437 protein-coding genes, 9 tRNA genes, 1 other RNA gene, 8 pseudogenes and 4 riboswitches (2 of these 459 cut by a window edge) are annotated in these 454,925 nt (G+C 73.5%); of the genes and pseudogenes, 189 read left to right on the forward strand and 266 right to left on the reverse strand.

Annotation, left to right across the window (positions count from 1 at the left end; translation table 11 throughout):
• Positions 1-199: the final stretch of a deoxyribonuclease IV gene (locus tag ACI791_RS00260; RefSeq protein ID WP_456584208.1), read on the forward strand. Its footprint begins 680 nt before the window's first position; only the last 199 of its 879 coding nucleotides appear in the window; its start codon lies beyond the left edge, outside the window; its stop codon occupies positions 197-199.
• Between the two features lie 144 nt (positions 200-343).
• Positions 344-817, forward strand: a complete 474-nt coding sequence (locus ACI791_RS00265; protein ID WP_456584209.1) for a hypothetical protein — start codon at positions 344-346, stop codon at positions 815-817.
• Here ACI791_RS00265 and ACI791_RS00270 read toward each other — a convergent pair.
• The 3 genes from ACI791_RS00270 to ACI791_RS00280 form a co-directional block, all read right to left on the reverse strand.
• Positions 744-1,760 carry a threonine aldolase family protein gene (locus ACI791_RS00270; RefSeq protein ID WP_456584210.1) on the reverse strand — a complete coding sequence of 339 codons (1,017 nt, stop codon included), beginning with the start codon at positions 1,758-1,760 and terminating at the stop codon, positions 744-746. The genes ACI791_RS00265 and ACI791_RS00270 overlap by 74 nt on opposite strands.
• On the reverse strand, positions 1,757-3,094 hold the full coding sequence (locus tag ACI791_RS00275) for a class II 3-deoxy-7-phosphoheptulonate synthase (RefSeq protein WP_456584211.1): 1,338 nt from the start codon (positions 3,092-3,094) through the stop codon (positions 1,757-1,759). The genes ACI791_RS00270 and ACI791_RS00275 overlap by 4 nt, the downstream gene beginning before the upstream one ends.
• Before the next feature lie 82 nt (positions 3,095-3,176).
• Positions 3,177-4,205, reverse strand: coding sequence for a 6-phosphofructokinase (locus ACI791_RS00280; RefSeq protein WP_456584212.1), 1,029 nt, complete (start codon positions 4,203-4,205; stop codon positions 3,177-3,179).
• 47 nt (positions 4,206-4,252) lie between these two features.
• On the opposite strand from ACI791_RS00280, the gene ACI791_RS00285 reads away from it, so the two are divergent.
• Together ACI791_RS00285 and ACI791_RS00290 are read left to right on the forward strand one after the other, a co-directional pair.
• Positions 4,253-4,876 carry an NAD(P)H-binding protein gene (locus ACI791_RS00285; protein WP_456584213.1) on the forward strand — a complete coding sequence of 208 codons (624 nt, stop codon included), beginning with the start codon at positions 4,253-4,255 and terminating at the stop codon, positions 4,874-4,876.
• Positions 4,873-5,166 (forward strand): hypothetical protein, encoded by a 294-nt coding sequence (locus tag ACI791_RS00290; RefSeq protein WP_456584214.1) that lies wholly within the window; start codon positions 4,873-4,875, stop codon positions 5,164-5,166. The genes ACI791_RS00285 and ACI791_RS00290 overlap by 4 nt, the downstream gene beginning before the upstream one ends.
• 78 nt (positions 5,167-5,244) lie before the next feature.
• Here the strand turns inward: ACI791_RS00290 and ACI791_RS00295 are convergent, their stop codons facing one another.
• Entirely contained in the window at positions 5,245-5,730 is a 486-nt protein-coding gene (locus ACI791_RS00295) for a polyadenylate-specific 3'-exoribonuclease AS (protein WP_347060240.1), read from the reverse strand.
• Positions 5,731-5,824: 94 nt separating this feature from the next.
• On the opposite strand from ACI791_RS00295, the gene glpK reads away from it, so the two are divergent.
• A complete protein-coding gene (gene glpK / locus ACI791_RS00300; protein ID WP_456584215.1) occupies positions 5,825-7,300 on the forward strand; it encodes a glycerol kinase GlpK in 1,476 nt (491 codons plus the stop codon).
• 281 nt (positions 7,301-7,581) lie between these two features.
• Here glpK and ACI791_RS00305 read toward each other — a convergent pair.
• The 3 genes and pseudogenes from ACI791_RS00305 to ACI791_RS00315 form a co-directional block, all read right to left on the reverse strand.
• Positions 7,582-7,902: pseudogene (locus ACI791_RS00305) on the reverse strand (SDR family NAD(P)-dependent oxidoreductase); the annotation flags it as partial.
• A gap of 121 nt (positions 7,903-8,023) precedes the next feature.
• Positions 8,024-8,215: pseudogene (locus ACI791_RS00310) on the reverse strand (SDR family NAD(P)-dependent oxidoreductase); the annotation flags it as partial.
• Between the two features lie 43 nt (positions 8,216-8,258).
• Positions 8,259-8,432: a hypothetical protein gene (locus tag ACI791_RS00315; protein WP_456584216.1), complete on the reverse strand. Its 174-nt coding sequence runs from the start codon at positions 8,430-8,432 to the stop codon at positions 8,259-8,261.
• On the opposite strand from ACI791_RS00315, the pseudogene ACI791_RS00320 reads away from it, so the two are divergent.
• Positions 8,425-8,976, forward strand: a pseudogene (locus ACI791_RS00320) (flavin-containing monooxygenase); the annotation flags it as partial. The gene ACI791_RS00315 and the pseudogene ACI791_RS00320 sit on opposite strands and share 8 nt — an antisense overlap.
• 272 nt (positions 8,977-9,248) lie before the next feature.
• Here ACI791_RS00320 and ACI791_RS00325 read toward each other — a convergent pair.
• The gene (locus tag ACI791_RS00325; RefSeq protein ID WP_456584217.1) at positions 9,249-9,500 is read right to left on the reverse strand and encodes a hypothetical protein; all 252 of its coding nucleotides are present in this window, start codon (positions 9,498-9,500) and stop codon (positions 9,249-9,251) included.
• 99 nt (positions 9,501-9,599) lie between these two features.
• On the opposite strand from ACI791_RS00325, the gene ACI791_RS00330 reads away from it, so the two are divergent.
• The 3 genes from ACI791_RS00330 to ACI791_RS00340 are packed head-to-tail and all read left to right on the forward strand — an operon-like array spanning position 9,600 to position 11,423.
• On the forward strand, positions 9,600-9,860 hold the full coding sequence (locus ACI791_RS00330; protein WP_456584218.1) for a hypothetical protein: 261 nt from the start codon (positions 9,600-9,602) through the stop codon (positions 9,858-9,860).
• Complete coding sequence (locus ACI791_RS00335) at positions 9,857-10,813, forward strand: alpha/beta fold hydrolase (protein ID WP_456584219.1); 957 nt, start codon at positions 9,857-9,859, stop codon at positions 10,811-10,813. The genes ACI791_RS00330 and ACI791_RS00335 overlap by 4 nt, the downstream gene beginning before the upstream one ends.
• A 16-nt stretch (positions 10,814-10,829) precedes the next feature.
• Positions 10,830-11,423: a TetR/AcrR family transcriptional regulator gene (locus tag ACI791_RS00340; protein ID WP_456584220.1), complete on the forward strand. Its 594-nt coding sequence runs from the start codon at positions 10,830-10,832 to the stop codon at positions 11,421-11,423.
• On the opposite strand, the gene ACI791_RS00345 is transcribed toward ACI791_RS00340, so the two are convergent.
• Complete coding sequence (locus ACI791_RS00345; RefSeq protein WP_456584221.1) at positions 11,420-12,181, reverse strand: lysophospholipid acyltransferase family protein; 762 nt, start codon at positions 12,179-12,181, stop codon at positions 11,420-11,422. The genes ACI791_RS00340 and ACI791_RS00345 overlap by 4 nt on opposite strands.
• 111 nt (positions 12,182-12,292) lie before the next feature.
• On the opposite strand from ACI791_RS00345, the gene ACI791_RS00350 reads away from it, so the two are divergent.
• Both ACI791_RS00350 and ACI791_RS00355 read left to right on the forward strand, forming a co-directional pair.
• A complete protein-coding gene (locus tag ACI791_RS00350) occupies positions 12,293-13,108 on the forward strand; it encodes an alpha/beta hydrolase (protein ID WP_456584222.1) in 816 nt (271 codons plus the stop codon).
• Complete coding sequence (locus ACI791_RS00355; RefSeq protein WP_456584223.1) at positions 13,105-13,788, forward strand: hypothetical protein; 684 nt, start codon at positions 13,105-13,107, stop codon at positions 13,786-13,788. Before ACI791_RS00350 ends, ACI791_RS00355 begins: the two co-directional genes overlap by 4 nt.
• Here ACI791_RS00355 and ACI791_RS00360 read toward each other — a convergent pair.
• Genes ACI791_RS00360 through ACI791_RS00375 form a run of 4 tightly spaced genes read right to left on the reverse strand, consistent with a single transcriptional unit; the run spans position 13,785 to position 16,667 of the window.
• Positions 13,785-14,774: an ROK family glucokinase gene (locus ACI791_RS00360; protein ID WP_456584224.1), complete on the reverse strand. Its 990-nt coding sequence runs from the start codon at positions 14,772-14,774 to the stop codon at positions 13,785-13,787. The two genes, ACI791_RS00355 and ACI791_RS00360, sit on opposite strands and share 4 nt — an antisense overlap.
• Positions 14,771-15,082, reverse strand: coding sequence for a hypothetical protein (locus ACI791_RS00365; RefSeq protein ID WP_456584225.1), 312 nt, complete (start codon positions 15,080-15,082; stop codon positions 14,771-14,773). The genes ACI791_RS00360 and ACI791_RS00365 overlap by 4 nt, the downstream gene beginning before the upstream one ends.
• Positions 15,079-16,230 (reverse strand): ArsA family ATPase, encoded by a 1,152-nt coding sequence (locus tag ACI791_RS00370; protein ID WP_456584226.1) that lies wholly within the window; start codon positions 16,228-16,230, stop codon positions 15,079-15,081. The genes ACI791_RS00365 and ACI791_RS00370 overlap by 4 nt, the downstream gene beginning before the upstream one ends.
• A 5-nt stretch (positions 16,231-16,235) precedes the next feature.
• A complete protein-coding gene (locus ACI791_RS00375) occupies positions 16,236-16,667 on the reverse strand; it encodes an SRPBCC family protein (RefSeq protein WP_456584227.1) in 432 nt (143 codons plus the stop codon).
• A gap of 216 nt (positions 16,668-16,883) precedes the next feature.
• On the opposite strand from ACI791_RS00375, the gene ACI791_RS00380 reads away from it, so the two are divergent.
• On the forward strand, positions 16,884-18,617 hold the full coding sequence (locus tag ACI791_RS00380) for an AMP-dependent synthetase/ligase (RefSeq protein WP_456584802.1): 1,734 nt from the start codon (positions 16,884-16,886) through the stop codon (positions 18,615-18,617).
• Between the two features lie 60 nt (positions 18,618-18,677).
• Here the strand turns inward: ACI791_RS00380 and ACI791_RS00385 are convergent, their stop codons facing one another.
• From ACI791_RS00385 to ACI791_RS00405, 5 genes are all read right to left on the reverse strand, one after another.
• A complete protein-coding gene (locus ACI791_RS00385; protein ID WP_456584228.1) occupies positions 18,678-19,799 on the reverse strand; it encodes a glycosyltransferase family 4 protein in 1,122 nt (373 codons plus the stop codon).
• Complete coding sequence (locus tag ACI791_RS00390; RefSeq protein WP_456584229.1) at positions 19,796-21,079, reverse strand: M48 family metallopeptidase; 1,284 nt, start codon at positions 21,077-21,079, stop codon at positions 19,796-19,798. The genes ACI791_RS00385 and ACI791_RS00390 overlap by 4 nt, the downstream gene beginning before the upstream one ends.
• 512 nt (positions 21,080-21,591) lie before the next feature.
• On the reverse strand, positions 21,592-22,668 hold the full coding sequence (locus ACI791_RS00395) for an NlpC/P60 family protein (protein WP_456584230.1): 1,077 nt from the start codon (positions 22,666-22,668) through the stop codon (positions 21,592-21,594).
• A 16-nt stretch (positions 22,669-22,684) separates the two neighbouring features.
• A riboswitch (cyclic di-AMP (ydaO/yuaA leader) is annotated at positions 22,685-22,864 on the reverse strand.
• A gap of 187 nt (positions 22,865-23,051) precedes the next feature.
• The gene (locus ACI791_RS00400; RefSeq protein ID WP_456584231.1) at positions 23,052-23,372 is read right to left on the reverse strand and encodes a hypothetical protein; all 321 of its coding nucleotides are present in this window, start codon (positions 23,370-23,372) and stop codon (positions 23,052-23,054) included.
• 116 nt (positions 23,373-23,488) lie between these two features.
• Positions 23,489-24,751 carry an NlpC/P60 family protein gene (locus tag ACI791_RS00405; RefSeq protein WP_456584232.1) on the reverse strand — a complete coding sequence of 421 codons (1,263 nt, stop codon included), beginning with the start codon at positions 24,749-24,751 and terminating at the stop codon, positions 23,489-23,491.
• A gap of 610 nt (positions 24,752-25,361) precedes the next feature.
• Here ACI791_RS00405 and ACI791_RS00410 point away from each other — a divergent pair.
• Positions 25,362-27,143, forward strand: coding sequence for a DEDD exonuclease domain-containing protein (locus ACI791_RS00410; protein WP_456584233.1), 1,782 nt, complete (start codon positions 25,362-25,364; stop codon positions 27,141-27,143).
• Entirely contained in the window at positions 27,140-27,427 is a 288-nt protein-coding gene (locus ACI791_RS00415) for an Lrp/AsnC family transcriptional regulator (RefSeq protein ID WP_456584234.1), read from the forward strand. Before ACI791_RS00410 ends, ACI791_RS00415 begins: the two co-directional genes overlap by 4 nt.
• Positions 27,428-27,477: 50 nt before the next feature.
• Here the strand turns inward: ACI791_RS00415 and trpD are convergent, their stop codons facing one another.
• Entirely contained in the window at positions 27,478-28,521 is a 1,044-nt protein-coding gene (trpD, locus tag ACI791_RS00420; RefSeq protein WP_456584235.1) for an anthranilate phosphoribosyltransferase, read from the reverse strand.
• Between the two features lie 26 nt (positions 28,522-28,547).
• A complete protein-coding gene (locus tag ACI791_RS00425) occupies positions 28,548-28,976 on the reverse strand; it encodes a hypothetical protein (protein ID WP_347060217.1) in 429 nt (142 codons plus the stop codon).
• 123 nt (positions 28,977-29,099) lie between these two features.
• Here ACI791_RS00425 and ctaE point away from each other — a divergent pair, with 123 nt between their 5' ends.
• From ctaE to qcrB, 4 genes are all read left to right on the forward strand, one after another.
• Positions 29,100-29,729, forward strand: coding sequence for an aa3-type cytochrome oxidase subunit III (gene ctaE / locus ACI791_RS00430; protein WP_456584803.1), 630 nt, complete (start codon positions 29,100-29,102; stop codon positions 29,727-29,729).
• Positions 29,730-29,736: 7 nt separating this feature from the next.
• The gene (gene qcrC / locus ACI791_RS00435) at positions 29,737-30,579 is read left to right on the forward strand and encodes a cytochrome bc1 complex diheme cytochrome c subunit (RefSeq protein WP_347060216.1); all 843 of its coding nucleotides are present in this window, start codon (positions 29,737-29,739) and stop codon (positions 30,577-30,579) included.
• 73 nt (positions 30,580-30,652) lie between these two features.
• Positions 30,653-31,765, forward strand: coding sequence for a cytochrome bc1 complex Rieske iron-sulfur subunit (gene qcrA / locus ACI791_RS00440; protein ID WP_456584236.1), 1,113 nt, complete (start codon positions 30,653-30,655; stop codon positions 31,763-31,765).
• Positions 31,765-33,447, forward strand: coding sequence for a cytochrome bc1 complex cytochrome b subunit (gene qcrB, locus ACI791_RS00445; protein ID WP_456584237.1), 1,683 nt, complete (start codon positions 31,765-31,767; stop codon positions 33,445-33,447). The genes qcrA and qcrB overlap by 1 nt, the downstream gene beginning before the upstream one ends.
• Before the next feature lie 864 nt (positions 33,448-34,311).
• On the opposite strand, the gene ACI791_RS00450 is transcribed toward qcrB, so the two are convergent.
• Together ACI791_RS00450 and ctaC are read right to left on the reverse strand one after the other, a co-directional pair.
• On the reverse strand, positions 34,312-34,716 hold the full coding sequence (locus ACI791_RS00450; protein WP_456584238.1) for a cytochrome c oxidase subunit 4: 405 nt from the start codon (positions 34,714-34,716) through the stop codon (positions 34,312-34,314).
• A gap of 51 nt (positions 34,717-34,767) precedes the next feature.
• The gene (gene ctaC, locus ACI791_RS00455) at positions 34,768-35,667 is read right to left on the reverse strand and encodes an aa3-type cytochrome oxidase subunit II (RefSeq protein WP_456584239.1); all 900 of its coding nucleotides are present in this window, start codon (positions 35,665-35,667) and stop codon (positions 34,768-34,770) included.
• A 296-nt stretch (positions 35,668-35,963) separates the two neighbouring features.
• Between ctaC and ACI791_RS00460 the strand changes: the two genes are divergently transcribed.
• The 3 genes from ACI791_RS00460 to asnB are packed head-to-tail and all read left to right on the forward strand — an operon-like array spanning position 35,964 to position 38,657.
• Positions 35,964-36,329 carry a metalloprotease gene (locus tag ACI791_RS00460; protein WP_456584240.1) on the forward strand — a complete coding sequence of 122 codons (366 nt, stop codon included), beginning with the start codon at positions 35,964-35,966 and terminating at the stop codon, positions 36,327-36,329.
• Complete coding sequence (locus ACI791_RS00465) at positions 36,319-36,675, forward strand: DUF3817 domain-containing protein (RefSeq protein ID WP_456584241.1); 357 nt, start codon at positions 36,319-36,321, stop codon at positions 36,673-36,675. The genes ACI791_RS00460 and ACI791_RS00465 overlap by 11 nt, the downstream gene beginning before the upstream one ends.
• Before the next feature lie 50 nt (positions 36,676-36,725).
• Positions 36,726-38,657, forward strand: coding sequence for an asparagine synthase (glutamine-hydrolyzing) (gene asnB / locus ACI791_RS00470; RefSeq protein ID WP_456584242.1), 1,932 nt, complete (start codon positions 36,726-36,728; stop codon positions 38,655-38,657).
• A gap of 106 nt (positions 38,658-38,763) precedes the next feature.
• On the opposite strand, the gene ACI791_RS00475 is transcribed toward asnB, so the two are convergent.
• Entirely contained in the window at positions 38,764-39,111 is a 348-nt protein-coding gene (locus tag ACI791_RS00475) for a HesB/IscA family protein (RefSeq protein ID WP_284490907.1), read from the reverse strand.
• 153 nt (positions 39,112-39,264) lie between these two features.
• Here ACI791_RS00475 and ACI791_RS00480 point away from each other — a divergent pair, with 153 nt between their 5' ends.
• Both ACI791_RS00480 and ACI791_RS00485 read left to right on the forward strand, forming a co-directional pair.
• Positions 39,265-39,882, forward strand: a complete 618-nt coding sequence (locus tag ACI791_RS00480; protein ID WP_456584243.1) for a DUF3043 domain-containing protein — start codon at positions 39,265-39,267, stop codon at positions 39,880-39,882.
• Between the two features lie 268 nt (positions 39,883-40,150).
• Positions 40,151-41,134: an aldo/keto reductase family protein gene (locus tag ACI791_RS00485; protein WP_456584244.1), complete on the forward strand. Its 984-nt coding sequence runs from the start codon at positions 40,151-40,153 to the stop codon at positions 41,132-41,134.
• A gap of 68 nt (positions 41,135-41,202) precedes the next feature.
• On the opposite strand, the gene ACI791_RS00490 is transcribed toward ACI791_RS00485, so the two are convergent.
• Positions 41,203-41,415 carry a hypothetical protein gene (locus ACI791_RS00490; protein WP_347060204.1) on the reverse strand — a complete coding sequence of 71 codons (213 nt, stop codon included), beginning with the start codon at positions 41,413-41,415 and terminating at the stop codon, positions 41,203-41,205.
• 122 nt (positions 41,416-41,537) lie between these two features.
• On the opposite strand from ACI791_RS00490, the gene ACI791_RS00495 reads away from it, so the two are divergent.
• From ACI791_RS00495 to ACI791_RS00510, 4 genes are all read left to right on the forward strand, one after another.
• On the forward strand, positions 41,538-41,984 hold the full coding sequence (locus tag ACI791_RS00495) for a phage holin family protein (RefSeq protein WP_456584245.1): 447 nt from the start codon (positions 41,538-41,540) through the stop codon (positions 41,982-41,984).
• Between the two features lie 2 nt (positions 41,985-41,986).
• Positions 41,987-42,496 carry a DUF3618 domain-containing protein gene (locus ACI791_RS00500; RefSeq protein ID WP_456584804.1) on the forward strand — a complete coding sequence of 170 codons (510 nt, stop codon included), beginning with the start codon at positions 41,987-41,989 and terminating at the stop codon, positions 42,494-42,496.
• Positions 42,493-42,765, forward strand: a complete 273-nt coding sequence (locus tag ACI791_RS00505) for a DUF4235 domain-containing protein (RefSeq protein WP_347060201.1) — start codon at positions 42,493-42,495, stop codon at positions 42,763-42,765. Before ACI791_RS00500 ends, ACI791_RS00505 begins: the two co-directional genes overlap by 4 nt.
• An 89-nt stretch (positions 42,766-42,854) precedes the next feature.
• Entirely contained in the window at positions 42,855-43,997 is a 1,143-nt protein-coding gene (locus tag ACI791_RS00510; protein WP_456584246.1) for a YihY/virulence factor BrkB family protein, read from the forward strand.
• Positions 43,998-44,020: 23 nt separating this feature from the next.
• Here the strand turns inward: ACI791_RS00510 and gcvT are convergent, their stop codons facing one another.
• Positions 44,021-45,139, reverse strand: a complete 1,119-nt coding sequence (gcvT, locus tag ACI791_RS00515; protein ID WP_456584247.1) for a glycine cleavage system aminomethyltransferase GcvT — start codon at positions 45,137-45,139, stop codon at positions 44,021-44,023.
• 88 nt (positions 45,140-45,227) lie between these two features.
• Between gcvT and ACI791_RS00520 the strand changes: the two genes are divergently transcribed.
• A complete protein-coding gene (locus ACI791_RS00520) occupies positions 45,228-46,739 on the forward strand; it encodes a leucyl aminopeptidase (RefSeq protein ID WP_456584248.1) in 1,512 nt (503 codons plus the stop codon).
• 184 nt (positions 46,740-46,923) lie between these two features.
• On the opposite strand, the gene ACI791_RS00525 is transcribed toward ACI791_RS00520, so the two are convergent.
• Positions 46,924-47,271 carry an oxidoreductase gene (locus ACI791_RS00525; protein WP_347060197.1) on the reverse strand — a complete coding sequence of 116 codons (348 nt, stop codon included), beginning with the start codon at positions 47,269-47,271 and terminating at the stop codon, positions 46,924-46,926.
• 152 nt (positions 47,272-47,423) lie between these two features.
• On the opposite strand from ACI791_RS00525, the gene lpdA reads away from it, so the two are divergent.
• The 3 genes from lpdA (at position 47,424) to ACI791_RS00540 (ending at position 51,671) form a co-directional block, all read left to right on the forward strand.
• Positions 47,424-48,803 carry a dihydrolipoyl dehydrogenase gene (gene lpdA / locus ACI791_RS00530; RefSeq protein ID WP_456584249.1) on the forward strand — a complete coding sequence of 460 codons (1,380 nt, stop codon included), beginning with the start codon at positions 47,424-47,426 and terminating at the stop codon, positions 48,801-48,803.
• Positions 48,804-48,851: 48 nt separating this feature from the next.
• Positions 48,852-50,687: a 2-oxoglutarate dehydrogenase, E2 component, dihydrolipoamide succinyltransferase gene (sucB, locus tag ACI791_RS00535; RefSeq protein WP_456584250.1), complete on the forward strand. Its 1,836-nt coding sequence runs from the start codon at positions 48,852-48,854 to the stop codon at positions 50,685-50,687.
• A gap of 75 nt (positions 50,688-50,762) precedes the next feature.
• A complete protein-coding gene (locus ACI791_RS00540; protein ID WP_456584251.1) occupies positions 50,763-51,671 on the forward strand; it encodes a TIGR01777 family oxidoreductase in 909 nt (302 codons plus the stop codon).
• Positions 51,672-51,677: 6 nt separating this feature from the next.
• Here the strand turns inward: ACI791_RS00540 and ACI791_RS00545 are convergent, their stop codons facing one another.
• Positions 51,678-53,318 carry a serine/threonine-protein kinase gene (locus ACI791_RS00545; protein ID WP_456584252.1) on the reverse strand — a complete coding sequence of 547 codons (1,641 nt, stop codon included), beginning with the start codon at positions 53,316-53,318 and terminating at the stop codon, positions 51,678-51,680.
• A 247-nt stretch (positions 53,319-53,565) separates the two neighbouring features.
• Between ACI791_RS00545 and ACI791_RS00550 the strand changes: the two genes are divergently transcribed.
• Together ACI791_RS00550 and ACI791_RS00555 are read left to right on the forward strand one after the other, a co-directional pair.
• On the forward strand, positions 53,566-54,285 hold the full coding sequence (locus ACI791_RS00550) for a Type 1 glutamine amidotransferase-like domain-containing protein (RefSeq protein WP_456584253.1): 720 nt from the start codon (positions 53,566-53,568) through the stop codon (positions 54,283-54,285).
• A gap of 75 nt (positions 54,286-54,360) precedes the next feature.
• Positions 54,361-55,172 (forward strand): IS5 family transposase gene (locus ACI791_RS00555; protein WP_456584805.1). Its coding sequence is split into 2 segments (ribosomal slippage): positions 54,361-54,700 and positions 54,700-55,172, totalling 813 coding nucleotides; the frame shifts between segments, so codons are not numbered across the junction.
• Between the two features lie 90 nt (positions 55,173-55,262).
• Here the strand turns inward: ACI791_RS00555 and ACI791_RS00560 are convergent.
• Positions 55,263-56,018 carry an SDR family oxidoreductase gene (locus ACI791_RS00560; RefSeq protein ID WP_456584254.1) on the reverse strand — a complete coding sequence of 252 codons (756 nt, stop codon included), beginning with the start codon at positions 56,016-56,018 and terminating at the stop codon, positions 55,263-55,265.
• A 294-nt stretch (positions 56,019-56,312) separates the two neighbouring features.
• Here ACI791_RS00560 and lipB point away from each other — a divergent pair, with 294 nt between their 5' ends.
• Positions 56,313-56,975, forward strand: coding sequence for a lipoyl(octanoyl) transferase LipB (gene lipB / locus ACI791_RS00565; RefSeq protein ID WP_456584255.1), 663 nt, complete (start codon positions 56,313-56,315; stop codon positions 56,973-56,975).
• A 77-nt stretch (positions 56,976-57,052) separates the two neighbouring features.
• The gene (locus ACI791_RS00570; RefSeq protein WP_456584256.1) at positions 57,053-57,646 is read left to right on the forward strand and encodes a carboxymuconolactone decarboxylase family protein; all 594 of its coding nucleotides are present in this window, start codon (positions 57,053-57,055) and stop codon (positions 57,644-57,646) included.
• A 59-nt stretch (positions 57,647-57,705) separates the two neighbouring features.
• Here the strand turns inward: ACI791_RS00570 and leuS are convergent, their stop codons facing one another.
• A complete protein-coding gene (gene leuS / locus ACI791_RS00575; protein WP_456584257.1) occupies positions 57,706-60,609 on the reverse strand; it encodes a leucine--tRNA ligase in 2,904 nt (967 codons plus the stop codon).
• A gap of 509 nt (positions 60,610-61,118) precedes the next feature.
• On the opposite strand from leuS, the gene ACI791_RS00580 reads away from it, so the two are divergent.
• Positions 61,119-62,273 carry a diguanylate cyclase domain-containing protein gene (locus ACI791_RS00580; protein ID WP_456584258.1) on the forward strand — a complete coding sequence of 385 codons (1,155 nt, stop codon included), beginning with the start codon at positions 61,119-61,121 and terminating at the stop codon, positions 62,271-62,273.
• 84 nt (positions 62,274-62,357) lie between these two features.
• Here the strand turns inward: ACI791_RS00580 and ACI791_RS00585 are convergent, their stop codons facing one another.
• A complete protein-coding gene (locus ACI791_RS00585; RefSeq protein ID WP_456584259.1) occupies positions 62,358-63,287 on the reverse strand; it encodes an LLM class F420-dependent oxidoreductase in 930 nt (309 codons plus the stop codon).
• Between the two features lie 115 nt (positions 63,288-63,402).
• On the opposite strand from ACI791_RS00585, the gene ACI791_RS00590 reads away from it, so the two are divergent.
• The 3 genes from ACI791_RS00590 to ACI791_RS00600 all read left to right on the forward strand — a co-directional run bounded on the left by ACI791_RS00590 (position 63,403) and on the right by ACI791_RS00600 (position 66,556).
• Entirely contained in the window at positions 63,403-64,563 is a 1,161-nt protein-coding gene (locus tag ACI791_RS00590) for a hypothetical protein (RefSeq protein WP_456584260.1), read from the forward strand.
• A gap of 80 nt (positions 64,564-64,643) precedes the next feature.
• Positions 64,644-65,630, forward strand: coding sequence for a lipoyl synthase (gene lipA / locus ACI791_RS00595; RefSeq protein WP_456584261.1), 987 nt, complete (start codon positions 64,644-64,646; stop codon positions 65,628-65,630).
• Between the two features lie 83 nt (positions 65,631-65,713).
• Positions 65,714-66,556, forward strand: coding sequence for a DUF4191 domain-containing protein (locus ACI791_RS00600; protein WP_456584262.1), 843 nt, complete (start codon positions 65,714-65,716; stop codon positions 66,554-66,556).
• An 85-nt stretch (positions 66,557-66,641) separates the two neighbouring features.
• Here the strand turns inward: ACI791_RS00600 and ACI791_RS00605 are convergent, their stop codons facing one another.
• A complete protein-coding gene (locus ACI791_RS00605) occupies positions 66,642-67,061 on the reverse strand; it encodes an RDD family protein (RefSeq protein ID WP_456584263.1) in 420 nt (139 codons plus the stop codon).
• 191 nt (positions 67,062-67,252) lie between these two features.
• Between ACI791_RS00605 and glnA (ACI791_RS00610) the strand changes: the two genes are divergently transcribed.
• Complete coding sequence (glnA, locus tag ACI791_RS00610) at positions 67,253-68,689, forward strand: type I glutamate--ammonia ligase (RefSeq protein WP_347060178.1); 1,437 nt, start codon at positions 67,253-67,255, stop codon at positions 68,687-68,689.
• A gap of 935 nt (positions 68,690-69,624) precedes the next feature.
• Here the strand turns inward: glnA (ACI791_RS00610) and ACI791_RS00615 are convergent.
• The 5 genes from ACI791_RS00615 to ACI791_RS00635 all read right to left on the reverse strand — a co-directional run bounded on the left by ACI791_RS00615 (position 69,625) and on the right by ACI791_RS00635 (position 73,966).
• On the reverse strand, positions 69,625-70,059 hold the full coding sequence (locus ACI791_RS00615) for a hypothetical protein (protein WP_456584264.1): 435 nt from the start codon (positions 70,057-70,059) through the stop codon (positions 69,625-69,627).
• Positions 70,060-70,707: 648 nt separating this feature from the next.
• A complete protein-coding gene (locus tag ACI791_RS00620; protein ID WP_456584265.1) occupies positions 70,708-71,592 on the reverse strand; it encodes a beta-carotene 15,15'-dioxygenase, Brp/Blh family in 885 nt (294 codons plus the stop codon).
• Between the two features lie 118 nt (positions 71,593-71,710).
• Positions 71,711-72,631 (reverse strand): bacteriorhodopsin, encoded by a 921-nt coding sequence (locus tag ACI791_RS00625; RefSeq protein WP_347060176.1) that lies wholly within the window; start codon positions 72,629-72,631, stop codon positions 71,711-71,713.
• A gap of 61 nt (positions 72,632-72,692) precedes the next feature.
• On the reverse strand, positions 72,693-73,058 hold the full coding sequence (locus ACI791_RS00630) for a DUF1353 domain-containing protein (RefSeq protein ID WP_456584266.1): 366 nt from the start codon (positions 73,056-73,058) through the stop codon (positions 72,693-72,695).
• Between the two features lie 59 nt (positions 73,059-73,117).
• Complete coding sequence (locus ACI791_RS00635; protein WP_456584267.1) at positions 73,118-73,966, reverse strand: SDR family NAD(P)-dependent oxidoreductase; 849 nt, start codon at positions 73,964-73,966, stop codon at positions 73,118-73,120.
• Positions 73,967-74,040: 74 nt separating this feature from the next.
• Here ACI791_RS00635 and ACI791_RS00640 point away from each other — a divergent pair, with 74 nt between their 5' ends.
• Complete coding sequence (locus tag ACI791_RS00640) at positions 74,041-75,054, forward strand: iron-containing redox enzyme family protein (protein ID WP_456584268.1); 1,014 nt, start codon at positions 74,041-74,043, stop codon at positions 75,052-75,054.
• Positions 75,055-75,190: 136 nt separating this feature from the next.
• Positions 75,191-76,738, forward strand: coding sequence for a methyl-accepting chemotaxis protein (locus ACI791_RS00645; protein ID WP_456584269.1), 1,548 nt, complete (start codon positions 75,191-75,193; stop codon positions 76,736-76,738).
• Between the two features lie 69 nt (positions 76,739-76,807).
• On the opposite strand, the gene ACI791_RS00650 is transcribed toward ACI791_RS00645, so the two are convergent.
• The 5 genes from ACI791_RS00650 to glnA (ACI791_RS00670) all read right to left on the reverse strand — a co-directional run bounded on the left by ACI791_RS00650 (position 76,808) and on the right by glnA (ACI791_RS00670) (position 84,138).
• Positions 76,808-77,125, reverse strand: a complete 318-nt coding sequence (locus ACI791_RS00650) for a CDGSH iron-sulfur domain-containing protein (RefSeq protein ID WP_456584270.1) — start codon at positions 77,123-77,125, stop codon at positions 76,808-76,810.
• Between the two features lie 43 nt (positions 77,126-77,168).
• Positions 77,169-78,725 (reverse strand): AMIN-like domain-containing (lipo)protein, encoded by a 1,557-nt coding sequence (locus tag ACI791_RS00655; RefSeq protein ID WP_456584271.1) that lies wholly within the window; start codon positions 78,723-78,725, stop codon positions 77,169-77,171.
• Between the two features lie 118 nt (positions 78,726-78,843).
• Positions 78,844-81,942 (reverse strand): bifunctional [glutamine synthetase] adenylyltransferase/[glutamine synthetase]-adenylyl-L-tyrosine phosphorylase, encoded by a 3,099-nt coding sequence (locus ACI791_RS00660; protein WP_456584272.1) that lies wholly within the window; start codon positions 81,940-81,942, stop codon positions 78,844-78,846.
• Complete coding sequence (locus tag ACI791_RS00665) at positions 81,939-82,679, reverse strand: type 1 glutamine amidotransferase (protein ID WP_456584273.1); 741 nt, start codon at positions 82,677-82,679, stop codon at positions 81,939-81,941. The genes ACI791_RS00660 and ACI791_RS00665 overlap by 4 nt, the downstream gene beginning before the upstream one ends.
• A gap of 118 nt (positions 82,680-82,797) precedes the next feature.
• Positions 82,798-84,138 (reverse strand): type I glutamate--ammonia ligase, encoded by a 1,341-nt coding sequence (gene glnA / locus ACI791_RS00670; RefSeq protein ID WP_347060167.1) that lies wholly within the window; start codon positions 84,136-84,138, stop codon positions 82,798-82,800.
• A gap of 172 nt (positions 84,139-84,310) precedes the next feature.
• Here glnA (ACI791_RS00670) and ACI791_RS00675 point away from each other — a divergent pair, with 172 nt between their 5' ends.
• Together ACI791_RS00675 and panB are read left to right on the forward strand one after the other, a co-directional pair.
• Complete coding sequence (locus ACI791_RS00675) at positions 84,311-86,146, forward strand: NAD+ synthase (RefSeq protein ID WP_456584274.1); 1,836 nt, start codon at positions 84,311-84,313, stop codon at positions 86,144-86,146.
• Positions 86,143-86,973, forward strand: a complete 831-nt coding sequence (panB, locus tag ACI791_RS00680; protein ID WP_456584275.1) for a 3-methyl-2-oxobutanoate hydroxymethyltransferase — start codon at positions 86,143-86,145, stop codon at positions 86,971-86,973. Before ACI791_RS00675 ends, panB begins: the two co-directional genes overlap by 4 nt.
• A 112-nt stretch (positions 86,974-87,085) precedes the next feature.
• Here the strand turns inward: panB and ACI791_RS00685 are convergent, their stop codons facing one another.
• The 4 genes from ACI791_RS00685 to ACI791_RS00700 form a co-directional block, all read right to left on the reverse strand.
• Entirely contained in the window at positions 87,086-87,835 is a 750-nt protein-coding gene (locus ACI791_RS00685; RefSeq protein WP_456584276.1) for a helical backbone metal receptor, read from the reverse strand.
• 68 nt (positions 87,836-87,903) lie between these two features.
• On the reverse strand, positions 87,904-88,599 hold the full coding sequence (gene npdG, locus ACI791_RS00690) for an NADPH-dependent F420 reductase (protein WP_456584277.1): 696 nt from the start codon (positions 88,597-88,599) through the stop codon (positions 87,904-87,906).
• Positions 88,600-88,669: 70 nt separating this feature from the next.
• On the reverse strand, positions 88,670-88,852 hold the full coding sequence (locus tag ACI791_RS00695; RefSeq protein WP_456584278.1) for a hypothetical protein: 183 nt from the start codon (positions 88,850-88,852) through the stop codon (positions 88,670-88,672).
• Positions 88,853-88,910: 58 nt separating this feature from the next.
• Entirely contained in the window at positions 88,911-89,384 is a 474-nt protein-coding gene (locus ACI791_RS00700) for a cupin domain-containing protein (RefSeq protein ID WP_347060161.1), read from the reverse strand.
• A 166-nt stretch (positions 89,385-89,550) separates the two neighbouring features.
• Between ACI791_RS00700 and ACI791_RS00705 the strand changes: the two genes are divergently transcribed.
• Complete coding sequence (locus ACI791_RS00705) at positions 89,551-90,861, forward strand: M24 family metallopeptidase (protein ID WP_456584279.1); 1,311 nt, start codon at positions 89,551-89,553, stop codon at positions 90,859-90,861.
• 27 nt (positions 90,862-90,888) lie between these two features.
• Here ACI791_RS00705 and ACI791_RS00710 read toward each other — a convergent pair whose 3' ends face one another.
• The 5 genes from ACI791_RS00710 to ACI791_RS00730 form a co-directional block, all read right to left on the reverse strand.
• Entirely contained in the window at positions 90,889-91,317 is a 429-nt protein-coding gene (locus ACI791_RS00710) for a ChaB family protein (RefSeq protein ID WP_456584280.1), read from the reverse strand.
• Between the two features lie 157 nt (positions 91,318-91,474).
• Complete coding sequence (locus tag ACI791_RS00715; protein WP_456584281.1) at positions 91,475-91,900, reverse strand: acyl-CoA thioesterase; 426 nt, start codon at positions 91,898-91,900, stop codon at positions 91,475-91,477.
• Entirely contained in the window at positions 91,860-92,090 is a 231-nt protein-coding gene (locus ACI791_RS00720) for a hypothetical protein (protein WP_347060154.1), read from the reverse strand. Before ACI791_RS00720 ends, ACI791_RS00715 begins: the two co-directional genes overlap by 41 nt.
• A gap of 1 nt (position 92,091) precedes the next feature.
• The gene (locus ACI791_RS00725) at positions 92,092-92,349 is read right to left on the reverse strand and encodes a DUF2795 domain-containing protein (protein WP_347060153.1); all 258 of its coding nucleotides are present in this window, start codon (positions 92,347-92,349) and stop codon (positions 92,092-92,094) included.
• Positions 92,350-92,383: 34 nt separating this feature from the next.
• Entirely contained in the window at positions 92,384-93,517 is a 1,134-nt protein-coding gene (locus ACI791_RS00730) for a baeRF2 domain-containing protein (protein WP_456584282.1), read from the reverse strand.
• Between the two features lie 168 nt (positions 93,518-93,685).
• On the opposite strand from ACI791_RS00730, the gene ACI791_RS00735 reads away from it, so the two are divergent.
• Positions 93,686-94,030 carry a hypothetical protein gene (locus ACI791_RS00735; RefSeq protein ID WP_456584283.1) on the forward strand — a complete coding sequence of 115 codons (345 nt, stop codon included), beginning with the start codon at positions 93,686-93,688 and terminating at the stop codon, positions 94,028-94,030.
• Positions 94,031-94,141: 111 nt separating this feature from the next.
• On the opposite strand, the gene ACI791_RS00740 is transcribed toward ACI791_RS00735, so the two are convergent.
• The 9 genes from ACI791_RS00740 to ACI791_RS00780 form a co-directional block, all read right to left on the reverse strand.
• Positions 94,142-95,284 (reverse strand): OmpA family protein, encoded by a 1,143-nt coding sequence (locus tag ACI791_RS00740; protein ID WP_456584284.1) that lies wholly within the window; start codon positions 95,282-95,284, stop codon positions 94,142-94,144.
• A gap of 26 nt (positions 95,285-95,310) precedes the next feature.
• Entirely contained in the window at positions 95,311-96,189 is an 879-nt protein-coding gene (locus ACI791_RS00745; RefSeq protein WP_456584285.1) for a type II secretion system F family protein, read from the reverse strand.
• A gap of 10 nt (positions 96,190-96,199) precedes the next feature.
• Positions 96,200-97,141, reverse strand: a complete 942-nt coding sequence (locus ACI791_RS00750) for a type II secretion system F family protein (RefSeq protein WP_456584286.1) — start codon at positions 97,139-97,141, stop codon at positions 96,200-96,202.
• The gene (locus ACI791_RS00755) at positions 97,138-98,370 is read right to left on the reverse strand and encodes a CpaF family protein (protein WP_456584287.1); all 1,233 of its coding nucleotides are present in this window, start codon (positions 98,368-98,370) and stop codon (positions 97,138-97,140) included. Before ACI791_RS00755 ends, ACI791_RS00750 begins: the two co-directional genes overlap by 4 nt.
• Positions 98,371-98,639: 269 nt before the next feature.
• A complete protein-coding gene (locus ACI791_RS00760) occupies positions 98,640-99,830 on the reverse strand; it encodes an AAA family ATPase (RefSeq protein ID WP_456584288.1) in 1,191 nt (396 codons plus the stop codon).
• Positions 99,827-100,624: a Flp pilus assembly protein CpaB gene (cpaB, locus tag ACI791_RS00765; RefSeq protein WP_456584289.1), complete on the reverse strand. Its 798-nt coding sequence runs from the start codon at positions 100,622-100,624 to the stop codon at positions 99,827-99,829. The genes ACI791_RS00760 and cpaB (ACI791_RS00765) overlap by 4 nt, the downstream gene beginning before the upstream one ends.
• Positions 100,625-100,655: 31 nt before the next feature.
• Positions 100,656-101,633: a pilus assembly protein TadG-related protein gene (locus ACI791_RS00770; protein WP_456584290.1), complete on the reverse strand. Its 978-nt coding sequence runs from the start codon at positions 101,631-101,633 to the stop codon at positions 100,656-100,658.
• Entirely contained in the window at positions 101,621-102,010 is a 390-nt protein-coding gene (locus ACI791_RS00775) for a TadE/TadG family type IV pilus assembly protein (protein WP_456584291.1), read from the reverse strand. Before ACI791_RS00775 ends, ACI791_RS00770 begins: the two co-directional genes overlap by 13 nt.
• Before the next feature lie 103 nt (positions 102,011-102,113).
• Complete coding sequence (locus ACI791_RS00780) at positions 102,114-102,335, reverse strand: Flp family type IVb pilin (protein WP_456584292.1); 222 nt, start codon at positions 102,333-102,335, stop codon at positions 102,114-102,116.
• A gap of 330 nt (positions 102,336-102,665) precedes the next feature.
• Here ACI791_RS00780 and ACI791_RS00785 point away from each other — a divergent pair, with 330 nt between their 5' ends.
• Positions 102,666-103,028, forward strand: coding sequence for a hypothetical protein (locus ACI791_RS00785; RefSeq protein ID WP_456584293.1), 363 nt, complete (start codon positions 102,666-102,668; stop codon positions 103,026-103,028).
• On the forward strand, positions 103,019-103,813 hold the full coding sequence (locus ACI791_RS00790; protein ID WP_456584294.1) for an HTTM domain-containing protein: 795 nt from the start codon (positions 103,019-103,021) through the stop codon (positions 103,811-103,813). The genes ACI791_RS00785 and ACI791_RS00790 overlap by 10 nt, the downstream gene beginning before the upstream one ends.
• A gap of 127 nt (positions 103,814-103,940) precedes the next feature.
• Here the strand turns inward: ACI791_RS00790 and ACI791_RS00795 are convergent, their stop codons facing one another.
• From ACI791_RS00795 to ACI791_RS00835, 9 genes are all read right to left on the reverse strand, one after another.
• Positions 103,941-104,834, reverse strand: a complete 894-nt coding sequence (locus tag ACI791_RS00795) for a type II secretion system F family protein (RefSeq protein ID WP_456584295.1) — start codon at positions 104,832-104,834, stop codon at positions 103,941-103,943.
• Between the two features lie 25 nt (positions 104,835-104,859).
• Entirely contained in the window at positions 104,860-105,801 is a 942-nt protein-coding gene (locus tag ACI791_RS00800; RefSeq protein WP_456584296.1) for a type II secretion system F family protein, read from the reverse strand.
• A complete protein-coding gene (locus ACI791_RS00805; RefSeq protein ID WP_456584806.1) occupies positions 105,801-107,267 on the reverse strand; it encodes a CpaF family protein in 1,467 nt (488 codons plus the stop codon). The genes ACI791_RS00800 and ACI791_RS00805 overlap by 1 nt, the downstream gene beginning before the upstream one ends.
• 5 nt (positions 107,268-107,272) lie before the next feature.
• Positions 107,273-108,463 carry an AAA family ATPase gene (locus tag ACI791_RS00810; RefSeq protein WP_456584297.1) on the reverse strand — a complete coding sequence of 397 codons (1,191 nt, stop codon included), beginning with the start codon at positions 108,461-108,463 and terminating at the stop codon, positions 107,273-107,275.
• Positions 108,460-109,209, reverse strand: coding sequence for a Flp pilus assembly protein CpaB (gene cpaB, locus ACI791_RS00815; protein ID WP_456584298.1), 750 nt, complete (start codon positions 109,207-109,209; stop codon positions 108,460-108,462). Before cpaB (ACI791_RS00815) ends, ACI791_RS00810 begins: the two co-directional genes overlap by 4 nt.
• Before the next feature lie 8 nt (positions 109,210-109,217).
• Positions 109,218-110,174, reverse strand: coding sequence for a pilus assembly protein TadG-related protein (locus tag ACI791_RS00820; RefSeq protein ID WP_456584299.1), 957 nt, complete (start codon positions 110,172-110,174; stop codon positions 109,218-109,220).
• Complete coding sequence (locus ACI791_RS00825) at positions 110,162-110,557, reverse strand: TadE/TadG family type IV pilus assembly protein (RefSeq protein WP_456584300.1); 396 nt, start codon at positions 110,555-110,557, stop codon at positions 110,162-110,164. Before ACI791_RS00825 ends, ACI791_RS00820 begins: the two co-directional genes overlap by 13 nt.
• Before the next feature lie 98 nt (positions 110,558-110,655).
• Positions 110,656-110,877 carry a Flp family type IVb pilin gene (locus ACI791_RS00830; RefSeq protein ID WP_456584301.1) on the reverse strand — a complete coding sequence of 74 codons (222 nt, stop codon included), beginning with the start codon at positions 110,875-110,877 and terminating at the stop codon, positions 110,656-110,658.
• Positions 110,878-111,108: 231 nt separating this feature from the next.
• Positions 111,109-111,783, reverse strand: a complete 675-nt coding sequence (locus ACI791_RS00835) for a prepilin peptidase (protein ID WP_456584302.1) — start codon at positions 111,781-111,783, stop codon at positions 111,109-111,111.
• Positions 111,784-111,908: 125 nt separating this feature from the next.
• Between ACI791_RS00835 and ACI791_RS00840 the strand changes: the two genes are divergently transcribed.
• Entirely contained in the window at positions 111,909-113,189 is a 1,281-nt protein-coding gene (locus tag ACI791_RS00840) for an APC family permease (RefSeq protein WP_456584303.1), read from the forward strand.
• 27 nt (positions 113,190-113,216) lie between these two features.
• Entirely contained in the window at positions 113,217-113,924 is a 708-nt protein-coding gene (locus tag ACI791_RS00845) for a class I SAM-dependent methyltransferase (protein ID WP_456584304.1), read from the forward strand.
• A 98-nt stretch (positions 113,925-114,022) separates the two neighbouring features.
• Here ACI791_RS00845 and ACI791_RS00850 read toward each other — a convergent pair whose 3' ends face one another.
• Positions 114,023-114,901, reverse strand: a complete 879-nt coding sequence (locus ACI791_RS00850; RefSeq protein WP_456584305.1) for a LysM peptidoglycan-binding domain-containing protein — start codon at positions 114,899-114,901, stop codon at positions 114,023-114,025.
• Between the two features lie 7 nt (positions 114,902-114,908).
• Positions 114,909-115,083: riboswitch (cyclic di-AMP (ydaO/yuaA leader) on the reverse strand.
• Between the two features lie 323 nt (positions 115,084-115,406).
• On the opposite strand from ACI791_RS00850, the gene ACI791_RS00855 reads away from it, so the two are divergent.
• Both ACI791_RS00855 and ACI791_RS00860 read left to right on the forward strand, forming a co-directional pair.
• Entirely contained in the window at positions 115,407-115,721 is a 315-nt protein-coding gene (locus ACI791_RS00855) for a hypothetical protein (RefSeq protein ID WP_456584306.1), read from the forward strand.
• A 47-nt stretch (positions 115,722-115,768) separates the two neighbouring features.
• Positions 115,769-116,152, forward strand: coding sequence for a VOC family protein (locus ACI791_RS00860; RefSeq protein WP_456584307.1), 384 nt, complete (start codon positions 115,769-115,771; stop codon positions 116,150-116,152).
• A 65-nt stretch (positions 116,153-116,217) separates the two neighbouring features.
• Here ACI791_RS00860 and ACI791_RS00865 read toward each other — a convergent pair whose 3' ends face one another.
• From ACI791_RS00865 to ACI791_RS00890, 6 genes are all read right to left on the reverse strand, one after another.
• Positions 116,218-116,853, reverse strand: a complete 636-nt coding sequence (locus tag ACI791_RS00865; RefSeq protein WP_456584308.1) for a response regulator — start codon at positions 116,851-116,853, stop codon at positions 116,218-116,220.
• Complete coding sequence (locus tag ACI791_RS00870; protein WP_456584309.1) at positions 116,850-118,862, reverse strand: histidine kinase; 2,013 nt, start codon at positions 118,860-118,862, stop codon at positions 116,850-116,852. The genes ACI791_RS00865 and ACI791_RS00870 overlap by 4 nt, the downstream gene beginning before the upstream one ends.
• 48 nt (positions 118,863-118,910) lie before the next feature.
• A complete protein-coding gene (locus tag ACI791_RS00875; protein WP_456584310.1) occupies positions 118,911-119,654 on the reverse strand; it encodes a hypothetical protein in 744 nt (247 codons plus the stop codon).
• A gap of 228 nt (positions 119,655-119,882) precedes the next feature.
• Positions 119,883-120,285, reverse strand: an RNA gene (gene rnpB / locus ACI791_RS00880) — RNase P RNA component class A.
• Positions 120,286-120,485: 200 nt separating this feature from the next.
• Positions 120,486-121,208, reverse strand: coding sequence for a PIG-L deacetylase family protein (locus tag ACI791_RS00885; RefSeq protein ID WP_456584311.1), 723 nt, complete (start codon positions 121,206-121,208; stop codon positions 120,486-120,488).
• A 61-nt stretch (positions 121,209-121,269) separates the two neighbouring features.
• On the reverse strand, positions 121,270-121,632 hold the full coding sequence (locus ACI791_RS00890) for a DoxX family protein (protein ID WP_456584312.1): 363 nt from the start codon (positions 121,630-121,632) through the stop codon (positions 121,270-121,272).
• 24 nt (positions 121,633-121,656) lie between these two features.
• Between ACI791_RS00890 and ACI791_RS00895 the strand changes: the two genes are divergently transcribed.
• Positions 121,657-122,412, forward strand: a complete 756-nt coding sequence (locus ACI791_RS00895) for a sulfite exporter TauE/SafE family protein (protein WP_456584313.1) — start codon at positions 121,657-121,659, stop codon at positions 122,410-122,412.
• A 70-nt stretch (positions 122,413-122,482) separates the two neighbouring features.
• On the opposite strand, the gene ACI791_RS00900 is transcribed toward ACI791_RS00895, so the two are convergent.
• The 4 genes from ACI791_RS00900 to ACI791_RS00915 form a co-directional block, all read right to left on the reverse strand.
• Positions 122,483-123,577: a bifunctional RNase H/acid phosphatase gene (locus ACI791_RS00900; RefSeq protein ID WP_456584314.1), complete on the reverse strand. Its 1,095-nt coding sequence runs from the start codon at positions 123,575-123,577 to the stop codon at positions 122,483-122,485.
• A gap of 103 nt (positions 123,578-123,680) precedes the next feature.
• Entirely contained in the window at positions 123,681-124,421 is a 741-nt protein-coding gene (locus ACI791_RS00905) for a zinc ribbon domain-containing protein (protein WP_347060116.1), read from the reverse strand.
• Positions 124,422-124,426: 5 nt separating this feature from the next.
• A complete protein-coding gene (locus ACI791_RS00910) occupies positions 124,427-124,870 on the reverse strand; it encodes a hypothetical protein (protein ID WP_456584315.1) in 444 nt (147 codons plus the stop codon).
• On the reverse strand, positions 124,867-126,669 hold the full coding sequence (locus ACI791_RS00915; protein WP_456584316.1) for a carbon starvation CstA family protein: 1,803 nt from the start codon (positions 126,667-126,669) through the stop codon (positions 124,867-124,869). Before ACI791_RS00915 ends, ACI791_RS00910 begins: the two co-directional genes overlap by 4 nt.
• 63 nt (positions 126,670-126,732) lie before the next feature.
• On the opposite strand from ACI791_RS00915, the gene ACI791_RS00920 reads away from it, so the two are divergent.
• Positions 126,733-127,512 carry a hypothetical protein gene (locus tag ACI791_RS00920; protein WP_456584317.1) on the forward strand — a complete coding sequence of 260 codons (780 nt, stop codon included), beginning with the start codon at positions 126,733-126,735 and terminating at the stop codon, positions 127,510-127,512.
• A 10-nt stretch (positions 127,513-127,522) separates the two neighbouring features.
• Here ACI791_RS00920 and ACI791_RS00925 read toward each other — a convergent pair whose 3' ends face one another.
• Entirely contained in the window at positions 127,523-128,341 is an 819-nt protein-coding gene (locus ACI791_RS00925; RefSeq protein WP_456584318.1) for a Nif3-like dinuclear metal center hexameric protein, read from the reverse strand.
• A 58-nt stretch (positions 128,342-128,399) separates the two neighbouring features.
• On the opposite strand from ACI791_RS00925, the gene ACI791_RS00930 reads away from it, so the two are divergent.
• From ACI791_RS00930 to ACI791_RS00945, 4 genes are all read left to right on the forward strand, one after another.
• A complete protein-coding gene (locus ACI791_RS00930) occupies positions 128,400-130,364 on the forward strand; it encodes an FUSC family protein (protein WP_456584319.1) in 1,965 nt (654 codons plus the stop codon).
• Positions 130,365-130,516: 152 nt separating this feature from the next.
• Complete coding sequence (locus ACI791_RS00935) at positions 130,517-131,497, forward strand: alpha/beta fold hydrolase (protein WP_456584320.1); 981 nt, start codon at positions 130,517-130,519, stop codon at positions 131,495-131,497.
• A 147-nt stretch (positions 131,498-131,644) separates the two neighbouring features.
• Positions 131,645-133,102, forward strand: coding sequence for a WS/DGAT/MGAT family O-acyltransferase (locus tag ACI791_RS00940; protein WP_456584321.1), 1,458 nt, complete (start codon positions 131,645-131,647; stop codon positions 133,100-133,102).
• Positions 133,099-134,142, forward strand: a complete 1,044-nt coding sequence (locus ACI791_RS00945) for an NAD-dependent epimerase/dehydratase family protein (RefSeq protein WP_456584322.1) — start codon at positions 133,099-133,101, stop codon at positions 134,140-134,142. The genes ACI791_RS00940 and ACI791_RS00945 overlap by 4 nt, the downstream gene beginning before the upstream one ends.
• Positions 134,143-134,173: 31 nt before the next feature.
• Here the strand turns inward: ACI791_RS00945 and ACI791_RS00950 are convergent, their stop codons facing one another.
• The gene (locus ACI791_RS00950) at positions 134,174-135,085 is read right to left on the reverse strand and encodes an alpha/beta fold hydrolase (protein ID WP_456584323.1); all 912 of its coding nucleotides are present in this window, start codon (positions 135,083-135,085) and stop codon (positions 134,174-134,176) included.
• 217 nt (positions 135,086-135,302) lie between these two features.
• Here ACI791_RS00950 and ACI791_RS00955 point away from each other — a divergent pair, with 217 nt between their 5' ends.
• Positions 135,303-136,106, forward strand: a complete 804-nt coding sequence (locus tag ACI791_RS00955; RefSeq protein WP_456584324.1) for an esterase/lipase family protein — start codon at positions 135,303-135,305, stop codon at positions 136,104-136,106.
• Between the two features lie 114 nt (positions 136,107-136,220).
• Here ACI791_RS00955 and ACI791_RS00960 read toward each other — a convergent pair.
• From ACI791_RS00960 to ACI791_RS00970, 3 genes are all read right to left on the reverse strand, one after another.
• A tRNA-Val gene (locus tag ACI791_RS00960) sits at positions 136,221-136,292 on the reverse strand.
• Between the two features lie 34 nt (positions 136,293-136,326).
• Entirely contained in the window at positions 136,327-136,788 is a 462-nt protein-coding gene (locus ACI791_RS00965) for a peroxiredoxin (RefSeq protein ID WP_456584325.1), read from the reverse strand.
• Positions 136,789-136,948: 160 nt separating this feature from the next.
• Positions 136,949-137,368, reverse strand: coding sequence for a DUF3052 domain-containing protein (locus ACI791_RS00970; RefSeq protein ID WP_113810483.1), 420 nt, complete (start codon positions 137,366-137,368; stop codon positions 136,949-136,951).
• A gap of 416 nt (positions 137,369-137,784) precedes the next feature.
• Here ACI791_RS00970 and aceE point away from each other — a divergent pair, with 416 nt between their 5' ends.
• Complete coding sequence (gene aceE, locus ACI791_RS00975) at positions 137,785-140,586, forward strand: pyruvate dehydrogenase (acetyl-transferring), homodimeric type (RefSeq protein ID WP_456584326.1); 2,802 nt, start codon at positions 137,785-137,787, stop codon at positions 140,584-140,586.
• Between the two features lie 102 nt (positions 140,587-140,688).
• Here the strand turns inward: aceE and ACI791_RS00980 are convergent, their stop codons facing one another.
• Together ACI791_RS00980 and ACI791_RS00985 are read right to left on the reverse strand one after the other, a co-directional pair.
• Positions 140,689-141,942 carry a M20 metallopeptidase family protein gene (locus tag ACI791_RS00980; RefSeq protein WP_456584327.1) on the reverse strand — a complete coding sequence of 418 codons (1,254 nt, stop codon included), beginning with the start codon at positions 141,940-141,942 and terminating at the stop codon, positions 140,689-140,691.
• A 2-nt stretch (positions 141,943-141,944) separates the two neighbouring features.
• Complete coding sequence (locus tag ACI791_RS00985) at positions 141,945-142,493, reverse strand: pirin family protein (RefSeq protein ID WP_456584328.1); 549 nt, start codon at positions 142,491-142,493, stop codon at positions 141,945-141,947.
• Between the two features lie 100 nt (positions 142,494-142,593).
• Here ACI791_RS00985 and ACI791_RS00990 point away from each other — a divergent pair, with 100 nt between their 5' ends.
• The 6 genes from ACI791_RS00990 to ACI791_RS01015 all read left to right on the forward strand — a co-directional run bounded on the left by ACI791_RS00990 (position 142,594) and on the right by ACI791_RS01015 (position 149,243).
• On the forward strand, positions 142,594-143,772 hold the full coding sequence (locus tag ACI791_RS00990) for a PucR family transcriptional regulator (protein ID WP_456584329.1): 1,179 nt from the start codon (positions 142,594-142,596) through the stop codon (positions 143,770-143,772).
• Between the two features lie 159 nt (positions 143,773-143,931).
• On the forward strand, positions 143,932-145,134 hold the full coding sequence (locus tag ACI791_RS00995) for an acyltransferase domain-containing protein (protein ID WP_456584330.1): 1,203 nt from the start codon (positions 143,932-143,934) through the stop codon (positions 145,132-145,134).
• A complete protein-coding gene (locus tag ACI791_RS01000; protein WP_456584331.1) occupies positions 145,131-146,099 on the forward strand; it encodes a beta-ketoacyl-ACP synthase III in 969 nt (322 codons plus the stop codon). The genes ACI791_RS00995 and ACI791_RS01000 overlap by 4 nt, the downstream gene beginning before the upstream one ends.
• A gap of 82 nt (positions 146,100-146,181) precedes the next feature.
• The gene (locus ACI791_RS01005) at positions 146,182-146,424 is read left to right on the forward strand and encodes an acyl carrier protein (protein WP_347060094.1); all 243 of its coding nucleotides are present in this window, start codon (positions 146,182-146,184) and stop codon (positions 146,422-146,424) included.
• An 87-nt stretch (positions 146,425-146,511) separates the two neighbouring features.
• Positions 146,512-147,753, forward strand: coding sequence for a beta-ketoacyl-[acyl-carrier-protein] synthase family protein (locus tag ACI791_RS01010; RefSeq protein ID WP_456584332.1), 1,242 nt, complete (start codon positions 146,512-146,514; stop codon positions 147,751-147,753).
• A gap of 77 nt (positions 147,754-147,830) precedes the next feature.
• The gene (locus ACI791_RS01015) at positions 147,831-149,243 is read left to right on the forward strand and encodes an acyl-CoA carboxylase subunit beta (RefSeq protein WP_456584333.1); all 1,413 of its coding nucleotides are present in this window, start codon (positions 147,831-147,833) and stop codon (positions 149,241-149,243) included.
• Positions 149,244-149,504: 261 nt separating this feature from the next.
• Here ACI791_RS01015 and ACI791_RS01020 read toward each other — a convergent pair whose 3' ends face one another.
• Positions 149,505-150,005 (reverse strand): DUF3145 domain-containing protein, encoded by a 501-nt coding sequence (locus ACI791_RS01020; RefSeq protein ID WP_347060091.1) that lies wholly within the window; start codon positions 150,003-150,005, stop codon positions 149,505-149,507.
• Between the two features lie 550 nt (positions 150,006-150,555).
• On the opposite strand from ACI791_RS01020, the gene ACI791_RS01025 reads away from it, so the two are divergent.
• Entirely contained in the window at positions 150,556-151,431 is an 876-nt protein-coding gene (locus ACI791_RS01025) for a maleylpyruvate isomerase family mycothiol-dependent enzyme (RefSeq protein ID WP_456584334.1), read from the forward strand.
• A 147-nt stretch (positions 151,432-151,578) separates the two neighbouring features.
• On the opposite strand, the pseudogene ACI791_RS01030 reads toward ACI791_RS01025, so the two are convergent.
• Positions 151,579-152,109: pseudogene (locus ACI791_RS01030) on the reverse strand (TVP38/TMEM64 family protein); the annotation flags it as partial.
• A gap of 46 nt (positions 152,110-152,155) precedes the next feature.
• Positions 152,156-153,373, reverse strand: coding sequence for a murein hydrolase activator EnvC family protein (locus ACI791_RS01035; RefSeq protein ID WP_456584335.1), 1,218 nt, complete (start codon positions 153,371-153,373; stop codon positions 152,156-152,158).
• A gap of 10 nt (positions 153,374-153,383) precedes the next feature.
• Positions 153,384-153,540: riboswitch (cyclic di-AMP (ydaO/yuaA leader) on the reverse strand.
• A 150-nt stretch (positions 153,541-153,690) separates the two neighbouring features.
• On the opposite strand from ACI791_RS01035, the gene ACI791_RS01040 reads away from it, so the two are divergent.
• Positions 153,691-153,764, forward strand: a tRNA-Ile gene (locus tag ACI791_RS01040).
• A 574-nt stretch (positions 153,765-154,338) separates the two neighbouring features.
• Here the strand turns inward: ACI791_RS01040 and ACI791_RS01045 are convergent.
• Genes ACI791_RS01045 through ACI791_RS01055 form a run of 3 tightly spaced genes read right to left on the reverse strand, consistent with a single transcriptional unit; the run spans position 154,339 to position 156,979 of the window.
• Complete coding sequence (locus tag ACI791_RS01045; protein WP_456584336.1) at positions 154,339-155,739, reverse strand: esterase/lipase family protein; 1,401 nt, start codon at positions 155,737-155,739, stop codon at positions 154,339-154,341.
• The gene (locus ACI791_RS01050) at positions 155,736-156,509 is read right to left on the reverse strand and encodes a hypothetical protein (RefSeq protein WP_456584337.1); all 774 of its coding nucleotides are present in this window, start codon (positions 156,507-156,509) and stop codon (positions 155,736-155,738) included. The genes ACI791_RS01045 and ACI791_RS01050 overlap by 4 nt, the downstream gene beginning before the upstream one ends.
• Positions 156,510-156,562: 53 nt before the next feature.
• On the reverse strand, positions 156,563-156,979 hold the full coding sequence (locus tag ACI791_RS01055) for a hypothetical protein (RefSeq protein ID WP_456584338.1): 417 nt from the start codon (positions 156,977-156,979) through the stop codon (positions 156,563-156,565).
• Between the two features lie 170 nt (positions 156,980-157,149).
• Here ACI791_RS01055 and ACI791_RS01060 point away from each other — a divergent pair, with 170 nt between their 5' ends.
• Positions 157,150-157,566, forward strand: a complete 417-nt coding sequence (locus ACI791_RS01060; protein WP_456584339.1) for a PaaI family thioesterase — start codon at positions 157,150-157,152, stop codon at positions 157,564-157,566.
• Positions 157,567-157,572: 6 nt separating this feature from the next.
• Here the strand turns inward: ACI791_RS01060 and ACI791_RS01065 are convergent, their stop codons facing one another.
• Complete coding sequence (locus ACI791_RS01065) at positions 157,573-158,862, reverse strand: hydroxyacid-oxoacid transhydrogenase (protein ID WP_456584340.1); 1,290 nt, start codon at positions 158,860-158,862, stop codon at positions 157,573-157,575.
• A 234-nt stretch (positions 158,863-159,096) separates the two neighbouring features.
• Here ACI791_RS01065 and ACI791_RS01070 point away from each other — a divergent pair, with 234 nt between their 5' ends.
• From ACI791_RS01070 to ACI791_RS01095, 6 genes are all read left to right on the forward strand, one after another.
• Positions 159,097-159,318: a hypothetical protein gene (locus ACI791_RS01070; RefSeq protein WP_456584341.1), complete on the forward strand. Its 222-nt coding sequence runs from the start codon at positions 159,097-159,099 to the stop codon at positions 159,316-159,318.
• 6 nt (positions 159,319-159,324) lie between these two features.
• The gene (locus ACI791_RS01075; RefSeq protein WP_456584342.1) at positions 159,325-160,974 is read left to right on the forward strand and encodes an AMP-binding protein; all 1,650 of its coding nucleotides are present in this window, start codon (positions 159,325-159,327) and stop codon (positions 160,972-160,974) included.
• A 9-nt stretch (positions 160,975-160,983) separates the two neighbouring features.
• Positions 160,984-161,490 (forward strand): mycothiol transferase, encoded by a 507-nt coding sequence (locus tag ACI791_RS01080; RefSeq protein ID WP_456584343.1) that lies wholly within the window; start codon positions 160,984-160,986, stop codon positions 161,488-161,490.
• Positions 161,491-161,970: 480 nt separating this feature from the next.
• Positions 161,971-162,681 carry a hypothetical protein gene (locus ACI791_RS01085; protein WP_456584344.1) on the forward strand — a complete coding sequence of 237 codons (711 nt, stop codon included), beginning with the start codon at positions 161,971-161,973 and terminating at the stop codon, positions 162,679-162,681.
• A gap of 112 nt (positions 162,682-162,793) precedes the next feature.
• Positions 162,794-162,934, forward strand: coding sequence for a hypothetical protein (locus ACI791_RS01090; protein WP_456584345.1), 141 nt, complete (start codon positions 162,794-162,796; stop codon positions 162,932-162,934).
• Between the two features lie 43 nt (positions 162,935-162,977).
• Positions 162,978-163,124: a hypothetical protein gene (locus ACI791_RS01095; RefSeq protein WP_456584346.1), complete on the forward strand. Its 147-nt coding sequence runs from the start codon at positions 162,978-162,980 to the stop codon at positions 163,122-163,124.
• On the opposite strand, the gene ACI791_RS01100 is transcribed toward ACI791_RS01095, so the two are convergent.
• Entirely contained in the window at positions 163,121-164,155 is a 1,035-nt protein-coding gene (locus ACI791_RS01100) for an NAD-binding protein (RefSeq protein WP_456584347.1), read from the reverse strand. The genes ACI791_RS01095 and ACI791_RS01100 overlap by 4 nt on opposite strands.
• Positions 164,156-164,190: 35 nt before the next feature.
• Complete coding sequence (locus tag ACI791_RS01105; protein WP_456584348.1) at positions 164,191-164,403, reverse strand: hypothetical protein; 213 nt, start codon at positions 164,401-164,403, stop codon at positions 164,191-164,193.
• A 26-nt stretch (positions 164,404-164,429) separates the two neighbouring features.
• Between ACI791_RS01105 and ACI791_RS01110 the strand changes: the two genes are divergently transcribed.
• Positions 164,430-165,617: an acyl-CoA dehydrogenase family protein gene (locus tag ACI791_RS01110; protein WP_456584349.1), complete on the forward strand. Its 1,188-nt coding sequence runs from the start codon at positions 164,430-164,432 to the stop codon at positions 165,615-165,617.
• 97 nt (positions 165,618-165,714) lie between these two features.
• Here the strand turns inward: ACI791_RS01110 and ACI791_RS01115 are convergent, their stop codons facing one another.
• Positions 165,715-165,975 (reverse strand): hypothetical protein, encoded by a 261-nt coding sequence (locus ACI791_RS01115; protein WP_347060075.1) that lies wholly within the window; start codon positions 165,973-165,975, stop codon positions 165,715-165,717.
• Between the two features lie 165 nt (positions 165,976-166,140).
• Here ACI791_RS01115 and ACI791_RS01120 point away from each other — a divergent pair, with 165 nt between their 5' ends.
• Positions 166,141-166,446: a hypothetical protein gene (locus ACI791_RS01120; RefSeq protein ID WP_456584350.1), complete on the forward strand. Its 306-nt coding sequence runs from the start codon at positions 166,141-166,143 to the stop codon at positions 166,444-166,446.
• 29 nt (positions 166,447-166,475) lie between these two features.
• On the forward strand, positions 166,476-167,252 hold the full coding sequence (locus ACI791_RS01125; RefSeq protein ID WP_456584351.1) for an esterase/lipase family protein: 777 nt from the start codon (positions 166,476-166,478) through the stop codon (positions 167,250-167,252).
• 23 nt (positions 167,253-167,275) lie between these two features.
• On the opposite strand, the gene ACI791_RS01130 is transcribed toward ACI791_RS01125, so the two are convergent.
• From ACI791_RS01130 to bluB, 3 genes are read right to left on the reverse strand one after another with little or no spacing between them, the layout of a single operon-like run.
• Positions 167,276-168,079 carry an adenosylcobinamide-GDP ribazoletransferase gene (locus ACI791_RS01130; RefSeq protein WP_456584352.1) on the reverse strand — a complete coding sequence of 268 codons (804 nt, stop codon included), beginning with the start codon at positions 168,077-168,079 and terminating at the stop codon, positions 167,276-167,278.
• Positions 168,076-168,621 (reverse strand): bifunctional adenosylcobinamide kinase/adenosylcobinamide-phosphate guanylyltransferase, encoded by a 546-nt coding sequence (locus ACI791_RS01135; protein ID WP_456584353.1) that lies wholly within the window; start codon positions 168,619-168,621, stop codon positions 168,076-168,078. The genes ACI791_RS01130 and ACI791_RS01135 overlap by 4 nt, the downstream gene beginning before the upstream one ends.
• Positions 168,618-170,318: a 5,6-dimethylbenzimidazole synthase gene (bluB, locus tag ACI791_RS01140; protein WP_456584354.1), complete on the reverse strand. Its 1,701-nt coding sequence runs from the start codon at positions 170,316-170,318 to the stop codon at positions 168,618-168,620. Before bluB ends, ACI791_RS01135 begins: the two co-directional genes overlap by 4 nt.
• Before the next feature lie 332 nt (positions 170,319-170,650).
• On the opposite strand from bluB, the gene ACI791_RS01145 reads away from it, so the two are divergent.
• Together ACI791_RS01145 and ACI791_RS01150 are read left to right on the forward strand one after the other, a co-directional pair.
• On the forward strand, positions 170,651-170,773 hold the full coding sequence (locus ACI791_RS01145; RefSeq protein WP_456584355.1) for a hypothetical protein: 123 nt from the start codon (positions 170,651-170,653) through the stop codon (positions 170,771-170,773).
• 231 nt (positions 170,774-171,004) lie between these two features.
• Positions 171,005-172,495 (forward strand): phosphatase PAP2 family protein, encoded by a 1,491-nt coding sequence (locus ACI791_RS01150; protein ID WP_456584356.1) that lies wholly within the window; start codon positions 171,005-171,007, stop codon positions 172,493-172,495.
• A gap of 131 nt (positions 172,496-172,626) precedes the next feature.
• On the opposite strand, the gene ACI791_RS01155 is transcribed toward ACI791_RS01150, so the two are convergent.
• A complete protein-coding gene (locus tag ACI791_RS01155; RefSeq protein WP_456584357.1) occupies positions 172,627-174,213 on the reverse strand; it encodes a molybdopterin-dependent oxidoreductase in 1,587 nt (528 codons plus the stop codon).
• 445 nt (positions 174,214-174,658) lie between these two features.
• Here ACI791_RS01155 and ACI791_RS01160 point away from each other — a divergent pair, with 445 nt between their 5' ends.
• Together ACI791_RS01160 and ACI791_RS01165 are read left to right on the forward strand one after the other, a co-directional pair.
• A complete protein-coding gene (locus ACI791_RS01160) occupies positions 174,659-175,273 on the forward strand; it encodes a hypothetical protein (RefSeq protein ID WP_456584358.1) in 615 nt (204 codons plus the stop codon).
• Positions 175,274-175,563: 290 nt separating this feature from the next.
• The gene (locus ACI791_RS01165) at positions 175,564-176,673 is read left to right on the forward strand and encodes an AI-2E family transporter (RefSeq protein WP_456584359.1); all 1,110 of its coding nucleotides are present in this window, start codon (positions 175,564-175,566) and stop codon (positions 176,671-176,673) included.
• 36 nt (positions 176,674-176,709) lie between these two features.
• Here the strand turns inward: ACI791_RS01165 and ACI791_RS01170 are convergent, their stop codons facing one another.
• The 4 genes and pseudogenes from ACI791_RS01170 to ACI791_RS01185 form a co-directional block, all read right to left on the reverse strand.
• Positions 176,710-177,402, reverse strand: coding sequence for a hypothetical protein (locus ACI791_RS01170; RefSeq protein WP_456584360.1), 693 nt, complete (start codon positions 177,400-177,402; stop codon positions 176,710-176,712).
• Between the two features lie 315 nt (positions 177,403-177,717).
• Positions 177,718-178,218 (reverse strand): hypothetical protein, encoded by a 501-nt coding sequence (locus ACI791_RS01175; RefSeq protein ID WP_456584812.1) that lies wholly within the window; start codon positions 178,216-178,218, stop codon positions 177,718-177,720.
• A gap of 271 nt (positions 178,219-178,489) precedes the next feature.
• Positions 178,490-178,777, reverse strand: a pseudogene (locus ACI791_RS01180) (nuclear transport factor 2 family protein); the annotation flags it as partial.
• A 207-nt stretch (positions 178,778-178,984) separates the two neighbouring features.
• Complete coding sequence (locus tag ACI791_RS01185; protein ID WP_456584361.1) at positions 178,985-180,298, reverse strand: threonine/serine ThrE exporter family protein; 1,314 nt, start codon at positions 180,296-180,298, stop codon at positions 178,985-178,987.
• Positions 180,299-181,279: 981 nt separating this feature from the next.
• Between ACI791_RS01185 and ACI791_RS01190 the strand changes: the two genes are divergently transcribed.
• Both ACI791_RS01190 and hflX read left to right on the forward strand, forming a co-directional pair.
• Entirely contained in the window at positions 181,280-181,492 is a 213-nt protein-coding gene (locus ACI791_RS01190; protein ID WP_456584362.1) for a hypothetical protein, read from the forward strand.
• A 508-nt stretch (positions 181,493-182,000) separates the two neighbouring features.
• Positions 182,001-183,164, forward strand: coding sequence for a GTPase HflX (gene hflX, locus ACI791_RS01195; protein ID WP_456584363.1), 1,164 nt, complete (start codon positions 182,001-182,003; stop codon positions 183,162-183,164).
• A 160-nt stretch (positions 183,165-183,324) separates the two neighbouring features.
• Here hflX and ACI791_RS01200 read toward each other — a convergent pair whose 3' ends face one another.
• A complete protein-coding gene (locus ACI791_RS01200) occupies positions 183,325-184,977 on the reverse strand; it encodes a RecQ family ATP-dependent DNA helicase (RefSeq protein WP_456584364.1) in 1,653 nt (550 codons plus the stop codon).
• A 40-nt stretch (positions 184,978-185,017) separates the two neighbouring features.
• On the reverse strand, positions 185,018-185,185 hold the full coding sequence (locus ACI791_RS01205) for a hypothetical protein (RefSeq protein ID WP_456584365.1): 168 nt from the start codon (positions 185,183-185,185) through the stop codon (positions 185,018-185,020).
• Between the two features lie 1,162 nt (positions 185,186-186,347).
• On the opposite strand from ACI791_RS01205, the gene ACI791_RS01210 reads away from it, so the two are divergent.
• Positions 186,348-188,210: an AAA family ATPase gene (locus ACI791_RS01210; RefSeq protein ID WP_456584366.1), complete on the forward strand. Its 1,863-nt coding sequence runs from the start codon at positions 186,348-186,350 to the stop codon at positions 188,208-188,210.
• A 95-nt stretch (positions 188,211-188,305) separates the two neighbouring features.
• Positions 188,306-190,360, forward strand: coding sequence for a hypothetical protein (locus ACI791_RS01215; protein ID WP_456584367.1), 2,055 nt, complete (start codon positions 188,306-188,308; stop codon positions 190,358-190,360).
• 39 nt (positions 190,361-190,399) lie between these two features.
• On the opposite strand, the gene ACI791_RS01220 is transcribed toward ACI791_RS01215, so the two are convergent.
• On the reverse strand, positions 190,400-191,470 hold the full coding sequence (locus ACI791_RS01220) for a DNA-methyltransferase (RefSeq protein ID WP_456584368.1): 1,071 nt from the start codon (positions 191,468-191,470) through the stop codon (positions 190,400-190,402).
• 678 nt (positions 191,471-192,148) lie between these two features.
• On the opposite strand from ACI791_RS01220, the gene ACI791_RS01225 reads away from it, so the two are divergent.
• The 4 genes from ACI791_RS01225 to ACI791_RS01240 all read left to right on the forward strand — a co-directional run bounded on the left by ACI791_RS01225 (position 192,149) and on the right by ACI791_RS01240 (position 195,551).
• Positions 192,149-192,583 carry a hypothetical protein gene (locus ACI791_RS01225; protein WP_456584369.1) on the forward strand — a complete coding sequence of 145 codons (435 nt, stop codon included), beginning with the start codon at positions 192,149-192,151 and terminating at the stop codon, positions 192,581-192,583.
• Positions 192,584-192,820: 237 nt separating this feature from the next.
• Positions 192,821-193,036, forward strand: a complete 216-nt coding sequence (locus ACI791_RS01230) for a helix-turn-helix transcriptional regulator (protein WP_456584370.1) — start codon at positions 192,821-192,823, stop codon at positions 193,034-193,036.
• A 1,439-nt stretch (positions 193,037-194,475) separates the two neighbouring features.
• Positions 194,476-194,679: a hypothetical protein gene (locus ACI791_RS01235; protein ID WP_456584371.1), complete on the forward strand. Its 204-nt coding sequence runs from the start codon at positions 194,476-194,478 to the stop codon at positions 194,677-194,679.
• A complete protein-coding gene (locus ACI791_RS01240; RefSeq protein ID WP_456584372.1) occupies positions 194,655-195,551 on the forward strand; it encodes a hypothetical protein in 897 nt (298 codons plus the stop codon). The genes ACI791_RS01235 and ACI791_RS01240 overlap by 25 nt, the downstream gene beginning before the upstream one ends.
• Before the next feature lie 236 nt (positions 195,552-195,787).
• Here ACI791_RS01240 and ACI791_RS01245 read toward each other — a convergent pair whose 3' ends face one another.
• Together ACI791_RS01245 and ACI791_RS01250 are read right to left on the reverse strand one after the other, a co-directional pair.
• Entirely contained in the window at positions 195,788-196,084 is a 297-nt protein-coding gene (locus ACI791_RS01245) for a hypothetical protein (protein WP_456584373.1), read from the reverse strand.
• A gap of 152 nt (positions 196,085-196,236) precedes the next feature.
• Positions 196,237-196,506, reverse strand: coding sequence for a hypothetical protein (locus tag ACI791_RS01250; RefSeq protein WP_456584374.1), 270 nt, complete (start codon positions 196,504-196,506; stop codon positions 196,237-196,239).
• Between the two features lie 608 nt (positions 196,507-197,114).
• Here ACI791_RS01250 and ACI791_RS01255 point away from each other — a divergent pair.
• Positions 197,115-198,368: a tyrosine-type recombinase/integrase gene (locus ACI791_RS01255; protein WP_456584375.1), complete on the forward strand. Its 1,254-nt coding sequence runs from the start codon at positions 197,115-197,117 to the stop codon at positions 198,366-198,368.
• 88 nt (positions 198,369-198,456) lie between these two features.
• Here ACI791_RS01255 and ACI791_RS01260 read toward each other — a convergent pair.
• A tRNA-Asn gene (locus ACI791_RS01260) sits at positions 198,457-198,529 on the reverse strand.
• A gap of 135 nt (positions 198,530-198,664) precedes the next feature.
• Here ACI791_RS01260 and ACI791_RS01265 point away from each other — a divergent pair.
• Positions 198,665-198,874: a hypothetical protein gene (locus ACI791_RS01265; protein WP_347060056.1), complete on the forward strand. Its 210-nt coding sequence runs from the start codon at positions 198,665-198,667 to the stop codon at positions 198,872-198,874.
• A gap of 6 nt (positions 198,875-198,880) precedes the next feature.
• Here the strand turns inward: ACI791_RS01265 and ACI791_RS01270 are convergent, their stop codons facing one another.
• The 9 genes from ACI791_RS01270 to ACI791_RS01310 all read right to left on the reverse strand — a co-directional run bounded on the left by ACI791_RS01270 (position 198,881) and on the right by ACI791_RS01310 (position 209,156).
• Positions 198,881-199,438: a hypothetical protein gene (locus ACI791_RS01270; protein WP_456584376.1), complete on the reverse strand. Its 558-nt coding sequence runs from the start codon at positions 199,436-199,438 to the stop codon at positions 198,881-198,883.
• Positions 199,435-201,324 (reverse strand): DNA primase, encoded by a 1,890-nt coding sequence (gene dnaG / locus ACI791_RS01275; protein ID WP_456584377.1) that lies wholly within the window; start codon positions 201,322-201,324, stop codon positions 199,435-199,437. Before dnaG ends, ACI791_RS01270 begins: the two co-directional genes overlap by 4 nt.
• A 111-nt stretch (positions 201,325-201,435) precedes the next feature.
• The gene (locus ACI791_RS01280) at positions 201,436-202,059 is read right to left on the reverse strand and encodes a YdcF family protein (protein WP_456584378.1); all 624 of its coding nucleotides are present in this window, start codon (positions 202,057-202,059) and stop codon (positions 201,436-201,438) included.
• Between the two features lie 88 nt (positions 202,060-202,147).
• The gene (ppdK, locus tag ACI791_RS01285; RefSeq protein WP_456584379.1) at positions 202,148-204,847 is read right to left on the reverse strand and encodes a pyruvate, phosphate dikinase; all 2,700 of its coding nucleotides are present in this window, start codon (positions 204,845-204,847) and stop codon (positions 202,148-202,150) included.
• Positions 204,848-205,021: 174 nt separating this feature from the next.
• Positions 205,022-205,462: an Rv0361 family membrane protein gene (locus ACI791_RS01290; protein WP_456584380.1), complete on the reverse strand. Its 441-nt coding sequence runs from the start codon at positions 205,460-205,462 to the stop codon at positions 205,022-205,024.
• Complete coding sequence (dusB, locus tag ACI791_RS01295; protein WP_456584381.1) at positions 205,459-206,619, reverse strand: tRNA dihydrouridine synthase DusB; 1,161 nt, start codon at positions 206,617-206,619, stop codon at positions 205,459-205,461. The genes ACI791_RS01290 and dusB overlap by 4 nt, the downstream gene beginning before the upstream one ends.
• Positions 206,620-206,779: 160 nt before the next feature.
• The gene (locus ACI791_RS01300) at positions 206,780-207,088 is read right to left on the reverse strand and encodes an antibiotic biosynthesis monooxygenase family protein (protein ID WP_456584382.1); all 309 of its coding nucleotides are present in this window, start codon (positions 207,086-207,088) and stop codon (positions 206,780-206,782) included.
• A gap of 131 nt (positions 207,089-207,219) precedes the next feature.
• The gene (locus tag ACI791_RS01305) at positions 207,220-208,623 is read right to left on the reverse strand and encodes a glycine--tRNA ligase (protein ID WP_456584383.1); all 1,404 of its coding nucleotides are present in this window, start codon (positions 208,621-208,623) and stop codon (positions 207,220-207,222) included.
• A 257-nt stretch (positions 208,624-208,880) separates the two neighbouring features.
• Positions 208,881-209,156, reverse strand: a complete 276-nt coding sequence (locus ACI791_RS01310) for an antibiotic biosynthesis monooxygenase family protein (RefSeq protein ID WP_456584384.1) — start codon at positions 209,154-209,156, stop codon at positions 208,881-208,883.
• A gap of 60 nt (positions 209,157-209,216) precedes the next feature.
• Between ACI791_RS01310 and ACI791_RS01315 the strand changes: the two genes are divergently transcribed.
• Positions 209,217-209,642 carry a Fur family transcriptional regulator gene (locus tag ACI791_RS01315; RefSeq protein ID WP_347060045.1) on the forward strand — a complete coding sequence of 142 codons (426 nt, stop codon included), beginning with the start codon at positions 209,217-209,219 and terminating at the stop codon, positions 209,640-209,642.
• A gap of 72 nt (positions 209,643-209,714) precedes the next feature.
• On the opposite strand, the gene ACI791_RS01320 is transcribed toward ACI791_RS01315, so the two are convergent.
• The 5 genes from ACI791_RS01320 to ACI791_RS01340 form a co-directional block, all read right to left on the reverse strand.
• Complete coding sequence (locus tag ACI791_RS01320) at positions 209,715-210,062, reverse strand: hypothetical protein (RefSeq protein ID WP_456584385.1); 348 nt, start codon at positions 210,060-210,062, stop codon at positions 209,715-209,717.
• A gap of 190 nt (positions 210,063-210,252) precedes the next feature.
• Complete coding sequence (locus ACI791_RS01325) at positions 210,253-210,975, reverse strand: isoprenyl transferase (RefSeq protein ID WP_456584386.1); 723 nt, start codon at positions 210,973-210,975, stop codon at positions 210,253-210,255.
• 31 nt (positions 210,976-211,006) lie between these two features.
• On the reverse strand, positions 211,007-211,801 hold the full coding sequence (gene recO, locus ACI791_RS01330; RefSeq protein WP_456584387.1) for a DNA repair protein RecO: 795 nt from the start codon (positions 211,799-211,801) through the stop codon (positions 211,007-211,009).
• 1 nt (position 211,802) lies between these two features.
• Positions 211,803-212,717, reverse strand: a complete 915-nt coding sequence (era, locus tag ACI791_RS01335; RefSeq protein WP_456584388.1) for a GTPase Era — start codon at positions 212,715-212,717, stop codon at positions 211,803-211,805.
• A gap of 82 nt (positions 212,718-212,799) precedes the next feature.
• Entirely contained in the window at positions 212,800-213,000 is a 201-nt protein-coding gene (locus ACI791_RS01340) for a hypothetical protein (RefSeq protein ID WP_456584389.1), read from the reverse strand.
• Positions 213,001-213,158: 158 nt separating this feature from the next.
• Between ACI791_RS01340 and ACI791_RS01345 the strand changes: the two genes are divergently transcribed.
• Complete coding sequence (locus ACI791_RS01345) at positions 213,159-213,746, forward strand: hypothetical protein (RefSeq protein ID WP_456584390.1); 588 nt, start codon at positions 213,159-213,161, stop codon at positions 213,744-213,746.
• On the opposite strand, the gene ACI791_RS01350 is transcribed toward ACI791_RS01345, so the two are convergent.
• From ACI791_RS01350 to ACI791_RS01395, 10 genes are all read right to left on the reverse strand, one after another.
• Complete coding sequence (locus tag ACI791_RS01350; RefSeq protein ID WP_456584391.1) at positions 213,747-214,079, reverse strand: cytidine deaminase; 333 nt, start codon at positions 214,077-214,079, stop codon at positions 213,747-213,749.
• Between the two features lie 83 nt (positions 214,080-214,162).
• Positions 214,163-215,518, reverse strand: coding sequence for a hemolysin family protein (locus ACI791_RS01355; protein WP_456584392.1), 1,356 nt, complete (start codon positions 215,516-215,518; stop codon positions 214,163-214,165).
• Positions 215,515-216,018 (reverse strand): rRNA maturation RNase YbeY, encoded by a 504-nt coding sequence (gene ybeY / locus ACI791_RS01360; RefSeq protein WP_456584393.1) that lies wholly within the window; start codon positions 216,016-216,018, stop codon positions 215,515-215,517. The genes ACI791_RS01355 and ybeY overlap by 4 nt, the downstream gene beginning before the upstream one ends.
• A gap of 5 nt (positions 216,019-216,023) precedes the next feature.
• The gene (locus ACI791_RS01365) at positions 216,024-217,010 is read right to left on the reverse strand and encodes a PhoH family protein (RefSeq protein ID WP_456584394.1); all 987 of its coding nucleotides are present in this window, start codon (positions 217,008-217,010) and stop codon (positions 216,024-216,026) included.
• Positions 217,011-217,274: 264 nt separating this feature from the next.
• A complete protein-coding gene (locus ACI791_RS01370) occupies positions 217,275-218,096 on the reverse strand; it encodes an enoyl-CoA hydratase/isomerase family protein (RefSeq protein ID WP_456584395.1) in 822 nt (273 codons plus the stop codon).
• A gap of 58 nt (positions 218,097-218,154) precedes the next feature.
• Positions 218,155-218,514 (reverse strand): histidine triad nucleotide-binding protein, encoded by a 360-nt coding sequence (locus ACI791_RS01375; protein ID WP_456584396.1) that lies wholly within the window; start codon positions 218,512-218,514, stop codon positions 218,155-218,157.
• Between the two features lie 152 nt (positions 218,515-218,666).
• Entirely contained in the window at positions 218,667-219,389 is a 723-nt protein-coding gene (locus ACI791_RS01380) for an ABC transporter ATP-binding protein (RefSeq protein ID WP_347060033.1), read from the reverse strand.
• Positions 219,386-221,206, reverse strand: coding sequence for a branched-chain amino acid ABC transporter ATP-binding protein/permease (locus tag ACI791_RS01385; RefSeq protein ID WP_456584397.1), 1,821 nt, complete (start codon positions 221,204-221,206; stop codon positions 219,386-219,388). Before ACI791_RS01385 ends, ACI791_RS01380 begins: the two co-directional genes overlap by 4 nt.
• Positions 221,206-222,081, reverse strand: coding sequence for a branched-chain amino acid ABC transporter permease (locus tag ACI791_RS01390; RefSeq protein WP_456584398.1), 876 nt, complete (start codon positions 222,079-222,081; stop codon positions 221,206-221,208). Before ACI791_RS01390 ends, ACI791_RS01385 begins: the two co-directional genes overlap by 1 nt.
• A 255-nt stretch (positions 222,082-222,336) precedes the next feature.
• Positions 222,337-223,515: an ABC transporter substrate-binding protein gene (locus ACI791_RS01395; RefSeq protein ID WP_456584399.1), complete on the reverse strand. Its 1,179-nt coding sequence runs from the start codon at positions 223,513-223,515 to the stop codon at positions 222,337-222,339.
• A gap of 333 nt (positions 223,516-223,848) precedes the next feature.
• Here ACI791_RS01395 and ACI791_RS01400 point away from each other — a divergent pair, with 333 nt between their 5' ends.
• The 3 genes from ACI791_RS01400 (at position 223,849) to ACI791_RS01410 (ending at position 227,161) form a co-directional block, all read left to right on the forward strand.
• A complete protein-coding gene (locus ACI791_RS01400; RefSeq protein WP_456584400.1) occupies positions 223,849-224,805 on the forward strand; it encodes a putative selenate ABC transporter substrate-binding protein in 957 nt (318 codons plus the stop codon).
• Between the two features lie 62 nt (positions 224,806-224,867).
• Positions 224,868-225,548 carry a phosphonate ABC transporter ATP-binding protein gene (locus ACI791_RS01405; RefSeq protein ID WP_456584401.1) on the forward strand — a complete coding sequence of 227 codons (681 nt, stop codon included), beginning with the start codon at positions 224,868-224,870 and terminating at the stop codon, positions 225,546-225,548.
• Entirely contained in the window at positions 225,545-227,161 is a 1,617-nt protein-coding gene (locus tag ACI791_RS01410; protein ID WP_456584402.1) for a PhnE/PtxC family ABC transporter permease, read from the forward strand. Before ACI791_RS01405 ends, ACI791_RS01410 begins: the two co-directional genes overlap by 4 nt.
• A gap of 54 nt (positions 227,162-227,215) precedes the next feature.
• On the opposite strand, the gene ACI791_RS01415 is transcribed toward ACI791_RS01410, so the two are convergent.
• Genes ACI791_RS01415 through hrcA form a run of 3 tightly spaced genes read right to left on the reverse strand, consistent with a single transcriptional unit; the run spans position 227,216 to position 230,138 of the window.
• A complete protein-coding gene (locus tag ACI791_RS01415) occupies positions 227,216-227,968 on the reverse strand; it encodes a 16S rRNA (uracil(1498)-N(3))-methyltransferase (RefSeq protein ID WP_456584403.1) in 753 nt (250 codons plus the stop codon).
• Positions 227,969-227,970: 2 nt separating this feature from the next.
• Positions 227,971-229,101 carry a molecular chaperone DnaJ gene (gene dnaJ / locus ACI791_RS01420; protein ID WP_456584404.1) on the reverse strand — a complete coding sequence of 377 codons (1,131 nt, stop codon included), beginning with the start codon at positions 229,099-229,101 and terminating at the stop codon, positions 227,971-227,973.
• A gap of 14 nt (positions 229,102-229,115) precedes the next feature.
• Positions 229,116-230,138 carry a heat-inducible transcriptional repressor HrcA gene (gene hrcA / locus ACI791_RS01425; RefSeq protein ID WP_347060024.1) on the reverse strand — a complete coding sequence of 341 codons (1,023 nt, stop codon included), beginning with the start codon at positions 230,136-230,138 and terminating at the stop codon, positions 229,116-229,118.
• A gap of 281 nt (positions 230,139-230,419) precedes the next feature.
• Here hrcA and ACI791_RS01430 point away from each other — a divergent pair, with 281 nt between their 5' ends.
• Positions 230,420-230,794 carry a type II toxin-antitoxin system VapB family antitoxin gene (locus tag ACI791_RS01430; RefSeq protein WP_456584807.1) on the forward strand — a complete coding sequence of 125 codons (375 nt, stop codon included), beginning with the start codon at positions 230,420-230,422 and terminating at the stop codon, positions 230,792-230,794.
• A gap of 25 nt (positions 230,795-230,819) precedes the next feature.
• Here ACI791_RS01430 and ACI791_RS01435 read toward each other — a convergent pair whose 3' ends face one another.
• The 6 genes from ACI791_RS01435 to hemW all read right to left on the reverse strand — a co-directional run bounded on the left by ACI791_RS01435 (position 230,820) and on the right by hemW (position 234,823).
• Positions 230,820-231,425, reverse strand: coding sequence for a response regulator (locus ACI791_RS01435; protein ID WP_456584405.1), 606 nt, complete (start codon positions 231,423-231,425; stop codon positions 230,820-230,822).
• Entirely contained in the window at positions 231,422-232,546 is a 1,125-nt protein-coding gene (locus tag ACI791_RS01440) for a sensor histidine kinase (RefSeq protein WP_456584406.1), read from the reverse strand. The genes ACI791_RS01435 and ACI791_RS01440 overlap by 4 nt, the downstream gene beginning before the upstream one ends.
• Before the next feature lie 19 nt (positions 232,547-232,565).
• A complete protein-coding gene (locus ACI791_RS01445; protein WP_456584407.1) occupies positions 232,566-232,736 on the reverse strand; it encodes a hypothetical protein in 171 nt (56 codons plus the stop codon).
• Between the two features lie 94 nt (positions 232,737-232,830).
• On the reverse strand, positions 232,831-233,145 hold the full coding sequence (locus tag ACI791_RS01450; RefSeq protein WP_456584408.1) for a TraR/DksA family transcriptional regulator: 315 nt from the start codon (positions 233,143-233,145) through the stop codon (positions 232,831-232,833).
• An 87-nt stretch (positions 233,146-233,232) separates the two neighbouring features.
• Positions 233,233-233,415 carry a hypothetical protein gene (locus ACI791_RS01455; protein ID WP_456584409.1) on the reverse strand — a complete coding sequence of 61 codons (183 nt, stop codon included), beginning with the start codon at positions 233,413-233,415 and terminating at the stop codon, positions 233,233-233,235.
• A gap of 169 nt (positions 233,416-233,584) precedes the next feature.
• Entirely contained in the window at positions 233,585-234,823 is a 1,239-nt protein-coding gene (hemW, locus tag ACI791_RS01460) for a radical SAM family heme chaperone HemW (protein ID WP_456584410.1), read from the reverse strand.
• Positions 234,824-234,872: 49 nt separating this feature from the next.
• Here hemW and ACI791_RS01465 point away from each other — a divergent pair, with 49 nt between their 5' ends.
• Positions 234,873-235,643 carry an enoyl-CoA hydratase-related protein gene (locus ACI791_RS01465; RefSeq protein ID WP_456584411.1) on the forward strand — a complete coding sequence of 257 codons (771 nt, stop codon included), beginning with the start codon at positions 234,873-234,875 and terminating at the stop codon, positions 235,641-235,643.
• 31 nt (positions 235,644-235,674) lie between these two features.
• On the opposite strand, the gene ACI791_RS01470 is transcribed toward ACI791_RS01465, so the two are convergent.
• The 4 genes from ACI791_RS01470 to ACI791_RS01485 all read right to left on the reverse strand — a co-directional run bounded on the left by ACI791_RS01470 (position 235,675) and on the right by ACI791_RS01485 (position 239,086).
• Positions 235,675-235,857 (reverse strand): PH domain-containing protein, encoded by a 183-nt coding sequence (locus tag ACI791_RS01470; protein WP_456584412.1) that lies wholly within the window; start codon positions 235,855-235,857, stop codon positions 235,675-235,677.
• 38 nt (positions 235,858-235,895) lie between these two features.
• On the reverse strand, positions 235,896-237,641 hold the full coding sequence (selB, locus tag ACI791_RS01475; RefSeq protein WP_456584413.1) for a selenocysteine-specific translation elongation factor: 1,746 nt from the start codon (positions 237,639-237,641) through the stop codon (positions 235,896-235,898).
• Positions 237,632-238,963, reverse strand: coding sequence for an L-seryl-tRNA(Sec) selenium transferase (gene selA, locus ACI791_RS01480; RefSeq protein ID WP_456584414.1), 1,332 nt, complete (start codon positions 238,961-238,963; stop codon positions 237,632-237,634). The genes selB and selA overlap by 10 nt, the downstream gene beginning before the upstream one ends.
• Before the next feature lie 27 nt (positions 238,964-238,990).
• Positions 238,991-239,086, reverse strand: a tRNA-OTHER gene (locus tag ACI791_RS01485).
• Between the two features lie 65 nt (positions 239,087-239,151).
• On the opposite strand from ACI791_RS01485, the gene ACI791_RS01490 reads away from it, so the two are divergent.
• From ACI791_RS01490 to ACI791_RS01500, 3 genes are all read left to right on the forward strand, one after another.
• Positions 239,152-239,784, forward strand: a complete 633-nt coding sequence (locus ACI791_RS01490; RefSeq protein WP_456584415.1) for a helix-turn-helix transcriptional regulator — start codon at positions 239,152-239,154, stop codon at positions 239,782-239,784.
• On the forward strand, positions 239,781-240,788 hold the full coding sequence (gene selD, locus ACI791_RS01495) for a selenide, water dikinase SelD (protein ID WP_456584416.1): 1,008 nt from the start codon (positions 239,781-239,783) through the stop codon (positions 240,786-240,788). The genes ACI791_RS01490 and selD overlap by 4 nt, the downstream gene beginning before the upstream one ends.
• A gap of 273 nt (positions 240,789-241,061) precedes the next feature.
• Positions 241,062-242,027 (forward strand): zinc-binding dehydrogenase, encoded by a 966-nt coding sequence (locus tag ACI791_RS01500; RefSeq protein WP_456584417.1) that lies wholly within the window; start codon positions 241,062-241,064, stop codon positions 242,025-242,027.
• A gap of 96 nt (positions 242,028-242,123) precedes the next feature.
• Here the strand turns inward: ACI791_RS01500 and ACI791_RS01505 are convergent, their stop codons facing one another.
• The 5 genes from ACI791_RS01505 to lepA form a co-directional block, all read right to left on the reverse strand.
• Positions 242,124-242,438 carry a DMT family transporter gene (locus tag ACI791_RS01505; protein WP_456584418.1) on the reverse strand — a complete coding sequence of 105 codons (315 nt, stop codon included), beginning with the start codon at positions 242,436-242,438 and terminating at the stop codon, positions 242,124-242,126.
• An 11-nt stretch (positions 242,439-242,449) separates the two neighbouring features.
• Positions 242,450-242,515, reverse strand: a riboswitch (guanidine-III (ykkC-III) riboswitch).
• Between the two features lie 43 nt (positions 242,516-242,558).
• Positions 242,559-244,313 (reverse strand): MFS transporter, encoded by a 1,755-nt coding sequence (locus ACI791_RS01510; RefSeq protein WP_456584419.1) that lies wholly within the window; start codon positions 244,311-244,313, stop codon positions 242,559-242,561.
• A complete protein-coding gene (locus ACI791_RS01515; RefSeq protein WP_456584420.1) occupies positions 244,282-244,986 on the reverse strand; it encodes an LppX_LprAFG lipoprotein in 705 nt (234 codons plus the stop codon). Before ACI791_RS01515 ends, ACI791_RS01510 begins: the two co-directional genes overlap by 32 nt.
• 114 nt (positions 244,987-245,100) lie before the next feature.
• Entirely contained in the window at positions 245,101-245,730 is a 630-nt protein-coding gene (locus tag ACI791_RS01520; RefSeq protein ID WP_456584421.1) for an MOSC domain-containing protein, read from the reverse strand.
• Positions 245,731-245,753: 23 nt separating this feature from the next.
• Positions 245,754-247,604 (reverse strand): translation elongation factor 4, encoded by a 1,851-nt coding sequence (gene lepA, locus ACI791_RS01525; protein WP_456584422.1) that lies wholly within the window; start codon positions 247,602-247,604, stop codon positions 245,754-245,756.
• Positions 247,605-247,804: 200 nt separating this feature from the next.
• Between lepA and rpsT the strand changes: the two genes are divergently transcribed.
• A complete protein-coding gene (rpsT, locus tag ACI791_RS01530; RefSeq protein WP_347060007.1) occupies positions 247,805-248,065 on the forward strand; it encodes a 30S ribosomal protein S20 in 261 nt (86 codons plus the stop codon).
• A 102-nt stretch (positions 248,066-248,167) separates the two neighbouring features.
• A complete protein-coding gene (locus tag ACI791_RS01535; protein ID WP_456584423.1) occupies positions 248,168-248,755 on the forward strand; it encodes an RBBP9/YdeN family alpha/beta hydrolase in 588 nt (195 codons plus the stop codon).
• 9 nt (positions 248,756-248,764) lie between these two features.
• On the opposite strand, the gene holA is transcribed toward ACI791_RS01535, so the two are convergent.
• The 18 genes from holA to ACI791_RS01625 all read right to left on the reverse strand — a co-directional run bounded on the left by holA (position 248,765) and on the right by ACI791_RS01625 (position 270,325).
• Complete coding sequence (gene holA, locus ACI791_RS01540) at positions 248,765-249,679, reverse strand: DNA polymerase III subunit delta (protein ID WP_347060005.1); 915 nt, start codon at positions 249,677-249,679, stop codon at positions 248,765-248,767.
• On the reverse strand, positions 249,567-252,197 hold the full coding sequence (locus ACI791_RS01545; RefSeq protein WP_456584424.1) for a ComEC/Rec2 family competence protein: 2,631 nt from the start codon (positions 252,195-252,197) through the stop codon (positions 249,567-249,569). Before ACI791_RS01545 ends, holA begins: the two co-directional genes overlap by 113 nt.
• Positions 252,194-253,069, reverse strand: coding sequence for a ComEA family DNA-binding protein (locus tag ACI791_RS01550; protein WP_456584425.1), 876 nt, complete (start codon positions 253,067-253,069; stop codon positions 252,194-252,196). The genes ACI791_RS01545 and ACI791_RS01550 overlap by 4 nt, the downstream gene beginning before the upstream one ends.
• A 140-nt stretch (positions 253,070-253,209) precedes the next feature.
• Positions 253,210-254,112 (reverse strand): DegV family protein, encoded by a 903-nt coding sequence (locus ACI791_RS01555; protein ID WP_456584426.1) that lies wholly within the window; start codon positions 254,110-254,112, stop codon positions 253,210-253,212.
• 60 nt (positions 254,113-254,172) lie between these two features.
• The gene (locus ACI791_RS01560) at positions 254,173-254,922 is read right to left on the reverse strand and encodes a histidine phosphatase family protein (RefSeq protein WP_456584427.1); all 750 of its coding nucleotides are present in this window, start codon (positions 254,920-254,922) and stop codon (positions 254,173-254,175) included.
• Positions 254,919-255,344, reverse strand: coding sequence for a ribosome silencing factor (gene rsfS, locus ACI791_RS01565; RefSeq protein WP_456584428.1), 426 nt, complete (start codon positions 255,342-255,344; stop codon positions 254,919-254,921). The genes ACI791_RS01560 and rsfS overlap by 4 nt, the downstream gene beginning before the upstream one ends.
• Complete coding sequence (gene nadD, locus ACI791_RS01570; protein WP_456584429.1) at positions 255,341-256,084, reverse strand: nicotinate-nucleotide adenylyltransferase; 744 nt, start codon at positions 256,082-256,084, stop codon at positions 255,341-255,343. Before nadD ends, rsfS begins: the two co-directional genes overlap by 4 nt.
• A 250-nt stretch (positions 256,085-256,334) precedes the next feature.
• A complete protein-coding gene (locus tag ACI791_RS01575) occupies positions 256,335-257,762 on the reverse strand; it encodes a vWA domain-containing protein (protein ID WP_456584430.1) in 1,428 nt (475 codons plus the stop codon).
• Positions 257,762-258,649 carry an AAA family ATPase gene (locus ACI791_RS01580; RefSeq protein ID WP_456584431.1) on the reverse strand — a complete coding sequence of 296 codons (888 nt, stop codon included), beginning with the start codon at positions 258,647-258,649 and terminating at the stop codon, positions 257,762-257,764. Before ACI791_RS01580 ends, ACI791_RS01575 begins: the two co-directional genes overlap by 1 nt.
• A 23-nt stretch (positions 258,650-258,672) precedes the next feature.
• Positions 258,673-259,941 carry a glutamate-5-semialdehyde dehydrogenase gene (locus ACI791_RS01585; protein WP_456584432.1) on the reverse strand — a complete coding sequence of 423 codons (1,269 nt, stop codon included), beginning with the start codon at positions 259,939-259,941 and terminating at the stop codon, positions 258,673-258,675.
• 52 nt (positions 259,942-259,993) lie between these two features.
• Complete coding sequence (locus tag ACI791_RS01590) at positions 259,994-260,476, reverse strand: peptide deformylase (protein ID WP_456584433.1); 483 nt, start codon at positions 260,474-260,476, stop codon at positions 259,994-259,996.
• Positions 260,477-260,506: 30 nt separating this feature from the next.
• Positions 260,507-261,634, reverse strand: coding sequence for a glutamate 5-kinase (gene proB / locus ACI791_RS01595; RefSeq protein ID WP_456584434.1), 1,128 nt, complete (start codon positions 261,632-261,634; stop codon positions 260,507-260,509).
• Positions 261,631-263,208: a GTPase ObgE gene (obgE, locus tag ACI791_RS01600; protein WP_456584435.1), complete on the reverse strand. Its 1,578-nt coding sequence runs from the start codon at positions 263,206-263,208 to the stop codon at positions 261,631-261,633. Before obgE ends, proB begins: the two co-directional genes overlap by 4 nt.
• Positions 263,209-263,310: 102 nt before the next feature.
• A complete protein-coding gene (gene rpmA / locus ACI791_RS01605; RefSeq protein WP_347059992.1) occupies positions 263,311-263,568 on the reverse strand; it encodes a 50S ribosomal protein L27 in 258 nt (85 codons plus the stop codon).
• 7 nt (positions 263,569-263,575) lie between these two features.
• Complete coding sequence (gene rplU / locus ACI791_RS01610) at positions 263,576-263,887, reverse strand: 50S ribosomal protein L21 (protein ID WP_026855855.1); 312 nt, start codon at positions 263,885-263,887, stop codon at positions 263,576-263,578.
• 218 nt (positions 263,888-264,105) lie between these two features.
• Complete coding sequence (locus ACI791_RS01615) at positions 264,106-267,315, reverse strand: Rne/Rng family ribonuclease (protein ID WP_456584436.1); 3,210 nt, start codon at positions 267,313-267,315, stop codon at positions 264,106-264,108.
• A 320-nt stretch (positions 267,316-267,635) separates the two neighbouring features.
• Positions 267,636-268,403, reverse strand: coding sequence for a TIGR03936 family radical SAM-associated protein (locus tag ACI791_RS01620; RefSeq protein ID WP_456584437.1), 768 nt, complete (start codon positions 268,401-268,403; stop codon positions 267,636-267,638).
• On the reverse strand, positions 268,403-270,325 hold the full coding sequence (locus ACI791_RS01625) for a TIGR03960 family B12-binding radical SAM protein (RefSeq protein ID WP_456584438.1): 1,923 nt from the start codon (positions 270,323-270,325) through the stop codon (positions 268,403-268,405). The genes ACI791_RS01620 and ACI791_RS01625 overlap by 1 nt, the downstream gene beginning before the upstream one ends.
• Positions 270,326-270,486: 161 nt before the next feature.
• On the opposite strand from ACI791_RS01625, the gene ACI791_RS01630 reads away from it, so the two are divergent.
• Together ACI791_RS01630 and ACI791_RS01635 are read left to right on the forward strand one after the other, a co-directional pair.
• Positions 270,487-270,753, forward strand: coding sequence for a helix-turn-helix transcriptional regulator (locus tag ACI791_RS01630; RefSeq protein ID WP_347059988.1), 267 nt, complete (start codon positions 270,487-270,489; stop codon positions 270,751-270,753).
• Positions 270,750-271,256 (forward strand): hypothetical protein, encoded by a 507-nt coding sequence (locus tag ACI791_RS01635; RefSeq protein WP_456584439.1) that lies wholly within the window; start codon positions 270,750-270,752, stop codon positions 271,254-271,256. Before ACI791_RS01630 ends, ACI791_RS01635 begins: the two co-directional genes overlap by 4 nt.
• A gap of 76 nt (positions 271,257-271,332) precedes the next feature.
• Here ACI791_RS01635 and ndk read toward each other — a convergent pair whose 3' ends face one another.
• The 3 genes from ndk to ACI791_RS01650 are packed head-to-tail and all read right to left on the reverse strand — an operon-like array spanning position 271,333 to position 273,517.
• The gene (gene ndk / locus ACI791_RS01640; protein ID WP_456584440.1) at positions 271,333-271,743 is read right to left on the reverse strand and encodes a nucleoside-diphosphate kinase; all 411 of its coding nucleotides are present in this window, start codon (positions 271,741-271,743) and stop codon (positions 271,333-271,335) included.
• Between the two features lie 11 nt (positions 271,744-271,754).
• Entirely contained in the window at positions 271,755-272,162 is a 408-nt protein-coding gene (locus ACI791_RS01645; RefSeq protein ID WP_456584441.1) for a DUF4233 domain-containing protein, read from the reverse strand.
• A complete protein-coding gene (locus tag ACI791_RS01650; protein WP_456584442.1) occupies positions 272,159-273,517 on the reverse strand; it encodes a bifunctional folylpolyglutamate synthase/dihydrofolate synthase in 1,359 nt (452 codons plus the stop codon). The genes ACI791_RS01645 and ACI791_RS01650 overlap by 4 nt, the downstream gene beginning before the upstream one ends.
• Before the next feature lie 42 nt (positions 273,518-273,559).
• Here ACI791_RS01650 and valS point away from each other — a divergent pair, with 42 nt between their 5' ends.
• Positions 273,560-276,145, forward strand: a complete 2,586-nt coding sequence (valS, locus tag ACI791_RS01655) for a valine--tRNA ligase (protein WP_456584443.1) — start codon at positions 273,560-273,562, stop codon at positions 276,143-276,145.
• 73 nt (positions 276,146-276,218) lie between these two features.
• Here the strand turns inward: valS and ACI791_RS01660 are convergent, their stop codons facing one another.
• Positions 276,219-276,749 carry a DUF1697 domain-containing protein gene (locus ACI791_RS01660; protein WP_456584444.1) on the reverse strand — a complete coding sequence of 177 codons (531 nt, stop codon included), beginning with the start codon at positions 276,747-276,749 and terminating at the stop codon, positions 276,219-276,221.
• A gap of 810 nt (positions 276,750-277,559) precedes the next feature.
• On the opposite strand from ACI791_RS01660, the gene ACI791_RS01665 reads away from it, so the two are divergent.
• Positions 277,560-277,838, forward strand: a complete 279-nt coding sequence (locus ACI791_RS01665; RefSeq protein WP_456584445.1) for an endonuclease domain-containing protein — start codon at positions 277,560-277,562, stop codon at positions 277,836-277,838.
• Positions 277,839-277,953: 115 nt separating this feature from the next.
• Here ACI791_RS01665 and clpX read toward each other — a convergent pair whose 3' ends face one another.
• The 9 genes from clpX to ACI791_RS01710 form a co-directional block, all read right to left on the reverse strand.
• Positions 277,954-279,228: an ATP-dependent Clp protease ATP-binding subunit ClpX gene (gene clpX / locus ACI791_RS01670; RefSeq protein ID WP_347059980.1), complete on the reverse strand. Its 1,275-nt coding sequence runs from the start codon at positions 279,226-279,228 to the stop codon at positions 277,954-277,956.
• 298 nt (positions 279,229-279,526) lie between these two features.
• Positions 279,527-280,153, reverse strand: coding sequence for an ATP-dependent Clp protease proteolytic subunit (locus ACI791_RS01675; RefSeq protein ID WP_347059979.1), 627 nt, complete (start codon positions 280,151-280,153; stop codon positions 279,527-279,529).
• A gap of 20 nt (positions 280,154-280,173) precedes the next feature.
• The gene (locus ACI791_RS01680) at positions 280,174-280,812 is read right to left on the reverse strand and encodes an ATP-dependent Clp protease proteolytic subunit (protein ID WP_456584446.1); all 639 of its coding nucleotides are present in this window, start codon (positions 280,810-280,812) and stop codon (positions 280,174-280,176) included.
• A 287-nt stretch (positions 280,813-281,099) separates the two neighbouring features.
• Positions 281,100-282,569, reverse strand: coding sequence for a trigger factor (tig, locus tag ACI791_RS01685; RefSeq protein WP_456584447.1), 1,470 nt, complete (start codon positions 282,567-282,569; stop codon positions 281,100-281,102).
• 132 nt (positions 282,570-282,701) lie between these two features.
• Positions 282,702-282,775, reverse strand: a tRNA-Pro gene (locus ACI791_RS01690).
• A gap of 95 nt (positions 282,776-282,870) precedes the next feature.
• Complete coding sequence (locus ACI791_RS01695) at positions 282,871-284,325, reverse strand: amidase (RefSeq protein ID WP_456584448.1); 1,455 nt, start codon at positions 284,323-284,325, stop codon at positions 282,871-282,873.
• Between the two features lie 34 nt (positions 284,326-284,359).
• Positions 284,360-285,028, reverse strand: coding sequence for a DUF2306 domain-containing protein (locus tag ACI791_RS01700; RefSeq protein WP_456584449.1), 669 nt, complete (start codon positions 285,026-285,028; stop codon positions 284,360-284,362).
• Between the two features lie 81 nt (positions 285,029-285,109).
• The gene (locus tag ACI791_RS01705; protein ID WP_456584450.1) at positions 285,110-285,772 is read right to left on the reverse strand and encodes a response regulator; all 663 of its coding nucleotides are present in this window, start codon (positions 285,770-285,772) and stop codon (positions 285,110-285,112) included.
• Positions 285,769-286,899 (reverse strand): sensor histidine kinase, encoded by a 1,131-nt coding sequence (locus ACI791_RS01710; RefSeq protein WP_456584451.1) that lies wholly within the window; start codon positions 286,897-286,899, stop codon positions 285,769-285,771. Before ACI791_RS01710 ends, ACI791_RS01705 begins: the two co-directional genes overlap by 4 nt.
• Before the next feature lie 154 nt (positions 286,900-287,053).
• On the opposite strand from ACI791_RS01710, the gene ACI791_RS01715 reads away from it, so the two are divergent.
• Positions 287,054-287,127: transfer RNA gene (locus ACI791_RS01715), tRNA-Gly, on the forward strand.
• 410 nt (positions 287,128-287,537) lie between these two features.
• Here ACI791_RS01715 and ACI791_RS01720 read toward each other — a convergent pair.
• The 8 genes from ACI791_RS01720 to ACI791_RS01755 form a co-directional block, all read right to left on the reverse strand.
• Entirely contained in the window at positions 287,538-287,960 is a 423-nt protein-coding gene (locus tag ACI791_RS01720) for an acyl-CoA dehydrogenase family protein (protein WP_456584452.1), read from the reverse strand.
• Positions 287,961-288,169: 209 nt separating this feature from the next.
• The gene (locus tag ACI791_RS01725) at positions 288,170-289,735 is read right to left on the reverse strand and encodes an AMP-binding protein (protein ID WP_456584453.1); all 1,566 of its coding nucleotides are present in this window, start codon (positions 289,733-289,735) and stop codon (positions 288,170-288,172) included.
• Positions 289,732-290,748, reverse strand: coding sequence for an NADPH:quinone reductase (locus tag ACI791_RS01730; RefSeq protein WP_456584454.1), 1,017 nt, complete (start codon positions 290,746-290,748; stop codon positions 289,732-289,734). Before ACI791_RS01730 ends, ACI791_RS01725 begins: the two co-directional genes overlap by 4 nt.
• Positions 290,749-290,789: 41 nt before the next feature.
• Positions 290,790-292,751, reverse strand: coding sequence for an alpha-ketoacid dehydrogenase subunit alpha/beta (locus ACI791_RS01735; protein WP_456584455.1), 1,962 nt, complete (start codon positions 292,749-292,751; stop codon positions 290,790-290,792).
• 31 nt (positions 292,752-292,782) lie between these two features.
• On the reverse strand, positions 292,783-293,493 hold the full coding sequence (locus ACI791_RS01740) for an SDR family NAD(P)-dependent oxidoreductase (RefSeq protein ID WP_456584456.1): 711 nt from the start codon (positions 293,491-293,493) through the stop codon (positions 292,783-292,785).
• Positions 293,494-293,513: 20 nt separating this feature from the next.
• Entirely contained in the window at positions 293,514-294,995 is a 1,482-nt protein-coding gene (locus ACI791_RS01745; protein WP_456584457.1) for a TRAP transporter large permease, read from the reverse strand.
• 2 nt (positions 294,996-294,997) lie between these two features.
• Positions 294,998-295,543 (reverse strand): TRAP transporter small permease, encoded by a 546-nt coding sequence (locus ACI791_RS01750; protein ID WP_456584458.1) that lies wholly within the window; start codon positions 295,541-295,543, stop codon positions 294,998-295,000.
• A 135-nt stretch (positions 295,544-295,678) separates the two neighbouring features.
• A complete protein-coding gene (locus tag ACI791_RS01755; protein ID WP_456584459.1) occupies positions 295,679-296,809 on the reverse strand; it encodes a hypothetical protein in 1,131 nt (376 codons plus the stop codon).
• A 239-nt stretch (positions 296,810-297,048) separates the two neighbouring features.
• On the opposite strand from ACI791_RS01755, the gene ACI791_RS01760 reads away from it, so the two are divergent.
• The 4 genes from ACI791_RS01760 to ACI791_RS01775 all read left to right on the forward strand — a co-directional run bounded on the left by ACI791_RS01760 (position 297,049) and on the right by ACI791_RS01775 (position 299,160).
• Positions 297,049-297,729, forward strand: coding sequence for a TetR/AcrR family transcriptional regulator (locus ACI791_RS01760; RefSeq protein WP_456584460.1), 681 nt, complete (start codon positions 297,049-297,051; stop codon positions 297,727-297,729).
• On the forward strand, positions 297,726-298,517 hold the full coding sequence (locus ACI791_RS01765; protein WP_456584461.1) for an SDR family NAD(P)-dependent oxidoreductase: 792 nt from the start codon (positions 297,726-297,728) through the stop codon (positions 298,515-298,517). Before ACI791_RS01760 ends, ACI791_RS01765 begins: the two co-directional genes overlap by 4 nt.
• Before the next feature lie 154 nt (positions 298,518-298,671).
• The gene (locus ACI791_RS01770; RefSeq protein ID WP_456584462.1) at positions 298,672-298,905 is read left to right on the forward strand and encodes a hypothetical protein; all 234 of its coding nucleotides are present in this window, start codon (positions 298,672-298,674) and stop codon (positions 298,903-298,905) included.
• Between the two features lie 57 nt (positions 298,906-298,962).
• Positions 298,963-299,160: a hypothetical protein gene (locus ACI791_RS01775; RefSeq protein ID WP_456584463.1), complete on the forward strand. Its 198-nt coding sequence runs from the start codon at positions 298,963-298,965 to the stop codon at positions 299,158-299,160.
• A 451-nt stretch (positions 299,161-299,611) separates the two neighbouring features.
• Here ACI791_RS01775 and ACI791_RS01780 read toward each other — a convergent pair.
• Both ACI791_RS01780 and ACI791_RS01785 read right to left on the reverse strand, forming a co-directional pair.
• Positions 299,612-300,770, reverse strand: a pseudogene (locus tag ACI791_RS01780) (IS3 family transposase).
• 33 nt (positions 300,771-300,803) lie between these two features.
• A complete protein-coding gene (locus ACI791_RS01785) occupies positions 300,804-300,989 on the reverse strand; it encodes a hypothetical protein (protein ID WP_456584464.1) in 186 nt (61 codons plus the stop codon).
• Between the two features lie 489 nt (positions 300,990-301,478).
• Here ACI791_RS01785 and ACI791_RS01790 point away from each other — a divergent pair, with 489 nt between their 5' ends.
• The 3 genes from ACI791_RS01790 to ACI791_RS01800 all read left to right on the forward strand — a co-directional run bounded on the left by ACI791_RS01790 (position 301,479) and on the right by ACI791_RS01800 (position 304,517).
• Positions 301,479-302,516 (forward strand): neutral zinc metallopeptidase, encoded by a 1,038-nt coding sequence (locus ACI791_RS01790; protein WP_456584465.1) that lies wholly within the window; start codon positions 301,479-301,481, stop codon positions 302,514-302,516.
• Between the two features lie 421 nt (positions 302,517-302,937).
• Complete coding sequence (locus tag ACI791_RS01795; protein ID WP_456584466.1) at positions 302,938-303,369, forward strand: VOC family protein; 432 nt, start codon at positions 302,938-302,940, stop codon at positions 303,367-303,369.
• 629 nt (positions 303,370-303,998) lie between these two features.
• Positions 303,999-304,517 carry a hemerythrin domain-containing protein gene (locus tag ACI791_RS01800; RefSeq protein ID WP_456584467.1) on the forward strand — a complete coding sequence of 173 codons (519 nt, stop codon included), beginning with the start codon at positions 303,999-304,001 and terminating at the stop codon, positions 304,515-304,517.
• A 136-nt stretch (positions 304,518-304,653) separates the two neighbouring features.
• On the opposite strand, the gene ACI791_RS01805 is transcribed toward ACI791_RS01800, so the two are convergent.
• The 3 genes from ACI791_RS01805 to ACI791_RS01815 form a co-directional block, all read right to left on the reverse strand.
• Positions 304,654-304,908 carry a hypothetical protein gene (locus tag ACI791_RS01805; RefSeq protein ID WP_456584468.1) on the reverse strand — a complete coding sequence of 85 codons (255 nt, stop codon included), beginning with the start codon at positions 304,906-304,908 and terminating at the stop codon, positions 304,654-304,656.
• A 23-nt stretch (positions 304,909-304,931) separates the two neighbouring features.
• Positions 304,932-305,600, reverse strand: coding sequence for an HNH endonuclease signature motif containing protein (locus tag ACI791_RS01810; RefSeq protein WP_456584469.1), 669 nt, complete (start codon positions 305,598-305,600; stop codon positions 304,932-304,934).
• 82 nt (positions 305,601-305,682) lie between these two features.
• On the reverse strand, positions 305,683-307,722 hold the full coding sequence (locus tag ACI791_RS01815; RefSeq protein ID WP_456584470.1) for a cation:proton antiporter domain-containing protein: 2,040 nt from the start codon (positions 307,720-307,722) through the stop codon (positions 305,683-305,685).
• A 129-nt stretch (positions 307,723-307,851) separates the two neighbouring features.
• Between ACI791_RS01815 and ACI791_RS01820 the strand changes: the two genes are divergently transcribed.
• The 3 genes from ACI791_RS01820 to ACI791_RS01830 all read left to right on the forward strand — a co-directional run bounded on the left by ACI791_RS01820 (position 307,852) and on the right by ACI791_RS01830 (position 312,603).
• A complete protein-coding gene (locus tag ACI791_RS01820; RefSeq protein WP_456584471.1) occupies positions 307,852-309,327 on the forward strand; it encodes an MFS transporter in 1,476 nt (491 codons plus the stop codon).
• Between the two features lie 99 nt (positions 309,328-309,426).
• A complete protein-coding gene (locus tag ACI791_RS01825) occupies positions 309,427-311,094 on the forward strand; it encodes a LuxR C-terminal-related transcriptional regulator (protein WP_456584472.1) in 1,668 nt (555 codons plus the stop codon).
• A gap of 123 nt (positions 311,095-311,217) precedes the next feature.
• Positions 311,218-312,603, forward strand: coding sequence for an FAD-dependent oxidoreductase (locus ACI791_RS01830; RefSeq protein ID WP_456584473.1), 1,386 nt, complete (start codon positions 311,218-311,220; stop codon positions 312,601-312,603).
• A 28-nt stretch (positions 312,604-312,631) separates the two neighbouring features.
• On the opposite strand, the gene ACI791_RS01835 is transcribed toward ACI791_RS01830, so the two are convergent.
• The 3 genes from ACI791_RS01835 to ACI791_RS01845 all read right to left on the reverse strand — a co-directional run bounded on the left by ACI791_RS01835 (position 312,632) and on the right by ACI791_RS01845 (position 316,375).
• Positions 312,632-313,426: a potassium channel family protein gene (locus ACI791_RS01835; RefSeq protein WP_456584474.1), complete on the reverse strand. Its 795-nt coding sequence runs from the start codon at positions 313,424-313,426 to the stop codon at positions 312,632-312,634.
• Between the two features lie 144 nt (positions 313,427-313,570).
• Positions 313,571-314,551, reverse strand: a complete 981-nt coding sequence (locus tag ACI791_RS01840; RefSeq protein WP_456584475.1) for a sigma-70 family RNA polymerase sigma factor — start codon at positions 314,549-314,551, stop codon at positions 313,571-313,573.
• Between the two features lie 123 nt (positions 314,552-314,674).
• Complete coding sequence (locus ACI791_RS01845) at positions 314,675-316,375, reverse strand: hypothetical protein (RefSeq protein ID WP_456584476.1); 1,701 nt, start codon at positions 316,373-316,375, stop codon at positions 314,675-314,677.
• Positions 316,376-316,607: 232 nt separating this feature from the next.
• Here ACI791_RS01845 and ACI791_RS01850 point away from each other — a divergent pair, with 232 nt between their 5' ends.
• A complete protein-coding gene (locus ACI791_RS01850) occupies positions 316,608-317,852 on the forward strand; it encodes a GNAT family N-acetyltransferase (protein WP_456584477.1) in 1,245 nt (414 codons plus the stop codon).
• Between the two features lie 6 nt (positions 317,853-317,858).
• Here the strand turns inward: ACI791_RS01850 and argG are convergent, their stop codons facing one another.
• Positions 317,859-319,310, reverse strand: a complete 1,452-nt coding sequence (argG, locus tag ACI791_RS01855; protein WP_456584478.1) for an argininosuccinate synthase — start codon at positions 319,308-319,310, stop codon at positions 317,859-317,861.
• 91 nt (positions 319,311-319,401) lie between these two features.
• Positions 319,402-319,893: a ribose-5-phosphate isomerase gene (locus ACI791_RS01860; protein WP_456584479.1), complete on the reverse strand. Its 492-nt coding sequence runs from the start codon at positions 319,891-319,893 to the stop codon at positions 319,402-319,404.
• 26 nt (positions 319,894-319,919) lie between these two features.
• Between ACI791_RS01860 and ACI791_RS01865 the strand changes: the two genes are divergently transcribed.
• Positions 319,920-320,591 (forward strand): DUF429 domain-containing protein, encoded by a 672-nt coding sequence (locus tag ACI791_RS01865; RefSeq protein WP_456584480.1) that lies wholly within the window; start codon positions 319,920-319,922, stop codon positions 320,589-320,591.
• A gap of 15 nt (positions 320,592-320,606) precedes the next feature.
• Here ACI791_RS01865 and ACI791_RS01870 read toward each other — a convergent pair whose 3' ends face one another.
• Positions 320,607-321,368 (reverse strand): SDR family oxidoreductase, encoded by a 762-nt coding sequence (locus tag ACI791_RS01870; RefSeq protein ID WP_456584481.1) that lies wholly within the window; start codon positions 321,366-321,368, stop codon positions 320,607-320,609.
• Between the two features lie 62 nt (positions 321,369-321,430).
• The gene (locus ACI791_RS01875) at positions 321,431-322,093 is read right to left on the reverse strand and encodes a mycothiol-dependent nitroreductase Rv2466c family protein (RefSeq protein ID WP_456584482.1); all 663 of its coding nucleotides are present in this window, start codon (positions 322,091-322,093) and stop codon (positions 321,431-321,433) included.
• A gap of 146 nt (positions 322,094-322,239) precedes the next feature.
• On the opposite strand from ACI791_RS01875, the gene pepN reads away from it, so the two are divergent.
• Positions 322,240-324,792 (forward strand): aminopeptidase N, encoded by a 2,553-nt coding sequence (gene pepN, locus ACI791_RS01880; RefSeq protein ID WP_456584483.1) that lies wholly within the window; start codon positions 322,240-322,242, stop codon positions 324,790-324,792.
• 97 nt (positions 324,793-324,889) lie between these two features.
• Here the strand turns inward: pepN and ACI791_RS01885 are convergent, their stop codons facing one another.
• The 4 genes from ACI791_RS01885 to ACI791_RS01900 form a co-directional block, all read right to left on the reverse strand.
• Positions 324,890-325,345, reverse strand: a complete 456-nt coding sequence (locus tag ACI791_RS01885) for a DUF5130 family protein (RefSeq protein ID WP_456584484.1) — start codon at positions 325,343-325,345, stop codon at positions 324,890-324,892.
• A 48-nt stretch (positions 325,346-325,393) separates the two neighbouring features.
• On the reverse strand, positions 325,394-325,792 hold the full coding sequence (gene ctaJ / locus ACI791_RS01890) for an aa3-type cytochrome oxidase subunit CtaJ (RefSeq protein ID WP_347059951.1): 399 nt from the start codon (positions 325,790-325,792) through the stop codon (positions 325,394-325,396).
• A 30-nt stretch (positions 325,793-325,822) separates the two neighbouring features.
• A complete protein-coding gene (locus ACI791_RS01895; RefSeq protein ID WP_456584485.1) occupies positions 325,823-327,256 on the reverse strand; it encodes an amidase in 1,434 nt (477 codons plus the stop codon).
• Between the two features lie 97 nt (positions 327,257-327,353).
• On the reverse strand, positions 327,354-327,881 hold the full coding sequence (locus ACI791_RS01900; protein WP_456584486.1) for an HNH endonuclease: 528 nt from the start codon (positions 327,879-327,881) through the stop codon (positions 327,354-327,356).
• Between the two features lie 220 nt (positions 327,882-328,101).
• On the opposite strand from ACI791_RS01900, the gene ACI791_RS01905 reads away from it, so the two are divergent.
• From ACI791_RS01905 to ACI791_RS01945, 9 genes are all read left to right on the forward strand, one after another.
• Positions 328,102-330,171, forward strand: a complete 2,070-nt coding sequence (locus tag ACI791_RS01905; protein WP_456584487.1) for a prolyl oligopeptidase family serine peptidase — start codon at positions 328,102-328,104, stop codon at positions 330,169-330,171.
• A 78-nt stretch (positions 330,172-330,249) separates the two neighbouring features.
• On the forward strand, positions 330,250-331,257 hold the full coding sequence (locus ACI791_RS01910; RefSeq protein WP_456584488.1) for a mechanosensitive ion channel family protein: 1,008 nt from the start codon (positions 330,250-330,252) through the stop codon (positions 331,255-331,257).
• Positions 331,258-331,295: 38 nt separating this feature from the next.
• The gene (locus ACI791_RS01915; protein WP_456584489.1) at positions 331,296-332,564 is read left to right on the forward strand and encodes an MFS transporter; all 1,269 of its coding nucleotides are present in this window, start codon (positions 331,296-331,298) and stop codon (positions 332,562-332,564) included.
• A complete protein-coding gene (locus ACI791_RS01920; protein ID WP_456584490.1) occupies positions 332,561-332,959 on the forward strand; it encodes a globin in 399 nt (132 codons plus the stop codon). Before ACI791_RS01915 ends, ACI791_RS01920 begins: the two co-directional genes overlap by 4 nt.
• A 151-nt stretch (positions 332,960-333,110) precedes the next feature.
• Positions 333,111-334,697 (forward strand): glycoside hydrolase family 13 protein, encoded by a 1,587-nt coding sequence (locus tag ACI791_RS01925; RefSeq protein ID WP_456584491.1) that lies wholly within the window; start codon positions 333,111-333,113, stop codon positions 334,695-334,697.
• A gap of 43 nt (positions 334,698-334,740) precedes the next feature.
• Positions 334,741-335,307 (forward strand): biotin transporter BioY, encoded by a 567-nt coding sequence (locus ACI791_RS01930; RefSeq protein WP_456584492.1) that lies wholly within the window; start codon positions 334,741-334,743, stop codon positions 335,305-335,307.
• 20 nt (positions 335,308-335,327) lie between these two features.
• Positions 335,328-336,041, forward strand: coding sequence for an energy-coupling factor ABC transporter ATP-binding protein (locus ACI791_RS01935; RefSeq protein ID WP_456584493.1), 714 nt, complete (start codon positions 335,328-335,330; stop codon positions 336,039-336,041).
• Between the two features lie 28 nt (positions 336,042-336,069).
• Positions 336,070-336,714 carry an energy-coupling factor transporter transmembrane component T family protein gene (locus ACI791_RS01940; RefSeq protein ID WP_456584494.1) on the forward strand — a complete coding sequence of 215 codons (645 nt, stop codon included), beginning with the start codon at positions 336,070-336,072 and terminating at the stop codon, positions 336,712-336,714.
• Positions 336,711-337,238, forward strand: coding sequence for an MOSC domain-containing protein (locus ACI791_RS01945; RefSeq protein ID WP_456584495.1), 528 nt, complete (start codon positions 336,711-336,713; stop codon positions 337,236-337,238). Before ACI791_RS01940 ends, ACI791_RS01945 begins: the two co-directional genes overlap by 4 nt.
• 6 nt (positions 337,239-337,244) lie before the next feature.
• Here ACI791_RS01945 and ACI791_RS01950 read toward each other — a convergent pair whose 3' ends face one another.
• From ACI791_RS01950 to ettA, 5 genes are all read right to left on the reverse strand, one after another.
• Positions 337,245-338,402, reverse strand: a complete 1,158-nt coding sequence (locus ACI791_RS01950; protein ID WP_456584496.1) for a thiolase family protein — start codon at positions 338,400-338,402, stop codon at positions 337,245-337,247.
• Positions 338,399-339,424 carry an AMP-binding protein gene (locus ACI791_RS01955; protein WP_456584497.1) on the reverse strand — a complete coding sequence of 342 codons (1,026 nt, stop codon included), beginning with the start codon at positions 339,422-339,424 and terminating at the stop codon, positions 338,399-338,401. The genes ACI791_RS01950 and ACI791_RS01955 overlap by 4 nt, the downstream gene beginning before the upstream one ends.
• A 51-nt stretch (positions 339,425-339,475) precedes the next feature.
• A complete protein-coding gene (locus ACI791_RS01960) occupies positions 339,476-339,886 on the reverse strand; it encodes an acyl-CoA thioesterase (RefSeq protein WP_456584498.1) in 411 nt (136 codons plus the stop codon).
• Positions 339,887-339,946: 60 nt separating this feature from the next.
• Entirely contained in the window at positions 339,947-340,276 is a 330-nt protein-coding gene (locus ACI791_RS01965; protein ID WP_456584499.1) for a hypothetical protein, read from the reverse strand.
• Positions 340,277-340,467: 191 nt separating this feature from the next.
• Complete coding sequence (ettA, locus tag ACI791_RS01970) at positions 340,468-342,138, reverse strand: energy-dependent translational throttle protein EttA (RefSeq protein WP_456584500.1); 1,671 nt, start codon at positions 342,136-342,138, stop codon at positions 340,468-340,470.
• A 263-nt stretch (positions 342,139-342,401) separates the two neighbouring features.
• Here ettA and ACI791_RS01975 point away from each other — a divergent pair, with 263 nt between their 5' ends.
• Positions 342,402-343,049, forward strand: coding sequence for a cation diffusion facilitator family transporter (locus tag ACI791_RS01975; protein ID WP_456584501.1), 648 nt, complete (start codon positions 342,402-342,404; stop codon positions 343,047-343,049).
• A gap of 60 nt (positions 343,050-343,109) precedes the next feature.
• Here the strand turns inward: ACI791_RS01975 and ACI791_RS01980 are convergent, their stop codons facing one another.
• Positions 343,110-343,646, reverse strand: a complete 537-nt coding sequence (locus tag ACI791_RS01980; protein ID WP_456584502.1) for a single-stranded DNA-binding protein — start codon at positions 343,644-343,646, stop codon at positions 343,110-343,112.
• Between the two features lie 189 nt (positions 343,647-343,835).
• Here ACI791_RS01980 and ACI791_RS01985 point away from each other — a divergent pair.
• Positions 343,836-343,908: transfer RNA gene (locus tag ACI791_RS01985), tRNA-Arg, on the forward strand.
• Between the two features lie 85 nt (positions 343,909-343,993).
• Positions 343,994-344,893, forward strand: a complete 900-nt coding sequence (locus tag ACI791_RS01990; protein ID WP_347059930.1) for a tyrosine-type recombinase/integrase — start codon at positions 343,994-343,996, stop codon at positions 344,891-344,893.
• Positions 344,894-345,333: 440 nt separating this feature from the next.
• Here ACI791_RS01990 and ACI791_RS01995 read toward each other — a convergent pair whose 3' ends face one another.
• The 3 genes from ACI791_RS01995 to ACI791_RS02005 all read right to left on the reverse strand — a co-directional run bounded on the left by ACI791_RS01995 (position 345,334) and on the right by ACI791_RS02005 (position 350,279).
• Positions 345,334-345,543 carry a helix-turn-helix transcriptional regulator gene (locus ACI791_RS01995; protein ID WP_347059929.1) on the reverse strand — a complete coding sequence of 70 codons (210 nt, stop codon included), beginning with the start codon at positions 345,541-345,543 and terminating at the stop codon, positions 345,334-345,336.
• A gap of 219 nt (positions 345,544-345,762) precedes the next feature.
• A complete protein-coding gene (gene mobF, locus ACI791_RS02000; RefSeq protein WP_347059927.1) occupies positions 345,763-349,422 on the reverse strand; it encodes a MobF family relaxase in 3,660 nt (1,219 codons plus the stop codon).
• Positions 349,423-349,856: 434 nt separating this feature from the next.
• The gene (locus ACI791_RS02005) at positions 349,857-350,279 is read right to left on the reverse strand and encodes an ABC transporter permease (RefSeq protein WP_456569822.1); all 423 of its coding nucleotides are present in this window, start codon (positions 350,277-350,279) and stop codon (positions 349,857-349,859) included.
• A gap of 330 nt (positions 350,280-350,609) precedes the next feature.
• Between ACI791_RS02005 and ACI791_RS02010 the strand changes: the two are divergent.
• Both ACI791_RS02010 and ACI791_RS02015 read left to right on the forward strand, forming a co-directional pair.
• A pseudogene (locus tag ACI791_RS02010) lies at positions 350,610-350,923 on the forward strand (hypothetical protein); the annotation flags it as partial.
• A 382-nt stretch (positions 350,924-351,305) separates the two neighbouring features.
• Complete coding sequence (locus tag ACI791_RS02015) at positions 351,306-352,493, forward strand: chymotrypsin family serine protease (protein WP_347059924.1); 1,188 nt, start codon at positions 351,306-351,308, stop codon at positions 352,491-352,493.
• Between the two features lie 255 nt (positions 352,494-352,748).
• Here the strand turns inward: ACI791_RS02015 and ACI791_RS02020 are convergent, their stop codons facing one another.
• The 4 genes from ACI791_RS02020 to ACI791_RS02035 all read right to left on the reverse strand — a co-directional run bounded on the left by ACI791_RS02020 (position 352,749) and on the right by ACI791_RS02035 (position 356,582).
• A complete protein-coding gene (locus tag ACI791_RS02020) occupies positions 352,749-352,907 on the reverse strand; it encodes a hypothetical protein (protein WP_347059923.1) in 159 nt (52 codons plus the stop codon).
• A 389-nt stretch (positions 352,908-353,296) separates the two neighbouring features.
• Positions 353,297-353,494 carry a hypothetical protein gene (locus ACI791_RS02025; RefSeq protein ID WP_347059921.1) on the reverse strand — a complete coding sequence of 66 codons (198 nt, stop codon included), beginning with the start codon at positions 353,492-353,494 and terminating at the stop codon, positions 353,297-353,299.
• A 270-nt stretch (positions 353,495-353,764) separates the two neighbouring features.
• The gene (locus tag ACI791_RS02030; protein WP_347059919.1) at positions 353,765-355,444 is read right to left on the reverse strand and encodes a ParB/RepB/Spo0J family partition protein; all 1,680 of its coding nucleotides are present in this window, start codon (positions 355,442-355,444) and stop codon (positions 353,765-353,767) included.
• A 16-nt stretch (positions 355,445-355,460) separates the two neighbouring features.
• Entirely contained in the window at positions 355,461-356,582 is a 1,122-nt protein-coding gene (locus tag ACI791_RS02035) for an ArdC-like ssDNA-binding domain-containing protein (RefSeq protein WP_347059918.1), read from the reverse strand.
• 1,061 nt (positions 356,583-357,643) lie between these two features.
• Between ACI791_RS02035 and ACI791_RS02040 the strand changes: the two genes are divergently transcribed.
• The 3 genes from ACI791_RS02040 (at position 357,644) to ACI791_RS02050 (ending at position 359,368) form a co-directional block, all read left to right on the forward strand.
• Positions 357,644-357,853, forward strand: coding sequence for a helix-turn-helix transcriptional regulator (locus ACI791_RS02040; RefSeq protein ID WP_347059917.1), 210 nt, complete (start codon positions 357,644-357,646; stop codon positions 357,851-357,853).
• A 197-nt stretch (positions 357,854-358,050) separates the two neighbouring features.
• Positions 358,051-358,686: a hypothetical protein gene (locus tag ACI791_RS02045; RefSeq protein WP_347059916.1), complete on the forward strand. Its 636-nt coding sequence runs from the start codon at positions 358,051-358,053 to the stop codon at positions 358,684-358,686.
• Positions 358,679-359,368 carry a LuxR family transcriptional regulator gene (locus tag ACI791_RS02050; RefSeq protein WP_347059915.1) on the forward strand — a complete coding sequence of 230 codons (690 nt, stop codon included), beginning with the start codon at positions 358,679-358,681 and terminating at the stop codon, positions 359,366-359,368. The genes ACI791_RS02045 and ACI791_RS02050 overlap by 8 nt, the downstream gene beginning before the upstream one ends.
• Before the next feature lie 563 nt (positions 359,369-359,931).
• Here ACI791_RS02050 and ACI791_RS02055 read toward each other — a convergent pair.
• Together ACI791_RS02055 and ACI791_RS02060 are read right to left on the reverse strand one after the other, a co-directional pair.
• On the reverse strand, positions 359,932-360,723 hold the full coding sequence (locus tag ACI791_RS02055) for a hypothetical protein (protein ID WP_456584503.1): 792 nt from the start codon (positions 360,721-360,723) through the stop codon (positions 359,932-359,934).
• Positions 360,724-361,089: 366 nt separating this feature from the next.
• Positions 361,090-361,800, reverse strand: a complete 711-nt coding sequence (locus ACI791_RS02060; protein WP_456584504.1) for an NUDIX hydrolase — start codon at positions 361,798-361,800, stop codon at positions 361,090-361,092.
• A 72-nt stretch (positions 361,801-361,872) separates the two neighbouring features.
• Here ACI791_RS02060 and nadA point away from each other — a divergent pair, with 72 nt between their 5' ends.
• From nadA to nadC, 3 genes are read left to right on the forward strand one after another with little or no spacing between them, the layout of a single operon-like run.
• Complete coding sequence (nadA, locus tag ACI791_RS02065) at positions 361,873-362,886, forward strand: quinolinate synthase NadA (RefSeq protein ID WP_456584505.1); 1,014 nt, start codon at positions 361,873-361,875, stop codon at positions 362,884-362,886.
• Positions 362,883-364,589: an L-aspartate oxidase gene (locus ACI791_RS02070; protein WP_456584506.1), complete on the forward strand. Its 1,707-nt coding sequence runs from the start codon at positions 362,883-362,885 to the stop codon at positions 364,587-364,589. The genes nadA and ACI791_RS02070 overlap by 4 nt, the downstream gene beginning before the upstream one ends.
• Positions 364,586-365,482: a carboxylating nicotinate-nucleotide diphosphorylase gene (gene nadC / locus ACI791_RS02075; RefSeq protein WP_456584507.1), complete on the forward strand. Its 897-nt coding sequence runs from the start codon at positions 364,586-364,588 to the stop codon at positions 365,480-365,482. The genes ACI791_RS02070 and nadC overlap by 4 nt, the downstream gene beginning before the upstream one ends.
• 129 nt (positions 365,483-365,611) lie before the next feature.
• Here the strand turns inward: nadC and ACI791_RS02080 are convergent, their stop codons facing one another.
• Positions 365,612-366,646 (reverse strand): LLM class flavin-dependent oxidoreductase, encoded by a 1,035-nt coding sequence (locus tag ACI791_RS02080; protein ID WP_456584508.1) that lies wholly within the window; start codon positions 366,644-366,646, stop codon positions 365,612-365,614.
• A gap of 199 nt (positions 366,647-366,845) precedes the next feature.
• Between ACI791_RS02080 and ACI791_RS02085 the strand changes: the two genes are divergently transcribed.
• Complete coding sequence (locus tag ACI791_RS02085; RefSeq protein ID WP_456584509.1) at positions 366,846-368,768, forward strand: putative bifunctional diguanylate cyclase/phosphodiesterase; 1,923 nt, start codon at positions 366,846-366,848, stop codon at positions 368,766-368,768.
• Positions 368,769-368,901: 133 nt separating this feature from the next.
• Here the strand turns inward: ACI791_RS02085 and ACI791_RS02090 are convergent, their stop codons facing one another.
• On the reverse strand, positions 368,902-370,323 hold the full coding sequence (locus tag ACI791_RS02090) for a dihydrolipoyl dehydrogenase family protein (protein WP_456584510.1): 1,422 nt from the start codon (positions 370,321-370,323) through the stop codon (positions 368,902-368,904).
• Between the two features lie 34 nt (positions 370,324-370,357).
• Between ACI791_RS02090 and ACI791_RS02095 the strand changes: the two genes are divergently transcribed.
• The 7 genes from ACI791_RS02095 to ACI791_RS02125 all read left to right on the forward strand — a co-directional run bounded on the left by ACI791_RS02095 (position 370,358) and on the right by ACI791_RS02125 (position 378,955).
• The gene (locus ACI791_RS02095) at positions 370,358-370,870 is read left to right on the forward strand and encodes a flavin reductase family protein (RefSeq protein WP_456584511.1); all 513 of its coding nucleotides are present in this window, start codon (positions 370,358-370,360) and stop codon (positions 370,868-370,870) included.
• A gap of 122 nt (positions 370,871-370,992) precedes the next feature.
• Positions 370,993-372,621 (forward strand): thiamine pyrophosphate-binding protein, encoded by a 1,629-nt coding sequence (locus ACI791_RS02100; protein WP_456584512.1) that lies wholly within the window; start codon positions 370,993-370,995, stop codon positions 372,619-372,621.
• Positions 372,622-372,787: 166 nt separating this feature from the next.
• The gene (locus ACI791_RS02105) at positions 372,788-373,309 is read left to right on the forward strand and encodes a sigma-70 family RNA polymerase sigma factor (RefSeq protein WP_456584513.1); all 522 of its coding nucleotides are present in this window, start codon (positions 372,788-372,790) and stop codon (positions 373,307-373,309) included.
• A complete protein-coding gene (locus tag ACI791_RS02110; RefSeq protein WP_456584514.1) occupies positions 373,293-374,378 on the forward strand; it encodes a hypothetical protein in 1,086 nt (361 codons plus the stop codon). Before ACI791_RS02105 ends, ACI791_RS02110 begins: the two co-directional genes overlap by 17 nt.
• A 19-nt stretch (positions 374,379-374,397) precedes the next feature.
• Positions 374,398-375,357 carry an ABC transporter ATP-binding protein gene (locus tag ACI791_RS02115; RefSeq protein ID WP_456584515.1) on the forward strand — a complete coding sequence of 320 codons (960 nt, stop codon included), beginning with the start codon at positions 374,398-374,400 and terminating at the stop codon, positions 375,355-375,357.
• A complete protein-coding gene (locus tag ACI791_RS02120) occupies positions 375,354-376,199 on the forward strand; it encodes an ABC transporter permease subunit (protein WP_456584516.1) in 846 nt (281 codons plus the stop codon). The genes ACI791_RS02115 and ACI791_RS02120 overlap by 4 nt, the downstream gene beginning before the upstream one ends.
• Before the next feature lie 146 nt (positions 376,200-376,345).
• Entirely contained in the window at positions 376,346-378,955 is a 2,610-nt protein-coding gene (locus ACI791_RS02125) for a bifunctional FO biosynthesis protein CofGH (protein ID WP_456584517.1), read from the forward strand.
• A 33-nt stretch (positions 378,956-378,988) separates the two neighbouring features.
• On the opposite strand, the gene ACI791_RS02130 is transcribed toward ACI791_RS02125, so the two are convergent.
• Complete coding sequence (locus tag ACI791_RS02130) at positions 378,989-379,822, reverse strand: alpha/beta hydrolase (RefSeq protein ID WP_456584518.1); 834 nt, start codon at positions 379,820-379,822, stop codon at positions 378,989-378,991.
• 52 nt (positions 379,823-379,874) lie between these two features.
• Between ACI791_RS02130 and ACI791_RS02135 the strand changes: the two genes are divergently transcribed.
• The 4 genes from ACI791_RS02135 to ACI791_RS02150 are packed head-to-tail and all read left to right on the forward strand — an operon-like array spanning position 379,875 to position 382,216.
• The gene (locus tag ACI791_RS02135) at positions 379,875-380,315 is read left to right on the forward strand and encodes a cupin domain-containing protein (protein ID WP_456584519.1); all 441 of its coding nucleotides are present in this window, start codon (positions 379,875-379,877) and stop codon (positions 380,313-380,315) included.
• Positions 380,316-380,344: 29 nt separating this feature from the next.
• Complete coding sequence (locus tag ACI791_RS02140; protein WP_456584520.1) at positions 380,345-380,761, forward strand: hypothetical protein; 417 nt, start codon at positions 380,345-380,347, stop codon at positions 380,759-380,761.
• 35 nt (positions 380,762-380,796) lie between these two features.
• Positions 380,797-381,810 carry an NADPH:quinone reductase gene (locus ACI791_RS02145; RefSeq protein WP_456584521.1) on the forward strand — a complete coding sequence of 338 codons (1,014 nt, stop codon included), beginning with the start codon at positions 380,797-380,799 and terminating at the stop codon, positions 381,808-381,810.
• 46 nt (positions 381,811-381,856) lie between these two features.
• The gene (locus ACI791_RS02150; protein WP_456584522.1) at positions 381,857-382,216 is read left to right on the forward strand and encodes a LuxR family transcriptional regulator; all 360 of its coding nucleotides are present in this window, start codon (positions 381,857-381,859) and stop codon (positions 382,214-382,216) included.
• A 166-nt stretch (positions 382,217-382,382) separates the two neighbouring features.
• Here ACI791_RS02150 and ACI791_RS02155 read toward each other — a convergent pair whose 3' ends face one another.
• From ACI791_RS02155 to ACI791_RS02165, 3 genes are read right to left on the reverse strand one after another with little or no spacing between them, the layout of a single operon-like run.
• Positions 382,383-383,537 carry an acyl-CoA dehydrogenase family protein gene (locus tag ACI791_RS02155; protein WP_347059887.1) on the reverse strand — a complete coding sequence of 385 codons (1,155 nt, stop codon included), beginning with the start codon at positions 383,535-383,537 and terminating at the stop codon, positions 382,383-382,385.
• On the reverse strand, positions 383,537-385,537 hold the full coding sequence (locus ACI791_RS02160) for an acetyl/propionyl/methylcrotonyl-CoA carboxylase subunit alpha (protein ID WP_456584523.1): 2,001 nt from the start codon (positions 385,535-385,537) through the stop codon (positions 383,537-383,539). Before ACI791_RS02160 ends, ACI791_RS02155 begins: the two co-directional genes overlap by 1 nt.
• A 5-nt stretch (positions 385,538-385,542) precedes the next feature.
• On the reverse strand, positions 385,543-387,156 hold the full coding sequence (locus tag ACI791_RS02165; protein WP_456584524.1) for a carboxyl transferase domain-containing protein: 1,614 nt from the start codon (positions 387,154-387,156) through the stop codon (positions 385,543-385,545).
• A gap of 90 nt (positions 387,157-387,246) precedes the next feature.
• Here ACI791_RS02165 and ACI791_RS02170 point away from each other — a divergent pair, with 90 nt between their 5' ends.
• Positions 387,247-387,873, forward strand: a complete 627-nt coding sequence (locus ACI791_RS02170) for an SACE_7040 family transcriptional regulator (protein ID WP_456584525.1) — start codon at positions 387,247-387,249, stop codon at positions 387,871-387,873.
• A 15-nt stretch (positions 387,874-387,888) separates the two neighbouring features.
• Here ACI791_RS02170 and ACI791_RS02175 read toward each other — a convergent pair whose 3' ends face one another.
• Both ACI791_RS02175 and ACI791_RS02180 read right to left on the reverse strand, forming a co-directional pair.
• Positions 387,889-389,673: a hypothetical protein gene (locus tag ACI791_RS02175; protein ID WP_456584526.1), complete on the reverse strand. Its 1,785-nt coding sequence runs from the start codon at positions 389,671-389,673 to the stop codon at positions 387,889-387,891.
• A 149-nt stretch (positions 389,674-389,822) separates the two neighbouring features.
• Positions 389,823-391,007 (reverse strand): hypothetical protein, encoded by a 1,185-nt coding sequence (locus ACI791_RS02180; protein WP_456584527.1) that lies wholly within the window; start codon positions 391,005-391,007, stop codon positions 389,823-389,825.
• 157 nt (positions 391,008-391,164) lie between these two features.
• Between ACI791_RS02180 and orn the strand changes: the two genes are divergently transcribed.
• The 3 genes from orn (at position 391,165) to ACI791_RS02195 (ending at position 392,484) form a co-directional block, all read left to right on the forward strand.
• A complete protein-coding gene (orn, locus tag ACI791_RS02185) occupies positions 391,165-391,812 on the forward strand; it encodes an oligoribonuclease (RefSeq protein ID WP_456584528.1) in 648 nt (215 codons plus the stop codon).
• A gap of 88 nt (positions 391,813-391,900) precedes the next feature.
• Positions 391,901-391,976 (forward strand) — tRNA-His (locus tag ACI791_RS02190).
• Between the two features lie 196 nt (positions 391,977-392,172).
• Positions 392,173-392,484: a hypothetical protein gene (locus ACI791_RS02195; protein WP_456584529.1), complete on the forward strand. Its 312-nt coding sequence runs from the start codon at positions 392,173-392,175 to the stop codon at positions 392,482-392,484.
• 236 nt (positions 392,485-392,720) lie between these two features.
• On the opposite strand, the gene ACI791_RS02200 is transcribed toward ACI791_RS02195, so the two are convergent.
• A complete protein-coding gene (locus tag ACI791_RS02200; RefSeq protein WP_456584530.1) occupies positions 392,721-392,861 on the reverse strand; it encodes a hypothetical protein in 141 nt (46 codons plus the stop codon).
• A gap of 70 nt (positions 392,862-392,931) precedes the next feature.
• On the opposite strand from ACI791_RS02200, the gene ACI791_RS02205 reads away from it, so the two are divergent.
• Entirely contained in the window at positions 392,932-393,567 is a 636-nt protein-coding gene (locus tag ACI791_RS02205) for an HD domain-containing protein (protein ID WP_456584531.1), read from the forward strand.
• Between the two features lie 263 nt (positions 393,568-393,830).
• Here the strand turns inward: ACI791_RS02205 and ACI791_RS02210 are convergent, their stop codons facing one another.
• Positions 393,831-394,160: a hypothetical protein gene (locus ACI791_RS02210; protein WP_456584532.1), complete on the reverse strand. Its 330-nt coding sequence runs from the start codon at positions 394,158-394,160 to the stop codon at positions 393,831-393,833.
• Positions 394,161-394,181: 21 nt separating this feature from the next.
• Between ACI791_RS02210 and ACI791_RS02215 the strand changes: the two genes are divergently transcribed.
• From ACI791_RS02215 to ACI791_RS02240, 6 genes are all read left to right on the forward strand, one after another.
• Positions 394,182-394,487 (forward strand): ArsR/SmtB family transcription factor, encoded by a 306-nt coding sequence (locus tag ACI791_RS02215; protein ID WP_456584533.1) that lies wholly within the window; start codon positions 394,182-394,184, stop codon positions 394,485-394,487.
• Positions 394,478-395,293, forward strand: a complete 816-nt coding sequence (locus ACI791_RS02220) for an aquaporin (protein WP_456584534.1) — start codon at positions 394,478-394,480, stop codon at positions 395,291-395,293. Before ACI791_RS02215 ends, ACI791_RS02220 begins: the two co-directional genes overlap by 10 nt.
• Positions 395,290-395,979, forward strand: coding sequence for an arsenate reductase/protein-tyrosine-phosphatase family protein (locus ACI791_RS02225; RefSeq protein WP_456584535.1), 690 nt, complete (start codon positions 395,290-395,292; stop codon positions 395,977-395,979). Before ACI791_RS02220 ends, ACI791_RS02225 begins: the two co-directional genes overlap by 4 nt.
• Positions 395,980-395,987: 8 nt before the next feature.
• Positions 395,988-397,433 (forward strand): FAD-dependent oxidoreductase, encoded by a 1,446-nt coding sequence (locus ACI791_RS02230; RefSeq protein WP_456584536.1) that lies wholly within the window; start codon positions 395,988-395,990, stop codon positions 397,431-397,433.
• Positions 397,430-397,906 (forward strand): arsenate-mycothiol transferase ArsC, encoded by a 477-nt coding sequence (locus ACI791_RS02235; RefSeq protein WP_456584537.1) that lies wholly within the window; start codon positions 397,430-397,432, stop codon positions 397,904-397,906. Before ACI791_RS02230 ends, ACI791_RS02235 begins: the two co-directional genes overlap by 4 nt.
• 101 nt (positions 397,907-398,007) lie before the next feature.
• Positions 398,008-399,129 (forward strand): ArsO family NAD(P)H-dependent flavin-containing monooxygenase, encoded by a 1,122-nt coding sequence (locus ACI791_RS02240; protein WP_456584538.1) that lies wholly within the window; start codon positions 398,008-398,010, stop codon positions 399,127-399,129.
• A gap of 80 nt (positions 399,130-399,209) precedes the next feature.
• Here ACI791_RS02240 and ACI791_RS02245 read toward each other — a convergent pair whose 3' ends face one another.
• The 5 genes from ACI791_RS02245 to ACI791_RS02265 all read right to left on the reverse strand — a co-directional run bounded on the left by ACI791_RS02245 (position 399,210) and on the right by ACI791_RS02265 (position 406,247).
• Positions 399,210-399,560, reverse strand: a complete 351-nt coding sequence (locus ACI791_RS02245) for a hypothetical protein (RefSeq protein ID WP_456584539.1) — start codon at positions 399,558-399,560, stop codon at positions 399,210-399,212.
• A 397-nt stretch (positions 399,561-399,957) separates the two neighbouring features.
• Positions 399,958-401,571 carry a molybdopterin-dependent oxidoreductase gene (locus tag ACI791_RS02250; RefSeq protein ID WP_456584540.1) on the reverse strand — a complete coding sequence of 538 codons (1,614 nt, stop codon included), beginning with the start codon at positions 401,569-401,571 and terminating at the stop codon, positions 399,958-399,960.
• A 167-nt stretch (positions 401,572-401,738) separates the two neighbouring features.
• A complete protein-coding gene (locus ACI791_RS02255; protein ID WP_456584541.1) occupies positions 401,739-402,881 on the reverse strand; it encodes a flavin-containing monooxygenase in 1,143 nt (380 codons plus the stop codon).
• Positions 402,882-402,936: 55 nt separating this feature from the next.
• Positions 402,937-403,422 carry a hypothetical protein gene (locus ACI791_RS02260; protein WP_456584542.1) on the reverse strand — a complete coding sequence of 162 codons (486 nt, stop codon included), beginning with the start codon at positions 403,420-403,422 and terminating at the stop codon, positions 402,937-402,939.
• Between the two features lie 116 nt (positions 403,423-403,538).
• Positions 403,539-406,247, reverse strand: coding sequence for an AAA family ATPase (locus ACI791_RS02265; RefSeq protein WP_456584543.1), 2,709 nt, complete (start codon positions 406,245-406,247; stop codon positions 403,539-403,541).
• 281 nt (positions 406,248-406,528) lie between these two features.
• Between ACI791_RS02265 and ACI791_RS02270 the strand changes: the two genes are divergently transcribed.
• The 7 genes from ACI791_RS02270 (at position 406,529) to ACI791_RS02300 (ending at position 413,418) form a co-directional block, all read left to right on the forward strand.
• Positions 406,529-407,911, forward strand: a complete 1,383-nt coding sequence (locus ACI791_RS02270; protein WP_456584544.1) for an MFS transporter — start codon at positions 406,529-406,531, stop codon at positions 407,909-407,911.
• A gap of 97 nt (positions 407,912-408,008) precedes the next feature.
• The gene (locus tag ACI791_RS02275; RefSeq protein ID WP_456584545.1) at positions 408,009-408,242 is read left to right on the forward strand and encodes a heavy-metal-associated domain-containing protein; all 234 of its coding nucleotides are present in this window, start codon (positions 408,009-408,011) and stop codon (positions 408,240-408,242) included.
• 74 nt (positions 408,243-408,316) lie between these two features.
• Complete coding sequence (locus ACI791_RS02280) at positions 408,317-408,439, forward strand: hypothetical protein (RefSeq protein ID WP_456584546.1); 123 nt, start codon at positions 408,317-408,319, stop codon at positions 408,437-408,439.
• A 36-nt stretch (positions 408,440-408,475) separates the two neighbouring features.
• Positions 408,476-409,312 carry an ABC transporter ATP-binding protein gene (locus tag ACI791_RS02285; RefSeq protein WP_456584547.1) on the forward strand — a complete coding sequence of 279 codons (837 nt, stop codon included), beginning with the start codon at positions 408,476-408,478 and terminating at the stop codon, positions 409,310-409,312.
• 6 nt (positions 409,313-409,318) lie between these two features.
• Positions 409,319-411,847 (forward strand): FtsX-like permease family protein, encoded by a 2,529-nt coding sequence (locus tag ACI791_RS02290; protein ID WP_456584548.1) that lies wholly within the window; start codon positions 409,319-409,321, stop codon positions 411,845-411,847.
• A 269-nt stretch (positions 411,848-412,116) separates the two neighbouring features.
• Positions 412,117-412,770 carry a GNAT family N-acetyltransferase gene (locus ACI791_RS02295; protein WP_456584549.1) on the forward strand — a complete coding sequence of 218 codons (654 nt, stop codon included), beginning with the start codon at positions 412,117-412,119 and terminating at the stop codon, positions 412,768-412,770.
• A gap of 354 nt (positions 412,771-413,124) precedes the next feature.
• Entirely contained in the window at positions 413,125-413,418 is a 294-nt protein-coding gene (locus tag ACI791_RS02300) for a hypothetical protein (protein WP_456584550.1), read from the forward strand.
• Between the two features lie 96 nt (positions 413,419-413,514).
• On the opposite strand, the gene ACI791_RS02305 is transcribed toward ACI791_RS02300, so the two are convergent.
• On the reverse strand, positions 413,515-414,447 hold the full coding sequence (locus ACI791_RS02305) for a cation diffusion facilitator family transporter (protein WP_456584551.1): 933 nt from the start codon (positions 414,445-414,447) through the stop codon (positions 413,515-413,517).
• 180 nt (positions 414,448-414,627) lie between these two features.
• Between ACI791_RS02305 and ACI791_RS02310 the strand changes: the two genes are divergently transcribed.
• Positions 414,628-414,897 carry a hypothetical protein gene (locus ACI791_RS02310; protein ID WP_456584552.1) on the forward strand — a complete coding sequence of 90 codons (270 nt, stop codon included), beginning with the start codon at positions 414,628-414,630 and terminating at the stop codon, positions 414,895-414,897.
• Positions 414,898-414,919: 22 nt separating this feature from the next.
• On the opposite strand, the gene ACI791_RS02315 is transcribed toward ACI791_RS02310, so the two are convergent.
• The 9 genes from ACI791_RS02315 to ACI791_RS02355 all read right to left on the reverse strand — a co-directional run bounded on the left by ACI791_RS02315 (position 414,920) and on the right by ACI791_RS02355 (position 423,882).
• Entirely contained in the window at positions 414,920-416,383 is a 1,464-nt protein-coding gene (locus ACI791_RS02315) for an NADH-quinone oxidoreductase subunit N (RefSeq protein WP_456584553.1), read from the reverse strand.
• A gap of 5 nt (positions 416,384-416,388) precedes the next feature.
• A complete protein-coding gene (locus tag ACI791_RS02320) occupies positions 416,389-418,011 on the reverse strand; it encodes a complex I subunit 4 family protein (RefSeq protein ID WP_456584554.1) in 1,623 nt (540 codons plus the stop codon).
• Complete coding sequence (locus ACI791_RS02325) at positions 418,008-419,945, reverse strand: proton-conducting transporter transmembrane domain-containing protein (RefSeq protein ID WP_456584555.1); 1,938 nt, start codon at positions 419,943-419,945, stop codon at positions 418,008-418,010. The genes ACI791_RS02320 and ACI791_RS02325 overlap by 4 nt, the downstream gene beginning before the upstream one ends.
• Positions 419,942-420,259, reverse strand: coding sequence for an NADH-quinone oxidoreductase subunit NuoK (locus ACI791_RS02330; protein WP_456584556.1), 318 nt, complete (start codon positions 420,257-420,259; stop codon positions 419,942-419,944). Before ACI791_RS02330 ends, ACI791_RS02325 begins: the two co-directional genes overlap by 4 nt.
• A complete protein-coding gene (locus ACI791_RS02335; protein WP_456584557.1) occupies positions 420,256-420,837 on the reverse strand; it encodes an NADH-quinone oxidoreductase subunit J in 582 nt (193 codons plus the stop codon). The genes ACI791_RS02330 and ACI791_RS02335 overlap by 4 nt, the downstream gene beginning before the upstream one ends.
• Positions 420,838-420,847: 10 nt before the next feature.
• On the reverse strand, positions 420,848-421,786 hold the full coding sequence (locus tag ACI791_RS02340) for a complex I subunit 1 family protein (RefSeq protein ID WP_456584558.1): 939 nt from the start codon (positions 421,784-421,786) through the stop codon (positions 420,848-420,850).
• Complete coding sequence (locus ACI791_RS02345) at positions 421,779-423,005, reverse strand: hypothetical protein (protein ID WP_456584559.1); 1,227 nt, start codon at positions 423,003-423,005, stop codon at positions 421,779-421,781. Before ACI791_RS02345 ends, ACI791_RS02340 begins: the two co-directional genes overlap by 8 nt.
• Positions 422,996-423,337 carry an NADH-quinone oxidoreductase subunit A gene (locus tag ACI791_RS02350; protein ID WP_347059858.1) on the reverse strand — a complete coding sequence of 114 codons (342 nt, stop codon included), beginning with the start codon at positions 423,335-423,337 and terminating at the stop codon, positions 422,996-422,998. The genes ACI791_RS02345 and ACI791_RS02350 overlap by 10 nt, the downstream gene beginning before the upstream one ends.
• 167 nt (positions 423,338-423,504) lie before the next feature.
• Complete coding sequence (locus ACI791_RS02355; RefSeq protein WP_347059857.1) at positions 423,505-423,882, reverse strand: ArsR/SmtB family transcription factor; 378 nt, start codon at positions 423,880-423,882, stop codon at positions 423,505-423,507.
• A gap of 118 nt (positions 423,883-424,000) precedes the next feature.
• Between ACI791_RS02355 and ACI791_RS02360 the strand changes: the two genes are divergently transcribed.
• Positions 424,001-424,408: a four-helix bundle copper-binding protein gene (locus ACI791_RS02360; RefSeq protein ID WP_456584560.1), complete on the forward strand. Its 408-nt coding sequence runs from the start codon at positions 424,001-424,003 to the stop codon at positions 424,406-424,408.
• A 186-nt stretch (positions 424,409-424,594) separates the two neighbouring features.
• On the opposite strand, the gene ACI791_RS02365 is transcribed toward ACI791_RS02360, so the two are convergent.
• From ACI791_RS02365 to ACI791_RS02385, 5 genes are all read right to left on the reverse strand, one after another.
• A complete protein-coding gene (locus ACI791_RS02365; protein ID WP_456584561.1) occupies positions 424,595-424,834 on the reverse strand; it encodes a hypothetical protein in 240 nt (79 codons plus the stop codon).
• A gap of 517 nt (positions 424,835-425,351) precedes the next feature.
• Positions 425,352-425,621, reverse strand: a complete 270-nt coding sequence (locus ACI791_RS02370; protein ID WP_347059854.1) for a heavy-metal-associated domain-containing protein — start codon at positions 425,619-425,621, stop codon at positions 425,352-425,354.
• Positions 425,622-425,836: 215 nt separating this feature from the next.
• The gene (locus tag ACI791_RS02375; protein WP_456584562.1) at positions 425,837-426,739 is read right to left on the reverse strand and encodes a F510_1955 family glycosylhydrolase; all 903 of its coding nucleotides are present in this window, start codon (positions 426,737-426,739) and stop codon (positions 425,837-425,839) included.
• A gap of 136 nt (positions 426,740-426,875) precedes the next feature.
• Positions 426,876-427,487, reverse strand: coding sequence for a DUF305 domain-containing protein (locus tag ACI791_RS02380; protein WP_456584563.1), 612 nt, complete (start codon positions 427,485-427,487; stop codon positions 426,876-426,878).
• Between the two features lie 81 nt (positions 427,488-427,568).
• Complete coding sequence (locus ACI791_RS02385; RefSeq protein ID WP_456584564.1) at positions 427,569-428,018, reverse strand: DUF6153 family protein; 450 nt, start codon at positions 428,016-428,018, stop codon at positions 427,569-427,571.
• Between the two features lie 348 nt (positions 428,019-428,366).
• Between ACI791_RS02385 and ACI791_RS02390 the strand changes: the two genes are divergently transcribed.
• On the forward strand, positions 428,367-428,987 hold the full coding sequence (locus tag ACI791_RS02390) for a DUF305 domain-containing protein (protein ID WP_456584565.1): 621 nt from the start codon (positions 428,367-428,369) through the stop codon (positions 428,985-428,987).
• 549 nt (positions 428,988-429,536) lie between these two features.
• Here the strand turns inward: ACI791_RS02390 and ACI791_RS02395 are convergent.
• The gene (locus tag ACI791_RS02395; protein WP_456584566.1) at positions 429,537-430,409 is read right to left on the reverse strand and encodes a potassium channel family protein; all 873 of its coding nucleotides are present in this window, start codon (positions 430,407-430,409) and stop codon (positions 429,537-429,539) included.
• 443 nt (positions 430,410-430,852) lie between these two features.
• Between ACI791_RS02395 and ACI791_RS02400 the strand changes: the two genes are divergently transcribed.
• Complete coding sequence (locus tag ACI791_RS02400) at positions 430,853-431,308, forward strand: hypothetical protein (RefSeq protein ID WP_456584567.1); 456 nt, start codon at positions 430,853-430,855, stop codon at positions 431,306-431,308.
• 509 nt (positions 431,309-431,817) lie between these two features.
• On the opposite strand, the gene pgi is transcribed toward ACI791_RS02400, so the two are convergent.
• Positions 431,818-433,449 carry a glucose-6-phosphate isomerase gene (gene pgi / locus ACI791_RS02405; protein ID WP_456584568.1) on the reverse strand — a complete coding sequence of 544 codons (1,632 nt, stop codon included), beginning with the start codon at positions 433,447-433,449 and terminating at the stop codon, positions 431,818-431,820.
• Positions 433,450-433,754: 305 nt separating this feature from the next.
• On the opposite strand from pgi, the gene ACI791_RS02410 reads away from it, so the two are divergent.
• The 5 genes from ACI791_RS02410 to ACI791_RS02430 all read left to right on the forward strand — a co-directional run bounded on the left by ACI791_RS02410 (position 433,755) and on the right by ACI791_RS02430 (position 438,746).
• Positions 433,755-435,248 carry a SulP family inorganic anion transporter gene (locus ACI791_RS02410; protein WP_456584569.1) on the forward strand — a complete coding sequence of 498 codons (1,494 nt, stop codon included), beginning with the start codon at positions 433,755-433,757 and terminating at the stop codon, positions 435,246-435,248.
• A gap of 65 nt (positions 435,249-435,313) precedes the next feature.
• A complete protein-coding gene (locus ACI791_RS02415) occupies positions 435,314-435,712 on the forward strand; it encodes a MerR family transcriptional regulator (protein ID WP_347059843.1) in 399 nt (132 codons plus the stop codon).
• Positions 435,713-435,717: 5 nt separating this feature from the next.
• On the forward strand, positions 435,718-436,434 hold the full coding sequence (locus ACI791_RS02420; protein ID WP_456584570.1) for a spermidine synthase: 717 nt from the start codon (positions 435,718-435,720) through the stop codon (positions 436,432-436,434).
• Positions 436,435-436,636: 202 nt separating this feature from the next.
• The gene (locus ACI791_RS02425; RefSeq protein ID WP_456584571.1) at positions 436,637-437,647 is read left to right on the forward strand and encodes a Gfo/Idh/MocA family protein; all 1,011 of its coding nucleotides are present in this window, start codon (positions 436,637-436,639) and stop codon (positions 437,645-437,647) included.
• Positions 437,640-438,746 (forward strand): zinc-dependent alcohol dehydrogenase, encoded by a 1,107-nt coding sequence (locus ACI791_RS02430; protein ID WP_456584572.1) that lies wholly within the window; start codon positions 437,640-437,642, stop codon positions 438,744-438,746. Before ACI791_RS02425 ends, ACI791_RS02430 begins: the two co-directional genes overlap by 8 nt.
• 76 nt (positions 438,747-438,822) lie before the next feature.
• Here ACI791_RS02430 and ACI791_RS02435 read toward each other — a convergent pair whose 3' ends face one another.
• Positions 438,823-440,154: a glycosyltransferase family 4 protein gene (locus ACI791_RS02435; protein WP_456584573.1), complete on the reverse strand. Its 1,332-nt coding sequence runs from the start codon at positions 440,152-440,154 to the stop codon at positions 438,823-438,825.
• Between the two features lie 206 nt (positions 440,155-440,360).
• Here ACI791_RS02435 and ACI791_RS02440 point away from each other — a divergent pair, with 206 nt between their 5' ends.
• Positions 440,361-441,374, forward strand: a complete 1,014-nt coding sequence (locus ACI791_RS02440; RefSeq protein WP_456584574.1) for an aldo/keto reductase family protein — start codon at positions 440,361-440,363, stop codon at positions 441,372-441,374.
• Positions 441,375-441,435: 61 nt separating this feature from the next.
• On the forward strand, positions 441,436-442,941 hold the full coding sequence (locus tag ACI791_RS02445; protein WP_456584575.1) for a mannitol dehydrogenase family protein: 1,506 nt from the start codon (positions 441,436-441,438) through the stop codon (positions 442,939-442,941).
• Positions 442,942-443,235: 294 nt separating this feature from the next.
• Here the strand turns inward: ACI791_RS02445 and ACI791_RS02450 are convergent, their stop codons facing one another.
• Positions 443,236-443,544, reverse strand: a complete 309-nt coding sequence (locus ACI791_RS02450; RefSeq protein WP_456584576.1) for a GlsB/YeaQ/YmgE family stress response membrane protein — start codon at positions 443,542-443,544, stop codon at positions 443,236-443,238.
• Positions 443,545-443,608: 64 nt separating this feature from the next.
• Positions 443,609-443,797: a hypothetical protein gene (locus ACI791_RS02455; protein WP_347059835.1), complete on the reverse strand. Its 189-nt coding sequence runs from the start codon at positions 443,795-443,797 to the stop codon at positions 443,609-443,611.
• A gap of 182 nt (positions 443,798-443,979) precedes the next feature.
• Here ACI791_RS02455 and ACI791_RS02460 point away from each other — a divergent pair, with 182 nt between their 5' ends.
• Together ACI791_RS02460 and ACI791_RS02465 are read left to right on the forward strand one after the other, a co-directional pair.
• Positions 443,980-444,417, forward strand: coding sequence for a universal stress protein (locus ACI791_RS02460; protein ID WP_456584577.1), 438 nt, complete (start codon positions 443,980-443,982; stop codon positions 444,415-444,417).
• Positions 444,417-445,925 carry an alanine/glycine:cation symporter family protein gene (locus ACI791_RS02465; RefSeq protein WP_347059833.1) on the forward strand — a complete coding sequence of 503 codons (1,509 nt, stop codon included), beginning with the start codon at positions 444,417-444,419 and terminating at the stop codon, positions 445,923-445,925. The genes ACI791_RS02460 and ACI791_RS02465 overlap by 1 nt, the downstream gene beginning before the upstream one ends.
• A gap of 117 nt (positions 445,926-446,042) precedes the next feature.
• Here ACI791_RS02465 and ACI791_RS02470 read toward each other — a convergent pair whose 3' ends face one another.
• Both ACI791_RS02470 and ACI791_RS02475 read right to left on the reverse strand, forming a co-directional pair.
• Entirely contained in the window at positions 446,043-446,672 is a 630-nt protein-coding gene (locus tag ACI791_RS02470; RefSeq protein ID WP_456584578.1) for a TetR/AcrR family transcriptional regulator, read from the reverse strand.
• A 26-nt stretch (positions 446,673-446,698) separates the two neighbouring features.
• Entirely contained in the window at positions 446,699-447,841 is a 1,143-nt protein-coding gene (locus tag ACI791_RS02475) for an acyl-CoA dehydrogenase family protein (protein ID WP_456584579.1), read from the reverse strand.
• 185 nt (positions 447,842-448,026) lie between these two features.
• Here ACI791_RS02475 and ACI791_RS02480 point away from each other — a divergent pair, with 185 nt between their 5' ends.
• Positions 448,027-448,200 (forward strand): hypothetical protein, encoded by a 174-nt coding sequence (locus ACI791_RS02480; protein ID WP_456584580.1) that lies wholly within the window; start codon positions 448,027-448,029, stop codon positions 448,198-448,200.
• 193 nt (positions 448,201-448,393) lie between these two features.
• Positions 448,394-448,636 carry a hypothetical protein gene (locus tag ACI791_RS02485; protein ID WP_269191029.1) on the forward strand — a complete coding sequence of 81 codons (243 nt, stop codon included), beginning with the start codon at positions 448,394-448,396 and terminating at the stop codon, positions 448,634-448,636.
• Between the two features lie 77 nt (positions 448,637-448,713).
• On the opposite strand, the gene ACI791_RS02490 is transcribed toward ACI791_RS02485, so the two are convergent.
• From ACI791_RS02490 to ACI791_RS02510, 5 genes are all read right to left on the reverse strand, one after another.
• Positions 448,714-448,995: a MoaD/ThiS family protein gene (locus ACI791_RS02490; protein WP_456584581.1), complete on the reverse strand. Its 282-nt coding sequence runs from the start codon at positions 448,993-448,995 to the stop codon at positions 448,714-448,716.
• A 10-nt stretch (positions 448,996-449,005) separates the two neighbouring features.
• Positions 449,006-450,085, reverse strand: a complete 1,080-nt coding sequence (locus ACI791_RS02495) for an exo-alpha-sialidase (protein ID WP_456584582.1) — start codon at positions 450,083-450,085, stop codon at positions 449,006-449,008.
• A 66-nt stretch (positions 450,086-450,151) separates the two neighbouring features.
• Positions 450,152-450,553 (reverse strand): hypothetical protein, encoded by a 402-nt coding sequence (locus tag ACI791_RS02500; RefSeq protein WP_456584583.1) that lies wholly within the window; start codon positions 450,551-450,553, stop codon positions 450,152-450,154.
• 77 nt (positions 450,554-450,630) lie between these two features.
• Positions 450,631-451,101 (reverse strand): L,D-transpeptidase, encoded by a 471-nt coding sequence (locus tag ACI791_RS02505; RefSeq protein ID WP_456584584.1) that lies wholly within the window; start codon positions 451,099-451,101, stop codon positions 450,631-450,633.
• The gene (locus ACI791_RS02510; RefSeq protein WP_456584585.1) at positions 451,026-451,706 is read right to left on the reverse strand and encodes an Ig-like domain-containing protein; all 681 of its coding nucleotides are present in this window, start codon (positions 451,704-451,706) and stop codon (positions 451,026-451,028) included. Before ACI791_RS02510 ends, ACI791_RS02505 begins: the two co-directional genes overlap by 76 nt.
• 161 nt (positions 451,707-451,867) lie before the next feature.
• Between ACI791_RS02510 and ACI791_RS02515 the strand changes: the two genes are divergently transcribed.
• A tRNA-Lys gene (locus tag ACI791_RS02515) sits at positions 451,868-451,943 on the forward strand.
• Between the two features lie 233 nt (positions 451,944-452,176).
• Here ACI791_RS02515 and ACI791_RS02520 read toward each other — a convergent pair.
• Positions 452,177-452,493 (reverse strand): annotated as a pseudogene (locus ACI791_RS02520) (LysE/ArgO family amino acid transporter); the annotation flags it as partial.
• A gap of 320 nt (positions 452,494-452,813) precedes the next feature.
• On the opposite strand from ACI791_RS02520, the gene ACI791_RS02525 reads away from it, so the two are divergent.
• Positions 452,814-453,971: an MFS transporter gene (locus tag ACI791_RS02525; RefSeq protein ID WP_456584586.1), complete on the forward strand. Its 1,158-nt coding sequence runs from the start codon at positions 452,814-452,816 to the stop codon at positions 453,969-453,971.
• An 80-nt stretch (positions 453,972-454,051) separates the two neighbouring features.
• Here the strand turns inward: ACI791_RS02525 and ACI791_RS02530 are convergent, their stop codons facing one another.
• Positions 454,052-454,925, reverse strand: the 3' portion of a protein-coding gene (locus ACI791_RS02530; protein ID WP_456584587.1) for an ATP-grasp domain-containing protein. Its footprint extends 389 nt past the window's final position; the window shows 874 of its 1,263 coding nt (coding positions 390-1,263); its start codon lies beyond the right edge, outside the window — the gene reads right to left on this strand; the stop codon is at positions 454,052-454,054.

The raw sequence follows: 454,925 nt of genomic DNA on the forward strand, positions 1-454,925 counted from the left end.
GCGCGACCGGCACACCACGATCGGCGAGGGCGCCATCGGCTCCGGCCCCTACGGCACCGGCCCGTTCGCCGAGCTGCTGCGCCACCGCACGACGGCCGGGGTGCCCATGGTCGTGGAGACGCCGAGCCTGCGCGACGGCGACCCGTGCGGTGGCCACGCCGCCGACATCGAGCTGCTGAACTCGCTGATCGGCGACTGAGACGGGAGGGCCCGCGACGGCCTGACCGTCGGCCCCCGGATCACCACGCACCAGCGGCTGTCGATCCCGGCCTCCGGGCAGCCATGGGGGCGTGCTGATCACGCGCTGGACCTCATCCGTCGTGGGCCGACCGACGACGCCGTCGTGCTGCTCGACCGTCTGGTGCAGCACCGGGTCGCCTTCCTCGACGAAGTCGGGCACGCGGCGCGGCGCCTCCCGCGGTGCCGCGGCAGCCGGCAGGCCCGCGAGGTCGCCGCGCTCGCCGACGGGCTGGCGGAGTCGCCGCTGGAGACCCGGCTCCGCCTGCTGCTGCACCGCGCCGGGCTCCCCGCGCCGGTGGCGCAGTACGGAATCCGGCAGCAGAAGCGGTTCGTCGCCCGCGTCGACTTCGGCTACCCCGAGCAGCGGCTCGCGGTCGAGTACGACGGCGCCTGGCACGGGGACCGCGTCCAGTTCGCCCGGGACCGGCAGCGGCTCAACCGGCTGCTGTCCCTGCGGTCCGAGCAGCCACCGGTGCGGGATGATCGCGGGCGCGGCGGCCGGGTCAGCGGTCGAGGAGCTCCGCGAGGACGTCGGCGGCGCGGTCGATGCCGGCCCGGTCGACGTCGAGGTGGGTGACCAGCCGGAGCCGGCGCGGGCCGACCAGCCCGACCAGCACCCCCCGCGCCCTGGCGCCCTCGGCGACCATCGCCGCCGGGACGTCGTCGAGCACCACCATGTTGGTCTCCACCGACGCCGGGTCGACGCCGAGCCGCTTGGCCAGCAGCTGCGCGTGCTCGTGGTCCTCGGCCAGCCGCGGCAGGTGGGAGTCCAGCGCGTGCAGGCCGGCCGCGGCGAGCACCCCGGCCTGCCGCATGCCGCCGCCGAGGCGCTTGCGCCACAGCCGCGCCGTCGCGATCCGCTCTGCCGAGGCGACCAGCACCGAGCCCACCGGCGCCCCGAGCCCCTTGGACAGGCAGACCGACGCGGTGTCGGCCAGCCGGCCGTACGTGGCGAGGTCGGTGCCGGAGGCCGCCGCAGCGTTCCAGATGCGGGCGCCGTCGAGGTGGACGGCGACGTGGGCGCCGCGCGACCAGTTCCACAGCCGGCGCAGCTCACCGAGCGGCTGCACGAGGCCGCCGCCGCGGTTGTGCGAGTTCTCCACCGCGATCGCCGCGGTGGCGGTCAGGTGCCAGTCACCCTTCGGCCGCACCTGGTCGATCAGCTGCTGTGCGTCGAGCCGGCCGCCGGCGGAGACGACCGTGCGCGTCGAGATGCCGAAGATCGCGGCCGCGGCACCCATCTCGTAGGTGACGACGTGCGCGTCGGCGTCGCACAGGATCTCCTGGCCGGGCTCACAGACCAGCCGCATGCCGATCTGGTTGCCCATTGTCCCCGAGGGCACGAACAACCCCGCCTCGTGACCGAACATCGCGGCCACCCGCTCCTCGAGCGCGGTGATCGACGGGTCCTCGCGGTACACGTCGTCGCCGACCTCGGCGTCGGCCATGACGCGGCGCATCGCCCCGGTCGGCCGGGTGACGGTGTCCGAGCGGAGGTCCACCAGGGAGGCGTGGGTCATCCGCGCAGCATCTCCGCGACGAGGAAGGCCAGCTCCAGCGACTGCCCGGTGTTCAGCCGGGGGTCGCAGGCGGTCTCGTACCGGCTGTTGAGGTCGGCGTCGCTGATCTCCATCGCGCCACCGAGGCACTCGGTGACGTCCTCACCGGTGAGCTCGACGTGGATGCCGCCCGGCCAGGTGCCCAGCGCCCGGTGCACGTCGAAGAAGCCCAGCACCTCGTCGACGACGCGGTCGAAGTGGCGGGTCTTGTAGCCGGTGGGCGACTCGTGTGTGTTGCCGTGCATCGGGTCGCACTGCCACACGACCTGGTGCCCGCTGGCGGTCACCTTCTCCACGATGCCCGGGAGCACGTCGCGGATCTTGCCGTTGCCCATCCGGCTGATCAGGGTCAGCTTGCCCGGCACGCCGTCGGGGTCCAGCCGCTCGACGAGCTCGGTGGCCTGCTCCGGCGTCGTCGTCGGGCCGATCTTGACGCCGATCGGGTTGGCCAGCTTCGAGACGAACTCGATGTGCGCCCCGTCCATCTGGCGGGTGCGCTCGCCCACCCACACGAAGTGGGCGGAGAGCGCGTAGGGGCGGCCCTCGTGCATGCGGAGCAGCGCGCGCTCGTAGTCGAGGATCAGCGCCTCGTGGGAGTTGAACAGCTCCACGCCGCGCAGCGCGTCGGAGTCGATGCCGCAGGCCTTCATGAACGCCAGGGCGCGGTCGATCTCCCGGGCGATGACCTCGTAGCGCACGCCGGCGGGCGAGCGGGCGACGAAGTCCTTGTTCCAGTCGTGGACGGCGTGCAGGTCGGCCAGGCCGCCGCGGGCGTAGGCCCGGATCATGTTCATGGCGGCGGCGGAGTTCGCGTAGGCCCGCACCAGCCGGTTCGGGTCGGGGATCCGCTGCTCCATCACCGGCTCCAGCGAGTTGACCATGTCGCCGCGGTAGGACGGCAGGCCGAGGGCGTCGGTGTCGGACGAGCGCGGTTTGGCGTACTGCCCGGCGACGCGGCCGACCTTGACCACCGGCACGCTCGCCCCGTAGGTGAGGACGACGGCCATCTGCAGCAGCGTGCGGGTGGTGGCCTGCAGGTGCGGCTCGGTGTTGAGGTCGAAGGTCTCCGCGCAGTCGCCGCCCTGCAGCAGGAACGCCTTGCCCTGCGCGACGTCGGCCAACTGCGACCGCAGGGTGTCGACCTCGGCGGGGGCCACGATGGGCGGCACGGTGGACAGCGTTCCCAGCACCGCGTCGAGGGCGGCGCGGTCGGGCCACCGCGGCTGCTGGGCGGCGGGCAGCTCCCGCCACCGGTCCAGGCCGGGCACCGTCTGCGCAGTTTCGGGGAGACTCACGCCTGCCAGGGTACGGCCTGGCAGGCCCCGTCCCGAGGCTCGCCCCGAGCCTGCCAGGGGTGAGCAGGACGGGGGTCCTCCGTCAGCCGAAGAAGACCTCGGCCTCGGCGTACCGCTCGGCCGGTACGAGCTTCAGCTGCGCGGTCGCCTCCCCCAGCGGGACGCGGACGATGTCCGTGCCCCGCAGGGCCACCATCACCCCGGTCTCGCCGGCGTGCACCGCCGACACCGCGGCCAGCCCGAAGCGCGTGGCGAGCACCCGGTCGAACGGCGACGGGGTGCCGCCGCGCTGCACGTGCCCGAGGACGACGGCGCGCGCCTCCCGGCCGGTCCGCTCCTCGACCAGCGTGGCCAGCGCCGGCCCCACGCCGCCGAGGCGCACGTGGCCGAAGGCGTCCCGCTCCCCCGTCGACACGACCAGGTCGCCGTCCCGGGGCTTCGCTCCTTCCGAGACCACGACGATCGGTGAGAAGCCCGACTCGAACCGGTGCCGCACGTGGTCGACGACCGCGTCGACGTCGAAGGGGTGCTCGGGGATCAGGATGACGGTGGCCCCGCCGGCCATCCCGGCGTGCAACGCGATCCACCCCGCGTGCCGCCCCATCACCTCGACGACGAGGGTGCGGTGGTGGCTGTCGCCGGTGGTGTGCAGCCGGTCGATGGCCTCCATGGCGACGCCGACGGCGGTGTCGAAGCCGAACGTGTAGTCGGTGGCGTCCAGGTCGTTGTCGATCGTCTTGGGGACCCCGACCACGCGGACGCCCCCGGTGCCGGCCAGCCGGGCGGCCACGCCGAGGGTGTCCTCCCCGCCGATGGGGATCAGGGCGTCGACACCGGAGCTCCGCAAGGTCTCGACCACCCGCTCGGGACCGCCGTCGATGGCGTAGGGGTTGGTCCGGGAGGTGCCGAGGACGGTGCCGCCCCGCGGCAGGAGGCCCCGGACCGACGACAGGTCCAGCGGGACGCTGTCGTCCTCGAGCAGGCCGCGCCAGCCGTCCCGGAAGCCGATGACCTCGTCGGCGAGCTCGCCGACGCCCTTGCGCACGACCGCGCGGATGACCGCGTTGAGGCCGGGGCAGTCGCCGCCGCCGGTCAGGATGCCGATGCGCATGCGTTCCTCCGGGGAAGCGCCCGGGCGGCACCCGGGTTGTGCCGCACATGATGCCCCAGGTCACCGCCCCGTCCAGCCCTTCGCGCACGGTCGCCGTGACCGGTGCCACGGGCGCGCTCGGCGGCCGGGTCGCCGCCCGGCTGGCCGCGGCCGGGGCACGGCTGCGGCTGGTCGTCCGCGATCTCGGCCGCGCGCCCCGGCTGCCCGGCGCGGAGGTCGCGGCGAACCCCGGGGGCTACGCCGACGGCGACGGGCTGCGGGCGGCGCTGGCCGGCGCGCACACGCTCTACCTGGTGTCGGCCGCCGAGGCCGACGACCGGCTGCAGCAGCACCGCACCGCGGTGCGCGCGGCGGCGGACGCCGGGGTGGAACGGATCGTCTACACCTCCTTCCTCGGGGCCGCGCCGGACGCGGTGTTCACCCTCGCCCGCCAACACGCCGCCACCGAGGAGGCGATCGCGGCCACCGGCGTGCGGCACACCCTGCTCCGGCACGGCATGTACGCCGACTTCGTGCCCTTCTTCGCCGCCCTGGAGGGCGAGGAGGTGGTGATCGCCGCCCCCGCCGGCGAGGGCCGGGCGTCGTTCGTCTCCCGGGACGACCTCGCCGACGCCGGGGCCGCCGCCGTGCTCGACGACTCCCCGCCCTCGACGGCGCCGTCCTCGACGTGACCGGCCCCTCCGCGGTGTCCCTGGAGGAGGCGGCGGCCCTGCTGGGCGAGCTCACCGGGCGGCCGGCCCGGTACCGGCGGCAGACCGTGCCGGAGGCGTGGACCAGCCGCCGCCCCTCCGGCGCCCCGGACTGGGAGATCGAGGGGTGGGTGACCAGCTACGAGGCGATCGCCGCGGGCGAGCTGGCTCCGGTGAGCGACGTCGTCCGGCGGCTGACCGGACACCCCGCCCTGTCCGTGGCCGAGCACCTCCGCCGGCACCCGGGCGACTGGGCGCACCTGCGCCGCTGATGCCGGTGGCCGGATGGTCACCCGGAGGCCACGAACCGTCCGGTACCGGCTCGGCTCCGGCCGGCCGCGAACGGCCGGTCAGCTGCCGGCAGCCTCGATCGCCTGCCAGCGGGCCAGGTTGTACCGGGCGTCGACCAGTGCGTCGTGGGTTCCGGCGGGCTTGGGCGGCAGCGCCGGCTGCCCCCGGTCGTCCCAGCGCTGCCGCAGCTCGCGGGTGAACCGGGGGATCGGCCGGGGCAGTGCGGGCATCGCGCCCCACAGCTGGCACAGCGCCACGTGGTCGTAGGCGGCGAACCACGCCCACAGCTCGATCTCCTCGCCCGGGCCGGTGAGGAAGGCGAGCAGGTCGTCGCGGATGCGTTCCCGGCTGCGCCACGCCCGGTCCGCCGGTGGCGGCAGCTGGTCGAGCACGTTCCGGCGCACCCACGGGATGGCCCGGTCCGGGTCGAACTCCGTGCTCACCGCGTAGAACTCGCGTCCGGTCTCGTCCACGACGCCGATGGACACCAGGTCGATCGTCGTGCCGTCCTCGATGAACTCGGTGTCGTAGAAGAAGCGCCGCACCGCCCCACCGTAGGTGGCCCCATCGGTCACCCGCCGGTCGCGCGGAGCCGCCGACCGCGCCGGTTCCCGCCGCCGGCCGGGCTACGGTGCTTCCATGCCGGTACTGGCCATCGATGCAGGGACCACCGGGGTGACCGCGCTGGTCGTGGGCGAGCGGGGCGACGTCCTGTCCCGCGGCTACCGCGAGTTCGCGCAGCTGTTCCCGCGCCCGGGCTGGGTGGAGCACGAGCCCGACGACATCTGGACGGCGACGGTGGCGGCCTGCCGCGAGGCGCTGGCCGGCAGCGAGCAGCAGCCCACCTGCATCGGGCTCACCGACCAGCGGGAGACCGCCGTCGTCTGGGACCGGCGCACGCTGCGCTCCCCCCGCCCGGCGATCGTCTGGCAGGACCGTCGCACCACGCAGATCTGCGACCGGCTGCGGAACGAGGGCGTCGAGGAGCAGGTCGCGCGGATGACCGGGCTCCGGCTGGACCCCTACTTCACCGGGACGAAGTTCGCCTGGCTGGCCGAGCACGAGCCGCGGCTGTGGTCCGGCGTCCGCGACGGCTCCCTGGTGCTGGGCACCGTCGACTCGTACGTGATCGCCCGCCTCACCGGCGGCGCCGCGCACGTCACCGACCCGACCAACGCCAGCCGCACCCTGCTCTTCGACCTGGAGAAGGGGGCCTGGTCCGACGAGCTGTGCGACCTGTTCGACGTCCCCCGCTCCGCGCTCCCCGAGGTGGTGCCGAGCTCCGGCGTCGTCGGCACCACCGATCCCGACGCCTTCCTCGGCCTGTCACTGCCGATCGCCGGCATCGCCGGCGACCAGCAGGCCGCGCTGTTCGGGCAGGCGTGCTACTCGCCCGGGATGAGCAAGTGCACCTACGGCACCGGCTCCTTCGTGCTGACCAACACCGGATCGGACATCGTGCGCTCCGACGCCGGCCTGCTCACCACGGTCGCCTGGGACCTCGGCGACGGGCTGGTCTACGCGCTCGAGGGCGCCATCTTCGTGACCGGTGCCGCCGTCCAGTGGCTGCGGGACGGGCTGGGCCTGATCGACTCCGCGAAGGAGATCGAGGGGCTCGCCCGCACGGTGCCCGACTCGGGCGACGTCGTCTTCGTGCCGGCGCTCACCGGCATGGGCGCACCGCACTGGGACCCGCACGCCCGCGGCGCGATCCTCGGCCTCACGCGGGGCACCACCCGCGCGCACATCGCCCGTGCCACGCTGGAGGCGATCGCCTTCGAGGTGCGCGACGTCGTCGACGTGATGGTCGACGAGGCCGGGCTGGAGGTGCCCGAGCTGTCGGCCGACGGCGGGGCGAGCGCCAACGACCTGCTCCTGCAGCTGCAGGCCGACCAGCTCGGCGTGCCGGTGCGCCGCCCGCAGGTGACGGAGACGACGGCGCTCGGCGCGGCGTTCCTCGCCGGCCTGGGCACCGGCGTCTGGGCCAGCACCGACGAGCTGCGGGCCACCTGGACGCTGGACCGGCGGTTCGAGCCGACGTCGGGCGCCCGGGGAGACGGCCGGCACGACCGCTGGAAGGACGCCGTCGGCCGCGCCGGCCGCTGGACCCGCTGACGCCCTGCCCCTACGTGGTGCGGTCGCCCACGGAGTGGATCCCGAACTCCTGCCCCCCCCAGCGCCGCGATGTCGCGCTCGAGCTGCGGCACCCGCTTCGCCGAGACGGCCGTGGCGAGCTTCTCCGCGACGACACCGGTCACGAGCTGCCGGAGTGCGGCGACCGTGCCGACCGAGCGGGGCACGAAGACGCGGCGGCCGCGGGTCTCCAGGTTCTCCACCAGTGCCTCCGCGCACGCCTCGACCGAGGTGTAGTCGCCCAGCGGCCCCGGCAGCTGCCTGCGGGTCGCGGCGAACGTGGGCAGCGCCGCCTCGGTGTCACGGACCAGGTCGGTGTCGATCCAGGTCGGGTGCGCGCTGGCCACGGTGACCCCGCGGTGGGCGACCTCCAGGCGCAGCGCGTCCCCGAACCGCTCCACGCCCGCCTTGGACGCGCAGTACGCGCTCATGCCGGGCAGCACGGTGAACGCCGCGGCCGAGCTGACCAGCAGCACGCGCCCCCTCCGCTCCGCGATCTCCGGCAGCGCCGCGTGGGCGGTGAGCATGGTGCCGATCAGGTTGACCTCGACGGTGCGGGCCAGCGCGTGCGCCGACGACGTCATCACCGTCGTGAACGGCGCGATGCCGGCGTTCGCGACGACGACGTCCAGCCCGCCGAAGGTCCACGGTGCGCTGGACGGCGACCTGAAGCGCGTCCGCGTCCGTGACGTCCGCCTCCACCCACAGGTGCTCGGGCCCGATCTCGTCGGCGACGGCGGCCAGCTGCCCGGGCTCCAGGCCCACCAGCGCCACGCGGGCGCCTCGGGCGGCCGCCTTGCGGGCCAGCTCCGCACCGATGCCCCGGGCGGCCCCGGTGACGAGGACCGCCCTGCCGGCGAGGGACGTGCGCGGGCGCTTGCCGAGACCACGGGCCATGGACCTGCTCCTCCGGGGATGGTCGCGCTCACTTGAGCACTGCTCAACCACTGTTGTAGCTTGGAGCGTTGCTCAGCAAGCCGGAGGGAAGGAGCCAGCCCGAGGTGACCAGCGTGATCGAGGGACAGTCCGCGCCCTCCGCCCGGTCGGGGACGCCGGCCCAGGAGGTCCGGGTGGCGATCATCGGCTCCGGCTTCGCCGGCCTGGCGATGGCCATCACCCTCCGCGGGCGGGGGGAGACCGACTTCCTGCTGCTGGAGCGGGCCGACGACGTCGGCGGCACCTGGCGGGACAACACCTATCCGGGCGCGGCGTGCGACGTGCAGTCGCACCTGTACTCGTACTCGTTCGCCCCGAATCCCGACTGGCCGCGCTCCTACTCGCAGCAGCCCGAGATCCATGCCTACCTCCGGGCGACGGCCGAGCGGTTCGGCGTCCGCGAGCACTGCGTCTTCGGCGCCGACGTCACCTCCGCCCGCTGGGACGACGACGCGCGCCGCTGGCTGGTGACGACGTCGGCCGGGAGCTTCCGCGCGCAGGTGCTCGTGTCGGCGGCCGGTGCGCTGGCCGACCCGACGTACCCGGACATCCCGGGCCTGGACGGGTTCGAGGGCACAGTCATGCACTCGGCGCGCTGGGACGCCTCGCACGACATCACCGGGGAGAAGGTCGCCGTCATCGGCACCGGCGCCTCGGCGATCCAGATCGTGCCGGCCATCCAGCCGGAGGTGGAAAGCATCGCCGTCTACCAGCGCACGCCCGCGTGGGTGGTCCCGCGCACCGACCACCCGGTGCAGCCGTGGGCCCGGCGCCTCTACCGGATGGTGCCCGGCCTCCAGCGGGCGATCCGCGGACTGCTCTACATGTCCCGTGAGATCCTGGTGATCGGCATGGCCAAGCGTCGGGCGCTCCTGAAGCCCGTCGGCAGGCTGGCGAAGGCGCACCTGGAGCGCCAGGTCCGCGATCCGAGGCTGCGGAAGGCGCTGACGCCGGACTACACGATCGGCTGCAAGCGCATCCTGATCAGCAACGACTACTTCCCGGCCGTGGCGGCGCCCAACGCCGAGCTGGTCACCGCCGGCATCGCCGAGGTGCGGCCGCGGTCGATCGTCACCACCGACGGCATCGAGCGGCCCACCGACACGATCGTGCTCGCCACCGGCTTCGCCGTCACCGACCTGCCCATCGCCAGGAGGATCGCCGGGCGCGACGGGCGCACGCTCGCCGAGGTGTGGGACCAGGGGATGGTGAGCAACCGCAGCACGACGGTGGCGGGTTTCCCCAACCTGTTCCTGCTGGTCGGCCCGAACGTGGGCGTCGGCCACACGTCGATGGTCTACATGATCGAGTCGCAGGTCGCCTACGTCGACCACGCGCTGCGCCCATGGACGCCGAGGGCCTGGCCGTGCTGGAGACGACGCCGGCCGCGCAGGAGGCCTACCGGGCGCTCATCGGGGAGAAGTCGAAGAACACCGTCTGGCTCGCCGGGGGCTGCGCCAGCTGGTACCTGGACCGCCACGGCCACAACACCACGCTGTGGCCCGATTTCACCTTCCGGTTCCGGAGGCTCACCCGGTCGCTGGACCGGGAGAACTACGTCGGCATCCCGGCCGCCGCGCCGGCCCGTCCGGAGGAGGCCGCGTGAGCGCGATCCCGTCCCGCACCGTCTGCAGGCGCACCGCCGCCGTCCGGACCGGCGACGGCGCCCGGCTGCACGCCACGGTGGAGGGGGCGGAGTCCGCACCGGTGACGGTGGTCCTGGCCCACGGCTGGACACTGTCGCAGGCCGCCTGGGACGACGTCGCCACGCTGCTCGCCGACCGGGTCGCCGGCGGCGAGCTGCGCCTGGTCCGCTACGACCAGCGCGGCCACGGGCGGTCCACCTGGGCCTCTCCCCGGCACCCGGAGCCGGCGCTCAGCATCGACCGGCTCGGCGCCGACCTCGCCGACGTGCTGCACCAGCTGGCGCCCACCGGGCCGGTGGTCCTGGGCGGGCACTCGATGGGGGGCATGACGATCATGTGCCTCGCCGCCGCCCGGCCCGAGCTGTTCGGCGACCGGGTCGCCGGCGTCGCGCTGGTCGCCACGTCGGCCGGCGACCTCACCTCCGACCCCCGGTCGGCGGCCGGCCGCATGGCCAGGCTGCGCCCGGGCGCGCTGAACGCCGCACTGGCCGGGGCGCGCGTCCTGGAGAAGCTGCGCACCCTGGCGCCGCCGTCCTCGCCGCGACACCGCAAGGTGGTCCGCGAGCTGCTCTACGGCGCCGACGCGACCGACGAGATGGTGCTGGCCGGGGCGGAGATCATGCACGCGTCGACCCTGCGCTCGTTCATCGAGTTCATGCCGGCGCTCGGCGACCACGACAAGCGCACGGAGCTCGCAGCGCTCTCCCGGGTGCCGGTGGAGATCTTCGTCGGGGACAGCGACAAGCTCACGCCGCCGCGGCACAGCAGGCAGCTGAGCGAGGCGCTGCCCGAGGCCCGGCTGCACCGGGCCGAGCGCACCGGCCACATGCTGCCTCAGGAGCGCCCGCAGCTGGTCGTCGACGGGTTGCTGCGGCTCGTGGCTCAGGCCGCCGCCGAGCGGGCGGTGGCGTGATACCGGGGACGCGGGCATGACGGCTCCCCCGTCCCCGCCGGGGCGAGGCCGGCGGTCGGCGGGTGACCGGCGGGCGCAGCTGGTGCAGATCGGGCTCGAGCTGCTCCCCACCACACCGGTGCAGGAGCTGACCATCGACGAGGTGGCCCGCCGGGCCGGCATCAGCCGCAGCTTGCTGTTCCACTACTTCCCGAGCAAGCGCGACTACTACGCCGCCGTCACCCGGGCCGCCGCGGAGCTGCTGTGGGCCCACCTGCTGCCCCGGCCGGGCACGCCCGCCGGCACCGACGGCGACGCCGTCGACGAGATGCTGGACCGCTACGTCGGCTGGGTGGAGACCTTCCGGGAGACCCACCTGGCCTTCGTGCGCGGCGCCGCCGGGGGCGACCCCTGGGTGGCCGAGGTGTACGAGGAGACCCGCAGCCGCCTGGTCGAGGTCGGGCTGCAGACCCTCGGCCTGCCGGACGACGCCCGGCGCCGGCAGCTGGTGCTCGCGTTCTTCGCGTTCACCGAGGAGCTGGTCGCGCAGTGGGTGCTGGAGCCGACGATGCCCCGTTCCGAGCTGCTCGCCCTCCTGCGCGACGTCCTCGCCCGGGTGCTCCCCCGCTAACCGGCGAGCGAGGTGGGGGCGCGGTCGGCGGCCTCGGTGGCCGGCGGCTGCAGCGTGGCGATGACCTCGTTGGCGGTGGCCCCGGTGGCGTCCATCGCCTTCTTCACCGTGGCGCCGTAGACGTCGACGTACTCCTGCCCCGACAGCGTCATAATCTCGTACATGATCTCGTCGGTGATCGACCGCTCGACGAAGCGGTCACCGGAGAGGCCTTCGTACCGGCTGAAGCTCAGCGGCTTGCCGATCCGGATCCGCACCTGGGTGAGCTTCTTGCCGAACGGGAGCCGCCGGGAGGTGTAGACCATGGCCACCGGGACGACGGGCGCCCCGGTCTCCAGCGCCATGCGCGCCACACCGATCTTGCCGCGGTAGAGCCGCCCGTCGGGCGAACGGGTGCCCTCCGGGTAGATGCCGAGCACCTTGCCCTCGCGCAGGATGCGGATGCCGGTCCGGATGGCGCCCTCGGCGGCCGACGCGCTGGAGCGGTCGATCGGCACCTGCCCGGCCCCGGAGAAGAACGCCCGCTGCAGGAACCCCTTCACGCCGGTGCCGGTGAAGTACTCCGCCTTGGCGAGGAAGGTGACCCGTCGCCTCAGCTGCAGCGGCATGAAGATCCAGTCGGCCGCGGACAGGTGGTTGCTCGCGAGGATCACGGCGCCCGTCGCGGGCACGTTCTCGATGCCTTCCACCTTCGGGCGGAAGACGACCCGCGCCGGCGGGCCGATCGCGACGAACTTGAGGAACCAGTAGAACAACACGCCTCCCTGGGGAACTGCCAGACTAGGGAGCCTGGGGCCCGGATCACAATCGGAGCACCACCGTGAGGTAGCCGACACCGGTGTCGACGCCGGACGCCGAGGAGGAGCACCGTGCCCGGACCGACCCCCCTACCCGAGGTCATGCCCGGTGCGGAACCGTTCGACTTCCCCGGTGGCGACGGACCCGAGGGCCGCACCGGTGTGCTGCTGGTCCACGGGTTCACCGGAACGCCGATGAGCATGCGGCCCTGGGGGGAGCACCTGGCCGCCGAGGGCTTCGCCGTCCGGTGCCCGCTGCTCCCCGGTCACGGCACCCGCTGGCAGGACTGCAACACCAGCACCTCCGACCAGTGGACGGCGACGGTCGAGGGCGCCTTCGACGAGCTGGCCGCGGTCTGCGACCGGGTGTTCGTCGCCGGGCTGTCGATGGGCGGCACGCTGGCCACCCGGCTGGCCGAGGTCCGTCCCGACGTCGCCGGCCTCCTGCTGGTGAACCCGGCGCTGCTGACCCAGCGGCTCGACGCGAAGCTGCTGCCCCTGCTGTCGCGGCTCACCCCCAGCTGGGCGCCGATCGCCAGCGACATCAAGAAGCCGGGCGTCACCGAGCTGGCCTATCCCAAGCTGCCGACCCGGGCGATGATGCAGCTGCGCCGCCTGTGGGCCGCCACCCGCGCCGACCTGCGCCGGGTGACTGCACCGGTGATCGTCTTCCACAGCGCCGAGGACCACGTCGTCGAGCCGGTCAACAGCACGATCCTGCTCGCCGGGGTGGGCAGCACGGACACCACCGAGGTCGTGCTGGAGCACAGCTACCACGTGGCGACCCTCGACAACGACGCTCCGCTGATCTTCAGCCGGAGCGCGGAGTGGATCCGCTCCCGCGTACCCGTCGGCGAGCCCGGCGCGCCCGCGGCGGACCGCCGATGAACGACCGGCGGGGACGGGGCCGCCGCGACAACGGCCTGGACGCCGCGCTGTGGAGCCCGGTGCGCGACGTCGACCCCCGCGTGGGCGAGCACCTGCTCGACGTCCTCGAGGCCGCGGGCATCGCCGCCTACCTGGAGCCGGCCGCGGACGTCGCGCCCTACACCCGCTCGGTGTTCCTGCCGAGCCCGCCGTCGGACCGGCTGTTCGTCGACCGCGCCCGTCAGGCCGAGGCACGAGGGCTGGTGGAGCAGCACGCCGACGAGCACCCGCCCGAGCCGCGCCCCGCCCGCCGGCCGGCCGGCCGCGACGTCGACGAGGACGCCGAGTGGCGGCGGATCGTGGCCGCCTTCGAGGCCGAGCACGGCCGCACCGCCGTCGACGAGGAGCCGTCCGCGGCCGCTCCGCCTGCGCCGCACGAGGTGCCGGTGCTCGACCGTCCCGAGGAGCACTACGAGCCCCCGCCGCCACCCCCGCTGCCCGTGCCGGCCCCGGCGGCGCTCTACGCGGTGCTGCTGGTGGCGGCGGGCATCCTGCTCATCGGCGCGCCCGCGGTGATCGGCCTGTCCGCCGACGCCGGCCTGGTCGTCGGCGTGGCGGTGGTCGCCGGCGGGGTCGCCCTGCTGGTCTCCCGGATGCGTGACCGCTCGGCCGACGACGGCGACGACGGCGCCGTCGTCTAGCTTTCGCCCTCCGCGACGGCCCGGCGCACGAGGTCGGCGGCGCCGACGATGCCGGCCTGCGCCCCGAGGTCGGCGGCCACGATCCGGGGCCCGGGCCGGAACCCGCGGCCGGGCAGGGCCCGCTCGAGCCGCTCCCGCGCGGGGCCGAGCACCATCTCGCCCAGCACGCTGACCCCGCCGCCGATCACCACTACCTCGGGGTCGAGGACGGCCGCCAGGTCGGCGATGCCCTGGCCCAGCCAGTACCCGACCTCGGTGACCAGCTCGAGGGCCAGCGGGTCGCCGTCGTGAGCGGCCCGGGCGACGTGCTCACCGGTCAGCCGGCCGGGCTCGCAGTGGACCCGTTCCAGCAGCAGCGCCGCGGCGGCCGGTGAGGTGGCGGCGACCTCCCGCGCGGTCTGCCCGAGCGCCGTGCCGCTGGCGTACTGCTCCCAGCACCCGCGGTTGCCGCAGGCGCAGAGCCGCCCGTCGGGCACGACGCGCATGTGCCCCCACTCCCCCGCCACCCCGTGGGAACCGCGACGCAGCCGCCCGTCGAGCACGATGCCACCGCCGATCCCGGTGCCCAGCGTGATCATCAGGGCGAGATCGGCCCCCCGGGCGGCGCCGTAGCGGTACTCCGCCCAGGCCGCGGCGTCCGCGTCGTTGCCCACCCACAGCGGGCGCTGCAGCCGGGCACCGAGGTCCTTGCGCAGCGTCGAGTTCCGCCAGGCCAGGTGCGGGCTGAACAGCACCGTGTCGCCGGTCCGGTCGAACCACCCCGCGGCGCCCACACCGACCCCGACAACCTCGCCCTCGTGCCCGTCGACCAGCTCGTCGACCACGGCCGTGATCGCGTCCTCGGTGTCGCTGACCGAGGCGCCCGGCGTGGCGCGCCGCGCGGTCGCCAGGATCGTGCCGTCGGGCGCCACCAGCCCGCCGGCGACCTTGGTGCCGCCGATGTCGATGCCCAGCGCCGGCCGGGCCGTCACGTCCGGCGTGATCACGCGATGTCGATCCGCTGGACGGCCGGCTGGGCGGCGGGCTCGTCCTCCCCCTCGGCCGCCGGGGCCGTCGCATCGGCGCGCGGCGCCTCGGCGAACGTGCGGAGGGCGTCCGCGGTCGTGGTCAGGACATCGGCCAGGGCGGCGGTCACCTCCGGGCGCTCGCCCCGCAGCACGGCTCCCGTCTGGCAGACCGGGCACCAGCGGCAGTCGCTGCCGTGCTCCTGCGCGCCGGCGGGGCGCTCGCCGCCGGCCCGGACGGCGTCGACGAGGCGACGGGCCTGGTCGAGCCAGTCGGCACCCGTGGTCATGTGGTCCTCCCCTCGGCCGCCAGGAGGTCGGCCGGCCACTGCTGCGGATCCGCGCGGAAGCTGACCTCGAGGCGCGCGTCGGCGGTGCCGGGGGCGGTCAGCCGCCCCCCGGTCACCTCGCACCGGCGCAGCAACGAGTCCAGGCGCAGCGAACGACGATCCTGCCCCACGCCCACCACGAGGTCATCGCCCCACCGGGTCAGACCCACGGCCGCCCGCTCGGCGAAGGGCAGCGGCAGGGCGAGGCCCCAGCCGCCGCCGTCCCGTCGCTGCGGAACCGGAGCCGTGGGCCCACCCGCCGAGGGCAGCTCCAGCCCGTCCAGCAGCGCGGCCACCGCGTCGGCGTCGGCCGGTGCCCCCGGCAGCTCCGGGACGTCGTGCACGGGGGCCACCTCCGCCAGGTCGCGGAGCGCGGCGTCCTGATCGGCGGCACGGCTGGCCCACCACTCCCCCAGGCCTCCGGCCGGGAGCACCCGGGGCAGCACGGCGGCGGCCCGCAGCCCGTGCAGCCCGAGGACGGTCGCCGCGCCGCGCACCGCTGGGACGTCGTTCCGGCGGGCGCTCGCGGTCAGCCAGACCGCCGTCGCCGCGGCGCCGGCCAGCCGGTCCTGGGCCAGCAGCCGCTCGACGGCGGGGACGGTTTCGAGCACGGCGTCGAGCGGGCCGCGCCGGGCCGCACCGGCGGTCACCGTCGCCGTCCGGACGGCGGCCAGCGCCCGGGCCGCCGGCGGCAGCGCCTGGTCCAGCCACCAGCGCAGCGTGCCGGGGAGGGCGGCCAGCGCGAGCCCGTCGCGCAGCGGGCCGGCGTCCACCACCACCACGTCGGCGTCGGCCGAACCCAGCGCCGCGAGCAGCGCGAGCTCCTCCGCGCCCGGCGGCGGCACCACCGACGTGGCCGGCGGCAGCGTCAGGTGCGGTAGCAGCACGCCCAGGTCGGCGACGTGCGCCGCCCAGAGCTCCTCGACCGCCCGCCGTCCGTCGACCCGCTGCACGCGCAGGCCCGGCACCGCGTCGAGGCCGGGTGCCGGGGGTGGTTGCCGGGAGAGCAGCAGCGCGCTCCGGCCCGCACGGGCGGTACGGACGGCGGCGGCCGCGGCGACGGTGGACGTCCCCGCCCCACCGGGGCCGGTGACCAGCAGGGTGCGCACGCAGGTCAGCCCTCGACGCGCTTCTTGAGCTCCTTGAGCGCGGTGTCGAGGATGACCTTCTCCGCCTTGCGTTTGATCATCCCGAGCATCGGGATGGAGAGGTCGATGGTGATCGAGTAGGTCACCTCGGTGCGACCGCCGGTCTCGGCGAGGGTGTACGAGCCCTCCTGCCGCTTCTGCATCTGACCGCGCACCAGGTGCCAGGAGACGCGGCGGTCGTCGTCCCATGCGTACTCGAGGACGTAGTCGTCCTTGACCGCGCCGGCGTCGAGCACGAAGTGCACCCGACGGGCCCGCCCGTCGTCCCCCGTCTCGAGCACCTCCACCTCCTTCGCGGCGGCGACCCACTGCGGGTACGACGGGAAGTCGGCGATGACCGCCATGACCTCGGCCGCAGGCGCCTCGACGACGATCGACTGAGTGGACTGGTCGGCCATGGGCAGCAGGCTAACCGCTCCCGGGTGAACCGGCCCCGCCCACTGCGCCGCTCGGCTACTGCCTGGTAGTACCAGCCGCTAGATTGGCCGGGACGTCCCCGTACCGGGGCCGCGGGCGACGGTGCCGCGCGGCCGGCGGGGAGGAGAGGACCGGGCGTGCGCGAGTTCAGCGTTCCTGTGAGCACCGAGGTCGGCCCCGACGAGGCGCTGACCGACATGCTGGCCACCAACGTAGCCGAGGCCGGCGCCGAGGTGGGGCTGCGGCGCCGCCGCGACGGCCGGTGGCACGACGTCACCTGGGCGGAGTTCGCCGGCGAGGTCGCCGGGGTCGCCAAGGGCCTCGTCGCAGCGGGCGTCGCCCCGGGTGACCGCGTCGCCCTCCAGGCGAAGACCCGCTACGAGTGGACGGTCTTCGACTACGCGATCTGGACCGCCGGCGCGGTCGTCGTCCCCATCTACGAGACCTCCAGCCCCGATCAGGTGGCGTGGATCCTCTCGGACTCCGGGGCGACCGCGGTCATCGTCGAGCGCGACGAGCACGCCACCGCCGTCGACTCCGTCCGGGACCAGGCGCCGGAGCTCCGGTCGGTCCACGTCATCGAGGACGACGCGATCGGCACGCTCACCCAGGCGGGGGCCGGCGTCCCCGACAGCGAACTCGAGGCCCGCCGGAAGACGCTGAACGCCGACAGCCTCGCCACGCTGATCTACACCAGCGGCACCACGGGCCGGCCGAAGGGCTGCGAGCTCACCCACGGCAACTTCCTGTTCGAGATCAACAACGGGATGGGCCTGCTGGGGCGGTTCATGAACGTGCATGGCTCCCTCCTGCTGTTCATCCCGCTCGCCCACGTCCTGGCCCGGGTCCTGCAGTGCGGTGCCGTCAAGACCCGCACGGTCATCGGGCACACGGCGGATGTGAAGAACCTGGTGGAGGACCTCGGCGAGTTCCGGCCGACCTTCGTCCTGGCCGTCCCGCGCGTGTTCGAGAAGGTCTACAACCAGGCCAAGGCGAAGGCCGAGGGCGACGGCAAGGGCAAGATCTTCGACCGGGCCGCCCGGGTGGCCATCGACTGGTCGCGCGCCCAGGACACCGGCGGCGCCGGGCTGGGCCTGAGGCTGCAGCACGCCCTGTTCGACCGGCTCGTCTACGGCAAGCTGCGGGCCGCCCTCGGCGGCCGGTGCATCGGCGCCATCTCCGGCGGCGCGCCGCTCGGCGAGCGGCTGGGCCACTTCTTCCGCGGGATCGGCGTCCCGGTGTTCGAGGGCTACGGCCTCACCGAGACCACCGCCGCCGCCTCCGTCAACCACGACGGCGCGTTCCGCATCGGCACCGTCGGCCGGCCGCTGCCGGGGGTCGGCGCGGCGATCGCCGAGGACGGCGAGATCCTGCTGCGCGGCGGGGTCGTCATGCGCGGCTACTGGAAGAACGAGCAGGCCACCCGGGAGGCCATCGACGCCGACGGCTGGTTCCACACCGGTGACATCGGCGAGATCGACGACGACGGCTTCATCAAGATCACCGGTCGCAAGAAGGAGATCCTGGTGACCGCGGGCGGCAAGAACGTCGCCCCCGCGGTGCTGGAGGACCGGCTGCGCGCACACCGCCTGGTCAGCCAGTGCATCGTCGTCGGTGACCAGCGGCCCTTCATCGCCGCGCTGATCACCCTGGACGAGGAAGCCCTCCCGCAGTGGCTGGAGTCCAAGGGCAAGGACGCCGGCCTGACGCCTGCGCAGCTGCGCGAGGACGCCGACGTGCTGGCCGAGCTCGACGCGGCGGTCAAGGACGCCAACAAGGCGGTGTCGCAGGCGGAGGCCATCAAGAAGTTCACCGTGCTGGGCACCGACTTCACCGAGGACAACGGGATGCTGACGCCCAGCCTGAAGTTGAAGCGCAACGTCGTCCTCAAGGAGTTCGGCTCGGAGGTCGACGCGCTCTACGCCCGCTGAAAGAGGGCCCCGCTGCCCCCGCGCCTCGCACGCTCGGGGCGGGACCCTGCAGCGGGGCCTTCAGCCGTCGAGCACGTGCGCGAAGTCGGCCGCGATGGTCCTCCACGACCACCGCTGCTCCACCCACGCCCGGCCCGCGGCCCCCATGGCGCGGGCCCGGCCCGGGTCGTCCAGCAGGCCGCTGAGCGCGGCCGCCACGGCTGCGGGTGAGCGCGGGTCCACGACGTGACCGGTGACGCCCTCCCGCACCGCTTCCGGCGCTCCGCCGGAGGTGCCGGCCACCACGGGGCGACCGCAGGCCGCCGCCTCGAGGAACACCATGCCGAGCCCCTCGACGTCCAGCCCGCCGCGACGGGTCCGGCACGGCATGGCGAAGACGTCTCCCGCCGCGTAGTGCGCGGGTAGCTCGTCGTGGTCGACCGGCCCGGTCAGGACGACGGAGTCCTCCAGCCCGCGCTCGGCCACCGCCCGGCGCAGGGCGGCCTCCGCCGGGCCGCCCCCGACCAGCAGCAGCCGTGCACCGGGGTGCCGGGCGAGCACCTGCGGCCAGCCCGCGACGAGCACGTCCTGCCCCTTGCGGGCCACCAGCCGGGAGACGCAGACGACGACCGGTGCCTTTTTCAACCCGTACCGGGCGCGCACCGGCGCCCCGTCGACCTGCGGCGTGAACCGGTCGACGTCGACACCGGGCGAGAGCTGGACCAGCCGCGCCCGCGCGCCGAGCGCCGGCGCCAGGCGGTCCCGGGTGTACTCGCTGATGTAGGTGACCACGTCCAGCCCGGAGGCGATCCGCTGCATCACCTGGCGGCTGCCCGGCAAGGCCACCCAGCCGGTCTCGTGCCCGTGGGTGGCGGCGACGAGGTGCCGCACCCCGGCCGCCCGCAGGGTGGGGGCCAGCAGGCCCAGTGGGGCGGCCGCGCCGAAGAACGCGGTGTCGCACCCGAACCGGTCGACCAGCTCCACCGCCGCGCGCGCCGTGGCCCGGGTGGGGAGGAGCATCCCCGTCGGCCGGCGCACCACCGGGTACGGGAGCCCCGCGTCGTGCTCGGCGGAGCCGGGCGAGTCCGACGCGAGCACGACCAGCGAGTCCGGCGGGCGGCGGGCGAGCAGCGCCGCGACGAACGTCTGGATGCCGCCCTGCCGGGGCGGGAAGTCGTTGGTGACGACGAGGGTGCGGCTCACCGCGGCCGCTCCAGCCGGCGCCAGTCCTCGGCCATGGCGATGCGCTGCGCGGTGGTGGGGTGGCTGCCGAAGAACCAGTGCCAGGCGGCCGGTGGGTCGGGGTCGCCGAGGTTCGCGGTCGCCAGCCGCCGTTGCATGGCGGTGAAAGCCTCCGGATCACGGGTGAGGTCCAGGGCATGGAGGTCGGCCCGCTCCTCGATCTGCCGGGAGACCAGGTTCTGCACCGGGGTCGAGACCAGCCCGCCCACGGCCACCAGGAAGAGCAGCAGCGGCACGACGAGCGGATCGCCGGGCGATTCGGCACCCGCGCGCCGCAGGAGGGCCCGCCGGGTCACCAGCCACCCGGCCAGCGCGGTGGCCGCTCCCGCGCCCAGGGCGCCCATGAGGGTGCCCGTCAGGACGTCGTCGGTGGCCACGTGCCCGAGCTCGTGGGCGACGATCGACTCGATCTCCTCCTCCGGCAGCTCGGCGAGGACCGTGTCGTAGAGGACGATGCGGCGGGTGGACCCGAAGCCGGAGACGTAGGCGTTGAGAGCCGTCGTGCGGCGGGAGGCGTCGGAGACGAGGACGTCCTGCACCGGGGTGCCGTTCTCGTCGGCCAGCGCGAGCAGGTCGGTGCGCAGCTCTCCGGCCGGCAGCGGCTCGAACGAGTTGAAGGCCGGTTCGATGACCACCGGGTAGAGGAAGGAACCGATCACCACGAGGGCCGCCGCCGCTCCTCCGGCCCACGCCCACCAGGTGCGCGGGGCGCGGCGCACCAGCCAGAGGACGACCAGGACCACCACGGCCGTGAGCGCCGCGCTGATGGCCACCGAGACGGCGACGTCGCGCAGCCAGAGGCCCCACCCGCGGGTGGACAGGCCGTACCGGCGGCGGACCGTCTCGGCGTAGGCCGACACCGGGAGAGTCGCCAGGCGGCCGACGACCACGAGGGCCGGCACGCCGACCAGCACCTGGACGAACCAGCGGCCGCCCAGCGGGGCCGCCACGGCGTGCACGAGCCGGCCGCCGAGCCGGGTCAGGCCCAGGACCGCCGAGACGGCCAGCCCGAGCGCCATCGAGAGCAGCGAGGCGGGGCGCAGGGCGGCCGCGAAGGCCTCCGCCCGGTCCAGCTGCGCAGGAGTCAGCCCCGCGGCGGGATCGGGCGCGGTGTGGCCACCGGGCGGCTCCGGGAGCACCTCCCAGGGCGTGCGGACCACGATCACGACGACGAGGGCGACCCCGAGGACCGCCGCCGTCAGGAGCGCGGCCCGGGCGCCTGCCCGCCCTCCGCCGTCCACCTGGTCGATCCTAGGTGCGCCGGCCGTCCGCACCGGCCCGGGAACCCCGTACGGGCGCGTACTCCGCGGGCACTCCTCGCAGACGAACTGCAGGAGCGCCTCCAGGTTCGACGGCGGGCCGTCGGCCCACCAGGCCGGCCACACGGGGACCGGCGGCGCGTCCCCGACGGCCGGTAGGCCACATCCGGACCGGGTGCTCCGTCGCCGTCGCCCCGGCGGTGATGCCCAGCGCCTGCCCGGCCGCGATGACGGTGAGCCACTCGGCGACGCCCCGGACGGTGCGCGTGGCCGCCGGTGGGGATCGGCCACCGGGCGGTGGAGCACGCTGACGTCGGCGAGCCCCTCGGTCAAGCCCGCGGACGGAGGGCCGGTGGCCTCCGAAGAGATCACCGGCCCGTCGTGCCCCCCGGCGGGAGCAGGGTGACCATCAGCCGGCTGACATCCCTCGCTGCGACGCGCCCCCTGCAGGATCCCGCCGCGAGCCTGCGAGCGGTGGGGGCAGGGGGTGTTTCTCAGCGGACGATCCGCCGGGCGCTGTTGTAGTTCCCCATCGAGTCCACGCTCGCCACCTTCACCGGCTGGCCCGACGTGGAGGCGTGCACCATCCGCCCGTTGCCGATGTACATGCCGACGTGGCTGACCGGGGTGTAGAAGAACACCAGGTCGCCGGGCTGCAGCTCGCCGCGGGAGACCGGTCGGCCCATCTGCGACTGCGACTTGCTGGAGTGCGGCAGCGTGACGCCGGCCGCGGCGTAGGCGTAGGACATCAGGCCCGAGCAGTCGAAGGCGTTCGGCCCACCGGCACCCCAGACGTACGGATCGCCGATCTGCGCGAGCGCGGTGTTCACCGCGACCTGGGCGGCGGCGCTGGACGCCGTGACCGCCGTGGGCGCGGGGAGGCTGTTGCCACCGTGCGCCTGGGCCACCTGGGCCTGCTGCGGGGCGGTGAGCGCATCGTACCGCCGCTGGTAGTCGGCGATCCTCGTCTCGAGGTCCTCCTGCTTCGCGGCGATCTCGACCACGGCGCGCCGGGCGTCCTCGGCGGCCTTCGCAGCGGCCTTCCGGGACTGCTCCGCGTCGTCGGCCGCCGACGAGACCTCGGTGAGGACCTCGTTGGTGTGCCCGGCGATCGCGTCGAGGATCCCGAGCTGGGACACCATCTGGTCGGCCGAGTCGCTCGACAGCAGGGCGTCGAGCCGGGTCAGTCCGCTGCCGGTGTAGGCGCTGCGGGCGAGCCTGCGGATGTGCCCGTCCAGGGCGCCGAGCCGGGCCTCGGCGGCCGCGACGGCGTCGCCGGCGGCCCGGGCGGCGCCCTCGTGCCCCTCGAGCGCGACGCGTGCGTCGTTGAGCTGCTCGGAGAGGACCTCGAGCTCGTGGTTGGCCTCGGCCACCTGCGCGGCGACCTCGTCGGCCGCGCCGGGAACGGCGACTGCGGTGCCGGGGATGACGATGACGGTCAGGGCGGCAGCCGCGCTGACCAGCACGCCGGACCGGAGCGGTCCGGAGCGGCGGGCGCTCGCGGAGCTGCGCCCGCCGGCGGCGGGAGCTCGTTCGGGGGCCTGCGTCAGCGGTGCCTGAGGGGTCGCCACGTGCGGCGGCACTCCGTTTCTTCCTCTGCAACCGCCGACCGAGTTAGCTGACGGGTTCGGGCTGGGAAGACTGGCCCTATCCCCCGCGGGCCGGCGAGCCGGCCGCAGGAGAACTCACCCCGGAACTGCGGTGGGTCCCCGGTACACCGCGGGCGCCGGTGCTGCACGCCGCCCGGTGATTAGGCGGTGTCCGGTCGGGGCCACCCTTCGACGGATGACGACCACCCGGCCGAACGGCGACGACCTTAACGATCGTGATGCGCCTGTGACAAATGTGGACCGTGGGAACGCATGCGCTCGGCTTTCCGTCCCGCACGACCCCTCCACCTGGGCGTTCACCCGATCGGGTGCACGGGCGGACACCGCGACCGGCACCGGGACGATCAGCCCGTGCGCCGCCCTGGCCCCTCGCCACCGTGACCGTCGGAACCGTGAGGATGCCGCAGCGGAGGCACGAGCCCTCCCTCCGCCAGCGCGCGGACGGCCCGGCGCTCCACGTCGTCGAACTCCACCACCACGCCCGGCGGAGGCACCACGACGTCCTCCGCCGCGGCCGCTGCGGACCCGCCACGCGAGCGGCCGGCCATCGGGACCACCACCGGGTCGGTCCCCTGCCATCCCGGCGGTGCGCCGAGCAGGACGGTCACCACGCAGTCGGCGCAGCCGGTCCCCCGGACGGTGCAGGTGTCGCAGTCGATGAGCATCGCTTCTTCTCCTCCGTGAGTCGTTCCGCACGGTAGGGCGAGGCGCCGACATTTCCGCCGCGCCGCCGTCCGGCAGCCGGCCTCACGTGCCGGCGTACTCCCAGTGCCAGGGCTCCTCACGCCCGTTGCCGGGATCGGCCCGAGGTCGGGTGCAGGAAGCCGAACCGGCCCGCGTTCGCCACCATCCAGGAGTACTGCCGCGTCCCGAACGACTGGACGCCGCCGCAGAGGTCCACCGCGAGGCCCCAGCCGTGGTTGCTCGTGCCGGGGACCGCGGCGAGGGCCGGCTTCTCTCCGTACAGCCGGACCTGGCCGGCGTACGTGCGGTAGGAGTCGGTGATGCAGAGCGGAGCGCCGAGGTCGGCCGCGTACGCCGAGGACATCGCCCGGTAGGCGGCCGCCGCGTCGCAGCGCAGCGAGTGCCCGCCGACGCCCAGCGGGCACATCGCGCTGGGCGGGATGAACCCGTTCGGATAGCCACCCCAGGCGCGGGCGCCGTCATAGCTCGGTGGGTAGACCGTGTTGCCGCACTCGGTCCGCAGCGCCCCCGGAGCCGGTCCGGGCACCGGGACGGCGGGCCGCTGACCCAGGCCGGGTCGCCCGACCGCCAGCACCTGGTCGGCCGGCAGCGTCCGGACCACCACGGCGCCGGCCCGGGCGTCGGCGGCGAGCATCGTGCGTTGGTCCAGCGCCATGCCGACATGCCCCAGCCCGGCCTCGCCGGAGCCGAGGAAGACGAGGTCGCCGGGGAGCACGTCGGCGGCGGCCACGGGGGTGGCGGTCGCGAACAGCTCCCCCTGCGTCGCCGGCACCGGGACGCCGGCCCGCTCGAACGCGGCCTGCACCAGCGTGCCGCAGCCCCAGGAGTCCGGCCCCGCCGTACCGGGGGCGTACGGCCGCCCGAGCGCCTCCATCGCCGCGCTCACCGCCGTCAGCGTCTTCACGGGCAGCACCAGCAGCGAGCTGGGCTGCCCCGGCAGCTGGGCGACCCCGCGCTGGGCCCCGCCCCCGCCGGCAGCCACGGGCACCAGCCCGTCCGGCAGGCCCCGAGCCGGGTCGCGCAGCGCGGCGGCGGGCACGGTGTCGACGCCCGCGGCGCGCAACTGGTCCACGTAGGCGCGCCAGCTGGCCGCCGTCTGCTCGTTGACGTCCAACTGCTCGCGCTGCAACCGGGACAGCTGGCCGTCGACGACCTGCAGCGCCTCGTCGAGCTCCGCCGTGACCGCGGCCGCGGCCTCCTCGAGCGCGGCGACCCGGGCGCTGACCTCGTCGGCCCGCGCCCGGGCCTGCCCGAGCGCACCCTGGGCCCGCTCCTCCTCCAGGGCGGCGCGCCGGTGCCCCTCCGCGACGCCGATGACGTCGGCGGCGTGCGCGTCCACGGCGCGAGGAAGCCCAGGGCGGAGAGCACCTCACCCGGGTCGCCCGCTCTGAGCAGGAGGGTCAGGGGGGTCAGCGCTCCGCCGTCCCGGTAGACGGCGGAGGCGTAGCCGGCCACCTCCCGCTGGTACCCGGCCAGCACGCCCTGCGCATCGGCGAGGACCGCCTCGGCCTCCTCGACCGCCACCTGCGCCTCGGCGAGCGCCGCACGGGCGGCGACGACGTCGTCCTGCCGCGCGCGGAGCTCCTCCTGCACCTCGGCGGCGCGCCGCTGGAGCCGGTCCAGGTCGCGGCTGTCCAGCACGCCCGACGTGCCACCCGGCTGGTCGCTGGGCGTGGCGGCCGCAGGCCCGGTGGGCACCAGCGCCACCGTGCAGGCCGCGAGGACGGCCACCAGCGTCCGGCGCCCCGCAGCAGCGGCGGGGCCCGACCAGGCGCGCGCGCATCCGGTTCCCTCCCCCGACTCGAGCCGGCCACAACGCCAGACGTCCCACCGGGACGAATGGTGTCCCGCCCACCCCCCGACCGGGAACCCCCGGTCGGGGGGCCCGCACGGGCGGCCGGCGGCGCGCGTCCCCCGGACTGTCAGCACCCCGCCCTAGCGTCCGCCCCGTGCCACCGGTTCCCGCTCCACCGCGCTACCAGCAGGTCACGATCGCCGACGTCGGGACGCCGTTGGCGCAGGTGACCTTCGTCGTCGTCGACCTCGAGACCACCGGCGGGTCCCCGAAGGACAGCGCGATCACCGAGATCGGCGCGGTGAAGATCCGCGGCGGCCAGGTGCTCGGCGAGTTCCAGACGCTGGTCGACCCCGGCCACGAGATCCCGCCCTACATCAGCGTGCTCACCGGGATCACGTCCACGATGGTCGCGGCGGCGCCGCGGATCGGGGCCGTCCTCCCGGCCTTCCTGGAGTTCACCCGCGACGCGGTGCTCGTCGCGCACAACGCCCCGTTCGACCTGGGGTTCCTCAAGGCGGCGTGCGCCGAGAACGGGCTGGCCTGGCCCGCCGCGGCGTCGGTCGACACCGCCGTCCTGGCCCGGCGGCTGCTCAGCCGCGACGAGGTGCCCAACTGCAAGCTGGCCACCCTGGCCCCGTACTTCTCGGCCACCACCTCGCCCACCCACCGCGCGCTCGACGACGCCCGCGCGACGGTGGACGTGCTCCACGGCCTGTTCGAGCGGCTCGGGCCACTGGGCGTCACCACCCTCGAGGAACTCACCGGCCTGACGCGCACGGTCGACCCGGAGCGTCGGCGCAAGCGGCACCTGGCCGACGGCGTACCGCACGGTCCGGGCGTCTACCTCTTCCGCGGCCCCCGGGAGGAGCCGCTCTACGTCGGCACCTCCACCGACCTGCGCAGCCGGGTCCGCAGCTACTTCACCTCCGGCGAGCAGCGCAGCCGGATCACCGAGATGGTCTCCCTGGCGCAGCGGGTGGACTCGATCCCCTGCGCGCACGGGCTCGAGGCGGCGGTCCGCGAGCTCCGGCTGATCGCCCGGCACAAGCCGCGGTACAACCGCCGCTCGCGGTTCCCCGAGCGGGCGCTGTGGGTGCGCCTCACCGAGGAGCCGTTCCCCCGGCTGTCGGTCGTGCGCAGGGTCCGCCCGGACGCGGGGGTCTTCCTCGGCCCGTTCCCGGACCGGCGGGCCGCCGACGCCGCCGTGGCGGCCGTGCACGACGCGCTGCCGCTGCGGCAGTGCACCGCCCGGCTGTCCCCGCGGACGCCGGTCAACGCCTGCGCGCTGGCCGACATGGGTCGCTGCGGCGCCCCCTGCACCGGCGCCCAGTCGGTGCCCGAGTACGCCGACGTCGCCGCCGTCTTCGCCGCCGCGGTGGCCTCCGACCCGCGCCCCCTGCTCGCGCCGCTGCTGGAGCGGGTGGACCGGTTGGCGGCCGAGGAGCGGTACGAGGACGCCGCCGTCCTGCGGGACCGGGTCGCCGTGCTGATCCGCGCCATCCGCCGCAGGCAGCGCCTCCAGTCCCTGGCCGCGGTGCCCGAACTGGTGCTCGCCCGTCCCGACGGCGATGCCGGCTGGGAGCTGTCGGTGATCCGGCTGGGGCGGCTGGCGGCGGCCGGCAACGCCCCGCGGGGCACCACGGTCCGCAGCGTCCTCTCCGGCCTCCTGGCGACGGCGGAGACCGTCAGCGGGGCCGACGGGGAGGAGGCCACGTCGGTCGACGAGACCGAACTCGTCCTGCGCTGGCTGGAGAAGCCCGGCACCCGGCTCGTGCAGCTCACCGGCACGCTGGCCAGTCCTGCGCCCGGCACCGGGGCCTACAGCGGCTTCCTGGCCCGCGTGGACACCGGTCGTGACGCCCGCGACCCGTTCGCCGACGGCCGGTCGCTCGGCACCCGCGCGCGGCCCGAGCGGATAGCATCGCCGGCGTGATCACCGCCATCGTGATGATCGACGCCGCCACCGACTCGATCGCCGAGGTCGCGCAGGCCGTCGCCGAGCTCGACGGGGTCAGCGAGGTCTACTCCGTCGCCGGCGAGGCCGACCTGATCGCGATCGTCCGCGTCCGGGAGTTCGAGCAGGTGGCCGAGGTCATCGCCGGCCGCATCAACAAGGTGCCGGGCGTGGTCGACACCGACACCCACATCGCGTTCCGCGCCTACTCGCGGCACGACCTGGAGGCGGCGTTCTCCATCGGCTTCGACACCGTCGACTGAAGACCTCCTCCTACCGGCAGCAGGGGGCGATCGGGTCGGGACGGCCCTGGTCAGTCGCGGGGCGGGGCGACCGCGCGGCTGACGGCCACCCAGCGGTCCAGCAGCGCCGCCGCCCGGCCGTCGTCGACGGCGGCCGCGGCCTGCCCCAGCCCCGCTGCCAGCCCGTCGTGCAGCCGGGACGGCTGCTCGTCGAAGGCGACCAGGGCGGCGGCGGCGTTGAGCAGCACGGCGTCGCGAACCGGGCCCCGCTCGCCGTCCACCACGCGGCGGAAGACATCGGCGTTCGCGCGGGCGTCCCCGCCCCGCAGGGCGTCCGGTCCCGGCGCCGCGATGCCCAGCATCGACGGATCGACCCGGTCGGCCACCACCGTGCCGTCACGGACGACCCAGACCGCCGACGTCGTGGCGGTGGTGAGCTCGTCGAGCCCGTCGTCGCCGCGGAAGACCAGCGCCCGGCTCCCGCGGGCTGCCAGCACCTCGGCGAGCACGGGGGCCATGCGCTGGTTCGCGCAGCCGATGGCCGCCGCGACCGGGCGCGCGGGGTTGGTGAGCGGCCCGAGGAAGTTGAAGACCGTGCCGATGCCCATCTCCCGCCGGGGCGCGGCGGCGTGCCGCATGCCGGGGTGGAAGACCGGCGCGAAGAAGAACCCGATGCCGGCCTCGCGGACGCACCGGGCCACTGCCTGAGCCGGGAGGTCGATGACGAGGCCGAGCGCCTCGAGCACGTCGGCGGCACCCGACGAGGACGACGCCGCGCGGTTGCCGTGCTTGGCCACCGGCGCACCTGCCGCCGCCGTGACCACCGCGGCCATCGTGGAGATGTTGACGGTGTGCGCGCCGTCGCCCCCGGTGCCGACGATGTCCACGCAGTCCAGCGGCAGCTCCACCGGCGTGGCCTGGGCGAGCATCTCGGCGGCGAGGCCGGCGACCTCCTGGGGCGACTCCCCCTTCGCCCGCAGGGCGACCGTGAACCCCGCCACCTGCGCCGACGTCGCCTCGCCGGTCATCACCTCGCGCATCGCCCAGCTGGTGTCCTCCGCGGAGAGGTCCTGGCCGGCGAGCAGACGGTTGAGCAGCCCGGGCCAGGTCGGCACGGCGGACGACGGCGGCACCGACCGGCTCACCGGCTCGCCGCGGGACGCTGGGCGTGGGCACGGAGCAGGTCGGCGACCACGCCAGGGGCGACCAGCGGGTCGACCGGCTGGGCGAGGATGCCCTCGGCGCGCGACCAGTGGGCCAGCCAGCGGTCCGGCTGCCGGGCGACGAGCAGGCACACGGCGGGCCGGTCGGCGACCTCGACCTCTAGCTGCCGGGCCAGCGCCATGCCGCCGGTGGGCTGCGCCTCGGCGTCGAGGACGCACAGATCGATCCCGCCCGCATCGACGGCGGCCACGACCTCGTCGCCGGTCGAGCACTCCAGCCACGTGAGCGGACCCACATCGGCGGCCGGGCGGCGGCCCACCGCCGTCCTGACCGCCTCGCGCACCTCCCCGCGGTGGCTGTAGACGAGGACGGTGGCCGGTGCGGCGGGCTTCTCGGCGGCACTCACGCGGCCGAGACTAGTGCCCGGCGGCGTCAGCGCAGGCCAGCGGCGTGCGTCGGTATCGGACTGGTCACGTCGGCGCCACACCCACCGCACCCGCGGTCGTGACGGGGGGCTGCCGATGCCATGATGGGCCCCGTGACAACGGCCCCCGTGGCGAGCAGCACCTTCGACACCTCTCGGGTGCACTCGCTGACCCGACCGAACATGGTCAGCGTCGGCACGATCATCTGGCTCGCCAGCGAGCTGATGTTCTTCGCCGGCCTGTTCGCCATGTATTTCACCGCGCGAGCCCGGGCTGGCGCCGAGCTGGGCTGGCCGCCCGAGCCGACCGAGCTCAACCTGCCCTACGCCACGTTCTTCACCGTGATCCTGGTGCTCTCGTCGGTGACCTGTCAGTTCGGCGTCTTCGCGGCGGAGAACGGGAACGTCTACGGGCTCCGTCGCTGGTTCACCATCACCTTCGTGATGGGCCTGGTCTTCGTGCTGGCGCAGGCGAACGAGTACCGGGTCCTGGTGGTCGACCACGGCACGACGATCTCGTCGTCGACGTACGGCTCGGTCTTCTACCTCACGACGGGCTTCCACGCACTGCACGTCATCGGCGGGCTCATCGCCTTCGTCTACGTGCTCATCCGGTCCACCATGGGCCGCTTCACGCCGGCACAGGCGACCTCGGCCATCGTGGTCTCCTACTACTGGCACTTCGTCGACGTCGTGTGGGTCGGGCTCTTCGCCACGATCTACCTGATCCGCTAGGGAACCGGTGTCCACCACGAACCCGCACTCCGACACCCCGCTCGACGACGCCGGCACCCCCGTGGACCGGGCCCGTGCACGGCGTCGCTCCAAGCACCGCCGCCGCCTGGCCAACGTCGCCGGGCTGATGGCCTCGCTGGTCCTGACCGGCGCCCTGTACTCGGTGTTCGCACCGGCGCAGGCCGCCGACGAGACCACCAGCGAGTCCGCGGCCGAGGCGGCCGGGCGCGAGCTCTACGAGCGCAGCTGCATCTCCTGCCACGGCGAGAACCTGGAGGGCGTCCCGAACCGGGGCCCCTCGCTCATCGGCGTCGGCGAGGCGTCGGTCTACTTCCAGGTGCACACCGGCCGCATGCCGCTGGTGCGCCAGGAGGCCGACGCACCCGACAAGCCGGCGGTCTTCTCCGACGAGGAGATCGACCAGCTCATGGCCTACGTGCAGGCGAACGGCGGTGGGCCCACCCTGCCGTCGGGCAACCTGCGCGACGGCGAGCTGGCCGAGGGGGGCGAGCTCTTCCGGCTCAACTGCGCGTCCTGCCACAACTTCGTCGGCGAGGGCGGCGCCCTGTCCTCCGGCAAGGCGGCCCCCAGCCTCGACGGCGCCACCGACCTCGAGATCTACACGGCCATGCTGACCGGCCCGGCGAACATGCCGGTCTTCGGGGACAACCAGCTGACCCCCGACGAGAAGCGCTCGATCATCGCCTACGTCCAGACCGTCACGGACATGGCCGATCCCGGTGGCGCCGGCATCGGCCGCCTGGGGCCGGTCGCGGAAGGCCTGGTCCTCTGGGTGGTCGGCGTCAGCGCACTCATGTTCGGCATCTTCTGGATGGGCAGCAAGGCGTGAACGAGCGCGCGAGCTCGCCGTCCGCCAGAGCACCTTTGGGAACGCTGACGACGTCCGTCAGCGAGGAGGCAGCGTGACCACGCACGACACCCGCCCCGGCTCGTCCGGCGGCGCGGACACCCCCGGCCCGCTGCACGGCGGCCCGGACGAGGACTACACCCCCGAGCAGCTCGCCAGCATGAGCCGCGAGGACCTGGACCGCCTCGGCGCCCGGTACGACGGGGTGGAGATCCTCCACGTCGACCCGGCCCCGGAGCCGGGATCCCGGCTGGAGCGGCGGGCGGTGCGCCAGGTCGGCCTGGCCTTCACGCTGGCCGGCGTCTTCGCCTTCCTGTTCCTGGTCGTCTACGCCGGCTCCGGCTGGTTCCTGCCCGACTGGAACTGGGCCGAGGCAGGCACCACCTGGAGCGCCCTGTTCACCCCGCTGCTGGGGCTGTTCATGGGTCTGTCGCTGACGATGGTCGGCGTCGGTCTGGTGCTCTACACCAAGAAACTGCTGCCGCACGAGACGGCGGTCCAGGACAAGCACGACGGCTCGCACTTCGACCGCGTCACCACCGGCGCGACCCTGGTGGGCGGCTACCACAACAGCGGCCTCCCCCGGCGCAAGCTGATCACCCGGTCGCTGGGCTTCATGGGCGCCGGCGTCGGCATCATGCTCCTGGCTCCCCTGGGCGGTCTCATCAAGAACCCCAACACGGGCAACCCGCTCGGCCGCACCTCGTGGGCCGAGGGCGTCCGCCTGGTGCGGGACGACGGCAGCCCGATCCGCCCCGGCGACCAGGAGCCCGGCTCGCTGGAGAAGGTCTTCCCGGCCGTGCCCGGTGGCAACCTGCAGTCCGACGCCGGGACGATGCTCATCCGCCTGCGCCCCGAGCAGGTCGAGATGGACCGGCCGCGCGAGGGCCAGGCCGACTTCGCTTACGGCGACTACGTCGCCTACTCGCTGATCTGCACGCACGCCGGCTGCCCGGTGGCGCTCTACGAGCAGGAGACCAGCCGCCTGCTGTGTCCCTGTCACCAGTCGCAGTTCGACGTCACGCAGGGCGCCAAGCCGGTCTTCGGCCCGGCCACCCGATCGCTGCCGCAGCTCCCGATCACTGTCGATGACGAGGGCTTCTTCGTCGCACGCAGTGACTACATTGAAGCTGTCGGCCCCACTTACTGGAACCGGGAGCGCATCTGATGGCTGCTACCGCCACTCTCCCGGGAGCACCCACCTCCCGGCTCGGCAAGGCCGCTACCGAGTTCGACGACCGGATGATCGTCGCCGGTCCCGTCCGGCGCACCCTCAACAAGGTCTTCCCCGACCACTGGTCCTTCCTGCTCGGCGAGATCGCGCTCTACTCCTTCGTGATCCTGCTGCTGTCGGGCACGTACCTGACCTTCTTCTTCGACGCGACCTTGACCGAAGTCGTGTACGAGGGGTCCTACGACCCGCTGCGCGGAACGGAGATGTCGGCGGCCTACGCGTCCACGCTGGACCTCTCCTTCGACGTCCGCGGAGGCCTGTTCATGCGGCAGCTGCACCACTGGGCGGCGCTGCTGTTCGTCGCGTCCATCGTGGTCCACCTGCTGCGCATCTTCTTCACCGGCGCTTTCCGCCGGCCGCGGGAGAGCAACTGGCTCATCGGTGTGGTCATGCTCGTGCTCGCGCTGCTCATGGGTGTCACCGGCTACACCCTCCCCGATGACCTGCTGTCGGGGACCGGGCTCCGCATCATCAGCGCGATCCTGCTGTCCATCCCGGTCATCGGGACGTGGCTGCACTTCGCGATCTTCAACGGCGACTTCGTGGGCACGGAGATCATCGGGCGCTTCTACATCGCCCACGTGCTGATCTTCCCGGCGATCCTGCTCGCGTTGATCGCCGTGCACCTGCTCGTCCTGGTCAAGCAGAAGCACACGCAGTTCGCCGGCCCTGGGCGGACCGAGCACAACGTGGTGGGCAACCGGCTGTTCCCCACGTTCGCCGCGAAGGCGACCGGCCTGCTCTTCATCGTGTTCGGTGTCTGCGCCGCGCTGGCCGGCCTGGCCCAGATCAACCCGGTCTGGCTCTGGGGCCCGTACAACCCGGCCCAGGTGTCGACGTTCTCCCAGCCCGACTGGTACATCCTCTTCCTCGACGGCTCGACGCGTATCTTCCCCGCCTGGGACATCAACCTCCCCGGCGACTACACGATCCCGGCGCTGTTCTGGCCGACGGTCGTGGTGGCCGGTGCGATGTTCACGGTGCTCGCGCTGTACCCGATGATCGAGCGCAAGCTCACGGGTGACACGGCGTCGCACCACCTGCTGCAGCGTCCCCGGGACGTCCCCGTGCGGACCTCGCTCGGGGTGATGGCGCTGACCTTCTACCTGGTGCTGGCCATCTCGGGCGCGAACGACGTCCTCGCCGACAAGTTCGACCTCAGCCTGAACGCCATGATCTGGGTCGGACGCATCGGGGTGATCGTGTTGCCGGCAATCGCCTACGTGGTCACGTACCGCATCTGCCTCGGTCTGCAGCAGCACGACCGCGAGGTGCTCGAGCACGGCATCGAGACCGGTGTCATCCGCCGGCTGCCCAATGGTGAGTTCATCGAGGTGCACCAGCCCCTCGGACCGGTCGACGAGCACGGTCACGGCCAGCTGGCCTACGGCGGCGCTCCGGTGCCGAAGCGGATGAACCAGGTGGGCGGCTCCCGGCGCGCCATCCGCGGGTTCTTCTCACCCGTCGAGGAGCCGTCCGCAGTGGAGCTGGAGCAGCGGGGCGAGGAGCGCGGCCTCTCCGCCGCCGACTCCGACCGGCAGCTCACGTCCTCGGGTCGTCCGTCCGAGGGCGGTCGCCCGTCCGATGGTGGTCGCCCGCAGGACCCGCGCGACTGATCAGCACGGCACGAAGGGCCCCGGTGGACTCCGCCGGGGCCCTTCGCCGTTCAAGGCGGCGGATCGTCCGTTGCGAGGTATCGGCGCGCAGCCTCCGACGACCGAACTCCCTCCGGTGGCCCACCGACCACCGACGAGGAATCCAGGTGCGGGCCGCCTGGCCTGCTGCGCACGCACACGTCCGGAAGGTGCTCCCCGAGTTCGACGGTGCCGGATCCCTCCCAGCCGGCGGTCCGCCCCCCGGGTTCCAGTGCGTGCAGGCGGCCCCCTCGTCGGGCCTGACCGGGTGAAGGCCCCCTGCGGCCCGGCTGGAGCGCCGCCGGCGCACGGGGGCGGCCTCCGGCGTTGCCCGCGCCGTTCCTGCCCCCAGAACGCCACGAGGGCGCGCACGGCAGCCACCGGACCTGCCGCCCGCCCCCAGGCCGTCCACCACCGGCGCCGCGGCGGGCCTTCCACGCCCGCACCCCCACGGCTGCGGGTCTCGGGGACGTCAGAGGCCAGGACGGCGGTCCGGGGGCCGGGCGGCGCGGCGCCGGCTCCGCGCCAGGTGCCAGGGGGCCATGTCGCCAACTGCGAGCCGTGGGCAGGTGCCGCTCGGACCGGCTGTCGTCCCGCGGCGGCCGCCGCTGCATTCGCACCGGTTGGACGGGCCGAGGGGCCGGCGCTCCGTCAGCCGCTCCTCATGACGGCCCGGCCTGGGCGATGAGCACAGGAGGTGTCACCGCAGCGCGATGGCGCCCCGGCGGACCGTCCACTGCGGCTGCGGTCCCCCGAGACCCTCCCGCACCGCACCGTTACCCCACCGACGACGAGGGTCCCCTCCGCCTGGTTGGCGGAAGGGACCCTCGTCGCGCGCGTGGGACGTCAGCTCTGCTGGGCGTTCTGCCCCACGTAGTACTCGAACAGCAGGCCACCGACGGCGATGAGCACCGCGGCCGTGGCGAGCAGGATCAGCCAGAGGTACCAGAAGGCCACCCCGAGCCCCATGAGGCCGGCGGCCGCAGCGAGCGTGACGGGCCAGTAGCTGGCCGGGCTGAAGAAGCCCAGCTCGCCGGCGCCGTCGGCGATCTCGGCGTCCTTGCGGTCCTCCGGGCGGGGGTCGATCCGGCGCGACACGAACCAGAAGAAGCCACCGATGAGGAGCATGAGCCCGCCCGAGAGCGCGAGCGCCGTGGTGCCGATGGGCTCGCGCGACCAGAAGCCGTAGACCGCCGCGGCCACGACGCAGAACACCGCGATCAGATTGAAGATCAGTGCCTCGACCTTCACGGCCGTGCCTCCTCGTACGTGTGTCGGGTCCGGTTACCGGAACGGAAGAGGTCAGTCACCGGCCTGCAACTGGTCCTCGGCCTTGTCCTGGATGAGGTCCAGCGGGGTCGTCGTACCCGCGTCCCCGGGCTGCCCGATCGCCTCGAGCGCGTCGTAGGTGCTCAGCCCGGACTCACGGGCTGCCAGGTAGTCGTCGTACTCGTCGCCGGTGACCGCCCGCACCTCGAAGTTCATGTAGGCGTGGTACGTGCCGCACAGCTCGGCGCAGCGGCCGACGTAGGCACCCTCCTCGCGGACGGTCACCTCGAAGACGTTGTCCCGGCCGTTCTCGTTGCCGGGGATGACGTCCAGCTTGAAGAGGAACTCCGGCACCCAGAACGAGTGGATGACGTCGGCGGAGGCGAGCTCGAACCGGAGGGTGCGATCGGTGGGCACCACGAGGATCGGGATCTCCGCGCTGGTGCCGACGGTGTTCACCGGCTCGCCGTTGCCGTCCGAGGTCTCGGGGTAGACGAACTGCCAGTTCCACTTGAAGGCGTTGACGGCGATGACCTCGTCGGGGTCCGTGCTGGTGCCCCGCACCTGGTTCTGCGTCACCACGGTGAAGAAGAACAGAGCGGAGATGATGATGAACGGGATGATCGTGTAGACGATCTCCAGCGGCAGGTTGTAGGCGGTCTGCCGGGGCAGCTCGTCGCCCCTCTTGCGATGGCGGATCACCGAGTAGGCGATGAGAGCCCACACCGCCAGGCCGATGATCAGGGCCGCGTAGGTGGACCAGATCCACAGCTCCCGCATCGCCTCGGCCTCGTCGGTGATGCCCTCGGGCCAGCCCCACCGGACGAAGTTGTGCTCCCACCATTCGCTGTTGCCGAGCTCGCATCCGGTGAGGGTGAGCACCCCCAGGAGACCGAGCGCGGCCAGCCGCGCGAGCCTGCTGCCTCGAGCCACTGCTCGCTGCCTCCTCGTCCTCCGCCCGACGTCCGGGCGGTCCTCCCAACGGGTCCTCCACCGGTCCTCGGCAGAGTGCATCCACGCCGAAGTCAGTGTGGGCCGAGCGTAGCCGACCCGCCTCAGGGGCCGACCACCGGAGACGGCCGGGCGGGTTGGGAGCTTGCCTCCGAGCGGGCAGCCGGGTTCCGCTCCCCCACGCGCCGGTCGCGCACCGCCCGGCGCCTCCCCTCCCCCGTCGACGGCTCCCCGTCGTCCGAGCCGGCGCCGCCGGGGCGGCGGTTAGAGTCGGTGTCGTGTTCTCCCGGTTGCTGACCCCGAAATGGGTGCTCCTGCACCTGCTGGTGGTCGCCCTGTTCGTCGCCACCTTCTTCCTCGGTTACTGGCAGCTGTCCAAGGCCGAGGCCGGCGGCGGCGCGGTCAACTGGAGCTACGCCCTGCAGTGGCCCCTCTACGGCTTCATGGGTCTGTGGTTCTACGTCCGGATGGTGCGGGTCGAGCTGCACCGCGACCCCGACGAGGACCAGCCGGGCAACGCGGTCGTGCTGTACCAGCGGCCGCGCATCGACACCACCGGCGACCCCGACCTCGCCGCCTACAACGCCTACCTCGCCGAGCTCAACGAGCGGGCACTGGGACAACGGAGCAGCAATGGCCGCTGAACGGACCGCCGCCACCACCGGGCGTGGCGACGAGCGCAGCATCGGTGCTGCCCTGCAGCGCTACCGGGCGATGGCGTGGGTCGTCGGTGTGCTCCTCATCGCGCTCATCTTCGTCGCGGTGCCGCTGAACCACCTCGCCGGCATCGGCGGGCCGTCGGAGGTGCTCGGCACCGCGCACGGCTTCCTCTACGGGCTCTTCCTCCTGGCGACCGTCGACCTCGCCCTGCGCGCCCGCTGGACGCTCAAGGGCACCGCCCTGACGCTGCTGGCCGGCACCGTTCCCGTGCTCTCCTTCTTCGCCGAGCGCAATGCCACCAGGAAGACCCGCGCCGGCGAGCGCGTCTGACCCTCCCGGCCCCCGGCCGCCCTCCCCCGACCCCCGGAGTCCCGCGCCTCATGTGTGGCCTGCTCGCCTACTTCTCCACCGACGCCCCGCGCGTCGACGACAGTGTCGTCTCCGACGTCCGGGGTGCGCTGCACTGCTTGCGGCACCGGGGGCCGGACGAGAACGAGGTCTGGCACGACGACCGCGTCGTCTACGGCTTCAACCGGCTGTCGTTCATCGACATCGAGAACAGCCACCAGCCCATGCCGTACGCCGACGGCCGGTACCGGATCGTCTTCAACGGCGAGATCTACAACTACCTGGAGCTGCGCGCCGAACTCGCCGCCGCCGGCGCCACCTTCGCCACCGAGGGCGACACCGAGGCGATCGTGGCCGGCTACCACGTGTGGGGCGAGCAGGTCGTCACCCGCCTCCGCGGGATGTTCGCCTTCGTCATCTGGGACAGCGAGACCCGTACCGTCTTCGGGGCGCGCGACCCCTTCGGCATCAAGCCGCTGTTCACCACCCGCCTGGCCGACGGCGCGATCGCCTTCTCGTCGGAGAAGAAGGCCCTGCTGGAGATGCTCGGCGGCAGCACGGCCGCCGGCGGCGTGGACCCCGCCTCGCTGCAGCACTACCTGACGCTGCAGTACGTGCCCGAGCCGGCGACCCTGCACCGCGGCATCCGGCGCATCGAGAGCGGCACCAGCTTCACCGTCTCCGGCGGCGAGCTCACCACCACCCGCTACTTCCACCCGACCTTCCCGGTCCGGCCGGTGGCGAAGGACGAGCGGCAGCCGCTCTACGACCGGATCGCCGAGGTGCTCGACGACTCGGTGCGGATGCACATGCGGGCCGACGTGACCGTCGGGTCATTCCTCTCCGGTGGCATCGACTCCACGGCCATCGCCGCCCTGGCCAAGCGCTACAACCCCGACCTGATGACCTTCACGGTCGGCTTCGAGCGGCAGGGCTTCTCCGAGATCGACGTCGCGGCCGAGTCCGCGGCCGCGATCGGGGTGGAGCACATCACCAAGGTGGTGACGGCCGAGGAGTTCGCCGAGTCGATCCCCCTCGTCGTCTGGTACCTCGACGACCCGGTGGCCGACCCGGCGCTCGTGCCGCTGTACTTCGTGGCGCGAGAGGCCCGCAAGCACGTGAAGGTCGTGCTCTCCGGGGAGGGCGCCGACGAGCTCTTCGGCGGCTACAACATCTACCGCGAACCCCTCTCGCTGGCGGCCTTCGAGCGGCTGCCGCAGGGCATCCGGCGCGCCCTGGGCACCCTGTCGACGAAGCTGCCCGACGGCATGCGCGGCAAGGACCTGCTGCGTCGCGGGGCCATTCCGCTCGAGCAGCGGTACTACGGCAACGCGCGGATCTTCCGCGACGAGGAGCTGACCTTCCTCGAGAAGCGGGACCCGGACCTGTCGCACGTCGCCGTCACCCGGGAGCTCTACGAGCGCACGCGGGCGGCCGGGTACGACGACGTGACGGCGATGCAGTACGTAGACCTGTTCACCTGGCTGCGCGGCGACATCCTGGTCAAGGCCGACAAGATGACCATGGCGAACTCGCTGGAGCTGCGGGTGCCGTTCCTCGACCCCGAGGTGTTCCGGGTGGCCTCCACGATCCCGGTCGACCAGCGGGTCACCAAGGAGACGACCAAGTTCGCCCTGCGTCGCGCCCTGGAGCAGATCGTGCCGCCGCACGTGCTGAACCGGCGCAAGCTCGGCTTCCCCGTGCCCACCCGGCACTGGCTCGCGGAGGACCTGCACGACTGGGCCCGGCAGACCATCGAGGAGAGCCGGACCGACGAGTGGCTGGACAAGCAGCAGGTGCTGGCCATGCTCACCGCGCACCGGCAGAACCAGCGGGCCGGCTCGCCGGTCGACCACTCCCGCAAGCTGTGGACCCTGCTGGTCTTCATGGTCTGGCACGGCATCTTCGTCGAGGAGCGGATCACGCCCGAGATCCCGGCGACGGTCTACCCGGTCAGGCTCTAGGAACGACGACGGCCCGGTCTCCGAGGAGACCGGGCCGCCGTCGCGCAAGGCCCCGTCCAGAGCCTCGCCCCGAGTATGCGAGGGGTGAGGAGGACGGGGTCCTCCCTCAGTTGAAGGAGTCGCCGCAGGCGCAGGAGCCCTGCGCGTTGGGGTTGTCGATCGTGAAGCCCTGCTTCTCGATGGTGTCGACGAAGTCGATGACCGCGCCACCCAGGTACGGGCCGCTCATCCGGTCGACGATGACCTCGACGCCGTCGAAGTCGTAGGTCTGGTCACCGTCGAGGAACCGCTCGTCGAAGAAGAGCTGGTACCGCAGGCCGGAACAGCCACCGGGCTGGACGGCGATGCGCAGCCGCAGGTCGTCGCGGCCCTCCTGGTCCAGCAGCGCCTTGACCTTGGCGGCCGCGGGGTCGCTCAGCACGACGCCGGTGGCCGTGGTGTCCTGCACCGTCATATTCCTCTGTCCTCTCCCTCCGGGGTGTCCGCGTAGGCGGTCCTACCGCGGACGAACGCCGTCGGAACGGCCCCTCTTCCCGTGCGCACCCACTGTACGGCTCGGCGCTCGACCTGCCAGGGTGGATTGCTCACACACGTAGACTCCACGGCCGTGAAGCTCCGCCTGCCCGGCCGCCGTGACCACGCCGAGACGACCACCGCCACGTCCGGCGACGACGGCGAGCTGACCACGCAGCTGCTGAAGGGCGGCGGCAAGGGCCGGCCGACGCCGAAGCGCAGCGAGGCGCAGGGTCGGCGCCCCGGCCCGCCCCCGCCGCCGCCCACCACGCGCAAGGAGGCCTACAAGCGCATGCGCGAGCAGCAGGCGCAGCGCCGCGCGGAGACCCGCCAGGGCATGGCCCGGGGGGACGACGGCTACCTTCCCGCCCGCGACCGCGGCCCGGTCCGCAAGCTCGTGCGCGATGTCGTCGACAGCCGCCGCAACGTCGGCAGCCTCTTCCTCGCCGTCGCCGCGGTGGCGCTGGTCGGCACCTTCGTGCCCAGCCTCGCGGTGAAGAGCTACTCGAGCTTCGTCCTCCTCGGCTTCTTCTTCCTGCTCATCATCGACTCGGTGGTCCTGGGCCGGAAGATCAAGAGCGCCGTGGCGAGCCGCTTCCCCGATGGGGACCACAAGATGCGCGGCCTGGTCTGGTACGGCATCAGCCGGTCGACCATGATCCGCCGGTGGCGCTTTCCGAAGCCCGAGGTGCCGCTGGGCGCGGAGGTCTGAGCACCGGCCGTCGCCCCGGCACGCTGATGCGGGTGAGGCTGCTCGGCACCGACGGCAGTGGGTGCGGCACGCCGGGCCGCTGACCGTGGCCGGGCCCTTCCCGTGCTGGACGGCGCCCGGCTGCTGCACGCGACCGACACCGGTGCCATGCGGCGGCGCTCGCCGACCGGTCGGCCACGTGTGGCGCCCGGGCCGCCGGCGACGGGACCACGCTGCTCGCCGGGGTTGGGCGGGCGGTGGTCCGGCGCGGCGCCTAACGTCGCGGTCCGTGGAATTCAGACGCCTCGGCCGCTCCGGCCTGACCATCTCCGAGATCGCGTACGGCAACTGGCTCACCCATGGCGGGCAGGTGGAGGAGGACGCCGCCCAGGCCTGCGTGCGCGCGGCCCTGGACGTCGGCATCACCACGTTCGACACCGCCGACGTCTACGCCGGCACCCGGGCCGAGACGGTGCTCGGTGCGGCGCTGGACGGGCACCGCCGCGAGTCGATCGAGCTCTTCACCAAGGTCTACTGGCCCACCGGCCCCGGCCGCAACGACCGCGGGCTGGGGCGCAAGCACATCATCGAGAGCTGCCACGCCTCGCTGCGCCGGCTGCAGACCGACTACGTCGACCTCTACCAGGCCCACCGCTACGACCCGACGGTGCCGCTCGAGGAGACGATGACCGCCTTCGCCGACCTCGTCCGCTCCGGCAAGGCGCTCTACATCGGCGTCTCCGAGTGGAACGCCGAGCAGATCGCCGCCGGCGCAGCGCTCGCCCGCCAGCTCGGCGTCCAGCTGATCAGCAACCAGCCGCAGTACTCGATGCTCTGGCGGGTCATCGAACCCGAGGTCGTGCCGACGTCGGAGCAGGAGGGGCTCTCCCAGATCGTCTGGTCCCCGCTGGCGCAGGGCATCCTCACCGGCAAGTACCGGCCGGGTCAGCAGCCGCCGGCCGACAGCCGCGCCGGTCACCCCGAGGCCGGCCAGTCGATGCAGCGGTTCATGACCGACGACATCCTCGGCCGGGTGCAGCAGCTGCGCCCGATCGCCGACGACCTGGGGCTGTCGATGGCCCAGCTCGCGCTGGCGTGGGTGCTCCAGAACCGCAACGTGGCCGCCGCGATCATCGGCGCCACGCGCCCCGAGCAGGTCCACGACAACGTCAAGGCGGCCGGGGTCCGGCTGGACGACGAGGTGCTGGCGCGGATCGACGAGGCCCTGGGCGACGTCGTCGAGCGGGACCCCACCAAGACCGCCCGCGGCTGACCGGGCAGTTCCTCCCGGGCCGGCGCACCGGCCCGGGAGGAACCTGACCCTGAAGGTGAGCCTGAGCGTCAGTCGGCCGCCAGGCCCATCGGGCCGTAGGCCTTCCGGTCACCGTCGAACAGGGTGACCGTCGCGACGCCGCGGTCGAGCAGCTCCCGCCAGTTCTCCCCCAGCCACGACTCCGCGTCGCCCTGGTTGTCGGACTCGGGCACCTCCACCCCGACCGCGGCCGGGTCGAGGGGGGATCCAGCGGGGTCCTCGAGACGCCAGTGCCAGCTCATGCGCCGAAGGCTAGTGGCGGCGGTCCCCCGGGGCAGCGTTGCGCCGATGTGATGGAGCCGCCGGTTACGTCCCGATCGCCGGGGGCATGCACGTCCATCGACCCGCCCCAACCGGAGGACCGATGACCGCACCCCGCCCCGACGCGACGGCCGGCGCCACCCGCGCCGACGCGACCCCCCTGCCCGAGAATGCCTCGACCGGGCAGCTGATCGGTCAGCTCACCGAGCAGATCAGCCGCCTCGTCCGCGACGAGGCGCGCCTCGCCCAGGCCGAGGTGACCCAGAAGGCGAAGAAGCTCGGCGTGGGCGCCGGCCTCTTCGGAGGTGCCGGGCTCGTCGCCTTCTTCGGAGCCGCGGCGCTGATCACCGCGGCCATCCTGGCCCTGGCTCTCGTCCTGCCCGCCTGGCTCGCCGCGCTGATCGTCGGCGTCGTCCTGCTGGCCGTTGCAGGCGTCCTCGCCCTCCTCGGCAAGAAGGACGTCCAGCAGGGCTCTCCGCCGATGCCCACGGAGGCCATCTCCAGCGTCAAGACCGACATCGCGACCGTGAAGGAGAGTGCACACCGGTGAGCATGCCCAGCGGGTCGCGGCCCGACGACGCACAGGCCGCCAACGGCGCCACCGAGCCCGACGCGATCAGGGCCGACATCGAGGCCACCCGGGAGCAGCTCGGTCGCACGGTGGACGAGCTCAGCCAGCGCCTCGACGTGCCCGCCCGCGCCAAGGAGGGTGCCGCGCGCGCCAAGGACACCGCCGTCGAGACCTACCGCGAGAGCCCCCCGGCGTTCGCCGGAGCCGGTGCGGCGCTGGCCGGCCTGGTGGGCCTCGTGCTGTGGCGCCGGCGACGCGCACGGCGGCGTGCCAGCACCGAGGAGCTGCTGGTCGGTGCGCGCGTGGGCCGCAAGCGCGAGGCCAAGCGGGCGCGCAGGGAACTGGCCGCCCGGCGTGCCGCCGCGCAGAAGGCCACCAAGCGGGCCGAGAAGGATGCGCGGAAGGCCGCCAGGCGGTCGGAGAAGGATGCGCGGAAGGCCACCGCGCGGGCCCGGAAGGCGGCCCGTCGACGCGCGAGGAGGAAGCGTTGAGCAAGGGAGCAAAGCTCGCCTACCGGCCGATCGGCCTGGCAGCGGGTATCGCGGCCGGTGCCGTCTCCGGCGCGGTCTTCAAGCAGGTGTGGAAGCGCATCAGCGGGGAGGACGACGCACCGGACGCACTCCAGAGCGAGTACCCGATGTGGGAGATCGTCGTCTCAGCGGCCCTCCAGGGCGCGATCTTCGCGGCCACCAAGGCGACCATCGACCGCCTGGGCGCGCAGGGCTTCACCAGGCTCACCGGGGCGTGGCCGGGCGACTGACGCCTGGGCGGTGGCCGGAACCCCGGCTCCGGCCACCGGCACACCCCCCACCCCGCAGCCGGACGACGGCCCAGCACCAGGGAGACGCAGTGACCGGTACCCGCCCTCGCGAGAGCGCCGTCGACCGCATCCGCCAGCGCGTCGAGGAGAAGGCCGCCCGGCGCGCCGCGGCGGCCCGGACGACGGCCGACGGCGGCCGGTCGCAGGACGCGAACCGCCTGCCCGCGGGCGCCCCGGGTCCCGCGCAGCTGCCGGGGATCGACGCCGGCTCCCCCACGCAGATCCCCGCGCGCGGGTGGAAGCAGGTCCTCAAGCGCGCCTGGGCGGAGAACAACGCCGACAACATGCCGATCATCGCGGGAGGGGTGGCGTTCTTCGGCTTCCTGGCGATCTTCCCGGCGCTCCTGGCGTTGATCTCCATCTACGGCCTGGTGGCCTCCCCCGAGCAAGCCGCCGCCCAGGTCGAGGAGTTCACCGCCGGCCTGCCCGAGGCCGCGCAACAGCTCATCGAGAACCAGGTCACCGCCGTGACCGAGAACGCCGGCGGGGCGCTCACCCTGAGCCTTGTGGTCTCGATCCTCGCGGCGCTCTGGAGCGCCTCCGGCGGTGTGAACAACCTGGTCAAGGCGGTGAACATCGCCTACGACGAGGTCGAGACCCGCAACTTCCTCAAGCTCCGGGCGCTGTCCCTGGTCCTCACGCTGGGCGCCATCGTGTTCGTCGTGCTGACCATCGGCCTGGTCGCCGTCCTGCCGGTGGTGATCGACCTGCTGCCGCTCGGGTCGGTCGGCACCGTGCTGGTGGAGATCGCGCGCTGGCTGCTGCTGCTGGTCGTCGTCGCGGGGTCGCTCGCGGTGCTCTACCGGGTGGCCCCCGACCGGGACGCGCCGAAGTTCCGCTGGGTCAGCCTCGGATCGATCGTGGTCACCGTCGTGTGGGCGCTGGTCAGCCTCGGATTCACCATCTACGTCAACAACTTCGGCAGCTACGACAAGACCTACGGCGCGATCGCCGGCGTGATCGTGCTCATGCTGTGGCTGTACCTCACGTGCTACTTGGTGCTCCTCGGGGCGGAGATCAACTCCGAGGCCGAGCACCAGACCGGCCTGGACACCACCGACGGTGAGCCGATGCCGATGGGCGAGCGCGACGCGGTGAAGGCCGACACGCTGCCGGCCAAGGCCGAGCCGGAGAAGGGCGACAGCGACCCCACCCGCAAGGCCGCGCCGTAGCGGCCTCCCCGCGCGGCCCGGTCTCAGCGCACGTGCGAAGGGACGAAGGGCGGCTTGACGACCTCCGCGGCCTGCGGGCGGCCGCGGACGTCGACGGCGACCTCGTCGCCCGCGGCCACGCCGGCGGCGGTGTCGAGCAGCGCCAGGCCGATGCCGGTCCGCAAGGTCGGCGAGAAGGTGCCACTGGTCACCTCGCCCACGCGGGTGCCGTCGGCGCCGAGCACCGCCATGCCCGGGCGCGGGATCCCGCGCCCGGTGGCCTTCAGGCCCCACAGCTGGCGGGCGGGACCGGCCCCCTTCTCCGCCGTCAGGGCCTGCCGCCCCCAGAACGCCGGCTTGCGCCAGCCGACGGCCCAGCCTGCGCGGGCCTGGTTGGGGGTGATGTCGCGGGACAGCTCGTGGCCGTGCAGCGGGTAGCCCATCTCCGTCCGCAGCGTGTCCCTGGCCCCGAGCCCGCACGGGCGGATGCCCAGGTCCTGCCCGGCCTCCAGCAGCGCATCCCACATCTCGCCGGCCCGGTCGGCCGCCACCAGCAGCTCGTAGCCGTGCTCCCCGGTGTAGCCGGTGCGGCACACGGTCACCTCGGCGCCGTTCCCGCCGGTCCCGGTCACGAACGACATGTAGCCGATCTCGCCGGGCACCCCGAGAAGTTCGAGGACCTGGAGCGACCGCGGCCCCTGCACGGCCAGGACGGCGACCTCGGCGTGCCGGTTCTCCACGGTGACGCCTGCCGGAGCGGCGTCGGCCAGCCGGCCCAGCACCTCGGCGGAGTTGGCGGCGTTGGGCACCAGCAGCACGTCCTCGGGTCCGTGCAGGTAGACGATCAGGTCGTCCACCACTCCCCCGGCGTCGGGCTCCCCGTCCGGTACGCAGCACAGCGTGTACTGGGCCTGGCCGGGCCCGATGCGGGACAGGTCGTTGGTCAGGCACGCGTCCACGAAGGCCGCGGCGCCGGGCCCTCGGACCGTTCCCGTGCCCAGGTGGGAGACGTCGAACAGGCCGACCCCCTCGCGCACGGCCGCGTGCTCGGTGAGCACACCACCACCGGCGTACTCGATCGGCATCGACCAGCCGCTGAAGTCGGCGAGCTTGGCCCCGGCAGCGAGGTGCCGGTCGTGCAGCGGGGAGGTCAGCGGGGTCACGTACGGCACGCTAGCGCGCCCTTCCCGCGGGTGACCCGCCCCGAGCGGGCGCGCGGTGGCGGGCAGGGGGTCCTCCTAGGATCGAGCGGTGCCGCCGACGATCTCCGCCACCGACCACCCGCTCGAGAAGCTGACCGGCGACGCCGTCGTCGTCGCCGTCGGGAAGGGCCCCGACGGGCCGCTCCCCACCCCCGGCGCCGAGGCCGTCGACCGCCTGCTCGGCGGCCGGCTGCTCCCGGCGCTGGCCGACCTGGGCGCCCGCGGCGCCGAGGACGAGGTCACCCGGCTCCCCTCCTTCGGCCAGGGCCCGTTCCCCGTGGTCGCCGTCGTCGGCCTCGGCGCACTCGAGCCGTCCGGTGGCTACCGCCCCGAGTCCCTGCGCCGGGCCGCCGGGGCCGCCAGCCGCGCCCTGCGCGGCCGCCGCTCGGTGGTGAGCCTCCTGGCCGCCGTCGGCGGGACGCCGGACGCCGAGCGGCTGCACGCGGTCGGCGAGGGGGCGCTCCTGGGCGCCTACGAGTTCACCGCCTACAAGTCGCAGCTCCCCAGCGACCGCCCGGCCCCGCCGAGCGAGTTCACGATCGTCGTGCCGGGGGCCGGTGCCGCCGAGGCCGCCCTGCGCCGGGTCCGCGCCGTCGCCGACGCCGTCGCCCTGGTGCGCGACCTGGTCAACACGCCGCCGAACGACCTGTACCCGGCCGAGCTGGCCGCGCGCGGTGCCGCCGCCGGGGAGAGGCTCGGGCTGACCGCGGAGATTCTCGACGAGGATGCGCTGGCGGCCGGCGGGTACGGCGGCATCCTCGCCGTCGGCGGCGGGTCGACCCGCAAGCCGCGACTGCTGCGCCTGTCCTACGCGGGCGAGGGCGCCCGCACGAAGGTCGCGCTGGTCGGCAAGGGCATCACCTTCGACAGCGGCGGCATCTCGATCAAGCCCGCCGCGAAGATGGAGGACATGAAGAGCGACATGGCCGGCGCCGCCGCCGTGATCGCCACCGTGTGCCTCGTCGCGCAGCTCGGCCTGCCCGTCGAGGTCATCGCGACCGTTCCGATGGCGGAGAACCTGCCCAGCGGCACCGCGTACCGGCCGGCCGACGTGGTCACCTTCCGCAACGGCAAGAAGGCGGAGATCACCAACACCGACGCCGAGGGCCGGGTCGTGCTGGCCGACGCGATCGCCCGCGCCGCGGAGGACTCCCCCGACGTCCTGCTGGAGACCGCCACCCTCACCGGCGCGCAGATGGTCGCCCTCGGCGCCCGCACCTCCGGCGTCATGGGCAGCGACGACATGCGTGACGCGGTCATCGCCGCGGCGCAGCGCAGCGGCGAATCCATGTGGCCCATGCCGCTGCCGGCGGAGCTGCGCAAGGGGCTGGACTCGACGGTCGCGGACTTCGTCAACGCCAACACCGACCGGCTCGGCGGGATGCTCGTCGGCGGGCACTTCCTGGCCGAGTTCGTGCCGGCCGGGCTGCCGTGGGCGCACATCGACATCGCCGGGCCCAGCTACAACACCGCTGCTCCCTGGGGCTACACGCCCAAGGGCGGCACCGGCGTCCCGGTCCGAACCCTGCTCGCCACGATCGAGGCGCTCATCGCCGAGTGACGGAATGGATGGGGCCCCGGGCAAGGGCCCGCCGCGAGCGTCAGCGAGCGGTGGAGAGCCCGGGGGCCTTCTGCTGATCACCAGGGGGGCCTGGCCCACGTCCGACCGTGAGCCAGGACGGGGCACGGTGAGCCGGGACGGCGGACGGCGCGCGGACGGCGCCGGTCCTCGAGCCGCGGTGCGGTCAGCGGAGGCGGTTCTGCTTCTGGCGGGCGCTCCAGTCGCGCATGCGCTGGGGATAGCCGGTCACCTGGGCGTCGTAGACCGGGATGGCCAGGTCCTTCGACAGCCTGCGCGCCACGTCGGGCCCGTCGATGCGCCGACGGGTCCACTCACCGTCGGCCGCGACCAGGACGATCGTCGCCTCGGTGACCGCCGTGCGCGGCTCCACGTAGCCCTCGACACCCCGGCGGGTGGCCACGAACTGCTCCAGGTGGCTGAGGTCGGTCCGCTGCGAGGCGCGGTCCAGCGTGGGGCGGCCCGCGCCGCCGGCACGCCCGCGGTGGCGACGCCACCGGTCGAACAACCCCATCGGTCTCTCCGTCCCTTCCTGACCCGGTTGATCACCTCGACGCCCGCGAGAGCAACGGTGCTACCGGCCAGGTCGTTCCCGGGGTGGCAGGATGGGCCCCAGCCCCCGCCCGCTCGAGCGGGGAAGGCGTCCGTCCCGATCGAGGAGCACCCGTGAGCGCACCCACCTCCCCCGCCGACCTGGTCATCCTCGGTGGTGGCTCGGGCGGATACGCCGCGGCGTTCCGCGCCTCGGAGCTGGGGCTGAACGTCGTCCTGATCGAGAAGGACAAGGTCGGCGGCACCTGCCTGCACCGTGGCTGCATCCCGACCAAGGCCCTGCTGCACGCCGGCGAGGTCGCCGACCTGGCCCGCGAGGGCGAGCAGTTCGGCGTCAAGACGTCGCTGGCCGGCATCGACATGGACGGCGTCAACAACTACAAGAACGGCGTCATCTCCAAGCTCTACAAGGGCCTGCAGGGTCTGGTGAAGGCCCGCAAGATCACCTACGTGGAGGGCGAGGGGCGGCTCACCTCCCCCACCACAGTGGAGGTGAACGGCCAGTCCTACGAGGGCAAGCACGTCCTGCTCGCCACCGGCTCGTACCCGCGCACGCTCCCGGGCATCGAGCTCGACGGCACCAAGGTCATCACCAGCGAGGACGCCCTGGAGCTCGACCGGGTCCCCAGCTCGGCGATCATCCTGGGCGGCGGCGTCATCGGCTGCGAGTTCGCCAGCGCCTGGAAGTCCTTCGGCGTGGACGTCACCATCGTCGAGGGCCTGCCGCACCTCGTGCCGCTGGAGGACGAGTCGTCCTCCAAGCTGCTGGAGCGCGCGTTCCGTCGCCGCAAGATCGGTTTCGAGCTGGGCAACAAGGTGTCCGGCGTGCAGACCACGGACAACGGCGTGAAGGTGACGCTGGAGAACGGCAAGGAGCTGGAGGCCGAGCTGGTGCTCGTCGCCGTCGGCCGCGGCCCGGTGAGCTCCGGCATCGGCTACGAGGAGGTGGGTGTCGCCATGGAGCGCGGCTACGTCCTCGTCGACGAGTACATGCGCACCAACATCCCGACGGTCTCCGCCGTCGGCGACCTGGTGCCGACCCTCCAGCTCGCGCACGTCGGCTTCGGCGAGGGCATCCTCGTCGCCGAGCGGGTGGCCGGGCTCGAGCCCGCGCCCATCGACTACGCCGGCGTTCCGCGGATCACCTACTCCGACCCCGAGGTGGCCTCGGTCGGCCTCACCGAGGCCCAGGCCAAGGAGCGCTACGGCGAGGTCAAGACGCTCACCTACGACCTCGCCGGCAACGGCCGCAGCCAGATCCTGAAGACGACGGGCGCCGTCAAGCTCGTGCAGGCGCCCGACGGCCCCGTCGTCGGCATCCACATGGTGGGCAGCCGCGTCGGCGAGCTCATCGCCGAGGCCCAGCTGATCTACAACTGGGAGGCCGAGGCCGACGACGTCGCCGGCCTCATCCACCCGCACCCGACCCAGAGCGAGGCCCTCGGCGAGGCCCACCTGGCCCTGGCCGGCAAGCCCCTGCACGTGCACGGCTGATCGACCCACTCCCCCATCCCGCACCGCGCCAGAAGGAGCACTGCCCAGATGCCGACGTCCGTCACCATGCCCGCCCTGGGCGAGAGCGTCACCGAGGGCACGGTCACCCGCTGGCTCAAGCAGGAGGGTGACCAGGTCGAGGTCGACGAGCCCCTCCTCGAGGTCTCGACCGACAAGGTCGACACCGAGATCCCCTCGCCGGCGGCCGGCGTGCTCACCAAGATCCTCGTGGCCGAGGACGAGACCGTCGACGTCGGCGCGGAGCTGGCCGTCATCGGCGGCGGCGACGGCGACGAGGGCGCCGCCAGCCCCCCTGCCTCCGCCGAGGACGCCGACACCGCGCCGCAGACCCCCGACCAGCAGGTCGAGGACGCCGGCTCCGGCGGACAGCAGGAGGAGCCCGCCGCCGAGCCCGAGCAGCAGCCGGCCCCGGCCGCCGAGTCCGGCGGTGGCGGTGGCGGTGGCGAAGGCACTCCCGTGACCATGCCGGCGCTCGGCGAGAGCGTCACCGAGGGCACCGTCACCCGCTGGCTGAAGGCCGTGGGCGACGAGATCACCGCCGACGAGCCGCTGCTCGAGGTCTCCACCGACAAGGTCGACACCGAGATCCCGGCGCCGGTCAGCGGCACGCTGCTGGAGATCACGGTCAACGAGGACGAGACCGTCGACGTCGGCGCCCAGCTCGCCGTGATCGGCACCGGTGCGTCCGGCGGCGGCTCCGCCCCCGCGGCTCCCGCACCGCAGCAGGAGGCGCCGGCCGAGCCGGAGCCGCAGGCGGCCCCGAAGGCCAAGGAGGCCGACCCCGCGAGCGCCCAGCCGGGTGGCGACTACGGCGCGAGCGGCGCCCAGCCGTCGGACTCGCCGACCGACGCACCCCCGCCTCAGGTCGCTCCGCAGGCGCCCTCCGCCCCGGCCCCGTCGGGTGACGGCGGCGGCGGTCAGTACGTGACCCCGCTGGTGCGCCGCCTGGCCGCCGAGCACGGGGTCGACCTGAGCAGCGTCTCGGGCACCGGCGTGGGCGGGCGCATCCGCAAGCAGGACGTGCTCGCCGCCGTGGAGAAGCCCGCCGCGCCGGCCCCCGCGCAGCCCGCTGCGTCGGCCCCGGCCGCCTCCGGGGGCACCCGCACGCCGTCGCCGGCCGCCACGCCGGACACCTCGGTGCGCGGCCGCACCGAGAAGCTCTCCCGGCTGCGCGCTGTGATCGCCCGCCGCATGGTGGAGTCGCTGCAGGTGAGCGCGCAGCTCACCACGGTCGTCGAGGCCGACGTCACCCGCATCGCGCAGCTGCGGCAGCAGGCGAAGGGTGACTTCGAGGCCCGCGAGGGCGTCAAGCTGTCGTTCCTGCCGTTCTTCGCCAAGGCGGCGGTCGAGGCCCTCAAGCAGCACCCGTCGGTGAACTCCTCGATCGACCTCGAGGCCGGCACGGTGACCTACCACGACAGCGAGAACCTCGGCGTCGCCGTCGACACCGAGCGGGGCCTGCTGGTCCCGGTCATCCACGAGGCCGGTGACCTGAGCCTCGGCGGGCTGGCGCGCAAGATCGCCGATCTGGCGGAGCGCACCCGCACCAACAAGGTGACCCCGGACGAGCTCGGCGGGGGGACGTTCACGCTGACCAACACCGGCAGCCGCGGCGCCCTGTTCGACACGCCGATCATCAACCAGCCGCAGGTGGCCATCCTCGGCACGGGCTCGGTCGTGAAGCGGCCGGTCGTGGTGCAGGACGCCGAGCTCGGCGAGGTCATCGCCGTGCGCTCCATGGTGTACCTGGCCCTCACCTACGACCACCGGATCGTCGACGGCGCCGACGCCGCCCGGTTCCTCACCACGGTGCGCGAGCGCCTGGAGGCCGGTCAGTTCCACGGCGAGCTCGGTCTCGCCTGATCCATCACGCCTGCCGGCCCCGGCGCCCTGCCGCGGGCCGGCAGGTGCGTCCACCGGGTGGAGAGGGGAGCTGGCATGAAGATCGCGGTCACAGGTTCGTCCGGCGTCCTCGGCAGTGTCCTGGTGCCCGCGCTGCGGTCCGACGGTCACGAGGTGATCCGGCTGGTGCGGCGTACGCCCCAGACAGGCGACGAGCACCGCTGGGATCCGCAGCACCGCAGGATCGATCCGTCAATCCTGCGCGACGTCGACGGCGTGGTGAACCTGGCCGGGGCCTCCATGAAACCTCGCGTCTGGACCCGCTCATACGAGCAGCGCATGCTCGCCAGCCGGGTGGACAGCACGGCGACAATCAGCGCCGCCCTGTCCGCCGCTGCTGTCGAGGAGCCGGAGCGGCGGCGGGTTCTGCTCTCCGGCTCGGGGGTCAGCTTCTACGGGGACACCGGCGACCGCGTGGTCACCGAGGACGATCCGCCAGGCGATGGCTTCATGGCTCACCTGTGCGTGGAGTGGGAAGGCGCCACCGCGCCGGCAGCCGAAGCAGGCGTACGGGTGGCCCTGCTGCGCACGGGCTTGGTGCTGGCGCCCGACGGACCGCTCATGCAGGTCGTCGGGCCGATCTTTCGTCTCGCGCTCGGCGGCCGGATCGGTTCGGGTCGCCAGTACTGGCCCTGGATCTCCCTGGCTGACCAGATCGGGGCCATGCGGCACCTGCTGACCGCGGACGTCTCCGGACCGGTGAACCTGACCTCGCCGACGCCTGTGACCAATGCCGAATTCACCCAGGTACTCGGGGAGGTACTTCACCGCCCCACGGTGCTGCCCGTTCCCGGATTCCCCCTGACCGTCGCGCTCCGCGACTTCGGTCGTGTCAACGTCGTGGGTGGCCAGCGCGCCCTTCCCACCCGCTTGGAGGACTCCGGTTATCGGTTCGCGGATACCGATCTCGCCGCCGCCCTCCGGGCGGCGATCGCCCGCCCCTGAGCCGGCTCAGCCCACCCGCTCGGCCTGCTCGATACGCCAGCCGGCGGTGGTACGCACCAGGACCATGCGCACCTCGGCGTCGGGCCGTCCGGTCACCGTGCGCAGCGGGACGCCGGCCGGGTCGTCCGCCGCCAGCACGCGGTAGTCGGGCCACCGGTCGGTGAGCAGGAGCTCGGCCCGGTCGGGCGAGGCCTCGGTGACGGTGAGTTCGACGACGGCCGGGGCGAACCCGCCGAGCGTCTCCCCCGCGGCGGCCAGCCGCCGCGCGTGCTCTTCGTCGGCGGCCAGCAGCGGGCTGCCCGCGGGATAGACGTCGCTCAGCCGGGCCGGGGTGCCGCTGAGCCCCTCCGCCCGCCGCGCGTACAGCTCGGCCACGAGGACGCGCCACTCGTCCGGGCCGTCCGGCGCTGCAGTCTCCGGCAGCCCGCCGGCCACGACGGTCGCGGGAGGCGCGGGAGGCGCGGGGGGCGCGGGGGGCGCGGGGGGTTCGGGTGAAGCGGTGCCCGGAGGAGGCTGGGTGGCGACGGTCGCCGTCGTCGCGGTGCCCGGCGCGTCGGCGCCCTCACCCCAGCGGGTGCCGGCCCACGCCGTGACGGCCAACGCCGCCACCACCAGGGCGGCGACCAACAACCCGCGGGCGAGCGGACCCGTCGCGGTGCCCGGGCGCCGGGCGCGCCGGCGGCCCCGGGCCGGCGCCTCGACGACGACCGGCGCCGGCCGGGGGCGGCGGCCCGGCACGACGTGGGTGAGATCGGTGCGCGCGTCGGGGCGGCCACCCGCACCCGCACCCGCTCGCGTCCCGGCCGACAGCGCCACCGGCTCCGGCCGGCAGGCGTGCCGCAAGTCCCGCGCGAACGCCGTCGCGCTCCCCCGGTCGTGCGGATCGGCCGACAGCCCGCGGCGGATGACCCCCACCAGCTCGGCCGGGGCGTCCGGTGCGAGCTCGGCCAGGTCGGGGAGGTGGCCGTCCGCCGCCACGGCGAGGGTGTCGGCGGGGGTCGCGGCGTTCCACGGCGCGATGCCGGTCAGCGCGTGGAAGGCGGCGGCCGCCACCCCGAAGACGTCGGACGCGGGGCCGGGTGCGCCCCCGCGGGCCACGACCGGGTCGACGTAGGCGAAGGTGACCTCGGCGGCCGCCGTCTCGCCGAGCACGCGGGCGACACCGAGGTCGGTGAGGACCGGACGCCCCTCGGCGGTGAAGACGACGTTGCCCGGGGAGAGATCGCCGTGGACCACGCCGTGGTCGTGGGCGTGCGCCAGCGCCGCCGCCACCGGCGCGATCGCGGTGACCACCTCGCCCGGGCGCAGCCGCCCGCGCCGCCCGAGCAGGTCGGCCAGGCTGCCCCCGGCGAGGAGGTCGAGCACGAGCGCGACCCGCGGCGCCCCGCCACGGCGCGGTTGGTGGACCACCTCGTGCAGCCGCACCAGGTGCGGGTGGTCCAGCTCGCCCAGCAGGGCGGCCTCGCGGGCCTGCCGCTCCGGGTCGCCGGCCACCAGCACCTTCACCGCGACCGGCTCCCCACCCCTCCGCGGAACGGCCCGCCACACCTCGCCGGACGCGCCCCTGCCGAGGAGCGCCTCGAGGGAGTAGCCGGGGACGGCCGGCGGCGGTGCGGCACCGGGGCCGCAGGGTGGGACGGCGGACATGACGGGGACCGTAGGGCGAACCGACCCGCCCGCGCCGGCGCTGTCCACAGGCTCCGGCCCGGGGGCGCGGTCCGCGGACGCCGGCTCCGGCTACCGTCGAGCCGTGTCGATGCCGCAGCGGCCCGAGGCCGGCGACCACCGGGACATCCCGTTCCACCCGGCGCGCGCAGGACGGCGCACGGGCGGCGCGCGTCGTTCTGCCCGCGCTGCGGCCGACCGCCGGCAGCGATGACCGGAGCGCCGCCTGATGCCCGCGACCGCCCCCACGATCCTGGCCACCAGCATGGGCTTCGCCTCCCGCGGCCGCGGCCCCTACGGCTGGCGCCCCGGTCCGGTCTTCGACCTGGCCATCGAGCTCGCCGGGGCACCCGACCGGCCGCGGCTGTGCTACCTGGGGACGGCGACCGGCGACGACCCGGCACGGGTCGCCGGCGTCTACGGCGCCTTCGCCGGCAGTGCGGTGCGGGTCAGCCACCTGAGCCTGTTCCCGATGCCCACGGTGGCCGACGTGCGGGCGCACCTGCTAGCCCAGGACGTGGTGTGGGTCGGGGGCGGCAGTGTGGCCAACCTGCTGGCGGTCTGGCGGGTGCACGGGCTGGACGAGGTGTCCCGGGAGACGTGGGCGGCCGGCGTCGTGCTCGCCGGGGTCTCCGCGGGCTCGCTGTGCTGGCACGTCGGCGGCACCACCGACTCCTACGGGCCCGACCTGCGGCCGGTGACCAACGGCCTCGGCCTCATCCCGACGTCCAACGGCGTCCACGTCGACTTCGAGGGGCAGCGCCGGCTGGTGGCCGACGGCACGCTCCCCGGCGGGCACGCCACCGACGACGGCGCCGGGCTGGTCTACCGGGGCACCGGGCTGGTCGAGGTGGTGTCCGACCGCCCCCGGGCGGCGGGCTACCGGGTGGAACGCGGGCCGGGGAGCACCGCGGTGGAGACCCGGCTCGAGCCGCGCCGCCTGGCGTAGCGCGGGCTTAGAACTGGTTTCAGAATGACCGGCGCCCCTCCTCTGGTCGGCGGGCGACACGCAGAGGCTGTTCTGGTGGTCGAGGAACTGGTGCCCGACGGAGTGTGGGAACGGGTGTGGCCGCTGCTGCCGGCGCCGAAGCCGCGCCGGCATCGTCATCCGGGGCGTCGGCCGGTCGATGACCGTGCCGCGCTGGCCGGCATCGTGTTCATGCTCAAGACCGGAATTTCTTGGAACCAGCTGCGCACCGGGCTCGTCGGTTGCTCGGGTGTGACCTGCTGGCGGCGGCTGCGGGACTGGACCGAGGCCGGCGTCTGGCGGGCGCTGCACCAGGCTTTGCTGGCCGAGCTGCGTGCCAGCGACCATCTGGGTCTGGACCGGTGCGCCGTGGACAGCTCTCACGTCCGGGCGCTCAAAGGGGGGACCACGTCGGGCCCTCGCCGGTTGACCGCGGTCGTCCTGGCTCCAAACACCACCTGATCTGCGACGCCGGCGGCATCCCGCTGGCAGTCACCCTCACCGGCGGCAACCGCAACGACATCACCCAGCTCATCCCGCTGCTGGATGCGGTGCCCCCCATCCGGGTCCGCCGCGGGCGGCCGCGTCGCAGACCGCGCGAGGTCTACGCCGACCGCCGCTACGACCACGACAAGTACCGGCGGATCCTGCGAGACCGGGGCATCACGCCGCGCATCGCCCGCCGCGGCATCGCGCACGGCTCCGGTCTGGGCCGCACCCGCTGGGTCGTCGAGCGCGGCTTCGCCTGGCTGCACGCCCTCAAGCGGCTACGCACCCGCTACGAACGCCGCGCCGACATCCATCTCGGCCTCCTGCACCTGGCCTGTGCCCTGATCTGCTACCGACGACTTCCGGTCCTTGTGGGATGACCTGTTGGAAGGGTCAGCTGCCAGAAACTTGGACTTGGCTCGTCCAGTCGTGTGGACGAGCCGTAGGGCTACCCGTGCACGCTGGCAGCCCTACGGCCATCCCTGCTCGAGCAGTGGGGTGACGGTGACCTCGTTGAGCACCACGTCCGGCGGGGCGGCGGCGATCCAGCTGATCAGGCGGGCGACCTGATCGGGAGCCAATGCGTCGGCGGGCAGGGTCGGCTCAGCAGAGCCGGTCCGATCCTCCGGTGACCAAACGCCCCAGCTCGTGTCCATGGCGCCGGGATAAAGCACGCAGGCGCGGATGCGGTGCGGCTTGCCCTCGGCCGCGAGTGCTTGGGTGAGGCCGGTGAGACCGAACTTGGCGGAGCAGTAGGCCGCGGCATCCGCCCAGCCGCGCCGGCCAGCCACCGAGGACACGTTGACGATGGTTCCGCCGCCGTTCTCGCGCATGTCCGGCCAGACCGCCTTGGCCAGCAAGAACGACGCGCGCAGATTCACCGCGAGCACCCTGTCCCAGGCTGCGACGTCGAGCTCGGCCACCGGACCAGGCACGTCTGTCCCGGCCGCGTTGACCAAGACGTCGACGCGGCCCAGTTCGGCGCGCACCTGGCCTACGGCTCGCTCGATCGCATCGGCATCGGCGAGATCCACCACCGTTGCGCTCGCTCGCACTCCACGGGCCCGGACCTGCTCGGCCGTCTGGTCCAGATCGGTGGACCCGCGGGCCAGTACCGCGACGTCGGCGCCGTCTGCAGCCAGGGCCAGAGCCGTTGCTCGTCCCAGGCCGCTGCTGCCACCGGTCACCAGCGCGATCCGCCCGCGCAGCCCTTCTGACCTGCTCACTTCTGCCTCCGGTCTCGCCGTCACGGCCGCCGGGGACCAGCCTGCCCGCTGCGGGCGACTGCTGCTGGGCAAGGTCGCCGAGAACACAACTCCGAAAGGGCCTGACAAGGCGGCTGCGCACGGCGGGGTGGCGCCCGGTATGTGCATCACCGAGCGGTGTTCACTGCAACCGTCTATGTGCCGTTCACCGGCGGCGCTCGGACAGCATCTACCGGCTGAGTTCGCAATGTCGGAGGCGGCCCCGATCTGCCATGGCTAACTCGCCGTTCTGAAATGAGCTCTTAGGCTGGGCCCGTGGCTGAGCTGCGCGTGGTGCACGCCGGGACCGTTCCCTACGAGGAGGCCTGGGCGTGGCAGCGCGAGTTGCACGCGCAGCGGGTGGCCGGTGAGGTCCCCGACACGCTGCTCCTGCTGGAGCACCCCTCGGTGTACACGGCCGGCCGCCGCACCGAGCCGCACGAGCGGCCGATGGACGGCACCCCGGTCGTCGACGTCGACCGCGGCGGCAAGATCACCTGGCACGGCCCGGGCCAGCTGGTCGGGTACCCGATCGTCGCGCTGCCCGACCCGGTCGACGTCCTGGCCTACGTCCGGCGGCTGGAGGCCGCGCTGATCGACGTCTGCGCCGGATTCGGGGTGACCGCCGGGCGGGTCGAGGGACGCAGCGGGGTCTGGCTGCCGGCCGACGCCCCCGGCAGCGGGTTCCGCCCCGAGCGCAAGGTGGCCGCGATCGGCATCCGGGTCGCCCGCGGCGTGACGATGCACGGGTTCGCCCTCAACTGCGATCCCGACCTGGGCGCCTTCGGGGCCATCGTGCCCTGCGGCATCCCCGACGCCGGCGTGACCTCGCTGTCGGCGGAGACCGCCCGTGATGTGTCGGTGGCCGACGCGCTGCGGCCGGTCGAGGACGCGATGTGCGCGGTCCTCGCCGGCGGCGGGGCCGCAGCGGCGCGCTAGCCGTCTGGGCACGGCCGGAAGACGATCCGGATTCCCTCACCGCTAAGGTAATCGCCCCCCACCCGAGGAGGCCGAGCGTGCCCAGGATCGAGCCGCTGCCGCGCGAGTCGCTGCCGCAGTACGAGGACACCTTCCGCGCCGTGGAGTCCGCGCTGGGCGTCCTGCCCAACAGCACGCTCACCATGGCTCGCCGACCCGAGATCATGGAGGCCTTCGCCCGCCTCAACGCGGTGGTCATGGCCGACGGCACGGTCGGCGGCGTGCTCAAGCAGCTGGTCGCGACCGTCGTCTCCGGCGCCGCCGGCTGCGCGTACTGCCAGGCCCACACCTCCCACGTGGCCGAGAAGCGGGGCGCCGACGCGGGCAAGCTGGCCGCGGTCTGGGAGTTCGAGTTCAGCCCCCTCTTCACGGAGGCCGAGCGAGCCGCCCTGCGGGTGGCCCGTGGCGCCGGGTCGACGCCCAATGCCGTGACCGACGACGAGATGGCCGAACTGCGCCGGCACTTCGACGACGAGCAGGTCGTCGAGATCGTCGCCGTCATCGCCAACTTCGGTTTCCTCAACCGGTGGAACGACACCATGGCTACGCAGCTGGAGCGCTCACCCCTGGCGTGGGCCGTCGAGCGCCTGCAGGACGCGGGCTGGGAGGCCGGCAAGCACGCGGGAACCTGAAGAACTTCCTCCGGGTGGGGGTGCAGCCTCGCCGCACCCCCCACCCGAGGACGGCGGACTCAGCCGAGGACGAAGTTGACCAGGCGGCCGGGGACGGCGACGACGCGGCGGATCGTCGCGCCGTCCAGGTAGCCGGCGATCTTCTCGTCGGCACGGGCAGCCGCCTCCAGCGCCGCGGCGTCCGCGTCGGCGGGCACGGTCACCTGCGCACGCACCTTGCCGTTGACCTGGACCGCGACTCGCACGGTCTCCTCGACCAGCCAGCGCTCCTCGACCTCGGGGAAGGCCGTCCACGCCGATGACTCCTCGTGGCCCAGCCGCGACCACAGCTCCTCGGCCAGGTGCGGGGCCAGTGGGGCGACCATGAGCACCAGGGCCTCGGCCACCGGCCGCGGCACCGGCGACGACGACCCGAAGGCCGACGTCAGGTGGTTGGTCAGCTCGGTGATCCGGGCGATCGCGATGTTGAACCGCAGGGTCGTGTAGCCGTCCCGCACGCCGGCCAGGGCCCGGTGCAGGGCGCGCTGGGTGCCGTCGTCGGGCGCGACGTCCTCGGAGGCGCGGACGGCGCCGGTCTCCTCGTCGACCACGACGCGCCAGATGCGCTGCAGCAGGCGCTGCGAGCCGACGACGGCCTTGGTCTCCCAGGGCCGGGACTGCTCCAGCGGACCGGTCGACATCTCGTACACCCGGAAGGTGTCGGCCCCGTAGGCGCCGATCATCTCGTCGGGCGTGACCATGTTCTTGAGACTCTTGCCGATCTTCCCGTACTCGCGGTTGACCGGGTTGCCCTCGTAGAAGAAGCGCCCGTCCTTCTCCTCGACGTCGGCGGCGGGCACGTAGAAGCCCCGCTCGTCGGTGTAGGCGTAGGCCGAGATGTACCCCTGGTTGACCAGCCGGCGGAACGGCTCCTCGCTGGAGACGTGGCCGAGGTCGTGCAGCACCTTGTGCCAGAAGCGGGCGTACAGCAGGTGCAGGACGGCGTGCTCGACGCCGCCGACGTACAGGTCGACCCCGCCGACGTCGCCGGGCTCCCGCGGTCCCATCCAGTAGCGCTCGAGCTCGGGGTCGACCATCCGCTCGTCGTCGCCCGGGTCCAGGTAGCGCAGGTAGTACCAGCAGGATCCGGCCCAGTTGGGCATGGTGTTGGTCTCGCGGCGATACTTCTTCGGCCCGTCGCCGAGGTCCAGTTCGACCGTCGTCCAGTCGGTGGCCCGCGACAGCGGCGGCTCCGGGGCGGAGTCGGCGTCGTCGTCGGCGAAGGTCTTGGGCGAGTAGTCGTCGACCTCGGGCAGCAGCACCGGCAGCATCGACGTCGGAACGGCGACCGGCCGGTCGTCCTCGTCGTAGACGATCGGGAACGGCTCACCCCAGTAGCGCTGCCGGCTGAACAGCCAGTCGCGCAGCTTGTAGGTGGTGGTCGCCTCGCCCGCGCCCTTGCCCACCAGCCACTCGGTGATCCGCGTGATCGCCGTGGCCTTGTCCAGACCGTCCAGCGAGATCTCGTCGTTGGCCGAGTTGATCATCGGGCCGGTGCCGGTGAAGGCGCCGCCCTCGAACCCCTCGGTGGGCTGCACGGTGCGGACGACGGGCAGCCCGAAGGCCGCGGCGAAGTCCCAGTCGCGCGGGTCCTCGCCCGGCACGCCCATGACCGCGCCCGTGCCGTAGCCGGTCAGCACGTAGTCGGCGATGAAGACGGGCAGCTCCCGGCCGTTCACCGGGTTGACAGCGGTGACGCCCAGCCACACACCGGTCTTCTCCCGGCCGGCGTCCTGGCGGTCCAGCTCGGAGCGGCGGGAGGCCTGCCGCTGGTAGGTGCGCACCGCCTCGGCCGGGGTCGCCGCCCCGCCCGTCCAGCGGGGGTCGGCGCCGTCCGGCCACGCGTCGGCCGTCAGCGTCGCGACCAGCGGGTGCTCGGGCGCCAGCACCATGTAGGTGGTGCCGAAGATCGTGTCCGGCCTGGTGGTGAAGACCTCGATGGAATCTTCACCGGCGGCGAACCGGACCCGGGCGCCGGTCGAGCGGCCGATCCAGTTGCGCTGCATCAGCTTGAGCGAGTCCGACCAGTCCAGCCGGTCCAGGTCGGCCAGCAGCCGGTCTGCGTAGGCGGTGATCCGCATCATCCACTGCTTGAGCGGGCGCCGGAACACCGGGAAGTTGCCGCGCTCGGACCGCCCGTCGGGCGTGACCTCCTCGTTGGAGAGCACGGTGCCCAGGCCCGGGCACCAGTTGACCGGTGCCTCGTGCAGGTAGGCCAGCCGGTGCGCGTCGACGACGGTGCCCTTCTCGGCCTCGGCCAGCTCGGCCCACGGCCGGCCGGACGGGTTGGTGCCGGGGGCCGGCTCCCGGGTACCGGCGTCCAGCTCGGCGACCAGCTCGTCGATCGGCCGGGCCCGACCCTTTCCGCCGTCGGCGGTCTCGTCGAACCACGACCCGAAGATCTGCAGGAAGATCCACTGGGTCCACTTGTAGTAGCCCGGGTCGATCGTCGCGAAGCTGCGGCGGTCGTCGTGGTCGACGCCCAGGCGGCGCAGCTGCGCCCGGATCGCGGCGATGTTCGCCTCGGTGGTGATCCGCGGGTGCTGCCCGGTCTGGACGGCGTACTGCTCGGCGGGCAGGCCGAAGGCGTCGTAGCCCATGGGGTGCAGGACGTTGTCGCCGTCCATGCGGCGGAACCGGCTGGTGACGTCGGTGCCCAGGTACCCCAGCGGGTGGCCGACGTGCAGGCCCGCGCCCGAGGGGTACGGGAACATGTCCATCACGAAGTACTTCGGCCGGTCGGCGACCCGCTCGAAGCCCGCGCTCAGCCGGCCGGTCGGGTTGGGCGTGTGGAAGGTGCCCTCGGCCTTCCAGCGGTCCTGCCAGGACAGCTCGATGCGCTGGGCCAGCGCCGGGGTGTACCGGTGCGGGGGGACGCCGTCGCCCGTGGGGTCGGCGCCGGTCTGGCTGGCCGTCTGGCTCATCTGGTGCGCTCCTGGTTCCTCGTGCCGGCGGCGGACATCAAAAAACCCCTCACGCAGGAGGGGTCGCCGTGCTCTCCGATCAGTGCGGGATCAGCACGGCCGGGCAAGAAGGAGCCGCCTGGTCACGGGCCCGAGCCTACCGCCTGCGCGTGCGGTGGCAGCGGACGATCGGCCCCGGTGCCGACGCGGGGCCGGCTCCGCTGTGCGGGTGGGAACCGGCGGCGTCGGTATCCCGCGTTCCCGTTCCGCGACCGATGACCCCGACGTGGCCCGAACAGACGAGGACTCACCGCTCGGGGGCATGCCCGCGACCGGCCGGCTCCTGGTCGCCTGCCTGCTCGCGGTAGGCATGCGCGCCACCGGCCTCGTCGGCCGCCCGGACGGCACGTGGTGGGCCGGCGGGGGCGGTCGTCCTCGCCGTCACCCTGCTGCCCTCGAGCACCTGGACGTCGCCCCGAGCCCGCGCGTCCGGTCCCCGCTCCGGCTCGATCCCGGCTCGTCGTGACAGGGTGCGCGCGTGCGCGGCGCCCGACCTGACGTCCGGAGAAGCGCCTGGTCCGGGGCGCTGTCGCGGCCGTAACGACGGCCTGGGTCACGAGGCCGGGGACGAACTGCTGCGCCGGCTCGGGGCCCGGCTGCTGCCGGAGGTGCGCCCGACCGACCTGCTGGCCCGGCTGGGGGGCGACGAGTTCGCCGTGGTCCTCCCCAGCGGGGACCCGGCCGACGCCGACGAGTGCGCCGAGCGGATCGCCGGGCTGATCCGCCGGCCCGTCGAGATCGCCGGGGTGCGGGTGGAGGTCGGGGTGAGCATCGGCATCGCGCTGGCGCCGGAGCACGCGACCGAGGCCAGCGGCCTGCTCCGCTGCGCGGACGTGGCGATGTACGCGGCCAAGGCCGGTGGTGGCGGCGTCCAGCGCTTCGTCCCCGGCGGTCCGGCCACCGCAGCGCCCGGCCCCGCCGTCCCGCGCCCGCGGAACGGCGGGCTGACGGTCCGCCCGGTCCTCGCCGCCGACGGCCGGGTGGTGGTCGCCGACGCCGTCGCCGGTGCGGGCGACGGCGATTCGGCCGGGACGGCTGTCCTGACCGACGCGGTCGCCGCGGTGGCCCGCTGGTGGACCCGCCACCCGATCCCGGTGCAGCTCACCCTCTTCGCAGGGGACGACGACCCGGCCCGCCTGCCCGACCGGATCGCCGCCGAGCTGTTCCGGACGGGGCTGCCGCCGGCGGCTCTCGTCGTCCGGGTGCGCACCGGCGCTCCGGGCTCCGGGGACGTCGCCGCGCTGCTCGCCGCGCTGCGCCGCAGCGGTGTGGGCACCGCGGTCGACGGCCACGGCCCCGGAGTCCTGGCGCTGACCCGCCTGCGGGACCTGCCGGCCGATCGGCTGCACCTGGACCCGGCACTGGTGCGTGACGTGGTCGCCGACGCCGGCGCCTCCCTCGTCGTCGGCCACACCGTCGCGCTGACCACCGCGCTGGGCGGCACCGTGGTGGTCGACAGCGTGGACGGGCACACCGACGCGGTCCTGGGGCGGCTGGGCTGCCAGGTGCTCCGGGCACCGGGGCCGGGGATGACCGCCGAAGCCTTCGGCGCGTGGCTCGACCACGGGAACGCCATCCCGGCGCCGGCCGGCTCGGCGGGGTCGCAGCCCGCTCAGCCGAGTTGAGCGGCCGGCTCAGGACGACCGGATCGAGTTCCTGCCCAGTTGCTCCCCGGTCGGCCTACGACGGCCTGCTGGCCCGGCACGGGTTCACCGGAGCTGCGGAGCCACCTCGCCGGCCACCAGGTCCAGGTGGTCCAGGTCGGCGAGGTCCAGCACCTGGAGGTACACCCGCTCGGCGCCGGCCTCGGCGTAGCGGCCGAGGGTCTCGACCGCCTCGGCGGGCGTGCCGGCGACGCCGTTCTCCCGGAGCTCGTCGACGTCCCGGCCGATCGCGGCGGCCCGGCGGGCGAGCTCGGTCTCGTCGCGGCCGACGCAGAGCACCAGCGCCGAGCTGTACACCAGCGACGCCGGGTCGCGGCCCGCCTCGTCGCACGCCTCCCGGACACCGGCGAAGAGCCGTGCGTTCTCCGCGGCCGGCATGAACGGCACGTTGAACTCACCGGCGTAGCGCGCGGCGAGCCGCGGCGTCCGCTTCGCCCCCCTGCCGCCGACCACGATCGGCACGCCGCCCTCCTGAACCGGCTTGGGCAGCGCCGGGGAACCCGACAGCTGGTAGTGCTCCCCGTCGTGGTCGAACGTCCCGCCGACCGGGGTGCGCCACAGCCCGGTGAGCACGGCCAGCTGCTCCTCGTACCGGTCGAACCGCTCCCCCAGCGGCGGGAACGGGATGCCGTAGGCGGTGTGCTCGGCCTCGAACCAGCCGGAGCCGATGCCCAGCTCGACCCGGCCCCCGCTCATCTGGTCGACCTGCGCGACGGAGATCGCCAGCGGACCGGGGAGCCGGAACGTGGCGGCGGTCATGAGGGTGCCGAGGCGGATCCGGCTGGTCTCCCGGGCGAGCCCGGCGAGGGTGATCCACGCGTCGGTGGGTCCGGGCAGGCCGTCGCCGCCCATGGTCAGGTAGTGGTCGGACCGGAAGAAGGCGTCGAAGCCGGTCTCCTCGGTGCGGCGCGCGACGGCCAGCAGGTCGTCGTAGGTCGCGCCCATCTGGGGTTCGGTGAAGATGCGCAGCTGCACGGCCGGACGGTAACCGCCGACCACGCCCGATCCCCCACCCGGCCGGGCCCGGGGTGTGCTTACCGGCCGGACCGGGCAGGATGATCGCCACACGATCAACTCGGAGGTGCAGCTCGTGTTCCGCAAGAAGACGCGCGGCGAGGTCATCAGCGCCGAAGTGCAGGAGGGCCTGGCCCACCTGGGGACGGCGGTGACCGAGGCAGGTCGCGCCGCCGCCGAACAGCTCGCTCCACGTGTGGAGGCCGCCCGCGAGGCCGCGGGCCCGGCCCTGGGGGCGGCCCAGCGGGCCGTCGCCCCGAAGGTGGCCGCCGCCATGGCGGTGGCCGCGCCGGCGGTCGCCACCGCCCGTGACAGCCTCGGCCCCCGGGTGGACGCGGCCCGGGACGCCTTCGGCCCCCGGGTCGGCGCCGCCCGCGACGCTCTCGGCCCCCGGATCGACGCGGCACGCGAGGCCCTCGGCCCCCGGGTCGACGCGGCCCGCACTGCCGCGGCGCCCAGGGTCGCCGCCGCAGTGCTGTCGGCGCAGGTGGCCGCGAACCGGGCCGCAGCCGACCTCGCCCCCCGGGTGGAGGCGGCGCAGAAGGCGCTCAGGGAGGACGTCGGTCCGCGGCTGACCGCGGCGCAGGCCGCGGCCCTGGCCTACACGACCCCACGGGTCGTGGCGGCTCGCGACGTGGTGTCGCCCGCACTGGAGAGCGCCCGCGGCACCCTGGTGGCGGGGGTCGACAGCGCGCGCAGCGAGCTGGACGCCCGCCGCGCCGAGCTGGCCGCCGCGGCCGCGGAGTCCACCCGCAAGGCACGGAGGGCCGCGAAGAAGGCCCGCAGGACGGCCGGCAAGAAGCACCGTGACTTCGAGAGGGCGGCGCTGGCCACCGCGACGACGGTCCGGCGGCGGGCAGGCGCGGAGCCGCAGCCCCGGCGCTGGCCGTGGGTGTTCGCTCTGCTCGCAGCGGGTACTGCAGCGTTCGTCCTGCTCCGTCGCAAGAAGGACGACGCGTGGACGCCCGCACCGGCCGGTGACGGCCCGGTGCCCAGCTACCGAGAGGACCCCGTGCCCAGTTCCGACAGCACCTCCGGCAAGACCGTCTCCACCGCGTCGCAGACCAGCGACTCGGCGCCGGCGGAGTCCGACATGGGCGTCCGCGACGCGCAGCTCGTCGAGGGCGACGGTCCCGACTCCGCGACGGAGAACGGCACCGATGCGCCCCAGCCGTTCACCTCGGGCGGCGGCTCCGACCAGGGCCCCACCGCCGGGCCGGCCGACAAGCAGGTCTGAGCGGCAACAGCTCGCACGCCGCAGCCCCCGTCGCCCGGCGCGACGGGGGCTGCGGCGTCTTCGCGAGTACGGTGGGGATCATGAGCGAGGCACCGCCGAGGACCCCTGAGCCGACCACCGTCCAGGACTCCCGGATCGAGCCCGCCGGCCGCAAGCTGCTGCGCCTCGAGGTGCGCAACAGCCAGGTGCCGATCGAGCGCAAGCCGGAGTGGATCAAGACCCGGTTGAAGACCGGCCCCGAGTACACCGAGCTGAAGTCGCTGGTGCGCCGCGAAGGCCTGCACACCGTCTGCGAAGAGGCCGGCTGCCCCAACATCTACGAGTGCTGGGAGGACCGGGAGGCCACCTTCCTCATCGGGGGCGACCAGTGCACCCGGCGGTGCGACTTCTGCCAGATCGACACCGGCAAGCCGGCCGACTTCGACGCCGACGAGCCGCGGCGCGTGGCGGAGAGCGTCGCCACGATGGGCCTCAAGTACGCCACCGTGACCGGCGTCGCCCGCGACGACCTGCCCGACGGCGGGGCCTGGCTCTACGCCGAGACGGTGCGCCAGATCCACGCCGCCCTCCCGGGATGCGGCGTCGAGCTGCTCATCCCCGACTTCAACGCCGACCCCGCGCAGCTGGCCGAGGTGTTCTCCTCCCGGCCCGAGGTCCTCGCGCACAACGTCGAGACGGTGCCGCGGATCTTCAAGCGCATCCGCCCGGGCTTCCGCTTCGAGCGGTCGCTGGCGGTCATCACCGCCGCCCGTGAGGCGGGCCTGGTCACCAAGTCCAACCTGATCCTGGGCATGGGCGAGGAGCCGCACGAGGTCGTCGAGACCATGCAGGCGCTGCACGACGCCGGCTGCGACCTGCTCACCATCACCCAGTACCTGCGCCCCTCCCCCCGGCACCACCCCGTCGTCCGCTGGGTCAAGCCCGAGGAGTTCGTCCAGTTCCAGGAGGACGCGCAGGCGATCGGCTTCCCGGGCGTCCTGGCCGGGCCGCTGGTGCGCAGTTCCTACCGCGCCGGACGGCTCTACCAGCAGGCGATCGAGGCCCGGAAGCTCGCTCCGCAGGTCTGAGATCGAGCCCCGATCCGCCGCAGCGGCCCGCCACGACCATGCGAGTGGCGGGGAGCAGCGGATCCCTTCACTATCCTGGGGCCATGGCACGCAGCAAGTCCTCTGACCCCACCGCTCCGCGCGGCAACGCCGGGCGCGCCCCGAAGGACGGTGGGCGCAGCCGGACCTCGGGTGCCACCGCCTCCGGCGCCTCCGCCTCCGGCAAGGCGCCGAAGCTGGACAGGAAGGGCCGGCCCAAGGCAGGCCGGCTGAAGAAGATCCGCGACCAGGGCCGCATGATCAAGCAGGCCTACGGCCTGACGCGGAAGAACGACCCGAAGCTGCCCTGGGTCATGCTCATCTGGTTCGTCGCGGTCGCCGCGGTCGTCGAGCTGATCGGCATCCTGCTCAGCGCGCCGTTCATCGTCCTCCCGCTGGCCCTGATCGCCGGTGCCCTGGCCGCGCTGATCGTGTTCGGCCGTCGCGCCCAGGGCTCGGCCTACCGGCAGGTGGAGGGCCAGCCCGGTGCCGCCGCGTGGGTGCTCGAGGGCATGCGGGGTGACTGGCGGGTCAGCTCCGGCGTCGCCGGCAGTCCGCAGCTGGACGCCGTGCACCGGGTGCTGGGCCGGCCGGGGATCATCCTCGTCGGCGAGGGCTCCCCCGGCCGGGTGCGCGGGCTGATCGCGCAGGAGAAGAAGAAGATCGCCCGCGTGGTCGGCGACACCCCGATCTACGACGTGGTCGTCGGCGACGACGAGGGCCAGGTGCCGCTCAAGAAGCTCAGCACCCACGTCATGAAGCTGCCGCGCAACCTCAGCGCCGCCGAGGTCAACTCGCTGGGCCGGCGGATGAGCGCGCTGGGCGGCCCGCGCATGCCGGTCCCCGGTGGTCCGCTGCCCGGTGGCCGCCAGATGTCGGTCAGCCAGCGCCAGGTCCGCCGCCGCTGACCCCACCCGCTCGCCCGAAAGGCCCCGTCCGACTCGGACGGGGCCTTTCGCCGTCCCGGCGAGGCGCGAGTGCGCGGGCGCCTCCTCAGTCGAGGACGACGGCGGTGCCGGTGAGCCGGTCGTGCAGGCCGCGGCCGTCGGCGTCGACCAGCAGGGCGGGCACCAGCAGGATCAGCAGGGCCGTCCGGACGACGGCGCGCCACGGGGCCAGCCGCGCTCCCGGCCGGGGATGGGCCAGGCGCATGCCGAGCGCCCGGTGCCCGGGCGTCTGACCGAACAGCACCAGGGTGACGACGGTGAGGACGCCGAACACCACGAGGCTCCAGTTGCCCGGGCCGGAGGGGGCGGTGATCGCCCAGGCGATCACCGCCGAGCCGATCGCGTCGACGACGTAGCCGCCGACGCGCCTGCTGAAGGGAGCCAGCGAGCCGGGCCCGGAGGAGGGCAACCCCAGGGAGGCGCCCCGGTCCGGAGCCTGAGAGGGTTGTCCGGCATCGCCGACCATGACCACCAGCGTAGTAAGAGGACCCACTGCAGGCCCCACCACTCGCACGCTCGCGGTGGGGCCCTGCAGGGGGCCGCGTGGCCTGCGACACGCCCACGCCGTTGTTACCGCCCCGAAACACTCGAGACACGGCGGGGCAACTCCCCGCTCGTAGCGTGCCGTTCAGCCGTCCGCCCACACCCGGAGGATCGATGTTCACCAGTCCCGACGAGGTCGCCGCCTACATCCGCGACAACGACGTCGAATTCGTCGACGTCCGCTTCTGCGACCTGCCCGGCGTCATGCAGCACTTCACCATCCCTGCGTCGACGTTCGGCGAGGACACCTTCAGCGAGGGCCTCGGCTTCGACGGCTCCTCGATCCGCGGGTTCCAGGCGATCAACGAGTCGGACATGCTGCTGCTGCCCGACGCCAACAGCGCTTTCGTGGACCCGTTCCGCAAGCACAAGACGCTGAACGTCAACTTCTTCATCCACGACCCGATCACGCGTGAGGCCTACAGCCGCGACCCGCGGAACGTGGCGAAGAAGGCGGAGGCCTACCTGGCCGCCAGCGGCATCGCCGACACCGCGTACTTCGGCCCCGAGGCCGAGTTCTACGTCTTCGACTCGATCCGCTACGACACGGGGATCAACGAGGGCTACTACCACATCGACTCGGTCGAGGGCTCCTGGAACACCGGCTCGCCGACCGGCGAGAACGGCGTCGGGCCCAACCGCGGCTACAAGGCCCGCCCCAAGGGCGGCTACTTCCCGGTCGAGCCCTACGACCAGCAGAGCGACCTGCGCGCCGACATCATGCAGAACCTCATCGGTGTGGGGCTCGAGCTCGAGCGCGGGCACCACGAGGTGGGTACCGGCGGTCAGGCGGAGATCAACTACAAGTTCGACACGCTGCTGCGCTCGGCCGACAGCCTGATGCTCTTCAAGTACGTCGTGAAGAACACCGCCTGGGCCGCCGGCAAGACCGCCACCTTCATGCCCAAGCCGCTGTTCGGCGACAACGGCTCCGGCATGCACTGCCACCAGAGCCTCTGGAAGGACGGGCAGCCGCTCTTCCACGCCGAGACCGGCTACGCCGGGCTGTCCGACACCGCCCGCCACTACATCGGGGGCCTGCTGGCCCACGCCCCGTCGCTGCTGGCGTTCACCAACCCGACGGTGAACAGCTACCACCGCCTGGTGCCCGGCTACGAGGCCCCGATCAACCTGGTGTACTCGGCCCGCAACCGCTCGGCCTGCTGCCGCATCCCGATCTCCGGCGACAACCCCAAGGCCAAGCGCATCGAGTTCCGGGTGCCCGACCCGTCGGCCAACCCGTACCTCGCCTTCTCGGCGATGCTGATGGCCGGCCTCGACGGCATCAAGAACAAGATCGAGCCGCCGGCCCCGGTGGACAAGGACCTCTACGAGCTGCCGCCCGAGGAGGCCCTGGGCATCGACAAGGTGCCCGCGTCGCTGGACGCCGTCCTCGACCGGCTCGAGGTCGACCACGAGTACCTCATCGACGGCGGCGTCTTCACGCCCGACCTGATCGAGACGTGGATCGAGTACAAGCGGGAGAACGAGATCGACCCGATCCGCCTGCGCCCGCACCCGCACGAGTTCGCGATGTACTACGACATCTGAGCCCCACTTTCCGCTGGCCCTAGGGTTCGCCCGCAGGTCAACGTCGTAGTACGCACAGAGTCCGCACGAGCCGCCCAAAACTGCACCGCCGGCGGCTCGTGCGGACTCGTCGCTGTCGGGCCGCACGTGCCCGTAGGTGTGCAGCGTCGTCTTTCCGCTTCCGTGCCGGAGTCGGTGCTGAACCGTGGGAGTGCCGCCCGGCGGCGTCTGCCCCGCCCGCGCCGAGTGCCTGGCCTACGCGGTGGCCAGCAACGAACGGGCCGGGCTGTGCGGCGGGCTGATGCCGGCCCAACGGAAGACCACACTGCCCGGCATCGCAGCCTACAGATCCGACGCTGGCTGCCCCAGGTCGATCTCCAGAGCGCATTCAAGGCGCCCGTTCGCCCTGCCCCGTCTTCGACGACCGCTCGACCTGAACGACGGCCCGCTTCGCCTCAGCGCGGCACTGGGGGCTGTTGCGGACCATCTCCCCATGGAGCGCGTGTCCTCGCCGGCGGGACTCCACTGCTCACTGCTTTCTGGCTCGAGTCGCCGCGGCAGGGGTTCTTCCCAGGATTCCGGGCGAGTGATCCGGAATGTCTGGCCGTGTTCGTCTGAAGGTTGCAGGACGTCACGGAAGTCGCTGACGGGCCTGCGCTCACACGATGATAGGGAGACGGACTTGGGTGAATGCCTGGGACGTCGTGGCTTCCGTCAGCCCTGTCCAGCGGTCCACGGGGACCGTCGTGCAACCGCGGCCGGTCGGGTTGACGGCTGCCATTCATAGCCCTCACTGCAACCGGGTGCCGCTCCAGATGAAGGTTGCCGCCTGTCAGGCCAGGGGCGCGATGGGCAGCACCAGTCCGAGCACGGCGATGGCGAGGTGGCGCCGTCCAGCAGCCGAGTCTAAGCAGCACTGAGCCCCGCCGACTACGAAGGGGCGGGGCTCAGTGTTGTCAGCGACTTCCGGGAATGAATGCGGTGACCGTGCCCGTGAAGTTCACGACGGTGCCGGCCGAAAAGCCTTCGGCTTCCTCGAGCAGTGTCTCCGTCCCCGAGAAAGTGCAGGTGACCGTCTGCCGCTCTCGGCCGTGCGCGTTGCCGTTGCCCTTGGTCTCGATGGTCGGATCCGTCACCGTGATGGGGTCCCCGCCCGGCGGTTGGGCGGTGAAGGTGAACGGGCCGAATGCGGTCGGAATCAACACGCCGGTCGACCCGATGATGTGGCCTGGTGTGAAGGCGCCATTGCCGCGTACCTCGACGGTGTACGTCTGCCCGTTGCTGCATTCGAGTTCGAGGACTTCAGGTGACGGCGGAGCAGCCGTTGCTGCGGTTGCTCCCCCGACGACGATGGCCGTGGTTGCACAAGCCAGGGTGATTGATCGCCGCACTTCTTCGACCCTTCTCTCAGGCCCCGGCCCGGCGGCCGGGTAGCGGCAGGGAAGCATCGAAGCAACTCAGCGGACAGGGCCATACGGCCCCGTGCGTCCCACGTCGCTGGCGGGTCATCACGGCGCGTCATGCGTGGCTGTCCATGGTGTTGTTTGCTCAGCCCCGGGGCGGCGCTGGCCGTAGGCGGAGGCGCCGGCTGACGGCCGATGTGGACGAGGACGTGATGTCCCGGCGGACCGTGGATGTCGCGCTCGTTCTCCGCGTACCAGCTCCGGCACTGGCGGATAGGGCTTTCGGCGTGTCCCTGGGGCGGGGTCTGGTGGGGCAAGGCCTCGTCTCGGTCGCTACACCGAGACGACATCTGACGAAGCCGGGGGGTAGGCGGTGCCCCTACGGTCTCTGACCGGTACGTGTGCGAAGGCGAAGTCCCCCGGGGCCCGCCTTGCGCACGACCGGAGCCCGCCGGGCGTCTGTGAGGGGAGGCCCTGGGCCCGCTCGAGCCCTGAAGCCGAGCACCGCGTCGGGTTCGCGTCGCCCTTGGGGTGGCCGCAGGCACAGCCGCCCGACGAGCAGTCGCGGACCCGACCGGAAGCGTCCTCCCAGCACGGGACCGCGTCCCTCCGCACGCTCGCTCGTGACATCCAGGCTCAGCTCGTAGAGCCATGCCGCTGCGTGCGGTCCACCCAGGCGACGACGAGGACGTGCGGCAGCGTCAGCGCCGCGAGCAGCGGCAGGTCGGTGGCGACGAGCCCGCGCCAGCCGCCCGCCCAGGACCACAGCACGGCCAGCGCCACCAGCACGGCCGCCGTCGGCACGCCGGCCGCGAGGGCGAACCGGCGCAGCGGCGCGGCAAGCCGCCCCGCGACGAGGTCGGCACCGTTCGCCGGGTCCTCGACCACCACCCGCGCCACGTGCCGCACCGAGTGCCAGGCCCCGAAGTAGACGCCGAAGGCGGCCAGCGGCGGGACCAGCAGGACCACCGTTCCGACGAGAACGGTCTCCGCGGCCTCCAGCCACCGGTGGCGGCGGGCGAGGTCGACTGCGAGCACCCCCGCGGCCCCGGTCAGCACCGCGACGGATGCCGTCGCGGCTCCGGTCGGCACCCCACCCCAGCCGGGGGCCACGGCCGCGGCGAGGGTGGCGGTGTCGCTGCCGGGTGTGCCCAGACCACGGAGCAGCGGCACCAGGAGGACGAGCCCACCGAGCACCAGCGACGCCACCGGCCGCGGCCGGACGGGCCGACCGGCGCGCAGATCGGCGAACGCAGTCTCCCCGGTCCCGAAGTGCCATGCCGAGACGAGGACGAAGAGCAGCAACGCGGGGGCGGGCGCCGTCGTGAAGGCCAGGTAGGCAGCGGCGGCCAGACCGGCGTACCCGGCGCCGAACAGCGCCAGCCGCGTCGGCGGCCAGCCGAACCTCCACGCGGGGACGAGGTGGTCCACAGCACCGTGCGGCAGCCCCAGGAGGAGCCCGGCGACCAGCACCGCCGCCGCGCCGGTGCCTCCCCAGCCGCCGGGGGCGACGACCTCCACCGCCAGGACCGCGCCGGCGGCCGCACACGACCACCTGGTCGCTGCACGGGCCGGAGCTCCGAACGGCGCCACGGGGGCGCGCCCGGCCGCTGACGCGGCGCCGCCCCCGGACACACCGTCAGCCGCGGTCGGCGCGGACGTCCCCGTCCCGGACCCGGGCGAGCACCGCCGAGGAGACCCGGGTGAGCTCGGGCTGCACGGCGTCGCTCTTGTGCACGTTGCTCGCCCAGACCGGCTCGGTGTGGGTGTCGACGCCGGCGACGACGTCCTCGGCGGTCCGGAGCTTGGCGACCTTGTGGATCAGCACGCCGAAGCCCACCTTGGCGACGACGTCGGTCACCGAGTAGCCGACCTGCATGGCGGTGAGCCACGCCGGGGTGACGTCGACGAAGACCGGGATCGAGTAGATCAGCGGATAGATGCCGAAGCTGCCGAGCAGGACGATGGTCGCGTTGCGGAGGCTCGTGGCGGCCTCCTCGCCCATGGTGGGCAGGGACGCCCGGACCGCACCGATCAGTGCGACGTAGAGGTAGACGAGGAACACCGTGCTGATCAGGCCCCACACCACCAGCGCCGAGGTGTCGCGGCCCTGGGCGACCACCTGCGACCCCATGTACCCGGTGACGATCATGAGGAAGGCCGCGGCCATGGTCGTGAAGCGCAGGTTGCGCGCCCTGGCGCCGGCGAGGGAGCACACCGCCAGCAGCTCGACCATCAGCAGCGGCACCGTGATCGACCAGTCGATGTAGCGACTGCTGATCGTGTGCCGTGCTTCCTGGTTCGGCACGTAGACGTCGCCCTGCAGCGTGAACCCGGCATCCCAGTTGCTGACCAGCCGGGCGTAGGCGATCGCTGCGACCGCCGCGAGACAGAGGCCGGCGTAGGCCGAGGGGCGGTACCGCGCCGACACCTCCTCGCGGCTGGTGAGCGCGAAGAGGAAGTAGGCGAACAGCGCGAACCCCGCGCCGAGCAGCGCCAACTGCACGACGTCGTAGAGGCCCAGCGGCATCGTCTGCAGTTCAGGGGCCGGCGTGTCCATGCGAACTCCTGGATGTCGTGCCATGGCGACTACCGGGATCGGTCCGCCGTCTCCCCGTCCGCTACCCGGACGCCGCCGGGCCCCTACCCGGGCTCGTCGCCGACAACCGGCCTGGCCGGGTCCGGCATGTCGGGCGGCGGCGTCCACCCGACCGCGGTCGGGCACCACCAGATCGCCGGAGCGGCGCCCGGGCTGGTCGTCGACCACATCCGCGGTTCGGCCAGTCGTGCAGGATCGCCGCGGCCGTGTAGCGGCCGAACCGCGGCACCAGCCACACCACGACGCGGGGCACCGTGGCGAAGTCGGTCACGTACCCGGCGGGCACCACGGACCGGTCGCTGGTGCCGACGTAGACGAGTGGTTCGACGACCGTCCACCCGCGGTCGTCCAGCCGGCGCACCACGACGTCCCCGACCTCGAACGGCACCGCAGCTCCTTCCGTCCCCACCGGCGACGTTCTCCGGAGACCGGCCGATGGCTGGACCTCTAGGGACGGGTCCGGCGGGCGGCCACCCGGGCGGCGGTGGCCCCGATGCGGTCGGCGTACCGCGACAGGCCCGCGTCGAGCAACCGGGCGATCGGGGGCAGCTCCGCCAGCCGGGCGGCACCGGCCCACCGCGGCACCGCCACCGTGCGCGACCGGGGGGCCGCGAGGCACTCGACGATCCGGTCGGCCACGCGCTCGGGGCGGATGCCGCGGGACAGCCGCCCGCGCGCGTCGGCGTCGGAGACCGGGGCGTGCCCGTGGCCACGGGCCAGCCACTCGGTCGACACGAAGAACGGGTTAACGGTGTGCACCCGCACGCCGCGGGCGGTCACCTCCCGCCGCAGCCCCTTCACGAAGCCGTGCACCCCGGCCTTGGTCGACGAGTAGACGGTGAGCGGTGGCACCTGCGACCAGGCGGCGACCGAGGACACCACCACGACGTCGGCCCGCCCGTTCTCGGCCGCCGAGCGGAGGAGGTGGGGCAGCACGAGGCGGCTGAGCTCGACCACCCCGGTGAGGTTCGTGGCCACGATGCCCTCCACGACCTCGCCGGGCATGTCCTCGAGCAGGCCGGCCCACCCCAGCCCGGCGTTGTGGACGACGGCGTCGAGCCGGCCGTGCTCGGCCAGCACCCGGTCGAGGAGGGCGGCCCGGCCACCGGCGTCCGCCACGTCGGCCACCACGGTGGTGACGCCGGGCAGTCCGCCGACCGCCTCCTCCAGCCGGTCGCCGTGGCGGGCGCAGGTGACGACGCGGGCACCGTCGGACGTGAGCCGGACGACGGTGGCCCGGCCGATGCCGGCGCTGCCACCGGTGACGAGGACGACGCGGTCGCGGAGGGAGGTCATGGCCACCTCCTACCCCGGGCGACATCACAACCACCGGTGCATCGTTTGCCCGCCCGCGGGGCAGGTTCACGATCATGCGCCTGCCCGAACCCCGCGGTCCGCTCAGCGACGCGCTCTGCTCCGACCTCGCGACCGGCACCGGCCTCTCGGCGACGACGGTCGAGCGCGCCGCGAGCCTGCCGGCCGACCCGGCCGGGGCCCTGACCGACGACGACCTCCAGCTGGCGCTCGCCGTCTGCTACGAGCTGCACTACCGCGGCTTCGACGGCGTCTCGGAGGACTGGGAGTGGGACCCGGCGCTGCTGCAGGTGCGCGCCGGGCTGGAGCGGCGTCACCTGGCGTCGCTGCGGCTGCTCGTCGGCGAGGTGCCGGTCTCCGGCGCGCCGGTCGACCAGCAGCTCACCGCCCTGATCGCCGCCGACGACGGACCCTCGCTGTCGAGCTACATGGCCAAGACCGGCACCCTCGAGCAGTGGCGGGAGTACCTGACCCTCCGGTCGGTGTACCACCTGAAGGAGGCCGATCCGCACACCTTCGCGATCCCCCGGCTCTCCGGGCGGACGAAGGCGGCCATGGTCGAGATCCAGGCCGACGAGTACGGCGGCGGCTCCGCCGAGCGCATGCACAGCGAGCTGTTCGCCGGGCTGATGCGCGACCTCGGCCTCGACGGCGGCTACGGCGCCCTGTGGGACGGGGCCCCGGCCGTGGCCTTCGCCTCGGTCAACACCATGTCGCTGTTCGGTCTGCACCGGCGCTGGCGCGGCGCGGCGCTGGGGCACCTGGCCACCGTGGAGATGACCTCCTCGGAGCCCAGCCGGCGCTACTCCGCGGGGTTGCGCCGGCTGGGCTTCGACGAGCGGACGACGGTGTTCTACGACGAGCACGTCGAGGCCGACGCCGTGCACGAGCAGATCGCCTCGGTCGACATGTGCGGATCGCTCGTGGCCGCGGAGCCGGAGCTGGCCGGCGACGTCCTCTTCGGTGCCGCGGCGTCGCTGGCCATGGACGGCCTGGCCGCGCGCCACCTGCTCGGCGCGTGGGAGGCCGGCCGGTCCGCCCTGCACCGCGCGGGTGCGCTCGCGGCCTGACGGGAGACCGCCGCCACGGGACCGCCGGAACGCGTCGGTTCCGGGTCAACATCGCCTGTCGCGTGCCGAAACCTGTTCCACGATCAGACCGCGCTACCACGGACGTGGGCGGTCCCGGGTTCAGGTGGAGGACGGCATGCGCAAGCGCGGGATGCGTCGGGTGGCGGAGCCGGTGGAGCAGCCGCGCGACGTCGAAGCTCTGGAGCGTGTCATCGCGACCCTCGACAGGGAGGTCACCAGCGAGCTGGAGGCCCACCGGCGGGTCCTGCACACCCTCGTCGACGCCCTCGCCCTGTCCTACGGTGCCGCCTGGCTGCCCGACGGTCAGGGCAACTTCGTCCTGCAGGTGACCGAGGGCGAGAGCGCCGCCGCCCTGGCCGCGCAGTGGCCGGCGGGCGACGCGATGGCCGAGAGCGCCGGCTACGGGGGCCAGGCGCTGCGCCGTCGCACCCCCGTGCTCATGGACGCCGCCACGCCCGCCGCCGGCTGCCTGCGCTGGGCGACCGCCCAGGCCGCCGGCGCACGGCAGGGGTGCTTCGTGCCCGTCGTCGAAGGCGACCGGGTCACTGCCGTCCTCGAGTGCTACACCCGCAGCACGCTGCCCCTCTTCGGCGGCCGGGCGGAGAAGTGGCAGGCGCTCAGCCGGCTGATCGCGCACGTCCGGCGCAGCTTGCTGGCGACCGCTGCGCTCCGCGAGACCATCGACGACCGGAACGCCGTCACCGAAGTCGTCACCAAGGTGGGCGAGGCCGGGGACGAGGGGTCCGCGCTGCGCATCGCGCTGGAGACCGTCCGGACGGCCTTCGGCTGGGCGTACGGCTCGTTCTGGGCACTCGACGAGGCCGACGACGTGCTGCGGTTCGCCGTCGAGTCGGGCTCGGCCGGCGAGGAGTTCCGCCAGGTGACCCTCGGGGCGAGCTTCGCCGAGGGCGTCGGCCTGTCCGGGCGGGCCTGGCGCAGCCGCGACCTCGTGTTCGTGCGCGACCTGGCGGAGGTCACCGACTGCGTGCGCGCCCCCGCCGCGCAGCGGGCCGGTGTGCGCTCCGGGGTCTGCTTCCCCGTCACCTGCGAGGGTCGCGTGGTCGGCACCATGGACTTCTTCGCGACCGAGACGATCGACCTGTCGGAGTCGCGCGGCTCGGCGCTGCGGAACGTGCAGCAGCTGGTCTCCCAGCGGCTGGAGATCCTCCGCCGGTCCGCGGCCGACCAGGCGAACTCCCGGGAGCTGCTGGAGACGGTCTCCCGGCTGCGCGAGGCCGCCGGCGACGCCGGCCGGGTCGCCGAGAGCGCGGTCACCCGGGCGTCGTCGATGACGACGCAGGTGCAGGCGCTGGCCAGCGCGTCGACCGCCGTCGGCGACGTCATCCGCATCATCTCCACGATCGCCGACCAGACCAACCTGCTGGCGCTCAACGCCACCATCGAGGCCGCGCGGGCCGGCGAGTCGGGCAAGGGCTTCGCGGTCGTGGCCAACGAGGTCAAGGAGCTCGCGCGGGAGACCGCGCAGGCCACCAGCAAGGTGTCCGAGCAGGTCGCCGGCATCCAGGCCGGCACCGAGTCGGTGACCTCGGGCATCCACGCGACCAGCGCGGTCATCGGCGAGCTCGACGCCGTCCAGGCGCGGATCGCCGAGATCCTCGAGGAGCAGGTCCGCATGGCACGGGCGTTCGACGCCGCCCGCTGACCTCGGACGGACGACCGCGGAGCGCCGCCTCCCGCACCGGAATGGGGCGCTGCGCGGTCGTCCGGGCGGTCAGCCCTCCCCGCGCCGCAGCTGTGCCGCTGGGCGCGGCCGGCTGGGCGCGCTGGGCGCGGAGAAGCCCGACCTCTTGTGCGACCCGTCGCAGAACGGCTTGATGCCCGACTTGCCGCACCGGCACAGCGCGATGGTGTCCCGGCCGGGATCGATCTCGGCGCCGTCCTGGTCGACCAGCCGGAAGGTGCCCCGCACCAGCAACGGACCGTCCCGGTAGGGGGTGATGGTGGCGCCGTCGGCACGCCCGACGGCGGGTTCCACCCCGGCCTCGACGTCCTCGGGCAGCTCCGGCCCGACCGGCAGTGATCCCGACACGCCCCCCAGCATGCCCTGCCGTCGTCGGGCTGTGCCCGCCCGGTCAGGCGCCGGGAACCGTGACGGTCCCGATCATGCGGTCGAGCACCTGGACGTTGCGGGCGTAGTCGAACTGCGGCAGGCCGACGGTGTTGACCACCAGGGTGCGCGGCCCGTCCTCGCCGGCGCCGAGGTCGACGACGTACGCGGTCGTCCGCACGCCCTCGGGCCACAGCCCCTCGCCGGCGGACACCCGCTCGACCCGGACGGCACGCCGGCCGTCGACGGTCATCTCCCTCCGGCTCACCTCCTGGCCCGCGCCCGGTCCGGCGACCCGGTCGAACGGGACCTCCTCCACGCGGGCGGTGACCGCACCCACCCGGGCGTCGGTGCCGGGCGGCACGGTGAACGGGTCCGGGGCGAAGCGGGTGCAGGCCGGGACGACGTCGCCCTCGTTGACCGACCAGGACTCCGGATACGCGATCGAGAAGCCGGCCGGACTCTCGCAGCGCTGCGACAGCGCCTCCGGTGCCGCCGGCGCCTCGGCGAGGACGTCGACGACGATCCGTTGCGGCGAGCTCAGCAGGCCGACGGCGAACGGGCGGCGCTCGTCCAGCCCGGCGAAGAACGTGTGGCGCCCCTCGAAGAGCGTGTCCTCCACGAGGGCCTGGAGCACCGCGGCCCCGGCGATCTCCTGCTGGGCCGTCCCCTCCCAGGGCGTCACCCCGGCGGGTGCGTCCCCGGGGAGCGCGATGTTTGTCAGCGTGATCCCCAGGGTGGCGTCCCCGGGCACGGGCACCGGGGCGCCCGACCCCTGGGCCTGCGGCTGGTCGGTGTAGGCCACCTGCCAGCCGGCCTCCCCCTCGCCGGCGAGCTCGAACTCGATGCGGTCGAACCCCTCGTGGGCGCCCAGCCGCACGTCGGTCAGCGTCACCGGCGGGCCGTCGCCGGCGGCGATGGAGTCGGCCGTGCCGCCCTCGGCGACCGGCCGCAGGTCCACGGCCGGCCTGCCGTCGGCGGCGTACAGCACGTCGACGACCAGGCGCGCCGGGTCGGAGAACGCGGCGACGCCGAAGGGGACCCGCTCCCGCAGGCCCAGCGTCCACGCCAGCTGCGCCTCGGCCTCACCGGTCGCGACCAGCTCGGCGGCGACGGCGCCGTCCGGGATCGCGATCCGGTCCGGCCCGTCGTAGACCTGCTCGGGGCTGTCCCCGGACAGGTCGACCGTGCCGGCCGGAGCGGTCCGGATCTCCAGGAACGCCGCCCCGTCGACCTCCACCGGCCGTCCCGAGGCGTCGTGGGTCACCGGCGGTTCGACGTAGGACACGCGGTAGCCCGGCACCGAATCAGCGTCGAACTCGAGGACGACCCGGTCGAAGTCCTCATACCCGGCGACCTCCACGTCGGTGAGGTGGGCGACGGCCCGGTCGGCGTCCGGGAAGCCGCCGCCCTGCACGGCGGCGGTCCCCGGGTCACTGACCGGCTCGACGGCGCGGTCCTCCGCCGGCGCCGTCGCGGTCGCCGACGCGGTCGGGCCGGCGTCCGCCGGCGAGCCGTCGTCGGCGGTGCAGCCGGTGAGGACCAGGGCCGCGCAGACTCCGGCGGCGGGGAGGAGGCGCATCGCACGTCCTGCCTTGGGGATCGGGGACAGGGCTCCCCGTTCCGTTGCCGTTCCCGGCCGCGCCCAACCGCGCACGGCGGAACGCCACCGGATCGTCATGCGCGTCGGCGGCCACCGCTCAGCTCTGGGGCGGCTGCCCGTAGAACACCTGCTCCACGACCGTGCGTGCGTGCCGGGTGATGCGCCGGTAGTCGTCGACGAACTGGCCGGGGTCGTCGTCCGGCCCGTAACCGCAGGCGCGGGCGACGCCGCCGAGCTCCAGCCCCGGCCGGGGCAGCTGGTCGCTGGGCCGGCCGCGCACCAGGAAGATGGCGTTCCGCGCCCGCGTCGCCAGCTCCCACGCCAGCCGCAGGGCCTCGGCCTGGTCGGCGTCGAGCCGGCCGGCCTCCTCGAGAGCGCGCAGCGCACCGGTGGTCGACGCCTGCCGCAGCGCCGGCAGTCCGGCGGCGTGCTCGAGCTGCAGCAGCTGCACCGTCCACTCGACGTCGGCGAGCCCACCGCGGCCGAGCTTGGTGTGCGTGGCCGGATCGGCGCCCCGGGGCAGCCGCTCGCGCTCCACCCGCGCCTTGATCCGGCGGATCTCGGCGACCTGCTCGGCGCTGAGCCCGTCGGCCGGGTAGCGGACCGGGTCGACGAGCGCGACGAAGGCCGCGCCCAGTTCCTCGTTCCCGGCCACGGGCACCGCGCGCAGCAGCGCCTGCACCTCCCACACCGAGACCCAGCGATCGTAGTACTCGCGGAACGCCGAGAGGCTGCGCACCAACGCCCCCTGCCGGCCCTCGGGCCGCAGGTCGGCGTCGACCTCGAAGGCCGGGTCGGGAGCCGGCTCGCCGAGCAGCCGCCGGAGGGTGTGCGCCGCGGCGTTGGCCGCGGCCGACGCCTTGGTCTCGTCGGCGCCCGGGCGCGCTCGGTGCACGAAGAGCACGTCGGCGTCCGAGCCGAAACCCATCTCGCCCCCGCCCAGGCGGCCCATGCCGATGACGGCGAGATCCATGGGCAGGTCGGCGACGTCGACGCCCGCCTCGCCGGCGTGCGCCCGCAGCGCCGCGTCGAGACCGGCCTGCAGCGTGGCCACCGCGACGTCGGTGAGGGCCCGGCCGACCCCGTGCACGTCGATCCGCCCCAGCAGGTCGGCCGCGGCGATCCGCAGCAGCTCCTGCCGGCGCAGCGCCCGGATCACCCGGATGCCCGCCTGCGGGTCCGGGGCCCGGCCGGCAGCCTGCCGCCAGGCCTTGGCCAGCGTGGCCGCGGTGCGCGGCTCCAGCTCGGCGTCGTCGGCGAGCAACCGCAGCGCCTCGGGGGTGCGGGTCAGCAGGGAGGCCACGTACTGGCTGGAGCCCAGGAGCTGGGCGAGCCGCTCGGCCACCTGGCCCTCGTCGCGCAGCAGCCGCAGGTACCACTGGTTGCCGCCGAGGGCCTCGCTGACCTGCCGGTAGGCCAGCAGCCCCGCATCGGGGTTCGGGCAGGACGCGAACGTCTGCAGCAGCACCGGCAGCAGGTACTTCTGCATCGACGCCGACCGGGAGACCCCGCCGGTGAGGGCCGCGAGGTGGCGCAGCGCCCCCTCCGGGTCGGCGAAGCCGAGCGCCCGCAGCCAGTCACCGGCGGCCTTGCTGCCCAGCTGCGCCGCCTCCGCGGGCACCTTGGCCACGGCCGACAGCAGCGGCCGGTAGAAGAGCTTCTCGTGCAGCCGGCGCACCTCGCGGGTGTGCAGCGCGAGCTCGGCCCGCAGCACCTCGACGGCGTCACCCCGGTGGTCGGGCTTGTAGCCCAGCGAGCGGGCCAGCCAGCGCAGCTGCTGCTCGTCGGTGGGCAGCAGGTGGGTGCGGCGCAGCCGCAGCAGCTGGAGCCGGTGCTCGACGGTGCGCAGGAAGCGGTAGGAGGCGATCAGCGTGGCGGCGTCGTCGCGGCCGACGTAGCCGCCCGAGGACAGCGCCAGGAGCGCCGGCAGGGTGCCGCCGACCCGCAGGCTCTGGTCCACCCGGCCGTGCACCATCTGCAGCAGCTGGACGGCGAACTCGACGTCGCGCAGCCCGCCGCGGCCCAGCTTGAGCTCCCGCTCGGCCTGGGCCGGGGGGATGTTCGCCTCCACCCGGCGGCGCATGGCCTGCACCTCGCCGACGAACCCGGGGCGGTCGCCGGCTTTCCAGACCAACGGCCACAGCGCCTCCACGTAGGCGCGGCCGAGGTCGGGGTCGCCGGCCACCGGGCGCATCTTGAGCAGCGCCTGGAACTCCCACGTGTCGGCCCACTGGTCGTAGTAGGCGGCGTGCCCGGCGACGGTGCGCACCAGGGCCCCGGCCTTGCCCTCCGGGCGCAGCGCCGCGTCGACCTCCCAGGCCGCCTCCCGGCAGATCCGCATGAGCGCGGCGGCCACCCGGGTCGCGGCGGCGAGCGCCGGTGCCTCCGGGTCGCCCGGCTCGACCGGCTCGGCCACGAAGACGACGTCGACGTCGCTGACGTAGTTCAGCTCCCGCCCCCCGGTCTTGCCGAGGGCGATGACCGACAGGCGGCAGGCCGTCGTGTCCTCCGGCTGCTCGGCGACGGCGAGCGCCAGGCCCGCGGTGAGGACGGCGGCGGCGATGTCGGCCAGCTCGGCGGCGGCCTCCTCGGCCGGGACGCCGTCGGCGAGGTCCCGCCCGGCGAGGGAGAGGATCGCCCGCCGGTAGGCCAGCCGCAGTGCCCGCACCCGCTCCGGCGCGGCGTCCGGCGCGGCCGCGCCCAGGCGCACGCCCCACGGCGGGTCGTCGGGGTCCGCGCCGACGGCCTGGAGCATCTGCTGCTCGAGCGCGTGCGGCGTGGGCCGGTGCAGCCCGTTCTGCTCGTCGTCGAGGACGTCCCAGTCCAGCGGATGGGCCGCCAGGTGGTCGGCCAGCCCGGAGCTCGCACCCAGCACCGCCAGCAGCCGCCCCCGCAGGTGACCCGACCCGCGCAGCCGGGCCAGCAGGGTGGCGGCGGCCTGGCCGCTGTCGTCGGCGCCGTCCAGCGCCTCGATCAGCCGGTGCAGCGAGCGGACGGCGAGGTCGGGGTCACCGGCGCGGGCAAGCGCGGCGACGACCGGCCCGGCCTCCGGATCGGCCGGTTCGTTCCGCTCCAGGTCCCACAGGCCGAGCGCCGGGTCCGACAGCAGGCGCGCCGCGCGTTCGCCGTCCTCGAAGCCGAACCGGACCAGGCGCACGATCGCCCGGCGCGGGATCTCCACCCGGGGCACGGTCATGCGCGCGCGCCGGCGCGGGAGCGCACCAGGTCGGCGAAGCGGGCCGCGAACGGCTGCCAGGCGTCGGCGACGTCGTCATGGGCGGCGTCGGCCCGGGCGCAGAGGACCTCGTGCTCCAGCGAGCTCGCGGCCACGCCGGCGGGGTCGCTCGCGGCCCAGGCCCGCACCATCTCCGGGGTCGTCTCGATGTGGAACTGCAGGCCGTAGACGTGCGCGCCGACCCGGTAGGCCTGGTGCGGGTAGTGCGGGTTGCTCGCCAGCAGGGTGGCGTCGCGCGGGAGCTCGGAGATCTCGTCGTGGTGCCACTGCACGACGTCGGGCGAGAGCGGCAGCGGGCCGAACACGGGGTCGGCGTCGGCGACGTCGCGCTTGGCCACGAGCGTGGCGCCGACCTCGGGCCCGTCGACCCCCACGCGCGTGCGGCCGCCCCCCACCTGCGCGAGCAGCTGGGCGCCCAGGCAGATCGCGAGGGTGGGCAGGTCGGCGTCGACCGCCTGCCGGAGCAGCTGCCGCACCCCGACGAGCTCGGGGCTGGTCGCCTCGTCGTCCATCGACGACTGCGGGCCGCCCAGCACGAGCAACCCGTCGGCCCCCTCGAGGGTCTCCGGCACCTGATCGCCGAGCCCCAGGTGCCGCTCGTCGAGCTCCAGGCCGGCCGCGCGCAGCCACTCCCCCAGCCGCGCGGGCGGGTCGGTCTCGCTCGGGACGACGACGAGCAGGCGGCCGCTGGAAGTCACGACGACGAGGCTAGTGGCCGCGACCCGAGCCCTCTCGGCCCTGCTCTGGGAGTGCTGTTCGCGCTCTGCGGGCACTGCAGCACCTCCAGAACACGAGCAAGACCCCCAGAGCGCGGCATCAAAGGCCGGGCAGGTAGCGCTGCAGCTCGAACGGCGTCACGTTCTGCCGGTAGGAGTTGAACTCCTCCCACTTGTTGCGCAGGAAGAACTGGAAGACGTGCTCGCCGAGGGTCTCGGCGACCAGCTCGCTGCCCTGCATCGCGGTCAGCGCCTCGCCGAGGCTGACCGGGAGGTCCTCGTACCCGGCGGCGCGGCGCTCGGTGTCGGTGAGCGACCAGACGTCGTCCTCGGCCTCCGGCGGGAGCTCGTAGCCCTTCTCGATGCCGCGCAGGCCGGCGGCCAGCAGGACGGCGAAGGTGAGGTACGGGTTGCACGCGGAGTCCGGCGAGCGGACCTCGACCCGCGCCGACTGCGCCTTGCTCGGCTTGTAGCTCGGCAGCCGCACCAGCGCGGAGCGGTTGGCCCGGCCCCACGTCGCCGCCGTCGGCGCCTCGGTGCCGGCCAGCAGCCGCCGGTAGGAGTTCACCGTCTGGTTGGTGACGGCGGTGACCTCGCGGGCGTGGGTGAGCAGCCCGGCGATGAACTGCTTGCCGGTCGTCGACAGCCGCATCGGGTCGGCCGGGTCGTGGAAGGCGTTGCGGTCGCCCTCGAACAGCGACAGGTGCGTGTGCATCGCCGAGCCGGCCAGCTCGGTGAAGGGCTTGGGCATGAAGGTGGCGTGCACGCCCTGGGCCAGCGCGACCTCACGGACGACGTGCCGCAGCGTCATGATGTTGTCCGCCATCGACAGGGCGTCGGCGTAGCGCAGGTCGATCTCCTGCTGCCCGGGCGCCACCTCGTGGTGGCTGAACTCCACGGAGATCCCCATCGCCTCCAGGGCGAAGACGGCCTCCCGCCGGAAGTCGTGCGCCACGTTGTGCGTGGAGAGGTCGAAGTAGCCGCCGGTGTCGGCGGGCTCGGGGGCGCTGCCGTCGGTGGGCAGGTCCTTGAGCAGGAAGAACTCGATCTCGGGGTGGGTGTAGAAGGTGAACCCCATGTCGGCGGCCTTGGCCAGCGTCCGGCGCAGCACGTGGCGCGGATCGGCCCAGGACGGCGAGCCGTCGGGCAGCGTGATGTCGCAGAACATCCGGGCGGTGACGCTGGCCCGCCCCTCGCGCGCCGGCATGACCTGGAAGGTGCCGGGGTCGGGCTTGGCCAGCATGTCGGACTCGTAGACGCGGGCGAAGCCCTCGATCGCCGAGCCGTCGAAGCCGATGCCTTCCGCGAACGCCGCCTCGATCTCGGCCGGGGCCACCGCGACGGCCTTCAGGTAGCCGGAGACATCGGTGAACCACAGCCGCACGAAGCGGATGTCTCGCTCTTCCAGGGTCCGCAGGACGAACTCCTGCTGTCGGTCCATGCCGGCCATGATCCAGTCCGCTCGTTTCGGGAGTGTGACGTCGGCACAAGCCTGCCCCGTCCGGGCGGTTCACACACGGTCGTCCGCCCCGGCGCCGTCCGTGTCGTCGCCGACCGGGCCGGGCGGCGGCCCCACCTGGCCGCCGGCCGGAGGATGCGACCAGACTGACGGCGTGAGTGATCAGCAGCCGGTGCAGTTGCGGGTGGCCATGGCCCAGGTCGACACCCGGGTCGGTGACCTGCAGGGCAACGCCGACCTGGTGGTACGCCGGTCGGCCGACGCGGCGGGGGCCGGGGCGCACCTGGTGGTCTTCCCCGAGATGACGCTGACCGGGTACCCGCCGGAGGACCTCGTGCTGCGGGAGTCCTTCGCCCGCGCCAGCGAGCAGGCGCTGGTCGACCTCGCCGTCCGGCTGGCCGACGAGGGTCTCGGGGAGGTCGCCGTCGTCGTCGGGTACCTGGCGCACACCGAGGGCAGCGGCCCCGCGCCGGTCGACGAGCCCCCGACCGACGACCACCGGCCGGCGGACGCGAACCCGCGCCGGGGCGCGCCGCGCAACGCCGCCGCGCTGCTGCACGGCGGGCGCGTCGTCGTCCGCTACTACAAGCGGCACCTGCCCAACTACGGGGTCTTCGACGAGGCCCGGTACTTCGTGCCCGGCACCGAGCTGCCGGTCGTCCGCCTGCACGGGGTCGACGTCGCGCTGACCGTGTGCGAGGACCTCTGGGTCGAGGGCGGGCCCTGCGGGGTCGCCGGCCAGGCGGGGGTCGACCTCGTCGTCTCCCCCAACGCCTCCCCCTACGAGCGGGCCAAGGACGACCTGCGGCTGCCCCTGGTCCGCCGCCGCGCGGCCGAGGCCGGGGCGACGATCGTCTACTGCAACCAGGTGGGCGGCCAGGACGAGCTGGTCTTCGACGGCGACTCGATGGCCGTCGCCGCCGACGGCACGCTCCTCGCCCGCTCGCCCCAGTTCGTCGAGCACCTCGCCACGGTCGACCTCGACCTGGACCCGTCCTCGGTGCCCGAACGGCGCGAGGGCCGGATCGGCCCGATGACCGTGACCCGGCACGTGCTGTCGCACGAGCCGGTGCGCGCGTTCGAGCGGCGCCCGGCGACGATCGTCGACCCGCTCTCCGACTGCGAGGAGGTCTGGCGGGCCCTGGTGCTCGGGCTCAAGGACTTCATCGACAAGAACGGCATGCCCTCGGTGGTGCTCGGCATGTCCGGCGGCATCGACTCCGCGCTGGTCGCCGCGATCGCCGTCGACGCGCTCGGCGCCGACCGGGTGCACGGCGTCGGGCTGCCGTCGAAGTGGTCCAGCGAGCACTCGCTGGCCGACGCCGAGGACGCCGCGTCGCGGCTGGGCATGCACTACTCCGTCGTCCCGATCGCACCGATGGTCGACGCCTACGAGGCCTCGGTGGAGCTCTCCGGCGTCGCCGCCGAGAACCTGCAGGCCCGGGTGCGCGGCACGCTGCTCATGGCCCTGTCCAACCAGCACGGGCACCTGCTGCTCGCCACGTCCAACAAGAGCGAGGTGGCCGTCGGCTACTCGACGCTCTACGGCGACGCGGCCGGCGGGTTCGCCCCCATCAAGGACGTGCCGAAGACCTTGGTGTGGGAGCTCGCCCGCTGGCGCAACGGCTACGCCCGGGGGCGTGGCGAGACCGAGCCGATCCCGCAGAACTCCATCGACAAGCCGCCGTCGGCGGAGCTCGCCCCCGGGCAGGTGGACAGCGACTCGTTGCCGTCCTACGAGGAACTCGACGCGGTGATCGCCGACTACGTCGACCGCGACCTCGGCATGGCCGAGCTGCTCGAGCGCGGGCACGACGCCGAGGTGGTCGCCCGTGTCCTCCGGCTGGTGGACGGGGCCGAGTTCAAGCGCCGCCAGTCGGCACCGGGTACGAAGATCAGTCTCAAGGCGTTCGGTCGCGACCGTCGCCTGCCCATCACCAACCGCTGGCGCGAAACCCTCCCCACCGTGCGAGAAGGAGCCCAGGCATGACCGAGTCGGTGCTCTACGGCGGCCAGTCCACCGCGCGGGTGCGCATCCACCACCTGCAGCAGGCCAAGCAGCGGGGCGAGAAGTGGGCGATGCTCACCGCCTACGACACCTACAGCGCGGCCATCTTCGAGGAGGCCGGCATCCCGGTGATGCTGGTGGGCGACTCCGCCGGCAACGTCGTGCTCGGTCACAGCAGCACGGTGGCGGTCACCGTCGAGGACCTCCTGGTGCTGACCAAGGCCGTCACCCGGTCGACCAAGCGGGCGCTGATCGTGGCCGACCTGCCCTTCGGCAGCTACGAGTCGGGCCCTCAGCAGGCCTTCGACACCGCCGTCCGGATGATGCAGGAGGGCGGCGCGCAGGCGGTCAAGCTCGAGGGCGGTGCGCGGGTGGTCCCCCAGATCCGGATGCTCCAGGAGGCCGGCATCCCGGTCATGGCGCACATCGGGTTCACGCCGCAGAGCGAGCACGCCCTCGGCGGGTTCCGGGTGCAGGGCCGCGGTGCCGGCGCCGACCAGCTGCTGACCGACGCGCACGCGGTGCAGGAGGCCGGCGCCTTCGCCGTCGTCATGGAGATGGTGCCGGCCGCCCTCGCCGGCCAGGTGACCAAGGAGCTCTCCATCCCGACCATCGGCATCGGCGCGGGGGTCGACTGCGACGCCCAGGTGCTGGTGTGGCCGGACATGGCCGGGCTCAACGGCGGCCGCGTGCCGAAGTTCGTGAAGAAGTACGCCGACCTGCGGGGCGAGCTGCTGCGGGCGGCGAAGGAGTACGCCGACGACGTCCGCGGCGGGGTCTTCCCCGGGCCCGAGCACTCTTTCGACTGACCGGCCGTTGGGCGACCGCTCTGGGAGTTGCCCTCGTGCTCTGCGGGTCCTGCAGGACTGCCTGACCGCGAGGAAGGCCCCCAGAGCGGGGCATTGGTCGCGTGGTGAGACGTCAGTCGGCGAGTTGACCGAGCAGCACGGCCGGCGCCTCGACGAGCGACGGGCCGTACCAGGTGAGGTGCCGCCCGCTGACGAACGCCGGGCGGGCCTGCGGCCACGCCTCGGGACCGTCGTCCGGGGTGAACGCGTAGGGCTCGTCGGGGAACACCACCAGCTCGGCGGGGACGGTGCCCGGCTCGTCGCGGCCGAGCCGCGGGTACCGGTCCGCGGAGCCGGCGAAGACGTTGCGGACGCCGAGCCGGGACAGCACGTCACCGGCGAAGGTGTCCCGCCCGAGCACCATCCAGGGCCGGCGCCAGATCGGGACGACGGCGCTGACGCCGAGCAGGCGGGGCGGGTCGGCCCAGACCTCCCGAGCGCGGACCAGCCACTCTGGATCGGGCCGGTCGAGCACCGCGAGCACCCGGCCGAGGGTGTCCAGCGCCTGATCGACGGTGGCCGGCGCGGTGATCCAGACCGGGATGCCCGCCTTCCGCAGCGCCGCGACGTCCTCCTCCCGGTTCTCCTCGGCGTTGGCGACCACCAGGTCCGGACGCAGCGCCAGGACCCGGTCGACGTCGGGCCACTTGGTGCCGCCGACGCGCGGCACGTCGAGGCTGACGGGGTGGGTGCACCAGTCGGTGGCACCGGCCAGCAGCGCCGGGTCGGTGACCGCGATCGCCTCGGTCAGCGACGGGACCAGCGAGACGACCCGCCGGGGCGGCGGGCCGTCGAACGCCGTCCCCGAGTCGTCACGCAGCACCGGCGCCCCCGGCCCCGTCCCGGGCCCCACGCCGACCGTGCGACGGCCGGGGAGGACGAGGTCCTTCGTCAGACGTCGGTGATGCGGACACCGGCGTGCACCTTGTACCGCCGGTTCACCGACACGAGGTTGATGGTGAGCGCCTCGACCTGGCGGGCGTTGCGCAGCCGGCCGGCGTAGATGCCGCGCATGCCGGGCAGCCGGCCGGCGAGCGCCTGCACCGTGTCCATCGACGCCCGGTCATCGCCGACCACCATCACGTCGCCGTCGATCGTCGGCTTCGAGAGGTCCTCGAGCAGCGTGGCCGACAGGTGGTGGAAGGCCCCGACGACGTGCGAGTCGGGCAGCAGCGCGGCGGCCTGCTGGGCGACGCTGCCCTCCTCGACGTCGAGCACGTAGGCGCCGAGCTCGTCGAAGCCCATGGGGACGACGCAGTCGACGACGATCTTCCCCGCCAGCGGGGTGGCCAGCTCGGCCAGGGTCGCGGCGTGCCCGGCGAACGGGACCGCGACGATGACCAGGTCCGCCGCGCCGGCGACGTCGACGTTCGAACCGCCGGTGACCGACACCTCGACCCCGGTGGCGACCGCCGCCGCACGCTCGGCGACCTGGGCCGCCACCTCCGCGGCGCGCTCGCCGTCCCGCGAGCCGAGCAGCACCCGCTGCCCCTGGGCCGCCAGCCGGACCGCGAGCCCGCGCCCCTGGGGCCCGGTGCCCCCCAGCACCCCGACGACAAGTTCCTCGACCGCGCGACCGTCCGTCACGTCCACCCCTCTCGCGGCGCCGGACAGCCCGGCTCCCGGGACCGATCATGCCTGTCCCCCGGGGCGGGGGTCAGCGGTCCTCCCACTCGCGGTCCTCCGCGTCGAGCTTCTCGTTCCGCTCGGCGACGGCCGCCAGCGCGTGCTCGGCCTCCTGCCGGGTGTCGTACGGGCCGAGCCGGTGGCGCTCGGCGCACCCGTCGCGGTCCTCGACCCGGTCGTGCTTGAGGCAGTAGAACCAGGGTCCCAGGGGCATGCGCAGCCTCCTTCGCTCGTCGTCGGCGTCCAGCTTTCCACCCGGAGCCCGACCCCGCTCAGACCTCGACCATCACCTGGTCGTGCCGGGCGTAGACCGCGGCCATCTCCTCCTTCGTGGGTGGCTGCTCGCGGCGCCCGATCTCGGCCATCTCGGCGAAGAAGGTCTCCCGGGCCACCCCGGGCGTGAACAGGATGAGCATCGAGGCCGGTTCGTCGCCGTCGTTGCGAAAGCCGTGCACCCCCTGCTCGTGGGCGATGGCGAAGTCGCCCGGCCGGTAGCTCTGCCAGGCTCCGTCGGCGTAGAGGGTCAGCCGGCCCGAGAGCACGTAGAAGGACTCGGAGAAGGTGCGGTGGTAGTGCGGCGCCGCCCCGGCCGTCCGCGGGCCGAGCCGGTACTCGACGAGGCCGAACCGGCCGGCGGTCACCGCTCCCGGGGCGACCATGCGCAGCGCCTGTCCCTCCCCGGCCTCGGTCAGGGGGTGGTCGGCGAGGGACCGGACGTCGACGAGCGCCGGATCGGGGTGCGACATGCCCTCAGCCTGGCACCGCGGCCACCCCGATGGGGGCGTTGCGGTGGTGATCGCGCACGAGCCGGTGACCGTCGACCGATCCGTACCGCATTTTGGAACCCGTGACCGCCTACCGGTCCGGCGTTCTCGACCGGTGGGTCCGGCGGTTCTCTGCTTCCCTAGATGCATGACGGTCGTCGCGCCTGATCCGACGCGGACGGTGCCCCTGCCGCTGCGGGAGCAGGCCGACGTGCGCGACCGCTGGCTCAGCCAGCGGCTCCTCGACGTGCTTCCCGGCCTGATGGACCGGGCCGGCATCGACCTGTGGATCGTGGTCGGGCGCGAGTACAACGAGGACCCGGTCCTCGCGACGCTGCTGCCGGCCACCTGGCTGTCCGCACGGCGCCGCACCATCCTGCTGCTGCACCGCAGCGACGACGGCGTGACGCCCGCTGCGGTCTCCCGCTACCCGGTCGGCCAGTTCCTGCCGGCCTGGACCGCCGCGGCCGGCGGCGGGGAGCCCGCCGAGCGCGCCCAGTGGGCCGAGGTGCGCCGGTTCGTCGAGCAGGCCGATCCCGGGCGCATCGGCGTCGACGTCTCCGAGCACTTCGCGCTGGCCGACGGGCTCTCGCACACCGAGCACCGGCTGCTGACCGAGGCGCTGGGCCCCTACGCCGACCGGGTGGTGTCGGCCGAGCGGCTGGCGGTCGGCTGGCTGGAGACACGGCTGCCCGAGGAGACCGCGGCGTTGCACGCGATGAACCGGCTGGCGCACCAGGTCATCGCCGAGGCGTTCTCCTCCGCCGTGGTCACGGTCGGGACGACGACGGCACTGGACGTGGCCTGGTGGATCCGGCAGCGCTTCCACGACCTCGGGGTGGACCCGTGGTTCCAGCCCTCGGTGCTCCTGCAGCGGGCCGGGGTACCGCTGGTCGAGGAGCAGGGCACGCTGCTGCCCGGCGTCCCCTACGACGCGGTGGTGGAGCCGGGCGACCTGCTGCACTGCGACGTCGGGCTCAGCTCCCTGGGTCTGCGGACCGACACCCAGCGCAACGCGTACGTGTTGCGCCCCGGCGAGACGGCGGCTCCGGCGGGGCTGCGGGCCGCGATGGCTGCGGCGAACCGGCTGCAGGAGCTGACCGCCGCGGCGCTGCTCCCCGGCCGGACGGGCAACGAGGTGCTGGCCACGGCCCGGGCCGCGGCCGCCGCCGAGGGGATCGACGGCGACGTGTACTCGCACCCGATCGGCTTCCACGGGCACGGTGCCGGCCCGGCGATCGGGCAGTGGGACCAGCAGCACGGCGTGCCCGGCGCCGGCGACTACCCGGTGCACCCCGACACGGCGTACGCGCTGGAGCTCGCCGTCCGCCGGCCGGTCCCCGAGTGGGACGGGCAGTGCGTGCGGCTCGGGTTGGAGGAGGGCGTCGCGCTGACCGGCGCCGGCGTCGAGTACCTCGACGGTCGGCAGACCGGGTTCATCCTGCTGCCGGCCGGCTGAACGGCACCGGGCCGGGGTGGACGCCGGCTACTTCTTGCGCGCCGCGGCGGTCTTCCTGTCGTTCGCCTTCTGGATGGCGGCGACGAGGTCCTTCTTCCCCATCTTCGAGCGGCCCGAGATGTCGAGCTTCTTGGCCACGTCGTAGAGGTGGGACTTCGAGGCGTTGGCGTCGACGCCGCCCTTGGTCTCCTTGCCGGTACCGCGCCCGCCTGCGGCCTGGGCGTCGGACGGGCCTTTCTTGCCCTTTTCCTTTCGAGCCCAACGGTCGCCGACCTTCTCGAAGCTGTGCTTCACCGCGGCCCACGCCGTCCGGTTGGCGCGCTCCTCGTCGTCGTACTCCTCCACCGCGGAGTCGTAGGCCTTGGTGAAGGTGCGCTGCGCCTTCTTCGGCGACCGCTGCAGCGTGCTGGGCAGCTCCGACTGCTTGGCGGAGCCGTTCTTCGCCGTCTTCGGCATGATCGCTCCTCTCCTCGACTCGGGCTGCCCTACCCCGATCGGCGGAGATGATCACATCCGCGGGCTCGACCGGCGCCCCGACCAGCACCGCGACGCGCCGGCACCCGGTGGTTGCGCGTGCGCGGGCACCGCGCAGGCGCAACCACCGACGGGCCGGTCAGCCCTCCAGGTAGCGCGTCCAGTGCGCCCGCTCGGCCTCGGTCATCGGCCGGCTGGCGTTCGCCGCGAAGTCGAAGACCACCAGGACGACGTCGGCGCGGATGGCCACCTCCCCGTCCTGCGCCAGCTCCTGCCGCATCGTGAAGGACTTCGTGCCCAGCCGGGTCACCCAGCTGTGCACGCAGAGCTCCTCGCCGACCCGGTAGTAGAGCTGGCGCAGGTAGTCCACCTCGAGACGGGCGAGGATCAGCCCTCCCCCGGCGTGGTCGTCCCCCAGTGCGAGCCGTGCGTCCTCCAGGAGGCTCAGTGCCCGCGCGTGGTTGACGTGGCCCAGCATGTCGGGGTCCGACCAGCGGAGCCGGACCGGGTGCTCGTGCCGCACATCAGGGCAGGTCGGCGGTCTCGGCGGACTGGCGGTGCGCACCTTGGGCGTCGTCGGGATCGGGGTGGACGGTCCGCTCCTCCGACTCGGCCAGGATCACCTCGGCGGCGACCTCCTCCATGCCGCTGCCCTGCAGCGCGGCCTCCTCCGGGAGCAGCTGGGACCGCGTCTCGACGTTGTCCTCGGTGACGTTGTCCAGCGCCTCGGGGCTGGGCTTCTTCTGCGTTGTCATGTCAGAACCGCTGCTGCTCGGTGCCCAGGCCCAGCGCCTGGGCGACCTCCTGGACGTTCTCGAACTGCTGCCCGGCGGGCAGGCGCCGCAGGTCGGAGAGCACCCGGTCGGGGGCGGGGCCCTCCTGCGCCTTGGCGATCAGCGCGTCGCGGTCGGCCGGCCAGACCTCCTTGCCGAGGGACTCGGCGAGCGCGGCGCGGCGCTCGATGTCGCCCTGGCCGGTGCCGGGGCTGGTGGCGGGCTGGTGCGGGTCGGTCACGGGATCTCCTCGAGTAGGGCGGTACGGGTCCGGGTCACTGGGCCGACGGCGTCGAGTCGTCGGTGTAGCGGAGGATCGCGGCCACCGGCTCGTCGCCGGGCAGGGCGGCCTCCGGGACGACGACGACACCGGCGGCGCTGGCCACTGTGGCGGCCAGGAGCGCGGAACCAGCGGGGACGACCTCCCCGTGCACGCCGAGGGCGTCCATGTCCTGCTGCTTCACGCCGAGCTCCAGCGGGCCGTTGCCCACCAGCAGGGTGGCGTCGTCGTCCCAGGCGTCGGTCAGGACGAGCGTCTCGACCTGCCCCTTGCGCAGGGCCTCGACCACGGCGGCGGTGCCGGTGAGGGCGAGCCCGTGGGCGCCGGCGCTCTGCACCTTCTCGACGGCGTCGGCGATGTCGCGTGCCTCGTGCTCGGCGATCAGCTCGGCGGTGCGCCGCTCGATCGGCTCGCGGTCGGCGCCGGCGGAGCGGCCGCCCTCGTCCATCGACACGACGAGCTCCGACCAGGCGGCGTGCGCCTTGTCGCTGAGGATCTGCCGGGCCCGCACGTCGCCGGCCAGCAGGATGAAGCGGAGCGGCAGCCGCCGGGCGAGGGAGTTCAGCTCGTCGGCGACCAGCCCGGCGTTCTCCTCCCACTGGTTCTCGGCGGTGTGCATGTAGGTGTTGTGCGCCCAGCCGCCGACCTTGACCTTGCGCGCGTGGAACCCGTCGCCCTCGATCTCCTTCTCCTGGTCCGGCCGGCCCGGAAGTCCCGCCGTGGTGACGTCGGCGCCGATCCGGTCGGTGACGACGACCACGTGCGGGATGCGGCCGGCCAGCTGCTTGAGCACCGGGATCAGGTCCGGGTGCGGCGACCACTCGGCGGTCTCGCGGGCCGGGGCGTCGGCCAGCGCCTCGTCCAGCACGACCGTGCCGTCGGCGGCGGCGACCACCGCCCGCCCCTTCAGGGTGCCGGCCTCACCGCCCTCGTTGCCCTCGGTCAGCCGGGCGCGCACGGCCTCGACGACGGCCTCCGGCGCGCCCTGCTCGCTGAGCTGCTCGGTGAGCGCACGGACCCGCAGGTCCAGTTCGGTGTCGGCGTTCTCGTTGGTGTGCGTGACGTCGGCGCACACGGTGGCGTAGGGCCCAGCGGCGGCGAACACCGGCTCCAGGAAGGACACGTCCATGTCGGTGGGACAACTCCTCGGTCGATCGGGGGGCTCAGGTGCGGGGCGGCAGACGGCCGCAACTCCGCAGCCCGCCGCCTACCCACCGACCGGGACCTCACACCCGGTGTCGATCGCCGGCGACGGGGTAGGCGCTCCCGGAACACGGAACCGCAGAGAGGACGAGGGATGACGGAGCACGACCAACTGCCACTGCCCGACTACGACCACCTGCCGGTGGAGGGGCTGGCCTCGCGCATCCGGACCCTGGACGCGCAGGGCCTCGAGACGCTGCTCGAGTACGAGCGCGCCCACGCCGACCGGGTGCAGGTCGTGACGATCATGGAGAACCGGCTGGCCTCGTTGCGCGAGGGCGCCCAGCCCTCGGGCGGCGACCCGGCCGCACCCGCGGCGGACGACCCGGTCCACGCCTCCACCGGCTCGAAGGTGTCGGAGGCCACGACCGGCCCGAAGATGAACCCGCCGTCGCAGGGTGACCCGACCAACCCGGCGCAGCCCCGCTCCACCGGCTGACCGCGCCTTCACGCCGTCGAGATCGGCGATCTCGGCCCCTTCAGGACCTCGAAGCGGGCCAGATCGCCGATCTCGCCGTGTCGGGACGGGCTGACGGCAGCGGCCACCCGGTCACGCGCAGACGGCGGGTCCCGCGCCGGCGAGCTCGATGGTCACCTTCCGGTTCTGCGCGGCGGCCGCCGGGTCCAGCGCGCCGCTGGCGTCCCGGTCCTGGACGTAGCCGGGGAAGTCGCTGCCGAGCCCGACGACGGTCATGCGGTCGGCCGGCACCCCCAGGCCGCCCAGGAGGTCGGCGACGGCTCGGGCACGCTGCTCGCTGAGCCGCCGCTGGCCCTCGGCGTCGCCGACGTCCGCGGTCGTCCCGACGAGCGTCGCGGTGACGCCGGCTGCCCGCATCCGGTCGGCGATCGGCTGGAGCTTTGCGGCCGCGGCGGTGGCGTCCTGGAACGCCGCGGTGTCGGCCTGGAAGGCGACCGCCCCGCCGTCGAGGACGACGGTGTTCTGCGTGCAGGTCACCCCTCCACCGGGGCCGATGAGGCTCACCGGGGGCAGGCCGGGGACGGGCTCCCCCTCCAGCGGGGTGCGCTCGACGCTGACGTCCAGCGCACCGGACGCCAGGGCGACCGCGGTCCAGAGGTCGGCCAGCTGGCGGCGCACCGGCTCACCCAGCGACGGCTGTGGGGCGGCGGTGTCGCCGAGCCCTTGGAAGACGACGTGCACGCCACTGAGGTCCGGCAGGGCGCCCGCCGCTTGGAGGCTGCCGACGACGTCTGCGGGGTCGGCGTCGAGCAGGCCCTCCTGCCGGAAGTCCAGCGCTCCGGTGGTGGACAGACCGGAGTCGACGACCAGGACGGTGCGCCGCCCGTCCGCGGAGGCGATCGCGGCGGCGCCGAGGCCGAGCGCGGTGAGCAGGTCGGTCTCCGGCGTCCGGGCCGCCGCGGAGGTGAGTGCCTCGTCCAGCGCCTCGCGGTTCGCCGCTCCGGCGGTTCCCGACTGCTCGGCGTCCAGGACGAACGGGGCGCCGTCGGCGACCACGACCGAGACGGCGGACCGGGTGCGGACGGCGTTGGTGAGCACCTGCTCGGCGACGCCGCCGACCGCTGTCGGCGGCATGTTGCTGTGCGCGCCGACCACCATCGCGAGCCCGCCGCTGGGGTCGCTGACCACTGGGGTGGAGCACCCGACCACGGACGTCAGCAGGGCCAGGGAGCCGGCCGCGGTGAGCAGGCGCCGCCGGAGGGACGACTGGGACATGGTTCTCCTCGTTTCAGCGGACCGGATCAGTCGCTGAACGCGCCGATGATGTCGATGACGGCCGGGCCCAGCACGATGATGAACAGCGTCGGCAGGATGAAGAGGATCAGCGGGAAGATCACCTTCACCGGGATCTGCATGGCCTTCTCCTCGGCCCGCTGCCGGCGCTTGAGCCGCATCTCCCCGGCCTGGGTGCGCAGCACGTCGGCGATCGAGACGCCGTACTGGTCGGCCTGGATGATGGCGCTGACGAACCGGCGCAGGTCCTGCACGTTCGTGCGCTCGGCCAGCGCCAGGTAGGCGTCCCGGCGCGGCTGGCCGACCGCGATGTCCTGCAGCGTGCGGGTCAGCTCCTCGGCCAGCGCTCCCTTGCCGTTCTTGCCGGCACGGGCCATGGCCGACTCGAAGCCCAGCCCGGCCTCGACCGCGATCGTCATCTGGTCGAGGGTGTCGGCCAGCTGCAGCTGGATCGCCTGCTGGCGCTCCTGGCCCCGACTGTAGAGCAGCAGCTCGGGGACGAAGTAGGAGATCCCCACCATCGCGGCCAGGAGCAGGATGCGTCCAAGGCTGGGTCCGTCGGCCAGGAGCAGGAACCCCACACCGCCGGCCACGGCGGCCAGCACGAGCTTCGCGGCCACCAGCCGAGGCAGCGGCCACTCCACCGGGTACCCCGCACCGGCGATCAGCCGCTGCAGCCGCGCGGCGGTGCCCCGCGGAGTGAGCAGCTGGATTAGTGGTGAGCTCCGGCGACGGCCGGCCGGCGCGCCGGCGGGCGCCAGCTGGAAGCCCCGCACCAGGTTCGCGCGGGTGCTGGCGGCCGCGGCGTCGGGCCGGGCGAGCACCGACCAGCCGAGCAGCAGAAGGGCGGACACCACCAGGAAGGCGGCTCCGGAGACGATCATCATGCCGGCCTCCTCAGAAGGTGATGCGGACGGTCGTGCGCAGCCAGAACCCGCCCGCCGTCAGCAGCACGGCAACGGCGGCGAGCATGGCGTAGCCGATCAGGCTCTCGGTGAAGACGCCCATGTACTCCGGTCTGATCAGGAACAGGAAGATCCCCACGCCGATAGGGAGAGCCATGAGGACGTAGGCGGAAAGCTTGCCTTCGGCGGAGAGGGCCTTGACCTGGCGGCGGATGGCGTTTCGTTCCCGGATGGTGTGCCCGACGCGGTCGAGCACCTCGGCGAGGTTGCCGCCGACTTCACGCTGGATGGCGATGGCCTGGGCGACCCAGGCGAAGTCCTCGCTGCCCATCCGGTCGGCGACCTCGTCGATCGCCGCACCCAGATCACGGCCCACCCGGGTCTCGTTGATGATCCGGGCGAACTCCTCCGACGTCGGGGCCGCTCCCTCCTGGGCCACGGAGTCGACGGCGCGCAGGATGCTGTGGCCGGCGCGCAGGCTGCTGGCCATGAGCTGCAGGGAGTCGTCGAGCTGATCGGCGAACGCGGCCCGGCGCCGGCTCGCGAGCACGCTCAGCAGGACCTTCGCGACGAGCGGCGCGAACGCGGCGAGGAGAACGCCCAGCACGAGCCCGCCGAGGAGCAGACCCAGCGCGCCGGCGACGACCAGGCCGGAGAGGGTCAGCAGCAGGAAGTCCGCGGGCCGCATCCGCAGGCCGGCCGCCTGCAGGTCCCGGGCCAGCCCCGAGCCACCGTCGCGCCGCGCGAGCACCGTCTCGATCCCGCCCTGCGCCCGCTGGGTGAAGCCGGTCAGGGCGCTCGGCGGTGGCCCGATGGTCGGGTCGAGCCGGCTGAGCGCCACCCGCTCCTTCGCCGGGACGATCGCGAGGACGCCGAGGACCAGCGCCGCGGTGGCCGCCAGGACGCCCAGTGCGAGCGCCGCGGTGCCGGTCATCGCCAGCCCCCGGAGATCGAGTCCGCCGGGACGCCGAACAGCCGGGGCGACACGGCGATCCCCAGCTCCTCGAAGCGGTCGGTGAAGCGGGGGCGGACGCCGGTGGGCACCGGCTTGCCCAGGAACTTGCCGGTGGCGGGGTCGACCCCGGCGGAGTAGTCGAACAGGAACGCGTCCTGCAGGGTGACCGTCTCCCCTTCCATGCCCTGGACCTCGGTGACGTGGGTGACCCGCCGGGTGCCGTCCCGCAGCCGGGTCAGCTGCACCACGACGTCGACGGCGGAGGCGATCTGCTCCCGGATCGCCCGCAGCGGCAGATCCATCCCGGCCATCAGCACCAGCGTCTCCAGCCGGGCGATCGCATCGCGTGGGCTGTTGGCGTGCACCGTGGACAGCGACCCGTCGTGGCCGGTGTTCATCGCCTGCAGCATGTCCAGCGACTCACCACCACGGCACTCCCCCACCACGATCCGGTCCGGCCGCATCCGCAGGCTGTTGCGCACCAGGTCGCGGATGGTGATCGCGCCCTTGCCCTCGATGTTGGGAGGCCTCGATTCCAGCCGCACCACGTGCTCCTGCTGCAGCTGCAGCTCCACCGCGTCCTCGATGGTGACGATCCGCTCCCCCTCGGGGATGAAGGAGGACAGCACGTTGAGCAGCGTCGTCTTTCCCGTGCCGGTACCACCGGAGACGATGATGTTCAGCCGCGCATCCACACACGCCTGCAGCAACTCGGCCATCTCCGGCGAGAGCGTGCCGAACCCGATCAGGTCATCGACACCGAACGGGTCCTTGGCGAACTTGCGGATCGTCAACGTCGAACCACTGAACGCCAGCGGGGGGATGATCGCGTTCACCCGCGACCCATCGGCCAGCCGCGCGTCCACCAGCGGCGAGGACTCGTCGATCCGCCGGCCCACCCGGGACACGATCCGGTCGATCACCCGCCGCAGATGCTCCTCATTGGCGAACCGCGACGCCGTGCGCACCAGCCGACCGGACTGCTCCACATAGATCGACTCCGGCCCGTTGCACATGATCTCGGTCACCGACGGGTCATCCAGCAGCCGCTGCAACGGCCCGAACCCCAGCACGTCATCAGCCAGCTCGGAGGTCAGCCGGCCCCGCTCCTCGGCCGACAGCGGAATCTTCTCCGCCTCGACCACCTCGTCCAGCTCCCGCAACACCAGCGTGCGCAACGCGTCCTCGGCCAGCGACGGATCACTCATCCGAGCACCCATCCGCTCGAACAACGCCTTCGCCACCCGATCCTTCAACCGCGACAACGCATCCACCGGAGGCGCCACCGGAGCGGTCGGACGGGGCACCGGCCGTTCCGTCACTGACGGGACAGCCGGGCCGAGGTCGGTCGCCTGCCCGCGCGGCTCCGGCAGGGGCAGGGCGGCCGGGCCGGCCGTCGTGGTGGGCACCTGCGGGCCGGAGGCCGGCCGGGCAGCCCCGCGTCCGCGGGTGGCCTCCAGCCGCTCACCGAGGCGCATCAGGAGGCCGCCTTCTGGCGGGTCCAGAAAGCGCTGGACTTCGGAGCGGGCGCGATGCCGAAGCGCTCGAGCAGGCGGCGCAGCTCCCTGGTGGCCGGGTCGCGCTTCAGGTCGCGCAGCAGCAGGGGCTCCCCCGCGTTGGTCGATGCGGGGACCGCGGCGGACCGGGGCAGGACGACGTCCACGCCGGTGCCGAGCGCCAATTCGACGTCGGCCATGTCGAGGCCCTGCTTCGGGTCGGCGAGGTTCATCACCACGTGCCGGCCGGCCGGCAGCAGTTTCAGCTCGCCGAGGACGTCCATCTCCTTCCGCAGCCCCCGCACACCGGGCACGTCGAGGCTGCTGAGGAGGACGGCGTCGGACGCGGCGTCGAGGGCGGCGAGCGTCTGCTCCGACAGGCCGGGCGCGGTGTCGACCACCACGTACCGGAACTGGCGGGCCAGGGCGGCGAGCAGCCGGCTGACGTCGTCCGCGGTCACCGTGTCCCCCGCCGCCGGGGAGTCCGACCCGCAGACGGCGTACAGGCCGCTCGGGTGCTGGGTGAGGAACGTCTTCAGCACCATCGAGTCCTCGCCGGCCCGGCCGTGCACGGCGTCGGGCAGCGTGTACTCCGGCTGCAGCCCGAGGGCGGTGGCGACGTCGCCGAACTGGACATCGAGGTCGACGATGACGGTCGACTGCGGGGCCACGGCGGCCAGCCCGACGGCCAGGTTCGTGGACACAGTCGTCTTGCCCACCCCGCCCTTCGGGGAGACGACGCTGATCACCCGGCCGGGCGCGGACGGCTGGCCGGCGACGGGGTGCAGCGCCTGGCGGCGGCCGAGCGCCACCTGCGCCGCCCGTTCGACCACCTCGCGGAGCACGGTCACGTCAGCGTCCGGCGGGACCACCTCCCGGATGCCGGCACGCATGACCGCCGGCCAGAGCTCGGGGGTGGGCTCTCCGACGAGGACGACCGCGATCCCCGGCCAGGCCGCGTCCAGCGCGCCGGCCAGCGTCAGCACGTCGGCCACCGGCGCGGCCGGGCCGAGCACGACCACCGGAGGAAGGTCGCCGGCCGGGAGCAGTTCGAACAGCCGGACCGGCTCGGTGGGCACCCGACCGGGCGGCAGCACCGCGAGTTCGGGCTGGGCAGCGCGCAGCCGCTCGATCAGGTCCGGAGTGCCTCCGGCGAGGACGACGCGGCTCATTCTCCAGACCCCCCGTTGGCGGCGGTGAGGCCGGCGAGCGCGTCACCGTAGATGTTGTTCTGCGTGACGATCCCGGTGCCGGAGTTGTCCGCGCCCTCGGGCTCGAGGGCGAGCCAGACGCTGGCGTGCTCCATGCCGAAGACCACCTTCTCGGCGTCCCGGGCGGGCAGGGCGACTGTGACCATCAGGCTATTCGAGGGGGCGGCGGCGCCGGCGGCGACCGTCTTGGTCGAGCCCTCGGCCGCCTGGGCCGGGGCCGGCGCGCCCTGCACCTGGGTGACCAGGACACCGTGCAGGACGGAGTGCGTGGTGCCGGTCTTCTTCTCGTTGGCGTCCTCCAGGTCCATGGAGATGTAGACGCCGATCTGGTCACCGGCGGCCAGCCGGCCACCGATCACCCGCTGCGGCTCGAGCAGCAGGCTGACCTCGGAGAAGCCGGGTGGCACCTCGGCGCGGTCCGGCGGCTGCAGGGTCTCCTCGGCGGCGAAGCGACTGGCCAGCAGCTGCTCGCCCGGCTGCAGGGCCACGGTGCTGACCCGGTCGCCGAGGTCTGCGAGGTCGCTGACGCTCCCGGTGGCCGCCACCTTGGCGGGGATCTGCTCCAGTCGGACCGACCCGGCCAGCTCGGCAGCCGGCGTGCCCTCCGGCACCGGTGCGGTGACCACGAGGACCGGGGTCGTCTGGACCCCTTCGAGGGCCCGGGCGTCAGCCCCGCGGACGTAGGACACGAGCACGACGGTGCCCACGATCGCCAGGCCGAGCGCGAGCACGGCGGCAAGAATGCGGCGGTTCACTCATTTCCCCCTTGAGTGGATCGGTCGCCGGTCAGGCGACCAGTTGGACGACCCACGCGCCGAGATCGGGCGCGGCCGGGTCGTAGCTGAAGTCGTCGGTCGAGTCGACGAACTGGGTGAACACGCCCTCGATGCACCGGCCGCTGGACCCCGTACCACCGCAGTCCGCGGGAGGGTCGCTCTTGTACTGGCCGGCGAAGTTGTAGCCGGTGATGGTGAACGCGGCGTACGCGTAGATGCGGTACCAGGCATTCGACCCGGTGTCGCCCGCCTCGCCGAAGATGGGCAGCAGGACGGTCTCGCCCAGGAGGCTCTCGAAGTACTCGGGGCTGCACTCCGCGGGGACGCTGTTCCCGGTGTCGGAGTAGGCGGTGCCGTCGACCTCCGTGGTGGCGCCGCACTCGCCGGACTCGGAGTCCAGCCAGGCGAAGCCGCCGGGGACCTCCAGGTTGTTCGGACCCGTGCAGCCCTCGGTCTCGTCGGCCTTGGTGAAGTCGATGACCGTCGGCGTCTCGCCGGTGGGCTCCCCGCCCCCGGTCTGCTGCTCGAAGGCACACCAGGAGAAGGCGAGCGGCAGGACCGCCGTCCCGCCACCGGCGGCTCCCCAGCGGACGGTGGCGCTGGCGGAGACGTCGGTCGACTCGAAGCCGAGAATCGGGGCGAGCCAGTGGCCCTGGGTGCCGGGGTTGGTCACGGTCACCTCGTTGGTGCCGAAGGTGACCGTCGGGACACCGTGCGCCGAGCCGGCCTCGTCGTAGTTGGCCTCGGTCAGCGTGTCCGCGGTTGCCTGGGCGACACCGCAGGCGGGCAGCGCTGATGCGCAGTCGTGCGCGATGGCCAGTGCGGCGGCATCGGCGCCGTTCTGCAGCTGCTGCTTCTCGGAGTAGAGGGCGGCGACGTCGACGGCGAGCGCGCCGAAACCGAGCAGTGGGATCATGAGCAGGGCGATCAGGACCGCGGACGCGCCGCGCTCGTCGCGCAGCCGCCGGCGACAGGTCAGCCGTTGCATCGCATGACTCCGTCCGCGTCCAAGGTGATGGTGTCGCCGAAGAACCCGGTGAGGAAGGGCATCGGATAGGTGACGGTGACGGTGGCGTTGGTGCCGGCAGCTGCCCCGTCGCAGGAGGCCGGCGAGACGGTGATGCCATCGGAGGTGACGCCGGGGTCGAGCGAGGTGCTGGCGGACTGGACCGCGGCCTCGACGGCTACCTCGTCGCCCTGGAGAGCCAGGACGCGTGCTCCTTCACGGGCGGCGGCGGCGAGAGTGGCCTGCACCTGGAAGGCCCGGCCGAACTCGACGATGCCGAGAACCAGGACGATCAGCAGCGGCACGATCAGCGCGAACTCCACGGCTGCCGCACCGCGCTCGGACTGCACCTTCCTCATTGGTTCCCCCGTTGGTGTATCGGCGACCGAAGTGCCGCGAGCAGCGGTGCGGCGGCCTGGTGGCCGCCACACCGCCACCCACGGCGCGGCTGACAGCTGTGGATCAGCTGGTGGCGGGGGGCGCGACGTCGGACAGCTCGTCGCTAACCGTGCCGAAGAGGGACTCGAGCTGGCCGCCGAGCAGCGAGACGGTGAAGATGATCGCGACCGCGATGAGGCCGACCAGCAGGCCGTACTCGACGGCGGTGGCGCCCTTCTCGTCGCGCTTCAGACGGCCCTCGACGAACGAGGTAAGGGTGGCGATGGTGGCGTAGACGTTGAGCATGGTGGGTTCTCCCCCCGTGTCGCCGAACCGGGTCGGACCTCGTGGCCCGCCGTCGCGGCTGAGATGGACACTGCGTCACGGAGAGTGGTGACAACAGGGAGGTCCACCGTGTGGGTGACAGAATCATGACCCTTCGGAGGCAGACGTGAATCACTGTGGGTGACCCCCACGCCTGTGAGGGCCCCGTTCGCCGGGCAACGCGTCCCTGCCAACCTGGCGTGCGGTCGCCCACCGCGCCGCCCTGCCGACGGCGGCCGTCGCCCCGGTGGTGCGAACTCGCCCGTGCTTTCGCCCGGGTGTCGGTGCCGGGCACAGACGCTCGGCGCCCCGATGATTGCGGCCATGCACCGGAATGGAGCCGTTACGTCGCGCCGCCCCACCGGCATCAAGAACTGGGCGGTGTTCGCGGTCCTGGCCGCGCAGGTAACGGTGCCGGCGGTGGCGTTCTTCGATGCCCCCCCGACGCGGTTTGGCTTCCAGATGTATTCGGCTCAGGGGAGAGTGGACGTTACGGCGATAAACGCCCAGGGCGAGCAGTTCACCCCTGACCTGCACCACTTCATCGCCGGGCTCGTGAGACCCGAGCTCGACTGGACGACTGTCCTGCCGGAGTACGTGTGCGAGATCTTCCCTCGAGCCGTGCGGGTGGCGGTGCAGCAACCAGACCAGGAGAGGACCGTCCGATGCGCCTGACCGACGTCCAGGCTGATCCGCGGCCGGTCGCCGTGGCTCGGATCGGGCTCGGTCTCGTCACGATCGCCAACAGCGTCGAGATGTTCGTCCTGCTACGTGGTATCGCCGGAGGAAAGCTCGGACTACCGGTCCATACCCTCGTCCCGGCCCCGACCTCGGTGGCTGTCCAGCTCTACCTGGTGGCGGCCGTCACGGCCGGCATCGCCCTCGTCCTGGGCTGGCGGACGTCCGCGGCTGCTGTCGTGACGGTAGCTCTCAACGTCGGCGTGTTCTTCTGGGACCAGCAGACCTATAGCAGCCACCGGCTGCTAGGCACGCTCCTGGTCGCCTACCTGGTGTTCGCCCGGTCGGATGCGGCGTGGTCGCTGTCCTCCCGGAGTGGTTCCGTGCCGTGGTGGCCGCAACTCCTGATGATGTCGCAGTTGTCGGTCTGCTACTTCTTCGCCGCCATCAGCAAGATGAACGTGGTTTTTCTGTCCGGGACTCCGCTCTCGCTGTGGGTCTGGGTGCCTCTTCCGTGGTGGCTCTTCACCCTCATGGCCGTGGGCACCGTGGCAGGGGAGCTGTTCCTGGCGTTCGGTCTCTGGCGCCGGTCCACGGCGCGAGCCGCCGCCGCACTCGGGATCCTGCTGCACGTCTCGATCGTCGTGCTGCTGGAGGACCAGACACTGCCCTTGGCGGCGTTCGCACTCGCCTGCCTGTGCTTGTACAGCCTTTTCCTGCACCGGCCATCGTTGCCGACAGGGCCCACCGCGCAGGCCGACCGGGGCGCCGCTGTAGGATAGCCGGTCAGCGACCACGACAGCCGGTCCGTCGCGAACGCCGTCGACTGAGCCGGCACGCAGCCGTCTGGGGGGCACCCAGGGCCGGACCGCGCGGCGACGCGACGGGCCGCCTCCGCTCATGCCCGGGTCAATCGCTGAAGGCAGCCACAATGTCCATGGCTGCGGGGCCGAGCAGCACGATGAAGAGCGTCGGCAGGATGCAGAGGATGAGCGGGAAGATCACCTTGACCGGGATCTGCATCGCCTTCTCCTCGGCCCGCTGCCGACGCTTGAGCCGCATCTCCTCCGCCTGGGTGCGCAGCACGTCGGCGATCGACACCCCGTACTGGTCGGCCTGCACGACCGCGCGGATGAACCGGCGCAAGTCGGGCACGTTGGTACGCTCGGCCAGCGCCAGGTAGGCGTCCCGGCGGGGCTGGCCGACGGCGATGTCCTGCAGCGTGCGGGTCAGCTCCTCGGCCAGCGCTCCCTTGCCGTTCTTCCCGGCACGGGCCATGGCCGACTCGAAGCCCAGCCCGGCCTCCACCGCGATCGTCATCTGGTCGAGGGTGTCGGCCAGCTGCAGCTGGATCGCCTGCTGTCGCTCCTGGCCTCGGCTGTAGAGCAGCAGCTCGGGAACGAAGTAGGCCACCACGGTGACCGCGACACCCGTCAGGCCGGTGAGCAGGCTCGCCCCGGTGCCGGAAAGCAGCAGGCTCAGCGCACCGGCGACCATCGTCAGCACCAGCTTGGCGGCGACCAGCCTGGCCACCGGCCAGGCGGCCGGGCGCCCGGCGGTGGCGGCCAGCCGGTTGAGCCGGTCGATCGTCCCCCGGGAGGCCAGGTGGCCGACGAGGCGGGCGACGAGCCCGGGCCCGGCCCGGCCGCTCCGCGGACCGGTGGCCCCCGGCAGATCCAGGCCGCGGGCCAGGTTGGCCTGCGCCTGCTCCGCCACGGTCCGCGGACGGGACAGGCAGGCCCAGCCCAGGATCGGCATCCCGACGGCGACCGCGGCGACAGCGGCCAGGACTGGGCCCGGCATGGAAGCGGTCAGCACGGGTCCCCCATCAGAACCGGATCGCCACGGTCTTCTTCATCCACAGGCCGCCGATCAGCATCATCATCGCGGCCGCGCCGAGCATCGCGTAGCCGGCCAGGCTCTCGGTGAACGCCGAGAGATAGCTCGGGTTCGTGACCGAGAGGAAGGCGATGACGCCGAAGGGCAGGGCCATGAGGACGTAGGCGGAAAGTTTGCCTTCGGCGGAGAGGGCCTTGACCTGGCGGCGGATGGCGTTGCGTTCCCGGATGGTGTGCCCCACGGCGTCGAGGACCTCGGCGAGGTTGCCGCCGACCTCGCGCTGGATGGCGATGGCCTGGGCGACCCAGGTGAAGTCCTCGCTGCCCATCCGCTCGGCGACCTCGTCGAGGGCGTCGGCGAGATCCCGGCCGACCCGGGTCTCGTTGATGATCCGCGCGAACTCCTCCGACGTCGGGGATGCGGCCTCGGTCGCGACCGAGTCCATCGCCCGCAGGATGCTGTGCCCGGCTCGCAGGCTGCTGGCCATCAGCTGCAGGGAGTCGTCCAGCTGGTCGGCGAACGCCGCCTGCCGGCGGCCGGCCCGCACGCGCAGCAGCACGCGGGTGCCCAGCACGACCACGCCAGGCATCAGCAGCCCGACCAGCAGGCCGCCGGCCAGCGCTCCCAGCACCGCGGCGAACGTGGCCACCAGCCCGACGGCCAGGACGAAGTCCGGCAGGGCCATGGCGACGCCGGCCCGCTCCAGCGCCGCCGCACCGGTGACCGCCCAGCCGCGCCGCTGGAGCACCTTCCCCACCGCGGAGCCGGCGACCGCCCCCACGCCGGACAGCGCCGAGGGAGGCGGTGCGGCCGTCGGGTCGACCCGCGTCAACGGGATGCGCGGCGGACCCGCCGGCAGCACGGCGACGGCGACGAGGAAGACGCCGCCGGCGACCGCGGCCAGCCCGGCGAGCAGCAGCGCCGGGGGCATCAGCCCCAGCTCCGTCGGCCGGCGGCCACCGGCTCGGCCGCCCCGAAGACCCGGGGGGAGAGCGTGATGCCCATGTCGGTGAAGCGGTCGGTGAAGCGGGGGCGGACGCCGGTGGGCACCGGCTTGCCGAGGAAGCGGCCGGTGGCGGGGTCGACCCCGGCGGAGTAGTCGAACAGGAACGCGTCCTGCAGGGTGACGGTCTCGCCTTCCATGCCCTGGACCTCGGTGACGTGGGTGACCCGCCGGGTGCCGTCCCGCAGCCGGGTCAGCTGCACCACGACGTCGACGGCGGAGGCGATCTGCTCCCGGATCGCCCGCAGCGGCAAATCCATGCCGGCCATCAGCACCAGCGTCTCCAGCCGGGCGATCGCATCGCGGGGAGAGTTGGCGTGCACCGTGGACAGCGACCCGTCGTGGCCGGTGTTCATCGCCTGCAGCATGTCCAGGGACTCACCGCCGCGGCACTCCCCCACCACGATCCGGTCCGGCCGCATCCGCAGGCTGTTGCGCACCAGGTCCCGGATGGTGATCGCGCCCTTGCCCTCGATGTTGGGAGGCCTCGATTCCAGGCGCACCACGTGCTCCTGCTGCAGCTGCAGCTCCACCGCGTCCTCGATGGTGACGATCCGCTCCCCCTCCGGAATGAAGGAGGACAGCACGTTGAGCAGCGTCGTCTTCCCCGTACCGGTACCACCGGAGACGATGATGTTCAGCCGCGCATCCACACACGCCTGCAGCAACTCGGCCATCTCCGGCGAGAGCGTGCCGAAACCGATCAGGTCATCGACACCGAACGGGTCCTTGGCGAACTTCCGGATCGTCAACGTCGACCCACTGAACGCCAACGGCGGAATGATCGCGTTCACCCGCGACCCGTCGGCCAGCCGCGCATCCACCAACGGCGACGACTCATCGATCCGCCGCCCCACCCGGGACACGATCCGGTCGATCACCCGCCGCAGATGCTCCTCATTGGCGAACCGCGACGCCGTGCGCACCAGCCGACCGGACTGCTCCACATAGATCGACTCCGGCCCGTTGCACATGATCTCGGTCACCGACGGGTCATCCAGCAACCGCTGCAACGGCCCGAACCCCAGCACGTCATCAGCCAGCTCCGAGGTCAGCCGGCCCCGCTCCTCGGCCGACAGCGGAATCTTCTCCGCCTCGACCACCTCGTCCAACTCCCGCAACACCAGCATGCGCAACGCGTCCTCGGCCAGCGACGGATCACTCATCCGAGCACCCATCCGCTCGAACAACGCCTTCGCCACCCGATCCTTCAACCGCGACAACGCATCCACCGGAGGCGCCGCCGGAGCGGCGGCAGCCGGACGCGGAACCGGCGTGACCGGCCGGGGGGTGAGCACCGGCGCGGCCGGTTCGGCGGGGAGCGGGGACGCGTCGTCGACGGGGCGGGACGGCTCCGGGCTGGTGCGGCCGCGGGCGGCCTCCAGCCGGTTCATGAGGTTCACGACGCCGCCCGGTGCTTGGCCCGGTAGCGGCTCGGCCGCACGATCGGGGTGGCGGCGAACCGGGACACCAGCCGGCGCAGCTCCTTGACCATCGGGTCGCGCCCGCCGCTCTCCAGGATCGGCACGCCGGTGTTCGTGGACGGCGGCACCGCGGCCGACCGGGGCAGGAGGACGTCGATGCCCGTGCCGATCGCCGTCTCGACGTCCCGGACCGACAGGCCGCCCTTGGCGTCGGCGAAGTTCATCACCACGTGCCGGCCGGCCGGGATCATGCAGAGCTCACGGAGCACATCGAGCTCCTTGCGCAGCCCCCGCACTCCCGGGACGTCCATGCTGCTGAGCATCACCACGTCGGTGGCCCGGTCGAGGGCGGCCAGTGTCTGCTCCGACAGGCCGGGCGCGGTGTCCACCACCACGTACCGGAACTCCCTGGCCAGAGCGGCCAGCAACCGGCTGACGTCCTCGCCGGTCACGGTGTCACCCGCCGCCGGCGACTCCGATCCGCACACCGCGTACATCCCGCTCGGGTGCTGGGTCAGGAAGGTCTTGAGCACCATCGTGTCCTCGCTGGCCGGGCCGTGGACGACGTCGGGCAGCGTGTACTCGGGCTGCAGGGCCAGCGCGCTGGCCACGTCGCCGAACTGCACGTCCAGGTCGACCAGCACCGTGGACTGCGGCGCGGAGGAGGTCAGACCGATGGCGAGGTTGGTCGCCACGGTGGTCTTCCCCACCCCGCCCTTCGGCGAGGCGATCGTGATGACCCGGCCGGTGTACCGGGCGGTCTCCTCGAGCGGTCGCAGCACCCGGCGGCGACCCGCGGCTGCGGCGCCGGCCCGCTCGACCGCCGACCGGATCTCAGCGGCCCCCGCGTGCAGGGGCAGCAGATCGCGGATGCCGGCGCGCATGGCCGCCTGCCACGTCTCCGGCGCCGGGTCGGCGACGAGGACGACGCTGATGCCCGGGCACTGCACGTCCAGCCGACCGGCGAGGTTCAGCACCTCCTCCGCCGGCGCCAGGGGGCCCAGCAGCAGCACCTCGGGCAGCTCTCCGTCGGCGAGGAGCTCGAACAGCCGGGCCGGGTCGGCCGGCAGACGCCCCGGGGGCAGTGCGAACACGTCGCCGTCCACGGCTGCGGACACACGCTGCTGCAGGTCCTCGTCGGCCCCCGCAAGGACGACGCGGCTCATGCGAACGCCTTTCCGTAGATGTTCGTACCGGTGATGACCTCGGTGCCCGAGGTGTCGGTCCCCTCGGGTTCGAGGGCGAGCCAGAGGGCGCCGTGCTCGGCGCCGAAGACGACCGCCTCGGCCTCGGCCGCCGGAAGCGCCAGCGTGACCATCACGCTGCCCGTCGGCGCGGCGCCGCCGGCCGAGGCGGTCTCCACCCCTTCGGCGGCCGGATCGGCGGGCGCCGGGGCGCCCTGCACCTGGGTCACCAGGACCCGGTGCAGGACGGCGTGCGTGGCCGCCCCGGCGTCCTGCGTCAGGGAGACGAAGACGCCGACGGTGTCGCCCGCCGTCAGCCGGCCACCCACCGCGCGCTGCGGCTCGAGCAGCACGCTGACCTCGGCGGCGCCCTCCGGAACGGGCACGGTGCCGGGGAGCCGCAGATCGGTGGGCGCGGCGAAGCGGGCGGCCAGCAACTGCTCACCCGGCTGCAGATCGACGGTGGTCACCCGCCCGGCGAGGGCACCGAGGTCCTCGACCACGCCGTCGGCGACGGCCTTCGCCGGCAGCAGCTCGCTCGCGACCATCGTCCCGAGCTCCTCGGCGGGGGTGCCGACCGGCACCGGCGTCCGGACGACGAGGACCTGGACGGTCTCCGTCCCGGCGAGCGCTCGGGCGTCAGCGCCCCGGACATAGGCCAGCAGCACCACGGCGCCGGCTCCGGTGAGCAGCAGCGCCGCGAAGGCGGCGATCAGACGACGTCGCACAGTGGCCCCTATCGGATGAGTCGGAGGATCGAGGCCCCGAGCTGCGGGGCGTCCGGGCTGTAGGAGAAGGCGTCGTTCAGGTCGACCAGCTCGGTGAAGTAGCCGCTCACGCAGCGGGCGTTGCCGGTGCACGGCTTGGCGTCGGTGGTGAACTGGCCGCCGAAGTGGAACCCGGTGATGTGGAAGGCGGCGTAGGCGAACACGTGGTACCAGGCGTTGGTGCCGGTGTCGCCGGAGGAGTCGAACAGCGGGAGCAGCACGGTGTGCCCGACCCAGGAGTTCAGGTAGGCCGGCGTGCACGTCGACGGCGGGGTGTTGCCGGTCGACGAGTACGACCGCTCGTTGCGGGCGCTGGCCGCCTCGCACTCCTCCGGCGGCGTGTCGAGGTAGGCGAACCCCCCGGGGACGATCAGGTTCGACGGCCCGGTGCACTCCACCGTGTCGGAGCTCTTGGTGAAGTGGATGGTCCGGACGATCTCGCCGGAGGGTTCACCGCCGCCGGTCTGCTGGAGGAACTCGCACCACGAGAAGGTCAGCGGCAGCACCGCCGTCCCCCGGTCGGGAGCGCCCCAGGCCACCGTCGCCGTGGCCGACACCGAACTGGCGTCGTGGCCGATCACCGGCGCGAACCAGTGCTCCTTGGGGGTGCTGCCGGTGACGGTGACGCTCGTCGGGTTGCTGGAGAGGATCGGCTGCGCCGCCGTCGCCTCCCCCACGTTGGCGGCCACCATGCCCTGCGCGGTGCCGAGCATGTCCCCGCAGTTACCGCGGGCGCAGTCGGAGGCCACGGCCAGCGCTGCGGCGTCGGCCGCCACCTGGAGCCGGGCCCGCTCGGCGTAGAGGGCGCCGACGTCCACGGCGATCGCGGCGAAGCCCAGCATCGGCACGAGCAGAAGGGCCAGCAGGACGGCCGAGGCACCGTGCTCGTGCCGCCGCAGCCGGCGGCGGAGGGTCAGCCGTTGCACCGCATGACCCCCCGTCCGGTCAGATCGACGCCGGCACCGAAGAAGCCGGTGAGGAAGGGCATCGGGTAGGTGATGGTCAGCTCGACGTTCGTGCTGCTGCCACCGGTCACCGGGCAGGAGGCCGGCGTGATGGCGATCTGGTGCGCGGCGAGGGCGGGGTTCAGGGAGGCCGCGGCGTCGATCACGGCGGCCCGCGCGAGAGTCTGGTCGTTCTGCAGCGCCATGGCCCGCACGCCCTCGCGGGCGGCGGCCGACAAGGTGCCCTGGACCTGGAACGCGTGCCCGAACTCGGCGATGCCGAGGACGAGCATGATCAGCACCGGCACGATGAGGGCGAACTCCACCGCCGAGGCGCCGCGCTGGTCGCGTAGTCGTGTGGTCATCCGTGCTCACCGCCTCTCCTACGGGGGGGCTCCTGCCCCACGGCGCACCGACCGGGAATGGGCCGGTGCGCCGTCGGACAGGGAGGAACCGAGATCGCTCAGGTGGTGGCGGGGGGCGCGACGTCGGACAGCTCGTCGCTAACCGTGCCGAAGAGGGACTCGAGCTGGCCGCCGAGCAGCGAGACGGTGAAGATGATCGCGACCGCGATCAGGCCGACCAGCAGGCCGTACTCGACGGCGGTGGCGCCCTTCTCCTCGCCCTGCAGGCGGGTCTGCGCGAAGGCGACGAGGGCGGCGAGAGTGGCGTAGGGGTTGATCACGGGAGCTCCCTGGGTGACGAGGCCAGCGGGTCCGGGTCGGGTGACCCGGCTTCGTGGCAACAGGGCACCCATCGGTCCCTCCCGGCCGGGGCTTGAGCGGCTGTCGCCGGATCGGACGACAGACCTCCTCCCATCGAGGGTGCAGCCCACGGAACGGCCACCGAGAGTGACGGGAATTCTCGCCCGTCCGTCACCGAAGGACGTCGGCCGGACCGATGGGGGTCTTGAGCGTCAGGCGGCGACTGTGCTCCACAGCACAGTCACCGCAGCCCCCACCAGCATCGCCGGGCCGAAGGGCAGCTCGCTGCGCAGCCCGATTCGCCGCAGGGCCAGCAGGGGCAGCACCACCACGGCCTGGGCCACGAACCCGGCGGCACCGCCGAGCACGACCGCGGTCCAGCCCAGCCAGCCCAGGTAGAGGCCGAGCAGGGCGGCGAGCTTGACGTCACCCATGCCCAGGCCGCTCGGTGCGATCAGGGCGAGGACCAGGAAGGCCGCGAACAGCACCGCCGATCCGAGGGCGGCACGCAGCAACGCGGGCCAGTCCCCCTCCACCGCGGCCGGAATGACCAACAGGGCCAGGCCGACGACGAGGGAGGGGACGACGACCCGGTTGGGCAGCAGCCGGTGCTGCAGGTCCACGACGGCGAGCAGCAGCCCGGCGACGGCGAGGAAGAGGAAGGCCGGCAGCTCGGCCACCGCGCCGAAGCGCAGGCCCACCAGGCCGAACAGGACCGCGCTGACGAGCTCGAGCACCGGGGGGCGGACCGCGACGGGCCCGGGACCGACCAGTTCCCGCACCCGCACCTCCGCCGGCCACGGGAAGCGGCCGGCGGCCCGGTTCACGAGAAGGCCGATCGGGATCCCGGCGACGGCCGCCACGAGGGCGACGGCGGTGCCGCTCACCGGCGCACTGGTCCCATGCCGGCCACGATGACACGGCGCCGGTGCGGCGCCCTGCACCGCCGCGCCACTCCCGGCTCCTCCCCACCCCTTAGGGTCGCCGGCGTGCGCTGCGATCGCGGGCTCCGGTGAGCACCGGCCCCGAGCTCGCCCGCCGGCTGGGCACCACGGACGCCGTCGTCATCGGGCTGGGCTCGATGATGGGCGCCGGGGTCTTCGCGGCCTTCGCGCCTGCTGCCCGGGCGGCCGGGGCCGGGCTGCTGATCGGTCTCGCGCTGGCGGCCGCGGTGGCCTACTGCAACGCGACCTCCTCGGCGCAGCTGGCCGCGCAGTACCCGGAGTCGGGCGGCAGCTACCTCTACGGGCGGGAGCGCCTCGGGCCCTGGTGGGGCTTCCTGGCCGGCTGGGCGTTCGTGGTGGGCAAGACCGCCAGCTGCGCGGCCATGGCGCTGACCTTCGCCGCGTACGCCGTTCCGCAGGCCTGGGAGCGGACCGGAGCGGTCGCCGCCGTCGTGGCGCTCGTGGCGGTCAACTACCACGGGGTCACCCGGACCGCCGGGCTCACCCGCGTGCTGGTCGGCGTCGTGCTGGCCGGGCTCGCCGTGGCGGTCCTCGCCGCCCTCGCTCCCGGCGCCGCGGACCCGGCCCGGCTCACCGGCTGGACCGCCGGACCGGACGGCTGGTACGGCGTCCTGCAGTCGGCCGGGCTGCTCTTCTTCGCCTTCGCCGGCTACGCCCGCATCGCCACCATGGGCGAGGAGGTCCGCGACCCCGCCCGCACCATCCCCCGCGCCATCCCGCTGGCGCTGGGCATCGCGGTCGCCGTCTACGCCATCGTCGCGGGAACGCTGCTGCTCGTCCTCGGGCCGGTCGGGATCGCCGGAACGGCCACCCCGCTCGCCGACGCCGTCGCGGCCGGGAGCTGGGCGTGGGCCGCACCGGTCGTCCGGATCGCGGCCTCCGCCGCCGCGCTCGGGGCTCTGCTCGGGCTGGTCGCCGGGGTGGGCCGGACGTCGCTGGCGATGGCGCGGACCGGCGACCTCCCGCGCGCGCTGGCCACGGTGCACCCACGCCACCGCGTGCCGCACCGCGCGGAGCTGGCGCTGGGCACGGTGGTGTGCGCGCTGGTGCTCACCGTCGACCTGCGCGCGGTCATCGGGTTCTCGTCGTTCGGCGTGCTGCTGTACTACGTCGTCGCCAACGTCGCCGCCTTCACCCAGGCGGCCGGCCACCGGCGCTGGCCGCGGGGCGTGCAGGTGGCCGGTGTCGTCGGTTGCCTGGCGCTGGCGGCGACCCTGCCGTGGCCGTCGGTGCTGGCCGGAACGGGCACGCTGGCCGCCGGAGTGCTGTACCGGGCGGTCCGGCTGCGGACGTCAGGTCCGGGCTCCACGGCGCACGACCGCGCGTAGCGGCCGCGGGTAGGTCAGACTCCGGACGTGACCGTGGACGAGCACTCCTCCAGCCACCGCACCGCGGCCATCTGGTCCTACCAGGGGCACGGTGTCCACGCCGCTCCGGGCGTGCACGAGTACGCGGTCGAACTGGTGCAACAGGCACTGCCCGAGGGCGGCCGGATCCTCGAGGTCGGTGCCGGCTGCGGAGCACTGGCGTGCCGGATGCGCGAGGCCGGGTTCGACGTCGTGCCCACCGACCTCGACCCGCCGCACGACTGGATCCACCGGCTGGACCTCGACGACCCGGTGTGGACCGAGGAGACCCGCGGCCCCTTCGACATGGTCGTGTGCGTCGAGACGCTCGAGCACGTCGAGAACCCGCGGAAGGTGCTCCGCTCGATCCGGTCGCTGCTCCGGCCCGGCGACCGGCTGGTCGTCAGCACGCCGAACATCACCCATCCGCACTCCCGGCTGAAGATGTTCCTCCGGGGGGCGCCGTTCATCTTCGGGCCGAAGCACTACCACCAGCCCGGCCACATCTCGATCCTCCCCGACTGGATGCTCGTCGAGCACGTCCGGCTGGCCGGCTTCACCGACGTCACCGTGACCACCGGCGGCAGCACCTGGTACGAGGGCCCCCGGCGCCTGGCCCACCGCGTGGAGACGGCGCTGCTGGCGGCCATCGGCCTGCGGCACCGGGCCGACTCGGGCGAGGGCATCTGCACGTTCGTCACCGCCGTCGCCGTCTGACGGACCGGCATGCGGGGCCGGACGCCCACGCACGACCCGGCGGCCACCGGCGTGGCGAGCGTCTCCTGCCGAAGGCGGCAGGAGACGCTCGCCGGTGGTCAGCCGGCGGTCCGGAAGGCCACGTGCGGGTGGTCCATGTGGTTGGCGGTGGGCGATCCCCGGTCCGCCATGCCCTGCCACGCCCAACCGGTCCACGAGGCGGCGATCCGCTGCTGCCAGATCACGTAGTCGACGCCGAACCGCGCGGCGTTGTCGACGACGTACTGGGCGATCGCGTCACCGGCGGCGCGGTCGTCGTAGACCATGAAGTCCGCGGCACGGTCCTGCGCCGGGCTGTGGCCGGGCCGGGTGAGGACCGTCGGGATGCCGAACCGCTCGGCGACCTCCTGGACGGCGGGCCGCACGTGGGGGGCCCACACGTCGTACGCGGCAGGAGCCGCAGCCGGCCGCTCCGCCCGGCTTGCCCGCGGCACCGGCGCGTCCACGACGGCGGCCGGGCCGCCCCCGCCGCTGAGGGCGAGACGCTGACCGACCCGCAGGACGTTCGCGTTGGGACCGATCACCTGCAGGTTGAGGGCGTGCAGCTGCTGCCAGGTGGTGCCGTGGCGGGCGGCGATGCTGCCCACCGTGTCCCCTGCCTGCACGGTGTACGAGCCCGCAGCCGTGCTCGGAGCGGCCTCCACCGGTGCGGAGCCGCCGATGGACAGCGCCTGCCCGACGCGCAGGACGTTCGGGTTCGCGCCGATGGTGGCGCGGTTGACGTCGTAGACGGTCTGCCACGAGGTGCCGTGGGCGGCCGCCAGGGAGCTCAGCGTGTCACCGGGCTGCACCGTGTGCTCACCGGTGTGGGCCGCGGCGGAAGCCAGGCCGGTGAAGGAGAGGGCCGATGCTGCCGCGAGCACTGCCGCGGGGCGTGCCACGACGGCCACGGCCGACGTGCGGGCGGCACGGTGCCGCCCCTGGGAGCGATTGCGCATGGGGATGTGAGCCTCTCGCCGCCTGCGGGGTTAGCTGTCGGGTTCGGGCGAGAGCTGCCCGGCCGCGGATCACGGCTTCACCCCAGGGCCTGACGGCCCGGTCCTGCGAGAGTGGGTCCCCCGCGCCTGCCCATCGTCTCGATGTAGCCGGGTGGCGGGGGCAGGTTCGGCGGTACGCCATCCGGTTCCGCCGATCGGCGGACATGGGGCACCGTAGGCAGAGCGGGAGGGGCGGCAGGAGTCCATGCCCGGCTTTTCCCGGGACCCACCGTGGCGGCGGACGCAGGGTGACCGGACGTGCGCACAGAGCGGAACGATTGCGGCCGGAACGGGCCGCAGCCCTCGACGGCGACGGCTCGGGCGGTCCCGACCCTGGCCGGTGCAGACGGCGGCCGGCAGCCGGTGGTCCAACCCCGGGTGACCGGCACCCGGCCAGCGCTCGACGCCGGCGGCGAACCGGTCGGCGGACGTTCCGCCGGCCTCCCGGACTGCCGATGACACAGGCATGCGCACCAGCCACGCCGCCACCGCGATCGCTGCCTTCGCCGCCGGCCTGACCGCCGCGGCGGCCCTGCGCCGTCGTGCCGGCCATCGCGAGAACGTGACCACCACTGCCGCCGCCCCCTCGGCCGCCCGGGCGCCGGGGCACGACGCCGTCGTCCTGCCCTTCGCCCGCCCGGTCCTGGCCGGGCCGGTGCCCACGCAGCCGGGGTCGCCGGCTCGCTGCGGAGAGAGCGGCGGCCGGACCAAGGCCGGTGCGCCGTGCGGGGCCCGGACCACCATCGGCGGGCGCTGCCACCACCACCCGATCGCCGCCTGAGCCCCGCGGCGGCGTCCCACCTGGTCGGTGCGAGGGAGGATGGCGCCATGGACATCCTGAGCAGCCGTATGCTGCTGCGACCGTCCGATCCGCAGCGGTCGCAGTCGTTCTACCGAGACGTCCTGGGCCTGGCGGTCCATCGCGAGTTCGGACCCCCAGAGCATCCGGGGGTCGTCTTCTTCCTGGGCAACGGGCTGCTGGAGGTCTCCGGTCGGTCGGCGGACAGCCCGAAGGGGCTCGCGCTGTGGCTGCAGGTCCGCGACGTCGCCGCCGAACACCGCCGTCTCACGTCGGCCGACGTGACGGTCACGCAGCCGCCCCGGCTCGAGCCATGGGGGCTGGTCGAGATGTGGATCGAGGATCCGGACGGCGTCCGGATCGTCGTGGTGGAGGTTCCCGACGACCATCCCCTGCGCCGCGACCAGCGCTGAGCCGACGCGGACGCGGAGGGCACCGGTGGCCCGGCGCGCTGCTGGGCCACCGGCTCCGCCGGTAGCTATCTACCCAGGCCGGCGTCGCGGGCGCGGGCCACGGCAGAGGCACGGTCGGTCACGCCGAGTTTGGTGAAGATGCTCGACATGTGGTTGCGCACGGTCTTCTCCGACAGGAACAGCCGCCGGGCGATGTCGGCGTTCGTGCGACCTTCAGCGGCCAGTGTGAGCACCTGCCGCTCCCGGTCGGACAGTTCCGGCAGTGGCGGCAGCACCGCACCGGACCGGGCGGTGAAGAAGGCCATCACACGCGGAGCGATGCCGGCGCCGTAGACCATCTGTCCCCCGGCGACGGCGCGGACGGCCCGCTCGATCTCCTCCTGGCCCGCCCCCTTGAGCAGGTAACCCCAAGCGCCGGCGCGGATCGCGGCCAGCACCGTCTCGTCGGCCTCGATCATCGTGAGCACGAGCACCCGGGTGGCCGGCACCAGCTCCTGCAGGCGCTTCGTGACCTCGACTCCGGTGAGTCCCGGCATCTGCAGGTCGAGCAGGGCCACGTCGGGACGGGTCTCGACCACGGCGTCGACAACCGCGGGACCGTCGGCCGCTTCGGCGACGACGTCCACCCCGCTGTCCTGCAGGAGAACGCGCAGCCCCGCCCGGAAGGCGGGGTGGTCGTCGGCGACAACGACACGGATCACAGCTTCCCTCCCAACGGCAGGACGGCCGACACCCGGGTGCCGCCACCGGGTGCCGGCGCGACCTGGCAGCTCCCGCCGAGCTCCGTGGCGCGGTCGCGCATCGACTGCAGGCCCAGGCCGGGCGCCGCGTCGTCCGGGCAGCCCCGGCCGTCGTCGACGACGTCGACGGAGACGGCGTCCGGTCTCCCGGTCAGCCGCACGGTGATGTGCTGGGCGTCGGCATGCCGGATCGCGTTGGTCATGGCCTCCTGCGTGATCCGGAATGCGGCCACCTCGACGGCGGCGGGCAGACCGTCGAGTGGTCCGCCGCCCTCGATCCGGATGTGCGGTGGGCCGTCGGTCTCGGGCGGCAGCGCCGGCCCGGCGGCCTGCAGAGCGCCGAGCAGGCCCAAGTCGTCGAGCGCGGGAGGTCGCAGCCCGTGCACGATGCGCCGCACGTCGGCGACGGCCTCCTGTAGCTGGTCACGCGCCGTCGTGACCAGGGGCGCGACCCGGCCCTGTTCCTGGCCGAGCGCACGCGAGGCGACGTCCAGGGCCATGACCGCCGACGCCAGCTGCGGACCGAGGCCGTCGTGCAGGTCGCGGCGGATCCGCCGCCGCTCCTCCTCGCGGGCGGTGACCAGCCGGTCGCGGGAGCGCTCGAGGTTGGTGACGAGCCGCAGCGCGAACCCGACGGCGGCGATCTGGGCGGCGAGGTCGTCGACGAGTGCCCGGTCGACCGGGTCGAAGGCGTCCGTGCCGGAGCGGTGCGCGACCGACAGGCTGCCGACGACGTCGTCGTGCCAGCGCAGCGGAACCGTGTGGAGGGCGCGGGCCGGATCGCCGACCGACTCGACGACGGGCGGGGCGTCGGGCCGGTCGACCTGCACGACGACGGCCGGCAGCTTGAGGTCGGCCGCTATGGTGGCGACGGCGGAATTGAGCGCCTGGCGTGGTGAGCCGGCGCCGCGGAGCGCCTCGGTGACTCGGCCGAGCACACGGTAGGGGTCGCCGCGCTGGCCGTGCAGCAGCCGGTCGACGGCGCGCTGGATGCGCACGTAGAGCGGGTGGAAGAGCGCGGCGACGGCCACGGCGCCGATGAAGCCGATGACCGAGTCGGGGGCGCCGGCCAGCCCGCTGAGCCAGCCGACGACGGCGACGTACACCAGTGCGGAACAGGCGAGCAGCGCCGTCCCGACGAGGGTGCGGTTGACGACGAGGTCGATGTCGAAGAGTCGGTAGCGGACGACGGCGATGGCCACGGCGACGGGCACCGACAGCGTGCTGAGCGCGAAGACCGGCGTGGAGAACAGGATCGACGCGGCGACCGTCCACGCCAGCGCGTATCCGACCCAGGCGACCTGGCGGCGGACCAGCGGGCCGGATCGGCGGAACCGGACGACGAGGCTGCTGATCGCGACAAGTGCCAGCACAGGGAGGGCTGCGCTGACGACCGCCTCGGCGGCGGGTACGTACGGGGTGAGTGCGTCGATGGCGACGGGATTGGGCGGGCGGCCGGGCTCGTCGCCGATCGTGGTGAAGGCGCCGAGGAACACCATCACGGCGGTGAGGATGACGGCGGCGACGACCGCGGGCCGCCACCGCGGGGAGGGCAGTCGGCCGTCGGGGAAGATCAGCGGGAGCAGGGTGGCCAGAGGGACGAACGTCGGGACCCAGGCCCAGAGCGTGAGCCACGCGGCGACGTGGAAGATGGCGGCTGGGTCGGCGTCGGACGCGAAGCCGTACTGCATGAGGAAGTAGGAACCGGCGAAGACGCTGGCCGAGCACCCCATGCCGGTCATGAGCAGCAGCACCCGGTGCCCCGGCACACGGCCGAGCAGGACGGCCCCGACGACCGCCATGACGGGCCCGATGGTCGGCTCCGGGCTGGACAGGAACGGGTCGCGGACCGCTGGTGCGGTTGCGAGGTGCGCCGCCAAGCCCACGACCGCGTAGCCGACGGCGACCACGGCGGCGAGCCGGGCCACCGTCGTGGCGGCCCGGCTGCCGTCTACTCGGTTCCGCAGCATCGGCCCATCGACTCCCGGCCCGACGCTAATGGAGGACATGGCCGCTGGTCAGCGGGTCGCCCTCTCGGTGGTCCGGCCGGTCCACCACTCCCGGTCGCTCATCCTGGCCACGGTGAACGCCACACCCAGGGAGGCTGCGAGGAAGAGCCAGTGCGGGTCGACCGGGCCGGTGGAGATGGGCGAGAAATCGACGACGATGAACAGGATCAGGGCCGCGGCCACCCAGCGCGGCACGGCTCGGGTGCGGAAGAACCCGACGCCAGCCAACAGCACGCCGAGCGGGATGCCGATCAAGAAGGGCAGTAGCACCAGGATCGACATGGGGCTGCTCTGTACCTGCTCCACCAGCGACACCATGGCCGCGCGGTCGGGATGATCGAGGGCCACGTACTGCATGACCATGAGGCCGTGCATGCCGTAGAACCCCAACCCGCCGATGTAGCAGAGGAAGGCGACCGTCGTGCCGAGCCGCGGCATGCGCGGTCGGATCAACTGGGCCATGGCCACGAAGCCCAGCAGCAGAAAGGGAACGGCGAGCGTCCCGGCAGTGAGGCCCACGGTGGCCAGCGTCGGGTGGGCCGCCCAGGCGTCGAACCAAGCGGCGACCGACTCGTTTCCGCCGACCAGTCGCCCGGTGATCGCCTCGACGAGGTTCAGCGTCGCGCCGACGGTCAGGCACACGATCGCCGTGCGCCGGCCGAACGGAGCGGAACGCGCAGCCGGCGGCTCTTCTGCGGCGTGCGTGGTGGCGCGCGTGGCATCGGCCGTGGAAGGAACGGGTTCTGCGGTCATGGGTCCACCTCCTTCGCCCGACAGGTCCCTCCCCCGGGCAGGAGTCACGGTGCGGCGGGAGCTGTCCCGGTGGCATGAGGCGCCAGTCCCGACCCCACCGGGAATGACGATGGGCCGTCGGCTACGGGCGCCGGCGCAGGAACGACAGGAGGCGGAGCATCGTCCGCTCGAGCCGGATGATCAGCCACATACCGCCGGAGTCCGGAAGCTCACGTCGGGCGTGGGCGACGGACGAGTCGGCCTGTACGCCGGGTTCTGTCCACGGGGGCCTCGCGGCCTCCCGATGGGCGGTCATCCATCTAGGCCTGCCGTTGCCGGCAGGCTCCAGCGGTCTACCCGCAGGCTCGGACGGGCCGCCCTCGAACGCCTGCGCGGAACGGCGGCGGACCGCCGAACCTTCTTGACCTAGCTCCGGGTGGGGTTTACCGAGCCACACCGGTCACCCGGTGTGCGGTGGTCTCTTACACCGCCGTTTCACCCTTACCAGCGGCGAGCCGCTGGCGGTCTGTTCTCTGTGGCACTGTCCCGCGGGTCACCCCGGGTCGCCGTTAACGACCACCCTGCCCTGTGGAGCCCGGACGTTCCTCGGCGACGGGGTCTCCCCCGCCGACGCGACCGCCCAGCCGACTCGTCCGTCGTGCCGGCCAGTCTAGTGCCGCGACCGGGGCGAGGAGCACGGCCACGGGGCGCGACCGGTCGCGGACGGGAGGAATGGCGAGGATCCGTGGCGATCCAGTGGGCATTGCGACCGCAGCCGGCCGCGCGTCGGGGTCCTCGGGGAGCATGGGAATCGTCGCTCCCCGGCCGACTCGCCGCCGGTGCCGGCGGTGGTCATCCCCAGTAGAGCGTGAAGCCCACCCGGCGGCCGCCGTCCTCGGTGAGGGTCGCCATGTCGATCTGCTGCCGGGCCTGCTCCTCGACCGGCTCGTCCGACAGCGCCTCGAGGTACCGGCGGTGCTCGGTGAGCGAGGCGACGGCGGCCTCCGCTCCCCCGCTGACGTCCATCGCGTGCGGTGGCTCGCCGCCCATGTGCTGCACCGCGACGTACTGCACGCCGGCCCACGGCTCCTCGGCGAGGTCCGGGAAAATCCACTCGTTGGCCGCATCGGCGACCGCATCGAGCACCGACCGGGTGAGCGCCCGGTGGTCCGGGGAGTTCAAGGCGACAGGGCTGACGCCGGGCGGTGTCCAGGCGTCCCCGCCGTGCAGAGTCACCACCAGCTCCGGGCGGTGTCGCCGGATGCCCCCGGCGAGCTCCCGGCGCAGCTCCGGGCCGGCCACCAGCACGCCGTCACGCTGGTCGAGGAACTCGACCTCGGTGACGCCGACGACCGCGGCCGACGCCCGCTCCTCGGCCTCCCGCAGCAGGCCCGCCTCGGCCGGAGGCATCCCGGCGATCCCCGCCTCGCCGCGGGTGGCCAGCAGGTAGTGCACCTCCTTGCCGGCCGCCGTCCACACGGCGACGGCGGCGGCGAGGCCGTACTCGATGTCGTCGGGGTGGGCGGCGACGACCAGGGCGCGCTGCCAGTCGTCGGGCATCGGGGCGCTCGGCATGCCCGCAGTGTGCCCAGCCCCGGCGCGGTGGTCACCCTCTCGGCACGGCAGCCGCCCTCGGTCATGCCCGGCCGCGGGCGACCCGCAGCGCAGCCCGCACCATGGGCACCTGCAGGGGCAGCCGCACCGCCGCGACCGCGAGCGGAACTGCCGCCCGCGGAACGATCCGGAACGTGTGCAGATGCGCCGGCACGAAGGCCAGCAGCAGGCCGACGGCGGCCCAGCCGCCCGCGCGCCGGGTGGCCGGCGCGGCCAGCAGCGCCGCGGTGCCGATCTCGGCGACGCCGGAGGCGAGCACCCATGCGCGGGCGTCGCCGAGCTCCGGGGGCACCAGCCACTGGTAGGTGCGCGGCCGCACCAGGTGGAGCACCCCGGATCCACCCAGCAGCGCTCCCAGCCACGTCGCGCTCGGCGGCTTCCGCACGGGCCCACCGTAGGGTTCCCCGTCGTGTCCGCCGTCGACCTGCTCATCGCCGCCGGTGTCGCCTTCGTCGCCGGTGTCGTCAACTCCATCGCCGGCGGCGGTTCCCTGATCCTCTTCCCCACCCTGGTGGCCCTGGGGCTCGGCACGGTGGCGGCCAACGTCACGAACTCCCTGGCCCAGTGGCCCGGCTACCTCGGCGGCGTCGCCGGCTTCCGGCGCGAGTACGCCGGGCAGCGCCGCCGGCTGGTCCGCTTCTCGGCGGTCGCCGTCGCCGGCGGGCTGGTGGGCAGCGTCCTGCTGCTCACCACGCCCTCGGAGGCCTTCGACGTCGTGGTCCCCGTGCTGGTCCTGATGGCCAGCCTGCTGCTCGCCGTCCAGCCCCTGGTGACCCGGCGCCTGGCCGGTCAGGCCGCCGGCGAGCCCGGCCGCGACCCCGCCTGGCTGTACCCGGCGCTGTTCCTCGCCACCGCTTACGGCGGCTACTTCGGCGGCGCGCTCGGCGTGATCCTCGTCGGCGTGCTGGGCATCGGGCTGCACCGGCTGAAGCTGGCCAACGCGCTGAAGTCCGCGCTCGCGGCGGTCACCGCCACGGTGACGCTGGTGGTGTTCGGCGTCTTCGGGCCGGTCGCCTGGGCCGTCGTCGCCGTCGCCGCGCCGGCCAGCCTCGTCGGCGGCTTCCTCGGCGCCCGGATCGCCAGCCGCATCCCGGTGGCTCCCCTGCGGGTGCTCATCGTGACCTTGGGCGTGGCCGTCTCGATCTACCTGTTCGCCCGGGTCTGACCCGCCGACGAGGGTGCCGGTCCGCGGTCACGTGACGGCGCCGACCGTCGGCCGAGGACGGCCGGACCGCTCAGCGCAGGTGCGCGGTGTCGTTCACCAGCCGCACCGAGGCCCCGCCCTCGGACGTCCAGGCGACCGTGCACAGCGACGCCGCCTCGAGGAACACCCGATGGACGACGTCGTCGCCGACCCCGAGCCCGGCCGCGAGCAGCAGCTTGATCGGCGTGACGTGGCTGACCACCAGCACGGTCCTTCCCGCATGCCGGGTGAGGATGCGCCGGCGGGCACCGGCCAGCCGGAGGCTCACGTCGGCGATCGACTCACCCCCCGGCGCGGCCACCGTCACGTCGGACATGAAGCGGCGCACGGCCAGCGGGTGCCGGGCGCGGGCCTCGTCGAAGGTCAGCCCCTCCAGGTCGCCGAAGTCCAGCTCCCGGAGGTCGTCGTCGAACTCGACGGTCAGCCCGAGCCGGGCGGCCACGATCTCGGCGGTCTCCCGCGCGCGGGCCAGCGGCGAGGCGACGACGACCTCGATGCCCAGGTGCGCGGCACGCTCCCCCGCCGCCTCGGCCTCGGCCCGGCCGGTGCGGGATAGCGGCAGCTCGTTGCGCCCGCTGAACCGGCGCTCGGGCGTGTGCTCGGTCTGCCCGTGGCGCAGCAGGTGCGTGACGGTGGTGACGACGGGAGCAGGCTCGCGCACCGGCTGGACGTCGTCCTCGGCGGCCGAGGGCTCGGCGGCGGCGTCGCGGTGCACCGGCCGGCCGTCCATCGCGCTGTTGGCAAGCGCGTCGGCCGCACCGTTCTGCGCCCGCGGCACCCACGTGTACCGGACACTCCCCAGCTTCCGGGCGATCTGCTGGGCCTGCAGCGCGAGCTGCTGCATGTCGGGGTGCTTGATCTTCCAGCGGCCCGACATCTGCTCGACGACGAGCTTGGAGTCCATCCGCACCTCGACCTGGGCGGAGGCGTCGAGGTCGAGCGCCGCCTGCAGCCCGGCGACCAGCCCGCCGTACTCGGCGACGTTGTTGGTGGCCCGCCCGACCGACGCGGCGCGCTCGGCCAGCACCCGCCCGGTCTGCGCATCCCGCACCAGCGCGCCGTAGCCGGCCGGCCCGGGGTTGCCCCGCGACCCGCCGTCCGCCTCGACGATGAACCGACGGCTCACCGTGCTCCCCGCCCGACTCCGGACTCGATCCACTCCTCGGTCGCCGTCCCCCGCAGGCGGGAGGTGCCTCCAGCCAGTGGCGATGCTCCCTCGCCCGTCGTCCTCACAGTCCGGACTCGGCGGTGCGCACCAGGATCCGGCCGCAGTTCTCGCACCGGACGACCTCGTGCGGGTCGGCGTTGCGCACCGCGGCGAGGTCCCGGCCGTTCAGCTCGATCCGGCACCCCTGGCACTGCCGGGCCTTGAGCATCGCCGCACCGGTGGTGCCGGTCTGCGCGCGGATCCGGTCGTAGAGCCCCAGCAGCGGCGCCGAGATGCCCCCGGCGACGGCGGCCCGTGCGGCCTCGTGCCGCGCCGTGCTGTCGGCGATGTCGGCCAGCGCGTCCTCGCGCAGCTGCTCGGCCCGCTCGAGCGCGGCGCGCGCCTCCTCCACACCCGCCCGCGCCTCCCGGAGGGCGGCCTCGGCGGTCTCCAGGCTCTCCATCAGCTCGAGCTCCTGGTCCTCCAGGTCCGACTGACGGCGCGCCAGTGACTGCAGCTCGTGTTGCAGATCGGTCATCTGCTTGGCCGCGACGCTGCCCGAGTCGAGCAGCTTCTGGTCCTTGGCCGCGCGGGCCCGGACGGTCTCCACGTCCGCCTCGAGCCGCTTCACCTCGCGCTGCAGGTCCCGCGCCGCGGTCTCGGCCCGGACGGCGTCATCGGCCAGCGCCCGTTCCGCCTGGGCGGCGGACTCCACGGCGACGGCCTCCGGAAGCGTCCGCCTGCGGTGCGCGAGCTGGGTGAGCGCGACGTCCTCCGCCGCCAGCTCCAGGAGCTTCTGCTGCTCGAAATGGTCGGCCTTCACGCCGCTCAACCTACCTGCGGCTGCCCCGCCCGCCCCGCCGGTGAGCCGGCGGCTCCCCGCAGGCCCAGCTCCACCTCCACCGCGGCCACCGCCGCCGCCGGGGCGGGCAGCCGGCCCGAGGCGAGCACCGCCCCGTCGGCGATCAGGGACTCCACGGCCATCCCGGCGCGGACCGACCGCCGCAAGGCCGCACCGCGCAGCCCCCGGCGCCGGCCGTCGGTGACCAGGGCCGGCAGCAGCCAGAGCCAGTTCGACGGCGAGACCACCTCGACCGCGACGTCGGCCGGCACCGCCGCGCGGAGCGCCCGGTACACCGCCGCCACGGTGTCCTCCGACGGCGCGTGGGCGTGCGAGCCGCCCTCGTCGAAGGGCCGGACGTCCCCGCTGCAGCAGCCGCCGGACCCGGCGGCCGCGCGCGGGCCGCGGACGAGGACGACCCGCCGGCTCACCGGTCGCCGTCCCGGTCGGGGCCTCCGATCGGGCGGTCCGACGTCGGCTCGTCCGGGTTCGCCCGGGCCACGACGGACTCCCGCCCGGCACCGGTGCCGTCGGCGTCCACGACCGACGGCCGCTCCCGGTGCGCCGCGCGGAGGGCCAGGGCGGCCTCGACGATCAGCCAGACCGCCAGGACGAAGATGACCGCGTCCAGCGGCGCCAGGACCCACTGGTCGTCCCGGACGAAGTTGCGCAGGTTGACCAGCAGCGCCCACGTGGTCATGGCCAGCAGGAACACCAGCGGCACGAGGGCGGCGATCGGGTTCCGACCCCGCCGGGTGATCCACACCGCGATGACCGACAGCGCGAGCCCTGCGGTGAGCTGGTTGGTGGTCCCGAACAGCTGCCACAGGACGCCGAACGTGTACCCCGCCTCCCCGCCGCCGGGCAGGAGCGCCATGGCCAGCGGGATCACGACGGCGATGGTGGTCGCCACCGTGAGGTTCCGGGAGAGCGCTCGGACCTTGACCAGCTCGCCGATCTCCTGGACGACGTAGCGCTGCAGCCGCACGCCGGTGTCCATCGTGGTGGCGGCGAAGCTGATGACGACGACCGCGGCGAAGATGGTCGCGAGGTCCAGCGGGATGGCGATGTTGTTGGCGAACTCGGCCACCCCCCGGACGAAGTTGCCGGTGGCGCCGCTCGACGCCGTGGCGAAGTCGGGGTAGAGCGCCTGCCAGTCGGCCTGGGACGCCGCGACCCCCGCCGTGGCGGCGAGGACAGCGCCGGTGGCCAGGGAGCCCTCCCCGACGGCGCCCATGTACCCGACGTAGCGGGCGTCGGACTCCTTGTCCAGCTGCTTGGAGGTGGTCCCGGAGGAGACCAGCGAGTGGAAGCCGGAGATCGCCCCGCAGGCGATGGTGATGAACAGGAACGGGAAGAAGCTCGGTGACCCCTCGGGGACGTCGTTGACCACCGGCGCCTGGATGGTGTTCATGCCGACGATGACGCCCAGGGCGATGACCCCGAGCGCGATGAACAGCTGGTGGCTGTTGATGTAGTCGCGCGGCTGCAGCAGGACCCACACCGGGATGCGCGAGGCGATCCAGGTGTAGGCGAAGAGCAGGACGACCCAGACGTTGCGGGTCTGCTCGACGCCGAGCGCCTCGGCCAGCCCGTCGAGCGAGATCGGAAAGGCGTTGCCGACCAGGATCAGCGCGTAGAGCACCACCACGCCCACGATCGAGGGCAGCAGGGCCGACGAGCGGGTGCGGTAGATGTAGACACCGATGGCGATGGCCAGCGGGATCTCGCCCACGATCGGGATGACCGCGCCCGGGTTGGCGACGAACAGGTTGCCGATGACCACCGCGAACACCGCGTTCACCAGGGTCAGCAGGAAGAAGATGATGGCCAGGAAGAGCTTGCGGGCCCGGCCGTTGATGACCTCGCCGGCCAGCGTGCCGATGCTCTTCGCCTTGTGCCGGACCGACACCGCCAGCGCGCCCAGGTCGTGCACCCCGGCGGCGAAGATCGTGCCGAGGACGATCCAGGTCAGCGCCGGTCCCCAGCCCCAGAAGACCGCGATCGCCGGGCCGACGATCGGCGCGGCCCCGGCCACCGAGGTGAAGTGGTGGCCGAAGAGGACGTGCTTGTTCGTCGGCACGAAGTCGTTGCCGTCGTTGAACTGGTGCGCCGGCGTGACGAAGGCCGGGTCGAGGGCGTACACCTTCCGGGCCAGGTAGCTGGAGTAGTACCGGTAGCCGAGGAAGAACAGCACCCCGACGACTGCGGCCACGACGAACGCGGGCACGGCGACCCCCAAGGTCCACGGGCGGCACCGTCGCCGCCGTCGGAGGGAGTAGACAACCAGGTGATGGACGCCACAAGTCTGCCCGCAGCGATCCACTCCGCCGGTGTGGCCGAACTGTTATGGCGCACGCCCGGCGAGGCGCCCGGCGCCGTCGGCGTCGTCCCCCTGGTCCTCGGCGGCCGGCCGGCGGTCGCCCTCCCGTGGGCGCACGTGGGGACCGCCCGCGCCGCGGCCTCGGGCGGCGCGGCGGCGCTGGTCCTCTCCGATCCGCGGCTGACCGGGTCCCGCTGGGCGCCCCTGGTGGCCACCGGGCCGCTCACGCTCGTCGAGGACGGCGCGGGCGACCTGTTCACCGACGAGCTGCTCGACCAGGAGCTGCGCAAGCATCCGCCGGCCCGCGCGCTCGCCGACTCACCGATGCTGCGCCGCGAGCACTGGTGGTACCTGCCCCGGCTGGTGCTGGTGCTGGAACCCGTCGACGTCGTCGCGGGCGGGCGGCGCGAGGGCCCGGGCGATGTGGTGCTGGGGGTCGACGACGGAACGCTGCACGTGCGCACCGTGCGGGTGGCCGACTGGGGCACCGCTCCGCTGGGGGTGCGGGGCGGTCCGGCGGGCGTGAGGGGACCGGCGGTGCTCGTCGGTCAGGAGCTGTCCGTGCCCGACGTCGAGCGGTGGACCGTGCACACGACCGCCGGCCGGTACGCCGACGACCGGCTCACCGTGACGCAACCGGCCGCGACCCGGGAGCTGGAGCCGGTGCCGGGCCTGCTCACCCGCATCCGCCGTCAGCGCGCCCTCGAGCGTTCCTGCGTCCGGGCGCTGCGCGCCGCCGGTCACGGTTGAGCCGGCGGGCTCAGCCGGCCGCGTCGGCCCGGCAGCTCCACGGATCGGTCCGCCGGGTGGACACCCCGACCTCCACCCGGTCGCCGAGATCGCCGCGCAGCACGTCGGCGGCCACCGGCAGCCAGGGCCACTCCGAGGCGTAGTGCGCCACGTCGACCAGCGCCGGACCCGGCACCTCCAGGGCGTCGGACACCGGGTGGTGCTTCAGGTCGCTGGTGAGGAGCACGTCCGCCCCGGCGGCCGCGGCGGCCGGGAGCAGCGACCCCCCGCTGCCGCCGCACACCGCCGCCCGGCGGACGATCCGGTCGGGGTCGCCCGCCGCCCGGACGCCCCCGGCCGTGGCCGGCAGCACCGCCGCCGCGTGCCCGGCGAACTCCCGCAGGGTCATCGGTCCGGGCAGCGCGCCCACGCGGCCGAGGCCGGCGCGCGGATCGTCGCCGGCCGGCTCCAGCGGAACGGGGTCGGCGAGCCCCAGGACGGCGGCCAGCGCGGCGTTGACCCCACAGGGCGCCCGGTCGGCGTTGGTGTGCGCGACGAACAACCCCGCGCCGGCCCGGATCAGCCGGTGCACCAGCCGGCCCTTGGCGTCGTCGGCCGGCACGCCGTGCACCGCGGTGAGGAACAGCGGGTGGTGGGTGACCAGCAACTGGGCGCCGGTGGCGACCACCTCGTCGACGACGGCGGCGGTGGGGTCGACGGCGAACAGCACCGACCGGACCTCGTCCGCGGGATCGCCGCACACCAGGCCGACCGCGTCCCAGCCCTCGGCGAGGGCGGGGTCGTAGCGGGCGTCGAGGGCGGCGAGGACCTCGCCGAGCAGCACGGTCACGGCTGGTCAGCGTAGGCGGGGGTGCACGCCCGGTGCTGCGCAGTGACAAGCTTCCGGAGTGGCGGACGGGCGGCGTCGGGAACGGGCGCTGCGGCCACCGGCATGGCTGGAGGAGCTGGTCCGCACCACGCCCCCGCCCGTCCCGTGGCGCGACGTCGCCAGGTTCGCCGTCGCCGTCCCCGCTCCGCTGGCCGCGTCCCTCACGGTCGGCGGCGGGCTGGACTCGGCCGCGGCCCTGGGCGCCGGCGTCTTCGGCACCATGGGGGCGCTCGCCGCGAGCCTGGCGCCGCAACCGGGGCCGCTGCGGGACCGGCTCCGGCGGATCGGCGCGGCGACGCTGTTCGGCACCCTGGGCCTGCTGACCGGCCAGTACGCCACCGGCGGCGGGTGGGAGCCGGTGGTGGTCATCGCCCTGCTGTCGGCGGTCGCCGCGCTCATCAGCGCGGTCAACGCCGCGCTCTCCCTGGGCTCGCTCCAGCTGCTGATCTACACGGCGCTGGCCTCCGGTCTGGTCACCCCGCTGCCGGCGGTCGCCGAGGTGGGCTTCTTCTTCTGCGGCGCGGCCTGGGCGACGCTGATCACCCTCGTCCAGGCCCGCACCGAGCAGCTCGACCCCGACCGGGCCGCCGTCGCCACGGTCTTCACGCGGATCGGCGAGCTGCTCGCGGCGATCGGCAGCGACACCGCGCCCGACGCCCGCCGGAGCCTCACCACCGCGCTCAACACCGCCTACGACCGCGTCATCCGCAGCCGCAGCCGCTCCGCCGGCCGCACCCGCCAGCTGTCCGAGCTGGCCGGCGTCCTGAACGCCGCGGCACCGCTGGTGGAGGGGGCGGTCGCCGCCGCGCGGGCGGGCGTGCCGGCCGACCCGCAGGACGTGACCGCGGTGCACGCACTGGCGGCGGCGATCACCGGGAGCGGTGAACTGACCGACCAGCGGCCCGCCCCGCTCGAGGAGGGGCACCCCGCCGTGCGGGCGGTGCGGCACGGCGTCCGGCTGGTGTGGAACGTCGTCGGCGATCCCGAGGAGCGGGCCAGCGCTGCGGCGCCCCGGCCGGAGTCCAGCCTCCGGGCCCGGGCGCGGGACCTGGCCGACCGAACCGTGGCCAGCGCAGACACCCGCGCCTTCGCCGTCCGCCTGTCGCTGTGCATGACCGTCGCCGAGATCGCCCGCCAGTACGTGCCGATCGAGCGTCCCTACTGGGTGCTGCTCACCGTCGCCATCATCCTCAAGCCCGACTTCGGGTCGGTGTTCACCCGCGCCGTGCAGCGCGGGGCCGGCACGCTGCTGGGCGTCCTGCTCGGCTCGGCGCTCCTGGCGGTCCTGCCCCGCAACGGCTGGGTGCTCGTCGCGCTCGCCTGCTCCGCGGCCGTCCTGCCGTGGGCCCGCAACGCGAACTTCGGGCTGTTCTCCGTCTTCCAGACGCCGCTGATCATCCTGTTGCTGGACCTCGCCCTCCCCGGCGGCCCGGGGCTGGTCGGCGCGCGGCTGCTGGACACGCTGATCGGCTGCGCCATCGTGCTGGTCTTCGGCTACCTGCTGTGGCCGCAGACCTGGCGGGCCCCCCTGGACGAGGCCCTGCGGGCCGCCGCCCTCGCCCTGGACGCCTTCGTCGACGCCGCCTTCACCGGCAGCCCGGCCGAGCGCCGGCGTGCCCGCCGGCGCAACTACCGCGCGCTCACCGAGCTGCAGACCCAGCTGCAGCGGCGGCTCGCCGAGCCGCCACCGATCAGCACGCGGGCAGCCGCCTGGTGGCCGGTCATCGTGCAGCTGGAGCGCACCTCCGACGCGGTCACCGAGGCGGTCATCGCCACCCGCGGCGGCGAGCCGGCCCCGGACCTCGCCCAGGTGGCGGTGCTGCGCCGGGCCATCCGCTCGCTCGAGGACGACGTCCGGGCACCCCGGGCACCGGACGACGCCGAGCTGCACGCCGAGGGCGTGCTGGCCCCGGTCGCGCGCGAGGTGGACGTGGCCCGCCGGCTGGTGCGGGACGCCGCGCCGGGCCGGCGCACCTGGCACTGACCGCGGCGGCGGGCGCCGAACCGGGGACCGGGGCACCGTTTCGTGCACACGTCGTCGTGCCGCGGGGCCCGGGACCACGGTTCGTGCACGAACCGTGGCCCCGGCGCTCCGCCCCGGTTGCGTGCCCGGCCCACGGGGCCTGGGATGGCGCCGTGCCCAGCGACCCGCCGCTGCTGATCCTGCCCCCGCTCGACGGCCCCCCGCCGCCGGGCTCCCGGACGGTGACCACCGACGACGGCGTCGACCTGCACGTGGAGGTGGACGGGCCGGCCGGGGGCGGGGCGATGGACGCACCGCTCACCGTCGTCCTCTGCCACGGCTTCACCGCCCGGCTGGCGGAGTGGCAGCTGCAGCGGGAGGCGCTGCGCGACCGCACCCGGCTGGTGCTCTGGGACCAGCGCGGGCACGGCCGGTCCGGCTGGACGCCGCTCACCAAGGCCACGATCGACCGCACCGGCCGTGACCTCGGCCAGGTGCTCGACGCCGTCGCCCCGACCGGGCCGGTGGTGCTGGCCGGGCACTCGATGGGCGGGATGAGCATCCTCGCGCTGGCCCGCCAGCGGCCGGAGCTGTTCGGCGGCCGGGTCGTCGGCGCGTTCCTGCTCGCCACCTCCGCCGGGGGGCTGGTCGGCACCGGTCCGGTCGGGTTCCTCGTGAAGGTGGGACGTCGGCTCGGCCTGCTGCCGCTGTACCTGTGGCTGCTCCAGCGGCTCGCCCCCCGGTTGGAGCAGCTGCCGTGGCGGGGACGGTTCGTGGGCCGACGGTCGATCCGGCGGTTGCTCTTCGGCCGGGACGACGCCGACCGACGCTCGGTCCGGATGGTCCAGGAGCTGCTGGAGGCGACGCCGCTGCCGGTGACCATGGCCTTCTACGCGACCTTCCTCGACCACGACGAGACCGCCGCCCTGCCGGTGCTGCGGCGGATACCGGTGACCGTGGTGGCCGCCACCCACGACCGGCTCACCCCGGCCGCGCACGGCCGGCGGATCGCCGAGACGATCGGGCCGGGAGCCGAGCTGGTCGTCGTCCCCGGCGCCGGGCACAGCGTGAACCTCACCCGCAGGGCGGTGGTCGACCAGGCGTTGCTCGACCTGCTCGACCGCGTCGAGGACGGCGTCCGCGAAGCCGGTTGACCGCGCCGAATCCGGGCACCCAGGCTGTGGCCGTCGCCACACAGTCAGGTTGCGTCTACCCAGAAGACACACATAACTTCGGCGGCCATCCGGGACGTGCGACGGCCCTGGTCCGAACAGCGGGACCGGGCGGCGAGGAGTGAAGACGTGGACCGCTTGAGCGCCCTCGACAGCGGGTTCTACTTCGCGGAGAGCGAGAACACCCCGATGCACGTGGGGTCGGTGGCCGTCTTCGACGGCCCGGCGCCCGGCTACGGCGACGTGGTGCGGCTGCTGCTGAGCAAGCTCCCGCTCGTGCCGCGCTACCGCCAGCGGGTCCGTGAGGTGCCGCTGCAGCTGGGCCGGCCGATGTGGGTCGACGACCCGCACTTCCAGATCCTCTACCACGTGCGGCACACCGCGGTGCCCTCGCCGGGCGGCGACGAGCAGCTGCGCAACCTGGCCGGCCGGGTGCTGGGCCAGCGCCTGGACATGGCCAAGCCGCTGTGGGAGCTGTGGCTGGTCGAGGGCCTGGCGGAGGGCCGCTGGGCGATCATCTCGAAGGTCCACCACTGCATGGTCGACGGCGTCGCCGGCACCGACCTCATGCAGCTGATGTTCGACCTCGATCCCGACGCCGCCCACGGCGATCCGCGCGACTGGACCCCGCGCCACGACCCCTCGTCGATGGCCCTCGTCGCCGGCGCCGTCACCGAGGCGATGACCCAGCCGTTGCGCACCCTCACCAGCCTGCCGAGCGTGGGCAGCGCGGTCCGGGGTGCCCGCGGCCTCACCGGAGTCGGGCGCACGCTGGCGAAGACGGTGCCGTCCCTGGCCCGGCAGGCGGTGACCCCGACGGCCCGCTCGCTCAACGGCCACATCGGCCCGCACCGCCGGTGGGCCTGGACCGCCGGGAGGTTCCAGGAGTTCAAGGCCGTCCGCACGGCGCTGGGCGGAACCGTGAACGACGTCGTTCTCACCGCCATCACCAAGGGCTTCCGCGACCTGCTGCAGGGCCGCGGGGAGCTGTCCTCGGAGGACCTGGTGGTCCGGTCGATGGTGCCGGTCTCGGTGCGCGCGCAGAGCAAGCGCGGCGCGCTGGACAACCAGGTGTCGTGCGTCTTCGTCGACCTGCCCGTCGGCGACCCCGACCCGGTCTCCCGGCTGCGGACCGTCCGCCGCCAGATGGACGAGCACAAGCGGGCCATGCAGGCCGTCGACGTCCCGTCGATCATCGCGATGGGCGACTTCGTGGCCCCGGGCCTGCTCTCCATGGGCGTCCGGGCAGGCATGCAGGCCGGGCAGATGTGGTGCCAGGCGGTCACCACCAACGTCCCAGGTCCGCGGGTGCCGCTCTACGTGCTGGGCAAGCGGATGACCTCGGCGCACGCCTACGTGCCGATCGCCGGTGGCATCCGGTGCTCCATCGGCATCTTCAGCTACCTCGACACGATGACCTTCGGCATCAACGCCGACTTCGACGCCTTTCCCGACGTCGACGTCCTCTCGGGCGGGATCCGGCGCGGCATCGAGGAGCTGCTCGAGCACGCCCGGGCCGACCAGGCCACCCCCGACGTCCCCCAGCCGACCGGCGCGAAGTCCCGCGCCCGGGCCAGCGCCCGATGAGCCCGACGAAGAGACGCGGCCCGGCCAGGGAGGCGGCGGGCGGGGAGCGCGGGCTGACCGTCGCGGTCACCGGCCCCACCGGCACCTTCGGCGCCGGCCTGCTCCCGCTGCTGCAGGACGACGACCGCGTCGAGCGGGTCATCGGCATCGCCCGCCGGGCGTTCGACCCGGCCGAGCGCGGCTGGACGAAGATGGAGTACCGGCAGGGCGACATCCGCGACCCCGAGGCGCTCCGGCAGGCGTTCCGCGGCGCCGACGTCGTCGTCCACCTGGCCTTCCTGATCACCGGGAACGCCTCCCGGGGCACGACGCGCGCCGTCAACGTCGACGGCACGCTGAACGTCTTCCGCGCGGCGGCCGCCGTCGGCGCCCGCCGGTTCGTCCACTCCTCCTCCGTGGCGGCGTACGGCTTCCACCGCGACAACCCCGAGCGGATCTCCGAGGACTGGCCGGTGCGCCCGGCGTCGCGGCTGTTCTACGCGCAGGAGAAGGCCGAGCTCGAGCACCTGCTGCAGGAGGAGGCGTCGGCCGCACCCGACCTGGCGCTGTACCTGCTGCGCCCGTCGGTGGTGCTCGGCCCGCATGCCGTCGGTGCCAAGGACGTGCTGCCCGGCCCGCTCGCACCGCTGGGCCGCCTGCTGTTCGGCCGGCCGCGGCGGTTGCCGGTTCCGGTGCCGCTGCTGGTGCCGAAGCATCCGCTGCAGTTCGTCCACGAGGACGACGTCGGCCAGGCACTGCTGCTCTGCGTCCTGGGCGCCGGGCCGCCCGGCGCCTACAACATCGCCGGCGAGGGCGTGCTGACCGCGGCCGACGTCGCCCGCGAGTTCGGCGCGATCCCGGTTCCGCTGCCCGCCGCGCCCGCGCAGGTGACGGCGCGGGCGGTGTCCCGGCTGCCGTTCCTCCCGCCGGCGGCCGAGTGGATCGAGGCGGCCGGCCGACCGGTGATCATGGACACCACCCGGGCCCGGGAGGAGCTGGGGTGGCGCCCCCGCTACACCGGCCTGGAGGCGCTGCGCGACACGCTCGACGCGCACCCCTGACCCGACCGCGGCGGCGGTGTCCCCCGCGTGGTCAGGCCGGCGAGCTGGTCAGCGCCGTGTCCCGCATCCAGTCGAGCATCTCGGCGACGGTCCGCTCCGGCTCCTGCAGCTGCGGCACGTGCCCGACGTCGGACCACTCCGCGTAGCGCCAGGCGGGGTGCTGCCGGGCGATGTCCCGGGCGGCCTGCACCGGCACCAGCCGGTCGCGGTCGCCGTGCACCAGCAGCACGGGAACGTCGATGGACGCCATCGCGGCCCGGTAGCGGCGGGGGTCGGCGAGCACCCGCAGCACCGAGCGGGCGGCGGCGAGGAACGCCCGGTCCATGCCCTGGACGTCGCGGCGCTCCTCGATGAGGGTGACCGACCGGTCGATGACGTCGGAGGGCACCCGCTCGGGGTCCACGCCCACCAGTTCCAGCATGTCGTGCACGCGGACCAGGGCCGACGTCCGCTGGCGCCGCCACCACAGGAAGCGCTCCCCCACGAACGGGATCGCGTACAGCGCGAACGTCATCGCCACCAGCGGATCCAGCGCGCGGCGCGGGCCGGGCACGGCGGGGTCGAGCAGCACCAGACCGCGCACCGCCTCGGGGTGCTCCCCCGTCGCCAGGACCGAGATCATGCCGCCCATGGAGTTCCCCACCAGGACGGCGGGCTCGCCGACCACCTCGGTGAGGAAACGGTGCAGCACCGTGACGTTGGCCGGGACGCTGGCCTTGCGGCCGCCGGGCTCGCTGCGGCCGAAGCCGGGGAGGTCGAGGGCGAACACCCGCGCGTGCTCCCGCAGGGCCGGGGCGACCAGGTCCCAGTTCAGGTGCGATCCACCGAGACCGTGCACCAGCACGACCGCCGGCCCGTCGGACGCGCCGCCGAAGTCCAGGTAGTGCACCGGGCCGTCCAGGTCCACGGTGCGGCTGCGGCCCGGCATGTCGTCCTCGCTCATCAGTGCCCTTCTTCCCCGTGCGGTCGTCCGTACCGTGGCACGAGTTGCCAGCGGGCGCAGTGCGGCCCGGTCGTGCGGATGCGCGGAACGCGAACGCGTGCTATGACGCAGGACACAGTTCGGCAACATGTGCCCGCGCGTATGCGACCGCCAGGTGTGAGCCAGGCCGCATCTTGGTAGAGCCCCTGCACGAATGGACGGCAGCCTGGAGGACGACGTGGCACGACAGCAGGGTGACGGTCCCGCACTCCCGCTCTACCTGAGCGAGCCCACCAGGGCGATCGCGGACTACGGCCTCTACCTGGCGGCCCGCCCGCTCACGCAGCGGTTGCCCAAGGGCGACGGGCACCCCGTGCTGGTCCTCCCCGGCTTCCTCGCCGACGACACCTCCACCCGGGTGCTGCGGGCGACGCTGCGGCGCCTGGGCTACCGCGTGCACGGCTGGGGGCTGGGCCGCAACATCGGCCCCACCGCCATCTGCGTCAACGGCCTGCGCGACAGGCTCGACTACCTGCACGGCCGCTACCGCCGCAAGGTGACGGTCATCGGGTGGAGCCTGGGCGGCATCTTCGCCCGGGACCTCGCCCGGCAGTCCCCCGACCAGGTGCGCCAGGTGATCACCCTCGGCAGCCCGTTCCGCATCGAGCGGCACACGCAGAGCCGAGCCAGCAAGGCGTTCGACCGCTACGCCCACCTGCACGTGGAGCAGCGTCAGTTCCCGCTCGAGTCCGAGGGCTGCCCGCTGCCGGTGCCCGCGACCTCGATCTACTCCCACTACGACGGCATCGTGCACTGGCAGACCTGCTTGAACCTCCCCGGCGAGCGCTGCGAGAACATCGCCGTCACCGCGAGCCACCTGGGCATCGGCCACCACCCGGCCGCCATCTGGGCGATCGCCGACCGGCTGGCCCAGCCCGAGGGCGAGTGGAAGCCGTTCCGGGCGCCGGCGTTCCTGCGCCCGGCCTTCCCGAAGCCGGCCGCCCCCCGCACCGCCGCGGCCGAGGACGCCGTCGCCGCCTGACGCCTCGTCCCGCCAAGCGGGCCGCACGCCGCCGGTCGTCGGCTCGTGGTGGTGTCCGGAGCTCGCGACACCACCACGAGCCGACGGCGGATGCCGCGGGATGTGGCACGACAGTGGGCGCGACAGGGTTCGAACCTGCGACCGCTCGCTTGTAAGGCGAGAGCTCTACCGCTGAGCTACGCGCCCGGCGCGTCCAGGGTATGGCCCCGGACGCCCGGCCTCAGGAGGCCAGCTTCGCGACGGCGTCCTTCCAGCCGGACTGCTGGCGGGCGTCGCCGGGCGCGTTCACCTCGGTGAAGGCGATGACACCCTCGGCGTCGACCAGGAAGGTGCCGCGCACGGCCATGCCGGCCTTCTCGTTGAACACGCCGTAGGCCTGGGCGACCGTGCCGTGCGGCCAGAAGTCCGAGAGCAGCGGGAACTCGAGGTTCTCCTGCGCCTTGAACGCCTTGAGGCTGAAGACGGGGTCGGTGCTGATGGCCAGCACCTTCACCCCGGCGTCGGTGTAGGAGGTCAGCTCGTCGCGCAGCTGGCAGAGCTCATCGGTGCAGATGCCGGAGAAGGCGAAGGGGTAGAAGACCAGCAGCACGGGGGTGCCGCGCAGGTCGGCGAGGGAGACGACCTGCTTGTCCTGGTCGGGAAGGGTGAACTCGGGGGCGCGGTCACCGACGGAGAGGCTCATGCCCCCGATCGTGCCGCACAGACGTTCAGTGACCGCCGTCGGCCCCGTCCAGAGGCTCGTCCTCAGCATGCGGGCGCTGGGGACGCGAGGCCCTTCGAGTGCTGGAACGACCCCTCTGCACGGTCGTACCGCCGAGCGGTGGGGCAGAGACGCCCTCCGCTCAGCGGCGGCTGCGCGCGGCCTTCGGGGTGACCAGGCGGATGCCCGACCAGTCCTTGGCCGCGGAGATGCTGCTGGTCTGCGACAGGCCGGCCGTCGGCGCCACCTCGGTGACGTCGCCCGGCTCCACGTGCCCGGGCCGGCCCGACTTCGGCACCAGCAGCCAGACGACGCCCTCGTCGGCCAGCGAGGTGAGCGCGTCGGTCAGGGCGTCGAACAGATCACCGTCGTCCTCGCGCCACCAGAGGATGACCACGTCGGCCACCTCGTCGGTGTCCTCGTCCACCATCTCGCTGCCCGAGGCCTCGATGATGGAGTCGCGCAGGTCCTCGTCGGCGTCCTCGCTCCAGCCGAGCTCCTGCACGACCATGCCCGGCTTGATGCCCAGCCGAGCCGCCATGCCGGCGCTGTCGACGCTCATCCCTGCTGCTCCTCCATGGGTCGGTCTGCTGACCTGCTGTGGGGTGGATGGTGCCCTGTCGGGCCGGTGACCGCGCGCGAAGGTGTCACAGGAGGACCGGGAGGGCGGCAGGTGCCGGGCGCGCGAAGGACGGGCACGGGACCGGAACCGACACGACCAGCGGGAGAATCACCCGCACCCTGGTCATGCCACCCCTCACCCTGTCACCGACGCGGTCACCTTCCGAGGGTCGCCCCCCGGAGCGGCGCCGTCCGTACGAGGCGCCGCTGGCGGAAGCGTAGGGCATGACGGGCACGACGCAAGCCTGCGTTCACCGGCGCGACGCCCGCGGTGCCCACCGGCCCGTGCGACACGACTTCCCCGGTAGATGGCACCGGGAGGTGACGGCGGCGAGGTCGGCAGGAGACGATGGACCCATGAGCGCACCGCAGCAGCCGGACGGCGACCCCGCCCGGGTAGGACAGGCCCGCGCGGTCATCACCGACGGGCTCCCCAGTCAGCTGGTCGACACCGACCCCGAGGAGACCCAGGAGTGGCTGGAGTCCCTCGACGCCGTCGTCGACCACGCCGGCCGCAACCGGGCCAGGTACCTGATGCTCCGCATGCTCGAGCGCAGCCGCGAGCAGCAGGTCGGCGTCCCGGCCCTGCGCAGCACCGACTACATCAACACGATCCCGCCGGAGCGCGAGCCCTGGTTCCCCGGTGACGAGGACGCCGAGCGCCGGATCCGCGCCTACATCCGGTGGAATGCCGCGATCATGGTGCACCGGGCGCAGCGACCCGGGATCGGCGTCGGCGGGCACATCTCCTCCTACGCGTCGTCGGCGTCGCTGTACGAGGTCGGTTTCAACCACTTCTTCCGCGGCAAGGACCACCCCGGCGGCGGCGACCAGATCTGGTTCCAGGGTCACGCCTCCCCCGGCATCTACGCCCGCGCGTTCCTCGAGGGCCGGCTCACCGAGCAGCAGCTCGACGGCTTCCGCCAGGAGGTCAGCCACCCCGGCGGCGGGTTGTCGTCCTACCCGCACCCCCGGCTGATGCCCGACTTCTGGGAGTTCCCCAGCGTCTCCATGGGCCTGGGCCCGATGAACGCCATCTACCAGGCGCGGTTCAACCGCTACCTGCACGCCCGCGGGATCAAGGACACCTCCGACCAGCACGTGTGGGCCTTCCTCGGCGACGGCGAGATGGACGAGCCCGAGTCGCTCGGTGTCATCGGCCTGGCCGCCCGCGAGGAGCTGGACAACCTCACCTTCGTCATCAACTGCAACCTGCAGCGGCTGGACGGCCCGGTCCGCGGCAACGGCAAGGTGATCCAGGAGCTGGAGTCGTTCTTCCGCGGCGCCGGCTGGAACGTCATCAAGGTGATCTGGGGCCGCGGCTGGGACAGGCTGCTGGCCGCCGACCGCGACGGCGCCCTGGTCAACCTGATGAACTCCACGCCCGACGGCGACTACCAGACGTACAAGGCCGAGGACGGCGCCTTCGTCCGCGAGCACTTCTTCGGCCGCGACCCGCGGACCCGCAAGCTCGTCGAGGGGATGAGCGACAAGGAGGTCTGGGACCTCGCCCGCGGTGGCCACGACTACCGCAAGGTCTACGCCGCCTACAAGGCCGCGATGGAGCACAAGGGCCAGCCCACGGTCATCCTCGCCAAGACCATCAAGGGCTGGACGCTGGGCAGCCACTTCGAGGGCCGCAACTCGACGCACCAGATGAAGAAGCTGACCGCCGAGGACCTCGCCGCCTTCCGCGACCGGCTCTACCTGGACATCCCCGACTCGGCGCTGGACAAGACCCTGCCGCCCTACTACAAGCCCGACCCGGACTCCGACGAGATGCAGTACATGCTCGAGCGGCGCCGGGCGCTGGGCGGCGCCGTGCCGCGCCGGCGGTCGGAGTTCAAGACGCTCAAGGCGCCCGAGGACAAGGCGCTCGACGTCCTGCGGCGCGGTTCGGGCAAGCAGGAGGTGGCGACGACGATGGCGTTCGTCCGCCTGCTCAAGGAGCTGCTCAAGGACCCCGAGCTCGGCCCGCGCTTCGTGCCGATCATCCCGGACGAGGCCCGCACGTTCGGGATGGACAGCCTCTTCCCGACGCAGAAGATCTACAACCCGGCGGGCCAGCGGTACACCTCGGTCGACCGCGAGCTGATGCTCACCTACAAGGAGTCCGAGCAGGGCCAGATCCTGCACGAGGGCATCAACGAGGCCGGCTCGACGGCGTCCTTCACGGCCGTCGCGACGTCGTACTCGACCCACGGCGAGCCGATGATCCCCATCTACATCTTCTACTCGATGTTCGGGTTCCAGCGGACCGCCGACTCCATCTGGGCCGCCGCCGACCAGATGAGCCGGGGCTTCCTGCTGGGCGCCACCGCCGGGCGCACCACGCTCAACGGCGAGGGGCTGCAGCACGAGGACGGCCACTCGCTGCTCATGGCGCACACCAACCCCGCGGTGGTGTCCTACGACCCGGCGTTCTCCTACGAGGTCGCCCACATCACCCGCGACGCGCTGGTGCGCATGTACGGCGAGGACCCGGGCGCCCCGCTGGGCGGCTCCCGCTCCCCCGACGTCATGTACTACCTGACCGTCTACAACGAGCCGTTCAACCAGCCGGCCGAGCCCGACGGGCTCGACGTGCAGGGGCTCCTGGCCGGGATGTACCGCTACGCCGAGGGTGCGGGCGGCGACGGTCCCCGCACGCAGCTGCTCGCCTCCGGCGTGGCGGTGCCGTGGGCGCTCCGGGCGCAGGAGCTGCTGGCCCAGGACTGGGGCGTCACCGCCGACGTGTGGTCGGTGACCTCCTGGACGGAGCTGCGCCGCCAGGCCGACGAGTGCGACGAGTGGAACCTGCTGCACCCGGAGGAGGAGCCGCGGACCCCGTACGTCACCGCGCGGCTGCAGCAGACCACCGGCCCCGTGGTGGCGGTCTCGGACTGGATGCGCGCCGTGCCGGACCTGATCGCGCCGTACGTGCCCGGTGGGATGTCGACGCTGGGCACCGACGGGTTCGGCCTCTCCGACACCCGGCCCGCGCTGCGCCGGCACTTCCACGTCGACGCCGAGTCGATCGTGGTGCGGGCGCTGGCGTCGCTGGCCGACGAGGGTCAGGTGGATCGCGCGAAGGTCCGCGAGGCCGTGGAGAAGTACCAGGTGCGCGACGTGCAGGCCGCGCCCCCCGACGAGCGGTCGGACCCCAGCCCGGCGACCTGACGAAGGACCCCCTGCCCCGCCGCTCGCGAGCTCGCGGCGGAACCCTGCAGGGGGCCACCGTGGACGGCCCGTTTCCCTCCGGGGAGGCGGGCCGTTCCGCGTTCAGCCGGACAACGCCTGGAGGGCCATCTGCGCGTAGAGGGCCACCCCGGCGGGCAGCGGCTCCTCGTCGAAGACCGCCAGGTTGGAGTGGTTGGGCGGGGCCGTCGCCGGGTCCACGCCGTGCGGGCGGGCACCGAGCCACGCCATGACGCCGGGCACCCGCTGGAGCACGTAGGAGAAGTCCTCGGCCCCCATGAGCGGCGCGGGCATGAGCACGCTCGCCTGCCGGCCGAGCAGCTCGGCAGCGGTCTCCAGCACCTGAGCGGCCATGCCGGGGTCGTTCATCGTGACCGGGTAGCCCTCGAAGTGCTCCCAGTGCAGCTCCAGCTCGTGCGCGGCGGCGACGTGGGTGGCCACCCGATGGACCGAGGCGACGACGTCGGCCCGGCGCTCCGCGGAGAGCGTCCGGATCGTCCCCTCCAGGTAGGCGGTGTCGGGGATGACGTTGTTCGTGGACCCGGCCTCGATGTGCGCGACGGTGACGACGGCGGGGTCGAAGACGTCGACCCGCCGGGTCACCATGGCCTGCAGGGCCAGCACGATCTCCGCCGCCACCGGGATCGGATCGGCGGCCGCGTGCGGCTCCGAGGCGTGCCCACCGCGGCCCCGCAAGGTCATCCGCCACTGGTCGGCGGCGGCCATCATCGGCCCCGGCCGGACGTTGACGCTCCCACTGGGCAGCGTGGAGGAGATGTGCAGCGCGAACGCGCCGCTCACCGGCGCCTCCGGGACGACGTCGAGCAGGCCCTCGTCGAGCATGTACCGGGCGCCGTGGAAGCCCTCCTCGCCCGGCTGGACCATGAGGACCACCTGCCCGGCCAGCTCCTCCCGGCGGGCCGCGAGCAGCCGCGCGGCCCCGACGAGCATGGCGACGTGGGTGTCGTGCCCGCAGGCGTGCATCGCGCCGGGAACCTGCGAGGCGAAGGGCAGCCCGCTGTCCTCGTGCACGGGCAACGCGTCCATGTCGGCGCGCAGCAGGTAGGTCGGCCCCGGGCGCGCGCCGCGCAGCACCGCGACGACGGAGCTGGTCGTCGTCCCGGTGGTGACCTCCAGCGGCAGCTCCGCGAACGCCTCGAGCACCGCGGCCTGCGTGCGCGGCAGGTGCAGCCCGATCTCCGGGTGCCGGTGCAGCCGCCGGCGCAGCTCGATGGTGCGGTCGGCGTCGGAGTAGGCGGCGGCGAGCAGCGGAAGGTCCCCCTCGCCCCCCTCCGCTCGCACGCTCGCGGCGGGACCCTGCGCGGAGGCCGATTCCATGCTCACGACTCTGCCCAGTCGGGGCGTCCCGCGTCCACCTGCCACACCACGAGGGTCACGGCCTCCCCCGCGCGGACCGGGCCCGCCTCGTGCACGAGCACGCCCGCGGCCCCGGCGACCAGGACGACGCCCGCCGGTGGGGTCACCTCCTCGCCCTGGACCGTCCGGCCCACCCACAGCCGGGCGTCGTCCCGGCCCAGGTCGAGCCATCCACCGGCCGCCCGGTGCACCTCGTGCGCGGCCGGAACTCCCGGGGTCGCGCTGCGCAGGTAGCACTGCAGCACCCGGGCGCCGCGGTCGCCGGCCACCTCGTCGTGCGCCAGGCCGGTGCCGGCGCGCAGCACCGCCACGTCACCGGCGCCGACGGCGGCCCCCGCCCCCCAGCGGTGGGTCAGCGTCCCGGCCAGGACGACGGCGACGACGTCGACCGCCCGGTGCTCGTGCACGCCGTAGCCCACCCCCGGGGCCAGCCGGTCGTCGGCGATCCGCAGCAGCGGGCCGAGGGAGCCGTCGTCGGGGGCGAGCAGCACCCGGGAGTCGGGCCCGGTCATGGCCGGCGGTGGGGGACGCGGCCGCCGGGCAGGGCGCCGACCGGGGGAACGTTCACGACTCCACTCTCCCCGACCCGGCCCGGCGTGACACGCTGACGGCGTGAGCCGGGTGACCAACCGCCCGCCGAGCGACGCCACGCTCCGGCGGCTGGAGCGAGCATCCGGGTCGTTGGCCACCCAGGCCGTCGCCCGGATGGACGACGACCTGCCCTGGTTCCGCGCCATGCCGGCCGACCAGCGCTCGTGGGTCACCCTCGTGGCGCAGGCCGGGATCGCCTCCCTGGTCGAGTGGTGCCGCAGCCCCGGGCGTCCGCCACGGCTCACCGGAGAGGTGTTCGGCGCTGCGCCCCGGGAGCTGGTGCGGGCCGTGGCGCTGAAGCAGACCGTCGACCTGATCAAGGTCACCGTCGAGGTGATGGAGGAGCGCGTCACCTCCGTGGCCGAGCCCGGCGACGAGGACACCCTGCGGCTGGCCGTGCTGCAGTTCAGCCGGGAGGTCGCCTTCGCGACCGCCCACGTCTACGCCAGCTTCGCGGAGAACCGGGGCGCCTGGGACGCGCGCCTGGAGGCCCTGGCCGTCGACGCCCTGGTGCGGGGCGAGCGGTCCGAGGAGCTCTCCGGCCGGGCCGCGGCGCTGGGCTGGGCCGCCGGCACCCCCGCCCTCGTCGTCGTGGGCGCCGCCCCCACGGGGGTGGACGACCCGCACGGCGCGGTCCGCCGCACCGCCCGCGGCCTGCGCTGCGACGTGCTGGTCGGCGTGCACGCCGAGCAGCTGGTGGTCGTGCTGGGCAGCACCGAGGACCTCGAGGGCGCGGCCGAGCGGCTCAGCGACGAGTTCGGCGACGGGCCCGTGGTGACCGGCCCGGTGGTCGACGGGCTGGGGCGGGCGGCCGTCTCCGCGGCGGCCGCGCTCGCCGGGCTGCGGGCGGCCCGCGCCTGGCCGGAGGCGCCGCGCCCGGTGCCGGCCGACGCGCTGCTGGCCGAGCGGGCGCTCGACGGCGATCCGCTGGCCCGGGTGGCCCTCCAGGAGCAGGTGGCCGCGCCGCTGCGCTCGGCCGGCGGCGGGGTGCTCGAGACGGTGCGGGCGGTCCTGAGCAGCGGGGGCAACCTGGAGGCGAGCGCCCGGTCGATCTTCGTGCACCCCAACACGGTGCGGTACCGGCTCAAGCGGGCCGCGGAGCTCACCGGGCTGTCCGCCACCGACCCGCGCGGCAGCTGGACGCTGCAGATCGCCCTCGCCCTCGCCGAGCTGGACCGCGACCGGTCGCTCTGGCACTGAGCCGGCCTCCGAGGTCACCAGGCGTGCGGTTCCCACCACGATCGAGCCCCGCACCGGCTGTGGATCATGCATGTGTTGGAGGAATCCCACAAAGATCAACGGTGCGCTTTCGTTCGCCCGCGCCGCGCGGGAACGGATGATCACTGGCACGGTGATGGGGTGCTCGCCGTCCTCGCCCCTGGTCAGGGTGCCCAGAAGCCAGGAATGCTGACCGACTGGCTCGACCTGCCCGGCGCGGAGCCGTTCATCCGCTGGGCCGGCGCGATCTCCGGCGCGGACCTGCTGACGCTCGGCACCACCGGGGACGCGGAGGCGATCAAGGACACCGCCGTCACGCAGCCGCTCGTGGTCGCGATGAGCCTCTTCGTCGCCCGCGAGCTCGGCGGGCTCCCGGGCCCCGTGTCCCACACCCCCCACACCGGCCGGGACGTCGTCATCACCGGGCACAGCGTCGGCGAGCTCACCGCAGCCGCGCTCGCCGGCGTCCTGTCCGTGGAGGCGGCCATCGCGCTGACCGCCGTCCGCGGCCGGGCCATGGCCGCGGCCTGCGCCCGGACGCCCACCGGGATGTCGGCCGTGCTCGGCGGCGACCCCGACGAGGTGCTCGCCGCCATCGCGGCACACGGCCTCACCCCCGCCAACATGAACGGCGCCGGCCAGATCGTGGCCGCCGGGCCGCTCGACGGGCTCGCCGCGCTCAAGGACGGGGCCCCGGCCAAGGCCCGGGTGATGCCGCTGCCGGTCGCCGGCGCCTTCCACACCGAGTACATGGCCCCGGCCCGCGAGGAGCTCGAGGGCCTGGTCGGCGGGCTGCGGCCGGCCGACCCCAGCAGGCTGCTGCTGTCCAACGCCGACGGCGCGGCCGTCGACTCCGGCGCCCAGGCGCTGTCCCGGCTCGTCAGCCAGGTCACCAGCCCGGTGCGCTTCGACTCGTGCCTGGCGACCATGCGCCAGCTCGGCGTCACCGCCGTCATCGAGCTCCCTCCGGCCGGTGCGCTCGCCGGGCTGGCCAAGCGGGAGTGGAAGGGCGCGGGCATCGAGGTGCTCGCCGTGACCTCCCCGGACGACCTCGACCGCGCCCGCGAGCTCATCGCCGCCGAGCGCGGCCGCGCGGAGGCCGAGCACCTGCCCGACTGGCGGATGGTCGTGGCCCCCGCCCGCGGCACGGTCAGCCCCGCGGAGGTCGCCGAGGGCACGCACCTGCCCGCCGGCACTCCCCTGGGTTGCATCCGCGGCCGCAGGGAAGAGGTCAACGTGTCCGCCGCCTACGACGGCGTGCTGGCCGAGTGGCTGGTCCACGAGGGCGACCTCGTCGACGCCGGCGATCCGATCGCCCGGCTCTACCCGGAGGTGACCGCGTGACCCCGATCCAGCTACCTGCCGGCGCCCCCGGCGCCCGCATCCTCGGGCTCGGCAGCTACCGCCCCCGCCGGCGGGTCACCAACGACGACCTCGCCCAGCGGATGGACACCAACGACAAGTGGGTCCAGAGCCGGGTGGGCATCGCCGAGCGGCGCTGGGCCGAGCCCGACGAGACACTGCTGGAGATGAGCGTCGCGGCCGGCGGCAAGGCGCTGGCGGCCAGCGGGCTGGACGCCGCCGACCTGGACCTGGTGCTGGTGGCCTCGGCCAGCCTGCCGCGGCCCATCCCCGGGCTCGCCCCGGAGGTCGCCCACCGGCTGGGCGCGCCCCGACCCGGCGCCTTCGACGTCAACGCCGGCTGCGCCGGATGGTGCTACGCGCTCAGCGCGGCGGCCGATGCGATCCGCAGCGGCTCGGCACGCAACGCGCTGGTCATCGGCGGCGAACGGCTCACCGACTACACCGACCTCGACGACCGGGCGACGGCGGTCATCTTCGCCGACGGCGCCGGCGCGGCCGTCGTGGGCGCCTCGGACCAACCCGCCATCGGCCCGGTCGTGTGGGGCAGCGACGGCGACCAGGCCGAGGCCATCGCCATTCCCAAAGGCGAGGTGGCGATGAGCATGGCCGGCCAGGCCGTGTACCGCTGGGCCACCACCAAGCTGACCGACACGCTCGTCGAGGCGATGCGCCGCGCCGGCGTCGGCCCCGACGACATCGACGTGTTCGCCCCGCACCAGGCGAACCTGCGGATCATCGAGCTGATGGCCAAGCGGCTGAAGCTGCCCGAGCGGACCGTCATCGCCCGCGACATCGTGCGCTCGGGCAACACGTCGTCGGCCTCGGTGCCGCTCGCGCTGTCGGCCCTGCTCGAGAGCGGCGAGGCCAAGACCGGCGACGTCGCCCTGCTGCTCGGGTACGGAGCGGGGCTGACCTTCGCCGGGCAGGTCGTCGTCCTCCCGTGAGCGCCACCACCCCAGTTCGCCGGGACACCGTGTCCCGGACGTCGGCGGGCCATGCCCGCCCCATCCGAGAGAGAGGACCCGCGTGAGCACCCAGGAGATCCAGTCCGGTCTGGCCGAGATCCTGGAGGAGGTCGCCGGGGTGTCGCCCGCCGACGCCACCCCGGAGAAGTCCTTCACCGAGGACCTCGACGTCGACTCGCTGTCGATGGTCGAGATCGCCACCGCCGTCGAGGACAAGTTCGGCGTCGCCATCCCCGACGACCAGCTCGCCAACATCAAGACCGTCGGCGACGCGATCAGCTTCATCGAGAAGAACCAGGGCTGAGCCCCGCGGGTCCCGCCGGCCGATCGCCGGCGGGACCCGCGCCCCCCGATCCGGCCCACCCGGCCGTCGTCCGCACGAGGAGATCCCATGAGCCCGTCCACCACCGACGTCGTCGTCACCGGCCTGGGTGCCACCACGCCGCTCGGCGGCGACGTGGCCAGCACCTGGGACGCCCTGCTCGCCGGGCGCTCGGGCGTCAGCCGGATCACCGACGAGTGGGTGCAGGAGTTCCCCGCCCAGCTCGTCGCCCGGCTGGCGGCCGACCCCGCCGAGCAGATCGACCGGGTCCGCGCCCGCCGGCTGGACCGCAGCCAGCAGGTGGCGGTCATCGCCGCCGAGCAGGCCTGGGCCGAGTCCGGTGCCGCCGACGCCGGCGTCGCCCCCGAGCGGATCGCGGTGGTCTTCGGCACCGGGATCGGTGGCGCGCTGACCCTGCTCGGGCAGGACGACGTCCTGGAGACGAAGGGGCCCAAGCGGGTCTCCCCCTTCACCATCCCGATGCTCATGCCCAACGGTCCGGCCGCCGCCGTCGGCCTGGCCATCGGCGCCAAGGGCGGCGTGCACGCGCCGGTCAGCGCCTGCGCCTCCGGCGCCGAGGCCATCCGCTGGGGCCTGGACCTGCTGCGGTTCGACCGGGCCGACATCGTCCTGGTCGGCGGCGCGGAGGCCTGCGTCCACCCGCTGCCGATGGCCGGGTTCGCCGCCATGCGCGCGATGTCCACCCGCAACGACGAGCCCGAGCGCGCGTCCCGCCCGTTCGACAAGGCCCGGGACGGTTTCGTCCTCGGCGAGGGCGCGGCTGCCCTGGTGCTCGAGCGGGCCGACTCCGCCGCCGCCCGGGGGGCCCGGGTGCACGCGAAGCTGGCCGGCGCCGGCGGCACCGCCGACGGCTACGACCTGGTGGCCCCGCACCCGGAGGGCGAGGGTGCCTCCCGCGCGATCACCGCCGCCCTGCGCGACGCCGGCATCTCCCCCACCGACGTCGGGCACGTCAACGCCCACGCCACGTCCACCCCGGTCGGCGACACCGCCGAGGCCTCGGCCATCCGCTCCTCCCTGGGCGAGCACGTGCTGGTCAGCGCCACCAAGAGCCAGACCGGGCACCTGCTCGGCGCCGCCGGGGCACTGGAGTCGGTCTTCACCATCCTCGCGTTGCGCGAGCAGGTCGTCCCCGCGACGGCGAACCTCGACGACCCCGACGACGACGCCGCCGTCCAGGCCCTCGACATCGTCCGGCGCGAGCCACGCCGGGCTGAACTCACCGCAGCGGTCAACGACTCCTTCGGCTTCGGCGGGCACAACATCGCGCTGGTCTTCACCACCGCCTGAAGACGGACCCCGTCCCTCTCACCCCTCGCAGGCTCGGGGAGAGCCTCCGGACGGGGCCACACGACCCGGAGGTACCCGTGACGACAGTCCAGGCGGCGCCCGCCGTGACCAGCCCCGACCCGCGCGACCCCGAGGACCGGCTGCGGCGCTTCTTCGACCACGGGTCGATGCAGCAGCTCGGCGCCCGGGACACCTCCGGGGTGCTGGCGGCCCGCGGCACGGTGTCCGGCAGCCCGGCCATCGCCTTCTGCACCGACGCCACCGTGATGGGGGGCGCGATGGGGGTCGACGGCTGCCGGCACATCGTCGACGCGGTCGACGCTGCGCTGCGCGAGCGGGTGCCCGTGATCGGCATCTGGCACTCCGGCGGGGCCCGGCTGGCGGAGGGGGTGACCGCGCTGCACGCCGTCGGTGAGGTGTTCGCGGCCATGGTGCGGGCCTCCGGGCGCATCCCGCAGATCTCGGTGGTGCTCGGCCCCGCCGCCGGTGGCGCGGCGTACGGCCCGGCCCTCACCGACCTGGTGATCATGGGGCCCGCCGGCCGGGTGTTCGTCACGGGCCCCGAGGTGGTGCGCTCGGTCACCGGCGAGAACGTGGACATGGAGAGCCTCGGCGGCCCGGACACCCACGGCCGGCGCAGCGGGGTGGTGCACGTCGTCACCGACTCCGAGCCGGCCGCGCTGGAGACCGCCCGCCTCGCCGTCGACCTGCTCGCCGCCCAGGGCACCTTCGGGTCCGCCCGGGCCGAAGCGGCCGCCGACCTCGGGGCGCTGCTGCCCGAGCAGACCAACCGGGCCTACGACGTGAAGCCGCTGGTGTCGTCGGTCCTGGACGGGCCGGGCCTGGAACTGCACCCGCGGTTCGCGCCCAACGTCGTCACCACCCTCGGCCGGCTGGCCGGGCGCACGGTCGGCGTGATCGCCAACAATCCGCTGCGCCTGGGCGGCTGCCTGGACTCCGCGTCGGCCGAGAAGGCGGCCCGGTTCGTCCGGATGTGTGACGCCTTCGGCGTCCCGCTGGTGGTGCTGGTCGACGTCCCCGGCTACCTGCCCGGCGTGGGCCAGGAGTGGGACGGCGTCGTGCGCCGCGGGGCGAAGCTGCTGCACGCCTTCGCCGAGGCCGTCGTCCCGCGGGTGACGCTGGTGACCCGGAAGTCCTACGGCGGGGCCTACATCGCGATGAACTCCCGGTCGCTGGGCGCCACCGCGGTCTTCGCCTGGCCGGGCGCCGAGGTCGCCGTCATGGGCGCGAAGGCGGCCGTCGGCATCCTGCACCGCAAGAAGCTGGCCGCGGTTCCGCCGGGCGAGCGCGAGGAGCTGCACGCCCAGCTCGCCGAAGAGCACGAGCGCATCGCCGGCGGGGTGAACCGGGCGCTGCAGATCGGCGTCGTCGACGAGGTGGTGGAGCCGGCGCAGACGCGCAGGCGGCTGATCGAGGCGCTCGCGGCCGCGCCGCTCGGTCGCGGGGCCCACGGGAACATCCCGCTCTGATCTCCGCCGCGGGGCGCCGCCCGGTGGCCGCGTGCCCGACGGTGTCCCCCGGCGGGCATCCCGGCGCCGGAGTGCCCGCGTCAGCGGCCCCGCCTCCGCGTCCGAGCCGCGGAGACGTGGTGGGTCGTCCGGGCGCCGCTTCCCCGACGGCGCCCGGACGACCGGCCCAGGCTACGACGCCGTCCCGGTCAGGCCGGGAGTGTCGTAGCGGAGTTGTTACCCGACGACCCCGCCGCGCCCGTGCCAGCGGCGGGGTCTCTCTCAGACGACCTGGTGGAGCCAGGTCACCGGGCTGCCGTCGCCGGCGTGCCGGTAGACCTCGAGATCGGCGTCCCAGGCCGCGCCCAGCAGCTGGTCGACACCGTGGCGGAACGCCTCGATCGACGTCGCGGTGGCGGCCAGGTGGCGCAGCTGCTGCTCGGTGACGATGAGGTCGCCGTTGGCGCTGGTCGGCGCCCGGAAGACCCCGTGCCCGGGCACGTAGGACATGCGCTCGCCATCGTTGCCGTGGCTGGCCTCCTCGGTGACCTCGAAGCGCAGCATCGGCCACGCGCGCAGCGCAGCGACGAGCTTGGCCCCGGTACCGGGCGAACCCGTCCACGCCACTTCAGCACGGTAGGAACCGTGCGCTGCGGGCTGCTCAGCCCACGACAGGGAGACCGGCGCGCCGACGACGCGTTCCAGCGCCCACTCGACGTGCTGGCAGAGCGCCTTCGGGCACGCGTGCACGAAGACGACACCCTGGGTTGACCGTCGCTGCACGGGGCACCTCCATCGACTCGATCGGTCTCGTCTTCCCCTACGGACCCATCGATTCGGTGACGCGCCGTTATCGGCAGTGGCGGAGCAGGGCTCCCGCGACAAGTCTGCACGATGGTGACCCCATCGCGCCAGCCCGGGTGCGACTGATGGGGCGAAAGTGGTCGGTGATGCAGGGCTCGGCGCCTTGTTGCTGGTCAGCCCGCCACTACCACGCCCACCGGGCGACGTCCAGCCACTCCAGGCTATTCACAGGCTCCCACGCCCGGCCGACGGTCCGGCGCGAGGAGCGGACGACGCCACCGAGCCCGGACTCCGGGATTCCGTTCACGGAGAGTCACGTGGCGACGCGGCTGGAGGCGTGAGCACCGTCCGGCGGCGATTACCTTCCATGGTTGTCGAACCACGAAGCGTGCGTCCGCTGCCGCCCCAGGACCGAGCAGGCCGGGGTGGTGGCGGCTGGGCCCGTTTCCGAGCGGGACGGCGTCGCCGTTCCCATGCCTGGCCCGGCGGAGCCCCGGGTAGGGGGCCTGACGTGGGCGGACACCAGGGGATGGCCGAGGCAGATCGTGACGAGGTCGCCGGCATGGTGCTCGGCGCGTGGGATGCCTTCCTGGCGCAGGCCGCGTCGATCGACCTCGGCCGCCCGTCGCGCCTGCCCGGTTGGCGGGCGCACGAGATCTGCGTGCACCTGGGCTGCTGGGACGACCACGCCGCGCTGCACGACCTCATCGCCTCCGCGCGGGCCGGTGGGCCGGGAACGCCACCGGACCCCGACGCGGTGAACGCCCGGGTCACGGCCGCGCACCGCGACGCCTCCCGCGAGGAGGTGCTGGCCGCGCTGCGCCGCAACCGCGAGACGACCGCGCGCTACCTGGCCGACGAGCCCGTGGAGCTCGACACCGCACCGGCGGTCTCCGTCGTGGGCCGGCTACCGCTGCTGAGCGTCGTGCTCGGCCAGGCCTACGAGCTCGCCGTCCACGGACTGGACCTCGTCTCGTGCGGGGCCGAGCCGCCGCCGGCGGACGTCCTGCAGTCCGGCCTGGCGGCGCTGACCGACGTGACCGGTGCCCTGGCCGCCTCGACCGGCATCTCCGGGCGCGTCAGCCTCGTCACGCCGGACGGGGGCTGGGGGTTCACCGCGCACGGAGGCGGCTGGCAGGTGCGCCGCGTGCCGGCCGGCGTCGTCGACGGGCCGGCCGTCGAGGCCGCGGCCGACCTGCTTCTCGATGCCGCCTCCGGCCGGGTCAACCCGGTTCCGGCTGTGGCCCGCCGCGCGCTCAAGGTGCACGACGTCGGCGGGCTGCTGCAGCTCGCGCCCATCGTCCAGAAGGTGCCGGGCATCCCCGGCGGGCCGATCCTGCAGCTCGCGGCGCGCACCGTGGGCGGCGCCGGGGGGCTGCTGGGCCGGTTGTTCGGGCGCGGCTAGATCCGCTCCTGGCTCCGCCCGGCGTCGCCGCCACCGGTGCCAGGCGGCGGCGACGCCGAGGACCAGCACGACCACGACAGCGACGACCGGCAGGGCCGACGGCGTGCCCACCCACGCGACGACGGCACCCGCCGAGGCGCCGACGCCCACCTGGACCACCGTGCCGGGCACCAGCCCGACCGCGGTGGCGGCCACGTAGGTCCGCGGCCGGACGCCGCTGAGGCCGGCGGCGTAGTTGACCACGACGAACGGCATCATCGGGATCAGCCGGCCCGCCAGCACGGCGACGAAGCCCCGGTCGGTGAACAACCGGTCGGCGCTCCTCACCCGCGGGCCCGCCAGCCGCTCGGCAGCCGGCCGGCCCAGCCCGCGCGCGAGCGCGAAGGCGACCAGGGCCGCCAGCAGCGAGCCGGTGAGCACCACGGCCACCCCGAAGCCGAAGCCCAGGACGGCCCCGGCCAGCGCGGCGACCAGCGAACGCGGCACCGGCGCCAGCAGCACCGCCACCTGGCCGGCGATCAGCAGCGCCCAGGTGCCGGCGTCCCCGTGCTCGATCCAGCCGCGCACCGTGGTCCGGCCGGGGAGGTCGACGACGAGGGCCACGACCACCCCCGCGAGCAGCAGCGCGACGAGCAGCCCGGCGCGCAGCCAGGTGCCCTCCCCCGCCGTCGTCCGCACGGCACCATCCTGGACGACGCCGTGCGGCCGATGCGGACGAGCCGGATCAGCCGCAGCTGCCGCCGAGGGAGATGCCGCGCTGGGCCAGCCACGGCACCGGGTTGGTCCGGTCGGCGTAGAGGCCCCCGCGGTGCACCTCGAAGTGCAGGTGCGGCCCGGTGGACTGGCCGCGGTTGCCGACCTCGGCGATCTGCTGACCGCCCTCCACGACCTGGCCCGGAGTCACGAAGAACTGGTTGATGTGGCCGTAGACGGTGATCACGCCGTCGTGGTGCTGGATGGCGACCGCGAGACCGAACCCGCTGGCCGGCCCCGCCTGCAGGACGACGCCCGGCTCCGGCGTGAAGATCGGGGTGCCGATCGACGCCGCGATGTCCACGCCGAGGTGCATGGTGCCCCAGCGGGCGCCGTAGCAGGACGTGACCCGGCCCTGGGTGAGACCGGTGCCACCACCGGCCGCGGTGACCGCGCCGACGGCCTGCTCGGCGGCCTGGAGCTGGTTCCAGGTACCCGCCGGATCGGCGGTGCCCTGCATGCTCAGCATCCGGATCTCCGCCTCGCGCAGCTGCTCGTCCAGCGCCGCCTTCTCCGCGCTGAGCGCGTCGAACTCGGCCTGCGCCTCGGCGAGGAGGGCATCGACGGCCACCTGGGCCTCCTGGGCGGTGCGTGCGGCCGCGTCCCGCTGGGCGACGGCGGCGCGCGCCTCCTCGTCCAGCCGGGCCTCCCGCGCCTCGGCCACCCGGAGCTCCTCGAGCACCTCGGCCCGGTCCTCGCCGAGGAGCTCGAGCGTGGCGGCCTGCTGGAGCAGCTCTCCGGGGCCCTCGGCGTGCAGCACCATCTCCATCTCGCTGAACGTCTCGTCCTGGCCCATGTAGGCCTCCCGGCCGAGGGCCGCGACGTCGCCCTGGGTGCGCGCCACGGCCGCGCGGACAGCGGCGAGTTCGGCCGCGATGGCGTCGGCGTGCTGCTGGGCGGTCGCCAGCTCGGCCTCCGCCTGCAGCACGGCGCCGCTGGCCTCCTCGGCGCGGAGCGTCATCTGCTCCAGCCGGGCCTCGGCGTCCTTGACCCGCTGCTCGATGGAGGCGACCTCCTGGGCGACGCGGTCGTGCTCGCTCTTCGCGTCGCCGGGTGCGGCCGTCGCAGCCGTCGTCCCCAGCAGGGAGAGGGCCAGCAGAGCGGTCAGTGCGGTGGCGGCCCGACCGATGCGGCGGAGGCCCCCGCGAGTCGGCACGGTGGGGTGGTGCTGGTCGTGCGAGGTCGCCAAGGCGACGGTCTCCGTTCCTCGGTCCGCCTACCAGGTCAGCTGACGGGTTCGGGCCGGAACGTGGCCCTACCCACCTGCCCGTGGAGGCGCAGGCGGGATTCACCCCAGAGAACATGGGTCCCCGGTCCATCCGGCCATCCGGCCGCACGGTTCGGCGGGGTCCGCCCGAGCCCCCGGGTTCGGGAGCGAGGTCAGGTGGACCGCGGCAGACAGTACAAGCGGATCGGCCAGATGTCACAGCCCGGTAACGAGACGCACCTCCTGACACGGGCGGGTCCGAGCGGTGCGTCGCCTCGATCTGGCAGGCTGTCAACGCAGGGGCGGTAGCTCAGCCGGTCAGAGCATGGGACTCATAATCCCTGGGTCGTGGGTTCGAGCCCCACCCGCCCCACCGGTCTTGACCTGCGCTTTCACGCCTCGTGGTGGCACCGCCGCCGCCCCCGCGCCCTGGAGGTGGCACGACGCGGGGGCGTCGGCGCAGCCCCCTGCTGCGCAGGATGAGGCTCCGCCTCGACCTCAAACGCAGCACGAACCGTGATCTCCGCCTCGTCGGGACGATCCACCGCCATCGATGCCCGAATCGTGCCCGGCGCCACGGCGACGAGGACGAGCCGTCGACGCGCCGACCGCGCCCCCGACGCCCTGGTGCTCAGAGGCTGCGGAGTTGCCGAACCGTCCAGGACGAGGGGCCCAAGGCGCCGGCGCAGCACTACTGCGGCCGGGGTCCCCCTTCGCCTCCAGCGGCGCGCGCTGGGCCCCGTCGAGCAGGTCGACCGCGATCGCACACCCCTCGCCGGCTCGACCGGGTCGACCACGTCGTCACGGGCGACGAGCTGCCGCCCGATCCCGATGCCGATCGTCTCGATGGGCACCGCCGGATCCCCGGAGGGCCCGCAGCCCGCCAGCACCAGCACGGCCGCGCCGCCCGTGAGGCGGCAGGCCGTCGGTCGGGTCGGGGCGCCGGGTCATCTCCTGCCGATCTCGTAGACGTGCGCGACCACCGTCGCCTCCTCTCCGGGCCCGACCAGGAAGGGCGCGGCGCCGGCCCGGAAGGCGACCAACGACGGGTCGTCGCTGGCGTCGATGGCGCGGGCGGCCGACCGGTACGCCGTCCCGATGCCGTGGTTGTCCGCGATGCTGCCGTACTGGCCGTCGAAGGTGACCGTGGTGACGTTCGGGCTGTCGTCGTTGTCCCGGCTGTCCAGCTGCGGAACGACGTCGTGCGCGTTCTCCAGCGCCAGCACCTGCACCGACGACGGCACCTCCGCCCGCGCGATGGGTGAGCCGGTGGTGACCACGCTGCGCACGTCGAAGTCGAAGTCCGGCGTGCCGGCGTCGGCGGCCGCCTGGACGGCGACCATGCCGCCCTGGCTGTGCCCGACGAGCATCACCGGGTCGGCGGGGCCTGCCCCCGCTCGCCGAAGCGCCTCAGCGATCGCCTGCTGACGGGTGGTGGCGTCGCCGCCGAGCACCCGAACGTTGGTGCCCAGGTCGTGGGTCTGCGGGTTGACCGGCCCGAACGGCGCCTTCCAGTCGGCGGTGCCGGGGATGTCGACGACGTAGGCGGTGCTGCCGTTGGCGGAGGTGACCACCCGGACGGCGATCGTGTCGTGCTCGGGGCCGGAGCGCAGCGCGCGGACCTCGAGCGCCCCGAGCAAGTCGTCCACGCCCCGCGGTGCGACGACCGCGGGTCCCGAGTCGTCGCCGGGCAACGGCGTGACCACCGGGCTCCCGTCCGGCCACAGCCGGCCGAGCCGCCGAGCCGCCACCCGGACGTCTGCCCCGCCGAGCCACGGCCCGGTCAGCCCGACGGTCAGCAGGCTGATGCTGCTGCCGAGACCGGGCAGCGCGCCCATGACGTCGTCGACCAGCCCGGGGTGCTCGGTCACCCAGCGCTCGGGGTCGTCGAGCACGGCGGCGACGTCGGCCGCGACCCCGAAGGGGTCGGTTGCGACCCGGCCGGCGCCGCCGAGGACCAGTGCCCCTGCCGCAACCGGCCAGAGGAACCCGGTGGCCCACTCCAGGGCGTCGGCCAGCTCGGCCAGTGCGCGGTCCGCGGCCTCGTAGGCGGCGGCCGCGCCCTGCAGGACCACCGCCCGGGCGGCGAACCGCGCGGCGAGCACGGTGAGCCCGTCCGGGCCGTCCAGCGCGTCCAGCAGCGCGGCATCGAACCGGGCCACGCCTGCCGGGTCGAGCAGGGCGGAGGCCAGCAGGTCGGGGTCGGCCAGCACCGGGCGGCAGCGGGCGCTGGCGCTCGCGAGCTCCTCGGCCAGACCGGTGCTGCCGCGGGCGAGGGTGACCAGGTCGGCCAGGTCGGCCTCGATCCCGCCGGCGCCGCCGCGGACCGAGATCCCCGGTGCGGTCACGCCCGGCCTTCCAGGAGCGCCGCCACCGTCGGCGCGATCCAGGCACCGAGATCGGCCGGCCGCACCGGCACCACGTCGACGACCCGCCGCGGCGAGCCGCCGGGGTGGGGACGCAGGCCGACCCAGCCGCCGTCGGTGGCCAGCCACGAGACCTGCCCGGCCCCGACCGGTCCACCGGCGCCCCCCAGCACGAGGCAGTCGAGCGATCCGGCCGTGCGCCGCAGCAGCTCCCCGGCCAGCGCCGCCTCCGCCGCGGTCGGCGGCGGCCCACCCCTCCCCGCCGGTGCGGCGTCCAGCAGGCCCAGCGGCAGGGCCCCGGTCGGCGGGGCGCCACCGCGGGCGGTCGGCCCCGTCACGGCGGCGGCCTCCGGCACAGCCCGTGCCAGCTCGGCACCGAGACCGGCGGCGGGGGCCAGGGACAGCTCGATCCCGCCGTCCGGCAGGGTCAGCACGACCACGACCACCTCCGCCCCGAGGGCGAACCAGCCGTGCCGCCTCCCGGTCCGGCCGCCGGTCTCCAGCCGCACCGCCAGCAGCGGCCGGCGCAGCACCGCCAGATCGGCGGCGACGGCGGGGACCGGCTCGACCGGGCCGCCGACCGGTGCACGCAGCACCCCGCGTGCCACCAGCGCGGCGACGGCGTCGTTCGGCTGCCCGCTCCCGGGCACCTCGACCGGGAGCCCGGACGGGAAGGCACCGGGCCACTCCGCCACGAGCACGGCCCACTCCGCGGCGGTCAGGAGCAGGCGCCGGGCCGGAGCGGACGGCACCGGCGGCGCCGTTCCGGAGCGCACCGTGATGCGCACATCCCCGCCGCGCCCGGTCACCACAGGCCCAGCCGGCTCAGGCGGACCGCGGCCTGCCGCCACGCCTCCGCACCGGCCTCCGGCAGCTCGGCGAGCACGCTGCCCACGTCCTCGAGCAGCTCGTCGCTGCGGGTTGCCCGCTCGGCCGACCATGCGCGCACCTCGCGCTCGGCGCGGGCGATGGCCGCGAGCCGATCGCGGACCTCGTCGGCGTGCCGGCGCAGCAGGTCGGCGGCGGCGTCCAGCCCGTCGGCCGCGGCGTCGACCGCGGCGCAGTCGCCGGCCAGCTGCCGACGGTAGGCCGCAGCCGCCTCCGACACCCAGCGAGCCCGGTGTCCCTCCCGCCGGTGCTCATCGGCGGCGGTGCGGACCTGCCGGGCTCGCCCGCAGAGCTCGTCGGCGAGCGCATCGAGTGCAGCGGGATCTCCGTACACGCCTGCCCCACCACCCCTCCGCTTGCCCGACCGGCGGCAGCGTAGGGCGGTGCGGGCACCCACCGGAGGGCGTGCACGGGGCACTGTGGACGATCGGACGTCTCCACACGCCACGGCGGCGGCCACCGGCCGCCGCCGCTACCATGCCCGGCCACCCGAGGAGCTCCGCCGTGACCGTCCCCAGCGCCCGCGATCCCCGCATCCAGGGGGTGCTCGACATCCCGTTGCACCGGTACCTCGGGGTGGAGCTGCGCGACGAGTCCGACCCCTCGGCCGGCATCCGGTTCCCCGTCGGCCCGGCCGCGCAGAACCAGGCGGAGATGCTGCACGGCGGCATCGTCTACGCACTCCTCGACGTGGCCTCGTTCCTGGCCCTGCTGCCCAGCCTGGGCGACGGCGAGCACGCGGTGACCCACGACGTCGCCGCCTCGCTGCTCCGCCCGGTGCGCGCCGGGGCCACCGTCGACGTCGTCGGCACCGTGCTGCGCCGCGGCCGGGCCGTGGCGTTCATGCGGGCCGAGGCCACCGTCGACGGTCAGCTGGTCGCGACCGGGCAGGTCACCAAGACCGTCGTCGCCCCCCGCTGACCCCTCTCACCAGAGGGACATCGACCGCCGGAAGATGCCGGCCAGGTCGTCCTCGGTGACCTCCCGCGGGCAGGTGGCGAGCAGCCGCTGCTGCTTCATCGCGCCGTCGACGAGATCGGGGATGTCGCCTTCGCCGAAGCCCACGGCGCCGACCCCGTTGGGAATGTCGATGTCCCGCATCAGGTCGGCGAGAACGGTGGGCAGGAACTCCGACAGGTCCGAGGGGCGCTCGGCGCCCGGAGCGAGCAGCTCGGCGGCCCGCAGGTGCCGCTCGGGGGACGCCTCGAAGGTGAACCGGAAGGCCTCCGGCGCGGTCAGGGCGACCGACATCCCGTGCGGGACCATCGCCTCGCCGACCGGGTAGTGCTTCGGGTGGAAGTCCTTCACCTGCCCGGCGATCGGGTAGGCGTTGGCGTGCGGGATGTGCACGCCGGCGTTGCCGAACCCCATGCCTGCGAAGGTGGCCGCGATCGCCATGTCCGACCGCGCCTGCACGTCGTCGCCGTTGCGGACGGCGGTGCGGATGGAGCCGGCCAGCAGGGTCAGCGCCTTCTCCGACCACATGTCCGAGATCGGGTTGGAGCCGCAGTACGGCACCCGCTCCTCGGGCGACTTGCGCTCGTAGCTGGTGTACCAGCGGGCGGTGTAGCTCTCCAGCGCGTGGCACAGGATGTCCATCCCCGAGGCTGCGGTGACGCCGGCGGGCTGGCTGCGGGTCAGATCGGGGTCGATGACCGCCAGGGTCGGTCGCAGCCGGGCATGGCTGATCCCCGTCTTCACCTTCAACGACAGCACGTCCATCACGCAGATCGTGGTGCTCTCCGAGCCGGTGCCCGTCGTCGTCGGGACGGCGACCAGCGGCTTCAGCGGCTCCGACGGCGCCTGCCCCTTGCCGACAGGGACGTTGACGTAGTCCATCAGCTCGCCGGGGTTGGTGGTGAGCAGGTTGATCGCCTTGGCGGTGTCGATGCTCGACCCACCGCCCACGGCGACGAACGCGTCCCACGGACCCGAGGACCGGGCCTCCTCGATCGCCGCGATCAGGCTGACGTCGGTCGGCTCGACGTGGACGCCGTCGAACACACGGGCCTCGATGCCGAACCGGCCCATCTGCTCGGCGACCCGCTGCGGATGCCCGGTGGCCGCGACGCCCGGATCGGTCACCACGAGCACCCGCCGTACCCCGTAGCGGCTGAGGTCGTAGCCGACCTCGTCGGAGGCGCCGCTGCCGAACTTCAGCTGCGGCGCGCCGTACGTGAACACCGACTCCGGGTTGCCGGGCACGGTGCTCGTCATGGGTCCCCCTGGGCTGCTCGGGCGGAGTACGGGCTCGGTTGCACCGAATGTTGCACAGTGGTTGTGGTCGGCACCACGCGGGCGGATAGTCCAGAGCGCCGCCCCGCCCGTCGACGGACGGGCCTCTTCCGGCTCTGGAGGCCTCTGTGACGGACACCCCCGACCGCGCGCTACCTCGGTGAGCTCCCCGAGGACACGTCCACCAACTGGGGCCAGTGGGGGCCCGACGACGAGGTGATCGAGCTCAACCGCCTCCGTCCGGAGCAGGTGGTCGGGGCGGTCGAGCTTGTCCGCTCCGGCAAGGTGCTCACGATCGCCAACGAGGTCATCTCCGACCCGGACAACGGCGTGGCGGACTGCGCCGAGGACGGGCAGTACGCCCTCCTCTACGTCGCCGCGCCGCTCACGGTGGCCAAGGCGGCGGGCACGCCGGTCAACCCGGTCGTCATCAAGTAGCCCGGCATGAGCGCCTACGACGAGCGGCCCTGGCTGAAGATCTACGGGGACCAGCCGGCCGACTACGAGATCGAGTTCGAAACCGCGCTGGACATGTTCCGGGCCGGGGTGGCGCGCGACCCCGCGGCGGTGGCGCTGCGGTACTTCGACGGCGCGATCACCCGGCAGGAGCTCGACGAGCTCAGCGACGGACTGGCCGCCGGCCTGCTCGCGCACGGCTTCGGCCCCGGTGACCGGCTGGCGGTCTACCTGCAGAACGTGCCGCAGTTCGTCATCGCGATGGTCGCCTCGTGGAAGGCCGGCGGCACCATGGTGTCGACCAACCCGATGAGCCGGCAGCGGGAGCTCTCGTACCTGCTCAAGGACTCCGGGGCAGCGGTCCTGCTGTCGCTCGAGGCGCTCTACGACGGGGTGGCCCGCGAGGTGGTCCCCGACACCGACGTGCGCCTCGTGCTGACCACCAGCGAGCTGGAGTTCCAGACTCGCGACGACGAGCGGCTGTTCGCCGGCACCACCCGGCAGCGGCACGAGGGCACGACCGACCTCATGGAGCTCATCACCGCCCACCGCGGCGAGTCCCCGCCGCCGGTCGGGCTCCGGGCCGACGACGTCGCATTCCTGACCTACACGTCGGGCACGACCGGCGTGCCGAAGGGTGCGATGAACACCCACCGGAACGTGGTGTTCACCGCCCAGATCTACCGCGACTGGGTGCACGCCGGCCGGGACGGCGCCATCTTCGGCATCGCCCCGCTGTTCCACATCACCGGGCTGATCGGGCACATCGCGGTGAGCCTGCTGGCCCCGGCGCCACTCGTGCTGGCCTACCGGTTCGAGCCCCAGGTGGTGCTCGACGCCTTCGCCGAGCACCACCCGGCCTTCACCATCGGCGCCATCACCGCGTTCAGCGCGCTGCTCAACGCCCCGGGGTTCACGCGTGACCACTTCGCCTCGTTCACCTCCATCTACTCCGGCGGTGCGGCCATCTCCCCCACCGCCGAGCAGAATTTCCTGGCCGCGACCGGCAAGCAGGTGCACAACGCCTACGGCCTCACCGAGACGACGTCGCCGATGACGGTGACGCCGTTCGGGTCACCGTCGCCGGTGGACCCGACCTCGGGGGCGCTGTCGGTCGGCGTCCCGGCGCCGAACACGGTGGTGCGCATCCAGGACGACGAGGGCCGCGACCTCCCGCTCGGCGAGGTCGGGGAGATCGTGGCCGAGGGGCCGCAGGTCGTCGCCGGCTACTGGGCCAAGCCCGAGGAGACGGCGGCGAACCTGCCCGGCGGCGCGCTCAAGAGCGGCGACGTCGGGTTCATGAACCCCGACGGCTGGGTGTTCATCGTCGACCGCAAGAAGGACATGATCAACGCGTCGGGCTACAAGGTCTGGCCCCGCGAGGTCGAGGACGTGCTGGCCGAACACCCCGCCGTCCGGGAGTCCGCGGTCGTCGGCGTCCCCGACGAGAAGCGCGGCGAGACGGTGAAGGCGTTCGTCAGCCTCCGGCCCGGTGCGACGGCGACCGCCGAGGAGCTCATCGCGCACTGCAAGCAGCGGATGGCCGCCTACAAGTACCCGCGCAGCGTGGTCGTCCTCGACGAGCTGCCCAAGACGGTCACGGGCGAGATCCTCCGCCGTGAGCTGCGCGGCCAGTAGGACGACGACGTGCGCACCGCCGAGCTCCTGGTCCACGCCTACGACCGGGTGCACGGCGGTGTGCACCGCAGCCTCGACGACCTGGGCCCCGAGCACCTGCACCGCCGGCCCGGCCCGGCGACCAACCCGATCGGCTGGCTGGCCTGGCACCTCCTCCGGATGCAGGACGATCACCTCTCGGACGTCGCCGGGCACGAGCAGGCCTGGACGGCCCAAGGGTGGGCCGGACGCTTCGGCCTCCCGTTCGACGCCGGCGCGACCGGCTACGGGTTCGATGCCGAGCAAGTGGCCGCCGTCCGCATCCCGTCGGTCGACCTGCTGACCGGGTACGCCGACGACGTGCACGCCCGGTCGGTGGACTTCCTGCGCGGGCTGACCGACGCCGACCTGGACGGTGTGGTGGACACCTCCTGGGATCCGCCGGTCACCCTCGGGGTGCGGCTGGTCAGCGTGCTCTCCGACGACCTCGAGCACCTCGGTCAGATCGGCTACGTGCGGGGTCTGCTCGGAGCCTGACCCGGCGCCCCCCAGGTGTGGGGGGGACGGGCGGTCCAAGAGTGGGTGGAAAGAGCGGTTCCTGCCCGGGACCGACCTCCGGACCCCGTCCGGCCGGATACCGTTCCAGCCGCTGCTGCCCCGCCGTTCCCCCGGCTCGTCGACCCTGGCGGTGATGACGATGACCACCCCGCCCCAGTCCGCCGTCGGGGCTGCTCCCGCTTCCGGGACGCACCTCGCGGCCCCCGACGCGGCACCGCGGCCGTCGCCCTTCCCGCATGATCCTTCCGCCGTCCGGCCCCCGGCCCCGGCCGTGCGCCGGCGTTTGCCGCCGAAGCGGTCGGCGACGCCGTCACCGTCGCCCGGATCGCGCCGGAACGCCGAGATGACGGCCCTGCGCCGCTTGCGGGCGCTGGCCGTCATGACGGGGAGGCTGGGGTCCGCCGCCTGGTGACGCTGAGCGGGACAGGCGTCCCCACGGCCGGCGCCGATGGCCTGCAGGTGGCAGCGGACGACCGGGCGGACTCGCAGGTGTGGCTGCTGCCCGAGGGCAGCGGCATGGGCCCGCTGGTTATCCCCACCATCGGCGCGGTGCCCCCCGGGGCCGAGTGGTTCCTCCCCGGCGCCCCTGCAGCGTCCGCCAACGCCGGTTCGTCGCCGGCGAGCCGGGGTGTGCAGGCCGCCTCTTCCCTGGCGACCCCGACCCGGTCCGCCGGCGACCGGATCGAACCGGTCGACCAGGTGCCCACCTCCCCCGTCCCCACGGCACCCGCGGTCACCCCCGTGTCCCCGTCCGTCGACCGGGTCCCCGCCTCCCTCGTCCCCACCCCACCCCCGGTCACCCCCGTGCCGGCCTCGGTCACCGCCGCGTCCCCGACCACGAAGCCGGCGGCCCCGACCACGCCTCGACAACCGGCCGCGTCGACGTCGACGCAGCAGCTACCGACGGAGCAAACGCCGGCCGAGGAGCTCCCCGTCGAGGAGCCCCCCGCCGCGAAGCCCCCGGCCGAGAAGCCGGCGGCCGCAGAGCCCCCGGCCGAGAAGCCGGCGACCGCGGTGCAGGTGCCCGGGAAGGCACTCGAGGTGCGAAACCCCGCGACCAGCGACCTGGTCCTCTCCGTCACCGTGGCCGACGTGCAGACGGGCGTCTCCTGCACCGACCCGTCCGTCGTCGCAGGCAACGGCTCGCTCGTGGCGGTCCGGTCACGGTGACCACCGGCGCCGATCTCTCCAGCCTGGGGAGCGAGCGCAGCGTCGTGGCCGGCGACTTCCGCCTCGTCGGAGACGGCGGCACCGTGGTCACCGGAGTCGGCCCGGCCGGCGCGTGCGACACCGGGCGGCGCCGCTCCCGGGTGGGCCGCTCGGGCCGTCCCAGCAGTTCACCGGCACGGTGGTGCTGGACGTTCCGGCGGTCTCCGGCGCGGTGCTCTACCGACCGGCGTGGCTGCCCACCGGCAGCGAGTGACGACCGAGGAGCGGGGCGCGCGGCACTGCGGCAGGCTGGAGGCATGACGAGTCCTTCCGAGACGCCGCAGCCGCGCGACATCGCCCTGGAGCAGGAGACGGCCGAGACCGAGGCGTCCCTGGAAGCGCAGAGCACGCCGCGCGAGGCGCCGCAGGGTGACGAGGCCGACGTCGAGGGCCACCCGTCCTAGGAGCGGTGCCCGGCGATCAGCTGCCGGGTGGTGATGCGTCCGGCGGCGACGTAGTAGAGCGTCGTCCCCGCCGCCACGCGCGTGTCCCACGGCGGGCTGACCGCAAGTCCGTCGGGGCCGCGCACCGCCAACACCGTCGCACCGAAGGCAGAGCCCAAGTGGCGCTGGCACTCGCCGAACGTGGCGTGCGGGAAGCCCGGGGGCACCGTCAGCGAGTAGGTGTTGCGACCGCCGTGGGTCATGAGCTCGCTGTAGACCTGCGTGATGCCGGGGTCGTTCGCCTCCTCGGTGAGCAGGGAGGGCATGTGCCACTGCACCACCTGCACGCCCGCACTGACGTAGCGCAGCGTGTCCCGCCGCTCGAGGTCGCGCAGCGCTGCCACCAGGTGGACCCCCGGGTGGGCGTGCTCGACGGCGACCGCGACGGCGAGCGTCTCGTTGTCGTCCCGGGCGTCGATCACCACCGTCCGGGCCTCCGGCACGCACGCCCGCTGCAGAACGTCCTCGTGGGTGAGGTCGCCGCGGACGAAGTGCACCGCCGGCTGGTCCGGCATCGGGTTCTCCATGACGTCGTCCCAGGCGCACAACGCCACCTGGGTCCGCCCCTCGGCGGTCAGCTCGGCGACGATCCGCTCGGTGCGCCCGGGCCAGTAGCCCAGCAGCACCACGTGATCGGACATGTCCAGGGGAACCACACCTCTCAGGCGCCGGCCCCGCAGCGACTGCAGGGCATCGGACAGCTGGGTGAACAGCAGGGTCAGGGTGACGATGCCGCCCACGATCACGTAGGCACCGATGACCCGGCCGCCGATCGAGCTGGGGAAGACGTCGCCGTAGCCCACGGTCGCGCCGGTGACCAGGAAGTACCACCAGTAGGTGCCCGGCGCGGTGATCGTGCTGCCGGTCGGCTCCACCAGCGCCATCGCCAGCCAGCTGGAGAGGAAGACGAACACCGCGACCGCGAGCGGTAGCCGCCAACCGCCCAGGCGCAGCCGGACGAACCGGGTGAGACGGTGCAGGAGGAACGGCAACGGAACTCCTGGGGCGGTGGGCAGGACGACGCAAACTACCGCGGCCGCGTGGCCGGCGGCAGCACCGCACCGACCACCCGGGCGGTCGGCTCCGGCAGCGAACTCGCCGCCTCGGCGCGGCACCGCTGGGCGTCGAGCTCCACCTCCGCCAGCGCGTGCGCCGCGGCGGCGTCCGCGGCGGCGTCCGCGGCCGTCAGGCTGCCCCCGGACGAGTCGGGCGCGATGACGACGTGCACGACGGGCAGCATGCTGCCGTTCGTCGTACGTTCGGCTCGTGGCCGTCGACACCCCTGACTTCTACTCCATCGAGGACCTCCTCGAGCCCGCCGACATCGAGATCCGGGACCGGGTCCGCGCCTTCTGCGACGCAGAGGTCACCCCGCACATCAACGACTACTGGGAGCGCGCCGACTTCCCGTTCGAGATGGCGCAGAAGCTCGCCGGGCTGGGGATCGTCGGCGGCACCATCGAGGGCCACGGCTGCCCCGGGATGAGCAACGTCGCCGCCGGGCTGGTCGCCGCCGAGCTCGCCCGCGCCGACGGCAGCATCGGCACGTTCAACGGGGTGCACAGCTTCCTGGCGATGCAGTCGATCGCCGTCCTGGGCGACGACGAGCAGCGCGCGCGCTTCCTGCCGGCGATGGCGCGTCTGGAGAAGATCGGCGCGTTCGGCCTCACCGAGCCCAAGCACGGCTCGGACGCCGTCGGCCTGGAGACCTCGGCCCGCCGCGACGGCGACGGCTTCGTCCTGAACGGTCAGAAGAAGTGGATCGGCAACGGCACCATCGCCGACTACGTGATCATCTGGGCCCGCGGCGAGGACGGCGCCGTCGGTGGCTACGTCGTCGAGAAGGGCACGCCCGGCTACGAGGCCACGGTCATGACCGGCAAGACGGCGCTGCGGGCGGTGTGGCAGGCCGAGATCACGCTGACCGACGTGCGGGTGCCCGCGGCGAACAAGCTGACCAACTGCCGCTCGTTCAAGGACGTCTCGCAGATGCTCGACCGGACCCGGTACACGGTGGCGTGGCGGGCCCTGGGCCTGGCGACGGCGTCATACGAGCTCGCGCTGGCGCATGCGCTGGAGCGAGAGCAGTTCGGCCAGCCCATCGCCGGGTTCCAGCTGGTGCAGGACAAGCTGGCCCGGATGCTCGCCGAGATCACCTCCATGCAGCTGATGTGCTGGCGGCTGTCGAAGCTCGCCGACGACGGCCGGATGACCGCCGCCATGGCGTCGCTGGCCAAGATGAACCACGCGGCCAAGGCGCGGGCGATCGTCGCCGACGCCCGGGACATCCTCGGCGGTGACGGCATCCTGCTCGACCACCACATCGCCCGTCACCACGCCGACATGGAGGCGATCTTCACCTTCGAGGGCACCGACTCGGTGCAGGCGCTGATCGTCGGCCGCGCGATCACCGGCTTCTCGGCGATCAGCGGACGGAAGCCCGACAAACGCTGACTCCCCCGGGCCCTGCGGGTGGACGGCCCGTCGCCCCCCACCGGACATGCGTGGGCCCCGGATCCCTGCACCGGGATCCGGGGCCTGGCCGCCCGGGTCAGCGGGCGCTGGTCAGCCGGTTGTCGAGGGCGGTGAGGCGCGCGCACTCGGGGCAGCCGGTGCGGCCGAGGCCGACCCGCTCCCACTTCTGCGTGCCCCACACCTGGACGATGGCACCGCACACGGCCAGCTCCACCTCGCCGTCGAGCTCGGCCGGCGGTCGGTGGGCCTCCACGGCGTGCCAGGGGTAGGTCTGCTCGGTCCGCGTGCCGCCCGACCAGCGGTCGGGACGGGCGAACCCGACGGCGTACGTATCCACGGGACACACGTTCCCCAGCCGCTCGCCGTCCAATCACCCCGAGCACGTCGAACGTGGCGTGCGTCATACCGGTGGACGCGCTCGGCAGTCGCGGCACCGCCGACGGCACGACCGGGGAACGCCCACCGCGCTACCGTCGGAGGCCTCGCGGGAGGAGCACGCACGATGGATCCGATCAGCCTGCTGGTGGGCGCGGCGCTGCTCGGCGCCGGTTTCGTCGCCGGGCGACTGGGCCGGGGCCGGCGGACGACTCCTCCCCCACCGGTGACGCCGCTGTGCGGGTGCGGGCACACGCTCAGCCAGCACGACACCGAGACGAACACCTGCTACGCCGAGCTGCGGCGGGACACCTACGACAAGCGCGGCCGCTGGTCGGGGCACAACTGGGTGCCCTGCACCTGCCGCCAGTACGTCGGCCCCCGGCCCATCGACGAGGTGTTCGTGCCCCGCGTGCTGCCCCCTGGCGACTGATCCACCGGTTGCCCGGGCATCCGGGGCAGGTGATTTCCCGATCCGAGCCGGCCCGCGGCGAGCGCACCGACACCCTGCTCGCCCTCACCGAACCGGCGCGTGCCCTGGTCAGCGCCGGTGCGCTGGCCGCCGGGCTGCCGCTGCTCCGGCTGGCGCCCCGCGGCGAGCCGCACCCCGTCGTCGTCCTGCCCGGCTGGCTGGCTTCGGACGCCTCCACCCGCACGCTGCGCGCCTGGCTCGGCCGCCTCGGCTACCCCACGGTGGGCTGGGACCTCGGCCGCAACCACGGGCCCCGGCCGGGAGTCGTCGACGGCGTCCGCGCCCTGGTGCAGCGGCTCGCCGACGAGCACGGCGGACCGGTCAGCATCGTCGGCCAGAGCCTGGGCGGGATCTTCGCCCGGCGGCTGGCCCAGCGCAGCCCGCGGCTGGTCCGGCAGGTGGTCTCGCTCGGCTCCCCGTTCGCCGGTGTCCCGATGCGGCCGCGCCGCGGGGCCGGGCCCGACGGCATGGTCGGGCAGTTCCGCCGGCTGCGGGCGGTGGAGGAGGTCCGTCCGGCTCCGGCGCTGCCGGTGCCGAGCACCTCGGTCTACTCCCGCTGGGACGGCGTCGTCGACTGGCGCACCTGCCTCCAGGAGGAGGGGCCGCACAGCGAGAACGTGGCCGTGCACGCCAGCCACCTCGGCATGGGTGTGGACCCGGCGGTGCTCTGGATCATCGCCGACCGGATGGCCCAGCCGCGCGGCGCCTGGCGGCCCTTCGTCCGGCCGACCCGGCTCGGGGTGCGCTCCCTCTTCCCGGAGGCTTGAGCGCTCGGGCCCGACCACCGGGCTCAGGTCCAGGCGACCCCGGCGGCCAGCACGACGAGGGTGGCGGTGCTCGCCGTCTCGACCACCGCACCGAAGACGTCGCCGTTCACCCCGCCGAGACGCCGGGCGGCGTGCCGGGCCAGCAGGACGGCCGCCAGCAGCGCGACGACGACCGCGGCGGCCGACCACATCGCCTCCGCGGTCGTGCCCCCGACGGTGAGCCGGGCCGCGACCGCTGCGGCCAGTAGCACCGCCGTGGCCGCCCAGCGCGCCACCGAGGTCCCGGAACCGGCGACCAGGACGCCGAGCGACGAGCCCGGGGCGGCCGGCCGGGCGGCCGCATGCAGCACCGCTGTCCGGCCCGTGACGGTCGCGAGCACGACGGCCAGGACGCCCTCGGCCGGTGTCGCCTGCCCCAGCACCGCGGCCGTCGCCGCGACCTGGACCAGCAGCGTGCAGGCGACCGCCGCGACGGCGAAGGCGCCGACCTCGGGGCGGCGCATGATCGCCAGCGCCTGCTCGGCCGGGCGCCCACTGCCGAGCCCGTCGGCCAGGTCGGCAGTCGCATCCAGGTGCAGCCCCCGGGTGAGCAGGGCCAGCGCGGTCACCACCAGCGCCGCCGCGAGCAGCGGCGACCCCTCCCCTGCCCCGCGCCACACCGCCAGCCCGGGGAGGCAGGCGAGCGCCCCGAGCACGAGCCCGACCACCGGCAGCCAGCGCAGCACGCCCGGTCCGGGGTTGCGGGCGCGTGCCGGCACGGGCAGCACGCTGAACAGGCCCAGCGCGGTGAGCGGCCCAGCGCCGGCGGTGCGCTCCGGTGCGCTCATCGCAGCCGCTGGGGCAGCCCGGCGGTGAGCAGCCACACCCGCTGGGAGGCGGCGGCGACGCGAGCGTTGAGGATGCCCAGCTCGTCGCGGAACCGGCGGCCCGACGCGGTCGCCGGCACCACGCCGGAGCCCACCTCGTTGCTCACCGCGACCACCCGGCGGCGGGTGCCGGCCCACGCCCGCACGACGTCGTCGACGGCTGCGCCGAGCCGCTCGTCGGCGCCGGGACCGCCGTCCCACACCGCGCAGTCGTCCATCACCCGGGCCAGCCAGGTGGACAGGCAGTCGACCAGCACCGGGGGGCCGGGCTGTCCGAGCACACCCACCAGGTCGACGGTCTCGACCGTGCGCCAGGTCGCCGGGCGGCGGTCGCGGTGGAGCGCCACCCGGTCGGCCCACTCCGGGTCGCCGCCGTCGGCGGGCAGCCCGCAGGCGACGTACTCCACGCGCCGGGCCCGGGCCAGCAGCTGCTCGGCGTACCCGGACTTGCCCGAGCGGGCGCCGCCGAGCACCAGCGTCCGACGGGGTGGGCGACCGATCACGACACCCGTCCCGCGGTGCGCCGGGCCCCCAGCGCGGTGAGCAGCAGCTGCGCGCCCAGCGCCGCCCCGACGCCCTCGCCGGAGCGCAGCCGGAGGTCCAGCAGTGGTTCGAGGCCGAGTTCGGTCAGCACCTCGGCGTGCGCCCGCTCGCGGCTACGCTGCCCGGCGACCAGTGCGGTGCGGGCGGCCGGCTCCAGCCGCACGGCGACGACGGCGGAGACGGAGGTGACCAGCCCGTCGAGCACCACGGGCACGCCCTCCGCGGCCGCGCCGAGCGTGACCCCCGCGAGCACCGCGAGCTCCGGCCCGCCGAGGGCCGCCAGCGCGGTCCGCGGCTCCGCGAGCGCCGTGCCGTGCTCGGCACGCGCCCGCGCCAGGGCCGTGGTGACCACGGCACGCTTGCGGGCCAGCATCGCCGCATCGGCGCCGGCACCGAGCCCGACGGCCCGCTCGGGGTCGAGGCCCAGCAGCGCGCAGGCCAGGGCCGCGGCGACCGTGGTGTTGCCGATGCCCACCTCCCCCAGGCACACCAGCCCGTGCCGGGCCAGCTCCCGGCCCAGCTCGCGGCCCTCGGCGACCAGCGCCTCGACCGCGGCCGGGGTGAGGGCGTCGGCGGTGACGAGGTCGCCCTGCGGACCCGGCGACACGGCGGAGTGGGCCCGCACCGCCAGCCCGGCCTGGGCCGCGGTGGCCGCGCCGAGCGACTCGCCGGTGGCGGTGGCGGCGAGCACGTCAACGGTCACCGACGCCGGGTAGGCGGAGACGGCGTGCGCCGTGGCCACGGGGTGGTCGCCGGCGACGACGACCAGCGTCCCGGTGGCCGGCTCCGCGCCGGGCAGAGCGAGGACCCGGTCGACGGCGCGGTCGAGCACCCCGAGCGAGCCGGGCACGGCGAGCAGGTCGTCGCCGGAGTCGCGGGCGGCGACCACGGCCTCCGGCTCCGGCCCGGCCAGGTGCGAGACGGGGGCCTCCGGGCTGCCGTCGGCCGGCCAGCGCTCGGCCAGGACGACGTCGTCCAGCGACAGGCGGGTCGACCAGCCGTGCCGCACCAGCCCCGGCTCCGGGGGCCGTTCGTCGGGCCAGCCGAGGCACAGCCAGCCGAGGGTCTCCACCCCCTCGGGCAGGTGCAGCAGCTCGGCGAGGTCGGCCGGCTGGAAGAGGGTCACCCAGCCCAGGCCGAGCCCGGAGGCGCGAGCGGCGAGCCAGATGTTCTGGATCGCGCAGGCGCAGCTCCACAGGTCGGCGTCGGGGAACGTGGCGCGGCCGAGCACCCCGGTGGCGTGCGCCCGGCGGTCGCAGGCGACGACGACGCCGACCGGCGCCTCGCGGATCCCCTCGAGCTGGAGGTCGAGCAGCCGGGCGCGCCGGTCGGGCGTGAGGAGCTCGGCCTGCCGCAGCCGCTCCCGGTCGGCCAGCGCAGCGGCGCGGTCGCGGGTCGCCTGCTCGGTGACGACGACGAACCGCCACGGCTGCGAGTGTCCCACCGACGGGGCGCGGTGCCCGGCGCCGAGGACCGTGCGCAGCAGGTCCGGCGGCACCGGGTCGGGGCGGTAGCGGCGGACGTCGCGGCGGGCGTCGACGACCGCGTGCAGCGCCGCCACGGTGTTCGGATCGAACGCCCAACCGGACGGGTCGGCCGCGCGCTGGGCTGCGGAGGTGCGATCGCCGATCACGGGGACCGGCCGGGGCCAGGTCATGCCAGGAACTCCTCCGTCAGGTGCCGCACCCAGGGCTCACCCTCGCACGAGCGCACCCGCCCGGGCGCCGCGGCGTACGTCGTCCCCCACGCGGGCGATCCGTCGCCGCGGGCCGGCCGGGCTCGTGCGCGGAGGCGTCGGACCCGGCAGGTTGGGTGCCGCCCAGGGCACGGGGCACGATACTTCTTCGGCATCCGGCGCCCTGCGTCCGCCGGACCGCCGCGGCGGAGAGCCGGAAGCCTCGAGGTCGCCTCGCTGACCCGTCGAGCCACTCCTGCGGGTGCGGCCGGGCACCGTCGTCGAAGTGACACCGAGGACTGCTTCGGCGGCCCGTGACCAGCACCGACGACCTGCCGAGCCGGGTCCGCGACTTCTCGCAGCCGAACCCGGTCACCGGCCCGATCCACGTGGAAGGCGCCGAGCCCGGCGCGACACCCTCGCCGTGCACGTCGTGAGGATCGCACCGGCGCAGGACTGGGCGTTGTCGACGACGATCCCGCACTGCGGCGCGCTGACCACCACGCGCAGCACCCCGCGTTCAGCACCTGCCCGCCGACGTCCGGCACATGTGGACGGTCAGCCCCGGTGAACCGCCTGCCGGACGGTGACCGCCGGCCGGCGGCCGTAACGCGATCGTCGGGTGGCGAGCCGTTGCGCCCGTCCGGCGAGGGGTAACCCCGGTCGGCATGAGCCGGGTCGCTGAGCACACCGACACCTCGCACACCGGGAGCACCACCGGGGGGAGCCGCGTCGGGGTGCGCGCGCTGCTGGGGCTGGTCGCCCTGGTGGCCGGGGCGGTGCCCTTCCTGCTGCTGCTCCTGCTGGTGCAGGAGAAGTGGTCGCCCCTGGCCGCCCTGGACGAGGACGTCGCCGCAGGGCTGAACTCGGTGGTGGACGACTCCCCCGTGCTGGTCACCGTGCTGCAGGCGGTGACCGACCTGGGTGGCAACGGCGCGGCAATCCTGGTCTTCACCCTGACCACGGTCTTCCTGCTCATCCGGGGGCAGCGCCGGCTGGCCGCGTTCGCGGCGACCACCGGCGTCGGGCTGGCGGTCCTCGTACCGGTGACCAAGGCGCTGGTCGACCGCGCCCGGCCCGTCGTGGCCACGCCGGTCTCCGACCTGCCCTCGAACGCGAGCTTCCCCAGCGGGCACGCCACCGTCTCGCTGGCCACCTACGGGATGCTGGCCCTGCTGGCGCTCTCGGCGGTACGCCGGGGCCTGCGGCCCTGGGTCGTGGCCGCGGCGCTTCTCGTGGCCCTCGCGGTCGGTTTCACCCGCCTCGCCCTGGGGGTGCACTTCGTGACCGACGTGCTCGCCGGGTTCGCGCTGGGAGCCGGGCTGCTGGCGGTGACCACCGCGGCGTTCCGCGGCTGGCAGCACGACCACTCCCACCGGCCCGACGAGCCGCTGGACCCGCTCCACGTCGACCCCCACGCCCGGCCGCACCTGGCGACCTCGGGCCAGACCGCGCTGCCCGACGGGCGCCGCACGGTGGTCCGGCTCCTGACCGCCGCGGCGGCACTGGCGGCCACGCTGGTCGTTCTCGGCCTGCTGGTCTCCGCCGTCCTGGGCGACAGCGTCATCGGCCGCTTCGACCGGGCGGTCGTCGAGGCCTTCACCGGGGCCCGCAGCGCCACGGTGACCGACGTCGCCACCGCCGTCGGCACGCTCTCGGGCACGCCGGCGTTCATCGCGGTGTCGCTCACCCTCGTCGTAGTCGCGTTGGCGGTCACGGGCAGCCGGCGGCCGGTCCTCTTCGTGCTGGTGACGGTCCTCGGTGAGCTCGGCCTGTACTTCGTCGTCTCCCGGACGGTCGACCGGGCCCGGCCGTCGGTGGCAGACCTGACCGCCGGCCTGGCCACGAACGCGAGCTGGCCCTCCGGGCACGTGGCGGCGGCGGTGGCCCTCTACGGGGCGCTCGCCGCCCTGGTGGTCACCCTGGCCCGTGGCAGGTGGCGGTGGGCGGCGCTCGCCGTGCCGGTACTCGTGGCGCCGGCCGTCGGCCTGTCCCGCATCTACGTGGCGGCGCACTACCCCACCGACGTGCTCGCCGGCCTGGTCCTGGGCACCGCATGGGTGCTGGTGTGCGCCCGCTACCTGCTGCCCGGGGTCCGCGGCACGGTGCGGTACCCCCGCCCGGCCGCACCGGCCCGACCGACCGCGGACGTGCGCTGACCGGCGTCATGGGACCGCAAGGCGCGTCGGTCGGTGGTGCGGCGGGTCACCGGCGAGCGCGGGGCGGCCCGCCCGACCCCAGCGGTGCCGGTGCGACGGCGCGGGCAGGACGACAGGCTGCCGGCTGCGGCTCAGGAGACGACGACCTCGATGACCGGGTAGCCCGAGGCGCCGTCGGGTGCCACCGGGGTGCGCTGGTCGGTCTGCACCTCACCGACCCCGTCCGTCGCCCGGGCAGCGATCCGGTGCCGCCCCGGCGTCGCGTCCCACGGCAGGACCCACTGCCGCCACACGTCCACGTCATAGGCCTCGGACAGCTGGGCCTCCTGCCACGGCCCGTCGTCGATGCGCACCTCGACCCGCTCGATGCCACGGCTGGGCGCCCAGGCCACGCCGGCGACCGGCGTCGGTCCGGCGGCGACCGTCGCGCGCGGACCGGGCACGTCGATGCGCGACTGGGTCTTGATCGGCCCGTCCTTCGCCCATCCCCGCGGGATCCAGTAGCCGTCGACGTCCCAGTCGGTGAGCTCGATGGCCGAGAGCCACTTCGTCGCCGAGACGTACCCGTAGAGACCGGGAACGACCAGCCGCGCCGGGAAGCCGTGCTCGGCCGGCAGCGGCTCGCCGTTCATGGCGACCGCGACCATCGCCTCCTCGAGGTCCAGTGCGGTCACGGTCGGGAACCCGGCGGTGAAGCCGTCGACGGACCGCCCGATCAGCTGGGTGGCCCCCTCCCGGAGCCCGGCCCGCTCGAGGAGGAGACGCAGCGGCACGCCCTGCCATCGGGCGTTGCCGACGAGGTCCCCCCCGACCTCGTTGGACACGCACGCGATGGTGATGTCGGCCTCGATCTGCGGCAGCTCCATGAGCTCGGCGTAGGTGAGGGTGAACGGCTCGTCCACCATCCCCCGCACCTCCAGCTCCCACTCGTCGGGATCGACGACGGGCACCCGCAGGGCGGTGTCGATCCGGTAGAACTCCTCGTTCGGAACGAACAGCGGGGTCAGCCCGGGGATCTCCAGGTCCGCGCCGGCCGGTACGGGGCCGGCCTGCTTCACGGGCACCGGCAGCCGGATGGCGGCGCGCAGGTCGTTGAGCCGTTCGCGTCCCGACAGGAGGTGGCCGCCGACGCCGGCGAGCACCCCGAGCACCGTGGCGCCACCGGTGACCGCGAGAAGGCGCCGGCGGTCGACCGGGCCCAGGGCGGTCGGGGCGGCGGCGGAACCAGGTCCGGCTCCTCGCCGCGGGAGTGCGACGACGAGCACGTGCAGCACAGCGATGCCGGCGACGGCGCCCAGGGTCCCGACGAGCACGCTGGAGAAGACGGGGGTGCGGTCGTCGGCCAGCGCGGCGACGACCCCGAGCGTGGCGACGAGGGCGAGGCCCCCCGCGGCGAGGAGGAACCGGCGGCGGGCCAGCACGCCGAGCGCGGCGCCCAGCAGCACCGAGACGACCAGCACGCCGCCGATGAGCACCGGCTTGTCGGCGGTGCCGAGGGTGGCGATGGCCCACCGCTCCAGCCAGCCGGGCACGTTGTCGACGAGGGTGTCACCCACCGCGATGACCAACGAGGGCGCGCCCGTGATCAGCCCGGCGACCAGCTCGGCCAGGCCGAGCGCTGCGGCGACCGACGCCACGCCGGCGAGCGCGGCGGCACCACGGCTCACCGGGCGGGCGCCGCCGCTCGGTCGCTCGGGAGTCAACGCGTCGTCAGCCACCACGGAACGGTGTCCCGTGGACCGCGGCCCGACACCGGTACCGGTGCATCGACGCGGAACCGTCATGCACGATCGGATCGCCCGAACCCCGCCGGGGACGACCGGTGGCACCGCGGCCTGCACCCCCCCGACCGCAAACTGCTCGACCTGGTCGACCCCGGTGCCCGTCGGCGCGAGGGCGCCGGGCGTCTCGGAGCGGGGCGGTCCGTGCACCGCGCGATCGGTGTGCCCGCTGCAGCCGCGCCCACCCCCATGTCGCCGTCCTGACACCGTTGTGAGAGCCCCGTCCACCACGACCGGAACCTCCGGAGCCGAGACGTGGCCATGTGGCGGATCGGTGTCACTGCGGCTGCAGTCGGCATCCTCGGTGCTCCACCGGGCACCTGGTGCGTCGTCCCCGATCCACGGCCACGCGGCGGCGTGGTCCCGACGCAGAGGAGCCGACATGAGCATCGTCGCCGGACGCACCACCTCCACCGGGCCGCGCCGCGCGGGTCGCGCGGCGAGCGCCCTGATCGCCGCGGCCGTCGGAATCGGCGGGCTCGCCGCCTGCAGCGACGAGTCGGCCGGGGCGGAGGCCGGCGGCGTCACCGCTCAGGACCTCGAGGCGTTCGAGGACCAGCTCGCGGATCTGGCCGAGCGGGTCGGCGCTCTGGAGGAGGGCATGGGCGACGACGGCGTCGCGGCCACCACGGACGACACCGCCGGCTTCTTCGAGGACACCCGGTCCTACGTCGGGCAGGACGTGACGGTCAGCGGGGAGATCTCGGAGCTGGTTTCCACGACGGACGTCGGCAGCTCCTTCCGACTCGCCGGCGAGTCGGGCGAGCTGATCGCCGTGGTCATGGCCACTCAGCCGATGGAACTCGACGCCGACGACGTCGTCCGGGTCTCCGGCACCGTCGTCCAGGTGCAGCGGGACACCTTCGAGGAGGACTTCGGCATCGCGGCCGAGGAGCTCTTCGCGGACGCCGACGCCTGGTTCGAACAGGAGGAGAGCTCGGCAGCCATCAGCGCCCACCGCGTCGAGGTGACGCAGCAGCAGGGCCAGAACGACTGACACCCCGCGGGCAGCCGGCGCACACCGGACCGCGGGCGACCGGGCCCTCCGCCGCAACCGGGCCCGCTGCGGGCCCACGGGGGCTTCCGGTGTCGCCGGCGAGAGACGGCAGCCATGATCGGAGGACGAACGGTGCGGACGGATTGGCGAGCGACGTGAAACTGTGGTCCAGGCGCACCGGCGACGGAGTCGTCGACCCCGGCGACGGGCCGCCCGCCGGCGCGACCGCCGTCGCGGCACCCCCGCGCAGGACGGACGGCGCCGCACCCCGATCCGCGTCGCCGTCCCCGATGGGGTCCGCCGCGCCCCGCTGGGCGGTGCGCACGCTCGTCACCAGCGCGGCCCTGCTCGCCCTGGCGGCCATGGGCTGGCTGGTCTTCTGGTTCCTGCTGCGCCTGCCGCTGCTGACGGTGGCCATCGCGGTCTCCCTGCTCCTGACCGCGCTGATGAGCCCGATCAGCCGGTGGCTGTGCCGCCGCGGGTCGCCCCCCGCCCTGTCCGCCCTGCTGTCGGTGCTCCTGCTCATCGGCGTCCTGACCGGCGTGGGGTTCCTCATCGGGTTCCGGGCCGCGGAAAGGCTCCGGAATCTCACCCGTCCCCTCGCCGCCGGGATCGACCGGATCCGGGTCTGGCTCATCGAGGGCCCGCTGGGCCTCGACCCGCAGCAGGTCACCGAGATCCGCAACGCCGTCGTCGACCGCATCTACCGGCTCACGCCCGAGCCGACGGCCGCAGCCAGCATGGCGGTCTACGTGCTGACCGCGGTCATCCTGGTCGCCTTCCTCGTCTTCTTCCTCCTCAAGGACGGCGCCGCCATGTGGGACTGGCTCGTGGGCCTCGTGCCCGGCCGGCGGAGGCGGCAGGTCGACGGGGCCGGGCAGGCGGCGTGGTCGGCGCTGTCCCGCTACGTGCAGGGGGTGATCGTCGTGGCGCTCATCGACGCGGTGGGCATCGGTGCCGTGCTGTTCATCCTGGGTGTGCCGCTGTGGCTGTCGCTCACCCTGCTGACCTTCATCGGTGCCTTCGTCCCGCTGTTCGGCGCCACGGTCAGCGGCGTCGTCGCCGTGCTGGTGACCCTCGTGACCAACGGCCCGACCGACGCGGTCATCGTCGCGGTCGCGGTCCTGGTGGTGCAGCAGGTCGAGGGCAACATCCTGCAACCGATCATCGTCGGACGGGCGCTGCGGCTGCACCCGGTGGTCATCCTCGTCGCGGTCACCGCGGGCTGGATGCTCTGGGGGCTCGCCGGCGCACTGCTCGCGGTGCCCCTCGTGGCCGTCAGCTACCGGGCCGCCGACTACCTGAAGGAACATCCCGCGCCGGCCGCTCCTCCCCCGCCGTCGCATCCGGTGATGCAGGCCCCGCCGGCGGAGCAGCCGACGGGCGCGGGCGCCCGGTGACCACCGTGCGGGACCACCCGGGCACCCAGCCGGCGGTCAGCCGGCCTGCTCCTGCACGAGCGTGACGCGGTCGGCCGCGATGGCGACGTCGCCGGCCAGGTCGCCGAAGAAGGCCTGCGGGTCATCGGTCAGCACGTCGGCGGCGATGCCGAAGTCCGCCTCGAAACTGCTCTCCGCGACGCGGCCGACCGTGCCGGACACCTGGACCACGTCGCCGGTCTGCAGCTCCGGCGGCGGGGTCACCATGACGACGGCGACGGTGGTTCCCGTCCCGTCGCCGATCCGGAACACGGCCCCCACGTCGGCCACCCCGACGAGGGCGGACACGGGGGCGGTCACCATCACGTCCTCGCCGATCAGGGGCTCAGGGTTCTCGAAGAGCCCGGCGGCGTCCTCGACCGGAGCGCCCGACGGGGACGCCGGGGCGTCGTCCGGCTGCGCCGTCTGCCCGGCCGGCTCCTCACCGGTCGTGGGTGCCGCGGAGGCAGTCGGCTCCGCGGCACCGGATCGCCGGTCCTCGAGCTCGCCGATGCGCTCCTCGAGGGCGTCGAGGGTGTCGCCGATCCGCTGGAGGTCCCCGGTGGCCGCCGGGTCGTCCACGGGGCCGGTCGGGCCCTCGCCGCATGCGGCGAGGCCGCCCACCCCGACCCCGGCCGCGACCACCGCTGCGACGGCTCGGCCGCCGCGCCGTGCGGGGCCGGCCGGCAGCCGCCCTGCCCTGCTCACCATGGCGCCTCCTCTCCTCTGGAGCCGGGGCGGCGTCCACACCCCGGCCGGGACGGGTGCTGGCTACCCCCACGGTCCTCCAGGACCCTGGCGGTCGCCGTTCGACACCGGGTCGCAACACGGCGCTCCGCGAGCGGGGCCGGTCACGCCCGAGGTCGGCTACTCCGGAAGCGCGATCGGGCCGAGTTCGGTGAACAGGTCACCGGGGCCGGGGTTCTGCGCGTGGGTGCTGCCACCGAGATGCCGGATGATGCCCCAGACCGCGTTGAGGGGGTCTGCACGGCACCTTCCACCCATGCCGGTGTCCACGACACGTCGTCACCGGCCAGGAAGATCCCTCGTCGCTCGGGCGGGAAACCGTCCTGCACGAAGTGCGCGTACATCCGCTGGTTGTACCGGTAGTGCCCGGGCAGGGCGCCCCTTGAAGGCGCCGAGGAAGTTCTCGTCGGCCTCCCACGAGACGGTGATGGGGTCACCGATGATGTGCCGCGCGATGTCGACGTCCGGGTAGGTCTTCTTCAGTGCGCCGAGGGCCAGGCGCACCCGCTGGTCCACAGGTGACGAGCACCGCGGGGTAGCGGACGGCGTGGCCCACGCGTCGGTGACGGTGAAGCACCCGTCGGCGTGCCGGGCGACGGCCGCGACACCGGCACGGGCTCCGCCGCGGTGCAGCTTCGCGAGCGTGGTCCCGGCAGGCCAGTGCGCGAGCTCGCTCGGTGCGTGGTGCCACAAGCCCCACGGGACCTGCTCCGCCCCGCCGACGACGAAGTGCTGGTCCTCGTCGCAGTTGGTCATCACGACCCGGAAGACCTCGAGCATCGAGTTCGGGAAGTCGGAGTCCCACCCGCCGGTGCCGAACCCGACCTGGCCGAAGACCTCCCGGTGGTGGAACGACAGCCGGGAGAAGGCGTCCGAGCTGGCGATGAAGTCGTAGAAGGTGCGGTCGTCCCACAGCGGGGACCAGCTCGTTCCTGGTCGTGGGCGGTCCCCCGACCGCGTGGCCTGCTCGCGCGACGAGGGCCGCCATCCGCTCGCGGAGTGCGGTCGCGGCGGAGTAGGGACGGACCATCACGGTCAGCTCGGTGAGCGCTCCGTCATGTGCGCGCAGGATGTCCACGCCCTGGATGTCACGGTCGCCGACCTTCGCACCGAAGACGAGGACGTGGCCGTCGTCGCCGGCGTAGGACGCGGTGTACCCGAAGTCCTCGAACACCGACATGACGCCGGAGAGGATCGCGCGCAGCGGCCCGGTGCCGCGGTAGGGCTCGTGGACGATCGGGGAGAGGAAGGTGCAGTCCGCCGCGAACAACTGCACTGCAGCCTCGACGTCACGAGCCTCGACCGCCGCCCGGAAGGCGGCGAAGGGGTCGGTCGGCATGGCGATGACTCCCTGGACGGCACTGCGACGGCAGGTGGACCTGCGGGAGCGGGGCGACCGCACCACCGGGAGGCACCCTCCCACGGACGCGTGCAGAGGGGCCACATTCGATCGTGGCGGTCCTCGCCCCGGGGAGGTGGCCAAGCATGGGGGTCAGCAGGCGTGTTGCGCGCCGACCGACCGTCCTCCACTGCTGCCTGGCACGGGTCAGCGAGGGCTGCGGGTGCGGCGACCGACCCGAGCCCTCCGGTCGACTGCCCGTGCGGACGAGGGCCGGGCGACGAACTCCCCGAGGATCACGCCGGCGGCCAGTGCCAGGCCGATCGTGGTCGCCTGACTCAGCAGCACCAGCCCCATGGCGGTGTTCCCCTCGGCGAGGAGCAGCATCCCGCGGTAGATGGTCAAACCAGGCAGTAGGGGGATGATCCCGGCAGCGACGTAGATCAGCGGCGACGCCTTCTGCCGGTGGGAGAACACGTAGGACCCGGCCCCCACCATGACCGCGGCCGCGCCCGTCGCGAGGGCGGGGTCGATACCGAGTTCACCCAGACCCCGGAACGCGCCCCATCCCACGGCGCCGGCAGCGCCGGCGGCCGGCAGGGTCCGCCGAGGGGCGTAGCTGGCGCCGGCCGCCGCCGCGGCGGCCAGGGTGGCGGCGACGAGCTGGACGGGGACGTCGCCCCATCCGCTGGTCGGCGCCTGGTTGACGACGAGCGCAACGCCCAGTCGAGCCGCGAGCGAGAGGATCGCCGCCACACCTGTGACGATCCCAGCGGTCAGGACGAACACCTCGAACGCTCGGGCGCTGGCGGTGAGCAGGAAGCCGTTGATGGCGTCCTGCACCGCACCGACGAGCGTGACCCCGGGCAGGAGGAGAACGATGCCACTGGCCACGATGAGCGAGGGGCGCACGCCGAGGCCCGCCACCAGGACGAGCACCGCCACCACCGTGGCGATGGCCGCACCCACGGTGTTGGCGTAGAAGTCCGGCAGGTCGCGCGCCGTCAGCGCGCCGGTCGTACGGTCCACTACCACGGTGGTGCAGAAGGCGATCACCGCAACGAGGACGCCACCCCCCATCAGGACGGCGATCGCCGTGGCCAGCACTGCGCGGAAGCCTGTCACGACCCATCGCCGGTACGGGTGCCGGCGCCTCCGGATGGCGTCCAGCCGCTCCATCGCCTCGGTCGGAGCGACCCGCCGGTTGACGAGGTCGTCGACCAGGTTGTGGATCTCGGTGACGCGCGTGTAGTCCGGTGTCCGTTGCTCCACGAGGCGAACGCTGGTCACGGGGGCCACGTCGGGGGCCCGCACGTACGACAACGTGATCGACGTGAACGTCACCTCGGACACCACGTGCGGCAGGCCGCAGGCCTTCGCGATGGCAATCGTCATCGCCATCACGTCCGAGGCTGCCGCTCCGCCGGAGAGGAGAACCTCGCCTGCCCGGAGGGCGAAGTCGAGGATGCGGTAGGCCTGACGCTCGTCCGGCTCGGGAAGGTGGACGGGCTCCTTCCCCACCGGGCCAGGACGTCGCAACCCCCTGCGACGGCCAGCAACCACCGTGCCTCCTCCGATGCTCGTTCCTCGGCCGGTACCTGCGGTCCCGCGCCGGCCAGGGCGCGGGGCGGGCCGGCGCCTGGATCACAATGCTCCCCGGCCGCTGTGCCGGTGCGTACAACATGCCGTACCTCCACCCCGGCGCTGTCTGCTACCTCGTCGGGCGGGCCTGTTCGCTGGGAGCCGCTCGGACCGATCAGCGTCCGGGCCGTGTGGGCGACCACCTGACGGATAGGTCGGCTGCCGCTACCACGCTGCCGAGACCGCAACCGAGGAGCACGGCGACCGACACGAGCGCGGGAGCATCCTCCGGCCGGCCCGAGGCGAGCCCGCGGACGCCTCCGACGCGGTGGCGGCGGCCGCGACCGGGTTTCGTCGGGCACCGCGCCCACGAGCGTCTGGACGGAGGTGCCCTCACTCGGCGTCTCGCTGCACGCCCGCACCTGGCGGCAGGAGGCGGAGCCCGGCCGGCTACCGCTGATCCTCGTGCACGGTCTGGGTCTGTCCAGCAGGTACCTCATTCCCCTCGGCCGGCCCCTGGGAGCGCTCGGCTACGACGTGCTCGCCCATCGTCGTCGATCCCCATGCCGGCAGGCATGGACAGCCCGGCGAGGACGACCTCGACGCTGTAGCCCTCGGGCACGACGACGTCCCGTGGATCCAGCCGGGGGCGGGCGGGATCGGAAGGTCCTGGAGCGCCTCGGGTGACGCGGGAACGGACGGCAGGGACACGGCGCTTCCTCGCACGGCGGGGCCTGGAACATCGCACGGCCTACGACCACGGGCCTCCCGCACGGCGCTGTTGACCGCGAACGCCGGGTCGCCGTCCGAGTGCTCTTGCGCGGTGCCCGCTCCCAGGCGTCGGTTTCGTTCGGGGACTGCCTCCCGGCAGAACGGGTAGGGCGTCGCCAGGTCCGGAAGGTCCGGGCCAGAGGGGAGATCTTGAGCGAGCTCGAGGAGACCGGGACCGGAGAAGCCGCCAAGCGCATCGGTCAGGCGCCGACCACGACGGACGTGAGCGATCCGGATCGCTCGTCCCGCAACACCGCCGCGGGTTCCGGCTCGGAGCCGGACCAGGGCACGGTGCACCCGGACGCCGACGGCGGGGTGGACGCGTCCGCCAGCATCGAGCCCCCCAACCAGGGCCTCGTCTGATCCGGCGCGCCAGACCCCGGTCCGTGATCGCCGTCGCCGGGCCGTAGCCCTTGCCCGGCGACCACGGCGCGGCGGGAGGAGGCGAGCGACCGCGGGCAGCTTTCGGGCCCACGAGCTCGGCGGGCTCCCGCCCTTCCACGGTGATGCCCTTGCCCTGCTCACCCCGCGCCGGCTTCACGACCACCTCATCGCACCGCGTCAGGCAGAGCGCTGCGGTGAGGTCGCCGTCGCGTACCTCCGCGGTGCAGATCCAGGCGGAACATGGAGGAGGGTCGATGAAGACCTCGTCCGGTGGCACTCCGACAAGCACTCGGGGGCCACGCGGGTAGAGCGGACGATCGGGGCTCGCCGTCCTGAACGCACCGAAGCGTCACGTCCTCGTCCGGTGGCGGAGTTGGTCGGTTGCGGCAAGTCTGACAGCGACGGTGGGCACCTTCCGGCGAGCACAGCTGGTCACCGTCACGGTTGCTGCATGCAGAGCAGCTCGACGCCCAGAGGAGCAGTCTCGATGCCGGGTCATTGGCTGGTGCCCTCCGACAGTGCCACCGGGCGCACCGACGGAGACGGGTCCCGCGGACCCCACGCGGGAGAGCCGCGTGCTCTCCTGGTCGGCCTCGGGTCCGCCGAGAGCGATGCGCGGCTGGATGAGCTCGAGCGACTGGCGGAGACCGATGGCGTGGCCGTGGTCGGACGGATGGTCCAGACCCGCGACCGGCCTGACCCGGCGACCTACCTCGGATCGGGGAAGGTCAGCGACCTCGCCGGCATGGTGCAGGAGCGCTCCGCCGAACTCGTCATCGTCGACGGCGAGTTGAGCCCGGCCCAGGTGCGGAACCTGGAGGACCGGCTGCAGGCTCGTGTCGTCGACCGCACCGCGCTGATCCTCGACATCTTCGCCCAGCACGCCCGCAGCAGTGAAGGCAAGGCCCAGGTGGAGCTCGCCCAGTTGGCCTACCAGTTGCCCCGCCTGCGTGGGCAGGGCACGGAGCTGTCCCGGGTCGGTGGTGGCCGGGTCGCCGGCGGCGCCGGCATCGGCGTCCGCGGCCCGGGTGAGCAGCGGCTCGAGACCGAGCGTCGGCACCTGCGCCGGCGGATATCGCTCCTGCGACGGCAGGTCAAGGAGACCGGCCTCCGCAGAGAGCGGACCCGCTCCCGCCGGCGGCGCAACCAGGTGCCCTCGGTGGCGCTGACCGGGTACACCAATGCCGGGAAGTCCGCGCTGCTCAACCGGCTCACCGGCGCCGACGTGCTCGTGCAGGACGCGCTCTTCGCGACGCTGGACCCGACGGTGCGCCGCACCCGGACGGCAGACGGCCGCGAGTACACGCTCACCGACACCGTGGGCTTCGTCCGGCATCTACCTCACCAGCTCGTCGACGCCTTCCGCAGCACGCTGCAGGAGGTCGTCGGCGCCGACCTGCTCCTGCACGTCGTCGACGCCTCCGCCGCCGACGCGATGGCGCAGGTGACCACCGTCCGAGGGGTGCTCTACGAGATCGGCGCCCGCGACCACACCGAACTGCTCGCGCTCAACAAGGTGGACGTCGCCCCGCCGGAGTGGGTGGCCGCACTGCGCAGCGCGTATCCCGCTGCAGTGCCGGTCTCAGCCATCACCGGGGAAGGACTCGACGACCTTCGAACTGCGATCGCCAGGGCCCTCAGGGGACTCTGACCACAGTCCTCGCGCGAAGCGGCCCGATCTCGGCACCCGCCGCTTCCGACCGGGTGCGGCGGCGTCGGCTGGGTCCTGGAGCGGGCCACCGCGCACCACTGAGCGGCTGCCGCGGAGCGTCTTCGGGCGCTCCCGGTCGGCCGATGGGTACGGGTCGCGATCAGCCGGATGGCTGTTCGGCCTCCAGGAGTCGCGGTGATTCGACGGCGGCCAGGGCGAGGGTCTTGTAGCCCACCTGGTCGAACAGCACGGTGATCCGGTCGTTCTCGACCGACATGACCACCCCATGTCCCCACTCGCGGTGGTGGACGGCGGAGTTGATGGGGAAGGGGGTGTCCTCGCCGGGTTGGTCGCGGGCGGTGCCGGCCTCGCAGGTGTCGCAGTTGCCGCAGGGGTGTGGGAGCTGTTCGCCGAAGTAGCCGAGCAGGAATTGCCGCCGACATCCGGTGGTCTCGGCGTAGCCGCGCATCATCTCGATCCGGGAGCGGGTCAGCCGCTGGTGATTCTCGGCGACCTCCACGGCGTCCTGGACCGCCGCCTCGGGTTCGAGGTCGGAATCCAGGTACTCCAGGCGCCCGTCGTCGGTGGTCCCCACGGCACCGGCCTCCTCCAGCAGGTTCACCGCGCGGGTGCGCTTGGCCGCTGATGCCTCCGTGTCCTGGGCCAGGTCCGTGGCGCGCACCGGCTCGTCGTACTCGTCGAGCGCCTCGGCCACTTCCCCGAGGGCGTCCTCGGGCGCGCGGCTGGCGGTGAGGAAGGTCTGCAGGTGGAGATCCTCGGGCCGGTAGAACAGGGCGATCTCGGCCGCCTCGCCGTCACGCCCGGCGCGGCCGATCTGCTGGTAGTAGGTGTCGAGGGAGTCCACGGCCGAGGCATGGACGACGAAGCGGACGTCGGGCTTGTCGATGCCCATGCCGAACGCCGAGGTCGCCACCACGACGTCGACGGCGTCGCCGAGGAAGTTCTCGTGCACCCGCCGCCGGTCGGCGGCCTTCATGCCGGCGTGGTAGGCGGCGACCCGGATCCCGATCTGCGCCAGCTCGTCGGCGTAGTACCCCGCGTCCTTGCGGCTGGTCACGTACACCAGGCCCCGCCTGGTGGCCGGGTCGGCCACGAGCGCAGCCACCCGTGCGACCACCGCCGAGCGCTTGCGCCGGTCGTCGCTGAAGCGCTCCACCGCCAGGTGCAGGTTTGGCCGGTCGAAGCTGGCGATCACCTCCACGGGATCCCGCAGCCCGAGCCGGCCGAGGATGTCCTGGCGCACGGGCATCCCCGCGGTGGCCGTGAGCGCGAGGACCGGAGGGTGACCGAGCCGTTCGATCACCGGCCCCAGCCGCAGGTAGTCCGGCCGGAAGTCATGCCCCCACGCCGACACACAATGCGCCTCGTCGATGACAAAGAGGCTGATCCCGAGCTCGGCCAACTCATCGACGACCTCGTCCTTGGCCAGCTGCTCGGGCGACAGGAACAGGTACTCGGCGTCGCGCTCACGGACCGCCTCCCAGGCATGCCGCCTCTCTCCCGCCCGCTGCCCGGAGTTAACCGCGACCGCCTCCGGCGCCCGCGAGTCCTCCAGGCCGTCGACCTGGTCGCGCTGCAGCGCCAGCAACGGCGAGACGACCAGCGTCGGGCCCTCGAGCAGCAGCGCCGGGACCTGGTAGATCGCCGACTTGCCGGCCCCGGTCGGCAGCACGGCCAGGACGTCGTGGCCGGCCATCACCGCCTCCATGGCCGCCAGCTGGTCCGGCCGCAGCTCCGGCCAACCGAACGTGTCCCGCGCGACCCGCTGCAGCTGTCCTGTTGGTTCCGTCACCGTCGGCCCGTACCCGGCCGGGCGGCCGCCACCCCTCTGCTCAGCTGCCGGAGGACCCACGCGGGCTGCCCACAGCCAGGACGCCCGAGGGCAGGTCGTGGACGACCACCGATCCCACGCCGACCACAATCTCCGCGCCGGTGCTCACCCCCGGCAGCACGATCACCCCTCCCCCGAACCACGCGTTGTCCCCGGCGATGATCGGCACGGGTCCTGCGGGCCCGGCCGACGCTCGCGCGGCGTCCAGCGGATGCGATGCGGTCAGCAGCTGGACGGTCGACCCGAGGTGCACCGAGTCCCCGCTTGAGCTGGGCAGCGCAGGTCTCCGCAGCCGCCAGCAGTGCATCCGCCGTGATGGCGCCCGAATCCGAGTTCCCTGGCGCAGTTCCACCGCCACCGGGCCGGGCCGCCCTGCAGTTCTCCAGGACCGCCGGGATGTCAGCAGCTTCGGGTGGAGCGGGGATGCACCGGCAGGACCCGGCGAATCGAGGGTTGTCCCGTGAGCGCGCCCCAGGAGAACCCTGACAGCGGAACCGCTGCGGTCCTGTGTCGAAGCGGACATCCCCGGCCGGGGGGAGCCCGGCGAAAGAATCGTGGTCGTTCGTTGGATGATCACTCCGCGCGGTCGAGCGTGTGGACCGCTTGAACTGCAGCTGGGGCTCCCCCGACTGGACTTGAACCAGTAACCCTGCGACTCTCATGCGGGACCTCAGTGCGACACATGGCACTCCAGAACACCGCCCGCTGACCTGCGGTTTCACCAATAGTTGCCTCAAGTCTCCTCAGGTCGCCTCAGGCTGACGCATCGGGAAAATGCTGAGTAAGTGCTGAGTTCCTGTCGACCTACCGGGCACTCTCCCCGGCCAGCCCTGCCCCGCTCGCCCGGCTGCGGGCAGGCCCCGATCGCCAGGCATGTCGCCGTAGTGACCCCTGCGGCTCCGCGTGGGCGAGGCGGCACGGCGACAATGCGTGAGAGGCCGCCGAGGCACCCCATGACCGCAGGCTCACGGTCGGCGAACCCACGAACGGGCTTCCAGCAAGACGACCCTGGCCGCCACACCGAAACACTCCGGTCGCCATCCCACTACGGCCGATAGCACCGCTACCAGGACCTCGGCCGGTAGAGCCGTGCCGGATGCGGCCGCATGGCTCATGGACGCAGGACATGACCATCAGCCCCTGCCCGGCGGTGCCGCGCCACCGAGACGGAGCACTACGTCGGCTTCGCGAAACGCGCCAACGCGCACACCGCACGGACCGACGCACCACTACTCACCGCAGTTGAGCAGCCAATGCCTCAGATAGGCCGTGTCCTTGCCGTAGACAGCCTCCCCCTCACCATAGAGTGACCAACAAGGGGGATTGTTGTCATGAAACCATCACTAAGCCGCGTCGAGCGGGCCGCCGACCAACTCGCCGCACTCGATTTGGGACGAAACTCCGCGACGCTGATCCGTTGGCTGGCAGTCAAGTGGGCTGGCGGCAGACCAGGCAACGGAGACGTTGCTCTGACGAGAGAAAGCGCAGAGAAATTCTGTGCCGAATACTTTGGCGTACCCAACGAAGGGGATTACAAGTGGTACAACCCCTTCAATAGCACTTGGTCGAAGATGCAGCCGAATGGCGGCTGGCCCGTAGGCTCCGTTCTGACCCAGCTACAGCGCCCTAGTGGCCGGCTGCAAGCGATCCTGACTTCCACAACGAGCGACGGGGTCGTACGAGTCCGACTTCATCCGCAGGCTAAGTACGCCGAAGGGCTCGCCGAGATCGCGCCCCGGGATCACCGGATCCCTCTTTCCGAACTGGCGGTCTGGCGCTATCGCTTCGGCCTGCCACAGGGAATCGGCGGCGACGTTGATGATCTCGCACTTGCCGACTCGCTGGCACTAGAACTCAATCTGAGCCAGGAGGAGCGCCACGCCATTTTCTCCGAGGAGGCAGCGCCGCAGATTGGCGATACGGACGACGAGTCGGCGTTGGCTAGCGACGACGATGAATGGGATGTCTCGGATCTAGTTGCGGCACTTCCCCCGCCGGAAGCGCCTCAGGCGGTTGAACCTGCGCCCATACCGCCCCGTAATGAGCCAGCACTGCAAATCACGGACTACAGAGCCTTGGAGGCCGTCGCCCGCCTTCCTCTGGAGGAAGCGGATGTAGACGCGTTGGTTGGGCGAGCCCAAGAGGCCGCCATGCGACGAGGACTACTGCTTCCTGATCCCGAACTACTCGAACAGTGCGTCCTGGCACTACTCACTGGACACCTAGTGCTCCAAGGCCCCCCTGGTACTGGAAAGACCACGCTAGCCCGTGTTCTGGCAGCTGCCTTTGAGTGCGATAGCACTCTCCAGACTGCCACCGCAGACTGGAGCACCTACGACGTTATCGGCGGCCTCCAGCCAAGCGTCGGCGCAGACGACCGAGAAGTCCTGCGCCCTTGGCTCGGGCATGTTCCACGAGCAGCGATTGCGTGTGCGCACTGGGCGCAGCAACGCCAAGAGAACCCAGACACTGCATACCAAGGCCACTGGCTCATCATCGATGAATTCAGTAGAGCACAAGTTGACAAGGCCATTGGTGCCCTGTACACCCTTCTAGGAGGAAGTGGCGAACAGTCGCTCGACTTGTGGTTCGAGACCGACCCCGCACGGAAGGTCGTACCGATCCCCTCGCGCTTTCGAATCATAGCCACAATGAACGATGTTGATGCCTCCTTCGTCTACGACTTCTCGCAAGGACTTAGTCGGCGCTTTCAGTTTCTCTATGTGGGCGTTCCTAGCCAGGATGACCTGGACGAGGAGATCAAAGCAGCTCTGTCCCATGCCGCTGAGTGGCTCGTTGCGCAATATCCCAGCCGCGCGGGGACGACGAGCCACGTCGCCCTCTTCGAGCGGTGGACTAGGGACCCACGTATGCGGACGATACTCGATCAAATGAACGCTTTCGTCAGTCGGGTGCGATATCCCGCAGCCGGCGCGGTCGGAGGCGGTTGGCCGCTCGGTACCGCCCAACTCGGCGACGTGCTAAAGAGAGTCGCCCTCCGAGAAGACGGTGCGACAGATCTGCTACCCGTACTCGACGCGGCGCTTGCAGATCGGGTGATACCGCAGATGAGCGGCGTCAAGCCAGTCATCCTGCAGGATTTGCTGGGCTGGCTTACGAGTACATATGAAGAGCAACTGCCCAGGACGATTCGAGCAGCACGCCACCTACGCGACACCTCAGCGACGGCATGACCACCCGCTCGGGAGACGAGACTGGCTCGCCGGCAGGTGCACCGGATCCTCGGAGCTCGACGTACACCGCGACCAGCGTCATGCAAGACGATGTAGTGGGTGACGTTTCCCATGACGCCGCAGGTGACGATCCGGGCAGTGGATATTTCACTGATTCCAGCAGGAAGGCAGCCCTGGCAGCATCACTCCCCTACGTCGCGACCTATTTCGTTCGCAGCGACCGCCTGCCACTGCGCGATACGAACCTGCTCGGGACTTCTCGACGTCAGGACCCCGGCCGACTATCCACTCCGCGCGACCCTGTCATCGCTAGTTTGCGCCTGCGGGCGGCACTCGCCTCAGGCACCCGCCTGGTCGAAATTATTAGTGACCTACTACGCGCCGGAGCCAACTTTCGATTCGAGCAAGTCCGCGACGAACATGTTGGTCACTTACACGGCAGGCTGGATGTCGTCCGCTACATCCAGCAGCGAGGGAGACGAACGGCACCCCGGAGATACCCGATAGTCGACCTCAGGCAAAGCGCGGCCACACCAGAAAACATTATGGCGGCCTCGGCCTTGCACTGGCACATCAAAGAGCTCGACACATGCTTGACAGCTCTCGGTCCCATCCCAGAGGGTCCCGAGACCAAGCGTGCTGCCGAGATTCGCGCGGGCCTCACTCGCTTCGCCAGCCACCCCACCTTTCGGGGAGCAAGCGAGGGTGCAGAACTCATCGCGCGCCGCGAGACCATCGGTGAGCTTCTGGACACCGTTGACGCACGCCTTCGGGCAGGCCATGTTAGTCGTTCCTATGCCTACGAGCGACTAGCGGACTGGGTCCGTCAAGCCATATCCGGCGAAGCCGATCTAGAGCATGGCGACCTATTGGCCAGCTTCTACGGGCAGGCGTTCGACAACAAGCTATTCGAGTTATGGAGCCTGACGCAACTGGCACAAGCGATGTCGGACATTCTCGGACCACCCGCCTCTACCGTTCCGCACCTACTGCGGTCTGAGAGTGACGAGCCAATCTTCCAATGGGATGCAGGAGCCGACAGCATTGAGCTGTACTTTCAACCCTCCTTATCAAGACTACTTGGGGTGGCTAACCGATGGAGGTACCGCGAGAGCAATCAAGAGTTGCGGGGGTACCCGGACCTGGCCGCACGTTGTGTGCACGTCGACGGAACCGCCGAAGTGGTGCTTCTAGACGCAAAGTTGCGGAGACGGAGGAACGCGGCATGGGGACAAGAACTCTACAAGCTGCTCGGATACTTTTCTAATGCTGGCCGGCCGATACAGCTAGGGGCCTTGATCTTCCACTCGCCCCAAGGATTTCGGTCGGGCGACGCCATACGGCGATGGGTGCTCGAACAGGACGAGGACGTCGGCTCGGGTGCCATTGAGATTGTCGCTGTCGATCCGGCCGATGATCCGTCGGCGACTTCGTCAGCCTTCGCACATCTTGCTCGACTGGTGGTTAGCGGCACCGGAATCGCGCGGGACCAGGTCCAGTGCGTGACCTCTGTAGGTTTCCGTGATCCAGATGCATCGCCCGAGGATTTGGCGGGCAGTCGGGCTCAGGCGCTAGCCGTTGCGCAATTGGAGGCGGCTGCTAGTCGACTGCCCTCAGAGCTTCTGGAGACCACTGCTCGGAACCTCTTTGCGCTTTTAGAGTCGACGTGGCTTGGCCTCGATACGGACACACGGCGCATGATCACCACTGCCGTGCACTTCGGCGTTACGGCTCCGGAGGGAGCCGACCTAGCTGGTCCAGTGCTGGGCCTGTGCGCTTCACTCGAGCGCCTGCTTCGAGATCGGCTAGCTGTGCCAGCCCTTATCAACGTCGCCGATACACCGGGGTGCGACGCGGGACGATGGACTCTCGGCACGCTGATCACCCGACTTCGGGAATCCACTCTGGGCCGAGAGAACCGTGCAGCGCGAGAGCTGAAAACGTTTCTCGATAATCGAGGGATAAAGAGCACCCTTCTAGGGGCTCTTCTGGACGACCTTGACCAACTGCGCGCGCAACACCGTAACGTCGCCGCCCACCGAGGTTTGGTTGAGAGGGCTCAATGGTCGGAGGTGTACCGGACGGTCCTCAAGGCTGACGCGGCATTGCTGCCGCGCCTCCACGCCATCGTAAACGGCACCGGGGACTAAGAACGGGTGCAGTACACAGGGTTCGCAGCGCAGACGGACTCACTCCGCTGGAACGCTGCTAAGCTTGGAGGCTAGTGGCATCAAGTCGACCCCAATAGCGTCCCGGCCCATTTCGTTGGCGACTCGAAGGCTTGTCCCGGTGCCAGCGAATGGGTCAAGGACCACACCTCTACCCGGCGTGCGGTGTCCACAATCGGTCCATCCTGTAGTCACCTTCTTGGCGAAGGTGAACTCACGGAAGTATCCACCCAGTGCAGCCTTCGCCTCCGCGGCTAGTTTCTGAACGGCCAAAGAGTTTCGACCCGTGCCAGTTTGAACCTTAAGCGCCTTACCGGCGTCGGAGACCCCTGTCGCTTGGATCGCAGCAATGTGGTCATCGGTCAATCCGTGGATTTCTGCTAGCTCCATGGCTCGCTTGGCCTGCGGACGGGCCGGATCCAGCTGACGTGTCCGCCGCACGACTCGTCGGCGTGGCACCTTGCAGGTCACGCAAACCTGCGGGGGGCAGGCAAGCAAGACAGCTCGTCTAACGAGCTCGGAAGGGAACGGGGCGAGGTGTGCCCCCATGTTCCGTTCCGGGTTGATGTGCCAAACGTCACCCGGGTTGGCACCGTTTCCCATCTCCTCAGCATACCCAGGTAGGTCGTAATAGTAAGTGGGCTTTAGAGCCAAATGAATCACGTACTCATGACGGTTCGCAAGACGGTTCTGGGCAGGTTCTGGCATCCCGCCATCCTTGGCCCAGATGATCCTATTTCGGACGACCCAGCCAGCGTCAATAGCAGCGGCTTCAATCCGGCCAGGAATGCCAACCAGCGACTTCTTCTGATACGTGTCTCCGACGTTGAGGAAGACGGATCCAGTCGGGCGCAGCAGTCTGCGCCATTCCGTCAAGCAATCCATCATCGCCGAAACGTAGGCGGCCGGCGTGCTTTCCCAACCGATCTGATCCTGGTGACCATAATCGCGCTTCTGCCAGTAGGGCGGTGACGTAACGACCAGGTCGACACTCGCAGACGGAAGATCGATCGACCGAGCGTCGCCCTGGACGACACGCCGCCTGACGGAAGAAAGATGTGGCTCCCACGCATCCAGACCGCTCTCGGTCACGGACCCAAGGGTGAGAGGGTGAGTGACTTCCCGTTCAGTGTCCGGTGCAGGCGATCCTCCGCCAACGCTCTTGATCGTCCCCTTGGCGGACAGCCTCGACTGCGTCACTACTCTCCTTGAAGTCCAGGACGGGCGAGGACTAGGCGCTGTGCCTGTCTCCTCGCTTCCGCGCTTGCTCATGTTGCACGTCCTCCTGTGGGGCAACGGCGCGCCACGCCACTCCGTGACCATCGGCCGTCCCGCACAGCCGCGGCGACCGGCCCCCTGTGTCGGCATCCGCGCTCGCCACACCCGGGGCATGGGCGCAACGTAGGTCAACGGTCTGACAGAACGTGCGACCGGGTTGTGAAGGGGACGACCATGATCCATACATCGCTCAGAGGCCCCCTCGCCGGGGAGCCGGCCTCCCGCCGGGACCGCCGTCCAACAGCTACCACCTCTCGCAGACGAGTGCCTGCCGCCCGTGAGCCAACCGTGAGAGTCCGCTAGCTCCGACCGCGAGTCGGCAGACAGCTCCCAGCGCCCTCCGCGCCCCTCCTATTGCCCTTGGTGCAGCCTCGGTCCTGGACGGGGTGGAAGACATCCATCGTGTGAAAATGGGACCGACGCGCGGCATGGCCCCATGGCTAGCGCAGTCACCCGACGCAGAGAGGCTGCCTGGTGCCGGCTGGAAAGATCGTGGATGAGCAGGAGGTCATTCGCTGGTTCCACGAGGGGCTGACCTATGACGAGATGTCCCGCCGGTACCGGGCGCAGTACGACATCGAGATGAGCCCGAGCGCATGGGGCAACTTCCGCAGGCGCAGGGGCCTCGTCCGGCGGATCGTGCGAGACGACAACCTCATCCCGTGGGCGGTCGAGGAGGAGCACCGCTACAGATTCCCGCTCCGAATGCTGCGCGTGGAGGCGAGAGTGCGCGCTGGGGAGCCCATCACCGAGACGGACGCAGCCAAGCATGAGAGTTGGCTTCGTTTCCTCCGTGACGAGAACCTAGTCGTCGCCTACCTACCCGAGACGCCAGAAGGGTTCCACTACGTCACGCGGGAGCCAGGCGACACCGACGTCATCCGTCGGCCCACTGTGGGCTTGACGACGAGGCGACGGGCCGACTGAGGGCCACCTCGGCCCCCTCCCCCGCCTGTCAGTCGGGGGGCGTCGGGTTACGTGACCCAACGCACAGTGATTCTTGGTGACACCAGCACACCGATTGTGGCCGTGTGTTAGTGTCTCCTTACACCGAGCGAGGGAGCCCGACGTGAGCCGAGGCACCCACTGAGCGGGTCAGGTGTGTTAGTTGCACTTGCCTCGTCATGCGCGGCTGTCTGTCACCTGACCACGAAAGGAATCATCATGTCCGACGACATCCGACCTGCCCAGCCGAAGCCCCTGGCCCTGATGAACACGCCACAGCTCGCCGAACGCTGGCACATGGCGGTCGGGACCATCCAGAATATGCGCTCCGCCGGCACCGGCCCGCAGTACATCAAGGTGGGCGCGCGCGTTTTGTACGACCTCGCCGCTATCGAGGCGTATGAGGCTGCCCGCGTTCTCGGCGGTGATCGATGACCGAGGCGTGCCCGGACGATCCTTCCCGGGGGCGCTTGTCGAGCCAATGCCTCGCGATCGCCCTGTGGAGCCCACCAAGGCGTGCAGGACCGACCACGGGACTCCTTGGCCTGCACGGACGACCGGACCAACCTGAGCCCCATTCAGGCGGGCAGGTCGCGACCGGCGAGTCTGAGCCCTCGCCGTTCCACTTCCGAAAGGTCAAGCGCCGTAATCGCAGGGGGCGGTCCCAGTGAACAACCGTCCCCCGGTGGACGGCACTCAGCCAGGAGGAATGGGAAGCTCTGCCGATCGATTTTCGTCGATCGGTCGACCTGGCCCCGAGCCGGCATGTGTGGTCGCTGAAAACCGGACCGGGTCACTGGTCGGTGCTGGACTGCGTGAACATTCCGACCTCGCTACTGGTCGGGCTCACCACCGCGCCCCGGGTATGGGCGGGGGATGAATGAGCCCAAGGCCGGAACACCCGTGGGCGAAGCACTATCAGCACGTCTGGCAGGAACGGTCCGGTGATCCGAACCTGCCGGACTGGCTTAGGGTGGCAGCCGTGGCCTACGGGAAGCACGGAGCGAATGGGCACGCGCCACTCGGCCCGGGTGACCTGGCCCTGATCTTGGGCAGTATTGACCGTCAAACCGGGGAGCTGCGGCCTAGCGAGAACGTCAGTCGGGCTATCCAAACGGCGGTGAGGTACGGGTGGTTGGCGAAGGGATCACGGACCCGGTGCCTCATCGTCCCGGCGCACGCGGTGAGCGGTGGACTCGGTAGCGAGTATGCGAAGTGTCCCACGCACGGCGTCACTCAGTGACTGACTTTTGGCCATTCTCAGTCAGTGAGTGACGTCAGAGAAGTCACTGAGTGACTGACGGAAACTGAAGAACGCCCGGTTTTATGCGGAAATCGAGCAGCCCTCTCTAGAGTCTTCTCATCGGCAGAAAGGAGTATGAGTAGGTCACAGCCCTAGAGCAGTTAGGCGCTATGGCTATGGCCCCGACGAAGTCGGGGTACCAGTCACAGCCCTAGAGCAGTAAGGCCCTATGGCTATGGCCCCGACGAAGTCGGGGTACCAGGCACAGCCCTAGAGCAGTAAGGCCCTATGGCTATGGCCCCGACGAAGTCGGGGTACCAGGCACAGCCCTAGAGCAGTAAGGCCCTATGGCTATGGCCCCGACGAAGTCGGGAAAGGTCAACAGCACCAGACTGCCTAGCGGCAATGGCGGCGGGATACACAGTCCGCCGCCGCCGCCTACAAGTCCCCATCACAAGAACCTGCAGACAGCAGGTCTACTTGGTATGCCCGAAAACGGTCGGGCACCAGAGAAAGGAACGAAGTGCCAGAGCCCCATCCCGGCGTTATCAGAAACGCGCCGGCCCCGACCAGTCAGCACGATTCCGAGCCCACGCCCAGGACCAAGACCAAGACCAGCGAGAACGGACCCATGACCAAGACCACCATGACCCCCGCCGAGGAGTCCCGATACAAGCTGGCTCAGGCCCAGGCTGCCAAGGCCGACGCCGTGGCCCTGCACGACCAGCACCAGACCGCCGCCGAGGAACTGCACTCCTTCCTCACGAACGGCCGGGCCAGCCTCTTCGACTTCCTCACCTACCGAGCCCAGTGGCGGAGGCTGCCGACGCCGTAGACGTTGCCGCCTTCCTCGTGGAGGGTTCCGAGGCCAACGTCAAGCGCGCCGAGCGAGGTCTCATCAACGACGACACCGCCGTTGCCGACCTGATCCGTGACGTGCTGAACGATGACCTGTTCAGCGGTCAGCTCCCCATCAAGGTCGTTACCGTTCCCGCCGATGTGGTCAAGCCCGACGTGATCGGATCGCCAGTCCTGTACGTCGTACAGCAGCGTCCCAGCAAGAATAGCGACGGTGCCCTCTCGGCCAATCTGATGGTGCACTACTGTCGCCCGTCGCTGTACGCGCCACTGGACGGGGAAAAGCTCGCGGAAGCTTGCCGTGAACGGCACTACGGCGTGCACGTCGGAGCCTGGTCGAGCGTTGACCACGGCGATTACGTGGAAGACCCCTTCGAGGTCAGGGTCATGCGCGCCATTCCGCGTGTGCCGGTGCTGGCCGTCGAACCGAGCGACGTTGACATGCAGATGTACGCCAATGTCGTGCGGAACCGACTGCTCCACGCGGTGTCCTACTTCGGGGAGGGGGAGGGCATCCGCCTGATGGGTGAGCCGACCGAGGGCCGGGCGCAGGTGAACATCGTCAGCCACCGGGTCGTTTCCCACTCCCCGGGTAGGGGGAATCGGCGTATGACGGTGGAGATGGTTCACGCCGTGCATCCGGATGCCATGTGGGTCGGTGCGCCGGTGGCCGAGATGGTCAGGGGCGCAATTCACCAGGAGGTCGGGAACATCGCCGCGAGCGTCGGTCGGGTGGTCGCCATCGATGATGTCAAGGTGAAGGTTACCGAAATGCCGAGCAATCGGTACGCGGACCCCGAGCCCTACATCGTCACGGCTCAGTTCGGCGTGACCTACCGTCTGGCCTGACGGGAATAGTCCATGCTCGGCGGGGATGGCTGCCATAGCATCCCCGTCAGGTCGCCAGAATGGCCCGCAATCGCCCTGAGAGGCCCGTCCCTGTGGTCCTCGGCATTGCTGGGTATCTTTTAGTACCCCCGGTCCTGTACCGACATTCTAGAGGCGCTCAGCGGATCGCGGAGATAATGGCCGTTACGACCACGGCTAGGTCGCCAGACCGAGCAAGTCGATTGCACCCAGTCACGTCACTTGGTCCTCCCTTTCTGGATTCTGCGGTAGACACCGGACTCGGTGAGCCCGGCTTGATTGCCGATCTGCGCCAGCGTCATGCCAGCATCGCGCATTTCAATCATCGTCTCGGTGGACAAGGTGCTCTTCACCAGCCCACCCCTGGGACGGGTCGCGCCCGCCAGTGCCCGGAGCATGACGGTCTTCGGCACATCGAACATCCGCGCGACCGCCTCGACGGTCAGGCTGGTGTCCTGTTGGTACAACTGCCGGGCAATCTCTTTCTGCTCGGGGGTCAGGCGGGCGGGAGGCATGGCTCAGTCCTTCTGCTTCTAGCGTTCGGCTCCGCATCTCTGTGGATAAGGATGTGGAAAACGACCTATAAACCGTGGCGCAAACTTGGCTGCTAAACCCGGCGATGTGCGAGGAATGCCCTCAGGGGGTCATACCCCGGGGTTACGGCTCGTCAGACGGTGTCGCAGAAGCCGGCAGACTCGGTAGCGGTCGTGAACACGGTTGCGATTGCGTCAATCATCGGATCGGGCATCGAGGATGGCGCATTCTCGGTGAAGGCCGAGGCGAAGCCGTCAGCAGTCTGTCCGTTGGTCGAAGCCATGCAAGCCAGGCGCCCAAACTGCACCCACTCCTGATCCGTCGACAGTCCATAGACGGCCGGGGCCAGACCATCGGCCAGGCTCGCCAGGTAGGCCCCCTGCGGATCGGTGGGCTGCTCCACCGGGGACGTCTCCACGGCTGGCGTCTCTGGCGCGCTGGATGGTGCCTGGACTGGGGTTTCGACGGGGCCATAGGACGGGGGCGCGGCCTGGCTGCCGCCCCCGGACGAGCACGCGGACATGGTGGCGACGACAGCAACAGCAGCAAGGGCATGGCGTGCAAACACGGAGGCTCCATCGGATCGCGGCAGTGAGCGCAAGTACCGAATCAGGTGCAGGAGCCAAGGAACCAGGTAAGGCGGTCAGCCCTGACTCAATGGAGGGGGACTGCACTAGCGCCGCAATACCTGTCATCGAGACCCGGCGATGACCGAGGAATCGGCTCAGGGGGTAATGCCCCAGGTGTGATCGCGGCTGGAATGGCGCTGCCACAACGACGGCCACGGATCGGATGGCCCATGGCAGGACACTCGGCACGGCTCTGGACCGCGCTCACGGGGCGCACAGGGCAGGCACGGGCCAGGCCAGGGCCAGCCCGAGCCAGCGCCAGTGGAAGACCGCGAGCCCGGCCAGGTCCGATCCGCAGACAAGGACCAATAAGCAAACCAGCACTAACCTGCTACGTTGATCAACAACGGCAGGGGGATCATGAGGAAGGAACCGAACAGGCATGGCCCGACCGAGGAACGACCTGGGCGAGTGGGGCAAGATCACCGTCACCGGGTACGTGTTCGATGAACACGGCAAGAAGCAGCGCATCCCCCAGGGCGGACGCAAGGCCGACGTGTGGGAAGCCCGTGCCCGGATTCGGGACAACGACGGCACTCCCCGCCAGGTGCAGGCATCGTCCACCAAGAGCAAGGGCGCAGCCGAGCGCACCTTGGCCGACAAGCTCCGCAAGCGAGTTTCCCCCGCCGGCACCGACGCCCCGATCACGGCCACGACCACGGTGGCCGACGTCGCCCGTCTGTGGCTGGCAGACCTGGCCGACAGCGACCGAGCGACCAGCACCCGACAGGTTTACAAGACCATGTGCAACCGCCACGTCATCGGCCCGAAGGGCAGCCCATCCAGCCTGGCGAACCTGACCGTCCGCGAGGTCACGGTGGGCGGCGTCGAACGCTTCCTCACCGAAATCGCCAAGGGACCCTCGGGCAAGGGAGCCGCCCGGACGGTCCGGACTGTCCTGAACGGCGTCCTGGACCTCGCCATGAAGAACGACGCGATCCCGCACAACCCGGTGCGGTCGGCTGGTCCGGTGAAGGTGCGGACGACCAAGCCCCAGGGCACGCGACAGGCCGAGCGGTCGTTCACGGTGGCCGAGCGGGATGCCGTGGTGGCCTATGCGGACGTTGACCCGGTCGCCCGACGCCGTGACCTGCCCGACCTCATCGCGTTCCTGGCAGGCACGGGTGCCCGGATCGGTGAGGCGTGTGCCCTGCGCTGGTCGGCGGTCGATCTGGCCGAGGGCACGGTGACCCTCGGTCCGGTCGTGGTCCGTGAGACGGGCACCGGATTGCACATCCAGGAGGACGGCAAGACCGACACGGCGACCCGGACGATCCCCCTGCCCCCGGACGTCCTGGCCCGCCTCATGGCCCGCAAGGTGAACGACGTCGGCAACGACTGGGGAGTCGTGTTCGCATCCCCCATGGGTCGGCTGCGTGATCCGAGCAACACCAGCCACGATGTCACCGACCTGCTGACCGCCGCCGGGCATGAGTGGGCGACGTCGCACACGTTCCGGCACACGGTCTGCACGCTGCTGGGGCAGGCAGGGTGGTCGTGGCGCGAGATCGCCAACTACGTCGGGCACAAGAAGGCGTCCATGACGATGGACGTCTACGCGAGCCGCCAGACCATCAGCGTGGGCATGGCCGCTGCGCTGGTGATCGGTCCCGGATCGGCACTGGCCAGCGCGTAAGTGCTGAGTAACTGCTGACCTAGCCGTCAGCACCGGGAACGACGAAGGCCCCTGACCGGCAAACGCGCTGGTCAGGGGCCTTTTCTTGCTCCCCCGACTGGACTTGAACCAGTAACCCTGCGATTAACAGTCGCATGCTCTGCCAATTGAGCTACGGGGGATCAGCGGTGCGATCCGCTGGCTCGACGAGAGTACCGCACGCTCGATCAGCCGCCGCACGGGGCTTGCGGACCGCAGCGGGATGCGCGCCACAGGTAGCGTGTCGTCGTCCATTGCCCGAACACCTGGAGGTTCCCGTGGCCAAGCTGTCGTTCGTCGCCGGATTCGGTGCTGGCTACGTGCTCGGCTCACGTGCCGGCCGCGAGCGCTACGAGCAGATTCGGCGGGCCTGGGACAAGGCCAAGGACGACCCCCGCCTGCAGAGCATCGCAGGTATGGCGCAGGCCAAGGCCGACGACGCGGTGTCCACCCTCAAGGCCCAGCTGGGCGGCGAACCTCAGCCCTGAGGCCGGTCAGTCCGGCTGCTCGGCGGCGAGCACCTCGGCCAGCTTCTGCCGGGCCGTCTCCCGGGCCACCGGGTCGTCCCGGTCGGCGTCGTCGTCGAACACGACGGTCCACTCCCGCTCCGCCTGACCGGGCACCCGGCGAGCCACCAGGACCACACCGCCCCGGCCGGGCAGCGGGGTGCGTCGGCTGGTCACGATCGTCTGGTCAACCCTCCGGCGCACGACCGCGGGCAGGTCACCGGCGTCGAGCAGCACGTAGCGGACACCCGGCAGCCGGGCCTGCACCCCGGGCTCCACTTCGGTGAGCGGGGTGACGGTGAAGGAGCCGCCGCCGTCATTCGTCGCCGCCCACCGGGCGTGGCCCACCTCGTGCCACGGGAGCACGTCCGCTCCGCCGGCCGTGTCCACCGTCCGCAGCCCCCGGGACGTGGCGACCAGCCAGCCCCCGCCGCGAGCGAGCGCCCCCCAGGCCAAGACCCGCTCGTCGGGGTCGACCGCCACCGCGGCGCGCACCGCCTCCGGTGGCCGGGCGAACCGGCGCCGCAGCCCATCGAGCAGGCTCACGACGCGAGCCCACCCATCGCCCGCTCCCGCAGCGACCGGGCCTGCTGCTCCAGCGCCACGAGCTGCCCGAAGATCTTCGTGTACTCCTCCGCCTGCTCCACGGGGTTCATCCGCTGCAGGCGCCCCTTGAGCGCGGCCACCTGGCGCACGGTGGCCATCTCCTGGAGGCGGGCGAGGATCGCGTTGACGTACGCGGGGTCGGACTCACCGGTCACCGAGCGCATCGGCTCCACCGCCAGCGCCGTCAGCAGCGCGCGGGCGCTCTCCCGGTCGCAGTGCTCGGCCACCTGGTCCAACCAGGCCGGGCCGGTCACGGTCGCGCCCGCGGCACCACCGGCTCCGGCCACCGCCGCCGCGACGGCGGCGTAGTCGGGATCGGTGTAGGCGGCCGACGCGACGGCGTCGAAGGCGGGCCCGGCGTACTCGGGCACCTGCAGCGCGGCCTTCACCGCCTCCCGCTCCACGGCCACTGCGGCGTCGTCCGGCGTGCGCTTCGGGGCGCGGGGACGGCCGCGCGAGGGCGCCGCTCCCCCGTTGCCGGTCAGCCGGCGCACCCGCTCCTGCACCTCTGCCTCGTCGGTGTTCCCGATCATCCCGGCGAGCTCGCGGGCGTAGGCAGGCCGCAACGCGTGGTCCTTGATCTGTGCGACGAGCGGCACCGTCTTCTCCAGGGCGGCGACCCGGCCCTCCACGGTGTCCAGGTCGTAGCCGGCGAGCGTGGTCCTGAGCACGAAGGCGATCAGCGGGGTGCGTCGGGCGACGAGGTCGCGGACGGCGGCGTCGCCGTGCTCCTGCCGCAGCTCGCAGGGGTCGCGCCCCTCCTGCTCGACGGCGACGAACGTCTGCCCGACGAACCGCTGGTCCTCGGCGAAGGTCTTCATCGCGGCCGCCTGGCCCGCGGCGTCGCCGTCGAAGGTGTAGACGACCTCACCGCGGAACTCGTCCTGGTCCATGAGCAGCCGGCGCAGCACGCCGATGTGCTCGGCGCCGAACGCGGTGCCGCACGAGGCCACCGCCGTCGTCACGCCGGCCAGGTGGCAGGCCATGACGTCGGTGTAGCCCTCGACGACGACGGCCTGGTGCCGGCGGGCGATGTCGCGCTTGGCGCGGTCGATGCCGTAGAGCACGCTGCTCTTCTTGTAGAGCGGGGTCTCCGGGGTGTTGAGGTACTTCGGCCCCGGGTCGTCGTCCATGAGCTTGCGGGCGCCGAAGCCGATGACGTCCCCGGTGATGTCGCGGATCGGCCACACCAGCCGCCGGTGGAACCGGTCGATCAGGGTGCCCCGCGACGACTCCTTCGCCAGCCCGCCGGTGACCAGCTCGGCCTGGGTGAAGCCCTTGGCCCGCAGGTGCCGGGTGAGCGCGTCCCACCCGCCGGGGGCGTAGCCGCAGCCGAAGTCCAGGGCCGCCTGCCGGTCGAAGGCCCGGTCGGCGAGGAACTGCCGGGCCGGCGCCGCCTCCGGCGTGCCGAGCTGCTCGGCGTAGAACGCGGCCGCCGCGGTGTTCGCCGCGACCAGCCGGGCCCGCTGACCGACCGACGCCCGGTCGGGGCCGGCGGTCGGCCGCCCGCCGTCGTCCTCGTACTTCAGGTCGATGTTGGCGCGGCCGGCCAAGAGCTCGACGGCCTCGGTGAACGACAGGTGGTCGATCTGCTGGACGAAGGAGATGACGTCGCCGCCCACTCCGCAACCGAAACAGTGGAACAGGTTCCGCGACGGCGTCACCTGGAACGACGGCGACTTCTCGTCGTGGAAGGGGCACAGCCCCTTGAGGCTGCCGCCGCCCGCGCGCTTCAGCTGCAGGTGCTCGCCGACGATCTCGTCGATCTTGCTCCGCTCGCGGACCAGCGCGATGTCCGCCGCCCGGATGCGACCCCGGCCGGCCATCAGGCCGCCACCTGGCGTCCGTGCAGCTCGTCGCCGTGCAGCACGGGCAGGACACCCTTCGGCATGCCGCGCGTGCCGGCCTCGCCCAGTTCGAGCACCGTCGTCCCTCCCTCAGCCGATGCCGGGCGCGCCGGCGATGCTCTCGCCGGTGACGCGGTAGAGCAGGTACGCAGCAGTCTCCCGCAGGATGTAGCGGAACTGGGTGGCGCGGGTATGCACGGCCGGGCCCTGCCGGGTCGGTGAGCTCTCGGCCTCCATCCCCGCGTCCTCGGCCATCCGCTGGGCGCGCATCGCGTGCCAGGGGTCGGTGACGACCACCGCCCGCTCCCAGCCGCGCTCGGCGAAGGCCGTGCTGGCCACCCGCATGCTCTGCAGGGTGTCCGCGCCCTCGGGCACCGCCAGCAGCGCCGCGGCGGGCACCCCGGCCCGGGCCAGGTAGTCGCGCCCGGCCTCGGCCTCGGTGAACGCATCACCCGCGGCCTTGCCGCCCACGGTCACGACCACCGGGGCGACGCCGGCCTCGTACAGCGCCCGCGCGTGCTCCAGGCGCGCCTCGAAGATCGACGAGGGCACGCCGTTGTACTGCGCCGACCCCAGCACCACGATCGCGTCGGACTGCGGGCGGGAGTCCTGCCGCGCCGTCCACCAGATGGCCAGCGCCGTGGAGGCCACCAGGAGCACGGCGGCCAGCACGCCGGCCCCGGCCACCCGCGTCACCAGACTCCGCACGCCCACCCGTCATGGGTACCACGCCCGGCCGACACGGCCTCGGTGCCGGGGCCCGCGCCGAGCCTGCGAGGCGCCGGGGCACGGAGGCCCTCCTTCAAGAGCCGGCGCGGGCGCTGTCCAGCGCGGCGCGACCGGCCTCGAGCCGGGCCACCGGCACCCGGAACGGCGAGCACGAGACGTAGTCCAGACCGACCTCGTGGAAGAAGTGCACCGAGTCGGGGTCGCCGCCGTGCTCCCCGCAGATGCCCAGCTTGAGGTCCGGCCGGGCGGCCCGGCCGGCCTCGGCGCCGATCTGCACCAGCCGCCCGACCCCGTCGGTGTCCAGCGACTCGAACGGCGAGATCCCGAAGATGCCCTTGTCCAGGTACTGGTGGAAGAACGCCGCCTCGACGTCGTCACGGGAGAAGCCCCACGTCATCTGGGTGAGGTCGTTGGTGCCGAAGGAGAAGAACTCCGCCGACTGGGCGATCTCGCCGGCGGTCAGGGCCGCGCGGGGCACCTCGATCATCGTGCCGATCAGCGGCTTGAGGTCGATGCCGCACTCTTCGCAGACCTCGGCCAGCACCCGCTCAGACTCCTCGCGGATCGCCTCCAGCTCCTGTACGGCACCGACCAGCGGGATCATGATCTCCGGGCGGGGGTCGCCACCGGCCCGCTTGCGCTCGCACGCCGCCTCGGCGATGGCCCGCACCTGCATGGCGAACAGCCCGGGGACGACGAGGCCCAGCCGCACCCCGCGCAGGCCCAGCATCGGGTTGGACTCGTGCATGCCACGAACGGCGGCCAGCAGCCGGAGGTTGCCCTCGTCGGGCTCTCCCCGCTCCTCGGCCAGCGCCACCCGCACCGACAGCTCGGTTAGGTCGGGCAGGAACTCGTGCAGCGGCGGATCGAGCAGCCGGACGGTCACCGGCAGCCCGTCCATCGCCTCGAAGATCTCGAGGAAGTCCTGCTTCTGCAGCGGCTCCAGCGCGTCGAGCGCGGCCTGCCGCTCGTCGTCGCCGTCGGCCAGGATCAGCTTCTCCACCAGCTGCCGCCGGTCGCCGAGGAACATGTGCTCGGTGCGGCACAGGCCGATGCCGCGCGCGCCGAAGCGGCGGGCGCGGGCGGCGTCCTCCGGGGTGTCGGCGTTGGTGCGCACGTCGAGGCGGCGCACCTCGTCGGCGTGGGTGAGGATCCGGTGCACGGACCTCACCAGATCGGCGGCGTCGTCGGACCCCGGGTCGATCTCCCCTTCGAAGTAGCGGACGACCGACGACGGCTCGACCGGCACCTCGCCGAGCCACACCGTGCCGGTGGACCCGTCGATGGAGATGACGTCGCCCTCGGCGACCACGGTTCCGTCGGGAGCGGTGAACCGCTTGGCCCTGGTGTCGACCTGCAGCTCCTCGGCGCCGCAGACGCATGTCTTGCCCATCCCCCGGGCGACGACGGCGGCGTGCGAGGTCTTGCCCCCGCGGCTGGTCAGCACGCCCTCGGCGGCGATCATCCCGGAGAGGTCGTCGGGGTTGGTCTCCCGGCGGACGAGCACCACCTTCTCCCCGCGGCCGGCCCACTGCGCGGCCGCCTCGGAGGAGAACACCGCCTTGCCGACGGCGGCCCCGGGCGAGGCGTTCATGCCCTGGGTGAGCTGCCGGGCGTCCCCGCCGGTGACGAAGCGGGGGAACATCAGTTGGGCCAGCTGGTCACCGGTCACCCGGCGGACCGCCTCGTCCATGTCGATCAGCCCCTCGTCGACCAGCTGCGTGGCGATGACGAAGGCCGCGCCGGCGGTGCGCTTGCCAACCCGGGTCTGCAGCATCCAGAGCTTGTTGCGCTCGATGGTGAACTCGATGTCGCACAGGTCGCGGTAGTGCGCCTCCAGCCGCGACATGATCCCCATGAGCTCGTCGTAGGCGGCCCGGTCGATCTGCTGCAGGTCGACCAGGGGCACGGTGTTGCGGATGCCGGCGACGACGTCCTCGCCCTGGGCGTTCTGCAGGTAGTCGCCGTACACGCCCTGGGCGCCGCTGCCCGGATCGCGGGTGAAGGCGACGCCGGTCCCGGAGTCCATGCCGAGGTTGCCGAACACCATGGCGCACACGTTGACGGCGGTGCCGGCGTCGCCCGGGATGCGCTCGCGACGGCGGTAGATCACTGCCCGGTCGGAGTTCCACGAGTCGAAGACGGCGTTGACCGCCAGGTCCATCTGCTCGCGGGGGTCCTGCGGGAACTCCTGGCCGGTGTGCTCGCGCACGATCGCCTTGTACCGGCCGACGACGTCCTGCAGGTGGCCGGCGTCCAGGTCCAGGTCGGACTCCGTGCCCTGCTCGCGCTTGACCTCGTCGAGGGCCTCGTCGAACAGCTCGCCGTCGATGTCGAGGACGGTCTTGCCGAACATCTGGATCAGCCGCCGGTAGGAGTCCCAGGCGAACCGCTCGCTGCCCGACTGCGCGGCCAGGCCGTGGACCGATTCGTCGTTGAGCCCGACGTTGAGGACCGTCTCCATCATCCCGGGCATGGAGGCGGCCGCCCCGGAGCGCACCGAGACCAGCAACGGGTCGGCCGGGTCGCCGAGGGTCTTGCCCATCAACTTCTCGAGGGCCGCGAGGTGCTCGCTGACCTGCTCGTCGAGCCCCGGCGGGGTGCCGCCGTGCTCCAGGTAGTACCGGCACGCATCGGTGGTGATGGTGAAGCCGGGTGGCACGGGCAGGCCGAGGTTGGTCATCTCGGCGAGGTTGGCCCCCTTGCCGCCGAGCAGGTCCTTCTGGTCCTTGCCGCCCTCGCTGAAGTCGAAGACCCACTTCTCGTCAGCCATCCCGCACCTCCGCGTCCGTCCGCCTCCCCCGGGGGGACGATCCCCCGAGGGAACACTGCCGTGTCGAGCAGACGTCCTAAACGTCCACCCGACGGCGTCCGTCGATCGTGGCGCACCTCGGCGGTCGGCGCGAGCCCCGGGCCGGGTGATCCCGGCCGTGAGGTGTCCGGGCGGTCAGTCGATCCCGCAGATGCGGGGGCCGTCCTCGTTGACCACGGCGAGCTCCGCAGAGGCGCCGTCCTCCCAGCGGACGGTCACCCGCTGGATCCTCGCGCCCTCCACCGGGTCGTCCCGCACGTCGGCGACCTCGGCGGAGCCCGGCCGGAGGTACTCGGCCTCCATCCCGGTCACGTCGAGCCGGCTGCGCTCGTCCCCGCAGAGGAGCTGGTAGGAGGTCTCGGTGTCACCGGCGTCGAGCGCAGCGAGGAACACCTGGGTGACCTCGGTGGCCTGGTCGGCCGGGGATCCCCGGACCACGTAGAGACCGGCGACCATGCCGCCGGCCATCAGGACGACGCCGAGGATGCCGGCGATCAGCCAGCCCTGCCGCCTGCGGGGCATGCCCGTGTGCAGCGGCGCGGGGCCGTCGTCGTAGAGGAAGGGGCCCTGCGTCATCCGCCGCTCGTCTCCAGTTCTGCCCCGGCCGGAGGCTGCGGGTCGTCGCGGTCGGCCAGCCACCCCTCGGGGAGCGCGACCGGGCGTGGCGCGCTGGTGCGCCCGCGCGGCGCCCCCAGCACGGCGGTCGGGTACGGCTGGTCCGGGATGCCGGCGAGCAGCTCGGCGAGCTCGTCGAGGCCGCTCACCATCGCCAGCGCCCGCCGGGTGTCCGACCCCACCGAGAAGCCCTTCAGGTACCAGGCCACGTGCTTGCGGAAGTCGCTGCAGCCGTGCCGCTCGCCGTGCTCCTCGGCCAGCAGCGTGGCGTGCCGGTGCATGATCGCGGCGACCTCGCGGACGGTGGGCAGGGCGCGGCGGCTCTCGCCGGCGAACGCGGCGGCCAGGTCGCCGAACAGCCAGGGCCGGCCCAGGCATCCCCGCCCGATGACGACGCCGGCGCATCCGGTCTCGGCGACCATGCGCAGCGCGTCGTCGGCCTCCCAGACGTCCCCGTTGCCGAGCACCGGGATGTCGACGGTCTCCACCAGCCGCGCGATCGGCGCCCAGTCGGCGGTGCCGCTGTAGAGCTGGTCGGCGGTGCGGCCGTGCAGCGTGATCGCCGCAGCGCCCTCGTCCTGGGCGATCCGGCCGGCGTCGAGGTAGGTGACGTGGTCGGCGTCGATGCCGATGCGGGTCTTGATCGTGACCGGCACGTCCCCCGCCGCGCGCACCGCCGCCCGCACGATGTTCCGCAGCAGGACGCGGCGCCAGGGCAGGGCCGAGCCGCCGCCCTTCCGGGTCACCTTGGGCACCGGGCAGCCGAAGTTGAGGTCGATGTGTGCCGGCCGGGTGCCGGCAACGCCCTCGTCGACGAGCATCTCCACCGCACGCTCGACGGTCGCGGGGTCGACGCCGTACAGCTGCACGGAGAAGGCGTCCTTCTCGTCCGCGGTCGCCCGGATCATCCGGAGCGTCTTCTCGTTCCGCTCGACCAGCGCCCGCGTGGTGATCATCTCGCAGACGTAGAGGCCGGCACCGAACTCGCGGCAGAGCGTGCGGAAGGCCGGGTTGGTGATGCCGGCCATCGGCGCGAGCACGACGGCGGGGTCGACGGTCAGCGCGCCGAGCCGCAGCGGCGGCAGGGCCGTCGTCGTCGGCTCGAGCGTGGCGGTCACGGCACCAAGAGTAGGCGGTGCCCTTCCCCTCGCCCGTGGTCCGCAAGGAAGCCTCTCCTTGCCCGCTACACCGAGAACCCGGTGTGTCAGCCTCCACCGAGCAGCCTGGACACCGCCCCCACCCCCGGGTGGTGGCCGGGATCCCCGGCCACCACCCGGGTCAGTGCTCTGGAGAGTGCGCAGCCGACACGACCTCGAACCATTCGCTTCGACTCGGCTGCGCCTCCAGCCCCTCGAGTGTGTCCCGCGCCTCCTGGAAGGCGGGATCGTGGTGCCAGGCTTCCCAGTCCTCGCGGCTTCGCCACGTACCCACGATCACACGTGTCTGCTGCTCGTCCTCAGGAGTGAGAAGCTGTCCCGAGACCCATCCGGGTCGCCCGTGCGCAGACTCGAAGCGCTCGCGGACGGCTTCGTCCCACTGTTGCTCCCCACCTGGGCGCAGGACGGTCGTGGTGATCACGGTCATCATCTGTGGCTCCCGGTACTCGATGGATGGTGCTCGGACCGTGGCACATGTGCGGTGTTGCGGTAAGCCCCTTGGCAGCGCCTGCCGACGCGGTACTCCTCGGCGAGCTCAGCCGATGAGTGCATCGACCGCGGTCAGCAGCCGGGGAGGCGGGCGGCGAGGTAGGACTCGACCTGGCCCAGGCCCACGCGCTCCTGGCTCATCGAGTCGCGCTCGCGCACGGTCACCGCGTCGTCGGTGAGGGTGTCGAAGTCGACGGTCAGGCAGAACGGCGTGCCGATCTCGTCCTGCCGGCGGTACCGGCGGCCGATGGCGCCGGCGTCGTCGAAGTCGACGTTCCAGTTCCGCCGCAGCGCCGCGGCCAGGTCCTTGGCCTTGGGCGAGAGGTCGGCGTTGCGCGACAGCGGCAGGACGGCGGCCTTCACCGGCGCCAGCCGCGGGTCGAGCTTCAGCACGGTGCGGACGTCCACCCCGCCCTTGGCGTTGGGCGCCTCGTCCTCGGTGTAGGCCTCGACGAGGAAGGCCATCAGCGAGCGGGTGAGACCCGCCGCGGGCTCGATGACGTAGGGCGTCCAACGGGTGTTGGTGGCCTGGTCGAAGTAGGACAGGTCGGTGCCCGAGTGCTGGGTGTGCGTGGAGAGGTCGAAGTCGGTGCGGTTGGCGATGCCCTCGAGCTCACCCCATTCCGAGCCCTGGAACCCGAAGCGGTACTCGATGTCGACGGTGCGCTTCGAGTAGTGCGACAGCTTCTCCTTCGCGTGCTCGTAGTGCCGCAGGTTCGCCGGGTCGATGCCCAGGTCGGTGTACCAGCGGGTGCGCTCGTCGATCCAGTACTGGTGCCACTCCTCGTCGCTGCCCGGCTCGACGAAGAACTCCATCTCCATCTGCTCGAACTCGCGGGTGCGGAAGATGAAGTTGCCCGGCGTGATCTCGTTGCGGAACGACTTGCCGATCTGGCCGATGCCGAACGGCGGCTTCTTGCGCGCGGCGCCCATGACGTTGGCGAAGTTCACGAAGATGCCCTGCGCGGTCTCCGGGCGCAGGTAGTGCAGGCCGGACTCGTCCTCGACCGGGCCGAGGTAGGTCTTGAGCATCATGTTGAAGTCGCGGGGCTCGGTCCACGCGCCCTTCGTCCCGCAGTTCGGGCAGGCGATGTCGGCCAGCCCGTTCTCCGGCAGCCGGCCCTTCTTCTCCTCGTACCCCTCCTCCAGGTGGTCGGCCCGGAAGCGCTTGTGGCAGCTCTGGCACTCGGTCAGCGGGTCGGTGAAGACGCCGACGTGACCGGAGGCCACCCAGGTCTGGCGGGGCAGGATGACCGAGGAGTCCAGGCCGACGATGTCGTCCCGGCTCTGGACGACGGTGCGCCACCACTGGCGCTTGATGTTCTCCTTGAGCTCGACGCCCAGCGGGCCGTAGTCCCACGCGGAGCGGGTACCGCCGTAGATCTCCCCGGACGGGAACACGAAGCCCCGTCGCTTGCAGAGGTTCACGACCTTGTCGAGGCGGGCGGGGTCGTGCTTGGCGGTGCTGTCGCTCACGGCGAGAGGCTCCATCCGGCTGGCGGTCGGCGGTTGACCCGTCCACGGTAGTTGCCGGCCCGGCGGCGCCTTCAGTCGGTGACCGCGACCCGGACTCCCGCGTCGGCGGGCGCGGGGTCCGGACGAAGCGCACGGCGAGCTCGGCCCGGATCCCGGCGTACCGCTCGAGGAAGACCCGTTCGTCCAGCCGCTCCCGCCGGCGGGCGACCGGGCGGTGCGGGTGGGGCTGACCACCGCCCGACCGCAGGTCCTCGGCGTCAGTCGGTGAGGTAGGCACCCGGCTCGTCGACGGCGTGCACCCAGACCGGCGCACCGGTGATCTTGACCTCCGCGGCCGACAGGGCGCGGCGGTAGGAGCCGACGCCGTCCCACCGGGTCACCAGCGCCCAGAGCTCCGGGTCGTCGGCCGACCGGCCCAGTTCGCCGTCCCGGAAGCCCGGCCGGGCGGCGAGCGCGGCCAGCAACCGGTCCACCTCGCCCGCCAGCCGGGTGGCATCCGCCGCCGTCACCCGCAGCCGTGTCACCGCGAACACCCGTGCTCCCCTCGTCCGGCCTGGGCAGACGCTCCCACGACCGCCTGTCACCATGGACGCATGGTCCGCACCACCCGGCAGCGCACCGCCGTCCGAGCCGTCTTCGCAGACCTCGACGGCTTCCACAGCGCGCAGGAGGTGCACGCCCGGCTCCGGGACGCCGGCGACCCGGTCGGGCTGTCGACGGTCTACCGCGCCGTCCAGTCGCTGGCCGACGACGGTGAGCTGGACTCCATCCGCACCGACACCGGCGAGGCGCTGTACCGCCGGTGCAGCCCTCAGCACCACCATCACCTGGTGTGCCGCGGGTGCGGGCGCACCGTCGAGGTGGCCGGCCCGGCCGTGGAGACCTGGGCCGACCGCGTCGCGGCCGAGCACGGGTTCGCCGACATCAGCCACACGTTGGAGGTGCTCGGCACCTGCGCCGCCTGCCGGGCCGCGGCGGCCGGCCGGCCCGAGGCGTCCCCGGAGCGCACCACCGACTGACCGGCGACGCGCTGCCGATCCGAGGAAGCGGCCGACCGCGCCGTGGAGCAGCAGCAGGAACGGCTCGCCGCCTCAGCGCTCGACGGTGGACCAGGCCGTGACGTGGTCGACCAGGACCTGGGCCGGATGGTCACCGGTCGGATGCGGGGCGCTGCTCGTCTCGCCGTCGTCGCTGGTCAGCAGGAGGACGAGCAGGAAGCCCAGACCGGCGAGAAGCAGTACCCCGGCACCCACCAGCCACGGCATCAGCGTGCGGGAACCCCCGGATGGCTGGTCGTAGCGCAACGGCTCGTCGGGGGCCGACGCCTCGTCGGAGGGCGCCTCCTCCGGGACCGGCTGCCCCGCGACCGGAGGCACCCCCGGGTTCCGGGCCGGTTCGGGCGGACCGGCGGGGTGGGCACCCGTGGGCGGCTGGCTCATGGCGGTCGTCGACCTCCTCCACGCGTCACCGGGCGAGGGCGGCCGGCTGTCCGGAACCTACTCACCTCCGAGCCGCTCGCCCACGCTCCGTGCCCCCCGTTCCCGACCGTCCCCTGAGGTCGTGACCCTGCGCGGCCGGACGGCGCCCTCCGGTCACCCGGCCGACCGCAGCCGACCCGGGAACGTTCGTTCAGGCGGTGCCGAACCGGCGCTGCCGGGAGGCGAACTCCTCGCACGCCGCCCACAGGTGCCGGCGGTCGAAGTCCGGCCAGAGGGTGTCGAGGAAGACGAACTCCGCGTAGGCGGACTGCCAGAGCAGGAAGTTGCTGGTCCGGTTCTCCCCCGAGCTGCGCACGAAGAGGTCGACGTCGGGCATGTCCGGCTCGTCCAGGAACCGGGCGACCGTCTTCTCGTCGACCTTGTCCGGGTCGAGCCGGCCGGCCGCGACCTCGCGGGCGATGGCCGCAGCCGCGTCGGCGATCTCGGCCCGGCCGCCGTAGTTCACGCACATGGTGAGCGTGAGGACGTCGTTGTCCTTCGTGAGCTCCTCGGCGACCTCGAGCTCCTTGATCACCGAGCGCCACAGCCTGGGGCGGCGGCCGGCCCAGCGCACCCGGACCCCGAGCTCGTGCATCTCGTCCCGGCGGCGGCGGATCACGTCGCGGTTGAAGCCCATCAGGAAGCGCACCTCGTCGGGGCTGCGCCGCCAGTTCTCGGTGGAGAAGGCGTAGGCGCTGATCGCCTTCACGCCCAGCTCGATGGCGCCCTCGACGCAGTCGAAGAGCGAGGACTCCCCCGCCTCGTGCCCGGCGGTGCGGGGCAGCCCGCGAGAAGAGGCCCAGCGGCCGTTGCCGTCCATCACCAGGGCGACGTGCTGCGGCACCTTGTCCTTCGGCAGCTGCGGCGGGCGCACGCCGGACGGGTGCGGATTGGGGGCCTTGACCTCACGCCTCACTGAGCAGGCTCACTTCCCGGCGCGGTGCCGACGAGTCGGATCGGTCGACCAGCGGCAGTGAGCGCAGGCCGCGCTCCAGGTGCCACTGCAGGAGCGCGGCCACCAGACCGCTGCCCTCGCGCCGGTTGATGCCGAGGCTGGCCTCGGCCCGGCCCCAGTCACCGGTCAGCAGCGCATCGAGCAGCTCGACGGTGACGGGACTCGGCATGGCCGAGCCGGCGGGCCGGCAGGCCGGGCAGACGGTGCCGCCGGCGGGGACGGAGAAGTGCCGGTGCGGACCGGCCTCGCCGCAGCGCGCGCAGTCGGCCAGCGCCGGCTCCCAGCCGGCCACGGACATGGCCCGCAGCAGGAACGCGTCGAGCACCAACGGCGCGGGATGGGCCTGCTCCCCCAGTGCCCGCAGCGCGCCGACCACGAGGAGGAACAGCCGCAGCGAGGGCTCCTTCTCCTCGGCGGTCAGCCGGTCGGCGGTCTCCAGGACGGCGGTGCCGGCGGTGTACGCCGGGTAGTCCGCGACGATCTCCTGGCCGTACGAGCGGATCGACTCCGCCTGGCTGACGATGTCGAGGCTCCGGCCGGTGTAGAGCTGCAGGTCGACGTGGGTGAACGGCTCGAGCCGGGCGCCGAACTTGCTCTTGGTGCGGCGCACGCCCTTGGCCACCGCCCGCACCTTGCCGTGCCGGCGGGTGAGCACCGTGATGATCCGGTCGGCCTCGCCGAGCTTCTGCGTGCGCAGGACGATGCCCTCGTCCCGGTACAGCGCCTTCGGGGTGTGCGCGCTCACCTCAGTAGCCCAGCCGGTTGAGCTTCTTCGGGTCGTCCTGCCACTCGCCGAGCACGGTGACGTGCAGCTCGAGGTGCACCCGGGCGTCCAGCAGCGTCTCCATGCCGGCCCGGGCCTCGGTGCCGATCGCCTTGATGATGTTCCCGCCCTTGCCCAGGAGCATCGGCTTCTGGCTCGGCCGCTCGCAGTGCAGCAGCGCGTGCACCTCCACCAGCTCGCCCCCGGCGCGCTTGGGGTCGGGCCGCCGGCTCATCTCCTCCACCGTGACGGCGAGGGAGTGCGGCACCTCCTGGCGGACCTTCTCCAGCGCCGCCTCCCGGATCAGCTCGGCGATCTGCCGCTCGACGTCCTCGTCGGTGGTCTGCGCCTGCGGGTACAGCGCCGGGCCCTCGGGCAGGAGCTTGATCAGCAGGTCCTCGAGCAGCTCGACCTGGTCGCCCCCGACGGCGCTGACCGGCACGACCTCGACAGCCTCCACCAGCTGGCTGGCGGCGATGAGCTGCTCGGCGACCTGCTTCCTGCCCGCGGCGTCGGTCTTCGTCACGACCACGACCACCGGCGCCTTCACCTCGGCGAGCTGGCGGGCGATGAACTTGTCACCGGCGCCCACGGGCTGGTCGGCCGGGACGCAGAAGACGATCACGTCGACGTCGGAGAGCGTGTCGCGGACGACGTCGTTCAGGCGCTTGCCCAGCAGGCTCTTGGGCTTGTGCAGCCCGGGGGTGTCGACCAGCACGATCTGCCCGCCCCGCCGGTGCACGACGCCCCGGATGGCGTGCCGGGTGGTCTGCGGGCGGTTGCTGACGATGCCGACCTTCTCGCCGACCATCGCGTTGGTCAGCGTCGTCTTGCCGGCGTTGGGACGCCCGACCAGGGCGACGAAACCACTGCGGTACGGCTGGTCAGGGTCGGTCACGGCAGCCAGTCTCCCACCGGTGGCCGACATCCCCGCGCGCCGGAGTCCCGGTGCGCGACCGACCACGTCCTCGCCGGGCGGGTCAGGACCAGGGGCGGCCGATCCGGTCACGGCGCGCCGCGCCGAGCCGAGCGAGCACGCGGACGCCGGCCAGGGCGTCGCCGGTCAGCCGGTGCCCGGTCTCGGACCAGGAGGCGGCCGGCGCGCGGGCGCGCCCGGATGCCGGGCGCCCGAGCGCGACCAGCACGAGGAGGAGCAGGGAGAGGAACAGCAGCGTCGTCACCCCTCCACCATCCGCCGGTTCCGCTCGCGCGGACAGTGGCAGGAAGGACCGCGTCCGCAACCATCCTGCCGGCCACTGCGGGAACTCCGTGACCTGCGCTCCGGTCGCGAGCGGACGCGAGGGGCGACTGCCACCGCCGGGCTGGGATGATCGCCGTCGTGCCAGGTCGAGAGCGGAACCGGTCCCGGCCGCCCCGGGCGGCGGCGGACCGCGAGCGGCGACTGCACGTCGAGCAGGCTCGGGGGCATCGCTTCGTGGTGGGCTGGGGGCCCAGGCGCTCGGCGACGGTCGTCCCCGCCCCGCTGCGCTACTGGCAGTACCGCCCCGCGGGCCTGCTGGCCCTCGCGCTCGCCGTGGTCGTCGTCGCCGTCTGGATGGCGCTCTTCGCGTGGCGCGGCGGCTGGCCCGCCGCCCGGGGTGAGCTCCCGCTCGCGCTGGCCGCGGGGCTCCTCGTGTACGCGGTGAACACCCGCCGCGTGACGGTCTCCGACCACGGCCTCTCGTTCGACGTCGCCGGCACCCGCACCGATCCGTCGGCGGTGATCCCCTCGGTGCTGGTGCAGGCCGTGCGCACCGGACGGCCGCCGGCCGACTGGCCGGCCCCGGAGCAGCGCGGCGGGTGGTGGCCGGGGCGCGGCCGCATCGCCGTCCGGTACCTGACCGACGAGGGCGAGGCCGCCGTCGCCCTGTGGGTCCGGGATCCCGAGGCGTTCGCCGACGCGCTGGGCGTTCCGCTGACGCGCTAGCTAGGCGGAGGTGCGCACGACTCCGTCGGGGCCGGCGAGGTGCACCGGCGCGTCCGGCGTGAGGTCGCGGACGGCGGCCAGCCCTTCGGGCTCCACCGCGTCGGCGGCGGAGACGAGCACCGCGGCCTCCAGGCCCTCGACGCCGCTGGAGACGGCGGCGGCCACGGCGGCCTGCAGCGCCGACAACCGCAGCGAGGGCAGGGCGACCGACGCCGCGACGTAGGTGCGGCCGTCGGTGTCGCGCACGGCGGCCCCCTCCGGCGCACCGGTGCGGCCGCGTGCGGAGCGGGCCAGGGTGACGAGCTTCGCGTCCTCGGGGTGCAGATCAGCCACAGAGCCATCCTTGTCCGGTGGTTCGGCCCTCCTGCAAGGGCCCGCCGCGAGCCTGCGAGCGGTGGGGGCAGGAGGGCTCCTTCTCAGCCTTCCACGCCCGCCGGCAGCTCGGCGCGGGTGGCCCCCGACGGACGCTGCTCGTCGGTGTCCTCGTCGCCGTCCTCCGACGGCTCGGGCAGCCGGCAGACCAGTAGCGTGTCGATCCGGTTGCGCCGGCCCCCGGTGCTCTCGGCCACCAGCCGCAGGCCGCCGACCTCGGCCGCGGCCCCCTCGATCGGCACCCGGCCGAGCTCGCGGGCCAGCAGACCGCCCACGGTCTCGACGTCGTCGGTCTCCTGCAGGTCGACGTCGAACAGCTGGGCCAGGTCCTGCACCGGGAGCCGGGCGGTGATCCGCATCGAGCCGTCGTCGAGCTGCTCGACCTCCGGCCGCTGGAAGCGGTCGTGCTCGTCGGCGATCTCGCCGACGATCTCCTCGAGGATGTCCTCGATGGTCACCAGCCCGGCAAAGCCGCCGTACTCGTCGACCACGATCGCGATGTGGATGCGCTGCGCCTGCATGTCCCGGAGCAGCTCGTCGACCGGCTTGGACTCCGGCACGAACGTCGGGGTGCGCATCAGCTCCTCGACGCGCGGGCCCCGCTGGTCGGAGCCGTGCTGCGACCGGCGGACGAGGTCCTTGAGGTAGACGACGCCCACGACGTCGTCGACGTTCTCGCCGATGACCGGGATGCGGCTGAAGCCGCTGCGCAGCGCGAGGGCCAGCGCCTGCGGCACGGTCTTGGTGCGCTCTATCCAGACGACGTCGGTCCGCGGCACCATGACCTCGCGGGCGATGGTGTCGCCCAGCTCGAAGACCGAGTGGATCATGTTCCGCTCGCCGGACTCGACGACGCCGCGCTCCTCGGCCATGTCGACCAGTTCGCGCAGCTCCACCTCCGAGGAGAAGGGGCCGTCGCGGAAGCCGCGGCCGGGGGTGATCGCGTTGCCGACGAGGATCAGCAAGGTGGCGACCGGGCCGAGGACCCGGCCGAGCAACCGGACCAGGCCTGCGGTGGCCAGCGCCGTGCCGTAGGCGTGCTGGCGGCCGAGCGTGCGCGGGCCGACGCCCACCAGCACGTAGCTGACGACGGTCATCACCCCGGCGGCGGTGAGGAAGGTGCGCCAGCCGCCGCCCCACAGGTCGTAGAGCAGCACGGTGAGCAGCACCACGGCGACCATCTCGCAGACGATCCGCAGCAGCAGGAGCAGCGAGACGTGCCTCGCCCGCTCGCTGACCACCTCCTCCAGGGCGTCCGCCCGCTTCACGCCGTCGCGGCGCAGCTCCTCGACCCGGGCCTTGGACACGCGCTGCAGCGCCGCGTCCATGGCCCCGAAGACGCCGGCCAGCGGGACCAGGCAGAGGGCGACCACGAGCATCGTGATCGCGCTGGTGGTCATCGGGGACCGGTCTCCTGACCTGCCGGAGCGCCGGTCACCGGCTCGCGGGGCGCGGTGCGCCAGGCATCGATGAGCTTCGACTGGAGACCGAACATCTCCTTCTCCTCGTCGGGCTCCATGTGGTCGTAGCCGAGCAGGTGCAGCACGCCGTGCGTGGCCAGCAGGACGAGCTCGTCGTCCATGGTGTGCCCGGCGGCGCGGGCCTGGCGCACGGCGACGGCGGGGCAGAGCACGACGTCCCCGAGCAGCGCCGGACCGGGCTCCGGGTCATCGGGCCGGCCGGTGTCGAACTCGTCCATGGGGAAGGCGAGCACGTCGGTGGGGCCCTTCTCGCCCATCCACCGCTCGTGCAGGCTGCTCATGTAGTCGACGTCGACGCACAGCACCGACAGCTCGGCCATCGGGTTGATCTTCATCTCGCCGAGGACGAACCGGCAGATGCCGGCCAGCTCCGCCTCGTCGACGGCGATCTCGGACTCGTTGGAGACCTCGACGGGCACGGTGGTCAGCTCCCCTGTCGGCGCGGGCGGGTGGGCCGGACCGGCGCACCCGCGGCCGGCCGGGACGGTCCGGCGGGCTGCCGGGTGGCGTCCCAGCGCTCGTAGGCGTCGACGATGTCTCCGACCAGGCGGTGGCGGACGACGTCAGTGCTGGTCAGGTTGGCGAAGTGCACGTCCTCGATCCCGTCGAGGATCTCCCGGACGATTTTCAGGCCGCTCTGCGCGCCTCCGGGGAGGTCGACCTGGGTGACGTCGCCGGTGACCACGATCTTGGAGCCGAAACCGAGGCGGGTGAGGAACATCTTCATCTGCTCGGCCGTGGTGTTCTGCGCCTCGTCGAGGATGACGAACGCGTCGTTCAGGGTCCTACCCCGCATGTAGGCCAGCGGCGCGACCTCGATCGTGCCCGACTGCATCAGCCGCGGGATCGACTCGGGGTCGACCATGTCGTGCAGCGCGTCGTACAGCGGCCGCAGGTACGGGTCGATCTTCTCCGACAGCGTGCCGGGCAGGTAGCCCAGCCGCTCCCCCGCCTCGACGGCCGGCCGGGTGAGGATGATCCGGTTGACCTGCTTGGTGGTGAGCGCCTGGACCGCCTTGGCCATGGCCAGGTAGGTCTTGCCGGTACCGGCGGGGCCGATGCCGAAGACGACGGTGTGCTTGTCGATCGCGTCGACGTAGCCCTTCTGGTTCAGCGTCTTCGGGCGGATGGTGCGCCCGCGGCGGCTGATGATGTCCAGGCTCAGCACGTCGGCCGGGCGCTCGGAGCCGCCGGCCTTGAGCATCGCGATGACCCGGCGCACCGAGTCGGGACGCAGCTGCTGGCCGGTGCCGATCAGCGCGATCAGCTCGTCGAAGACCCGGACGGCGAAGGCGTTGTCGGCCGGCTGCCCGGTGACGGCGATCTCGTTGCCGCGCACGTGCACGTCGGCGTCGACCCCGACCTCCACGAGCCTGAGCAGCTCGTCGGCCGACCCGAGCAAGGAAACCATGGGGATGCTGTCGGGCACGGTGATGGTGGCCCGGACGGCGGCGGGGACGGGTGCGGGACTTCCGGCGGATGCGCCGTCCGCGGCAGCGGCCTGGGCCGACGCCTCACGGGACGTGGGCGCACCGGGCACGGGGACGTTCGGGGAGGTGTCGGGCAAGAACCCTCGACCCTGCCTTCCTGCGACGGCGGTGTGCGGCGAGCGCACTAGGGACCCGATCGACTCTACCCGCGCACGACTCCCCGAATCGCGGTCCGCCTGTCCAGGTCAGCGGCCGGTGTACGTCGCCTTCCCCGGCCCGTCGGTCAGGAAGGACGCCACGGCCCCGCGGAGGTCCTCGGTGGCGAACAGCGGCCCGGAGATCTCCGGCACCAGGGCGTCCGCCGCGCGGGCGCCCTCGCGAACGCCGACGCCGGCCAGCCGCTTGGTGGCCGCGTGCGCCACGGTGGGTCCGGCGGCGACCCGGTGCGCGTAGGCGCGGGCGGCGTCGGCGAAGCCCTCGTCGGGCAGCACCCGGTTCACCACGTTCCAGCGCTCGAGGACCGCGGCCGGGTAGCGCTCGCCGGTGTAGACGAGCTCCTTGGCGCGGGCCGGGCCGGCGCGCTCGGCCAGTCGCTGCGGCCCGCCCATCGACGGCGTGAGGCCCACGACGATCTCCACCAGGCCGAAGGACGCCTTCTCCGCGGCCAGCAGGATGTCGCAGGACAGGGCCAGCTCGAAGGCCGCGGTCAGGCACAGGCCGTGCGCGGCGAAGACCGTCGGGACCGGGAGGTCCTCGAAGGTGTTGGCCACCCGGAGCAGACGGGCCCACAGCTCGCCGCCGCGCCGGGCCGGATCGGGGCCTTCGGCGATGTCGCGGAAGTAGGTGACGTCGACCCCACCGGACACCACCTTGCCGCGCGCTTCGACCAGCACGGCGCGGGCCCGGTCGGGCCGGGCCGGATCCGTCAGGGCCACCAGCTCGGCGGCCACGCTCTCCATCGCGTCGAACGTCGCAGCGTCGAAAAGGTTCAGCGGCGGGTTGTCCAGGACGACGACGGCGACGGCACCGTCGCGCTCGATGCGGAGGGGGGCGGGAGTCTCGGCCATGCCCACACTCTCTCAGCACACCCCTCCACCCGCAGGCACGGGCGTGCCGGCCGCAGCCTCAGCCGGGCGGCCAGCCGAGGTCGCGGCCCCCGAGCACGTGGAGGTGGACGTGGTGGACGGTCTGCCCCGCCGCCGGGCCGGTGTTGGCCACCAGCCGGTAGCCGGGCTCGGCACCGTCCCCGGTGACCAGCCCCTCCTGCCGGGCCACCGCGTGCGCAGCGGCGACGACCTCGCCCATCAGCGCGGGATCGGCCTCGGCCAGCGCCCCGGCGGTCGGGTGGTGGTCGGTGGGGATGACCAGCACGTGGGTCGCGGCCTGCGGGTTGATGTCGCGGAAGGCGAGCACCCGGTCGGTCCGGTGGACGACGTCGGCGGGGATCTCACCGGCAACCATGCGGCAGAACAGGCAGTCGGTCACGCCCCGACCCTAAGAGGACCCCCGTGCCCCCCACCACTCGCTCCGCTCGCGGCGGGACCCTGCACGGGAGCCGTTCCGACACATCCCCGCCCCCACCACTCGCTGCGCTCGCAGCGGGACCCTGCACGGGAGCCGTTCCAGCACGGCGGCCGTCAGCGGCCGCTCTCGACGCCCAGGTACGCCTGCACGATGCGCTCGTCGGCGAGCAGCTCGCCGGCCGGGCCGGAGTGCACGACCTCCCCGCTCTGCAGCACGTACCCGTGGTCGGCGGCGCGCAGCGCCCGGCGGGCGTTCTGCTCCACCAGCACGACCGTGGTGCCCGACGCGCGGATCTCCTCGATGACGCGGAACACCTCGTCGACGATCTTGGGCGCCAGCCCCATCGACGGCTCGTCCATCAGCATCACCTTCGGCCCGGCGACCAGGGCGCGCGCGATGGCCAGCATCTGCTGCTCGCCACCGGACAGCGCACCGGCCGGCAGCGCCCGTCGCTCGGCGAGGACCGGGAACCGGTCGTACATCGCGTCGACGGAGCTGGCGCCGCCCTTCCCGGAGTGCCACGTGCCCATCTGGAGGTTCTCCTCGATGGTGAGCGTGGCGAGGATCTGCCGCCCCTCGGGCACCTGCACCAGCCCCCGGCCCACCAGCTTGTGCGCCGGGGTGCGGGTGATGTCCTGACCTTCGAAGGTGATCCGCCCGCCGGCCGGCCGCAGCATGCCGGAGACGGCGTTGATGACCGAGGACTTGCCGGCCCCGTTCGCGCCGACCAGCGTCACGAGCGAGCCCTGCTCGGCCCGGAAGGAGACGTCCCGGACCGCCTCGACCCGCCCGTAGGTCACCCGCAGGCCGTCCACGGTGAGGATGGGGTCGCTCATGTCGCATCCCTCGGGGTGGTGTCCGGTGTGTCCAGGGTGCCGGCGGCACCGGGCCGCAGGTTCACGACCGCGTCCGGCGGTGCGTCGCCGGTCCCGGCCGCGGTCGCGCCCGCACGGGCCGCACCCGCGACCGGGCCACCGTCCTCGTCGTCCTCGGCCGAGCCCAGGTAGGCCTCGATGACGGCCGGGTCGGCGGCGACCTGGTCCGGCGCACCGCTGGCGATGACCTCGCCGAAGTTGAGGACGACCACCCGGGTGCAGGTCTGCAGCACCATGCCGACGTTGTGCTCGATGAACAGGATGGTCAGCCCGTCCCGCGCCAGCGACCTGATCAGCTCCGACAGCCGTCCGGCCTCGACGTGGTTCATCCCCGCGGCCGGCTCGTCCAGGATCAGCAGGGACGGGTCGGAGGCCAGCGCGCGGGCGATCTCGAGCCTGCGCTGGTCGCCGTAGGACAGCGCCTCCGCCCGGGAGGCGGCGAGGTCGGTGAGCCCGACGCGCTCCAGGCAGCGGGCCGCCTGCCGCATCGCGGCCCGCTCGTCGCGGCGCGCCGACGGCAGCCAGAGCAGCCGTCGCAGGAAGGTCGGCCGGCTGACCAGGTGGGCGCCGACGAGCACGTTCTCCAGCGCCGACAGCCGGTTGAACAGCTTGGAGTGCTGGAACGTACGGCTCACCCCCGCCGCCGCGATCCGGTGCACCGGCGTGCTGCCGACCGCCGTCCCGAGCACCGTGGCGCTGCCCGAGCTGGGCGGCACCAGACCGCTGATCATGTTGACCAGCGTCGTCTTGCCCGCCCCGTTGGGGCCGATCAGGCCGACGACCTCGCCGGCCCGGATCTCGAGGTCCACGCCGCGGACGGCGTGCACCCCGCCGTACTCCTTGCCGAGGCCGGCGAGGGTGACGACCGGCTCGCCGGCGGCCGGGTGGCGGCGGCCGGCCAGTCCGGTGGCGTCCTCGTCGGCGGCGCCGGACGGCATGCGGGTCCGGCGCGGGAGCAGGCTGGCCAGGCCACCGGGCAGGAAGAGGATGACGACCAGCAGGAGCAGGCCCGCGAGGAACGGCCGGATCCAGCCGGCCTCCACCCCGACCGCCCGCTGGATCTCCGGGACGAGCGTCTGGAAGCCGCTGCCCAGCAGCGGGCCGAGGAACATCGTCGAGCCACCGACCACCGCGGTGACCAGCCCCTCGACGGCGGCGGTGAAGTCGAAGTCGTTCGGGGCGATGAGCCGGACGTAGTAGGCGTAGAGGACGCCGTACAGGCCGGCGACCGCTCCCGCGGTGACGAACGCGGCGAGCCGGTGGCGTCCCACGTCGATGCCCATGGACCGGGCGGCGAGCTCGTCCTCCCGGATCGCCTCCAGGGCGCGGCCGTACCGCGAGCGCCCCATCCGCCAGAACCAGTAGGCCACCAGCGCGAGCGCGGTCCAGGCCATGCCGACGGTCAGGATCCGGGGCACCCCGAGCCCCTGCGCGCCGCCGGTCCACTCCTGGTTGAGCAGCACCACGCGCACCGCCTCGGCGAAGCCCAGGGTCGCGATGGCCAGGAAGACACCGCGCAGGTGCATGGTCGGCAGGCCGAGGACCACGGCGCCGAGGGCCCCGACCGACATGCCGATCGCCACGGCGATCAGCAGCGCGGGGACGTCACCGACGTCGGCTCCGCTGGGGGCCAGGTAGGCCCCCGAGAACGCCGCCAGGGAGGCGAAGCCGGCCTGCCCGAGGCTGAGCTGCCCGGCGATCAGGACGGCGTAGAAGGAGTAGGCGAAGATCGCCCCGAGGGCGATGAACGTCAGCGTGGTGGCGTACTGGCCCAGCATCAGACCTCCCGGACCTTCCGCGCGCCGAGCAGCCCCTGCGGGCGCAGCAGCAGGATCACGAACAGCAGGCCGAAGGCGATGACGTTCACCCACGACGAGCCGATGTGCTGGACGGCGAACACCTCGGCCAGGCCGAGCAGCAGCCCGCCGATGAGCGCGCCGGGCAGCGAGCCCATGCCGCCGACGATGATGACCGCCAGACCCTTGAGCTCGATCGCCGCGCCCATGCCGAGCTGGGCGGTGTTCACGTTGATGGCGAACAGCACGCCGGCGACCGCGCCGAGCGCCGAGGAGATCCCGAAGGTCACCGCGGTCACCCGGTCGACGTTCACCCCGAGCACGCGCGCCGCCGTCGGGTTCTCCGCGACCGCCCGCATCCCCCGGCCAAGCCGGGTGCGGGTGACCATGTAGGTCAGGCCCACCATCAGCGCCAGGGAGATCCCGAGGATCACCACCTGCACGAGCGTCACCTGCGCGCCGAAGACCTCGAACCGAGTGTCGGGGAACGAGCCCGGCGGGAAGCGGCGGGTGTCGGGGCCGTAGCGCCACTGCAGCAGCGCGATCAGCATGCCGGCGAGCGCGATCGAGGAGATCAGCCCGGCGAAGTGGGCGTCGGCGCGCCCCTTGAGCGGCCGGAACGCCACGCGCTCGATGACCAGGCCCAGGACGGCGCCGAAGACGAACACGATCGGCAGCGCGGCCCAGAGGGACAGGCCACCCCGCTCGACCAGCTCGATGCCGACGAAGGCGGATGCGGCGAAGACCGCGGGGTGCGCGAGGTTCAGCCGGTCGAGGATGCCGAAGACCAGCGTGAACCCGATGGCGAACAACGCGTAGATCGAGCCGATGAAGATGCCGTTGAGGAGCTGTTGCACAGCGTTGCCTGTTCTCGTCGTGGGTGCCCGGGCACGGTAGCCGACACGCGGCCGGGGGGGGGGGGGGGGGGGGGGGGGGCGCGCGGCGGGGGGGGGGCGGGGGGGGGGGGGGGGGGGGGGGGGGGGGGGGTGCGGGGGGGGGCCCCCCCCCGCCCGCCCCCCCGCCGGCGGGGCCGCCCGGGGCCGGGCCCCGCCCCCCGGGCGGGGGTCGCAGCGCGGCGCCGGCCGGTCAGCCGGCCGGCGCCGTGGAGCGGGTCACTCCAGGACGGCGAACTGGCCGTTCTCGACGACCTGGACGACAGCCGGGTGGTCGGCGTCCCGGTTCTCGTCGATGGAGAACTCGCCGAGGACCGTGGGCACGTCCTCGATCTGCCCCAGCGCCTGCTGGATGCTGTCGCGCTCGGCGGAGCAGTTGGCGCGCACGGCGTGGTCGACCAGCTTGAGCCCGGTGTAGGCCTGGGCGGCGAACTGGTCGGGCTGGGCGCCGTACTCGGCCTCGTATGCCTCGAGGAACGCCTGGTTCTCCGGGTTGTCGGACGCGGAGTTCCAGGCGGCACCGACGACGACGCCCTCGGCCGCCTCCCCGGCGTCGGCCATCAGCGTCGGGTTGTTGAACCCGTTGCCGCCGATGATCGGCACGTCGATGCCCAGCTCGCGGGCCTGGGTGACCAGCGGAACCGCGGCCTCGATCAGCGCCGAGACGACCAGCGCGTCGGGGTTGCTCTCCTGGGCCTGGGTCAGCAGAGCGCGGAAGTCGGTGTCGGACTTGGAGAAGGTGATCGTCTCGCTGACGTTGACGCCCTCCTCCTCCAGCGCGGCGGCGAACGCCTCGTAGCCGGACTCGGTGAAGGCGTCGTCGTTGCTGTACATGACCACGACGTCCTGGAGCCCGAACTGCTCGGTGGCCTGGGCGACCGTCTGCGGGATCACCGCCTGCTCGGTGAGCGAGTCGCGGAAGATGTAGTCGCCGATCTCGGTGACGCCCGCGGCGGTGTTGGAGATGCCCAGCACCGGGACGCCGGCCTCCTGGGCGATCGGGTCGGCCTGGACCGCGGCGTTGGACAGCGTGGGCCCGATGATCAGGCTCACGCCGTCGGAGACGAACTGGTCGAACAGGGTGATGGCCTGGCGCGGGTCGGTCTGGTCGTCCTCGATCGTGAGGTCGTAGGTGACGCCACCCTGCTCGGCCAGCTCCGCCGCGGCCAGCTGCAGGCCGCGCTGCTGCGACTCGCCGTAGCTGGCGGCTGCGCCGGTGAGGCTGAGCACGGCGCCGAGGGGCACTTCGCCCTCGATCGTGCAGGACTCGCCGCTGCCCTCGCCCGTGAGCGCCCCGGAGGCGGCGGAGTCCCCGCCGTCCGACTCACCGGAGCCGCAGGAGGCGAGGAGGAGGGCCGCGGCGCCGGCCGCGGCGACGGTGTGGAGCTTGGTGCGCATGTCTCTCCCTTGTCGAGCACGACGACCGCGCGTACCCCGACGAGGCGGCCGCGCGGTTCCCCCGGGGCGGGCGGGCCCTGCCCGTGCCACCCGGGCATCGTGGGCCGACCGAGGCCGGTCGACCGGTTTACGGCCGTCACAGTAAGCACCCGCCTCCCGCCTCCCGGCAGGGGCGTGCGAAACGTGCCGATAACGTGACCGACACGGGCCCCCGGGCCGCGCGTCGGCGCCGCGGCGCGCCGGTCCCGCCACACGGGGTGCAGGATGGGGCGCCCCTTCTCCCCGCCCGCCGGAGGTCCCCGTGCCCCGTCCCGTCCCCGCTGCGCGCACGTAGTGCGCGGCACAGCCGCCGCCCGGTCGGGTGGCCTCGATCCCGCCACCGATCCCCTCCTCCCCCGTTTCTCCCGCCGGGCCCTGATCGCCGGCACCGGGCTGGCGCTGGCCGCCGCCCTCGCCGGGTGCGGCTCCACCGAACCGGACGCCGGCCCCCGCCCGCTGCGCATCGGCGCGATCCCCGACCAGGACCCCGAGGTCCTGCAGCGGCTGCACGGCACGGTCGCGGACTCGCTCGCCGCGGCCCTCGACCTGGATATCGCCTACGTGCCCGTCACCGACTACGCCGCCGCGGTCTCGCTGTTCCGCACCGGAGACCTGGACCTGGTCTGGTTCGGCGGCCTCACCGGCGTGCAGGCCCGCCTGCAGACCCGGGGCGCCGTCCCGATCGCCCAGCGGGACATCGACGAGAACTTCCACTCGGTGTTCGTCGTCAACGCCGCCACCGGCCTGACGCCGTCCGACGACCTCGCCCCGCTCGGCGACCTGCGCTTCACCTACGGCAGCGAGACGTCGACCTCCGGGCGGCTGATGCCCGCGTACTTCCTGCGCGAGGCGGGCGTCGATCCGGAGGGCTTCCCGGGCGGGCCCGGCTTCTCCGGCTCCCACGACGCGACCCTCGCGCTGGTCGCGGCGGGCAGCTACCAGGCCGGCGTGCTCAACGAGCAGGTGTGGACCAGCCGCAGCCAGGCCGGGGAGGTGGACCCGGCGGTGGTCGCCTACGCCCGCACACCGGCCTACCACGACTACCACTGGCTGCTGGGCCCCTCGGCCGTCGAGCGACTCGGCGCCGACCTGCCCGGCCGGCTCACCGGGTACTTCACCGGGTTGTCTGCCGACGACCCCGCCGACGCCGAGGTGCTCGACCTGTTCGGCGCGGGGTCGTTCATCCCCACCGAGGCCGCGAACTACCAGCAGATCGAGGAGATCGGCCGCGACCTCGGGCTGATCAACTGAGCGACGTCGCGCGGCTCACCGGCATCGAGGTCCGCTTCGGCGGCACGCCCGCCCTGGCCGGGGTGGACCTCGTGGTGGCCGCGGGCGAGCGGGTCGCCGTCGTGGGTGCCTCGGGAGCGGGCAAGTCGACGCTGCTCAACGTGCTCAACGGCGCGGTGGCGCCGACGGCGGGGCAGGTGCGGGTGCTCGGCCGGGACCCCGCGGCGCTGCGCGGGCGGGAACTGCGTCGGCTACGGGCCCGCACCGGCACGGTGCACCAGCACCTAGAGCTGACCGGCGCGCTGCGGGTGGTGCACAACGTCAACGCCGGGCGACTGGGCGCCTGGCCGGCCGCCCGGGCGGCGTGGTCGCTGCTCTGCCCGCAGGACCCCGAAACGGTGCGCGACGCGCTGCACCTGGTGGGCCTCGCCGACCGGATGTACGAGCGCACCGACCGGCTGTCCGGCGGCCAGCGGCAGCGGGTCGCCGTCGCCCGCCTCCTCGTGCAGCAGCCGGACCTCGTGCTCGCCGACGAGCCGGCGTCCGCCCTGGACCCGGCCCTGGCCGACCTCGCCCTCGGACTGCTGGGCGACCTGGCGACCGGTCGGGGCGGCGCACTGCTGGCCTGCCTGCACGACCCGGCGCTGGCCCTGCGGCACTGCGACCGGGTCGTCGGGCTGGCCGCCGGCCGCGTCGTCCTCGACGCCCCCGCCCGCGCCCTGACGGTGGCCGACCTCGAGCAGTTCTACGGCGTCACCCGGTGACGGCCGCCCTCGACCGGGCAGCGCCCCCGGCTGCCCCGCTGCGCCGGGGCCGGCGGCGGTGGGCGTGGGCGCTGGCGGGGACCGCCCTGGTCGGCTGGGCACTGGCCGGCAGCGGCCTGTTCTCCGGGCCGGTGCTCAACCCCACCGGCGCCGCCCAGGCCGGCCGGTTCCTCGCCGCCGCACTGCGTCCGGAGGTGAGCGGGGAGTTCCTCGCCGTCGTCGCCGGCTCCACCCTGGTGACGGTCGCCTACGCCGTCCTCGGCGCCGGGCTGGCCGTGCTGCTCGGCGCCCTGGCCGCGGTGCCGGTCTCCCGCACCGCCTGGGGCGGGCGGCGCACCGGCTGGCTGCTGACCCGCGGCGCCCTCGCGCTGCCCCGGGGGCTGCACGAGGCGGTGTGGGGTCTGCTGCTGGTGAACGTGCTCGGGCTGGACCCGTGGGTGGGCGTGCTGGCCATCGCGGTCCCCTACGGGGCGATCACGGCGAAGGTCTTCGCCGACCTGCTCGACGAGGTGCCCCGCGGCAGCTACGACGCGCTGCTCGCCGCAGGAGCCGGGCGCGGCACGGCGGCGCTCTACGGCCTGCTGCCCCCGGCCGCCGGCGGGCTGCTGTCCTACGCGTTCTACCGGCTCGAGTGCGCGGTCCGCTCCGCCGTCGTCCTGGGCCTGATCGGCGCCGGTGGGCTGGGCTACCAGCTGGCGCTGTCGTTCACGTCGCTGCGCTGGGAGCAGGTCTGGACGACGGTCTACGCGCTGGCGCTGCTGTGCCTGCTGGCCGACGTCGGCGGCCGGGCGGTGCGCCGCCGGGTCACGGCACCCCCGCCCGTCACCGGGCACCGGCGCGACCCGCTGCTCACCGGCGCGGTCCTCGCCGTCGCCGCCGCGGTCGGCTGGGCGGTCTGGTACCTGGCGCTCTCCCCCGCCGCGCTGGTCTCCGCCCGCACCCGCGAGCAGGTGTCCTACGTCGCCGCGGCCGCGTGGCCGCCCGCCGTCGACAGCGACCTGCTCGGCGACGTCTGGGCCACCGCCCTGGACGCGCTGCGGATGTCGGTGCTGGCCATCGCGTTCGCCGCCACCGGCGCCGTCGCGCTGGCGGCGCTCGCGGCGCGTCCCCCGGGTCCGTCCGGGCCGGTCCGCCGCACCGCCGGGGTGCTCACCCGGCTGGCCCTGCTCCTGCTGCGCGCGGTGCCGCCGCCGGTGTGGGCGCTGGTCCTGCTGTTCGTCCTGCTGCCCGGTGTCCTGCCCGGCGCCCTGGCGCTGGGCGTGTACACGCTCGGCGTCCTCGGCCGGCTCGTCGGCGAGGCGGCCGAGGAGGCGGACCGGCGCCCGGCCGAGGCGTTGCGGGCCGCCGGCGCCTCCCCGGCCGGCCGGTGGCTGTACGGCACCGCCCCTGCGCTCGCCGGCCCGGTGCTGGCCCTCTCGCTCTACCGCTGGGAGGTGGCGATCCGCGACACGGTGCTGGTCGGCCTCCTCGGCGCCGGCGGCATCGGTGTCCTGCTGTCGGCCCGGACGTCGGCGTTCGACTGGGCGGGCGTCACCACCGTGCTCGCCGCGATCGTGCTGCTGACCTTCCTGGTGGACCTGGTCAGCGACCGCGCCCGAGCCGCCCTGCGGTGAGGTGAGGTGGCAGTGCCATCCTCCGGGCCCCGCGGCACGGCGAACCGGGCCTGCCTACGCCCAGCGCGTCCGCGCGGAGAGGGCGGCCAGCGCCGCGGCGCCGGCCGTGGACGTGCGCAGCACCTCGGGACCCAGCCGCACCGGTTCAGCACCGGCGGCGCGGAAGGCGACCACCTCGCCGTCGGACAGCCCGCCCTCCGGGCCGACCACGATCACGACCGTGCCCGCCTCGGGCAGGGGCAGCTCCGCCAGGGGACGGCGGGCCTGCTCGTGCAGGACGACGGCGAGGTCGGCGTCGTCGAGCAGCCCGCAGACCTCGCGGGTGGTCATCGGCTCGGTCACCTCGGGCAGCCGCGGCCGGCGGGACTGCTTGCTCGCGGCCCGAGCGGCGGCGCGCCACTTGGCGACGCCCTTGCCCACCCGGTCGTCGCGCCAGCGGGTCACGCAGCGCGACGCCTGCCACGGCACGATCCGGTCGACGCCGAGCTCGGTGGCGAGGTCGACCGCCAGCGGGCCCCGATCGCCCTTCGGCAGCGCCTGCACCAGGACGAACTGGGGATCCGGCTGGGGCACCTCGACGCGGGTCCGCACCGCCACCCGCAGCCCCTGCGGCCCGGCGGCGACGACGTCGCCCTCCGCCACGGCGCCCCGGCCATCGCTGACGTGCACCCGCTCCCCCGGCTGCAGCCGCAGCACCTCGACGGCGTGCCGCCCCTCGGGCCCGTCGACCAGCAGCTCGTCGGTCTCCGGCAGGTCGTCGACCAGGAAGAGGGGCGCGCCGTCCAGCTCCGGGCCCGGGGAACTCACGCTCAGCGCCCGTTGAAGGCGTCGCGGACCCGGGAGAACAGGCCGCCCTGGGCCTCGCGGTGCGACTCCGGCTGGTCCTCGCCGCGCAGGGCCGCGAGCTCGCGCAGCAGCTTCTCCTGCTCGCCGTCGAGCCTGGTCGGCGTCTGCACCTCGACGTGCACCAGCAGGTCTCCCCGCCCGGTGGCCCGCAGCCGCGGGGCGCCATGCGCACGCAGGGTCAGCACGCTGCCGGACTGGGTGCCGGGGCGGATGTCGAGCTCCTCCTCGCCGTCCAGCGTCTTGAGGTTGAGCGTCGTGCCCAGGGCTGCCGACGTCATCGGCAGGGTGACCCGGCAGTGCAGGTCCTCGCCGTCGCGGGTGAACACGTCGTGCGGCCGCTCGTGCACCTCCACGTACAGGTCACCGGCCGGGCCGCCGCCGGGGCCGACCTCGCCCTGCCCGGTTAGCCTGATGCGCATGCCGTCCTCGACCCCGGCAGGCACCTTCACCGACAGGGTGCGGCGGGCGCGGACGCGGCCGTCACCGGCGCACTTCGGGCAGGGCTCGGGGATGACCTGGCCGGTGCCCGAGCAGGTCGGGCAGGGGCGGCTGGAGACGACCTGGCCGAGGAAGCCGCGCTGCACGCTCTGCACCTCGCCACGGCCGGAGCACGTCGCGCAGGTGGCCACGTGGGTGCCCGGGGCGGTGCCGGCGCCGGCGCAGGTGTCGCAGAGGACCGCGGTGTCGACGGTGATGTCCTTGGTGACGCCGAAGACGGTCTCGTCCAGCTCCAACTCGACCGGGATGAGCGCGTCCCGGCCGGCGCGCGTGCGGCTGCGCGGCCCGCGGGTGGCCGCGCCGCCGAAGAAGGCGTCCATGATGTCGCCCAGGCCGCCGAACCCGGCGCCGCCGAAGCCGGCGCCCGCCCCGCCACCGCTGTCGAACGGGTCGCCGCCCAGGTCGACGATGCGGCGCTTCTCCGGATCGGTCAGCGCCTCGTAGGCGCGGGTGACTTCCTGGAAGCGCTCCTTGGCCTCGGGGTCGGGGTTGACGTCCGGGTGCAGGTCACGGGCCAGCCGCCGGTAGGCGCGCTTGATGTCCTGATCGGTGGCTCCCCGGGCCAGGCCCAGCACGCCGTAGTAGTCGGTTGCCATGGAAAGTCTCGTCCTCAGCTCTCGGCCAGCAGGTGGCCGACGTAGCGGGCCACGGCACGGACCGCGGCCATGTTCCCTGGGTAGTCCATGCGGGTCGGCCCCACCACGCCGAGGCCGCCGAGCGCCCGGTCCGCGGAGCCGTACCCGACGGTGACCAGCGAGGCGCCGGTCAGCGCCTCGTGGGCGTTCTCCTCACCGATGCGCACCAGCACGGTGCCTGCGTCGACCTCGCTCATCAGGCGCAGGACGACGACCTGCTCCTCGAGCGCCTCGAGCAGCGGCTGCATCGTGCCGGGAAAGTCCATCGCGCTCCCCCGGGCGAGGTTCGCCGTCCCGCCGATGACCAGCCGGTCCTCGCTGGGCTCGACGAGGGTCTCCACCAGCGTCGCGCTGACCGCGGCGACCAGGCTCCGCAGGTGGGCGGGCGCGGTGTCCAGCAGACCGGGCACCTTGCCACCCGCCTCGCCGAGCTTCACCCCGACGAACGCGGAGTTCAGCAGGGTGCGCAGCTCCGGCACGGCGCCGGCGTCGACGTCGGCCGGGCAGTCGACGACCCGCTGCTCGACCCGGCCGGTGTCGGTGATCAGCACCAGGAGCAGCCGGCCGGCCCCGACGTGGACCACCTCCAGGTGCCGGACGGCGCTGCGCGAGAGCGTCGGGTACTGCACGACGGCGACCTGGCGGGTGAGCTGCGCCAGCAGCCGCACCGTGCGGCCGAGCACGTCGTGCAGGTCGACGGCCCCGTCGAGGAACCGCTCGATCGCCCGGCGCTCGGCCGCCGACAGCGGCTTGACCGCCGACAGCCGGTCGACGAACAGCCGGTAGCCCTTGTCGGTGGGCACCCGGCCGGCGCTGGTGTGCGGCTGGGTGATGTATCCCTGCTCCTCCAGCACCGCCATGTCGTTGCGGATGGTGGCCGGGGACACGCCCAGGTCGTGGCGGTCGGCCAGGGCCTTGCTGCCCACCGGGTCGTTGGTGGAGACGAAGTCCTGGACGATGGCCCGGAGCACCTCCAGGCGGCGTTCGTCGTGCGCCACGGTGACACCTCCCCGTACCGGTCGACGCGCCGTGCTGCAGCGCCCCCGCATGCGGGACCCGCGGGCGGCGGGCCGACCGGGGACGGCCCCGGCCTGGCACTCGCACGGACAGAGTGCCAGCCCAGCATACGCGAAGGACCCCGTCCTCCTCCCCGCTCGCAGGCTCGCGACGAGCTCCTGGACGGGGCCGTCAGGAGCAGCCGACGGCGGCTCCGCACGGCGTCTAGGGTGGTGTCGGTCGGTGCCCCCGGACGGGGCGGAGAGCGGAGGTCGGTCCCCTGATCTTCAAAGGCGTGCGGAACGGCCGCCCGTATCCCGACCACGGGTTGTCCACCCGCGACTGGGCGATGATCCCGCCCCGGCAGGTACGGCTGGACACCCTGACCACGACGAAGCGCGAGCTGGCCCTCGACGCGCTGCTGGCCGACGACTCGACCTTCTACGGCGACCTCTTCCCGCACGCGGTGCAGTGGCACGGGGAGCTGTACCTGGAGGACGGCCTGCACCGGGCGCTGCGGGCCGCGCTGCAGCAGCGCAACGTCATCCACGTGCGGGTGCTCGACCTCGACGCCCTCACCCCGGTGCAGACGCAGACGGGGCCGGCGACCGCCTCGATCCCCGCGCAGCCCCCGGTGCCCGGCACGCGCCCCAGCTGACCGTCAGCCTGCGCACGGGGTGCTCCTAGAGCCAGCCCTTCTCCTCGGCCACCCGGGCCGCCTCCACCCGGGTCCGCGCCCCGGTCTTGCCGATGGCCGACGACAGGTAGTTGCGCACGGTCCCTTCCGAGAGGAACAGCCGGCCGGCGATGTCGGCCACCGTCGCGCCCCCGGCCGCGGCACGCAGCACGTCCGCCTCCCGGGTCGACAGCGGCGTCGCGCCGATGGCGAGCGCGGCGGCGGCGAGGTCGCGGTCGATCACCCGCTCGCCGGCCATGACCGCGCGGATGCCTCGGGCCAGCTCGGCGACGGGGGCGTCCTTCACCAGGAACCCCGCGGCGCCGACCTCCATGGCGCGGCGCAGGAAGCCCGGCCGCCCGAAGGTCGTGAGGATCACCGCCCGGCACGACGGGAGGGCCGTGGCCAGCTCCCGGGCGGCGGTGAGCCCGTCCGCGCCGGGCATCTCGATGTCGAGCAGCGCGATGTCGGGCCGGTGCTCGACCGCGGCGGGGGCGACGGCGTCCCCGCGGCCCACCTCGGCGACGACCTCGATGTCCTCCTCCAGCTCCAGCAGCGCGCGCAGCGCCCCGCGGACCATCGTCTGGTCCTCGGCCAGCAGCACCCGGATCACGGCGCCCCCGCCCGCTCGGGAGCGCGCCCGGCGGGAGCCGGTGCCGACGACGGGAGGACGGCGCTGAGGCGGAACCCGCGGCCGTCGGCGGGGCCGTGCGCCAGCCGCCCGCCGGCGCTCGCCACCCGCTCGGCGAGCCCGCTGAGCCCGTCGCCGGCCGGGGCGGTGCTGCCCCGCCCGTCGTCGGTGATCGTCAGCTCGACGACGTCATCCGTGGTCGTCAGGTCGACCACGACCGTGCGAGCGTCGCTGTGCCGCAGCACGTTCGTCGTCGCCTCGCGGACCACCCAGCCGAGGACCGCGTCCACCTGCCCGGGCAGCGGCTCGCCCGGCGCCGGGGCGCGCAGCGCGATGCCCGCGGCCGAGAGCGCCGAGCGCGCCTCGATGAGCGCCTCCGCCAGGCCGACCTGCCGGTAACCGCTGACGGCGTCGCGCACCTCGGCGAGCGCCCGCCGGGCCGCGGCCTCGACGTCGGCCATCTCCTGCCTCGCCCGGGCCGGGTCGCGCTCGGCCAGCCGGCCGGCGAGCTCGCTCTTGAGCGCGATCAGCGACAGGCTGTGGCCGAGCAGGTCGTGCAGGTCGCGGGCGAAGCGCAGCCGCTCCCCGGCCACGGCGTGCCGGGCCAGTTCCTCGCGGGCCTCGGTGAGCTCGGCGTTCACCGTGATCAGGTAGCGCGTGCCGCGCAGCGCGAAGGCGGTGAGCAGGCACAGCACCGGCAGGAAGAAGACGTCGCCGAGCGCGTCGTCGAGCAGGGCCACCGTGGCGCACACCACCGTCGCACCCAGCACGGCCGGCCACACCCACCGGTCCGGCAGGGTGACGGCCACGGCGGCCGAGAGGTAGATCATCAGCCCGGCCCACGGCGCGCCCAGCCAGAACCCGAGCCCCGCACCCAGCACCGCGACGACCGCCAGTTCGCGGTACGCCGGGGAGCACCCGGGGGCGAACGCGCGGGCGAACACCCTCAGGTAGGCCGCGGTGAAGCCGATCAGCATCAGCGCGGCGGCGATCCGCACGCCGGCCGGCCGCGGCGTGGCGACCAGGTCGAGCACGGGGAAGAGCTGGAACAGCAACCACGGCAGCGCCCACCCGAGCTGCTGCCAGCGGCTCGACATGTCCATCCGGAAGACGGTAGCCACGTCAGCCGGCGACGGCGTAGCGCGGTCGCCGACGCGCCACGAGCAGCAGGCTCGGCAGGGCGAGCAGCACGCCGACGGCGAACACCTCCGTCTGCGGCACCGGGGTGTGGACGGCCACCGTGCCGCCGTAGCGGACGGACAGCCCGCGGGCGAGGGCAGGTGCGAGCTCCACGCCCCGGAGCGTGCCGCGCACGGAGCCCGGTCAGTAGTGCCGGACGTCGCCGGCCGGATCTGACGGATGTCAGGTCCGGCCGGCGACCGGCGGATCAGGCGGCGGCGGTGCAGGCCACGCAGGTGCGGGCGAACGGGCGCAGCTCCAGCCGCTCCTCGGGGATCGCGGCACCGCAGCCGGTGCACCGGCCGTACGTGCCGCCCTCGATCCGCGCGAGAGCGGCGTCGATCTCCTCGATCGTCAGCTGCAGGTCGGTGCTGCGGCGCTGGGCGACCGGGTCGGGCACCGAGGTGGCGCACTCGGCGAGGGCCTCCTCCCGCTGCTGGACGCAGTCGGTGCGCTGGGCCTCCAGCAGGCTGCGGAAGCGGTCCGCCGAAGAGGCGGTCATGGCATCGGTGCTGGCGGACATGCGGATCTCCTTCTGCCAACGGGGAAGAACGCGGTCACCGGTCGGTGGCGCGTCAGGACGGGCGGGGGGGCGACTTGCGGAACGGAGTCAGCAGACCTGCGGCGGGGCCCGGTCCTGGCTGCGACGGAGGACGTCGAGCCCGCGCAGTCCGCGGGCGCGGCGGTTCATCGCCAGGGCGAGCCGCATACCGCCGGACAGCGCGAACGGCGGGGCCGGGGTGGCGACCGGGGCGTCAGGTGACGGGGCCGGGCGCACTCCTGATACGGGCACCACCGACCACCCCCTCGACCACACCCGGCGCCGTTGCCGGAACGGGGACCATAGCCCAGGACGGCGGCCCGAACCTCGCTCTTTCGGATGAACCGGTCGGCGCGTGGCCTCGCCCGGGCCCCCTGCAGCGACCCGTCGCAAGCCTGCGGGCGGTGGGGGCAGGGGTCCCCTAATCGGTCAGGTCGCGCACCACCCCATCGGCCAGCAGCCGGCCCCGGTCGGTGAGGACGGCGCGCCCGGCGGCGTGCGCGGGCGCCTCCAACAGGCCCTCCGCGACGGCCTCGGCGGCGCGGATCCGGCCGGTCTCGGTCAGCGCGGTGAGCGGCAGCCCGTCGCGCAGCCGGAGGCCGAGCATGACCGCCTCCAGGGCGCGGTCGGCGTCGTCGAGCAGCTCGGCGTCCTGGGTCGGGCTCTCGCCGCGGGCCAGCCGGTCGGCGTAGGCAGCCGGGTGCTTGACGTTCCACCAGCGGAGCCCGCCGACGTGGCTGTGCGCGCCCGGGCCGATCCCCCACCAGTTGGCGTTGGCCCAGTACAGCTCGTTGTGCCGGCAGCGCGCCGCGTCGGAGGTGGCCCAGTTGGACACCTCGTACCACCGGAAGCCCGCGCTGCCCAGGGTCACGTCGGCCTGCTCGTAGCGGTCGGCGAGGACGTCGTCGTCGGGCATCGGGAGCTCGCCGCGCCGTACCCGGCGGGCCAGCTTCGTGCCCTCCTCGACGATCAGCGCGTAGGCGCTGACGTGGTCCACCGGCGAGGCGAGGACGGCGTCGAGCGAAGCGGCCCAGTCGGCGTCGGTCTCCCCCGGCGTACCGTAGATCAGATCCAGGTTGACGTGCTCGAACCCGGCGGCCCGGGCCTCGTGCGCGGCCTCGACGGCGCGACCCGGCGTGTGCCGCCGGTCGAGCGCGGCCAGCACGTGCGGAGCCGCGGACTGCATGCCCAGGCTCACCCGCGTGTAGCCGGCCTCGCGGAGCCGGGCCAGGGAGCCGGGTGAGACGGTCTCGGGGTTGGCCTCGGTGGTCACCTCGACGTCGTCGGCCACCGGGAACAGCTCGCGGACCGCGGCGAGGACGGCGGCGAGGTCGTCGGCCGGCAGGAGGGTGGGGGTGCCGCCGCCGACGAAGACCGTGGCGACCGTCGGCAGGTCCGGTCCCAGGGTGCGGGCGGCCCGCTGCAGCTCCGCGATGGCGGTGCCCGCGTACTCGCTCCGGTTGGCGCCCGGGCCGAGCTCCTCGGAGGTGTAGGTGTTGAAGTCGCAGTAGCCGCAGCGGGTGGCGCAGAACGGCACGTGCACGTAGAGCCCGAACGGCGTGGTGGCCAGACCGGCGCGGGCGCTGTCGGGGAGCCGGTCGGGGCCGGGGGACCCGGGGGCCGGGCCCGCGTCGGTCAGCAGCGGCAGGACGGTGTTCATCTGCTCCCAGTGTGCCGCGCGCGGGCCCGAGCGCGGCAGGATGCCGGACGTGACCTCCGACCGAGTGCTCCAGGTGTCCGTGTCCGGTGGCGTCGCCACGCTGACCCTCGACTCCCCCGCCAACCGCAACGCGCTGTCCCGGGCGATGCGCGCCCAGCTGCGGAGGGCGCTCGACGAGGCCCTCGCCGACGACGCGGTGCGCGTGGTCGTCCTGGACCACACCGGGCGGGTGTTCTGCTCCGGGATGGACCTCGCCGAGGCGTCCGGCGGCTCGTCGGAGGACCAGGGGGTGCGGGAATTCCCGCAGCTGCTCGAGCAGCTGTGGTCGGCGCCCAAGCCGGTCGTCGCCGTCGTGCGGGGGCCGGCGCGCGCCGGGGGCGTGGGGCTGCTGGCCGCCTGCGACGTCGTCGTCGCGGCGTCGTCTGCCACCTTCGCGTTCTCCGAGGTGCGGCTGGGGCTGGTGCCGGCGGTGATCTCGGCGGTGGTGCTCCCCCGGATGACCACCCACGTCGCCCACCGGCTGATGCTCACCGGCGAGGTCTTCGACGCCCCCACCGCGGCCGCCGGTGGCCTGGTCGACGTCGTGGCGGCCGACGACGAGCTGGACGCGGTGCTCGCCGGCCAGCTGACCGCGCTGGCCGCCGGGGCGCCCACCGCGCTGGCCGAGACCAAGCGGCTGCTGCGCGCCCGGCAGCCGGCCCTCGCCTTCGACCGGCTGCTCGACCTCTCGGCGCGGTTCTTCGCCGGCGAGGAGGGCCAGGAGGGCATCGCGGCGTTCCGCGAGAAGCGCCCGGCCCGCTGGGTGCCCTCCGCGGGCTGACGGAGGACCACTCCCGGCAGACCGACTGGGCTCAGAGGACGTAGGTGGCGATCATCCGGCCGAGGTAGCGGATGTCCGCGCTCCCCTCGAACTCCAGGCGGACCTCGCCCGGCCCGCTGAACCAGAGGTCGGGCCCGGCGTCGACGTCGAACGTGCCGGCGGTCTCGATCGCGAACGCCCGCGCCTTGCCCCTGCACGCCAGGTGCGGAACCACGGGAGCCACCCTCGGAGCGCGGAGGCCCGAGCAGGCCACTAGCGCAGCCGACGGGTGTTGTCCGGCTGCCGCACGGTGACGCCCTGGCCGTCCAGCCACTCCATGAGCGGAACGGCCACCCGGCGGCTGGTCCCCCAGGCCTGGCGGGCCTGGCTGAGGGTGAACGGCTCCGGAAGGTCCGCCAGCCGTGCCCGGGCGGTCCCGGCGATCCCGGGAGCCAGGTAGACGCCCTCCCCCACCCGCACCAGCTGCCCGCTGCGGACGGCGGCGGCCAGCTCCCGCACGCCGAGCCCCGCGGCCACCAGGTCGGGCGCCTCGGGGGCGGCGAACGGGTCGGCCGCCAGCCGGGCGCGGATCCCGTCGACCGCCCGCTGCACCTCCGGCGGCAGGTCCGCAGCGCCGTCGACCACGCGTCCGGCCCGCAGCACCAGCGGCGCCCGGACGAGCGCGGGCACCAGGTCGGCGTCGGGCAGGTCGAGGGCGCGGCGCACCACCTCGGCCGGCGGCCCCGGCTCCAGCGGGCGCAGCCGCCGGTAGCGGCCGACGACGTCGGGCACCCGGGCCGCCAGCTCCTCCGCCAGCCCCGCGGCGAGCAGCCACGGTCCGTGACGGGTCGCGCCGGGCGGCACCGGCCAGCCCATCGCGGTGAAGTCGGCGGCACGGACGATCCGGCGGCGGGCCAGGTCCGCCGCGGCCCCTCCCGCACCCTCCGGCTGGGCGGACAGCTCGGCGGCCCGCTGCCGGGCGGCACCGCGGCGGCGCAGCTCCGGCGGGTCGACGTCGCGCACGTCGGCGCCGAGCACCCGCCGGGCGCCCGGGTCGCGCAGCAGCAGCCGGTCCCCGACGCGGAGGGGCAGCGGGCGGTCCAGGCGCAGCCGCACCGCCGCGCCGTCCAGCGGGCGCAGCCGGGCGCCCACCGTCGCCGAGCCGACGTGCACCACCGGCTCGGTGGGCAGTCGCTCGCCGGGCTCGGCGGTGAGGGTGGCGTCGACGACGTCGGTGAGGCGGAACGCCCCCGGCGTGAGCAGCGCGTCGCCGCGGGACAGGTCCTCGACCGCGATCCCGCGCAGGTTCACCGCCACGCGGGCGGTGGCGTCGGCCCGCTCCACCGGCTCGCCGAGGGACTGGACACCGCGCACCGTCACCTCGCGGTCGCCCAGGAGGAACCGGTCGCCCGGCGCCGCGGAACCGCCGGCGAGCGTGCCGGTCACCACCGTCCCGGCGCCGGTGATGGTGAAGGCGCGGTCGATCCAGAGCCGCACCGGCGCCGCGAAGTCCGGCACGGGCAGCCCGGCCAGCAACGTCTCCAGCGCGCCGGTCAACTCGGGCAGCCCGGCGCCGGTCACCGCGCTGACCGCCACCCCGGGCACCGCGCCCATCGACGTCCCGGCCAGCCGCTCGGTGACGTCGGCGAGCACCGGCGTGGGGTCGGCGAGGTCGGCCTTGGTGACGGCGACCAGCGCGTGCCGCACCCCGAGGGCGTCCAGGACCGCGACGTGCTCGGCGGTCTGCGCCGACCAGCCGTCGTCGGCCGCGACCACCACGAGGGCGGCGGGCACCGAGCCGACGCCGGCGAGCATGTTGCCGACGAACCGCTCGTGCCCGGGGACGTCGACCACCGCCAGCCGGCGTCCCGAGGGCAGGGTCGTCCAGGCGAAGCCGAGGTCGATGGTCAGGCCGCGGCGCTGCTCCTCCGCCCAGCGGTCGGGTTCCATGCCGGTCAGGGCCCGGACGAGCGCGGACTTGCCGTGGTCCACGTGCCCGGCAGTGGCGATCACGTCCACCGTCGGGCCACCTCCAGCACGGCGGCGGCGAGGTCGTCGTCGGCCTCCGGCGGGACGCTGCGCAGGTTCAGCAGGGTCCGGCCGTCCTCGACGTAACCGACCACCGGGGTGGCGCCCAGGCGCAGCGGCTCGGCGAACGGCTCCGGCAGGGCGACGGCCGCACCGGGCAGCGGGTGCTCCGGCGCCCCTCCCCCGCCGACGCGCGAGTCGGCGTCCACCGGTTCGGCCGGCACCCCGGCGGCCGACAGCCGGGCGGCGAGGGCCCGCGCCCGACGGTGCAACCCCTCCTGGCCGGCGGTCAGCATCTCCTGCACCGGCGGCAGCGGACCGCGGAGCGTGGCCTCCAGCGCGGCCAGCGTGGTCTTGTCCACGCGGAGCGCGCGGTACAGCGGGTGCCGACGCAGCCTCTGCACGAGCTCGGCCCGACCGAGGACCAGGCCGGCCTGCGGACCGCCCAGCAGCTTGTCCCCGCTGGCGAGGACGAGGTCGGCGCCGGCGGCCAGGGTGGTCTGCAGGTCGGGCTCGTCGGGCAGCAGGGCGGAGGGGCGCAGCAGCCCGGACCCCACGTCGGCGACCAGCGGGACGCCCGTGCCGACCAGGGCCCCGGCCAGCTCTCCCGCGTCCACGGACCGGGTGAAGCCGCGGACGACGAAGTTCGACGGGTGGACCTTGAGCACGGCGCCGGTGGCGGGCCCCAGGGCGCCGCGGTAGTCGGCGAGCGTCACGCGGTTGGTGGTGCCGACCTCGCGCAGCCGGGCACCGGTCGTCTGCAGCAGCTCGGGGATGCGGAAGCCGTCGCCGATCTCCACCAGCTCGCCGCGGGCCAGCACCAGCTCCCGCCCCTGCCCCAGCGCGGTGGCGACCAGCGCCAGCGCGGCCGCGCAGTTGTTCACCACGATCGCGGCCTCGGCGGCGGGCACGGCGTCGAGCAGGGCCGCGATCGCCGCCTCCCCGCGCGGGCCACGACGGCCGGTGGCCAGGTCGAGCTCGACGTCGGTGGTGCCGCTGGCGGCGACGACCGCGGCGACGGCCGCCTGCGACAACGGCGCTCGGCCGAGATTGGTGTGCACGACGACGCCGGTGGCGTTGAGCACCGGGCGCAGGCTGGACGCCGTCGCGGGCAGTTCGGCCAGGACGGCGTCGACGGCGGCGTCGGGGGCGACCTCGCCGGCGCGGACCTGCTGCTGCACCTGCTGGACGGCGCGCTTCACCAGGCCGCGACCCAGCCGCTCGCCGGCCGCGGCCAGCCGCGCATCGGCGAGCAGGGTGTCGGTGCGCGGCACCTGCCGGCGGGGGTCGGTGCCCTGCGGATCCTGGCTCATCGCCCCGCAGCGTATGTGCGGGGAAGGTGGCGGAGGCGGACGGGAATCGAACCCGCCTGACCGAGATGCTCGGCCACGTCGGCTTTAGAGGCCGCGGGGGCCACCAGACACCCTGACGCCTCCGCCCGGAAGACTACGTCCCCGCCGTCGTCCCGGAGCTGTCGGTGGGTGGTGCGACCATGCCTCCCGTGAAGCGCACCGGGTCCCGCTCCCCCGCCACGCTGCCGTCGGTCACCCTCACGCCGGAGGAGGCGGCAGCGGTCGCCGTCGCCCTCGCCGCCTCCCCCGAGGGTCCCTACGCCGACGCCGGGCGCGGCGCCCTGGAGAAGGTGCTGGCCGTGCTCGAACCGGACTCGCGACGGCGGGCGCAGCTGCTCGCCACCAGCCTGTGGGTGAGCGCCGAGGCCGGTCGCGCGGCCGAGATCCGGGTGCTGCTCGAACGCGCCGTGGCCGGCCGGCAGGTGCTGGCCGTGCAGTACCGCGACGGCCGCGGGCGTTCCTCGCGACGGGAGGTCGAGCCGCAACTCCTCGCGCGCAGCGGCGATCACTGGTTCCTCGTCGCGTGGTGCCGGAAACGGCAGGCCCCCCGCTGGTTCCGGGAGGACCGCATCGAGAGCGCCGAGGCCACCGGCGAGGTGGCAGTGGCGCGCGACCTCGCCGGCGTGGGCGCAGCCCCGGCAGCCGAGGCGTCCTCCGGTGTGCGATCGCGGCACCCGGCCGGCCGCGCTCGCCGCACGCCGGAGGAGCCCCGGCCACCGCGGCTGGTGGTGCTGCCCGGCGGCCGCGGCGGAGGGCCGGCCGGACTACGTTCGAGGCCGTGACGACCACCGCCCCGACCATCCGGCTGACGCAGTACGCCCACGGCGGGGGGTGCGCCTGCAAGATCCCGCCCGGTGAGCTGGAGTCCGTCGTCGCCGGCCTGACGGCCACCGGCCCGTCATCGCCGAACGCCGAGCTGGTGATCGGCCTCGACGACGGCGACGACGCGGCGGTCGTCCGGATCGCCGGCGGCCAGGGGCTGGTTCTCACGACCGACTTCTTCACGCCCGTCGTCGACGACGCCCGCACCTTCGGGCGGATCGCTGCGGCCAATGCGCTCTCCGACGTCTACGCCATGGGCGGTACCCCGGTCGTGGCGGTCAACCTGCTCGGCTGGCCGCGCGACGTGCTGCCCGCCGAGCTCGCCGCCGAGGTGCTGCGCGGCGGGCTGGAGGTCGCCCAGGAGGCCGGCTGCCACGTCGGTGGCGGGCACTCCATCGACGACCCCGAGCCCAAGTACGGGATGGCCGTCACCGGCGTGGTCGACGTCGACCGGATCATCACGAACTCCGGCGCGGTCGCCGGTACGCCGCTGACCCTCACCAAGCCGCTCGGCGTCGGGGTGCTCAACAGCCGAATGAAGGCCACTGGCGAGGTGTCGGAGGAAGCGGTCGCCTCCATGACCACGCTGAACCGGGACGCCGGGCAGGCCGCCGTCGCCGCCGGGATCCGCGCCGGCACCGACGTCACCGGCTTCGGGCTGCTGGGGCACCTCTACAAGATGGCCCGGGCCAGCGGGGTCACCGCGGTGGTCGACGCCGCCGCCGTCCCGTACCTGACCGGCGCCCGCGAGGCGCTCGCCGCCGGGTTCGTCTCGGGTGGCACCCGGCGCAACCTCGACTGGGTGCGCCCGCACGCCGACCTGTCGGCGGTCCCGGAGGACGAGGCGCTCCTGCTCGCCGACGCGCAGACCTCCGGCGGGCTGCTGGTGGGCGGGGAGATCCCCGGGGCGCCGGTCATCGGTGAGTTCGTCCCGCGCGGGGAGTTCGTCGTCGTCGTCCGCTGACAGCTCCGGGAGCATCGCAGCGAGGAACGAGCGAGGAGCGGACCGGAGCGCGGAAGCGGACCAGAGCCGTCGTCCGCTGACAGCTGGGGCATGCACAGCGCCTTCCAGGTCTTCGACCCAGCGCAGCAGACGCCGTTCGGCGTGGCCGTGCACCCGCTGGCCGACGCTGGCACCGCCGGGAGCTACCTGGACCAGCAGCGGATCGCATGCGGCCGAGCCCGCTCAGGACGGGTCGTGTCGCCCGCGGACCGGCCGTGTCATAGCGTCCGGACCATGCTGGCTGCTTTCGTGTCGACCCCCGCTCCGAAGGACCCGCTCTCCGTCCTCGACGTGGGTGAACGGCCCGAACCTGAGGCGCCCGAGGGCTGGACCACGATCCAGGTGAAGGCGGTCTCGCTCAACCACCACGACCTGTTCAGCCTGCAGGGCATCGGCCTGCCCGCCGAGCGGATGCCGATGATCCTCGGCACCGACGCCGCCGGCATCGACGAGGACGGCAACGAGGTGGTCGTCCACGGGGTCATCTCCACGCCGGACTGGATGGGCGACGAGACGCTGGACCCCAAGCGGTCGCTGCTCTCCGAGGTGCACCAGGGGTCGATGGCCGAGAAGGTCGCCGTCCCCCGCCGCAACCTGCTGCCCAAGCCGGCGGAGCTGTCCTTCGCGGAGGCCGCCTGCCTGCCCACCGCCTGGCTGACCGCCTACCGGATGCTGTTCGTGAAGTCGGGCCTGCGCCCCGGCCAGACAGTTCTCGTGCAGGGCGCCAGCGGTGGCGTCGCGACCGCGCTCGTCGTGCTGGGCCGCGCCGCCGGCTACCGGATGTGGGTGACCGGGCGCAGCGAGGAGAAGCGGGCGGCCGCGCTGGCGCTCGGCGCCGAGCAGGCCTTCGAGAGCGGCGCCCGGCTGCCCGAGCGGGTGGACGGCGTCATGGAGACCGTCGGCGAGGCGACGTGGAGCCACAGCATCAAGTCGCTCAAGCCCGGCGGCGTGCTGGTCACCTCCGGCGCGACCACCGGCTTCAACCCGGGGGCCGAGCTCAACCGGGTCTTCTTCACCCAGCTGTCGGTCATCGGGTCGACGATGGGCACGAAGTCCGAACTGGAGGCGCTCATCCAGATGTGCCGGGTCGCCGGCGTCCGCCCGCAGATCGACGTCGAGCTCCCGCTGGCTCAGGCGCGCGAGGGCTTCCAGCGGATGCTCGAGGGCCGCACCAACGGAAAGATCGTCTTCACCCTCTGACGCCGGCCATCCGCCCGAGTGGGCAGTTGCGGTCGCCGACACGCGCCGACCTGCCGTCAGGACCGGCAGCAACTGCCCACTCGGCCGGCGCGCGGCTCAGCTCACGACCTTGAGGCCGACGACGCAGCCGACGATCCCGGCGAGCAGCAGCAGCCGGACCAGCGAGACCGGCTCAGCCCCGGTGACCATGGCCCAGGTCACGGTGAGCACGGCGCCGATGCCGACCCACACCGCGTAGGCAGTGCCCAGCGGCAACTCCCGCAGGGCGAGGGCGAGGCCACCCATGCTCCCCGCCAGGGCGACGAAGAAGACCGCCGTCGGCACCGGGCGGGTGAACCCGTCCGAACGGTCCAGGGAGACCGCCCACACCGCCTCCAGCACTCCGGAGACGATGAGCACCAGCCACGCCATGACGAGCCTCTCTGGCGCCGTCTTGTCGCACACCGGGTACGGCACCACTCGTCCGGGAGCCGTTGGGGCGGCTCGGTGAGAGTCTCCCACCGCGTCCAGCTGGACGTCGGACGCCGTGGCTCAGGCCGGTCTCGTGCTCTTCACCTGTTCGCGGAGCAGGACGACCGCCAGGACCGCGGCCAGCCCCGCGGCGATCGCGGCCCCGGCGAAGACCGTGTGCAGCTGGGTCAGCAGCGCGGCGTCGGTCGCGGCGTCGTAGGCGGCGCAGTCGGCAGGGCTGGTGGGGCACAGCTCCATCGGCGTGCCGATCGCCGCCACCTCGGCGGAGAACCGGCGCAGTGCCACGGCGGTGAGCAGGGACAGCCCGGCCAGCATGCCCACCGTCCGGGCGACGACGGCGAGCGCACCGGCGCTCCCGTGCACCGCGCCCGGCGTCACCGCCAGCAGCACGGCGTTCACCGGCGCGATCGCGAGGCCGAAGCCGAGGCCGGCGGCGAGCAGGACCACAGTCGACCAGCCGCCGTCCAGCGAGCGCGCGTCCCACCCGGTCATGGCGACGAACGCGATCGCGGTCAGCGCCATCCCGGTACCGGCGACGACGCGCGGCGCCACCACCCGGCAGAGCCAGCCCCCGGCGACGGCGCCGACCGGCACGGCGATCAGCAGGCGCAGCAGCACCAGCGCCGCACCGAGCTGGTCACCGGGGGTGGTGGTGGCCCGGGCGAACAGCGGGACGTCGACCAGCGCCGCCACCAGCGCGGCCCCCACGAAGACGTTGACGAGCAGGGCGCCCCACGCGCCGACCGGGCGCAGCGCCGCCAGGGGCAGGACCGGGTCGGACGCGCGCCGCTCGTGCCGGACGAACAGCACCCCGGCGACGGCGGCCAGCGGCAGCAGCACCTCCCCCTGCGCGACGACCTGCCCGCGCGAGGGGTCGGCGGCGGCGAACGCCCAGACCAGCGTGCCCAGCGCGACCACGGCCAGCGCCGAGCCGACGGCGTCGACCTCCCGGGCGAGCGGGCCCAGGCCGCGCAGCGGCAGCACCGCACCCGCCGGCCGGGCGAGGCTGCGGGCCACCAGGGCCGCGGTGGCGAGGATGCCGGCCAGCAGCAGCGGCGTGGTCCACGACCAGCCGTCGGCCAGGGGAACGTACAGCAGTCCGAGGGTGACGTCCTCGGCCAGCGCCGGGGGTTCGGCCAGCAGCAGGGCCGGCGCACCGGCGGCCACCAAGGCCAGCGCCAGCCCGACGGGGTCCGGCCGGCGCATCCGCCCGGTGAGCGCCGCACCGACGGCGAGGCCCAGCCCCAGCAGCAGGTTGAGCCAGAAGATCGCCCGCCAGTCGGCGACGGCGAGCACCGCGGCACCCGCCAGCGGCCCCAGGACGGCGCCCGCCTCCTGCACCGCCCCCACCACCCCCAGCGGGACCGACCGGCGCTCCGGCGGCCAGCGGTCGGCGACCAGTGCCAGGGTGGCCGGGACGAGTCCACCCGCGCCGATGCCCTGCAGCCCCCGGCCCGCCACGGCCGGGCCGAGGGAGACGGCGGTCGCGGTCAGCAGGGACCCGAGCGCGAACAGCAGCAGGCAGCCGACGAGCACCGGGGTCCGCCCGCGGAGGTCGGCCAGTCGGCCGAGCAGCGGAAGCGTGGCGGTGTAGCCCAGGAGGAACCCGCCGACGATCGGGGTCGCCTTCTGCAGCTCGTCCAGGCTGACGCCGACGCCGGTGAGGATGTCGGGCAGCGCCAGGACGACGACGTAGGTGTCCGCCGCCGTGACCAGGACGGCGAGGCTGGCGAGGGCGATCACTGCCCGCCCGGGCACCAGCTGGCGGGCGGCGGCCGGGACCTCAGCCGGTGGCCGGCGCGGTGATCTCGACATCGGCCCCGAAGTCGCTGAGCTCGAGGATGTAGGTGGCGTCCTCGCCGGCGGCGAAGAACGGGCCGGTCAGCTCCGCCCGGCGCAGCTCACCGCTGTCGGGGGCGATGGAGAAGCGGGCCTGCACCGGCTGGGACGGATCCTCGCTGGCGAGCACCTGCTCCACCAGGTCACCGGGCAGCTCGGCGGTCACCTCGCGCACGACCTCGCCGTCGACCCGGCGCTCCTCCCCCAGCTCCGCCGAGGTCGCCTCGGCGAGCAGCTGCGAGATGCCGGTCTCGGGGTCGAGCAGCGCGCCGGGATCGCCGAGGCCGAACTGGGCGGGGTCGATCACGCCGAAGCCGCTGGTGAAGGGCAGCTGCGCGTAGACGGTGCCGTCGACGGAGACCACCTCGAGGTCGAGCGTGGAGCCCAGCGCGAGCACCTGGAGCGTGCCCTGGAACGACGCCGGGCGGGCGATGTCGCCCTCCCCGCCGACCAGCACCGTCCCGGTGCTCGGGGCCCCCTCGCTGTCGAGGGCGAAGTGCGCGCTCTCGGCCTCGTCGAGGGTCTGCTTCGCACGGTCGAGCAGCTCGGCCGCCGACTCCTCCGGCTGGTCCGAACCGCAGCCGGCCAGCGCCGGCCCGGCGAACAACGCCAGCGCGAGCAGCGGCACGCCCGATCGGTGCAGCAGCATGGCGACCTCCCCGACGCGGCAGGACTCCCCGGCCGTCGCGGCGGACACTAGCGCGGGTGGGCCGCGCGGTCGGCCGGGGACACCGCCCGGCCGATCCGGGTGGGCCGGCCGCCGTCAGCGCGCGGGAGCGCTGCGCGCGGCGATCTTCGCGGCGACCTTGGCGCGGTTGCGCTCGGGCAGGGCGTCCAGCGCGGCCGCCGTCTCGGGCAGGCGGTGCTTCTGCGTGGTCCAGGCGCGGAAGGTCAGGCCGATCGTCACGCCGTGGTCGGGGCGCTCGACCACCTCGACGGCGTCGCCGGCGCCGATCCCACCGGTCCCGAGCACCCGCAGGTAGGCGCCTGGGGCGCCGTGCGCGGTGAACCGCTTGACCAGCTGCGGCTCGCCCCAGAACCGGGCGAAGTTGGCGCACGGGATGCGCGGGGCGGTCACCTCGAGCAGCGCCGTCCCGACCCGCCACCGCTCGCCGATGACCGCACCGGTGAGGTCGAGCCCCGTCGTCCGCAGGTTCTCGCCGAACCGGCCGGGCGGCAGCTCGCGCCCCAGCTCGGCGATCCAGAAGTCGGCGTCCTCCTGGGCGTAGGCGTAGACCTGCTGCCCGTCGCCCCCGTGGTACCTGCCGTTGACCTGCACGTCGCCGTCCAGCCCCAGCGGGCCGACGGCGACCCGGCCGGTCACCGGCCGCTTGTCGATGCCGCTGCGGCTCGGCCTCCGGTCGGGCAGTGGCAGGAGGTCCGCGCCGGACACGCAGACGGCGTCGACCCGCCCGGTCACTTCGGCTTGGCCGACGCGGTGGACTCGTTGGTGGAGAGGGCGGCGACGAACGCCTCCTGAGGGACCTCGACGCGGCCGACCATCTTCATCCGCTTCTTGCCCTCCTTCTGCTTCTCCAGCAGCTTCCGCTTGCGGGTGATGTCACCGCCGTAGCACTTGGCCAGGACGTCCTTGCGGATGGCGCGGACCGTCTCGCGGGCGATGACCCGGGAACCGACGGCCGCCTGGATCGGCACCTCGAACTGCTGCCGCGGGATGAGCTCGCGCAGCTTGCCGGCCATCATCACGCCGTAGCTGTAGGCCTTGTCCTTGTGCACGATCGCGCTGAACGCGTCGACGGCCTCGCCCTGCAGCAGGATGTCCACCTTGACCAGTGCCGACTCCTGCTCGCCGGCCTCCTGGTAGTCCAGGGAGGCATAGCCGCGGGTGCGCGACTTGAGGGCGTCGAAGAAGTCGAAGATGATCTCGCCGAGCGGCAGCGTGTAGCGCAGCTCGACCCGGGACTCGCTGAGGTAGTCCATCCCGCCGAGATGGCCGCGGCGGCCCTGGCAGAGCTCCATGATCGCGCCGGTGTAGTCGCTGGGCGCGATGATCGTGGCGTTGACGATCGGCTCGTAGACGCGGTCGATCTTGCCCTCGGGCCAGTCGCTGGGGTTGGTCACCGTGTGCTCGGTGCCGTCCTCCATGATCACCCGGTAGACGACGTTGGGCGCCGTCGAGATCAGGCTGATGCCGGCCTCGCGCTCCAGCCGCTCGCGGACGATCTCCAGGTGCAGCAGCCCCAGGAAGCCGACGCGGAAGCCGAAGCCCAGCGCCGCCGAGGTCTCGGGCTCGTAGACCAGCGCGGCGTCGTTGAGCAGCAGCTTGTCCAGCGCCTCTCGCAGCAGCGGGTACTCGCTGCCGTCGATCGGGTAGAGGCCGGAGTAGACCATCGGGCGCGGGTCGCGGTACCCGCCGATGGATTCGGTCGCGGGCTTGCTCGACAGCGTGACGGTGTCGCCGACGCGGGACTGGCGGACGTCCTTCACGCCGGTGATGAAGTAACCGACCTCGCCGACACCGAGGGAGTCGACCGGCTTGGGCTCGGGCGAGATGACGCCGATCTCCAGCAGCTCGTGCGTGGCGCCGGTGGACATCATCTTGATCTTCTCGCGGGCTGAGATGCGGCCGTCGATCACGCGCACGTAGGTGATGACGCCGCGGTAGATGTCGTAGACCGAGTCGAAGATCATCGCCCGGGCCGGCCCTTCGGCGGCACCGGTCGGAGCGGGGATGTCGCTGACGATCCGGTCGAGCAGCTCGGGCACCCCCTCGCCGGTCTTGCCGCTGACCCGCAGGACCTCGTCGGGGTCGCAGCCGATGATGTGCGCGATCTCCGCGGCGTACTTCTCCGGCTGGGCGGCCGGCAGGTCGATCTTGTTGAGGACGGGGATGATCGTGAGGTCGTTCTCCAGCGCCAGGTACAGGTTCGCCAGCGTCTGGGCCTCGATCCCCTGAGCGGCGTCGACCAGCAGCACGGCCCCCTCGCAGGCGGCCAGGGACCGGGACACCTCGTAGGTGAAGTCGACGTGGCCGGGGGTGTCGATCATGTGGAGCACGTACTCGGTGCTGGTGTCCTCGCCGGTCCGCGGCGTCCACGGCAGGCGGACGTTCTGTGCCTTGATGGTGATGCCGCGCTCGCGCTCGATGTCCATGCGGTCGAGGTACTGGGCGCGCATGTTCCGGCCCTCGACGATTCCGGTGACTTCCAGCATCCGGTCGGCCAGCGTCGACTTGCCGTGGTCGATGTGGGCGATGATGCAGAAGTTCCGGATGCGGGCCGGATCGGTGGCAGAGGGAGTCGTCACAGTGCCGCCATCGTCCCACGTCCGGGCTCCGGGCCGAAGACGGGCGCGTCGCCGGGTGCGTCCGAGGTGTGGGCGGCGTCCCCCGACGGCCGGTTGGGTGCGGCGCCGGGACGCTGGTATCTTTGCAGGCCGGTCCTGTGGCGCATGCCCGGACGCACTGTCAGAAGTACTCCCTCCTGTCGAGACACCGAGGCTCACGCGTGGCGAACATCAAGTCCCAGTTGAAGCGGATCAAGACCAACGAGAAGGCGCGCCAGCGCAACGTCGCGGTCAAGTCCGCCCTGAAGACCGCCGTCCGGCGCGTCCGCAGCGCCGCCGAGGCCGGGGACGCCGCTGCCGCGAGCGCCGCCTACCAGGCCGCTGCCAAGCAGCTGGACAAGGCCGCCAGCAAGGGCGTCATCCACAAGAACCAGGCCGCCAACCGCAAGTCGGGTCTGGCCAAGCAGGTCGCCGGCCTCTGAGCCGGTGACGCCGCGCTCCGGCGCGGTCGACGAACGAGCCCCTGTCCCCACCGGGACGGGGGCTCGTCGCATGTCCTGACGCCGTCCGCTGGAGGAGCCCTCGTGACCGCGCGCGGCTTCCTGGTCCTGCACGGCTGGCAGAACCGCCGGCCCCGGCGCCACTGGCAGTGGCAGCTGGTCGAGTCGCTGCGTGCCGCGGGCGAACACGTGCTGTACCCGCAGTTCCCGGAGCCCGACCGGCCGGTGCTCTCCACCTGGACGGAGCTGCTGCGCGCCGAGCTGGCCCAGCTGGGCTCCGGGGAGCGCGTCGTCGTGGCCCACTCCCTCGCCGTGCCGCTGTGGCAGCACGCATCGTCCCTGCTGACGCCGGAGGAGCCCGTCGACCGGGTGCTGCTCGTCGCCCCGCCCGCGCCGGAGGTGCTGGTGGGCCATCCGGAGGTGGCGGAGTTCGCCGCTCTGTCCCCCGACGCCGCCGTCCTGGCCCGCTCGGCCAGGACCGTGCGGCTGGTCGCCGCAGATGACGACCCCTACTGGCCCGACGGCGGCGCCGTTCCGATCTACCGCGCGCTGGGCGTCGACGCCGATCTGCTGCCCGGGGCGGGCCACCTCGACCCCGAGGCCGGATACGGCCGGTGGCCGGCCGTGGAAGCCTGGTGCCGGGACCCGCAAACCCGGCTGACGCCTCGCTGAACCACCGGGTCAGCGGCCGGGGCGCACCCGGCCGCGGCCCGTCTCGGTGCGGATCGTGACGATCCGCCGGATGGCCCGCTCCAGCGCGTAGTCCGCGCTCGCCGCGACCCCCTTGACGTCGGCGTTGAGGTCGGCGGCCACGCCGAGCGCCAGCTGCAGGCCCTCGATGCTCCAGCCCCGCGCCTGGGCCTGCGCCTTCTTCACCTTCCACGGCGGCATCTTCAGCGTGCGGGCGAGGTCACCCGGGTTGGTCGAGCTCAGCGAGGCCACCCGTGCGGCGGTGCGGACGCCGTCGGCGATCGCGTCGGCGATCAGCACGTGGGCGACCCCGCGCTCCAGCGCCCAGCGCAGCATCTCGATCGAGCCGGCCCGGTCGCCGGTGAGCACCCGCTCCGCGACGGTGAAGCCGGTGACCTCCGCCTGCCCGCGGTGGAAGCGGGCGACGTCGTCGGCGTCGATGCTGCCTCCGAAGTCGGAGACGAGCTGGCTGGCGGCGGCCGACAGGGACCGCAGGTCGGCGCCGATGGCGTCGACCAGCGCGGTGACCGCCTCGGGGGCGATGCGGCCGCCGAGCCGGCGCACCTCGTTGCGCACGAAGGCGATGCGGTCACCGACGGAGCTGACCTTCGGGCACTCGTCGACGGCCGCGCCCGCGGCCTTGAACGACTTGACCAGCGCCTCGTTGCGCTTCCCCCCGGAGTGGACGATCACCAGCGTGAGGTCGGGGTCCGGGTCCTTGGCGTAGGCGGTGAGCGCGTCCGCCAGCGCGCCGGCCGACTCCTGCACCCCGGTGACCACCACCAGCCGGTGCTCACCGAACAGCGACGGCGCCAGCACGTCGGCCAGCTGCCCCAGAGGCAGCCCCAGGGCGGCGAGCTCGTGGACCTCCGCGTCGGGGTGGCGGCCGAGGACGGCGGTGCGCACCGCGCCGACGGCCCGGGACCGGAGCAGCTCCTCCTCGCCGATCACCACGCGCAGGCGAGACGTGGGCTCGACGGCAGCGGCAGGCACTGCTGCATGGTGCCACGCGCCGCCGACCGTTCCGGGTGACCGTCCGGGGCCCCGCGGGCACCGCCGCGGCGGGTGCGTCGGCCGCGCCGGCGGAGACGTCGGCCTGCTTCCCCCGCGCCGCGACGCCCCAGTCCCCCGCCCGGCCCACGACCGCCAGGTCGCCGTCCCGGTCGGTGCGGTACGCCCGCATGCCGGCCTCGGCCAGCCAGCCGAGCAGCCGGGGCGCCGGATGCCCGTAGGTGTTGTCCGCGGCCACCGAGATCAGAGCCGTCCGCGCTCCCGTGGCGGCCAGGAAGACGGCGTCGGCGTCCCCGCTGCCGTGGTGCGGCACCTTGAGCACGTCGGCGCGCAGGTCGACGCCCGCGCGCAGCAGCGCGGCCTCCTCGTCGGCGCCGATGTCGCCGGTGAGCAGCAGCCTCAGGCCCCGCACCGTGGCGCGGACGACCAGTGACAGCCCGTTGGGGTCGGCCGCGGCGGTCGCGCGCCGGGGGTCCGGAGCGAGCACCTCCAGGTCGACGCCGGCCACGGAGCGCCGGTCCCCCGGCACCAGCACCGTCCGCTCCCCGCCGGCACGGCGGAGCAGCGCGTCGACCACCGGTGCGCGGTCGTCGGCCGGCGACAGGGTGCCGGTGGCCACCACCCCCACGGTGCGACCCCCCAGGGCGCCGGCCAGGCCGCCGACGTGGTCGGCGTCCAGGTGCGAGAGCAGCACGAGGGGAAGGTGGTCGATGTCCAGCCGGTCGAGGCACCGGTCGATGAGGGCGACGTCCGGGCCGGCGTCGAGGAGGATCCCCCGCCCCTTCCCCACGGGCAGCACCAGCCCGTCGCCCTGCCCCACGTCGCAGGCGACGAGCACCGCTCCGGCCGGCGGCCAGCCGTCCAGCTGCTGGCGCACCGGCCACCCCACGACCACCAGCCCGACCAGCGCGGCCAGCCCCAGCGGGCGCAGCCGGGGAAACCGCCACAGCGCCCAGAGAGCGCCCAGCAGGAGGCCGGTGAGCAGCGCGGCCCCGAGCGTCCCGGCCGGCCACCCGGCGACCGCGTCGGGTGCCCCCGCCGCGCGCTCGGCGACTCCGACGATCCAGCGCACCGGCCACCCGGCGAGGCCGACGAGGAGGTCACCGAGCCAAGGCGCCGCCAGGACCGCGGGCGCCGCCAGCAGCCCGAGGACGGTGGCCGGCGCCACGGCGGGGGCGGCCAGCAGGTTGGCCGGCACGGACACCAGGCTCACCGTCCCGGTCAGGCCGGCGAGGAGCGGAGCCGTGGCGAGGCCGGCGGCCACGCTCACGGCGACGGCATCGGCCACCAGTGCCGGCCAGCCGTGCCCGCGCAGGCGTCGCGCCCATCCCGGTGCCAGCAGCACGATCGCCGCGGTCGCGACCACCGACAGCGCGAACCCGGGATCGCGCGCCAGCCGGGGCTCGACCAGGAGGAGCACCGTCACCGCTGCCCCGAGGGCCGGCAGCGCCGCCCGTGGCCGTCCGGAGGCGAGCGCGACGAGCGTGATCGCGCCCATCGCGGCGGCCCGCAGCACGCTGGCGCTCGGCCGGGCCAGCACCACGAAGGCGACCAGCGCGAGCAAGGCGATGAGGGCCTGCACCCGCCGGTCGACGGCGCGGCGCCGCAACGGCCGGAGGACGCCGGCGAGCACGATCGCCACGTTGGCTCCGGAGACGGCGGTCAGGTGGGCCAGCCCGGCACGCCGGAACTCCTCCTCCAGGAACGGGTCCATGGCGCGGGTGTCGCCGACCACCAGGCCCGGCAGCAACCCACCGGCGCGCTCGCCGAGCAGCCGGGTCGAGGCGGCGACGAGCGAGTCGCGCAGCGCGCCGGCCGCGCGCTGGCCCGCTCCGGCGGACGCGAGGCGATCCGGTGGGCCGCGCGCCGACAGCACCGCGACCAGATGCCGGCCGGCCTTCGGCAGCGCGAGGCCGGCCCGCACCCTGACCTCCTGGCCGGGGAGCAGCCCGGTCCAGCCCTCGGCCGGCGCGAAGACGAGGACGGCGTCGTCCAGCCGGTGGAGCCCGGCGTCGTCGGCGAACGCGATGACGTCGGCGTCGAGGACAACCCGCGGGGCGCCCGGACCGGCCAGTGCCCGTGGGTCGCTGCGCACGGTCAACGTCACCTCGGCCGCTCCTCCGGTCGTGGCCGCGGCCCGCAGCGGCGAGGCGTCACGGACGGCTCCCCGCGCCGCCGCGACGACGGAGGAGGCCGCGACCCCGGCGAGGACGACCAGCACGACGGCGGCTCTGGCGCTCCGGGCACGCGCGAGCACCGCCGCCGAGCCCAGGGCGGTGACCGCCAGGGCGAGGAGGACCGGAGGTGCGAGGAACGGGGCGGCCAGGCCCACCGCCCAGATCGCCGCGGCGAGCGGCCACAGCCGCAGGTCCAGCCACCGCCACCGGTCGGGCGGCGGATGCGGTGCGCTCACACGCCCACCAGCTCGGCCAGCTCGGCGGCGATGACCGGGCCGATGCCCGGGACGTCCTCGAGCTCCTCGACGCTGCGGAAGCCGTCGATGGTGCTGCGGTGGTCGACGATCCGCTGCGCGAGGACGGGGCCGATGCCGGGCAGCGCGTCGAGTTCGGCCACCCCGGCGGTGTTCAGGTCGATCCGGCCACCGGCGGACCCCCCGACGGGAGCGCCGCCGGCCGGTGCGCCGCCCGATACCGCCCCGGGCACCTCCACGGCGATCTGCTGCCCGTCGGACACCGGGGCGGCCAGGTTCACCGAGGCGGGGTCCGCGTCGGGCAGCAGCCCCCCGGCCGCGGCGACCGCGTCGGCGACCCGCGCCCCGGCGGCCAGCGTCACCAGCCCGGGACGCGCCACCCGCCCCACCACGGAGACCACCACCGCCGACGCCGTCTCGGACGTCTCGGCAGTCGGCCCGGGTGCCGTCGGAGAGGACGCCGGCTCGCCGGGCGACGTGCCCGGCACCTCCGTCGCGGCCGCCGCGGGCTCGACCCGGGGCCGCTCCCACCACGTCCAGCCGACCAGGAGCAGCACCCCCGCCAGCGCGGCCACCCAGACCGCACGCGTGCCCGGGCGGCCGGGATCCCACCGCACCGTCGTGCCGGGTGCCCGGTGCCGGCCCACCCCTCCCGGCCGCTCCGGGCCCTCCCCGGCGTCCACCGGCACGGTGACCCGGTCGTCACCCGGCCACGAGCGCGCGGGCTCGTCCTCGTCCTCGTCCCCGTCCCCGGGCAGCCACCCGCCCGAGGACGCGCGAGGCTCGGCCAGGACGGCCCGCAGACGGGCGCGGATGACGTCGGCGGCGTCGTCGCGGCGAAGAGGAAGGCGCACGCCGGCGACGCTAGGAACGCCTTCTTCCTCGCGGCGACGACCGGCCCGAGCTGTGGATCCCGGCCCGACGTGTGGACGCCGGACGGACCGATCCGCCGCCGCTCACCCACGCTGTGCGGATGCGTGACCCCCGCTGTGGTTCAGCCCGTCCGGTCGTCGTCCCCCTCCGGAACGGCCGCCGGCTCCTCGGGCGCGTCGGGGCCGGCGGAGATCACGACACCGAGCGCCCCCGGGCCGACGTGCGCCCCGATCGCCGCGCCCAGCTCGCTCACGTACAGCTCCCGCAGGCGTGGCACCCGCTCGCGCAGCTCGGTCACCAGCCGGTCCGCCCGGTCCGCGGCGGCGAGGTGGTGCACGGCGAGGGAGACCTCGCACTCCCCGGCGTGGTCGACGACGTGCTGCACCAGCCGGCCCAGCGCACGCGCCGAGGTGCGCACCTTCTCCAGCGGCACCACGCGCCCGTCCACGACGTGCAGCACCGGCTTGACCGCCAGCGCCGAGCCCAGCACGGCGGCCGCCGAGCCGATCCGCCCGCCCCGCCGCAGGTGCTCCAGGGTGTCCACGACGAACAGCGTGCGGGTGCGCGCCGCGGCCTCCCGGGCGATCCGGTCCACCTCGTCGCGGTCCGCTCCCCCGGCGGCCGCCCGGGCCGCCTCGAGGACGGCGAAACCCGTGCCCATCGCCGCGGAGCGGGAGTCGACGACCGAGACGATGTGCTCGCCCACCTGCGACGCGGCGACCCGGGCGGCGTCCCAGGTGCCGGAGAGCTCCGCGGACAGGTGCACCGACACCAGCCGGTCGGCGCCGGCCTCGAGAGCCCCCCGGTAGGCGGCGACGAAGTCGCCCGGTGTGGGGCGGGAGGTGGAGACCCGCTGCCCCCGCGACGACAACGCCTTCGCCACGTCCTCGGAGCTGATGTCCTCGCCCTCGCGCCCGGATCGGCCGGCCAGCACCACGTACAGCGGCACCACGTGGACGCCGTACTCGGCGGCGAGCTCGCGGGGCAGGTAGGCCGTCGAATCGGTGAGGACGGCGACGCGCACCCGGCGAGGCTAGCGGCCTGTGCGGAGCGCGTCCGGACCGGAGCCCCTCGCAGGCCGGCCTCAGCCGACGGCGTCGGCGTCCTGCGCCGGCCCGGCGCCGGCGTCGGTCGAGGCACCCGCCGGGCGATCGGTCCGCAGCCGCTCCGCCGGCGGAACGGCGAGCCCCTCGGGCAGCGGACCGGCCGAGGAGTTGTGCCGCACCAGCCGCCACCGGCCGCTCTGGTGGGCCAGCTCGCTCCAGGCGCAGTTGCCCAGCGGGCCGAACACGCGCCGGTGCTCGGGGCCCAACTCCAGCAGCCGCTCGATCAACCGACCGCTCGTCCCGCCGTGGGTCACCACGACCGCCACCTCGACCGGGGGCACGTCGAGCAGCGCGGCGAGCACCCGCTCGGCGACCGCCGCGGTCTCCTCGCCGCCGCGTCCGCGCACCGGCCCACCGGCCAGCCAGTCGGCGTACTGCTCGGGGAAGCGGTCGGCCACCTCGTCGCGGGTGAGGCCCTCCCAGCTGCCCATGCCGTGCTCGCGCAGCCGGGGGTCCAGCTGCAGCGGCACCCCCAGCCGGGAGGTCAGCTCCCGCGCGGTGTCGGCGGCGCGCACGAGGTCGCTGGACACCACCGCGGTGGACCGCCCCGCCAGGCCGGCCGACGCCACGAGGTGCGGTGCGGCGTGGTGGGCCTGGGCGCGCCCGACGTCGTCCAGCGGCGGGTCCAGTTGCCCCTGGAAGCGTCCCGCCGCGTTCCACGCGGTCCGCCCGTGCCGCCAGACGACCAGTCGGGTCACCGGCAGCTCGGGCAGGGCCGGTGGGGTCACTGACCGGCCGTCTCCGCGACGGACGGCGCGCCCGCCTGGGGAGAGCCCCCGGGGACGGGCGCGGCCGCGTCGGTGAAGGGGATGGTCGGGCAGTCCTTCCAGAGCCGCTCGAGGGCGTAGTAGGCCCGCTCCTCGGCGTGCTGGACGTGCACCACGACGTCGACGAAGTCGAGCAGGACCCAGCGGGCCTCGGCGACGCCCTCGCGGCGCACCGGCTTCACGCCGTGCTCGCGGAGGCGCTCCTCGACCTCGTCGACGATGGCCTGGACCTGGCGCTCGTTGGGAGCGGACGCGAGGACGAACGCGTCGGTGATGGCGAGCCGCTCGCTGACGTCGACGATGGACACGTCGACGGCCAGCTTGTCCGCAGCCGCCTGGGCGGCCAGCAGAGCGGTCTCCCGGGCCTCGGGCGAGGCGGTCATCGGGGCACCTCCTGGAGGTGGGAAGTCGTGGAGTCGGTAGGAGCGCCGTCGCGGGGTGAGGTGTTCCCCGTCCTGGCGGGAGATGGGCGGTCGTAGGTCGGGCGGTCGCCGGTGGGCCGGCCGTCGCCGCCCTCCCCCGTGGCGGGACGTCGCGCGTCCCGGTAGAGACCGCGTTTCTCGATGTACTGCACGACGCCGTCGGGCACGAGGTACCAGACCGGCATCCCCCGGCCCACCCGCGCCCGGCAGTCGCTCGAGCTGATGGCCAGCGCCGGGATCTCGACCAGGCTCACCCCGCCCTCGGGCAGGTGCGAGTCGGCAAGCGTGTACCCCGGACGGGTCACGCCGATGAAGTGCGCCAGCTCGAAGCACCGCGCGCCGTCGCGCCAGGTCATGATCTGGGCCAGTGCATCGGCGCCGGTGATGAAGAACAGCTCCGCGCCGGGCCGCTGGGCCTGCAGATCGGTCAGGGTGTCGAACGTGTAGGTCGGGCCGCCCCGGTCGATGTCCACCCGGCTCACGGAGAACCGCGGGTTCGACGCCGTCGCGATGACCGTCATCAGGTACCGGTCCTCGGCCGGGCTGACCGCCTGGTCGCTCTTCTGCCACGGCTCGCCGGTCGGCACGAACACGACCTCGTCGAGCCCGAACAGCCCCGCGACCTCGCTGGCGGCGACCAGGTGACCGTGGTGGATCGGGTCGAAGGTCCCACCCATCACGCCGACTCGTCGTCCCGCCACCGGCCGAGCGTATCCGCAGGGCAGCCGGACCGGCCCCGGGGAGGACCGGCCCCGGCCCGCGGACCACCCGTCCGGGCCGTCGGGCCGGGCGGTGCGGCCACTGCCACCGGCTCCCCCGTGCCGCCGGTCGCGGGCCGACCGCGCCGCCCGCGGCCGGACGGTGCCGACGGGCCGGCACCGCGGTGACCGACGCCCCCGGGCCGGCTCCGGTCACGTCCGGCCCGCGGATCGCGGGTGCCCGCGGTTCCGATCAGAGCGTCGTGACGAAGTCTGCCAACTGGGCGGCGTTGCGGCACTCGACCATGTCGATGACCTCCCCGTAGCGGTCCGCCGCGGAGTCGCCGCTCCCCCACAGCCGCCGCGGCTCCGGGTTGAGCCAGTGCGCGGACCGGGCCGTGGAGACCAGTCCGGCGAGCACGGGGATGCCCGGCGGCCGGTAGTTGGTCCGCCCGTCGCCGAGCACGAGCAGGGACGTCTTCGGGCCCACCGCCGAAGCCCAGCGGTCGGCGAACACCTCGAACGCGGTGCCGTAGTCGCTGTGCCCGTCGAAGCCGACCACCTGGGCCTCCCGGCCGATGCGCCCGATGGCGTCGGCGACGTCCACCCCGGGCCGGAAGAACCGGGTGACCTCGTCGGTGGAGTCGACGAACGCGAAGGCCCGCACGCCCGTGAAGTGCTCCCGCAGCGCCTGGGTGAGCATGAGGGTGAAGTGGCTGAAGCCGGCCACCGAGCCGCTCACGTCGCAGAGCACGACGAGCTCGGGCTTGTGCACCTTGCGCGGCCGGTGGTGGGTGACCACCGGGACGCCCCCGGTGCCGAGCGAGGCCCGCACGGTCTTGCGGAAGTCCAGCCGGCCCTGGCGGCCCAGCCGCCGGCGGGCGGAGAGGCGGACGGCGAGCCGGCGGGCCAGCGGTGCGACCGCCCGGCGCAGCTCGGCCAGGTCGGCGGCCTGGGCGCGGAGGAAGTCGACCTGGTCGGCCAGCGGGCGCACCGCGTTCTTGGCGATCCGGTCGCGGCCCTTCTCCACCGCCGTCCGCCGTCGCACCTCGGCCTCGACCGCGGCGCGGAAGGCCGCCAGCCGGTCGCGGACGGTCTGCCGGGCCACCTGCTCGGCCAGCCCGCCGCGGCCGGCGTCGCCGAGCAGCCCGGCGAGCAGCTGTGCCACGAGCGTGTCCGGCGAGAGCGCCCGCATGACCCGGTAGCTGAAGTACGACTGCCCCGACGGGGTCGGCTGCCCCTGCCCCAGCTGGTCGACGGCGTCGCGGGCGAACCGGCGCAGCGCCTCGGGATCGCCTTCCTGCAGGAGCTCGAGCAGCTCGGCGCGCATCAGCTCGGCGAGCGCGGCGTCGTCGGGGACGTCGAGGGTGGACTGCCCGGGCTCCCCCGGGTCGTCGCCGTCCTCGGGATCGGTGGCCGGGCGGTCCCCCAGCGGCCACCACAGGTCGAACAGGACGTCGTAGGCATCGCGCTGGGCCGCCCGCTGGAGCAGCACGGCCGCCAGGCCGTGGCGCAGCTGCTCGCGGTCGAGCAGGTCGACGACGGTGAGGATCTCCGCGGCGTCGATCGCCTGGCTGATGCCCACCGGGATGCCGGCCTCGCGGACCGCCCGGACGAAGCCGTCCAGGTGCCCGGCGAGCCCGCCGGACCGCGTCCGGGTCCCCTGCGGAGCAGCGTCCATCAGTTCAGCCGCAGCTCGGCCGCGGCCCGGGTCTGGTCGCTGGCGTGCTTGAGCACCACCCCGAGCGTCGAGGCCATCGCCGGCTCGTCGAGGGTGTCCAGGCCCAGCTCGAGCAGCGTCTGGGCCCAGTCGAGGGTCTCGGAGATCGACGGCGACTTCTTCAGCTCGAGCCCGCGCAGCGCCCGTACCGTGCGCACCAGCTGGTCGGCCAGCCCGGGGGCGAGGTCGGGCACGCGCGAGAGCACGATCTCCCGCTCCCGTTCGGCGGTCGGGTAGTCCAGCGCCAGGTACAGGCAGCGCCGCTTCAGGGCTTCGGACAGCTCGCGGGTGGCGTTGGAGGTGAGCACGACGATCGGCCGGCGGGTCGCGGTGATCGTGCCGAGCTCGGGAATGGTCACCTGGAAGTCGCTCAGCACCTCCAGCAGCAGCCCCTCGACCTCGACGTCGGCCTTGTCGGTCTCGTCGACGAGCAGCACGGTGGGCTCGGTCCGGCGGATGGCGGTCAGCAGCGGCCGGGAGAGCAGGAACTCCTCGCCGAAGATGTCGTCGTGGACGGTGTTCCAGTCCGCCCCGTCGCCGGCCTGCGAGGCCTGGATGCGCAGCAGCTGCTTCTTGTAGTTCCACTCGTAGAGCGCGCGGGCCTCGTCCAGGCCCTCGTAGCACTGCAGCCGGATGAGCTCCGACCCGGTGGCCGCCGACAGCGCCTTGGCCAGCTCGGTCTTGCCGGTGCCCGCGGGGCCCTCGACCAGCAGCGGCTTGCCCAGCCGGTCGGCGAGGAAGACCGTCGTCGCGATCTGCGCGTCGGGCAGGTAGCCCGCGGTCGACAGCCGCTTGCTGACGTCCGCGACCGACGAGAAATTGGGCGTCTGCGACGGCGGGCGGGACATGCGGCTCCTCGGAGGGGAACGGGTCAGCGCGTGTGGCCGGACCCCGTGACGACGTAGGTGGTGGAGGTCAGCTCCGGCAGACCGAGCGGGCCCCGGGCGTGCAGCTTCTGGGTGGAGATGCCGATCTCGGCGCCGAAGCCGAACTCGCCGCCGTCGGTGAACCGGGTGGAGGCGTTGACCAGCACGGCGGCGGCATCGACCCCGGCGGTGAAGTCGGCGATGGCGCGCGCCGAGTCGGCCACGATCGCCTCGGTGTGGCCGGTGCTCCACCGCGCGATGTGCTCGAGGGCCTGCGGCAGGTCGTCGACGATCCGGACGGCCATGTCCATCGACAGGTATTCGGTCGCCCAGTCCTCGTCCGTGGCCGGCACGACGGCCTCGACACCGGACCGCGCGGCGGCGCTGACCGTCTCCTGGTCCCCGTGCAGGGTGACGCCGGCGCCGGCCAGCGCCGCCAGCAGCCGCGGCAGGAACGGCACGTCGCGGTGGACCAGCAGCGTCTCGGCGGAGTTGCAGACGCTCACCCGGTGGGTCTTGGAGTTGAGCACGACCGCCTCGGCTACGGCTGCGTCCGCGGAGGCGTCGACGTAGACGTGGCAGTTGCCCTCGCCGGTCTCGATGACCGGGACGCGGGACTCGCGCACGACCCGCTGGATGAGCGAGGCGCCGCCGCGCGGGATCACCACGTCGACGTGCCCGCGGGCGCTCAGCAGCTCCCCCACCGACGCACGGTCGGCCGGCAGCAGCTCGACGAACCCCGCGGGCAGCCCGGCCTTCTCTCCGGCCTCGGTGAGGACGGCGATCAGCGCGGTGTTGGTCCGGTAGGCCGACGCGGAGCCGCGCAGCAGCGCCGCGTTGCCGCTCTTGAGGCAGAGCCCCGCCGCGTCGACGGTGACGTTGGGCCGGGCCTCGTAGACGATGCCGACGACGCCGAGGGGCACGCGTACCTGCTTGAGCTCCAGGCCGTTGGGCAACCGGGAGCCGCGGACGACGTCACCCACCGGGTCGGGCAGCGCGACCAGCTGGCGGAGCGCATCGGCCACGCCGGCCACCCGGGCGGCGTCCAGGCGCAGCCGGTCGAGGATCGCCTCCGGGGTGCCGTCGGCCCGCGCGGCGTCCACGTCGCCGACGTTCGCGGTCAGGATCTCCTCGGTCCGTTCCACCAGCGCGTCGGCCAGCGCGGCCAGCGCGGCGTCCTTGGTGTCGGTGGGGAGGGTGCGCAGCACCCGGGCGGCCGACCGCGCGCGCAGCGCGGCGGCACCGATCAGCGGCAGGCCGGAGACGTCGGACACGTCCGCGAGGGTACGCGGAGCCCGCGGTGGAGGATGGAGCCCGGCCGCGGGCTCAGCGGTCGCGCAGCGCCCGCAGGGCCGACTTCCGGGCGTCGCCGGTGAGCCGGTCGAGGAACACCTTGCCGTCGAGGTGGTCGACCTCGTGCTGCAGGCAGCGGGCCATCAGCCCCTCCCCCTCCAGCCGGAGGGGCTCGCCGTGGACGTCGAAGCCCTCGGCGACGCAGCGCATCGCGCGGACGGTGGGCGCCCAGATGCCCGGCACGGACAGGCAGCCCTCGTCGCCGTCCTGGAGCTCCTCGGACCGCTCCACGATCACCGGGTTCACCATGTGCCCGATGACGCCGTCGATGTTGTAGGAGAAGGCACGGACGCCGACGCCGATCTGCGGTGCGGCGACCCCTGCCCGGCCGGGGTGGTCGACGGTGTCCTCGAGGTCGCGGATCAGCGCGGCCAGCCAGCCGTCGAAGGCCCGGACCGGGTCGGAGGGGGTGCGCAGCACGGGATCACCGAGCTCGCGGATGGGGCGGATCGTCACCCGGCCAGTCTCTCAGCCGGGTGACAGCGCTCAGCGCAGGCGTCCGACCAGCACCATCTCGTCGCGGTGCACCACCTCGCGGCGGTGCTCGGGCGGGAGGTCGCCGGTCTTGCGCCCGAGGAGGGCCGGCATCTCGCGGGCGTCGTAGGCCACCAGCCCACGGGCGACGACGACGCCGTCCGGGCCGACCAGCTCGACGGGGTCGTCGGCGAGGAACTCCCCCGCGGTCCCGGTGATGCCGGCGGCCAGCAGCGAGGCGTGCCGCTCCCGGACCGCCGTGACCGCGCCGTCGTCGAGGATCAGCCGGCCGCGCGGGCGGCTGGCGTAGCGCAGCCAGAACTGGCGGGCGCTGGGCCGCTTGCCCATCGGCGCGAAGAGCGTGCCCACGCGGCCGCCGGCCAGCGCCTCGGCGGCCTGGGGCGTGGAGGTGACGACGACGGGCACGCCGGCGTGCGCGGCGATGAACGCGGCCTCGACCTTGGTGGCCATGCCCCCGGTGCCGACGCCGTTGCGGCTGGCCGACCCGAGGGTGACCGCCGCGAGGTCGCCGGGGTCGCGCACGGTGTCCACCAGTTGCGCCGGCCCGGTGCGCGGGTCGCCGTCGTAGACGCCGTCGACGTCGGAGAGCAGCACCAGGGCCGACGCCTGCGCGACGTGGGCGACCAGCGCCGCCAGCCGGTCGTTGTCGCCGAACCGGATCTCCTCGGTGGCGACCGTGTCGTTCTCGTTCACGATCGGCAGCACGCCCAGCGTCAGCAGCCGCTCGACCGTCCGGTGCGCGTTGCGGTAGTGGCTGCGGCGCGTGAGGTCGTCGGCGGTGAGCAGCACCTGGCCGACGGTGATGCCGTGCCGGGCGAAGGCGTCGGCGTAGGTCTGCACCAGGCGGAGCTGGCCGACGCTGGCCGCCGCCTGGGCGGTCGCCAGGTCGCGTGGGCGCCCGTCGAGCCCGAGCGGCGCCAGGCCGGCGGCGATCGCCCCCGAGGAGACGAGCACGACCTCCCGCCCCGACGCGCGGACGGCGGCGAGCACGTCGACCAGCGCGGTGAGCCGGTCGACGTCCAGGCCGCCGGGGAGGGTGGTCAGCGACGAGGAGCCGACCTTGACCACGACCCGCCCGGCCCCGGCGATCTCGGGACGGGCAGCCGCCCCGGCCGTCACCGCGGGCCGTCCGTGCGCTCGCCGGCGAGGGCCTCGTCCTCCGGGTCCTGGTCGTCCCCGGGAACGTCGTCGTCCGGCTCGTCGTCGTCCGGGACCGACAGGTCCTCGAGGTCCTCGTCGGTCCAGCCGCCGTCGGTGACCTCGAACGGCACCCGGCGGGCCCGCTTGGCGGCCAGCCGCTCGGAGGCGCCCACCCGCTCGTTGCTCTCCAGCCGGTTGTCGGTGCCGCGTCCGCCGAGCCCGGCGGACTCCTCGGCGGTGAGCGTGCCGGCGGGCAGCGTCGGAGCCCAGTCGAAGGTGACGTCGCCGATCGTGACGGCGTCGCCCTCGCGGGCCCCGGCCTTCGCCAGCTCCTCCTCCACGCCGAGGCGGTTGAGCCGGTCGGCGAGGAAGCCCACGGCCTCGTCGTTGGAGAAGTCCGTCTGGCGCACCCAGCGCTCGGGCTTGACGCCCCGGACGACGTAGCCGTCGCCGTCCGGATCCGGCGCGACGGTGAAGCCGGTGTCGTCGACCGCGCGCGGGGTCAGCGTCACCCGGACCGGCTCCGGCGCCGGCAGTGACGCGCGGTGCTCCTCGACGGCGGCGGCCAGCGCGTACCCGAAGGCGGCCAGCCCCTCCCCCGTCGCGGCGCTCACCGCGAACACCCGCAGCCCGCGCTCCTCCAGTGAGGCGCGCACCAGGTCGACCAGCTCCCGGCCGTCGGGCACGTCGATCTTGTTGAGCACGGCGATCCGCAGGCGCCCGACCAGGTCGAGCTCGTCGCCGCCGTACTCGGCGAGCTCGTGCTCGAGGGCCTCGATGTCGCTCTCGGGGTCGCGGCCGGGCTCCATCGTCGCCATGTCGACGACGTGCACCAGCACGGCGCACCGCTCGACGTGGCGGAGGAACTGCAGACCGAGGCCCTTGCCGGTGGACGCGCCGGGGATCAGCCCGGGGACGTCGGCCATCGTGTAGACCGTGTCGCCCGAGCGGATCACGCCGAGGTTGGGGACCAGCGTGGTGAACGGGTAGTCGGCGATCTTCGGCCGGGCCGCTGACATCGCGGCGATGAGCGAGGACTTGCCGGCCGACGGGAAGCCGACCAGGCCGACGTCGGCGACGCTCTTGAGCTCGATGACGGCGTCGAACGCCTCGCCCGGCTCGCCGAGGAGGGCGAACCCGGGGGCCTTCCGGCGGGCGTTGGCCAGGGCGGCGTTGCCGAGCCCGCCCTTGCCGCCGTGGGCGAGCACCACGCGGGTGCCTGCGCCGACGAGGTCGGCGATCACCCGGCCGTCGGGGGTACTGACCACGGTGCCGGCGGGCACGCGGAGGATCTTGTCCTCGCCCCTGGCCCCGTGTCGGTTGCTGCCGGCGCCCGGGCGTCCGTTGGCCGCCTTCTGGTGCGGGCGGTGGTGGAAGTCGAGCAGCGTGTGCACGCTGGGGTCGACCTCGAGGACGACGTCGCCGCCGTCCCCGCCGTTGCCCCCGTCGGGGCCACCGAGCGGCTTGAACTTCTCGCGGTGCACCGAGGACACGCCGTGCCCGCCGTTACCGGCGGCGACGTGGATGGTGACGCGATCGACGAATGCGGCCATGTTCTCCGAGCGGACGGATCCGCGTCGACTCCTACCTGCTGAAGCGCCACGAGCGCACGGGCCGATGGCCCGTGCGCTCGTGAGCGGAACTGCTACGAGTGGTTACGCCTCGACGGCGGTGATGGAGATCGTCTTGCGTCCCCGCCGCGTACCGAAGGTGACCGAGCCCGGCGCGAGTGCGAACAGCGTGTCGTCGCCGCCGCGGCCGACACCGAGGCCCGGGTGGAAGTGGGTCCCGCGCTGGCGGACGATGATCTCGCCGGCCTTCACGACCTGGCCACCGAAGCGCTTGACGCCGAGGCGCTGTGCGTTCGAGTCGCGGCCGTTGCGGGAGGACGAGGCGCCCTTCTTGTGTGCCATGTCGGCGTCAGCCCTTCGAGATGTCGCGGACCACGACGCTGGTCAGGGGCTGACGGTGCCCCTGCCGCTTGTGGTAGCCGGTCTTGTTCTTGAACTTGTGGATGTGGATCTTCGGACCCTTGCCGTGCTCGACGATCTCGCCGGTCACGGTCACCTTCGCCAGGGCCGCTGCGTCGCTGGTGACGGTGTCGCCGTCGACCAGCAGGATGGCCGGGAGGGCGACGGTGTCGCCCGCCGCACCCTGCAGGCGGTTGATCGTGAACGTGTCGCCCACGGCCACCTTGTGCTGGCTGCCACCGGCCTTCACCACTGCGTACACCACTGACTCCTCGTTCGCTTCTTCACGTCAAGCTCTGTGTCCGGCGCGCACGACCGGAGCGGGCGCCGGGTGCTTGGACGAGCTGCCCACGCCCTCCCGGCGGCGCCCGGAGGCACCTGCGCGGTGGCGCAGCAACCCGTCCAGCGTACCCGAGGACCGTCGACGGGTCGACGTGCCCCCGGGCACCCCTCCCCGTCCGGCGGAGAGGGGGTCGATCCTCAGGCGGGCGGACCCGCCGGCCGGCTGGCGGCCCGGCGGCGACGCGGCCGGGTGGTCGCCGCGGGCGGCTCCCCGTTCCCGGCCGACTGCTCCGCGGGCTGCTGACCGTCGGCCTCGGCACCGGCGGCGTGCGCCACCCCACCGGGGACGACGCCGGCCGTGGCCGAGGTGGTCGGCGTCGCGTCCTGCTCGGGCGCCTCGACCGCGGCCACCTCACCGGCCGGCAGCACGTCGTCGGCCTCGACCTCCGCCGTCGGCATGGGGACCGGCGCGGTCCCGGGCAGCGGCTCGACCGTCCGCACCGGCGGGTCGACCCGCTGCGCGGGCGTGGGCTCGACGTCCTGCGGTTCGGCATCCCCGGACCCGGCGGCCGCCTCCGGAGCGGCTGGGACGGCCTCCACCGTCTCGGCCGAGCCGTCGGCCACGGGCTCCCCCGCGGGAGCGCCCTCGTCGCCGGCGCGGGCGCCGGCGAGCACGGCGGCGTCCTCGGCCGCGCGCTCCTCCCCGGACTGCCCGCGGTTCCGGCGGCCACGGCTGCGGCGTCCCCCGCTGCGCGAACCCTCGGCGGGCTGACCGTCACCGGCGGGCGCGCCGGCCACGGCCGGCTGGGGCACCTCCTCGGCCGGTGCGTCCTCGGCGGGGACGTCCTTGGCGGGGACGTCCTTGGCGGGGACGTCCTTGCCGCCGCCGCCGCCGTTGCCGCGGTTGCGCCCGTTGCCGGCGTCCTTCGCGGCCCCGGCCTCCTTGGCAGCGTCCTTGCCCCCCGAGGGAGCGTTGCCGCCCGAGCCGCCCCCGCCCCGGCGCTTCTCGTCCACCGGGTCGAGGTGCACCAGGATGCCGCGGCCCCGGCAGTGCTCGCAGGACTCGGAGAAGACCTCCAGCAGGCCCTGACCGACCCGCTTGCGGGTCATCTGCACCAGGCCCAGCGAGGTCACCTCGGCGACCTGGTGCTTGGTGCGGTCACGGCCCAGGCACTCGGTGAGCCGGCGCAGCACCAGGTCGCGGTTGCTCTCGAGCACCATGTCGATGAAGTCGATGACGATGATGCCGCCGATGTCGCGCAGCCGGAGCTGGCGGACGATCTCCTCGGCCGCCTCCATGTTGTTGCGCGTGACCGTCTGCTCGAGGTTGCCGCCCGAGCCGGTGAACTTCCCGGTGTTCACGTCGACCACGGTCATGGCCTCGGTCCGGTCGATCACCAGCGAGCCGCCCGACGGCAGCCACACCTTGCGGTCCAGCGCCTTGGTCAGCTGCTCGTCGATCCGCAGGTCGTGGAAGACGTCACCCTGGCCGGTGTAGCGGGTCAGCCGCTCGCTCAGCTCCGGGGAGACGTGCGCGACGTAGGCCTCGACGGTGTCCCACGCGTCGTCGCCCTGGACCACGAGCTCCTTGAAGTCCTCGTTGAAGACGTCCCGGATGACCCGGATGGCCAGGTCGGGCTCGCCGTAGAGCAGCGTCGGCGCGTTCGACGTCGACTCCGACTTCTGCTTGATGACGTCCCACTGCGCCTTGAGCCGGTTGACGTCGCGGGTGAGCTCCTCCTCCGAAGCGCCCTCCGCGGCGGTCCGGATGATCACGCCGGCGTCCTCGGGGACGATCCGCTTGAGGATGTCCTTGAGCCGCTGCCGCTCGGTGTCGGGGAGCTTGCGGCTGATGCCGGTCATCGAGCCACCGGGCACGTAGACCAGGAAGCGACCGGGCAGGTTGATCTGCTGGGTCAGCCGGGCGCCCTTGTGGCCGATCGGGTCCTTGGTGACCTGCACCAGGATCTTGTCGCCGGACTTGAACGCCTGCTCGATGGAGCGCTGCTTGCCCGAGAGGCCGGCGGCGTCCCAGTTGACCTCGCCGGCGTAGACGACGGCGTTGCGCCCCTTGCCGATGTCGACGAACGCCGCCTCCATGCTGGGCAGCACGTTCTGCACCCGGCCGAGGTAGACGTTGCCGGCGAACGACGTGGCCGAGGCCTGGGTGACGTAGTGCTCGACGAGGACGTCGTCCTCGAGGACGGCGATCTGCGTCCGCTCGCCCCGCTGGCGGATGACCATCTTCCGGTCGACGGCCTCGCGGCGGGCGAGGAACTCGGACTCGGTGAGGATCGGCGTGCGGCGCCGGCCGGTGTCGCGGCCGTCCCGGCGGCGCTGGCGCTTGGCCTCCAGCCGGGTCGAGCCGGCGATGCCTCGGACGTCGTCGTCGCTGGTGCTGCGGCCGTTGCGGCCGGCCCGCTCGGGGCGGTCGTCGTCGTCGGTGTCGTCGGAGGCGTCCTCGCTCCCGGATCCACCGCTGCGGCGGCGGCGACGCCGGCGACGCCGGGTGCCCGACCCGGTCGAGCCCTCGTCCTCGTTCTCCTCGTCGTCGCTGTCGACCGGCTCCCCGGGAGTGTCGGTCTCCTCGTCGTCGTCGTCGCTGTCGGCGCCCGACCGCTCGGGAGCGTCCTCGTCGTCGGCGTCGCCGGAGTCCTCACCGCTGCGGCCTCGACCACGCCCCCGGCGGCCGCGACGGCGTCGGCGGCTGGCCGACGAGCCGCTGTCGTCGCGGTCCTCGCCGGAGTCGTCGCGCTCGTCGGCGTCCTCGGGCTGCTCGTCCTCGACGGCCTCGATCTCGACGGGCTCGGGCTGCTCCTCCGCCGGACGGCGGCGGGAGCGGCCGCGGCGGGAGCGGGGCGCCTCCTCGGCGCTGTCGTTCCGGTCGCTGTCCGCGCTCCGGTCCTCGACCACCTGGGGGTCCGGCGACTCCGCCGGGCGGCGGCTGCGCCGGCGCGGCGCCGGGGGCGCGTCCACCGGCGGCGCCATGAAGCTGACGAAGGCGGGGACCGGTGCCGCGGGCGCGGGGGGAACGGCCTCGACCGAGCCGGGGTCGGCCGCGCCGGCCGGCCGGGTGGCCCGGCGGCGGGGGCGGGCGACGACGGCGGTCGGCTCCGGGGAGCTGAACTGCGCCCCGAACGGGGAGTGCGCGGGCTCGTCGGGCTCGTGCCCCTCGGGGTCGGGCTCCGGCGCGGGGGGTCCGGCCTGGGCCTCGGCGGCCGGCTCGGCGTCGTCGGCCGGCTCCTCGGCGCCCTCGGCCGGCTGCTCGGTGCCCTCTGCGGGCGCTCCCTCGTCGGGGGTCGCCGGCACGCCGGTCGCCTCCGCCTCGGCGGGCTGCGGTGTGCCCGGCGGGACCTCGGTCCCCTGGGTCTCGTCGTGCTCGGTGGTCGGGTGGTCGGTGTCAGCCACGAGGGCTCTCGCCTCCTCATGCGCTCCCGGGCGCCATGTGCTGGCGGCCGCGCAGGAGCACGGGGTTGGGGCGGGGCGGGCCGCCGCGCTGGGTACGGCGGACTGGCTCGCCCTGCGAAGTCTGTGGACGGCTCCCGCGCGACGGTTGCCGCGGCGGGGAGCCGGACTGCTGTGGTGCCCGCCCCCGGTGACGCCGGGTGCGGTGGAGCGGGTGGTGCGGTGGTCTGCGTCGTCCGGGCCGGGGTGACCTGGAGCGGGTGCGTCACGTCTGGCAGCCGTGTCGCTGCGACGGCGCGCGGGCCCCGGGGGGGCTCCGTCGGTCAGACCGCTGCGTGCTCTCCCGGTACGGGAGCGCGCGCCGCGCGGTCGGGTCCGAGCGGATCGGCCACGGTCCCGGTGTCGTCGAGCCGGCCCTGCGCCTCACGCACGGCCCGTGGGGGCAACGGCGGGCGCAGGTCGGCGACGGCAGCCAGGGCGGCCAACACGTCGTCGGGTCGTACAGCGGGCGTCACCTGCCGGACGACCACGTGCAGTATGGCACAACCTGCCTCTTCGGCAGCCGACGCGCCGGCCACGGCGGGGCGGGCGTCGATGTCCTTGAGCCCGTTCTTGGTGCGCTTGGCGACGGTCACGACGTCGCTGGCGAGGAACTTCTCCACGGCCGGCTGCAGCTCGGCGAGGGCCACGCCGGGCAGCTCGACGCGCCAGACGGAGGTGTCGATGCGGTCGGCCAGGGAGCCGGTCCCCTCCTGCGCCTCCACGACCTCGAGGACGGCGACGTCGGGCGGCAGGGCGGTGTCCAGCGCGACCCGCACCGCCTCGGGGTCGCAGTGGATCGCGACCCCGATCTCCAGGTACTCCGCCTCGCTGGCCGCCCCGGTGGGCGCGGCACCGATGTAGGAGATCTTCGGGTGCGGGCTGAACCCGGCCGAGAACGCCATGGGCACCTGCGCCCGGCGCAGCGCCCGCTCCAGGGCCCGCGCGAGGTCGCGGTGGGACGCGAAGCGCAGCCGGCCCCGCTTGGCATAGCGGATGCGCAGCTTCTGCACGGTGGGCGGCGGGGGCGGGCCCTCGGGCTGGCGGGCCATCAGACGACGGTGAGCGGGAGCAGGCTGCGGCCGGTGGGGCCGATCTGGATCTCGGTGCCCATGGTCGGGCACACCCCGCAGTCGTAGCAGGGCGTCCACCGGCAGTCGGCGACCTCCTCCTCGGAGAGGGCCTCCTGCCAGTCTTCCCAGAGCCACTCCTTGTCCAGCCCGGAGTCCAGGTGGTCCCAGGGCAGGATCTCGTGCTCGGTGCGCTCGCGGGTGGTGAACCAGTCCAGGTCGACCCCGAACGCGGCCAGCTCCTCGGCGGCCGCCTGCGTCCACCGCTCGTAGGAGAAGTGCTCGCTCCAGCCGTCGAACTTCCCACCCTCGCGCCACACGCGCTCGATGACCCGGCCGACGCGGCGGTCACCGCGGGACAGCAGCCCCTCGATGACGCCCGGCTTGCCGTCGTGGTAGCGCAGCCCGATGGAGCGGCCGATGCGGCGGTCGGCGTTGATCGCCTGGCGCAGCACCCGGAGGCGGTGGTCGATCGTCTCGGCACTGGCCTGACCCGCCCACTGGAACGGGGTGTGCGGCTTGGGCACGAAGCCACCGATGGAGACGGTGCAGCGGATGTCCTTGCGGCCGCTGGCCTCGCGGCCGGCCCGGATGACCTCGACCGCGAGCTCGGCGATCTCCAGGACGTCCTCGTCGGTCTCCGTCGGCAGACCGCACATGAAGTAGAGCTTCACCTGCGTCCAGCCGTTGGCGTACGCCGTGGTCACCGTGCGGACGAGGTCCTCCTTGGACACCGTCTTGTTGATCACCCGGCGGATCCGCTCGCTGCCGCCCTCCGGGGCGAAGGTCAGGCCGCTGCGCCGCCCGTTGCGGGACAGCTCGTTGGCCAGCGTGACGTTGAAGGCGTCGACGCGGGTCGACGGCAGGCTCAGGCCGGTGTTGGTGCCCTCGTAGCGGTCGGCGAGCTCCTTGGCCAGCTGGCCGATCTCGGAGTGGTCGGCGCTGGACAGCGAGAGCAGCCCGACCTCTTCGTAGCCGGTCGCCTTGAGGCCGGCGTCGACCATCGAGCCGATGCCGGTGATGGTCCGCTCGCGCACCGGGCGGGTGATCATGCCGGCCTGGCAGAAACGGCAGCCCCGGGTGCAGCCGCGGAAGATCTCCACGCTCATCCGCTCGTGCACGCTCTCGGCGAGCGGGACCAGCGGCTGCTTCGGGTAGGGCCACTCGTCGAGGTCCATGACGGTGCGCTTGCCGACCTTCGCCGGAACGTCGTCGCGGGTGCGGGTGACCGCGGCGATCGCGCCGTCGGCACCGTAGGAGACGGCGTAGAACCGGGGCACGTAGACGCCGTCGACGCGGGCGAGGCGGGCCAGCAGCTCCACGCGCCCACCGGGTCGGCCCTGGGCCTTCCACGCCTTGACGACGTCGGTGATGTCGCCGACGACCTGCTCGCCGTCGCCGAGCACGGCGCAGTCGACGAAGTCGCTGACCGGCTCGGGGTTGAACGCGGCGTGCCCGCCGGCGACGACGACCGGATGGGTCTCGTCCCGGTCGACGGCGTGCAGCGGGACACCGGCGAGATCGAGGGCCTCGAGCAGGTTGGTGTAGCCCAGCTCCGTGGCGAAGCTGACGCCGAGCAGGTCGAAGTCGCGCACGGCCCGGTGGCCGTCGACGGTGAACTGGCCGACGCCGTGCTCGCGCATGAGCGCGGCGAGGTCGGGCCAGACGGCGTAGGTGCGCTCGGCCAGGGCGTCGGGGCGCTCGTTGAGCACCTCGTACAGGATCATCAGGCCCTGGTTGGGCAGGCCCACCTCGTAGGCGTCGGGGTACATGAGCGCCCAGTGCACGTCCGCGGACTCCCACGGCTTCACCTGGGCGTTGAGCTCACCCCCGACGTACTGGATCGGCTTCTGGATCTGGGCCAGCAGCGGTTCGAGGCGGGGGTACAGAGTCTCACCAGTCATGACCGGTCCAGGGTAGCCGCCCCCGCGACCGCCCCATGGTGATCAGGCGGCTGATCGATCTGGATCCTGGCTCAGCCCCGCCGGTGAGCCAGCACCACGCCAGGTGAGCCGGGACGTCGACGGACTCGGCGCTGCATAGCTTTAATGCTACGGTTCGTCGTGTGGGACGACAGCCGAAGTCCGAGGCGGACAGGGTGCACGACCGCATCGCCGTGCTCCGCGCCGACCGCGGCGTCAGCCGGAAAGAGCTCGCCGAGGCCGTCGGGGTCCACCCCCAGACGATCGGCTACGTGGAGCGCGGTGAGTACAGCCCGTCGTTGGCCCTGGCCCTGCGCATCGCCCGCTTCTTCGACCTGCCCGTCGAAGCGGTGTTCTCGCTCGACCCGCTGCCTTCGCTCAGCGAGGAGCTCCTCAGGAGGACGTCATGAGCATCTCTCCCGACCAGACGTACCTGGCCCGCACCTTGGACGACCGGCGGTGGGCCTGGGCACGCACCCGACGCGTGCGCCGTCGCGCGGTCCTCGCGCAGGTGGCGCTCATCGTCCTGCTCGTCATGGCCACGCTGGCCAGCGCCACGACGAGAGAGGGCTGGACGACGTGGTTCTTCGGCGCCTGGACGGCGGGGATGCTCGGGTTCATCCCGCTGCACTCGGTGCTCAACGCGGGGATCCGCGGCGTCTTCGACCGCAGCAGCCGGTCGCTCGACGAGCACCAGCAGCGGTTGCGTGACCACTCCTTCGTGACGGTGGCCTGGCCGGCGACGGCGCTGCACTTCGCCGCCTGGACCGGCGCGGTCACGATCGTCGCGCTGAGCGGCCACGTCCCCCTGGCGCTCTGCTTCGGGTTCCTGCTGTGGCTCACCGCCGGGCTGCTCGCCTACTGGCACCTGGCATGGACCGTCCCGGACGAGCCGGTCGACGCCGACCTCTGAGGAACGCCCTCTCGCCCCCACCACTCGCCCGCCCGTGGCGGGGCCCCCGCGAGGGGCCGCCACGGGCAGAGGACCGCTAGCCGAGACCGGGGAAGAAGAGCTCCACCTCGCGCGCGGCCGACTCCGGCGAGTCGGAGCCGTGCACGATGTTGTTCTGCACCTCGAGGGCGAAGTCGCCGCGGATGGTGCCGGGGCCGGCCTTCACCGGGTCGGTGGCGCCGGCCAGGGCGCGGAACGCCTCGATGGCGCGGGGCCCCTCGACGACCAGGGCCATCAGCGGGCCGCTGGTGATGAACTGCACGAGGTCGGCGAAGAACGGCCGCTCGCGGTGCTCGGCGTAGTGGGTCTCGGCGACCTCGGCGGGCAGGGTGCGCAGCTCGGCGGCCACCAGGCGCAGGCCCTTGCGCTCGAGCCGGGTGATCACCTCGCCGACCAGGCCGCGGGAGACGCCGTCGGGCTTGACGAGGACGAGAGTGCGTTCGGTCACGGGCCGGGAGCCTACGGGGTGGCCGCCGGGTCGCCGTCGCCGTCGGTCCGGTCCGGCGCCGTCACGGGTCCGAAGGCGCTGCCCAGCAGCTGCTTGCGGACCTGCAGCAGATAGGCCCAGATGAGCAGGAAGGCGCCCCCCACGAACCACATGGCGCTGGTGAACAGCCCGGTGAGCAGCAGGGGCACCTGCAGCACGGTCCCGATGAGCAGGCCCCGCTCCCGGCGCTGGATCCCGCTGGCCAGGATCAGGACCAGGGAGAGGACCAGCAGGACCGCCAGCCGGCCGCCGCCCAGCCCCGCCTCGGTCTGGGCGATGCCGCGGGGCACGAACAGGACCGCGATGCCCTCCAGCACCAGGATCCCGGCCGCGGCCCCGCCCAGCGCCCGCGCCGCGCGCGCCGGGTCGGGAGCGGTCACCGCGAACCCCGACGCGACAGCAGGGTGCGGGCCTCGCCCGCGGTGATCACACTGCCGGTGACGAGCACGCCCGAGCCGCCGAGGGCATCGTCCGGACCCGCCTCGGCCAGCTCGATCGCCTCCGTGATCGCCTCGTCCAGCCGGGGTGAGACGCTCACCCGGTCGGCGCCGAAGACGTCGACGGCGAGCGCACCCAGCTCGTCGGCGGGCATCGCCCGCGGCGAGCCGTTCTGGGTGACGACGAGCTCCGCGCAGACCTGCTCCAGCTCGGCGAGCATCCCTCCGACGTCCTTGCCGTGGACGACGCCGACCACCCCGACCAGGCGGGTGAAGTCGAAGGACTCGCGCAGCGCCGCCACGGTTGCGCTCATGCCGGCCGGGTTGTGCGCGGCGTCCACGAGCACCGCCGGGCTGGTGCGCACCCGCTCGAGCCGGCCCGGCGAGCGGACGGCGGCGAACGCGGCGCGGACGGTGTCCTGCTCGATCGGCCCGGTGGCCGAGCCCGCGCCGAGGAACGCCTCGACCGCGGCCAGCGCCGTCACGGCGTTCTGCGCCTGGTGGGCACCGAACAGCGGGAGGAAGACCTCCTGGTACTCACCGCCCAGGCCCTGCAGACGGACCTGCTGACCGCCGACGGCGACCGTCCGCTCCAGCACGCCGAACTCGGTGCCCTCGCGGGCGACGACGGCGTCGGCCTCCACGGCCCGGCGGACCAGCGCGTCCAGCGCGGCCGGCTCCTGGTGGGCGAGCACTGCGATCGCGTCGCCCTTGATGATCCCGGCCTTCTCGCCGGCGATCGTGCCGACGTCGGGGCCGAGGTACTCGGCGTGGTCCAGCGCCACCGGTGTCACGACGGCGACCCGCGCGTCGGCGACGTTGGTCGCGTCCCAGGTGCCGCCCATCCCGACCTCGATCACCGCGACGTCGACCGGCGCGTCGGCGAACAGCGCGTAGGCCATGCCGACCATGACCTCGAAGAAGCTCATCGGGATCTCGCCGGCGGCGTCGACCATCTGCACGTAGGGCGCGATGTCGTCGTAGGTCTCGACGAAGCGCTCGGCGGTGACCGGCTCGCCGTCGAGCACGATCCGCTCCCGGATCGACTGCAGGTGCGGGCTGGTGAACCGGCCGACGCGCAGGCCGAAACCGCGCAGCAGCTCGTCGATCATCCGCGCCGTCGTCGTCTTGCCGTTCGTGCCCGCCACCTGGATGACCGGCATCGCCCGGTGCGGCGACCCGAGCAGGTCGACCAGCGCGCTGATGCGGGTGAGCGAGGGCTCCAGGCGGCTCTCCGGCCAGCGGGCCAGCAGCTCGTTCTCGACCCGGGCCATGCCACCGGTGCTGCCGTTGCTCATCCTGCTCAGGATGCCAGCCGCGCACTTCCTAGGATGAGGTACATGGTCACCGACTCCCGCACCCCGGACAGCGCGACGCCGGGAGCCGCCGTCGGCGTACCGGAGAAGCCGTCGATCGACGGCCTCGAGGACAGGTGGGTCGCCCGCTGGGCCTCCGAGGACACCTACGGCTTCGACCGCGAGGCCGCGCTGCAGGCGCCGCGCGAGCAGATCTGGTCGATCGACACCCCTCCGCCGACCGCCAGCGGCTCGCTGCACGTGGGCCACGTGTTCAGCTACACCCACACCGACATCGTCGCCCGCTACCAGCGGATGCGCGGCAAGCACGTCTTCTACCCGATGGGGTGGGACGACAACGGGCTGCCGACCGAGCGCCGGGTGCAGAACTACTACGGCGTGCGCTGCGACCCCGCGCTGCCCTACGACCCCTCGTTCGAGCCGCCGGCCAGGCCGGAGAAGAACCAGCTCCCGATCTCCCGGCGCAACTTCGTGGAGCTGTGCATGCAGCTGACGGAGTCCGACGAGGCGGAGTTCGAGAAGCTGTGGCGGCGCATGGGCCTGTCGGTGGACTGGACCAACGTCTACCGGACGATCTCGGAGACCTCGCGGGCCACCGCGCAGCGGATGTTCCTGCACAACCTCGCCCGCGGTGAGGCCTACGCGCAGGAGGCGCCGACCCTCTGGGACGTCACCTTCCGCACCGCCGTCGCCCAGGCCGAGCTCGAGGACCGCGAGCGCCCCGGCGCCTACCACCGGATCGGGTTCGCCGGCCCGGAGGGCGCGGTCTTCATCGAGACCACGCGCCCGGAGCTGCTGCCGGCCTGCGTCGCACTGGTCGCCCACCCCGACGACGCGCGCTACCAGCCGCTGTTCGGGAAGACGGTGCGCACGCCGCTGTTCGACGTCGAGGTGCCGGTGGTCGCCCACCGCCTCGCCGAGCCGGACAAGGGCTCGGGCATCGCGATGATCTGCACCTTCGGTGACCTCAACGACGTCACCTGGTGGCGTGAGCTGCAGCTGCCGACCCGGGCGATCGTCGGCTGGGACGGCCGGATCCTGGCCGACCCGCCGGCCGACGTCCCCGCGGAGCCCTACGCCGAGCTGGCCGGCAAGACCGTGTTCAGCGCCCAGCAGCGGATCGTGGAGATGCTGCGGGAGTCCGGCCACCTCGAGGGCGAGCCCAAGCCGATCACCCACCCGGTGAAGTTCTTCGAGAAGGGCGAGCGCCCGCTGGAGATCGTCACCACGCGCCAGTGGTACATCCGCAACGGCGGCCGGGACGCCGACCTGCGCCATGCCCTCCTCGCGCGGGGCCGCGAGATCCAGTGGGTGCCCGAGCACATGCGGCACCGCTACGACAACTGGGTCGAGGGCCTCAACGGTGACTGGCTGATCAGCCGCCAGCGGTTCTTCGGCGTCCCGTTCCCGGTCTGGTACCGGCTGGACGAGGCCGGCGAGCCGATCCACGACGAGCCGATCCTGGCGCCCGAGTCGGCGCTGCCGGTCGACCCGTCGTCCGACGTGCCCGAGGGCTTCACCGAGGACCAGCGCGGCAAGCCCGGCGGGTTCATGGCCGACCCCGACGTCATGGACACCTGGGCGACGTCGTCCCTGTCACCACAGGTGGCCTCGGGCTGGGACACCGACCCGGAGCTGTTCGCCAAGGTCTTCCCGATGGACCAGCGGCCGCAGGCGCACGACATCATCCGCACCTGGCTGTTCTCCACGGTCGTCCGGGCGCACTTCGAGCACGGCACCGTGCCCTGGACGCACGCCACGATCTCCGGCTTCGTGGTCGACCCGGACCGCAAGAAGATGTCCAAGTCCAAGGGGAACGCGACCACGCCGATCGACGTCCTCGAGCGGTACGGCACCGACGCGGTGCGCTGGCGCGCGGCCGGTGCACGGCCGGGCGCGGACTCGCCCTTCGACGAGGCGCAGATGAAGGTCGGCCGGCGGCTGGCCATGAAGATCCTCAACGTCGGCAAGTTCGCCCTCGGCTCCGGTGCCTCCGCCGCGCACACCGTCGACCAGGTCACCGAGCCGATCGACCGCGCGCTGCTGGCCTCCCTGGCCAGGATGGTCGACGAGGCGACGGCGGCGATGGAGTCCTACAACTACACCCGTGCCCTCGAGGTCACCGAGACGTTCTTCTGGTCGTTCTGCGACGACTACGTCGAGCTGGTGAAGTCGCGGGCCTACGGCGACGGCCCGGCCGCGGCGTCGGCCCAGGCCGCGCTGGCCCTCGCCCTGTCGGTGCAGCTGCGGCTGTTCGCGCCGGTGCTGCCCTTCGTCACCGAGGAGGTCTGGTCCTGGTGGCAGACCGGCTCGGTGCACCGGGCGCTGTGGCCGACGGCTGCGGAGCTGCCCACCGGCGGTGACCCGGCGGTGGTCTCGATCGCCGCCGCCGCGCTGGCCGGGGTGCGCAAGGCGAAGTCCGACGCCAAGCAGTCGATGCGGGCCGACGTCGAGACGGCCACCGTCACCGCGCCGGCGGAGCAGGTCGCGGCGCTGGAGGCGGCCCGGCCGGACCTGGTCCACGCCGGCCGGATCGCCGAGCTGTCGCTCGTGGCCGGCGAGGGCCCGCTGACCGTCGACGTCGTCCTCGCCGAGGCCGTCGACGCCTGAGCCCGGCCTGAGCGATGTGCGCCGAGGGCGCGCTCCCCGGCCGGGGGCGCGCCCTCGCTGCACGCTCCCCCGGTCAGCGGGTCAGCTCGACCAGCTTCCGGACGGTGTTCCAGTTGCGGTTCGTCCCCGCGGCGCCGAGCAGCCGGTCCCACGTCCACCCGCCCATCGGGCCGTGCTGCATGCCGTCGGGCAGCCAGAGGTAGAGCTCGCGTCCGCGCACCACGTAGTCCCCGCCGTCGCCGGGCGGGAGCGCCGCCACGCGCTCGGGCTGCAACGGCTCGGGGAAGAAGGTGACCGAGTAGCGGGACGGGTCGGTGGCGACGTGGCCCAACGGGTCGGCGGCCAGGACGGCGGCCAGCTCGTCGGCGGTCCGCACCACGACGGGGACGTCGAGACCGAACTCCTCGCCGATGGCCTTGGTCAGCTCGGCGGCCAGGTCGGCCTCCGCCAGCGGGCTGTCGAGCAGGAGGTTTCCGCTGGCGAGGTGCGTGCGGACGGCGCCGTACCCGCGGTCGGTGAGCACCTCGCGCAACCGCGGCATGGCCACCCGCCGGGTCACCCCCAGGTTGATCGCCCGCAGCAGGGCGACGTACCGCGTGCTCACGGGCGCAAGGCAGCGCGCCGGGGTGTCGGCGGGCCCTGAACGCGTTGCCGTCGGGCGTCGTCCCTCTACCCGACATCCCGGGGCTCGGAAAGACTGGCTGCGGGGCAACGCCGGCTCGGCCATCCCCAGGTTGCCCCGCGCGGCGCCGGACACGAGCCGTTTCCCGCACTCTGTGCCGGTGCACGATGACCTCCAGCTGCTGGGCCCGACACGGGTCGCATCGACGGCGTGGCTCTCCGAGCAGGTGGCCCCCCGGACCATCGGCCGCTGGCTCGCCACCGGGCGGCTCGTGCGGCTGCATCCCGGCTGGGTCACCGTGCCGGAGCTGGTGGACGACTGGACGGTGCGGGCGCACGCGGCCACGTCGTACTGCGGTGGGCCACTGAGCCACGGCAGTGCGCTGGCCGCGCACGGGCTGAGGCAGGAGGTGACCCGGCTGGAGGTCACCGTGCCGCCCAGCTGCCGCGTGCGCACGTCACGCCGGCTCCGGGTGCACCGGAGCCCGAGGCCGTTCGGTCTCACCACCGCGCGAGGCCTCGTCACCACCCCGGTGGCCAGGGCGCTGGTGGACTCCTGGGGGGATGCGCACCGGCCCGGCGCCAGGCGGGGGCGTGCGGGCGTGGTGCGCGGAGTCGTGCTGCGGGCGGTGCAGGGACGGCGCGTGCGAACGCCGGACGTGGTCATCGAGTCCAACGACCGGCGCAACCTGCCCGGGCGGGCGGAGCTCGCGGAACTGCTGCGCCTGGTCGAGGGCGGCAGCCACAGCGAGCTGGAGATTTTCGGCCTGCGGCACATCCTCACCTCCCCGGTGTGCCGGAGTGCCGGCGCCAGTACCGGATCGCGCTGCCGGACGGGCCCGTGTTCGTCGACGCCGCCTGGCCGGAGGTGCGGCTGGCCGTCGAGCTGGACGGCGCGGCGTTCCACGGCTCCGAGCAGGCGCGCGAGCGGGATCTCCGCCGGGACGCCGCGCTGGCCGTCCTCGGGTGGCAGACGCTGCGGTTCAGCTACCGGCGGGCCACCTCCGACCCGGAAGGCTGCCGCGCGCAGATCGCGGAGACCTACCGCCGTCGCCTGGGCGTCGTCCCGTGACCGGACATCCGGCAGCGCGGAATGCCCGATGACGGAGCAACGCCCGACCCTGGCGTGCCCTGCAACGCAGCGAGCCCGCCCCCTCACGGGGACGGGCTCGCCGAGGACGCTGTGCTTACGCCGACTTCTCGCGGGGGGCGCGGGTGGGCTTGCGCGGCACGATGGTCGGGTTGACGTGCTCCAGCACGACCTCCTTGGTGATCACCACGGAGGCGACATCCTCGCGGCTGGGGATGTCGTACATGACCGACTGGAGCACCTCCTCCATGATCGCGCGGAGCCCGCGGGCGCCGGTGCCCCGGAGGATCGCCTGGTCGGCGACCGCCTCGAGCGCGTCGTCGGTGAACTCCAGCTCCACGCCGTCGAGCTCGAAGAGCTTCCGGTACTGGCGCACCAGGGCGTTCTTCGGCTGGGTCAGGATGTTGATCAGCGCCTGACGGTCCAGCTTGCGCACGCTGGTGATGACCGGGAGCCGGCCGATGAACTCGGGGATCATGCCGAACTTCAGCAGGTCCTCGGGCATGACCTCGGCGAAGGCGTTGGCGTCCTCGATCTCCTGCTTGCCGCGGATCTCGCCGGCGAAGCCGATGCCCTGCTTGCCGGCGCGGGCCTCGATGACCTGCTCCAGGCCGGCGAAGGCGCCACCCACGATGAACAGCACGTTCGTCGTGTCGATCTGGATGAACTCCTGGTGCGGGTGCTTGCGGCCACCCTGCGGGGGCACCGACGCCGTCGTCCCCTCGAGGATCTTCAGCAGCGCCTGCTGCACGCCCTCGCCGGAGACGTCGCGGGTGATCGACGGGTTCTCGCTCTTGCGAGCGATCTTGTCGACCTCGTCGATGTAGATGATGCCGGTCTCGGCCCGCTTCACGTCGTAGTCGGCGGCCTGGATCAGCTTGAGGAGGATGTTCTCGACGTCCTCACCCACGTAGCCGGCCTCGGTGAGCGCGGTGGCGTCGGCGATGGCGAACGGGACGTTCAGCATCCGGGCCAGGGTCTGCGCGAGGTGGGTCTTGCCGCACCCGGTCGGGCCGATCAGCAGGATGTTGGACTTCGCCAGCTCGACGGCGTCCTCGCGGGAGGCGCGGTCACCGCCGGCCTGGATCCGCTTGTAGTGGTTGTAGACCGCGACCGAGAGCGTCCGCTTGGCCTTGTCCTGGCCGATGACGTACTGGTCGAGGAAGTCGTGGATCTCCTTGGGCTTGGGCAGCTCGTCGAACTTCAGGTCCGACGACTCGGAGAGCTCTTCCTCGATGATCTCGTTGCAGAGGTCGATGCACTCGTCACAGATGTAGACCCCGGGGCCAGCGATGAGCTTCTTGACCTGCTTCTGGCTCTTGCCGCAGAACGAGCACTTGAGCAGATCACCGCTCTCACCGATACGTGCCACCTGCTGACCTCCACCTCGACAGTCGCCGGTCCTGGTGTCAGGTACCCGCGGGTTGGACCCTGCTTGCTTGTCTGCTGCCCCTGCTCGACCTCGCTGACAGGCTGCCCCGCGAGGCTCTCCTCCCGGCGCTTCCGGCCGGGGATCGGGCGTTCGCCGAACGTACCTGCCACCTCCGGCGAGGTCGGGCAATGACTCACCCGGATCGCCGGCCGTCCCACTTCTGTCCCGTCGTGCCCTCAGACCTCCGACGGTACGGGCCGAACACGCGTCACGCGCGCCCCCGGCCCGTACCGGCCGGTCAGGACTGGAGGGCGTTGAGCTTGCGGCTCTGGATCACCTGGTCGACGATCCCGTACTCCTTGGCCTGGGCGGCCGTCAGGATCTTGTCGCGGTCGATGTCGGTGCGGATCTGCTCCTGGGACCGGCCGGTGTGCCGGGCCAGGATCTCCTCCATCTGCACCCGCACCCGCTCGATCTCGGCGGCGTGGATCTCCAGGTCGGTGACCTGGCCGCCGGCCTCGCCGGAGGGCTGGTGGATCAGCACGCGCGAGTACGGCAGCGCCAGGCGCTTGCCCGGCGTCCCGGCCGCGAGCAGGACGGCGGCGGCCGAGGCGGCCTGACCCATGACCACGGTCTGGATGTCGGGCCGGACGAACATCATCGTGTCGTAGATGGCCATGAGCGACGTGAAGGAGCCGCCGGGCGAGTTGATGTAGATCGTGATGTCGCGGTCGGGATCGGCGGACTCCAGCGTGATCAGCTGGGCCATCACGTCGTTGGCCGACGCGTCGTCGATCTGCACCCCGAGGAAGATGATCCGTTCCTCGAAGAGCTTGTTGTAGGGGTTGGACTCCTTCATGCCGTAGCTCGTGCGCTCCACGAAGGAGGGCAGGATGTAGCGGCTGGAGGGCATCTCGAAGCTCATCTGTCTGTGTCCTCGGGCGCTCAGTTGTCGGAGACCGGGTTGGCGCTGTCGGTCATGGCGGCCTTGCTCACCACGTGATCGACGAAGCCGTACTCGAGGGCCTCCTGGGCGGTGAACCAGCGGTCGCGGTCGGAGTCCTCGTTGATCCGCTCGACGCTCTGCCCGGTGTGGAAGGACTGCAGCTCGTTGAGCTCCCTCTTCGTGCGGCGGAACAGGTCGGCCTGGATGGCGATGTCCGCCGCCGTGCCACCGACGCCGGCCGAGGGCTGGTGCATCATGATCCGCGCGTGCGGCAGGGCGTAGCGCTTGCCCTTGGTGCCCGCCGTCAGCAGGAACTGGCCCATCGAGGCGGCCAGGCCCATCCCGTAGGTGGCGACGTCGCAGTCGATGAACTGCATCGTGTCGTAGATGGCCATGCCGGCGCTGACCGAGCCACCGGGCGAGTTGATGTAGAGGTGGATGTCCTGCTTGGGGTCCTCGGCGGACAGCAGCAGCATCTGCGCGGCCAGCTGGTTGGCGATGACGTCGTCGACCTGGGTGCCCAGGAAGATGATGCGCTCGCGCAGCAGGCGCTCGTAGACCGAGTCGCCGAGGTTCATCATTCCGCCGGCGCCACGCATGATGGGTGCGCTCGCCAGGATCGGGTCGGTGGTGCTCACGGGTGCGGTGACCTCCGTAGGACGCGTCGTGGCATAGGTCTCGAAGTGGTGCGGGGACCGGAACGGCCCTCCGGGAGGCGGTACCCCCCGGCGATCGCCTGAGTCCTGTCGACCCTAACGCGGACCTGCGACGGGACAGTCCTCGTGCGGGCGGTGTTCGCCGTCGGCGCAGCGCCGGAACGCGACGACGCCGCCCTCCCCGGTCGGGAAGGCGGCGTCGTCGCGTACGGCCTCGTCCAGAAGGCTCGCCCTGAGCCTGCGAAGGGCGAGGAGGACGAGGTCCTCGTTCAGGCCTTGGTGACGTCCTCGGTGTTCTCCGTGGCGCCCTCGGCGGCCTCGCTCGCGACGGCCTGGACGCCGATGTCCTCGCCCTCGGCCGGAGCGTCCTCGGTGCCCTCGTCCCCGGTCGCCTCGTCGTCAGCCGGCGCCTGCACCGTCTTCGGGCGCAGGGCCTCGAGGTCGACGCGATTGCCCGACGCGTCGGTGATCGTCGTCTGCTCGAGCAGCTGGGCCAGCGTCTTGGTGCGGCGCACGTCGGCGACGAACTCGGCGATGTTGCCGCCCTGCTGCAGCTGCTGCGCGAACTGCTCCGGGCTCATCCGGCTGCGCTGGGCCTGGGCCATGATCTGCGCCGAGAGGTCGTCGTTGCCGACGGTGACCTCTCGGGCGTCGGCGATGGCGTCGAGGATGAACTGCGTCTTGACGGCCTCCTCGACGTTCTTCCGCTGGTCGGCCTCGTACTCCTCGCGGCTCTCGACGCCCGACATCTTGAGGAACGCGTCCCAGTCCATGCCGGCCTGCGCGAGCTCCCGCTCGAAGGCCTGGTTGCGCCACTCGATCTCGCGGTCGACGAGGTTCTCCGGGATCGGCACCTCGATGGTCTCGATCAGGTGCTCGACCAGCTTGTCGCGCGCCTGTGCGCCCTGCTGGATCACCTTCGAGCGGGCCAGCCGGGTGCGGACGTCCTCGCGCAGCTCGTCCAGGGTGTCGAACTCGCTGGCGGTGGAGGCGAACTCGTCGTCCAGCTCGGGCAGCTCCTTCTCCTTCACCGAGCGGACGGTGACGGTGACCTCGGCCGTCTCGCCGGCGTTGGGACCGGCGAGCAGTGCGGTCTCGAAGGTCTTCGACTCGTCGGCGGACAGCCCGCGGACGGCGTCGTCGAGGCCCTCCATGAGGCTGCCGGAGCCGACCTCGTAGGACATGCCGGTGGTCGAGCCGTCCTCGAGGACCTCACCGTTCAGCTTGGCCTCGAGGTCGATGGAGACGAAGTCGCCGTCCTGGGCGGCGCGCTCGACGCCGGTCAGCATCGAGAAGCGCTCGCGCATGACCGAGACCTGCTGGTCGATCTCCTCGTCGGTGACCTCGACGTCGTCGACGGTCACGGCGAGGTCGTCCAGGCTGGGGAGCTCGAGCTGCGGGGCGACGTCGACCTCGGCGGTGAAGGCGAGGGTGTCGTTGTCGTCGAGGCGGGTGACCTCGATGTCGGGCTGGCCCAGGACGCGGACCTGGTTCTCCCGGATGACCTCGGAGTAGATCTCCGGAACGGCGTGCTGCACGACCTGCTCGAGGACGACGGGGCGCCCGATGCGCTGGTCGAGGACGCGGTTGGGCACCTTGCCGGGGCGGAACCCCGGGACGCGGACCTGCTTGCCCAGCTCCTTGTAGACCTCACCGAATGCGTGGTCCAGGTCCCCCCAGGGCACCTCGATCGCCATCCGGACCCGCGTGGGGCCCAGTTCCTCGATGGTGCTCTTCACAGCGGCAGTGCTCCTCGGTGAGACAGTGGGTGTGCAGGCGCCCACGGTGTCGTGGCGCCGGGTCGACCCCCGAGTCTAGAGACGTCGGAGGCACACGCGCGGTGGCGGGATGCGGGCATCGCGCTCGTCCGGTCGGGGTGACAGGATTTGAACCTGCGGCCCCCTGCTCCCAAAGCAGGTGCGCTACCAAGCTGCGCCACACCCCGTGGCCGCCCGAGTCTAGGCGGACGGGCTTCCCCGGACAGCGGGCCCGGGCCCCGGACTCTCCCCCACGCCTGCGCCGCCCGGACGGGACCGGCCGTCAGGCGGAGACCGCGGGACGGCGGTCGGCCCACGGCGCCGCCTGCTCCAGGGCCGCGGCGACGCGCACCAGCACGTCCTCGCGGCCGAAGGCGGCGACGAGCTGGACGCCGACCGGCAGCCCCTCGTCGGTCCAGTGCAGCGGCAGGCTGATCGCCGGCTGACCGGTGACGTTGAACTGGGCCGTGTACGGCATGAGGCTGTTGATCCGCCGGCCCTCCTCCCGGGGCCCGGCGGCGGTCATCCAGCCGAGCTCCGGCGGCGGGGCAGCGATCGTGGGCGTCACCAGCAGGTCGAAGCCCTGGCCGCCGACTTCCGCCGGAGCCCACCACTCCGACATCCGGCGGCTCCACGAGCCGAGCCACTGGCGCGCACCGAGGTAGTCCTCGGCAGAGAGCTTGCGGCCCACGGCGCGGTAGAAGACGTTGCGCGGCTCGAGCTCTCCGTCGTCCACCGGCCGGCCGAGGGCGGAGCGCTGGAGCGCGGAGAGGGTGAGGGCCACGTCCGCCGCGATGGTGGTCGTGAAGAAGCGCGGGAACTGCGGGTCGAACATCGCGCCCGGCGTCCCCGGCTCGACGTCGCAGCCGAGGTCGGCCAGCAGCCGGCCGGCGCGCTCCACCGCCACCCGGCACGCCGGGTCGTCGAGGTACTGCTCTCCCGTCTGCGCGTCCAGGAGGCCGACGCGCAGCCGGCCCACCGGCGCGCCCACCTCCTGGGCGAGGGGCCGGGGCAGCCGCGGGGCGACGTACGGGTCGCCCGGCATGGGGCCGCTGAGAACGTCGAGGACGGCGGCGGTGTCGCGGACCGTGCGGGTGACGACGCCGTCGATGGTGGCGCCCGCCCAGCTCTCCCCCACCTCGGGGCCCTGGCTGACCCGCGCCCGCGTCGGCTTCAGGCCGACCAGGCCGCACTCGGCAGCAGGTATCCGGATCGATCCTCCGCCGTCGTTGGCGTGGGCGAGCGGCACGAGGCCAGCGGCGACGGCGGCCGCCGACCCGCCGCTCGAGCCCCCGGTCGACCGGCCGGTGTCGTACGGGTTCCGGGCCGGAGGGTGAGCAGCGGGTTCCGTGGTGATCGTCGTGCCGAACTCCGGCACGTTGGTGCGACCGAGGACGACGAAGCCCGCCGTCCGGAAGCGCGAGGCGAGGTGGCTGTCGACCGGCCAGCGGTACCCGGCGTCCCGGAGGAAGGAGGTGCCGTAGTTGGTCTCCTCCCCCGCGACGTGGCAACCGAGGTCCTTGAGCAGGATCGGGACGCCGCGGAACGGACCGTCGGACAGCTGGCCGCGTGCCTCCGCGCGGGCGACGTCGAACCGGTCGCGGATGACGGCGTCCAGCTGGGGGTTCACCCGCTCGATCCGCTCGATGGCGGCCTCGACCAGCTCGGCGGGCGTGGCCTCCCCGGTGCGGACGAGGTCGGCCTGCGCGGTGGCGTCGAGCCACGTGGTCTCGGTCACGTCCGGCACCGTAGCGGCGGGGTCCGACCGCTCGTCAGCCCACGGGCACGGCCCGGCGAGCACGCACGCCTGCCGGCCGGCGGATCAGCCACTCGGCGACCGCCAGGTTGATCAGCCATCCCGCACCCATGGGCCAGGCCTCGGTGGCCGGACCGGACTCCCCCACCACCGCCAGCCACGCGCCGGCCGTGAGCACCTGCGTCCCTGCGCCCAGGCCCAGCGCATAGCCCCGCAGCATCCAGGCGCGGTGCCCGGCGAGGTCCCGGCGCAGGACCGCAGTGACGCCGAGGGCGAGAGACCCGCCCATCCCGATCCCGGCCGCCGCGCGGAACAGCGTGAGCAGACCGCTGTCGGCGCCGGTGATCACCACGGTCAGCCAGAGCCCGCTCAGTGCGGCGACCAGGCCCGCGGGGGCGGCGATCCACCCGGTGAGCCGGTGCCAGCGCGGCCGCCGTCCACGGATGCCGGGCACGAACTGGAACGCGCCGACCACGGTGAAGAGGAGTGCGCTGAGGATGTGCACCACGAGGGGCAGGGGCGCGGCGGCCGAGCGGGGCGCTTCGGGGAGCGCCACCGCGCCCCCGGAGAGCTCGACGAGCCGGGCGGCGCCGGCCGCGACCGGCACGAGAGCCAGGGCGATCAGGGCGGCGGGCACCAGCCACCGCGGGTGAAGGCGGGACGTCGTCGGCGCTGCTGCGGTCATGCAGCGATCGTCGAGGTCGACGGGCCGCCGGTCATCGGGCGAAGGTGCGGACCCGGCCTCGTCCTTTGGTACGAGCGCCGGTCACCGGCCGGGCGTCACGCGGCGGGTCTCGTAGGCCCAGATGGCCAGCTCCACGCGGTTCCGGACGCCGAGCTTGGCCATGAGGCTGCTGACGTGCGTCTTCACCGTGCTCAGCGTGACGTGCAGCTCGCGGGCGATCTCGTCGTTCGAGCGCCCCCGGGCGACGGCGGCGAGGACATCCTCCTCCCGGTCGGTCAGCGGATCGACGGGCTGGGCGGGCGGCGCGGTCGGGCCGGTGCCGGCGAAGGCGTCGAGCAGCCGGGCGGTGACGCTGGGCGCGATCAGGGCGTCCCCGCGGGCGGCGGCGTGCACGGCCTGGGCGAGCAGGTCGGGGCCGGCGTCCTTGAGCAGGAAACCCCGGGCTCCGGTGCGCAGCGCGGCGTAGACGTACTCGTCCAGGTCGAAGGTGGTGATGACGACGACGGCGATCGGCTCGGTGACGTCGGGCCCGGCGAGCCGGCGGGTGGCCTCGAGTCCGTCGGTGCCAGGCATGCGGATGTCGACCAGGCAGACGTCGGGGCGCAGCTCGCGGGCCAGCTGCACGGCTTCCGCGCCGTCGGCGGCCTCACCGACCACCTCGATGCCGGGCTGGGCGTCGAGGATCATCCGCAGACCGGTGCGCACGATCTCCTGGTCGTCGGCGACGACGACCCGCACGCTCACGCGGGGCCCCGGCGGGGCAGCACGGCGGTGACCGTCCAGCCGCCCTCCGGGTCCGGCCCGGCCTCGAACGTGCCGCCGAGCAGCTGCGCGCGCTCGGCCATGCCGCGCAGGCCGAAGCCGGTGTCGCCCCGCCGGGCCGGAGCACCGTCGCCGTCGTCGGTGACCCGTAGCTGCACCCGGGCATCGTCGACGACGACGCGCACGTCGACCCGGGTGGCGCGCCGGGCGTGCCGGCGCGCGTTGGTGACCGACTCCTGCGCCAGCCGGTAGACGGCGGCCGCCACCGAGGGCGAGACGGCATCCGCATCACCTGTGATCTGGACGTCGACCGCGGGTCCGTCGCCCCCCGCGCCGGCCAGCCGACGCACGTCGGCGAGCCCGGGGACGGGTGAGAGCTCGACGGGCCCGTCGCGGCGGAGCGTGCGGACCATGCTGCGCATCTCGGCGAGCGTGCTGGCCGCCTCGGCCTCGATCAGCCGCAGCGCCTCGGCCGCGGCCTCCGGGCGCGCGGCTGCGGTGGCGAGGCCGGCCTGAGCGCGGATGGCGATTGCGGAGACGTGATGGGCGACGGTGTCGTGCAGGTCGCGGGCGAGGTCCGCTCGCTCGCGGGCGGCGACCTGGTCGAGCTCGCGGGCACGGGCCCGCGCCCGGCTGCGGGCCGCCGACCCGAGGGTCAGGGCCGCGAAGAGGATGGCGAAGCCGCCGACGGCGTCGGTTCCGGAGGTCGGGCCGACGACCATCGCCACGACGGCACTGACCAGCATGAACGCCAGGCCGGCGAGCGCCTCGCGGCCGGAGCCCCAGCGCACCACGGCGTACGGCAGCACCAGCCCGACCACGGCCGAGTACAGGCCGTCCTCGTCGCCGGTGACGAGGACCAGCACGTCGAGTCCGAGGAACCAGATGACGAGGACGAGCAGCGGGTGCGTCCTGCGCCACAGCAACAAGGGCACCAGCGCGCAGAGGACGGCAACCTGCAGCCAGCGGAACGGCAGGTCGGGGCGGAGGACGCCCTCGAGCACCGCGGCGGCCGGGGCCGCGCCGACGAGCAGCCAGTCCCACCAGGCGCGGGTCGGCGGGTCGGGCGGGCTCGGCTCGTGCCAGACCGAGCGCAGCAGCGCGTGCACGCCGGTCACCGTACGAGCCGGGACGCCGCAGTTGATCAGCCGGAAGTACGGGGCGCGGGCCGTGACGGCGATGCGGCAGAGTCTGCGTTCTGGGGAGGCGCTAGTCTCGACGCGGACTCCGGCCCACCGGTCTAGATCGGCGGCCGACTGTCTCGCGGGTGTAGCTCAATGGTAGAGCCCCAGCCTTCCAAGCTGGCCATGCCGGTTCGATCCCGGTCACCCGCTCCACGTCCTCACCAGTACAGATGTCCGTATGCGCAGCTCAGCCGGGCATCACCGCTCCTTCGTGCCTTGGCGGTCCTGACCCTTGTTGACCGCTGACCACGGGGTTTGGCCGGTGCTTAAGGCACGGATAAGGCACGAAGCTGCCGCCTGCGCCGCTGCGCCCCTCGGGCCGACGGCCGTCCCGTCCCGCCCGTCTCGCGGGAATGGGCCCGGACCCGACGGGCAAGGAACATCGTTCCGCCGCCCCGGTCCCCGGCCTCACCCCGCGTGCGGGCCATGATGATGAACAATCCGGCTCCATCGGCTCCCGTGATGAATGTCTTGCGGCCGTCAATCCGCCACCCGCCGGGCACGCGAGTGGCACGTCGTCGCCAGCGCCGTGGGGTCCGACCCTGCCCCGGGGGCCGGCTCGGTCATGGCGAAAGCCGAGCGGATCTCCCCGCGCACCAGCGGCCCCAGGTACTGCTCTTGCTGCGCCTCGGTGGCGACGTGCGCGAGCAGGTGCACGTTGCCCTCGTCGGGGCTGCGGCGTTGATGGCCATCGCGCCGAACAGCGAGCGACCGGCGGCCTCGAAGACGTGGGCGCGCCGGACCATCGACAATCCCAGGCCGCCGTGCGCGACAGGCGCGTGCGGGGCCAGGAGGCCGCGTCGTCGGGCGCCGTCCTGCAGGCGCCGGCGCAGGCGGTCCCCGCCGGCGAGGGTCACGTCGCCGTCGAAACGGTCCTCGACGGGCAGGATCTCGGTGTCGACGTACTCGCGGGTGCGAGTCCCGAGGAACGCGGGGTCCGGTTCGGCGGCGTCGGTCGCCGAGGGCGGTGGCGTCGTGGTGCTCACGGAAGTCGTCCTCCTCAGGACTGGGCCGGGGCTGCGGGAGTTCGCGGCGCCCGTGGTGAAGCCGGGCCTGCGGCGGACGAGAGGTGTATGCGGACACAGCCAGGAACCGGCCCTCGGTCAGGCCGGTGTGGCCGCGGTTGCGGTGCGGCGCTACCCCGTCGCCGACCGGCGCGAGGCTCGTCGGCGGAGCAGGCGCCGAGGACGGGCCGCTACTGCCGGGAGCGCAGCATGTGCTTCTGTATCTTTCCGCTGGCCGTCTTCGGCAGCCCGTCGAGCATCCGGAGCTGCTCCGGGAACTTCTGGCGAGCGATGCCCCGCTGCGCCAGGAACTCGACGAGGTCGGCGAGTTCCAGGTCCTCGTGGCCAGGAGCCGGCACCACGAAGGCGCACGCCCGCTCCCCCATCACCGGGTCCGGCAGGCCGACGACCGCCACCTCGGTGACAGCCGGGTGGGCGTAGAGGTGGTCCTCGACCTCGCGCGCACTGATGTTCTCGCCGCCACGGACAATGATGTCCTTCTGGCGCCCGCGGATGGTGACGTAGCCGTCCTCGAACGAGGCCAGATCCCCGGTGCGGAAGTAGCCGTCCTCGGTGAACGCCGCTGCGTTGAGGCTGTCGTCCAGGTAGCCGAGGAACATCTCCGGACCCCGCACCGCGAGCTCGCCGACCCCCTCCACGACGTCGAGCAGAAGGCACTCGGCCTCGCCGATGGGGGCACCGTCGGTCTCCGCGCGCCGTTCCAGCGGAGCCTCCGGGCCGCTGCACGAGAAGGTCGGGTACTCCGTCGACCCGTAGACCCGCATCACTTTCGTGCCGAGCAGCCTCTCGGCGTCGACCACCAGCCGCGGCGACACGTCCGCCCCACCGCAGGCGAAGAAGCGAAGATGGCACTGTCGGCCCTCGGCGGCGTAGGCATCGAGCAACCCCTTGAGGAATGGTGTCGCCCCCAGGCACCAGGTGCATCCTTCGCGCTCGATCAGCTCACGCGCCCGGTGCGGAGCCCACCGGTCGAGGAGGACGACTCGCTGGCCGAAGACGACCGGCGCCATCATCCCGAAGACCAGGCCGGCGATGTGGGTAACCGGGCTCGGCATGAAGATCACGTCGTCGGCATCTAGGCCGAACAGGTCGAAGAAAGATCTCGCCTCGTAGAGCAGGCTCGCGTGGGAGTGCAGGACGCCCTTGGCGATCGACGTCGTCCCCGAGGTGTACATGAGCATGGCGACGTCGTCGGCCTCCCCCGCCGGAACAATCGGATCGTCCGGCGTCTGCCAGAGCTTCTCGAGAGTCTGCTGCCTGCTCCGGGACGGGACCGAGCCGCGCACGGTGACGACGGGCGCGTCGAGCCCGGCCATCTCCAGTGCCGTGCGGTTGAGCGCCAGGTAGTCGGTGTTGCGGTAAGTCTCCGGGGAGATCACGACTGCGGGTCGCGCCTGCCCGTAGATAAATGCAAGCTCGGACTCCCGGTATATGGGCACGATCGGGTTGACGACGGCGCCGCGCAGTTGGGCGGCGTAAAAAGCCACGACGCTCTCCCACCAGTCGGGGAGCAGGAGAGTCACCACGTCGCCCGGTCCCACGCCCAGCGACTCGAGCCCCGAGGCCAGTGCCGCGGCACGTCCCAGCAGCTCCCGGTTCGTCAGGCGGGTGTCGCCCTCGACGATGACCACCCGGTCGGGAGACCTGCCGCAGGCGTCGACGAATCGCGCAGCGATGGTCTCGCGCGGCCAATCGGGCAGTGCACGGCCGTACTCGTGCGTTCGGGTGGCCTTCATGCGGTTGCCCCCGCCGTGCTCGTCGTCCGGTCGGAGTCGTCGGGCGCCACCGCGAGCACCACGCGTCCGTCGGCCCCGGCCTGGACCTTGTCGTGCGCGGCCGCGGCCTCGTCCAGAGGCAGCACCTCGGCCGACGGGAAGAAGAGCGCGTCCTCCTGCAGCGCAGTCGTGATGGCCTCCCCCGTTGCCGCCAGGTCGGCGGGGTCGAGGTTGTAGACCAGCAGGAACTCCAGGGTGGTGCTCCCCCGGATAAGCTTGGCCAGCGGAATGGTCGGGTCGGACTCGAGCAGGGCGTAGGCGACGACGCGAGCGCCGCGGGCCAGCCGGTCGACGTAGGTCCGCAGGTTCGCCCCGAGGGCGACGTCCACAACGAGGTCGATGCGGTCCGGACTGGCCGCTTCCAGTGCCGCCTCGACATCGTCGGCGCGGTAGTCCAGCACCACGTCCGCACCGGCCCGACGGGCCAGGTCCTGCTTCGCGGCCGTGCTCGCGGTGGCGATCACCCGGGCGCCGGCGAGACTGGCCCACCGAACTGCGGCGCGGCCCACCGCTCCCGCTCCCCCCGTGACCAGGACCGTCCGTCCGCGCAGGTCGCCACCTGACCGGATCGCCGCGTGGGCGGTCATGAGCGGGATACCGATCAACGCACCGGTCAGCAGGGGCACGGAGTCCGGCAACCGGACCGCCTGGTGCGCGGGGACGCACGAGTACTCCGCCGCCGTGCCGAACCGTCGGCCGTAGGCTGCGTGGTAGAGCCAGACCCGCTCCCCGATGCGGTTCTCGGGCACCCCCTCGCCGACGTGCACGATGTACCCGGAACCGTCCTGGTGCGGGATCTGCCCCTCGGCCGCAGGGGCGCGCGACCCCGACCGGGCCTGCCAGTCGCTCGGGTTGACGCCGGAGTAGGCGACCTGCACCACCACCTCGCCGGGGCCGGCGACGGGGTCCGGCAGCTCTCCGTGCTGAAGGACCTTCTCGGCGGGTCCTGTCTCGCTGTACCAGACGGCTCTCATCGTCCCCACTCTTTCTGCATTCTGATGCTCCACGGGTCTTCTCAGGCCCGAGCTGCCTTGCGGATGGCATCGGCGATGCGCTGCTTGTCCGGCAACCACAGCCGTTCGAGGTTCGGCGCGTACGGGGCCGGGGTGTACTCCGCCCCAACGCGCAGGAGCGGGGCGTCCAGCGACCAGAACCCGTCGTCGGCCATCCGCGCGATGATCTCGGCGCCCACACCGAAGTCGCGGACAGCCTCGTGGACGACGACCATGCGGTTGGTCTTCTCCAGCGACGCCCGGACCGTGTCCCAGTCCAGTGGGGTGATCGTGCGCAGGTCGATCAACTCCACGTCGATGCCCTCGGCCGCGAGTTCCTCGGCCACGGCGGCGCAGTCGTGGAGGATCCGGGAGTAGGAGACGACGGTGACCCCTTCGCCAGGCCGGACGACCCGGGCCTTGCCGATGGGGATGAACGTGTCCCGGGGAGGCCGAGGGCCCTTCTTCCCGTACTGGAGGCGGTTCTCGACGAAGACCACCGGGTTCGGGTCCCGGATCGCGGAGCGCAGGAGCCCGTAGGCGTCCCAGGGGTTCGACGGCATGACCACCGTGAGTCCCGGGATGTGCGCCAGCAGGGCCTCCAGGCTCTGTGAGTGCTGGCTGCCGGATGACTTGCCGGCGCCGAACTGCGTCCGGATCGTGAGGTTCATCTGCGCCTTACCACCGGTCATGAACGGCAACTTCGCGGCCTGGTTGACCAGCTGGTCGAACGCGACGGCCAGGAAATCCATGTACATGACCTCGACGACCGGTTTCATGCCGGCCATCGCCGCGCCCACGCCAGCGCCCAGTAGTGCGCTCTCGGAGATCGGGGTGTCGAGGATCCGGTTCGGCCAGCGGCCGTGGAGCCCGCGGGTGATGCCGAAGACGTTGCCGGCCGCCCCGACGTCGATGCCGACCACAAAGACGTCGTCGTCGTCCTCGAGCTCCGCCTCGAGGGCCAGTCGGACGGCGTCCATGAGACGGAAGTCCTCGCCGGCGCGGTCGGCCGGCTCGCTGACTTTGTTTCTGGGACGCACGACGAAGTCGTAGAGCGTGTCGTCGGCCGGAGGCGGCGCGGCGCGGGCGGCCTCGATCGCCGCATCGACCCGCTCCCGCTCCTCGCTCTGCACCGCATCGAGGGCGTCAGGTGCGTGACCGCCCTCCAGCAGGCGGCGGCGGGTCAGCTCCAGCGGGTCCTTCTCCCGCCACTCCGCCCCCTCCTCCTTGGCGCGGTAGCGCTCGGGATCGCCCTCGTAGTGGCCGTGCCAGCGATAGGTCTCGGCCTCGACGAGGACCGGTCCCCCGCCACCCCGGACCTTGTCGACGACCGTCTTCATGCCCTCGTGCACGGCAACGACGTCGTTGCCGTCGAACGAGTAGAACGGGATGCCGTAGGCCTGGGCGCGCGCATCGAGCCCTACCGGGTGCTGGCTGTCCGAGGGCGAGAACTCGGCATAGTGGTTGTTCTCGCAGTAGAAGATCACGGGCAGCTTCCACACCGCCGCCAGGTTCACGGCCTCGTGGAAGGTGCCCTGTGCCACCGCGCCGTCCCCGAAGAAGACCAGGGTCACGTGGTCCTGTTCGCGGAGCTTGGCCGCCAACGCCGGTCCGTTGGCGATCGCGATCCCCGCGCCGACGATCCCGTTGGCCCCGTAGATGCCCTGCAGCGGGTCGGCGATGTGCATGGAGCCGCCGCGGGCGGAGCACGAGCCGCCGTCGCGAGCCATGAGCTCGAGGAACATCTCCTCGACGGTCAGGCCCTTGGCGATGCAGTGACCGTGCCCCCGGTGGTTGGAGACGACGCCGTCGGTCGGCCGGAGGGCGGCGCAGGCGCCGACCGCGGAGGCCTCCTGTCCAACAGACAGGTGCACGAAGCCAGGGATCTCCCCGGCCTTGTACAACTTCGCCGCGCTCTGCTCGAACGCACGGATGCGAGACATGACCCGGAACTGGCCCAGAAGTACGTCGCTGATGACGCTCAACCTTTCGTGATGGGTGCGGCGGGGTCCCCGGTCAGTCGACGAGCAGGCCGCCGTTGACGTCGAGAACCTCACCGGTGATGTAGGTGTTCTCGTCGGAGAGCAGCCAGACGATTGCGCGAGCGACCTCGTCGGCGGTGCCGTAGCGGCCCAGTGGCACCGAGGCGCGGTACGCCTCGTGGACGTCGGGCGAGAAGTCGTCGGTCATCCGGGTGCGGATCACCCCCGGTGCGACCGCGTTCACGAGGACTCCGCTGGCGGCCAGTGCCTTGGCGAAACTGAACGTCAGGCTGATGACGCCTGCCTTCCCGGCGGCGTAATGGGCACCCACCTGGAGGCCACCGACCTTGCCCGCCACCGACGCCAGGTTGACCACGCGGCCGTGACCACGGCCGGCCATCCGCCGGGTCACCTCCTGCAGGCACCAGAACGCCCCGTTGAGGTTGATGTCGATGTTGCGGCGCCATTCGTCGGCCGTGATCTCCAGGACCGGCTTGACCTGTGCCACGGCGGCCGAGTGGACCAGCCGGTCGATGGGGCCGACCTCCGTCTCCACCCTGTCGACGACGGCCGCGACGTCCTCCTGCCGGCTGATGTCCAGCGGCACGCCGATCAGCCCGTCGGCGTCCAGATCGGCACGTCGTCGCTCCAGCGCCGAGGGGATGTCGGCACACACCACCTGCACGCCGAGCCGGGAAGCCGCGCGGCAGACGGCCCAGCCGATGTCCCCCGCGCCTCCGGTCACCAGCGCTACCGATGCGGCGGTCAAAACGGTGCCTCGATGAGGCCGGGGAAGAAGATGATGAGGACCAGGCCTGCCATGGAGATCGGGATGAACCACGAGACCCCGATGAAGACATCGCCCAGCGTGATCCGCTTCCCGAGGTTGACCTCCGGCCGCTGGGACAGCCGGTGCACCACGAAGGCCAGCAGTCCGACGGGCGGGGTCACCTGGGCCAGCTCGCCGAGGGCGACGACGAAGACGCCGAACCACAGCAGGCTGATGTCAAAGTGCGCCAGTGCCGGCATCAGGATCGGCACGGTTACCAGCATCATGCTCAGCGATTCCATGAACATGCCGAGCAGCAGGAAGGCCACCATCAGCAGCAGCAGGAACGTGACCCTGCTGATGTTCAACTCCTGGATCGCATTGGTCAGCCAGCGCGCGGCACCGCTCATGACGAGCAGCCGGTTGAAGATCATGGCGCCGATCAGCATCAGGAAGATCGCTCCGACGCTGCTGAGGGTGTCCCCCAGCGCAGTGCGGACGCCGGTCCACAGCCCCTTCTTGAGGGTCCAGCCGGCGATGAGGAGGGCCCCAAAGGCGCCCACCGCGCCGGCCTCGGTCGCGGTGAAGAAGCCGCCGTACAGGCCGACCACGATCACCGCGATCAGGATCGGCAGCGGCCAGACGCCCGCCAGCGAGGTGAAGCGGTCGCGCCAGGTGCTGGTCTGATGCCCGTGCCCGCCGGGCCCCTTCCCGACCATGGCCGGGAAGGCCAGCGCGATGCCGATGATCAGGATGGCGAACAGCATGTGCAGGGCCACGCCGGGGACCAGCCCGGCGAGCAGCTGCGGACCGACGGGAACCTGAACCACGCCCGCGTAGACGACCATGAGAATGCTGGGCGGGATGAGCTGACCGCCGGTGCCACCGGTCAGGACCGCCGCCGTGGCCAACCGGGGGTGGTATCCGGCGCGCAGCATCTCGGGGATGCCGACCCGGCCCAGCGAGTACGCGATGGCAACGCTGGACCCGCTGACCGCGCCCAGCCCCGCTCCGGCGACGTTCGTCGCCACTGCGAGGCCACCTGGCACGAACCCGAACCAGTGCCGCGCCGCCAGGTACAGGCGCTCGGTGACGCCTGACCGCCAGAGCATGACGCCCATGAAGATGAACATCGGCAGCACGCTGAGCGACCAGCTCGCCGTCGTGTCGTAGGGCAGCTTGGCCAGGGTCGCGCCGACCTGGCGCAGCGACGCGAGACTCCAGATGCCCAGCAGCCCCGCCGTCGCCATCGCGATGCCGACCGGCATCTTCATCAGCAGGAGCAGCAGCATGAGCAGGGCGGTGAGCCCGCCGACGACCTCGGGCCGCTCCACGGAGAACATGAGCGCGATGAGGGCGAAGGCTCCGCCGTAGAAGACGGCCCGAGCGATCCAGTCACGCGCCGGGGGGCGCTGCGCCGGGGCATCCTCCGCGCGGGTCGCCGCCGTGGGCGCGAGGTTGAGCTGCGAGGCGGTCATGTTCATCGGCCTCCGGCCCGTGCAGTGGCGTGGTGGCCCGGGTCGGGCGAGATGGGGTCGTCGTCGAAGTCGTCGAGGGCGGCCTGGGGATCCTGCGCCCACGGCTTGCGCATAAGCGTCAGCCCGACCGCCACGGCCGCGGCCACCGATCCGATCGGCACCAAGAAGACCGCCGGCCAGATCACGATGCCGGAGATGGGTCCCGTGGCACCCCGCTCCAGCTGCAGGAGCGCCTCCTCGAATCCCCACCAGGCGTAGGCCAGGAGGATCGCCACGGTGGCCACTGCCGCGACGAGGGACAGTTCCCGCCGGACGGCGGGGCTCATCCGGTCGTAGACGACGGGCGCGGTGATGTGGTCGTTCTGCAGCTCGGCCGCGACGAAGCCCAGGAGGCAGATCGCCGGCATATACCAGAACTGGACGTATTCCAAGGTGCCGGTGATCGGCTCACCGGTGGTCTTTCGCAAGACCGTGTCGAGGGTGACGTGCAGCATCAGCGCGAGGACGGCGATCCTTCCCGGCCATCCGAGCACATGGAGCACACGCACCACTCCGCTTCGCCCGCTCGGGACGCGCATGGGACTGCCTTCCGTACGTGGTGGGTTGGTCGGTCTCGGTGCGGCCGTGTGGCTCGCCGGTGCGGTCGGGGCCGGGCCCTGGAGCCCGACCCCGACCGCAGGGCACTACTCGGGGCGGCGCAGGCTCGCGACATCCTCGATGTAGGCCTCCATGAAGGCGTCGAGGTCGACCTCGCCCGTCGGGTTCGACTCGGCGAACTCCTGCCAGGTCCCACCGGCCTCGTCGGTGTAACCCAGCTCCTCGACCCGCGCGGCCCACTTCTCGTTGGCTTCACGGAGACCGTCGATGTATTCCTGGCCGTCCCCGACCAGGGTGTCAAGCTCGGTGGCCGCGCTTTCCAGCAGCTGCTCCTGCCCCTCGGCCAGGGCCGCGCGGGCGTCGTCGCCCCACTGCTGGAACGTCACGTCCATCTCCCGGCCCGTCTCGATCGCGCCGACGTGCGCGGCGAAGATGCCCTCCAGCACCTCGCGGTAGAAGACCTCGTGCGCCTTGTCGTACAGCAGCTGCTGAGCCTCCAGCGGGAGCTGCTCCCACGTGTCGAGCGACATGCTGAGGCTTTCCGAGACCCAACCGGAGAAGGCGACCTCCGAGTCGATGAGCCAGTGGTCCGACAGCTCCAGCAGACCCATGTCGCGGGCATCGGTGATGTTGCCGATCACGCAGTCGACGACGCCGCGCTGGAGACCCTCGTAGATCTCGGCCCCGACCAGCGCCACCGGGGACATGCCGAGCGCCTCGGCCTGGGCGGCGTACCCCTCGCCACTGACGCGGACCAGCTTGCCCGCTGCGCTCTCGAGGTCGTTGACCGGCTCGCCCGCACAGACCATGTGGAAGGCCGGCGCGTTGATGACCAGGCCGGTCAGTGGCTGGATCCCGAACTCGCGGAACTCCTCGTAGTGCTCGTCCCCGAGCCCGTACTCGGCGTAGGCCGCGCCCTTCGACAGCGTGCCGACGGTGGGCGTGGGCTCGCCCACGAAGGCCACGTTGGCGAGGACGTTGCTCACCGGCAGGTTGTCCGGGCTGTAGATCGGGATGTGCAGCGCCATGTCGATCAGGCCGCTCTGCAAACCGTCCTCGAGGCCGTCCAAGGGCACCAGCGAGCCGGAGTAGTGCGTGTCGAAGGTGATCTTGCCGTCCGACTCGGTCTCAACCTCCTCGGCCATCGAGTGGAACGCCTCGCTGAGGAAGTGCTCGGGGCCGTAGAGGAGTTGGACCGTCAGCTCCGTCGACTCCATGTCCTCGAGCGAGCCCGCCGAACTCCCCCCGCCCCCTCCTCCGCCACTGCAGGCGCTGAGGGCCACCGCTGCGAGCGTGATGCCCGCCGCGCCGAACCTCCGGGTGGCTCTCGACATCCGTTTCCTCCTCGATCGCCGTCGACCGCTGTCGACGAACCCTGTGATCTAGATCATGTGATGGGTGATACATTCTGAACGAACGCCCGTACATCCGTCAACGGCGGCACAGGAGAACTTCGGTGAGGGAAAGCAGAGGCGAGTCAGCGCTGCTGGAGGCGGCGCTGGACCTGTTCGCCGGCAAGGGCTACGAGGGCACCTCGATGCGAGACCTGGCCCGGGAGGCCGGCATGAGCCCACCGAACCTCTACAACTACACAACCAGCAAGGAAGACCTGCTGTGGCGGGTCATGAGCGACACCATGGAGCAGTTGCTGGCCGGCTTCACCGCCTACACGACCGGTCGCGGGTGCTCAGTGGCCCGTGCGGTAGCCGCCGTGCGCAACCACATCGAGTACCACGCGACACACCGGCGCGAAGCGATCATCGGCAACGGCCAGATCCACTTCCTGTCCCCCGACCGGCAGGTCGCAGTCAAGGAGTTCCGCCGGCAGTACGAGAACGGACTGCGCGAGGTGGTCGAAAAGGGCGTCGCCGAGGGCGTGTTCACCGTGGAGAACCCAAAGCTGGCGTCCTTCGCCATCCTGCAGATGGGCATCGCGGTGAGCGGGTGGTTCCGCAACGACGGAAGGCTCACCGTGCCCGACGTGGCGGACGTCTACGCAGGCTTCGCGCTACGCCTCCTGGCGGTCGACCACGCTCGGCACGACCAGATCTGCGCAGACGGGGAGGCGTGCCTCTCCAGGACGAACAGCACAGGAGTCGAGACCATCGAATCCCTCACAGAAGGAGCGGCGCGTTGACGTCCTCACCCCAGCCCACCCGGCCTCCCCGCGGGGCCGCGCTCGTGACCGGTGGCGGAGCCGGCATCGGGCTCGACGTGGCGCTGCACCTGGCCGGCAAGGGCTACCCCGTAGCCGTCAACGATGTGGACGCCACCCGCACCGGGGAAGTGGTGGAGTCCATTCGCCGGCGAGGTGGGACGGCGACGCCTCATCCCTGCGACGTGTCCTCGGAAGACGAGGTCGAGTCCATGGTCCGGGAAATTGTGGAGATGCACGGGAGCTTGACGACGCTCGTGGCGGCGGCGGGCATCTCCGACACCGTCACCCCGACCCTCGAGCAGTCGGTGGACGTCTGGCAGCGGACGGTCGACGTGGACCTCCGCGGCGTCTTCCTGTCGTGCAAGTACGCCGGCGCGGCGATGAAGGAGGCCGGCGGCGGCAACATCGTGGCGATCGCGTCAATCGCCGGGATGGGCGGGTTCCCGAAGCGGTCGGGCTACGGCCCGGCCAAGGCCGCGGTCATCAACTTCACCCAGTTGCTGGCCGTCGAGCTGGCGCCGTCGGGCATCCGGGTCAACAGCGTCGCCCCGGGTTACATCAAGACCGCCATGGTGCAGCAGCTCATCGACGCCGGACGGATCGACGAAGAGGCCCTGGCCGCACGCTGCCCTGCAGGACACCTGGGCCAGCCGTCCCACATCACACACGCCATCGACTACCTGATCTCCGAAGGCGCCGCATACACGACTGGATCGACCCTCGTCGTCGACGGAGGGTGGTCCGCCTGGCTGGGCGGCTACACCTGACCAAACAGGTCAACTCTGTCCCATTCCATCCCACCAAGAGGCGGCCGAGGAGTCCGGCGGGTGGGACCCGAGCACGACGACCACTGCGGCAGCGGGCCGGGCCGGGCCGTCGATCATTCCCGATTACACGTGTCCACAACGACAGCGTGGGTACGTGATTCCGCACCGCGACCGGCAGGAGGACTTTGTGGCTGATATCGCCTACGTCTCGGAAGTTCGCGTCGACCGACTGGGTGGGCCGCTCCGAGCGGCACACCTACCGGGCGAGGAAAAACCGACCATCTACGGCATGCACGGGGCCATCGCCGAGCACTACGGAATGGAGCCGGGTGACGCACCCAGCCATGCGAGCACGATCGATCATGTGGTGGCTGCGGCTCTGGGTTAGCTGGTCGGGACGTTCGCCGGCGCCCTGACGGCCCGGCGTATCGATCCCACCGGTCTGGTGGGGCACGCACGCGGTGAAGTAGAACTTGAAGGCAAGATCCTGGTGCTGAAGCGGATCGGTGTCACCTACACCGGTTTGGAGGTGGCCGACCAGGACGCTGGCAAGGTCCATCGGGTCCTGGCCGTCCACGTCGACGGCTGTCCGGTTGCCCGGAGCTTGAAGGGAGCCATTGACATCGCCGTCCAGCTGGGCTGACTCCGTGACCCGGCGTCGCCTGTGCGTTGTGCCGCCCACAGGCGACGCCGCGCATTCTCCAAGGCGCCCCTCATCTAATGGAATCCACGGGCGCCGGCGCAACGCCCGGGCTACCCGTCACCTCCCGTCGAGACCTGCGTCGGAGCTCTCGACGGGAGGCTGTCTGTCGTCGCGGAGTTCGACGACGAGAGCATTGCTCGGGACAAGTCCCATGCGGCACCCCCATGGGGACGACCACGACCGACCAGCGTGTTGCAGAGAGCCGTTCCTCGTTAGGTGATCCCCTGCGGGACACCGTCGCCACGCTCGCGCTTGCTGCCGTCCCAGGTCAGCGACCGCAGCAAATCCGCCGGCATCGTGCTCATCGTCGTGGTGAGGGCGTCCTTCATCGCAATTGCGCCGTAGCCGCCGAGCGGAGGGGGGCTGCTGCACGAGTAGGTGACAGGTTGGGTCAGGCGGCCTGAGCGGCCAGTGTGGGCACGATGGTCTCGTATTCGATGGGTATGAGTCGACCGAGGGCGTCTTGACGGCGCCGGCGGTGGTAGGTCCGTTCGATCCAGGTGACGATCGCGATCCGCAGCTCTTGTCGAGTGCGCCAGTGGTGGCGGTCGAGCACGTTCTTCTGCAGCAGTGAGAAGAAGGACTCCATGGCGGCGTTGTCGCCGGCCGCGCCGACCGGTTGAGGGCGTGGACGAACTTCCGGCTGCAGAACTGGGATCCGCGGTCCGAATGCACGATGCAGCCGGCCACGTCGGCGCCGTCGGCGTGGCGCCGAGCAACGGCATTCTCGATCGCGGTGACGGCGAGGCGGGACTTCATCCGTGAGTCGATGGAGTAGCCGACGATCCGGTTGGAGTGCACGTCCTTGATCGCGCACAGGTAGAGCTTGCCCTCGGCGGTGCGATGTTCGGTGATATCGGTCAACCACACGGCGTTGGGCGCCTCTGCGGTGAACACCGGGTTGACCCGGTCGTCGTGCACCGGCGGTCCGAAACGACCCCCCCTTGCCCCGTCGGGGCTTGCCGAACGCGCTCCACCACCGGTCGATCGAGCAAATCGCCCATGCGGTGGGCGTCGCCATCGGACGCCCGTTCGCGGCGGCCTCGTCGACGAGCAGCCGGTAGCCGAACTCCGGATCGTCGCAGTGAGCGTCGAACAGCGCGTTGGCCCAATAGGCCGCGACCAGGTCGCTGCTCGTGACCGGGTCGGCCAGCCACCGGTAGTAGGGCTGGCGGGCGATCTTCAAAACCCGGCACGTCACCGCGACGGAGATCCCATCGGCGGCGAGCTCACGGACGAGCGGGTAGGTCATTTTCGGCAGGTTCGCCTGCGACAGATAGGCCGCAGCCCGGCGCAGGACCTCGTTCTCCTGCTCCAGCAGCCGGATCCGCTTGCGGGCCTCACGCAGGTCGGCGTTCTCCGCCGCCGTGGTCCCGGGCTTGACGCCGTCTTCGACGTCGGCGGCCTTCATCCAGTCACGACTCGCTGATCCCGAACTCCGCCGCGATCTGCTTCAGGTGCTGGCCCGGCGCACGGTTGCGAGCGACGTTCACGACGTCGTCGCGGAACTCCCTGGGGGTAGGCCTTGGGCACGGTGAACATCCTTCCAGCGGCACCTCCCGGCACCACAGATCAGATGTCACCTACTCGTGCAGCAGTCCCGTGACGCGCTTCTCCACGACGACGTCGGCTGTTTGAAGTCGGGGCGCGTTAACCCGCAATCGCGCTTGGCCGCGGCACAGCGGCCCTGCATAACCGACCGGGTCGCGCTGCGAGACGGCGATCAACTGTTCCTCAGCAGCTTTGACTGGGGCGATGAGCCAGGTCACCCAGCGCAGCCCCCACCTTGGTCACCCCTGTGGAAGGTCCGGCTGACGCCCTCGAGTTGGCCGATCGGCCGTCGGGTGTCGCGGTCTAGGTCCCCCTAGACCGCTGTCCCGTGAACCGCCGCCTGCCGTTTGTGACGACTGGCGGGTCGACGGCGACGGTGGCTTCATGTCTGCTGCACGGGCCTCGACACGCGCTATGACTCAGCTCACAGTCCTCGCGGGGTCAGGGAGAGGCTCATCCGGGCCCTGCGCCGATCAAAGACTTACTGCAGGTTGCCACCGCTCAGCGAGGAGTCCCCCATGAATCGTTTAGCACGTGCCGGCGTAGCCGTGGTCGCCGCGGGAACGGCAACAGCGGGGGTCGCCTCGCCAACACGACCACGGCCGACAGCGAGAGCTCCGAAAAGATCAACCTTCCGCCGAAGGGCGGAGGGAGCAGCCATGCGTCCGCGCACGACATTGATCAGACTCACCACTACGGTCACTCTCATGCTCACCGCTTGCGGCGGCGGCGCCTCCAGCGGGGGTGACGGCGAGAGCGCAGATGACCCGGTGGTCGCGGAGGAACCGGCCCGAACCTCCGAGTCTACTCAGGCTACCCGGCCGACCGAGCCTCCGACCTCGCCGCCGACCGCAGCATCGTCCAGTCCTCCTCCCGAGCCGAACGCTGACATCGCGCTCGGAGAGCGCCTGCTACCCCCGACCCAGCAGGGGCAGGCCACGATCGACATCAATGAGTACATCAACTTCGTGGTCGGCAACTTGGACCAGATGTGGTCGAGCTTCTTCCAGCAGATGGGGATGACCGAGCCGTACCTCACCGTCGTCGTTCCCGGGTCTGCCCAGACGTCAACGTTCCAGACGCAGTGTGGCAACACGGTGATCACGAGCACGTTCGATAATGCAATTTACTGCCCGCTGGACGGCGACGGCACCTCCTGGTCCTACGGCAACGTCGCGACCGACCAGGACCACGGTGCGATCGTGATTCCAGCGGACACAATGGTCACCCTCTGGAACACCGGACGGATTGCTGATCGACAGTCGGCCCAACCGGGCGACCTCGCGGTCGCGTTCCTGGTCGCGCACGAGTTCGCGCACCACATCGTGGACGAGTACGCGCGCCAATACAACCTCGCCGCGTACCTGAACAACCAGCCCTGGCTGATGCAGCCTGTCGGTAAGTACGCCGAGCTCATGGCCGACTGCGCGGCCGGACTGTGGATCTGGTCGGCCCAGGCGCAGCAGCTCCTGGAGGACGGCGACATGCAAGAGGGCCTCGAGGCAGCGCGTTCGATCGGTGACCTCACCTTCGGCGGGCCGGATCCGCACGGCACGTCGCAGGAGCGCCATGACGCGACCTTCGAGGGAATCCTGTCGGGTAGCTGGGACTCCTGCGTGGCCTCCTACTGGAAGCAGGACCCGAACACCGACAAGAACAAGGACGGTACTCCTGACGTGCAACAGAACCGGGCGTACCCGTATCCTGCTGGATATCCCATTCCAGCCGACTACCTGCTCCGGTGAAGAGTGTTCTCGGGGCCGTCATCCTGGCGGCGTCGCCTTGCTCGCTTCGAATCGGCCGACCGGCGGTCGGGGGATCGCGGTGGCGCTTGCTCACTCATCGGCGTGTGCGGACCTCCCACAAGCCGAGGGCGCTACGGCGAGGTTCGGATGCGCCAGAGCGGCCAATCGGCGACGTCCCCCGAGGGATCTTTGCGGGCACCTGGCACAGCTGCGACAGTTCGTCGTCAGTCGCCCGAAAGTGCGTTGATGACTGTTCCCGAGGGCCCGCTGGTTTGCGCCGCGAGAGCGTGATGCCGTTGGCCGCCCTTCTGTTCTGAGCAGACCAGGCGTTGCGGGTGGACCTGTCGAGATCCAGACCCCCGGCTCCGTCCCAGTGAAGAATCCATCAGATCACCACTGGGGGCCGGGTCACATGGCACACGTGCAACGGTCCGACCACGACGGCATCACTGTCGCGGACCTCAGCTCGGTGACGGCGTTCTTCGTCGGGCTGGGTCTCGAGGTCGAAGGTAACGGATCCGTGGAGGGCGAGTTCGTGGAGACCGTCTGCGGCATCCCGGGCGCGCATTGTGAGATTGCGATGCTGCGGTCACCCGAGGGCGGGACCCGGCTGGAGCTCGCGAGCTTCGTCGCGCCCAATCACGTACCCGGATCGCCGACGGCGATGGCCAACGAACTGGGTCTGCGCAATGTGTCCTTCGAGGTGGGCGATCTCCGAGCGGCCGTCGACGCGGTGGCTGCAAACGGCTACGGGCTCGTCGGCGGCATCGGCGAGTACGAAGGCCGTGTGCGTATGGCTTACGTGCGCGGACCGGAGGGAATCATCGTGTCCCTGTTCGAGCAGATCGGCTGACGCGCGTCAATCCGTGCACGCGCTTTCAATGTGCGCCCCGACACGCCGCCGCCGGCTTCGTCTCGCAACAGGATCCCCTACGGGCGCCGGCGTCGCGCTCGACGGCCTGCTCGTGCAGCAGTCCCGATCCCGCAGAACGAGTGTCAACTGAAGTCGCAGCAGTCCCTGCCCGTTCGATCCCGGTCACCCGCTCCACGCAGTGTCCAGCTCTCATGCCTGCCTGCGCGGCTCAGTCGGGACGCAGAGCGCCGCTTCCGTGCCGCAGTGATGCCGGCCCCTGCTCCTCGCCAGCCACCGGCCTTGACCGATGTTCGTGGCATGGTCGAGCCACGACCTTCAGGGCCCCCAGTTCGTCGACACAGCCTGACCCCGCCGTGGTGCGCGGCGCCGTCATCCGGCTACGCACCCTGAGTTGCGGACCGGTGCCCGCGTCCGGCTGCCGCCGCGCTCACTCATCTCGACGCCCCGGCACCGTTGAGCCGGCGCCCACCCGAGCGACCTCGGCCGACCTGCCGTACCCGTTCGCCGGAACTGCACATCAGCGGCCCAACCACTCACGTCCCGATGACCACCGGCGGCAGGACCGAGAAGCCGGGCTAACGCGCAGTCGGACGGGTAAGGGGGCGGGTATGTCCGACTTCGAAATCACCGCCCTGGTCCTGGCCGAGCATGAGGTCTTCCGGCGGGATTTCTCCGCGCTCGATGACCTGCCCGCCGATGAACTCGCCGCCGCCTGGGAGGCGCTACAGGCCAAACTCGAGGTGCACGCCGTGGCCGAGGAGCAGCTGTTCTACCCGCTCCTCGCCCAAGAGGCGGACGGCGAGCAGGAGACCGCGGAGGGCGTCCACGACCACAACGAGATCCGGCACGCCGCGGCCGCCGTCGGGGAGCACGAGGTCGGCAGCGATGGTTGGTGGGAGGCGGTGCGAAACGCGCGGCAGGTCAACGCCGACCACATGGCCGAGGAGGAGACGGACTTCTTTCCGCCCTTCAAGGAGGCTGTCGACGAGGAGCAGCGCGAGGCTCTCGGGATGCAGTGGCTGGCGTTCCACGACAAGCACGAGGAGGCCGAGGGGCTGTCCGGCGAAGACGCGGAGGTGGAAGAGGTGATCGCGACCGAGGTGCCGGAGGGTGACCCGTCCGTCTAGCGACGGGCGGGCGCCGATGTCGGCGCTCCGTCTGATCCGCCGCGGTCACGGTCGTTCCATCGCGACGTCCTCGAGCCGGCGGTCATCGCGCATTCGGGCCGGCGGAGCAGTCACGAATCCCGCAGTCTCGGTCTCGTCATCCGCAGTGGTCCAGCGCGCCGAGCTCCCACTGCGCCGGCGTCCGGATGTCGGGGTAGTTGCGCGGAACGTTCTCGTCCGGCAGCTGCTCGGTAGGTGGCTCAGGCGGACCACAGCTCCAGCGCACGCCTTCCACGTCGGTGAACAGCACCCGGCGGTACTCCCGGGCGGAGATGCTCGCCGACTGGCCGGGGCCGAGCGTTCCGACGCGGACGGCTTCGACGACGGGGCCGAAGGATCGCCAGGACGGCACCGGCCGCGCCCCTGGCTCTGCCGTTACGGCCCGGTTCCATCCCCGGCCAGCCGTACACCGTCAGCGTCGTAGAGCCGACGACCGAACGGATACCAACGGTCACCCCAGGGCGCCTGATGGGAGGTGCGGGTCCGGGTCGCCTCGGGTGAGCGTCGATGTATCCGGCGGACGTTCTCATCCCGCGTGACCGGCTCCAAGTGGTCCCAGTTCTGACACCACTTGCAGCCGCACAGATGATCGACGACCAGTTCGTAGGGGATGATCAGATGGTGGTGCAGCGTCCACGCGATGCGGTGGGCCGGGACCGGGCGCCCCTCCCACGAGAAGTTCCCGTAGTCGGTGTCGAACCGCCGATTCCCGTGCCATGGCCAGCAGGCATCAGGACCGGCTGAGCGATCGACGTAGGGCCAAAAACGGGCACTGCGGCGCTGAGCGTAGAGGTCGGACAACGGCTTGAAGACGTAGCTGCCGCCACCGGGAACGGTGCGGGTCACGGCCTGGGCGGAGGACCGTGCACGGCGCTGGCGTGCTCGATCCAGCTTGGCCTGCTGCTTCTGCCGCTCCAGCGACCACCCGCGCTCCCGTTCGGCCTGCGCGGCCGTATTGCGGGCACGGGTGGCTGCACTTCTGGCCAGCACCTCGGCGCGCTCCTCGGGAGAGAGCTTTTGCCACCAGTCCTTCGGCCGCGCCATTCCTCATGGTGGCACCGGGATCGGACAGCTGCCAGTACCGAGTCAGGCGACGTCCGTTGCAGGTGGGCCGGCGGGCCGCGGGTCACTGCGGCGCGGGCGAGGACTCCGCCTCCGGAGCGGCGCCGGCCGGGGCGGGCACGGTCACCTCGTCGACGAAGCAGTAGCCCCAGCTCTCCCCCGGCTCGGCCGAGGCGATGAGCGGGTGGTCGTCGTCGGCGGCGTGCGCGCGGGCGTGCCGGCGTGGCGAGGAGTCGCAGCAGCCGACGTAGCCGCAGCTCAGGCAGGTGCGCAGGTGCACCCACTCGGTGCCCTCCTGCAGACAACCGACGCAGCCGGACGCCCGGGGCAGCACCGGCCGGGACGCCGCGCCGTGCCCGCAGCCGCTCACCTGGGGCCACACGTACCTGACCACCCGGCCGGTGTCGACGACGGTCCGGCCCCGGCTCGGGGGCACGACCGGGTGCCCCAGCTCGGTGAGCACCGAGCGCAGCAGCGCCTGGCCGGAGAGGCGGTCCCGGTCGAGGATGTGGTCGGCGCCGGCGGCGGCCAGCTCGGCGACGTCGACCGCACCCAGCGGCCGCGCGAGGATCGGGGCCTGCGTGACCGCGCGGGCGGCCCCGACGACCCGTACCGCCTGCTCGGGGTCGTCCTCGGCGACCACGGCGAGCCGGGCCTCGGGCACCCCCGCCGTTCGCAGGATCTCCCCCTTCGTGGGATCGCCGCGCACGACCGAGTGCCCAGCAGCCTCTGCCTGCATCGCCCCGTCGGGGTTGAGCGTGGTCATCACGACGTCCACTCCCCGGCTGCGCAGGGTCGCCGCGAGGTCGAGGGCGGTGGGGCCCCAGCCGATGATCACGACGTGGTCGCGGGCCGGACCACCGTCCTGCGCGGCGTTGTCAGCCTGGGAGGCCCGCCGGGACCGGTCGATCCGGGCGCCGGCCGCGGCCAGCTGCGGGGTGAGCAGCATGAGCAGCACCGTCGTCGCCACGACCACCTGCGACCCCTCGTCCCCGAGCCCCAGCGGCGCCAGCCCCGCCGCGGTGCCCACGGTCAGCAGCACGAAGGAGAACTCGCCGACCTGGGCCAGCAGCAGACCGGTGGCCAGCGCGGTGCGGACAGGTATTCGGGCGACGGTCGCGGCGGCCGCGGTCGTCAGCGTCTTCACGACCAGCACCACGGCCGCGGCACCGAGCACCAGCGGCAGGTTGGCGAGCATGAACCGTACGTCCAGGAGCATGCCGACCGAGACGAAGAAGACCGCGCTGAACACGATCTGCAGCGGCAGCACTTCGGCGAACGCCTGGCTGCTGGCCCGGCTCTCGCTCACCACCAGGCCGGCCAGGAAGGCGCCGAGGGAGACGCTGACGCCGGCGAGCGCGGTCAGGTAGGCGGTGCCGAAGCAGATGGCCACGATCGCCAGGAGGAAGACCTCCGGGGAGCAGGCCCGCGCCACGACGTCGAGCAGCGCGGGCATCACCCGACGGGCGACCACCAGGACGACGACGATGACCGCCACCGCGGTGAGCAGCGCCCACAGCAGCGAGCCGCCACCGGAGCCCTCGCCGTCCGCGGTGGGGCCGAGCAGGGGGACGACGAGCACCATGGCGACCACGGCCAGGTCCTGGGCGATGAGCACGGCCAGCGCCAGCCTGCCCCGGACCGCCGAGCTCTCCCGCCGCTCACCGAGCAGTTTCAGCACGATCGCCGTGGAGGAGAGGGCCAGCAGGAACCCGGTGAACAGCCCGTCGCGCCAGTTCCCACCGGCGGCCAGGGTCAGCCCCAGCCCCGCACCCGTCGCCAGCAGCAGCTGCAGGCCACCGGCGACGGCGATCCAGGTCCAGACCCGGGCCAGCCGCTCCAGGGAGAACTCGATCCCGATGGTGAACAGCAGCAGGATGACGCCGATGTCGGCGGCGGCCTCCACCGCCTCGCCGTTCTCGACGATGCCGAGCTGCGCCGGGCCGATCAGGACGCCGGCCACCAGGAACCCCACGATCGGCACCACCCGGGCGCGGGCCGACAGGTAGCCGATCACCGCAGCTGCGACGACGAGGGCCGCGGTCGGCCCCAGGTACCCCGGTACCTCGCCGGCCGCGATGACGAGCTCTGCCTCGGGCGCCATGCCCGCCATTCTGCGCGTCCTTGCAACGCCGCCCGGGACCGCCGGCCGGGGAATCCCTGTTCACCCCGGGCGTTGGAGTGCGGCAGGCAACCCGCGCTGCTGCCGGCAGCCGGTGGAGGAGGTGAGCTCGTGGCCGACCCCTCCGTGACCGGCCCGGGGCTGCGCATGGGCACGGCCCACGGGCGCTGGGTGCTGCTCGCCACCGTCCTCGGCTCGGGCGTGGCCATGCTGGACGCGACGGTCGTCAACGTGGCCCTCGAGCGGGTCGGTACGGACCTCGACGCCGACTTCGCCGGTCTGCAGTGGACGGTGAACGCCTACACCCTGACGCTCGCCGCGCTGATCCTGCTCGGCGGTTCGCTCAGCGACCGGTTCGGACGCCGCCGGGTCTTCATCGTGGGGGTGTGCTGGTTCGCCGCCGCCTCGGCGCTGTGCGGCCTGGCGCCGGACATCGGCACCCTCGTGGTTGCCCGCGCCCTCCAGGGCGTCGGCGGGGCCCTGCTCACCCCGGGGAGCCTGGCCATCATCTCCGCGTCGTTCTCCGGACCGGACCGGGCCGCCGCGGTCGGGGCGTGGTCCGGGCTCTCCGGCGTCGCCGCCGCGATCGGGCCGTTCGTCGGTGGCTGGCTGGTGGAGTGGAGCTGGCGGGCGGTCTTCCTGATCAACTTGCCGCTGGCCGCGCTGGTGGTCGCCGTCGCGGCCCGGCACGTACCCGAGTCCCGCGACCCGGCGGCCGCTCCTCGGCTGGACTGGGCCGGAACGGCGCTGGTCGCCGCCGGTCTCGGCGCCCTGACCTACGCCCTGACCGCAGCGGGGGACGGCGGTGCGGGCACGGGCACCTGGCTCCTCGGCGCGGTCGGGGCCCTCGCCCTCGCCGCCTTCGTCGGGGTGGAGCGCCGGTCGGAGCACCCGCTGGTCCCCCCGGCGCTCTTCGCCGACCGGCAGTTCGCCGCTGCCAACGCCGTGACACTGTTCGTCTACGCGGCCCTCGGTGGGCTGTTCGTGCTGCTCGTCCTGCAGCTGCAGGTGGTGTCCGGGTACAGCCCGCTGCTGGCCGGCACCGCGCTGCTCCCGGTCACCGGGCTGATGCTCGTCTTCTCCGCCCGCATCGGGGCGCTGGCCCAGCGGATCGGGCCGCGGGCGCTGCTCACCGCCGGGCCGCTGGTCGCCGCGGGCGGCGTCCTGCTGATGCTCCGGATCGGGCCGGACGCCTCCTACCTGGGCGACGTGCTCCCCTCCGTCGCGCTGTTCGGCGTCGGCCTCACGCTGCTGGTCGCCCCGCTGACGGCGACCGTGCTCGACTCCGCCGAGGACCGCTACGCCGGCGTGGCGTCAGGGGTCAACAACGCCGTGGCGAGGGCGGCCGGGCTGCTGGCGGTGGCGGTCGTCCCCGTCGCGGCCGGACTCGGCGGGGACGACTACACCGAGCCCGCGACCTTCGCCGAGGGGTTCCGCGCCGCGCTGCTCATCCTGGCCGCGCTGCTGGTGGCCGGCTCGGTGCTCGCCGCCGGGTCCGTCCGGCGACCGCTGGGCGCTCCCCAGGCGGCCGGTGCGCCGGCGGAGCTCCGCCCGCCGGCACCGAGCGGAGACGCCGCCCCGTCCTGATCGCCTCGCCCCCGGTCATCCGCCGGCTCCGGGCACCCGACCCGCGCCGCCGCGCGGTGAACCCTGTCCGGACCACCGGCCGAGGTGTAGCCAGGAACCATGCAGCACGCAGCCGACCCGCTCGCACTGGGTCGCGCGGCCGTCGACCGCCGCGCCTGGGACGAGGCCTGCACCCGGCTGCTCGCCGCGGACGAGCAGGGCCGACTCCGGGACGCGGAGGATCTCGACCGGCTCGGGCTCAGCGCCCACCTCACCCGCCGGGACGAGGTCGCCGAGGACGCATGGGAGAGGGCGTACCAGGCCTTCGCCGACCGCGGCGACGTGCTGCCCGCCGCTCGGTGCGCGTTCTGGCTCGGCCTGGTGCTGCTGCTCGCCCGCGGCGCGGAGGCGCGTGGCAGCGGCTGGCTCGCCCGCGCGCACCGGGTCCTGGAGGAGGGCGCGCCGCAGGACTGCGCCGAACGTGGGTACCTGCTGCTCCCGGCCGGGTTGCAGGAGCTGGACGGCGGGAATCCGGCCGCGGCGCACCGTGCGTTCGCAGCGGCCACCGCGATCGGCCGGCGCTTCGGCGACGCCGACCTGGCGGCGCTCGGCTCACTCGGGCAGGGCCAGGCGCTGATCCGGAACGGCCAGACGGCCCGCGGCCTGGCCGAGCTCGACGAGGCGATGGTGGCCGTCCGGGCCGGGCGCGTCTCGCCGATCGCCGCCGGCATCGTGTACTGCGCCGTGCTCCTCGCCTGCCAGCAGGTCCTCGACCTGCGGCGAGCCCAGCAGTGGACGGCCGCGCTGAGCGACTGGTGCGAGGCGCAGGGCGGTCTCGTCCCCTTCCGGGGGCAGTGCCTCGTGCACCGGTCCGAGCTGGCCCAGTGGCGGGGCGACTGGGCCGAGGCGGTGGCGGAGGCCGACCGAGCCTGCCGCTGGCTGTCGGACCCACCGGACCCCGCCGCCGGGATGGCCTACTACCAGCGAGCCGAGCTGCACCGCATGCGCGGTGAGCACGCCGCCGCCGAGGCCGCCTTCCAGCAGGCGGTCGCCCTGGGCCACGACCCGCACCCGGGACTGGCGCTGCTGCGGCTGGCCCAGGGACGCACGCAGACGGCGGTGGCCGCGATCCGCTGCGCCGTCGGCCGGCCCGCCCCCGGCGATCGCGGCGTCGTGGACGAGGTGCGCGCGCCCCGGCCGCGGGCGGAGCTGCTGGCCGCCGCCGTCCAGATCATGCTGGCCGCGGGTGACGTCGAGGCGGCGCGGACCGCGAGCGTCGAGCTGGACGGCATCGCCGACGACGTCGACACGGGCGTCCTCCGGGCCACCGCCGCGCGCGCCCGGGGAACGGTGTCGCTCGCCCAGGGCAGGTACGGGCCGGCTCTCGAGGAGCTGTCGGACGCCCTGAGGAGCTGGGCGGCGCTGCCCGCTCCCTACGAGGCGGCCCGGACCCGAGTCCTGATCGGCCGGGCGCTGCGGGCGCTCGGCGACGACGACACGGCCGCCATGGAGGTGGCCGCGGCGGTGCGCGTCTTCACGGCCGTCGGGGCCGCGCCGGACCTCGCGCGCCCGGGACCCGCTGCGCCGGACGCTGCGGCCGGGCTGACGCCGCGCGAGCTCGACGTGATCCGCCTGGTGGCTGCAGGCCGCACCAACCGCGAGATCGCCGAGCAGCTGGTCATCAGCGACAAGACCGTGGCACGACACCTGCACAACGTCTTCACGAAGCTGGCGCTGCCCAACCGGTCCGCAGCGACCGCGTACGCCTACGAGCACGACCTGGTGTAGCCGGCGTGGACAGGATGGTGCAGTCGCGCTCCCGGCCGAGTTGCACCATCTGCCCGATGCCGGCCGGCCGCCGCCGTTCTTAGCGTGAGCAGACGTCACCGACGCTGCCGCCAGGAGGAAGCCGTGACCCACCTCGGAGAACACGCCGTCGTGCTCGGTGCCGGCATGGCCGGGCTCGTGCACGCCGTACCGCTGGTCCGCCGCTTCGACCGCGTCACCGTGGTCGACCGCGACGTCCTGCCCGACGGCCGGGTGGACCGTCGGGGAGTGCCGCAGGGTCAGCACATCCACCTGCTGGTGCCCGGCGGGCTGACCCGGCTGGAACAGCTGCTGCCCGGCATCGTCGAGGACCTCGCCACGGGCGGCGCCCACGTCATCCCGGCGCCGGAGTGGCGCTTCCACATGGGCGGCGGCCGCCTGGACCTGACCGGCGCGGACCTCCGCATCGCGGGAGCGACCCGGCCGCTCATCGAGGGCGTCGTCCGCGACCGGGTCCGGGCGCTGGACCGGGTGGAGGTGCTCGACGGCTGGGCCGCCCGGGACCTGCGGACGACCGGCGACCGGGGCCGTGTGACGGGGGTGCGGCTGCGGTCGGAGGCCGACCCCACCGAGGAGCGGATGCTGGACGCCGACCTGGTGGTCGACACCACGGGCCGCAGCTCCCGGTCGCCGCGCTGGCTGGCCGACCTCGGCTTCGCACCGCCCGCCGAGGAGCGGCTGAAGGTCGACATCCACTACACCACGCGGCTGTTCCGCCGCGACCCCGCCGACCTGGGCGGGAGCCGGAACGTGCTGGTGGACGTCCCCCCGGGCGGCCGCAGGGGCGGGGTCGCGCTCGCCGTCGAGGACGGGCGGTGGCTGGTCACCCTGATCGGGATGCTGGGGGAACGCCCCCCGGCGGACCTGGACGGCTTCACCGACTACGCGGCCGACCTCTGGAGCCGCGACCTGCACGACGTCGTCGCCGGCGCCGAGCCGATCGGGGACGCCGCGCGAGCCGCCTTCCCCTCGTTCTCCCGGCACCGGTACGACCGGCTGCGCCGCCTGCCCGAGGGCTACCACGTCGCCGGCGACGCGGTCTGCTCCTTCGATCCCCGCTTCGGGCAGGGCATGACCGTGGCGATCATCGAGGCCCTGGCACTCGACCGCGTCCTGGACGCGCACGGCCTCGACCGCGTCGGCCTGCGGACGCTGTCGGCGGCGCGGTGGGCCGTGCAGGACGCGTGGGACCTCGCCACGGGATCCGACCTCGCGCACCCGGAGGTCGAGGGCCCTCGACCGGTGCCCTGGCGCCTCACCACCGCCTACCTGGAGCGCCTGCTCCCGGTCGCCCACCGTGACCCCGAGGTGGCTGCGGCGTTCGTCCGGGTCATCGGGATGCTCACCCGGCCGCCGTCGCTGATGCGCCCGCGCGTGCTGGGGCGGGTGCTCCTCGGACCCCGCCGTGCTGCCGGCGGGAGCGTGACCGGCGGCGTTCCCGCGGGGAGCCGGTCCGGGTCGACGGCGTGAGGCGGCCGGCCACGACCGGGAGTGACCGCTACCGCCTGGCCGCCTCCTCGGCGGTCGACCCGGTGCCGGGAGGTCCGTCGCCGGCGTGCCCGGTTCCCCGCGCGACCTCCGCCCGCAGCGCGACGATCTCGGCGACCAGCGCCTGCACGTCCTGACGGGTCGCTGCGGCCGACTCGTCCTCGATCTCCTCGACCCGCTGCACCAGCCAGGAGGCGAAGGTGGCGGTGATGATGCCGAGCAGCGCGATCCCGGCGAGCATCAGCCCGGCCGCGATCACCCGTCCGGTGGTGGTCACCGGGTACTGGTCGCCGTAGCCGACCGTGGTGACCGTGGCGAACGACCACCACAGCGCCCCGCCGTAGGTCTCGATGTTGGCGTCCTCGGCGCCCCGCTCGGCGTCGAGGATGGCCAGGGACGAGACGAGCATGACCAGCGCGGTGGCGCCGGAGACGTAGATGACCACTCGCCCGCGCAGCGACCGGCCCGCGTGCCGGTTGAGCACCGACAGGAGGGTGACCAGCCGCAGCAGGCGCAACGGGCGGAACAGCGGCAGGACGACGACGGCGAGGTCGAGCAAGTGGGTTCGCACGAACTGCCACCGCCGCTGGGCCAGCGTCAGCCGCACGACGAAGTCCACTGCGAACGCCACCCAGGTGACCCAGGTCAGGACGTTGCACAGCCACCGCCACGGCGTGGCCAGGTCCGGCTCGAGGATCGGCCACGCGTAGGCGGCCAGGAAGAGCACCGCCGCCGTGGTCAGCGGCCACTCCGTGCCGCGCTCCCACCGCTCGCGGCGCGTGTCCCCCGTCGTCGGATCCGCCATGAGGTCCGACGGTAGCCGCGGGCCCCGCCCGCATCGGTGACGGAGCCGGGTCGGCACCGGCGCCGTCATCTCGCCGGGCTGACGCGGTGACCGCTCCCGGTCGAGCGCGTGCCGACCGGCCGGACATCCGCGGCGGGCCGGCGGCTACGGCTCCGTGGGCAGCCCGAGCGCGGCGAACAGCTCGCAGTCGAGGTTGAGGAAGCTGGAGATGTGCGCGATCCGACCGTCCTGGATCTCCAGCACGTGCAGGCCCCACGGCGCGTGGCCACCGCCGTCGGCCGGGCGGTACTGGGCGACCGCCGGCGTGCCGTTGGCCGAGGTCTCGATCAGCCGCGACCCCTTGCACCCGGCGCCGGGTCCGGTCATCCAGGTGGCGATGTCGTCGCGCCCGCGCAGCCACATCTCGAACGGCGGCATGTGCTGGGTGGCGTCCTCGTGCAGCAGCTGCACGAAGGCGTCGATGTCGTAGCGCTCGAACGCGTCGAGGTAGCGGGCCAGCAGCGCGCGGCCCTCGTCGTCCAGCGTGCGCGGCGCCGGGCGTCCCCCGACGTCGGCGAGCGTCGCCCGGGCCCGCTGCAGCGCGCTGTTCACCGAGGCGACCGTGGTGTCGAGCAGCTCGGCGACCTCGTCGGCCCTCCAGCGCAGCACCTCGCGCAGGATCAGCACCGCCCGCTGCTTCGGCGGCAGGTGCTGCAGCGCGGCGACGAACGCCAGGCGCACCGACTCGCGGGCCACCGCCTGCTCGGCCGGGTCGCCGTCCTCGGGGAGCACCTGCCGGTCGAGGACCGGCTCCACCCACGCCTCGGTGGCGCGGCGCCCGGCCAGCGAGGCCGCCACCGGCGGGGACGGCGAGCCCGCCAGATCCATCGGCAACGCCCGGCGCTGCCGGCCCGAGAGCTGGTCGAGGCAGACGTTGGTGGCGATCCGGTACAGCCAGGAGCGGACCGCCGACCGGCCCTCGAAGTCGGCGAGCCCCCGCCAGGCGCGGACCATCGTCTCCTGCACCGCGTCCTCGGCGTCGAACACCGAACCGAGCATCCGGTAGCAGTACCCGGTGAGCTCGCGGCGGTGCTCGAGCAGCCGTGGGTCGAGCTGATCAGTGGAGCCGAGCGCAACGCTGGTCACGGGGAACCACTCCTCCGGTCGACGACACGCGCCAGCACACCACAGGGCACCGACGGATCGGGGAAGCTCCCACCTCCCGGTCGGACCCGGCGGCCGTGCCGCCCACCCGGTGCCGGGACCCGGCTACTGGTAGGTGACCAGGTCCGGGTCCGGTTCGACCTGCTCGATCGTCTGCTGGGGGTTCAGCATCGGGCTGTCCTCGTCGTAGAAGTTCTTCCAGCCCCAGAACAGGCCCTCGGGTGCGTTGTCGTGCAGCGCCCGCCAGGTGGCTTGCTTGGAGCCCTGAGGCCCCTGCCCGTCGGCGTGGATCATGATCGCCAGCTCGTCCCGGCTCATGTCCAGCTGGTCCAGCCCGGGCAGCATGTCGATCCGGAACTGGTGCAGGACGAGGAGCTTCTGCGGCAGCCGGTTCTCCCGGGTGAGGTCGGCCAGCCAGTTCACCACCCGGTTGACCTCCTCGATGCCGACCGAACCGATCTGCGTCAGGTGCACCTCGTTCGGCCCGAGCCGCCACTCCGGGTCGAGCGCCAGGCCCACGTAGGGCAGCTCCAGCAGCGGCCGGTAGAGCTCGGCCTGGGTCACGAAGTCCGTCCGGCCGGGCTGCAGGTCCAGCACCACGTAGAGGCCGGCGCCCCCCGCGGCCTCGACCCACGGGCGCACGTCCTCGACGGCGCTCTCGGTCGAGTAGTTGCCGTCGGGCCCGGCGAACTCCGAGGCCACCGTCACGATGATCTCGAAGGCAGGGATGACGGGGACGTCCACCAGCGGCTCGTACGGCGCGGCGTGGTCGCGGGTCCGCTGGATCGCGGCATCCACCGGCTGCTCCCCGAGGATCCCGAGCGCGGCGGTCCCCTGGTGTCCGTAGAGCGCCACCATCATCCGGCCCGGGAAGAGGAGCTGACCGCCGCCGGGCAGCTCGGTCCCGGTCGCCGCGGTCGCCAGCTTCCAGTCCAGGCCCTGCTCCTGGGCGAAGCCGGCGCCCAGGGCGACCACGTGCACGGCGTCGTCCTCGGCGAGGGCTCCGATCAGCTCCCCGGACGCGCGCGGGTCGGTCGGTCCGCCGGTGACCAGCACCCGGGCGCCGGCGGCGCGGGCGGTCGCCGTCGCGGCCAGCGCGTCGGGGGTGCCGGTGGTCAGCACGAGGGTGCCGGCGATCGGCTCGGCGCCCTCGATCTCGGGCAGCGAGCCGTCGGTGCCGCCCTCGTCGTCCTCCTCCGCCGAGCCGCCGGGGGCGCCCTCCGGGCGCAGCGCAGCAGGGTCGGCGGGGTCGAGTGCCGCGACGGCGGCGACGGCGGCGTCGCCGGCGACCGGGTCGGCCTCGGCGAGCTCCCGGTCCAGCGCGGCCGCGAGGGCAGCCGGGTCGGCCGGGACACCGATGACCTCGGGGGCGTCCTCGGCGGGCGACGCCGACGACGAGGAGGAGGCGGAGGCCGGCGCCGGGGCCGCCTCGCCCACGGCGAGCACCGTGGTGGTCCCCAACCGCTCGAGCTCGGCACGGACCGGCTCGTCGACGCCGGAGCCGTCGGCGCCCAGCAGCAGCGGCACGCCGAGCGCGACGGCGGCGGACGCGCCGAGCAGCGTGCCGGCCCGGTCGCCCTCGGCGGCGAGCACGACCACGCCCGCCTCCTCGAAGAAGGTCCGGCTGGCGCTGGCCGCCATGGCGACCGGGTCGTCGTCCGCGACGAGGGTCAGGCGCTCACCCGGAGCGGTGGTGGCGACCTGCGCCACCTGCTCCTCGGTTCCGGCACCGTCCTCCGGCGAACCGGTGCAGGCCGCGGTGAACAGGGCGGCGACCACTGCCAGGGGCAGTGCGCGAGCGCGCACGGGCTTCCTCCGTCCGCCGGGCACGCCGGTGGCGCAGGGGCACGACGACGACGGCAGGCCCAGCGGCACCGACCCTAGCCGGATCGCGCTCGAGGGTGGCCCCGACACCGGACGCCGCTCCTCCGGCGTGGCGGCATCCCAGCAGCCGACCCCGATCTGCGGCCCCCGGTGCGTGGAGCACCGGCCCGCAACTCGCTGGCGTCCCGTCGCACCCGTTCGGTAGACACGCCCCGTGGCCGACGACCTCTCCGCCCAGCTCCGCCCGATCACCGCCGACGAGTGGCCGGCCTTCACCCGCGCCATGCACACCGTGTTCGGCGATCCGCTGACCGGGCCCTACACGGAGACCGTGCCGCCGGTGGCCGAGCTGGACCGCTCTCTCGCCCTGTACGACGACGGCCGGATCGTCGCCACCTCCGGGCTCTACAGCTTCCGGATGAGCGTGCCCGGCGCCGTCGTGCCGACCGCCGGAGTCACCTGGGTCAGCGTCTCCCCCACCCACCGCCGCCGCGGCGTGCTGACGGCGATCATGCGGCGGCAGCTGACCGAGTTGCACGAGCAGGAGCGTGAGCCGGTGGCGGCGCTGTGGGCCGCGGAGGGGTCCATCTACGGCCGGTTCGGCTACGCCCCCGCGTCCTGGCGCGGCGGCTGGACCGGGGAGGCCGGACGGCTGCGGGTGCGCGACGACGTCGACACCGGGGACGGGCGCGTGCGGCTGGTCGACGCCGAGGAGTTCCGGCCCGCCGCGGCACGGGTCTACGAGGCCGTCCGGCGCTGGGTGCCGGGGAACCTCGTCCGCGACGACCGCTGGTGGGGCCGCCGGCTGCTCGACGTCCCGGAGGAGCGGCACGGCGCGAACGAGCGGCAGTACGCGCTGCACGTGGGGGCCGACGGCGAGGTGGACGGCTACGCGACCTACCGGATCACCGGCACGTTCACCGCGGCCGGCGAGCCGGAGAGCACGCTCACCGTCGAGGAGGTGCGGGCCACCGGCCCCGCCGCCTACGCCGCGCTGTGGCGCTTCCTGCTGTCCCACGACCTGGTGCGCACCGTGGCCGCGCCGCACGCCTCCTCCGACGACCCGGTGCGCCACCTGCTGACCGATCCGCGCGCGCTGCACGCCCACCCGGTCGACGCGCTGTGGGTGCGGGTGGTCGACGTCGGCCGGGCGCTGGCCGCCCGCCGCTATCCGGCACCCATCGACCTGGTGCTGGAGGTCCGCGACCCGTTCTGCCCGTGGAACGACGGACGCTGGCGGCTGTCCGGCCACCCCGCCGGCGGCTACTGCGGCCGGACGGACCGCGACCCGGACCTCGTGCTCGGCATCGAGGAACTCTCCGCGGTCTACCTCGGCGGCACCTCGCTCGCCGCGCTGCAGGGCGCCGGCCGGGTCACCGAGGTGAGCCCCGGCGCGGTCACCCTCGCCTCGACGGCGTTCGGCTGGCCGATCGCGCCCTGGTGCCCCGACGAGTTCTGACCCCGCTCAGTCGGTGCCGGACTCCATCGCGGCCCGGTCGAGCAGCTCCTCGTCGGCCGACACCTCGCCGCGCGAGGCGATCACCTCGGCGCCGCCGACGTCCATGGCGCCGATCAGACCGGTGGCGGCGGCCTGCGCGGCACCGATCGCGGCCGGCGTCGTCCCGCCGCCCACCATGCCCAGGCCGGCGTACTGCTCCAGCTTGGCGCGGGAGTCGGCGATGTCCAGGTTGCGCATGGTCAGCTGCCCGATGCGGTCCACCGGCCCGAAGGCGGAGTCCTCGGTGCGCTCCATGGAGAGCTTGTCCGGGTGGTAGCTGAACGCCGGGCCGGCGGTGTCGAGGATCGAGTAGTCCTCGCCGCGCCGCAGCCGCAGGGTCACCTCACCGGTCACGGCCATGCCGACCCACCGCTGCAGGGACTCCCGGAGCATGAGCGCCTGCGGGTCCAGCCAGCGCCCCTCGTACATGAGCCTGCCCAGCCGGCGGCCCTGGCTGTGGTAGTTGGCCAGGGTGTCCTCGTTGTGGATGGCGTTGACCAGCCGCTCGTAGGCGACGTGCAGCAGGGCCATCCCCGGGGCCTCGTAGATGCCGCGGCTCTTGGCCTCGATGATGCGGTTCTCGATCTGGTCGGACATGCCCAGGCCGTGCCGGCCGCCGATGGCGTTGGCCTCCAGCACCAGCTCGACGGCCGAGCCGAACTCCTTGCCGTTGATGCTCACCGGCCGGCCCTGCGCGAAGCCGATCGTGACGTCCTCGGGGGCGATCTCGACCGACGGATCCCAGAACCGGACCCCCATGATCGGCTGCACCGTCTCGAGGCCGGTGTCCAGGTGCTCGAGGGTCTTGGCCTCGTGCGTGGCGCCCCAGATGTTGGCGTCGGTGGAGTAGGCCTTCTCCGCGCTGTCGCGGTAGGGCAGGCCGTGGGCGACCAGCCACTCCGACATCTCCGTCCGGCCGCCGAGCTCGGTGACGAAGTCGGCGTCCAGCCACGGCTTGTAGATGCGCAGCGAGGGGTTGGCCAGCAGGCCGTACCGGTAGAAGCGCTCGATGTCGTTGCCCTTGAACGTCGAGCCGTCGCCCCAGATCTGGACGTCGTCCTCGAGCATCGCGCGCACCAGCAGGGTGCCGGTGACGGCGCGGCCCAGCGGCGTGGTGTTGAAGTAGCTGCGGCCACCGGAGCGGATGTGGAAGGCGCCGCAGGTGAGCGCGGCCAGCCCCTCCTCGACCAGCGCGGCCCGGCAGTCGACCAGCCGCGCGAGCTCCGCGCCGTAGGCGGTCGCCCGGCCGGGGACCGAGGCGATGTCCGGCTCGTCGTACTGGCCGATGTCGGCGGTGTAGGTGCAGGGCACCGCCCCCTTGTCGCGCATCCACGCGACCGCTACGGAGGTGTCGAGACCGCCGGAGAAGGCGATGCCGACGCGTTCGCCGACGGGCAGGGAGGTGAGCACCTTGGACACGGGGGCAAGTATGCACGACATTGCATAGTCATGCAGCGCCGCCCTCCCCGAACCGGCCAGCCGGAGCGGTCCACCGCCCCACGCGCCTCCGTCAGGGGTGCTGCGTCCGGGTGGGCAGGCCCCCCGCCGGGCGGTGCCGGTCCCGCTCGTAGTCGGTGACGAGCCCGATCCGCCGGACGTGCCGCTCGTCGCCGCTGAACGGCGTCGCCAGGAACTCCAGCACCAGCGCGGTGGCCTCCTCGTCGCTGTGCTGCCGGGCGCCGATGGAGACGACGTTGGCGTCGTTGTGCTCGCGGGCGAGCCGTGCGGTCTCGGTGTTCCACACCAGCGCGGCGCGCACCCCGGGCACCTTGTTGGCGGCCATCTGCTCGCCGTTGCCCGAGCCACCGATGACCACGCCCAGCGACCCGGGTTCGGCCACGGTTCGCTCCCCCACCTCGAAGCAGAACGGCGGGTAGTCGTCCTGGGCGTCGTACTCGAACGCGCCGCAGTCGACCGGCTCGTGGCCGGCGTCGGCCAGCGCCCGCTTGAGGTGCTCCTTGAAGTCCAGGCCCGCGTGGTCGGTACCGATGAAGACGCGCATGCCCGGGAGTCTGACAGGCTGCCGCCGTGGCGGTGCTGGGAGTCGACGGCTGGCGCGGCCGGTGGGTCGGGGCACTCCTGGACGGCCGGTCCGTGACGCTGCTGGTGCTCGAGGACGTCGCCGCCGTGCTCGCCGTGCCCGACGTCGACGTGGTGGCGATCGACATGCCGATCGGGCTGTCCGACGACGGCGTCCGCGCCTGTGACGTCGCCGCCGCCGACCTGCTCGGCGCCAGGAGGAGCTCGGTCTTCCAGGCGCCGGTCCGAGCCGTGCTGCAGGCGGACGACTACGCCCAGGCGCGGGCCCTGTCCCGGGCGCGCACGACTCCCCCGCGCGCCCCCTCGGCCCAGGCGTTCCAGCTGGTCAAGGCGATCCGGCAGCTCGACGAGGCGCTGGGCGATCCGCCGTCCGACCGGGTGGTGGAGGTGCACCCGGAGCTGGCGTTCCGGGCGATCGATCCGCGGGTGACCGACCCGAAGCCCACCGCCCGCGGAACGGTGCAGCGGCTGACGGCACTGCGCAGGGTGATGGACGTGGAGGACGCGCTGGCGGGCGCGCCGGTCCGCGTGCCGATGGTCGACGCGCTGGACGCGTGCGCAGCGGCGTGGTCCGCGGCTCGGATCGCCGCCGGCACGGCGCAGAGCGTGGGCGAGGACGCGCGCGACGCCCGCGGCCGGCCGATGCGGATCAGCTGGTGAGCGGGGTCGGTCCCGTCACGAGCCGGTGACCCGGCGGACGACCGACAGCGGGAGCACCCGGAGCAGGCGGGCGACCGGTCGCCACGGGAACTCGGGCACGTAGCCGCGGACCGGCTCGCGCTCGATGACCGCGGTGAGCGCGTCGACCCCCTTGTCCAGGCCGACGGTGAGCGGACCCCGACGCCCGACGTTGATGTCGGTGGCGATGTAGCCCGGCAGCACCGTGGAGACGACGATCTGCGAGCCGTAGACGTCGGAACGGATGCCCTCGGCGAGGCAGTTGAGCGCCGCCTTGCTGGCTCCGTAGGCGGTGCGGCTGCCGGGCATGCCCCGGACCGAGGCCACGGACGAGACCAGGACCAGGTGACCCATGCCCTGGCGCCGGAAGATCTCCATGGCCGCCTCGCACTGGGCGTGCGACCCCAGCACGTTGGTCACCAGGACCGCGCGGTTGCGCGCAGCCTCGCCGGTGCCCACCGAGGCACCCTTGCCGATGCCGGCGTTGACGATCACCCGGTCCAGCCCGCCGAGGCGGTCGGCGAGCTCGGGCAGCACGGTGGCCACCGAGCCGGCGTCGTCGACGTCCATGGCGGCGACCTCGACCCGGATGCCGGGACGGGCGGCCAGCAGCTCGGCCCGCAGCGCCTCGAGCCGCTCGATCCGGCGGGCGCAGAGGGCGAGGTCTCGGCCCATCGCGGCGAACCGGCGGGCCATGCCCTCGCCGAGGCCGGAGCTGGCACCGGAGATGAAGATGCGCTGGCGCGTGGGGTGCGGCATCCCGTCAGGATGCCGCAGCCCCGTGGCCCCGGTGCGGGGCCCGCCGTCGACGGGGTCCTCCGTCAGCGGCGGGTGAGCTCCAGCGCGTCGGCCGGGACGGACTCCATGTCCGGGCCCGAGGTGCGGGTGCGCTTGAGCTCCCAGAAGTCGGGGAGGTTGGCCAGCAGGACGGCGCCGTCGAAGGCCTTGCCGGCGTCCTCACCGGTCGGCACCTTGCTGATCACCGGGCCGAAGAAGGCGACCCCGTCGATGTGCATGACCGGGGTGCCGACGTCGTCGCCGACCGGATCCATGCCCGCGTGGTGGCTCTTCTCCAGGGCCTCGTCGTACTCGGCGGAGCCGGCGGCCTCGGCGAGCTCCGCCGGCAGGCCCACCCGCTCGAGCGCCGGCGCGATGATCTCCTCCAGCTCCCGGCCCTCGTGGTGCCGGAGGGTGCCCATGGCGGTGTAGAGGTCGCCGAGCACCTCGTCGCCGTGCTGCTGCGCGGCCGCGACCGCCACCCGCACGGGGCCGATGGCCTGCTTCATCATCTCGGCGTAGTCCTCGGGCAGGTCGCGCCCCCGGTTGAGCACCGCCAGCGACATCACGTGCCAGTGGAGGTCGATGTCGCGGACCTTCGCCGCCTCGAGAACCCACCGGCTGGTGAGCCAGGCCCAGGGGCACAGGGGGTCGAACCAGAAGTCCACGCGGGCCTTGGTGGGGGCGCTCTGCACTGCGTCGGTCATTCGTGCTCCTCGCTCCGTGGCCCGGGCTGGAGGTGCCCGGGGCCGCTACTGGTGGCTGGCAAGTCCGGCGTCCTCCGGGTTGTTCCCCTCGGAGCTCACGGGTGGACCGCGGGCGGACCGTCGGCCCCGCATGACAAGCTGCCCGGGTGGCCGTACCCAACCTGACCCGCACCGATGCCGCCGTCCGCGCCGAGCTGCTCGCCGTCCAGAGCTACGACATCTCGCTCGACGTCACCGACGGGGCCGGTCATCCCGGAGAGCGCACCTTCCGCTCGACGACGACCGTGGAGTTCACCTGCCGCCAGCCGGGCGCGGACACGTTCATCGACCTGGTCGCCGAGACCGTGCACTCGGCGACGCTCAACGGCACCGAGCTGGACGTGCGCGGCTACACCGAGGACGGCGGGATCCCCCTGCCCGGCCTCGCGGAGCAGAACACCCTCGTGGTGACGGCGGACTGCCGCTACTCCAACAGCGGCGAGGGGCTGCACCGCTTCCTCGACCCCGAGGACGGGCAGGTCTACCTCTACACGCAGTTCGAGCCGGCCGACGCCAAGCGCATGTTCACCTGCTTCGACCAGCCCGACCTCAAGGCCTCCTTCACGCTGCACGTGACCGCGCCGTTCGACTGGCACGTCATCTCCAACACCGGCGACCGCACCATCGAGGCGGGCGAGGGCGGGTCGCAGCTGGCCCACTTCGCGCCCACCAGGCGCATCTCCACCTACCTCGTCGCGCTGATCGCCGGCCCCTACGCCAAGGTCACCGACCTGCACGACGGCATCCCGCTCGGCCTGTACTGCCGCGCCTCCCTGGCCCGGTACCTCGACGCCGACGAGATGTTCCGGATCACCAAGCAGGGCTTCGACTTCTACCACCGGGTGTTCGACTACCCGTACCCGTTCGACAAGTACGACCAGCTGTTCGTGCCCGAGTTCAACGCCGGGGCGATGGAGAACGCCGGCGCGGTCACCTTCCTCGAGGACTACGTCTTCCGGTCGAAGGTGAGCCGGGCCCGCTACGAGCGCCGCGCGGAGACGGTGCTGCACGAGCTGGCGCACATGTGGTTCGGCGACCTGGTCACCATGCGCTGGTGGGACGACCTGTGGCTGAACGAGTCCTTCGCCACCTACATCAGCACGCTGGCGCAGGCCGAGGCCACCGAGTACACGACCGCCTGGACCACGTTCGCCAACACCGAGAAGGCTTGGGCTTACGCGCAGGACCAGCTGCCCTCGACGCACCCGATCGCGGCCGACATCCCCGACGTCGCCGCGGTGGAGGTCAACTTCGACGGCATCACCTACGCCAAGGGCGCCTCGGTCCTCAAGCAGCTGGTCGCCTACGTCGGCCGCGACGAGTTCCTCGCCGGAGTGCAGCGGTACTTCCGCCGGCACGAGTACGGCAACACGACGCTGGCCGACCTGCTGGGCCCGCTGTCGGAGAGCTCCGGGCGCGACCTGTCGGAGTGGGCCGACCAGTGGCTGCGCACCAGCCAGGTCAACACCCTGCGCCCGGTCTTCCAGCTCACCGACGACGGCCGGTACGCCGGCTTCGCCATCGAGCAGACCGCGGTCGCCGAGCACCCGGTGCTGCGCAACCACCGGCTGGCGGTGGGTCTCTACAGCGAGGGTCCCGACGGGCTGATCCGCACCCACCGGGTGGAGCTCGACGTGGCCGGCGCCCGCACCGAGGTGCCCGAGCTGGCCGGGCACCCGGTGGCGGACCTGGTGCTGGTCAACGACGACGACCTCACTTACGCCAAGCTGCGGCTCGACGAGCGATCGCTGGCGACGCTGCGCGCCCGGATCGGCGCCATCCCGGACCCGCTGGCCCGCGCGCTGTGCTGGTCGGCGGCCTGGGACATGACCCGCGACGCCGAGCTGCCCGCCCGCGAGTGGGTGCAGCTGGTGCTCGCCGGGGTGGGCGCGGAGACCGAGAGCAGCGTCATCCAGTCGCTGCTGGCCCGGGTGCATAGCGCGCTGTCCTCCTACGCCGACCCGGCCTGGGCACCGACCGGCTGGGCCCAGCTGGCCGACGCGGCGCTCGCCGCCCTCGAGGCGGCCCCGGCGGGCAGCGACCAGCAGCTGCTCTGGTCGCGCACGCTGGCGAGCGCCGCCCGCACCGAGGAGCACGCCGCCGCGCTGCGCGGTCTGCTCGACGGCTCCCGCACGGTCGCCGGTCTCGAGGTCGACGCCGACGCCCGGTGGGCCTTCCTGCACGGTCTGGTCGCCATCGGCGCGGCCGGCGACGCGGAGATCGACGCCGAGGCGGAGCGGGACGCCACCGCCACCGGCATCCGGCGGGCCGCGACGGCGCGGGCGCTGCGGCCGACGGCGGAGTCGAAGGAGGAGACCTGGCAACGGGCCTTCACCGACGAGTCGCTGCCCAACGCCGTGCACGAGGCGATGCTCCAGGGCTTCTGGCACCCGGCCCAGCGGGAGCTCACCGCGGGGTACGTCGACCGCTACTTCGCCGAGGTCCGCCCGGTCTGGGACCGCCGGCCCGGCGAGATCGCCAAGAACACCGTCCAGTACCTGTTCCCGCCGGTGGTCGAGCCGCGCACCATCGCGGCGGCGGACGCGTGGCTGTCCGACCCGGACCAGCCGCCCGCCCTGCGCCGGCTGGTGTTCGAGGGCCGCGACGGCGTCGCCCGTGCGCTGCGAGCCCGCGAGCGGGACGCCGACGCCGGACGCTGAGCCGCGAACGACGAGGCCCCGCCCACCAGCTGGTGGGCGGGGCCTTGTCGTCTCCGGGCTCGTCGGGCACCGGCCCGAGCGGGCGAGGAAGCAGGTCCTACGGGCGCAGGGCCGCCGGGTGCCCGGCCTGGTCGGAGAGCTGGCGCAAGCCGTTGACGATGCCGCCCACCAGGTCCCCGGCGCCGAAGGCGCTGGTCATGGAGAGGACGGCGAGCGCACAGGCGCGGTCGGGCAGCCGGCGGGCGGCGCCCGCACCGGTGACCACCTCCACCACCCGCTGCCCGGGTGAGACGGCGATCAGGACGGCGTCGGACGGGTTGGCGCCGGAGCGGGCGTGCAGCTCCTCGGCGTGCGCACGGGTCGGCGTGCGCAGCTCACCCACGTAGAGGGTGAAGCGCAGCCCGGTCTCGCGGGAAGACATGGTCAGCGCCTCGTCCAGGCGCGCCAGCTCGCGGTAGGTGAAGATCTCGTCCGGCCGGCCCTCCTCGGTACGCGGGGGCGCCGTGCCCGCCACGTCCGTGGCGCGGGAATCGGCTTCGAGCGCGCGGGTCATCGCCGGCCTCCGGGAATGGTCGTCGGAACGGAGTAGGTGGTCACCGGGTCACCAGGTCCCTCGGGCGCCGCCCAGCGGGCCGGCGGGGTGCGGCAGCCGGGCGGCCGTGGCACCGCCGTGCGATCCGGTGGAGCCGGTGCCGACGGCGGGGCCGACGCCGTTCCCGGACTCCAGGGCACGCTCGCCCGGCTGCTCCGGGTACACGGAGGACCCCAGGGCCGAGGTGTCGCTGCCCGGAACCGCGGCGGGCCCGTGCGTCGAGGCGGGGCCGTGACCGCCGGTGTGCGCGGGGTGCGGCTCGTACCAGACGGGGGCGTAGTCCCACGACTGGCCGGGCTTGTAGCGGGGACGCCGGCCGGCGCCCGGCCTGAGCGTCAGCAGCGCCAGCACGAGGATGACGGCCAGCGGGATGCCGGCGTAGACGAGGAGGGTCTCGGCGACGGTCACGCCGGACAACTTACCGGGCACGCCCGGAGTTCATCGGGTGTCGGTCCAGACGGCGGGGCGCCGGTGCGCCCACGGCCGGGCCGCCTCCAGCTGCGCAGCCAGGCAGATCAGGGTCGCCTCGTCGGCCGGGCGGCCGACGAGCATGGTGCCGACGGGCAGGTCGTCGGCCGTCCAGTGCAGCGGCACGCTCACCGCGGGCTGCCCGGTGACGTTGAAGAGAGCGGTGAACGCCGCGTAGCGCTTCTGCCGCTCGAAGTCCGGGGCGCCCTCGCCGTCGGCCTGGAACCAGCCGCTGGGCCGCGGCGTCATGGTCAGCACCGGCGCGAGCAGCACGTCGAACCCGGCGGTGGCGCGCACGAACTGCCGCGAGAACACCCGCAGGGCGAACATCGCCTCCATCGCGTCCCGGGCCGACAGCGCCAGCCCGCGGTCGCGCATCCAGCGGGTGAGCGGCTGCAGGCGGTCGACCCGGTCGGGCGGCACCGGCAGGGTGGTCGCGCTCAGCGCCCACACCCGCTCGAAGGACGGCAGCACGGCGGGGTCGAGCAGACCGGCGGGCACGTCCTCGACGACGTGCCCGAGCTCCTCCAACAGCCGGCCGGCGTCGTCGAACGCCTCGGCGACCTCCGGGTCGAGCTCCACCCCGGGCATGGGCGACTCGCTGTACCGCCCGATCCGCAGCCGGCCGAGTTCCCGGTCGGCCTGGCCCAGGAAGGTCTCCCCCGCCGGCAGGGGCGGCGCCCAGAACGGGTCGCCGATCTCGGGGCCGGCCATCGCGTCGAGCATCGCGGCGGCGTCCCGGACGGTGCGCGCCAGCGGCCCGTTGGTGCCCAGGCCGGTCACCTCGCTGCCGTAGGGGGCGTTGCTGATCCGCCCGCGGGTGGGCTTGATGCCGAACAATCCGTTGATGCTCGCCGGGATGCGGACCGACCCGCCCCCGTCACTGCCCTGGGCGAAGGGCACGAAGCCGGCGGCCACGGCGACCGCGGCGCCGCCGCTGGACCCGCCGGCCAGGCGGGTGGTGTCCCACGGGCAGCGAGCGGGCCCCACCAGGTCGTTCTGGGTGTAGCAGGGGAAGCCGAACTCCGGGGTGTTCGTCTTGCCCACGCTGATCGTCCCGGCGTCGGCCAGCCGGGTGACGACGGCGTCGTCGACGGCCGGGACGAAGTCGGCGAGCGTGGTGGAGCCGAAGGTCGTCCGGACGCCGGCGGTGTTGTTCAGGTCCTTGATCGCCGTGGGGACGCCGAGCAGCGGCGGCAGCTCCCCGCCCTCGCGCACCCGGGCCTCGGCCGCGGCCGCGGCGGCCAGCGCCCGCTCGGGGGTCACGGTGACGAACGCACCGAGCCCGGCGTCCAGCGCGTCGATCCGGTCGAGCGCATGCTGCACCAGCTCGGTGGGGCTGACCTCCTTCGCGCGGACGGCGGCGGCCTGCTCGAGGGCGGTGAGGTCGTGCAGTGCGGTCACGGACGGCGACGCTAGTCCCGGAGGGCCGGCGCAGGGGTTCCGGTCGGCCCGGACGGCTCCGGGACGCCGATCGGGTTGCCGGCCGGCCAGTCGCCGTTCAGGCGCTGACCGGCTCCGGAACGCCGAGCCACTCCCGCCAGCGCGGGTCGACGGTGCGGTGGCCGAGCAGCCGCCACGCCGCGCCGCTGGGGGCGCGCGGCGGATGCGGGAGCTTCCACCCCAGCTCGGCCAGCGACCGGTCGGCCTTGGTGTGGTTGCACCGGCGGCAGGCGGCGACGACGTTGTCCCAGGTGTGCGTACCGCCGCGGCTGCGCGGGACGACGTGGTCGATGCTCGTGGCCGAACCGCCGCAGTAGACGCACGTCTGCCCGTCGCGGGTGAACACCGCACGCCGGGACAGCGGCACCGACGCCGGGTAGGGCACCCGGACGTACCGGGTGAGCCGCACGACCACGGGCACCGGGAGGCTGAGGGTCTCGGCGTGCACCACGTCGGCGGTGACGTCGACGGACTCCGCCTTCGCGGCGAGGACCAGCACGATCGCCCGCCTGCTGGACACCACGCACAACGGCTCGTACGTCGCGTTGAGCAGCAGGGTGGCGCTCGTGGTCGTGGGCGAGGGCACGGGGACGAGCGGCGGGACGGGGTCGCGCCGCGAGTCTGGGTGACCCGCCGACGTCGACCCGGGCGCGGAACGCGGCACGGATCACCTCCGGACGCCCCGGACCGCCGGGTGCTGCACGACCCGCGGGCAGCCCCATTCTGACCCGGGAACGGCGGGTTGGCGCACTCGAGACGCGTCCGGTCGCGGCTCGCCGTCCGGATCGGCGACTAGCGTGCCGGGAATGCGCTACCCGGACGCCCCGCGGCTGGACCTCGTCGACGAGCTGCACGGCCACCGGATCGCCGATCGGTACCGCTGGCTGGAGGACGCCGCCGACCCCCGCACCCGGGAGTGGTCGCAGGCCCAGGACGAGCTCGCCGCCGAGGTGCTGTCCGCCCTGCCGTTGCGCGAGCGGTTCGCCGGGAAGCTCGGCGAGCTGGTGCGCTCGGGCGCCGTCGGGCTCCCGGTGTGGCGCGACGAGCGGGCGTTCTCCACCCGCCGCGATCCCGGCCAGGAGCACGCCGTGCTGCGGGTGCGCGAGGCCGACGGCAGCGTCCGGGTGCTCGTCGACCCGATGGCGCTGGACCCCGAGGGGACGACGACGCTCGACGCGTGGTCGCCGTCCTGGGAGGGCGACCGGCTGGCCTACCAGATCTCCACCGGCGGCGACGAGGAGTCGCAGCTCTACGTCCTCGACGTCGCCACGGGGGAGGTTCTCGACGGCCCGGTCGACCGCTGCCGCTACTCCCCCGTCGGCTGGCTACCCGGGGGCGCGGAGCTGTTCTACGTCCGCCGTCTCGCACCGGACCAGGTGCCCGCCGGCGAGGAGCAGTTCCACCGCCGGGTCTGGCGCCACCGGGTCGGCGCCGACCCCGCAGGCGACGTCCTGGTGCACGGCGAGGGTCTGGACCCGACGAACTACTACGGGGTCCGCACCAGTGCCGACGGCCGCTGGCTGGTCGTCTCCGCCTCGGCAGGCACCGCTCCGCGCGACGACGTCTGGCTGGCCGACCTCGCCGGGGACGGCGCGCTGCGCGAGTTCCAGGTGGGCGTCGACGCCCAGACCGCCGCGTGGGTGGCCCGGGACGGGCGGCTGTGGCTGCTGAGCGACCGCGGCACCCCGCGCTGGCGGCTGGCCGTCGCCGACCCGGCGGACCAGGCCACCTGGGCGCACCAGGCCTGGGCCGACGTCGTGCCGCAGCAGGAGGACGCGGTGCTCTCCGACGTCGCGCTGGTGGACGGGCCGGACGGCGATCTGCGAGTGCTGGCCGTCCACGCCGTCGACGCCACCGACCGGCTCTCGGTCTGGGCCGGGGACGGCGCCGGCCGGCTGGGCGACGTCCGTCCGCCCGGCGCCGGGAGCATCTCCGGCGTCAGCGCCCCGCACACCGGTGGCACCACCGCGTGGGTGGGCTACACCGACTACTCCACCCCGCCGTCGGTGCTGCGCTGGAACTCCGCGGATCCCGACGGGCTGACCGGGTGGGAGCAGGCGCCCGTCGCCGGCGAGGTGCCGCCGCTGACCGTCGTCGAGACGCACGCGACGTCGAAGGACGGCACACCGGTGCACCTCTTCGTGCTCTCCGGGACAGGGGCGCCCGACCGCCCGCGGCCGACCGTTCTCTACGGCTACGGCGGTTTCAACGTCTCGCTGACCCCCGCGTACTCGGCGCAGGCCCTGGCCTGGGTCGCCGCCGGCGGCGTCTGGGTGGTGGCGAACCTGCGCGGCGGCTCCGAGCACGGCGAGGAGTGGCACCGGGCCGGCACGCGCGAGCGCAAGCAGAACGTGTTCGACGACTTCGCCGCCGCCGCCGAGCACCTGGTGGCCGAGGGCTGGACGACGCACGCGCAGCTGGCGGTCATGGGCGGGTCCAACGGCGGCCTGCTGGTGGGCGCCACCCTCACCCAGCGCCCGGACCTCGCCGCCGCCGTCGTCTGCAGCGCGCCGCTGCTGGACATGGTGCGGTACGAACGGTTCGGGCTCGGCCGCACCTGGAACGACGAGTACGGCACGGCCGACGACCCGGTGCAGCTCGGCTGGCTGCTCCGCTACTCGCCCTACCACGCCGTGCGGGAGGGGACGGCGTACCCGGCGGTGCTCGTCACGACCTTCGAGTCCGACACCCGGGTCGATCCGTTGCACGGCCGCAAACTCGCCGCCGCTCTCCAGCACGCCACCAGCTCGGCGGCCCCGGTACTCCTGCGACGCGAGACCTCGGTGGGCCATGGCGCCCGGGCCGTCAGCCGCACCGTGGGCCTGGCCGCCGACCAACTCGCCTTCCTCGCAGCGCACACCGGACTTCCCGGCTGAGCGTGCTGTCCGTCACCAGCCGGACACGCGCCGTCGCCTGCACCGACGCCGTCATCCCCACCTGCGAGAATTCCGGTAATGACCGGATCCCCCACGGTGATCGCCGCGGACGACGGAGCGGGCGTCGCCGACTGCGCCGACTACTGGCTCTGCCAGAAGGTGTACGACTGGTCCGGCATGGACTGGCTGGCCGAGAACGCCCGCACGCTCATCGCCACCCCGGGCCGGATCCTGCTGGTCGTCGTGCTGGCGCTGGTCGCGCGGGCGCTGGCCCACCGGGCGATCGGACGGCTGACCGACCGCACCGCGACCGGGGCGATGCCCACCATCCTGCGGCCCCTCCGCAACCGCACGCCGGCGGCGGAGGAGGTCGTCGAGCAGATCGCCGCGCGGCGCACCCAGCGAGCCGAGGCGATCGGCTCGGTCCTGCGCAGCTTCGCCTCGATGGTCGTCCTCGGCATCGCCGTCGTGCTGGTGCTGGGCGAACTGGGGGTCAACCTGGCGCCGATCCTGGCCAGCGCGGGCGTGGTCGGCGTCGCTCTCGGCTTCGGCGCCCAGAACCTGGTCAAGGACTTCATCGCCGGGATCGGCATCATCCTGGAGGACCAGTACGGGGTGGGTGACGTCGTCGACCTGGGCGAGGCCGTCGGCACCGTGGAGGCGGTCGGGCTGCGGATCACCCGGCTGCGGGACGTCAACGGCGTCGTCTGGTACGTCCGCAACGGCGAGGTGCTGCGGGTCGGCAACAAGAGCCAGGGCTTCGCCCAGGTGGTGATCGACATGCCCGTCGCGCACGACACCGACCTGGAGCGCTGCCGCGCGGTCATGCAGGAGGTGGCCGACGCGATGTACGCGCAAGCCGAGTGGGCCGGCATCCTCCTGGCCGAGCCGGAGTCCCTCGGCGTCGAGCAGATCACCGCGGAGGGGGTCTTCCTCCGGCTCACCGTGCGCACCACCAACGCCGACCAGTGGCGGGTCGGCCGGGAACTGCGCATGCGGCTCAAGGAGCGCTTCGTCGCCGAGGGCATCCGCACGCCCGTCCCCCTCCTGGGCAGCGTCTCCGCCGCCGGGGCGGGGTCCCGCTGAGCGCGCCCGCGCCGCAGGACCCCGCCCCTGGGGCTGCGGTGCGCCAGGCGACCTTCCGCGAGGTCTTCGCCGTCGGCGAGTTCCGGCCGCTGTTCGGCACCTTCATCCTCTCCGCGGCCGGGGACGAGCTGGCGCGCGTCGCCCTGACCGTGCTGGTGTACGCCCGGACGTCGTCGCCGCTCCTCGCCGCGCTGACCTTCGCCATCAGCCACCTGCCCTGGCTGCTCGGCGGGCCACTGCTGTCCACGCTGGCCGACCGGCTTCCCCGCCATCGGGTGCTGATCGCCACCGACGCCGCGCGCGCGGTCCTCGTCGCGCTCATGGCGATCCCCGGCACGCCGCTCCCCGTGCTGCTGGGCCTCCTCTTCGTCGTCGGACTGTGCGCCCCAGCGTTCGAGTCGGCCCGGTCGGCCCTGATGGCCGACGTGCTCGACGGGGACAGGTACGCCGTCGCCACGTCCCTCACCGGCATCACCCTGCAGCTGGCCCAGGTCGCCGGGTTCCTGGCCGGCGGCGCGCTGGCCGCCGCGCTCAACCCCTCGGCCGCGCTGCTGGTGGACGCCGCGACCTTCCTCGTCTCCGCGATCTGGCTCTGGGCGCGGCTCCAGCCACGCCCGGCCCCCGTCACCGAGGGCGGCGGTGCCCCGAGGTCCCTGTGGCGCGACACCGCGGCGGGCCTGCACCTGATCCGCCGCAGCCCCCGGCTGCTGGCCATCGTCGGCGTCCTGTGGGTGACGACGGGCTTCGTGTACGCCTCCGAAGGCATCGCCGCCCCGCTGGTGGACTCCCTCGGTCAGGGAACGACGGCGGTCGGCATCCTCCTCGCGGCCAACCCGCTCGGGGTCACCATCGGCGGGCTGGTCATCGCGCGCCTGGTCCCGCCGGCGCGGCGTGAGCGGCTCGTCGCCCCGCTCGTCGTGGTCTCCCTCGCACCCGTGCTGGTCGGTGGCCTGGTCGCGGCGGCGGCCGGGCCCGGCGCGGTGCCGTTCTGGGTGCTGGTCGGGATGCTGTTCGTCTCCGGGCTCGGCGCGGCGTGGTCGATCCCGCTCAACGTCGCCTTCGTCCAGGCGGTGCCCAGCGCCTACCGCGGGCGCGCGTTCGGCGTGGCGGCCAGCGGGCTGGCCGGCGTGCAGGGGCTCGGCGCGCTCGGCGCGGGCCTCGCCGCGGAGGCGTTCAGCCCGAGCGTCGTGGTGGCGCTCTCCGGCGTGATCGGAATGATCGCGGTCGCCCCGGCGCTGATGGCCTATCGGCGGACCCGCGACCCGGCGGACGTCCGGACCGAGGCTGAGGGAGCATCAGGGGCATGAGCGAGTCGAGGCGGTCCCTGCCGTCGGCACGGAGCTTCTACGACGAGATCGGCGGCGCGGAGACCTTCCGGCGACTGGTCAGCCGCTTCTACGCCGGTGTCCGCACCGACCCGGTGCTCGTGCCGATGTACCCCCAGGACGACTGGGAGGGTGCGGAGACCCGCCTGCGCGGTTTCCTGGAGCAGTACTGGGGTGGGCCGACGACCTACTCCGAGCAGCGCGGGCACCCGCGGCTGCGCATGCGGCACGCGCCCTTCGCCATCGGCCCCGCCGAGCGCGACGCCTGGCTGACCCACATGCGCGACGCCGTCGACTCGCTGGAACTGCCCCCCGACCAGGACGCGACGCTCTGGGCATACCTGGAGATGGCCGCGCGCAGCATGCAGAACCGCTGATCCGCCGGGCACTCCCCACCTCGCACGATCCCCGTGGCCCGCTCCGGGAGTCCCTGCTCGGGCTCAGGGGGTCCTGCCGGACTCCCGTGCCCGAGCAACAACCCCACAGCCGCTGCACCCCGAACGTCCACGAACACCCCTGAGGAGCCCGGTGAGCCCGGAGCCGAACCGCACCCTGTCCACGACCGACACCGACTGGTGGCGGGACGCGGTCTTCTACCAGATCTACATCCGCAGCTTCGCCGACGGGAACGGCGACGGTGTGGGCGACCTGGCCGGCATCCGGTCGCGGCTGCCCTACCTCGCCGACCTCGGTGTCGACGCGCTGTGGATCACGCCGTTCTACCCCTCGCCGATGGCCGACCACGGCTACGACGTCGCCGACCCCCGCGACGTCGAGCCGGTGTTCGGCGACCTGGCCGAGTTCGACGCGCTGCTCGCCGAGGCGCACGCGCTGGGCATCCGGGTGACCGTCGACCTGGTGCCCAACCACAGCTCCCACGACCACGAGTGGTTCCACGCGGCCATGGCGGCCGGTCCGGGCTCGCCGGCACGGGCCCGCTACCTCTTCCGCGACGGCCGCGGGGTGGACGGCAGCGAGCCGCCGAACAACTGGCCCTCGGTGTTCGGTGGGCCGGCGTGGACCCGCGTGCCCGACGGACAGTGGTATCTGCACATCTTCGCCCCGGAGCAGCCGGACCTGAACTTCGCCAACCCGGAGGTCGTGGCCGACCTCGAGGAGACGATGCGGTTCTGGCTCGACCGCGGGGTGGACGGCTTCCGCATCGACGTCGCCCACGGCATGGCCAAGCCCGACGGCCTGCCCGACATGGTGCCGATGGATGACACGGGCCTGCTCGACGACCACGGCCCCGGCGACCACCGGTTCGACCAGGACGGCGTGCACGTCGTGCACCGCCGCATCCGGGCGGTGCTCGACGAGTACCCCGGCACGATGGCGGTCGGCGAGGTCTGGGTCTCCGACGACGAGCGGCTGGCCCAGTACCTGCGCGAGGACGAGCTGCAGCTGGCGTTCAACTTCAAGCTGCTCACCGCCGAGTGGACCCCCGACGGGCTGCGGGACGCGATCACCCACTCGCTCGCCGCGGTCGACGGCACGCCCGCGCCGGCCTGCTGGGTGCTGTCCAACCACGACCGCCCCCGGCACGTGACCCGCTACGGCGGTGGCGACCTCGGCACCCGGCGGGCCCGGGCGGCGGCGCTGCTGCAGCTGGCGCTGCCGGGTGCGGCGTACCTCTACAACGGCGACGAGCTCGGCATGCCCGACGTCGACCTGCCCGACGCGGTGCTGCAGGACCCGATGTGGTTCCGCTCCGGCGGCGCTGAGCGAGGCCGCGACGCCTGCCGGATCCCGGTGCCCTGGTCGGGCACCGAGCCCTCCTACGGGTTCTCCACGCGTCCCGACACCTGGCTGCCCATGCCGGAGGGCTGGGGCCGGCTGACCGCTGCGGCGCAGCGTCACGACGACGGTTCGATGCTGTCGCTGTACCGGAAGGCGCTGGAGCTGCGCGCGTCCTCCCCCGCGTTCACCGGGGACGTGCAGTGGCTACAGGCACCCGACCGTTGCGTCGCGTTCCGCCGTCCCGGTGGGCTGGTCTGCCTGGTGAACCTGTCCGGCGCGGACGTGCCGCTGCCGGAGGGGCAGGTGCTGCTCGCCAGCGGGCCGGTGGACGGCGGGACCGTGCCCGACGACACAGCGGTGTGGCTCCAGGCGTGACCGGCGCTCGGACGGGCGCAAGGGCTCCGGTACCTTCCGCCGCGTGAAGTCCAGGGATCTCGCCTACGTCGCCCTGTTCGCGGCCATCGTCGCGGTGCTGGGTCTGCTGCCGCCGGTGCCCGTGCCGGGCATCCCGGTGCCGATCACCGCGCAGACCCTCGGCGTCATGCTGGCCGGCTCGGTGCTCGGTGCGCGCCGAGGCGGGCTGGCGCTGCTGACCTTCCTGGCCGTCGTCGCGGTCGGGGTGCCACTGCTGTCGGGCGGCCGCGGTGGGCTGGCCGTCTTCGTCGGCCCGTCCGCCGGATACCTCTACAGCTGGCCGATCGCCGCATTCGTCATCGGTCTCCTGACCCAGCTGACGTGGCGCAGGTTCAACCTGGCGTGGGCGATGGTGGCCAACCTGGTCGGCGGCATCGTGGTCATCTACGCGATCGGCATCCCGTTCACCGCCCTGTTCGGCGACGTCTCGCTGACGGCCGCGGCGACGGGCTCGCTCGCCTTCATCCCCGGGGACCTGGTGAAGGCGGGCGCCGCCTCCGTAGTGGCGGTGGCGGTGCGCCGGGCGTACCCGGTCATCGAGCTGCCCGCCCGGCGGCCGGCGGCCGGCTGACCGTGCGGTGGAGACGGCGCGTGGCCGAGGTCGCCGTGGCCGGCGCCCTGCCGCGGACGGCGCTCGAACTGCGGAACGTCTCGCACGCCTACGGTGACCGGCCGGTCCTGGACGACATCACACTCACCCTGGGCGAGTCCCGGGTGGGTGTGGTGGGCGCGAACGGGTCGGGCAAGAGCACCTTTGCTCGGCTCCTCAACGGCCTGGTGCTCCCGTCGGCGGGCAGCGTCCTCGTCGACGGGCTGGACACCCGGACACAACTGCGGGAGGTCCGCCGGCGGGTGGGCTTCGTGTTCCAGGACCCCGACGCGCAGATCGTGCACCCCACCGTTGCCGAGGATGTCGAGTTCGGCCTGACCAACCTGGGGGTCCCCGCCGATGAGCGGGCGCGGCGGGTCGAGGACGTGCTCACGCGGTACGGACTGGTCGGGCACCACGACCACCCGGCGCACCTGCTCTCGGGCGGGCAGAAGCAGCTGCTCGCGATCGCCGGAGTCCTGGTCATGCAGCCGCAGCGGATAGTTTTCGACGAACCCACGACGTTGCTGGACCTGGCCAACACCCGGCGCGTCGCCCGCGTCATCGCCGAGCTGGAGCAGGACGTCGTGGTCGTCACCCACCACCTGGACCTGCTGGCCGGGTTCGACCGGGTGCTCGTGTTCGAAGACGGTCGGGTGGCCGCCGACGGCGTCCCCACCGAGACGCTGCGCTGGTACGTGGACCGGTTGTCGTGACCCCGACCGCGTCCGAGCGGCCGACATCGTGACGCTGGCGCTGTACGTGCCCGTCGCCAGCCCCGTGCACCGGGCGCCTGCCGGGCTGAAGCTCGCCCTGCTGGCCGGAGTGGGCGCCGGTCTGTTCCTCGTGGAGCGGCTGGACGTGGTCCTCGGCGCGCTGGCTGCCGTGGCGGTGCTCGGGCTGGCCGCGGCCCGGCTGCCGCTGCGCGCCCTGGTCGCCCAGGTCCGTCCGGTATGGCCGTGGCTGGCGGTGCTGCTCGTGTTCCACCTCGTGGTCACCGACTGGCGCACCGGGACGGTCGCGGTCACCCGGTTGCTGACACTGGTGCTGGCCGCCGCGGTGGTGACCGCGACGACGCGGGTCACCGCGCTGGTCGCCGTCGTGGAGTGGCTGGTCCGCCCGTTGGCGGTGGTCGGCGTGCGTCCGGCGCGGGTCGGCCTGGTGATCGCGATGACGCTGCGGTTCGTGCCCCTGATCGCCGAGCGCGCCCAGCGCATCCGGGAGGCGCAGGCGGCGCGCGGCGCGACCGGGATGCGCGTGGGCATGCTGGTGCCGCTGCTGGTGCAGGTCCTCCGGCTGGCCGCCACGCTCGGTGAGGCGCTCGACGCCCGCGGGGCCGACGCCCCGGTGTCCCCGCGCCGCCGCCGTGCGGGAGCATCGGCGCCGTGAGCGGGACCGTGCTGGAGATCTGGCGGACACCGGCGGCAGGCGAGCCGATGGAACGGGTTCCGGCCGGCCGGCTGGTCGCCGGCGCAGGGCTCGAGGGCGACCGCTACGCCCTGGGCGGCGGCACGTGGGCGCGGTACCCCGACCTGGAGAAGCAACTGACGCTCATCGACGTGGACGACGTCGCCGCGCTCGCCGCGGAGACCGGCGCGCCCCTGACGCCGGGCGACACGAGACGCAACCTGCTCACCCGCGGGATCAGCCTGCCCGAGCTCGTCGGCCGGTGGTTCGCCGTGGGCGACGCGTTGCTGTTCGGGATGAAGCGCTGCCCGCCGTGCACGCATCTGGAACGGCTGACCGGCACGCGGCTGGTCAAGGCGATGGCCTACCGGGGCGGGGTCAACGCGGCGGTGTTCACCGGCGCGGCGATCGCCGAGGGCACCGAGGTCCGGCTGCTCGACGAGGCCGAGGCCGCCCGCCGGGGAGCGCCGACCGGCGCCGGGCGGCCGGTGCCGCGCAGGGTGTGACCGCGGTCAGCCGCACGCCTCCACGACCATCGCCACTCCCTGGCCACCGCCCGCGGCGATGGCGGCGAGGCCGTAACGCCCCGCGTCGCCGCGGGCCAGCTGGGAGAACAGCCGGACGGCGAGGACCGCACCCGAGGCCCCCCAGGGATGGCCGAGGGCCAGCGCGCCCCCCTGGGGGCACACCCGCTCGGGCTCCAGCCCCAGCCCGGCGCAGCAGGCGAGGATCTGGCCGGCGAACGCCTCGTTGAGCTCCACGACGTCGACGTCCCCGAGGGAGATGCCGGCCCGGTCGAGGGCCTGCTCGGCCGCGGGGACGATGCCGAGCCCCGGGCGGCGGGGGTCGACGCCCGCGGTCGCCGTCGCGATCACCCGGAGCCCCCGCCCTCCCTGCCGACGGTGGGTCGCGGCATCGACCAGGGTGACCACCGCCGCGCCGTCGTTGATGCCGCAGGAGTTTCCGGCGGTCACCGTGCCTGCCGGGTCGAAGGCCGGCCGCAGCCGCCCGAGCCGCTCGACGGTGAGACCGTCGCGCGGACGCTGGTCGCAGGAGACACCGCCCACGGGCACGATCTCGGCCGCGAAGCCCTCGGCTCGCTGGGCCGCCATCGCGCGGGCATGGGAGCGGGCGGCGTACTCGTCCTGCTGGGCGCGCGTGATCCCGTGCTCCCGGGCGATCAGGTCGGCGGCCGGCCCCATGTCCGGATCGCCGAGGCCGGAGGGGGCGAAGGGCGCCCGCTCGTAGCGGGTCGCGGGCACGTCGCCCCGCGGCGGCCAGGACCGCCACGGCGCCGTGGACGCGGACTCCACGCCCCCGGCCAGGACGGTCCCCACCTCGCCGCGGAGCATGGTGGCGCCGAGGACGACGGCCGCGAGGCCGCTGGCGCACTGCCGGTCGACGGTGAGGCCGGGGACGGCGATCGGCAGGCCGGCCTGGAGTGCGGCCACGCGGGCGACGTCCCCGCCCGGACCCATGCAGTTGCCCAGCACCACCTCGCGCAGCGGCGCGCGCGGGCCGGTGCCGGTCCGCGCGTCGGCCGCGAGGTCCGCGAGCACGGCGGCGGCGAGATCGACCGCCGTGCACTCGGCCAGGGACCGTCCCGCCGTCCCGATCGGGGTCCGGCGCGCCGCCACGATGACCGGGGCGTCGGCGACCGCGGCTGTCATGCGGAGCCGTCCTCGGACGTGGTTCCCACCGGCGCGAGACGGCCGGAGGCCACCAGATCGGCGACCGTGGCGCGGTCGACCTTGCCTGCGCCGGTCACGGGCAGTTGCGGCAGGACGAACCACCGGCGCGGCCGCTGGCCCGACGGAAGCCCGGTCCGCGCCGTCCGGCGGGCCGCGGCCAGGGCGGCCGGGTCGGCGAGGACCGCCGCCACGAGCGCGCCGAACCGAGGGTGCGGAACGCCGACGACGACCACCTCCGTCCCGGTTCCCCGGCGCAGGACTTCCTCCACGTCGTCGACGTGGACGGTCACCCCCCCGGTGACGACGGCCTCGATCCCGCGCCCCGTCACGGCGAGCACGCCGTCGGCGAGCCGGCCACGGTCCCCGACGGTGGCGAAGCCGTCCCGGGCCAGGGTGAACGGCCCCCTGTCATCCCCTGCATAGCCACGCGAGAGGAAGGGCGACCGCGCCCACACCCGCCCGTCCCGGATGTCGACCTCCACATCCGGGAACGGTCGCAGGTCCTCCTCGTCGGTGCCCCAGGCGACGAAGGACAGTTCGGCGGCTCCGTAGTAGTGGGCGACCCGGGCGCCGGCGGCCCGTGCCTGCGCCGCCAGGGCGGGGCGCAGCCGGTCCCCCGCGACCACCACCGTGCGCGCGCGGAGATCGACGCCCTCCCGCAGCAGACCCAGCAGCGCGGCCGGCGTGAGGTGGATGTGCGTGGCGTCTGCCGGGCTGCTGACCAGCGGTAGCCCGGCGTACCGCGCGTGCACCGCAGCGAACAGATTCATGGTCGCCGACAACGGGCCGGGTACGCAGACACGGGCGGAGGCGTCGATCCCGGCCAGCTCCGAGACGCGCGGGAAGGAGTCGACCCAGGATGCGGCGGTCCGGACGACCACGCGGGGCCGGCTGGTGGTGCCCGAGGTCCGGAGGCCGATCAGCCCGCCGCGGTCGGAGGCGGCGAGGACCGCCGCGACCGGGTCGGAGGTTGCGGCGACGTCCAGAAGGAGGTCGGGCACGTTGTCTCTCTGCGCTCGAGGTCGATGATCCGGCAGGACTACGCCTCAGGCCTAGCCCGGCTCGTCGGCCCAGCGGGCGAGGAACTCCTTCTCCTCCGCGGTGAGCCGGCGTGGCCGCTCGAGCGCGAAGTCGAAGGGCACCAGCAGCGTGCTGCCGGTGACGGCGAGCTTCCCGTGGTCGAAGACCTCGTAGTGGCAGGTGAAGGCGGCGGCGCGGATGCCGGAGACCCAGAGCTGGACCTCCAGCGGGTCGGCGTCGTAGACCACCGAGCGCTTGTAGACGATCTCGTGGGAGGCGACGACCAGGCCGCGGCGCATCCCGGTGCGCTCGTCGTGCGTGGGCTGCTCGAAGAACAGGTTGACCCGCGCCATCTCGAAGTAGCCGAGGAACGCGACGTTGTTGATGTGCTGGTAGGCGTCCATGTCCGACCAGCGCATGGGGACGTGCACCGTGTGCCTCACACCCGTCACCCTGCCGCATGTCCCCGGAGCGGTGCCGCGCGGGACCGGACGACCGCGACCTCAGCCGTCGAGTCGCCGGGCGAGGCGCGCCTGCCCGGGCCCGGGCAGCTCCGCGACGACGCCCCGGCGTCCGGCCGCGGTCATCAGGATTACCTCCGCCGCCCCCCGGACCTCCGGGCCGCGCCCGAACGTCCAGTCGATGTCGGTGGCCACCAGCCGGACCCCCCGTACGCGCAGCGCCCCGAGGAGCGTCGGCGCGAACAGCGCCCGTGCGGAGCCCTGGCACCAGCCCGCGCAGAGCGACGGGGCGCGCCACTGCTCGGGGCTGAGGTCGGCCAGCAGCTCACGCAGGTCCCCGCGGTCCGCGCGGGCCAGAGCCATCACGTCCATGCGCACCCCCGGAACTGCCGCGGTCGCGCGGGTGCACGACGCGAGCGCGGCGAGCCGAGGCGCCCGCGCCGGGGCGACCAGGGATCGCTCGACGGAGGTGGCGCCATCCCCGCGCCCGGGTCCAGACGCCGACGGCCGGCGCGGAGCGGGTGCTCCGGCCGGCCGTCGGTCGTGACTACCGAGGTCCTGCGTCAGTCGCGGCTGAGCTTCCGGTAGGTCGCGCGGTGCGGACGGCCCGCATCCGCACCGAGCCGCTCGACCTTGTTCTTCTCGTAGTCGGCGAAGTTGCCCTCGAACCAGAACCACTTGGAGTCGCCCTCGTACGCCAGGATGTGCGTCGCAACACGGTCGAGGAACCACCGGTCGTGGCTGACGACGACGGCGCAGCCGGGGAACTCCAGCAGGGCGCTCTCGAGGCTGGTCAGCGTCTCGGTGTCCAGGTCGTTCGTCGGCTCGTCGAGCAGCAGCAGGTTGCCGCCCTGCTTGAGGGTCAGGGCCAGGTTGAGGCGGTTGCGCTCACCGCCGGACAGCACGCCGGCCGGCTTCTGCTGGTCCGGGCCCTTGAACCCGAACGCGGCGATGTAGGCGCGCGAGGGCATCTCGACGTTGCCCACCTTGATGTGGTCCAGGCCGTCGGACACGACCTCCCACAGCGTCTTCTTCGGGTCGATGCCGCTGCGGTTCTGCTCGACGTAGGAGAGCTTGACCGTCTCGCCGACCTTGATCTCGCCGTCGTCGGGCTTTTCCTCACCGACCAGCATCTTGAACAGCGTGGTCTTGCCGACGCCGTTCGGGCCGACGACGCCGACGATGCCGTTGCGCGGAAGCGTGAAGGACAGGTTGTCGATCAGCACCCGGTCGCCGAACCCCTTGGTCAGCTTGTTCGTCTCGACGACGACGCTGCCCAGTCGTGGGCCCGGCGGGATCTGGATCTCCTCGAAGTCCAGCTTGCGGAACTTGTCCGCCTCCGCGGCCATCTCCTCGTACCGGGCCAGACGGGCCTTGCTCTTGGCCTGGCGGGCCTTGGCGCCGGAGCGCACCCACTCGAGCTCGTCCTTCAGCCGCTTGGCGCGCTTGGCGTCCTTGGCGCCCTCGACCTGCAGTCGGGCGGCCTTCGTCTCCAGGTAGGTGGAGTAGTTGCCCTCGTAGGGGTAGGCGCGACCGCGGTCGAGCTCGAGGATCCACTGCGCCACGTTGTCCAGGAAGTACCGGTCGTGGGTGACGGCGACGACGGTGCCGGCGTACTTCTCGAGGTGCTGCTCCAGCCACGCCACGCTCTCGGCGTCCAGGTGGTTGGTGGGCTCGTCGAGGAGCAGCAGGTCGGGCGCCTCGAGCAGCAGCTTGCACAGCGCGACCCGGCGGCGCTCACCACCGGAGAGCACGGTCACGTCGGCGTCGCCCGGCGGGCAGCGCAGCGCGTCCATCGCCTGCTCGATGCGGGCGTCGAGCTCCCAGCCGTCGGCGTTCTCGATGACCTCCATGAGCTCGCCCTGCTCGGCCATCAGCGCGTCGAAGTCGGCGTCGGGCTCGCCCATCGCCGCGCTGACCTCCTCGAAGCGGGTCAGCGCGTCCCGGAGGGGCTTCACCGCTTCCTCCACGTTGCCGCGGACGTCCAGGTCCTCGTTGAGCGGCGGCTCCTGCAGCAGGATCCCGACCGAGGCGTCGGGGGCGAGCGTCGCGTCGCCGTTGGAGGGCTGCTGCATGCCGGCCATGATCTGGAGCACGGTGGACTTGCCGGCACCGTTGGGTCCGACGACGCCGATCTTGGCGCCGGGCAGGAACGACAGGGTGACGTCGTCGAGGATCACCTTGTCGCCGTGCGCCTTGCGCGCACGGACCATCGTGTAGATGTACTGAGCCACTGGCTTCGGAGCCTTCCGTCGTCTCGCGGGTAATCCCGCCCGGCGAGCCTACCGGGGGCGGGAACGGCGGACGTCCGCTCTGCGGGGGGCGCAGACGTTCCGCGGCCGGCCGTTCGGGCCCGGCCTGCCATGAATCGATCTGGTGCAACGCCTGGCTCGGCATCCCCGATTCCCGGTCCGCGCCCGCGGACCGCTGGATCTCTGGTCCAGCCCTAGCATCGCCTCGTGACGATGCCGCAGCCCCTCGAGACCGGCTTCCGCTCGTGAACGCCGCCGACACCCTGACGGCGGCCGAGACCGAGCGGCTGACCCGCCGAGGTCTCCGGCTGGCCTGGTTCACGGTCGCCTACAACGTCGTCGAGGGCGCCGTCGCCGTCACCGTGGGACTGCTCGCAGGGCTGGTGTCGATGGTGGGCTTCGGCGTCGACTCCGGTATCGAATCGGCGTCCGCCGTGCTCGTCGGCCTGCGCCTGGCCGCCCGCCTGCGCCACGGCCACGCCGACGAGGCCAAGGAGCGGCGCGCGCTCCGGGCGGTCGCGCTCACCTTCTTCGTGCTGGCCGGCTACGTGACGGTCGAGGGCATCCGGAGCCTCGTGAGCGGCGAGACGCCCGACACCTCCACCGTCGCGCTGGTCCTGCTGGCCGCCTCCGTCGTCGTCATGCCGCTCCTGGCCCGGGCCAAGCGCCGGGTCGGCGAGCAACTGGGCGGCGACCCGCTGATCCTGGCCGACGCGGCCGAGACCCGGATCTGCGTGCTCCTCAGCGTCTCCACCCTGGTCGGACTGGGCCTCTACTCCCTGGTCGGCTGGACCTGGCTGGATCCGGTCGCCGGGTTCGTCATCGCCGTCTTCGCCGTCATGGAGGGCCGCGAGGCCTGGGAGGGCGAGCTCGAGGACGGCTGCGGCGACTGACCGACCGGGCACGACGGGACGGGCCGGCGGCGTACCGGCCCGCCCCCTCGCCCACTGGTCCTAGCGGCCGACGAGCGCGCCCTCGGCCTCCTCGGTCTCCTCGGGCTCCTGGTCGACGACGCCGGTCGCGGTGTCGTACAGCTCGCCCGTGGACCGGTCGAAGCCGGCTCCGGGGAACTGCTCGTCGACCCGACCCTCCGCCGAGGCGGGTCCGGTGTCGGCCGACCCGGCGGTCCGCGGTGGCTGGGCGCGGCGGAAGACCGCCGATCCGCGCGCCAGGTTGGGGCCCACGGCGAACGCCTTGATGCGCGGCTTGCTGCGGGGGCCGCTGTCCGACTCCCAGGTGTGCGTCGTCAGGGCGCCGTGGACGATCACCGGGTCGCCCTTGCTGACGGACCCGGCCACGTTGCCGCTGAGGCCGTTCCAGCACTCGACGTCGATCCAGAAGGTGCCGGAGTCGACGTACTGCTCGGTGCCGGCGTCGTAGCGGCGAGCGGTGGAGGCGAGGCGGAAGTTGGTCACCGCCCCGTTCTGCGTGTTGCTGCGACGGGGTGCGTCGACGACATTGCCGACGACGGTGACGATGGTGTCGTTCACGGTGCTCCTCAGGAGGCGGCGCCGGGTGGGCGCGGCCGGCGCGGTGCCGGTGTGCCGTCGACCCTGACCGCCGTCCTCCGCCGGGAGGAGGCCGTGGAGCCAACTGTGGACCCGACCGGACCCTGTGGACGACGCGTCCCTGCGTCCGCACCACCTCATCGCCGGGCGATGCGATGATCGGCGGCACGAGCGCCCGTAGCTCAGCGGATAGAGCAGGTGCCTTCTAAGCACTTGGTCGCAGGTTCGATCCCTGCCGGGCGCGCAGCTCGCCTCTGACCAGCTAGTTCAATGGAGAATCCTGTCCCGCAGGTCTGGCACAGCGCTCAGCGTCCGGATAACTTCGGCGCATGCGGGAGACCTGGGAGTCGCTGATCCGCGACTTCGTGCGCCACCTCAAGGGCACCAACCGGGCGGTGAACACCCAGACGATCTATCGCCGCGCGGCCCAAGGGCTGGTGCAGTTCCTCGAGCAGGACGGCGAGCTGCCCGGCCCGCAGCAGCTGACCCGGCGGCACATCGAGGCCTACATGGCCCACCTGATCGACACCCGGTCCGCGTCGACGGCCAACGTCGTCTACCGCGCCCTGCAGCAGCTGATGCGGTGGCTGCTGGACGAGGAGGAGATCGACCGCTCGCCGATGGAGCGGATGCGGCCGCCGATCGTTCCGGAGAAGCCGGTACCCGTGCTCACCGAGTCGCAGCTGCGCGCGCTGCTGGCCTCGGCCAAGAGCGCCTCGTTCGTCGACCGCCGCGACGCGGCCATTATCCGGCTGCTGCTGGACACCGGCGGACGGCTCTCAGAGGTGGCCGGGCTGGCCGTGGCTGACCTCGACTTCACCGACGACGTCGCCCATGTGATCGGCAAAGGGCGACGTCCGCGGGCCCTGCCCTTCGGGCAGCAGACGGGGCTCGCGCTTGGCCGCTATCTACGGGCCCGCGCCAAGGAGCGGCAGGCCGACCGTCCCGAGCTGTGGCTGGCGGAGAAGAACCGCGGGGCGTTGTCCTCCGACGGGGTCGGGCGGATGCTGCGTCGGCGCGGCCTCGCCGTGGGCATTCCCGGGCTGCATGCACACCAATTCCGGCACACCGCAGCCCATGAGTGGCTCGTGGCCAACGGCAGCGAGACCGATCTGATGCGGCTGATGGGCTGGAAGTCCCCGCAGATGTTGCGCCGGTACGGGGCCTCGATGGCCGACGAGCGCGCTCGAGAGTCCCACCGACGTCTCGGCCTCGGCGATCGTCTCTGAGCGACGATCCCGCGGTGCGCTCGGTCGCTGGGACCCCCTTTCGAGGTGCTCGGCTGACGAAAGGGCACTCCCCCGCACTTCGCGATCAGTGGGGCGCTCGTCCGCCGCCGGCCCGGCGGCTCCCGCGCGAATGGGCCGAGGCCAGAGCCAGCCGGAGGAAGTAGGCCTTGCGCGCGTGCTCGGCCCGACGCGCCCGCTCTGCGGGATCCAGAGTCCCGTCCGGGTCCACCTCGCGCTCGAACCGAGCCAGGAAGGCAGCGCGGGCAGGAGCTGTGTGCGCCGCGGCGTCCGGAATCCCGGCGTGCAGGTGGTGGGCTGCCATGCGGGCCCGCAGCGCCCGCCGGGCCGGGGAGGACGCGGCCTGCACGTCCCGTTCTCTCCGGCCAGCCGCACCGAGGTCTCCCACGTGACCTCCGCGCTGTTCCTGTGAACGGGACTCTTCAGCGCCCACGGGTCTGCCCTGCTCTCGCGTCGATCCAGGCACGCAGGTCGTGTCGGCGGTAGAGGACGCGGCGGCCGAGGCGGAAGCTGCGGGGGCCGGTGTTGTGATGCCTCCAGTAGCGGAGGGTGGCGACGGGGGCGCGGAGCAGTTCGGCGGCTTCGGTGATGGTGAGCAGCGCGGGCTGGTTTTCGGCGGGCTGGTCGGGCATGGCGGCTCCAGAGCGGGTCGGTGTGCCTGGCCGTACATCGACAGAAGGCGCCGTTTCGGACCGTTTGCTGACACGCCGTGGAAGAGTCTGTGGAGAACCTCCGGTTTTCCTTCTGTTTTCCTCCGGCACGGCACGGGGCCCGTCGGGCTCCTCGGCCAACCCGGCGAGAGAGCCCCTTGGATGCCCTGAGGGTGAGGCGGTGCGCAGGGAGAAAGCCGTTCAGCGCCCGATGCCCCGGTCGGGCGCGCGGTGTGAGGTGAGGTCGCGAAGGTCCTCCGGGTACGGGCGACGGACGGCCTGGTCGGACGCGACCGTCGGTCGAGGGGTGGTCCGGGTTGCCCGTTGGGCGGCGTCGCGGCGGGCGCGCCAGGTGTTGCTCTCCTGCCTGAGAAGCTCGGGCGGCTGGGCGAGGATCGCCGGGTCGGCTTGCAGGGTGGCGATGCGCGCCCGGACATCGGTGACCTGCTGGCGGGCGGCGGCGAGAGCACGCTCGGCGTCGGCCAACTGCCGCGCGTAGTCGCGCTTGCCCGGTGAGCCGTAGTCGGCGTCGTGGTCGCGGCGGGCCCGGGCCAGCTCTCGCTCTGCGGCCTGGTGGGCCCGCAGTGCGGTGTCGGCGGCCGCGGTCAGCTCGCGGTTCTCGGGGTGGGCGGCTTCGGCGGTGCGGCGGGCGGAGGCGTCCAGCGCCGCCCGCATCGCGGGACGGTCGTCGGGGCCGGCGGCGGCCCGGGTCAGCCGGGCGTTGTCGGCGGGGAGGCCCGGCAGGTGCGGTGCCCACGTGGTGTACCAGCCGGTGAGCTGTTCGTCGGCGCGCGCCACAGCGGACCGACGGAGCCCGAGCCGACCCGGGCCGCCGAGGACCACCCGGGCGGCCTGCCGGGCTGCCTCCCGCTCGGCGTCCCAGCGGTCCAGCAGCGCCTGCCGGATGCTGGCGGTGTCAGCGGTGATTAGGGCGCGGCTGGTCTCGGCGGCCTGGCGGGCAGCGGCGGCGTCGACCGCGGCCTGCCGGCAGTTCGTCTCCAGGGCGGTGAGCCGTCGGGTGTCGTCGGCCTGCCGTGCGACGGCCTGGGCGAGGATCCGGTGCTGCCACTGTTGGCGGGCGAGCAGGTCCAGGCAGCGCTGCTGGTCGGTCCACGCGGCGTGCAGCTCAGCGAGGGCCTCGGCCAGCGGCCGCGACCGGGCGTAGCGCGCGGCCTCGGCGGCCGCGGCCCGGGCGGCGTGGGCGGGACCGAGGTCGGCGCGGTCTCGGACGAAGACCGTGAGCCACTGCTCCCGCGCCGACTCGACGTCCGCGGCCACCAGGTGGGCGGTGTTGGTCTGGCGACCGCGGGTCATCCCGACGTAGGCCGACGCCGCGCCGGTGTGCTCCCCGATCGCCAGGTGCGCGGCGGTGACGGTGTCCCCCTGGGCGCCGTGCGCGGTGGTCGCATAGGCGAGCTCGACGTGCGCGGTGACGTAGTCGACGGGCAGCACCCGCGACCCTGTCCCGGCCGGGGTGACGGTGGGGATGACGGAGGCCTCCTCGCCCCCGGCGGGGGTGACATGTGGTGTGCCGTCGGGGGTGACGCGCAGCCCGCCGTTCCGGTCGACGCCGGTGACCGTCCACACGTCGCGGTTGGCGACCTGCAGGTCGCGGTCGTTGCGGCGGGTGGCGATCCGGTCGCCGATGCCGATCCGCTCCCCGGCCCCGGTGACGACCACGCGCCGGTCGTCGACTCGGCCCTCGGTGACCAGTCGGTCCCGGATGACGGCATTGAGGGCGGCGGCCTGCTCACGTGTGTCGACCACCAGCGCCACCGGCTCGTCAACGGCGTTGGAGATGGCCGCGCCGGCGGCGAGCGCCTCCCGCAGCGCCTGCGCGTCGGGGTGCAGCCGGATCTGCCCGCGGGCAAACAGCGCGTCGAACACCATCCCGGGGTTCTCACCGGCGCGCATCGCCAGGGTCAGCTCGGCGTAGTCGGTATCCGGTGTCGTGCGGCCGGTGGCGTCGGTGCGGATGAAGCGGTGCACCCCGACCAGTGTCAGGTGCTCGGCCGGGTCGACCTGGGCCGCGGCGAGGTCCAGGACGCCACCGCGACCGACCGCCGGCAGCTGATGCCGGTCACCGAGCAGGGCGACGCGCACCCCGCACTCGTCCGCGATCGTCAGGAGGGCCCTGGCGGTGTCCTGGTCCAGCATGCCCGCCTCGTCCACGACGAGCAGGTCACCGGCCCGCAGCCGCGCCCCGTCGGCCGGTCCGGCATAGGTACGGCCGGTGACCGGGTCGGGGTGGCCGAGGGCGAGGCGGGTCCACGCGCCGTCGCCGTTCCAGCGCCAGCCGTACTCGAAGGCCAGCCGGGCCGCCGACCCGGCGACCGCACCGACCTCCGCGGCGACGACCTTGGCCGCCTTCAACGTCGGGGTCACCACCACCAGCCGGCGACCCTGCTCGGCGAGCTGGGTCCTGGTGGCGGCCAGGGTAGTGGTCTTGCCGGCGCCGGCCGCGCCCTCGATCACCACCAGTCGCCGCGGGCCGGCGAGCGCGGCGACCGCCGCGGCCTGCCCGGCATCCAGCCGCGTGCCACCGGCTGCGAGGTCGACCGGCTGTGTCAGGCCGGGGCCAGGGACGCCGGCCGGGCGATCGGTGGCGCGGGAGGCGAGGTGCGCGGACAGATCCGCCTCGACGGCGAGCACCGGTCCTGAGGTCCAGGCCCGAATGTGCTCGGGCACCCCCTCGGCAGGGCTGTGGCGGTCCAGCAGGGGCACACACCGGCCCATCGCACGGGCGGTGACGTCTTCGGCGAGCTCGATGCGCACCGCCGGATCGGTGACGATGCCGGCGGCGGCGAGCAGCTGCTCTACCTCCCCGCGCACGTCGGCGGCGTTCCACGCCGAGCGGGCGGCGCCCAGCCGGTCCAACACCCGGTCGGCCACCTGCTCCCGGTCCAGGCCGCCGACCGGGGTGGGGGTCAGGCCGACAGGAGCATTCCGATCGCGGTAGCCCAGCGCGGCCAGCTCGTCCCGCCACCGTGCGGTGAGGTCCTCCCCCGGCTGGGGCAGCACCTTGTCCGGGCGGCCCGCTGCCCACGCTCTCGCGTCCCAGGAGCGGCGCAACGCCGGGCCGGGGGATTCGCCGGGATGCGCCGCGGCCCATTCCCGTTCGTAGGTGTCGATGTTCCGGGCGATCTGCGCCGTTCGCGCACTGAAGGCGCCCACGAAATCCACAAGCTGCCGAATCTCCCCACCGGCATCCAATGCATACCCGTGCGCGGCGAGCGCGGCGCGGAATTGCGGGTCGCAGGCAACCGCGGCGTGCCCAATACCGTTGATCGCGGCGAGGGAATCGCGGACGCCGACGGTGTGCAGGCCGCGCCATTTCCCGGCCGCGAACACCCGGGCGTTGATCTGCAGGTGCAGATGGCGGTGCGGATCCCCGGCCCGCGACGTGTAGTGCGCCACCGTCACCGCCTCGGCCACCTCGACCGGCACCTGCACCTGCCCGCCGCGCGGACCAACCCGGGTGGTGGCGTGCCGCCCGAGCCAACCGATGATCTGCTCGGCCGCCCGGGCCTGCGCCGCGTCATACGCCGTCGCGATGTCCGGATGCAGCGCGGCCGCCAGCGACCACGTCTTCGGGCCGTTGACCACCACCTCGACGAACCGCACCGCATGCCCGTCGCCACGCAGCTGACCCCGCGGCTCCCCGGTGCCCGGTTCACGGCCGGCCACCCACGTCTCGTAGGCGTCACCGGTCAGCGGCGCCAGCTCGGTCACCCGCCCCTCGGCGACGCCGAACCGGCGGGCCACACCGGCGCCCTCGGTCAGGTAGTAGTCATCCGCCCGGCCCCGGTCGGCCTCCACATACTGCCGGGCAGCCGCCGGCGCACCGGCGTAGACCTTCATCCCGCCATGCATTCTCAACGCCACCCGACAATGACCAACAAGTCACCCCTAGAAACGCCGATGGGCCCCGCGAAGCGGGGCCCGACCTACCTCCGAAGGTAGCATGCGTGCCGTTATTCACGTTATTTGGTGAGGGGGTTGGGTGCTATCGGTAAGCGTTGGATGTTGCGAGAACAGGGTCAGCGCGGCGGTCGGCTCATGGGTTCTTTGTGGCAGCCCATTGATGGTCTCGGGGACTTGGTCGGCCTAACCCGTCAAACTGCGACCTTAGAGATGGGGCAAGCGCTTCATGTCTGAAGAGGTAAAGCGAAGCGATAGCGAACGCGTCATCAGACCGAGAGGTCGGTCCTCACGCAAATGGCGTTGCGCAAGAGCGAGCCGACGGGCTAGCCCGGTGTCCAAGGGGCTACGGCGTACGGAGGACGCGCACCGGGTCACGCATGGCGGCTACGGCGGCCGGGGCGAGAGCTGCTGTGGGTGGCGGTCAGTACGGCCAGCACTAAGGCCCCTACAACCAATGACCAAAGCGCGAGGCTCCCGGTCCAGATGGCGAGCAACACTCCAAGCACCGCGCCAAGGATGGAACCAGCAGTGCTGGCGATGGTGGTGCGCAGGGTGACCAGCGCGATGAGCGTCGAGCGGGTGGCTCCCAGGGCGCGTCGTCGGCCGAGGTCGGTGCGCCGGAGGAGAACGTCGGAGAGGACGACGATCCCGGTCAGCGCGGCTCCGGCGGCCAGTACGAGCAGTAGCAGCGATCGCCCGAATGCTCCGACGTCCTCTCTGACCTGGCTCTGCAGTTCCGCCAGCTCCGCGGGGGGCTGGACCTGCAGGTCCGTGGGTGAGGGGGCGTCGACCAATTGGAGGACCTGTGCCTGAGTGGTGCCGACGTCATCGGGGTTCCCGATGACGACGTACATGGTCGAGGCCGGTGCCAGTGCCCCTGCGGGGGAGCCGATGAGCACGCCGTTGTCCAGCTGACCGAATGGCTCGCGTGCGGTGAATGTGCCGACCACCGCGGCCTCCTGTGCGCCCCAGGCGACGTAGCCGGCGGGTCCGTCGAGGCCCAGCAGTCCAGCGGCCGATTCGGCGACGATGGCTTCGCCGGGTCCGGGCAGGCGGCCGCTGGTGAGGGTTGCAGCCGCGCCGAGGTCGCCCAGCACGGTCCACGGCGGACGGTCTCGGCGCTGTTCGAGACCACGCTGGGCGACCATGGCATCACGCTGCTGCGGCCGGGCCCGCGCCGGGGAGACTCCTCCGCCCGGAGCGCGCCTGTTCAAGCCGCTGCGGCTGGTGATCGAGTCGATCAACGACACCCTCGAAGGCCAGCTCGACCTCGAACATCCCGGCGGGCACATCCCGACGGCCCCCGACCGGTGTGTGGGTCCGCGTCCTGCAACGCGTCCTGGCGCCGACCGCCGTCATTTGGCAACCATCACATCGGCGCACAACCCCAGGATCACTGATCGCATCAGACGACAAACCCATGGAATCGGTCATCTAGCGACGCGTCCCCAGCGGGACCGGTCTTGGCCTTCTTCCGCGGCGACGACGGTCGCATGTCACGTCCGTTGCACGTGGAGCTCGGCGGCCGCACGCGGCCTCGTCTCAGCGCCGCACCCCGACTCCGGTCTCGGCGCCAAGGGTCTTGCGCTCGTCGATACGGACTGTAAGGGTGCCATCACGCCACGCAAAGGCGTCCAGCCCAGAGGAGAGTGATGAGTCACCGTTCATCTACCTGCGCCCCCTACCATCGCCGGACGCGCTCGCGCCGGCCAGGTACACGACTCCTCCTTGCGTCGCTGACAAGCCTCGGACTCGCGATATCCCTGGGAGGACCAGCACTCGCCTCACCTCTGCCGCTCCCCGCGCCTGGAACGGCGGAGATGGAGAGAGTCGACCCGCAAGGTAGTGCCATCGACAAGTCCGCACTGACCTTGCCACCCGTCCCGGAGAACATGGGAGCGCTCGCCAGCGAACTCTCAGGCAGGTTCGTCGACGATCCCCAGTTCGCCGCAGTAGAAGTCACGTTGCAGCGAGACAAGGTCATCGTCTACTGGCACGGCAAGCCATCAGCCGCGGTGCTCGGCATGATCAGCACCAAGCCGGATGTCTCCACGGAATTCCGTGAGACCCGGTTCAAGCCGGGACTGCTGCGAGAAGCTGCTCGTCGGCTGCTCGCGTCGAATCCCAATGTCGAATCCGCGCACGCACGGTACGACGGCTCCGGCTTGGCTGTGTCACTTGATCCGACGGTCCCGCTCGCGAATCGCCCGAGCCAAGCTGCACTACAGGCCGCGACGGGCTTCCCGACTACCGTCGACACGCAAGCCCCTGTGGCTGCAAGCACTCGCCAGTACGACTACAGCTACCACCTTGGCGGAGCCCGCATCTATCATCCACTCGGTGACGGTCGCGCATCCGGATGCACCTCCGGCTTCGCAGTCAGGAGCCAATTAGACCCCGCCAAGCAAGGCATGATGTTTGCAGCTCACTGCGGGACGAGCGAATTGGGTAATGACTGGGTCGTCTCGGGCGCCAACACGTACCTCTGGGGCAAGACCGTTGCATTCGATTGGGATCATGACGGCGCCATCATCGATAGCGGCTTCTCCCAGCCGTACATGTGGATCGGGGCCTATGACACAACAAACTACACGAAGATCAACGGCGGCCGTAACGCCTACAAGAACCAAGAGCTCTGCTACAGCGGATCTTACTCGGGACTCGTCTGCGGAAATGTCGTGACCGAAACGGGTGTGCTCTACAAGCTCGACAACGGCAAGCTGTCCAACATCACAGGATTCATGACTCAGCAAAAAAGCGGCACCCCGGCGGCGGGCAACGGCGACAGTGGCGGGCCCGGCTACGAGGTGACCTACGATACCTACTCGGGAAGTTACAAGCGATACGCCGTGGGAATTATCTCGGCGATCCCCATGAACTCCCCTGCTGAATGCCTTGGAGTTCCGGGCAGCACGGCCGAGAATGGACGGAAGTGCAGCCCCACCGTCTACGCCACGTCCGTCATCTCCATCACCAACCAACTCGGTTGGAGCGTTATCGAACAGTAGGCTGTTCCCAAGACAGGGATCCAAGACAGGGAGGGGTGAGCTGGCCCAGAGTAGCCGGGCTCACCCCTCCCCCCGTCTCCAAGGGAGTACTGTCAACACATGCGGACACGCACAGCGCGATTCACCGTAGCGCTCATCCTCGCAGGAGTGATGTCATCAGCAGCCTGCGCCACCCAACAGAATTCTGCCCAACCTCCGGCTACTCCGTCTGAAGAAATCAAAGTAGCCGCATTTGGTGAGCCAGGGACGGCTACCTCAGATGACTTGTCGAGTGCGGCCCACGCCATAACGAACGCACTCGGCGATCGACGCCAGTTCTCCGCGATCGAGCTCCTCAAGGATACCGAGAAGCTGAGGCTCTACTGGCATGGCGAGGCGCCAGCTGGCGTCCTTGACGAGGTAGTCCAGGATCACCCTGGAGTGGTCATCGAAGTGGTTAGCACGACGTACTCGCCGAAGATCCTCCGCGAAACGGCACGCCGGCTGCTTGCTACCGAGTCCGCGGTGCGGGCGGCGATCCCGCGCGCCGACGGTTCCAGCATTCGCGTGGAAGTTGCTGCCGACGAATTGGACGGCACGGTCGAGGAGCTAGAAACGCGCCTATCCCGGGAGACGGGTGTGCCAATAGAGGTTGGTACAGCTCCTCCCGTGCCTGCGGACTAACGCGAACGACAGCACGCAGCATCAGCAGCCGGCGATTGATTGCAGTTCCTCGTGGTCGCGATCATGAGTGCCTTTCCGGTGCCTCTGCCCGAGCGCCGCCGGTGACGAACATGGTGATGTAAGCCCATCCAGGGGGCAGGTCATCGTTGTACGCCGCGACAGCCTGAAACCCCTTCGATGGTGATCAGCCCGGCGTGCTGCAGCTGCGGCAGCCAGTGGCCGGAGGTGATCAGCAGGAGGATCGCGGCCTCGTCGGAGTAGTCGCCGAGGGCGGCGCGCAGCAGGGCGTTCTCCACGCCGACCGGGTCGAGGTCGGCGGCTCTGAGTTCGAAGATCACTGGGTTCTCCCTCTCCCGGCCAGCGGGGGTCGGGGGTGAGTGTGCCGATGGGGTCTGACAGGCGCGGCCGTCGGCGCGGGTGTCGGGCAGCGGTCGCGGGGTGGGTGAGCGCGTCGGGCCGGCAGGCCCGCCGGCAGCTTGCTGACGGTTGGTCTCGACGCGCCAGCGGCGGGGCCTCGCGCGCCCCCCGCCGCCGGCTGGCCACATGAAACCGGCCCCCGCCTCGGCGTGGCCGCCCCCGCGGGGCGTGCGGGGGCAGCCGGACGACGGTCAGCTGGCGCCGGGTGCGGGGTCGGCGGTGGGTTGGTCGGCGGCGTCGATGATCTGTTGTTCGATGTCGGCGAGTGTGTAGCCGCAGGAGGCCAGGAACCGCAGCCAGCGGGCGTCACCGGCGCCGGGGTTGCGCCAGGACTGGCGGTGCAGGCCGGACTCGATGGCGCCGGCGATGTGGGCCAGCAGCGCCACGGGGAGCCGGGCGTCGGGCACGTGTTCGCCGCTGGTCAGCGTGAGCGCGGGCTTGTCCGGGGTGGCCCACCACTGGCCGGGGGCGTCGATGCCGAGGTCGGCGGCGGCGGAGTCCTGGGCCCGGTTGGGTCGCCCGGACAGCCACCGGGACAGTGCCCGGGGGTCGGCGGCCATGGTTTCGACGGCGAACCGCAGCGGGCCCTTGGGTGGGGTCTTGCGCTGCAGCAGGCCCTTGATCCACTCCCGGCGGGTCTCGTCCGCCGCCGCCATCGCCTTGTTGTTCTCGATGGTGGTCCGCCGCTCGGCCGAGGCGGCCTCCCGTTCGGCCTCGCTGGGTTCCTCGGCTGCTGCGTTGGTGGGCAGGGCGGTGGCCGTCCAGCGGGCGCGGTGGCCGTTGCCGGCCGGGTCGGTGCACACCTCGACCGGCTGCGGTCCCTGCCAGCCGGTGGTGCAGACGTAGACCGCGGAGCCGGGGCAGCCGGCGTGGCCGTCGGCGGTCAGCGGCGAGCCGTCGTGCTCGAGGTTGGCCACCCGGGTGGCGGCGCGGCCGGTGTCCTCGTCCAGGACGGTGCGCCCGGCGGCGGTCAGCTCGGCCAGTAGGGCGGCTGCCTGCTCCGCTTCCTGCTTCGCCTGCTTGGCGCGGGTCAGTGCGTGGGCGAACTGCCCGGGTCCCTCCCCCGCTGACGCGATCAGGGCGGCGGTGGTGTCGGGGTCGCCGGCGTAGACGGCGACGGCGGCGGCCTGGTCCAGGGTCAGTCCGGCAGCGGCGACCGCGGCGGCGGTGTCGCCGTCCAGCCGGCCCAACCCGGTGGACTTGGCGACCCTGGTCAGCGGCACGCCGAGGTCGAGCATTGCCTGCACGCCGCGGGCTTCCTCCACCGCGGACAGGCCCCGGCGGTGCAGGTTCTCGGCCATCATCGCGCCCACGTGCCCGGCCTGGGCGGCCCGGTCGCCGTCGGTGGCGTCACGGTCGAGGGCAAGGTCGGGGCGCAGCACGCACGGCACCGTGGTGAGGCCGGCGAGGACCGCGGCGGCAGCCCGGCGGTGCCCAGCCACAAGCTGATGGCCCGGCGTCCCGTCGGCGGCGGCGTGCGGGATCACGGTGAGGGCCTCCAGCACGCCCTGGGCGGCGATGGAGTCGGCCAGCCCGGACAGGTCGCCGAGGTCGTCGCGGATGTTGCGGGGGTGCACGGCCAGCTCCCGGGGGTCCAGCCACACCAGCCGGTGTGCCTGCCCGCCGTCGTCGGCTGTCCCGCCGCCTGCGCTGCCGGCGCCGGCCAGGTCGACGTGCTCGGTCTCGCGCTGCTCGATCCCGGCACGTCGGGCGTTTTCGGTCGCGGACGGCTCGTCGGGCGTGTCCTCCCGGCCGGTGGTCAGAGCGGCAACTGTCGTGGCGGTGGTCATGGCTGGTTCTCCTTCGATGCTCTGCGGGGTGGCGGTGCTCTCGGTGGGGGTGCTGTCGGCGGGGGTGCTGGTGGCGGGCATGTCGCGCTCTCCCCGGTCAGGCAGTGGCGAGGACGCGGGCGCCCCCGGGCTGCGCGACCGGTCCGTCAGGCGGGGCGGTTTCCCCATCCCCCGGCGTGTCCTCGGCGCCCTCGGCGCCATCGAGGTGGTCGAGGATGCGGCGGGCGGCAGCGGTCACCGTGGCCGCGGCGGCGCGGACGACGTCGACGTCCCCGGCCGCCCAGGCGGCGACGTAGGGGACGGTGTAGGCGCCGGCGTCCAGCCCGGCCCAGGCGGTGACGATGTAGGCGACCGACTCGGCCTCGGCCTCCGCCCGCCCGCGGCAGCCCCGGTAGTCATAGCCATCGGCGGTGTGCCCGCACTCGATATGCGCCAGTTCGTGGGCGAGGGTCTTGACCGCCTGCGCGTCGGCGACGTCCGGGCGGACCCGGACGGTGCGGGTGGCCGGGTCAGTGAGGCCGTTGGCCTGCCCGCAGTCCTCGCGGCTCAGCGTGTAGCCGTGCGCGGCGACCTGCGCGGCCAGCGCTACCCACAGGGCGGCGGGGGCGTCACCGGTCAGCAGCTCGGGCGCGATGTCGGGCAGCGGGTCGCCCTCGGTCTGGGAGACGTCGAAGACGTGCGCGACCCGGAACCCGCGCAGCACCCGCCCCCGGGCCGACAGGTCGGCGTCCCCACCGGCCGGCTCCCCCGCCGTCCCCGCCGCCGTCGTGGCGGCGGCCCCACGGGTGTCCTGCCCGGTCCCGGTGTCGGCTCGGGTGTCCTTGGGCGTGTAGGTGCAGGGGGCCAGGACGGCGAGTCCGGTGGATCCCTTGACCACGCTGCGGCCCAGAGCCTTCCAGGTGGTGAACCCGGCCACGCGGGTGGGGCTGAAGCCGAGCCGCGCGGCCTGCAGCTCGATTAGCAGCTGGTTGCCCAGGCTGTAGGTGTGGAACTTGGCGGCGGCATCGAGCATCGCCCGCCACTGCGGATCGGCGGCCAGCTGCTCGACGCGCTCGCCGATCTGGTCGTGCAGGGCGGCGATCTTCGCCGCCCGCGCGGCGTCGGCTGCCTCCCGCTGCGCCGGACTCAGCTGCGGTCGCCGACTCCGGCTTCCCCTGCCGGTGCGACTGCTGCTCGTGCCGCTTGCCGCGCTGCTGGTTGTGCTGCTGGTGCTGGTCATCTGGACCCTCCCGGAACTGGAGCCGACACCGGTACGGGAGGGACTACGGAGTAGGTGTCCTGCCACCCATTCCCCCGGCCCGTCCGGCACAGAGCTCTGCTCAGGGGCCGGGAGCGACGGCGGGGGACGACCGGACCAAGACTGCTTCCGCAGCGCAGCGCCCGAAGGGCGGAAGGATCTTGGTCCGGTCGGGAGGAGACGGCGCGAGAGGCCCCTACGCTGAGCTGCCGGACGGGTCGGGGGACCAGCAAGCACAGCCCGCCGCAGGCGGACCTTGACGACGGCGCAGCCGGCGCCACGCGCAGCGTGGCCCGAAGGGCGCTCCTGCCCTCCCCCAGCGACCGCGGCGCGACGTTGCATTTGACGCGCTCACCGGTCAGGGACCCCTGGTCACCCGACACGCGGCACCAGCCGCTGGCGGACCGATCACGGGCTCCGCCGTCTCGCCATGCTCGAGGTGCGGTGTCGTGCGCCATGTGTCGACCGTGGCCAGGCCAGCGCCCGCCCGAGGGCGTCGGTCCGGATGTCGTGGACAGGAGCCGTCGTCCACCGGGACCAATTGCACCCGAGCCCCCCGATGCCCGCGCCTGCACCGGCTGACTGGAGGACAACAGGAGGACAACTGGAGGAACCCCAGGTCAGCCGCGAACCTCCAGTGGTCCTCCAGTCCCTGTGCGAACACGGGTCCCCCGACTGTCGTCGGCCTACCGGAGAACGTGCCTCACAAGCGCGGGGCGGAGCAGCTCGGCCAGGGACAGCGCCGCGGCGGACAACCGGGCACCGGCCGAAACTGGAGGTGGTCCCGGGAGACCCCCTGATCGGGACGGGACATAACCCAGCCGCAGGACCGGGGGCCGTCCACCGGCTGTCCCGGCGGCCCCCCGGCGCCGGCAGATGCAGGGGCTCCATCGCTGGCAGGTGACGTGCCAGGAACGGCCGCTACAGGAGAACAACCGGAGACATCCGGTCAAGGCTGGCTGTGAGGTGTCACCACCGGGCCCGAAATGGCGCCTTCTGTGGTGAGACCACCGCCCACCACCGACCGCCTCCGGGAGCCAGCCATGCCCGACCCCACCGACGACCACGAGCCCGAACTGCTCACCATCACCGAGGCCGCGGACGTGCTCCGCGCCCCAGTCGCCACCCTCCGCTACTGGCGACACCTCGGCACCGGCCCGAACAGCTTCCGACTCGGCCGGCGCGTCCTCTACCGCCGCGCCGATTTGCGCTGCTGGATCGACGCACAAGCCGACCAGGCCCCGCGCCGATAGCCCCGCGCCTGGCGGAGAGCGGCTGGACCGGACACGGGGCCGCATCGGACTGCGGGCGCACGGTGCGGCCTGGTGGCCCCCCGGCTGTGGACAACGACGGCCGTCCACAGAACCGAACAGGACAGGCCACTGCAGGCGCCGGAACGGCGACGCTCACATCACCGAGAGGAGGAGCGATGGGATGGATAGGACCGGTCGTGGACGACCAGGAGCACGAAGGCTGGGTGGTGCCCTTGTTCGCCGACGGCGCGCAAGGCGCCGGCTCCAGCAGCGCCCGCGGGGTACTGATCGCCCGCCGGCCCGGCGACGAACCGTGCGACGGCGACCGGGTACGGCTGACCTACCGCGACGGCTCCACCGCCGAGGGCATCTGGTCCGACGGCACGCTTCTACGCGGCGACGGGATCGTGCACCCCCCCACCAGCGGCGAGGTTGGCCTGGAGGTGACCGAGCAGGCCGAGGACTGGCTCCCCGATGCCGCGGTCGTCGGCTGGGTCGCCGGCTGCACCTGCGGCTGGCGCGGCACCCCCTGGACCCGCGTACCACCGGAGCTGGCCGACCCTGCGGCGCAGCGGCTGGCCGTCACCGGCCCGTGGGCCGATCTGGAAGCCGCCGACGAGAACCGGGTGCGGCAGGACTGGCTCCGGCACATCGCCGGATGGCAAGCCCTCGAGGACGTCGAGGCGACCGCCGCCCGGCAGGCCGCCGCAGCCCGGGCGCTGGACGAGGCGGTGCGCGCCGCACTCGCCGCCGGAGCCTCGTGGGCCGACATCGGCCGGGTCACCGGCATGACCGGCCGGTCGGCCACCGAGCGGTGGTCCGTCCGTGACTGAGCAGCCGACCGGTCACCCCGGACCGAGCGAGGAAACCCCGCCAGGGCAGCGCACCGTGCTCGTCGTCGACCTCGACGGCGAGCCGCTGGCGCCGCTGCGCGCCCTGGAGGAGATCCTGCTGTGTCTGGGCACGTGGGAGGACGACGACCGGCAGGACCCGAGCGCCGGCACGGAGCCGCTGCGGCTGCCGCCGCCGTTCGCCGGCCGGGTCGCCCTCGCCGCCGTGCAGCGCCTGCTCAGCGCACTCGCGCCCACCCAGTCCCGAGAACCCTGGCGCGGCCGGCTGCTCGCCCCGGAGGGCCGCCACGAGCACGCGCCGCTCACCGCGCTCACCCTCCCCACCGCCGACATCAACGTCCTCTCTGCAACCGCCGCGGCACTCGGGAATTCGGCGCTGAACCCCGAGATCGCCGACCTGGTCAGCACCTTCGCCGAGCAGCTCGGCAGCGGCTACCGCCGGACAGACCGCACCGAGCTGGTCTCGCTCCTTGCACGGCTGGCCGGCCTGCTCGACCTCGCCCCCACCGACGACACCCGACTGCTCATCACCCGGCTGCGGACCACCCCGCTCGGCACCGACTGCGTGCTCACTGACGCCGAGGAAGCCGCCCACGCCCGCACCGCCGACCGCATGAACCACATCTGGGCGCACGGCTCCGGCATCGACCGCTACCTCTACTGACCCGCGCGACCGCCCCGAGCGGCGAGGCGCCAGGGAACCGCGCCGTTCGGCCGAGCAGCTTCGGGACCTGGCCGACGGGACCGCGGGGATCGGTTGAGGAGGTCGCCGTCCAGGGCCAGCCAGCCCACCGGCCCGCACCGACTATAGCTGCGGCGGCGCCCAAGGCTGGTTCCTCCAGGCCCAGTGCCCCGACGGGACCACCTTCGTCGTGGAGCACCCGGGGAGGGACCCCCACCGGGGGTAGGAGCGTGGCTGGCTTGGCCTCCGAGAGCGCCTCTTGACCCGCCGCCTTCAGCGTGGTCATTCTGGGCCGCGAGGAAACCTCGGTTGTCCGGATCCAGTGGCCGGATAATTGTGCCCGGCACGCTGAAAGCTGCCGGTCAACGACCTGCAAAGATGCCTTGCCGCACAGCGCTGGGGCCCCTACAGCTTCTAAGCACTTGGTCGCAGGTTCGATCCCTGCCGGGCGCGCTGGGTGCCCGCGGGTTCGGACCGGCGGGGCGGCCGCCTCGTCGTCCTGCTCGCCGTCCGGCACGGTCGCCGCGGACCGGGCGGCGTGGGCGTCAGAAGCCAAGGATGTAGTCACTGCAGGTGGTGATGCCGAGCCTGCGTCCCGACACCTCGAGGTCTTCGTTGGAGACCCACCCCTGGTTCGTGCGCGTCCACCAGCCGCCGTCCGGACGAGCAGCCGAGCCGGTGGCTGGTACGTCCAACTCGCACAGCGCCCTGAGCCGGCCGCCCGCCGGCAGCTGGTCCTTCGCCGGGGAGGTGATGTCGGCGTCACTGCGGGGGAACCTCCGCAGGTCGACCGCCCGCGGAAGATAGGCCCACGTGTACGTCCCGCGGAATCCCCCAGCAGTTCGCGTCTCGATGTCTTCCCACTCCATCCGGATCGAGCCGGCCTCGTCCCTGCCCAGGCGAGCCAGCACCCGGTACGGAGTCACGTCCCCGTCCAGGAGGAACCGCCGGATCTGCACCGTGAACTCGGCCGGGTGATCGTTCGTCCGCTCCGGAGGCCCCGTCACCTCCGTCCAGAGGACCGGCTGCAGCGACGCCTGGTACTCCGTCCTTCCGCCGGGGAACGAGTCCGAACCGCGCCACTCGGGTGACAGAAGGTTCCATGCGTCCGACGCATTGGCGGCGGTGGCGGAGCCGTAGTAGCGGACGAAGAACTCGCCCGCCTCGCGGTCGCTGATGGGGTCATAGGTGCGGTCGCAGACGACACCGTGCCCGGGGACGGACTGCACCTTCGGGCAGACGTAGTCGCGGAAATCCTCACTGTTCAAGAGAGCGAGCCAGAGCGCGCCTATGACGGCCGCGAGCGTGCTCCCGAGGGCGGCCAGCCCCTTCCCCACCTTCGAGCGAGGGGCACCCGAACCTTCCGCTGCCATCCGTCTCTCCCGTTGCCGCGGCGATCCGGTGAGTGTCGAGCCCCGACGTGCATGCACGGGGTGTCCCGGCTCCGGCACCCGTTCGGTCAGATGGAAGGGAGGCGTGTCCGGCCGTGCCCGCACCCGCAGCGCGACAGAGGGTCAGCACCCTGGCGCTGAGTCGTGCCCGCCGGTCGCTGCCGGTGGGCGGTGTACCGCGCACTCGCAGCGGCGATCAGTCGCGGCGCCACACGCCCGGCACGGCCCGCTCCCGCCCCGTGAAGCTGCGAGCGCCCGTGGTCGTGAACGGCATCCCGATCGTCCCGTCGAATGCCCACCGCATGGCGGCGCTCAGCGCCCGCGGGACGACGGCGGCCTGAGGACGGCGAACGGGTCGGTGACCTCCATGCGCGGCGTCACGAACCGGTAGAGCGCCGCCGGCCGGCCACCTGCCCGCCCGGACGCCGCCGTCTCCCCCGTCGCCTCCAGGACGCCCCGACGCAGGAGCACGCGCTGCAGGTTCGTCGCGGTGACCTCGTAGCCGAGGGCGGCCACGTAGATCTCGCGCAGCTCGGCGACGGAGAACGCCGGCGGCGCCAGGGCGAAGCCGATGTTGGTGTACGACAGCTTGGCCCGCAGCCGCTCCAGGGCCGACTCCACGATCGAGCCGTGGTCGAAGGCGGTCCGGGGCAGCGCGTCCACCGGGTGCCACGCCGTGTCGTCGGGCAGCACGGGATCCAGGTCGCCGGGGATCAGCCCGAGGTAGGCGGTGGCCACCGTGCGGCTGCGCGGATCGCGGTGGGGGTCGCTGCGCGTCTCCAGCTGCTCGAGGTGCGCCAGCTGGGCGACCTCCACCTTCGACGCGAGCTGCCGACCGACCGACGCGCCGAGGGTCTCCTCCGGCAGCAGCGGACCGCCGGGCAGCGCCCAGGCTCCCGCGAACGGATCCTTGGCCCGCTGCCAGAGCATCCCGTGCAGCCGGCCCGCGCGGACCTGCAGCACCACGGCCAGCGCCTGGTGCGGGTAGGCCGGCCGCTCCGGCGAGGACCACACGGATGTCACGGACCTCATGCTAGGTTTCGCGGCAGAGGTTTCCGCCTCAAAGTACGAAACCCAACTCCTCCGGAGGTCCTGGTGACCGCAACCCTGCCCGCCCGCACCCCCGCCCAGTGGACGCCCGGGCAGTGGCAGGACTGGCGCGACGAGGTGCGGCACCTGGCCGCCGAGCGCGACGCCGTCGTCCTGGCGCACAACTACCAGGCCGCGCACATCCAGGACGTCGCCGACCACGTGGGCGACTCCCTCGCCCTCTCCCGCATCGCCGCGGCCAGCACGGCGAGCACCATCGTCTTCGCCGGCGTCCACTTCATGGCCGAGACGGCGAAGATCCTCGCCCCGGAGAAGACCGTCCTGGTGCCGGACGCCGCCGCCGGCTGCTCGCTGGCCGACACCGTCACCGCCGAGCAGCTGCGCGCGTGGAAGGCCGAGCACCCCGGCGCCGCCGTCGTCTCCTACGTCAACACCACCGCCGAGGTGAAGGCCGAGACCGACATCTGCTGCACCTCGTCCAACGCCGTCGAGGTGGTCGAGTCGATCCCCGCCGACCGCGAGGTCCTCTTCCTCCCCGACCAGTTCCTCGGCGCGCACGTCCAGCGGGTCACCGGCCGGACGAACATGCGCATCTGGATGGGTGAGTGCCACGTGCACGCCGGCATCTCCCCCACCGACCTGCGGCAGAGCATCGAGGACGCCCCCGACGCCGAGGTGCTCGTGCACCCCGAGTGTGGCTGCGCGACCAGCGCGCTGTGGATGGTCGGCCAGGGCGAGCTGCCCGAGGACCGCGTGCACGTGCTCTCCACCGGCGCGATGCTGGACCAGGCGAGGCGGACGACGGCCACGCGGGTGCTGGTCGCCACCGAGATCGGCATGCTGCACCAGCTCCGCCAGGCCAACCCGGCCGCCGCGTTCGAGGCGGTCAACCCGCGCGCCGAGTGCCCCTACATGAAGATGTCGACGCCGGAGAAGCTGCTCCGCGCGCTCCGCGAGGGCCGCGACGAGGTCATCGTCGATCCAGACGTCGCTGCCCGCGCCCGCTCGGCCGTCGAGGCGATGATCGCCCTCGGCACGCCGTCGCTGGTCGGCGAGTGACCGTGGGGCCCCGCCGCTCCGCGCCGGTCGCCCCCGCCGTCGTCCCGGCGCTGCCGCTGCCCGCGGCCGGGTGGAGCCGCAGCACGGACGTGGTCGTGGTCGGCAGCGGCGCCGCCGGGCTGATGACGGCGCTGGCGCTGGCCGGTGCGGGGCGCCGGGTCGCCGTCGTCACCAAGGGGGCGTTGGGCGACGGCAGCACCCGCTGGGCGCAGGGTGGCCTGGCCGCCGTCCTCGGTACCGACGACGACGCCGCGCTGCACCTGCAGGACACCCTCGCCGCCGGCGCCGGGCTCTGCGATCCCGACGCCGTGGCCGCGCTCGTCGCCGAGGCGCCGGCCGCCGTCCGGCTGCTGCAGGACCTCGGCGCCCGGCTCGACCTCGACCCCCGGGGCCGCCCGGCGCTCACCCGCGAGGGCGGGCACAGCCGCAACCGGATCGTGCACGCCGGCGGGGACGCCAGCGGCGCGGAGGTCACCCGCACCCTGGTCCAGGCGCTGGGCGACGCCGGGGTCGAGGTGCACGAGCACACCCTCGCGCTGGACGCCCTCCGCAGCGACGACGGCGCGGTGGTCGGGCTGCGGATCGCCCGCGTCGCCGCCGACGGCGCCCTGACCGACGCCGGCGACCTGCGTGCGCACGCCGTCGTCCTGGCCACCGGCGGGTACGGGCAGGCCTACGCCGCGGCCACCAGCCCGGCCGGCGCGACCGGCGACGGGCTCGCCCTCGCCCTGCGCGCGGGGGCGGAGGTCGCCGACGTGGAGCTGGTCCAGTTCCACCCGACCGTGCTCTGGCAGGGGCCGGGCGCAGCGGGCCAGCAGGTGCTGATCAGCGAGGCGGTGCGCGGCGAGGGCGCCGTCCTCGTCGACGGCGCCGGACGGCGCCTGATGCCCCGAGCGCACCCGCTGGCCGACCTCGCGCCGCGCGACGTCGTCTCGGCCACGATCGCCGCGCACCTGGCGACCACCGGCGAGGAGTGCGTCTTCCTGGACGCCACCGGGCTCGGTGCGGACTTCCTGGAGCACCGCTTCCCCGGCATCGTGCGCAGTTGCCGGGATGCCGGGTTCGACATGACCACCGCGCCGGTGCCCGTGACGCCCGGCGCGCACTACACCTGCGGCGGGGTGCTGGCCGACCTGGACGGCCGCACGGGCGTCCCCGGGCTCCACGCCGTCGGGGAGGTCGCCTGCACCGGCGTCCACGGGGCCAACCGGCTGGCGTCCAACTCGATCACCGAGGGGCTGGTCGCCGCCCGCCGCTGCGCCGCCCTCCTGGACGCCGGGCTGCCACCGGGTGCGCCTCCCGAGCCGGCCGCCGGCGGGCCCTTCGCCGCGGGAGCCGTCGATCCCTCGGTGCGGCCGGCGATCGGGGCGGCCACCAGCCGGCACGCCGGCGTCCTGCGTACGGCGGCCGGGCTGACCGAGCTGATCGGCAGCCTGGCCGGCGCCCCACGCCTTCCTGCCGACCGCCCGCTGGACCTCGCCGCCGTCGAGGCCACTGCCGTGCACTCCGTCGCGACCCTGCTGGCCACCGCCGCGCTCGCGCGCCCGGAGAGCCGCGGCTGCCACCGGCGCGCGGACGCCCCCGGCACCCGGCCCGAGTGGCAGGTGCGGCTCGCGCACCGCCTCGACGGCGCCGGCCGCGTGCACACCCGCGCCGTGCCGCTCGGCGTGCCCGGCACCGACCGGACCCAGGGAGTGGCATGACCGAGTGGTTCCCGCTGCGCGCGGAGCTCGCCGACGTCCTGCGCGACGGCGGACTCGACCCCGAAGCCGTGGAGCGGGTGATCCGGGGGGCGCTGGAGGAGGACCTGGCGCTGGGCCCCGACGTCACCACCGTGGCCACCGTGCCCGACCACGCGGGCGCCACCGGTGAGGTCGTGCCGCGGTCGGCCGGCGTGCTGGCCGGCATCCCGGTGGCGGCCGCGGTGTTCGACATCGTCGGCGGCACCGACGTCGAGGTGGTGCTGCACGCGGCCGACGGGATGGCGGCCCGCACGAACTCTCCGGTTCTCGGCGTCACCGGACCCACCCGCGCGCTGCTCACGGCCGAACGGACGGCCCTGAACCTGGTCGGCCGGCTCTCCGGCATCGCCACGCTCACCCGGCGCTGGGTGGACGCGGTCTCGGGTACGGGCGCGGCGATCCGCGACACCCGCAAGACCACCCCGGGCCTGCGGGCGCTGGAGAAGTACGCCGTCCGCTGCGGAGGCGGGGTAAACCACCGCATGGCGCTCGGCGACGCAGCGCTGGTCAAGGACAACCACGTCGCCGCGGCGGGCGGGATCACCGCGGCCGTCGAGGCGGTGCGCGCCCACTCCCCCGCCGTCCCGCTGGAGGTCGAGTGCGACACCCTCGACCAGGTGCGCGAGGCGATCGCCGCGGGGGTGCAGCTGGTGCTGCTGGACAACTTCGGCCTCGCCGACACGCGGGCGGCGGTGGCGCTGGTGCGCGGGACCTCCGTGCGGCTGGAGGCCAGCGGCGGGCTCTCGCTGGAACGGGCCACCGAGGTGGCGGCGACCGGCGTCGACTACCTGGCGGTCGGGGCGCTCACCCACAGCGCCCCCGTGCTCGACCTGGGCTTCGACCTGCGCGGCTGAGCAGCCCCGCCGCAGCAGCCAGGCGCCGGCGACTGCGCTCTGCGGGCGTTCCTCGCGCATCGAGGGCCCTGCAGAACCGCCGAAGCCCGAGGAACACCCGCAGAGCGGGGCGCGCCGGCGCGGGCCCGGCTACCGCCGCTGGGGGTGGACCCAGCCGATCGCCGGCGCCACGTGCTCGACGATCGTCTGCAGCAGGGAGGCGTTGTACTCGACGCCCAGCATGTTGGGCACGGTCAGCAGCAGGCTGTCGGCCTCCCGGACGGCGGCGTCCTTGGCCAGCTCCTCGGCGAGCACGTCCGGCTCGCCGGTGTAGCTCTTGCCGAAGCGGGCCCGCACGCCCTCGAGGATGCCGACCTGGTCCTCGCCGTCCCGGCCACCGCCGAAGTACTGCCGATCCAGGTCGCTGACGATCGGCAGCACGCTGCGGCTCACCGAGACGCGCGGCTCGCGCTCCCACCCGGCCGCGGCCCAGGCGGCGCGGTAGCGGGTGATCTGCTCGGCCTGCAGCTCGTCGAAGGGAACGCCCGTGTCCTCCACCAGCAGCGTCGAGCTCATCAGGTTCAGCCCCTGCTGCGCCGTCCACTCGGCGGTCGCGCGGGTGCCCGAGCCCCACCAGATCCGGTCGGCCAGCCCCGGCGACTGCGGCTGGATCGCGAGCTTCCCCGTCGCGCCGCCGGTCATCCGCGGGTCGGCGTCGACCATCGGCTGCCCGGAGACCGCGGCCAGGAACAGCGCGGTTTTCTGCCGCGCCAGGTCGGCGTCGCTGCTGCCCTCGCCCGGCACGTAGCCGAACGCCTCCGAGCCGCGCAGCGCAGTTTCCGGTGATCCCCGGCTGACGCCGAGCTGCAGCCGGCCGTCGGCCAGCAGGTCGGTCGCCGCGGCCTCCTCGGCCATGTACAGCGGGTTCTCGTAGCGCATGTCGATGACGCCGGTACCCAGCTCGATCCGGCTGGTGCGCGCCGCCATCGCCGCCAGCAACGGGAACGGCGAGGCGAGCTGCCGCGCGAAGTGGTGCACCCGCACGTAGGCGCCGTCGAGCCCGAGCTCCTCGGCGGCCATCGCGAGCTCCACGGTCTGCACGAGGGCGTCCCGCCCGGTGCGCACCTGTGACCCGGGAATGGGCTGCCAGTGCCCGAAGGACAGGAACCCGATCCGCTTCTCCACGACTGCTCCTTCTCGTCGATGTCTGCCGCACCAGCGCGGTGGGGGCGGTCCGGATTCCCGGTGCTTGTGGCAGATCCTCCGTAGCAGGTGCGACCGGTGGGGCGGATGCGTCCGGATGCGACGCTCTGTGACGGGCTGACCACGACTCTCCGTGACGCGGTTCCGTCACTTCTTGCCTGCAATGCGTGACGCTGTCCCGGTGAGCCCTCCCGCATCCGAGACGCCCCGGCCCCCGGGCGCGCCTGGCGGCGCCGCCGGGCAGCGCTTGCGGGCGATCGACACGCTGCTCGCCGACCGGGGCCAGCTGTTCCAGGCCCTGTTCCTCTCCGCACCGATCGCCAAGGCCCTCGTCGACCTCGACGGGCACGTACTGGTCGCCAACCCGCGGATGTGCGCCCTCACCGGCCGCACCGCCGAGAGCCTGTCCGGCCGGCACGTCGACCTGCTGGCCCACCCCGACGACCCGCCGGTGGGCGACCTCGGGCTGCAGCCGGCTCCCGGGGAACCCGACCTGGACCCCAACCTGCTCCTCGACGGCGAGCGCCGGCTGCGCCGCTCCGACGGCACCGAGCTGTGGGTGGTCCAGTCGCACGAGGTGGTGCGGCAGAACAACGGGACGCCGCAGTTCGTCGTCCTCTCGCTGGTCGACGTCACCGACCGGCGCCGCGCGGAGGAGGACGCCGTCCGCCGCGCGTTCATGGACCCGCTGACCGGGCTCCCCAACCGCCGCGCGCTCACCGACCGGCTGCGCCACGCCGTCGCGCTCTCCCGCCGCCGGGGCCTGCAGGTCGGCCTGGTGCACCTCAACATCGACCGGTTCCAGGCCGTCAACGACGCCCTCGGCCACGAGGCCGGCGACCTGCTGCTCAGCCAGTTCGCCGACCGGCTGCGCTGGAGCACCCGGGTCGAGGACACCGCCGTGCGCCTGGGCGCCGACGAGTTCCTGGTCGTCGCCGAGGACGTCGAGGACCTCGACGGCCTGCGGGCGCTGGCCGACCGCCTGCTGAGCGTGCTCGACGAGGCGTTCGTGGTGAACGGCCGGGAGGTCACGCTGTCGGCCAGCGTCGGGCTCACCCTCGGCGCCGACATGCCCCCCGACGACCTGCTCCGCCAGGCGCAGAGCGCGCTGACGAAGGCCAAGGCCGACGGCCAGCGCGCCCGCATCGAGGTGCACGAGGGAGCGCTCAACCGCAACGACGTCGACGCGCTGCAGCTGGAGACCGACCTGCGGCACGCCCTCGACCACGACGAGCTGCGGCTGTTCTACCAGCCGATCGTGCACCTCGCCGACGAGACGCTGCTCGGCTACGAGGCGCTGATCCGCTGGCAGCACCCCACCCGGGGCCTGCTGCCGCCCGGCGCGTTCCTCGACGCCGCGGAGAACAACCGGCTCACCTCGAAGCTCGGGGCGTGGGTGCTCCGGCGGGCCTGCCTGGACGCCGCCACCTGGTCCGACGACCTGCGGGTGCACGTCAACATCTCCGCCCGCCACCTCGCCGAGGACGGCTTCAGCGAGCTCGTCGCGGCCGCGCTGGAGGAGTCCGGCCTCCCGCCGCACCGGCTCGAGCTGGAGATCACCGAGTCCACGGCCCTGTTCGCCGCGGAGGCCACGCTGCACTCGGTCGCCGTCGTCACCGACCAGGGCGTCACGCTCGCCCTGGACGACTTCGGCACCGGCTACTCGGCCATCACCGCGCTGCACCGGCTGCCCATCCACACGGTGAAGATCGACCGCTCGTTCGTGGCCGACGTGGTCACCCAGCCTTCGACCGCCGCACTCGTGCACGGCCTGCTGCAGCTGGGCCGCGGCATGGGCCTGCAGGTGATCGCCGAGGGCATCGAGGACCTCGACCAGGCCGCCTGGCTGCTCGACCACGGCTGCGCCATGGCCCAGGGCTACGCGTTCGGCCGCCCGGCGCCGCTGCCCAGCCCGACCGAGGTGCTCATCGGCGAGGTGACCGAGGCCCCGGCCGAGGACGTCGCCGGCGAGCTGCTGCCCGAGCCCCCGCCCGCGCTCCCCCGGCAGCGGAGGCCGTCGACCCCCGAGGGGCACGACGGCACCGACACCGGCCGGCTCACCGCCCGCACGCTCTTCGACGAGCTCGCCGACCCCGACGAGTAGTCGCCCCCGCCGCTCGTGCACGAACGGTCGTCGTCCGCACCGGATGACGACCGTTCGTGCACAGACGGGGGTGCTCAGCGTCGCGGCAGGGCCAGGGGCACGCCCACCGGCCCCGGTCCGCCGGGGTTCCCGGTCAGCCGCGGTAGGTCTCCAGCAGCCGCAGCCAGATCTCGCTGATCGTCGGATAGGCGGGAACGGCGTGCCACAGCCGCGCGATCGGCACCTCGCCGACGACGGCGATCGTCGCCGCGTGCAGCAGCTCGGCGACCGCCGGGCCGACGAAGGTGACCCCGAGCAGCACCTCGCGCTCTGTGTCGACGACCGCGATCGCCGTCCCGGTGTAGCCGTCGGCGAAGACCGCGGCGCCGGACACGCTGCCGATGGGGTACTCGACGACGCGGTGCGGCAGGCCCGCCTCCTGCGCCTCGGCGGCGGTCCGACCGACGCTGGCGATCTGTGGATCGGTGAAGACCACCGACGGCGTCGCGACGTCGTCGGCGGTGTCCACGAACGGCGACCACGGTGCCGTGTCGACCTGCTCGCCGCGGGCCCGCGCGACGATCGCGGCCCCGGCCTGGCGGGCCTGGTACTTGCCCATGTGGGTGAGCTGCGCCCGGCCGTTGACGTCGCCGACGCCGTAGAGCCAGGGGATCCCCTCCACCCGCAGCGTGGCGTCGACGGAGAGGTACTCCCCCGGCTCCAGACCGACGGTGCCGGCGCCGATGTCGGTGGTGCGGGCCGAGCGGCCGATCGCGACCAGCACCTCGTCGCCGCGGACCTCGCCGTCCGCCGTCGTGAGCACCACCTCGGGGCCGTCCCGGCGCGCGGCGGTCACCTCCGTGCCCAGCCGGACGTCGACGCCGGCCTTCCGCAGCGACCCGGCGACCGCCTCCCCGGCCTGTGGCTCCAGGCGCGGCAGCAGCCGGTCGCCGCGCTGCAGCACGGTCACCTGCGAACCGAGGGCCTGCCAGGCGGTGGCCATCTCGCAGCCGACGTAGCCGCCCCCGAGCACCAGGAGCCGGCCCGGGGCCTCCTCGGCGCTGGTCGCCTCGCGCGGCCCCCAGGCGTCGACGTCGGCCAGCCCCTCGACGGGGGGCACGGTGGCGGCCGAGCCCGTGCAGACGGCGACCGCGTGGCGGGCGGTCAGCCGGGTCGTCGTCCCGTCGTCGGCGGTGACGACGACGGTGCGCTCGCCGTCGAGCCGGCCGGCGCCCCGGAGCAGGTCGATGCCGGCGCCGTGCACCCACTCGACCTGGCCCGAGTCGTCCCAGTGCGAGGTGAACGAGTCGCGGCGGGCGAGCGTGGCCGCGACGTCCTGCTCCCCCGTCACCGCCGCCGCCGCGCCCTGCACGGCCCGCGCCTCCGCGAGCACCTCGGTGCCCCGCAGCAGCGTCTTGCTCGGCATGCACGCCCAGTAGGAGCACTCGCCGCCGACCAGCTCGGGCTCGACGAGGACCGCCGACAGCCCGCCCCGCACGACGACGTCGGCGACGTTCTCCCCGGTCGACCCCGCTCCCAGGACCACGACGTCGTACGTGCGCTCGGCTCCGCTCACCGGTTCATCCTGGTCGTGTGGTCGACTGGCCGCCATGCCGCTCGACGCCCCCGAGTTCACCGCCGCCCTGGCCCAGTACGCCGCCGGGGTGTGCCTGCTGACCGTGCGGGACGACATCGACGACGTCGGGACGACGGTCAGCTCGGTCATGAGCGTGTCGGCCGCACCGCCGCTGGTCGCCGTCGGCCTGACCGCCGACGGGTACCCCGCCGAGGTGCTCGAGGCGGTGGGCAGCTGCGCGCTGACCGTGCTGGCCGCGCCGCACGCCATCGTCGCGTCCCGGTTCGCCTCCGCCGGGCGGCCCAGCGCGCGGCACCTGCTGGAGACGGTGCCCTGGACCAGGGCGGAGGGCAGCGGCGCCATCGTCCTGCGCGATGCCCCGGCCGCCCTGGACTGCCGCCTGGAGCGGCTGGCCGAGGCCGGCGACCACGTGCTCGCCCTCCTGCGGGTCGAGGCCGTGCCCGTGCTGAACCCGGCCGCGCCACCCCTGCTGCGGGTGCGCGGCCGCTTCGTCGACGAGACGGGAGCCGCAGCCGGGCGGGGCTGAGCGACCGCGATCGACGGAGCCCGCGAGCGGAGCCGTGCAGCGCGGAAGTCCGTTCCCACGGCGAGACTGTCCCCCTACGCGCCCCGACCCGATCCCGGGCCGTCCGACAGAGAGGCTCACCGATGAGTTCGCCGCAGCCCGTCGCGAGGCGGATCCTCGAAGCATTCGCGGCCGCCGGTGTGCAGACCGCCTTCGGGCTCCCCGGGGTGCACAACCTGTCGTTCTGGCGGGAGACCGGCCCCGGCCTGCCCCGGATCGTCGGAGTCCGCCACGAGCAGACAGCGGTCTACGCCGCCGACGGCCTCGCCCGCGCCACCGCAGGTCTGGGGGTCGCACTGACCACCACCGGCCCCGGCGCCGCGAACGCCGCCGGCGCCTTCGGCGAGGCCGCCGCCTCAGGCACGCCGCTGGTCCTCGTGGCCAGCGAGGTGTCGACGAAGCTGGCCCGCCCGGGGGTGAGCCGCGGCATCCTGCACGAATCGCGGAACCAGGCGGGGATCTTCGAACCCCTGGCGAAGGCGGTGTTCCGGCCCCGGACCGCCGAGGAGGCGAGTGCGGCCGTCGCCGATGCGATCCGGACGGCGATGACCTGCCCGCGCGGCCCGGTTTACATCGACATCCCCACCGACGTCCTGAGCCAGCCCGCTCCGGCTGTTCCCCGGCACCCGATCACCCGGGTCGCCCCGGAGGCCGCGTCGATCCAGGCCCTGCACGAGTTGGTCGAGAAGTCGCCGTCGGTCGTCCTGTGGGTCGGCGGTGGGGCCGTGCAGGCCGACGCGGCCGAGCAGGTAGCGGCGCTCGCCGAGCGGTTGCAGGCCCCCGTCATCACCACCTACACCGCCCGCGGCATCCTCCCGCCGGACTCCCCGTATCTGGTGGGGCTCCCCCCGCACGAGCCCGAGATCGCCGACCTGGTGGCGGGCGCCGACCTGCTGATCGGCATCGGCAGCGACTTCGACGGGATGATGACCCGCAACTGGTCCATGCCGTTGCCCCGGGCCATGGCGACGATCAACTGCGCCGCCGAGGACCTCACCAAGAACTACCCGTTCGACGTCGCGGTGCTCGGCGATGCCAAGCAGGCGCTGCAGTCGTTGCTCGCCCTCCCGACCGGGCCCCGGCCCGCGGTGGCCGGACGGGTGAGCGAGGTCCGCGCCCGCTGCTGGAACCGGCTGTCCGGCGATCCCCGTGCCGCGGCCGGGCTGGAGCTGCTCGAGTCGCTGCACACCGCGATGCCGGACGGCACGGTCGTCGTCGCCGACATGGCGATCCCCGGCTACTGGTTCGGCGGCTACGCCACGGTCCAGCGGCCGCGGACGCTCCAGTACCCCGTCGGGTGGGGAACGCTCGGGTACGCCCTGCCTGCCTCGGTCGGCCCCGGGGTGCTCGGCGACCGGCCGGTGCTCGCCGTCTGCGGCGACGGCGGCTTCATGTTCGCGGTGGGTGAGCTGGCGACCATCGCCCAGGAGAACCTCCCCGTCACGGTCCTCGTCGTCGACGACGGCGGTTACGGCATGCTGCGCTACGACCAGGACCACGCCGGCGACGAACACCGCGGCGTCGACCTCCTCCGCCCGGACTTCGCCGCGCTCGCCGAGTCCTTCGGCATTCCGGCGACGCGGGCCACCGGGCTCGGTCAGCCGCTGGCGGAGGCACTGGGCACGGCCCTGTCCAGCGGGAAGCCGCGACTGGTCGTCACCGAGGCGACGCTGACCCCGCCGCGGACGACCTCTCCCCGATGGGCGGAGTGACCGGTCCGTCGTGGGTCCGGTCGCGGCCGGGGTCCGACGCCGGTTGTCACATCCGCGGGCCCGGCGGTGCTATCCGTGCATGGACCTCGTACGGCACGGACGGCCGGCAGCGGCGGCCGTCCTGACATTCCCCGGTCGCGTGGGCCGGGTCGGAGGGACGGGCGGCGTGCCGGCAGCAGCGACCCGCGACGCGGTGCGGCCCGACCTCGAGGAGGTCTTCCGCCGGGAGTACCAGCGGGTGGTCGGGGTCGCCGCCCGGGTGCTCGGCTCCCGCGACCAGGCCGAGGACGTCGCGCAGGAGGTCTTCCTGTCCTTCGGCCGCTCGCCGGTCCCCGCCGCCGAGGCCGCCGGCTGGCTGTCGGTCGCCGCGGCCCACACCGCGCTGAACCTGATCCGCTCGGGGCGCCGCCGGGCCTCCCGGGAGGAGTCGGTGGCCTCCGCCGCCGAATCCGTCGCACCCGACGTGGCCGACACGGTGCTCACCCTCGAGGACCGCAGCCGCGTCCGGGCGGCCCTCGCCCGGCTGCCCCGCACGCAGGCGACCGCGCTCGTGCTGCGCCACAGCGGTCTGAGCTACGCCGAGGTCGCCACCGCGCTCGGTCTGTCCCCCGGCAGCGTCGGCACCACCGTGCGCCGCGCCGAATCCGCCCTTCGCAAGGAGCTGAACCGTCATGCGTCACCCGAATGAGGGCGTCCTCCGCCGGCTGATCGACGAGCCCGCCGGAGTCTCCGACGCCGACCGCGCGCACGTGGCCGGCTGCGCCGTCTGCTCCCGCGCCCTGGACGACGCCCGCGCCGACGCACACCTCGTCGGGGCGGCGCTCGGCGGATCCGGCGCCGTGGACACGGACGCGGCGTGGGCCCGGTTCTCCGCCGCCTCCGCCCCGTCGACCGTGACCGCCTTCCGTCCGGCGCGCAGTGCCGGGCGCAACCGCTGGGGCACGGCGGTCCGGCGTCCCGCCGTGGCCGCGCTCGGCGCGGTGGTCCTGCTGACCGGCGCGGGGGTCGCGGCCGCCAACGACTGGCTGCCGATCTTCCAGACCGAGCGGGTCGACCCGGTCGAGGTCACCGCCACCGATCTGGTGCAGGTGCCCGACCTCTCGTCCTACGGCGACCTGCAGATCACCGAGGAGCCCGACCCCGAGCAGGTGGCCGACGCCGCGACCGCGCGCGAGCGCACCGGTCTCGACGTCCCGGAGGTCACCGAGCTGCCCGAGGGCGTGACCGGAAAGCCGACCTACCAGGTGGCCGGCGTCGTGGGCGCCGCCTTCACCTTCTCGGCCGACAAGGCGGCGCAGGCCGCAGCCGCCGAGGGCGAGGTCCTGCCTCCTCCGCCGGCCGGTCTCGACGGCAGCCAGATCCGGTTCGAGGCCGGTCCCGGGGTCGCGGCGATGTGGTCGCAGCCGACCGGCGTGCCGACCCTCGTCGTCGCCCGGGTGGGCGCGCCGAAGGTGTTCTCGTCAGGCGTGCCGTTCGAGACCGTCCGCGACTACCTGCTGTCGCTGCCCGGCCTCCCCGACGGCCTCGCCGACCAGCTGCGCGACCTCTCCACCGACGCCGCGACGCTGCCGCTGCCGGTCCCGGCGGAGATGGTGACCAGCTCGACCGCCGACGTCGACGGGTCGGAGGCGACGGTGCTCACCACCCGCAACGGGCTCTTCGCCGGCGTGGTCTGGGTGGAGGACGGCGTGATGACCGGCGTGGCCGGGACGCTCAGCGCCGACGAGCTCCTCGCGGTCGCCCGTGACCTCCGCTGACGCCGCTACCGTCCGCGGCGTGACCTCGAACGCCCCCGCGGCCCGCGGGCTCGACGACCTGCCGCCGTCCCCGGCGGTCTGGTGCTCCGGGCTGCGCAAGCGGTACGGACGCCGGACCGCCGTCGAGGACGTGTCCTTCAGCGTCGGCCGCGGTGAGGTCGTCGGCCTGCTCGGCCCCAACGGCGCCGGGAAGACCAGCGTCATCAAGATGCTGCTCGGCCTGGTGCGGCCCGACGCCGGGGAGGTGCTGCTGCTCGGGCGGCCGTCGTCGGACCCGCGCTCCCGCAGCGACGTCGGGTACCTGCCCGAGCTGTTCCGCTACCAGCCGTGGCTGACCGCGGCCGAGGTGCTGGACCTGCACGTGAAGCTGTCCCGCCTCGCCGTCCCCGCCGAGGAGCGCCGCGAGTGCCTGGCGCTCGTCGGCCTCGCCGAACGGGCCGGGGACCGCGTCGGCAGCTTCTCCAAGGGCATGCAGCAGCGGCTGGGCCTGGCCGTCGCCCTGGTCGCCCGGCCGCAGCTGGTCGTCCTCGACGAGCCGACCAGCGCGCTGGACCCGCTGGGCCGGGTCGACGTCCGCGACCTCGTCCTCGCGCTGAAGTCCCGCGGCGTCGCGGTGCTGCTCAACTCGCACCTGATCGGCGAGGTGGAGCGGGTGTGCGACCGGGTGGTGATCCTCGACAGAGGGCAGGTGGCGGCGTCGGGCACCCTGGCCGAGCTGCTCGGGCAGCGCGAGGTCCGGCTGCGGCTGGCCGGCGTCGACCGGCAGGTCGAGGAGCGGCTGCGGGCGGCCGGCACGCTGACGCGCAGCGGCGACTGGTTCACCGTCGCGCTGTCGTCCGAGGACGACGGCGTGACCGTGCCCGACCTGGTGGCCGACCTGGTCGCCCTCGGCGTGCGGGTGCACGCCGTCGAGCCGGTGCGCATCAGCCTCGAGGAACGGCTGCTCGCCGTCCTCCGGCACGAGGAGCCGACGCCGTGACGGCGCTGACCGTCGCAGGCCTCACCCTGCGGGAGGCGTCCCGGCGCAAGGTCGTCCGGGCGCTGCTGGCGTTGACCGTGGTGCTGCTCGCGCTCAGCGGCTGGGGGTTCTCGAAGCTGATCGGCCTGGACACCGAGCTGGGCACGCTGACCAGCGGGGAGGCCCGCCTGGTCGCCTCGATGCTGGTCAACCTGATCATGTTCGGCTTCAGCCTCATCGCGGCGATCGGCACGGCGTTCCTGGCCGGGCCGACGCTCGCCGGCGAGGTCGAGTCGGGCCAGGCGCTGGCGATGCTGGCCCGGCCGGTCCGCCGGTCGTCGGTGCTGATCGGCAAGTGGCTGGGCCTGCTCACCTTCGGCTGCGGCTACGTGGTGCTCGCCGGTCTGGCGCAGCTGCTCGTCGTGCGCGGCGTCGTCGGTTACTGGCCGCCGTCGCCGGCCACCGGGCTCGCCCTGCTCGCGGCCGAGACGGTCGTGCTGCTGACGCTGGCCCTGCTGCTGTCCAGCGTCGTCTCGCCGATGGCGTCGGGCATCATCGCGGTCGGGCTCTTCGGGGCCACCTGGGTCGCCGGCGTCGTCGGCGGCATCGGCGGGGCGCTGGGCAACGAGGGCGTCGAGCGGGTCGGCAGCGTCTCGCGGGTGCTGCTGCCCACCGACGGGCTGTGGCGCGGTGCCATGAACGCCTTCCAGGACCGGACGGCGCTGATGCAGATGGGCCCCGAGGGCGGCTTCCCGTTCCTCAGCGATGCGGCGCTGACGCCGGCCTACCTCGCGTGGGCGGCGGTGTGGGTCGCGGTGATCCTGGGGCTGACCGCGCTCTCCTTCCAGCGCCGCGACATCTGAGCAGTCCTACGACGGGCACCACCGGGTTACCGCGCAGGCTAGTGCCCTGCCCACGCCTGTGGGCAGGGCACTAGCCTGCGCGGAACACCTCCCCGGCCGGGGCGGGCGCACATCTCCTGGCCGGCGGGGCTAGCGTCGGACGCGCTATGAGCGATGCGCCTGCGCCCACCGAGTCCGCCGTCCGCCGTGCCCTGGTCCGCGCCGAACGGGGTGTCTCCCTGGACGCGACCGAGGCCGAGACCCTGCTGCACGCGCGCGGCCTGGGCGAGGGCGAGCCGCTGGACCGGCTGCTCACCGCCGCCGGCCGGGTGCGCGACGCGGGGCTCACCAGCGCCGGGCGGCCGGGCGTGGTGACCTACAGCCGCAAGGTGTTCATCCCGCTGACCCACCTGTGCCGCGACCGCTGCCACTACTGCACGTTCGTGACCACGCCGGGGCAGCTGCGCGCCGAGGGCAAGGCGCCCTACCTCTCCCCCGACGAGGTGCTCGACATCGCCCGCGCTGGTGCGGCCATGGGCTGCAAGGAGGCGCTGTTCACCCTCGGCGACCGCCCGGAGGACCGCTGGCCGGTCGCCGCGCAGTGGCTGGAGGCGCACGGCTTCGACTCGACGCTGGGCTACCTGCGGGCGATGGCGATCCGGGTGCTGGAGGAGACCGGGCTGCTGCCGCATCTGAACCCCGGCGTCCTGTCGTGGGAGGAGATCCAGCGGCTCAAGCCGGTGTCGGCGTCGATGGGGATGATGCTGGAGACGACGGCGACCCGGCTGTGGTCGCAGCCCGGCGGCCCGCACTTCGGCAGCCCCGACAAGGAGCCCGCCGTCCGGCTGCGGGTGCTGGAGGACGCCGGCCGCTGCGCCGTCCCTTTCACCACCGGTGTGCTGCTGGGCATCGGCGAGGACTACGCCGAGCGGGTCGACGCCGTGCTGCAGATCCGGGCCGCAGCGCAGCGGCACGGGCACGTGCAGGAGGTCATCGTGCAGAACTTCCGGGCCAAGCCGCGGACTGCGATGCAGGCCTCCGCCGATCTGGAGCTTCAGGAGTACGTCGCCGCGGTCGCGGTCACCCGGCTGCTGCTCGGCCCGAAGGCGCGCGTCCAGGCGCCGCCGAACCTGTCGGACGCCACCGAGCTGGGCTTGCTGCTGCGCGCCGGGGTGGACGACTGGGGCGGCGTGTCACCGCTGACGCCCGACCACGTCAACCCCGAGCGGCCCTGGCCCAACGTGGAGGAACTGGCCAAGCTCTCCGATCACGCCGGGTTCGTGCTGCGCGAGCGGCTGGCCGCCCAGCCGGGCTACGTACTGCAGCCCGAGCCGTGGCTGGACCCCCGGGTCCGGCCCCACGTCGCCGCGCTGGCCGGCCCCGACGGGCTCGCCGTCGAGGGCCGGATGCCGGCCGGGCTGCCGTGGCAGGAGCCGGACGAGGAGTGGGGCACCGCGGCGACCGGGCGGGTCGACCTGCACGTCGAAGTCGACACCATCGGGCGCAGCACCGACCGGCGCAGCGACTTCGACGCCGTCTACGGCGACTGGGCCGAGCTCCGCGACCGCACCGAGAGCGCCCGCGACGGGTCCTCCACGGCGCGGTCCGGCGGTGACCCCGAGGTGCTGGCGGCGCTGCTGCACGCCGAGGCCGACCCGGCCGGGCTGACCGACGCCGAGTACCTGGCGCTGCTGGGCGCCGACGGCGCCGATCTGGAGAACCTCTGCGCACTCGCCGACGCCGTCCGCGCGGACGTCAACGGCGACGACGTCACCTACGTCGTGAACCGGAACATCAACTTCACCAACGTCTGCTACACCGGCTGCCGGTTCTGCGCGTTCGCCCAGCGGCGCACCGACGCCGACGCGTACACGCTGTCGATGGAGCAGGTCGGCGACCGGGTCGACGAGGCGTGGGCCGCCGGGGCCACCGAGATCTGCATGCAGGGCGGTATCCATCCCGACCTGCCCGGCACCGCCTACTTCGACCTGGCCCGCGAGGTGAAGGCCCGGCAGCCCGGCATCCACCTGCACGCGTTCAGCCCCATGGAGATCGTCAACGGCGCGGCCCGCACCGGGCTGTCGTTCCGCGACTTCCTGACCGAGGCCAAGGCGGCCGGGCTGGACTCGATCCCCGGCACCGCGGCGGAGATCCTCGACGACGACGTCCGCTGGGTGCTCACCAAGGGCAAACTGCCGACGGCGACCTGGCTGGAGATCATCGGCACCGCGCACGAGGTCGGCATCCCGACGACGTCGACGATGATGTACGGCCACGTCGACACCCCCGCCCACTGGGTCGCCCACCTGCGCACCCTCAGCCGCCTGCAGGACCGCACCGGCGGCTTCAGCGAGTTCGTGCTGCTCCCCTTCGTGCACCACAACTCACCGATCTACCTGGCCGGGGTCGCCCGACCCGGTCCGACCGTGCGGGAGAACCGGGCCGTCCACGCCGTCGCCCGCCTGCTGCTGCACGGCCGCATCCCCAACATCCAGACCTCGTGGGTCAAGCTCGGCGACGCCGGCACCCAGGCGGTGCTGCGCGGCGGGGCCAACGACCTCGGCGGCACGCTGATGGAGGAGACGATCAGCCGGATGGCCGGCAGCGAGAACGGCTCGCTGAAGACCATCGCCGAGCTGGAGGCGATGGCCGCCGCGATCGGCCGCCCGGCCCGCCAGCGGACCACCGAGTACGGCACCCCCTCGGCCGAGCGCCTGGCCACCGCGCGCTCCGACGAGGGCCGCGCCCGGCTCACCCTCTCGATCACCCCCCGCTGACAGAGGACCTCCTCACCCCCACCCCTCGCCGGCTCAGGGCGGGCCCCTGAGAGAAGGCCGCGCGAGTTCGACGACCGCCGTGACCACCTCCTCCCCGGTGAGCAGGACGAAATCGTTGTGGTCGGCACCCGGGACCTCCACCACCCGGTGCAGCCGGGCGGCGGCGTCGGCCACCGCCCGGCTCTGCGCCGGCGGCACGATGGAGTCGGCAGCGCCGTAGACCACGGTGGTGGGCACCTGGACCCGGCGGACCAGCTCGGCCACCGGGTAGCGGTCGCGCAGCAGCGACCGCACCGGCAGGAACGGGTAGTGCTCGCCGCCCACCGCGGCGAGGTCGACGAAGGGTGAGCGCAGCACGAGGCCCGCCGGTGGGTGCTCGCTCGCCAGCTCGGTCGCGACGGCCGCGCCGAGGCTCTCGCCGAAGTACACGAGCCGGTCGGGCGGAACCTGCGCCCGGTCGAGCAGGTACGTCCGTGCCGCACGGGCGTCGAGCGCCAGCCCCGCCTCGCTCGGGCTGCCCGGGTTGCCGCCGTAGCCGCGGTAGTCGAAGAGCAGCACGGCGAGACCTTCCGAGGCGAGCGCACGCGCCAGCGGGGCCCGCATGCCCCGGTGGCCGCCGTTGCCGTTGGCGACCAGCACCCCGGGAGCGTGCGGCGTCCGGCCCGGGACGAACCAGCCGGCCAGCCGCAGCCCGTCCTCGGTCTCGAGCACGACCTCCCGTGCACCCGGGACGGCCTCCGCCGCCGGGGGGACCGGCCCGGCGTCGGGCAGGTAGATCAGGTGGCGCTGGAACGCCCAGAGCAGGCCCACGAGGACAGTGCACAGCAGGACGACGCCGGCCGCACCCACCACTGCCCTGCGCACCACCTCCCGATGGTCCCGCCTGCCGTGCGGGGCGTACCAGCGCTAGCGTCCGTGCATGGCACGCGACTCCACCGCCGGCGGCACCGACCACTGGCACGCGCCGCTGCGCCACGTCCGGGCGGCCGAGCTCTCGACCGACACCGGCCAGAGCAGCGGCATGACCCGCAGGGAAGCGGTGTCCGGCAAGAGCGTCGGGGCGGAGAAGGTCTGGATGGGCGAGGCGCACGTCGCGGCGGGCACCGCGTCGGCGAACCACCACCACGGCGACTCCGAGACCGGCATCTACGTCGTCTCCGGCCGGCCGGTGTTCGTCTTCGCCCGCGACGGCGAGGAGGTCCGGCTGACCCCGGAGCCCGGCGACTACGTGTTCGTGCCGCCGTGGACGCCGCACCGCGAGGAGAACCCGGGCGACGAGGAGGCGGTCGTCGTCCTGGCGCGCAGCAGCCAGGAGGCGGTCGTGGTCAACCTCGCGCCGGGCTCGCTCACCGAGCTCTGACCGTCCGGACCGACGGCTAGCCTCGGCCCATGGGTTACTTCGGCACGCTCGTCTACAGCGAGGGTCGCTGGCGCACGGGACGGCCGACCGCGGTGCCGTTCCTGATGGTCGACGTCCACGACAGCGACATCGCGACCGTCGACTACCGGGCGGCCGACGCCTCCGGCGGCAGGTTCTTCCTCGGCTACGAGCCCCGCGTGTACTTCGACGAACCGGACGCCTCCGCTCCGGTCGACATCGACGCCGAGGCCGCCGGCTTCGCCCGGTGGGTGCGCGACGCCGTCGGCACGGGGGTGGAGCCGGCCGAGGTGCGGCGGCTGCTGGCCTCGCCCGGCGGGGCGCCGCCGACCGACGAGGTCGTGGAGCAGACCGTCGAGCGGATGCTGCTCCTCGCCGGGCTCCCGGTGCCCGAGTGGCCCACCGACGACGACGCACCTCCCGGCTGACGCATCGTCGGCCGGTGGCCGGGTAGCGGGCCACCGTGCGAGCGATCTCCTACACCCAGCCCGGTGGCCCCGACGTCCTGCAGCTCGTCGAGCGCCCCCTGCCCGAGCCCGGCCCCGGCGAGGTGCGCGTCCGCGTCGCCTTCTCCGGGGTCAACCCCACCGACTGGAAGTCACGGACCAGGGCGCAGCCCGGACCGGACGGGCAGGTGCCGAACCAGGACGGCTCCGGCACCGTCGACGCCGTCGGCCAGGGCGTCGACCCGGCGGTGCTCGGCCAGCGGGTGTGGATCTGGGAGGCCGCCTGGCAGCGGGCCTGGGGCACCGCCGCCGAGTTCACCGTGGTCCCGGCGCGGCACGTCGTGCTGCTGGGCGAGGACCCGTCGTTCGAGCTGGGCGCAGCCCTGGGCATCCCGTTCCTGACCGCGCACCGCTGCCTCACCGTCGCCGAGTCCCTGCCCGACCGGCTCGGGCCCGGCACCCTCAGCGGGCACACCGTCCTCGTGCAGGGCGGCGCCGGCGCCGTCGGCAACGCGGCGATCCAGCTCGCCCGCTGGTCCGACGCCACCGTGATCGCCACGGTGAGCAGCCCGCGCAAGGCCCAGCTCGCGGCGGCGGCCGGCGCCGACCACGTCGTCCACTACCGGGAGCAGGACGTCGTCGCCGAGGTTCGCAAGGTCGCGCCGGAGGGCGTCGATGCGATCGTGGAGGTGTCGGCCGCGGTCAACGCCGCCGTCGACGCCCAGGTGATCGGCATGCACGGAGCGGTCGCCATGTACGCCGACGACGGCGGAGCCGAGATCACCGTGCCGGTGCGTGCGCAGATGGGGCCCAACGCCCGCTGGCAGTTCGTGCTCGTCTACACCGAGCCGGAGCGGGCCAAGGTGCTCGGCATCGAGGACGTCGCCACCGCGGTGGCCGACGGCGCGATCCGGGTCGGCGACGATGCCGGGCTGCCGCTGCACGTCTTCCCCCTCGCCGAGACCGCGGCCGCCCACCAGGCGGTGCAGGACGGCGCCGTCGGCAAGGTGCTGGTCGACGTCACCCGGTGAACCGACGGTGGTGGCCGGCGGGGCCGACCCTGCCTAGCCTCGGGTGATGGCCCGCACCCAGACCTCGACGGATCTGTCCGTGCTCGCCGATGAGCTGCTCGACCGGGCCCGCACCGAGCACGCGGGCCGGGCGGGGCGCACGCTGCCGCACCCGGTCGACGGAATGCGGCAGACGGTGATCGCCCTGCGCGCCGGCGCAGAGCTGGCCGAGCACGAGACCCCCGGCCCGGCCAGCCTGCTGGTCGTGCGCGGAGCTGTGCGCCTGATGGCCGGCGACCTGACGGTGCCGCTGACCGGCTCGCAGGTCACTCCCGTCCCCGACCGCCGGCACAGCCTGCACGCCGACGAGGACGCCGTCGTCCTGCTGACCGTGGCGGTGCCCCGGCGGGCGCCTGCCGCGCGCTGACATGCTTCGGCCGGCCCCACCTCAGTAGTGGTACCGGGCCTGGAGGACCACCAGGAGGTCACCGCTGAGCCGCTCGGGCTTGCCGGTGCCGGCGCCGGGGTCACGCGCCGCCTCGTCGCGGCACACGCGCCCGGGCGGGACGTCCCGGGCGCGAACCCTCCGGGAGTCAGCCGACGCCGAGGTCGCGCGCGATGAGCATCCGCTGCACCTCGCTGGTCCCCTCGCCGATCTCCAGGATCTTGGCGTCGCGGTAGAACCGGCCGACCGGGAACTCGTTCATGAACCCGTAGCCACCGTGCACCTGGGTCGCGTAGCGGGCGTTGTCCATCGCGACCTCGGAGCTGTACAGCTTGGCGATCGAGGCCTCGCGCTTGAACGGCTCGCCGCGCAGCATCTTCTCCGCCGCCCGGTAGTACGCCAGCCGCGCGGTGGAGGCCCGCACCTCCATGTCGGCGATCATGAACTGCACGGCCTGGTTGCGGCCGATCGGCTGCCCGAACGCCTCCCGCTCACCGGCGTACTTCACCGACTCGTCGACGCAGCCCTGCGCCAGCCCGACCGACAGCGCCGAGATGGCGATCCGGCCCTCGTCGAGGATGGAGAGGAACTGCGCGTAGCCGCGGCCCCGCTCCCCCACCAGGTTCTCCTCGGGCACCCGGCAGTCGTCGAAGGACAGCTCGCGGGTGTCGGAGGCGTTCCAGCCGACCTTCGAGTAGCGCTGGCCGACCGTGAACCCCGGCGTCCCCGACGGCACGATGATCGCCGAGATCTCCTTGCCGCCGTCCGGCTTCGTGCCGGTCACCGCGGTCACCGTCACCAGCGAGGTCAGGTCGGTGCCGGAGTTGGTGATGAAGGCCTTCGAGCCGTTGATGACCCAGTGCCCGTCCTCCAGGCGCGCGGTGGTGCGGGTCGCCCCGGCGTCGGATCCGCCCCCGGGCTCGGTCAAGCCGAACGCACCCAGCGCCTCCCCGGTGCACAGCCGGGGCAGCCACTCCTGCTTCTGCGCTGGCGTGCCGAAACGGTAGATCGGCATGGCGCCGAGCGAGACCCCCGCCTCGACCGTGATCGCCATCGAGCTGTCGACGCGGGCCAGCTCCTCCAGCGCCACGCAGAGGTCGAAGTAGGTGCCGCCCGCGCCGCCGTACTCCTCGGGGAACGGCAGGCCGAACAGCCCGAGCTCGCCCATCTGCCGCACGATCCCGGTGGGGAACTCGTCGCGCTCGTAGAACCCGCCGATCTGCGGGGCGATGACCTCCTGCGCGAACTCGCGCACGGTCTTCCGGAGGGCCTCGGTCTCGTCGCTGAGCCGGTAGTCCAACATCAGTTCTCCTGCTGCTCAGGCGCGGCCGCCGGGGTCACCAGCGCCACCCGCTCGTCCAGCGCGACCGTCTGGCCCGCCGTCACACCGAGCTCGGCCACCGTCCCCGCGACCGGGGCGGTGAGCACGTGCTCCATCTTCATCGCCTCGACGACCAGCAGCGGGGTGCCCACCGCCACCTCGTCGCCGACCGAGGCCCGCACCACCGTCACCGTCCCCGGCATGGGGGAGGTGACGACGCCGTCACCCGCGGCCGCGCCGGCCGCGGTGGACAGCCGCTCCTGCTCGCGCAGCGCGGTGACGTGCCCGCCGGCGGCCAGCCAGACGGTCCCGCCGTCGTGCACCAGCGCGTAGGACGACGTCAGCCCGTCGTAGGTGACCGTCAGCCGGTCGCCGTCCCGGACCGCCTTCGCCGCCGCCGGCGCCGCATCCCCCACGGCGACCTCGGCGGAGGCCGCGCGCCCGCGTACCCGCACGGTCACCGGATCGGCGCCGGGCAGCTGCAGCCGGCGGACCGTCCACGCGGACGCCCCGAGCCGCCAGCCGTCGGGCACGTCCCAGCGGTCGACGACCGGACCGGCGGGCTCGGCCTCCACCAGCAGGGCGAGGGCCGCCGCGGCGTAGACGTGCGGCGCCGGCTCCTCGGCCGCCGTCAGCTGCTCGCCGCGGCGCTCGATCAGCCCGGTGTCGAGCCTCCCGGCGACGACGTCGTCGTCGGTGAGCAGCGCCCGCAGGAAGGCCGCGTTCGTGGCGACCCCCAGCACGACGGTCTGCCCGAGGGCGCCCACCAGCCGTGCCCGGGCGGTCTCCCGGTCCGGTGCCCAGGCGACGACCTTGGCGAGCATCGGGTCGTAGTCGGTGCCGACGCGCGTGCCGACCGCGAGCGAGCTGTCCATGCGGATGCCCGGCCCGGCCGGCTCGACCAGGCCCAGCACACTTCCCGCCTGCGGGAGGAAGCCCCGGGTCGGATCCTCGGCGTAGAGCCGGGCCTCGATGGCGTGCCCGTCCAGGGAGACGTCGCTCTGGTCGATGGGCAGCCGCTCCCCCGCGGCGATGCGGACCTGCTGCTCGACCAGGTCCAGGCCGGTGATCAGCTCGGTCACCGGGTGCTCGACCTGCAGCCGGGTGTTCATCTCCAGGAAGAAGAAGTCGCGTGGCCGGTCGGCGTCCACGATGAACTCCACCGTGCCGGCACCGGTGTAGCCCACCGCCTTCGCCGCCTCCACGGCAGCGCGGCCCATCGACGCGCGCATCGCGTCGTCGAGCAGCGGGGACGGCGCCTCCTCGATCACCTTCTGGTGCCGCCGCTGCAGGCTGCACTCCCGCTCGCCCAGGTGGACGACGTTGCCGTACGCGTCGCCGAGGACCTGCACCTCGATGTGCCGCGAGTTCCCGACGTAGCGCTCCACCAGCAGGGTGTCGTCGCCGAAGGAGCTGAGCGCCTCCCGCCGGGCGCCGGCGATCGCGTCGGGCAGCTGGTCTTGCGACCGCACCACCCGCATGCCCTTGCCACCCCCACCTGCACTGGGCTTGAGCAGGACCGGGAAGCCCGCGGCGACGGCGGCCTCGGCCACCTCGTCATCGCTCATGCCCGGTTCGCTGCGGCCCGGCACCACCGGGACGCCGGCGGCCACCACGGTCTGCTTGGCGCGGATCTTGTCGCCCATCGCCTCGATGGCCGCGACCGGCGGACCGATGAAGACGATCCCCGCCTTCTCGCACGCGCGGGCGAACTCCACGTTCTCCGACAGGAAGCCGTAGCCGGGGTGGACCGCCTGCGCACCGGTGCGGGCGGCGGCGTCGAGCACCCGCTCGATCGACAGGTAGCTCTGCGCCGCGGGCGCCGGGCCGAGACGGACGGCGACGTCGGCCAGCCGGGTGTGCAGCGCCCCGGCGTCGGCGTCGCTGTGGACGGCGACCGACCGGACACCCATCTCGCGCAGCGTGCGGATCACCCGCACTGCGATCTCGCCCCGGTTGGCCACGAGCACTGTCTGGAACATGTCACTCACATCCGGAAGACGCCGTAGCCGACGTCCTCCAACGGCGCGTTGGCGCAGGCGGACAGGGCCAGGCCGAGGACCGTGCGGGTCTGCGCCGGGTCGATGACGCCGTCGTCCCACAGCCGCGCGGTGGCGTAGTAGGGGTGCCCCTGCGACTCGTACTGATCGCGGATCGGCGCCTTGAACGCCTCCTCGTCCTCGGCCGGCCACTCCTCACCGCGCGCCTCCAGGCCGTCGCGGCGCACCTGCGCCAGCACCGAGGCCGCCTGCTCACCGCCCATCACCGAGATGCGCGAGTTGGGCCAGGTGAAGAGGAACCGGGGCGAGTACGCCCGCCCGCACATGGAGTAGTTCCCGGCGCCGAACGAGCCGCCGATGACCACGGTCAGCTTCGGCACCCGCGCGCAGGCCACTGCGGTGACCATCTTGGCGCCGTGCTTGGCGATGCCGCCGGCCTCGTAGTCGCGGCCGACCATGAACCCGGTGATGTTCTGCAGGAACAGCAGCGGAATCCGTCGGCGGTCGCAGAGCTCGATGAAGTGGGCACCCTTGAGCGCCGACTCGGCGAAGAGCACGCCGTTGTTGGCGACGATCCCGACCGGATGCCCGTGCAGCCGGGCGAATCCGGTGACCAGCGTCTGCCCGTAGAGCGGTTTGAACTCGGCGAACCGGCTGCCGTCGACCAGCCGGGCGATGACCTCGCGGACGTCGTACGGCGTGCGCGGATCCGGCGGCACGACCTCGTACAGCGACTCCGGCGGGTACTGCGGCTCCTCGACCGGTGCCACGTCCCACGGCCGCGGTTCCCGCGGCCCGAGCGTGCCGACGATCTGCCGGACGATCTGGAGGGCGTGCGCGTCGTCGTCGGCCAGGTGGTCGGTGACGCCGCTGACCCGGCTGTGCAGGTCTCCTCCACCCAGGTCCTCGGCCGACACGACCTCCCCGGTCGCCGCCTTCACCAGCGGTGGGCCGCCGAGGAAGATGGTGCCCTGCTCGCGGACGATGACCGCCTCGTCGCTCATCGCCGGGACGTAGGCGCCACCGGCGGTGCAGGACCCCATGACCGCAGCGATCTGGGCGATACCCGCCTTGGAGAGGTTCGCCTGGTTGAAGAAGATCCGGCCGAAGTGCTCGCGGTCGGGGAACACCTCGTCCTGCATCGGCAGGAACGCCCCGCCCGAGTCGACCAGGTAGATGCACGGCAGCCGGTTCTGGAGCGCCACCTCCTGCGCACGCAGGTGCTTCTTCACCGTCATCGGGTAGTAGGTGCCGCCCTTGACGGTGGCGTCGTTGGCGACGACGACGCACTCCCGTCCGGACACCCGGCCGATGCCGGTGATGATGCCGGCGGCCGGCGCCTCGCCGTCGTAGAGCCCGTGCGCGGCCAGCGCCGAGAGCTCGAGGAAGGGGCTGCCGGGATCGAGCAGGGCGTCGACCCGCTCGCGGGGCAGCAGCTTGCCGCGTGCGGTGTGCCGCTCGCGGGCGCGCTCACCGCCCCCGAGGGCCACCCGCCGCAGCTGCCCGGCCAGGTCGGCGACCAGATCGGCGTGCGCCGCGGCGTGACGAGCGGCCGCCCCAGGGTCGGCCGACGGGGTCCGGGGAAGCACCGGTGCGTCCACGCGGGCGAGGTTAACCGCCGTTCACACCCGCGGTCCAGCCCACACGTCGGAGGGTGAACCGTCGTTCACGGCGGGGCTAGCATCCCGGGCATGACGCCGGCCGGCACCCGCCTGGACCCGGGCTCCGCCGCCCAGGACACCGCCCTGCTCGCCGACGCCGGGCGCCCGTCCCGGCGGGAGCAGATCCTGCAGGCGGCGGCGCAGCTGTTCGCCGAGCGGGGCTCGCGGTCGGTGGGCGTGGACGACGTCGGCGCGGCGGTCGGGGTGACCGGGCCCGCGATCTACCGGCACTTCACCAGCAAGGACGCGATGCTCGCCGAGATGCTGCTGCGCATCAGCGAGCGGCTGGCCGACGGCGGCCGGGCACGGGTGGCCGCCGCGGGCCCCGATCCCGCGGCTCAGCTGCGCGCCCTGATCGACTTCCAGGTCGAGTTCGCCCTCGACAACCCCGCGCTCATCGTCGTGCACGACCGGGACCTCACCTCACTGCCCGACAGCGAGGCCGGGCAGGTGCGCCGGCTGCAGCGGCGCTACGTCGAGGTGTGGGTGGCGGTGCTCGCGCGCCTGCACCCGGACGCGGCCGCGGCGGCCTGCCGGGCCCGCGCGCACGCCGTCTTCGGCCTGATCAACTCGACCCCGCACAGCGCCGGCCGGCTCGACCGGACGGCCATGGCCGCGCTACTGCGCGGCATGGCCTGGGCGGCCGCCACCGGTTGAGGGCCCCGGTGCGGCTCAGCCCCCGGGCGGGGGCGGGACCGGCAGGGCCAGTCCGTCGGAGGCGATCTCGTCCACCGCGGCCACGCTGCCGGCGGTCGCCGGATCGACCCAGGCGCTCTCCACGACCGTGACGGTCGGGCCGGAGACGGCGCTGGCGTACTCCGCCGAGCGCAGCCCCGCCGGGCCGCCGTCGTAGGTGACGCCCTCGCGGAGCAGATCACTGACGTTGCCGCTGCCGTCGCGGTCGGTGAGCGCGCGCAGCTCACGGGCCGCCGCGGCGTCGGACATGGCCACCCGGGACACCGAGACGACGACCGGCGCGCCGTCGACCTGCGTCGAGTACAGCGCTCGGGACAACCCCACGCAGTCGGTGGCGGCGAAGAAGTCGGCCACCTCGCCGTAGGCGTGACCGGCGCACGTGTCGTCCACCTGCACCGCCTCGACGGTGAACTCGGTGCCGTCGACGGACCGGACGTCGCCCTCGGCAGGCCCCGGCGCGGCAGTGCCCGGGGCAGGCGAACCGCCGGCACCGGGGACGTCCTGGTCCGCCTCGCCGCCGAACAGGAGCCAGGCACCCACCCCGACCAGCGCCACCAGGGCGACGACGCCGGCGACCAGGGCCGCGGTCCAGCGGCGCCGGCCGGGCGGAGCGTCGTCGTCCCGCCCGGAGGCGGTGGCACCCCAGGCCGGGGACAGCGGTGGCCGGGCCGGTGGCTCGGCCGACCGGGGCGCCGCCGGGAGCACGGCCGTCCGGGGGCCACCGGGCGGTGCCGCCCCACCGTCGGGGCGGCGGTCGCGCTCGGCACCGCCGAAGAGGCCACCGATGCCGGCGTCACCGCCCGGCGGCGCAGGCGGGCCGTCCACCTCGACGGTGTCGCGCTGCCGGGTGAGGTCGGGCGCCGGAGCTGCCGGCGCGGCGGCCGCCACCGCGGCCGCGTGCGCGGAGGCGACCGAGGCCGCCACCGCCCGCGCCACGGCGGTCGCGCTCGGCGGGTTCCCGCCGGGGGCCGGCGCATCCGGCCCGTCGTCGGCGAGGGGCGCCGGCCCCGCGGGGGCCGGCGCATCCGGCCCCTCGACGCGGGCGGCCGGCGGAGCCGCCACCGAGGAGGCGTTCATCGCCGCCGGGGTGAGCAGCTGAGGACGGCGCAGCACGTACGGCGAGTACGGAAAGGCCTCTCCGTTGAGCTCCTCGACCGTCGGGCCCCGGCCGGGCAGCTCCAGCGCCTCGAGCGCGGCCCGCACGTCGGCGGTGGTCCACAGGCGGGGGTTGTCGACGCCGGCGTGACGGCTGGCGCGGGCAAAGGCCAGCAGCAGCGAGCGCGGGTCCAGGGTGGCCACCTGGTCGCCCTCGCCGAGGTCGCCATCGGCCGGCACCAGGCCGGTGATCTCGCCGACCAGGACGGTGAGGCGTGCGATCCGGCCGGGCTCCAGGCCCGCCCGCCGCAGCTTCACGGCGGTGTCCATGCCGGCCCGCATCAACCCGTCCAGCGGGCTGGACCCGCCGCCGGCCAGCTGCAGCACCTGGCTGGGGCCACCCTCGGGGGCGATGGTCCAGGCGCCCTCGGGCGTCGCCGTGACGACGCCGGACTGCCGGAGCACCTCGACCACGCGGATGACCGCGATGCCCTCGGGCACCAGCAGGACCGCGTCGGACTGGCGGCGGCCGAGCGGCCCGTCGACCAGCGGCACGGAGGCGACCACGGCGGCGCGCACCGAGGCGCCGGTGTCCCACCGCGCGAGCTCGCCGAAGAAGGCGCGCTCCCCCGCCGTCTGCAGCGGCGCCGGGGTCAGGGCCAGCACGTCGTCCTCCGGGGCGATCGGTGTATGCGGTCAGGGCTGCGCCGGGCAGGAGCCGGCGCGGAGCACCGGCCTGCAGGCCTGGCGCAGCCGTCCCCCGACGCTACGTCACGGACCGGGCCGGCCGGGCGTCGTGAGCCGGCGCAGCCGGGTCAGGCGGCGACGCGCTCCGCCGCGGCGGCCGGCTCGTCCGCGGCCCGGCAGCGGGTCCGCCGGGAGCTGTGCTCCAGCACGTCCACCGCGCTCCACAGGGCGGTGAACCCGACGGCGACCGGCAGCACCGACCACCAGTTCCACGGCGGCAGCAGGCCCAACGCGTCCAGCGGGACCGCGGCCGCGTACACGGCGGCCGTGACGACCGGCGCGGCCACCCACCCGGGAAGGCCCCGGGTGACGGCGACGTCGATCAGCACCGCGCCCAGGACGAGCACCACCGGGAGCACCGAGGGCGGGAATCCGGTCGCGACGAGGCCGAGCCACATGACCCCGCGGTAGCCGAGGTAGCCGATCGCGATGACCGACGCCGTCCAGCGCAGCCCGACCACCGTGCGGGCCACCACCAGCGTGAGCAGGCCGGCGCAGACGAGCCACGCGGGGTGCACCCAGGAGGGCACCGGCAGCATGAACATCGTGGGGGTCTGGCCCTGCGCGGCGGCGAAGTCCAGCAGGGACGGCTCGGCCGTCGTCCGCCCCGCGGCGTACGCCTCCAGCGACAGGACGCCGTACTCCTGGTGCTGGTTCGGGAAGACGACGTTCTCCAGGAAGAACAGCCACAGGCCCAGCGAGACCAGCTCCCGGGTGCGGCCGGGTGCGGCGTGCAGCCACCAGCCGCGCAGCGCGCCGGCCAGCATGATCGCCGTCCCGATGTAGAGCAGGGCGTGGCTGGGGCTCCAGCTGGTGATGTCCAGGCCGTTGACCCGGTGGTTGACGAGGTCGACCGGGATCGCGACCAGGAAGGCGGCGATGCCGACCTGCATCAGCCGCAGCGCCCGCCGGTCGACCCCGTAGCCGCTGTAGCTGTGGAACAGCACCAGGACGACGACGGCCGCGGTGCCCACGGTGTTGAGCAGGTGGGGGGGCGCGAGGTCGTCGCGCAGCCACTTGAAGTGCCAGGAGACGTCCCAGGACGAGCCGAGCATCTTGAGCAGGAAGGCCGCCAGCCACGCGGTGTAGATCCAGCGCAGCTCGGTCTGGTCGGTCGCGCGGCCCGGGCGGCCGGGGGTCATGTACGCCGCCCAGAGCCATCTCACCAGGGCGATCGGGTGGGCCAGACCGGCGCGGAGCGTTCCCGGCGCCTGCGGCACGGCGGTCGCTGCGGGGGCGGGTGCAGAAGACACGGAAGAGCTTCCTGACGAGAGGACGTTCCGGCGACCCTAGCCGTCATCCCCGCCGATCCCGGGCCGTTCCGGTCGCGCCCCCGGGCACGGTGGGACATGCGAGGACACGCGGGGTGATCGGGGCGGCCGGGACACGCGGTGCGTACTGTCGGGCGACGTGGCGGAGAGCGCGGGACACCTGGTCTGGATCGACTGCGAGATGACCGGGCTGGACCTGACCAAGGACAAGCTGATCGAGGTCGCGGTCCTGATCACCGACTCGGAGCTCAACGTCGTGGACCCGGGGCTGGACCTGATCATCTCCGCCGACGAGGCCGACCTCGACGGCATGACCGAGTTCGTCGCGGAGATGCACGCCAAGTCGGGTCTCACCGAGGCCGTCCGGGCGGCGACCCTGACCGTCGCCGACGCCGAGCAGCAGATCCTCGCCTACGTGAAGCGGTTCGTGCCCGACCGGCGCACGGCCCCGCTGTGCGGCAACTCGATCGGCACCGACCGCGGCTTCCTCGCCCGCGACATGCCCGAGCTCGACGACCACCTGCACTACCGGATGGTCGACGTCTCCTCGGTGAAGGAGCTGGCCCGCCGCTGGTTCCCCCGCGTGTACTTCGCCCAGCCCCCCAAGGGGCTCGCCCACCGGGCGCTGGCCGACATCATCGAGTCGGTGCGGGAGCTGGCCTACTACCGGCGCACGCTGTTCGTGCCGGCGCCGGGCCCCAGCGGCGACCAGGCGAAGAAGGCCGCCGACCAGGTCGTCGGCTCGTTCGCCGAGCTGCTCGCGTCCGGGGACGCCGCCACCGCCTGACCGCCCCGACTCCCCCGACGGAGTCGCGCACCGGCTCCGGTATCGTTGTCCCGTTCCCTCCGGGCGCCTGCGTCCGGGCGGAGGCACGGTGGGTGTAGCTCAGTCGGTAGAGCACCAGGTTGTGATCCTGGGTGTCGCGGGTTCGAGCCCCGTCACTCACCCCACCGGTGGAGGCCCTGGTCAGTTCGCTGACCAGGGCCTTCGTCGTTCCGGCGCCGCCGCTGGCGGCCTCCGGAACGCCGCTGCCCCCTCGTCTGGGGGGCAGATCGGGGGGGCAGTGACGGGGCGACTGCGCAAAGCAGACAGGTCCCGACGGTCCGGCTGGTTCCTTCCCGACCAACCGCACGGAGCACACCCACCATGTCCCTCAAGCCCCCCAGCCTCTGGATCGAGCAGCGCGGCCGCCACCACCGCGTCTACTGGCGCAACGGCGTCGCCGGCCTGCCGGCGCGGTCCTACCTGCCCTTCTACGGCCGCGACGCGGCCGAGCAGTTCGTCGGCATGGCCGGCCTGCGGGGCCTGGCCACCACCCGCAAGGTGCTCGACAGCGACGACCCCCTGAAGCCACCGCGCTGCTCCAGGCGGCGCTCGCCGAGCGCGACACGCCAGCGGCCTACCTTCGGTCGCGCACCGACTTGTTCATCCGGCGGAGATCCATGCCGGTTAGGGTGAAGCACCAGGGGGACGGCGATGAGCACCACGAACACCGGTCAGGCCACCTGGACGTGCGAGAACTGCCGACGGCCGACGTCGGTCCGGCGCAAGCGCTGCAGGGAGTGCGGTACGTCGCGTCACTGACGCCGTGGGCGGGCGGCCGGGGGCTCCGGAGGGGCCACTCCCGCGCAGTCGCGACGATCACCCGGAAGAGCGTCCACGCGTGCTCGAACCGACGATCTGGTAAGGCCGGTTCACGCCGCGGCTGCCCGGAACACCGAGGACGACGGTGAGCTGCCCGCGATGTGCGGGGTTCCGGTCATCGCCACGCTGCCGGTGTGGTGGCCGCCGCCACGGCCGGTCGCCGGGCTGTGCACGCAGTGCCGCAGGCTCATCAGCTGACGACAAGCTCTGACCCGCCAGTCCGGCGCGCGCCGCCTCTACCCCTGGGCATAGCGTCATCAGGTGCTCAACCTTCAACAGCGGGGGCTGCACGACGCGGCCATCGGTTCCCCGCTCGTCGAGGCCGCCCGTGGTCTGGCCTCCCAACTGCTCGCCGATCTGGACGGCCGCTGGCGGCACACCTGCGGGGTCGCCCGGCGAGCCGCCGACGCGGCGGCCGCGGTCCCGCGGGCCGACCGGCCACTGCTTGTCGCAGCCGCGTGGCTTCACGACATCGGCTACGCCCCCACGCTGCACGCCTCGGGCTTCCACCCTCTCGACGGCGCCTGGCACCTGCAAGCCCTTGGCTGGCCGGAACCGGTGGCTGCACTGGTGGCGCACCACTCGGCTGCCCGGTTCGTGGCCGCGGTTCACGGGCTGGACGACCCGATGCGGGCCTTCTCCGCGCTCCACTACGGCCACGGCCCAGTGGCCGACGCGCTCACCTACGCCGACCAGACCACCGGCCCCGACGGGCAGATCGTGACCGTGGAGGAGCGGCTGGCCGAGATGCTGCGCCGACACGGCCCCGACAGTCCGAACGGCCGCGTGCACGCGCAGCGCGCTCCGGTCGTCAGGGGCGCGGTACGGCGGGTCGAGGAGCGCGCCGCCCTGGCCGAGCTGGCCCGCGAGGTGCTCGGGCCACAACAGTCGGAGTGAGCCCCGCGTAGGGGCCGAGGGCTGTCGGCGGCGCAGGTCGAGGCGGGACGGGTGCAGCGCAATGCGCAGCGTCGCGACGACGACGGCGGCGGCGGCGCGCCGCGCAGTGCCGGCCCAGGACGACGGCCGGCGGCAACGCGTGATCGCGGCCACGTAGGCGTTGGTCGCCTGCGCCTGCGCCTGCAGCTCGGCGGCGCGGTCGGCGGCGATGAGCTGGGCGACGTGCGGGGGCATGACGTTCCGTGCCTCCCGGCGTCGTGGAGTCAGCAGCAGGCCGCGGCGGATGCGGCCGGCTGGGGGTCGTCGGCGGTGCCGGTGGCCGGCTGGTCGGCAGGGTTCTGGGCGGTGCCGCAGCAGACGCCGCTCTCGGGCGCCTGGCCGGCGTCGATGAGGGCCTGCGGGCTGTTGCCGAAGGCGTCGTCGTCGGCCAGCACCGTGTGGACCTCCCAGCGCTCGCCGCCGGGGCCGGTCAGCCACGCCTTGTCCTGGGTGGCGCGGCCCTGCGGGCGGTGTTGGCCACCGGCTGACCTGCCCTGGTGGAGGCCGCCGGGCGACCGTTCACCGACTGTTCGCTTGACCGGCCGCGCCGACACGCGTTTGCTCAGCCTGTGCTGATGTCACCGGTGACTGACGAGTTGCTGCGGGCGCTTGCGAACCCCACCCGGGCCCGGATCGTCGAGGCGCTCGCCAGTGAGCAGCTGTGCGTCTGCCACCTCGTCGAACTCACCGGTGCGACGAGCAGCAACATCTCCAACCACCTCGCCGTGCTGCGGCGGCTCGGCGCGGTGCAGGCCGAGCCGGCCGGCCGGTTCACCTACTACCGGCTGCACCCGGAGGTGCTGGAGGCCGCCTCGGAGCACTACGCCCGGCTGGCGACGCGGGCCCGGCGGGCGCTGGCGGTGAAGCGGCCGTGCGACTGAGCCTGCTGGCCCGGCAGGGGCTGGCGGAGTTCCTCGGCTCGGCAGGGCTGGTCGCGGTCGTCATCGGCTCGGGCATCGCCGCGCAGCGGCTGTCCCCGTCCGACCCCGGCCTGCAGCTGCTGGAGAACGCGCTGGTCACGGGCGTCGGCCTGGTCGCGCTGATCCTCGCGTTCGGCCCGGTCTCGGGCGGCCACTTCAACCCGGTCGTCACCCTGGCCGACCGCGTCCTCGGCGGGGTGAGCTCCCGCCAGGCCGCGGTGTACCTGCCCGCGCAGTTCACCGGCGGTGCCGTCGGTGCGATCGCAGCCAACCTGATGTTCGAGCTGCCGGCGGTGAGCGTCGCCACCACCGAGCGCTCCGGGGGTGGGCTGCTGCTGTCGGAGGTGCTGGCCACCTTCGGCCTGGTCGTCCTCGTCTTCGGCCTCGTCCGCGCCGGCCGTGGCGGACTGGCGCCCTTCGCCGTCGGCGCCTACATCGCGGCGGCCTACTTCTGGTCGTCGAGCACGTCGTTCGCCAACCCCCAGGTGGCCGCTGCCCGGACGCTGTCGGACACCTTCGTCGGCATCGCCCCGTCTTCGGTGCCGCCGTTCGTCCTCGCGAAGCTGGTCGGCGCGACCGCCGCGGTCGGCACCGTAGCGCGGGTGTACCCCCGGATCCGCGAGAGCGCCGGTGCCGCCGTCGTCCCGCACGACGGACAGCCGGCTGCGTCGGCTTCCGGTTCCGCCACCCCAGGACCTCCCGGCACCGCCGCCGGCGGCGCCCCCCACCCGGCGGAGACGCCGGTGCAGGAAGGAGCACGGCCATGACCGCGAACACGCCGGGTGACCAGGTCGCCCACGACCCGCAGGTGCGCCGGATCGTCGACGACCTGGCCCGCGACTACGCCGACCGGTTCCCCCGCGAGGAGGTGGCGGCCGTCTACCGGGACAGCTACGACCGCCTCGCCAGGACCGCCCGCGTGACCAGCTTCCTGCCGGTGCTCGCCGGCCGGTTCGCCTGCGAGCGGCTCGACGCCCGCGCGCTGGCCGAGGGCAAGCGCACTCACCGGACCCCCGCGGTGCTGTTCGTCTGCGTGCACAACGCCGGGCGCAGCCAGATGGCGGCAGCGATGCTGCGGTCCTACGCCGGCGAGTGCGTGCACGTCTACACCGCCGGCTCCGACCCGGCCGAGGCCATCCACCCCGAGGTCACCTCGACGATGGCCGAGGTCGGACTCGACCTCGGTCAGGAGTTCCCCAAGCCGCTGACCCACGACGTGCTGTCGGCCGCCGACGTCGTGGTCACCCTCGGCTGCGGCGACGAGTGCCCGGTCGTGCCGGGCCGCCGCTACGAGGACTGGCCGGTCGCCGACCCCGCCGGCGCCACGGCGACGCAGGTCGCCGCCATCCGCGCCGATCTCGACGCCCGCGTCCGCGAGCTCATCGCGTCGCTGCTGCCCGACCTGGACCTGCCGGCCCCCGTGTCCCCGCCGTCGCCGGCTGCGGCCCGGTGAGCAGCGGCATGCGCCTGCTGGTCGTCGGCGGCTCGGACGCCGGCATCTCCGCCGGGCTGCGCGCCCGCGAGCTGGACCCGTCGGCCGAGGTGACCCTCGTGGTCGCCGACGCCTACCCGAACTACAGCATCTGCGGGATCCCGTACTTCGTCTCCGGCGAGGTCGACGACTGGCGCAACCTGGCCCACCGCAGCCGGGCCGACCTGGAGGCCACCGGCATGCAGCTGCGCCTGGACACTCGGGCCACCGGCATCGACGTCGACGGTCACCGGATCGCCGTCCGGGCCGCCGACGGCAGCACCGAGTCGCTGGACTACGACCGGCTGGTCGTCGGCATCGGGGCCGTGCCGGTCCGCCCGCCGATCGACGGGCTGGCCGGCCTCGGCCCGGCTGAGGGGGTGCACCTGCTGCATACGATGGAGGACACCTTCGCGCTCACCGACTCACTGGAGCGGTCCGGCGCCCGGTCGGCGCTGATCGTCGGCGCCGGCTACATCGGCCTGGAGATGGCCGAGGCGCTCACCGCCCGCGGCCTGACGGTGCACCAGGTGGAGATGCTGCCCGAGGTGCTGCCCACCGTCGACGTCGGGCTCGGCGCGCTGGTCCGCGCCGAGCTGACCCGCCGGGGCGTGCAGGTGCACACCGGCACCGCGGTCACCGCTCTCGCCCGCGGCGACAGCACCCCCGGCGGCTTCGTCGACGGCGCCGGCCGACTGCAGGTGTCCGGCACCGGACCCGACGGCGAGCCCGTCGGCTGGAACGTCGACGTGGTGCTGATCAGCGTCGGCGTCCGCCCGGACACCGACCTGCTGGTCACCGCCGGAGCCCGGACCGGCGCGCGCGGCGCCATCGTGGTCGACGAGGGCATGGCCACCGACCTGCCGGACGTGTGGGCCGCCGGGGACTGCGTGGTCACCCACCACCGCCTTGCCGGGGTGACCTACCTGCCGCTGGGCACCACCGCGCACAAGCAGGGCCGGGTGGCCGGGGAGAATGCCCTCGGTGGCGCCGCCCGCTACGCCGGCAGCCTCGGCACCCAGGTGGTCAAGGTGTTCGACGCGGTGGCCGCGCGCACCGGGCTGCGTGAGCACGAGGCCACCGCCGCCGGATACCGGCCGGTCTCCACCACGACGGTCGCCGACGACCACAAGGCCTACTACCCGGGCGCCCAGCCGATCACGATCCGGATCACCGGCGACGCCGACACCGGCCGGCTGCTCGGCGCCCAGTTGATCGGCCGTCGCGGCACCGAGACCGCCAAGCGGGTGGACACCTACGCCACCGCCCTGTTCCACGGCATGACCGTCGCCGACCTGCTCGCCCTCGACCTGTCCTACACCCCGCCGCTGGGCTCCCCGTGGGACGCCGTGCAGATCGCGGCGCAGGCCTGGCTGACCGAACACGCACCGGCCCGGCTGTCCACCGGCGCCCGCCCCGCACCCTCACCGGCATGAGAGCGACCGAGACAGCGATGACCAGCGGCCCGACCGCCGACACCCCCGCGGGCCGGCGACCCCGGGTGCTGTTCGTCTGCGCGCACAACGCCGGCCGCTCCGCCCTGGCCGTCGCACTGGCCCGCCACCGCGCCGCCGACCGCATCGAGGCCGACTCGGCCGGCACGACCCCCGATCCCGAGCCGAGCGCATCGACGATCGCCACGCTCGCCGAGCTCGGCATCGACGCCTCGACCCACCGGCCCACCGCCATCACCGCCGAGCGGGTCGCCGCCGCCAACGTCGTCGTCGCGATGAAGCCCGGCCTCGACCTGCCGCACGCCGTCGGGGTGCGGTACGAGACCTGGCGTCTGTCCGACCCGGCCGGCTGGGACACCGAGGGCATCCGGCCACTGCGCGACGAGATCGACCGCCGCGTCCAGGCCCTCATCGCCGACCTCACCGGCACTCCGTCCGTCCCGGAGTCCTCGTGACCGTCACGCCCTCCCCCGTCGGGACCCGGCTCGACCCGCAGCTGGACCTGCGGTCGTCGGTGTCCGACACCGCCCCGTCGGGTACCTGACCCCGCCGACGCGTGGAGCTCAGCACCTCGACACCAGCCTGCCCGCCGGCGACGGCGCCGTCCGACGTCGACGTGGTGGTCATCGGAGCCGGTCAGGCCGGGCTGGCCACCGGCTTCTACCTGACCCGGCGCACGTCGCTCAGCTTCGTGCTGCTCGATGCCGACCCCGACCCGGGTGCGGCGTGGCGGCACATGTGGGCCTCGCTGCGCGCCTTCTCCCCCGCGGGATACAGCAGCCTGCCGGGCTGGCCGATGCCGCCGACGGACGGCTACCCCACCCGCGACGAGGTCGTGGCCTACCTGCGCGCCTACGCCGACCGGTACGCCCTGCCGGTGCGCCGCCCGGTCCGGGTCACGGCGGTGCAGCGCAGCGGGTCCCGACTCCTGGTCACCACCGACGCCGGGACCTGGTCGGCACGAGCGGTCGTCTCGGCCACCGGCACCTGGACCCGGCCGTTCTGGCCGCATTCCCCGGGCCAGGGCACCTTCACCGGCCAGCAGCTGCACGCCGCCGACTACGTCCACCCGGCGCCGTTCGCCGGGCAGCGGGTGGGCGTGGTGGGCGGCGGGAACAGCGCCGCCCAGATCGTCGCCGACCTGCACCCGGTTGCCGACCCCACCTGGTACGTCCGGCGGCCGCCCCGGTTCCTCCCTGACGACGTCGACGGGCGGGCGCTGTTCGACCTGGCCACCGCCAGGTGGCGAGCCCGGCAGGCGGGTCAGCCCGACCCCGGGGGCGTCGGTGGCCTCGGCGACATCGTGGTCACCGGGCCCGTCCAGGCCGCCCGTGACCGCGGCGCGCTGACGCCGCAGCCGATGTTCACCCGACTCACCGCCGGCGGTGTCGTCGGCGCGGACGGCCGCGAGCACCCCTTCGACGCGGTCATCTGGTGCACCGGCTTCCGTCCGGCGCTCGCTCACCTCCGCCCGCTCGGGCTACGCGAGCCGAGCGGCCTGATCGCCGTCGCCGGCACCCGCGCCGTTGGTGAACCGCGGCTGTGGCTGGTGGGCTACGGCGACTGGACCGGCGACGCGTCGGCCACGCTGGTCGGCGTCGGTCGCACCGCCCGGGACACCGCCACCGAACTCGCCGGCGCCCTCGGGCACCGGCCGCAGAGCGGAGACGGGAGCTAGCCAGATGTGGCCCTGGCCCTGCTGACAGGCGTCGGCTGACCATGCCGTCACTGCCGCCGACCCGGCCGGTCGATCCCAGGTCAGCGGCTGTGCGTCCCGGTCCGAGTTGCCGGCCGATGCGCGCGCAGCTGTGCCCACCCGGCGATGACCTCCGGCGTCGGCTGCACGCTAGCCCTCGCGGAGTCGGCCTCCGGTCCCTGCGACGCGTCCGGGCCGCCGCCGTGGCGTCCTCCCATCAGCTCGGGCCGCATCCGGCCGTTCCACCGGATGTCATTGACGGTGAACTCCACCCCGCGCGAGACACCGGCGCGCAGATGAGGGACTCGGTCCTTGCGGGCCCACGTCTCCAGCCGGGTGATGGGGACGTTCAGCATCTGGGCGACCTCGGCCGGCTTGTAGGCGCGAAGTTCGGCGAGCTCTTCTTCGGTCATGACCTGGACCGGTCAGCGCCCGGGGCGGCTGGGCAATCACCGCCAGGACAGGCGCCGCCGGCGGCGCGTTCCCTCAGCGCGATGTTCTCCGGCTGCGGTGTGCCCCTGGCTCCGCTCATCGGGGGGCAGATTGGGGGCGAAGGACACGCACAGCTGGGCTCAGGACGGCTCAGGACCATCAAAGACGCTCATCAACCGGCTGACCTGGGCACTTGCCGGGCCACCAGGCCCGGGACCGGCCTCACTCGCGGGTTCGAGCCCCGTCGCTCACCCCACCCGGTGGAGGCCCTGGTCAGTTCACTGACCAGGGCCTCTCCCGTTCTCCGGCCCGCGCTGGACAAGCACGACGACGCCCGGAGGCTCCCCTCGCTGTCGGACGCCGGCCGTTGGTCGGGGATCAGCTCGTCCCGCCGGCGCTCCAGGTGGTCGTCGAACCGCTGGACGCCCGGTGTCGCCAGGCTGCGACGCTGCGCGCGGCCCAGCTCATGCGTGTGGCGCCATCGCTCACCAGGCGTCGGATCGCCGGAACCACCGGCCCGCTGCCGACGTGGACAGGAACGGCGTGGATGCCGTGCACCCCATGCGGGAACGGGGTCGCGGTCTGCTCCTCCTGCCACTGGCCGGTGGTCGTGCGGCACCGGACGCGCAGCCGGTGCGGACCAGGCGGGGCCGCCCAGCGGGCCGTCCAGGGCCGCCAGGCATCCGGGCCGAGGTCGACGCCGAGGGTGGCGTCGGTCCACGGGCCGCCGTCGATCTGCAGTTGCACGCGGTCGACGCCGACCGGCGGCGCCCAGGCGTAGCCGCGGACGACGATCTCGCGGGGCTCGATGTGGGCGTGCTGGCCGGGGGCATCGATCCGGGCGGCCGGGTGCACCGGGTAGGTGCCGTCGGCCCAGCCGCGGGAGCCCCAGTAGGACAGCGGCGGGGTTGAGGTGACGGTGAGGCGCCGCAGCCACTTGATGTTGCCGTCCTGCCCGTGCCGGCCGGACACGAGCAGCCGGGCCGGGCTGCCGTGCTCGCGGGGCAGGGGCCGGCCGGCCATGCCGACGGCGAGGAAGCCCTGGGCGCGAGCGACGGACAGGGGAAGCACGTTGGTGTAGCCGTCGACGGCCTCGGCGACCAGCCAGCCGTCGTCGCCGGAGACGCCGGCCCGCTCGAGCAGCTCGGCCAGGCCGATGCCGGTCCAGCGGGCACAGCCCATCCGGTCGCCGCCGACCGGGTTGTGCACGCAGATCATCAGCAGATCCCGCTCCTCCAGGGGCAGGGCGAGCAGCTCGCGGAGGGGAAGGGACAGCGGCCGCTCCACCTCGCCGTCCACCTCGAGTCGCCAGGTGCCGAGGTCGGTGCGCGGCTCGGGGACGGTGACGTCGATGACGACCAGTTCGCCGGGCTGGGCCAGCAGCGGGGCGACGCCGGTCTGCGGTGCCGGGTCGGCGGCGGACACCGGCGGCAGCGGCCGGACGGGGGTCGGCAACGCCACCCGGTCACGCAGCGCGGCAGCGCCGCGACGGCGCGCGCGCCGGTCCGCGGCCACGACCGCGCCCGTGGCCGCCGCGGCGGCGGCCAGCACCGCCGACCGCGGTACCGGCAGCGGGGCGACCGCGGCCGCGGCCGTGAGCATGCCGGCGGCCGTGGCGGCGGCGGTGTCCCGGGCCGAGGCGTCTCCGCGGCGCAGCGCGAGGTAGCCGCCCACGGCGTGCGGAGCAGTGGCCACCGCGGCGCCGAGCACCGGACGGCGGCCGGCCAGGGTGCCGCCGGCGGCCGCGGCGAGGCCGCTCGCACCAGCCGCGAGCACGGCCAGGCCCGGTTTGTCGGCCCGGCCGACGAGGGCGACACCGCCGTCGACGAGCATCGCCGGGGAGGCGTCGACCAAGCCGCGGGCCAGGCCGGAGGACGGCGAGCGGCCACGGCCGGTGGCGGAGGCGGCGATCTCACCGGCCGCGGCGGCGAGCAGACCGGCGAGCAGGCCGGTCCGCCCGGGACGCGGACCAGGAAGGGGGTGGGCGGTCATCGAGGGCTCCTCGGGTGCGCGGGTCGGTCAGGGCGCGATCAGTGGCGGGCCGGCGGTCCGGCCGGGTGTGAGCCGGCCGGCGCGACGGGGTGTGCGGCCCTCGCCAGCGCGGCCGCCAGGACGGACGTCGGTGCGCTGCGGCCGACGCTAGGAACGCATCGCCGGCGTCACACCGGGAAAACCACCGGGGTTGCCGCTTCGGGTCCGGGCGCGGTGCGCTGCTGCGGCCCGGCGGCGTCCCCGGTCAGACGGGCGGCCAGCGCCTCGGCGTCGGCGCCGACGAACCCGAGCAGGGCCGAGCCGCGGCAGGTCTGCCAGGGCAGACCGAGGAAGTGCAGGCCCGGCACAGCGGTCGTCCCACCGGTGTGGCTGACCTGCCCGTCGACGACGACGCCGGGCACGTGCAGCCAGGCGTAGTCGGGTCGGTAGCCGGTCGCCCAGACAACCGCGCCGACGTCGACGGTGCTGCCGTCGGCGAAGGTGGCGGTGCGGCCGGTGAGGTCGAGGAGCCGGGGCCGGAAGTCGGTGCCGCAGCGGCGGAGAGTGCCGCTGCGGGTGCCGATGACGATGTCGCCGCGGGCGCGCAGCCGGCGGGCGATGCGGGTGTGTGCGGGCACGGTGAAGAACCCCGAGCGGGTCAGCCAGAAGAACAGGTCGCGGCCGGCAATGCGCTGGGGCAGCTCGGTCGGCCGGGTGCCGACCGCGACGGTGACCGGCTGCGCGGCGGCCAACTCGGCGGCGATCTGCAGGCCGGAGTTGGCCGCACCGACGACCAGCACCCGACCGCCGCCGGGCAGCTGGGTCGGGTTCCGGTACTCGGCGCTGTGCAGCTGCGGCACGCCCGGGTCCAGCCGATCGCCGAGGGCGGGGACGTGCGGCGTCTGGAAGGGGCCGGTGGCGACGACGACCTGCCTGGCCCGCAGCGTTCCGGTCGGGGTGGTGGCCGCGAAGGTCCCGTCGGGGTCGCGGTGCAGCCGCAGAACGGGGGTGGCCAGCCGCACCGGGAGGGCGAAGTGCGCGGCGTAGGCGGCGAGGTAGTCGGCGACGTCGTCCTTGCTCGGGTGGCTGTCGACGGGCGCGGGAAACGGCAGGCCGGGCAGCGAGTCGTACTGGGCGGGGCTGAACAACCGCAGCGAGTCCCACCGGGAGCGCCACGAATGGCCGATCTCGGGTGCGGCGTCGACCAGCAGGAAGCTCGCTCCGCGGGCGGCGAGGTGGTGACCGAGCGCGAGGCCGGCCTGGCCGGCGCCGACGACGAGCACGTCGAGGGCCTCGGGGGCGCCGGCGGACACGGACCTGGGCGTGGGCATGGGATCTCCGGAGCAGCGAGGACGGGCGGTGAGCGAACGGGCGGGGGAACGCCGGTCAGGCGAGGCCGACGGTGAGCAGCGCGGTGGCGAGCAGGAGGTCGGCGACCAGGCAGGTCTCGGCGTACCAGCGGGGCACGACCCGGCCGATGCGGTGGTGGACGACGTCCCAGGCGGCGTGGGCCAGCCAGCCGGCCGCCAGCACGTAGCGGGCGGCGGTCAGGTCGACGGCCACGGCCGCCATCGCCACCGCGCCGAAGCCGAGCACCGCCGCGGTCTGCGCCGTCAGCAGCCGCCGGTTCCCGAGGTCGCCGCGTGCGGTGCCCCAGGCCAGGTAGAGAACCGCGGCGAGCAGCACGCACCATGCGCTGATCCAGGCGTGCACCTGGTCGGGCAGCGGCGCCAGGGCGGTGAGGCTGGCGGCGACCGCCGCGATGCCGATGCCGGTGGGCCGGCGGCGGGCGAGGGCGGCGCGCGCGCCGGTCCGGTGGGGCGGGAGCGCTGCGGTCGCGGCGGGGATGCGCGGGTCGACGGTGCCGGCCATCGGGAGCTCCTCGCGTGCGGACTGTGGTGTGGCCCGGACGCTAGGAGCGGGCCGGCCGGGTCACGCCGGGAGAACCGCCAGGTCGGCCGCCGGGGCCGGAGCGGCGGCCGAGCGGGTCAGAGTTCGAGCGGAAGCGCGGCGAGCTCCGCGCGGGAGGCCACGCCGAGCTTGCTGAACACGTTGCGCAGGTGGAAGTCGACGGTGCGGGGCGAGACGAACAGCTGCGCGGCGGCGTCCCGGTTCGACAGGCCGCGGCGGACGAGAGCGGCGACCTGGCGTTCCTGTGCGGTCAGCTGGGTGGCGGTGGTGACGTCGCGACGGCGGGCGGTCTGCCCGGAGGCACGCAGCTCCTGGGCGGCGCGTTCGGCGAGGGGCACCGCGCCGAGCTCTTCGAAGACGGTGAGGGCCGCTCGCAGGTGCTCGCGCGCGTCGACCCGCCGGCGGGCGCGCCGCAGGTACTCGCCGTAGGCCAGGTGGGTCCGGGCCCGGTCGGGCGCTCGTGCCGATTCCCCGTGTGCGGCGAGGGCACGCTGGAAGTGCTCCTCAGCCTCGGAGCCGTCGGTCAGCAGCGCACGGCCGTGCGCCGCGACGGCAACCGCGGCGGGGAGGCCCGTGCCGGCGGCGAAGGCGTCGAGCTCGGCCAGCCACGCGCGCGCGACCTCCTCGAGGCCACCGCGGACGGCAGCGTCGAACAGATCGGGGGCGGCCATGCGGCGCAGCGCCGCCCCGCGGATCTGGGTCAGGTGGTGCACCGCGGTGGCGGGCTGCTGCGCGGCCCGAAGCGCCTGGGTCCAGTGCGCGAGGTCGACGGCGAGGCCGTCGGTGATCCCGACCGGATGTGAATCTCGGATGACGGCCAGCTCGGCGAGGCGACCGTCGGCCCCGTCGTCCCCGCGGAGCGCCGCGACCAGCGCCAGCTCGGCGGTCGGCAACGCGGCCAGCCCGACGTGACCGGTGCTGGCCGCCAGCGGCAGCGCCTCCGCCGCCGCGGCGGCGGCCTTCGCCCATGCCCCCGTCGCGATCTGGAAGTAGAAGCCGCGGGTGAGGGCGTGCTCCACCATGCTGAGCGCCCCCGCGCGGCGGGCAGCGGTCAGCTGCTCCTCGTGCAGCCGCAGTCCGCGCTCGTCGTCGCCGACCAGCATCGCTGCGATACCGAGGTTGGGCTGCAGCACGTGGTCGTCGGGGGGTTCGGGGTCGGTCAGGGTGAAGGCGCACCGGAAGCACTGCGCAGCGGTCGCCCAGTCCTGTCCGGCGACGGCGGCGTACCCGCGCTGCAGAGCCCAGGCGGCCCGCGCTCGCGGCGGCGCGTCGAGTGCAGGCTCGGCCACCAGGGGTGCCGGACGCGGTGATCGGGCGCCGAACGCCGACAAGGCGGCGGCGAGCATCACCAGCTGGTGGTGCATCGCCTCGTCCACGCCGGCGGCGGCCTCGGCGGCTTGCAGGATGAGGTCGTAGCCGTCGTTGATCGAACGGGTGTTCCACTCGATCTGCCCCCGCAACGTGAACAGCCGGGCGCGCAGCAGCGGGTCGGAGCAGTCGACTGCGGCGGCGGCCTCCGCGAGCGCCGCAGCCCGCGACGGGTGTGCGCCCAGCCAGGCCGAGGAGGCGGCGGCGAACAGCCGCCGACCGCGGGCGTCGCTGTCGACGGTGAGCTCGGCGGCCCGGGACCAGGCGGCGGAGGCGGCCTCGTGGCCACCGCGGGCGGCGGCGCGTTCGGCCACGCCGTCCAGCGCGGTGACCACCGAGTCGTCGGGCCGGTCGGCGGCGGCGGCCAGGTGCCAGGCACGCCGGTCGGGGTCGCCGCCGAGGACGCCGGCCAGCGCCCGGTGCGCGGCGCGGCGCTGCGCGCTGGTGGCCGCCCGGTACACCGCCGAGCGCACCAGCGGGTGGTACAGCGCGAGGGTGTCCCCGTCGACGCGCACGAGACCGATCCGCTCGACCTCGTCCAGGGCGTCGTCGGCGGCGTCGAGACCGGTTGCGGCGTCGCGGACGACGGTCAGCCGGCCGGTGTCATCTGCTGCGGCCAGCAGCAGAAGCCACTGGGCCGGGTCGCTCAGGCGCCGGACCCGGTCGAGGAATCCCCGCTCGACCCCGCCGGTCAGCGGCAGCGGCTCCGGCAGCGGGGCCCGCCCGGCCAGCTGGTCGCCGGTGAGGACGGCGGCGAGCTCTCCCAGGGCGAGCGGGTTGCCGCCCGTGGCGGCCACCAGCCGGTCGCGCACCGCCGGGTCGACCGTTCCGCCGCCCCGCGCGGTCAGCAACGTGTCGGCGTCGGTTCCGATCACGCCGCCGAGAGCGGCGGTGGGCAGATCGGGCGCCTCGAAGCCGTAGGCCTCGCCGTCGCGGGCGGCGAACAGCAGCGCGACCCGCTCGGCCTGCAGCCGGCGGGCGGTGAACAGCAGCGCCGCGGCGGAGGCGTCATCCAGCCAGTGCGCGTCGTCGACGACGGCCAGCACCGGAGCCTCCTCGGCGGCGTCGGCGAGCAGGCTCAGGGTGCCCAGGAACGCCAGGAACCGGTCGCCCTCACCGGTCGCCTCGCCCAGCGCCGCGCGCAGCGCCGCGGCCTGCGGCTCCGGCAGTGCGTCGATCCGGGACCGCAGCGGCCACAGCAGCCGCTGCAGCGCGGCGAACGCCAGCGGGGACTCCGACTCCACCCCCGAGGTACGCAGCACCCGCATACCGGAGGCGGCGGTGACCGCGTCGGCCAGCAGCGCCGACTTACCGGACCCGGCCACGCCGCGGACCACCAGGGACCCGCCGGCCCCGGCGCGGGCGGCGTCGAGCAGCGCAGCGATCGCCGCCCGCTCGACATCCCGTCCGGCCAGCACGACCGGAACCGTACCGACCGCAGCGGTCAGGTCCCGAGATCACGAACCTGGTGGTTTTCCCGGCGTGAGTGATCGTGGCGGTGACGAGCGTGGGAGCCAGACCTGCTGACCCACCTCGAGGAGGAGCCATGTCGGCCCACCACGCCGCCGCACCGGCGGCCCGCACCCACGGACACCAGCACGCCCCCGTCCACGCGGACGCCCTCCCGGGTTCCCACGCGTCGGGCCAGCCGTCGCCGGTCCCAGACGAGCCGCGTCGGCCGTGGACGGTGTTCGCGTTCATGATCGCCGCCCAGTTCATGGTCGTCCTGGACGTGTCGGTGGTGAACGTGGCCCTGCCGTCGATCGGCGAGTCCCTGCAGCTGTCGGCCGCGGACCACCAGTGGACCATCAGCGCCTACGTGCTGCTGTCGGGCGGCCTGCTGCTGCTCGGCGGCCGCATCGCCGACCTGCTCGATCGGCGCGGCGCGTTCCTCGCCGGCATCGCCTTGTTCACCGCCGCCTCGCTGGTCAGCGGCCTGGCACAGACACCGCTCACGCTCATCCTGGCCCGGGCGGCGCAGGGGGCGGGCGCCGCGCTGCTCACGCCGGCCGCGCTGTCGATCATCACGACGTACTACGCCGGCAAGCAGCGGCAGACCGCACTCGCGGTGTGGGGCACCGTCGGCAGCCTCGGCATCGCCGCCGGTGTGCTGTTCGGCGGGGCGCTGACCAGCGCGCTGAGCTGGCGGGCGGTGTTCTTCATCAACGTGCCGATCGGCATCGCCGTCGTTCTCGGCACCCTGCGGACCGTGGCCCGCGGCGACTCGAGGACCGGCGCGCTGCGCCGCCTGGACGTGCCCGGCGCGCTCACCCTGGTGTTCGGGCTGCTGGCCCTGGTGTTCGGCATCGAGGCCACCCGCTCGGCCGGCTGGGCCGCGCCGCGCACCTGGCTGGCGCTGACCGCCGCCACGGTCCTGCTGATCGCGTTCGCCCGGCTCGAGCGGCGCGCCGCCGACCCGTTGGTGCCCCCGTCCACGTGGCGGATGCGGTCGCTCGTCTCGGCCTCGGCGGTGATGGCCGGCGTGACCGGTGTGGTGGTCGGCGCCATCTTCCTGACCTCGCTGTACCTGCAGGCCCTCGTCGGTTCTTCCCCGGTCGTCGCCGGGCTGCAGTTCCTGCCGCTGGCCGCCGCCATCACCCTGGCCGCCGCCGCCGCGTCGGCGGTCATCGGCCACCTCGGCGCCCGCACCCTCATTCTCGGTGGGCTGGTCGTGATGGCCGCCGGGGTGCTGCTGCTGGCCGCAGGCGCCGGCGGCACCACCTACGCCGCCGACGTGCTGCCCGGATTCCTGCTCATCGGTGCCGGCGTCGGCCCGATGTTCGTCGCCATCGCCGTCGCCGCCATGAGCGACGTGCCCGCCGAGCGCGCCGGGCTGGCCTCGGGCCTGATGATGACCGGCCACGAGATCGGCGCCGCGCTGGGCGTGGCCGCGCTCACCGCCGTCGCCGGCGACCTCGCCACCTCCGCCGGCCTCATCGACGGCTACGGGCGGGCATTCGCCGTCACCGCCGCCGTCCTAGCCGCGCTGTTCGTGCTCACCGCGCTCGCCGTTCCCGGCGGCGGGCCGACGGCCGGCACCAGCGGCCACGGCGCGCACGGCCACGGCGCCCATGGCCGCTGACCCAGCAGATCCCGGCGATTTCCCCGGCGAGAAGCACCCACCTCCGCGTCGACTCTCATCACCGAAGGCACCACCAGCTGCTCGTCGAGGAGTTCTCATGCTGTCCGGCACGCCCCGCACGTTCATCGGCGCCACCACCTTCGCCGTCACCGGGATGACCTGCGAGCGCTGCCGCGAAGCGGTCACCACCGAGATCGCCACCGTCGACGGCGTCGACACCGTGACCGTAGACCTGGCCAGCGGCCTGGCCACCGTCACCGCCGCCCGACCGGTCGACCGCGCCGACATCGCCTCCGCGATCGAGGCGGCCGGCTACCGCGTCCTGCCCTGACCTCCCGGCGGCAGGAGCACGCGATGTTCCGCCGCCGGCATCCCTGATGCGCACACCCACGAGAGGACACCGCCGTGCACCTGTTCTACCAGGAGCTCTTCCGCGCCCGCCAGGCCGAGCTGCTCCGCGACGCCCGCCTCTACCGGCTCACCCGGACGGCCGAGGCCCGCTCCCCGCGCCGCCGCCGCACCCGCTGACCGCCCGCGACCACCTCGCCCCACCCAGGAGACGCCGTGCCCGCCCGCCCCCTCCTTCCGCCGCATCCGCGGCCCGCCCCCGCAGAGCCGACCGCGACCCCCTCCCCCGCCACCGCGGCGGCGAGGAGGAACGGGCCGCCGATCGCCGCCCGTGCCATCGACCTGGTGAAGACCTACGGCCGGGGCGAGGCTGCCGTCCGAGCCCTGGACGGCGCCTCGGTCGCGATCCCCGCCGGGAAGTTCACCGCCGTCATGGGCCCGTCCGGGTCGGGCAAGTCCACCCTGGTGCACGCCCTCGCCGGACTGGACCGCGTCGACTCCGGTTGCGTCCTGCTCGGCGACACCGACCTGACCACCCTGTCCGAGCGCGACCGCACCCTGCTGCGCCGCGAGCGGCTGGGCTTCGTCTTCCAGGCGTTCAACCTGATCCCGGCCCTGACCGCCGCGGAGAACATCGCCCTGCCGCTCACCCTCGCCGGCAAGCGGCCCGACCCGGCGTGGCAGGCGGAGCTGGTGGCGATGCTCGGGCTGGGTGATCGGCTCGACCACCGCCCCGCGCAGCTGTCCGGCGGGCAGCAGCAGCGGGTCGCCGTCGGCAGGGCGCTGATCGCCCGCCCGGAGCTGGTCTTCGCCGACGAGCCGACCGGCAACCTCGACTCGCGCGCCGGCGCCGCGCTGCTGTCATTCCTGCGCAACGCCACCCGCGCACTGGGCCAGACGATCGTCATGGTCACCCACGACCCGGTCGCCGCCGCCTCCGCCGACCGCGTCGTCTTCCTCGCCGACGGACGCGTCGTCGACGAGCTCCCCGACCCCACGGCCGACACCGTGCTCGCCCGCATGGCCGGCCTCGACCGGCGAGTGGGGGCGTGAGCCGAGATGTTCCGACTCGCCCTCGCCAACGCGCTCGCGCACCGCTCCCGTCTCGCGCTGACCTGGCTGGCCGTCGCCCTCGGCGTCGCGTTCGCGGCCGGCAGCCTCGTGCTCACCGACACCAGCAGCCGGCTGCTCGACGACCAGTTCCGCACCACGGCCGCCGGCGTCGACCTCACCGTCCGCGGTGCCGCCGCCTTCGATGCCGCGATGGGTGTCGAGGTCGAGCGCGACCCGCTTCCGGCCGACCTCGCCGACCGGATCGCCGCCACCCCCGGTGTCGAGCGGGTCCGGGCGGTCGCCACCGGGCCCGGGCAGCTGCAGGTCGACGGGCAGGCCGTCGCACCGGCCGGGCCGACCATCCTCGGCACCTGGGCCGAGGCCCCGTTCACCGCCTACGCGCTGCGCGCCGGGCGCGCTCCGGCCGGGAACGGAGAGGTCGTGCTGGACGCGGCCACCGCCGCCGAGCACGGCATCGACCTCGGCGACACCGTCACCGTGTCAGCGACCGCCAGCGCACAGCTGCGCGTCGTCGGCCTGACCGGCGTGGGCGACGGCGACGGGCTGGCCGGCAGCACCGTGGTGCTCCTCGACCTGCCCACCGGGCAGGCGCTGCTCGGCCTCGGTACCGGCGTCACCTCGGTCGACGTGCTCGCCGCCGACGACGTCGCCGTGACCGATCTGCGCCGGGATCTGGCCGCCGCCCTCGGCGAGGACTACGCCGTCAGCAACGCCCAGGACGCCGCCGCCGCCAGCGCCGACGCGGCCAAGGAGAGCATCTACTACCTGCGCATCGTGCTGCTGGCCCTGGCCGCCGCCGGTCTCGTCGTCGGCGCGTTCCTGATCGCCAACACCTTCGGCATCGTGCTCACCCAGCGCGCCGGGGAGCTGGCGCTGCTCCGTGCCGCAGGGGCCACCGGCCGGCAGGTGTTCGCCTCCGTGCTCGGCGAGGCCCTGCTCGTCGGCGTCACCGGCGCCGCGGGAGGCACCGCCGCCGGCGTCGGCGCCGCCTACGCCCTGCGGGGGCTGGCCTCCAGCGCCGGGCTGGCGCTGCCCGACGGGCCGCTGACCGTCACCGCCCGCACCGTCGTCATCGGCCTCGCCGCCGGCACGCTGATCACGCTCCTGGCGGTGCTCGGCCCGGCCCGCCGCGCAGCCCGCACCGCCCCGGTGGAAGCCATGCGGGCCTCCGACCCGGCAGCCGTCCGGCCCCGCCGCGCCCGGCTGGTCACCGGCTGGACGGCCGCCGGACTCGGCCTGGCGGGGCTCCTCACCGCCGCGCTGCTGCGCGACATCGCCGGCGTCGCCGTCGGCGCAGTGCTGCTGCTGACCGGCCTCGTCGTGCTCGCCCCGGTGCTGACGCCGCGGCTGGCGAGCGCGGTCGGCCGGCCGCTGACCCGCCTCGGCGTGCCCGGGCAGCTGGCCCGGGAGTCCGCGGTGCGCAATCCGCGGCGCACCGCGGCCACCGCGATGGCCCTTGCCCTCGGCCTGGCGCTGATCGGCTTCGTCACGGTGCTCGGCAGCTCGGTGAAGGCGATCGGCGCGACCACCGGTGAGGCGATCACCGCTGATCTGCTCGTGCAGAGCAGCCGCGATGAGATGCTCGGCGGCCTCTCCCCGGAGGTCGCCGCCCGCGTCGCCGCCCTGCCCGAGGTCGCCGTCGTCTCCTCCGTTCGCTACGGCCACTGGCTGGACGCCGGCACGACCAGCGCGCTGACCGCGGTGGACCCGGCCACCCTGCCCGACGTCGCCGACATCGAGATGACCGCCGGTGACCTGGCCGCCCTCGATCGCGGCGGGATCGTGGTGGCCGACGGCGTCGCCGCCGAGCGGGACCTCGCCGTCGGCGACACCCTCGCACTGACCTTCCCGCGCGACGGCGAGCAGCGGTTGCAGGTGGTCGGGCTGATGGCCGACGACTCGGCCCGGGCGCTGTCCACCAGCTACGTCATCTCACTGGACACCTACGCCGCCCACTTCAGCGAGGACGTCGACGCCACCGTCTACGTCGCCCTCGTCGACGGCACCGACCCGGCCGACGCACGCACGGCGCTGCGGACGGCGGTCGCCGACTTCCCCAACGCCGAGGTCCTCGACCAGGCGGAGGCCGCGGCCGGCCGCGCCGCAGCCGTCGACCAGATACTCGGGCTGATCACCGTGCTGCTCGGCTTCGCGGTCCTCATCGCGCTGCTGGGCATCACCAACGCCCTGGCACTGTCCATCGTCGAGCGGACCCGCGAGATCGGCCTGCTGCGGGCAGTCGGCATGACCCGCGCGCAGCTGTCGCGGATGATCCGCGCCGAGGCGGCGCTGATCGCCGCCGTCGCCGCGATCGTGGGCGTCGGTCTCGGTCTCGTCCTGGCCGCGGCCACCCTGGCCGGATCGTCCGCGGACGACCCGTTCGTGCTGAGGGTCCCCGTCGGTCACCTGCTGGTCATGGTCGCCGCCGCGATGCTCGCCGGCCTGGCCGCCGGTCTGCTGCCCGCCCGCCGCGCCGCCCGGCTCGACGTGCTCACCGCCATCGCCACCCGGTGACCACCCGGCGCCGGCCCGGCTGCACGCGGGCCCGCGCCGGCACCGCTCCACCGCGGCCCGTCCACCCTCTACCCACTTCGCGCCACCCCAGGGAGGCGACCATGACCCACCCGCCCGCGTCCGACGGCAGCGCCCCCGCCACGACGCCCCCGCCCCACGCGATCCGTCTACCGCCGCCTGGGCGCGAATCCGCGGCCCGAGGAGCCCGCCGTCCGGACTCCCGCGGCCTGCAGCCACCTCGCACCGACCGAACCGCACGCGGAGGAGCGATGAGCCTGCAGCTGCGCCGTGCCACGGCCGGCGAGCTCCCCGCTGCGGCCGGGATCCTCGCCGACGCCTTCACCGACTACCCCTGGACCCGCTGGACCGTCGCCGCCGACGACCACGACCGGCGGCTGACCGCACTGCAGGAGCTGTACCTCACCGCCGTCGCCCTGCCGTACGGGCACGTCGACCTCGGCTGCACCGCCGAGGGCCTGACGACGGTCGCCGTCTGGATCCCCGGCACCGCCGTCCCCCGTCAGGTGTGGCGCGAGATCGGGCCGGCGGTCGCCGACCTGGCCGGCGACCGCGCCGCCGCGACCGACGCGGCCGATGCCGTGCTCGTCCCGCACCGGCCCGTCGGCGAGCACCTGCTGCTGGCCGGCGTCGGCGTGGCCCGACCCCAGCAGGGGCGCGGCCTGGGCGCGGCTGCCCTGGCACCAGGGCTGTCCCGAGCCGACCGGGACCGGATCCCAGTGCACCTGGAGACCAGCGCGGCTCGCAACGTGCGCTTCTACCAGCGCCTCGGCTTCACGGTGACCGACGTCGTCGACCTGCCCGACGGTGGCCCGCGCACCTGGCTGATGCACCGTGCGCCACTCCCTGCCGGTACGGAGCCTGGCGCGACCGGGACGGCGGTCGGAGCGGAGCCCGTCGGGTGAACGCCTTCCTGATCGCGCTCATCGTGGTGTGCGAGGTCGGCCTCTGGTGCCTGCTCGGCGCCGGCCTGGTGGCCCGCTACGTTCTCCGCCTGCGCCGCACCAGCGCGATCCTGCTGGCCGGCGCCCCGGTGATCGACCTCATCCTGCTGTCGCCTCCGTCCTGGACCTCCGCTCGGCCAGCGCGGCCGGTGCCGCGCACGGGTTCGCCGCCGCCTACATCGGCTTCTCCGTGGCGTTCGGGTCGACCACCCTGCGGTGGGCCGACCAGCGCTTCGCCCACCGCTTCGCCGGCGGCTCGCCCCCGGTCCGCCGGCCGCCGAACGGGCAGGCACGCGCCCGCCACGAGTGGAAGCTGTGGGCCCGAGCGCTCGCTGGTGGGGCGTGGCCTGCGGCCTGCTCGGCCTGGCCGTCCTCGCAGTCGACGACCCGGCCCGCACCGCGCACCTGACCGGCTGGATCAACGGTCTGACCGCGGGGTTGATCATCTGGGCGCTGGCCTGGCCCCTGCCCTGCACCCTCTGGCCGAAGCACCCGCCGGCGACCGCGTCGCGCCTCGTGCAGAAGCCGGAGCAGCCGCTGCTCCACCGGGTCGCCACCCCGGCTACCAGCGTCGACCGGCCCGGACCGTCGTCGACGGGTGACAGCTGAGCTCGCAGGCCTGCGAGCAGCAGCCGCAGGCCGTGGTCGGTCGGTGAGGTCGAGCCCGTACAGGTTGGTCGACGGTGACCGGCCCGCACATGTCAGTCAGCCGTGGGCGGCGAGCTCGTGATCGGCGTGCGCGGCGGCTTCGAGCTGGAAGGTGGAGTGCTCGACGCTCATGTCGAAGTTCTCGGCCAGGCATGCCTGCAGCCGGTCCAGCACCCGTGGGGCGTGCCCGTCGTAGAAGCAGGAGTCCTCGACGACGACGTGGGCGGTCAACACCGGCAGCCCGGTGGTGATCTGGGAGGCGTGCAAATCGTGGACGCCCAGAACGTGCGGCTGGGCGAGCAGGTGGGTGCGGACGGCGTCCAGGTCCAGCCCCGGTGGGGTGCTCTCGAGCAGCACCGACACCGTCTCACGCAGCAGCTTCAAGGTGCGTGGCACGATGAGCGCGACGATCACCAGCGAGGCGATCGCGTCGGCCTGCTGCCAGCCGGTGAGCGCGATGATGGCGGCGGCGACCAGCACCGCGACCGAGCCCAGCGCGTCGTTCACGACCTCGAGCAGCGCCGCGCGCATGTTGACGCTGCCGTCGCGGGCGCCGCCGCGGGTGAGCACCAGGATGCCGACGACGTTGGCCGCCAGGCCGAGGGCGCCGAAGACGAGCACGGAGGTCGAGGCGACCTCGGCCGGCTCGAACAAGCGGCCGACGGCCTCGATGCAGATCCAGCTCCCGACGGCGAGCAGGACCGCGGCCTGCAGGGTGGCGCCCAGCACCTCGGCGCGCCGGTATCCCCAGGTGCGCCGGGCTGTGGCCGGGCGCAGCGCCAGGGTCGCCGCGAGCAGTGCGATGACCAGGCCGGCGGCGTCGGTGGCGGCGTGCGCGGCGTCGGCGGCCAGCGCCAGGGAGCCCGACACCACCGCGCCGACCAGCTGCAGGACGAGCACGGTCGCGGTGAGGGCGAGCACGATGAGCAGGCGTCTGCGGTCGGCGCCTGCCCCACCGTGCGCGTCCACGTGGTCGTGCCCGGCGCTCATCCGGCGCTCCTTTCCTCGGCGGTGACGTGAGCTACGGGAGTGAAGCGTCGAAGCGGTCGGCGCCACCTACCCGTCGCCGTTCGACCCACGCGGCGAGGTCGCTCTGGCCTTCCGCGGCTTTCCTGCCGACGTGGTGCCCTCCACCATCCTGCTCGACCGCGACTCGAAGGCGCGGTGTGCGTGTCGGTGGTCCCCGAGGACGACCTGCGCGCTGCCCTCGACAAGCTGCTGGGCGAGGGCCGAGCCGTGGGAGACCTGGGCGCCGTCATCGACGGCTCGCTGCTGCTCGCGCTCGTCGGGCTGATCAGCATCGCCCCGCCATGCGTGCTGCCGCTGGTCCCTGGCTACCTCCTCCTGGGCATGCTGCTGGTCACCGGAGCGTGGGACGTCGTGAGGATCTGGTTGGGGTCTCGGCTGGCCACCACCGGTCCGGGCTCCTCGACGATCTGATCGCACGGTCCGGCTCCGCCCCTCACACCCCGCCGGACGCCAGGCTGAGCCACACCCCGGCGCCGAGGCCGAGCACCACCGATCCGGCCGCTGCAGCGTGGAGGATCACCACCGGTGCGGCCCGGACTGCCTGCGCCGTCCCGGCCGCGGTGCGGGGACCGCTGCCCACCGGTCCCTCCGCCGGGACCGGTGCGAGGGCCACCCCCGAGAACGCGGGTGCGATCCAGCGCAGGTAGTAGAAGAGGCTGGCGACGGTGTTCACCGCGGCCAGGACGACCAGCCACGGGAGCGCGCCGTCCCAGGTGGCGGCGAAGACGGCGAGCTTGCCCACGAAGACCGCCGTCGGCGGGGTCCCGACCAACCCCAGCAGGCACACCACGAGGCTCCCCACCAGCCAGCGGTGCGGCCCCACGGCCGTGGCCCAGTCGGTGATCGTGCGGGCCGCCGGGGTGGCCGCGATCGCGGCGAAGGCACCGATGTTGGTCACCGCGTAGCCGGCCAGGTAGACGGCCAGGGCCGGGACGTCGAGATCGGTGCGGCCGGCCACAGCGACGACCATGAACAGGTAGCCGACCTGGCTCACCGTGGAGTAGGCGAGCAGCCGCAGGACGTCGGTCTGGGCGAACGCGGCGAGGTTCCCCAGCGTCATGCTGGCCGCCGCGAGGACGGCCACGAGCAGCGGGACGTCGACGGGCAGATCGGCGAACGGCTCGGCGACCAGGCGGAAGGCGGCCGCGACGGCGCCGATCTTGGGAATGGTGGTGATGTAGGCGGCCATCGGGGGTGTCGTCCCGGCCGTGACGTCGGGCACCCAGAAGTGGACGGGGACGGCGCCGGCCTTGAACGCCACCCCGGCGAGCACACCGAGGACTCCGATGGCCAGGAGCGCGGGGGGCGCCTCCGGAAGCGCGGTGGCCAGCTCGGGGTAGCCGGTGGTGCCGGATGCCAGCACCAGCGCGGCGACGCCGACCAGCAGGAGCACGCCGGCGAAGGCACCCATGAGGTAGTACTTCATCGTCGCCTCGGTGCCGGCGGCGTCCTTGGCGAAACCGGCCAACGCGTAGAGCGGGACGCTGGCCAGCAGGTAGGCACCGACCAGCAGGAGCAGGTCGCCGCCGGCCGCCAGCGCGACGGTGCCGAGCCCGCCGAGGAGCATCAGCACGTAGGCCTCGGTCTCCCGCGGATGGCCGGCCACCGACGGTGCGGCCAGCCAGACGAGGACCGCCACACCGAGGGCGACGACGATGCGGACGACGCCGGTGGTGGTGTCCACGACCCACGTGCCCTCGAACACCCGCTCGGCGGGGCGCGACAGCGCAAGGGCCGCGGCGGCCGCGCTGGCCAGGCAGGCCGCGGTGACCAGCAGCCGCACCCGCCACTGCGCCTGCTGAGGTGTCCACAGCCCGAGCAGCAGCCCGCCGACCGCGCCGAGCAGGAGGAGCGCCTCCGGCAGCAGCGCCGGCCACGCCTCCGTGCCGCCGGACATGCCCGTCACCGGGCCACCAGCTCCACCACCGCCGCCGCGGCCGGCTCGAGGACGTCGAGCAGGACGCGGGGGAACAGCCCGAGGACCACCGCGAGCACGAGCAGCGGGGCGATCGAGAGCAGCTCGTGGCCGCGCAGGTCGCCGATCCGGGGCGCCGTCCGGGCTTCGGTGACGACGGCCGTGGTGCCGCCCGCCCGCGCCGGAGCCGGTCCCTCCCCGGCCTGGTCGCCGTCCGCCCCTCGATCGACGCCCGTCTCGCCCGGGGCGACGGTGTCGCCGGTGAGCAGCCGCTGCAGGGCGAGCAGGAACAGCCCGGCGGTGACCAGGATGCCGACGACGGCGATCACCGTGGCCACCGGCGCGGCCTGGAGGGCCCCGGTGAACACCTGGAACTCGGCGATGAACCCGGAGAACCCGGGCAGGCCAAGGGAGCCGAACGCGGCCACCGCGAGGCAGGCGGCGAACACGGGTGCCGGACGGGCCAGTCCGCCCCACCGGTCGAAGGCGTAGGTGTGCCCGCGGGACCACAGCCATCCACTGAGCAGGAACAGGGCGCCGGTGAGGAGGCCGTGACTGACCATCTGGTACATCGCGCCTACCGTGGCCACGGTCCGCGCCTCCTCGTCGGCGGAGGCCACCAGGCCGGCCGCGCCCAGACCGAGCAGGACATAGCCCATGTGGTTCACCGAGGTGTAGGCGATCATCCGCTTCACCTCGGTCTGGGCCAGCGCGACGAAGGCGCCCCACAGGACGCTGATGACGCCGACCACGACGACGACCATCGCCCAGCGCTGCCAGGTCACGGGCAGGATCGGCATGGCGATCCGCACGAACCCGTACGTGCCGAGTTTCAGCAGGATGCCGGCGAGGACCGCCGAACCGGCGGCGGGGGCGTCGGTGTGCGCGTCGGGCAGCCAGGTGTGGAAGGGGAACAGCGGCGTCTTCACCGCCAGGCCCAGCCCGATCGCCAGCAGCACCAGGCCGCCGGCCACCGGGGAGTCCGCCAGCGGCGGGTCGGCGGCCAGCGCCACCATGTCGAAGGTGCGCTGCTCGCTGCCGAGGAACAGGCCGATGAAGCCGACCAGCAGGGCCAGCGAACCGACGAAGGTGTAGAGGAAGAACTTCAGGGCGCTACGCCGGGCGTTGCCGTGCCCCCAGCCGGCGATGACGAAGTACATCCCGACGATCGTCAGGTCGAAGAAGACGAAGAACAGGATGAGGTCCAGCGAGGCGAAGGCGCCCAGGCACGCGGTTTGCAGGAACAGGAACAGCGCGGCGTAGGTCCGCGGCCGGTCCGGCTCCCGCAGCGAGTAGACGGCGCAGGCCAGGAAGAGCACGCCGGTCAGCGCCAGCAGCGGCAGCGACAGCCCGTCCACGCCGACGTGGTAGCCGGCGTCGACGGTGGGGATCCACTGCACATCCGCCTCGTAGGCCAGACCGTCGACGACGCCGGAGGCACCCTCGCCCGTCTCGAAGCGCCACCACATCCAGGCCACCAGCACCAGGTCCACGGCGGAGGCGGCCACCCACACCCCGATCGCGGCACGGCCACGCAGCCGGGGTGCCGACAGCAGCACGCCCGCCGCCAGGAGCGGCAGGAAGATCACGACGGTCAGCAGCACGGTCACCTCACCACGAGCAGGAGGACGAGCAGGAACCCGAGACCGGCGACGGCCTGGGCGTAGTACTGGTGCAGGAACCCGGTCTGCGGGCGTCGGGCGGCGCTGCCCGCGCGGCCGAACGCCCGTGCGGTCGCCCGGACGGCGCCGTCCACGAGGCCCGCGTCGGTGCGTTCCGAGGCCGCCGCCACCCGCCGGGTCCCGGCGGCGACAGCGGTGACCGCCCGGTCGATGCCGCCGTCGTCGGCCCGGGCGACCAGCCGGGCCACCTGCCGGGCAGCGGAGCCGACGGCACGGACGGCCCGGTCGATGCCGCGGTCGTCGACGGCGGCCAGCACCCGGGCCACCGCCAGGGCCGGCCGGGGCGAGAGCACGTGACCGAGCCCTGCCCAGGAGGACAGGGCACTCCACTCGACGGCCCGGCCGAGCGCCGGCCGGGCCCGGCTCACGAGGACGGTGAGCGCCAGCGCCGTTCCGGCGAGCCCGCCGGACAAGAGCAGGTCCCCGAGCGCGGGAGACGGCTCCTCCTCCGCGTCCAGCACCGTCTTCAGGGCCTCCGCCACGGACGGCAGGGCGAGGACACCGAGCCCCGCGGCGAACACCGCGAGGACGCCGGTTGCCGTCCGGGTCGGCAGCGGGATCCGGCGGGTCCCCGGTTGCTCCTCGTCGAGCAGCTCCTCCCCCGTGGGCCGGGCCAGGACGACGGCCAGGATCTTCCCGGCGTAGACGGCCGAGAGCACCGCGGCGGCGAGTCCGACGACGGCCAGCGCCGTCCCCTCGACGCCCGCGAGGACCTCGTCCTTGGTCGCCCACAGCGAGAGGGGTGGGACGCCGGCCAGGGCCAGCGCCGCCACGGTGGCCGCCGCTCCGATCCCCGGGTACCGCCGGGCGGCACCGCGCAGGCCGGCCAGCTGCTTGGTGCCCAGCGCGGTCAGCCACGCCCCCGCGGCGACGAACAGTCCGGCCTTGACCGCGGCGTGCGCCACCAGCTGCGCGGTGCCGCCGGCGGTGGCGCCGACCCCGGCGGCGAGAACGACGAAGCCGATCTGGGCAGCGGTGCTGGCGGCCAGCAGCTGCTTGAGGTCCGTCTGCGCGACGGCCACCGCACCCAGCAGCAGCGCGGTCAGCGCCCCCGCCCATGCCGCGGCCGCGGCCGCCCAGCCGGTCGCGGCCAGCAGCGGTTGCATGCGGAGGAGCAGGTAGCCGCCGGCGGCGACCATGGTCGCTGAGTGCAGCAGCGCGCTGACCGGGCTGGGGCCCTGCATGGCGGCCGAGAGCCAGGCCGAGAAGGGCAGCTGCGCCGACTTGCCGAGTGCGGCCACGAGCACGCCGGCCGCGGCGAGGTCTGCCCAGCCGCCGTCCGCGGTGCCGAGGTCGGCCAGGACCAGGCTGCCGGTGGCGGCCAGCGCGGCCCCCGCCGCCACGTACAGCCCGAGGTCACCGGCGCGGGTGGTGACGAACGCCCGGGTGCCGGCGGCGAGCTTGCCTGGCTGGTCCCACCGGAAGCCGATCAGCGCGTAGGACGTCGCGCCCATCACCTCCCACGCCAGCAGCAGGGCCGGCAGCGTCGCCGCGGTGACGGTCGCCAGCATGGCGGCGAGGAACAGCAGCTCGAACCCGAAGAAGCGGGCCCGGGCGGCAGCGGCAGGCAGGTCCGCGACGGCGAAGACGGTGACCAGCAGGGCGATCCCCGCGACCAGCACCACGAGCACTGCGGACAGGCCGTCGACGACCAGGCGCAGGTCCCCGCCGTCGACGATGCCCAGGAACGGCATCGAGACGCTCGGCCGGCCGGCCGCCACCACAGCGGCGAGCACGACGGCGAGCCCGGTGACACCGACGGCGAGCGGCCCGGCGACGTGGTCGGCCCGCCGTCCGCTGACCAGCAGGCCGGCCCCGCCTACTGCGGGCAGCAGCACCACGGCGGCGAGGGCGGCGGTCATCCGCGCAGGTCCGTGGCCATGTCCACCATGTCCACCTGCCGGGCGCGGTAGATGGCGACGGTGACGGCGAAGCCCATCGCCATCTCCACGGCCATGACGACCAGGGCGACGACGACGAGCACCTGCGCGTCGGGCAGCCCGGGCTCGAGGAAGTACCAGGCCGCGCCGCCGGCCAGCAGCACTCCGTTGAGCACGAGTTCCAGGCCCATCATGACCATGACGATCGACTGCTGGGACAGCGCGCCGAACAGCCCGACCCCGACCAGGCCGGCGGCCACGGTCAGCACGATCTGGAGCACCACGACCGCGGTCACCGGGGCAGCCCCCCGGGCACCGGGTCGTCCGGCCGTGCGGCGGCCAGGTCGGCGCCGAAGCGGTCGTAGCGCCCCCGCGCGGTCGCCAGCACCGTGCCGGCCAGGATCGTGGCGAACAAGGCGATGCCGATCAGCAGCATGACCAGCATGTGACTGCCCATGATCGCCTCGCCGAGCTGCCGGGTGCTGTCCGCGGGCAGCTGTCCGGAGCGGGTCGGCCAGTCGACCGTCCAGATCCCGGCGGTCAGGACGACGAAGGCACCGGCACCGACGATGGCCGAGCCCTTCGTGTTGTGCACCATCGTCATCGGCATGAGCCCGGCCGGGTTCATCATGAACGCGACCATGAAGACGGCCATGATGGCCATCTCGATGGTCATCATCAGCGCCGTCACCACGGCCAGGTAGACCAGGTCGAAGGCCAGCAGGACACCGGCGACGGCCAGGAACGAGGCGAGCAGCGCGAACGTCGCCCGGGCCATCGAGTCCACCACGAACACCGCGATGCCCGAGGTCACCGACAGCACGCCGAGCACTGCCACCGCGGCGATCGCCCAGCCGGAGAGGGCGGTCAGCATCGTGTCCTCCTCACGCGTAGAACCCGGTCAGCACGAGAACGGCGACGACCAGCGCCTGCACCAGCGTGAGCGGCACCAGCACCATCCACCCCACCTCGACCGTCCGGTCCGGTCGCAGCACGGGCAACCGTCGGCCGATCCACACGAGCGCCGAGACGACAGCGAGCGTTTTGAGCAGGTGCCACACCGGACCGGGCAGCCAGGGTCCGGCGTCGCCGCCGAGGAACAACGCGGCCGCCATGGCACCGGTCGCGCCCAGGAACACCGCCCGGCCGGCCTCGACCAGCAGCCGGTCCACCCCGGACAGCTCCGAGGTCACTCCGCCGGCGATATCCGGTGCTGCGGGCGCGGCGAACGGTCCCCAGAAGGCGAAGGCCGCGGCGCCGGCGACGAAGACCACGAAGGCGACAGGCATGGTCACCACGAACCACAGGCCCTGCTGGGTGGCGAGGATGTCCGTCGTCCGCAGTGACCCGGCTGCCAGGCCGGCCGTGATGAGGGCGAACATCAGCGGTAGTTCGTAGGCCAGTCCTTGGGCGAGGAACCGGTAGCCGCCGGTCAGGGCGTGGACGGCGTTCGGGCCCCAGCCGATCAGCCAGACCGCGGCCCACAGCAGCGCCTCCATGGCGTTGAACCACACGAGGTCGGCGCTGGTCGACCACAGCGTCCGCCCGCCGATCGGGACGACGGCCAGCGACAGCAGCGCCAGGACCGGCACCGCTGCACAGCCGAGCCGCCACAGCAGCCGGTCCGGGGCGAGCGTGGTCCGCCGCTGCTCGACCAGCAGACGGGCGCTCGAGCGGAACGGCTCGACAGCGCCCCTGGGCGCGCCGGCGACCACGGCGCGGTCGACGGCCGCCACCAGGAGCCCGAGGAACAGGCCGACGACCACGACGCCGAGAACCGCCGGCGCCAGTCCCCACGCGCCCGCCAGGGTCTGCTCAGGCATGTGCGTGCTCCGGCGCCGACTGGGCCGGCACTGGGACGACGTCCAGGCTGGCCACGATCAGGCGAGCGCTTCCGATCTCCGCGCCCGCCACGAGAGCCGCGACCTCGTCCAGCGACGTCAGGGGCCGGTCGTCGACCGGGTGCCCCGACGCCACGTCGCACCAGCGCCGGACGCGGTCGAGGACGCTCTCACCGGCACCGTGCTCCGGCGCGATCCGCCCGATGCCACCGGCCGTCCACGACAGGGTTCGCGACCGGCGCACCCGCCGCGCCACGGCCTGCGCGAGCCGCTGCGCCCGCCCGGGATCGGTCCCGGCGAGCAGCCCGTCCCGGGCGCGGCGGGCGTCCCGGGCGGCCGTCGGCCAGCCCGCGACATCGAGGAACCGGGCCAGCCGGTCCAGCGCCGACGCCTGGGCGTGTGGGTGCGGCCGCGGGGGCTGAAGCATGTCGGCATCGAGCCAGGCGCACTCGGCGGCGGTGAGGACGTCCCCCTGCAGTTCTCCCCGCAGCACCAGACCGGTCGGCCAGCCTGGCAGCACCGGCCCGAGCGCCACCTTCAGGACGTCGAGTTCCAGCCCGTCGCGATCCGGGCCGGTCGAGGCCATCGGCAGCCCGGCCACCTCACCACCGTGGCGCATGTGGTGGCCCTCGGAACCACCCCCGTGGTCCATGCCCTCATGACCACCACCGTGGTCCATGCCCTCATGACCACCACCGTGGTCCATGCCCTCATGACCACCACCGTGGTCCATGCCCCCATGACCACCACCGTGGTCCATGCCCCCATGACCACCACCGTGGTCCATGCCCCCATGACCACCACCGTGGTCCATGCCCTCGTCCTCGTCCTCGTCCTTGCCGAGGAACGAGGTCGGCGACGGCCGCTCGTCTCCGTACACACCTCCTGCGGCGCGCCGGAGCAGCGCACCCGGAGCCGCATCCAGAACGGCGGCGAGGGCGCCCTCCCGGTGCACGTCGATCCGGTGTCGCGGTTCGGGAACCTGGCTCCACAGGACGTCGACGGCCGCTGCGAGCTCCGGTCCGGGTTCACCGAGGAGGAGCAGGATGTCGGCATCCGCAGGTGCCAGGGAGCGCCTCCAGCCGCGCCGGTCCAGCTCGGCCTCGACGGACCACCGGAGCGTGGTCTCGCCCGGGACATCCACGAGCAGCACCCCGGGACGGGACAGCGCCCAGGTCCGCAGCCGGGCGATCAGGTCCATCGCAGCGCACCTTCACGCCAGACGTAGGTGACACCGACGAGCAGGACCGCGAGGAAGCCGAACATCTCGACGACGGCCTGTGCACCCATGTCGGCGACCACGATCGCCCACGGGTACATGAAGACCATCTCCATGTCGAAGGCGAGGAAGAGCACCGTGATCGCGTACCACCGCGTGTGGTATCGCGAGACGGCGTGCTGCTGCGGCAGCAGGCCCGACTCGTACGGCAGCACGGCTGCGGGCTCGCGCGCGCTCCTCAGCACAGACGACAGGGCGTAGATGCCGACGACGCCGGCCACGAGAAGCGCCGCTAGCGACAGCAGAGCGACCATGGATCTCTCCTCCCCTCACGTGGGACCTCGACGGCAGCGGTCGGGGGTGGATCAGGAAAGACATCCGGACGTCCGTCCGGGTATGGCTGACTGTAGATGTGGCCGAGGGCCTTCGCGCGCCGATGACCCTCCGCTTCAGCGATCGCACCGAACACCACCAACCCCTGTCAGTCGTCCTCCGGCGCCCCGTTCGCGAGGACGACCAACTGGCGGAGGCAGTGGTCCCGCAACGGCTCGGGAAATCCTTCGGCCAAGCGGTAGTAGACGACGCGCCCTTGCTTCCGGTTGGCCACGAGGCCCGCCGTACGCAGCAGCCGGAGGGCGTAGCCGACAGCGTCCTCGTTCGCGTCCAGCGCCAACGCGAGATCGCCGACGCAGAGCTCCTCGACCATGTCCAGGGCGAAGAGGACCCGGGCCCGGGTCGGGTCGGCCATGAGGCTCAGCACGCTGGTGAGCTGAGCAGTCTCCTCCCGGCCGGGAAGTCGGGTGCGGGCGTGGGCGACCCGTTCGGGGTCAACCGGGTGCGCATGGTCAGGTTCGGACATCGAGAAACACCTCCGATCCGCTCATACCCGTACGGTCCTACGGGTAGCCCCCGATCTGTCGGCGAGAGTCTCGGACGGCACGCAGGCCGACCGACGCCGGAACACCGAGGAGGCACCCATGACCGTGGCAGCCCAGATGCTCGACACCTACCCGAAGGACCTGGGCGGGGTGGACAAGCAGAAGCTCCTCGAGTGCATCGAGGCCTGCTTCGAGTGCGCCCAGGCGTGCACCGCGTGCGCCGACGCCTGCCTCAGCGAGGACATGGTCGCCGAGCTGACCAAGTGCATCCGCACCAACACCGACTGCGCCGACATCTGCGACACCACCGGCCGGGTCCTCTCCCGCCACACCGGCTACGACGCCAACCTCACCCGGGCGGTCCTCGAGGCCTGCGCCGCCGCGTGCAAGGCCTGCGGCGACGAGTGCGCACAGCACGCCGACATGCACGAGCACTGCCGTGTCTGCGCCGAGGCCTGCCGCCGCTGCGAGGCGGCCTGCCGCGACCTCATCTCATCCCTCGGCTGACTGTGAGGCTGGCCGGGTCGGTTCCTCATTGATGGGCTGACGGCCGGCAGCGGTGAGCGTGACCCGTCGTCTGACTCGCTTCGTGCCTTTGGCCGGACTTGTCCGTTCGCTGCTGCCGGCACCGGCCCGGCCGGAGACGTTGGCCTGATCAACAGCTCGACCGCCAGTTGGCGCTGGCGTGTCTCATCACAGTCCTGCCATCTCCGCACCGGACCGGGACCTGCTGCGTCCCCCGGTCAAGGAGAAGAACGCATGACCATGCTGGCAGAACTGGTCGAGGTCGTCATCGGCGTCGACACCCACAGCCAGACCCACACCGCCGCGGTGCTCGATGCCCGCACCGGCGCAGTGCTGGCCCGAGCCATGGTCCCCGCCGACCCCGACCCCGACGGCTACGCCGAACTGGTCGTTCTGGCCGAGGCCCACTCCGGGCTCCGAGCCTGGGCGATGGAAGGCACCGGTGGCTACGGCGCCGGCCTGGCCCGCCACCACCGGCGAGCTGGTCGTGGAGCTGGACCGACCCAAGCGGCCCGTCCGGCGGGCCGGGGCCAAGTCCGATCCGATCGACGCCGAGCGCGCCGCCCGCGACGCGCTGGCTCGCACCCGGTTCCGTGGCCAGACCACCCGCGCCGTGATCACCACCGCCGCCGCGCTCCGCCCGGCGGCCAGCCGCGGGGACATCGAGGTCCTCACCGCGCTGACGGTGCTGCGCGAACTGGCCCGGCGCATCCGCGTCCTGGACGCCGAAGCCGCCGGCCACGAGAGCGAAATCCGCACCACCGTTCGCTCGTGGCGGCCGGACCTGCTCGAGCTGACCGGGGTGGGCCCGATCGTCGCGGCCACCGCCAACCGCCGCCGAGTCGCCGAAGAGCCCTCACCGGCGACTCGGCGGACGCCGGGGCCGGCCAGTGTGACGGCACGTCGACAACCAGTTCTGGGTCGGTCAGCTGCAGCCGCAACCGCATCCGGACGGCTGACCGCCGCCGGCCAGCGGCAGCTGCTGGACGGGTGCGGCGATCCGGTAGCCGGCCTCCTCCACAGCGGCGCGCACCGCGGCGTCCTCGACCCCGTTGTCGCTGGTGACGGTCAGCCCACCGGTAGCCAGCTCCACGTCCACGTGGGTGACGCCGGGTACCTGACCCACCTCCTCGCTGACCGAGTTGACGCAATGACCGCAGGTCATGCCGACGACGGTGTAGGTAGCGGTGCTCATGGGGCTTCCTCTCCGGCTGGTGGCCGATGCTCGTACGGGCGGCGGGATGGCGCGCCGCCCGTACCGAGGATACTACCCCCCGGGGGTATCTGCCAGTCGGCGCCCGAGGCCCATCACGGCGGGATGGGCAGGCACGCGCCCCAGTCCGGGAGGATGCCCGCCGGGCGCGAGGGGCTGGCCTGCCGGCCTTCTCCCAGCCCTACCAGGCCACGCCCTTACTGCTCCAGGACCACCTCGAAGGTCCGACCCCCGTCCGTGGACGTGACCACCGCTGCCGCGGTCACGACGATGATGCGGTGGTCTTCATCCGCGGAGGAGGACACCGCCACCGCCTGCGGGGGCGATCCCAGGTCTGCGCCGCTCGCCCAGGAGACGCCGCCGTCGCTGCTGGTCCAGGTCACGCCCGAGGGATCGACCCCCGCCACGCGCGTGCCGTCATCCGCCCAGTCCACGACCTGGAGCAGCGGAGCGCCGTCCACGGCCGACCAGGTGTTGCCGGCATCAGCGGAGCGGAGCAGCCCTTGCGCGGTCGTCGCGAGCACCAGGTCCGTGTCGGGCGCGGCCGTCAGGCCGTGCGGCTCGCCCGGGATGGTCAGTTTCTCCCAGTCGTGGCCGTTGCTGCTGCGGAGCAGGGCGCCGTCATAGCCGAGAACGCCGGCTGCGCCGGTGGTGAGGGCGTGGAAGTCCGACCGGCCCTGCCGGGACACCGCGCTCCAGGTCCGGCCACCGTCGGTCGACTCGATCAGCCCCATCGGCTGGGGGAAGTCGACACGTGGGCCCGGGTGACCGGAGGCGAGGAAGTGCCCGGGGCCGGCAACCGTGAACCCCATCAGGTCCATGACGGGACTGACCAGCTCGGCCTGTCCCCCAGCGGCCACCTCGAACAATCCCTCGTGCGTCGCGAGGAACAGGGTGCCGTCGGCGGGATCGACCCCGGTTCCGTGCACGTGGCTGATCTCGAGCGCCGACGTGGCGGAGAGGGTCGAGGAGGCCGCCCCCGTCTCCGGGGTCCCGGACGTGCAGCCGACCAGCAGGACGGCGGCGGTCAGGAGGACGGCCGGCCCGCTCCGTCGTCGACGAGAGCCCGGGGCAGGGAAGGTCCTCGGAAGCGATGTCACGGATGTGCTCCTTGCGTGTCGATCCAGGGCCCGGCTGCAGTGAGGACGCCGCCACGGCAGCCGCCGTCCGGCCGGCGTCGCCAGGTCGAGGAGGTGGGGCGCGGCACCCGCACGGCACCGCGCCCCCGGAAGAGGATCAGCCACCCAGCTCGATGAGCAGCTGCTGCATCTCCTCGATCTCCTGTGTCTGCGTCTCGCTGATCAGCCGGGCCAGGTCGACGGCCTCGGCGTTGCGCCCGTCCTCGACCTCCGTCCGCGCCATCTCGACGGCGCCCTCGTGGTGCTCGATCATGGCTTCGAGCCACATGCGATCGAACTCCGGGCCGGCGGCCGGCATGTTCTCCATGCCCATGTGGCCCATGCCCTCGGACCCGTGACCCATGCCGCCCATGTCTCCGGAGTCCTCCGCGAGCGGCTGACCCCACTCCTGCAGCCAGCCGGCCATCAGGTCGATCTCCGGATCCTGGCCTGCTTCGATGCGCTCAGCCAGGTCCACGACCCGGGGATCGGAGGCGCGGTCCGTGGCGGCCTCGGCCATCGTGAGCGCGCCTTCGTGGTGCGGGATCATCCCCTGGGCGAAGGTGACGTCGGCGTCGTTGAACTCCGCGCTCTGGTCGGCCGAGCTCTCGTCGGTCGTGCTGCTGCCGGCGACCGGCGTCTCGGCGGTGTCCGAGCAGCCGGCGAGGGCGACGACGGCGGACATCAGCCCACCGGCGAGGCGGACGAGGCGAATGCTGGTGCGGGTCATGCTGGTCTCCATTCCTGCGGGATGTAGGCATGCGTGCGGAACCCCGGAGCAGCGGGCGCTGCCGGGGTGCAGCGGTTCGGCCTAGATCCGCAGGAGGCAGAGGACGGAGAGGTCCGGTGACCGGGGCCGCAGCGACCACGCGGTGAACCGGCGGCCACGTCGAGGGGACCCGCGGACGAGCGGAATCGCCCTGCCACGGAGGCGCGCCACGGCGCCCAGGACGATCAGCCCCGCGATCAGGACGGCGAGACACACGGCCAGGACGTGAGCGTCGTGCCACGGCGCCGGCAGGCCGGTGGACGCGGTAGCGGCCGCGTCCCGCACGCCGTCCGCAGCTGCGACGTCGGAGCGGTCGGGCGTCCCGGCCGCGGCCGTGAGGTGGACGGCCGCGGTGTGGCCACCGACGGAGGAGACGGCTGCCAGCGACGAGGACCAGTGCTCCATGTCCGGGTCCGAGGCCACGCACTGCACCCCGTGCATGGCGAACACGGCAGCCAGCAGCAGCAGCGCCGTCCAAAGCCGGGTCGCCACGACCACCTCCTCCATACCACCGTACGACGCCCCCCGGACACACCGGGCATCCCTCGACGCACCACGACAGGACACCGGCTCCCGGGGCACCCTCGAGCCCGGCTGCGACCGGCCGGAAGGCCGCAGTACCGCCACCCGCCCCGTGGAAGGACGTCGGACGATGTGGTTTACCCGGATGACCGTACGGGCATGCGGGCGGTCCACGGCATCGGCCCCTGCACACTGCGGCCTCGGCGCCGCGCGTGGAAGCCCTCCGCTACACCCGGATCGCAGCGTCCCCGTGAGCGCGGAGGCGGGGGCCACCGCATGCGATCCCTGCACCGAGCACGAGCGAACGGAGACCCGACCATGGCATCGACGCAGAAGAGGGACGAGGAGCACGGACACGGGCAGGAGCACGGGGACGGTCGGGGCGGCGGCATGTCGCACCAGACGAAGATGTACCTGCGCTTCGGCGCCATGATCCTGACGGCCATGGTGGTCATGTACTGGACCATGTTCGCCGGCACCTGGGAGTGGAGCCACGTCCAGTTCAGCGAGAGCCGCGTGCTCATGGCGCTCACCATGGGCGGCACCATGGGGCTGGTCATGCTCGCCTGGATGCTCAACATGTACAAGAACATCAAGGGCAACATCGCGATCGTGGTGGCGAGCCTGCTGCTGCTGGGCGGCGGCATCGCCCTCGACCGCAGCCAGGCCACCGTGGACGACCGCAACTGGATGAGCGCGATGATCCCGCACCACTCGCTGGCCATCACCCGCTCCGAGCGCGCCGACATCGACGACGTCCGCGTGTGCCAGCTGGCCGTCGAGATCATCCGGGCCCAGGAGCGGGAGATCGCCGAGATGGAGTGGCTGATCCAGGACATCGAGGAAAACGGGGAGACCGAGACCGTCGAGGAGGCCCAGGCCCGGCCCGTTCCGGAGTTCGAAGGCTCCGCCCTGCGCGACTGCCCCCCGGCGGGCTGACCCGGGCAGGCGCGGCCGGGGCGCCGTCAGGCGGGCGGCCGCCCCGCGGGGAGCCGTCCGCGGATCGACGGCGAGGGTCAGCGCGGCTGGCGACCGGCGGAGCTCCCGCCGGCGCCGGCGCCGTGCAGCAGCGCGGTGCCGCGGCCGTACCAGTCGGTGCGGCGACGGTGCGCAGCTTGCTGCACTCGGAGATGGCGCCGCTGCGCCACGACCGCATGCGACCGCTCCTTCGGTGTGGACGGAAGCCAGGCAGTTGGGCCTCCACGCGCCGGTTCAGTCAGCGCAACGCCACCCGGCCACCGCCCGGTTGGCCGACGGCGCGCCGGACAGCTGCATCTCGCATCAGTCCGCTACCGCGCTCCTGCCCTAACCCGTAGCGGCGGCAGTTCGACACACATCGGTAGCACCAGCACTGCTAGTGCGGTGCCGGGCGCGACCGGTGCAGAGCCGGTGCGGCGAAGGGCGCCGGCCGGGCACCTTCGCCGCACCGGACACCCCTCACGGCGAGTAGCCGGCGGATGTGCCGGCTGCCCTTGGACCCGGTAACTGTCAGCTGGTCGTCTGCCGGTGCCCGTGATCGGCGGCGTAGGCGTCGAGGATGTCGTCGAGGCGGCCCTCGGCGGAGACGAACTGCGCACTGAGCACTTGGCCGAGGTCCTCGAGGGAGCTGTTGAGGGCCGCCGCGGCAGTCCGTACGTCTGAGCGAGGGGATGTGCGGCCGGATTCAGCGAGCTGCGCCGCGTACGGAAGGGTGGCCGGCAGGGCGGCGCTGCCTTCGTCGCGGAAGTAGTAGGTCTCCGCGTTCTGGGTCAGGTCCACCCGGGCCTGCGCGACCTGACCGGACAACTCCTCCAGCAGTACCGCCGGCATCGCCGAGTCGTCCACTGCGGCCAGCTGCTCAGCGTCCGCGCGCTGGAGGGCGGCCAGGCGGACCGACAGGGTGCGGCGGCGGTTGAGTGCCGGGGAGATCTGCATGATCCAAGAGACGGCCGCGGTCAGCAGCGCGAACCCGATGATCGCCTGCAGGGGGGTGACCAGCCGCAGCCAGCCCACCGTAGGCACGATGTCGCCGTAGCCGAGCGTGGCCGTGGTCACCAGCGACAGGTAGAGGGCATCGAGGAAGTCGACTCGCTCCGCCGGCTCGAGCCCCTCCGCGTAGGAGAAGGAGTCCGGCAGATGCGGCCAGTACACCAGCGCCCCGCCGAGGACGACGCCCAGTTCCCACGTGGCTATCACCACCACCATGCCGAGCGGTCCGGCCAAGCGGCCGGGGACACCCCGCCACCCGAGCCGTCGGGTGACCCGCCAGAGCCCGGCGAACGCAATCCGGCTGACCCGGCCCTGCCCGGAGGGGTGGAAAAGGGTGTGGAACAGCTCGCGCAGCACCACCGCGACGAGCACCACACCCGTGGCTGTGATCATCCAGGACAACACAGCTCGAGGTCTCCTCGTGGCTTCACCGACGCACTGCCGACCCCAGACCACCACTTCGGGGCCGGCGTGAACCGATCGGCAGCGGCGGCTGACCCCCCATACCCGTACGATTGTGAGGATATCGTGGTGCCGGAAACAGGGGGCGCCACCGGCACGGGCGGCGTTCCTGACCGCCGGACTGCGGTTGGGTCTCGCCGGACGTCGACCATTCCGTTGGAACCCATGCGGCCTTGGGTGCCGGCCACCTGGCCGCACCGCGGCGCCCTCCCCCGAGGTCGGGCAGCATCCTGCCCATCCGCCGGTGGAGCCCCTCACTCGCCCCGGCGGCCTCCGTCGTCCTGGTACGCGGGTCGCGCCGCCGGGTGGACCGCCGAGCCGAGGCACATCACACTGGCCCTGTCCGTGCGGATCCACCACCGGGAGCACAGGCCATGCAGCGCTGCTTGATCGTCGCCAACCAGACCCTCGCCACAGAGACGCTCTGCCGGGCCGTCCACGAGCGCATCACAGCGGGGCCCCACGAGTTCTTCCTCGTCGCCCCGGCCACCCCGGCAGCGGACGAGGTCGACGGCCCCAGCGCGTACGCGGGCCTGGGGCCATCCGCGACCGACCGCGCGTACGCGCTCGCCCGGCAGCGCCTCGACCGGGCACTGGACCGCCTGCGCGACCTGGGCGCCACGGTCGACGGGGAGGTCGGTGACCCGGACGCAGTACAGGCGGTCCGCGCCGCTCTCCGCCACTTCCCCGCTGACGAGATCGTCGTCTCGACCCTTCCCAGCGGACTGTCGCAGTGGCTGCGCCGCGACCTGCCGGCACGCCTGCGGAAGGTGTGCGACATCCCGGTCAGCCATCTCCCCGCCGACATCACCGCGGACGCGCGGGCCTGACCACCCGGCGGGAGCAGGCCGTCGGATCCCTTCCCCACCCGAGCCGGCCGGCACCTCCGGTCGGTCGTGGTCGCCGGTCGGCCCGCTCGAGGAGAGCACCCGCACCGTCGTCGCCGACGGTCACGACACCGACTGACACGGTGAGCTCCTGGGTGTCGTGATCAGACAGGTCGTTCACCCGACCAGTCGGCTGATCGGCGGGTTGTCTCCGAGGGCGGGGCCTTTCCGCGCCATTTCGGCACCACCCACTCGGGGCCGACCCGCGGGGTCGTCGCGGCGGTCAGCGTGGGCTGTACCGCCTTCGGGCCGCTGGTCTTCGCGCTCGTGCGCGATGCGACCGGCGGGTACACCGCGGCGCTGCCGGCGTCGGCCGTCCTCCCCGTGCTCGTGAGCGTGTCCGCCCTCCTGCTCCCTGGCCCCCACCTCCTGGACCACGTGCCCCACGACAGCGGCTCGGGGGGCGACGGCGAGGTCGAGGCCGGCACGCCGGTCCCCCCTCGACGGGCCCATCAGGTGGCCCGACCCCGCATCCGGCGGTATTCGGCCACCAGGGCCGTCGTAGCGGCGTCCTGGTCCAGCGCGACCGGGTCCCGGCTGGTGAGCGCCGGGGCGAGCTCCCGCGCCATCACCTTGCCCAGTTCGACGCCCCACTGGTCGAAGGAGTCGATCTGCCAGATCGCGCCCTGGGTGAACGCGATGTGCTCGTACAGGGCGACCAGCTGTCCCAGCGTCGCCGGGGTGAGGCGCCGCGCGAGGATCACCGTGCTCGGCCGGTTCCCGGGCATCACCTTGTGCGGCACGAGGGACGCCGGGGTGCCCTCGGCGGCCACCTCCTCGGCGGTTCGGCCGAAGGCGAGCACCGCCGACTGGGCGAACATGTTCGCCATCAGCAGGTCGTGCATGTCGCCCGTGTCGTGCGCGGGCTCGGCGAACCCGATGAAGTCGGCGGGGACCAGCGTCGTCCCCTGGTGCAGCAGCTGGTGGAAGGCGTGCTGCCCGTTCGTCCCCGGCTCGCCCCAGTACACCTCCCCGGTGTCGGTGGGAACCGGCTGCCCGTCGGCACGGACCGACTTGCCGTTGCTCTCCATCGTCAGCTGCTGCAGGTAGGCCGGGAGCCGGGAGAGGTACTGGCTGTAGGGCAGCACGGCGTGCGTCTGCGCGTCGAAGAAGTTGCGGTACCAGATGTTCAGCAGCCCCAGCAGCACCGGGACGTTGGCCTCGAGCGGAGCGGTGCGGAAGTGCTCGTCGACGGCGTGGAAGCCGGCGAGCAGCTCGTCGTAGGCCTGCGGGCCGATGGCCACCATCAGCGACAGCCCGATGGCCGAGGGAAGGGAGTACCGGCCGCCCACCCAGTCCCAGAACTCGAACATGTTCGCCGGGTCGATGCCGAACTCACGGACGGCGTCGGTGTTCGTCGACACCGCGACGAAGTGCCGGGCCACCGCAGCCTGATCCCCACCCAACCCCTGCAGCAGCCAGTCGCGGGCGACGGTGGCGTTGGTCAGCGTCTCCAGCGTCGTGAACGTCTTGCTGCTGACGACGAACAGCGTCTCGGCCGGGTCCAGGTCGCGCGTCGCCTCGGCGAAGTCGGTCGGGTCGATGTTCGAGACGAACCGGACGGTCAGGTCGCGGTCCGAGTAGTCGCGCAGCGCCGTGTACGCCATGGCCGGTCCCAGGTCCGAGCCGCCGATCCCGATGTTGACCACGGCCCGGATCGGCCGTCCGGTGTGCCCCCGCCACTCCCCCGAGCGAACCTCGTCGGCGAAGTTCCGCATCCGGTGCAGCACCTCGTGGACGTCCCGGACGACGTGCTGGCCGTCGACCACCAGCGGATCGTCCGCCGGCGCGCGTAGCGCGACGTGCAGCACGGCCCGGTCCTCGGTGGTGTTGACGTGCTCCCCTCGGAACATCGCCGCGATGCGCTCCCGCAGCCCGGCCCGCTCGGCGAGGGCGACCAGCAGGCGCACCGTCTCATCGGTGATCCGGTGCTTGGAGTAGTCGACGTGCAGGTCGCCGGCCCGTGCGGTCAGCCGCTCAGCCCGGTCGCGGTCGCCGGCGAACAGGTCCCGCAGGTGGGCCGGGGCCAGCGCCCGGTGGTGCTCGTCGAGGGCCCGCCACTCCGCCGTCGCGGTGATGTCCATGCTCGCTCCTCCTCGTGTGGTCCGGCAGCCGGGGCGTCGTCGTGGTGACCCTCACCTCGGCGATCCGAACGTGACCAACGGCTCACCACTCAACCCTGACGTGACGGGCGAGTTCCCGGCAGACTGTCCATGACGCAGTGACGCCGCTCGCGCGCACCGATACCCGGTGTCGGCGATCCCGACCGGCCATCGAGCGACGCAGCGGCTCTCGCTCTCCCGGGTGCACCGGCGCACCCATACCTGACTCGGCATCCTCCCCGGTGCTGCCCGCCTGCGCCTCGCGGCGCATCGAACGAGACGGATCCATGTCCTCAGCACTGCCCACCCTGCCCAAGCCGCGCCTGGGGCGCCTCGCCTGGCTGTCGCCGAAGGTCGCCCGCACCGAGGTGCTGGCCGGCCTCGTCGTCGCCCTGGCGCTGATTCCCGAGGCGATCAGCTTCTCCATCCTCGCCGGGGTCGACCCGCGCGTGGGCCTGTTCTCCTCCTTCGTGATGGCCGTGGTCATCGCCTTCACCGGCGGCCGCCCGGCGATGATCACCGCGGCCACCGGCGCGATCGCCCTGGTCGTCGCGCCGCTGGCGGTCGAGTACGGCGTCCAGTACCTGTTCGCCGCGGTCATCCTGGGCGGGATCTTCCAGGTTCTGCTCGCCGCGACCGGCGTCGCCCGGCTCATGCGGTTCATCCCGCGCAGCGTCATGGTGGGCTTCGTCAACGCGCTGGCGATCCTCATCTTCACGGCCCAGCTGCCGCAGCTCATCGACGTCCCCTGGCTGGTCTACCCGATGGTCGCGGCGGGGCTGGCGATCATCTTCCTGCTCCCCCGACTGACGACCGTCATCCCCGCGCCCCTGGTCGCGATCGTCGTGCTGACGGCGCTGGCGGTGACCGCGGGCTGGGAGATCCCCGACGTCGGGGGCGAGGGCGAGCTGCCCGACAGCCTGCCGTTCTTCCTCCTGCCCGACGTGCCCTTCACCGCCGAGACGCTGGCCGTCATCGCCCCGTACGCCCTGGGCGTAGCCTTCGTCGGGCTCATGGAGTCGCTGATGACGGCCAAGCTGGTCGACGACATCACCGACACGCACTCGGACAAGACCCGCGAATCCTGGGGTCAGGGCATCGCCAACATGGCGTCCGGCTTCTTCGGCGGCATGGGCGGCTGCGCGATGATCGGCCAGACCATGATCAACGTGAAGGCCTCGGGCGCCCGCACCCGCCTCTCCACCTTCCTGTCCGGGGTCTTCCTGCTGATTCTCGTCGTCACGCTGGGCGACATCGTCAGCACCATCCCGATGGCCGCCCTGGTCGCCGTCATGATCTTCGTGTCGATCGCGACGTTCGACTGGCACAGCCTGCGCACCATCCACCGCATGCCGAAGAGCGAGACCGTCGTGATGCTCACGACCGTCGCCGGCACGCTCTTCACCCACAACCTGGCAATCGGCGTCGGCACCGGCGTCCTCGTCGCATGCGTCCTGTTCGCCCGCCGCGTCGCACACCTGGTCGAGGTCACCAGCGTGACCGATCCTGACGGGCACACGCGCTTCTACAACGTCCACGGCGCGCTCTTCTTCGCGTCCAGCAACGACCTGTACACCCAGTTCGACTACGCCGGGGACCCGCAGAACGTCGTCATCGACCTCTCGAACGCCCATGTCTGGGACGCCTCCACGGTCGCGACTCTCGACGCCATCACCCACAAGTACGAGACCCGCGGGAAGAACATCGAGATCGTCGGACTGCAGGGCCACTCGGCCGACCGCTTCGACCGGCACAGCGGCCAGCTGACGGACGCCCACTGATGCCCGCTCCGGCGCCCCGGACCCGTCGGGCGGACGACCGCCACGGCATGGGCTATGAAGGGAGCGTGACGGCAACCCCCCGGGGCGACCTGATGCAGATCGGCCAGGTCGCCGAGCGCACCGGCCTGAGCCTGCGGACGATCCGCTTCTACGAGGAGAACGGGCTGGTGGTCCCGACGGCCCGCTCCGAGGGCGGATTCCGCCTGTACAGCGAGGCGGCCGTCGCCCGGCTGGAGGTGGTCAAGCGGATGAAGCCGCTGGGCTTCTCGCTGGAGGAGATGCAGGAGCTGCTCGCGCTGCTGCACGACCTGGAGCACGCCACGGCCGGCCGGTCGGAGCTGCTCGACAGACTGCGGATGTTCCACGAGGCCGCCGTCGCGCGGGTGACCGCACTGCGCGACCAGCTCGCCGTGGCCGAGGGCTTCGCCGGCGACCTGGCGGGGCACCTCCGAACCCAGCGCTGACACTCATGAGCCTGCGGTTCGAGGAACTCGACTGGCGCCCCACCCCGATCGGCGAGGTGAGCCTCCGCCGTCGCCGAGACCCAGGCGGCTGCATCGACGTCTTCGAGGTGAAACTCGGCGACGAATTCCTCATGTCCTCACTGTTCACCGTGGCCGAGATCGAGCTGGCCCGGCTGGCCCTGGACCGACTGCACGGATCGGAGCTGGACGTCGCCGTCGGTGGACTGGGGCTCGGCTTCACCGCCCAGGCCGTGCTCGCCGATGAGCGCGTGCGTGATCTGGTGGTCGTCGATGCGCTCGAGCCGGTGATCCGCTGGCACGAGCAAGGCCTGGTCCCGCTGGGTCCGGTCCTCACCGGCGATGACCGCTGCCGATTCGTGCAGGGGGACTTCTTCGCGATGGCCGATGCGGGCGGATTCGACCCGGTGCTGCCGGACCGGGTGTTCGACGCCGTGCTCGTCGACATCGACCACTCACCCCGGCACCTGCTCGCCGACGGCAGCGCCGGCTTCTACGGCATCGACGGCAGCCGGCGCCTGGCCGGACGCATCCGACCGGGCGGCGTCTTCGCGCTCTGGTCCAACGATCCACCCGATGACGACTACCTGGCCGTACTCCGGCACGTCTTCGTGGACGTAGCCGCGGAGGTGGTCACCTTTCCCAACACCCTCCAGGACCACATGGCGACCAACACGGTCTACCTGGCGACGGCGCCCCGCTGACGCCGGGCACCGACTCCATCGGCCTCGAAGGAGGTGAGCCGGGCCCGCCCACCACATGCCGCTGCCACGTGCGCCGGGGCGCGCAGCGCGCGACGGACGGATACAGCCGGTAGCTTGCACAGGACGGACTCAGCGGTGCATGCACTGTCGGTGGGGCCTGTCCCCCCGACCCCGGCGAGTGGTCGGTTGCGAGGTGGTCGCGATGGACGGCCGAGGGTCCGGCGCGAGGCGGCTGCGGGTGGCCTGCGTGGGCAGCGGCTTCATCGCCGGCCAGCACCTGCGGGCTCTCGCCGGCCTGCACGAAGTGGAGATCGTGGCGGTCGCCGACACCGACCCTCAGCGGGCTGAGGAGACCGCCACCCGGCACGGGGCCCGCGCCTACGGGGACGGGTTGGCGTTGCTGGAGACCGAGGATCTCGACGCGGTCTGGCTGTGCGTTCCGCCGTTCGCACACGGGGCCCTCGAGCTCGCGGCGATCGATCGCCGGCTGCCGTTCTTCGTCGAGAAGCCGCTCGCGCCGGATCTGCCGACCGCGGAGGCGATCGCCGGCCGGCTGGCCGGGACGGGGATCACGTCCGCGGTGGGCTACCACTGGCGGCACCTCGATCTCGTCCAGCGCACCGCGGACCTGCTCACCGAGGAACCCGCCCAACTCGTCACCGGCTACTGGTTGGACAAGACGCCGCCGGCTCCGTGGTGGTCGCAACGGGCATGTTCCGGCGGCCAGGTGGTGGAGCAGACCACCCACATCTTCGACCTCGCGCGCCGGCTCGCCGGGGAGGTCGAGACGGTCACGGCCGTCGAGCGGAGTCGCCCGGAGATGCCGGAGGACGTCCCCACGGCGGCCGCCGCGCTGCTGCGGTTCACCTCGGGCGTGGTGGGCAGCATCTCGTCCACCCGGGTGCTCGGCTGGCGGCACCGGGTCGCCCTCCAGGTGGTGGCGGGCGGGCGCGTCCTGGAGCTGTCGGAGCGCGGGCTGACCGACCACGAACTCCGGGTGACGAGTGCGGACGGCGAGGAGGTCCTGCGGTCCGAGCAGAACCCGATCGCCACGGAGGACCGCGAGTTCGTCGACGTCCTGCTCGGTCGTGCACAGCAGGTCCGCGTCCCCTACGAGGAGGCGCTGCGCACGCACGCCCTGGCCTGTGCCGCCGACCGGTCCGCCCGCGAGGGCGTTCCCGTGCGCCTGACGGACGGCGACGCGGATGGCTGAGCGGGCCGTGCGGTCCATCGGCGTGGCCGCGCCCGGCCGGCCCGTGCTGCTGGACGACACGGAGCCCGAGCCGGGACCGGGGCAGGCGTGGGTGGCCACGGAGTGGTCCGGGATCAGCGCCGGAACCGAGGTCGCCCTCGTCCGCGGCACCGACCCCCAGCACCGGCTGGGCTGGGACCCGGACCTGAGGGCCTTCGGGGTGGGCGCCCGGGACGGTTACCCGAAGCGGAGCCTCGGCTACATGGAGGTCGGCCGGGTGACCGAGAGCCACACGGACGCCCTCGCCGTGGGAACTCGCGTCGCCATGGCCTACGGCCACCGCACCGGCCGCTGCGCCGATCCCGCCCGGACGACGGTCATCCCGGTGCCCGACGATCTCGACCCCGTCCTCGCCATCTACCTCGCGCAGATGGGCCCGATCTGCGTCAACGGTCTGCTCCATGCCGCCGCAGCTCTCGCCGGGCCCGAGGCTCCGCTCGACGCCGGCGTCCGCGACCGCCACGTGCTCGTCACGGGTGCCGGCGTCATCGGGATCCTCAGCGCTCTGCTCGCCGTCCGGCACGGCGCGGCGGCGGTGGCCGTCGCCGAGCCGTCCGGTGAGCGGCGCGCGGTTGCGGAGTCACTGGGCCTCGACGCCGTCGACGACGCTGACGGCCGAGCCTGGCTCGAGGCGAAACGCCGCTGGCGGCACGGTCCCGGGGACGCCGGCGCCGACGTCGTGCTCCAGTGCCGTGGGCACGACGTCGCCCTGGCCACGGCGCTGAAAGCCCTGCGACCGCAGGGCGTCGTGGTCGACCTGGGCTTCTACCAAGCCGGCGCCGAGGCCGTCCGGCTGGGCGAGGAGTTCCACCACAACGGCCTGGCGCTGGTCTGCGCACAGATCGGCCGCGTGCCACGAGGCATGGCTACCGCGTGGACGCGCACAGCGCTGGCGGCGGTCACCCTCGACCTCCTGCGGGATCGCGGCGAGCAGATCCGCACCACGCTGGTCACCGACGTCGTCCCGTTCGAGGACGGCCCTCGTCTGCTGGCCGACCTGGCAGGTCGGCGGCTGACCAGCCCACCGCTGCAGGCCGTGCTGCGCTTCGGGCCCGGCTGACCCACCGGACGGCGCCGGAGAGGCGACCCAGCGCCGCTGGCCTCGACGGTTGCGGTCAACGAGGCGACAGGTGTGGTCAGCGCATCAGTGGCCGGGGCAGTTGGCGGTTCCGATCACATGGTCCGGTCACGGCCTCGTGGAAGGTGGCCTCCTCCTCCCGCACGAGGAGGGCGGGTTCCTCACCGCTGCGCACGGCGAGTGACCGGACGGAGAGTTCGGCCGACGCCCCGGTGCGACGGCAGACACTCCGCCCCGGCGTCCGGGGCGACGTCAGCACGTCCTCATAGACGCGCAGGGTGTCCTGCGCCATCCGCCGGGCGGTGAACAGGTCCAGGTACCGACGCCGCCCGGCTCGGGCGTACCGCTGCCGCAGGGCGGGGTCGGCGAGCAGCTCGGCCACCGCCTCGGCGAGGGCTCGCGGGTCCTCGGGCGGGACGAGCGTCCCGGTGACCCCAGAGGTCACGACCTCCGCCGTTCCGATGACGTCGGTGGCGACCACGGGGAGGACGGCGTCCATCGCCTCGAGCGCGGCGAGCGGCATGCCCTCCTGGCGGGATGGCAGGACGAACACATCGGCGGCGTCCAGGAGCATGCGCGCGTCGGTCCGGTGGCCGGGCAGGTGGAGGAAGTCGGTGACGCCGAGATCGGCCGCCTGGCGGGCCAGGTCGTCGCCGAGGTAGCCGCCGCCGACGATGACCACGGCCAGGTCGGGGAACCGTGCCGCCAGTTCGGGCATCGCGGCGACCAGGTAGCGCTGCCCCTTCTGCACGAACAGCCGGCCCACGTTCATGACCACCAGGTGGTCGGGGCGCAGGCCCAGCGCTGCCCGCGCGGCCGCCCGGCCGGGACCCGGCCCTCGGGGAACGATGCCGTTGGGGACGGTCACCAGCCGCTCGGCGGGCACGCCGATGCGTTCGTGGGTGAGCCGAACGCCCTCGGAGACGGCGATGAGCCGGTCCACCGGGGTGATGGCCCGGAAGAACGCGGCGCGCTTTCGAGGGCTCAGCAGCCACGGCTGGTGCTGGGTCTGCACGACGGCCCGCACGCCGGCTCGCCGCGCCGCCCGGGCGCCGTCGAAGTTCTCCCGCCCGCTGCCGACGTGAATGTGGAAGACGTCCGCCGGGTGAGCGGCGAGGAAGTCGACGATGGTCCGCCCGAACGCGAGGGCGCGCGGAGGCGGAAGAGCGCAGGTGGCGCCCCCCAGGGCCCTGGCACGGTCGAGGACCCGGCGCCCGCCCGCCGTCCCCCAGCAGAGCACCGAGACGTCGGCGGTCGACCGGAACTCCGCAGCCAGGTCGAGCATGTGCGAGCCCATCCCGGAGGGATCGACCGACGGGGTGTAGAGGCAGATGGACAGCCGGCGGCGAGGCCACCCCGCGAGCCCGGATGTGAGGGTCGACTCCCTCACTGCTGAGCGGTGCAGGCCGTCGGTCGCTTCGTCCGTTGCGTCGGCCATCGACCACCCCTTCCCTGGCCCTCGTTGGCCGCACCCTGGCCGGGAACGGAGGATTGCGCAACAGCATCCGCTCCCTGCACCCGCCCGACCCCCGGTGGACCGGGTGATGCTCCGTCCCCACAGGCCGGGGCGCACCGCTGCGACTACGGTCGGACGACGTGGAGTTTCGTCGACTGGGCCGATCGGGCCTCAACGTCTCGCAGATCGCGTTCGGCAACTGGCTGACGCACGGCAGCCAGGTCGAGGAGGACGCCGCGGTGGCCTGCGTGCACGCCGCCCTCGACGTCGGGATCACGACCTTCGACACCGCCGACGTCTACGCGGGCACGGCCGCGGAGTCGGTCCTCGGCCGCGCGCTGGCCGGACAGCGCCGCGAGGGCCTGGAGATCGCGACCAAGGTCTACTGGCCGACCGGCCCCGGGCCGAACGACGGGGGCCTGTCCCGGAAGCACGTGATCGAGAGCTGCCACGCCTCGCTGCGCCGGCTGCAGACCGACTACGTCGACCTCTACCAGGCCCACCGCTACGACCCGACGGTGCCGCTCGAGGAGACGATGACCGCCTTCGCCGACCTGGTCCGCTCCGGCAAGGCGCTCTACATCGGCGTCTCCGAATGGAACGCCGAGCAGATCGCCGCCGGCGCAGCGCTCGCCCGCCAGCTCGGCGTCCAGCTGATCAGCAACCAGCCGCAGTACTCGATGCTCTGGCGGGTCATCGAACCCGAGGTCGTGCCGACGTCGGAGCAGGAGGGGCTCTCCCAGATCGTCTGGTCACCGCTCGCCCAGGGGGTGCTGACCGGGAAGTACCTGCCCGGCGAGCAACCGCCGGCCGGGAGCCGGGCGAGCCACTCGGGTGTGGGCTTCCAGGTGGAGGGCTTCCTCGCCGACGAGGTCCTCACCCGGGTGCAGCAACTGCGGCCCATCGCCGACGACCTGGGGCTGTCGATGGCCCAGCTCGCGCTGGCGTGGGTGCTCCAGAACCCCAACGTCGCCGCGGCGATCATCGGCGCCAGCCGCCCCCAGCAGGTCCACGACAACGTCAAGGCGGCCGGGGTCCGGCTGGACGACGAGGTCATGGCACGGGTCGACGATGCCCTCGGGGACGTCGTCGAACGGGACCCCGAAAAGGTCTTCCTGCCCGCGGACAGGAAGGCACGGGGCACGGCCGCCTGACAACCGCCCCCCTCCCGGCAGGAGCGGATACCGGAATCTACCTTCACGTTACGGTGGAGACGTGTCCAGCCACGCAGCTCCCACCGAGGCCGAACCCGTCCGCGAACTGAACGCCGCCTCCCTGAGCTCGTTGTCCGGCGCCGTGCCGGTGCCCGGCTACGACCGTCGCCAGGTCCGCACGGGCATCGTGCACATCGGCGTCGGCGGCTTCCACCGGGCCCACCAGGCGATGTACGCGGATCGGCTGATGAACGCAGGCCTGGGCATGGAGTGGGGCATCTGCGGGGTGGGCGTCCTCCCCGGCGACCGGCAGATGCGGGATGCCCTGGCCGCGCAGGACGGCCTCTACACCCTCGTCGTCAAGCACCCCGATGGCACGCTGGAGCCGCGGGTGGTCGGCTCGATCGTCGAGTACCTCCTGGCGCCCGACGATCCGGCCGCCGTGGTCGAGAAGATGGCACACCCCGACACCCGCATCGTGTCCCTGACGATCACCGAGCGCGGATACAACACCGCTCCGGCGACCGGCGTCTTCGACCGCGCCGCTCCCGACGTGCTGGCCGACCTGCGCCCGGACGCCGTCCTGCGCACCACCTTCGGCTTGGTCATCGAGGCGCTGGCGCGCCGTCGGGCGCGCGGGCTCCCGCCGTTCACCGTGCTGTCCTGCGACAACCTCCGGGGGAACGGCGACGTCGCCCGGCGGGCGTTCACCGCCTTCGCCACCTTGCGTGACGCGAATCTGGGCGCGTGGATCGAGCGCGAGGTGTCCTTCCCCGACAGCATGGTGGACCGGATCACGCCGCTGACCACCCCCGATGACGTCGCCCAGCTGCAGCGGCGGTTCGGCATCACCGACGCATGGCCGGTGGTGTGCGAGCCGTTCGCGCAGTGGGTCGTGGAGGACCGTTTCCCGGCGGGCCGCCCGCCGTGGGAGGCCGCCGGTGTGCAGCTGGTCGGGGACGTCGGCCCCTACGAGGCCATGAAGCTGCACCTGCTCAACGGCAGCCACCAGGCACTGGCGTACTTCGCCTCACTGGCCGGGTACGAGCTCGTGCACGATGCGTGCCAGGACCCGCTGTGGTCCCGGTTTCTCCGGGACTACATGGACCGGGAGGTCACGCCCATGCTGCCTGCGGTGCCGGGGGTGGACCTCGAGGACTACAAGCGGATCCTCCTCGAACGCTTCACCAGCGCGGCGGTGTCCGACACGGTCGCGCGTCTGTGCGCGCAGACGTCGGCGTTGATCCCGAAGTACGTGCTGCCCGTCGTCCGCGCCGGCCTGGCGACGGGCCGGGAGGTGCACAGGGGCGCGGCGGTCGTCGCCAGCTGGGCGCGGTACGCGGAGGGGTGGGACGACCACGGTCACCCGCTCCCCCTGGTCGACCGGCGCGCCGACCGGGTGCGGGCGAACGCCGGTCGGCTGGCCGAGGACCCGCTCGCTTTCATCGCCGACCGGAGCATCTTCGGCGACCTGGTGGACGACGAACGCTTCACCGCGGCCTACCGCAGCGCCCTCACCTCGCTCCGGGAACACGGAGTGCGCGCCACCCTCGGGAGCCTCGTGTAGCCGCCGCCCAGGACGGCCCGCGCACCGGCGGTAGCCGGGCCGGGCCGCCGCTGGGTCGAGGCACCGCCCCCGCGACGTGCCGCCCACCTCGCACGACGAGGCCCTGGCGGGTTGTCCCGGCCAGAGCCTCGTCCGATCAACGGGCGGCGCGGTTGGCCAGGCCGGCCGGGAGCAGCCCCGCGGCGCGCATGAGCCGGTGATCGATGCCCGCGCCCGGTGCTCGCGCGGACGCAGGAGGCCCCGGCCGCGAAGCGACCAGGGTTTCCCCGGGCCGGCTTCCGGCCGGCCGGAACGTCACACGCGACTGCGCCGCCCGTACCTGCCGGCCACGGCCGCCACACCGAGCGCGGCAAGGCCGACCTGCAGGGCCAGCTCGATCCAGTCGATGCCCGCCGTGTCGGACACACCGAGCGCACCGGCGACCAGGGTGCCGACGATCGCCGCCAGGACACCGATGAGCAGGGTCAGCCAGATGGGGATGTTCTGCTTGCCGGGCACGACGAGGCGACCGAGCGCACCGATGACGAGACCGATGACCAGTGCAGTGATGATGCCGGTGATCTCCATACCGGGTCCTCCCTCGTCGACGCGACTGCGCGGCATGACGCGCGACGGTGTCCCGAGAACCATCGCGCGCGTCTGCGCGAGCCGCTGGCGATGCTGTTGGTCAGACCCTCGTGTTGCGCTTCATCCAGCCGTAGGCGGCGGTGGCCAGGAAGAGGACGACGCCGATGACCAGGAGCCAGAACAGCCCCTCGACCACGGCGCCGATGACGGCGAGCGCCAACCAGACGACCAGTAGCAATGCGATGACACCGAGCACGGGCTTCTCCTTCTCGTCGAATGGCGCGTCCACGGCGCGTACCCCCTCCCGCCCGACCATCACCTGATCTGCGAGACCGACACCCTCCCGTGACGATCGGCGCACGCGGCGGAGCTCCGCGGGCCGATCGGAAGGCCACCGTCCCGACCTGCCGGGGCCGGCGAACGGGGCTACGGTTCGCGCCACGTCGTCGTCGGCCGGCCGGAGGAGCGCTCGTGCCCGAATCGATCGTCGTGGGTCTCGACGGGAGCGAATCGAGCGGCCGCGCCGCCGACGCCGCCGCCGACGCCGCCCGCCGCCACGACCTGCGCCTGGTGCTGGCCTGCGTCGTCCCGTGGTCGCCCTACTCCTTCACCACCGCGGAGGAGAACGAGCGCCGCTCCGTGGAGAAGGCGCGGGAGGCCGCCGCCGCGCACGAACGCGTGCTCGACCCGGTCGTCGCCCGGCTGTCCGAGTCCGGAGACCTCGCGGTCGAGGGGGTCGTGCGGCACGGTCACCCGGCGGAGACGCTGGTGAGGCTGGCCCGGGAGCACGACGCCGCCTGGATCACCGTGGGCCGGGTCGGCCAGAGCCGGGTGCGCACCCTGCTGTTCGGCTCGACGCCGAGCAGCCTCATCCAGCTCTCCCCCGTACCCGTGCTGGTGGTGCCGTGATGGGCGCGCCGTCCGGGTCGGTCCTGGCCGCCACCTTCGACGAGCAGGTCGACAGCTTCTTCGCGCCGGTGTCCGAGTGGATCACCACGGTCGTCTTCTTCGCCGTGCCGCTGGAATTCATCGACGAGGGCGTGGCGCTCCCGCTCATCGTCGTGTGGCTGGTCATCGCCGGCCTCTTCTTCACGATCTACCTGCGCGGCTTCCAGTTCCGCGCGTTCAAGCACGCGATCCAGCTGATCCGCGGCCGCTACGACGACCCGCGGGACGCCGGGGAGGTCACGCACTTCCAGGCGCTGGCCACCGCCGTGTCGGGCACCGTCGGGCTGGGCAACATCGCCGGCGTCGCGGTCGCCATCTCCCTCGGCGGGCCCGGCGCCACCCTGTGGATGATCATCGCCGGGCTGCTCGGCATGTGCACCAAGGGCGTCGAGTGCACGCTCGGGGTGAAGTACCGGAACGTGTACCCGGACGGCCGGGTCTCCGGCGGCCCGATGTACTACCTGACCAAGGGGCTCAAGGAGAGAAGCCCGCGGCTGGGCACCTTCGGCAAGGTGCTCGCCGTCCTCTTCTGCATCTTCACCCTCGGCGGGGCCGTCGGCGGCGGCAACATGTTCCAGGCCAACCAGGCCTTCAACCAGGCCCAGTCGGTCACCGGCGGGGAGGACGGCCCGCTCGGCTTCGGCGCCGCCGGCGCGGTGTTCGGGCTGGTGCTGGCCGTGCTCGTCGGCGCGGTCATCATCGGCGGCATCCGCAGCATCGCCCGGGTCACCGACAAGCTCGTGCCGTTCATGGCCGTCTTCTACGTCATCGCCTGCCTGACCGTGCTGTTCGCCAACCTGTCGGCGATCCCGGGCGCCATCTGGGCGATCGTCTCCCAGGCGTTCACCCCCGAGGCCGGCTACGGCGGCATCGTCGGGGTGCTCATCCAGGGCTTCCGCCGGGCGGCGTTCAGCAACGAGGCGGGTCTGGGCTCGGCGGCCATCGCGCACTCCGCGGTCAAGACGGACGAGCCGGCGACCGAGGGGCACGTCGCCGTTCTCGAGCCGTTCATCGACACCGTCGTCATCTGCACGATGACCGCCCTGGCCATCGTCATCACCGGAACGTACGCCGACGACGCCAGTGACGCGGGCGTGGAGACGACGTCGGCGGCGTTCGGGACCGTGGTCGACTGGTTCCCCATCGTCCTGGCGGTCGCGGTCATCCTGTTCGCGTACTCGACCATGCTGGCCTGGAGCTACTACGGGCTGAAGGCGGCGACCTACCTGTTCGGCGAGTCGATGATCGTCGACCGGACCTGGAAGCTGATCTTCTGCCTGTTCGTGATCATCGGGGCGTCGTCGACGCTGGACGCGGTGATCGGCTTCTCCGACAGCATGATCTTCCTGATGTCGCTGCCGAACATCATCGGGCTCTACATCTTGGCCCGGGTGGTCAAGCGGGAGATCAACGGTTACCGCGCCCGGGTGGAGAGCGGGGAGATCCTGCCGGTGGCCGAGCGGACCTGAACCACCCGCGACGCGGCACGCGCGGGTCCTCCCAAGGGTCGCCTCACGCGACGAACGCGGCCATCCGGCCCACCGCGCCCGGCCGCCACGTCGCGAACCGGGGACGGAGTCGGTCGGCTACGCGCCGGGGGACGACGGCGAGCGGGTGAAGGCCTCGATGATCGACTGCCAGTGCTCGACGTGCGGGCCGGTGCGCGGGGCCTCTGGCTGCAGCGCGTAGGTGAGCGCCTGGCCCCGCATCGAGGTGAGCAGCACCTGGTAGACCGCCTCGGCCTGCGGGTGCTGCGCCATGCGCTCGCCGAGCACCTCCGTCGCCAGCGACCGCAGCTGCACGCCGAGCCGCCGCTCGTGCGGCAGCAGCGCGGCCCGCAGCTCGGCGTCGGTGCGCGCGGCGCCCCACAGCTCCATGGCGGCGACGAACAGCTCGCCGTGGAACCTGTTCCAGACCAGCTCCACGCCCAGCCGGACGCGAGCGGCGGAGTCGGCGGGAAGGTCGGCGGCCGCCTGCCGGACGCTGGCGCTGAACTCGTCGTAGAGGTGGTCGACCGCGGCGAGCACCAGGTCGGACTTCGTCGTGAACTGGTGGGTCAGCGCGCCCCGGGACACCCCGGCCCGGCGCTGCACCTCCTGGGTGGTCGTCCGGGCGTACCCCAGTTCCACCAGCGACTCGACCGTCGCCCGCACGAGCGCATGCCGCGTGCTCGCTCGGCGCTCGGCCTGGGTCCGGCGCACCGGGACGGTGGTCACCTCGATCTCCGCGCCGGGGGTGGGTCTCAGACGCCGAGCGAGCGGCCGACGATCTCCTTCATGATCTCGGTCGTCCCGCCGTAGATGGTCTGGATGCGCGAGTCGATGAAGGCCTTGGCGACCGGGTACTCGAGCATGTAGCCGTAGCCGCCGTGCAGCTGCAGGCACCGGTCGATGACGCGCTTCTGCAGCTCCGTCGTCCACCACTTGGCCATGGCGGCGTCCTCGACGGTGAACCGCCCCGCGTTGTGCTCACCGATCGCCTTCTCCAGGTAGGTCTCGGCGACCGTCACCTCGGTGTGCATCTCGGCGAGCTCGAAGCGGGTGTTCTGGAACGACCCGATGGGCTTGCCGAAGGCGGTGCGGTCCTTGCAGTACTGGACCGTCAGGTCGAGCACGATCCGGGCGGAGGCGACGGCGCCCGCGGCGATCGAGAGCCGCTCCTGGGGCAGGTTCTCCATCAGGTGGAAGAAGCCGTGGCCCTCGGTGCCGAGCAGGTTGACCGCCGGCACCCGCACGTCCGAGAAGTGGAGCTCGGCGGTGTCCTGGGCCTTGAGGCCGACCTTGTCCAGGTTCCGGCCGCGCTCGAAGCCCGGCATGCCGCGCTCGACGACGAGCAGCGAGAAGCCGCGGGCGCCGGCCTCCGGGTCGGTGCGGGCCACCACGATGACCAGGTCGGCGTTGATGCCGTTGGTGATGAACGTCTTCGAACCGGTGAGCACCCACTCGTCGCCGTCGCGGCGGGCCGTCGTCCTCAGGCCCTGCAGGTCCGAGCCCGCGCCCGGCTCGGTCATGGCGATCGCGGTGATGATCTCCCCGCTGACGACCCCGGGCAGCCAGCGCTGCTTCTGCTCGTCGGTCGTCAGTGCGGTGAGGTACGGGGCGACGACGTCGTTCTGCAGGGTGAACCCGAGGCCGCTGGCCCCCGCCCGGCTGACCTCCGCGGAGAGGACCGCGTTGTAGCGGAAGTCCTTGACCCCGCCGCCGCCGAACTCCTCGGGCACGTCCATGCCCAGCAGGCCCTGCTCCCCGGCCCGCAGCCACACCGAGCGGTCGACGACGCCGGCCTTCTCCCACTCGTCGTGGTGCGGGGTCACCTCCTTGGCCAGGAACTTGCGCACCGTCGCGCGGAATGCCTCGTGCTCGGCCTCGTAGAGCGCGGACTGCACAGCAAGCCTCCGGAGGTCTGCGGATCACCCGGCGAGCACCGCGCCGGGAACCAGAACATACAGACCGTTCGGTCTACATCTTTGTTGGCCGCATCACAGGGGCGTGCATGGTTCGCCATCGGCGACATCGGCCGGATCGACGACGAGGGATACGTGACGATCACCGGCCGGATCAAGGACTGATCGTGACCTCGGGCGGGAAGATCGTCGCCCCCGCCGTCCTCGAAGACTTGGTGCCCGCCCACCCGCTGGTCAGCCAGTGCCTCGTGGTGGGCGACAACCGGCAGTTCATCGGCTGCCTGATCACCCCGGACGCCGAGGCCCTGCCCGCCGGCGAGGTGGAGAAGATCTACGCCTGAGGTCCGCGCGCGCCCGGAGAGCCCCCGCCCGCACCGCCCGGCCGGCTGCTCCCCGGTGCGTTCCGGTGCGTTCCGCGGCGTTGCGCGGCGCTTTCGCGCAATTTCCGGAACGGGTGGGACCGGTGTGACGGATGCGGCCGACACGTGGCCGGCGGTGGTGGCGCCCGGGGCGCGAGGCTCGGACCCTGGTCGCATGACCAGCGTCTACGCGTACGGCACGGCACACGCGGTCGTCATGGTCGGTTCCTTCGGGGCCGAAGGCCTGGCGCCCCGGCAGATCGGCCCGGCCCACGCGACCATCGGCCGGGTGAGCGGGCAGAGCCGCAAGGCGCTGTGCGGCGCCTACGTCTCCATCGACGAGCAGCTGCCGTGGCCTCCGGAGGGCTACGAGGAGACCCAGCTCTGCCCGAACTGCGCCACCCTCGCCGCCCTCTGACCCGCCCGCCGGGGGCACGGGAAGCCGTGCCTGTCGGATCGGCGGCACCACCGTGGGCACAGCTTGCCGTGCCGGGCTCAGCCGCCGGCCACCGACGGCAGGACGTGCACCACCGCGCCGTCGGGCACCGCTGTCGCCAGCCCGTCCTGCCAACGCACGTCCTCCCCGTCGACGTAGAGGTTCACGAACCGGCGCACCGCCCCCGCCTCGTCCCGGATGCGGCGGCCGAGTACCGGGTGACGGGCGTCCAGCGCCTCGAGCACCGCGGCCAACGTCCCGCCGTCGGGCTGCAGGTCCAGGTGCCGGGCGCCCCCGGCCAGGTCGGCCAGGACGCCCGGCAGAACCACCTCGACGCTCATGCCGGCCGCCTCACGGCACCCGGGCGGCGCGCAGGACGAGCACGTCGGGCAGGTGCTCGGCCACGGTGGTGAACGTGTCGCCCTCGTCGGCGCTGGCGTAGACGCAGCCGTTCCGCGTGCCGACGTAGAGGCCGGTGGTCCGGTGGTCGTCGGTGCAGAAGGCGTCCCGCAGCACCGCCGTCCAGGAGCCGTCAGGCAGCCCGGCACCGACCTCGGTCCAGCTGCCGCCGGCATTCCGGGTGCGGTGCACGCGGAGCCGGCCGTCCGGCGGCACCCGCTGCGCGTCGGCGACCAGCGGGACGACCCAGGCGGTGCCCGGCGTGGTCGGCGAGGCGGCGATCGGGAACCCGAAGTCGGCGGGCAGCCCGGCGGCAATCGACATCCACGAGGCACCGCCGTCGTCGGTGCGGAAGACGCCGAAGTGGTTCTGCGCGTACATCCGGCGCGGATCCGCGGCGTCGGCGGCGACCTTGTGCACGCACTGGCCGTACTCCGGCGGCTCGGGCAGGAAGACCGCGCTGATCCCGCGGTTGTGCGGCCGCCACCCGGTCGCGCCGTCGTCACTGACGTAGACACCCCCGGTGCTCATGGCCACGGTGACCCGGTCGGTGTCGGGGTCGGGCAGCACGGTGTGCACCGCTCCCCCGCCGCCGCCGGGGGCCCAGCTGGGCCGGTGCGGGTGCTCCCACAGTCCGCGCACCACCGAGAAGCTGCACCCGCCGTCGGTGCTGCGCCACAACGACTGCGGTTCGCAGCCGGCCCACACGACGCCGGGCCGGTCCGCGGTGTCGGGTCGCAGCTGCCACACCCGGCCGAGGGCCGCCCCGGTGTCGGCCGGGAAGCGGATCGCACCGGAGCCGGTCTCGTGCCAGCTCTCGCCCAGGTCGTCGGACCAGGTGACGTTCGGCCCCCAGTGGCCGTACTGCACCCCGGCGAGCAGCCGCGGCGCCGCCCGGCGGGTGTCGACGGACACCGCCGCGACCTCCTGGGCGAGGAGGTGCGGTCCGTCGAGGGTCCAGGTCCGGCGGTCGTCCTCGCTGCGGGCCAGCCACAGCCCCTTGCGCGTCCCGATGGCCAGCAGATCGGTCATTGCACCCCTCCGGTTCGGCGTCCTCGGGGGTAGGACCGCCGGCGGAGCGGGAACTGAGCGGTGGGCTCAGCGGCGGGTGGCGCCGCCCTCGGGATGGGGGTGCTGCTCGTCGGACACGACGTCGGGCGCGAGCCGTTCGGCCTCGGCCCGCAGCCGCTCGGCGGCCGTGCGGTCCTCCTCCGCGCCGGCGGCGCGGCGGCGGGCCTCCTGCTCGGCGCGCGCAGCGCGCTCCTGCACCTCGGCCAGCTCGCGTCGGGCCTGGGCCGCCTGCTCCTCGGCGAGCGCCTGCTCACGGTCGGCGCGGGCCGCCCGCACCTGGGCCTCCTGCATGTTCTCCCGCGCCTGCTCCCGATGCTCCGCCGCCCGGCGCACGCGGGACACGCGGCTGCGCTTGGAGTACGCGAACGCCGCGAGGGCGATCAGCACCAGCACCGCGACGACGATCAGCACGATCAGCCAGGTGTCCACGGAACTCCTCCTCGGTGTCGCGGACGGGAATGCCCCTGGTCAGGCCGGAAGAAACGCCTCGGCCCCGCGGTGGGAGCTCACTCCAGGGCGCTGCCCGCCTGCCAGTCCTCCCATGGGATCGCCCAGTCGTAGATGTCGCCGTCGGCGGCCGACAGCGTGGGCCCGAGGGAGTTCTCGATCTCGACGACGTCGCCGGGCTGGGAGAAGTCGAAGAACCAGGCGGCGCGCTCGGTCGAGAGGTTGATGCAGCCGTGCGAGACGTTCTCCCGCCCCTGCTGGGCGACCGACCACGGCGCCGCGTGCACGAACTCGCCGTTGTCGGAGAGCCGGACGGCGAACTCCACCGGCGTGCGGTAGCCGTTCGGGCTGTCCACCGGGGTGCCGTAGGTGCTCGAGTCCATGATCCGGTCGCGGTTCAGCTCGGTGACCACGTGCGCACCGTTGCGGCTCGGGAACTCCGGGCCACCCGCGCTCATCGGGAAGGTCTGCACCAGCTCGTCGCCGTCGTAGACCTCCATGGTGTGGCTGGCGGCGTCGGCGACCGACACGTGCCGCTCGCCGACGGAGAAGGACACCGACCGGTTCTTCTCCCCCCACACGCCGTCGCCGAAGTCGACGCGTAAAGGTCCGCGTCGAGGGTGACCTCGATGTTCTCCGGCCAGTACGTCGAGGGGCGGAAGTGCACCTCGCTGTCGCTCAGCCAGTTCCAGCCACCGTCGGTGGGCGTCGTGCTGGTCACCTGCAGGTGGCTCTCGACGGCGGCCTTGTCGGCCACCGGCTCGTCGAAGTAGACGCGGATCGGCATGCCGACGCCGACGGTCTGGCCGTCGAGGGGGCCGATGCCCGGGGTGGAGAGCGTCTCGGGGGCCACCGTGGTGAAGGTCGACGTCGCCGTCGTCTTCTCGGCGTCCTCGTTGGTGGCGGTGGCCGTCACCGTGTAGCTCGTGCCGTAGGCCAGCGCGGTCTCCGGCGTCCAGACCTGCGCGCCGTCGTCCGCGCCGGCCGCCTGCTCGTCGGCCACGGCCCCCGGGACGGCGGCACCGGCGCCGTCGGTGACGGTCACCCCGGCCAGCTCCCCGTCGGTGACCGAGATCTCCAGCGGGACCACCGGTGAGACGTCGGCCGCCCCGTGGGCCACCGCCGCATCGATCACCGCCGGCGCGGCGGCAGGGGCGAGGGCCTCGCGGTCCCCGGACCCGCCTGCGAAGGCGACGGCCGCACGCGTGGAGCCGTGGCGAAGAGCACCCCCGGTACGGGCGCGGGCCGCGGGCGCTGGTATCGTTGCCTCTCGTTGCCCGGCACGCCGGACGCAGCGCGCCATTAGCTCAATTGGCAGAGCAGCTGACTCTTAATCAGCGGGTTCGGGGTTCGAGTCCCTGATGGCGCACCAGGATCGACCAGCGGCTCCGCCCCTCCGGGCGGAGCCGCTTCGTCGTTCTCAGCCTCCCGCGACGCCGCGCAGCGCCAGGGACACGGCGAGGACCGTCATGACGACGGCGATGGCGCCGTCCGGGTACCGCCACGCCGCCGGGCGGGCGAACACCGGCCGCAACAGCCGTGCGCCGTCACCAGACCGGCGAACCAGAGGACGCTGCCCAGGGCCGCACCTCCGGCGAAGTGCCAACGGTGATCGCCGTACGTCGGGGCCATGGAGCCCAGCAGGAGCACCGTGTACAGGTGGACGTGCGGGTTGAGCCAGGTGAGCGCCAGGCAGGTGCCGACGGTGACCGCGAGCCCGGCGCGTGCCCGCTGGCGTCCGGCGCGAGCGCCTGGGGGTGCAGGGCTCTGCGCGCGGCCGGCGCGCCGTAGGCCAGCAGGAAGGCGGCCCCGGCGAAGCACACCACCGTGAGCAGCCAGGGCGCCTCGTCCAGCGCCGCGCCGGCCCCCAGCACCCCGGCGGCGATGAGCGCGACGTCGGAGGCCGCGCACACGACCACCACGGCGGCGACGTGCTCGAGGCGGGGGCCCTGGCGCAGGACGAAGGCGTCTGCGCGCCGATCGCGACGATGAGCCCCAGGCCGAGCGCGAGCCCGTAAGCGACGGCGAGCAGGGCGGCGGAGGCGAGCACGTCTGGTCGCTACGAAGCGACTCGATCGCTGACCAGCTCGAGACCCTTCCGAGTCGTCAGCGCCTCGTCCGGAAAGCCGTGCTCACGGCCGCACGCCGGGAGCTCGACCAGCAGGGGCAGGCAGTCACCGAGCGGTCCGCTTCCGGCGCGGGCTCGCGCGGGGTGGCCGGTCGCGGGTCGTAGGGTCGGCCGGTGACCTGGAAGCGCGCCGTGTTCGCGCTGTTCGCCGTGGCCGCGGGCACCAACGTCCCGACCCCGCTGCTGCTGGTCTACCAGGAGCGCCTGGACCTCTCGGCCGAGGTGCTCACGGCGCTGTTCGGCTGCTACGCGGCCGGGCTCGTCCCCGCTCTCCTGATGGCCGGGCCGCTGTCCGACCGGCTCGGCCGCCGCCGGGTCGCGATCCCCGGCATCGTGCTGTCGGGGCTGGCGTCGCTCGCCTTCGCTGCGGCCGGCGACTCGCTGACCCTGCTCTTCGCCGCCCGGTTCCTCCAGGGGGTCGTCAGCGGCGTCGTCTTCAGCGTCGGCAGCGCCTGGGTGGGCGAGCTCTCGCTGGCGTCCGGCGAGGGAGCCGGCGGACGGCGGGCAGCCTTCGCCATGACGGCCGGGTTCTCGCTGGGTCCGCTGACCAGTGGCCTGCTCGGCCAGTACGCGCCGGCGCCGACGGTGCTGCCCTACCTCCTGCACACCGCGCTCGTGGGGGTCGGCCTGGCCTTCGCCCTCCGGCTGCCGGAGACCGTCGACCTGCGCGACGGCCGCCGCGCCGGGGCCGACGGGGCGCCGGCCGCGCCGCTGATCCGCCGGGGCGACGGGTTCCTGGTGGTGACCGTGCTGGCCCCGGTGGCGGTGTGCGTCTACGCGTTCCCGTCCACGATCATCTCCGCCGTCCCGCTGCTGGCCGACCTGCCCTACGCGGGCGTGGCGGTCACCGGCGTGCTGGCCGGCGTGACACTGGGCGCCGGCACGGTCGTCGCCGGCCTGCAGCGCCGGCTGGGGCGGTGGACCGCCGTCGTCGGCACCGTGCTCGGCACGCTCGGGTTCGGCTGCGCCGCGCTCTTCGCCGTGACCGGTGCGCTGCCCTGGCTCCTCGCCGCCGCCCCGCTGCTGGGCGCCGGTGGCGGGCTCTGCCTGGCGGCGGGTCTGACGCTCAGCGCGAGGCTGGCCCCGCCGGCCCGCCTCGGCGCCCTGACGTCCCTGTTCCTGGCCTGCGCCTACCTCGGCTTCGCCGCGCCCTATGTCATGGCGGTGGCCGCACGGGCGACGTCGGCGCCCCTGCCGCTGGCCGTGGCGGCCGCGGTCAGCGCCCTGCTCGCCGTGCGCCTGCTGCCCGTCACCCGCGCCGGCCAGCTCTGACCCAGGACGACGACCGCCCCTCCGCGAGGGGGAGGCAACGTCGGTCCGGTCGGACCGCGTCCGAGGGGCCCCCGGACCGGTCAGGCCGGCAGGAGCTCCTCGATCTCGACGCGGATGCGGTCGAGGGCGACCACGGCGCGCCGCCGTGCCTGCTCGGGCGTCTCCCCCACGGTGACGACGTGCCCCAGCTGCTCGCGGCTGCACGTCGGCGGTGCGGTGCTGCTGCCCAGGTCGGCGAAGACCTCCGCCGCGAGCAGGCCGGGAATGCACGCGGCCTCCCGGACGCCCGACACCGCCCGTACCCGGCCCGCAGCGTCGGCCGCCAGGTGCATGAGCGCGCCGGCCCCGACCGGCGGGGCGGCCGGGGGTCCGGGTGCGCCGAGCAGCCGGGCCACCACCAGGTCGGCGGTGTCCACCCCGCTCACCTGGTCGACGCACCCGCGGGGACCAGCGGCGGCGAGCCGGGTGTGCAGCGCGGCGAACCGCGGACCGGCCGGGCCCAGGACGAACTCGAGGTGGAACGGGCCGAAGTCGTACCCGAGGGCGGCCAGCCACCCTCCGACGTGGTCGGCAGCGTCCGCACCCGGCGCCCGCGTGGTCACCGTCAGGGCCAGCTCGGTCACGTGCGGCGGCGGCGCCATGATCAGCTCGGACCAGGCGAGGACGACCGGGCCCCGCCCGTCGACGAAGCCGTCGGCGGCGTAGCGCCGGCCCGGGACGTGCCCCTCCACGAGCAGCCGGTGCCGGGGCCGCACCCCGCGCCCGTAGGAGGTGCGGGCCAGGTGCCGTCCGGCGAGCGCCCGCAGCTCCTGGTCGTCGGAGACCCGGCCGACGTCGCAGCCGGCGCCGGCGTCGACCGGCTGCACCACGCACGGGTAGCCGACGGGCGAGGTCGACACCGCGCCCGCCGCCACCTCGCACCAGGCCACGTCGGTCGCCCCGGCAGCCGCGAGC

It is taken from the genome of Blastococcus sp. SYSU DS0973 (assembly GCF_054051055.1).

Bases quoted from the DNA above. Each gene is read 5' to 3' on its own strand.
- ACI791_RS01965 (WP_456584499.1), bottom strand. From the start codon at position 340,276: ATGGACGTGATGGCTCTGGCCCGCGCGGACCGCGGGGACCTGCGTGAG.
- ACI791_RS02250 (WP_456584540.1), bottom strand. From the start codon at position 401,571: ATGACCGCCCACCCCCTTCCTGGTCCGCGTCCCGGGCGGACCGGCCTG.
- ACI791_RS01095 (WP_456584346.1), top strand. From the start codon at position 162,978: ATGACGAGTCCTTCCGAGACGCCGCAGCCGCGCGACATCGCCCTGGAG.
- ACI791_RS00855 (WP_456584306.1), top strand. From the start codon at position 115,407: ATGCGCACCAGCCACGCCGCCACCGCGATCGCTGCCTTCGCCGCCGGC.
- ACI791_RS01620 (WP_456584437.1), bottom strand. From the start codon at position 268,403: ATGGCCCGCCAGCCCGAGGGCCCGCCCCCGCCGCCCACCGTGCAGAAG.
- ACI791_RS02490 (WP_456584581.1), bottom strand. From the start codon at position 448,995: ATGAGCGTCGAGGTGGTTCTGCCGGGCGTCCTGGCCGACCTGGCCGGG.
- ACI791_RS02290 (WP_456584548.1), top strand. From the start codon at position 409,319: ATGTTCCGACTCGCCCTCGCCAACGCGCTCGCGCACCGCTCCCGTCTC.
- ACI791_RS00860 (WP_456584307.1), top strand. From the start codon at position 115,769: ATGGACATCCTGAGCAGCCGTATGCTGCTGCGACCGTCCGATCCGCAG.
- ACI791_RS02245 (WP_456584539.1), bottom strand. From the start codon at position 399,560: ATGACCGAAGAAGAGCTCGCCGAACTTCGCGCCTACAAGCCGGCCGAG.
- panB (WP_456584275.1), top strand. From the start codon at position 86,143: ATGACCGAGTCGGTGCTCTACGGCGGCCAGTCCACCGCGCGGGTGCGC.
- ACI791_RS02140 (WP_456584520.1), top strand. From the start codon at position 380,345: ATGGGTTACTTCGGCACGCTCGTCTACAGCGAGGGTCGCTGGCGCACG.
- qcrB (WP_456584237.1), top strand. From the start codon at position 31,765: ATGGCTGCTACCGCCACTCTCCCGGGAGCACCCACCTCCCGGCTCGGC.
- ACI791_RS01810 (WP_456584469.1), bottom strand. From the start codon at position 305,600: ATGGCGCGGCCGAAGGACTGGTGGCAAAAGCTCTCTCCCGAGGAGCGC.
- valS (WP_456584443.1), top strand. From the start codon at position 273,560: ATGGTCACCGACTCCCGCACCCCGGACAGCGCGACGCCGGGAGCCGCC.
- ACI791_RS01150 (WP_456584356.1), top strand. From the start codon at position 171,005: ATGAGCCGGGTCGCTGAGCACACCGACACCTCGCACACCGGGAGCACC.
- ACI791_RS02450 (WP_456584576.1), bottom strand. From the start codon at position 443,544: ATGCCGCGCAGTCGCGTCGACGAGGGAGGACCCGGTATGGAGATCACC.
- ACI791_RS00710 (WP_456584280.1), bottom strand. From the start codon at position 91,317: ATGCCGAAGACGGCGAAGAACGGCTCCGCCAAGCAGTCGGAGCTGCCC.
- ACI791_RS01700 (WP_456584449.1), bottom strand. From the start codon at position 285,028: ATGACCGCAGCAGCGCCGACGACGTCCCGCCTTCACCCGCGGTGGCTG.
- hemW (WP_456584410.1), bottom strand. From the start codon at position 234,823: ATGAACACCGTCCTGCCGCTGCTGACCGACGCGGGCCCGGCCCCCGGG.
- ACI791_RS00625 (WP_347060176.1), bottom strand. From the start codon at position 72,631: ATGGACACGCCGGCCCCTGAACTGCAGACGATGCCGCTGGGCCTCTAC.
- ACI791_RS00380 (WP_456584802.1), top strand. From the start codon at position 16,884: ATGCTGGCCACCAACGTAGCCGAGGCCGGCGCCGAGGTGGGGCTGCGG.
- ACI791_RS00375 (WP_456584227.1), bottom strand. From the start codon at position 16,667: ATGGCCGACCAGTCCACTCAGTCGATCGTCGTCGAGGCGCCTGCGGCC.
- ACI791_RS02135 (WP_456584519.1), top strand. From the start codon at position 379,875: ATGGCACGCGACTCCACCGCCGGCGGCACCGACCACTGGCACGCGCCG.
- ACI791_RS02420 (WP_456584570.1), top strand. From the start codon at position 435,718: ATGAGCCTGCGGTTCGAGGAACTCGACTGGCGCCCCACCCCGATCGGC.
- ACI791_RS01875 (WP_456584482.1), bottom strand. From the start codon at position 322,093: ATGACCGACGCAGTGCAGAGCGCCCCCACCAAGGCCCGCGTGGACTTC.
- ACI791_RS01320 (WP_456584385.1), bottom strand. From the start codon at position 210,062: ATGAGCCAGCCGCCCACGGGTGCCCACCCCGCCGGTCCGCCCGAACCG.
- ACI791_RS01385 (WP_456584397.1), bottom strand. From the start codon at position 221,206: ATGCTGGGCCAGTACGCCACCACGCTGACGTTCATCGCCCTCGGGGCG.
- ACI791_RS00950 (WP_456584323.1), bottom strand. From the start codon at position 135,085: ATGAGCGAGGACGACATGCCGGGCCGCAGCCGCACCGTGGACCTGGAC.
- ACI791_RS02345 (WP_456584559.1), bottom strand. From the start codon at position 423,005: ATGGACCTGATCGCCCGGCTGCGGACCTGGGCGCTGTCCCGTCCCGGG.
- ACI791_RS01510 (WP_456584419.1), bottom strand. From the start codon at position 244,313: ATGTCGAGATCACCGCGCCGGCCACCGGCTGAGGTCCCGGCCGCCGCC.
- ACI791_RS02335 (WP_456584557.1), bottom strand. From the start codon at position 420,837: ATGCTGACCGCCCTCTCCGGCTGGGCGATCGCCGCGGTGGCAGTGCTC.
- ACI791_RS01105 (WP_456584348.1), bottom strand. From the start codon at position 164,403: ATGCTGCCCGTCGTGCACGTCGTCATCGCGCCCGACTCGTCCGGGGGC.
- ACI791_RS01290 (WP_456584380.1), bottom strand. From the start codon at position 205,462: ATGACGCAGGGCCCCTTCCTCTACGACGACGGCCCCGCGCCGCTGCAC.
- ACI791_RS02030 (WP_347059919.1), bottom strand. From the start codon at position 355,444: ATGCCCGCCACCAGCACCCCCGCCGACAGCACCCCCACCGAGAGCACC.
- ACI791_RS02495 (WP_456584582.1), bottom strand. From the start codon at position 450,085: ATGACCGATCTGCTGGCCATCGGGACGCGCAAGGGGCTGTGGCTGGCC.
- ACI791_RS02430 (WP_456584572.1), top strand. From the start codon at position 437,640: ATGGCTGAGCGGGCCGTGCGGTCCATCGGCGTGGCCGCGCCCGGCCGG.
- ACI791_RS02395 (WP_456584566.1), bottom strand. From the start codon at position 430,409: ATGATCACAGCCACGGGTGTGGTGCTCGTCGCGGTGGTGCTGCGCGAG.
- ACI791_RS00280 (WP_456584212.1), bottom strand. From the start codon at position 4,205: ATGCGCATCGGCATCCTGACCGGCGGCGGCGACTGCCCCGGCCTCAAC.
- ACI791_RS01230 (WP_456584370.1), top strand. From the start codon at position 192,821: ATGTCCGACGACATCCGACCTGCCCAGCCGAAGCCCCTGGCCCTGATG.
- ACI791_RS01835 (WP_456584474.1), bottom strand. From the start codon at position 313,426: ATGGCGGATCCGACGACGGGGGACACGCGCCGCGAGCGGTGGGAGCGC.
- ACI791_RS01515 (WP_456584420.1), bottom strand. From the start codon at position 244,986: ATGCTGCTGCACCGATCGGGCGTGCCGCTGCTCGCGCTGGCGTTGTTC.
- ACI791_RS01575 (WP_456584430.1), bottom strand. From the start codon at position 257,762: ATGGACGCTGCTCCGCAGGGGACCCGGACGCGGTCCGGCGGGCTCGCC.
- ACI791_RS01990 (WP_347059930.1), top strand. From the start codon at position 343,994: ATGCGGGAGACCTGGGAGTCGCTGATCCGCGACTTCGTGCGCCACCTC.
- ACI791_RS00705 (WP_456584279.1), top strand. From the start codon at position 89,551: ATGACGGTCGTCGCGCCTGATCCGACGCGGACGGTGCCCCTGCCGCTG.
- ACI791_RS02360 (WP_456584560.1), top strand. From the start codon at position 424,001: ATGACCGTGGCAGCCCAGATGCTCGACACCTACCCGAAGGACCTGGGC.
- ACI791_RS02015 (WP_347059924.1), top strand. From the start codon at position 351,306: ATGGAGAGAGTCGACCCGCAAGGTAGTGCCATCGACAAGTCCGCACTG.
- ACI791_RS00980 (WP_456584327.1), bottom strand. From the start codon at position 141,942: ATGGAATCGGCCTCCGCGCAGGGTCCCGCCGCGAGCGTGCGAGCGGAG.
- ACI791_RS00750 (WP_456584286.1), bottom strand. From the start codon at position 97,141: ATGACCGGCACCGCGGCGCTCGCACTGGGCGTCCTGGCGGCCACCGCG.
- ACI791_RS00790 (WP_456584294.1), top strand. From the start codon at position 103,019: ATGCGCCTGACCGACGTCCAGGCTGATCCGCGGCCGGTCGCCGTGGCT.
- lipA (WP_456584261.1), top strand. From the start codon at position 64,644: ATGAGCGAGGCACCGCCGAGGACCCCTGAGCCGACCACCGTCCAGGAC.
- leuS (WP_456584257.1), bottom strand. From the start codon at position 60,609: ATGAGCCAGACGGCCAGCCAGACCGGCGCCGACCCCACGGGCGACGGC.
- ACI791_RS01860 (WP_456584479.1), bottom strand. From the start codon at position 319,893: ATGCGCGTCTTCATCGGTACCGACCACGCGGGCCTGGACTTCAAGGAG.
- ACI791_RS00825 (WP_456584300.1), bottom strand. From the start codon at position 110,557: ATGACCACACGACTACGCGACCAGCGCGGCGCCTCGGCGGTGGAGTTC.
- ACI791_RS00875 (WP_456584310.1), bottom strand. From the start codon at position 119,654: ATGACCGCAGAACCCGTTCCTTCCACGGCCGATGCCACGCGCGCCACC.
- ACI791_RS00810 (WP_456584297.1), bottom strand. From the start codon at position 108,463: ATGAGCCGCGTCGTCCTTGCGGGGGCCGACGAGGACCTGCAGCAGCGT.
- ACI791_RS02200 (WP_456584530.1), bottom strand. From the start codon at position 392,861: ATGAGCCTGCGGCACTGCGTGCACAGCCCGGCGACCGGCCGTGGCGGC.
- ACI791_RS01210 (WP_456584366.1), top strand. From the start codon at position 186,348: ATGAAACCATCACTAAGCCGCGTCGAGCGGGCCGCCGACCAACTCGCC.
- selA (WP_456584414.1), bottom strand. From the start codon at position 238,963: ATGAGCCAGGATCCGCAGGGCACCGACCCCCGCCGGCAGGTGCCGCGC.
- ACI791_RS02485 (WP_269191029.1), top strand. From the start codon at position 448,394: ATGACCAGCGTCTACGCGTACGGCACGGCACACGCGGTCGTCATGGTC.
- ACI791_RS00465 (WP_456584241.1), top strand. From the start codon at position 36,319: ATGGCCGCTGAACGGACCGCCGCCACCACCGGGCGTGGCGACGAGCGC.
- ACI791_RS00885 (WP_456584311.1), bottom strand. From the start codon at position 121,208: ATGCCGAGCGCCCCGATGCCCGACGACTGGCAGCGCGCCCTGGTCGTC.
- ppdK (WP_456584379.1), bottom strand. From the start codon at position 204,847: ATGGCTGACGAGAAGTGGGTCTTCGACTTCAGCGAGGGCGGCAAGGAC.
- ACI791_RS00800 (WP_456584296.1), bottom strand. From the start codon at position 105,801: ATGCCCCCGGCGCTGCTGCTCGCCGGGCTGGCCGCGGTCGCCGGCGGC.
- ACI791_RS01580 (WP_456584431.1), bottom strand. From the start codon at position 258,649: ATGTCCCGCCCGCCGTCGCAGACGCCCAATTTCTCGTCGGTCGCGGAC.
- ACI791_RS00645 (WP_456584269.1), top strand. From the start codon at position 75,191: ATGCGCAAGCGCGGGATGCGTCGGGTGGCGGAGCCGGTGGAGCAGCCG.
- ACI791_RS01995 (WP_347059929.1), bottom strand. From the start codon at position 345,543: ATGCCCGACCAGCCCGCCGAAAACCAGCCCGCGCTGCTCACCATCACC.
- ACI791_RS00850 (WP_456584305.1), bottom strand. From the start codon at position 114,901: ATGCGCAATCGCTCCCAGGGGCGGCACCGTGCCGCCCGCACGTCGGCC.
- ACI791_RS01625 (WP_456584438.1), bottom strand. From the start codon at position 270,325: ATGACTGGTGAGACTCTGTACCCCCGCCTCGAACCGCTGCTGGCCCAG.
- ACI791_RS02035 (WP_347059918.1), bottom strand. From the start codon at position 356,582: ATGACCAGCACCAGCAGCACAACCAGCAGCGCGGCAAGCGGCACGAGC.
- nadC (WP_456584507.1), top strand. From the start codon at position 364,586: ATGACCGAGTGGTTCCCGCTGCGCGCGGAGCTCGCCGACGTCCTGCGC.
- ACI791_RS01885 (WP_456584484.1), bottom strand. From the start codon at position 325,345: ATGACCCGCGCGCTCGAAGCCGATTCCCGCGCCACGGACGTGGCGGGC.
- ACI791_RS00780 (WP_456584292.1), bottom strand. From the start codon at position 102,335: ATGCTCAACGTCTACGCCACCATCGCCACCCTTACCTCGTTCGTCGAG.
- asnB (WP_456584242.1), top strand. From the start codon at position 36,726: ATGTGTGGCCTGCTCGCCTACTTCTCCACCGACGCCCCGCGCGTCGAC.
- ACI791_RS01395 (WP_456584399.1), bottom strand. From the start codon at position 223,515: ATGCGCACCAAGCTCCACACCGTCGCCGCGGCCGGCGCCGCGGCCCTC.
- ACI791_RS01175 (WP_456584812.1), bottom strand. From the start codon at position 178,218: ATGCTCGAGGTCTTCCGGGTCGTGATGACCAACTGCGACGAGGACCAG.
- ACI791_RS02400 (WP_456584567.1), top strand. From the start codon at position 430,853: ATGCAGCGCTGCTTGATCGTCGCCAACCAGACCCTCGCCACAGAGACG.
- ACI791_RS02095 (WP_456584511.1), top strand. From the start codon at position 370,358: ATGCCGCTCGACGCCCCCGAGTTCACCGCCGCCCTGGCCCAGTACGCC.
- glnA (WP_347060167.1), bottom strand. From the start codon at position 84,138: ATGGACCGACAGCAGGAGTTCGTCCTGCGGACCCTGGAAGAGCGAGAC.
- ACI791_RS02110 (WP_456584514.1), top strand. From the start codon at position 373,293: ATGCGTCACCCGAATGAGGGCGTCCTCCGCCGGCTGATCGACGAGCCC.
- dnaG (WP_456584377.1), bottom strand. From the start codon at position 201,324: ATGGCCGGCCGGGGTCGCATCCGGGCGGCGGACATCGCGCTGGTCCGC.
- ACI791_RS02370 (WP_347059854.1), bottom strand. From the start codon at position 425,621: ATGAGCACCGCTACCTACACCGTCGTCGGCATGACCTGCGGTCATTGC.
- ACI791_RS00945 (WP_456584322.1), top strand. From the start codon at position 133,099: ATGAGCCCGACGAAGAGACGCGGCCCGGCCAGGGAGGCGGCGGGCGGG.
- ACI791_RS00605 (WP_456584263.1), bottom strand. From the start codon at position 67,061: ATGGTCGGCGATGCCGGACAACCCTCTCAGGCTCCGGACCGGGGCGCC.
- ACI791_RS02410 (WP_456584569.1), top strand. From the start codon at position 433,755: ATGTCCTCAGCACTGCCCACCCTGCCCAAGCCGCGCCTGGGGCGCCTC.
- ACI791_RS00340 (WP_456584220.1), top strand. From the start codon at position 10,830: ATGACGGCTCCCCCGTCCCCGCCGGGGCGAGGCCGGCGGTCGGCGGGT.
- ACI791_RS01800 (WP_456584467.1), top strand. From the start codon at position 303,999: ATGTCCGACTTCGAAATCACCGCCCTGGTCCTGGCCGAGCATGAGGTC.
- ACI791_RS00785 (WP_456584293.1), top strand. From the start codon at position 102,666: ATGATTGCGGCCATGCACCGGAATGGAGCCGTTACGTCGCGCCGCCCC.
- ACI791_RS01635 (WP_456584439.1), top strand. From the start codon at position 270,750: ATGAGCATCTCTCCCGACCAGACGTACCTGGCCCGCACCTTGGACGAC.
- ACI791_RS01255 (WP_456584375.1), top strand. From the start codon at position 197,115: ATGGCCCGACCGAGGAACGACCTGGGCGAGTGGGGCAAGATCACCGTC.
- ACI791_RS00500 (WP_456584804.1), top strand. From the start codon at position 41,987: ATGCCCAGCGGGTCGCGGCCCGACGACGCACAGGCCGCCAACGGCGCC.
- ACI791_RS02305 (WP_456584551.1), bottom strand. From the start codon at position 414,447: ATGAGCGCCGGGCACGACCACGTGGACGCGCACGGTGGGGCAGGCGCC.
- ACI791_RS01675 (WP_347059979.1), bottom strand. From the start codon at position 280,153: ATGAGCTTCGAGATGCCCTCCAGCCGCTACATCCTGCCCTCCTTCGTG.
- ACI791_RS01300 (WP_456584382.1), bottom strand. From the start codon at position 207,088: ATGATGACCGTGATCACCACGACCGTCCTGCGCCCAGGTGGGGAGCAA.
- ACI791_RS00770 (WP_456584290.1), bottom strand. From the start codon at position 101,633: ATGCAACGGCTGACCTGTCGCCGGCGGCTGCGCGACGAGCGCGGCGCG.
- ACI791_RS02100 (WP_456584512.1), top strand. From the start codon at position 370,993: ATGAGTTCGCCGCAGCCCGTCGCGAGGCGGATCCTCGAAGCATTCGCG.
- ACI791_RS00795 (WP_456584295.1), bottom strand. From the start codon at position 104,834: ATGCCGGGCCCAGTCCTGGCCGCTGTCGCCGCGGTCGCCGTCGGGATG.
- ACI791_RS01730 (WP_456584454.1), bottom strand. From the start codon at position 290,748: ATGAGAGCCGTCTGGTACAGCGAGACAGGACCCGCCGAGAAGGTCCTT.
- ACI791_RS01950 (WP_456584496.1), bottom strand. From the start codon at position 338,402: ATGACAGCCGCGGTCGCCGACGCCCCGGTCATCGTGGCGGCGCGCCGG.
- ACI791_RS02275 (WP_456584545.1), top strand. From the start codon at position 408,009: ATGCTGTCCGGCACGCCCCGCACGTTCATCGGCGCCACCACCTTCGCC.
- ACI791_RS01725 (WP_456584453.1), bottom strand. From the start codon at position 289,735: ATGAAGGCCACCCGAACGCACGAGTACGGCCGTGCACTGCCCGATTGG.
- ACI791_RS00660 (WP_456584272.1), bottom strand. From the start codon at position 81,942: ATGACCGTGCCCCGGGTGGAGATCCCGCGCCGGGCGATCGTGCGCCTG.
- ACI791_RS00490 (WP_347060204.1), bottom strand. From the start codon at position 41,415: ATGAGCTGGCACTGGCGTCTCGAGGACCCCGCTGGATCCCCCCTCGAC.
- ACI791_RS00970 (WP_113810483.1), bottom strand. From the start codon at position 137,368: ATGAGCGTCGACAGCGCCGGCATGGCGGCTCGGCTGGGCATCAAGCCG.
- ACI791_RS00315 (WP_456584216.1), bottom strand. From the start codon at position 8,432: ATGGCCATCGCCAGGCCGGCGAAGCCGGAGCCGATGATCGCCACCCGG.
- ACI791_RS00640 (WP_456584268.1), top strand. From the start codon at position 74,041: ATGCGCCTGCCCGAACCCCGCGGTCCGCTCAGCGACGCGCTCTGCTCC.
- ACI791_RS01235 (WP_456584371.1), top strand. From the start codon at position 194,476: ATGACCAAGACCACCATGACCCCCGCCGAGGAGTCCCGATACAAGCTG.
- ACI791_RS01910 (WP_456584488.1), top strand. From the start codon at position 330,250: ATGACCGGATCCCCCACGGTGATCGCCGCGGACGACGGAGCGGGCGTC.
- ACI791_RS01315 (WP_347060045.1), top strand. From the start codon at position 209,217: ATGGTCCGCACCACCCGGCAGCGCACCGCCGTCCGAGCCGTCTTCGCA.
- ACI791_RS00550 (WP_456584253.1), top strand. From the start codon at position 53,566: ATGCCCGCGACCGCCCCCACGATCCTGGCCACCAGCATGGGCTTCGCC.
- ACI791_RS00330 (WP_456584218.1), top strand. From the start codon at position 9,600: ATGGACGCCGAGGGCCTGGCCGTGCTGGAGACGACGCCGGCCGCGCAG.
- ACI791_RS02380 (WP_456584563.1), bottom strand. From the start codon at position 427,487: ATGACCCGCACCAGCATTCGCCTCGTCCGCCTCGCCGGTGGGCTGATG.
- ACI791_RS00805 (WP_456584806.1), bottom strand. From the start codon at position 107,267: ATGAACCGGCTGGAGGCCGCCCGCGGCCGCACCAGCCCGGAGCCGTCC.
- hflX (WP_456584363.1), top strand. From the start codon at position 182,001: ATGCCGGGTCATTGGCTGGTGCCCTCCGACAGTGCCACCGGGCGCACC.
- ACI791_RS00600 (WP_456584262.1), top strand. From the start codon at position 65,714: ATGGCACGCAGCAAGTCCTCTGACCCCACCGCTCCGCGCGGCAACGCC.
- ACI791_RS01650 (WP_456584442.1), bottom strand. From the start codon at position 273,517: ATGAGCAACGGCAGCACCGGTGGCATGGCCCGGGTCGAGAACGAGCTG.
- ACI791_RS01010 (WP_456584332.1), top strand. From the start codon at position 146,512: ATGAGCCCGTCCACCACCGACGTCGTCGTCACCGGCCTGGGTGCCACC.
- ACI791_RS00870 (WP_456584309.1), bottom strand. From the start codon at position 118,862: ATGCTGCGGAACCGAGTAGACGGCAGCCGGGCCGCCACGACGGTGGCC.
- ACI791_RS02255 (WP_456584541.1), bottom strand. From the start codon at position 402,881: ATGCCCACGCCCAGGTCCGTGTCCGCCGGCGCCCCCGAGGCCCTCGAC.
- ACI791_RS00735 (WP_456584283.1), top strand. From the start codon at position 93,686: ATGACGGAGCACGACCAACTGCCACTGCCCGACTACGACCACCTGCCG.
- ACI791_RS00760 (WP_456584288.1), bottom strand. From the start codon at position 99,830: ATGAGCCGCGTCGTCCTCGCCGGAGGCACTCCGGACCTGATCGAGCGG.
- sucB (WP_456584250.1), top strand. From the start codon at position 48,852: ATGCCGACGTCCGTCACCATGCCCGCCCTGGGCGAGAGCGTCACCGAG.
- ACI791_RS01500 (WP_456584417.1), top strand. From the start codon at position 241,062: ATGCTGGCTGCTTTCGTGTCGACCCCCGCTCCGAAGGACCCGCTCTCC.
- ACI791_RS01075 (WP_456584342.1), top strand. From the start codon at position 159,325: ATGAGCGCCTACGACGAGCGGCCCTGGCTGAAGATCTACGGGGACCAG.
- ACI791_RS02170 (WP_456584525.1), top strand. From the start codon at position 387,247: ATGACGCCGGCCGGCACCCGCCTGGACCCGGGCTCCGCCGCCCAGGAC.
- ACI791_RS00540 (WP_456584251.1), top strand. From the start codon at position 50,763: ATGAAGATCGCGGTCACAGGTTCGTCCGGCGTCCTCGGCAGTGTCCTG.
- ACI791_RS01870 (WP_456584481.1), bottom strand. From the start codon at position 321,368: ATGCCGCACCCCACGCGCCAGCGCATCTTCATCTCCGGTGCCAGCTCC.
- obgE (WP_456584435.1), bottom strand. From the start codon at position 263,208: ATGGCCGCATTCGTCGATCGCGTCACCATCCACGTCGCCGCCGGTAAC.
- ACI791_RS02390 (WP_456584565.1), top strand. From the start codon at position 428,367: ATGGCATCGACGCAGAAGAGGGACGAGGAGCACGGACACGGGCAGGAG.
- ACI791_RS01790 (WP_456584465.1), top strand. From the start codon at position 301,479: ATGCTCACCGCTTGCGGCGGCGGCGCCTCCAGCGGGGGTGACGGCGAG.
- ACI791_RS02125 (WP_456584517.1), top strand. From the start codon at position 376,346: ATGAGCGATGCGCCTGCGCCCACCGAGTCCGCCGTCCGCCGTGCCCTG.
- ACI791_RS01245 (WP_456584373.1), bottom strand. From the start codon at position 196,084: ATGCCTCCCGCCCGCCTGACCCCCGAGCAGAAAGAGATTGCCCGGCAG.
- ACI791_RS00730 (WP_456584282.1), bottom strand. From the start codon at position 93,517: ATGGACGTGTCCTTCCTGGAGCCGGTGTTCGCCGCCGCTGGGCCCTAC.
- ACI791_RS00475 (WP_284490907.1), bottom strand. From the start codon at position 39,111: ATGACGGTGCAGGACACCACGGCCACCGGCGTCGTGCTGAGCGACCCC.
- ACI791_RS02295 (WP_456584549.1), top strand. From the start codon at position 412,117: ATGAGCCTGCAGCTGCGCCGTGCCACGGCCGGCGAGCTCCCCGCTGCG.
- ACI791_RS00965 (WP_456584325.1), bottom strand. From the start codon at position 136,788: ATGAGCCTCTCCGTCGGTGACCGCGCCCCCGAGTTCACCCTTCCCGAC.
- ACI791_RS01745 (WP_456584457.1), bottom strand. From the start codon at position 294,995: ATGACCGCCTCGCAGCTCAACCTCGCGCCCACGGCGGCGACCCGCGCG.
- ACI791_RS02230 (WP_456584536.1), top strand. From the start codon at position 395,988: ATGCGCCTGCTGGTCGTCGGCGGCTCGGACGCCGGCATCTCCGCCGGG.
- ACI791_RS00745 (WP_456584285.1), bottom strand. From the start codon at position 96,189: ATGATGATCGTCTCCGGAGCCGCCTTCCTGGTGGTGTCCGCCCTTCTG.
- ACI791_RS01755 (WP_456584459.1), bottom strand. From the start codon at position 296,809: ATGGAGTCGACGGAGCTGACGGTCCAACTCCTCTACGGCCCCGAGCAC.
- ACI791_RS01025 (WP_456584334.1), top strand. From the start codon at position 150,556: ATGGCCGAGGCAGATCGTGACGAGGTCGCCGGCATGGTGCTCGGCGCG.
- ACI791_RS02355 (WP_347059857.1), bottom strand. From the start codon at position 423,882: ATGTCCGAACCTGACCATGCGCACCCGGTTGACCCCGAACGGGTCGCC.
- ACI791_RS02465 (WP_347059833.1), top strand. From the start codon at position 444,417: ATGGGCGCGCCGTCCGGGTCGGTCCTGGCCGCCACCTTCGACGAGCAG.
- rpmA (WP_347059992.1), bottom strand. From the start codon at position 263,568: ATGGCACACAAGAAGGGCGCCTCGTCCTCCCGCAACGGCCGCGACTCG.
- ACI791_RS02235 (WP_456584537.1), top strand. From the start codon at position 397,430: ATGAGAGCGACCGAGACAGCGATGACCAGCGGCCCGACCGCCGACACC.
- ACI791_RS02225 (WP_456584535.1), top strand. From the start codon at position 395,290: ATGACCGCGAACACGCCGGGTGACCAGGTCGCCCACGACCCGCAGGTG.
- ACI791_RS02215 (WP_456584533.1), top strand. From the start codon at position 394,182: ATGTCACCGGTGACTGACGAGTTGCTGCGGGCGCTTGCGAACCCCACC.
- glnA (WP_347060178.1), top strand. From the start codon at position 67,253: ATGTTCACCAGTCCCGACGAGGTCGCCGCCTACATCCGCGACAACGAC.
- ACI791_RS00270 (WP_456584210.1), bottom strand. From the start codon at position 1,760: ATGACCCACGCCTCCCTGGTGGACCTCCGCTCGGACACCGTCACCCGG.
- ACI791_RS01380 (WP_347060033.1), bottom strand. From the start codon at position 219,389: ATGAGCGACCCCATCCTCACCGTGGACGGCCTGCGGGTGACCTACGGG.
- glpK (WP_456584215.1), top strand. From the start codon at position 5,825: ATGCCGGTACTGGCCATCGATGCAGGGACCACCGGGGTGACCGCGCTG.
- pgi (WP_456584568.1), bottom strand. From the start codon at position 433,449: ATGGACATCACCGCGACGGCGGAGTGGCGGGCCCTCGACGAGCACCAC.
- ACI791_RS02270 (WP_456584544.1), top strand. From the start codon at position 406,529: ATGATCGCCGCCCAGTTCATGGTCGTCCTGGACGTGTCGGTGGTGAAC.
- ACI791_RS01370 (WP_456584395.1), bottom strand. From the start codon at position 218,096: ATGGCCGAGACTCCCGCCCCCCTCCGCATCGAGCGCGACGGTGCCGTC.
- ACI791_RS02315 (WP_456584553.1), bottom strand. From the start codon at position 416,383: ATGTCCGGCGGCACGGAGGCGTGGCCGGCGCTGCTGCCGGAGGCGCTC.
- ACI791_RS01825 (WP_456584472.1), top strand. From the start codon at position 309,427: ATGCAGCACGCAGCCGACCCGCTCGCACTGGGTCGCGCGGCCGTCGAC.
- ACI791_RS00635 (WP_456584267.1), bottom strand. From the start codon at position 73,966: ATGACCTCCCTCCGCGACCGCGTCGTCCTCGTCACCGGTGGCAGCGCC.
- ACI791_RS00920 (WP_456584317.1), top strand. From the start codon at position 126,733: ATGGACGCCACAAGTCTGCCCGCAGCGATCCACTCCGCCGGTGTGGCC.
- ACI791_RS02150 (WP_456584522.1), top strand. From the start codon at position 381,857: ATGGCCCGCACCCAGACCTCGACGGATCTGTCCGTGCTCGCCGATGAG.
- ACI791_RS01170 (WP_456584360.1), bottom strand. From the start codon at position 177,402: ATGGTGAGCAGGGCAGGGCGGCTGCCGGCCGGCCCCGCACGGCGCGGC.
- ACI791_RS01815 (WP_456584470.1), bottom strand. From the start codon at position 307,722: ATGGCGCCCGAGGCAGAGCTCGTCATCGCGGCCGGCGAGGTACCGGGG.
- ACI791_RS00545 (WP_456584252.1), bottom strand. From the start codon at position 53,318: ATGTCCGCCGTCCCACCCTGCGGCCCCGGTGCCGCACCGCCGCCGGCC.
- ACI791_RS02260 (WP_456584542.1), bottom strand. From the start codon at position 403,422: ATGGCCGGCACCGTCGACCCGCGCATCCCCGCCGCGACCGCAGCGCTC.
- ACI791_RS01905 (WP_456584487.1), top strand. From the start codon at position 328,102: ATGCGCTACCCGGACGCCCCGCGGCTGGACCTCGTCGACGAGCTGCAC.
- dnaJ (WP_456584404.1), bottom strand. From the start codon at position 229,101: ATGGCAACCGACTACTACGGCGTGCTGGGCCTGGCCCGGGGAGCCACC.
- ctaE (WP_456584803.1), top strand. From the start codon at position 29,100: ATGGGCCCCGTGACAACGGCCCCCGTGGCGAGCAGCACCTTCGACACC.
- ACI791_RS00775 (WP_456584291.1), bottom strand. From the start codon at position 102,010: ATGAGGAAGGTGCAGTCCGAGCGCGGTGCGGCAGCCGTGGAGTTCGCG.
- ACI791_RS00720 (WP_347060154.1), bottom strand. From the start codon at position 92,090: ATGACAACGCAGAAGAAGCCCAGCCCCGAGGCGCTGGACAACGTCACC.
- aceE (WP_456584326.1), top strand. From the start codon at position 137,785: ATGAGCGCACCGCAGCAGCCGGACGGCGACCCCGCCCGGGTAGGACAG.
- ACI791_RS01355 (WP_456584392.1), bottom strand. From the start codon at position 215,518: ATGACCACCAGCGCGATCACGATGCTCGTGGTCGCCCTCTGCCTGGTC.
- ACI791_RS02425 (WP_456584571.1), top strand. From the start codon at position 436,637: ATGGACGGCCGAGGGTCCGGCGCGAGGCGGCTGCGGGTGGCCTGCGTG.
- ACI791_RS02160 (WP_456584523.1), bottom strand. From the start codon at position 385,537: ATGTTCCAGACAGTGCTCGTGGCCAACCGGGGCGAGATCGCAGTGCGG.
- ACI791_RS00740 (WP_456584284.1), bottom strand. From the start codon at position 95,284: ATGTCCCAGTCGTCCCTCCGGCGGCGCCTGCTCACCGCGGCCGGCTCC.
- ACI791_RS00400 (WP_456584231.1), bottom strand. From the start codon at position 23,372: ATGCTCATCGACTGCGACACCTGCACCGTCCGGGGGACCGGCTGCGCC.
- ACI791_RS01450 (WP_456584408.1), bottom strand. From the start codon at position 233,145: ATGTCCGCCAGCACCGATGCCATGACCGCCTCTTCGGCGGACCGCTTC.
- rsfS (WP_456584428.1), bottom strand. From the start codon at position 255,344: ATGACCGCCTCGCCCGAGGCCCGGGAGACCGCTCTGCTGGCCGCCCAG.
- ACI791_RS00525 (WP_347060197.1), bottom strand. From the start codon at position 47,271: ATGGGGTTGTTCGACCGGTGGCGTCGCCACCGCGGGCGTGCCGGCGGC.
- ACI791_RS00655 (WP_456584271.1), bottom strand. From the start codon at position 78,725: ATGCGCCTCCTCCCCGCCGCCGGAGTCTGCGCGGCCCTGGTCCTCACC.
- ACI791_RS01440 (WP_456584406.1), bottom strand. From the start codon at position 232,546: ATGGACATGTCGAGCCGCTGGCAGCAGCTCGGGTGGGCGCTGCCGTGG.
- ACI791_RS01130 (WP_456584352.1), bottom strand. From the start codon at position 168,079: ATGAGCGCACCGGAGCGCACCGCCGGCGCTGGGCCGCTCACCGCGCTG.
- ACI791_RS00365 (WP_456584225.1), bottom strand. From the start codon at position 15,082: ATGACCACGGGTGCCGACTGGCTCGACCAGGCCCGTCGCCTCGTCGAC.
- ACI791_RS02040 (WP_347059917.1), top strand. From the start codon at position 357,644: ATGCCCGACCCCACCGACGACCACGAGCCCGAACTGCTCACCATCACC.
- ACI791_RS01065 (WP_456584340.1), bottom strand. From the start codon at position 158,862: ATGACGAGCACCGTGCCCGGCAACCCGGAGTCGGTGTTCACGTACGGC.
- ACI791_RS02325 (WP_456584555.1), bottom strand. From the start codon at position 419,945: ATGACCGCCGCCCTCGCCGCCGTGGTGCTGCTGCCCGCAGTAGGCGGG.
- ACI791_RS00985 (WP_456584328.1), bottom strand. From the start codon at position 142,493: ATGACCGGGCCCGACTCCCGGGTGCTGCTCGCCCCCGACGACGGCTCC.
- ACI791_RS02195 (WP_456584529.1), top strand. From the start codon at position 392,173: ATGTCCCTCAAGCCCCCCAGCCTCTGGATCGAGCAGCGCGGCCGCCAC.
- ACI791_RS01165 (WP_456584359.1), top strand. From the start codon at position 175,564: ATGGGGTCCGCCGCGCCCCGCTGGGCGGTGCGCACGCTCGTCACCAGC.
- ACI791_RS02340 (WP_456584558.1), bottom strand. From the start codon at position 421,786: ATGCCTGAGCAGACCCTGGCGGGCGCGTGGGGACTGGCGCCGGCGGTT.
- ACI791_RS00695 (WP_456584278.1), bottom strand. From the start codon at position 88,852: ATGCCCCTGGGACCCTGGTTCTACTGCCTCAAGCACGACCGGGTCGAG.
- bluB (WP_456584354.1), bottom strand. From the start codon at position 170,318: ATGACCTGGCCCCGGCCGGTCCCCGTGATCGGCGATCGCACCTCCGCA.
- ACI791_RS02155 (WP_347059887.1), bottom strand. From the start codon at position 383,537: ATGTTGGACTACCGGCTCAGCGACGAGACCGAGGCCCTCCGGAAGACC.
- ACI791_RS00700 (WP_347060161.1), bottom strand. From the start codon at position 89,384: ATGTCGCACCCCGATCCGGCGCTCGTCGACGTCCGGTCCCTCGCCGAC.
- ACI791_RS02350 (WP_347059858.1), bottom strand. From the start codon at position 423,337: ATGGTCGCTCTGCTGTCGCTAGCGGCGCTTCTCGTGGCCGGCGTCGTC.
- ACI791_RS00355 (WP_456584223.1), top strand. From the start codon at position 13,105: ATGAACGACCGGCGGGGACGGGGCCGCCGCGACAACGGCCTGGACGCC.
- ACI791_RS01920 (WP_456584490.1), top strand. From the start codon at position 332,561: ATGAGCGAGTCGAGGCGGTCCCTGCCGTCGGCACGGAGCTTCTACGAC.
- ACI791_RS01160 (WP_456584358.1), top strand. From the start codon at position 174,659: ATGAGCATCGTCGCCGGACGCACCACCTCCACCGGGCCGCGCCGCGCG.
- ACI791_RS00495 (WP_456584245.1), top strand. From the start codon at position 41,538: ATGACCGCACCCCGCCCCGACGCGACGGCCGGCGCCACCCGCGCCGAC.
- mobF (WP_347059927.1), bottom strand. From the start codon at position 349,422: ATGAAGGTCTACGCCGGTGCGCCGGCGGCTGCCCGGCAGTATGTGGAG.
- ACI791_RS01365 (WP_456584394.1), bottom strand. From the start codon at position 217,010: ATGGTTTCCTTGCTCGGGTCGGCCGACGAGCTGCTCAGGCTCGTGGAG.
- ACI791_RS01505 (WP_456584418.1), bottom strand. From the start codon at position 242,438: ATGGCGTGGCTGGTGCTCATCGTCTCCGGAGTGCTGGAGGCGGTGTGG.
- ACI791_RS00285 (WP_456584213.1), top strand. From the start codon at position 4,253: ATGATGCCCCAGGTCACCGCCCCGTCCAGCCCTTCGCGCACGGTCGCC.
- ACI791_RS01120 (WP_456584350.1), top strand. From the start codon at position 166,141: ATGGATCCGATCAGCCTGCTGGTGGGCGCGGCGCTGCTCGGCGCCGGT.
- ACI791_RS00755 (WP_456584287.1), bottom strand. From the start codon at position 98,370: ATGAGTGATCCGTCGCTGGCCGAGGACGCGTTGCGCACGCTGGTGTTG.